The sequence below is a fragment of the Thioclava sp. IC9 genome, assembly GCF_002213225.1.
In the GTDB taxonomy this organism is placed as follows: Bacteria; Pseudomonadota; Alphaproteobacteria; order Rhodobacterales; family Rhodobacteraceae; genus Thioclava; species Thioclava nitratireducens.
On sequence record NZ_NBNX01000001.1, the window covers coordinates 457,129 to 917,478 of the forward strand.

Below are 460,350 nucleotides of genomic sequence, written 5' to 3' on the forward strand. Positions count from 1 at the left end.
ACCACGTGCAGGACGAGCTGGGGATTCTCGGTAAAGTTAACGAAGTGCGCGCGCAAAGCTCCGAGGCGCAGGCTAATGCGCTCTCGGTGCGCATCGAGCTGCAGGCCGATTGCTTCTCAGGGATCTGGGCGCGCCGCGCCGAAGATCAGATCGGCGCGATCGAGCCGGGCGACATCGCGGAGGCCATGAACGCCGCGGCACGGATCGGGGACGATACGCTGCAACGCGAGGCCGGCCGGGTGCCGATGCCCGACAGCTTCACCCATGGCAGCTCCGCTCAACGGCAACGCTGGTTCGAGCGGGGCTATCTGAGCGGTGAGATCAAACAATGCGACACGTTTTCAACGCGTAACCTCTAAGCGTACTTGCCTCGGGCGCGGCTGCGCGCTAGAGGATTCGGACTGGGCCCGAGTGGCGGAATGGTAGACGCAGCGGATTCAAAATCCGCCGCTGCAAGGCGTGTCGGTTCGAGTCCGACCTCGGGCACCAGACCTTCCGCAAAATGACAAATCCGCGCGCCGATGGTGACCCGGCCGGCGCATCTTTGTTCCTATGTCTTGTCGGGACCGCATTTTCCGGGCTCGCAAGACTTTGTCCAAATTTGGCGTCATCGTGAAAAGCGGCGTCTTGGAAAGTGGTTAGCAAAAGATGATTCGAAGTAATCTCGTTTCGTTCTCAGAACAAACGGGCGCGAGATACCGGATTGCGGCGCGGTCGAGGACAATTAAGACTTATCCGTGGGAAAAATATCGCTGCGATTGGGGGCATCCCAGGAAACAAACTCGCCCGGTTATTGTCGCTAAATCGAAAACAGTTTTTCGCCTTTCGCAACGGGTCCGACAAATATCTTTCAACCACCGGTTTAAATGTGGCGAAACTTAGGCATGGTTCCTGTCTAAAAAGATAGGTCGATCTTTTGGTAAACGGAAACGGTGTTTAAAAACAGTCACTTCGCGATTCGGATTATTGATGACCGTTTCCCGGGCATTTCCTCGAAATGAGGCAAGAAAGCGGCAAATTCCCCTTTTCTTTGTGACGGTCGCGAGGGCAGATTGAGGCCAAGCCCTGCTGGGGGGCGATTGGCCATGGGGGTGGCCAAAGAGAAGAGTTGTCGAAAGAGAGCTCGCCCGGCGCTGCCAAGGGGACCGATCCATAACGGCCTCGACCATGAGGGCAAAGGAGACGCAGAGCGATCTGCGGCGACTTTGCCGGCAGCGCCCGCGCGCGCCGACGCTGGCCAATTCTTCTCAAAAAACACGTTCGGACTTCGGATCCGGACACGTCACGGCGCCGCCGCTTTGCGCCCTAGGGAAGATACGCCACGGCGCGGGGCCAGGGAGCCAAGCGGACGGCAAAGGAGAGTTGGGGATGACTTATTTCTACTATCATCACGACGACGATGATTGCGACAAGAATTCCGATCCGAATGCTACCAACGACAGCGCGAGCGTTAAGTACAACACCGCGCAGACGATCGCCGTTCTCGCGAATGACAGCGACCCCGATGGCGACCCGCTCAAGGTGCAGTGGGCGAGCGACCCGGCGCATGGCTCGGTCACGGTGAATGCCGATGGCACGATTACCTACACGCCCGATCCCAACTATTCCGGCACCGACAGCTTTACCTACAAGATCTATGACGGGCAGGGCGGCTACGACACCGCGACCGTTACGATCAACGTGAGCGCGCCCGACGGTATCGTCGAAGGTACCTCCGGCGGCGACCTGATCGACGATCATTACACCGGTGATCCCGAAGGCGACATGGTCGACAATAACGACGCGATCCTTCCGGGCGCCGCGCCGAATGACGACTACATCATCGCGGGCGACGGCAATGACACGGTCTATGCCGGTCAGGGCGACGACTCCGTCGAGGGCGGCCAGGGCGACGATCTGATCTATGGCGAGGGCGGCAACGACACGATCTCGGGCGATGCCGGGAACGACACGATCTATGGCGACAACGATCCGGCCGGTGGCCCCGCGGCCGATCCGGTCTCGGAAACCGTGGACTGGAGCCATTTCCAGACCGATTGGGGCGAGGTGAAGGACCAGACTGTCGATCTGGGCGAGACCAAGGTCCATTTCGACTTCCAGTCGCAGGATTACGGGGCGAAGGCGACGCTGACGACCTCTGCGCAATATACCGAAGCTGGCGAGAACTTCGACAGCTGCTCGGCGCTGCAGCTCTACGGTGCGGGCGGCGATTGCGAAGGCGGTGTGTCGCCGACCTCGACGACCGTCCTGACTTTCTCTTCGGACAATAGCGATTACACCGGTGAAGTTCAGGGGCTGAGCTTCCGGATCAACGATCTCGATCGTTCGGACAGCTATGATGACCATGTCGATGTCGTGACGCTCTCGGCCGTCGATGCCGATGGCAATCCGGTCGCGATCACGATCGATCCCGAGGGCAACCAGACGGTCACCGACAATGGCGACGGCACCTACACCATCACCGGTGGCGATCAGGACGACGGCAGCCTGCATCAGGACGACAAGATCGGTTCGGTCAAGGTCACCATGAATGATCCGACCGCAAAGCTGAGCATCGCCTATTCGAATGGCGGGGCGACGGATCAGGCGATCTCGATCACCGACATGACCTATGACACCTGTCCGGTGGAAAATGATCCGGGCGAGCCCGGCGACGACAGCCTGATGGGCGGTCTGGGCGATGACGTGCTCTACGGTCAGCAAGGCAACGACACGCTGGAAGGCGGTCACGGATCGGACAGTCTCGACGGCGGTCAGGGCAACGATACGCTCGATGGCGGCGCGGATGCGGACACCGTCTCCGGTGGCGACGATCGCGATCTGTTCATCGTGGGGTCCTCGACCGATGGCATCGGAGACACGCTCGACGGCGGCGAAGGCGGCGACGATTACGACACGCTCGACCTGCAGGGCGCGGGGCCGCTGCGTGTTCATTCCACGGTCACCGATTACGATCCGGTCTCGGGTGTCAGCACCTATGCCGGGACGGTCGACTTCCTCGACGGCTCGGGCAATGTCACCGGTACGCTCGAATTCTCCAACATGGAAGAGGTCATCCCCTGCTTCACGCCGAGTACTCTGATCGCGACGCCGCGTGGCGAGGTTCCGGTGGAGACGCTGCGCGAAGGCGACAAGGTCCTGACCCGCGATAACGGCATTCAGGAGGTCCGCTGGGCCGGCCGCGCCGACATGACGCATGAGCAGCTCGCGCGCGCACCGCATCTCAAGCCGGTGCTGATCCGCAAGGGCTCGCTCGGCAACGACCTGCCAGAGCGCGACATGATGGTCTCGCCGAACCACCGAATGCTCGTCGCCAATGACAAGACTGCGCTCTATTTCGAAGAGCACGAGGTTCTCGTCGCGGCCAAGCATCTCGTCGGCAATCAGGGCGTGGACACGGTGGAGACGCTGGGCACGAGCTACCTGCACTTCATGTTCGACCGCCACGAGGTCCTGCTCGCCAATGGTGCCTGGACCGAGAGTTTCCAGCCCGGCGACCAGACGCTGGGCGGGATGGGCAATTCGCAGCGTCAGGAAATCTTCGAGATCTTCCCGGAACTGCAGACCGCGAAGGGCCGCGAGGCCTATCAGGCGGCGCGCAAGACGCTCAAGAAGCATGAAGCCAACGTCCTGCGCATGAGCTGACGCGCAGGCCTCGTCAGAGGCCCCGCCAGCCCAATAACTGCGACCGCGTCCGGGATGTTTCCGGGGCGCGGTGCTGCCGTGTTGTTTCCGCAACTCGAACAATTCGTTTCCGCTAATCCGCACGTAGAGACGCCATAACGCGTTTTCGCCTCAGGGTTTTGTCGCTATCGTGTGATGGAAGGGGGCCTCGACTGCTGGGAGGCAGGAGGATCGGATGACGCGGAGCATGCGCGCAACGGATTTCGCGGAGATTTTGGCGCAATCGCCGGCTCAGGGGCTGCGATGTACCGCGATGGCGCGCACCGAGTCGCTGCGCCTGGCATTCGACAGCCATGACGAGACGGACGGCCATATCAGTGGCTTTGACGCATCGGGAGATACGGTTTTTTCCGGCTCCATCGCTGCGTTTCGCGCGGCCATTCCCTGCGTGACGCCCGAGACGCGGGTCGCAACCGAGGCTGGCGGTGTTCCTGCGGGCGATTTGCGCCCCGGTGCGCGGCTGGTGACGCGCGAGTCCGGTGTTCAGACGCTGCGCTGGATCGGTTCACGAGTGTTCACGGCTGCCGATCTCGCGCTCAATCCTCTGCTGTGCCCGGTGCGTATCCGCGCGGGCGCGCTTGGCGAGGGGCATCCGGTGCAAGATATGCGCGTATCACCCAATCACCGTCTGATGTCGCCGCTACGGGGGAATCTCGTTTCCGCGCAAGAGCTTGTCGGGCTGGACGGGGTCGAGGCCGAGCGGGCGGCGGGCGGCGTGCGCTATCTGCAACTGCTACTCGACGCGCCGGAAATGTTGCTCTGCGACGGACTATGGGTCGAGAGTTTCCGACCGGAGGTGGCGATGCTGGCGGGCTTCGATGCGGCGCAGCGGGCGGAGCTTCTGGCGCTGCGCCCCGATCTGTCCCGGCGCGACGCCGAGGCCGCCTTGCCCGAGACGCACCCCACCGAGTAATTTTCATCAACCGCAAAAAAGAGCCGGGCACTGAGGCCCGGCCAATAGACGATTCCGGTCAGGGGAATTGCCCGGATCGTTCGCGTCACAGGAAGCGGCGCACTTCTTGCCGGGCAATCTCCCGGCTGATTCCGATATCTTTGAGCAGATGGTCATCGAGTTTCTCCAGCGCCATCCGCGAACGGCGCGCTTCGAGGACGCGCGCAACGCGCGCGATCAGGCTCAGACGGCCATGACGAGCGGGAACGGGACGGGTCCGCGACAGGGTAAACATTGCGATGCCTTTCTGTATTGATACAATGTGGCGTTTGTTGCTATAAGAGGGATACAATACCTCAAAATAAGCAACCAGAGAAATATTGTGACTGATACAAGCTGGTCTCCCCAACTCGCCCATATCGCCGGACCGAAATATCTCGCGCTGGTGCGCGCGCTGCGCGAAGGGATCCGTCGCGGAGACCTGAAACCGGGCGCAAAACTACCTACTGTCAGGGACTTGGCGTGGTCGCTGGGGGTGACGCCCGGCACGGTCGCGCGGGGCTACCAAATCGCCACGCAGGAGGGGCTGCTGGAGGCCAAGGTGGGACGCGGCACCTTTGTATCGACACAAACGCAGCGACTCGGCCCGCGCGAGCCGCTTTACCGCCATACCGGGGAGGAGATCGACGCAACCCCTGACGATCTGGTCAACCTTCGATCGCCACAATTGCCCGATGTCGGCCAGACAAAAGCGTTACAATGGGCGATGGAGGAAGCTGCGCGCTCGATCGGCAAGACCTACCTGCAATATCCCGGTCTGCGCCGCGACGCCTATTGCCGCGAGGCGGTGCTCGACTGGTTTCCGAAAGATTGCTCGCTCGCCTCTATCCTGAACGCGGATGACCTTGTGCTGACGCATGGCGGGCAGAACGGGATCAACCTCGTGATGCAGACCTGCCTGCGTGGCGATCGGCCCGGCGTTTATATCGAGGAGCTGGCCTATCCCGGCTTCCGTCACGCCGCACGGCTCAACCGCGCAGAGGTCCATCCCGTCGCCATCGACGAGCAGGGGATGATGCCCGATGCGCTCGACGCGGCCTGCCGCAAACATGGCGGTCAGATCGTTTGCATCACGCCCGACGCACAGAACCCCACGGCGGGGCGGATGGATGTCGCGCGCCGCGAGGCGCTGGTCGAGGTCGCGCGCCGCCATGACCTGCAGATCATCGAGGACGATTGCTACACCGCGCCGGTCACCGGCCTGCCGAGCTTCCGGGTGATCGCGCCCGAGCGCAGCTGGCATATCACATCTCTGTCGAAGACGATCTCGGCGGGCATGCGCTTCGGCATCGTCGCAGCCCCCGAAGGCATGGGCGAAGTGGGGCGGCTAGCCGCCCAGCACAGCTTCTTCGGCCTCGCACGGCCGATCACCGACATGGTCGCCCGGCTCTTCGAGAGCGGCGAGGCGATGCGTCTTCGCTATGCCGCGCAGGAGGAAATGGGTCGGCGGTTGCAGATGACGGTGCAATCGCTGGCGGGACAGGATTTCAACTGGCTGCCGGGGCTGAGCTTCCTTTGGCTGAAGCTGCCGATGGGCTGGCGTGGCTCCACCTTCGCGCGCATGGCGGAGATGGAAGGCGTGCTGCTGCGCTCGGCCGATGAATATGTCGTGCAGGACGGGCAGGCGCCCAACGCGGTGCGCATCGCGATGGCGGGCTCGGTCCCCGAAGAGCGCTTCCGTACCGCGCTGCGCACGCTGACGGGGCTGCTGGAGCGGATGCCCGACGATCTGCCGGTCTGAGGGCTGAGGCCTGACGCCGCGCCGCCGAAGCGCGCTGCACAAAATTACGGCATCTGCCTTGCCCTTGCGCGAGTAGGGGCGCTTGCCCTCTTTTCACGCCCGCGCCCTTGTGCTTTCGTGACAGCCAACGACGCCCGAGACGGGTGCAAATCGGGAGAGATGGATGGCGGGTAAAGGGGAGAGCTGGCTGCGCAGCGAGTCCGCGCAGGGCTATGCGCTGATTTCGCCCCCCTTCCTCTATGCCGTTCTTTTGCTGGCCGCGCCGCTGGTCACGATCCTTGCCTATTCCTTCTTCAAGGATGGCTATCTGACGGTGGTGCATGAATTCACCGTACAGAATTACATCGCCACATGGACCGATCCGATCTTTCGCGTGATTCTGGTCCGCTCGCTGCTGGTGGCGGGGCTGGTGACGCTGGTCACGGTCGCGCTGGCCTTCCCGATTGCCTATTATCTGAGCTTCGGTCTGGCGCCGAACCGCAAGGCGCGCTGGATCTTTCTGATTACCATCCCGTTCTGGACGTCGTATCTGATCCGCGTGTTCCTCTGGAAGGTGATCCTTGGCTATAATGGCGTGATCAATTCCGCGTTGGAGGGGATCGGGATCATCGGGCCGAACGGGCTGATCGCCGATCCGCTGCAGATGCTCAATTCGGTGGGGGCGATCGCGCTGACGCTGGCCCATGCCTATGCGCCCTTCGCGATCCTGCCGATTTTCGTGAGCCTCGAGAAGATCGACCGCTCGTTGCTGGAGGCGGGGCAGGATCTGGGCGAAAGTCGCTGGCGCACCTTCCTGCGCGTGACACTGCCCTTGGCGATGTCCGGTGTCGTCGCCGCGACGCTGATCGTGTTCATCCCGACGGTCGGCGATTACGTCACGCCCGAGCTGATCGGGGGCGGCAAGATGCCGATGGTCGCGAACCTCATTCAGGCGCAGATGCTACCCCTGGACAACCGCCCGCTGGGCTCGGCCATTGCGGTCAGTTCGCTGCTCGTGGTCGCGGCCCTGTCGCTGGTCTTCCTGTGGCTCAACCGCCGCTTCCTGAAGGTCGGAAAGTGAGCCGCGCATGAAAATACCGTCCCTCAAGATTTACGCGATCGCCTACCTGATCTTCCTCTACGCGCCGATCTTCCTGCTGCCGCTGTTCGCTTTCAACGACGGCACGATCATCGCCTTTCCGCTGAAGGGTTTCACGACCGACTGGTTCGCGAAAATGGCCGAGAACGACACTCTGCGCCACGCGCTGTCGAATTCGCTGATCATCGCGCTGACCTCTTCCGCCGGGGCCACGATCCTCGCGGTTTTCGCCGCCCGCGCCTCGACGCGCTACCGCTTCAAGGGCAAGGGCGGGATCATGGGGCTGATCCTGCTGCCGATGGTGCTGCCCGATATCCTGATGGGGATGTCGCTGCTCTTGGTGATGCTCGAAGTGCTGAAGGTGAACCTGTCGATCGCGACGGTGATCCTCGGCCATGTGATCATCTCGCTGCCCTATGCGATCGCGGTGCTGCAGACGGCCTTTGCCACGCTCGATCAGTCGCTGGAAGAGGCGGCGGTCGATCTGGGCGAAACCCGCATGTCGACCTTTCGGCTGATCGTTCTGCCGCTGGTGATGCCCGGTATCATCTCGGCCTTCCTGATCTCCTTCACGATCTCGCTCGACGAGTTCATCGTGGCCTTCTTCCTCGCGGGCAATCAGCCCACGCTGCCCACCTATATTTTTTCCCAGCTGCGTTTCCCGTCGGCGATCCCGGTCATCATGGCGCTTGGCACCTGCCTCGTCGCGGCCTCGATCCTGCTTCTGAGCGTGGCCGAATTCTTCCGCCGGCGCGGGGTCAAACGGACCGGCGCCAAGGATACCGGAGGTTTCCTGTGACCGATAAACCGATGATCGCCTTTCAGGACGTTCATAAATATTACGGCGATTATCACGCGCTGCGCGGCATCACCGCGGAGATCCGCGCAGGCGAGTTCTTCTCGCTGCTCGGTCCGTCGGGCTGCGGCAAGACCACGCTGCTGCGCACCATCGCGGGATTCGAGGAGATCTCGGAAGGCGCGGTGCTGATCGACGGCAAGACGATGGTGGGCGTTCCGCCGAACAAGCGGCCCACCAATATGGTGTTCCAGTCCTACGCGATCTTCCCGCATCTGAGCGTGGCCGAGAATGTCGGCTTCGGCCTGCGCCGCGATCCGCGTTCGAAATCGGAGAAGGCCAAGCTGGTCGAGGAATCGCTCGAGATGGTGGGGCTCAAGGGCTACGGCTCCCGCGCGGCCCATGCGCTCTCGGGCGGGCAACGGCAGCGTGTGGCGCTGGCCCGCGCGCTGATCCTTAAGCCTAAGGTTTTGCTGCTCGACGAGCCGCTCTCCGCGCTCGACCGCAAGATCCGCGAGCAGATGCAGGTCGAATTGATCAAGCTGCAGCGCGATGTCGGCATCACTTTCGTTCTCGTGACCCACGATCAGGAAGAGGCGCTGGTCATGTCGGACCGGATCGCGGTGATGTTCGAGGGCGAGATCGCCCAGCTCGCCGACCCGGAAGTGCTCTATGGTCGCCCCAATTCGCGTCGCGTGGCCGATTTCATCGGGGTGATGAATTTCTTGCCTGCGACGGTCACGGATGGGCCCGGCGAAGCGGTCACCGCAGAGGTCGCAGGTCTCGGACGGCTCGAGGTCGCGCCGAGCCAGATCTCGATCGCACCTGCGGGCGATGGCGCCGCGGTGGGCTTCCGCCCGGAAACCTTGACGCTTCTTTACGAAGGTCAACAGGCCTCCGACCGCGAAGCGCCCGGCACGATCGACGAGGTCGTCTATTACGGCGACATGACCTATTACGACGTGCGCCTCGACGGCACCGAAAAACCGGTCCGTATCTCGATGCGCAACGTGTTCGGCCGCCCCGTGCTGGAAGTCGGCACCCGCACCCGCGTCGCATGGTCGCCCGGAGCGCTCGTTCTGTTCCGGTGACCGGGGCAGGGGGCGCTGACCCGACCGATAGTTGTCAGATGGATCCCTTCAGTTTCATTGTCTCTGGTAGTGAGCGGGTGACACTTTTCCACTGCATCCCTGCGCGCGCTCTAAATCGTGGAACGGCTCGAAGTCTTCGATCCCTTTGCGGCGGGCGTCTTCGCGCCTTCCGTGGCCCCCGCTTCTCGGGTCAAGGAAGATGGAAGATCAAGAAATCCGACGTCTCCAAGGCGCGTTCCGCCGTCTGATCGAGATAGGCAATTACGCCGGCATGATGGTCCAGGAAGGGACGCCCCTTGCGATCCTTGGAGACTTTGGTCACTCCGAACCAGCGCGCGCCCTGTTTCTTCATCTTCTCAAGCTGGGCGATCGGTGTCGCATCGTCCTCGGCGAAGATCGACCAGTCCTTGTCGCCACCGCCGGGCGGCAGGGTCCAGCCATTCCGGCGGCTGTAATAGATGGCAATCGGGTCACCGACCTGGGGGCTGATCGCGACGACGAGATCATCTGGCCCGGCCAGGCGGTCGAGGGCCTGCCCCATCAGGCGGGCTTCTTCCGCTTGCGGGTCTTTCAGGCGCGGCACGGTCTGAAACTGCGACAGGGCCGCCAGTATCACCCCGATGACGCCCAGGCGAACGACGCCGGTGAGAGAGGCGAAGGCGCTACCGCCCAATTCGACAAGCAGAATGAGCCCGCGCCCGGCGAAAATTGCCAAAGGGACATGGAAGACGTGCAGGTTCCATGGATTGTTGCTGATCTCCTTGGCGGCGCAGAGATAGACGATGATCGCGGCTAGCAACCACACATAGGGAATCCCGGTCAGGCCCGGATCCCGTCGCTCTGCTTTGGAGAAGTCCGGTGGCACCCAGAGGCCGAGTGCGATCAGCCCCATGAACCAATAGCCGTAGAACCCCCAGACCGAGATGACCCAGAGTTTATGCGCGTAGAAGGCCTCGGAGACGAAAGTCCAGAACTTGTGGTCCCAGATGTAGCCGCTGCCGGCGACATGGTAGGGCGGGGTGGAGCGGCCGAGGTAGATCGCCCAGGCGTAATAACCAGCGATGGCCCCGAGGCCGATGGCAAGGGGGAGCAGCGTCCTCAGGACGGTCGTGCGATCCCCACGTCGGAGCGAGACCAGCATCAGCCACAGCACGACGAGACCGACGCCGAGCCCCGGCAGTTTCGACAGCGCGCCCAGCGTGAAGATCGCGGCGGCCAGGATCGGATAGCCCTCGCGCTGCGTGATCCAGTAGCGCACGTAGAGCCATACGCCCAAGGTGATCAACGCCAGCATCGCCGGATCGGGCAGGGCCGAGGTTTCGATGATGATCGTGCCCGGCATCACCGCATAGGCAAGGGCCGCCGCATGCGCGTGGCGCTCGTCCCAGATCAACGCGACGAGCCGATGTAGGGAGAATACTGTCAGCATTCCGAACGCGGTCGCGACCATCCGCCCGAACCAGTCATGCCACCCGAAAAGCGCGTTCAGGATCGCGACGATATAGGCGTAGAGCCCGAATTCACGCCCCTGGTAACTCGGGCCGGGCCCGGACCAGTTCACTTCCGGAAGGAATATATTCCAGCCGTGTTGCCAGTAATTTTCCGCGATCATCGCCGTACTGGCCTCGCGCCAGCTGAAGACGTCGACGAGCGGCTGCGTCAAGTAGGGAAGCCGGAGACACAAGGTAACCGCGAGCAGCGCGAAGAGGACAACCCGGTCTACTGTCGCCGACGGCAGAACGTTGGTCATCGGCTCGGAGGCGGAGGACATGCGTTCCATCTCGGCCGCGGTCACTGGGCTGCCCCCGCCGCGACGGAATCGTCTTCGAAATTCAGGAATTGCCGCACGGTGTAGGGTTTGCGTCCGCGCTGGTTGAAATAGACCCGCGCGAGAACTTCTCCGATCAGGCCGATGCTCAGAAGCTGGAAGCCCGCCAGAGCCGACAGGACCGACAGCAAGAGAAACGGGTTGCCCGTCATGTCGACGCCGCCCCAGATCTTCATGATGACGGTGACCATGGTCGCGACGAAAGACAGCGCGAAGCTGAAGATGCCGAGCCCGCCGAAGACCATCATTGGGTGCCCGGCATTGCCCAGAAAGAAGCGCACCGTCAGCAGGTCGAGGATCACCACGAAGGTGCGGCCGATCCCGTATTTCGTCTCGCCATGGAGCCGCGGCCGGTGATGGGTTTCCATCTCGACACAGCGCGCACCGCGTTCAAACAGCAGGAGCGGGATGAACCGGTGCATGTCGCCGTAGAGCTCGATCTCCGCGACGAGCTCTCGCCGCATCACCTTTAGGGTGCAGCCCAGATCGTGGATCGGAAAACCCGTGCTCCACGAGATCAGCCGGTTTGCGATCATTGAGGGCAACTTGCGGTTCAGCATCGCATCCTGCCGATGCCGCCGCCAGCCATGAACGAGATCATATCCCTCCTCCAGCTTGGCCAGCATCGGCGCGATATCCGCAGGGTCGTTCTGAAGGTCGCCATCGATAGTGACGATCGCGTCCTGCGAGGCAAAATCCAGCCCGGCCTTCATCGCGGCGGTTTGGCCATAGTTGCGGCGGAACCGGATCACCCGCAGGTGCTCGTCCTGCCGGGCCCTCTCCGCGAGCGCCTCGCCGCTACCGTCGATCGAGCCATCATCCACGAAAACAATTTCGTAATGTTTGCCGATTGGCTCGAGTGCTGCGGTCAGTTCTTTGCAGAGGAGATCGATATTCTCGATTTCGTTGTAAATCGGCACGACGACGGAAATGCCTGAGATCGGTTCTTGTCCCGCTTCGTCCGATCTTTCGGCCGATGCCGCAATTTCCGTCATTTTTCTCTCCCCCAAATCTTCCCCACCACACAGCAAGAAAAATTCAACGCAGCCCCATATTCAAGAATTTTCCTACGAATATGGCTCTGTTTCGGGCGAATATATATACAATCGCTCCAATCGGTGTGCCTGCGCCCTAATTTTGGAAACAGACACGACTGCGCCGCTACTGATGTGCGCGGCGCCCGAAGGCGGCTCGGAATGAAACCTCACGCGATGCACCAGACCCACCTTCAGCCGAGTTCCTCGTCAAATTAGGCGTCCGGGCGATGACCTGGGCGGGAACAGGGCGCTGCCCTGTCGCGGGAGGGCGGCATGGCTCAAAGGCGGAAGGGCGCGGCCTCGCAAGAGGTCCCTCGCCAGTGGCTCTGGTCACTCCTCCGGCGGTGCGTAGCCATCTGTCAGGGTCTCGAGAAAGGCGATGATATCTGCTTGCTCGGCCTTGGTCAGCGCGTCGCCTTCTCCGGGCTTGCGTCCGAAAGGCGCATCGGTGCGGTCGATATTTCCCTGATAGCGAGTGGGCAGGTCGTCGAACCGCGCCACTTTTCCGTTGCGCGTGGGGTAAATCGCGCGGGGATCGCTGTCGCGCTTGGCGTAAAAGCGCAGGACCTGTTGCAGGCTGGTGTAGACACCGTTGTGGAAAAACACGTGCCGGGTCGCGACGTTGCGCAGGCTCGGGGTCTTGAACATCCCGCAATTGCCGGGCTGCGTCGAAATCGTGTCGTGGCGCAGCGGGCCGCACAGACCGAGATCGATATAATGCGGATCGGCATTGGCCGGGATCGCCGGGTTGCGGGGCACGCCGAGCGCCTCGTATTCGTAATCGGTGAATTGCGGCGGGCGACCATCGGCGGACCGGGTGTCGAGATGACAGGCCGCGCAATTGCCCTTCTTCGGATCGTCGAAGAGCGCACGGCCCCGCGCCTCTGCCGGCGAAAGCTGCGCCTCGCCCGCGAGAAAGGCGTCGTATTTGCTGGTATAGGGATGAAATTCCACCGCCTCGGTCTGGTAGCGCGACAAAGCGAAAGCGGCCTCGTCGATCAGCATCTTGTCGTCGTCACGCACCGCCTCGCCGAAGAGCCGCGCTAAGCGGTCGCCATAGCGCGCTCGCAGGGTCGCGGCGAGGGTTGCGCGGTCGGGCTCTGCCATCTCGAAATGAGTGAAGAGGACGGCCAGCGCCTGCTCTTGCAGCGTATCCGCGCGCCCGTCCCAGAACAGACCGCCCCGCGGCACCGGGCTCGCGGCGGCGGGCGTGCCGGCGGTTTTTTGCGGCGCGGGCTGCGTAGATGCGCTTGCTCCTGCGGCTCCTTTCGCGCCCGTCCCTTGCTGTGCGACCGCCTGCGGCGCGGCTTCGCCCGCCTCCGAGGTCGGGTCGAGCATCCCGAAGGTGAAGGGTGGCGTCTGGCGCTTGTATGTGAGCGATGGCACCGCGCGCAGTCCCGGCTGGTCGAGATACGCCCCGCCAAGCTGCACCGGGCGGGCATTGGAGGGCGCGAAGTGATTGCCCGGGTCGTGGCAGCTCGCGCAGCTCATTTGGCCACTGGCTGACAGCGTGGGGTCAGAAAACAGCGCCTTGCCGATCGTGGCCACGGCGCTCAGATCGGAATCTCCGAGCGCGCTCGTTTTCGAACCGGCGTCGGACGCGGCCCCGACAGGGGTGGCCGAAAGGAAAGCCGCGAGCGTGATGCTCGCGGCCCCCTGTGCCGAACGGATCGTTCTGGGAGTGATCAATCTCAGGTTCGGCAGTCTCATCGCCTCAGCCTTTCGGGTTGCCGGTGGCCGGGTCGAGGATCAGCTTGCCATTGGCCGCTTTCGAGAAGTCGAACATGCCGTTCAGCTCGCCCGCCTGGGCGTCGAAGGAGCCCTGACCGATGCGCTGACCGTTCAGCCAGTTATCCTCGATAAACTTGGTGACCGAGGACTGATCGACCAGTGTGTGATCCACCGCGTTCTTCTTCGCATAGGGCGAGATCACCAGCATCGGGATGCGGGTGCCGTAGCCGCAACGGCCCTGCGCGGGCTTTCCGTCGAGCCCGGGCAGCGTCTTGTCGCTGGCGCAGTTGCTGCCATTGAGCACGTCATAGCCCGCGACCGGGATGTTCGAGCCGTTCACCACTGCCATCGCGTGGTCATACCAGCCATCGGAATCGTCGTAGGTCACGACGATCGCAGTGTCCTTCCAGTCGTTCGATTTCTGCAGCGCGTTGACCGCGTTGACGATGAACTCCTGCCCATCGAGCGGGTCGGAATAGCCCGCATGGCCGTCCTGATAGGCGGGCGCTTTCAGGAAGCTCACCGCCGGCAGGTTGCCGTTCTTCAAGGCCGCGTAGAAATCCTTACTGTCATATTGGTGGTTCGCGCCGCCATCGTCCGACGTGCCGATCACATCGACCGAGGCGGGACGGGTGTGATCGACGTTCCGGGTCGATTTGTAATACTGGAAGGGCTCGTGGTGGGGGATGTAGTCCTTCGAGGTCTCGCCGGTCACCTGCGAGAGCGACGAGCGGTCGCAGCCGGTGGTGCCGTTGCCGTTCACCGCGGTCAGGTCGAAGCCGCCCTCGAACCAGCCCCAGGTAACGTGTTTGGCGTTCAGCAGATCGCCGATATTCTTGCCGCCCATAAGCGTCGTCGGGTATTTCGGGTTCGAGCAGACATCGCCGGTCGGGTCGAGATCCGAGATCATGGTCCAGCCGCCATTGCCGTCGGGCACGACGCGCCCCTTGTCATAGGTGCCGTCGGCTTCGAGCTTGTAGCCCTTGGGCAGCACCGCGCCATTGGTCTGGCCCGAGACGAGGTTGATCGCGCCCGGCGTCGAGGGGCCGAAGGTGCTCGAGAAGGCATTGTCGTTCATCGCGTAGGCCTGCGCGTAGTTCCACAGTGCGGTGACGGTATTGCCGTCGTAATAGCCCATCACCTGGCCCTTGGTGCCGAATGCGCCGGTGCCGCCCTTCGTGCCCTTGCCGGTATTGGCCGGGAAGGCATCCATCTTGCCGCCGTGGAAAGCGGCCTGCTCGGCGGTGTAGCCGTGGTTCTGGTCGGCGGACGCGGCCTGCGTCCGGTCGAGCCGGAACGGGGCGGCGGCATTCGCGCCATTGACGGCATTGCTCTTGTTGGGGTTGTTCTTCAGCAGACCGGCGCTTGCGAGCGTATTGGCCTTGGGCGTGTCTTTCGCGGCGGTGAATTGCGGCTCGCCCTTGGGGTTGGCGGCCTTCGGATAGGTCGCGAAATAATGGTCGAAGGAGACGTTCTCCTGGAAAATCACCACGAGATGCTTGATCGGGGTGGCGGTCTGGGTGTCGGCGGCGGTGCCAGCCTGGGCGGTCGCGGCGGCGCAAGCCAGCGCGAGCGCGCTGACGGCACCGGTCGGGCGGAGCGTGTCGATCATGTGAAGTCCCTCGTTGAGATGGCAGCTTTCCCGTGCGTTACGGGGCGTGGCCTCTGGCTAGGGGCGTCATTTGACACTTCGGTGACGGTTCCGCTCACGCGCCATCACCGCTCGGTGAGACCGCCGCGGATACACGCGGATGGGATGTTGCGTGAGCGACCGGTGATCGCTGCGCGGGCGCACCGCCTCGGTTTTGCGAGGGGGCTGAGCAGGGGGGCGGCCTCCGCTCGCCACGGCCGTTTTCTGGCGCTACGGAGCGTGCGGCGGGGCGTCCGTCCGCTTGAAGTTCGTTTATCCTGCCCCACCCCCAAGGATATTCTCGGCAAGAGGAACGGGCTTAGGTTTACGAGGCTGACATGCGGCTTGCGTGTTTGCCATTTGACCACCCCCGGCAACGCGGCCTAGATAGGGGCCAAGTAAGGCGCGGAGGCATTTGCCATGAAGGTCATCATCTGCGGTGCGGGTCAGGTCGGTTGGCAGATCGCGCGCCATCTGGCGGGCGAGCGCAACGACGTCACGGTCGTGGATTCCAATCCCGAACTGGTGCGGCGCGCGGCCGATACGCTCGACGTCCAGGGCGTGGTGGGCTTCGCCTCGCATCCGGACATTCTCGAGCAGGCCGGGGCGCGCGATTGCGACCTGATGATCGCCGCAACCCATTCCGACGAGGTCAACATGGTGACCTGCCAGGTCGCGATGTCGGTCTTCGGGATCACGCGCAAGATCGCCCGCATCCGGGCGCAAAGCTATCTGCAGCCGGAATATTCCGATCTCTACCGCCGCGATCATCTGCCGATCGACGTCATCATCTCGCCCGAGCGCGAGGTGGCCGAGGCTGCGCTGCGCCGTCTGGCGGCGCCCTCGACCTTCGACACCGAAAGCTTCCTCGACGAGCAGTTGCAGTTGCTGGGGATCGAGCTGGACGCTGATTGCCCTGTGCTCGACACGCCGCTGCGGCAGCTGACCGATCTGTTCTCGACGCTGCGCGCTGTCGTGGTGGGCATTCGCCGCGAGGGGCGGCTGTTTGCGCCCGAGCCGGGCGATCAGCTTTTCGCGGGCGACCAGATCTATGTCTTCGCCCATGTTGAGGACGTGAACCGCACGCTCGATATCTTCGGCAAATCCACGCAGAAGCAGGAACGCATCGTCATCATCGGCGGCGGCAACGTCGGTCTCAGCGTGGCCAAGTCCCTCGAAGCGCGGACCGAGCGCGTGCGTGCCAAGATCATCGAGCGCTCGCGCGCGCAGGCCGAGAAGGCCGCCGATGCGCTGGACCGTACGATCGTTCTCAACGGAGACGGGATGAGCTCGGAACTGCTGGAGGAGGCGAATATCGCCACCGCCGACGCGGTTCTGGCGATCACGGATGACGACAAGACGAACATTCTCGTTTCGGTGCGCGCGAAACAGGCGGGCTGCCGGATGGCGATCTGCCTGATCAACGATCCGACGCTGGCGCCCTTGCTGAGCGCGCTCGATATCGATGCCTATATCAACCCCCGGGCAACCACCGTGTCGTCGATCCTGCGCCATATCCGCCATGGCCGGGTGCGCGCGATCTACTCGATCGGGGATGCCGAGGGCGAGGCGATCGAGGCGCAGGTCATGGGAACCTCGCCGATGTCGGGCAAGGCGGTGCGCGATGTCGATTTCCCCGAAGGGGTTCTGATCGGCGCGATCCGCAAGGGCGACAAGATCGTCAAGCCGACCGGCAATACCCGGATCGAGGAGGGCGATATCGTGGTTCTCTTCGCTCTGACCTCCGACGTGCCCGAAGTGGAGCGCCTGTTGCAGGTCTCCATCGACTTCTTCTAAGGGCCGGTCCGCATGGAACGCATGATCAAGGCCTTGCCGCTGCCGATACTCCTGATGGGAGTTTCGGCGCTAGCGATGTATGTGCCGGCGATCCACGCGCTCCTGACGCATCATCACCATACCGCGCGATCGTTCTTCTATTCGGCGACGCTGTTTCTCTTCGCGACCGCCCTGATCGGCTTGGCCAACGGGTCGAACCCGCGGCCTGCGCGGGCGGGGCGGGCGAGCCTTCTGATCATGCTGGCCGCTTTCACCGTGCTGCCCGTGATGCTGGCAGTGCCGTTCTATATCGCGGTGCGCGACACATCGTTTTTCAATAGCTGGTGGGAGATGGTCTCCGCCTTCACCACCACGGGCGGCACGCTTTACGAGCCCGACCGGTTGGTCGGCTCGGTGCATCTTTGGCGTGGGCTGGTGGCGTGGATGGGCGGCTTCTTCATCCTCGTGATGGCAATCGCGGTGCTGGCGCCGATGCGGCTTGGCGGCTTCGAAGTGTTCTTCTCGGGTGGCCCCTCTGGCGCCCCGGCCGCCGCGGCCCCGGCCGCAGATGGTGGCGCGGAGATGTCCGAGCGCATCGCCCATTACGCGGTCTCGCTGGCTCCTATCTATACCGGGCTGACGGTGCTGCTGTGGGTCTGCCTGCTGATGGCGGGGGACCGGTCGCTGACGGCGCTGATCCATGCGATGTCCACTCTCTCGACCTCCGGCATCTCGCCAGTGGGCGGGATGGCCAATGCGCGCTCTGGGGTGGCGGGCGAGATGGTGATCTTCGTGTTCTTCCTGCCCGCGCTGTCGCGCAGGCTCTGGCCGGGGGGCGGCGAGCTGCGCGCCTCGCCGAAGCTCATCGACGACCCAGAGCTGCGTCTGGCTGCGGGGCTGGTGATCCTCGTGCCGCTGTTCCTGTTCCTGCGTCACTGGATCGCGGCGCTGGAAGTGCGCACGCCGGGCGATTTCGGTGCGATCTTCCGCTCGATCTGGGGGTCGCTGTTCACCTCGCTGTCCTTCCTGACCACGACCGGCTTCGAATCGAACGGCTGGCACGACGCGCGCGACTGGTCGGGGCTGGGCACACCGGGCCTGATCCTCGCGGGGCTTGCGATCATCGGGGGCGGCGTCGCAACGACCGCGGGCGGGGTGCGCCTGCTGCGGGTTTACGCGCTGCTGCGTCACGGCGAGCGGGAACTCGACAAGCTGATCTATCCGAACTCCATCGCGGGCGGCGGCATGATGGCAAGGCGGCTGCGCCGCGAAGGCGCCTATATCAGCTGGATCGTGTTCATGCTGTTCGCGATTTCCATCGCCGGCGTGATGATGGCGGCGTCGCTGTTCGGTCTGTCGTTCGAGCCCGCGACGATCCTGACCATCGCGGCGCTGTCGAATACCGGACCGCTGGCGGGGATCGCGGCCGATGTGCCACTGAGCTGGGCCCATCTGAGCGAGCCAATCAAGGCCGTTTTCGCCTTCGCCATGGTGCTTGGCCGGCTCGAGACATTGGCGATCATTGCCCTGTTCAACCCGGAATTCTGGCGCGCCTGAATCCCGGATTCGATACGCAATTTCTGGCTCAGGGCCTAACAAACTGTTTTTTGGGCTGGAATCTCCCGCTATGCGCTGCATACTTGAAGAAAGGGCAAATCAGGCCCGTCCGATCACGCGCGATGCGAAACGCGATACGAAAAACAAGGGCAAGAATAATATGGCTGGCGACAAACAGAACCTGCAAGACGCATTTCTCAATCATGTGCGCAAGACAAAGGTTCCTGTCACGATCTTCCTGATCAACGGGGTGAAGCTGCAGGGCGTCATCACCTGGTTTGACAACTTCTGTGTGCTTCTGCGGCGCGACGGGCAATCTCAGCTTGTTTACAAGCACGCGATCTCGACGATCATGCCGGGACAACCTATCTCGCTTTACGAAGGCGACGACTAAGCGGCGCCGCGCGCGGCTTTAGCGATACATATCTTGAGCGAAACGACCTCTACCGAGACGCCCGATACGCGGGCCTACGTGATCCATCCCGACATTCCGTCGCGAGAGGGCCAGCGACACTTGCCCGAATTTGCGCTGGCCGAAGCGGTTTCGCTCGCCGCCGCCCTGCCGCATCTGCAGGTGGTGGGCGAGGAGATCGTGAAGCTGCGCAAGCCCGAGCCGGGCAAGCTGTTCGGCCAGGGCAAGCTGGCCGAGATCAAGGCGCGGCTGGAGGAGAACGAGGTCGATCTCGTCTTCATCGACGGGCCGGTGACCCCGGTGCAGCAGCGCAACCTCGAGAAGGAATGGGGGGTGAAGCTCCTCGACCGGACCGGGCTGATCCTCGAAATCTTTGCCGACCGTGCGCGCACCCGTGAAGGTGTGTTGCAGGTGGAGCTGGCCGCGCTGAGCTATCAGCGTACGCGGCTGGTGCGCGCCTGGACCCACCTCGAGCGTCAGCGCGGCGGGCTCGGCTTCGTCGGCGGCCCGGGGGAAACCCAGATCGAGGCCGACCGCCGCGCCATCGACGAGCAGATCGTGCGTCTGCGCCGCCAGCTTGCGAAGGTCGTGAAGACCCGCGAGCTGCACCGCGCCGCACGCCGAAAGGTGCCGTTCCCGATCGTGGCGCTGGTGGGCTATACCAACGCGGGGAAATCCACTCTGTTCAACCGCGTGACCGGGGCCGAAGTGCTGGCCAAGGACATGCTGTTCGCCACGCTCGACCCGACGATGCGCGGGCTGGAGCTGCCGACGGGCCGCAAGGTGATCCTGTCCGACACGGTGGGCTTCATCTCGGACCTGCCGACGCAGCTTGTCGCCGCCTTCCGCGCGACGCTGGAAGAGGTGCTCGAAGCCGATCTGATCCTGCATGTCCGCGACATCTCGCATCCCGAGACCGAGGAGCAGGCGGAGGATGTGAACGACATTCTCACCAAACTCGGCGTCGCCAAGGAAGTGCCGCTGATCGAGGTCTGGAACAAGATGGACGCCGTACCGCCCGAGCCGCGCCGCGCTCTGCTGGTACAGGAGGCACGCGAGCCCGATCTGCAGGCGATCTCGGCGCTGACCGGAGAGGGGCTCGACGCGCTTCTGAAGGCGATTGACGAGAAGCTTTCGGATGAACGCTATCAGGAAGAGATCACGCTGGGCTTTGCGGATGGCCGCAAACGCGCCTGGCTGCACGAGCAGAACGTGATCCGCGCCGAGACGCAGACCGAAGAGGGGTGGACCTTCGAGGTCGAATGGACTGGCAGTCAGCGCAACCGGTTCCGCGCGCTGTAAGCCCGGCCGGAGACGGGGCAGGGGCGCTGCCCCTCTTCGCTGACGCGAATTCACCCGGGATATTTACACCAAGCCGAAGCGGGCGCGCGCGCCTTGGTTTTCCCGGGGACGCCCATGACCGGTAGGGGTTGCCAAGGCGGCGCGATGGGTCTATATCGCGCGCACTTCACAGGCGGAGGCGGGCCGATGGGGGAGACATCCCCAAAAGTCCACCGGTTGGGGCATATGCCCTGAGACCCTCCGCTCAGGCGCAAACCGGAAAAGGAATTGGACATGGCGCTTCCTGAATTCTCCCTGCGTCAGCTCTTGGAAGCTGGCGTTCACTTCGGCCACCAGACCCAGCGTTGGAACCCCCGTATGGGTCAGTACATCTATGGCGAGCGTAACGGCATCCACATCGTCGACCTGACGCAGACCGTTCCGCTGCTCGACCAGGCTCTGCAGGTCATCCGCGACACCGTTGCGAAAAACGGCCGCGTTCTCTTCGTCGGCACCAAGCGTCAGGCTGCGCGCCCGATCGCCGAAGCCGCCGAGAAATGTGCACAGTATTACATGAACCACCGCTGGCTCGGCGGCACGCTGACCAACTGGAAGACCGTCTCCCAGTCGATCAAGCGTCTCAACGAGATCGACGAGAAGCTTGAGCAGGGCGCTGAAGGCCTGACCAAGAAAGAGCGTCTCGGCATGGAGCGTGACCAGGCCAAGCTGCAGGCGTCTCTCGGCGGTATCCGCGAAATGGGCGGTCTGCCGGACCTCCTGTTCGTGATCGACGTGAACAAGGAAGACCTCGCCATCGCGGAAGCCAAGAAGCTCGGCATCCCGGTCGTGGCGGTGGTCGACACCAACTGCTCGCCGAACGGCGTGGATTACGTGATCCCGGGCAACGACGACGCGGCCCGTGCGATCGCGCTCTACTGCGACCTCGCTTCGCGCGCAGCTCTCGACGGCATGTCGGCCCAGATGGGCGCGGCGGGCGTCGATGTCGGTGCCCTCACCGAGACCCCGGTTGAAGAGGCGCTGGCCGAGGCCGAGGCCAAGTAAGGCCGCGACCGTCACCCAGATGACATGAGGGCGGGGTATCCCGCCCTCGCAGAGTTCTTGAAGGAGATCCGACCATGGCGATTACCGCCGCTCAGGTGAAGGAACTGCGCGAAGCTACCGGCGCAGGCATGATGGACGCGAAAAAAGCGCTGACCGAGACCGATGGCGACATGGACGCCGCCGTTGACTGGCTGCGCACCAAGGGCCTTGCGAAGGCTGCGAAGAAATCGGGCCGCGTGGCTGCCGAAGGTCTCGTCGCGCTCGCCGTCAACAACGGCAAGGGCGTCGCGATCGAGATGAACTCGGAAACCGACTTCGTCGCGAAGAACGCCGATTTCCAGAAGCTCGTCTCCGACATCGCGGAAGTCGCGCTGGAAACCGGTGAAGATGTCGAAGTCGTCAAGGCTGCGCATCTCAACGGCAAGAAGGTCGAAGACGTGATCACCGACGCCATCGCGCGTATCGGTGAGAACATGAACCTGCGCCGCATGCACATCCTCGAAGGCGACACGCTGGTGCATTACGTGCACAACGCTGCCGCCGACGGCATGGGCAAGATCGGTGTGCTCGTTGCGCTGAAGGGCGAAGACAACGGCATCGGCAAGCAGATCGCGATGCACATCGCCGCGACCAACCCGGCCGCGCTGTCCGAATCCGATCTCGACCCGGCTGTCGTCGAGAAGGAAAAGCAGGTTCAGATCGACATCGCCCGTGAATCGGGCAAGCCCGAGCAGGTGATCGAGAAGATGATCGAAGGCCGCATGAAGAAATTCACCGCGGAAGTCACGCTGCTGAACCAGCAATTCGTCGTCAATCCCGACCTCACCGTCGGTCAGGCCGCGAAAGAAGCTGGCGTCGAGATCACCGGCTTCGTCCGGATGGAAGTCGGCGAAGGCATCGAGAAGAAAGAAGAAGATTTCGCCGCTGAAGTGGCGAAGACCGCAGCTGGCAACTAAGCCCGCGCCTCTTCTTTGAAACAGGAAACGCCGCCCTGATCGGGGCGGCGTTTTTCATTGTGGGGCAGGGGTCTGGGATGCGAACCTAACGCGCCGCCGCGTGTGAGGCGTTCAGGAAAATCTGCTTTTGCACCGAGGCTTTCATGACCGCCTGCGCGGTGGTGTCCACGTCCAGCGCCTCGCGCGCCAGTCGCAGGTGTTTCTCCACCGTCGAAGGGGTCAGCCCCATGATGATCGCGATATCGGCGGTCGTCTTGCCCTCCGCCACCCATTCGAGGACTTCGCGCTGCCGATCCGTCAGTGGGCGTCGCCCGGTGGAATAGGGCATGGTCGAGATGCGCAGATGAACGAGGCTGTTCATCACCATCAATTCGCGTTCGTTCTCGCGCCAGATGCGGTCGACGTCGTCCTGGCTCAGCCCCGGCCGCCCCACGAGTCCGATCGCGCCGCGCGCGTAGGAGAGCGGGTCGGAGAAACCGATCGAATAACCCGCGCGGATGCCGAAACGGTGGTTGATGTCGATCACGTCGATCTCTGCCGGGGTCAGCTCTCCCCGCATTGCGCGGTCCGCGACAATGCGCCACGAGCAGGGCCCGTCATTCTTCGCGGCCCATTGCACCATCGGCGCGTGGCGATATTTTCCCTCTCCGATGAAGAGGTCGAGATATTCCTTCTGGTGGTTCGAGAGGATCAACAAATCGTCTTCGTGGCCGAAGTTGTTTCCCTTTCGGAAACTCGTGAACCCATAGATCAAACGGTCGAAGCCGAACCGCTCCATTTCGCGGCAATGGCGGGACCAAATTTCCTGCACAGATTTTGCGCGTAAGACCGCCTCACAGAAGGATAACATCGCGTTTCACCCCACAATCGGTTAGTTCGCGTAGCTCATTAACACTACTCCGGAGGCGCATGTTTCCCCGCGCCGGAGACCCTGTTCAAATGTCTTATGTTTCGCGCGCCATGGCAACCCACGTGGGGCACGAAGACGCTTAGCGGTGGGTCTCGACACGGCTCTCGTGTGCGCAACCTTGGGTGGTCTCGGGGGCGAGCGTCGCCAGCGCGTCGTAATGGGTAAGGTAGATCTGCCCGGTTAGTTGGGTGATCAGGTCCGAGCGCGTCAGGCGGTCCATCACCGGGCCTTTAACCTCGGACAGGTGCAATCGCACGCCCGCGTCGTTGAGCTGGTCGTTCACCTCTTCCAGCGCCTCGAGCGCGGACATGTCGATATGGTTGATCGCGGGGCAATTCAGCACGACATGCTTGATGGACTCGTCGCTCGCGATCCGGTCGTAGATCATCTCCTCGACGAAGCGGGCATTCGGGAACCACAGGCTCTCGTCGATGCGCAGGCTGAGGATGCCCGGCGCGCAGTTCACCCGGTGGCGCCGGATATTGCGGAAATGCTCGGTGCCGGGAACCTGGCCCAACTCGGCCACATGCGGGCGCGAGCTTTGCCACAACCGCAGCGCGATCGAGAGGATGACGCCGAATGCGATGCCGTCCTCGACGCCCCAGATCAGGGTGACGAGCACCGTCAGAGCCATGCCGACGCCTTCGCGGGGGGCGTATTTGAACGTGCGCTTGAGCGCCTTGATATCGACCAGCGTAAGCACCGAGACGAAGATCGTGGCCGCGAGCGTCGCTTGCGGCAGGTAATAGAGGGCCGGGGTCAGGGTGAAGGTCGCGAGCGCCACCCCGATCGCGGTGAAGGCGCCAGCGGCGGGCGTCGTGGCGCCGGCCTCGAAGCTGACGACAGAGCGCGCGAACCCCCCGGTAATCGGAAAGGATCCAGAGATTGCGGAGCCGATGGAGGCGCCGCCGAGGGCTATGAATTCTTGGTCCGGATCGATGCGCTGGCGTTTCTTAGCGGCCAATGTCTGGGCGACCGAGATCGTCTCGACATAGCCGATGATCGCGATCAGGAGCGCCGGGACGAAGAGTTCTTTCCAGAGCGCGATATCGGCGGGCGGCAGGCTCGGGGTCGGGAAGCCGAGCGGCACGGTTCCGACGACGCGGACCCCGCGACCCTCGAGCCCGAACAGCCAGGTGATCAGGATGGTCGCGGCGACTGCGTAAACCGGCGCGGCGCGGGTGAGGATGGCCGCAAGCCGCTCGGACAGCCCTGCCTTTAGCAGGCGCGGCTTAAGCCCACGTCGCGCCCAGAACAGGAAGACCAGCGACAGGATCGAGATGACGACCGTGTAGGGATTGGTCTGGCCGAGATGCGCCCAGAGGCCGCCGAGAATATCGAGAATCCCGCCGCTCTCCGCCGGAATGCCGAAGAAATGCTTCATCTGGCCCGCGGCGATCAGGATACCGACAGCCGATGTGAAGCCCGACAGCACCGGGTGGCTGAGGAAGGCCGTTATGAAGCCCATGCGCAGGAAGCCCATCACCACCAGCATCACGCCCGAGAGAAACGCCAGCGCCACTGCGGCGGCGATATATTCCGGCGTACCCTGCGCCGCGACCCTGCCAACCGCGGCGGCCGTCATCAGCGAGATCACCGCGACCGGGCCGACGGCCAGCGGGCGCGAGGTGCCGAAAACTGCGTAGATCAGCAGCGGCAGTACCGAAGCGTAGAGCCCGTATTCCGGCGGCATCCCGGCCAGCAGCGAATAGGCCAGCGACTGCGGGATCAGCATGATCGTGACGATCACCGCCGCGATCAGATCGGCCTCGAAGGTCGGGCGATCGTAGTCGCGCCCCCAGCTTAGGATCGGCAGGTAGCGTTTGAGCATTGGCACGTCGCGAAAGGGCTGGATCAGGCCTGATCGCGGCGGCTGGCGTAATACTGCATCACCGGCACCAGCGTGGAATGGTCATAGCCCGCTTCGGCGGCGGTCGCGACGATCTTGTCGATTTCCATCTCGCCCGCCTGGCTGACGCCCCACAGATGCGACGAGCGCGTGCCCGAGCGGCAATAGCCCAAGGCGGGTTTCTCTGCCGCGTCCATGATCGTCGCGAAATTGTCGACCAGTTCGAGGCTCAGTTCGCCGGGATAGTAGGGCAGGTAGTAAGGCGTGAGGCCATGCGTCGTGCAAAGCGCGGCGATCGCGTCCGAGCGCTGATCTGCGTCCTCGATCTCCTCGTCGGGACGATTGATGATCAGCGTGCGAAAGCCCATCTCGGCAAGCTTCGGCACGTCTTCGGGTTCGATCTGCGGGGCGACGGAGAACTCGTCGGAAAGTTTGCGCAATTCCATGATCTGTCCTGTTATCCTGCCTTCTAGGTGGAGATGGGCGGGGTTTCCCGCCCTCTCGGTTTATCGTCTCAGAGCCCGTTGACCGGCACTTTGAGGTAGGTCTTGCCGTCCTCGTCCTTCGGAGGCATCTGGCCCGCGCGCATGTTTACCTGAAGCGACGGGATGATGAGCTTCGGCATCGCCAGAGTCGCATCGCGCTCGGTGCGCATCTTGACGAATTCGGCCTCGGACTTGCCGCCGCCGATATGGATGTTGCGGGCCTTTTCCTCGGCCACGCTCGTCTCCCACGCAAATTCGTCGCGGCCCGGTGCCTTGTAGTCGTGGCCCACGAAAATGCGGGTCTCGTCGGGCAGCGACAAGATTTTCTGGATCGAGGCGTAGAGCGTCTCGGCCGAGCCGCCGGGGAAGTCGCAGCGCGCGGTGCCGAAATCGGGCATGAAGAGCGTATCGCCCACGAAGGCCGCATCGCCGATGACGTAGGTAAGGCAAGCGGGCGTATGGCCCGGCGTGTGCAGAACGCGACCCTCCAGCGCGCCGACGCTGAAAGTGTCGCCTTCCTTGAAGAGCCTGTCGAACTGCGAACCGTCGCGCTGGAATTCGGTGCCTTCGTTGAAGATCTTGCCGAAGGTGTCCTGCACGACCTGAATGCGGTCGCCGATGCCGATCTTGCCGCCGACGCGCTCCTGAATGTAGGGCGCGGCGGAAAGGTGGTCGGCATGGACGTGGCTCTCGAGGATCCACTCCACCTCAAGCCCGTTCTCCTTCACATAGGCGATCACCTCGTCGGCGGATTTGGTATCCGTCCGGCCCGAGGAATAGTCGAAATCGAGCACGCTATCGACAACGGCGCAGGCTTTGCTGCCGGGATCTTTCACCACATAGGAGACGGTGAAAGTCGCGGTGTCGAAAAAAGCTTTGACGTCCGGTTTGATCATGGCGGCCTCCGTTAACCTGCCCAGCATATGTAGCCGAGTCCGATCTTATGAAATTGGGGCACTCTGTCCCAGCCCTTCCGTGATCTCGGGCGGTAAGGGGTGCGAGAGATCGGGGAGCACCCACTCCGCGCGCGAGAAATCGCCGCCATCGGTATAGGCCGAGGGCGTCACGACCACGCGCAGCCCGGCCGCTTGCGCTGAGCGCAGGCCCACCTCGCTATCCTCGAAGGCGATGCAGGCCTCGGGCGGCAGATGCAGCCGGTTCAGCGCGAGTTCGAACACGTCGGGCGCGGGTTTCTTGGCGGCGACCTCGTCGCCTGCCGCGATCGCATCGAACAGGTGATCGGGGTCGGCACCCAGCTGCGCGCGGATCAGCGCATCGACATTGGGACGGTTCGTCGTCGTGGCGATGGCGAGCTTCATCCCGGCGGCACGCGCATTTGCGATCAGCCGCGCCACGCCCGGGCGCAGCGGGACCTGCCCGCCGGTGATGATCTCGACATAGCGGCGGGTCTTGATCTCGTGCAGCATGGCGATCTCGTCGTCGGTCGGGCCGAAGCCCATGACCTCGCGGTGGCGCGCCATGCGCTCCTTGCCGCCGGCGGTTTTCAGCAGTTCGCGATAGGTCTCCTGCGACCAGTTCCAGTCCACGCGCCGTGCAGCAAAGGTCTCGTTGAAGGCACGGCGATGGGCTTCTTCGGTTTCGGCCAGCGTTCCGTCGACGTCGAAGATCAGCGCGCTTACCATTTCCAGCCCTCCACCAGACCGGGCAGCATCGCCCAATCGGAGAAGGCGACGTCATGGGGCACGTCGGTCAAGGGCGTCTTGCGATAGCCCTCGGAATAGATCGCAAACGGGGCCTGCGCATTCGCCGCCGTTTCCGCATCGACCTCGCTGTCGCCGACATAGATCATCTGTCCGCCGCCCAGGGCCCGATGGCAATGAAGCAGCATTTCCGGCTCGGGCTTGCGGGTGGGCATGGAGTCCCCGCCCAGCGTGAGCTCGAAATAGTCCCATAAACCGACATGGCGCAGCGCGGCTTCAGCTGGGCGGACCGGTTTGTTCGTGCAGACCGCCATCCGGCAGCCCATCTCCGTGAGCCGGTCGAGCGCGGCGATCACGTTGGGGTAGGGCACGTTGCCCTCCACATCGGTCTCGTAGCGCGCGACGAGGGCATGCTCCACCCGATTGAAGAGCGGCCCGTCCGGGTCTTCGCCCGAGGTGATCAGCAACTGGCGCACGAGGTTGGGCACGCCCTTGCCGACGAAGCTGCGGACCGTCGGCAGCGAGAGCGGCTCGAAGCCCATATCGGTCAGAACGGCGTTCGAAACGGCATGGATCGCGGGCACGGAATCGATCAGCGTTCCGTCGAGATCGAAGATGACGGAAGGCGCGTCGCTCATGCCGATTTCCATTTGATGGAGCAGCCCATCGACGGAATCTGGTCGCGCGGGCCTTCGCCGGTCTCGGCGACCAACATCATGCCTTCGTAGAGTTCTCGCTTGGCGTCGACCGCGGCGGCCTGCTTGGTCGAGGCATCGAGACGGCCGCGATATTGCAGCCCGTCCTCGGCGTTGAAACCGAAGAAGTCCGGGGTGCAGGCGGCCCCGTATGCCTTCGCGACCGCCTGAGTTTCGTCATAGAGATAGGGGAAGGGGAAGCCCTTCTCCTCGGCCAGCTTGGCCATGTTCTCGAAGCTGTCCTGCGGATATTCGTCGACATCGTTGGCCGAGATCGCAACGACGCCGATCCCCGCCTTCTGCAACTCCGCCGCATCGCGCAGGATGCGGTCGAGGATTGACTGGACATAGGGGCAATGGTTGCAAATGAACATCACGAGCGTGCCCTTGGGACCACGGATGTCGTCAAAGCTGTATTGCTTGCCGTCGGTGCCGGGCAGGGTGAAGCCCGGAGCCTTCCAGCCGAAATCGCAGACGGGGGGAGTGACAGCCATGCGGCCTCCTATTCGAATTCCATTTCCTCGTAGACGACGCCCGCGTTTTTCGTCGCCAGTTCCTCGAACGTGTCGAGGTTTTTGTAGGGGCTCTGATCCACGTAGTAGGCCTCGGCCAGATCGCCACCATTGTCGAGATGTTCGGCGATCTTTCCGCGCAGATATTTCAGGTAGCCCGTCGTTCCGCGCGTGACCTTCTCGAGGTTCGTCGGATGGCCATGGCCGGGGATGATGAAGGCAGGCTCCAGCGGCGCGAATTTGGTCTCGAAGGTCTCGATCCAGCAGCTCGTGCAGGTGCCCGAGAAGATCGGCGGCATCCGTTCCGAAAAAGCGATATCGCCCGCGATCATGAATTTCTGTTCCGGCAGCCAGACCTGCGTGTCGCCGGGGCTGTGCGCGGGGCCCAGATGCATCACTTCGATGGTCATGTCGCCCATCTCGATGACGCGCTTGTCCTCGAAAGTCTCGGTGGGCAGCTTCGGATCGGTACCTTCGGCGGTTTCCTTACCGTAGCTCTTGAGCGCCTCGAAGGCGCCGCCGGCGTCATGTTCGAACTCGGCCGCCGCATCGACATGGGCGAGCACCGGCACGCCCTGTTCGATCCAGTAATTGTTGCCGAGCATCGAATGGCCCTGACCGTTCTCGTTGATCACCAGCTTCACCGGCTGATCGGTGACCGCCTTGATCTCGTCATGCAGCGCCTTGGCGAGTTGATAGGACGCGCCGGAATTCACCACGACCACGCCATCGCCGGTGACGATGAAGCTGAGATTGTTGTTATGACCCGAATTCTCATAGGTCGGCGGCGCAGTGGCCCCGATCGCGGTCCAGACGCCGGGGATCACCTCATAGGGCTTAGAGTAGAGAACCGAACCGGGATACATGTCCGGCACGTCTTCAGAGGCGAGTACGGGGCTCACATGAAGAAGTCCCGCCAAGACGCTGGTCAAAAGGAGTTTTTTCACCCTCAGACCTCCGGCACGTAGCGATAGGCGTCGCCGTCGCGCTCGACCCGGCCCAGGCCGCCTTCGGGCAGGTGATAGCCGATGATCGGCAGCTTGTCGGTCGCCAGCTGATCGAGCAACGCGACACGCGTCTCAGCGCCCAGATCGGGGTTTTGGTCGGAGCCTGCCGCCATGCCCGGCGCGGCGAAGGCGAGGTAGTGGTTCACGATCGCATCGCCGATGATGAAGGCCTGCGTCTCGCCGTTCTTGACGTGGAAGGACATGTGACCGGGCGTGTGGCCGGGCGTCATCTGCGCCATGATGCCGGGGAGGATTTCCTCGCCATCTCCAAAGGTTGCAATCTGGTCTTCAAGGATCTGGAGGCGACGCAGCGCGCCTGCCGCGAAGGTCTTGCGGCCCTGATCGATCGTGTCGAGTGTCTCCGGGTTGAGCCAATATTCGAATTCGTCCTTGCCCATCATGTGCTCGGCGTTGGCGAAGAACGGCTCGTCGAAATCGTCGAGCACGCCCCAGAGGTGATCCGGGTGGCCATGGGTGAAGACGACATGGGTCACGTCCTCGGGCGCGACTTCGAGCGCGTCCATCGCTTCCATCAGCTTGCCCGCAGACGGCATGAAGTCATTGCCCGACCCCACGTCGAACAGCACGGTGTTGGTGCCGTCGCGATAGAGCGTGACATTGCAGGGCGGTTCGACCGAGTCTCCGGTGATGCCGTAGCTCTCGAGGATCGGCTTGGCCTCCGGATTGTCGGTCACAAAGCCGATCGGCAGCACGAGATTGCCATCGGACAGCGTGTCGAGCCGGGCCGAACCCATCTCGAGGGTCTGGGCGGCGAAGCTGAGCCGGGGAAGGGCTGTCATGGCGCCCATGGCCAGCCCTCCGCGCAGAATGGTGCGTCGCGTGAATGTCATGCCAGTCCTCCCTAGCTGGTATTCAATTCCACGAATATGAACGAGAGGCAGCGGCAGGGCAAGCGGTCAGATCACGAGATCGCGACCGATCTCCTTGCAGCTTGGCAGTTTCTCACTGCGCGGCTTTGAGAGCACCCTCCGCCGCTTCGCGGATCGCGCGCATATTCTGGCCATACACCTCCGGCCTATCGACCGAGCCGCCCTTGAAGACGGCGGAGCCCGCGACGAAGCAATCCGCACCAGCCTCGACCAGCGGGCCGACCGTGGTCGGATCGACGCCGCCATCCACCTGAATGTGAATCTCCCGATCGCCAATCATTTCGCGCACTTGGCGGACCTTGTTTATGCTGGAGGGGATGAATTTCTGGCCGCCGAAACCGGGATTAACGCTCATCACGAGAACCATATCGACGAGGTCTAGCAGTTCCGAGATCACGTTGGCGGGCGTGCCGGGGTTCAGCGAGATGCCGCATTTCACGCCCTGCGCCTTGATCGCCTGCAGCGTGCGATGCGGGTGCGGACCGGCCTCCCAATGCGCCACGATCATGTCGGCGCCTGCTTCGGCATAGGCCTCGATGTAAGGGTCGACCGGCGCGATCATCAGGTGGACGTCCATGAAGGTCTTCACATGCGGGCGGAACGCTTTCACGGCGGGCGGGCCGAAGGTGAGGTTCGGCACGAAATGCCCGTCCATCACGTCGACATGGACCCAATCGGCCCCCTGATCTTCGATGGCGCGGATCTCGGCGCCGAAATTGGCGAAATCGGCCGACAGGATCGAGGGCGCGATCTTGATGGAACGGTCAAAGCTCATGGGGGCCTCCTTGGCGGCTCATTTCGTCAGTTGCGCGAACAGGGTCGGCAGTTTCTCGGGCAGGCGCTCGACCTGATCGATCACGGTGTAATTGTTGGTCCCGAAGATGCGCGACACATAGGCATCGGCTTCGGGGTCCAGCGTCAGACAATAGCTGTTAATGCCGATCTGCTGGAGTTCCGCAACCGCCTTCTTGGCATCCATGCGCAGATATTGCGGGTCGCGCTCGTCGATATCGGCCGGTTCGCCATCGGTGACGATCAGCAACAGTTTATGGGCTTCCGGGCGCAGGGACAAATGATGGGCGGCATGGCGCATCGCGGCCCCCATCCGGGTCGAGAGCCCGCCCTTCATGCCCGCAAGGCGGCCTTTGACCTCGGAATCGAGCTTCTGCTCGAAATCCTTGAAGCGCTGATATTGCACGTCGTGCCGGCCATCCGAGGAAAAGCCGTGGATCGCGAACGGGTCGCCGATCCCTTCGATCGCCGAGGCCACCAGCGCCGAGGCTTCGCGCGTCAGTTTCAGCACGGTCTTGTCCGAGCCGCGCACGGTCTCGTTGGTGCTCTCCGACAGGTCGAGCAGGATGCAGACCGCCAGATCGCGCCGGTTGATGACGTTGCGCATGGTGATCCGCATGTCGGGCTGCATGCCGATGCGCTGCATCACCATCGCATCGACGGCGGCGTTGATATCCAGCTCGTCGCCATCCTCCAGCCGCCGCTGGCGCGAGATGCCCTGCGGGCGCAGCCGGTCCACGATCTGCTTGATCCGTTGACGGATGCCGCGATGCGCGGTCAGGATCGTGTCGATCTCGTCCGGGTCGCCCATCGGCGGGCGGTGTTCGTAGACAGTCGACCACGACGGGCGCATCAACTGCACCTTGTAATCCCATTCGCCGTAATGAAACGGGTCGGAGATCGGGGTCTTGCCCTCCATCTCGTTATAGCTGACGCCCTCATCCTCGTAGGGGAACAGCTCTGACGACAGCACCCAGACCTCCTGCGCATCGTCGCCCGCGGTCTCGACATCGACCTCGTTGACGAATTCCATCAGGCCGACGCGCTTGCGCACCTGACCCTGCGCGGGCTGATAGGCGTTCTGGTTCGACCAGTCGTAATCCGAGAGCGACCAGATGAAGCGGTTGTCGTCGCGATACGGAATTTTCAGAGATTCGAGAATGCGAAGGGATGGCACCGCGCGGCGTTGCGCGAGCAGGTTGTAAAGCTCAACGCCGAGCGACCAGGAGAACATCGTCTCGCGCGCATTGTCCGCGATCTCGCCGTGGAAGGTCTCGACGAGATTGTCGATTTCTAGATCGCCGGTGCGGGTGCCGGGCGTGTTGAGCGCGCGGGCGACCTTTTCCAGCATATACATCGTCTCGTGTTCGTACTGTCCTTGCGGCGTGTCCGGCATCAGCCGGTCGAACATCGCGCGCAGCCCCGGAAAGGCCTGCGTCGCGCAATATTCGACGCGGGCGTCCTCGATCATGCCGATCAGGAATATCTGCGCCGGATTGAGCGCTTCCTGCCCAAGCCCGTGATCGGAATAGACGATATGGGCCGCCATATGGGCGCACATCGCGCGGTAGAGATCGAGGCCGGAGGCGCCGTTGATCCCGTCCACCGCATCGGGCAGATGCAGCGCGCCCTCCTCGATGAAGGGGCGGAAGCCTTCGAAGTCGGCGGCAGAGGGACGCAGGAAGAAGTCGCGGGCCCAGAAGGCGCGGAGGTAGAAGTTCAGCCTGCGCTGGCTGTCGATGAAGAGCGTGCCGCGGCGTTCCTGTTTCAGGACTGCGCGGCTGTCTTCAGAAACAAGCCCGAAGTAATCCGCCTGTTTCGGCAGGTCGCGCCGATAGGCCTCGGCGCCGAAATCCACCCAGCGGCGCAGACCCGAGAGGGTGAGTTTCGCCAGCAGTTCTTCGAGCACGCCGAACATCGGACGCAGTCCCCGTGGCGCACGGGCCGCCAGCCGGTGCAGCAGCGCCAGATAGCCGCGCAGCAGTTCCGGATCGCCGAAGCGGTTGGCGGCGCCGGGCAGCGTGTCGAGCATCAGCACCAGGATTTCGCCCGACACCATCGAGGCCAGCTTCAGCACCGCGCCCACCACGTCCCGAATGACGTCCTCACCGCATTCCTTGGCGACCTGCGGCATCTCGTCGAGATAGGAGATCAGCAGGCGGGGGCCCTTGCCGAGCGAGGTCATGGCCTTCGCACCGTCCATGTAATCCTTCAGCCCGGCGGGCGACATCATCCGCGCCGCCTCGTGGAAGAGCCCGTCGAGGGTCTCCTCCAGCTCCGGCGCGGATTTGATCAGATCGGCGGCGTAATCGTCGAGATCGACCTTCATCGGACGCGCTCCTTACGCCACCTTCGAGCTGTCGGTGATCTCGGGGAAGAAGGTCTGGACGGCCGCCTGCAACGTGTCGCGCATATCGGCGTCGTCGGTCAGCGGCTCCACCAGCGCCATTTGGCAGGCGGCGGGCGCGGGGATGTCCTTCGCGATCAACTGGCCTGCATAAACGAGAAGGCGCGTCGACATGCCCTCATCGAGGCCGTGGCCCTTGAGATTGCGCGAGCGTTGGGCGACCTGCACGAGCTTTTCGGCGGTTTTGAGGTCGATCCCGGCCTCGTGGCTGACGATCTCGGCCTCGGTCGCGGCCTGGGGGTAGTCGAAGCTCATCGCGCCGAAACGCTGCTTGGTCGATTGCTTGAGGTCCTTCATCATCGACTGGTAGCCGGGGTTATACGAGATCACGACCTGAAAATCGGGATGCGCGTCGACCAGCTCGCCCTTCTTCTCCAGAGGCAGCTGGCGGCGGTGATCGGTCAGCGGGTGGATGACGACGGTGGTGTCCTGACGGGCCTCCACGACCTCGTCGAGATAGCAGATCGCGCCGATCCGCGCGGCAACGGTCAGCGGGCCGTCCTGCCATTTCGTGCCGTTGATATCGAGGAGGAACCGCCCGATCAGGTCGGACGCGGTCATGTCCTCGTTACAGGCCACGGTGATCAACGGGCGCTGCAACTTCCACGCCATATATTCGACGAAACGCGACTTGCCGCAGCCCGTGGGGCCCTTGAGCATCACCGGCATCCGCACGTCATAGGCGGCGGCATATTGCTCGATCTCGTTGCCGACACGCCGGTAATAGGGCTCGGTCTTCACGCGGAACTGGTCTGGGTCGATATCGCTCATGGCTGGCTCTCCGTCGCGCAGGAAAATCCGGGGGGTATGGGGCAGGGCGGGCCGCCACGGTCGGCAGCCCGCCCCGGTATCAGATCAGGCAGAGGCCGACATGTCGGCGCGGTGCACCACCATCGAGGTGCCCTGCGTCTGCTTGAAGTTGTCGTAGCCCACGAGGCGAACATGGTTGCCCGGGTTGGCCTTCTTGCACATCTCGATCTCGCGAAAGATCGCATCGACATCGGTTTCCCCGAACATCGGCAGCTTCCACATGTACCAGAAGTTCGAGCGCATATTCTCGGGCTCGGTATGCTCGATGGCCGGGTTCCAGCCTTTCGAGACGATGTACTCCACCTGCTTGCGCAGCTCATCATCGCTGAGCTGGGGCAGATAGGAGAAGGTGCCCATCTTGCGGCTGTTCGGGTCCGAGATGCGGGAGCCGTAATCTTGCATTTCACTCATGGTGTCAGTCCTTTCTCAGGCGTTGGTGGGAGGGGCGCGCCTTAGCGGTGCGCCACGTCCAGCTTGTCCACGGTGTCGAACTCGAACTTGATCTCTTTCCACGTCTCCATGGCGATCTTGAGTTCGGGCGAGTGCTTGGCGGCCGAGGTCATGATGTCTTTCGACTCCTTCTCGAGATCGCGGCCCTCGTTGCGTGCCTTGACGCAGGCCTCGACCGCGACGCGGTTCGCGGCCGCACCGGCGGCGTTGCCCCAGGGGTGGCCCAGCGTGCCGCCGCCGAACTGAAGGCAGCTGTCATCGCCGAAGATGTTGACCAGCGCGGGCATGTGCCAGACGTGGATGCCGCCCGAAGCCACCGGGAGCACGCCCGGCATCTGACCCCAGTCCTGATCGAAGAAGATGCCGCGCGAACGGTCTTCCTTGACGTATTTGTCGCGCATCAGGTCGATCCAGCCGAGAGTCGCCTCGCGGTCGCCTTCGAGCTTGCCGACGACGGTGCCCGAGTGCAGGTGGTCGCCGCCCAGAAGGCGCAGCATCTTCGCGAGAACGCGGAAGTTGATGCCGTGCTTGGGGTGGCGGTCGATCACGCCATGCATCGCGCGGTGCACGTGCAGCAGCATGCCGTTATCGCGGCACCAGCGGCTCAGCGAGGCCTGCGCGGCCCAGCCCATCGTCAGGTAGTCCGACATGATGATCGGCGACCCGATCTCCTTGGCGAACTCGGCGCGCTTGTACATCTCTTCGATGTTCGGCGCGGTGACGTTGAGGTAGTGGCCCTTGCGCTCGCCGGTCTCACGCTCTGCCTTCTCGATCGCTTCCTGACAGAACTCGAAACGGTCACGCCAGCGCATGAAGGGCTGCGAGTTGATGTTCTCGTCATCCTTGGTGAAGTCGAGTCCCCCCCGCAGCGCCTCGTAGACCGCGCGGCCGTAGTTCTTGGCCGAGAGACCCAGCTTCGGCTTGATCGTGCAGCCCAGGAAGGGACGGCCGTATTTGTCGAGCTTGTCGCGCTCGACCTGAATGCCGTGGGGCGGGCCGTCGCAGGTGGTCACGAACCACAGCGGGAAGCGCACGTCTTCCAGACGCAGGGCCCGCACGGCCTTGAAGCCGAAGACGTTGCCCACGAGCGAGGTGAAGACGTTGACGACCGAGCCCTCTTCGAACAGACCCATCGGGTAGGCGATGAAGGCGTAGTAGCTCTCGTCATCTCCCGGCACGTCCTCGATCGCGTAGGCACGACCCTTATAGTAGTCGAGATCGGTCAGCAGGTCGGTCCAGACCGTGGTCCAGGTGCCGGTCGAGCTTTCTGCGGCGACGGCGGCTGCGGCTTCCTCGCGCGGGACGCCGGGCTGCGGCGTGATCTTGAAGACGGCGAGCACGTCGCTGTCCTTGGGGGTGTAGTTCGGCTCCCAATAGGTTTCACGGTATTCCTTGACGCCGGCGCTGTATTTACCGGGATTTGCATGCTGGTTCATCGGGGTCTCCTTGTCTCCCTAAATCCGATAACTGCGGCCCCGGGCGCTCGACTGCCGGGATCGCGGGTGTGTCAGGCGGCCTTGGCCGCGGAAATCACCGGGTCGAGCGATCCCTCGGCATAGCGCTTGGCCATGTCGTCGAGGTCGATCACCTTGATCTTGCTGGCATTCCCGGCGGTGCCGAAGCGCTGGAAGCGGTCGAGGCAGAGCTTCTCCATCTCTTCCATCGCGGGGATCATGAATTTGCGCGGGTCGAATTCGGTCGGCTTGCTTTGCGCGACCTTGCGGAACTGAGCCGTCAGGGCCATTCGGTTGTCGGTGTCGATATTCACCTTGCGCACGCCCGACTTGATGCCGCGCTCGATCTCTTCGACCGGCACGCCGTAGGTCTGGGGCATCTCGCCGCCGGACTCGTTGATCAGGTCCTGCAGATATTGCGGCACGCTGGACGAGCCGTGCATGACCAGATGGACGTTCGGAATCTTCGCATGGATCTTCTCGATCTGGCTGATCGCGAGGATGTCGCCCGTGGGCTTGCGCGAGAACTTGTAGGCGCCGTGGCTGGTGCCGCAGGCGATCGCCAGCGCATCGACCTTGGTCAGCTTGACGAAATCCAGCGCCTCGTCGGGATCCGTCAGCAGCTGATCGTGGCTGAGTTTGCCAACCGCGCCCGAGCCGTCTTCCTCCGCCGCTTCGCCAGTCTCGAGATTGCCGAGCACGCCCAGTTCGCCCTCGACCGAAGCGCCGACCCAATGGGCCATGTCGGCCACGCGCTTGGTGATGCTGACATTGTAGTCCCAATCGGCGGGGGTCTTCATGTCCTCTTTCAGCGAGCCGTCCATCATCACCGAGGTGAAGCCGTGGCGGATCGCGGTGAGGCAGGTGGCCTCGTTATTGCCGTGGTCCTGATGCATGCACAGCGGGATATCGGGATACATCTCCGACAGCGCCTGGATCATGTGGCGCAGCATGATGTCACCGGCATAGCTGCGCGCACCGCGCGAGGCCTGCATGATGACGGGGGCGTCGCATTTCGCCGCCGCCTTCATGATGGCGATACCCTGTTCCATGTTGTTGATGTTGAACGCCGGCACGCCGTAGCCGTATTCCGCGGCGTGATCGAGCAATTGTCTGAGCGTAATCAGAGCCATATCAGGTGTTCCTTACGTTGTGGGCCAAACGGTTCGAGCCGCGGTCAGAGGAGCTTTCCCATCGCGACGGCGGTGTCGGCCATGCGGTTGGAAAAGCCCCATTCGTTGTCGTACCAGCTGAGGATGCGGACCATCCGGCCGTCCATCACCTTGGTCTGATCCATGTGGAAGACCGAAGAGTGAGGATCGTGGTTGAAGTCGCTGGAAACATTGGGTTTTTCGGTATAGCCTAGGATGCCTTTCATCGGACCATCGGCGGCGGTGCGGATAGCCGCGTTAACCTCTTCCACAGTGGTATCTTTCGCAGCCTCGAATACCAGATCGACGACCGAGACATTCGGCGTCGGCACGCGGATCGCGACGCCGTCGAGCTTGCCGTTGAGCTCCGGCAGCACGAGACCCACGGCCTTGGCCGCGCCGGTCGAGGTCGGGATCATCGACAGCGCGGCGGCGCGGGCGCGATACATGTCGGGATGCATCGTATCGAGCGTCGGCTGGTCGCCGGTATAGCTGTGGATCGTCGTCATGAAGCCTTTCGAGATGCCGATCGCGTCGTTGAGCGCCTTGGCGACCGGCGAAAGGCAGTTCGTCGTGCAGGACGCGTTCGACACGACCAGATCGTCCTTGGTCAGCGCACCGTGGTTCACGCCGTAAACGATGGTCTTGTCAGCACCGGCCGCCGGGGCCGAGACGAGCACGCGCTTCGAGCCGTTCTCCAGGTGGAAGGCAGCTTTCTCCCGCGCGGTGAAGATGCCCGTGCATTCCATCGCGATGTCCACGTCGCCCCAGGGCAGCTCCTTCGGGTCGCGGATCGCGGTGACCTTGATCTTGCCGCGGCCTGCGTCGATCCAGTCCTCGCCGGTGGTGACCTCCTGCGGGAAGCGGCCGTGGACGCTGTCGAATTGCAGCAGATGGGCGTTGGTTTCGACCGGGCCCAGATCGTTGATCGCGATCACCTCGATATCGGTGCGACCCGACTCGATGATCCCGCGCAGCACGTTGCGGCCGATACGTCCAAACCCGTTGATGGCAACTTTAACCGTCATTCTCGTTAGTCCCTCAGATCAGTTCTTTTGCATCCGAAACAATCGCTTCGGACGTGATGTTGAAGTGTTCGTAGAGCGCCGGGGCAGGGGCCGAGGCCCCGAAACCGGTCATGCCCACGAAGCGGTCCTCGGGGCGCAGGAAGAGATCCCAGCCCTGACGGATCGCGGCTTCGCAGCCGACGCGCGGGGCATCGCCGAGAACCTCGGCGCGATAGGCCGCGTCCTGTTTCTCGAAAAGCTCGAAACACGGCGCAGAGACGACCGCGGCCTTGATCCCTTGCTCGGCCAGTTGTTCGGCAGCGGCCATTGCGATTTCAACTTCGGAGCCGGTGGCGATCAGCGTCACGTCGCGGGCCTCGGGTGCGCGCAGCAGATAGGCGCCGCGGGCGGTGAGGTTTGCGTCCGTATGTTCGATGCGAACCGTCGGCAGACCCTGACGCGAGGCCACGATCATCGTCGGCGTGGCCGTCGAGGTCATGGCGATTTCCCAGGCCTCGGCGGTCTCCACCGCATCGGCCGGTCGGAGGACGAGCAGGTTAGGAATGGCCCGGAGCGAGGCCAGATGCTCTACCGGCTGATGGGTGGGACCGTCCTCGCCGAGGCCGATCGAGTCATGGGTCATGACATAGCAGGTCGGCACGCCCATCAGTGCCGACAAACGAATTGCGGGGCGGCAGAAATCGGCGAAGGCCAGGAAGGTGCCCCCATAGGGCCGCAGCCCGCCATGGAGCACGATACCGTTCATCGCAGCGGCCATGCCATGCTCGCGAATGCCGTAATGGATGTAATCGCCGGTGAAATCGGTAGGCGTGATCGATTTCATGCCCGAGGATTTCGTGAGGTTCGAGCCGGTCAGATCGGCTGAGCCGCCCACGGTGAAGGGCAGGGTGGCGTTGACCACTTCCAGCGCCATCTGGCTCGCCTTGCGGGTCGCTACCTTGGGCCTGTCCTGCGACAGCTTGCGCTTGTAGACGGCGATCGCGGCGGGCAGGGCGCTGGTGTCTGCCTCCTCTGCGGCGAGGAAGTCGGCGCGAGCGGTCGCGGCGTTCAGCCTCGTCTCCCATTCCGCCCGCGCCCGCGCGCCGCGCGAGGCGATCCGGCCCCATTCCTCGTAGATCGCGGCCGGAATTTCGAACGCCGGATGGTCCCAATGCAGTTGCTTGCGCGCGGCAGCGATCTCGGCGTCACCCAGCGGCGCGCCGTGGACATCGTGGCCACCTTGCTTGTTGGGCGCACCGAAGCCGATGATGGTGCGGCAGGCGATCATCGACGGGCGCGGATCCTGACGCGCGGCCTCGATCGCAGCGGCGATCTCGGTCGGGCTGTGGCCGTCGCAGTCGACGACATGCCAGCCGGCGGCGGCAAAACGCGCCTTCTGATCCATCGAGGTGGAAAGATCGGTGTCGCCGTCGATGGTGATCGAATTGTCGTCCCACAGCACGATCAACTTGCCGAGCGCCAGATGACCCGCGAGGTCGATCGCCTCGTGGCTGATCCCTTCCATCAGGCAGCCGTCGCCCGCGATGACATAGGTAAAATGATCAACCAGATCGGCGCCATAGCGCGCGTTCTTCATCTTCTCGGCTATCGCCATACCCACGGCGGTCGCGACACCCTGACCAAGCGGCCCGGTGGTCACTTCGATCCCGTCGGCATGGCCGTATTCCGGGTGACCAGCGGTGCGCGAACCCAGCTGGCGGAACGCCTTGATTTGGTCCATGCCCATATCTTCATAGCCCAGCAGATGGTTGATCGCGTAGAGCAGCATCGAACCGTGCCCGGCCGACAGCACGAAGCGGTCACGATCGGGCCATTTCGGCGCGGTGGGATCGATATTGATGAAGCGGTTGAATAGAACCGTCGCCACATCGGCCATGCCCATCGGCATGCCGGGATGGCCAGAATTGGCCTTTTGCACCGCATCCATCGCGAGCGCGCGGATCGCATTCGCCATCCGGGTTTCTTGCGTAATTTGAATATCTTTCATCGCCTTGTTCATCTTTCTCAAGCCCGCTTCGCTTCGCGCACGAGGCGCTCGATGAGGGGGGTGAGGATCAGCTGCATGGCCAGATCCTGACGGTTGCCGGGAATGACGATCGAGTTGGCGCGGCTCATCCACGAGCCGTTGATCATCGAGGTGAGATAAGGGAAATCGATCCCGCGCGGGTTCTTGAAGCGGATCACCACGAGGCTCTCATCCGCGGTCGGAATCCAGCGCGCGATGAACGGGTTCGAAGTGTCTACGACCGGCACGCGCTGGAAATTGATATCCGTCTCGGTGAATTGCGGCGTGATGCAATGCACATAGGCGTGCATGCGGCGCAGGATCACGTCGGTGACGGCTTCGGTCGAATAGCCGCGGGAGGCCCGGTCGCGATGGATCTTCTGGATCCATTCGAGGTTGATCACCGGAACCACGCCGATCTTCAGATCTGCCAGCGCCGAGAGGTTCACCTCGTCATTGACCACGCAGCCGTGCAGACCTTCGTAGAAAAGCAGATCGGACTCGTCGGCGAAATCGCTCCAGTCGGTGAAATGACCGGGAGGCGTGCCCCATTTCTCGGCCTCGGCATCGTCATGGACGTAATGCCGGGTCTTGCCCTTGCCGGTCTCGCCATATTCGCGAAAGACGCGCTCCAACTCCTTGAGTTCATTGGCTTCGTAGGAGAAGTGGGAGAAGCCCTGATCGCCCGCGTCATAGCGCTTTTGCAGCTCTTCCTTCATGTCGGCGCGGTTGTAGCGGTGGAAGGCGTCTCCCTCGATTGAGACTGCGGAAATCCCTTCGCGGCGGAAGATCTGGTCGAAGGTCGATTTCACCGTCGAGGTACCTGCACCGGAGGAACCGACGACGGAAATGATGGGGTGTTTCTTGGACATGTATCAGCTCCGGAAGAGGCCGCGGGTATTGAAGAGCGCGTGGGCTTCATCCTGCGGCAAGTCGTGATAGGCGGCGACGCGGGCGACCTTGCTGGCCGAGCCGAATACGAAGGGCGTGCGGGCATGCAGCCGGTCGGGCGTCGCGGACATGATGGGATCGGCGCCGTCGGTGGCCTCGCCGCCGAGCTGCTCGATCAGCATCGCGATTGGCGCGCATTCATAGACGTGCCGCAGGCGTCCGCGCTGGTAGCCTTCGCGGTCGTCACCGGGATAGAGGAACACGCCGCCGCGCGAGATGATGCGGTGGGTCTCGGCCACCAGCGACGCGATCCAGCGCATGTTGAAGTTGCGCCCGCGCGGGCCTTCGGCGCCGGCGACGAGATCGTCGATGAAGGCGCGGATCGGCTGCGGCCAGTGGCGGTAGTTCGAAGCGTTGATCGCGTATTCCGAGGTCTCGGAGGGCAGGGGCTTCGGATCGGCCACGCGGCGCCAGATGTCGCTTCCGGGCTCGAGAACCCATTGCTGCACACCCTTCCCGAAGGTCACGACCAGGGCGGTCTGCGGTCCGAAGATAATGTAGCCGCCCGCGATCTGCTCGTTCGCCGGACGCAGGAAGCTGGCCTCCGTGTCGTCGGCTGCCTCGAAGATCGAGAAGATCGTGCCGATCGAGACATTCACGTCGATATTGGAAGACCCGTCGAGCGGATCGATGGCGAGCGCGAGCGTGCCGGTCCCGAAATCGACCACCTCGTCCTGCTCTTCCGAGGCATAATGGCGCACCGCACCACCGCGCAGCGCGGCCATGAAGGCCTCGTCCGCGATCACGTCGAGCGCTTTCTGCCCGTCGCCACCGGCATTGGTGCCAGCCGCTTCCGCCAGATTTCCGTCCAGCCCGTTGCGCGCAATCATGCGGGCAAGCTGGGCACCGACGCTGGTCAAGCGGGTCATGGTGTCGGCAAGATCGGCAGAAATACCGAGGCCGTCGAAACTCACGGACATCTTCTCCTCCTCCAAAGACGATGTTCTTGTGAGCCAGACCATTGCCCGGATCGGTTTTTTATGAAATTTAAATAAAGGGAATGTGCGTTAAGGAAATTTGAAACCCAATGCGGATGAATGCTGTGACGTTGAAGCAATTGCGCGCGCTCGATGCGGTGGCTCGCGGCGGTTCTCTGACGGCTGCCGGAGAGAGCCTGAACCTCACAACCCCAGCAATTCATACGCAAATCAGGGGACTGGAGGACGCGATCGGGATGAAGCTGATCCAGCGTGCCGCTGATGGCGCCGGATCCGAGCTGACCGAAGCAGGCAAAGCGCTGCGCGAGAGCGCGCTGCGGATCGAGGACAACTTGTCGCAGGCCGAAGCGACGCTGAGCGCCATCGCACGGGGGCAGGTGGGTCGGATCACGCTCGGCGTCGTCTCCACCGGCAAGTATTTCGCGCCGCGGCTGGTGAAGATGCTGCAAGACGCCCATCCCGAGATCGAGGTCGCACTGCGCGTGGGCAACCGTTCGGCCATTATCGAGGGGATCGAGCGCGGCAGTTTCGACATCGCCGTGATGGGCCGACCGCCGCGCCATCCGCCCGTTGTGGCCGAACCGATCGGCCAGCATCCGCATGCGCTGGTCGCGCCGCCGGGCCATCCGCTGATCGCCAAGGCCGACGATCTGGAGCAGCTTTTCGGCGAGACCTTCATCTCGCGCGAGGAAGGATCGGGGACGCGGATCCTGATGTCGCGCTGGCTCGACCGGGTCGGCGACGGGCGGCTCTATGACACGCTGGAAATGGACAGCAACGAGACGATCAAGCAGGCGGTGATGGCGGGTCTCGGCATCGCGTTTCTCAGCCTCCACACGGTGACGGACGAACTGGAGACCGGACGCCTGGCGCTGATCCCGGCGCCTGGTTTGCCGCTGATGCGTCATTGGTTCCTCGTGCGCCGCGAGAGCGAACGCCCGCGCGAACTGGCGCTGCGCGTCTGGGATGAGATCGTCGAGATGAACGGCGCCTTCCTGCCGCATCCGATCCCGGATTGACGCCGGGGCTGCGCGCAGTACCTTTGCGCGGCAACAGGGAGGATATCATGGCCTATGCGATGGCAATCGCGCGCCCCGGCGGGCGCGACCAATTCCACAAGATCGAAATAGAGGTTCCCAAGCCCGGACCCGGTGAAATCACCTTAAGACATACCGCTATCGGTCTGAATTTCATTGATGTTTACTTCCGTACCGGCCTCTATCCGTGGCCCGTCGAGAGCGATCTGATCACCGGCGGTGAAGCGGCGGGCGTCATCGAGGCGGTCGGCAACGGCGTCGATCTGCAGGTCGGACAGCGCGTGGCCTATACGCAGCCCAACGGCGCTTATGCGAGCCACCGGGTGATCGCGGCGAAAAACGTGGTGCCGATCCCGGACGATATTTCCGACGAAGTCGCGGCAGCGGTGATGCTTAAAGGTCTGACCGTGCATTACCTGATTCATCACTCGTATCCGGTAAAGTCCGGTGACACCGTGCTTTTCCACGCGGCTGCAGGTGGCGTCGGCTCGATCGCGGGTCAATGGCTCAAGGCCAAGGGCGTACGCGCGATCGGTACGGCTGGCGGGCCTGAGAAATGCGCGCGTGCGCGCGAGCACGGCTATGACGCGGTGATCGATTACCGGACTGAGGATTTCGGCGCAGAGGTCAAACGGCTCACCGACGGCGCAGGCGTCGCGGCGGTCTATGACTCGGTGGGCGCCGACACGGTGATGACGTCGCTCGATGTGCTCAAGCGCTTCGGCACGCTGGTGTGCTTCGGACAAAGCTCGGGACCGGCGGATCAGTTCAAGATCGGCGACCTTGCGCGCAACTCGCTGTTCCTGACGCGTCCGACCTTGTTCCAACACACGGATCAACCGGGCTGGCTACGAAACTCCGCCGCAGAACTCTTTGAGATGATTGGAAAAGGCGACATCAAGATCGACGTGCCGCAGACGTTTTCTCTGGAGGATGTTGCTGCAGCCCATGAGGCGCTGGAGGGCCGGAAAACGGTCGGGAGCACGGTTTTGACCCCATAATGGGCGTCAAATCGCATTCATAATTTACATAATACAGATTATAGGTATTACGGTGATAAAAAAGCGGGGGGTGATTTCAGCCCCCCGACTTTGTTTCGGTTCAGGATTTCTTGCCTGTAGCGCTCAGGTAATGACGTCGGGTTTCTCGCGCCCCGTGCGCTCTCGGATCCCCACCAGCGCCTCTGTCGCCCGGATGATCGGTGCCAGCGCCTCTTGCGGATCATGGTCCAAACCGTCCGGTCCCGGCGCATAGCGCTCGAGATACACGCGCAGCGTCGCGCCCTCGGTGCCCGTGCCCGACAGACGCAGCACGACGCGCGAGCCGCCTTCGAACAGAATACGGAAACCCTGACCTTTCGCGACCGAGCCATCGACCGGATCGGTATAGGAAAACTCGTCTGAGCTTTCGACCGTAAGCCCTTCGACCTGCGTCCCTTTCAGCTCTCCAAGGCGGCCACGGAGATCGTCCAGCATCGCCTCTGCCTGCTCGGTCGGCAGCGCCTCGTAATCGTGGCGCGAATAGTAGTTGCGGCCATAGCGCGCGAAATGATCGGCCATGATCTCGGCCACCGACATCTTCCGCGCGGCAAGGATGTTGAGCCACATCAGCACCGCCCATAGCCCGTCCTTCTCGCGCACATGGTCGGAGCCCGTGCCGAAGCTCTCCTCGCCACAGAGCGACACGCGCCCCGCATCCATCAGATTGCCGAAGAACTTCCAGCCCGTCGGCGTCTCGTAGCAATCGAGGCCAAGCGCCTCGGCCACCCGATCCGCCGCCGCAGAGGTCGGCATCGAGCGCGCGACGCCCTTCAGCCCGTCCTTGTAGCCCGGCACGAGATGCGCATTTGCGGCCAGCACAGCAAGACTGTCCGACGGCGAGACATAGGTGCCCGCGCCAAGGATCATGTTCCTGTCGCCATCGCCATCCGACGCCGCGCCGAAATCCGGGGCGTTTTCGCCCATCATCTCGTCCATCAGTTCATGCGCCCAGGTCGGGTTCGGATCGGGATGCATACCGCCGAAATCCGGCAACGGCGTGCCATGGGTCACGGTCCCCGCCGGCGCACCGAGACGGTTCTCGAAGATCTCGACCGCGTAAGGTCCGGTGATGGCGCACATCGAGTCCATCCGCATCCGGAACCCCGCCTTAAAGACATCGCGCAAAGCGTTGAAATCGAATATCGTTTCCATCAGGTCGGCATAGGCGGTCACGGGGTCGACGACTTCGACGGTCATCTCTCCCAGTTTCGTCTCACCGACGCTGTCCAGATCCGGGTCTGCCGCGTCGAGCAGATGATATTCGGTGATCTCCTGCGTGCGTTTGTGGATCGCCGAGGTGATCGATTCCGGCGCTGGACCGCCATTGGAGCTATTGTATTTGACGCCAAAATCCTCGTCCGGGCCGCCCGGATTGTGGCTGGCCGAGAGGATGATGCCGCCGTTCGCCTGACGCTGCCGGATCAGGTTCGAGGCGGCGGGCGTCGAGAGCCACGCACCCTGCCCCACGATCATCCGCGCGGCCCCATTTGCAGCCGCCATTTTCAGGATCGTACTCGCAGCTTCACGCCCGAAATAGCGGCCGTCACCGCCAAGAACCAAAGTCTTGCCCCGCACGCCGCCGATCGCGTCGAAGGTCGATTGCACGAAGTTCTCGAGATAGTTCGGCTGCATGAAAACGCGGGTTTTCTTGCGCAGCCCCGAGGTTCCGGGTTTCTGGCCGTCGATGGGCTGGGTCGCGTGGCGGGTCATGATTTCTCCTGCACTGTTGCGCGGGTAAAGACTTGAACGGATTGTGCGGCAAGGCAAGCCTCAGGGGCGCCCAATTGTTCCGCCTCCCGTTCAGGAAACGCGGAATCGATCAAGCAGGTCCAGCGACCGGGAGGTAACTGCACCCGTTGTTTGGGCCCTGCGTTGAGGATCACATAGACCGCTTCGCTCCCGGCCTCGCCTGCTGGCCCCTCGGCGGCGCCACGGATCTCGACACCGATGCAGCGCAGTTCGGGATCGTTCCAATCATGCGGCTCGGGTTCGTGCCCCGAGGCGAGCCGCCAGATCAGATCGCGCATCCCGTCCTGCTTGCGGATCAGCGAATGCAGATAGCGGTTCTGCCGCAAGACGCGGTGATTTTTTCGTATCTCTATCAAGCGTTTGACGAATGTTGTTAAAGTCTCGTCAGGTCCACTCCAATCGATCCAACCGACCTCGTTATCCTGCGCATAGGCATTGTTGTTGCCGCCCTGAGAATTGCCGATCTCGTCGCCCGCCAGCAGCATCGGAACGCCTTGGCTCATCAGCAGCGTCGCGAGCAACGCGCGTTTGCGCAAAGCCTGCGCCTCAGGGTCCTCGAGCGCCTCAGAGAAGTTCGCATCATGGCCATCGCGGTTTTCCTCGCCATTCGCGAGGTTCTGCTTTTCGCCATAGGAGACGAGGTCTTGCAACGTAAATCCGTCATGCGCGGTGATGAAATTCACCGATGCCGTCGCGGGCCGCCCCATCTGGTCGAAGATCTCCGCCGAGCCCGCGACGCGTCGCGCCAGATCGCCCGCCATCCCACGATCACCGCGCCAGAAGCGCCGCGCGTCGTCACGGAAACGGTCGTTCCATTCGGTGAACGGATGCGGGAAGCCACCGAGGTAATAGCCGCCCGGCCCGATATCCCACGGCTCCGCGATCAGCTTCACATTCCGCAGGACCGGATCCTGCTCGATCGCGGTGAGAAATTGCGAATGCGCCTCGACCGCCCCCGACGATCCGCGCGCGAGCGTCGAGGCCAGATCGAAGCGGAAGCCATCGACGCCCATCTCCACGACCCAATGGCGCAGGCAATCCATCACCAGACGCAGGCAAAGCGGGTTCGACAGGTCCAGCGTATTGCCCGTTCCGGTCTCGTCGATATAGGCGCCGTCCGGTGTCAGGCGGTAATAGCTCGCATTGTCGAGGCCGCGAAGGCTGAGCATCGGCCCGACCGCGTTGCCCTCACCCGTATGGTTGTAGACGACATCAAGGATCACCTCGATCCCGGCCCCATGGAAGCGCCGCACCATGTCGCGGAATTCGTCGCGCGGATCTGGCCCGGAATAGCGCGGCTCGGGCGCGAAATTGGCGATCGGCTGGTAGCCCCAGTAGTTGCTCAACCCCTTCTCGACCAGGAAGCGGTCGTCGAGATAGGCGCAGCTCGGCAGCAGCTCGATCGCGGTGATCCCAAGATCGGCGAGATGCGACAGGATCGGATCAGAGGCGAGCCCTGCCCATGTGCCGCGCAGCGCCACGGGCACGTCCGGATGGGTCATCGTCAGCCCCTTGGGATGGGCCTCGTAGATCACTGTTTCCGACCAGCTGTGGCGCGGGTGATCCCATTTGGGCCGCTCGATATCGGTCACGACCGACTTCGGCACAACGCTCGCACTGTTTCGCCGGTCTGGCCTGGATTTTCCATATTGCATAGGTGCTTGCCAGCTGATCTTCGAGTCGATCTGCCGCGCGTAGGGGTCGATCAGCAGCTTCGCCGGATTGAACCGATGTCCAGCTTCGGGGGCCCAGGGCCCATGCACCCGGTAGCCATAGCGTGCGCCCGGATTGAGCCCCTCGACGAGGCCATGCCAGATCGGCCCCGAACGTCCCGGCAAGTCTATGCGTTCTTCCTTCTCTCCGTTGAACAGGCATAGCTCCACCCTCTCGGCATGGGCCGAGGCAAGCGCGAAATTCACGCCACCTTCGCAGGGCGTCGCGCCCAGCGGGTCCGGTTTCCCTGGGGTAATCTTCATCGAGCGACAAGGTCGTCATACAGCGCGGCATAGCGCGCGGCTGACCGCTCCCAGCCCCAGTCGGTTTTCATCGCGCGGCGCTGCATCGCGGACCAGACTTTTCGATCGCCGTAAAGCGCGATCAACTTCATCAGCGCCTGCCGCAGCGCCAGATCGTCGACGGGATGGAACACGATGCCGGTCGATGCGCCCGCGGCTTCGGTCGCGGGCGTTGCGCCCACCACCGTATCGGCCAGACCGCCGACAGCAGAGACCACCGGGATACAGCCATAACGCAGCCCGTAAAGCTGCGTCAGCCCGCAGGGCTCGAACCGCGAGGGCACCAGCACCGCGTCGCCGCCCGCATACATCCGGTGGCTCAGCGCCTCGTCATAGCCGATCTTCACGCCAACCCGACCGGGATGGCGCGCAGCAAGCTCGCGCATCGCATCCTCGGCCCAGCCATCGCCCGATCCAAGCACGGCAAGGCCACCGCCCGCTTCGAGATAGGGCTCGAGCGCCGGGGCGATCAGATCCATCCCCTTCTGCGCTGTCAGGCGCGAAATCAGAATCGCAAGCGGCCCCGGCGCATCCAGTTCAAACTCGGCTTCCAAGGCCTTGCGATTATTAGATTTCCCACCGAGCTTCGTAGCCGAGAAAGACGTCGCCTCCGGATCGGCCTCAGGATTCCAGACCTCCAGATCGATGCCGTTGAGGATACCGTGCAGATCGCCCGCGCGGGCCTGAATGACACCTTCCAAACCCATGCCGAACTCGCCGCGCATCAACTCGTCGGCATAACGCGGGCTGACCGTGGTGATTGCGCGCGCCGCAACCAACCCAGCCTTGAGCGTCGAGATGTCGCCCCAGAACTCCACGCCTTCGCGGGTGAAATCCCACGCCTGCAGCCCGAGGGCTGCCAGCTTGTCGCGGCCGAACCGGCCCTGAAACGCGATGTTGTGGATTGTCATCACGGTCGGGATGCCAGTGCCGCGCAGATACCACGGCACGAGCCCGGCTTGCCAATCGTGGCAATGCACCAGATCGGGCTGCCATTTGCCCGCGCCCACGCGCGCGATCTCGGCGGCGACGAAACTGAGGGCTGCGAAGCGTTCGGCATTGTCGGGATAGTCGCGCCCGTCTTCGGAATACGGGCCCCCGTCACGGTCAAACAAATGGTTGGCCTGCAGCGCCAGAACCTCCATGCCGCCTGCCTTGCCCAGCACCAGCCGCGCCGGACCGCCATAGAGGCTCGCGCTTTCCCATACTGGTTTCGGCGATTTCAGCTTTTTCAGGATTCCGCGATAGGCCGGGATCATCACCCGCATCTCCCAGCCCTGCCCTTTGAGAGCGGCGGGCAACGCACCTGCCACATCGGCCAGACCGCCCGTCTTGATCAGTGGAACCGCTTCTGACGCAACCGAGAGCACGCGTTTCATGTCTTCGCTCTTTCCAAATATCCCGGGGTGCGGGGCAGCCCCCCGCTATCCACCCCAGTTAGTCCAATGCCGCCGCGCGTTTGTCGAGCATCGCCTGCGTAATCAGCACGACCCCGCCTTCCGACCGGCGGAACCACTTCTCGTCTTCTTCCGGATCCTCGCCCACGACAAGGCCTGCGGGGATTTGCACGCCGCGGTCGATCACGCATTGGCTGAGCCGCGCATGTCGCCCGATATCGACGTAAGGCAGCACCACCGCCTCCTCGAGGCTTGCGAAACTATGCGCACGCACGCCCGTATGAAGCAGCGAATTGCGCACCTCCGCACCCGAGACGATGCAATCGCCAGAAACCAGCGAGGAGATCGCAGAGCCCCGTCGTCCGTCCTCATCGTGGATAAATTTCGCGGGCGGCACGATCTCGGCATAGGTCCAGATCGGCCATTCGGTGTCATAGAGGTCTAGCTTCGGCGTAAAATCCGTGAGGTCGATATTGGCCTGCCAGAACGCGTCGACCGTACCGACGTCGCGCCAGTAAGGCTCGGTCTCCAGTCCCGTCGTCACGCAGCTATCCGAGAACTTATGCGCCATAGCCTTGCCGTGCTTGACGATCTGCGGGATCAGGTCATGACCGAAATCGTGGCTTGAATTCGGATCCTCCATGTCGCGGATCAACAATTCGCGCAGGAATTCCCAGTCGAAGACATAGATCCCCATCGAGGCCAGCGCGTGATCGGGATCGCCGGGCATGCCGGGCGGGTCGGCGGGCTTTTCGAGGAAATCGGTGACCTGGCCGGTCTTGTCGATGGCCATCACGCCGAAGGCCGTCGCTTCCATGCGCGGCACCGTCAGGCAGCCGATCGTGACATCGGCCTTGGTCTCGACATGCTGGCGCAGCATCACCTCGTAATCCATCTTGTAGATATGGTCGCCGGCAAGGATGATGACGTATTTCACGCCGTAATCTTCAACGATATCAATGTTCTGAGCGACCGCATCGGCGGTGCCCGCATACCAGCGGCTATCGGCTACGCGCTGGCTTGCGGGCAGGATGTCGAGATATTCGTTCCGCTCGGCGCGGAAGAAATCCCAGCCGCGCTGGATGTGGCGGATCAGCGAATGCGCCTTGTATTGCGTGGCGATGGCCATCTTGCGGATGCCGGAATTGAGCGCGTTCGACAGAGCGAAATCGATGATCCGGGTCTTGCCGCCGAAATAGACCGCGGGTTTCGCGCGCCTGTCGGTGAGCTCCTTGAGGCGACTCCCGCGGCCGCCCGCCAGCACGAAGGCCATGGCCTGTGCGCTCAGGCGCGTGTTGGGCTGTGGTTTCATAATCCTCCCCCTCCTCTAGGCACCGCTTATGCGGGCGTGAACATCACGACTGACAGCGGCGGCAAATATACCTCCGCGCTATGGGCGCAGCGGCCATGGGCGTGGTCTTCAGCGGCGATCGCGCCGAGATTGCCGCGGTTGCCACCGCCATAGAATTCGGAATCCGTGTTCAAAATCTCGCACCATTCGCCGCTCTGGGGCAGACCGATGCGGTAGCTGCGTTCGACCGGGGTCAGGTTCGCGACGACCACCACCGGATCGGAGCCGGGCGCGCGGCGTTCGAAGATGAAGACCGAGGCCTCGGAATCGTTGGCCGCGATCCACTCGAAACCCTGCGGCTCGCAATCGCCCCAATGCAGCGCGGGCGTGTCGCGGTAGAGCCGGTTGAGGTCGCGCACCAGCGCGCGCAGCCCCTCGTGGCGCGGATCGTTCAGAAGATACCAGTCCAGTTCGCGCTCGTGGCTCCATTCCGACCACTGGCCAAATTCCTGCCCCATGAAGAGAAGCTTCTTGCCCGGATGCGCCCATTGGAAGGCGTAGAAGGCCCGAAGGTTGGCGTATTTCTCGGGCTCGCTTCCCGGCATCTTGCCCAGCATCGAGCCTTTGCCGTGCACGACCTCGTCATGGCTGATCGGCAGAATGAAATTCTCGCTGTAAACGTACGAGCTCGCGAAGGTCAGCTCGTTATGGTGAAATTTGCGATAAAGCGGATCGCGCGCGAAATAGCGCAGGCTGTCATTCATCCAGCCCATGTTCCACTTGTAGCCGAAACCGAGCCCGCCCTCATGCACGGGCCGCGTGACCCCGGGATAGGCGGTACTTTCCTCGGCCACCGTCATGATGCCTTCCGCGCCGCCGTAAGAGGCCGCGTTCATGTTCTGCAGGAATTCGATCGCCTCGAGATTCTCGCGCCCGCCATATTTGTTGGGCACCCATTCGCCCGCCGCCCGGGAGTAATCGCGGTAGAGCATCGAGGCCACCGCATCGACGCGCAGCCCGTCGAGGTGATATTCCTCCAGCCAGAACAATGCGTTGGCAAGCAGGTAGTTGGACACTTCCCGCCGCCCGTAATTGTAGATCAGCGTATTCCAGTCCTGATGGAAGCCCTCTTTCGGGTCGGCATGCTCGTAAAGCGCCGTGCCGTCGAAATGTCTCAACCCGTGATCGTCGGTCGGGAAATGGCCCGGCACCCAGTCGAGGATGACGCCGAGCCCTTTCCGGTGTGCGGCATCGACGAACTCCGCGAATTCTTCGGGGCGGCCGTGGCGGATCGTCGGGGCGTAAAGCCCGATCGGCTGATAGCCCCAGGAGCCGTCGAACGGGTGTTCGGTAATGGGAAGCAACTCGATATGGGTGAAACCCATGTCGCAAACGTAATCGACCAGCTTCTCGGCCAACTCGTGGTACGAGAGCGGCCTGCCCCCATCGTCCCAGATCCGCATCCACGAACCCAGATGTACCTCGTAGACCGAGATCGGCGCGTGACGTTCCTGCGCCTCGGCCCGGGTCTGGCACCATGCGCTGTCACCGAAGCGGTGCAGCCCCAGCTTGCGCACGACCGAGGCCTGCGCAGGCGGATGCTCCGCGCCGAAGCCGACCGGGTCCGCCTTCAGCGGCAGCACCGTGCCCTCGGCGTCGAGCAATTCGTACTTGTAGAGCGCGCCTTCATGGATGCCGGGGACGAAGATCTCCCACACACCGGACGCACCGATCCGGCGCAGCTGGTGGCGCCGCCCGTCCCAGAAATTGAACTCACCCACGACCGAGACCCGGCGCGCATTGGGCGCCCAGACCGCGAAATGGACGCCTTCGACGCCTTGATGGGTGATCGCATGGGCGCCGAGCTTCTCCCAGAGACGCTTATGCGTCCCCTCCCCGATCAGATACTCGTCGATCGGTCCAAGCACCGGCGCGAAGCTGTAAGGGTCGTCGAAATCCCAAGTCGTCTGGTCGCGTCGCGCGCGCAGACAATAGGTTTTCTCGCTCCAATTTCCGGCGAAGACCCCGGGCACCACAGGCTCCAGCGCGACGTCCTTTTTCCCGAGCGCCCAGACCTCGTCCGCCCCGGGCACGAGTGCCACGATTTTCCCGTCATGAAGACCCAGCACGGAAAACGGGTCGGGATGATGCGCTTCGATCAGCGCTTCGGCCTCGTCGCGGGAAAGTGTCATATCGCTCCTTGGTTCACAGGGCAGATCGCGTGGTCCAAATCTCGTCCATGTAGCCCTTGATTGCCCGGTCGGAAGAGAAGAACCCCATCCGCGCGGTGTTCAAAACAGCCATCTTCGCCCAGCCTGCGCGATCGGCGAAGGCCGTGTCCACCTCTTTCTGGGCGGTCCGGTAGGCCTCGAAATCGGAGGCAACGAGGAAATAATCGCTGTGCCACATGTTATGAACAAGATCGTGATAGCGTTCTGGTTCCTCCGGAGAGAAACGTCCCTCGGCGATCATCTGCAAAACGTCCTGCAAAGGCTGGCTTTCAAGGATCGCGTTGCGCGCATGTTCGGGGTCGCGGCGGCGCTCCATCACCTCGTCGGCGGTCATGCCGAAGAGGAAGAAGTTTTCCGCGCCGACCTGTTCACGGATTTCCACATTCGCTCCATCGAGCGTGCCGATGGTCAGCGCACCGTTCAATGCGAACTTCATGTTGCCGGTGCCGGAGGCTTCCTTGCCCGCAGTCGAGATCTGTTCTGACAGATCGGCGGCCGGGATCAGTCTTTCGGCCATGGAAACGTTGTAGTTCGGCGGATAGACGATCTTGAGGCGCCCATCGACGTAAGGGTCATTGTTCACCACCCGCGCCACGTCATTGATCAGCCGTATGATCTGTTTCGCGGTGTGATAGCCCGGCGCGGCCTTACCGCCGAAGAATTTCACGCGCGGCTGGAAATCGGCCTGCGGGTTCTCGCGGATCGCATGCCAGTCCGCGATGGTCTGCAGGATGTTCAGCAGCTGGCGTTTGTATTCGTGGATGCGCTTGACCTGAATGTCGAAGATCGCGTCGGGGTCAATGGTGATCCCTTGGCTTTCGTGCACCCACTCCGCGAGATGCACCTTGTTATGGCGTTTCGCGCCCATGAAGGCCTCGCGGAAGCCCGCGTCATCGGCGTAAGGCTCGAGCGTGCGCAGCTTGTCGAGATCGGCCTCCCAGCCCTCGCCGATCGTGTCGATGATGAGGTGGGACAACGCCGGGTTCGCCATCCGCAGCCAGCGGCGCGGCGTGATCCCGTTGGTCTGGTTGATGATCCGCCCAGGATGCAACGCGTCGAGCTCGGGAAAGAGGTTGCGCTTGATCAGCTCGGTATGCAGCGCCGAGACGCCGTTCACCTTGTGCGAGGTGATGAAGGCCAGCTCGCCCATCCGCACTTCCTGATGCTTCACGATCCCCACGAAATGCGCGCGTTTCGGATAGGTGCGGCGGTGCCAACTGTCGATCTTCTCGATGATCTGCATGTGGCGCGGCAACACCGTGCCCATCAGATAGGTCGCCCAGCGTTCGAGCGCTTCAGGCAGCAGCGTGTGGTTGGTATAGCCCAGACATTGCATCGTGATCTCGAGCGCGGTCTCGAACTCCATGTCATGCAGATCGACGAGGATGCGGATCAGTTCCGGCCCGGCGATCGCCGGATGCGTGTCGTTCATCTGGATCGCGACATAGTCCGGCAGCTCTTCGAGCGTATAGCCCGAAGCCAGATGCCGGCGCATGATGTCCTGCAGCGCGGCGGAGGTCAGGAAATACTCCTGTTTGAGCCGCAGCTCCTTACCCGCATAGGTCGTGTCATCCGGGTAAAGCACGCGGCTCAACGTCCGCGCCAGAGCTTCGGGCTCGGCCGCGGCGGCGTAATCGCCGTGATTGAACCGCGCGAGGTCGAAGAGCTCCGTGGGCTTGGCCGACCACAGCCGCAGCGTGTTCGCCCATTTGCCCTCCCAGCCGATGATCGGCATGTCATAGGCCTCGGCCAGCACCGTCTCGCCGGGGATCCAATGCGGCTTGCCGTCCAGCGTCTCGACATGGCCCTTGAAGCCGATCTCGTAGGCCGCCTCTGGACGCTCGAATTCCCACGGATGACGCTGCTTGAGCCAATCCTCCGGCGTCTCGACCTGACGCCCGCCCTCGAAGCGCTGCTTGAAGAGGCCGTGCTCGTAGCGGATGCCGTAGCCGTAGCCCGGGCAGCCCAGCGTCGCCATGCTCTCCATGTAGCACGCCGCCAGCCGCCCCAGCCCGCCATTGCCAAGCGCGGCGTCCGGTTCGTTCTCGACCACCGTCTCCCAGTCCTGCCCCAACCCTTCGATCGCCTCGCGGCAAATCGCACGCAGCCCGAGATTGATCGCGGCATCTTCCAGCATCCGTCCGATCAGGAATTCCATCGAGAGATAGTAGACCCGCTTGCGCTTTTCCTCCCAGGTGCGGCGGGTGGCCGCGAACCACGGCGCGACGACCCGGTCGCGTATCGCGAGGCTGAGTGCCATGCGCCAGTCATAGACCGAGGCGTGATCGGGATCCTTGCCCATCGAAAATGTGATGTGGTGCAAAATTTCTTCGCGAACCGTCTCGGCACTGGGCAATTGGGTGTCTTTCAAGGGGGAGGTCTCCGGATCTCTTCAGATAGCAATTGATTGATGAGCCGCCCCCTGTTCAAGGTCAAGCGACGGCGTAGAAACCATCTGAGCAGCTGTTGCCGTTTGCGCTAACAAGTCTACCCTTGCCGCGTTAACGGGCAACAGGAAACTGAAAGAGGAGCGATTCATGGCGAAGGATTGGTGGCGCGGAGCGGTTATCTACCAGATTTATCCGCGTAGCTTTCAAGACGACTCGGGCGACGGGATCGGCGATCTCAAGGGGATCACGCGCAGGCTTGATCATGTCGCCTCGCTGGGCGTCGATGCGATCTGGCTGTCGCCGATCTTCACCTCGCCAATGGCCGATATGGGTTATGACGTGTCCGATTATCGCGGTATCGATCCGCAATTCGGCACGCTGGAGGATTTCGACGCGCTGGTCGCGCGGGCGCATGAACTGGGCCTGAAGGTCGTGATCGATCAGGTGATCTCGCACAGCTCCGATCAGCACCCGTGGTTCAAGGACTCCAAGAAAGGCGGTATGAAGAAGGACTGGTATGTCTGGGCCGATCCCAAGCCCGACGGCAGCCCGCCCAACAACTGGCAGGCGGTGTTCGGCGGCTCGTCCTGGGAATACGCCCCCGAGCGCGGCCAGTATTACCTGCACAATTTCCTCATCGAACAGCCCGACCTGAACCTGCACAATCCCGAGGTGCAGGCGGAATTGCTCGACATTTTCCGTTTCTGGCTCGATCGCGGCGTCGATGGCTTCAGGCTCGATACGGTGAACTACTACTTCCACGACCCCAAGCTGCGCGACAACCCGGCGATGGAACCCGACCCGGAGCGTTGGCCGCCGGTCTCGACCTACGACATGCAGGATCACGAGTTCGACAAGAACCGCCCCGAGAACATCACCTTCCTCAAGAAGATGCGCGTGGTGATGGACGAATACGAAGACCGGACTCTGATCGGCGAAGTCGGCGAAGCGCCGCATCGCGCGCTCGGGCTCATGGAGGAATACACGCGCGGCGTCGATCGCCTCCACATGGCCTACAGCTTCGACATGCTGGGGCCGAAATTCTCGCCCGCGCATTTCCGCGGCAAGATCGAAGGCTTCTTCGAGAATGCCCCCGATGGCTGGCCGAGCTGGTCCTTCTCGAACCACGACGTGCAGCGCCATGTGACCCGCTGGGCGAAATACGGCACCGAGGACGGCATCGCACGGCTGGCCATCGCGATGCTCGCGTCGTTCCAGGGCACGATCGGCATCTATCAGGGCGAGGAACTCGGCCAGACCGAGACCGAGATGGAATATCACGAGCTTACCGACCCGCCCGGCCTACGCTTCTGGCCCGAGAACAAGGGCCGTGACGGCTGCCGCACGCCGATGGTCTGGGACGAAAGCACGAATGCGGGCTTCTCCAAGGCCAAGCCGTGGCTGCCGGTGAAACCGCCGCAAGCCGCCCGGGCGGTCTCGGTGCAGGAGGCCGACGCGCACTCGGTGCTGGCCTATTACCGTCGCGTGCTGTCCTTCCGGAAGGAAAACCCGGTGCTGCGCAAGGGCGCGTCGACCTTCCTCGACCTGCCGGACCCGATCCTCGGCTTCATCCGCGACGATGGCGAGACGAAATTCGCCTGCTACTTCAACCTCGGCCCGGATCCGGTGACGCTCAAAGCGGACGGGGAGCTTGTCGGCCCCTGCCTCGCCGCGACGCTGGAGGACGGCACCCTGTCGCTCGGCCCGAACGGCGCCGCCTGGCTGAAGATCTAACCAAACCGGAAAAACGCGGCGCGCGGGCCCCGAATTGCAGCCTGCCGCCACGTCTCGGACCCGCGACGGCGTCGGGAGCGTTTGCTCTCGACGCCGTTCGCATTCCGGTGTTCTGCCTCTGGTCAGCCGCGCCGTCTCGGTCGATAAGATGCCATCGGAAGCGATTTCTTACGGAATTTTAAGAAGGACATAAATTCCTTCTGCGATCGTTCCGCCAGAGATTGGAAAAACTTGGAAATACAAGATGGTTCACGTTGATCCGGCGCAAGCCGCCCCTGCCTCGTCGCGCGTCAAGATACTCTGGCCGATCGCGCTGGGGCTGCTGCTGTTCCTGATGGGGCTCTGGGCGCTGCATCATCTGCTCGCCAGCATCGACGTGCGCCAGGTAATCGCGCAGATCAGGGCGACGCCGTGGCCCACGCTCGGCGCGGCCGTGGGGGCGACCTCGCTGGGCTACGTGGCGCTTGTCGGCTATGATTTCTGGGCGCTGCATTACCTCGGCAAAAAACTGCCCCTGCGCACCGTCGCGCTTGGCGGGTTCCTTGGCTACGCCTTCGGCAACACGGTCGGGATCAGCGTGATCTCGGGCGGCGCCGTGCGCTACCGCATTTACTCCGCCGCCGGGCTGAACGCGTTCGAGGTCGCGGCGCTGTCCTCCTATATCGCGATCGCGATGGGGCTCGGGCTGACGATGGTGGGCGTTCTGGCGCTTTCCGTGCATCCTGCTGCGCTCGCCGGCGTCATCTCGGCGCCCGAGTCAGTGATCCGCGTCGGCGCGCTGGCCGCGACGGCCTTGATCCTGGGCGGCGCCTTCTACCTTTCCTATACGGGGCGCGCCCTGCGCATCCGCGACCGCGAGATCGCGATGCCGGCCCCGCGTATCCTTGTCGGGCAACTCGGCGTGGCGCTCTTCGACTCGACGATGGCGGCGGGCGCGCTTTGGGTGCTGATGCCCGCAGGCACGCCACCTTTCGCGAGCTTCGTCGCGATTTACGCTGCGGCCAGCATGGTCGGCATTCTCAGTCACGTGCCCGGCGGGGTCGGCGTGTTCGAGACGGTGGTGATCGCCGCCCTGCCCGCGGGCGTGCCGCTCGGCGATGCCGCGGCGGGCCTGCTGGCCTTCCGGATGATCTATTTCCTGCTGCCCTTCGTGATCGCCTTCGTGGTGGTCTCGCTGAACGAGGCGCGTCTCGCAGGCGGCTGGGCCACGCGCGTCTTCGGCGAGATATCCGAGCCGATGCGCCCGGTGATCAACGGCATCGAGGGTATCGCGCCACGGATCGCAGGGGTCGCGGTGCTTGGCCTCGGTTTCTGGATGGTTATCGTCGCGCTGATGCCCGTACTGGGCCAGCAAGGCGGCGAGCCGGGGCTGATCACGGCGGTTCTGGCCGAGGGCGGCACCCAGCTTTGCGCCTTGGCGGGCGTGCTGTTGATCGTGCTCTCGCATGGTCTGGTTCGCCGGGTGCGGCTCGCCTATTGGCTGGCGCTCGCCGGGCTCGTGCTCGGTGTGATCTCGGTGCTGGCGGCCGATCTCGACATCGACAACGCCATCGTCCTGTCACTTGCCGCGCTGGTGCTTCTGCCGTTTCGCCGCGCGTTCCACCGGCAGGTCGCGCTCACCGAAGGGGGCTACGGCCCGCTCTGGCTGGCTGTGATCGTGGGGATGGTGGCCTCGGCGGCGGTTTTCTTCTTCCTCGCCTATGCCGCGCATCCTTATTCGAACGCGCTCTGGCTCGATTTCACCGCACGTTCGCCGACACCGCGGGCGCTTCGCGCAGGTCTTCTGATCAGCGCACTGCTGTTGGGCTTCCTGCTTTGGCTGATGCTGCGCCCGATACGCCACTTCGCCTTCTCCGTGGATCCCGAACAGGATGCCTCGGTCGCCGCGATCCTCGCCGCGCAGGACGTGCCGCAGGGCTGGTTCGCGCTGACGGGCGACAAATGCGTGATGTTCTCTCCCGACCGCTCCGCTTTCCTGATGTATGCGCAGCGCGGCGGGATGCGGGTCGTCCTTGGTGATCCCGTCGGCCCGCCGGAGGTTGCGCGGCAACTGGCATGGGAGTTTCACGAACGCGCCGTGAGCGAGGGGCTCACCCCCGTCTTCTACGAGGTCTCGACGCGCAATCTGCCGCTCTGGATCGAGATGGGCTACGCGCTGCACAAGATCGGCGAAGAGGCAGTGATCGACCTGCAGAAGTTCTCGCTTTCGGGGTCGAAATTCAAAACGATGCGGGCCGAGCAGAACCGCGCCCTGCGCGAAGGGTACACGCTCGAACTCGCCGCCCCGCCGCATGCGCCCGAGCTGCTGTCGACGCTGCAGGAAATCTCCAATGCGTGGCTCGCCGGTCAGAAAGGCCGCGAGAAAGGCTTCTCGATCGGACGCTTCGATCCGCGCTACCTCAACCACTGCGAGATCGCCCTGATCCGCTGCGAGGGAGAGATCCTCGGCTTCGCGAACCTTCTGGGCGGCAACGGAGCGCAACATTTCGCGATCGACCTGATGCGATATCGCCCGGAAGCCGCCGACGGCGTCATGCAATTCCTGTTCCTCGGCCTGATCGAGGCACTGCGCGATCGCGGCGCGACCGAGCTGAGCCTCGGCCTCGCACCGCTGGCGGGGCTGCCCGATCGCGCCTCCGCGCGGCTCACGAGCCGGGTGGGAAACCTGATTTATCGTCACGGCGGAAGCTTCTACAATTTCGAGGGGCTGCGCCGGTTCAAACAGAAATTCCGCCCCGAATGGCGGCCGCATTACGTGGCGCTGCCGCCCGGCACCTCGCCCTATCTCGCGCTGACCGAGATCGCGCTCTTGATCTCCGGCGGTGCGCGCAACCTGCTGACAAAGGACTGACATGCTAGACGCCATCCACCAAGTGCTCCCGAATCTCGCCGCTCTGGGGATCTTCGGCTACTGGGTGATCGGGGCCGCGGCGGGGCTCGAGGCCTTCCTGCCAACCGGGTTGTTCCTGCCGGGAACGCTTCTCGTCGACGCCGGCGGGGTGATGGTTCAGCGGGGGATGCTCGACCTGCTCGACCTGCTGTGGTTCGTCGCGATCGGCTCGGTGCTCGGCGGCGAGGCGACCTTCTGGCTCGGTCGTCATGCACGGCGCGGCATGCTCGGGCGTTGGAATGTCGAAGGCATGGCCGCCTATCGACGCGCGGAGAAGCTATTTGCCCGCCATGGCGGCTTGGCGATCGTCATGGGGCGTTTCCTCGGTCCCGTCGCGGGCTTCGTTCCCTTCGCTGCCGCCGTCGCCGGGATGGAGAAGCGACGCTTCCGGATCTGGAACCTGCTGAGCGGCTTTCCCTACGCTGTCTTCCATGTCGGCTTCGGTTATGCGCTTGGCGCGGGATTCGCCCAGCTCAGCCCGATGATGACGCGCAACACCTTGTTCGTGCTTGGCATTGTCGTGATCGCCGCGGTGCTTTTCTGGATTCTGCGCCGACTCGACCGGGCGGTGCCCTATCTCCTTGCGATGGCGGGCGGTCTGATGGACGACATCGCGCGCCACCCCCGCGTCGACAGCTGGGGCGGGCGCCATCCGAAAACGGCGGCCTGGATCGCGCGCAGGCTCGACCGGACTAAATTCTCCGGACTGCCGCTCAGCCTTCTCGCACTGGCCTTCCTCTACCTCGCCTCCGTGCTGGTCGGGCTGTCGCTCGATTTCCTGCAAAGCGATCCGATCGTGCAGATCGACGCACGGCTGGCGGCTCTGATGCGGCTGTTCTGGACGCCGGGTCTCATACAGGTCTTCACCTGGATCACCGCGCTCGGCGATACGCAGCTCGTGGCCGCGCTGCTCGTGCTGGCCCTCGTCTGGCTCGCGTGGCTGCGCCGCTTCGATCTCGCCACGGGGCTCGTGGTCTCGCTCGGACTCGATTTGGTTTCGGTGATAATCCTGAAGGCCGGCTTCGGGCGGCCGCGTTCGATCCTCGGCTATTTCCACGAAACCTCGGGCAGTTTTCCCTCCGGCCACGCGACGCTCTCTGTCGCCTTTTACGGGATGCTGGTCTTCCTCCTCTGGCGGCTATCCCGGATCGGAGCACTCAGCGCGAGCTTCCTGGCGTTCCTGTTCGCCGGGCTGATCGGGCTGAGCCGTCTCTACCTTGTCGAGCATTACCTGAGCGACGTGATGGGCGGCTGGCTTCTCGGCGCGCTATGCCTGCTCGTGGGCATCGCCGTGGCCGAGTGGCTTTATCCGCGTTGGGCCGGGGCGCCGCGCACGCGACCGCGCTGGCAGATCGGCGTGATCGGAGTCGTGACGCTCGCGCTTATGGGCTTCACGATGGTTCGGGTGCGCGACTACTCCAAGGCGCTGAACCCGCCGCCCGTCGCGCAGCCGCTGATCGTGATCGCCCAAGGGGCCGAGCCGCAGGCGTTGAGCGACGCGCCGCTGATGGCGCAGACGCTCGATGCGGAGCAACAGTTCCCGCTTTCGCTCGGGATGTGGGCGGCGAACACCGATCAGATTACCGCCGCGCTGACATCCATCGGCTGGCAGCGCGCCGATCCTGTGACGCTGAAGACGCTGGCGGGCGCGGCCTTCGGAGCGGTGCGCGACACGATACGCCCCGGAGCAGCCCTCGCACCGCTTTTCTGGAACAACAAGCCGAGCGAGCTTGGCTTCACCCGCGTTCCGGAGGGCGACGCGACCGACAAGCTGCCGCGGCTGCGAATGTGGCAGACGCGCTATACCGATGCGTCCGGCGCGCGGCTCTGGATGGGGGCGATCACTCGCGATGACGGGCTGGTGCCGAGCGACGGGTCGGCGGCGGGGCCGCTGGCCTCTGACGTTGTGAAGGCGCTGAGCCAGAGCGGCGGGGCCAAGACGGTCGGCCATATCTCCGGCACTGACGCGTCGGCGATCCCGGTTCTGGCGCTGCGATAAGCGCGCATGTCAGCCTGCGCGCAGATCCTCGAGATAAATGCGAACCGCTTCCTGCACATGACGGAATCGGTCGCCGCCCAGATGCTTGCCGCCGAACCAGCGAGTGACGACGATGATGTGGTCATAGAGCTCTTCGCGCTCGAGCATCCGCAGGATCACCATGCCGGCGCCTGCCTCACCGTCGTCGTTCTTAACCGGAGCGTCTGCCGTCAGAAGCGCCCAGGTGTTATGCGTCGCCTTGGCATATTTCTTTTTCCGGCAGAGTTCCTTGACGAAGGCCTTGGCCTCCTCCTCGGAGGTGCAGGGCCCGCCCGAAACCGCGTATTTCGAGCCGCGGTCGCTGATGATGTTCTCGAGGATGCGCATGGCGCAGGTTTATGGGCCAAGCGCCGAAGCGGCAAGGGCGGGCAGCGGACCCGATGGCCCGCCGCCCTGCCCGCTCAGCCCAGCTTGCGCAGGCGGGCGATCAGCGAGGACGTGTCCCAGCGGTTGCCGCCCATCGCCTGCACGTCCTTGTAGAACTGGTCGACCAGCGCGGTGACGGGCAGCGAGGCCCCGATCTCGTCGCCGGTCTTCAGGCAGATTCCCAGATCCTTGCGCATCCAGTCCACCGCGAAGCCGAAGTCGAATTCGTCCTTCGCCATGGTCTCGTAGCGGTTCGCCATCTGCCACGAGCCGGCCGCGCCCTGAGAGATCACTTCGACCACGGCGGCGATGTCGAGATCGGCCTTCTCGGCGAAGTGGAGGCTTTCCGCGAGGCCCTGCACCAGACCCGCGATCGCGATCTGGTTGCACATCTTGGTCACCTGCCCGGCGCCGCTTTCGCCCAGACGGCGGCAAATCTTGGCATAGGCGTCGATCACCGGCTCGGCCTTGTCATAGGCCGCCGCATCGCCACCGCACATCACCGACAGCTGACCGTTCTCGGCCCCCGCCTGCCCGCCCGAGATCGGCGCGTCGATGAAGGCCACGCCGTGGCCAGCCGCCTCGCCCGCCAATTCGCGGGTCACGGCAGCCGAAACCGTGGTGTGGTCGACGAAGACCGCGCCGGTTTTCATCCCCTTGAACGCGCCGTCCTTACCAAGGCAGACCTCGCGCAGATCGTCGTCGTTGCCGACACAGGACATCACGAAATCGGCGCCCTTGGCCGCTTCGCGGGGCGTGGGCGCGGCGGAACCGCCATGTTCGGACACCCATTTCTCGGCCTTGGAGACCGTGCGGTTATAGACCGTGACCTCGTGGCCCGCCGATGCGAGATGCCCCGCCATCGGATAACCCATCACCCCAAGCCCCAGAAATGCAACTTTCGCCATCGACCTCTCCCTTGCGTGAATACGAAACCGCGCCCCGTGAAGCGCGAGCGCGTTGATTGTAGCGTCGGGCTCAACTAGTAACGCGCCATCCCGGCGCGTCAACTCATGCGCCGGTCGGAGGGATTCCGGGTGAGGCGCGCAGAGGGCTCGATGTACAAGGCATTTCGATGGGGCGTTCGGCTGATCATGGCCGCTATCGTGGGCGTGGTGCTCATCGGGGGGCTGATCTATTTCTTCGCCTCGCGCTCGCTGCCCGATTACGACGCGACCTACAAGGTCACTGGCCTCACCGCCCCGGTCGAGATCGTGCGCTCCACCGAGGACGTGCCGCATATCTTCGGCAAGAATGACCCGGACGTGTTCTTCGCCCTCGGTCTGGCGCATGCGCAGGACCGGCTCTGGCAGATGACGCTGATGCGCCGCACGGTGCAGGGGCGGCTGTCGGAGGTGTTCGGACAGGAGACGCTGAAGACCGACGAGCTGATGCGGCGGCTGGGCCTCTATCAGGCGGCGGTCGACTCGGTGGCATCGCAGGACGATTACACCAAGGCCGCGCTTCAGGCCTATGCGCGCGGCGTCAACCAGTGGATCCAGATCGTCAACGAGGGCGCGATGGGGCGCGGCGCACCGGAATTCTTCCTTTTTGACAGCAAGATCTCCTACTGGACGCCCGCGGATTCGCTCGCGATCATGAAGCTGATGGCGGTGCAGCTGTCGAACCAGCTGCAGGACGAGGTGCTGCGCGCCCGCGTCTCGCTCGCCGGAAAGGATCTCGTGCGCGACATCATGCCCGACGATCCACAACAGGCAACCGCCGCGCTGCCCGATTACGCTAGCCTGTTCCCGACAATGCAAAAAGGCATCCAGACGGCAGAGAACGGCGCGCCCGGCGCGTTCTCGCCCTTCCCCGAGCGCGGCTCTGCCGGGGCGTCCAACGCATGGGCCGCGGGGCCTGACCGCTCGGCCGCGGGCGGCGCGCTTCTGGCCAACGATCCGCATCTTGGGCTCACCGCGCCCTCGATCTGGTATCTCGCGCGGCTGCAACTGCAATCGGGCGGCGTGATCGGCGGCACGATCCCGGGAATGCCGCTCGTGCTGTCGGGCCGCAACAAGGATCTGGGCTGGGGGCTGACCACGGCCTATGTCGACGATCAGGACCTGCATATCGAGGAAATCGACCCCGACGATCCGACGAAATACCGCACGCCCGATGGCTGGAAGCATTTCAAGACCAAGCGGGTGATCGTCGAGGTGAAGGACGCGAAACCCGTGACCCTGACCCTGCGCTGGACCGATAACGGCCCGGTTCTGCCCGGCAGCCATTTCGATCTGGCGACGGTGACGCCGCCCCATTCGGTGATGTCGCTCAGCTGGACGGCCTTCGATCCGAAAGACACCACGATGACCGGCGCGATGGACCTGATGCGGGCGAAATCGATCCCGCAGGCGCTCGACGCCGCAAAAGAGATCGTAGCACCTGCACAGAATATCACGCTGGCCGACAAGGATGGTGTGGCGCTGGTCACCGCCGGGAAAATCCCGCTGCGCGACCGGGCGAATGACACGCAGGGCCGGATGCCCAACGCGGGCTGGAAACCCGAAAACCGCTGGAAAGGCGCCCTGCCTTTCAAGGACAATCCGCAATTCGTGGAGCCCAAAAGTGGCATCGTCGTGAACACCAACAACAAGACGGTGGACCGGCCCTTCCCCTATAACGTCTCGTTCCACTGGGGCGACACGCAGCGCATCCAGCGCCTGTCGAAACTGATGGGCGAGCGCGAGGTGCATTCGCGCGACAGCTTCATCTCGGCGCAGCTCGATACCGTCTCGCCCGCCGCGCGCGGCCTGCTGCCGCTGGTCGGTGCGAACCTGTGGTATACCGGCGATCCCGCGCCTGACGGCACGCCCGAGCGGATGCGTCAGCGCGCGCTGGAGATGCTGGCGAGTTGGGATGGCGAGATGTCCGAGCATCTGCCCGAGCCGCTGATCTACGCCGCCTGGATGCGCGAATTGCAAAACCGGCTGATCCGCGACGAGCTGGGCCCGCTGGCGAAGAAATTCGACCATCTGGAGCCGCTGTTCATCGAGCGCGTCTTCCGCGACACCCAAGGCGCGAGCCATTGGTGCGACATCATCCAATCCGCGCCCAAGGAGACCTGCAGCGATATCGCGCGGCAATCGCTCGACGCGGCGCTCTTGGACCTGTCGAAGAAATACGGGCCGAATATCGAAAGCTGGCGCTGGGGCGACGCGCATGTCGCCGAGCAGGACAATCCGGTGCTGGGCAAGGTGCCGGGGTTGAAATGGTTCGTGAATATCCGGCAATCGACGTCGGGTGGCGATTTCACCCTGATGCGCGGGCGGACCAAGGGCGGCGACGGGCCCGATCGCTTCGCCAATGTCCATGCGGCGGGCTATCGCGAAGTACTCGATTTCGCCGATCCGGACAGCTCGGTCTTCATCATCTCGACCGGGCAATCGGGCCATCCGCTGAGCCGCCATTACGACGACCTGTCAGAGCTGTGGCGTTCGGGCGAATATATCCCGATGTCGCTCGATCCGGCACTGGCGCGGGCAGCGGCGACGGGGATCACCCATCTGGTGCCGAAGGGCGCGGCGCAAGCGGCCAACTGATCCATAATGAAACGGGGACGGACCTTGGCCCGCCCCGGATCAAATCTCAGTCCTCGCGCCCTCAGTCCTCGCGCATCGTGCGCTGCACCTGATCCGCGACCGGCTTGAGCAGGTAGGAGATCGCGGTGCGCTCCCCCGTCTGGAAGAACACCTCCACCGGCATCCCCGGACGCAAGCCCCGCCCGTCAGGCAGCACCGGCGCCTCGGTCAGTGCGACGGTGCAGAGATAGTAGTTACCGCCGCTCTCGTCCTTCGTGGCCGAGGCCGCGACGACGCGCACCTCGCCTGCCACTTCCGGCGTCGTCCGCTGGTTGAACGCGGTGAAGCGCAGCCGCACCGGCTGCCCCGGCATGACCTGGTCGATATCGGTGGTGCGCAGCCGCGCCTCCACGATCAGCTCGCCATCGGGGACGATCGCCATCACCCGCTCCCCGGGCGCGATCACGCCGTTCACCGTATGCACGCCCAACTCGTTCACCACCCCTGCGATCGGCGCGCGGATCTCGGTGCGCGAGAGCCGGTCGCGCGCGGCCACGGCGCGCTCATGCAGTTCGGCCATCTGCGCGTCGATGTCGCGCAGCTCCTTCTGCGCGGCGGTGCGCGCCTGATGATCCAGTTCCAAGATGCGCAGGTTCGACTCGCTGATCTGGCCCCGCACCCGCGCGATATTTGCCTCTATCTCTCCGGAGACCCCGTCGAGCCGCGCCATGTCGCGCTCGATCTCGGTGATCGCGCCTTTCTCGGTCAGCCCCTTCTTCAGGAGCGTCTCGAGCCGGGCATGATCTTCGCCGCGCAGACGCCGTTCGATCTCGTTCGAGTGGCGCTGCGCTTCGAGCGCGCGGATCTCCTCGTCGAACTGGTCGACCTGAGACAAAAGCTGGTCGCGGCGCAAGTCCTGCATCGCCCGGTCATGGGCCAGAAGCTGGCGCTCGCCATCCGCGATCGCGGCGGTTTCCTCGGCGGTATCGAACCCCTCCGGGAACACGATCTCGACGGCGCTGTCGCGCACTGCAAGGAGCCGCGCGCGGCGGCCGGTAAGCTCGCGGATCTGGGTCTCGACGATCCCCAGTTCCGAGCGCAGCTGCGTGTCGTCGAGGCTCAGCACGACATCCCCCGCCTGCACGAGATCGCCGTTCTCCACGCGGATCTCGCGGATCACGCCGCCGTCCGGGTGCTGCACGACCTTCAGCTGCGATTTCACCGCAACCTGCCCCTGCGCAATCACCGCGCCGGAGAGTTTCGCCTGCGCCGCCCATCCGCCGAAGACGAGGATCAGCGCGCCCAGAAAGGCCGTCGCGAACAGGATCCGCGCACGGATCGAGAACAGGGCCGGATCATGGTCAGTCTTAGTCATTTTCGGTTCCCCCCACCAAAAACTCGCGAGCGCCCGTCAGACGGTCGCGTCGCAGTCAAACAGAAAATTGGTTTCTTCCAGCGTGTGATGGCCGTCGAGTTCGATCTCGAAGTCGTAATCCTCGACGCTGCCATCCTCGTGCTGCGCGCTGAGCTTGGCTTTCACGATGGTGAATTCGTGCCCCTCGTCGCCGTCTTCGATCTCGTAAGCCACGAAAACGCCTCCACGCGCCTCGGCGACCTCGCCATTGGCACCGGCGTAGAACAGCCGCATTTCACCATAGCCTTCGCCCATCGGGTCGATATGCGAGAAGTCTATCCGGTCGCCGGGCTCGAAATCGGTGATGCGGTCATGGCCCGCGCCCGCGTTCCGGATCGCAGAGACCGAGGTGAAGACGAACACGTCCTCGCCTTCGCCGCCGCTGAACAGGTTGCAGGCATCACTTGCGATCAGCTGGTCATCTCCGGCGCCGGAAGCGACGTTCTCGATACTGACGAGCGTCGCTTCGCCGGTCTCGCTCGTCATTGTCCCTGAAGACAGATCGACGGTGACCGACTCCGCGATGCGGTGCAGATCGAGCGTGTCCGAGCCCGCGCCGCCATCGTAGCTGTCGCCCGTAGCCTCCGCGATTTGCGAAACCACGATGCGGTCCTCGCCCGCGCCGCCGGTCACGAGGTCCTCGCCCGCGCCACCGTCGAGCAGATCGGAGCCCTCGCCGCCGACCAACGTGTCGTTGCCCGCCCCGCCATCTAGGCTATCCGCGCCGGAGCCACCGTCGAGATAGTCATTGCCGTCCTCGCCATGCAGCAGGTCCGCCCCGACCTCGCCGAAGACAATGTCGTCACCCGCGCCCGCGAAGACCGTGTCGTTGCCGGCGCCGCCATAGATCACGTCCGCGCCCGCGCCGCCGATCAGCACGTCGCAGCCCTCTCCGCCGTCGAGCATGTCGTCGCCCTCGCGGCCATAGAGGATGTCGTCGCCCCCCTCGCCCCGCATCGCGTCGCGGTCGGGCGTGCCGAGCAGCAGATCGTCTTCGGCGGTGCCGATCACGTCGTGATACTCGGGTGGCAGGATCAGCGCGGTCGCGGTCTGGCCGATCGACAGCGCGCCGTCGCTGAGATCGTAGGTGATCACCAGCTCGCCCTCGAAGCCCTGATCGGGCTTGATCAGCCATTCGCCCGCGCCATGGGCGATCACTTCGCCGCCTTGCGCTTGCATCGACAGGATCGAGAGCGGGTCGCCATCGGGATCGCTCGCCCCGGTCAGCAGGACCGCCGCCACGATGAAGAAGCTCTCATCCCGCCGTCCGGGCGACAGCCGAACCGGCCCCTTCGTCTCCGGCTCACGGTTGCGGGGGGCTTCGGTCGCCGCGTCCGGAGGACGGGCTTCATCGGGAGCGCCCCGGCTTTCACGCGCCTTGCGTGCAGCGGCACGGGTCGAGGTGAAGACCGGCACTTTCGGAAGATCGAGTTCCTTGACCTCGATCGCGTCCGGGAAGAACAGCGTATCGCCCTGCGCCTCCACCGTCGCCTTGTGCTTAGCGTGCCATCGCTGCGGCGAAAGCGTGAAGGGCGCGGGATTGGCGCCCGGGAACAGGATCACGTTGTCGGGCAACGGATCGGGCGGCGTGTTTTCCTCCGTAAGCACGTCACTCGGCCCCATTTCGGGGATGTGATGCGCGTTCGGCGTCTGCGGGCCGGCGGGGGCGTCGGGATCTGCCGGGGGGTGGGCCGGTCCATCCTGAACGCCTTCCGCCTGCGCCGCATCCGTGCCGAAGAGCTTGCGCGCGAGCGCAGCCCAGGCAATGGCGACCAGCCCCACCGCTGCGCGGCCGGGCCAGACCGAGCGCCGTTCCGGCGCACGGTATTTCTGCATCGGCGCGATGGCCGCTTCGTCGTCCGGGATACCGAGCTTGAGCTTGTCCTGTTCCATGGCTCAGCCCACCGCCTGCTCGATACTGTCTCCCAGCTCCGCCGCCGGTGCCGTGGGTTTTCCCTTGGGCAGCGGTTTGAGCCCGACGGAGCGGTTCACGATCTCGTCTTTGGGGCCGAAGGCCACCAGCTTGCCGCCCTGGACGAAGCCCACGAGATTCACGGATTCGAGCGCCTTCGGGCGATGCGCGATCACCACCACGATGCCGCCACGCGCGCGGACCGAGGCGATGGCCGCGCTGAGTGCCGCTTCGCCATCGGCGTCGAGGTTCGAGTTCGGCTCGTCCAGTACCACAAGGAACGGCGCGCCGTAGAGCGCACGCGCCAGACCGACCCGCTGACGCTGCCCCGCCGAGAGCGAGGTGCCGAAGGGGCCCAGCTGCGTCTGGTAGCCATCGGGCAGATGGATGATCGTCTGATGCGCACCCGCGGCCTTCGCCGCGGCCACCACATCGGCATCCGTCGCGTCCGGCGCAAAGCGCGCGATATTCTCGGCGACCGTGCCTTCCATCAGCGAAACCTCCTGCGGCAGGTAGCCGATATGATCGCCCAGCAGATCCACGCGCCACTGGTCGAGCGCGGCCCCGTCGAAACGGACATGCCCGCGCAGCAGCGGCCAGATCCCGACGATGCCCTTGGCGAGCGTCGTCTTGCCCGAGCCCGACGGCCCGACCAGGCCGAGCGCATCGCCGGCTTTGAGATCGAAACTGACATCGCCCAGCAGCACCGCGCCGGAGCCCGGCGCGACGACCGTCATCCCCTCGACCGTGAAGCTCTCGGTCGGCGCGGGTAGAGCGATCAGGCTGTCGTCATCCTCGAGCGTCGCCAGCGTGTCGCGCAGACGCGCATGGCTGCGGCGCGCGGCAGTGAAGCCCTTCCAGTTGCCGATCGCCATTTCCACCGGCGCGAGTGCGCGCGAGGCTGCGACCGAACAGGCGATGATCGCACCGGGCGACAGCTCGCCCACGATGGTCAGATACGCGCCGAGGCCCAGCAGCGCCGATTGCAGCATCATCCGCGTGACCTTCGACAACCCGCTCAGTGTGCCGGTGATGTCGCTGGTGCGCGCATGCAGGCGCAGGTGTTCCGCATTGGCGGTGCCGAACCGCTCCACCGCGCGGCGGCCGAAGCCCATCGCGTGCAGCACGTCGGCATTGCGCGTGTTGGTATCGGCGATCATCGCGCGGGCGATGGAGGCCTTCTGCAGCTCCCGGCCCGAACGGCGCGACAGCATCTCGGTGATGACGGTCAGCGTGATCAGCACGCAGGCACCGCCGATGGTCAGCAGCCCCAATAGCGGATGCAGCATGTAGACGAAGCCCAGAAACAGCGGCATCCACGGCAGGTCGAGAAGCGCGATGGCCCCTGCCCCCGAGACGAAGCTGCGGATCGTGTCGACGTCGCGGCCGCGCTCCAACGCCTCGGACGTGGAATAGCCGAAGCGGGGCATTTCGATTGCCACCCGATGCGCGAGCGGCGCGAGGCGGTTGTCGATCCGCGCACCGACCCGCACGAGTATCTGGTTGCGCAGCACATCGAACAGCCCCTGAAACAGATAGAGCGCGATGGCCAGAACAGAGAGTGCAAGCAGCGTCGGAACCGAGCCGCTGGTCAGCGCCCGGTCATAGATCTGCAGCATGTAGAACGAGCCCGTCAGCGCGAGCAGGCTGATCACGAAGGACAGTCCGAGGAGAAAGACGATCAGACCGCGATAACGGCCCAGACGCTCGGAAACGAGTTCTTCGCTGGCTTGAAAACGACGACGTGCGTTGCTCATGTGATCCTCCCACCAAGATCTTGAGACTTATGTACAAAGCGCCCGACGGACCCCTCCGCCGGGCGCCAACCCTTAGTTCACTCCGTTGAAATCAGAGGCGTCGAGCATGTGATGACCCGTGATGTCGATCTCGAAATCGGCATCCAGATCGTCGTCGACATTGCCGGCGATGATGGTGTGCTCGCCATCGTCGCGCATCTCGAAGGAGACCCGCAGTTCGCCCGCGGCGCTGAAATCGCCAGCCGCGAACAAGACGAAGGATTGCGAACCGGCCGCGCCGTGATCTGCGTCGATCCCGCTCAGGTCGATCTTGTCGCCCGGTGCGAAGCCGTTGATCCGGTCGCCGTCGGCATCGGCTGCGGAGTTGAACACGAAGGTGTCGTGGCCGCCGCCGCCATCCATCACGTTGACCGCACCGTTGGCGATGATCGTGTCGTCGCCGCTGCCGGTGATGACGTTCTCGAAGCTGTAGATCTGGTCGGCGGTCTCGCCGATCATCACCTGGCCGTGGCCGTTGGTGCCGTGGCCCAGATCGACCTCGACCGAGGCCTGGATCGCGGCGTAGTCGAGCGTATCCGAGCCCTCTCCGCCCCAGTAGCTGTCGGCCCCGTCATCCTCGGTCGCGATGACCGTGTCGTCGCCATCATCGGCGAAGACCATGTCATGCCCCTTGCCGGCTTCGATCACGTCGTCACCGTCGCCGCCGAAGAGGCGATCCGCCCCGCCATCGCCGAAGATCATGTCGTCGCCGCCGTTGCCAAGCGCATTGTCCGCGCCGCCGCCTGCGAAGATGACGTCATTGCCCTCCATTCCGATGAAGGTCTCGGCGGTGTCGTCGCCGACCAGCACCACCCCGTCGGACATCGCGTCGTCGGAACTGTCGTCGGCGCCGCCATCGCTGCCGCTGTTCGAGCCGTCCTGATCGGAACTCTCCGAGCGCGTGCCATAGCGGGCACCGTGAACTTCGTCCTGCGGACGTTCGCCGCCGACCACCATGTCATCTCCGCCGCCGCCGTTGAAGACGATGCGGTGATCCGAGGTGAGTCCCGAGATGTCGACCGTGTCGTCGCCCGCGTCGCCATTGATGGTGATCGTGGAATAGGCGAGGCTCGTGCCCGAGAAATCGCCCACGATCTGGACCGTGTCGCCGCGCCGCGGATTCGCGCCGTCGGGCACGCCATTGCCGTTGTCCGCGGTCACGTCGAGCGTGTTGATCGTGATTTCCTCGATATTGGCAAGTTCCGCGATCACGACACCGTCGCGTGTGATGATAATCTCGGCGTTCGCGAGATTCTGAACCGCTATCCCCGCGTCAAGCGCAGCAGCGAGCGTGTAGATCGCGAAGGTCTCGCGGGTGTTGTTGCCCGACACGACGAAGCGATCTCCCGCCGCCCCATTGGCGCCTCCATCCACGAAATCGCGACCGTCCGGGCGCTCTGGCCGATTGGGACGCTGGTTCGTTACCGTCCAGACGAAGGAGTCGTCGCCCGCCCCGCCGGTGATCGTGTCATTACCCTCGCGACCGTAGACCAAGGTGTCGTTGGTCGAGCCGCTCAGATCGATCGTATTGTCTCCGGCATCGCCGGTGACGATGTTGAGGGTCTCGGTGACCTGCGTCCCGGTGAGGTCGGTGGCACGGATCGTCGCGCTCAGCGTCTCGTTGTCGCCAAGCCCGCCCGCGACGCGAAGCTCATCGTTATTGGCGCCGCGAAGTCGCATCTCCGGCGAGCCTCCGACCAGTTCGTAGGTCGCCTGCCCGTCGAAAGGTACATCCGCGCTTAGCGTCGCGATAGTTCCGCCGCCACGGTTCCCGGTGGCGTTCATCATGATGTCGGACATCGGGTCCGCCGCGAGCGAGAGCATCTCGCCATTCGCGAACTTGGCGAATTCGACGCCGACGAGGATATCCACGCCATCGGTCGCGACCGGGTTCCCCTGGTTGTCGGTGCCGCTGCGAAGATCGGTGATCCGAACCGCCTGCTGGTCGTTCATCGCGATCAGCTCGATGCGGTAGTCGTCGCGGTTGCCGGTATAGAGCGCGGTGTCGGTGCCCTCCGCCCCGGTGTCGCCGAGGATGTGGCCCAGCGAGCCGTCCGAGAACACCACACGGGTGTCGCCGGTGCCGTACCAGTTCTCGATCCGCTTGACCTCGAACACCGACTGGTCGTGACGGTTGTCGCCGATCCAGTAGAGGTTCGAGTCCACGACCACGCTGTCGCCGAAGATGAAATCGGCCTGACCCGTGGTCTCGTCGCCCCCATCGCCCAGACCGGTCAGCTTGTCATCGCCGCCGCCGCCCACGAGATAGTTGTTCATCCCGTTGGAGCCGATGCCGTTCTCGTCCGCGCCGGTCAACTCGTCATTGTATTGCGAGCCCACGAGCCCTTCGAGGAAGGCGTACTGGTCCATCAGGACCGACCCGGTGCCTGCGTTGTTCGAGGTCTGCAGGTTCGCGATCACGTTGATATAGGCGTCCTCGTAGGAGCCGATATCCATGTCGCCCTCGGTGCCGTCGCCGTTGAACTCGATCACCGGGTTGAGCTGCGCGGGGCTGTCGCCGTTGAGGCGGTCGCCATCGTTCGCGGTCGGGCCGAGGCCGCCTTCGAGCAGGTCGTTGCCCGAGCCGCCGTTGATGTTGTCGTCGCCGACGCCGCCGACCATCCAGTCCGCGCCGTTGCCGCCGAACATCTCGTCGACGCTGTCGCCGCCATCCATGTAGTCGTTGCCGTCACCGCCCATCATCAGGTCGGTGTCGCCCTCGCCATAGAGCCGGTCATCGCCGTCGTCGCCGAAGACCTCGTCGATGCCGTCGCCGCCATGGACCTCGTCATCGCCCTCGTTGCCATGCGCCGTATCGAGCACGCCGGGACCGGCGAAGATCGTGTCGTTACCGAGTCCGCCGAGAATGAAGTCGTCGTTCTCGTAATCGGTGATGTAGTCGTCGCCGTCGCCGCCATAGATGTGATCGTTACCCTGCGCGCCTTCGATGCGGTCATTGCCTTCGTCGCCGTAGAGCACGTCATCGCCCAGAGCGCCGACGATGAAGTCGTCGCCGGAGAGGCCGATCACCGTGATATGGCCGTCATTGGCCGGACCGCCGGGGATGCTCTCGGTGAGTTGGACATTGTCGATCAGGATCTGGTCCATCGAGCCCGCGAGATCGAATTTCTCGATCACGATGCGCAGGTCCAGCCCCGCCGAGGAAGCCGGGATCGGGTCGCTCACCAGCGTCACCGTCACCTTGCCACCGTTCTCGGTCGGCGGGTCGAAGATGACCGAGCCCAGCAGATTTCCGTTGCTGTCGAAGAGCTTCGCCTCGCCGCCGGTCGCTTCACGGTCGAGCCGGTCAATCACGTCGAAGGTCAGTGTATAGGTCGCGTTCTCGACGAGCGGTGTCTGCACCGTCTTCGACAGGATTGCGGCATCGCCGAGATAGGCGACCTGATCGCCGGTCAGCATCGCGCCGTCCACCGGCGGATTGGGATCGGCCGAGAGCACTTCGGTCTCGGGCGCCCAGGTGCCGCCATTGGTCAGCTGCCAACCCTGCGGCGCGCCGTTCAGGTAGGTGCCGTTCGTGTTGGTCGTGCCGACACCGTTGCCCATGACCTGCTCTTCGAAGCTGCCATTGCCGACGTCGATCTGGCGCACCTCGTCGGGCAGCCGCTCCAGCGTGGCGTTGAAGTAATCGTTGTATTGGTAGGCGTCGGTGCCATCCGCCACCAGACCATCGCGGGCATTGTCGTTGAAGGTGCCCGCCGAGGTCTCGCCGTCGAGCACATAGGTGGCCGAGGGCGTCGCGAAGGCGTCCGGGATATGCTCCAGCCCGGTGGTGCGCATGATCAGGTGGGCGAATTGCTCGCCGATGATCTGGTCGCCCAGATGGTGACCGACCGGCATCCGGTAGAGGTAATAGAACCGGTCGCCATCCTGCAGGCGCTGCGTGAAGTCCAGCATGATGAAGCTGAACGTCGTGCCGAGCGGGCCATCGAACATCGGCTGTTCGGCCAAGCCGCCGACCCAGAGGTCGATATCCCAGAAGCCCTGATCGCCCGAACCGCCCGAGAGCGTCCAGCCCTCGCCCGGAGTGTAAGTGGGCTCGCCCGAGCCGCGCATGAACATCAGCGCCGCGTCATGCAGCTGATCGGACGGATCCGCCGCCGCATCGATGATCGCCTGCGCCTTCTCGCGGATCTGCCACAGCTCGCCCGTGCCCGCCTGATAGGCGTCGCGCGCCTCTTGCAGCTTGAACGTGCCCGCTTCGTCCCGGCCATAGGCCGCGATGAAGTTCACCAGCGATTCCGGGGTGCGCAGATGCGCGCCGAAATCTTCCCAGCTGTGATAGGGCGCGATGCCCGCGCCATTGGCGTTGTTCGAGGTATTCTGCATCAGCCCGTCGAATACCTGCTGGCGCAGTTCGTTCAGCGTCGGCAGCCCGACATCGCGACCGCGCGCGATATTCAGCGCGGCCAGGTCGAGCGGCACGCCGACCAGCGATTGCTGCAGGGCCGCGGTGACGAATTCGTCCATCTCGTTGCCTTGCTGGGACAGCAGACCCGCAGCGATCCCGGATGCGCCGTAGGCGTCGAACTGATCGGGATTGAGGAAGACGTCGAAGAGACCCCTTTCGACATAGGTCGGCACGTAGCCCGGCTCGCCCGGATGGACGCCGGCGTCGTCAGTCACCGCGATCTGCACGGTCTCGCGCAGTTGCGAGTGGCCTAGACGGAACACCGCCTGCGCGAATTCAAGGCTGATATTGAGGTTGATATCGGCCGAGTAGGACACGAATTCCGGCAGCGCCGGGTAGAGCGTCGTCATGTATTGATCGACCGCGACGTGGTTGTACTCGCTCTCGGTGATCAGACGTGCGGCCTGGTAGACGCGTTCGCCATCCCAGGTGAGGCTGTCGACGATGTCCTGCACCGCCCCTTCGTCGTTCAGGTTCGTCGTTGCCCAGCTGTCGAAGGTGGCCTGATCGACATCCACCGCGAGCCAGCCCTCGTTGGCCGCGTCGGTCCCGTTCAGGCCACTGAGGTCACCGGTCTCGATCGCATCGCGGACCGCCGACATCATGATGTTATGGGCCTGGATGTTGTGCTCTTCGTGGAAGACGTGGTGGACCGAGGTGAGCGTGATGTTCTCGTTCACGCGGCCGTCGCCCGAGACCTTGTGACGGGCCAGAAGCGCGTCGTCATAGGTGAAAGCGCCCGAATTCGGATCCGAGGCCGGGTTCAGCTCGTTGCCCTGGAAGTCGAGGCCCGGCGTCGCGCCATGCGCGATATCGATCAGGATCGGCTGGTTCGTCGTGCGCACTTCGCCGATATCAGCCGCCGCGCAATGGCCGTCCATTGCATCCTGCAGCGTCCAACGCACGAAGGGATCGTAGCCCGCGGCTTCCAGTTGCGCGTAGGACTCGTAGGTCATGCCGTTGATATCGATCCCGATCGTGGAAGCGATCTCGTCGATATCGGCGATGCTCTGATCCGAACGGAAGTGGAAATCCTGCTGCGGCGTGAAGTTCAGCCGACCGATCGCATCGGCGTTGATCCACGGGCAGTCGAGCACATCCGTGTCGATCAGCTCGACGCCAATCCGCATCGCGTTGACCTTCATGTCGGCCCAGGTCGCAAGCTCGTCCTTACCCGTGACCTCCGTACCATCGGGCGCGATTGCCGAGCCGTCCGAAACGTCGAGCGCCACGAGATTTCCATTCGCATCCTGGCGATGGACGATCCCGTCCTCGGATCCGGTGATCAGCCTGCCAGTGACGACGCCATTCGCATCGTAGTGCCGCAGCAGCGCGTTGACCGACTCGTGCGAGCCGTAGGTCTGGCTCTGATCGATCATCAGGCCGGTATTGTTGTTGTAGAGCGGCGTGACACCCGGCAGCAGGTTGCCCTGATCGTCGAAATCCGTATCGGGGTTCGACAGTTTCCCGCGGCTCAGCATCATCATGTTCGAGACGCCGGGAATGTAAGACGGGTTCGTCGCGATCATCTCGGGAACGTTCGGCGTGGTCGCCGCATCCACGTAATCCGGGTTCGGCGCATACATCGGATCAACGTAGAGCGGATCGTTCGGGCTCAGCGGGATCATCACCACGCCGCCGGTCTTCTGGATGAAATCCAGCCCGTGATCGAAGAACTGACCGAAGGCCACGAACCATTCGTTATAGCTCACCCCGCCCAGCACGCCGGGATTCGGGATAAATGCGGTGGTGATATCGCCCACCACGGAGTTCGACACATCCACTGCCGAGCCGCCAAGCGCGTTCATCGCCGCGACCGCAGCCGGGTTGTAGTTCGGATCGGTCATGTCGACATTCGAGCTGCTGATCAGCTGCGAGATCAGGCGCGGCGTCGAATCCACCACGACAGAGCTGTTGAGGATATCCAGCGTCGATCCATCGCTTGTGAACTGGTATTCCGGCTGCGCGTCCGACATCGCGGTCATCATCGACGTCGCATCGACGGTCGGCAGGTAGCCCGTTGCACCCGGTGCCACGCCGTTCGAGTCGGCCACGAACATCGAGGGCGACATCGACATCGGGTTGTCGACCAGCACCTGCTTCGAGGTCGGGACATAATCGAGATCGCCGGGCAGACGGCCCTCGCTATCGGGCAGCACCAGCGTCACCCACATCTTCTGCACGGTCGCATAAGAGGTGCCGTATTCCGGCTCGGTCGGGTGGTTTGTCATGAACATACGCAGGAACTCGGTATCGGCCTGCCCCCAATCGGGATGCACGTTGCCACCGCCGGTCCAGACGACGTTGCCGTTCTCATCGACGGTATAGCCGCCCGCGAGGTTGTTGTTGTGGCCCGACACTTCGCGCACCCCGTTCGGGTCGAGCGCGCTCGTCAGTCGCGAATAATCGTTCAGGATATTTGCCTGTTGCAGCAGATAATCGAGATCGGCTCCGGCCAGTTTGATCGTCATGGTAGCCCCCTAAGACCAATTCGGCCCGCGCATCGCGGTCCGTGTCACACCCATTGCCGAAGCTCGGTTCATAGGAGGCTGTGCGAGATGGCAAACACCCCTGCGCCGCATCTCTCGCCGACACCCCCACAAGCTCGGCGCTTTTCCTGTTTCCATGAGGCCATCGAATCGGGACGACGAAAATTGTCTTAGGTCCAACGCGATTTTCCCCTATGGTCGGGAACGCTCCTCGCCAAAGGACGCAAGGGAACATGGGACGAAGGTCTAAGAGCGATGCGACCAAGGTCGGGGATGTGGGGGCCCCGGACCGGGTGCAGCCGGTGCGCAACCCGCTGCGCTGGTTTCTGGGATTTTCGTTATCCCTGCAGTTTCTGGTGGGTCTGGGCCTGGTGCTGAGCCTTTTGCTGGCCTCGCTCGCCTATTGGATCAACAACCGCGCGACGACCCGGCTTCTCGACGCCTCTGCCGACACTGCCGCCTTCTACATGCAGAACCTTCTGCAGCCGCATGTTCAGGCGCTGGGCCGATCGGATGCGTTGCGCGCCCAAGATCTCGCCGCGCTGCACGCGCTCGCGGAGGGGTTTCGCAAACAGGGCAACTTCCTCGCCATCAAGATCTGGAGCCGCGAGGGCAAGCTGATCTTCGCGCCCGATGCAGGGCTTGGCCATGTGCTGCCCGACGACGAGATCTTCGAGGCTCTCAAGGGGAATGTCTTCGGAAGGTTTCCCGATCTCGAGGACGCGGCCCATGATGCCGAGCGCGCGCTGGGCGTGCATCTCTATGAAATCTATGCGCCGCTGCGCGACCTGGAGACCGGCACCATTCTTGCCGTCGGAGAATTTTATCAGAACGCCGATGTGGTCCGGGGCGCGCTGCTGACCTCCGCCAAGACGACATGGCTCTTTGTCGGGCCAGTGGCGATCATCGTCTTCACCATGCTGTTCCTGATCGTGCAGCGCGGCAGCCTGACGATCGAGCGCCAGACCGTCGAGCTCCGCCGCCAGTTCGCCGAGCGCGAGCGGCTGCTGCTCGGCAATTCGCAACTGCACCGCTCGATCGCCGAAGCCGCGCGGAATGCCGCCGATATCGACGAGCGCGCGAAACGTCGGATCGGCGCGGACCTGCATGACGGCGCCTGCCAGCTTCTCTCCTACCTGGTGCTGGAGATCGACCGGCTGGAGCATCTGATTCGTTCGCCCGGGGCGACCGATGAAGCGAAAGCGGCCGGGATTGTCTCGGAAATCAAAAAAGTTGCGCGCAAGACGATGGAGGAAATCCGTGCCATCTCGGGCGGATTGGTCGCGCCGCAATTCGACGCTGCGCCGACGCTGGCCGCGCTGGTCGAAACGCTCGCCACCGATCACCGCCGACGCACCGGTTTGGAGGTCACGCTTTCGCTCGCACCTGACGCTCCGGAACTGTCCGAGACGACGCGGCGCACCTTGGGCCGGATCGTGCAGGAAGCGCTGGCCAATGCCGCGCGACACGCTCCAGGCTCGACGCAGAAAATCGAAACCTATCAAGAGGATGGCGATTTCGTTCTGCGCATAAGCGACAGCGGCGCGGCCCCCGGCCACACCCCCCCGCAGGAGCGCGAATACCGCGAGGGCGGGCTTGGTCTACCGGGGATGCAATTCCGGGCGCAATCGCTGGGAGGCACGCTCGAGTTCCGCTTGCTTGAGCCGCAGGGATCGGAGGTGATCTGCCGTATCCCGCTCGAACCGGAACGCCGCTGAAAGTGACGCAAGGGTAAACCCTTGGAGCTACGCCCATACACCGATGGGGCTAGATGATAAGCGTCTTTCTTTATTGTGTTTCTTCAAGACCTCTTCATTCTGGACGTCCGGGGGGAAGACGAATTTCGCGACAGTCCGGATGGCTTGGCCTTCACGCGTTGGGGAACGCGGTCGCGGGATCGTTCAAGGGGTATTTCGATGTCCGATTTTGTGCCGACGACGGCTTGTATTGTAGACGACCATCCAATTTTCCGGCAGGGGCTGTGCGCCGTGCTGCAGGACGCGCTCGATATCGACGTGCTCGATCAAGGCAGTTCCGCCATCGACGCGATCGAGCTTGCCCGGGCGCGACGGCCCGACGTGATGATCCTCGATCTCAGCATGCCCGGCGGCGGGTTGAACGCGCTTCGCAAGATCATCGATCACGACCCGTCCATGCAATGCATCCTGCTGACCGCCTGCGACGAGCCCGCCACCGCGATCGAAGCGATGAGCGCGGGGGCGAAGGGCTACATTCTCAAAGGGGTCGGCGTCTCGGAACTCCAGGCGGCAATCGACGCGATCCTGCACGGCGGCACATTCGTTTCGCCGAGCTTCGCGGCGGCGCTGCTGCAGGCGGCGCTTTCGGGGCAGGAAAAATCCGAGAGCGAGAGCCTGACCCACCGCGAGATGCAGGTGCTGCGCGAGTTGGAGCGCGGCAAGACAAACCGCGAAATCGCCAAGCGCCTCGCGATCAGCGAGAAGACGGTAAAGTTCTACATGACCAATATCATGCAGAAATACGGGGTGAAGAACCGGCTGGAGGCCGTGATCGCGCATCGTCAGGCGCATGAGCGTACGGTCTCGTCACGCCCCTATTGAAGAGGCGGAGCGAAACCGCTCCGCCAGTCTTTCAGGTTACAGCGCGGTCCAGCCGCCATCGACCGAGATCGTGGTCCCGGTGATCTGCGCCGCCGCGTCCGAGCACAGGAACACGGCGGTGCCGCCGATCTGCTCGACCGTCGCGAATTCCTTCGACGGCTGGCGCGCGAGGATGACCTTCTCGATCACCTCTTCCTCGGTCATGTTGTATTCCTTCGCCGTGTCGGGGATCTGCGCCTCGACGAGCGGGGTCTTCACATAGCCCGGGCAGATCGCGTTGACGGTGATGTCTTCCTTCGCGGTCTCGAGCGCGGTGACCTTGGTCAGGCCCACGACGCCGTGCTTGGCCGAGACATAGGCCGATTTATAGGGCGACGCGGTCAGACCGTGCGCGGAGGCGATATTGACGACCCTGCCCCAACCCGCCTTGCGCATCATCGGCAGCGCGACGGCGGTGGTGTGGAAGGCCGAGGTCAGCATGATCGCGATGATCGCGTCCCACTTCTCGACCGGGAATTCCTCGATCGGCGAGACGTGCTGGATGCCAGCATTGTTCACGAGAATATCGCATTTGCCCGCCTGCTCGATCAGGGCGCGCGCTTCGGCACCTTTCGAGAGATCGGCCTTGATGTAGCGCGCGGTGACACCGAATTCCGATGCGATATCGGCGGCGAGCTTATGATCCTCGTCGCGGTCGGTGAAGGAGTTGATGACAATATCGGCGCCCGCGCGCGCGAGTTCGCGCGCGACCCCGAGACCGATCCCGGAATTCGATCCGGTAATGACGGCGGTTTTTCCCTGAAGCGACATGTTCTCTCCTTCGGTGACGTAAGTGACGGATTCGCCGGGATCATGCCGTGCCGCGCGTGCGAACGCCATGCTGCAAGCGCAATACCGCGTGAGATCGCGGTGAGGGCCTTGTTTTCTTGGGTAATGAGGTAAAAAAAGACGCCCGCGCTAGGGCGGGCGTCAAGTCATGAGGCAGGTTTCATACAGGCAAGAAACCTATCGAGCAGTGCATCCCTTATAAGCAATCCTGCGCCGCTCTCCAAGGGAAAAGTTTGCGCAGTTTCAAACCTCTCGCTAGCTTGGCGCCAATAAATGCAGGCAAGGCAGGGATTGTTAACATGACGAGATCGGTGTTTTTCCATTTACTCGGCGGGGCTCTTTTCGGGCTCGCCCCTGTATTTACAGGGATCGCTGCCGCGGAGCCACAACCTGCGATTGCAATGTACGGCGAGCCTGCACTTCCCGCCGGCTTTACCCATCTGCCCTACGCCAATCCCGATGCCCCAAAGGGCGGCGAGATCAGATTTGGCGTGGCCGGCATGTTCGATTCGCTCAACCCGTGGATCCTGAACGGGAGACCGGCGGAAGGAATCAGCCGCTATGTCGCCGAATCGCTGATGGGCCGCTCGATGGACGAGCCTTTCACGCTCTACGGACTTCTCGCCGAATCGGTCGAGACCGACCCGGACCGCACTTGGGTGGAATTCACCCTGCGCCCCGAGGCCAAGTTCTCGGACGGCAACCCGGTGACGGTCGAGGATGTCATCTGGTCCTACAAGACGCTCGGGACCGAAGGCCATCCGCGCTATCAGAACGCCTGGTCGAAGGTCGAAAAGATCGAGAAGACCGGCGATCGCAAGGTCCGCATCACCTTCAAACCCGAGGTGAAGGACCGCGAAATGGCGCTGATCATGGGGATGCGCCCGGTTCTCGAGAAGTCGCAATGGGAGGGGCACGACTTCGCCTCCACCACGAATATGGCTCCGATCGGCTCCGGCCCCTACGTCGTGGGCCGCGTCGATCCGGGCAAATATATCGAGCTGAAACGCAACCCCGATTACTGGGGGAAGGATCTGGGCTTCAACAAGGGCCGGAACAATTTCGACACGATCCGCTATGATTATTTCGGCGATGGCGGCGTCGTGTTCGAAGCCTTCAAGGGCGGCGAGACCGACAGCTACACCGAATGGAACGCGGCCGACTGGGGCCGGAACTACGACTTCCCGGCGGTGCAATCGGGCGACGTGATCAAATCCGAGATTCCGAACGGGCGTCCCTCGGGGATCAAGGGGCTGGTGATGAACACCCGCAACCCGGTTTTCGCGGATTGGCGGGTGCGTCAGGCGATGATCGACGCGTTCAACTTCGAATTCATCAACAAGACCATCAATGGCGGCGCGGAGCCGCGGATCTCGTCCTACTTCTCGAATTCCGAGCTGGGGATGGAGCACGGCGCCGCCGCGGGCAAGGTGAAGGCCCTGCTGGAGCCCTTCGCCGATCAGCTCCCGCCCGGCACGATCGACGGCTACAGCCTGCCTACGTCCGACGGCGGCGTGCGCAACCGCAAGAACATGCGCGCCGCCGCGAAGCTGCTGGAAGAGGCCGGCTGGCAGGTCGACAGCGATGGCGTGCTCAAGAAGGACGGCAAGCCCTTCACCTTCGAGATCGTGCTGCAACAGGGCGCGGCCGAGACGCAAAGCATCGTCGACATCTACACCGAGGCGCTCAAGAAGCTGGGTATCTTCCCGAAAGTGACCGTGATCGACGATGCGCAATACACACAGCGCACCAATTCCTATGATTTCGACATGGCGTGGTACTGGCGCGCTCTGTCACTGTCGCCCGGCAACGAGCAGAACCTCTACTGGGGCTCGAAAGGCGTGAAAGAGCCCGGCTCGCGCAACTGGATGGGCATGAATTCCCCAGCCGCCGAGGCGATGGTGAAGGCCATGCTCGATGCGAAAAGCCACGAGGATTTCGTCGCCGCGACCCGTGCTCTCGACCGGGTGTTGACTGCGGGCCGCTATGTCATTCCGATCTGGTACGCACCGGTTGACCGGATCGCCCATATCAAGCAGCTTCACTACCCTGAGAAGACCCCGCTATACGGGGCATGGCCGGGCTTCGAGCCCGATGTCTGGTGGTACGAAGAGGCAGGACAATGAAGAAACTCATCCTTCTGGCAGCGATCGCTGCGGCAATGGCGGGCTGCAACACGGTGGCCGGTGTGGGCGACGACATCTCGGGCGGTGCCCGTTCGGTGCAGGGCTGGTTCAGGTAACTCCCGGAATTCAACGCGATATGGAACCGCGCGAGCTATCTCGGCCTTGTGCCTTGCAAAGCCCCGCGCGCGTCCCTTTCTCAGTATGAGGGTCACCCGCGACACGCGCCGTGAAGAAAAGGATCAAAAGCGATGAAATGGCACCATATCGAGGAAAACTGGGCGGCATTTTACGAGGCTATCGTGGATCGGTGGCCGGATGCCGACGAGGCCGAGCTTGACGAGATCGACGGCGATCAGAAAGCCTTCATCCGCTATATCGCCGAGCTGACCGAACAGGAGCCCGCCGACGCGCGCGACGAAATTCGCGACTGGATGCGAGGCGAATTGCCCTCCGACGTGATCATGGACCCGACTCATGACGGTCACTCGATCGCGGCCTCCTCGAAATACGTCCCCGAAGGCGAGGACGAATATGACGACGACGCGCGCTTCGGCGACGACGAGGAAGAGGACGAGTAAGCTTAGCCCGCGCATAGGCGCGCAAACTTCACGTCACATGGGCGCTTTGCTCCCGCGCACGGTCGCACATGGCTAAAGTTGCAGGGGGCTCTGCCCCGCGGCGTCGTGGCCCTTCGTTTGCGCTCCGGGCGTTCGGCGGGGCGTCCTTCCACTGGAAGGCAGCTCGTTCCACCCCAAGATAATTTCGCCAAGGCGAAGTCAGAGTGAAGGTCGCGCGTTCGGGCTTGCTCGGGCGCGCGCCGCGTCCTAGCTAGGCGGCATGGATTCCGTTTACCGCACAGACCCGATCCCCGCCCCGCCGAGCGCCTTCAACATGGCCGCGCATGTTCTGGCGGCAGGCGCGGCGACCCCGGACAAGCTGGCGATGCAGATCGTGAAGCCTTCGGGCGCGCAGCGCTGGTCCTATGGGCGGCTGACCGCGGCGGTGCGCGGTGCGGGAACGCTGTTGTTGGACGCCGGGCTGACGCCCGGGGATCGCGTGATGCTGCGGCTGGGCAACGGGCCGGAATTTCCCATCGCTTTCCTTGGCGCCATCGCAGCCGGGCTGGTGCCGGTGCCGACATCGGCGCAGCTGACCGAGGCGGAGATTACCAAACTGGCGGCCGATCTCGATCCGGCGGCTGTCGTGGCGGGCGATGGGATCGCCCTACCCGATCATCCGGCGCACGTGATCCCCGCCGATATTCTGCGCAAGGCCGAGGACGCCGCCCCCTGCGACTACGCAATGGGCGATCCGAACCGCCTCGCCTATATGATCTTCACCTCCGGCACGGGCGGCTCGGCGCGCGCCGTGATGCATGCGCATCGCGCGATCTGGGCGCGGCAGATGATGTATCGCGGCTGGTATGGCATGGGGCCCGACGACCGTCTGATGCATGCAGGCGCCTTCAACTGGACCTATACGCTCGGCACCGGGCTGATGGACCCGTGGACGCTGGGCGCCACCGCGCTGATCCCGGCGGACGGCGTGGAGCCGCGCAGCCTGCCCCTGCTGCTCAAGCGCTTCGACGCGACGATCTTCGCCGCCGCTCCCGGAGTCTACCGGCAAATCCTGAAACATCATGAGGCGCTATCGCTGCCGAAGCTACGCCATGGGCTGAGCGCGGGCGAGGCGCTGCCGGAGCCCACGCGCGCGGCCTGGATCGCGGCGACGGGCACCAGGGTCTATGAGGCGCTCGGCATGTCCGAATGCTCGACCTTCATCTCGGGCAGTCCGGACCATCCCGCGCCGCCCGGCACCTGCGGCTATCCGCAGGCGGGCCGTCATGTCGCCGTGCTGGGTGAAGACGGGCAACCGGTGCCGCGCGGCGAGCCGGGTCAGCTGGCAATCCATGAAAGCGATCCGGGGCTCTATCTGGGCTATTGGAACGCGCCCGAAGAGACTGCGGCGCGCCGGATCGGCCCGTGGTTCGTCACCGGCGACACGGTCTCGATGGGCGAAGATGGTGCGATCACCTATCTCGGACGCGGCTATGATATGATGAATGCGGGCGGCTTCCGGGTCTCGCCGATCGAGGTCGAAGAGGTCATGCATGACTGCCCCGGCGCAGGCGACGTGGCCGCGGTCGAAATCGCGGTGAAAGTCGATGCAAGCGTCATCGCACTGGCCTATACCGGCGACGCCGGAGAAGAGACGCTGCGCGCCCATGCCGAGGCGCGGCTTGCACGCTACAAGCAGCCGCGCCTTTACGCCCATATCGCCGCCCTGCCCCGCAACCGCAACGGCAAGGTGCTGCGCTCGGAAATCCGCACCATGCTGCAACAGGAGGTCACCTCATGATCACGCTCGATATTTTCGCCGATCCCGTTTGCCCGTGGTGCTTCATCGGCAAGGCGCGGCTCGACCGGGCGCTCGCCCAACGCCCCGACCATCCGTTCCAGCGTGCGTGGCAGCCCTTCGAGCTGAACCCGACCATGCCGCCCGAGGGGATGGCGCGCGCCGATTACCTGCAGGCGAAGTTCGGTCAGGACGGGGCGGCGAAGATGCATGTGCAGCTGCTCGAGATCGCGGAGGCCGAGGGCTACGATTTCCACCCCGAGCGCGTCACCCATCAGCCGAACACCCGCAACGCGCATCGCCTGCTCTATTGGGCGGGGCTGGAAGAGCGGCAGGAAGAGGCGATGGAGGGGCTGCTGGCCGCACATTGGAGCGACGGGCGCAATATCGGCGACTCGACCGTGCTGTGTGAAGTGGCCGAGGCGGCGCGGATGGACCCGCGACTGGTGGAGCGGCTTCTGGCTTCGGATGCCGATATCGACACGATCGTCGCCAAGGAACAACATGCGCGCGAGCGTGGGATCAACGCGGTGCCCTCGGTCGTTGTCGCGAATGCTCATCTGGTGAGTGGCGCGCAACCGACCGAGCTGTGGCTGCAGGTCATCGACGAGCTGTCCGGCACACCGTCCGACGCGACCCAGCACTGACCGAGTTGTCCGGCGTCGCAGCCGCCGTCACTATCGCGTGAGCGCACAGGGGGCTGCGCGCCCGGCCCTCTGGCCAAATCGGCGCAGCTCCCTATGCTCGCGTTTCGAATAGATCCGACTCTCGGAAAGTCCCCCAGAATGTCCCACATCTCTGACGCGCCCCGGGCGCGCACGCCCCTTTCGCTGCCCGAACTGACGGTCATGCTCGCCTCCTTGATCGCGACGGTCGCCTTCTCGATCGACGCGATGCTGCCGGCACTGCCGCAGATCGCGGCAGAGTTGAGCCCCGACGCGGTCAACCGTGCGCAGCTGGTGCTGACCGCCTTCGTGCTGGGCATGGGCGTGGGCACGCTGTTCGCCGGGCCGATCTCGGATGCGCTGGGGCGGCGCAAGACCATCGCGGGGGGGATTGCGATCTACATGGTCGGAGCCTTCGTCGCCGCCCATGCGCAAAGCCTCGAAGCGCTGCTGGCGGCGCGGGTGCTGCAAGGGATCGGCGCATCGGGTCCGCGGATCACTGTTATGGCGCTGGTGCGCGACCTCTTCGCCGGGCGCGAGATGGCGAAGATCACCTCATTCATCATGATGATCTTCATCCTCGTGCCGGCCGTCGCCCCCTCGATCGGCCAACTGGTGATCGCTCTCGCGGGCTGGCGCGGCGTATTCTGGGCCTTCATGGTCTTCGGCTGCGTCGGCGTGAGCTGGCTGATGATCCGCCAACCCGAAACGCTCGCCCCCGAGGATCGCCGACCGCTGAGCGTATCCAAGCTGCGCGCCGCGGCGCTGGAGGTGATCACCCATTCGGATGTGCGTCTCTATATCGTGACGATGACGCTGGGCTTCGGGCAGATGTTCGGCCTGCTGTCCACCGCGCAGCAGCTTTACGCGGCGCATGGCGTCACCGACACCTTCCCGATGTGGTTCGCGATCGGCGCGCTGCTCGCGGGCTCGGCCACGATCTTCAACGCGCGCTACGTGATGCGGCTGGGGATGCGCAAGATCGTCAAGGGGACCTATATCTCCCAGGTGGCGATCTCGGCGGTGATGCTGGTGCTGGTGCTGCTCGGGTTCACTGACGGCGCGGCGGGCTTCCCGTTCATCTTCATCTACTCCGTCTCGGTCTTCGCGATGGCGGGCCTGACCTTCGGAAATCTCAACGCGCTGGCGCTGGAACATATGGGCCATATCGCGGGCATGGCGGCGTCCATCGTGTCGGCGATTTCGACCGTCGGCGCGGTGATCATCGCAGCCCCGGTGGGCCTGTCCTTCAACGGCACTGCGCTGCCGATGGTGATCGCGACGCTGACCTGCTCGAGCCTCGCCTGGTGGCTGATCCGCAAGACGCAGGAAACCGGCTGACGGGGCTTTACGCGCAGGTGCAAAAGCTACATATGCGCGCATCGCCCTTGTCACGGAGCCTCACCGATGTCGTCGCCCTATGCCCGCCCCGGGTTCTATGATGAGGCGCTCGCCAAGGGACGCCACCGCGACATCGTGGGCGGCCGCTGGGACGAGACGGGCCGCGCGCAGATGGCCGCGCTTCTGGATCACGGGCTGCGGCCCGATCATGTCCTTCTCGATATCGGTGCGGGGGCGTTGCGGCTGGGCTGCAAGGCGGTGCCCTATCTGGAGCCCGGCCATTACTGGGCCACGGATGCCTCGCGCGCACTGATGCTTGCGGGCTATGCGGCGGAGTTGGAGGCGCGCGACCGGCTCGATCCTATGCAGTTGGTCGAAGACGCGGATTTCGGTTTTGATGGCGTGACCGACACGATCACCCATGCCATCGCTTTCGGTGTCTTTCCGCATCTGGAAGGCGACGCGATTGCACATTGCTTCAACGGCTTGCGGCGCTTTACTCAACTGGAGTGCCTGCTACTGACGGTATTCCTAGCCCCCGAAGGCGCCACAATCCACCGACAAAACGACGGCGTCGTCACCCACGCGACCCGCGCGCCCTATCACCTTTCAGAAGCCGCGCTCTACGCGATGGCGGAGGCGGCTGGCTGGCGCCTTATCCGCGACGACCGGATGCTGCCGCGCGGACAGGTGATGTTCCGCGCGGAGCCGCTCAGGCCTTCGTCTTCTTCGCCTCGATAACCTTCTCGGCCAGATCGCGGGCGATCGCGAAGGCGCCTTTGATCTTGTCCTTGTCGTTCTTCCAGTCTCGGCGAATGACCAGCTTGTTGTCCTTCACCTTGGCCAGATCGCGCTGTGCGGTCAGGAATTCCACGAGCCCCTGCGGGTTGGGGAACTTGTCGTTGTGGAACTGGACGGTCGCGCCCTTCGGCCCGGCATCGAGCTTGGCGATCATCGCGCGTTTGCACATCGCCTTGATCCGGACGACCAGCAGCAAAGTGTTGACCTCTTTCGGCAGTTCGCCAAAGCGGTCGATCAGCTCGGCGGCGAACCCTTCCAGCTCGACCTTGGTGGTCAGGCTCGACAGGCGACGATAGAGGCCGAGGCGCACGTCGAGATCGGGGATGTAGCTGTCGGGGATCATCACCGGCACGCCGAGATTGATCTGCGGCGACCAGTCGCCATCCGCCGTCTCGGTCAATTCGCCCGATTTCAGCTTCGAGATCGTCTCTTCCAGCATCGACTGATAGAGCTCGTAACCCACCTCGCGGATATGGCCCGACTGTTCCTCGCCCAGCAGGTTGCCCGCGCCGCGCAGGTCCAAGTCCTGGCTCGCAAGGTTGAACCCGGCCCCGAGACTGTCGAGCGAGCCCAGCAGACGCAGCCGTTTCTGCGCTTGTGGCGTCAGCGGCATGCGCGGCTTCGTCGTCAGGTAGCAATAGGCGCGTGTCTTCGCGCGGCCTACCCGGCCCCGTATCTGGTAAAGCTGGCTGAGGCCGAACATGTCGGCGCGATGAATTACCATCGTGTTCGCGGTCGGGATGTCGAGGCCACTTTCCACGATCGTCGTGGCCAGAAGGACGTCGTATTTGCCGTCGTAGAAGGCGTTCATCCGGTCGTCCAACTCGCCCGCGGCCATCTGCCCATGCGCCACGAGATATTTCACCTCCGGCACGTGGGTTTGCAGAAATTCCTCGATTTCGGGAAGATCGGAAATTCGCGGCACGACATAGAAGCTCTGCCCGCCCCGGTAATGCTCGCGCAGAAGCGCTTCGCGCACGGTGACCGTGTCGAATTCGGAGACATAGGTGCGGATCGCAAGGCGGTCGACGGGCGGCGTGCCGATGATCGACAGGTCGCGCACCCCGGTCAATGAGAGTTGCAGCGTGCGCGGGATCGGCGTCGCGGTCAGCGTGAGCACGTGGATTTCCGAGCGCATCTCTTTCAGGCGCTCTTTGTGCTGCACGCCGAAATGCTGCTCCTCGTCGATGACCAGCAGGCCGAGATTGGCGAATTTCACCGATTTCGCCAGAACCGCATGGGTGCCGATCACGATATCGACCGTGCCGTCGCGCAGCCCCTCGCGGGTCTTCGTAGCCTCCTTGGCGGAGACGAAGCGGCTGAGCGGTTTCACATTCAGCGCGGTGCCCCGGAAGCGTTCGGCGAAGGTCTTGTAATGCTGGCGCGCAAGCAGCGTCGTCGGCGCGATCACCGCGACCTGCATGCCCGATTGCGCGGCGACGAAGGCCGCGCGCATCGCGACCTCGGTCTTGCCGAAGCCCACATCGCCCACGACGAGACGATCCATCGGCGTGCCCGATTTCAGATCGTCCACCACATCCTCGATCGCGCTCATCTGATCGTCGGTCTCGGTATAGGGGAAGCGCGCGGCGAAGCTTTCCCACTCGTGATGCGGCGCTTCCAGAATGGGCGCGTGGCGCAGGTGACGCTCTGCCGCGATCCGCATCAGCTTGTCGGCGATCTGGCGGATGCGTTCCTTCAGCTTGGCCTTTTTAGCCTGCCATGCGCCCCCGCCGAGCTTGTCGAGCAAGCCCTCCTCATGGCCGTAGCGGCTGAGCAGTTCGATATTCTCGACTGGCAGATAAAGGCGATCCCCGCCCGCATATTCCAAGAGCACGCATTCATGCGGCGCGCCAAGGGCCGTGACCGTCTCCAGCCCCTTGTAACGGCCCACCCCGTGATCGACATGCACGACCAAATCGCCGGGCGACAGCGTCGTGTGTTCGGTCAGGAAATTCTCGGCCTTGCGCTTGCGCCGCGGCTTCGAGACGAGCCGTTCGCCCAGCACGTCCTGCTCCGAGATCACGGTCATCTCGCCGCCGTCACGCGGGGCTTCGAACCCTTCGTCGAGCGGCCAGACCGTGAGGTTCACCCCCGGCCCGATCTCGCGCGCCGATCCGATCAGCTTCGCGCCGATCACGCCCTCGTCTTCCATTAGGCCCTTGAGGCGCTCACGTGCCCCCTCGGACCACGAGGCGATCACCACGGGACCATCGGCCAGACGCGCTTGAACATGGTCTTTCAAAGCGCTGAACAGGCTGACATTTTCCACCTTGCGCTCGGGCGCGAAATTGCGCCCCACGCGCCCGCCCGCATTCAGGATCCCGGGTCCGGGCGGTGCCGGGATCACCTGCAGGCGCAGCACGCGAAGCGGTTTCAACACCGCTTCCCAACTCTCTGGGTTCAAATACAAAAGCTGCGGCGGCGCGGGTTTGTAGACGGAGTCCAGCCGGTCGCGCCGGGTCATCGCCTCGCGCCGCGTGTCGTACTGATCCGCGATGCCGTCCCAACGGCTTTCCTGCTGCGCCGCGATCTGGTCGTCGAGCATCACCGACGCATCGGGCAGATAGTCGAAAATGGTCTCGAGCTTTTCATGGAAGAAGCCCAGCCAATGCTCCATCCCCGCCTGTTTGCGCCCTGCCGAAACCGCCTCGTAAAGCGGGTCTTCCGCACCGCCCGAGCCGAATTCGATCCGGTAATTCTGCCGGAAACGGGTGATCGCCGCCTCGTCGAGGATGACCTCGGAGACCGGCGCAAGCTCGACGCCTTTCAGCTTCTCGGTCGTACGCTGGGTCACCGGATCGAATCCGCGCGCATCGTCCAGCACATCGCCGAACAGATCGAGCCGCACCGGGCCGCCCTCGCCGGGCGGGAAGATGTCGATGATGCCGCCGCGGATCGCGTAATCGCCGGGCTCGGAGACGGTCGAGGCCTGCGAGAAGCCCATCCGGACGAGGAATTCGCGCAACGCCTGCTCGTCGATCCGCTTGCCGACCTGCGCGGTGAAGCTCGCGCCCGCCAGCACCTCGCGCGCGGGCACGCGCTGCATGGCAGCTGAGAGCGTCGTCAGCAGAACGAACGGCCCGGGCATCCCCGAAGCCAGCGCGGCCAACGTCGCCATCCGCGTGGCGGAGATATCGGCATTGGGCGAGACGCGGTCGTAGGGCAGACAGTCCCACGCCGGGAAGTCCAGCACCGTCGCCTCGGGCGCAAAGAACGCAAGTGCCCCGCGCATGGCCGCCAGACGGCGATCGTCGCGCGCGACATGGATGACCGACTTGCCCTTGGCAAGTTCCTTGGCCAGCAAGGCGGCGTCGAACCCTTCCGGGGCGCCCGAGAGAAGAAAATGCTCCATAGCCAAGCGAGGTATCCGGCCTGTCTCCGGTGTCAAGTTGCTTCGCGCGTCAAACCAGCATCGAGGCGAGAAGGTTCTGATACATTCCCCAGAGCGCGCTCACGATGATCGCGACCACGCCGATCGCCTGCACGTTCACCCGGTGGCGCGAGAGTGCCTTGATCGCAATCGCCGGGTCATGCGCAAGCGTGGGCTCTGAATCGAGCTTATGCGCCAGTCGCAGGCTCAAGCCGAACACGGCCATCATCGGCACCAGCAGCAGAGCGAAAGCCTGCGCCGTCTCCGAGCCGTAGATGAATCCGGTGATGATGAGAAAGCTCAACATGAAGGGGATGGTGATCGACATCGAGAACCCGGCATCGCGCCGGATGCGGTTCAGCCGCCGTGCGCTCAGCGCCGTCATCGCGGCCAGATCCTGACCCGCGTCGCCGCCCTTGCGGCGCGCGCGGATCACCATGTCCCACGGCACGCCCAACACCCAATGCGAGGCCGAAGACCAGACTGCGGCCAAGGCGATCCAATACCACAGGTTGGAAAAGCTGCGCAGGTCGATCAGCCGCGCGATCGTGTCGAAAACTTCCAAGCCCCTCGCCCTCGTTCTTCCGGGTCGTCGTGTCGCGCCCCCTCCTGACGATGCATAGACCAGCCCAGCCCCGAGCGGAAGCCCGCGCGGATCTGCCGCGCTTGCCTGTTACATCGATCCGTGGCACCCATTTTGCCCGAGCCAGAGGAGCCAGCCGATGAACCCGATCCTTCCGCCCTTCCCCCACACCCGTTTGCGTCGGATGCGCCGCACTGCAGCGCTTCGCGATCTCGCGCAGGAGCACCGGTTGAGCGTGAAGGACATGATCTGGCCGATCTTCATCACCGACGTGCCGGGCGCGGATGTCGAGGTGCCCTCGATGCCGGGCGTCGTGCGCCGCACGCTGGAGGGCGCGGTGCGCGCCGCCGAAGAGGCCGCAAAGCTTGGCATCCCGGCGATCTGCCTCTTTCCCTATACCGATCCGGCAGTGAAGACCGAGACCTGCGAAGAGGCCTGGAACCCCGAGAACATCACCAACCGGGTGATCCGCGCGATCAAGGCCGAGGTGCCCGAGATCGCGATCATGACCGATATCGCGCTCGACCCCTACAATGCGAACGGCCATGACGGGCTGGTGCGCGACGGGGTTATCCTAAACGATGAAACCGTTGAGTGTCTTGTGAAAATGGGGATCGCGCAGGCCGAAGCCGGGGCCGATATCCTCGGGCCTTCGGACATGATGGACGGGCGGATCACGGCGCTGCGCTCGGCGCTCGAAGGCGCGGGTCATTCGGACGTGACGATCCTCAGCTATGCCGCGAAATATGCCTCCGGCTTCTATGGACCATTCCGCGACGCGGTCGGCGCCACCGGTGCGCTCAAGGGCGACAAGAAAACCTATCAGATGAACCCCGGTAATTCCGACGAGGCGATCCGGCTGGTCGCGCGCGATCTGTCGGAGGGCGCAGACATGGTCATGGTGAAGCCGGGGATGCCCTATCTCGACATCTGCCACCGCGTGAAAGAGCAGTTCGGCGTACCGACCTATGCCTATCAGGTCTCGGGCGAATACGCGATGATCATGGCGGCGGTTAAGAACGGCTGGCTCGACCACGAGAAGGTCATGCTCGAAAGCCTGATGAGCTTCCGCCGCGCGGGCTGCGATGGCGTGCTTACCTACTTCGCGCCGGAGGCCGCCAAACTGCTCGGTAACGGCTGAGCAGGGTCTTGCCACTTCGGCGTGAATTGGCTCAAGAAGAAGTGACAAAGCGGGTTCCCTCGTCTATTAATTGTGCCAAGCGGTCGTAATAAGACCATTCAGCCCGGCGCGAGATCGGGCATATCGAGCGGAGCGACAGACATGACGAAACTTTCCAGACGGACCCTTCTGGCGATGGGCGGTGCGGGGCTCGGCCTTGCGGCCTGCGGCAACGGCGTGGGCAGCGCAGGCAGTGCCAAGCTGGACGCGCGGGTCGACGCCACCCGGAACTACCTTCTGACGAAATATCCCGGCACCCGCGATCTCGAGAACAAATCGGTGGGCGTGCTCTGGATGCCGCTGATGACCGAGGCGGGCTTCGGCGTAGGTGGGGCTTTCGGGCGCGGCGCGCTGCGGATCAACAACGTGACGGTCGATTACTACGCGGCGGCAGCGGCGAGTTTCGGTCTGCAGATCGGCGCACAGCAATATGCCCATGCCCTGTTCTTTATGACGCCCGAGGCGCTGTCCAGCTTCCGCCGCGGCGATGGTTGGCAACTGGGCGCGGATGCGCGCTACGCGGTGCCGGATCAGGGCGGCGCGATTTCGGCCTCCACGCTGACCTCGACCGCGCCGATCATCGCGTTGGTCTTCGGCCAGGCAGGTCTGATGGCGGGCGCGACGCTCGCGGGCACCAAGTATACCCGGATCATTCCGTAAAATCTGCCGCTTAGGCTGCTTACTTAAAGCCAAACATAAAGAAAGCCCCGCAGATCGCTGATCTTGCGGGGCTTTTCATGATTTCGGGCGCATAACGGATCAACCGCCGAGGATCACCCGCACATAGTTGCGAGTCTCGCGATACGGCGGAATGCCGTTATGTTTCGCGACCGCCTCCGGCCCAGCGTTATAGGCCGCGAGCGCCAGCCGCCAGCTTCCGAAGCGATCATACATCATCTTGAGGTAGCGCGCGCCGCCCTCGAGGTTCTGCGCCGGATCGCGCGGGTTCACGCCCAGTTTCGCGGCGGTCGCGGGCATCAGCTGTGCCAGCCCCATCGCTCCCTTGTGCGAGCGCGCCTGCGGGTTCCAGCCGCTCTCCTGCTGCACGAGCCGCAGAAACAGGTCGGTCGGGATGCCGTGGCGCGAGGCCACCGATTTCGCGGTGTTGATATACTGGCCGCGATACTTGCCGTTGTAGCGTGGAACGCTCTCGGCACTAGCCGTCTGGGTCAGCTTGCCGCCGGGTCGCAGCCGCGAGGAATGTTCGTATTGCTGGGCTGCGCGCGTGTCGAGGATTTTGGTCTGGTTTCGGAACAGCATCGCACGCGATTTCGAAGAGTTACCCTGGAGCCTCAGCCCCTCTGCCTGGGCGCTCATCGGGCCCGTCATCACCGTTGCCGCGGCGATCGCCGCAAGCCCGAGAATTCCGATCGTCCTACGCATCGGCCCCTTACCATTCACTGTCCATATTTTCGGGGCCAAACTATAAAGAAATCGGCAAAAAGTTAAAGGAAAACGCCGAATGCCTCGGCAATCTCCCGCCGACTCTCTTCCCTAACGTCAGATTGCGCGTGCCTGTTGCGCTTTCGCATCAGCCTTGATGGGGCCGTGAAACAGCTCCTCCACGAAGATCGAGACAAGCTGGGAGCGGCCCGAGACCCCTGCTTTGCGGTAGACTGAATTGAGGTGGGATTTCACCGTCGCCTCGCTCGATCCGCGAAAGGAGGCGGTCTCCGAGACCGAGAACCCTTTGATGGTGAAGGCCGCCACATCGGCCTCTGCGGGCGTGAGCCCCCATTGGTCAAACTGCGCGCCCATCATCTCGGCCATCGCGCCCTGTGCGGCCCCGATGGTGCGATCCGCGCGCGCCTGACGGCGCAGGAGCGCCCAGAGCACCGTCGCCTCGACGACGATCCCCGCGATCAGGCCGAGATTGGCGAACAGCTCCATGTTGAGATCCACCGTGAACCGTCCGGCTTCGCGGATGTCGTTGAACACGTCTGCCACGAAGAGAGCGGCACAGGCCGACTGGAATAAGATGAGGGCGACCAATGCGCCCTCTTTCGTCCAGACCGAGACTCGCGCTCGCGATATCGCCATGGGCGTTTACCCTCTGTTGCTGCGGAACACCTTCTTACCGGTGATCATCGCGCGCGCAAGGTTCACGCGCAACCGACGGCTCTCAAAGACGACGGCGGCGATATGGGCGGCGATCGAAACCTCGGCCCAGTTGACGGCCAGTTCATGCACTTCCTTGGGCCATTTCACGCCCCAATAGGCGTCAGTCGTCATCAGGTAGCCCGAGCCCGCGATGACCAGAAGCGTGATCAAAAGATTGTAGATCATCAGCGCGCCGAGTGGCGAATGGCCCAGATGCGCGTGCCGCCGCCCCGTCGCCATATCGCGCAGCTGCGTCAGCGCGCCGGTGGGCGATGGCGGGAAATCCTTGAACTTCGCATGACGCGTCCCGAACACCCCCCAGAGGATGCGCGCGATCACGAGCCCCGCGACCGTGTAGCCGATCCAGTGATGCAGATCGTTCTTCGGCGAGGTGAAGAAGGCGTTAGCGGTAAAGAGGCCCGCGATCGACCAGTGGAACACCCGGACGAACGGGTCCCAGACGCTATGCGCGCCAACGGGCGGCGGTTCTGCGTGAGACGTTTCATGCGACGGAAGATCGGTAAAGCTCGCGTCTTCGATGGCCATGATCGGGCCCTCCTGCTGCTTTCGGGAAAGACTGGCGTGAAGAGGACGGGCCGATCGTGCCGGCCCGCCCCCGAGGATCGGATCAGTTGCTGTCCGAACGCTTCACCTGCTTGAGGTTCGAGTCGAAGAAGAGTTTGGCGCGCTTGCCGTCCTTCATCGCGTAAACCTCGATATAGCCGCCATCCGTTTCCATGCTGCGAACCTGGTATCCCTGATCTTTCAGTTCGGCTGCGAGCTTCTGCTCTTGTGCCGGGGCCACGTCGCCTTCGCCACTTTCGGCGAGTGCGGGGAGAGTGGAAGCAGCGGCAATCGTAGCGCTCGCGGCGATCAGCATCAGGTATTTCATGGGGTATCTCCTCATGGGATATGGGTTTGCTCGACCGGATCGGGCGGGGTCGTCCCCGGGTGCCGTCCGGCTCGTGCAGACCTGGGGCAAACCCGGACCGCCAGCTATCGACGCAAGGTTGGAAATGCGGTGCCGAAATCGCTCTCAAACCAAAGATGCACGCGGGATTTCGCCGCTTTCCGTCACGGTTGAGCGAAGCTTCGCCCCTAGGCTCCAGCGGGGCTCTGCTCTATACCCTTTGGGACCAATTCTAGAATCGCAGGCGGAGGCAATATGGCAGGCAGCGTCAACAAGGTCATTCTGATCGGCAATCTGGGGCGCGACCCAGAGGTGCGGACCTTCTCGAACGGCGGCAAGGTGTGCAACCTGCGCATCGCCACCTCCGAGACGTGGCGCGACCGCAATACCGGCGAGCGCAAGGAGCGCACCGAATGGCATTCGGTCGCGATCTTCTCGGAGCCGCTGGCGAAAGTGGCCGAGCAATATCTGCGCAAAGGCTCGAAGGTCTATATCGAAGGCCAGCTCGAGACCCGCAAATGGCAGGACCAGAACGGTCAGGACCGCTACTCGACCGAGGTCGTGCTGCGCCCCTATCGCTCGGAACTGACCATGCTCGACGGGCCTGGCGGCTCGGGCGGCGGTCAGGGCGGCGGTGGCGGTGGCTACGGCGGCCCGTCCTCGGGTGGCGGCGGCTACGATGACGGCGGCGGCTATGGCGGCCCGTCCTCGGGCGGCGGCGGCGGCGGCGGTGGCCGCTCGGATTTCGACGACGAGATCCCGTTCTAAGCCAGAAACAAGAAAGGCCCCCGGTTCGGGGGCCTTTGCTTTTGAAGCTGTCCGATGTCAGAGAAGCGCGCCTGCGCCCTGCCCTTTACTTCTCGGCCGTCTCGCCGTTCAGAAGCGGGCGCAGATCCGAGGCTATCACGCGCTCGGTCAGCGGGCCGGCGAAGCGATAGAGCACCTTGCCCGCGCCATCGATCACGAAGGTCTCGGGCACGCCGTAGACGCCCCAGTTCAGCGCCATCTTCCCGTTCGGATCGGCACCGAGCTCAGCGAAGGGATTGCCCATCTCGCTGAGGAAACCCTGCGCCTTGGCGGGCTTGTCCTTGTAGTTGACCCCATAGATCGGAATGCCTTCGTCCGAGAGCGCTTCGAGATTGGGATGCTCCACCCGGCAGGGCGCGCACCACGAGGCCCAGAAGTTCACCAGCTTGATCTTGCCGTCCTTCAGATCGGCATCGGTGAAGGGTTTGAAATCGCCCAGCGGTTCGAGTTGCACCGGCGGTGCGGGCTTGCCCGCAAAGGCGGTGGGGATTTGCGTCGGATTCTCGCGCTGCATCCCCACATAAGCCGCACCAACAAATCCGACGACCACGATCAATGGCAATAGCATCAGCGGCTTAACCATGTGCGCCCCCTTTCCGGCGGGCCTCGGCCTCGGCCAGTTGACGTTTCACCTTCGCGCCCCGCATCAGCGAGACGACGACGATCAGCACCAGAAGCACGACCGTCGAGGCCCAGGCGATATTGACGGTGTAGGTGTAGGATTTGGTGGACGGGTCCACGAGGACGACGCCGCCCTCGGTGACGGTGCCGCCTTGTTCGGTCGTATCACTCATGCCATGCGCTCACGTTGCTGGATGGCGCCCAGACGGCGCGCGCGGACCTCGGTGCGGGTGCGGATCAGCACCAGCGCGAGGAAGAAGAAGATGAACCCGGCCATGCAGAGAAGCAGCGGGAACCAGTAGACATCCGCGATGTGCTGCTCGGAATCCATCGAGAGCGTCGCCCCCTGATGCAGCCCCTGGTTCCAGAAATTCGCCGCATAGCGCGAGAGCACCGCGAAGACCCCGCCGACCAGGCTGAGCACGCCGGTCAGATCGGCGGCCGTATCGGGGTTCTCGACCGCGGCCCAGAGCGCGATATAGCCGAGGTAGAACAGGAACAGGATCAGGAACGAGGTCAGTCGCGGATCCCATTCCCACCAGGTACCCCACATCGGCTGGCCCCAGACCGCGCCGGTGATCAGCGCAATCAGCGTCATCACCGCGCCTATCGGCGCCGCGGCCTTGGCGGCCAGCGCCGAGACATGGTGGCGCCGGATCAGCCAGATCAGCGAGGTCACGACCATCATCACCCAGATGTTGATCGCCATCATCGCGGCGGGAACATGGACATAGATCACCTTCACCGAGCCGCCGAAATTCTCGGCGGCCGGGACGAAGAAATAGCCCCAGACCAGCCCGACGATCAGCGTGATCGCGGCAATTCCCACCGTCCAGGGCAGGACCTTGTCCGTTGTCTTCATGAATTTGACGGGGTTGGCGTATTCCCAGATCGACATCTTGTTGTTCTGCTCACCTTCTGGCCAGGTTGGCTCTTCCTATCATGGGATGCGCGCGGGAAGCCCTAGCGCAGATTGACGCGGATCGCGGCGGCCGAGGCGAAGGGCACGAGCGCGATCGTCGCCGCCGTGATCCCGGCGAGCATCAGAAGCGGTGTCTCGGTGTTCATCCCCTCGGCGCCACGGCGCACGAGCTCCGCACCGAAGATGAGGGTCGGCACGTAGAATGGCAAGACCAGCAGCGACAACAAAAGCCCTCCGCGCTTCAACCCGACGGTCAGCGCGGCCCCGAACGTGCCCAGAACCGAAAGCGCGGGCGTGCCCAGAAGAAGCGAAACCACCATCCAGACATGCGCCCCTTGCGGCAGATGCAGCAAGATCCCGAAGATCGGCGCCGCGACGACCAGCGGAAGCCCGGTCGTGATCCAATGCGCGAGCGCCTTGATAGAGACCACCCCTTCCAGCGGCACAGGCGCGGTGACCAGCAGATCGAGCGAGCCATCCTCGTAATCGAGCGCGAAGATCCGGTCGAGCGAGAGCAGGCAAGCCAGAAGCGCTCCGACCCACAGGATCCCCGGCGCGATCCGCGCGAGGATTTTCCCCTCGGGGCCGACGCCGAAAGGCACCAGCGTCACCACGATCAGGAAAAACGCGAGCCCGAGCCCGAAGCCGCCACCTGCGCGTACCGCGAGGCGCAGGTCTCGCATTAGAAGCGCGATCATGTCCGGCCTCCTGCGCGAGCCAAGGGGGCGCTGCCCCCTTCGCGGCTGCGCCGCTCATCCCCCGGGATATTTCGGCCAAGCCGAAACAACGCGCAGCTGCCTTCGCCTTGGTTCAAATATCCCCGCCGGAGGCTCCCGACCGCGCCGATAGCGCGCCGCGCGATCATAGGAAAGCCTCGTCGAAGGCGCCCTGCATCCCGCCCTCTTCCGGGATCTTGGCCTTGAAGGGCGTCAGGTCGAGGACCTTCGCCTCGTCCAGCCCAAGATCGATATGGGTCGCGATCAGCGCCGCTCCGCCGCCCGCGAGATGGCCGCGCACGGCCTCGGCGAACAGCGCGACGGAGGCCGTGTCGAGCGAGACGGTCGGCTCGTCCAGCACCCAGATCGGGCGCCCGGTCACCAGAAGACGCGCAAGCCCGAGGCGGCGTTTCTGCCCCGCCGACAAGCTATGCGCAGGCCGTGTCTCGAGGCTTTTGAGGTTCATCCGCGCCAGTGCAGGTTCGATATCGCGGGTCGCATAGACCGACGCCCAGAAGCCGAGGTTCTCGCGCACGGTCAGCGTCGATTTCAGCCCGTCGGAATGGGCGGCATAAGCCATGCTTTCCGGCGGCACCGAGACTGTCCCCGCCAGAGCCGGTTGCAGCCCCGCCAAGGTGCGCAGGAGCGTCGTCTTGCCGACCCCGTTGGGACCGCGCAGCACTAGCGCATGACCGGCGTCGAGCGTGAAGCTCAGGTCTTCCAGCACCGGAAGCCCCCCGCGCGACACTGCGAGCCCGTCGACCGACAGCATGCTCATTCAGGCGTCTCGGAGGCGTCGGGTTTTTCCGGCATCGCGATCAGCGCGCAGCCGACGCGGCGGCCTTCGGACAGCAGCACGTTATAGGTACGCGCCGCCGACGGCGTGGCCATGCCCTCGCACATCAGTCCCTCGGCCTCCAGTTCGGCCACGAGGTCCTTCGGCAGATGGGCGATCTCTTCGCCGGTGCCGATGAACAGCACGTCGAGCTTTCCTGCGAGCGCGAGCAGCGGCGCGCGGTCGTCCAGACCGCCCCAGCTGCCCATCTCCTCTCCCGAGACCCAGATCGAGCCTCGCGTGACCTCTCCGGCGACGCGGAAAAATCCCGGCCCGTAACCGTCGATCGGCAGCGAGGCCCCGAAATTGGCTTCAGTCAGTAGCGACATCCGTTTTGTCGAAGAACTTCTCCGAGGGGTCCTTCTTCTCCTTGTTGCGGTCCAGCCCGATGAACAGGACGATGTTCTTTGCGACATAGACCGAGGAATAGGTACCCACGATCACGCCCCATGTCATCGCGAAGACGAAGTTGCGGATCACGTCGCCGCCCAGAACGAGCAGCGAAATCAGCGCCAGCAGCGTGGTGCCCGAGGTCATCACGGTGCGCGACAGCGTCTCGTTGACCGAGAGGTTCATCACTTCGCGCAGCGGCATCTTCTTGTATTTCACAAGGTTCTCGCGAAGACGGTCGAAGACGACGACGGTATCGTTGATCGAGTAGCCGAGGATCGTCAGCAGCGCCGCGATGATCGACAGGTCGAACTTGATCTGGAACAGCGCGAATATGCCCACGGTAACGGTCACGTCGTGGATCAGCGCCGCGACGGCGCCGACCGAGAACTGCCACTCGAACCGCAGCCAGATATAGACGAGGATCGCGGCGACCGCGGCCAGAACCGACCAGATCGCGGTCCAGATCAGCTCGCCCGAGACTTTTGGGCCGATCGACTCGGTCGCGACGATCTTGATGTCCTTGTTCACCGTCTTCAGCGAGTCCAGCACCTTGGCCTGGGTCTCGGGGCTGATCGCCTCCTGGCCGTCCTGCGCCTGGATGCGGATCGTGACGACCTTCTGATCTGCGCGGAAGTTGGGGTCATAGACCTGCGTGATCAGCACGTCGCCCAGACCGAGCGGCGCGATGGCCGAGCGATAGGCGCCGATGTCGACCGGTTCGGTCTGGTCGGCCTCGGTACGGATCGTGGTGCCGCCCCGGAAGTCGATGCCGAGGTTCAGACCCATGGTCAGCACGAGCACGATCGAGGCCAGCACCATGACGACGGAGAAGCCGAAGGTCGCGACCTGATGCTTGAAGAAGTCGAAGTTGGTCTTTTCGGGGACCAGTTTCAGACGGAATGCCATGTCTCGATCTCCCTTACAGAACCAGTTCGCGGGGACGACGGCGCGCGAACCAGAGGCTCACGAACAGCCGCGTCACCCAGATCGCGGTGAAGACCGAGGTGATAATCCCGATCAGGAAGGTGACGGCGAAACCCCGCACCGGGCCCGCGCCCAGCACGAAGAGGATCACCGCGGTGAGGAAGGTGGTCACGTTGGCGTCGATGATCGCCGACATCGCGCGCTCGTAACCCAGTTCGATCGCTCTGGCGGCTTTCGCCTTTTGCTGATTGCGCAGCTCCTCGCGGATACGTTCGAACACGAGTACGTTGGCATCGACCGCGGTCCCCATTGTCAGCACGATCCCAGCGATACCGGGCAGCGTCAACGTGCCGCCGATTGCCGACATGATCGCGAAGATCAGCGCGATGTTGATCCCCAGCGCCAGCGAAGCGAAGACGCCGAACGTGCCATAGGAGGCGATCATGAAGACCACCACGAGCACCGCGCCCACGGCCGCCGCCATCTTGCCCGCGGCGATCGAATCCGCGCCGAGTTCCGGGCCGATGGTCCGCTCTTCGAGGAAATTCATCGAAGCAGGCAGCGCGCCGGCGCGCAGCAACAGCGCGAGATCGGTCGCCTCTTTCACCGTGAAGCGGCCGGTGATGATGCCCGAGCCGCCCGCGATATGCGATTGGATCGTCGGGGCCGAGATCACCTTTTTGTCGAGCACGATGGCGAAGGGCTTGCCGATATTGTTCTGCGTGTAATCGCCGAAGGTGCGCGCCGCGCTCGCGTTGAAGCGGAAGGCCACCGCCGGATAGCCGTTCTGATCGGTATCGGGGCGCGCATCCGTCAGGTCCTCGCCGGTCACGACCGGAACACTGTCGAGGATGTAATAGAGGCCCTTCTGGTCGGCCGAGGGCAGGATTTCCTGATCCGAGCCCACGGCTTCATTCGGGTTCGAGCTGGTGCCGATCACCGAGTTGAAGGTCAGTTTCGCCGTGGTGCCGATCAGCTGCTTGATCTCCTGCGCGGAGCTCGCGCCCGGCACCTGGATCAGGATGCGGTCGGAGCCTTCGCGCACGATCGTGGGTTCACGGGTGCCAGCGGCGTCGATCCGGCGGCGCACGATCTCGAGCGATTGCTGCATCGTGCGGTCGTCGGTCGCGGCTTTCTCGGCATCCGAGAGCTGGACGATAAGCTGGTTGCCCTGGGTGGTGATCGCGAGCGTCTTCTGGCCCACGCCGGTCAGCGAGGAGACCGGGTTGTTCAGCGTCTCGGCGATCTTCTGGGCTTCGGCGATCTGGTCGGCATTGCCGATCTGGATGCGCAGAACGCCGGGATCGGCGTTGAGCCGACGGATCGAGCCGAGCGTCCCGCGTTCGGCGGCGAGCGCCTTGCGGAACTCGGGCCAGAGCGCATCGACGCGGGCCTTGTAGACCTCGTCGACATTGACCTCGGCCAGAAGCTGCGCGCCGCCGCGCAGATCGAGACCGAGGTTCACGATGTCGGAGGGCAGCCAGTCGGGCCAGCCCGCGCGCGCGGCCTGCTGATCGGGCGTCAGGGCCTGGCCCTTCGCAGCGGCGGCAACGGCATCGTTATGCCCCTCCACCCGGTTGTAAAAGATGTTCGGCGCGGCAAAGACGAGCCCGATCACAACGACGATCAGGATCAGCACGCGCTTCCACAGCGAAATATGCAACATGGGGGACGGGCCTTATATGGCTTATTCGGAGGTCTTGGCGGGTTCGGTGCGCGAGAGAACCTGCACGATGGTCGATTTCACAACGCGGACCTTCACGCCCTGCGCGATCTCGACTTCGACTTCGCCGTCTTCTTTGAGATGGGTGACTTTGCCGAGGATACCGCCCTGGGTCACGACCTGATCACCGCGGCGCAGCGCCTCGAGCATCGCCTTGTGCTCCTTGGCTTTTTTCTGCTGCGGACGGATCAGCAGGAAATACATGATCACGAAGATCAGGATCAGGGGAAGGAACTGGCCGAACGCGGCGGCGGGGTTGCTGGCGCCACCGGCGGCCTGCGCGAAAGCGGGGGTCACGAACATGATCTATGGTCCTTTGTCATGGGCCTTGGGGGCATGACGCCCCGGTTGTCGGCGCGCACCCTATCCGTGGCCCTGAGGCTTGGCAAGGCGAAGCGGCCCCGGCACGCGCGTCCTCACGTCGCGTTGACGGGGCGAAAGGAGGCGCGCGGCGCGGGGTCGTCGCCCGGTCGCGACAAAGAGCAACGGAAACGGTGTGCGGCCCGCGTCGCGAAAGGGAGACACTCGACGCGGAAAGAGGGGCTCTGCCCCGTTCCTGCGGAGCGTCCCCGGAATACCTGCACCTAGGGGAAAGGGCACCCGGTGGCCGTCAGGCCAGCGGCAGGGCGCGCTCGGCCAGACGTGCGAGCAGCGATGCGCCCACCGGCGCCGCCTCGTCGTTGAAATCGAAGCGCGGATGGTGGAGCCCCGCCCCCTCGCCGGTGCCCATGAACAGATAGGCGCCGGGCCGCGCGGCCAGCATATAGGCGAAATCCTCGGCGCCCATTTCACGCGGAGCATCGGTGACCACGCGCTCGGGGCCCGCGATTTCACTTGCGACCTCCGCGGCGAAGCCGGTCTCGTCAGGGTCGTTCACGGTGGGCGGATAGCCACGTTCGTATTCGATCTCGACGCTGACGCCGTGCGCCGTCGCGATACCTTCGCAGATCTCGTGGATCCGTTTCTCGGCCAGATCGCGGATTTCCGGCTCGAAGCAGCGAATCGTCGCAGTGAGAAAGCCGCTTTCGGGGATGATGTTGAGCGCGGTGCCCGCGTGGATCTGCGTTACCGAGATAACGAGCGCATCGCCCGCGCCCACGTTGCGCGCGACCACCGTCTGCAGCGAGGAGACCATCGCCGAGAGCGCCGGGATCGGATCGATGCAACCCTGCGGTGTCGCCGCATGGCCGCCGCGCCCCGTCACCGTCACGCGGACCTCGTCGACCGACGCAAGATAGGGACCGGGCGTGGTGTAGAAATGCCCGAAAGGCAGCCCCGGCGCATTGTGGATCGCGTAGACGCGCGAGATGTCGAAGCGCTCCATCACGCCGTCCTCGACCATCACCTCGGCGCCGCCGCCGTCTTCCTCGGCGGGCTGGAAGATCAGCGCGACGGTCCCGGCGAATTTTCGGGTCTCGGCGAGATAGGCCGCCGCGCCCAGAAGCATCGCCGTATGCCCGTCATGCCCGCAGGCATGCATCTTGCCTGGGGTTTCCGAGGCATAGTCCGCATGGGTTTCCTCGGTGATCGGCAGAGCGTCCATATCGGCCCGCAGGCCCACGGTCGGGCCCGCGCCCTGCCCCTTTATCAGCGCCACGATACCGGTCTCGGCGATGCCCTCATGGATCTCGTCCACCCCGATCTCACGCAGCCGGGCCGCGACATAGGCCGAGGTTTCGTGCAGCGCGAAGCGCAGCTCGGGATGGCGATGCAGCCAGTGCCGCCATTCGGTCATTTGCGGGCCGAGATCGGCGATACGGTTGAGAACGGGCATAGTGGACTTCCCCTTGCGGGCTGGTTAGGCCAGAGGCATTCGCATGGCAGGAGGCAAGCTGCAATGGCCAAACCCGACGATGCCCTGATCTTTGACGATACGGGAGACGCCGCGCATCAGTTCACCCGGCTGACCGCGATCATGGAATGTCTGCGCGATCCCGAGACCGGCTGCCCGTGGGATCTGGAGCAGGATTTTGCCTCCATCGCGCCCTACACGATCGAGGAAGCCCATGAGGTCGCCGATGCGATCGCGCGCGAGGCTTGGGCGGAATTGCCCGGAGAGCTGGGCGATCTCGCGCTGCAGGTGGTCTATCACGCGCAGATGGCGTCCGAAGACGGGCGTTTCGACATCTCCGAAGTGCTGCGCGCGATCAACGCCAAGATGGTGGCGCGCCATCCGCATGTCTTCGGGTCGGAGAGCCGCGAGAAATCCGCCGAACAACAGACCGCCGATTGGGAAGCGATCAAGGCGGCCGAGCGCAAGGCTGCAGGCAAATCCGAGCGTGTCGGTGTTCTGGACGGGGTCGCCTTGGGCCTGCCCGCGCTGACGCGTGCGATCAAGCTGCAGAACCGCGCGGCCCGTGTTGGGTTCGACTGGCCTTCGACCGATGAGGTTCTGGACAAGATCGTCGAGGAGGCGCGTGAGTTGGAAGAGGCGCGCGACGAATTGGGGCCGGAGGAACTGGCCGAGGAATATGGCGATCTGCTGTTCGTGATGGTCAATCTGGGGCGGCATCTGGGGCTGGACCCGGAGGCGTCCCTGCGCGCGGCCAATCTGAAATTCACCAATCGGTTCAATCATATCGAGCGCGAACTTGAAGCGCGCGGGAAAGCGCCCAAGGACAGCGATCTGGCCGAGATGGATGCGCTCTGGAACGAGGCTAAGGCGCGCAAGATCAAGTGACGGAGGGGGGCGCTGCCCCCGCGCATTCGCGCCCCCAGGGATATTTTCAGCAAGCCCGAAGAGACTTAGAGGAACGCTTTGCGCAGCATGTTCAGCGCGACGAGCATAAGAAAACCAGCGAAGACACGCTTGAGCTTCCTGGGATCGAGCTTATGCGCCAGCGCTGCGCCCAGGGGGGCGGTGAGCGTGGTCATCGCGATGACGATCAGGAAGGCGGGGATGTTGACCGCGCCGATCGAGTAAGGCGGCGCGTCGGGGACCGGGGTCAGCAGGAAGCCGATCGCCGAGGGCAGCGCGATGGTCACGCCGAAGCCTGCCGAGGTTGCGACCGCGCGGTGGATCGGAATGCCATGCAGCGTCTGCATCGGCGTACCGATCGATCCGCCCCCGATGCCCAGAAGCACCGACAGGAAGCCCATCAGCGGGCCGAACCACGCGCGGAAGATGCCACCCGGCAGCCCGTCCGAAATCCGCCAGCTCGATTTCCCGAACATCATGTAGCAGGCGATCAGCAGCACCATGACCGCGAAGATGATCTGCATGGTCGAAGAGCGCAGTTGATGCACCACCAGCACCCCGATGATCGCACCGATGGCGATTGGGACGACCCATTGCTTGAGGATGTCCCAGTCGACCGCGCCCTTGCGGTTATGGGCCATGACCGAGCGGATCGAGGTCACGATGATCGTGGCCAGAGAGGTTGCGACGCAGACTTGCATAAGATCGCTCGACCCGTAGCCCAACCCGCTGAAAAGATAGAAGAACGCGGGCACGAGGACGATCCCGCCGCCGACGCCCAGAAGCCCCGCCAGAACGCCTGCGAACGCCCCCACTGCCATCAGGATCAGGACGAGCGGCGCGAGCGTGGCGAAATCGGGCATGTCGGGAAATCTCCTTGGGTTCCGCTCAGTTAACCCGTTCACGTACCGCTGACAACGCACTCTCGAAAAGTTCAACCCCGGCACCGTCGCGGGTCGCGCCTTCCGACAGAATCTGCCGGAAGCGCCGCGCGCCGGGCTTGCCGTGGAACAGGCCCAGCACGTGGCGGGTGATCTGGTGCAGCCTGCCGCCGCGTTCGAGATGGCGCGCGATATAGGGGATCATCGCCTGCGCCACATCGAACGGATCGCGCGCCTCGCCCTGCCCCCAGATGCGCTGATCGGCGGCGCCGAGCACCTCCATCGGCTGGTGATAGGCCGCGCGGCCCACCATCACCCCGTCGAGCCCTTGCGCCAGTTCCGCCTCGGCCGCGGCGAGATCTTTGATACCGCCATTGATCGACAGGTGAAGCTGCGGATAGGCCGCCTTCATCGCGTGGACGAGCGGGTAATCGAGCGGCGGGATATCACGGTTGTCCTTGGGCGAAAGGCCTTGCAGCAACGCTTTGCGCGCATGGATCGTGATCCGGGTCACGCCTGCGGCGGCGACTTTCTCGATGAATTCCGGCAGCACTTCCTGCGGGTCTTGGTCATCCACCCCGATGCGGCATTTCACCGTGACTTCAACCGGTTGCGCGGCGATCATCGCGGCGCAGCACTCCGCCACCAGATCGGGCGTCTTCATCAAGACGGCGCCGAAGGCCCCGGATTGCACGCGATCCGACGGGCAGCCGCAGTTGAGGTTGATCTCGTCGTATCCGAAATCCGCACCGACCTGCGCCGCCTCGGCCAGTTCCTTGGCATCCGAGCCACCCAGCTGCAGCGCCACCGGATGCTCGGCATCGTCGAACCCCAGCAGCCGCTCGCGGTCGCCGTGAATCACCGCGGGTGCGGTCACCATCTCGGTGTATAGCAGCGCATTGCGGCTGATCTGACGGTGGAAGTAGCGGCAATGGCGGTCGGTCCAGTCCATCATCGGGGCGACCGAGAGCTTCGCTGCGCGGATCAGGGCGTCATCTGTCGTCATCGCATCTCTCATCGGGTCTGTCTCAGGGCCGTCTCGATAGCGTCTGTGCCGCCCCCAAGGCGCTGAAATTCCGGAAACTGGGGGAAATGGCGCACCCAGAAGGATTCGAACCTTCGGCCTCTGCCTTCGGAGGGCAGCGCTCTATCCAGCTGAGCTATGGGTGCCTGAAGCGGCGTATAAAGAAGGAGCGCGCGGCTCGCAACTGGGAAATCGGCTTACCGCGCGGCGAGCGCGTCGTCGAGCACGCCCGCCAGCACATCGCGCGGCACATCCGACGTCACGAAAGCCTCCCCGATGCCGCGCGCGAGAATGAAGCGAAGCTTGCCATCGAGCACTTTCTTGTCCTGCGCCATCAGGTCGATCAGCGCGTCGCGCCCCGGCAAATCGCCTTCGATATCGGCCAGATCGGTTTTCATCCCCATGTCGCGCAGATGCGCACGCACGCGGCTCGGGGCCTCTTGAGAACACAGGCCGAGGCGCTGGCTGAGCTCGAACGCCATCGCGCAGCCGATCGCCACGCCCTCGCCATGCAGGAGGCGGTCGGAATAGCCTGTCGCGGCCTCCAGCGCGTGGCAGAACGTGTGGCCAAGGTTGAGGAGTGCGCGGTCGCCCTCTTCCGTCTCGTCGCGCGCCACGATCTCGGCCTTCATCTCGACCGAGCGTTTCACAGCATGCAGGCGCTTTTCCATGTCGCCTTGCCCCATCGCGGGGGCGTTGGCCTCGAGCCAGTCGAAGAAATCCGCATCGCCCAGAAGGCCGTATTTCACCACCTCGCCATAGCCCGCGAGGAAATCACGCGGCTCGAGCGTGCCGAGCACGTCGAGATCGGCGAGCACCAGCGAGGGCTGATGGAAGGCGCCGATCAGGTTCTTGCCCTGCGGCGCGTTGATCCCGGTCTTGCCGCCCACGGAACTGTCGACCTGCGCAAGAAGCGAAGTCGGGATTTGCACGAAGCGCACGCCCCGGCGCAGCACGGCGGCCGCAAACCCCACCAGATCGCCGATCACGCCGCCGCCCAAAGCGATGACGATATCCTTGCGCTCGACCTTCTGCTCCAGCAGCCATTCGACGGTGCGGGTGAATTGCGGCCAGCTCTTCGTACCCTCGCCCGGCGGCAGGGTCAGCGAGACCATCTCGATATCGCCAAGACCGCGGCGCAGGGTTGCGAGATGCAGATCGGCCACCGTCTGATCGGCGACGACGGCCACGCGCGGACGGCGCAGCAAGGGTGCGATCTCGGTGCCTGCGTTTTCCAAGAGCCCGGTGCCGATGCGCACCTCGTAGGAACGCTCGCCCAGCTCGACCGGCACGATCTCACGCATCTTTCACCTCTTCGATCAATCCATCCACCTCGCGCAGATGGCTCACCACCTTGCGCGCCATCCCCAGCACCGAGAGACCCGGTTCGGCCTCCACCACGATTTGGGCTTTCTCGTAATGCGGAAGGCGCGCCGTGAGCAGGTCGCTCAGCGTCCGTTTCGGGTCGGCTGTGCGCAGCAGGGGCCGCGTGTTCTTGTGGCGCACGCGATTCCACAGGATCTCCAGATCCGCCTTCAGCCAGACCGACACACCGAGCCGGTTGATCAACTCGCGGTTCTTTTCCGACAGGAAAGCCCCGCCTCCGGTGGAGATGACGCCGGGCGGCCCCATCAGCAGCCGCTCCAGCACTTCCGATTCGCGGGCGCGGAAGAACGGCTCGCCATCGCGGGCGAAAATTTCGGCCACGGTCATCTGGGCGGCGCGTTCGATTTCGTGGTCGCTGTCGAGAAACGGCGAATCGAGCATCTTGGACAGCGCGGTACCAACGGCGGTCTTTCCAGACCCCATCATGCCCACGAGCACGACGGAGCGCGTAAGATGGCCCACTTTCCCGGTTTCGCCTTCCACTGCGCCCCCTGCCTCGCCTCGCCTGCGGTATTCCTGCCCTGTCAATCCCGGCGGGGCGGACAAGGCTTGCCATCGGCGGAGCCTTGCACAATCGTGACGCAGGACCCCTTGAATGGCGTGAACTTCCCTGAAATGCCATATATGATCAACGCGAAACCGCAACCAAGAACGGCCCGCCCGCCGAGAGACACGATCTGGGACGGGCCGCGACAGACGGCAGAAAAGAGAGATTATGGGGCGCATCTTCAAGCTTATCGTCATCCTTCTGGTGCTTGGCGCGATCGGCGTGATCGGCTTTGCTTACTTGGGCGACATGAGCCCCGACAGCCAGGAACAGCGTATCGAGGTCACCCTGCCCGACGGCACGGGTGCCGCGTCGGGCGCGGGTAGTTCCGATGCGAGCACCAAGACGGGTACCGATGCCGGGACCGACGGAGATACTGCGAGTGGCAACTGATCGCCGTCCGGCGATCCTCGGCCTGATCTGGCTGAGCGGTTTCGCGCTTGACGGTCTCGTGGCGGGTCCGGCGGCCGCGCAATCGACGACGCCGGTGGATGCCTCCGCGACGACCGGCAGCCCGATGTCCGCAATCGACTGGCTTTCACATTCGCTGGCGACCACGCCGCGCGGCGGCTCGACCTCTTCGCAAGCTCCGGTCACCGGCGCGGGCGGGATCGAGGATATCGCGGTGCTCTCGCTCGATGCGCCCTCCGCCGACAGCCTTGGTCTTCTGACTCCGGATCGCACCGGATTGCCGCGCGATCTCTGGGGCAAGACGCCCGAGCCGGAACTGGCGCAGGCGCTGCGGGCAATGCCGCTCGATCAGCTGCCCGCGCTGCAGGGCTTGCGCCTGACGCTTCTGCTGGCGGAACTGAATCCGCCCCAGATCGAGACGCCGGCGCAACGCAACCAGCTCTTCCTCGCCCGGATCGACCGGCTATTGGACATGGGTGCGCTCGAACAGGCGAATGCCCTTCTGGGACAGGCAGGCACGGCGAGCCCCGAGATTTTCCGCCGCAGCTTCGACGTGGCGCTGCTTCTCGGGCAGGAAAACCGCGCCTGCAAGATCATCGAGCGCACTCCCGGCATTGCACCATCCTACGCGGCGCGGGTGTTCTGTCTGGCGCGCAACGGGCAATGGGACACGGCCGAGCTGACCTATGGCACCGGCAGTGCGCTGGGGCAGATCCCGGCAGAGGACCAGTCGCTGCTGGAGCAATTCCTCGATCCGGCGCTGGCCGAGGAGGCCGGCGATGCGCCGCCGCCCGATCACGTCACGCCCTTGGCCTTCAAGATGATGGAGGCGATCGGTCAGCCGCTGCCTACTGCGACGCTGCCCCTGGCCTTCGCACAGGCGGATCTGACCGAGAATAACGGCTGGAAGTCGCAATTGGAGGCCGCCGAGCGACTGGCCCGCGCGGGTGTGCTCGACCCGAACCAGTTGCTGGGGCTCTATACCGAGCGCAAGGCAGCCGCGTCGGGCGCGCTCTGGGATCGCGTGTCGGCGGTGAGCGCGCTGGATGATGCGTTGGAGAGCGGCAAAGCCGATGCGATCGCGACCGCCCTGCCCGCCGCCTATGATGCGATGGCCCCGGAAGACCTGGTGCCGGTGCTGGGCACCCTGTTCGGCGACCGGCTTGCGGGCATGGACCTGCCGGGCCGCGCCGGGCGTATCGCCTATGAGCTGAGCCTGCTCACCCCGAATTACGAAGAGAACGCCCTGAAATCGGCGCCGCAGTCGCCGCGGGCCAAGCTGCTCAAGGCGCTCGCTGCGGGCGATACCGGAACCGCGCCAGCGACCGGGGCCCGCGATCAGGCGCTGAAATCCGTCTTCGATGCGTCCCCCGCTGCGCCGCCTGCTCGCTACGAGAGCTTGCTGCCCGACCAGCTGGGCCTCGCCCTGATCGAAGCGATCGGCGATGTAAGCGAAGGATCGAAAGGCGATTACCCGCGGCTTCGGGAGGGTCTGAGCCTACTACGGCTCGCCGGGCTGGAAACCGTCGCCCGGCGCGCCGCGATCGAGATGATTGTACTCGGAGACACCCCGTGACCGGCCCCGGTTCAGACGCGCCGCCCGATCCGCAATGGCTGCCGATCTTCCTCGACGCTCAGGCCGCCGAAGCGGGCGCAGCACGCAACACGATCCTGAGTTACGGGCGTGATCTCAATGACTTCGCGGGGTTTCTTAAGGCAAAGGGGCTTAGCTACGCCAGCCTCACCCGCGCCGATATCGAGACCTACCTGATCCGCTGCGAGGCAGAGGGTCTGGCGAAATCGACCCGCGCGCGCAGACTCTCCGCGATCCGGCAGCTTTACCGCTTCGCCTATGAGGAAGGCTGGCGCGCGGACAATCCGGCGATCCGCATCTCCGGCCCCGGGCGCGCGCAGCGCCTGCCCAAGACGCTGAGCCTCGAGGAGGTGGAGGCTCTGCTGGAGGCTGCCCGCGATCAGGGCCGCTCGCAAAAGGACCAGATCCGCAATCGCTGCCTGATGGAACTGCTCTACGCGACCGGGATGCGGGTGTCCGAGCTGGTCTCCCTGCCCGTTTCCTCCGCGCGCGGCGACCCCCGGATGCTACTCGTGCGCGGCAAGGGCGACAAGGAGAGGATGGTGCCGCTCTCGCCCCCCGCTCGCGAGGCGCTCGCCGACTGGCTTAGCGCACGCGACGAGGCCGAGGAACAGGCGCGCATCGAACACCGCGCGCCGCCCTCGCGCTACCTTTTCCCGTCGGGCGGCAAGGAAGGTCACCTCACGCGACAGGGCTTTCACAAGCTCTTGAAGGATATCGCGGTCAAGGCCGGGGTGAGCCCCGCCAAGGTCACGCCCCACGTCTTGCGCCACGCCTTCGCTACCCATCTTCTGCAAGGCGGTGCCGATCTGCGGGCGATTCAGATGCTTCTGGGGCACGCGGACCTGTCGACCACGGAGATCTACACCCATGTGCTGGACGAACGGCTCAAGGAGCTGGTGCTGACCCATCACCCGCTGGCGAAACCGCGCGGCAAAAGTGACGGCACCGCTTGAATGCGTCCTGCCCGCGCCCCATAACCTGACACCATGGAAAACACTCTCGATTTTGCCTTCTGGCTCACCGCCGGTTCGATCATTCTGCTGCTGGCGCTCTCGGCCTTCTTCTCGGGCTCGGAAACCGCACTGACCGCGGCCAGCCGCGCGAAGCTGCGCGCGCAGGCCGACAAAGGCGAAAGTGGCGCGCAGACCGCGCTGGAGGTCACCGAGGATAGCGAGCGTCTGATCGGCGCGATCCTGCTGGGCAACAACGTGGTCAACATCCTCTCGGCCTCGCTGGCGACCGCGCTGCTTACGCGGGTCTTCGGGCAATCGGGCGTGGCGCTTGCGACGCTGGTGATGACGGTGCTGGTGCTGGTCTTCTCGGAAGTCCTGCCCAAGACCTACGCAATCACACTGCCGGAGAAAGTCGCCTCGAAAGTCGCGGGCCCGATCCGCGTCGTGACCCTCGTCCTCGCCCCGATCGTCGCCATCGTGCGGATGATCGTGCGCGGCATCCTCTATGCATTCGGGATGCGGACCGACAAGAACACCCATATGTTCTCGATCCACGAGGAAATCGCGGGCGCGCTGGCGCTGGGGCAATCCGAGGGCACGGTGGACAAGGAAGATCGCGACCGCTTGCTGGGCGCGCTCGACCTTGGCAATCGCACGGTCGAAGAGATCATGCTCCACCGGAGCCAGATCGAGATGATCGACATCGAGGAAGACCCCGATGCGATCCTCACGGCGGTGCTGTCCTCACCTCATACCCGGCTGCCGCTCTATCGCGGCGAGCGCGAGAACGTGGTGGGCGTGATCCACTCGAAAGACCTGCTGCGCGCGGTCGAGAAAGTCGTGCGCGGGGGCGACGGGACGCTCGAGAGCGTGGCGGATCTCGACATCTCCAAAGTGATGATGAAGCCCTATTTCGTCCCCGAGACCACGCCGCTCGACGAACAGATGCAGGAGTTCCTGAAACGTCGCACCCATTTCGCGCTGGTGGTGGACGAATATGGCGATCTGCGCGGTCTGCTGACGCTGGAGGACATCCTCGAGGAAATCGTCGGCGAGATCACCGACGAGTTCGATCCCAAGTCCGAGAAACGCCTGAAACCCACCGAGAACGGCGATTACATCGTCGACGGCGCGATGACGATCCGCGACCTGAACCGCGAGACCGACTGGACGCTGCCCGATGACGAGGCCAACACCGTCGCCGGTCTGGTGATCCACGAGGCGCAGACCATCCCGACCGAGGGTCAGGTCTTCTCCTTCCACGGCTTCCGCTTCGAGGTCGCGGGCCGCAAGGACAACCGGATCACCAGGCTGAAGATCCGGCCACTGATCCCGGGTGGCTATCCGGAGAGCTGAGCGGCGATGTCGAAGAAGCAACACGCGCGATAAACAACCGTTGCGCAAGCTGCCCTCTTGCCAAGCGCGAAAACGCGTCCTAATGCCATCGGCATGACAGACCATCAGCGCCTCCTCATCATCGACTTCGGTTCTCAAGTCACGCAGCTGATTGCGCGGCGGCTTCGCGAGCTGAATGTTTATTGCGAAATCCATCCCTATCAGAACGTCACCGACGCCTTCCTGAAAGAGTTCGCCCCGAAAGCGATCATCTTCTCGGGCGGGCCGGATTCGGTCACGCGAGAGGGCTCTCCGCGGCCGCCGAAATCGGCCTATGAGCTTGGGGTGCCGATCCTCGGCATCTGCTACGGCCAGCAGGTGATGATGCAGGATCTGGGCGGTCTGGTGGAGGCCAAGCACGGCTCCGCCGAATTCGGGCGCGCCTATGTGACGCCGACCGAGACGCGGATCGATCTTCTCACCGGCTGGTTCATGGATGGCGCGGGCCGCGAGCAGGTCTGGATGAGCCATGGCGACCATGTCAGCCGCATCGCGCCGGGCTTCGAGGTCTATGGCACTTCCCCGGGCGCACCTTACGCGATCACCGCCGATCTGAGCCGTCGGTTCTATGCGGTGCAGTTCCACCCGGAGGTGCATCACACGCCCAACGGCAAGACGCTGTATGAGAACTTCGTGCGCGACGCGGGCTTCACGGGCGACTGGACGATGGATGCCTATCGCGACGAGGCGATCAAGCAGATCCGCGAGCAGGTCGGCGACAGCCATGTGATCTGCGGCCTGTCGGGCGGCGTCGACAGCTCGGTCACCGCGATCCTGCTCCACGAGGCGATCGGCGATCAGCTGACCTGCGTCTTCGTGGATCACGGGCTGCTGCGACATAACGAGGCCGAAGAAGTGGTCACGATGTTCCGCGACCATTACAATATCAAGCTGATCCATGCCGACGAGAGCGAGCTGTTCCTCGGCGAGTTGGAAGGCGTCACCGACCCTGAAGTGAAGCGCAAGACGATCGGGCGCCTCTTCATCGACGTGTTTCAGAAATACGCGGGCGAGATCGAGAACGCGGAATTCCTCGCGCAGGGCACGCTCTATCCCGATGTCATTGAATCGGTGAGCTTCTCGGGCGGCCCTTCCGTCACGATCAAGTCGCACCACAACGTCGGCGGTCTGCCCGAGAAGATGGGCCTGAAACTGGTCGAGCCGCTGCGCGAGCTGTTCAAGGACGAGGTCCGCGCGCTCGGTCACGAGCTGGGTCTGCCGGCGTCGTTCATCGGTCGCCACCCCTTCCCCGGCCCCGGCCTCGCGATCCGCTGCCCCGGCGAGATCACCCGCGACAAGCTGGAAATCCTGCGCAAGGCCGACGCGGTCTATATCGACCAGATCCGCAAGCACGGGCTTTATGACGAGATCTGGCAGGCTTTCGTCGCGATCCTGCCGGTGCGCACCGTCGGCGTGATGGGCGACGGGCGGACCTATGATTACGCCTGCGCGCTACGCGCGGTGACGAGCGTTGATGGCATGACCGCGGATTACTACCCGTTCAGCCACGAATTCCTCGGCGAGACCGCGACGCGGATCATCAACGAGGTGAAAGGCATCAACCGGGTGACCTACGACATCACCTCGAAGCCCCCCGGCACGATCGAGTGGGAGTGAATTTCAGGCCCGCGTCCGAAAGGCGCGGGCCTTATCTTTTGGGAAGGCCGTAATGGCTTTGAGACTGACCGGACGCCTGATCTGCGCCGATGCTGCCGAGGCCGGGATCGTTCGTGCCCATCTGCCCGAGCACATCGCGCTCACCCATGCCGAGCCGGGATGCGAGATGTTCGAAGTCAGGCAAGGAGCCGATCCGCTGGTCTTCACGGTCTCGGAACGCTTCACCGACCGGGCCGCGTTCGAGGCGCATCAGGCGCGGGTGCAGGCTTCGGAATGGGGCCGCGCGACCCAGGGGATCGCGCGGGATTATCAGATCGAGGAAGACTGAGCCGTTACAGGAAAGCGTCGGGCACTTCTGCCTTCTTTCGTGCGACATAAGCCGCCAACGCCTCGGCGATGCTCGGATCCATGGCGGGCTGCTGATACTCGCTGAGCATCTTCTCGACCCGCTTCGTCGCGAGCGCCATCGTGTCGGGTGCGCCCTGCTCTTCCCAGGTCTCGAAGGGACGGTAATCGAGCAGCTGCGTGCGCCAGAAAGCGTCCTTGAAATTGGCCTGCGTATGGGCGCAGCCGAGATAGTGACCGCCCGGGCCAACCTCGCGGATCGCGTCCATCGCCTGCCCGTTTTCCGAGGCGTCGACGCCCTGCGCCAGACGATGGAGGACGCCCAGTTGATCGGCATCCATCACGAATTTCTCATAGGACGACACCAACCCGCCTTCGAGCCAGCCGCAGGCATGGAGCATGAAGTTCACGCCCGCATAGAGGCCATTATTGAGCGTGTTGGCGCTCTCGTACGCGGCCTGCGCATCGGGCAGTTTCGAGCCGGTGAAGCCGCCAGCCGAGCGGTAAGGAAGGTTGAGACGGCGTGCGAGTTGGCCCGCACCAAGCGTGATCAGCGAGGCTTCCGGCGTGCCGAACGTGGGTGCGCCCGAGTTCATGTCGATCGAGGTCACGAACGCGCCGAAGATCACCGGCGCGCCGGGACGGATCAGCTGGGAATAGGCCACGCCCGCCAGCACCTCGGCCAGCACCTGCGTCAGCGTGCCCGCGACCGAGACCGGCGCCATCGCGCCACCCACGATGAAGGGCGAGATGATGCAGGCCTGATTGTTGCGCGCGTAGATTTCCAGCGCGCCCATCATCGTGTTGTCGAAGGTCAACGGCGAGTTGATGTTGATGAGCGAGGTCATCACCGGGTTATTGTCGACGAACTCCTCGCCGAAGAGGATCTTCGACATCTCGACGCTGTCCTCGGCGCGCGAAGGTTCGGTAACAGAGCCCATATAGGGCTTGTCCGACAGCGTCATATGGGCGTGGAGCATGTCGAGGTGACGTTTGTTCACCGCCACATCGGTCGGCTCACAGACGGTGCCGCCGGAATGGTGGAGCCATTTCGACATGTATCCGAGCTTCACGAAGTTCCGGAAATCCGCGATCGTCGCGTAGCGGCGACCGCCTTGCGCGTCGCGCACGAAGGGAGGGCCATAGACCGGGGCCAGCACGAGGTTGCGGCCGCCGATCTCGACATTGCGCTCGGGGTTGCGGGCGTGCTGGGTGAATTGCGACGGCGCGGTCGCGCAGAGCTTGCGGGCCAGACCGCGCGGGATGCGCACGCGTTCGCCTTCGATCGAGGCGCCGGCTTCGCGCCAACGCTCGAGGGCTTCGGGGTTCTCGACGAAGTTCACGCCGATCTCTTCGAGCACGGTTTCCGCATTATGCTCGATGATCTCGAGGGCTTCCGCGTTCAGGATTTCCATGTCGGGAATATTGCGCGTGATGAAGCGCGAGAACTCCACCTTCACGGCCGTGCGCTCGGCCCGACGGGCTGCCCCGCCACCACCGCGCGCGCGACGCCCTACACGTTCACCCAAATCCGAATCGGCCATGATTGCCTCCGCCCGTTTATCTCACCTCAAACTAACGGGCAGAGGGATACGCGATGGCCTGTTTGCGTCCGTCAGCGGTAGAGAAGCGACTGACCGTCCGCGAAGAGGTGTACCTTGGACGGATCCGCGCCGAGCTTAATCTCGCTGTGGCGACGGTCGTGATGGATGCCGGGCAGTTTCGCGATGATCGGCTCATGACTGCCCTCCGCCTCGAAGTAAAGCAGCGTCACCTCGCCCAGAGCTTCGACGATATCGACCTTTCCGGTGTAGATTCCCTCGCCCTCGACGGGCTCGAAATCCTCGGGGCGCACGCCGATATTGACCCGGCGCGACAGGTCTTCCGGACGGGTCGCGATGGTGGATCGCGCGATGCCGCCACCATCGAGTTTCACGGTGGTCATCTCACCCGTCTCGGTGATCTCGCCCGACAGCAGGTTCATCGCAGGCGAGCCGATGAATTGTGCGACGAACTCGTTTTGCGGCTTCTCGTATAGCTCCAGCGGCGTGCCGACCTGCGCGATCCCCTTGTTGGCCAGAACCACGATCCGCGTCGCGAGCGTCATCGCCTCGACCTGATCGTGGGTGACGTAGATCATCGTGCGATCGGGCATCGCCTCTTTCAGCTGGGCGATCTCGATCCGGGTCGCGACGCGCAGCGCCGCATCGAGGTTCGAGAGCGGCTCGTCGAAGAGATACACCTTCGGGTCGCGCACGATGGCGCGCCCGATGGCTACGCGCTGCCGCTGACCACCCGAGAGCGCCTTCGGCAAACGGTCGAGATAATCGGTCAGTTGCAGCATCTTCGCGGCCTTCTCGACGGCGGCGTTGATCTCTTCCTTCGACTGTTTCGCGATCTTCAGGGCGAAGGCCATGTTGTCGCGCACCGTCATGTGCGGATAGAGCGCGTAGGACTGGAAGACCATCGCGATGCCGCGGTTCGAGGGCGGCACGTCGTTCATCCGTACCCCGTCGATCTCGAGCGTCCCGCCCGTGATCTTCTCCAGCCCCGCGATCATCCGCAGAAGTGTCGATTTCCCGCAGCCCGAGGGGCCCACGAAGACGATCAGCTCTCCGGCCTTGATGTCGAGGTTGATGTCCTTGAGGACCGACACCTCGCCATAGCTTTTCGCGACGCTTTCCAGTTTGAGTTCGGCCATTGTCTCCCCCTCAAGCCCCGTGTTCGTCGAGGCGCAGAATGCTCGGCTGCCACGGGCCGAGATGCAAAGTGTGATCGGGCATCGGGCGGATCGAGCCCAGCTCGCCCCCGACCGTCACCCAGTTGCCCGGCGGAACGGTGGCGTTCACCGGATGATCGGACAGGTTGAAATAGCACAGGATCGTCTCCTCCTCGTTCCTGCGCGTGAAGACCAGCAGGTCGCCGGAGCAATACATATCCTCCATCGCGCCGGTCCGAAGCACGTCGTGATTGCGACGGAACGCGATCGCGCGGCGGTAATGGTGCAGGAGCGAGGCCGGGTCGTGCTCGGCCACATCGGTCGCGATATTCTGGTGCGTGGTCGGCACCGGAAGCCACGGGCGCGCCTGCGAGAAGCCCGCATAGGCGGCGTCGCGCTCCCAGACCATCGGGGTCCGGCAGCCGTCGCGGCCTTTGAACTCGGGCCAGAACTCCTTGCCGTAGGGGTCTTGCAGATCTTCGAAGGACAGTTCCGCCTCGTGCAGCCCGAGCTCCTCGCCCTGATAGAGACAGAGCGAGCCGCGCAGGCACATCATCAGCGTCGTATAGAGCCGTGCCGAGGCGGGCGTCAGGTTCCAGCGAGAAATATGGCGCTCAACGTCGTGGTTCGAGTAGGCCCAGCAGACCCAGCCGTCCTTGGCGACCGCATCGACCTTGTCGAACACGGATTTGATGAACTCCGCCTTGAGCGGCTCGTGCCCCGACAGAAGCTCGAACGCGTAGGACATCTGCATCTTGTCGGCGCCGGAGGTGTATTCGCCAAGGATCTCCAGCCCGCGCTGGCTGTCGCCCACTTCGCCGACGGCTGCGGCGTTGTAATTGTTCATCAGCGTCCGGAGCTTGCGCAGGAAGCGCAGGTTCTCGGGGTTGTTCTTGTCGTAGATGTGGCGCTGGTGATTATAGGGGTTCACTTTGGGCGCGGTCTGATCGTTACGCTCTTCCGGCGGCAGCGGCGGGTTATCGCGCAGCTCGTCGTCATGCATGTAGAAATTGATCGTGTCGAGGCGGAAGCCATCGACGCCGCGCTCCAGCCAGAACTGCGCCACGTTGAGCAATTCCTGCGTCACTTCCGGATTGTGGAAGTTCAGATCGGGCTGCTCCACGAGGAAGTTGTGCATGTAATACTGCTCGCGCCGGCTGTCCCAATGCCAGCCCGGCCCGCCGAAAATCGACAGCCAGTTATTGGGCGGCGTGCCATCGGGCTTGGGATCGGCCCAGACATACCAGTCGGCCTTGGGGTTATCCCGGCTCGACCGGCTTTCCTGAAACCACGGGTGCTGGTCCGAGGTATGGCTCAGCACCAGATCGATCATCACCTTCAGACCCAGCGCATGGGCCGTCGCGATCACCTGGTCGAAATCGGCAAGGCTGCCGAACATCGGATCGACATCGGTGTAATCGCTGACGTCATAGCCGAAATCCTTCATCGGAGAGGTGAAGAAAGGCGAAATCCAGACCGCGTCCGCCCCGAGGCTCGCGACATGCGGCAGGCGTCTGACGATCCCGAGAAGATCGCCGATGCCGTCGCCATTGCTGTCTTGAAAGCTGCGCGGATAGATCTGGTAGATCACTGCTCCGCGCCACCAGTCTTCTTTCTTTGTAAGGGTTTTCATCAACCACCTTTAACCGAACCCGCCAGCAGACCGCGGACGAGATATTTCTGCATTGCGAAGAACACCAGGAGCGGCACGGCGATCGAGATGAAGGCGGCGGACGCCAGAATACCCCAATCGCCGCCGCGCGACCCCAGAAGGTCGTCGGCGATCTTCACGGTCATCACCTTCGACGCGTCATTGGCCGGAAGGAAGACTTTCGCGACAAGTAGGTCGTTCCAGACCCAGAGGAACTGGAAGATTGCAAAAGAAGCGAGCGCCGGGAATGACAAAGGCAGCACGATTTTCATGAAGATCTGGAAATCTGTCGCCCCGTCGACCTTCGCGCTCTCGATGATGTCACGCGGCAGACCCACCATGTAGTTCCTGAGCAGGTAGATCGCGAGCGGCAAGCCGAAGCCGGTATGGGCCAGCCATATCCCGAGGAAGCTCTGCCCGATGCCGATCTCCTGATGGAGCCGCAGAAGCGGCACCAACGCGAGCTGCAGCGGCACGACCAGAAGGCCCACGACAGCCGCGATCAACAGGCCACGGCCCGGGAACTCCATCCAGGCCAGCGCATAGGCCGCGAAAGCCGCGACGAGGATCGGGATGATCGTCGCCGGGATCGTCACCGTCAGCGTGTTCATGAAGGCCTGCCCCATGCCGTCGGAGAACAGCACGTTGCGATAATTGGCCAGCGTGAAGGCGGGCGGCATCTCGGCCACGAAATAGACCCGCGGGCCCGAGCCCTCGAAGCTCGTCTTCGACGTGGCCTTGTAGGTGCCGTCCTTGGCGACGCTCAGCGTGCCGCCATCGCCGGTATCGACCGTCTCCCCCGCCTTGTAGGCGCCCGGCTTGATGCCCGAGGTACCGAAGGCGGTAATCGTCGTGCCCGGTTTCAGGTCATTCGCGTTCTGCCCGTTATTGAGCAGATCGCCCTCGAGCACGTAGAGCCCGTCGACCTGTTTCTCACCGTCGGCCGGGATGCGGTCGCGGAAGGCTTTCTCGACCGAGAATGCCGCGTCCCACCAGCCCGACTGACTGATTTGGTCCGTCGTGCGGAAGGAGCTGACCAGGAGCCCCACCGTCGGCACGAGCCAAAGCACCACCATGAAGACGACCGAGAGTTGCACCGCCCATGTCAGGCGCGATTTCTGTCCTGCGATAGCGGCCATCAGCGCGTCTCCCTACGGGCTTGAATGATGTTCCAGATCATCACCGGCAGCACGATGATCATGATGACGAAGGCCACAGCCGTCGCGCGCCCGTCGTCGCGGAACATGTATTGCATCATGTAGCTGGGCAGGATCTGGGTGCCGAAATTCCCGCCCGTCGTTGCGTAGACGATGTCGAAGACCTTGAGCACGAGGATCGTGATCGTGGTCCAGACCACGACGATCGTCGGCATGATCTGAGGCACCTTGATCTTGAAGAACAGCTGGAACGGGTTCGCCCCGTCGAGCACCGCGGCTTCGATCGTCTCCTCGGGGATCCCGCGCAGCGCGGCCGACAGGATCACCATCGCGAAGCCCGTCTGGATCCAGATCAGGATCACCATCAGGAAGAAGTTGTTCCAGAACGGCACCTGCAACGGGTCGAGCGGCTGCATGTGGAAGGCCACGCGGATCGCGTTGATCATCCCGATATCGGGGTTCACCGCATAGACGAATTTCCAGATCAGCGAAGCACCCACGAAAGAGATCGCCATCGGCATGAAGATCAGCGATTTCGCGATGTTACCCCACTTGATGCGGTCGGTGAGCTGCGCGGCCAGCAGACCGAGGAAGGTCGCGAGCGCAGGCACGACAAGCACCCAGAGGAAGTTGTTGAACACGGCCTGACGGAAGCTCGCATCCATCGCGAGCCGCTCGTAATTGCCAAGGCCGATGAAGGTCCCGCCATCGCGGTTGAACAGCGAGCGCCAGAACGAGCCCACCACCGGATAGGCGAGATACAGACCGAGCGCGAAGATCGCCGGGAACAGGAACAGCCAGGGGCGGACCATGTTCGCGCGGTTGATGTTGCGCCCCGGATCGGCGCCTTTCGGCGGGAAGATGACTCGGTCGAGGACGATGTTGGCGGCGTAGAAATAGGCCACACAACCGCCCACCCCGAGCGCGATCGTTATCAGCCCCTGCAAGATCGGTGACATCAGGTCCCTCCCCGAACCGGCGTGTAAAGATGCAAACGCCCCCGGAAAAACGCTCCGGGGGCGCAGGCGTTGGTTACTTCTGGATGCTGTCCCAGCGCTTCTGGACCGCGTCGGCGGCCTCTTGCGCGGTCTCGTCACCGGTCGTGTAGGCGACCATCGCCTTCCAGAACGCATCGGTACCGATCTCGCCCGGCATCTGGTCCGACCCGTCGAAGCGGAAGGTCGTGGCGTCCAGCAGGATCGAGTTCATGTGACGCTGCACGTCATTGGCGAAGGCCGCCGGATTGACGTTCTTGTTCGGCGTCAGGAAGCCCGATTGTGCCATCCAGATTTCCGAGGCGATCGGCGTCTCGAGGAACTTGATGAAGGCCTCGGCAGCCTTGGAGTCCTTGGTGATGCCGAACATCGTGCCCGCGCCGAGAACCGGTTTACCCAGATCCTTGTCTGCATAGGCCGGAAAGTAGAAGAAGTTCACGTCCTGACCGACTTTGGTCCCTTCGGGGAAGAAGGTCGGGATGAAGCTCGCCTGCTTGTGCATGTAGCATTTCGGCGGGAAGTCGAAGAGACCCTTCGGGCTGTCGCGGAAGTCGGTGGTGGCCACCGCCTGCTCGCCGCCTTCGGCGAAGCCGGGGGTCTTGGCGAACCAACCGTAATCCTTGATCGCCTCGACGACCTTGGGATCGTTGAACTTCAGCTTGTTGGTGACCCAATCGTCATAGGTCTCGGGCGACTGCGTGCGCAGCATGATATCCTCGACCCAGTCGGTCGCGGGCCAGCCGGTCGCAGCCCCCGAACCCAGACCGATACACCACGGCGTGCCGCCATCGGCCTTGATCTGCTCGGTCAGCGCCTTCAGATCCTCCATGGTCTCAGGCACCTTGTAGCCCGCTTCCTTGAAGTTCTCCGGCACGTACCAGACGAGCGATTTCAGGTCCGCCTTGAACGGGAAGGTGAAGGTCTGCGCCTCGCCATCCTTGTTCTTGTAGGTGGACAGATCCTCCCAGGATTTTCCGGCGGCGTAATTGTTCTTGATCCAGTCGCCCGTCCCGTCGGGCATCGGCGTCAGGTATCCCTGGCGGGCCATGTCCGATGCGAGGCCCGGCTGCGGGAACACCGCGATATTCGGGGGCGTGCCGGCCTTGGCGGCGATCACGATATCCTGCTCGAAGCTCTCCGACCCCGAGTAGTTCACCTTGGCCCCGGTCGCGGCTTCGAAATAAGCCAGAACGCTCTCGAAGAGCGCCTTGTCATTGCCGGTCCACGGGCCAGTGATCGTCAGCGTCTCGCCGCTCAGATCGGTGTCGCTCTTGAATTGGTCATAGCTTTGCCAGTCGAACTTGTCGCCGTCGCTGCCCGGCGCGAATTTGAGATCCTGCGCGTTAGCGAGCCCGGCCGACAGCGCCAGCGCCGCGATCCCAAGCATCAGATGTTTGGTCATGAAATCCTCCCGGTGTGTCGCGCTTTTCGGCTTGGCGACTCGCCCTACCCAAAGCGCTTTGGACGTCTGCGACCGTTTCAGAGCCTCGCAGCGATGTCAACAAAACGCGCTCTCGTCGTGTTCAAATATACTCTATATCGTCGTTGGTTGCGCGCAGCTGCACGCCGCGGCGCAGCGGGAGGAACGCCGCGCGCGCAGCATTGACGGCGTGCGAGGCTAAGCCTAGTCTCGCCTCCAATCCAAAGCGGTTTGGCTTTTAGAACCCGATATGAATCTCAAGACCTTGGCACAGGAACTGGGGCTGTCCCCCACCACGGTGAGCCGCGCGCTCAATGGCTATCCGGAAGTTTCGGAAGCCACGCGCCGCCGCGTGCGCGAAGCTGCCGAGGCCGCGAACTACCACCCCAATACGCAGGCGAAACGGCTTGCGACGGGACGGACGATGGCGATCGGTCACATCATCCCGATCTCGGATCGGCACGAGATCGTGAACCCGGTCTTCGCCGATTTCATCGCTGGCGCGGGTGAAGTCTATGCGCAGCGGGGCTACGACATGGTCATGACGATCGTGCCCGACGATTCCGAGGCCCGCGCCTATGCCGAACTGCGCTCGAAAGGCAATGTCGACGGCGTGCTGATCCACGCCCCGAAAGTCGGGGATCACCGGATCGAGATGCTCGACGCGCTGGGACTGCCTTACGTTCTGCACGGGCGGGTCAGCGGATCGGATTCCACCTTCAGCTGGGTCGACGTGAACAACAAACGTGCCTTCGAGCGGGCCACGAATTTCCTGCTCGATCTGGGTCATCGGCGGATCGCGCTGATCAACGGCATCAAAGAGATGGATTTCGCCTGCAGGCGTCGACGCGGCTACGAGGCGGCGCTCCGGGCGCGCGGCCTTCCGGTCGATCCCGACCTGATCGTCGAGGGCGAGATGACCGAGGCACAGGGCCATGATGCGGCGCGCGAGATGTTGCAATGGACCGACCCGCCGACCGCCTTCCTGACCGCCTCGCTGCTCTCCGCGATGGGGGCGCGACGCGGCATCGAAGAGGCCGGGCTGGTGATGGGACGCGATGTCTCAATCGTGACCCATGACGACGAGTTGGGCTACCTGAGAAACGGCACGGCGGAAGAGCCGATCTTCACCGCGACGCGCTCGTCGGTGCGCGAGGCAGGACGACGCTGCGCGGCGCTGCTGATCGAGCAGATCGAGAGCGGCGACCGCAGCCCGCGCCACGAACTGATGGAGGCGGTTCTGGTTCTCGGCCAGTCCACCGGACCCGTCCCCGCACAATGAGGCGCGCCGCGCCCGAATTGAAACCAATTTTAGAAACAGGATGAAGATGCTTCCGAAACGCTCTGATTTTCCTGCCGATTTCCAGTTCGGCGTTGCCACCTCCTCCTACCAGATCGAGGGCCATTCCTTCGGTGGCGCAGGCCCGACCCATTGGGACACATTCGCCGCCACACCGGGCAATGTCGTGCGCGCCGAGAATGGCGCCGTGGCCTGCGATCACTACCACCGCTGGGAAGAAGACCTCGACCTGATCGCCAATGCGGGATTCGACATCTACCGCTTCTCGACCTCCTGGGCGCGCGTGATGCCCGAAGGGCGCGGCCCGGTGAATCGCGAGGGTCTGGATTTCTACGACCGGCTGGTCGACGGGATGCTGGAGCGCGGGCTGAAACCGGCGCTCACGCTCTATCACTGGGAGCTGCCCGCGCCGCTCGCCGACAAGGGTGGTTGGCGCAACCGCGATATCGCCTCCTGGTTCGCCGACTTCACGCAGGTCATCGCGGATCGTCTGGGCGACCGGATCTGGTCCGCCGCCCCGATCAACGAGCCTTGGTGCGTCAGTTGGCTGAGCCACTTCCTCGGCCATCACGCGCCGGGCCTGCGCGACATTCGCGCGACGGCGCATGCGATGCATCACGTTCTGCTCGCCCATGGCAAGTCGACGCGTGTGATGCGCGCGCACGGGATGAAGAACCTCGGCGCGGTATGCAATCTGGAATACCCGATCCCCGCCGATGACAGCCCCGAGGCCGCCGCCGCTGCAGATCTCTATGATGCCTATTACAACCGCTTCTTCGTTGAGGGCATCTTCAAGGGCCGTTACCCCGAGCAGGTGATGGAAGCCTTCGCGCCGCACATGCCGCATAATTGGGAAGACGATTTCGCTCTGATCGGCGAGAAGCTCGACTGGCTGGGGCTCAATTACTACACCTGCAAGCGCATCGCGCCCACCGAGGGCCCGTGGCCCGCGCATCACGAGGTCGACGGCCCGCTGCCGAAAACCGCGATGGGCTGGGAGATCTATCCCGAGGGGCTCTATCAGTTCCTGACCCGTCTCTCGCACGAATATACCGGTGACCTGCCGCTCTACGTGACCGAGAACGGCATGGCCGCGCCCGACGTGGTCGAGGATGGCAAGGTCGAGGACCCGCATCGCATCGCCTATTACAGCGAGCACCTCGCCGCCGTGCAGCGCGCGATCGCCGAGGGCACCCCCGTGAAGGGCTATATCGGCTGGTCACTGATGGACAATTACGAATGGGCCTTGGGCTACGAGAAACGCTTCGGGCTCGTCCACGTGGACTTCGACAGCTTGCAGCGCACCCCGAAAGCGTCCTATTTGGCATGGAAAGACGCATTGGGGAGCCGCGGATGAGCGATCAAATCACCCTGCTGGCCGATATCGGCGGCACCAATACCCGGGTCGCGATGGCCCGCGACGGCAAGCTGATCCATTCAACGATCCGTCGTTATCCCAATCTGGGCCGCGGTGCGCTGGAGGAGATTCTCGCTGAATATATCCGCGACGAGGATTGCGGTCCCATTGCGGGTGCCTGCGTGGCCGCCGCCGGCCCGGTGCGCGACGACGTAGCCGAGATGACCAATCTCGCCTGGATAATCCGTGCCGACAATATCGCGCGCCTGACCGGGACGGATCAGGTCTTCGTGCTCAACGATCTGCAGGCGCAGGGTCATGCGCTGGGAAGTCTCGCCGAGGATGCCGTGCGTCCGATCCTGCCCGGGCTGCCCGCGAAGGAAGGCTCCGCGCGGCTGGTGGTCGGCATAGGCACCGGCTTCAACGCGGCTCCCGTGCACGAGGGCCCCGGCGGCCGCGTCGTCCCCCCTTCCGAGGCCGGACACACCACCTTGCCGATCGAGACCGAGGCCGATTTCGCGCTCAAGACCTATCTCGATGCGAAACATGATTTCGCCAGCGTCGAGCATGTCGTGTCGGGCCGCGGTCTGGAACGTCTCTACGCCTATCTCAGGGGAGAGGAAGACGCGACCACGTCCGGGCAGGAAATCCTCGAAGCGATCACCCGTGGCGAGGAAAAAGCCGTCGCGGCGGGGCAATTGTTCGTTCAGATGCTGGGCCGTGTCGTGGGCGATCTGGCGCTGACCCACCTGCCCTTCGGCGGCATCTACCTGATCGGAGGCGCGGCGCGCGGCGTCGTGCCGTGGCTCGAGGAATTCGGCTTCGCCGAAGCGATGCAGGCCAAGGGCCGCTTCTCGGAGTTCCTGCGCGCCTTCCCGGTCTATGTGATCGAAGACGATTACGCAGCGCTGCAGGGCTGCGCCTCCTATCTTTCTTCGCGGATGTCGCGATAGGCGCGTTTCCGTCAAGCCTATTTTAACGGCTTGAGCTTAGACCTCTTGCACGGATGTGTTTGAAAGAGGTTGCCGATGCGTACGCCCTGCCTTCGTGACTTTCCGGTGGCGCCATGACTGCGCTTACCCTGCCCGACCGGATCGATCTTGCGACCGTGCGCTCGCTGCATGAGTCGCTGACATGCGTGGCGACGCAGGACGTCGCGCTAGATGCCTCCAACGTGACCCATCTCGGGGCGCTTGGGCTACAGCTGCTGGTGTCGGCGGCGAAAACCGCACGAGGCGCGGGCCACCGCCTCGAGATCACGTCCAGTTCCGAGGCATTCGACAGCGCTCTCGCCCGGTTCGGCCTCTCGCGCGCCGATCTGCAACATCAGCCGGATGCGGAGGCCGTATGACCCTGAAAGTCCTCGCGGTCGACGACAGCCGCACCATTCGCGACATGCTCAAACTCACCCTCGAACACGCCGGGATGGAGCTTTATCTCGCCGAAGACGGCGTGCACGGGCTGGAGGTTCTCGACGGGCTGGAGCCTGACGCGATCATCTCCGACATCAACATGCCGCGCCTCGACGGGTTCGGCTTCATCGAGGCTGTGCGCGGCCAAGAACGCCACCGCGCCACCCCGATCCTCGTCCTCACCACCGAATCCGCGGCAGAGCTGAAAGCCCGCGCCCGCGCCGCCGGGGCGACCGGCTGGATCGTGAAGCCTTTCGACCCGACCAAGCTGGTCAAGGCGCTCAACATGGTTGCCGGATAAGGAGCGCGACATGTCCGACCCGATGGCAGAAATCAAAGCGTCCTTCTTCATCGAATGCGAAGAGCTGCTCGAAAGCCTGCAAGACGCGCTCTCCGACCTCGACGAAGGGGCCGACGATGGCGAAACGATCAACGTCGTCTTTCGGGCGGTCCATTCGATCAAGGGCGGCGCCGGCGCCTTCGGCCTCGATGCGCTGGTCGCTTTCGCCCATCGCTTCGAAACCGTGCTGGACGAACTGCGCTCAGGCAGGCTCGCCCTCACGCCCGAAGCGGTGAAACTATTCTTTCAGGCGGCCGATTTGCTCACCGACGAGATCCATGCTGCCCGCGAAGGCTCACCTGAACCCGCAACCGCCGAGGCGTGCCTGCAGTCTCTCGAAGCGCTTTTGGGCGAGAGCGGGGCAGAGCGCGTGGCGGAAGCGGAAGACGATGAGGTTTCAGATTTCCAACCGATGGGTCTTGCGCTCGATCTCGACTTCGATTTCGCGCCGGTGGAGGCACCTCCGTCGGGCTTCAACCTGGAGTTCCGCCCGGATACCGCTCTCTACGCCTCTGGCAACGAACCGCTCCAACTCCTGCGAGCCCTTTCCGATATTGCAGATATCTCCGTCGTGACCGACACGACTGCGGTCCCGTTGCTCGACGCGCTCGACGCCGAGGAGAACCATCTCGGCTGGTCGGTACAGATCACCGGCGAAATCGGTGAAGACGAAATTCGCGAGGTCTTCGAATTCGTCGAAGATGTCTGTCAGCTCGATATCTCCCCGACACTAGAAACACCCGCAGTGCCCACCGCGGGGCTCCCCGACATCGATAGCGAACTGCGCGAATACGCCCACGAAGAGGAAGACAACGGCCAAGATCTTGAAACGGAGGCGCAGAGTTCGGAAAACGCCACCCCTCCCCGAGCGGAAGAGGGAGCCGAGGCCGAGCCCGCACCCCCCTCGCGCAAGGCCGATCCGTCCCCCACCGGGCATCAAGCTGAGACTGCGAAGCCAACCGCTGCGCAGCCCGCAGCCGCCGCCACCCCCGCGCCGGCCGCCGAACACGGTGCCACAGTGCGCGTCGACATCGAGCGTATCGATCGTCTGGTGAACCTTGTCGGCGAATTGGTGATCAACCAAGCGATGCTCGCCCAATCCGTCGCCGAAGCCGGGCTTCCGCCCAATTCAGCCGTAAATACTGGGCTCGAAGCTTTCATGATGCTCACTCGCGACATCCAGGACAGCGTAATGATGATCCGCGCCCAGCCGGTCAAACCGCTGTTCCAGCGAATGGCCAGGATCGTTCGCGAGGCCTCCTCGGCAATCGGAAAGGATGTCCGCCTCAAGACCGAAGGGGAGACCACCGAGGTCGACAAGACCGTCATCGAACGCCTCGCCGATCCACTCACCCACATGATCCGCAACGCCGTCGATCATGGTCTCGAAGCCCCGGACACGCGCGTGGCCGCAGGCAAACCACGCGAAGGCATCGTCACCCTCTCGGCCCACCATCGCTCCGGCCGGGTCGTCATAGAAGTCAGCGATGACGGCGGCGGCATCAACCGCAAGAAAGTCTTCGGCAAAGCCGTCGAAAAAGGCCTGATCGCCGCCGATGCCCAACTCTCGGACAGCGAAATCGACAACCTGCTCTTCCTGCCCGGCTTCTCCACCGCCGATCAGGTTTCGGCGCTTTCAGGTCGGGGCGTTGGCATGGACGTCGTCAAAAGCTCGATTCAATCCCTCGGCGGTCGAATCTCGATCACCTCCGCCCCCGGCAAAGGCAGCTGCTTTTCGATTTCCCTGCCGCTGACACTCGCCGTGCTCGACGGCATGGTCGTCAACGTCGCCGGAGAAACCCTCGTCGTGCCTCTCTCGTCGATCCTTGAAACGGCCACGCTAACGAGTGAAGACATCCGCGCGCTCGGGCCATCGACCAATGTGATCCACCTGCGCGGTGCCTTCGTGCCCCTTTTCGATCTCGGCGCGGAACTCGGATACCGAGACCCGAAAAACTCCTATAGCGGAGATGTCGTCCTGCTCACAGCTCAGGAAGACGGCGCCCGATCCGCACTTGTCGTCGATTCAATACTCGAGCAACGGCAGGTGGTGATCAAAGGCCTACAGCAGTCCTACGGTCACATTCCGGGCGTCGCTGCGGCGACAATCCTCGGCGATGGTCAGATCGCGCTCATTCTCGACCCTGCCGATCTCGTGCAAACCGCCTCGGGCAACACCCGCGCCATCGATCTCTCACTCGCAGGATAAGCCATGACCGAAGACAATTCGTCCAAATCTGAAGCCGCCGAAGTCGAGCTCCTCTCCTTCCGTCTGGGCGAAGAGGAATACAGCGTCGACATCATGTCGGTCCGCGAGATCCGCGGTTGGACCCGCGCCACCCCACTGCCCCACGCGCCCACCTTCGTACGCGGCGTGATCAACTTGCGTGGCACGGTTCTGCCCGTTGTAGATCTTTCCGTTCGCCTGGGAATGGAACCGGTCGCAGGCGATGCTCGCAACGTGATAATCGTCGTTCAGGTCGGCGGGCAAACTGCAGGCCTCCTCGTCGACGCGGTCTCCGACATCCTCGCCCTCCCCCGGTCGGAGATGCAACCTCCGCCCGATCTCAACGCCGACATCTCGCAACGCTACATTTCGGCGCTCACGATCGTCGAAGGCCGAATGATCCGGATGCTCGACCTCACGTCCGTACTCCCGCAAGAGGCGATCGAGGCCGCATGAACGCTCCGCAGTCCACATTGGGGCAAGTCGCGCCGACAGAGGCGGAATTTAGAGCGATCGCACAGCTCCTTTCCGACACGACGGGCATTGTGCTCGCGCCCGGCAAAACCTCGATGGTCCAAAGCCGTCTTGCTAAACGGCTCAGGGCCTTGGGGCTCGCAACCTACAAGGATTATATTGCGCTCGTGAGCTCCGAGGGGGGGCGCGACGAATGCCGTCGCATGGTTTCGGCTCTCACGACGAATGTCACCCATTTCTTCCGCGAGAACCACCACTTCGAGACACTGCGCCAAGTAGTGCTCCCCCGCCTCCTGGAAGAAGCCCGCTGCGGTGGCCGCGTTCGTCTGTGGTCAGCGGGATCCTCGAACGGTCAAGAAGCCTACTCGATCGCCATGACAATCGCCGAGCTCGCTCCCGATTTCGCGACCCTGAACCTGCGCATCCTCGCAACCGACATCGATCCTCTCATGATCGAACAGGGCGCGAAGGGGATTTATCCCGCAGCTGCGCTTGAGGCGGTGCCAGAGAAACTGCGCAAAAAATATTTTCGAAAGGAAGGCGAAGATTATCAAGTTGATCCGAATCTTCGCGGTCTTGTGAAGTTCCGTGAACTCAATCTCCACGACCGCTGGCCAATGCGCGGAAAATTCGACGTGATCTTTTGTCGCAACGTCGTCATCTACTTCGCGCCGGCAGCGCAGGCCCTGCTCTGGGAGCGGTTCGAAGAACAGCTGACACCAGGGGGATACCTCTTTGTTGGCCATTCTGAACGGGTAACGGACGGGAAACACTCGAATCTCCGAACCGCAGGCGTCACGACCTATCAACTGACTAATCGAACCAGCAGGATCTGACTTCATGGCATTGAGAGACCAATTGCGTATCCTCGTGGTCGACGACATGTCGACGAGTCGAGGTCTCATTATGCAAGCGCTCGACGCGATGGGTATTCGACAGGTCGGATACGCGACCGACGGTCAAAGCGCACTTCAGAGCCTCGAAGCCAAGCCCGTTCATCTTGTGATCTCTGACTACAACATGCCCGGAATGGACGGCTTGCAGTTCCTTCAGGCAATGCGAAAGAACGCACGCACGAAGGGGCTAGGATTTATCCTGATCACCGGACGAGCCGATCGCGAAATCATCGAGACTGGCCGACGTCTTGGGATGAACAACTTCATCAAGAAACCATTCACCCCGCCCGAACTGAAAGCGTGTATCGAAGCTGTCGTGGGACGTTTGTAATGCGGCAATACGCCCGCCAACTCCCAGTCAGAGACATCACCGCACGCGTCGGGCGAGAATTGGAAACGCTCGCTCGCTTGTCGGTTTCACTCCAGAAAACGCTTTCAGCAAGCGGGATTGACGGCGATCTCTCGCCGCATATCGTTCGTGAGATTCAAAGCATTGATTTCATAAGTCAATCTCTTGAAGACCTCGGGGCTTTCGTCAACAAGCTCTCTGAGCAGATATCGCCCGACCTCGCCTGCGACGCAGACACGGTTTTTGCCTCACTTCGGCTTCAAGACCTTGCAGCAGCTCTCGATCCCAAGCATTTTGCCGAGTTTCAAAAACGCGCCACTGACGGTGACGTCAGTTGGTTTTGAAGTAGCTGAGCTTCCGAATACAATTTGAGACTCGATTAAGCCATGCCCGAACTACGAAGGAAGGCAACGTGTTTTTCATCCGACGTACTAGAACAACTCGATGTCGAGAGATGGCGCTGGTGCAATCTCGCGTTCAAGAACCTTTGCATCCCCGAGCAGCTTCTGGCGCGCTCGCCCGGTGTCAGGCCAAAACACTATCCGACGAGCTTGCGAGCCCCCTAGGCTTTGGCTGACACAGGGGATACCCTCCTTGGCGAGGAACTCGATTGAGAACTTGCTGTTCTTCAATCCGATATCCGATAGTCCATTGACCATGCGCGCGCCACCGAAGAGCTTCGCGCAAAGGTCACCACGTTGCGCACCCTGCTTGATCAGTTCATTTATCAGCAGTTCCATTGCGTTCACACCAAAGCTTGCCGCTTGAAAAGTTGAGCCGGTGGTATCTGGCAAGAGAAAGTGGTTCATTCCGCCGACACGCGCTTTCTCATCGTAAAGACAGCAGGCCACACAGGAACCAAGGATGGTCGTGATAGATTGCGCTCCCGCTCCTGCGACAAGAAACTCACCTTGCGAAATGTGGATTGGCCGACCTGAAGCAACGGCACTCATGTACCACCCACCTTGCCGTCCGGCGCGGAAATCTGAGCAGATCTAGTCAGAATTTCTTGCGAAATCTCTTGCAGCGGAACCGAATAGGACGCGGCTCCGAGTTCAAGAGCAGCACGCGGCATTCCAAAAACGATCGATGTCGCTTCATCTTGGGCGAAACAATGTGCACCAGCTCTGCGAAGTTGCAACATTCCCTCCGCCCCGTCCCTTCCCATACCGGTGAGCAAAACAGCGACCGCCTTCGCCGCTATCTCGACCGCAGATTCGAATAGCACATCCACTGACGGACGATGCCCGTTTCGCTTCTCGCTCTCGATCAATGCGAGTTCAGGAGCTTTCGCGTTTCGAACCGTGAGATGTGTTGCGCCACCAGGCGCGAGATAAACATGACCTTGCTCAAGACACGTCCCCGTCATGCCGAGGCGAACGTTCGGCGCTATCATGCGATCGAGTCGTTCGGCGAAGCTCGCGAGGAAGCTTTCCGGCATATGTTGCGCGATGAGGGTGGGAGGGCAATTCCCGGGAAACCCTTTCAGTATCGTCTCAAGCGCGTCGACACCACCGGTCGAGGAACCGATAAGCACGATTTGACCGTCCCACCGAAAGTTTCGCGCGGGTGTAATCGCGGCGCGATCACGCGCTCTTTGAGGTAGTCGCGCGTTCGCACTTGCGAGAAGAATTTCCGGAAGCACTTCGAAACTTCTTTGGAGATTACCGAACCGGGGCTTTCCAACGCAGTCGATCGCTCCGAGGGCGAGCGCTTCGATTGCCGCACGCGATCCTTTATGTGTTTCTGTCGACACCATGACCACGGGGATCGGCCGTAAACGCATGAGGCGTTCGAGGAAAACGAGACCGCTCATTCGCGGCATCTCGACATCGAGTGTGATCACATCGGGCAAAAGCATTTTTATTTTTTCGCGCGCCTCGAACGCGTCTGCCGCCTCGCCGACCACGACAAGCCGCCGGTCCGTCGCGAGGCGCGCCCGAATAAGCTTACGCATCGTAGCGGAGTCATCGACGATGAGAACCCGTTTGGCGGAAGCAAAATCATCCGGCATCAGTTTTCCCTCGCGCGAACTCAAAATTCTTCCCAGTCTTCGGCTGCAAAGCTGGCGGCGCGCGGCGTCGTGTCGCCGACCGCGCGCGAAAGCTCGACGTTCCCGTCTTTTTCGTTCGATGTTACTTGCGACAACTCGGAGCGCTCGCGCGCAGGCGGCGAGAGTGACTGCGTATTGACTGTAAATTGCGCTGTGATGTCGCGCAGTGAAGTCGCGTTTGTGGTCAAGGCGTGGCTCGCCGCTGTGGTTTCTTCGAACATTGCAGCGTTTTGTTGGGTCACCTGGTCGAGCTGATTGACCGCAGTATTGATCTCCTTGAGTCCTTCCGCCTGTTCACGCGCGCCGCCCGCTATTTCTGAAACGCGCGTTGAAATGTCCATCACCGCGCCGAGAATACCCTCGAGGGCGCGACCGGTTTCATGGACGAGGCCGACGCCGCGCGTAACCTGTTCGCTCGACGCGGTGATCAGGGCATCGATCTCGCGAGCGGCCTCCGAAGAGCGCTGCGCGAGGGCACGCACCTCTGAGGCGACGACGGCGAAGCCGCGCCCCGCTTCACCCGCGCGCGCAGCTTCGACGCCGGCATTAAGTGCGAGAAGGTTGGTCTGGAACGCGATTTCGTCGATCACGCCGATGATTTTGGAAATCTGAAGCGAGCTGGTTTCGATCTCGCCCATAGCTTGAATTGCCTGTTTCACCACTTCGCCCGATGTCTCGGCGCTATTACGGGCCTCGGAGACCACGCGATCCGTTTCGGCCACCCCTTGCGCCGAGGTTGTGACAGACGATGACAATTCATCGAGCGCGGCAGCCGTTTCTTCGAGCGTGGCGGCCTGTTGTTCGGTTCTGCGACTGAGATCGTCAGAGGCCGACGCGATCTCGCGGGCCTCGGTATCGATCGCCGCCGCGTTGTCTATCACGGTTTCGATTGCTGCAGCGAGATTTCGCGCTGCATCATTGAAGTCATTGCGCAGCGCCTCGTATTCCTCGGTGAACTCCATGTCGAGAGTCAGGCTCAGGTCGCCCCGCGAGAGGGCGGCAAGGCCGACCTGCAAGGACTCGACCACCGATTTCTGCGCCTCCAGCATTGCAAGGTTGCGGTTCTGCGCGGCGGTGAGAGCGGTCTCTGCCGCAGTCACGTCATTCGCCATGAGAAAAATCTTCATCAAGCGACCGGCTTTGTCCGAGATCCCATTCAGCGTGCCGTCGAGCAGGTAGGCATCTCCCTCCGGGGCGCGCATCGTGAAGCGGGCGGTCACGGACTGCCCGGCGGCGACCGTGGGCCAAGGATCGCTGCCATCGATAGGGCTCAGCCATTCCTTCAGCGGCTGCCCTGTCAGGTTTTGCGCCTGCGCTCCAAGGAGCGTCTGCATATTTGCGTTCATTCGCGTCACCAGGCCCGCAGGGTCCGCTTCGCAAACGAGTTGGCCACGCTCGATGGCTGAAACGAGCGCATCCTTCATGCGACGCTCGGTGACATCTTGCCATTCGACGACAAAACCGGCCTGATTGCCGTCGGCATCGACAAAATTGGTGACGTCGACTCCGAAACGGCCATCACCGACCTTGATATCGACATGAAGCGGCAATTTGCCGGGATCATCGAGCAGCGCACGCGCGTGATGCCGCTCCGCATGGAAGTCGTCCATCGACCGGCCAACGAGACCGTCGGGATCAAGGTCGGGACTGACGACGCGAAACTCCTTGATCCGGGATGCGACCAGTTCTACCAGCGCACGGTTGACATGCGTGATGCGGAAATCCTGATCGACGATCATCAGCGCGGCGGAGGCATTCGCAAAGGCTGCGCCTTGTCGGGTCGCCTCGCGCGGGATGGCTTCGGCACGATCGAGCTCATCGCGCAGGTTGCTCAGCGCCGAGGCGATCGCGCCGACCTCGTCGCCGCGACGGGTCTGCACGATCTCACCGGTGTAATCCCCTTCGCTAATCTTGCGGATGGACTTCTCAAGTCCTTTAAGGGGATTGGAGACGGATCGCGCCATCCAGGTCGACAGCGCCGCAAGCAGAAGGATGAGCCAGGACGCATTGAAAAGCATCGAGCGGGCGAGCGACGTAGCTGGCGCGAATAGCTCTGCCCTGTCCTGTTCCACGACCGCCCAATAGGGTTCATCGAACAGGGTGAGCGCCAATGTTCGTTCGATTGCCGGGTGTCCCGAAAGCGAAGTCACTTCATCCTGCCCCTGTTTCACGGCATTCAGGGTCCCCTCGGGCAAAGCCTCCCCCGGCTTCGGTGCGGCGTCAGGAAAGCGAAGGTCGCTCATCAGCCGACCTTCCGCATCGATCAGGAACCCCTCCCCGGTCTCGCCCATGCCGCGCGGGTTGGCCATGATCTGCCCAAGCTGTGTCATGGGCTTTTGCAAGACCACCGCTCCGAGGTTGAGGCCGGTGCCGCTGCGCACGGGGCGCGCTGCGAAAAACCGCCCCTCGCCGGCGTTGAAATGCGGCGGAGGCACGGCGACGGTGCTTGCCGACCCCATGCGCCGCGGCGCGTTCAACCAGTCCAAAGCCTTTGTCGCGGCCTCCTTCAGGCCGGCGGGCTCGTCCCTGAGTGGGTGGCCGATCGCGGCGTGATCGCGAACCGCGAAGACGATGCGACCGTCGCGATCGACCAGATAAAGATCGTCCAATCCATGCTCAGCAAAAATCTGTTCGATCACAGGGCTATAGCGGTCCTGCAGCAGGCGGTAGTCCCGCAGAGGGCCGCTCACTTCGCCCGCGGACGCGCCGGCCTCGGCCGTCCCGTTTCTCAAACTATCGATCGCCGCGGAGTCGAGGTTGTCAACGCTTCTTGTGAACTCGTAAAGCGCCCGGGCCGTGTCGGGATTGGCCGAGATCGTGCGGGTGTTGGAAGCAAGCCGCTGCGCCCAGTCTTCCACCAGCGCCGCGCGCGCCTCGAGCGTCCGCCCGAGACGCTGCCTCCCCTCGCTTTCCAGCAACCCGTGCGCGGTGCGATAGGCAGAAATTCCCATGATCGTCAGTGCGACCATTGCGATCGCCACCAGCATCAGCGGCAACTTCAATCCGAGTTTGAGATTGTCGAAAAAGCGCATCAACGTCCTCCGGCGAACTGCGGCAGCGACCCGACAGATCGGGGCAATCGCGGTCACCATCCGGCGAAGAGTTGAAGATTCCTCTAACTTCGGAAAATTTCCCGCGCTCTACGATGCAGACGCGCTCAGACACCAAGCAAGGCGGCGCGCAGAAGACCCGAGCGACGCCGGAATTCCGACAGCACCAATGCGCCCGGCGCGAGCGGGTCATCTGAGCCGTGCGCGCGCGCGAGGACGGCTCTCGCCTGCCATCCCGGTAGAAGCGCGGCCTTGGCGGCGCCGAGCCGCAGCTTGCGCGCGGGCTCGAGGCGCGCCTGCCCCTCGGCCGCGAGCTGGCGCAAGGTCTCAGCGTCGGGCGCAGCAAGTGGCGGACGACCGCGCGCAGCCAGGTCGGGCCAAGCCTGCAGAAGCGCCGCCAGCCCGGCGCCCGCGCCGAAACTGCGCACCGTTATCTCGGCCTCATTCGGCGCGCCGAGCGCCTCGGCAGCGGCCCAGTACAGCGCTCCGGAGGTCTGGTCGAGATAGGCCCAAAGGCTTGAAATATCGTCGAAAGGTTCGGGCCAACAGTCGGCGCGTCGAGCCTCGGCGGCAGCAATCAGATGGCGGGCGGGCGCTGCGACCGACACCAGCGCGGGGCCGATCTCGTGCGGGGGCTCCCGCTCTTCGGACAGCGCCTCGAGGGCATCGACCCACCATTGCAGTCGCATCTCGGCGACCATCGGCTCTGACGAAGCCCAGGGCGCGCGCGCGATCTCGAGATTGGCGGCGTAAAGCGGCCAGAGGCGGTCGCGCAGTTCGGCGGGCGCGGCCATCGTCGCGGCGAAACGATCGGGATCGCCCTGGCGCACGGCCTCGGCTGACGCTTGCAGGGAGGCGGCCAGATCGCTCATGCCGGATGCGCCCCGTCGCGCAGCAGTTTCCAGATCATCGCGTCGAGGAGCGCCTCGAAACTCGCGTCGACTATGTTCGGCGACACGCCCACGGTGGACCAGCGCTGGCCTGCGCCGTCTTCGCTGTCGATGATGACGCGGGTCACGGCCTCGGTGCCGCCTTGGGTGATACGGACCCGGAAATCGACCAGTTTCATGTCGTCGATGAGGTTCTGATAGGGGCCCAGATCCTTCGACAGAGCTTTCGAGAGTGCGTTCACCGGGCCGCGGTCATGGCCCTGCTCGTCCATACTTTCCGAGACCGAGAGCATCTTCTTGCCGCCGACCTTGACCACCACGACGGCTTCCGAAATCGAAACCATCTTGTCGTAGCGGTTCTTCCGACGCTCCACCGTGACCTTGTAGCGCTTCACTTCGAAGAAATTCGGCAGCTGCCCCAGTTCGGCACGCGCGAGCAGCTCGAAACTCGCCTGCGCGCCGTCATAGGCATAGCCCTGATCCTCGCGTTCCTTGATCAGATCGAGGATACGCGCGAGGCGCGGATCGTCCTTTTCGACCTCGATCCCCATCCCCTTGAGCCGCGCGCGCAGGTTCGATTGGCCGGCCTGGTTGGACATCGGGATCAGCCGCGTATTCCCCACCACAGCCGGATCGATATGCTCGTAAGTGTCTGGATTCTTGAGGATCGCCGAAGCGTGCAGACCAGCCTTGTGAGTAAAGGCCGAGGCGCCCACATAGGGCGCCGAGCGCAGCGGCACCCGGTTCAGGATATCGTCGAGCTTGCGCGAGAGCTTGGTGATCCCGCGCAGGCTCTCATGGCTGATGCCAGTGTCGAGCGTCGACGCGTAAGGCTCTTTCAAGAGCAGCGTCGGGATCAGCGTGATCAGGTTCGCGTTGCCGCAGCGCTCGCCCAGACCGTTGAGCGTGCCTTGGATCTGGCGCGCACCGGCCTCGACCGCGGCGAGGCTGCCCGCCACGGCGTTGCCGGTATCGTCATGGCAATGGATGCCGAGACGGTCGCCGGGAATGCCCGCCGCGATCACCGCCTCGACGATCTTGCCGATCTCGCCCGGCAGCGTGCCGCCATTGGTGTCGCAAAGCACGATCCAGCGCGCGCCCGCCTCAAAGGCCGCACGGCAGCACTCCAGCGCATAGCCCGGGTTCGCCTTGTAGCCGTCGAAGAAATGCTCCGCATCGAACAGCGCCTCGCGGCCTTGCGCCACCATATGCGCGACCGAGGCTCGGATATTCTCTAGGTTCTCCTCCAGTGTGATCCCGAGCGCAGTAGTGACGTGGTAGTCATGGGTCTTGCCGACGAGGCAGACGGCGGGCGTATTCGCGTTCATCACGCCCGCCAGCACGTCGTCATTCGCAGCCGAGCGCCCTGCCCGCTTGGTCATCCCGAACGCGGTGAACGTCGCGCGCGTCTCGGGCCGCGCCTCGAAGAAATCGCTGTCGGTCGGGTTCGCCCCGGGCCAGCCGCCTTCGATATAATCGATGCCGATTGCGTCGAGCGCCTTGGCGATCTCGATCTTCTCAGGCACCGAGAACTGGACGCCCGCCGATTGCTGCCCATCGCGGAGCGTCGTGTCGTAGAGATAGAGGCGTTGTTTGGTCATTGGTTGCCTCCGTCGAGGTTACGTTCCGCCCAGCGGCACGTCGGGCCGCGCCCTAAGGGTCCAAGAACCACCGGATCGCTTGCGATCCGGTTCGCCCCCGACCCGCCCCCCAGGGCGGGGGCGAAGATGCCCCCACCCTCGGGCCGGGGGCAAACCTGCGTTGCGTAAGCCATCACAGACCCTCCAGCTTGGCGGGGTCGAAATCGGATCCGGGCAGCAATTCCACCCCGGCCTTCGACATGCGCACCTCGACACCTGCCGCGACGAGCGCCTGTTTCATTGCATCGACCGGCGCGAAGTCCTTGGTTTCCATCGCATTAGCACGCAAAGCAACGAGCTTGTCGGCGAGCCCCGAGAGATCGGCCTCCGGTGCCGCGACCCAATCGCCCATCCCATCGTCAAGCAGGCCGAGCATCGCAGCGGAAGCCTTCAGAACTGCTGGATCATCGATTTGATGCAGCGCCGCGATGGCACCCGCCGTGTTAAGATCGTCGGTGAGCGCAGCGATCACCTCCGGCGCCGCCTCGGGTGAAGGTGTGACCCCATCAACAGCTGTCCGCCACTTGCGCAGGGTCGCAGCCGCCGCCCGCGCCTTCTCCGCCGTCCAGTCCATCGGCTTCGTATAATGCGTCTGCAGGAACACAAACCGGATCACCTCGCCGGGAATGCCCTTCTCGCCGTCATGGCCGTCGAGCAGATCCCGCACGGTGAAGAAATTGCCCAAGCTCTTGGACATCTTCTTGCCCTCGACCTGTAGCATCTCGTTATGCAGCCAGTAATTCGCGAAGGAGCCCTCAGGATGCGCGCAGCAGCTTTGCGCGATCTCGTTCTCATGGTGCGGGAATTGCAGGTCGATGCCGCCGCCATGGATGTCGAACGACGCACCCAGCAGCTCGTAAGACATGGCCGAGCATTCGATATGCCAGCCCGGACGGCCGCGGCCCCACGGGCTCTCCCAGCCCGGCAGCCCCTCGTCGGAGGGCTTCCAGAGCACGAAATCCATCGGGTCTTCCTTGAAGGGCGCAACCTCGACCCGGGCCCCGGCCATCATGTCGTCGACCGTCCGCCCCGACAGCGCGCCGTAATCCTTGTAGCTGCGCACCCGGAACAGCACATGGCCCTCGGCTGCATAGGCGTGACCGTCTTCGATCAGCGTCTCGATCATCGCGATCATCGCGCCAATGTAGTCGGTCGCGCGCGGCTCCCGATCCGGACGCAACGCGCCGAGCGCATCCATGTCGGCATGATACCAGCCGATGGTCTCCTCGGTCCGCGCGCGGATCAGTTCTTCCAGCGACCCTTCGGCCCCGGCCTCCTTGCGCGCCAGCGCCGTCGCGTTGATCTTGTCATCCACATCCGTGAAATTGCGCACATAAGTGACGTGTTCCGGCCCGTAGACGTGGCGCAGCAGCCGGTAGAGCACGTCGAACACCACCACGGGCCGCGCGTTGCCGAGATGGGCGCGGTCGTAAACGGTCGGCCCGCAGAGATACATCCGCACGTTCTTCGCATCGATGGGATGGAAATCCTCGACCTTCCGGGTCAGGGAATTGCGCAAACGGATCTGGGTCATAAGTCCTCGCAAAGGGTCGGCGGCACCTGCCGGCGGGCTTACAAGGTCATGTCGTTTTTGGAAAGAGAAGACCGGCCCGCGTGACGATGTCAGCGGATAATGCAGCAGATGATGATGGTCTTCGTGGTCATGGCGAGAAGATAAGCCGCCGCCCGCCCAAAGGTCCAGAGCAAAGTTGGGCGCGCCCGAAAACGAAAAGGGGCAGCCCCAGCCACCCCTTTTCGGACTTCTGATCAGCGATTTACGCGACGATCTTCACTTGAACTCAACGTCGTCCATCGCCTCGACGATCACCAGATCGCGCTCGGCTGCGCCTTCGGCATGGGCCAGCGCCGCCTGATAGTCGTCGGAACGGTAGCAGGTTTCGGCCGCCTCCAGCGAGGGGAACCAGGCAACCACGTTGCGCGCCCGGTCATTGCCTTCCAGCTGCACGTAGCGCGCACCGCGAGCGAGGAAGCGCCCGCCATGTTTCGCGATCGCAGGCCCCGCGCCTTCGGCATATTTGCCATACGCCTCGGCGTCTTTCACGGTTACATGGGCGATCCAGAATGCGCCTGCCATCAAAGTTCCTCCAACAAAGTTTTCACGGCCGCAACGGCCTCCTCGGCTTTCGATGGATCGGCCCCGCCGGCTTGCGCCATGTCGGGACGGCCACCGCCGCCTTTCCCACCAAGAGCCTGCGCCGCGGCCTTCACCAGGTCGACCGCGCTCACACGCTCGGTCAGGTCCTTCGTCACGCCAGCCGCCACGGCCGCCTTGCCACCCGCATCCGCGACGACGAGGATCACGCCGGAACCGACCTTGTCCTTCAACTCGTCCACGATGCCGGGAAGGTCCTTGCCGGTCACGCCGGACACCACTTGAGGCACGAACTTCAAGCCATTGATTTCACTTACGTCCGGGCCGCCGGAAGAACCACCGCCCATCGCAAGTTCGCGACGCAGCTGCGCGATCTCGTTGGCCTGCGCCTTGCGCTCGTCGAGGATCGCCTGCAGACGCCCGAGCACATCCTGCTCGGAGGTCTTGATCAGCCCTTCGATCTCGGTGAGCAGCTTGTCGCGGCGGCGCAGTTCGGCCATCGCGATATCGCCGGTCAGCGCCTCGATCCGGCGCACGCCAGACGACGACGCGCCTTCGCTCGTCAGCACGAAAGTACCGATATCCCCGGTGCGCTTCACATGGGTGCCGCCGCAGAGCTCGAGCGAATAGACATTGCCGGTCGTACCTTTGCCGGAATTGGCCAGTTCGCCCATCGAGACGACGCGCACCTCGTCGCCGTACTTCTCGCCAAACAGCGCCTGCGCGCCCAGGTCGCGAGCATCATCCGGCGTCATGATCCGCGTATCGACCGGCGTATTTTGGCGAATGAATTCATTCACTTCGCGCTCGATCTTCGCGATTTCCTCCGGGCTGAGCGCCTTGTTGTGCGAGAAGTCGAAGCGCAGACGATCCTCGGCATTGAGCGAGCCGCGTTGGGCCACGTGATCGCCCAGCGTGCGGCGCAGCGCCTCGTGCAGCAGGTGCGTGGCCGAGTGGTTCGCCCGGATCGCGCTGCGGCGGGCGTGGTCGACTTCCAGCTTCGCGCCCTGCCCCTTGGCAATCTCGCCTTCGGTCACACGCGCGAAATGGATGAAGACGCCTGCGACTTTCTTGGTGTCGGTAACCTCGGCTTTACCTGTGTCGGTCACGATCCAGCCACGATCGCCGATCTGGCCGCCGCTTTCAGCGTAGAACGGGGTCTGGTTGACCACGACCTGCACCTCGCCGGTCGCTGTGTCGATCTCTGCACCGTCGGTCACCAACGCGGTGATCTGCCCCTCGGCAGTCTCGGTGTCATAGCCGAGGAATTCGGTCGCGCCGAGCTTCTCGGACAGGTCGAACCAGATCGCGGCATTGGTGGCTTCACCCGTGCCGGACCAGCTGGCGCGCGCCTTGGCCTTCTGCTCTTCCATCGCGGAGTCGAACCCTTCGGTGTCGACCTCGCGATCCCGCTCGCGCAGAGCGTCCTGCGTCAGATCGAGCGGGAACCCGAACGTGTCATAGAGTTTGAACGCGGTCTCGCCCGGCAGTTTCTGCCCCTCGGGGAGGTCCAGAAGCGCCTCGTCGAGCAGCTTGAGCCCACGGTCGAGCGTTGTCTTGAAGCGGGTTTCCTCGCCCAGAAGGGTCTCTTCGATCAGTGCCTGCGCCCGGCCAAGCTCGGGGTAAGCCGCGCCCATCTCCCGGATCAGCGAGGGGACAAGACGGTGCATCACCGGATCCTTCGCGCCCAGCAGGTGCGCGTGACGCATCGCGCGGCGCATGATCCGGCGCAGAACATAGCCACGTCCATCCGCCGAGGGCATCACGCCATCCGCGATCAGGAACGAGGTCGAACGCAGGTGATCCGCGATCACGCGGTGATGCACGTTGCCCGGCCCGTCCGGGGCGCCATCCGTCGCGTTGGCCGAGGCCTCGATCAGGTGGCGCATCAGGTCGGTGTCGTAATTGTCGTGCTTACCCTGCAGCAGCGCGCCGATCCGCTCGAGCCCCATGCCGGTGTCGATCGACTGCATGTCGAGCGCGCGCATCGAGCCGTCCTCGAACTGCTCGTTCTGCATGAAAACAAGGTTCCAGATCTCGATGAAGCGGTCGCCATCTTCCTCGGGCGAGCCGGGCGGGCCGCCCCAGATGTGATCGCCGTGATCGAAGAAAATCTCGGTGCAGGGACCGCACGGCCCGGTCGGGCCCATCTGCCAGAAATTGTCCGAGGTCGGAATGCGGATGATCCGCTCGTCCGGCAGACCCGCGACTTTCTTCCACATCTCCGCCGCCTCGTCATCGGTATGGTAAACCGTGACCAGCAGCTTTTCTTTCGGAATATCGAAATCCTTGGTCAGCAGCTCCCAGGCGAAGGGGATCGCGCCTTCCTTGAAATAGTCGCCGAAGGAAAAATTCCCCAGCATTTCGAAGAAGGTATGGTGGCGCGCAGTGTAGCCGACATTGTCGAGGTCGTTATGCTTGCCCCCGGCGCGCACGCATTTCTGCGCGGTCGTCGCCCGGTTGTAGTCACGCTTCTCCACCCCGGTGAAGCAGTTCTTGAACTGCACCATGCCGGAATTGGTGAACATCAGCGTCGGGTCGTTGCGCGGAACGAGGGGCGAGCTGTCAACGACCCGGTGGCCGTTGCGCTCGAAGTAATTGAGGAAAGTGGAGCGGATTTCGTTAAGGCTGGGCATAGTGTCCTGTCTCGCCTGATCGGGCTTGTTCGCTCCCGTTTAACGCCCGCCCTTCCCCCTGTCCAGCAATCGCAAAAGGCCGGGAGTTTGCGCTCCCGGCCTTTGCAAGAATTCGCGGCGAAGATCAGTCTTCGGTCAGCGCGTCGTCTTCGGACAGATTGTCGAATTCGAGCCCGTGGCTGGCGCGGATTTTATCCTCGATCTCGTAGGCGACATCGGGATGTTCGCGCAGGAAGGTTTTCGCGTTTTCACGGCCTTGCCCGATCCGTTCGTCCCCGTAGGAATACCAGGCGCCGGCCTTGTCGACGACCCCCGCCTTGACGCCCAGATCGACCAGTTCGCCCATCTTCGAGATACCCTCGCCATACATGATGTCGAACTCGACCTGCTTGAACGGCGGGGCGACCTTGTTCTTGACCACTTTCACGCGGGTCTGGTTGCCCACCACCTCGTCGCGATCCTTGATCGAGCCGATGCGGCGGATGTCGAGGCGCACGGAGGCGTAGAATTTCAGCGCGTTGCCGCCCGAGGTCGTTTCCGGCGAGCCGAACATCACGCCGATCTTCATCCGGATCTGGTTAATGAAGATCACCATGCAATTCGAACGCCCGATCGACGCGGTCAGCTTACGCATCGCCTGGCTCATCAGGCGGGCCTGCGCGCCCACGGTGTGGTCGCCCATATCGCCTTCGATCTCGGCCTTCGGCGTGAGCGCCGCGACCGAGTCGACCACCACGAGGCTGACCGCGCCGGAGCGTACCAGCGTATCGACGATTTCCAGCGCCTGTTCGCCCGTGTCGGGCTGCGAGATCAGCAGCTCGTCGAGATCGACTCCGAGCTTGCGTGCATAATGCGGGTCGAGCGCGTGTTCGGCGTCGACGAAAGCGCAGACGCCGCCCTTCTTCTGCTCTTCCGCGATCGCGTGGAGCGTCAGCGTCGTCTTGCCCGAGCTTTCAGGACCGTAAATTTCGACGATCCGGCCTTTCGGAAGACCGCCGATCCCGAGCGCGATATCCAGACCGAGCGAGCCGGTCGACGTCGCTTCGATTTCCCGAGCGGGCGTCTCGCCGCCGAGCTTCATGATCGAGCCTTTGCCGAACTGCCGCTCGATCTGCGCCAGCGCCGAGTCGAGCGCCTTCTGCTTGTCTGCCTTGGGAGATTTATCCATGTCGAAAAGCTTCGCTACTGCCATTTGTCCGCTTCCTTATTTCACAGCGACGGCCGGTCGGCAATGCGACGCCCTCGCGCGGATGTTCACCTCATGTTCTGCTCGCACTATGCGCACGAAACATGAACATTACAATAAAATTCTGATAGCCCTACTGAACCGCATTTACCCTTAAGAAACGGTTTACCGACGCGAACCGAATGATTATCACCGGCGGAGTTAGGAGCTAGACCCGCCAAGATGCTGATTTTCTGGACACAAAAACTCGTCTTTCTGGCCACGCCTAAAGCGGGCTCCTCGGCGGTCGAGACCGCTCTGGAGTCCCTCGCCGATGTCGCGCTGACTCGTCCGGCGGTTCTCAAACACGCCTCCGCCCGCAATTTCCGGGACCATCTTGAGCCGCTTCTTGCCGCGAAAACCGATGCGAGCTTTACCACGGTCGCGCTGATGCGCGAGCCGCTCGACTGGCTGCGTTCGCTCTATCGCTTTCGGCTGCGCGACTTGATCGAGGAGAGCGACATCTCCGCCGGCTATTCCTTCGACCAGTTCGCGCGCGATTATATCGACGATCCGCGCGCCGGGTTCAGCGACGTGCCCAGTCAGTCGGCGTTCCTGTGCGACGTCGATGGCAACACGCTCGTCGACCGGATTTTTCCCTATGAGCGGATCGAGGATTTCGTGCATTTCCTCGAAGATCGGCTCGGTTTCGCGATAACCCTGCCGCGGGTGAACGTGCCGCCTGCAGTCGAGACCGGGCTCGCCCCCGAGACCGAGGAGGCGCTGCGAACCGCGATGCAGGAAGATCTCGCGCTCTACGATCGGGTCACCCGCGCCTTAGCGTGAGAGGAGCTCCTGCACAGTCGCGGTCAATTCGCCAAGCGAGAAAGGTTTCGGCAGGAAGACCGAGTCGGGCACCGGCGAGCTGCCGTTCTGGAACACCTCCTCGGCATAGCCCGACATGAAGACCGTGCGCGTGCCCGGCCGCGCCTCGAGCGCCTGCCTCACCCAGCTTGGCCCGTCGAGACCGGGCATGATCACATCGGTGACGAAGATATCCACCTTCAGCTCCGAGTCTTCCAGCAATTCCAACGCCTCTTCGGCGCTCTCAGCCTCGAGCACGGTGTAGCCGCGCAGCTGGAGCGCGCGCGAGGCGAAGGCGCGAACCGGCGGTTCATCCTCGACGAGAAGTACGGTCGCGTCACCGGCGATGACGTGGCTGTCACGGACGGAGGTTTGTGCGATCTCCACCTTGGGCGCGATGGTCGATGCTGCGGCGCGTGGCGGCACCGGCGCCTTTGTCGCAGGCTCGAGCTCGGGCGCGGGTTCGGCCGATTGCGACACCTCGGCCTCCTCCGCCAAGTCATAGGCGGGCAGCAGGATCGTGAAGCTCGTCCCCGTGCCAATGACGGAATCGCAGAAAATGTAGCCCCCGGTCTGCTTCACGATGCCATAGGCGGTGGAGAGGCCGAGCCCGGTCCCCTCGCCCGTGCGTTTCGTGGTGAAGAAAGGTTCGAAAATCTTGCCTAGCTTGTCGGCGGGGATCCCGGAGCCGGTATCGGTGACCTTGATCGCAACATAATCGCCCTTGGGCACCGTGACGCGGTCGCGCGGGCGGTTCTCGGCCAGATGGAACGCTTCGGTCTCGATCCGGATTTCGCCGCCGCCGGGCATCGCGTCGCGCGCATTCACCACGAGATTCATGATGACCTGTTCGAGCTGCCGCTTATCCGCACGCACCCGTCCGGCATCACATTCGTGCCTGACGCTCAGCGCAACCTTCTCGCCGACCAACCGGTTGAGCAGATGGGTCAGGTCTGACAGCGTGTCGCGCAGATCGAGGGTTTCGGGTTTCAGCGTCTGCTTTCGGGAGAAGGCGAGTAGCTGGCCGACGAGCGCCGCGGCGCGATTGGCGTTCTGACTGATCTGGTCAAGATCGGCGTAATCGCCATCTCCCTTGTCATGGCGCAGCATCAGCAAGTCGCAATGCCCCGAGATCGCCGTGAGCAGGTTGTTGAAATCATGCGCGACCCCGCCCGCGAGCTGGCCGATCGCCTGCATCTTCTGGCTTTGCACGAATTGCGCCTCGAGCGTCTTGAGCTGCGTCGCGTCGGACAGCACCGCCAGCAGCCCCGCGCGTCCGTTTTCCACGATCCGCGACAGGGTGACCTGCAGGAAGACCTCCTTGTCGCCGCGTCGGGCGCGCAGCACTTCGGGGCGGCCATCGGCACGACCGGCGAGGGCATCGTTCACCCAATCCGAGACCGGACGGCCGAGCCCTTCGAGCAAGTCCGACAGACGGGACTGCGGCTCGATCCGGCCCAACAGGCCGCGCGCCGCGCGATTGGCCGCGCGCACCCGGCCATGCGCGGAAAGACGCAGCATCGCGACGGGCAGCGCCTCGAAATTCGCGCCCTCCTCTGCCGCGCGCGGTCCGGGGATCGGGAGCAGATAGACCTCGGATCGTCCTCCTGCGCCTTGAAGCTGCGCTACGACTGCCGTGACCGGGCCATCCTGCCCCTTGATCTCATGCTCCTCGCCCGAGCGCAGCGGAAGATCGGTGAAGATGCGGTCGAGAGACCGCACCCGCTCTCCGACGAGCCGCCTCAGCGCTTCGTTCATGAACAGAATCGTGCCGCCCTTGGAGACGGTGAGCATCGGCAGGCTGATCGTTTCCGCACCGCGCCCGCCAATCGCCCTCTCGGCCATGTCTTCGAGGCGCCACAGAAAATCGCCAGAGCCGATGCGGTGCACCGAGAGACGCAGATGGCCGCGCCGGGTCACCAGATCCTCGCGCGCGGCCCCCTTCGCCTCCGCCTTGCTCTGCAATCGACGCAGCACCGCGCCCGGATCGGCGAAAAGTTCCGCAAGGGTTCGCGCCAGCCCCTGCCCGCCGCGAGAGCCGAACCGGTCCAGCGCGGCGCGGTTTTGATAGCCGATCTCGCCCTCCGGGTCCGTGGTGAAGCTGGGCGCGGCGTCATGGGCGACGAAATTCGCGATCGTTTCCTGCTGCCGCGCCCGTCGCCTTCGCTCCTGCGCCAAGGCGAGCCGCAACCAGCCCGCCGTGATCACGAGCGTGCCGGCGACGGAAAACATGGCCCAGGTCACAACCTCGTCGGGCATCACGAAGGCAACCGCAGCCGCGATCCCTGCAGCAAGCAGCAGATAAACCGCACCTGGCGCCAGCGCGGCCATCGTCTTCGAGAGTGGCTGCAGCATCAATTCGTTCCGCCCCACACTCTCCTCCCTGCCTGACGTCTCGGTCCCATAGCGCGGCAAAAAACTTAAAACCCAATTAACGAGACTAGACTTTCAGCGAACGCGCGAGTCAATCACGCGACCGTGAGAAGGCGAGCGCCAGTTCGGGAAACTCAAAGCTGGAGATGGGCCACGAAAAACCCGTCGCCACCCGAGAGCGGCGTGATCTGGCGCTGCGACAGCACCTCGCAGCCGTGGCGCATGGCGAAATTGGCGATTTGCGCGCCATTCTCGACCGTAAGCAGCGAGCAGGTCATGTAGACGAGGCGGCCGCCGGGGGCGACAAAGCCGCGCGCGGCGTCGAGGATTTCGCTCTGCAAGGCGACCAGTTCCGACAGCCGCGCGGCGCTCAGACGCCATTTCGCATCCGGCGTGCGTCGCCACGTTCCCGAGCCCGAGCATGGCGCGTCGACCAGAACCAGATCGTAGCCCGTCCCCGGATCCCCCGGCGCGCGCAGGGACACCTTCGCCCCGGCCCGTTTCGCGCGCGCGGGCAAATCGCGCATTCGGCCCGCATCGATGTCATGCGCTGCGATCAGCGCCTCCGGACAGGCTGCCGCCAGCGCCAGCGACTTGCCGCCACCGCCCGCGCAATAATCTAGCACACGCTCCCCGGGCCCGAGCGGCACCGACGCGATCGCCGCTTGCGAGGCCGCGTCCTGCAACTCCACCAGACCGTCCTTGTAAGCCGCGGCCTGCTGAATGCGCCGCGCCCCCGCGCCGAGTTCCAGCGCGGTCGCGGCCAGCGGGTGCGGCGTGGCTTCGATCCCGTCCTTCGCGAGCGCCGCGATCGCACGGTCGCGGTCCGTCTTGGCAAGATTGACGCGGAGGAAAACCGGTGCGCGGGCGCGCATCGCCTCGGAGATGGCGTCAAAATCCGCACCAAGATCGGAAGCGAGCTGATCACGCAGCCAATCGAGCCAGTCCAGCTGGGCAATATCGTCGGGCAAGGCATGGGTCAGCGCGGCGCGCTCGACTTCGGACAAGGGGTCAGCCGCAAAGCCCTCCCCGGTGAAGATCGTCGCGGGATCGACGCCTTGCAGGCGCAGCAACCCGGCGACGAGCGCGCGTCCCCCGGCCCCGCCGCCGGCAAGCGCTGCGCTTGCCTTGCAGCGCAGCACGTCGAAGACGTGATCGCGGATCGCCGCGCGATCCTTTGAACCCGCGAAACGGTGACTGCGCGCCCAGTTGGTCAGCGCGCGCTCGGCCACCTCGCCCGACTGGATGCGGTCGAGAATATCGATGGCGGCGGCATAGCGCGCGGCTGGCGTCATGGGCGGGCTCCGAGGCGGGCTGTGATCTGGCCCGGTTCTAGGCGCGCCGGCTGGGCGGCGCAATGCCACGCGACAAAGACCGCTCCCGGGTCACACGCTCGTAGAATCTTGCTGTTAAACCTTAATTTATTGATCGTAACCCACTTTTCGCCACATTTACGCCGCGACAACTCCCTTTTTCTCCCTAAGGAACATGTAAAAGGACGTTTTCAGCCACGGGGTATCCCTCCTTGAAGCGATTAATGAGTTTTCTGTCGGCCGAAGACGGCGCCACGACGATCGAGGCGCTGCTCTGGTTGCCACTTTTCGTCGGAATGCTGGCGGTAACCGTCGACGTTTCCCTCATTTTCAACGCCCAGTCCCGCATCCTCGGCATCGTGCAAGACGTCGATCGCGCCTATTCGGTCGGGCGGTTCGAGAATGACGAAGACACCATGGCGCGGCTGCGCGCGCTCCTTCCCTATGACCAAAACACCTACACGCTCGACACGAGCGTCACCGACGGGATCATCGAGACCCGCGTGACGATTCCGATGTCCGAACTCGTCGCGACGGGCCTCTTCACCAAAGTTCTGAACATGGACCTCACGGTCCGCGACTACCGCTACATGGAGTCCTGAGATGAGCCGCGTAACGATTACCGATTTCACCGCTGAAGAAGATGGCATGATCACTCAGCTCTCGCTGTTCTGGACGATCCTGTTCCTCGCCGTCGGCAGTCTCGCGCTCGACGTCTCCAACGGCTATCGCGAGCGGGTGCAGATGCAGGATGCGACGGATGCTGCCGCGCTCGGTGCGATGTATCTTGCTTCCGACCCCCTGATCACCAAAGACGAGGCGAGGACTCGCGCGGCCGAGCTGGCCCATTCCAACCTCGGCTCCGACGATGCGACTTCGGTCATCACCAAAGACGATGTGACCTTCGGCTATTACGACGCGACCAACAATCGCTTCCTTACGGATTACGCCCCCGACCTCGATCTCAGCCCCGCGGTGCGCGTGATGGCGCATCGCACCACCGACCGCGCGAACGCAGCGCCCACCTTCTTCGGTAAGGTGATCGGTCAGGACGGCTGGCAGATCAATACCGGCGCCGTCGCCGAAGCATACCAGCCCGCCTGCCTCACCGAAGGCTTGGCCGCGAAAGGTGTCATCGACCTGCAATCGGGCAACAGCTTCGCGTCGGGCTTCTGCCTCTACGCGGCGCAATACGTGTCGCTCAACCAGAACAACATGTTCGAGAGCGGCGCGATCGTGTCGATGCCCGACACCAGCAAGCTCGACATCCCCGCATCCGGCTTCAAGCAGAACGACGGCTTGCAAGAGGCGCTGCGCACCTCCTTCTACAAGCTGCGCGTGCTCGACCGCATTCCGAAGATCATCGAATCCATGCGCGACGGCACTGGCTATTTGCCCTCCTATATTACGAACCGGACGCCGACCTTCCTCAACGGGACGAAGCTCGACACCACCGATTTCGCGCCCGGCAATCTCTACATACTCGACTGCAATTCGAGCGTGACGATCTCGGTCCCGAACAAGGTCGACGGGTCCGTGACGACCGACCCGAGCGTGATCTCCGAGGTCGCGGTTATCGCGAACTGCCCGGTGAAATTTGGCAACGGCGTCGCGCTGGAAAATGCGATCTTCGCAAACACCTCGACCGATGATCGCAGCTTCTCGGCGCCGCAGGGGCTGCGGATCGGGCGCGACGACAATTGCGCACCCGATGGCGGCGCGAAGCTGATCACGATGGGCGGTGTCTCTTCGGCGGCAAAAATTTCCTTCTACGGCGGTCAGATCCTCGCGATGAAGGATGTAAGCTTCTCGGCGCAGGCAGACGGGATCGAAGGAGTCGCGATCGTCTCTGGCGGCAAGATCGACGGCACCTCCAACTCGCGCTTCGGTCATTGCGATACCGGCATGGAGAGCAATATCGAGATGAGCTACTTCCGCCTGCGGATGTAAGGGGCCTCCCAGCGGGCGCAAAGCGCGATCGAAACAATCCGCGCAAGATGGGACAGGAGAGGCCACGTTTTGGCCGCTCCATTGCTCTCGACGTCGCCATGCCTGATCGCGCCGCTTCCGCGCAACCGCCTTCCCTCCCGCGCGTGGCGATCGGTTTCAACAAATGCGGCACCCGCTCCCGGGGATGCCATGGCGGCCTGGTCGCGGTTCGGGCGTGGTGATCCCGAGCTTCGAGATTTTCGCCCGGCCCAGCAGTTTTCGCAGCAGTCGCGCCTCCCGCCCCGGTCACGGACCGGGATGGCCCTGCTCAATCGTCGGATTTGTAGCTGTAGCGGTAGTTATAGTGATATTGGTAATGACCGCCATAACGCTCGGCCGCCTCGGCCTTGAAGCCGTTGAGGACCGCGCCCGTGATCGACGTGCCCGCCGCCTCGAAGCTCGCCTGCACGGCACGCACCGCGCCCTGCATCGTCTCAAGATGGCGCGCGATCACGATGCTCGCGCCTACGGAGCGCCCGATCACCACCGGATCGGTGACCGCAAGCGCGGGCGGCGCATCGACGATGATGAGATCGAACTCGCTGTCGAGCTGGCGAAGCATGGTCCCGAACTCGGCCCGCATCAGCAGTTCCGACGGGTTCGGAGGGTAGCGGCCCGAGGTGATTACCTTCAGCCCCTCGACCGGCCCGTCGCGCATCACCTCTTCCAGCGCCTTCTCGTGGCCGAGATAATCCGAAAGGCCATCCACCGTCTTCGGCAGATGCAGGAACCGCGCGAGATAGCCTTTGCGCATATCTGCATCGATCAGACAAACTCGCTGCCCCGCTTGCGCCGCGACTACGGCGAGGTTGATCGAAAGGAAGGTCTTGCCCACCCCCGGCGCGGCCGAGGTCACCTGGATCGAGTTGGTCTGCGCATCCAGTAGCCCGAAATGCAGCGAAGTGCGCAGGGATCGCAGCGCTTCGGTCGTCACGGCGTCTGAATGTTCAAGCGCGAAGATCGGCAGGTCGCCCTTGCGGTGACGTAGATCGGACGCCTCCTTGGCGAAGGGAACGGTTGCGAAGACTGGCAGACCGAGCGCTTCGATCTCTTCGGCGCCCTTGATTCCGTGACGCAGCGCGCGACGGATCAGAACGTAGGCTGCGCCGATGATGAGACCCAGTATCCCCGCCAACGCGACGATCCGCGATTTGCGCGGCGCGACCGGGATGATGCTCGCATAGGCTTTGTCGATCACGCGCACCGAACCGACAGTCGAGGCGCGCACGACCTGCAATTCCTGCGATCGGTTGAGAAGCTGGGTGTAGACCTGCTGCGCCACTTCGAGGTTACGCTGCAGATTGAAGATGTCCTTCTGCGTCTCCGGCAGCCCTTGGGTCGCCTTCTTCGCCTGTTCCAGCTGCGCTTGCAGTTCCTTGCGGTTTTGCAGCAGCGCCTGATAGGCGGGGTGGTTGACCGTGTACTGGTTCTTCAGCTCGGCCTCTTTCAGATCGAGCGCGGACAGTTCCCCCTCGATCTTCGTGACGCGCTCCAACAGGGCCTGGGTCTCGTATTTCACGTCGACCGATTTCTGCTTCTGGCGATAGGCATTGAGCGCCTGCTCCGCCTCGGACACGTTCTTGCGCGCCTCGGGCAATTGCTTCTGGATGAATTCGAGGCTGTTCTCGGCGGAGGCCGAATTGCGCTCGATATTCTGGTCCACGAAAGACGCCGCGATCGCGTTGAGGATCTTTTCCGCGCGCTGGCGGTCGGTGTCCTGATATGCGGTATGCAGGATGTTCGAACCGCGCGGGCTTTCGGAGACCGAAAAGTTTTCGCGCATCGCCTGAATCGTCGCGTTGAGAGAGCGGCGCCCGATGTAGAACTCGCGGCCGACCGGGGCGTCCATCTCGGATAGCGCAAGCGCGAAATCGCCATCGCGCGCGGTAACTTCGTGGCCGACCGTACCGCTGACTTCGGTGCCGTCGAGCAGCGTGACGCGATAGCTGTCCGCGCCGGTCACGGTCAGCGTCATCGGCTCTCCCTGCCATTGAGCGGGCACTTTCAGCTTACCGATCTGAACCGTCTCTGCGTTCCACTGGTATTGGGTGAACAGGCCCGGATCGGGCAAGTGCAGGTTCGCGGGAAGCATGCCGATAAGCGGCAGCCGGCGCGGAATGACGAAGTTCTGCAGGTCGAGCTTGTTCGCCGCATCGCCCAGCACCAGCCGCGACGACATGATCGCGATCTGGGTCTCGGCCTGCGATTTGCCGCCAACATCGCTGCCGAGAAGCGTCTGCATCGACTCCGGAAGCGCCGACAGACCGTTTTGCGACTGCTCGAGCTGCAACAGGCCGTTCGCCTCGTAGACCACCGGTTTGCGCAGCGCGACGAAAGCGCCGAGGATCACAGCCAGGGCAAAGGCCAGCGCGATCCATTTCCAGCCCCCCAAAAGCGCGCCGGCAAGCGCCATCAGGTCGATTTCGTCATCCTCGACCTCGGGCTGCGCGGCATGTCTCTGGGTTATCTCGGAAATTTGCTTCATCTGTCCCGCTCAATTTCTCAAATGCTTATCCAAACCCACGCGCGCCGCCAGTTATGCCGCTCACCGTTTCGGCGCGAGACGCGAGACCCATGCCTCGCTCGCGGCGGAAATCTCGGTAAATGCCTTGCGATGAGCCTCGATCGGCTCGCGGTACGGGTCGGCGATCCCCTTGCTGCCCATCCATTGATCGAACAGCATCACCCGCCCGCCCAGTTGCGGCGCGCGGCGCGTTATCTCGCGCTTGTGGCCAGCCTCCATCACGAGGATCAGCTCGTGCTCGGCCCCGATCTCGGCGGTGAACTGGCGCGCGACATGGCCGTCGAGGCTCAGCCCGTTTTCCGCGGCGACCTCGCTCATGGTCTCGTCCGCGCCCGCGCCGACCACCGCGCCGATTCCGGCAGAGGTGACCTTGCACTCTGGCAGTGCCGCAGCGAGAAGCCGTTCGCCCACAGGCGAGCGACAGATATTTCCGACGCAGACGACGAGGATGGATCCGACTTTCGCCATCGCTCAGTTCGCCAGTGCGGAGGCCGCGCGAGCGGTGCTCAGCGTCGGCAGGATGTTGGAGACCACACGGTTCCATTTCGCGACCGGCGCGGTCGTGACATAGACGACGTCCTGCGGGTGCAGGAAGAATTTCGTGCCTACGACAAAGGCCGCTGCGCTCGACGTATCAAGCTGGAACACCACCACGCCGCTCGGCGTGTCACGGAACACGAAGACGCCGCGCGCATCGGCCTGATTGGTGTTCAATCCGCCGACAGCGGTGACGGCTTCGGTGAGGCTCACGTCGTCCTTGGTCAGGTCGATCGGACCGGGCTTCACCAACTGCCCGAGCAGATAGGCTTCCAGCTTCGTCGCGCGCTGCACCGAGACGACATCGCCATTGCGCAGTACCGGGTTGTTGGAGGCGATCCCCTGATTGAGGAAGGCCTGCAAGTCCACCGCGTAGCTGCGCCCGCCGCGGCGCACAAGAACCCGACGCGCATCGGCGGCATCGTTCAGACCACCCGCCTCGTTGATCGCATCGAGCAGCGTGAGCGATTTGGAGGTCAGCGGGATCCGCGCAGGCTTGCCGACCTCGCCGGTGACCGACACGGTCTGCGAGTTGTAGCCCACCACGCGCACCGAAACCTGCGGCGAGGGGATGAACTCCTTCAGCTTGCGCGAGAGATCGGCACGCACCTGTTCGGGCGTCCGGCCCGCGGCGCGCACGTTGCCGACGTAGGGATAGTAGAAAGTTCCGTCCGAATTGACGCGAAGACCACCCTCGGCGGGCGTCCGGGTCGAGCCTGCGGGCGAGGTCAGTTCGGGATGTTCGTAGACGACGATATCGAGCAGATCGCCCGGCCCGATGCGGTAGTTCCAATAGCCGTTCGAAGGCAGGGTCGTGCGCCCGCCGCTCAGATCGGAGGGCGCGCCGAAGGTGGAGACGTTGGCGAGGCTCAGCCGCACAATCGCGACATCGCCCGCTGCCGGATCCTCGACGGAACTGACGTTACGGGTATTTACAGGGAAATTCGTGGTCGACGTGTCGCAGGAGGCCAAAAAGAGCGACGCGCAGAGCGCCACAAAAATCCTCGTCACTGCCCCCATCGTGCCCTCCTGAGCCTCTTAATCCAAGCTTCTGATCCGTTCCGGCCATGCGGTCGGGACCGGGTTTCGTCTAGCGCCTCTGAATAGACAAGCTGTCGCCGTTTTCAACCGTCCAATCGCGTCGAGGCGCGATTCTGGCTCAAATCACTCAACCTGACAGCGAGCCCCCACCCGCTGGAACCGCGTGAACTCCGCCCCGATCGTTTGAGCATACGCGCGACAGGAGCTCATCCTCATTGGTCGCGAACGCATTGGTCGCGAACAGGTGAGTGAAGTTTTCTGACGTTTTTCGCCTAACGCGAGTCAAAAGCCGTTGACCCTCCGGAAAAAAGTTAAGTATCCCTGTCGAGCAAGAGTATCCGTACGATTATCGATATTTTTTACGATGACGCGTTAGCGGAATATTAACATCTGCCGCCGCGATAATATTTTTTTCATGCAAGAGGGCAGTGTATGATTGGCCTTGAATATGTTGTGACGGCTTTCCTGGCATCGTTCCTGATGGCGGCCCTCATCGTTGCAACAAAGAGTTTTCATGGCAAGCTCACGCTCGACGGCGATCACGGCATCCAGAAAATCCACGCGGCCCCGACCCCGCGGATCGGCGGCTTTGCCCTTCTGGCAGGTGCGTTGGTTGCGGGTCTGACACTGGATGCGCAGACACAGGCGCTTTGGTGGACGATCTGCCTCTGCGCGAGCCCTGCATTCGGCTCCGGGGCGATCGAGGACATCACCAAGAAAGTCTCCGCCAAGTGGCGCCTGCTCGCCACCGTATGTGCGGGGCTGATTTTTTGCCTCGTGTCCGGCTACCACATTGAACGCGCGGATATCCCCGGGCTCGATTACCTGCTGCGCTACCCGGCGTTCGGGATCGCACTCAGCGCCATCGCTATCGGCGGGATCGCCAATTCGCTCAACATCATCGACGGGGTGAACGGGCTCGCCTCCGGTAGCGCGATCATCGTCTTTTCTGCTTTCGCGGTGATCGCCGAGCAGACCAATGACGGGCCGATCTTGGCGATCTGCCTGCTGATGATCGGCTCGATCGCGGGATTCTTCGTGATGAATTTTCCGGCCGGAAAGCTGTTTTACGGTGACGCCGGGGCCTATGCGACAGGGTTCGTACTCGCCGTGATCGGCATCGTCTTGCCCGCCCGCAATCCCGAGATTTCACCGCTGATCGCCGTGCTCGCGCTCGCCTATCCGTGGATCGAGACGGTCGTCTCGATTCGCCGCAGGCTGAAGCGCGACGGAACCCATCCCGGCGCGGCGGATCGGCTGCACCTGCACAGCCTCGTCTATCGCAGCCGTGCGAAGCGAATTGCCGAAGCGCTCGGACATCCGGAGATGCGCAATCCGATCACCTCGGTCGTTCTCTGGTCACTGAGCCTGATCGCGTGCTCCATAACCGTGATCAGCGCGACTTCACCCGCATCCCTCGGCGCGGGGGTCGGCGTGGTTTTTGTCTGCTACATGCTGATCTATCGTCGCGTCGCGCTTGGCAGCAAGCTTCGTCGTGCAATGGCGACCGCGCGCCGCGCACGGATCGATATGTAACGCGAGAGCTCACGCGCATCACCTCGGAATCCGCGCGTCTTCGCCCGGCGTATTCCAAGCGATGGGGCCGAGCGCCGACCGGCGCGTCGAGTCTTACCTATCCTGCGCGGATCGGCGCTCGTCACCACCCTGCCCGGGCCCAGATCGGCCCAAACGATTCCCTAATTGGCCACCTCGCGATACGGCGCTTCATCCTGCACAGGCGCAATGCTCTCCCAGAGCATCATCCACACCAGGGCCGCGAGAGGAAAAATCGCGAGTCCTGTCAACATCGGCTCCTACCCCAACACTCAAACACTCGTCTTATGATTATCATATCATAACTCGAGCGAATCAGTGCGCATTTGTAAGGTCTGGAGCACTGTCGATTTGGATAGTTTTGCAGCGTTCCCCTGTGGTTAGGCGGAATCGAAAAGGCCCCGCTTCAAGCGAGGCCTTTCGAAAGATCACGGATCGCGCGGATCAGTTGGTGCCGTTGGTTCCGTTGGTCCCGTTAGTGCCGCCGCTGCCCATAGCAGCTGCCGCGAGGCCGACGCCAACGATCACCGCAACGACCGGGGTCGCACCGCCGAGGTTGCTATTCGCCGCCGCCGTGCAGGATACCACGGCCTCACCTTTATTATTGTACACAGCGTCGACCACAGCCGTGTCGCAAACATTATTCGCTTTTGCCCAGGCAACGAGCGCGTCGTGGCTAAGATTGGCCGGCGCTTGCAGGTTCTGGGCCGCACCCGGAAGGGCACCAGCAAGAGTGGCTGCCACTACAACGGCACCCGTAAAGAACTTCGTCATCGAAACCTCCGATCAGGTTGGGATAGGTAAGACATTATTATCTTACATTAATCTTTTGGTGAACCATAGGGTTAATTGATACCCGAGGCCCATTCAGTTTAGTCGAGCACGCCGATCGCGATCTGCCCCACAGTGGGGGAAACCCATTGCCGCCCGGCCTGGATCCGTCCCGTTTCATCGGTCCAGTAAATATTGGTTATTGCCATCTTCGGATTGCGACATTCTTCTTCGTGGCGCAACAATTTCAGCCCTGCGAGGGTTTCGTTTCCAGCCGCAGTCATCTTGCAGCCGAGCAAAACATAGTCCGCATGATTGTCCGCCGTAAGGAAGCGGTAGGTCCGGCGATAGGCGTCCATCTTGGCGCTGCGAAGGGCGGCGAGCGTCGGCCCCGAATCCGCCGCCATCAGATCGTCGCCCAAGCCGCGGGTCGCGACCACCACGCCCCGATCGACCGACACGGTGATATCGTCTCCGGACCGCCAGGTCTCGACGGTGCCATTCCGCCCGGCCAGAGACAGGGTCGCATTCGCGTCGCGCGACGGAATCACAACTTCGAGCCCGCGCTTCGGAACTGCTCGCGTCACCACCTTCACGCCCACACCTTCGCCATTCGTTGCGGATCGCACGGGCGCGCCCTGCCCCACGGCCCCTCCGCCCGGAAGCGTCATCGTGTTGCCCAGTTTGTCGAATTGCGCACAGCCCGCGACCGCCAGCAGCGCCGCGCCGAAAACAAGTGATCTCATCGCCAGAACCGCTCCCAATTTCCGTCGAAGGAGGCGGGCTGATCTTCGCGCACCATCCCGTAAAGCCTGTTGGCCACACCCAACCGCGCCCCGCCGTCGCGCACGATCGGCTGGATCACCGTCGAATAGCGCTGCTTCGTCGGCTGCCCGGTCGCCCAGTGCAGCGGGATGGTGATCATGAAGCCCTTGTCGAACGAGCCCTCCCCGAAATCTTCCGAGGACACATCGGTCTTCGTCGCATAGACCCCGACTTTCCAGCCATTGTCGAAAACGCGCGAGAAGCTCAGCGTCGCGCCCCAGTCGCCGGCGAGGTAACGGCCGACATCGAGCTGCGTATAGAACTGGTCGGTGAACTGATAATAAGCGGACAGATGGCCGGTCGTGACCTCGTAGTCGCGCAGATCGAAGCGCTGGTCGTAGCCGCGCTGGCGTACCCGGTTAAGCTCGGCCCCCAAAGCAAGGCGGCTGTGTTCCGGCGCCCAGAGAAGCTCGGTCGAGACACCCGCGAACATCGGCTCCAGATAGCCGGCGGTCACACGCCCGAAGAGATCGCGTCCCGGACGGAAGAAATAGGCCCCCGTCAGTTCCGGAATCGTCGGACCCGACCCCTTGTAATAGAGCCACGCATCCGAGCGCACATGCGGTAGCACCGAATCCGACGGCCGGTTCGCCTGATCGAGATTGCCGATCACCTTCTGGTTCACGCGCCCCGACAGCAACAGACCTGGCGCGATCTCGTATTGTGCCTGCACGCTTACACCCAGATCGGCGCGCAACGGATCGTCCGGGTCGAACAGGCCCGGAAGCAAATAAGGGCCGACACCCCAGGAAAAGCGCGGGTAGGTGCCGGGCGCGACCGGCAGCCGAGGGGGCGCGCCGTCGATCTGTGCATGGGCGCGCATCAGTTCGCCGCCGACGGGGTGGAATTCATAGGCTTCGAGGTCGTCCCGACGTATTGTCGTGGTCGAGACGGGCTGCGAATTTTCCGACAGGGTGATCGCGAAGCGATCAACCATAGCAGGGGCCTGCGCGCTCAGCACCCGCGCGGCGCGCCCGAGCGCTTCGGGCGGCGCGTTGTATCGGTCGTTGCGAATCTGGATCGCAAGGGTGGAGCCGCTGAGCTTTGCGCCTTCCAGCACCAGTCCCTGTTGCGCCAAGGCCGGGCGCAGCTTCGCCGTCAGATAGGCCGGATCGTTCGTCCAGCTTTGCGCCGCCTCGACGCCCGCGCGCGGTACGACCGGCGGCGGTGCATCTTTCAGCCCGCTCGGATGCGCGTTGTGCTTTGGGTTCAGCGCGTAGCTCAATTGCACGCTGAAATCGGTTCCGTAGAGATAGCCCGCCGTGATCGAGGCCTGAGCGTTGATCTTGTATTGCGCGGCGATGTTGACCGGGGATTTGCGATCGAAGGTCGGACCGTCCTCGCGCGTATAGGCGTCGGAGGAATATTCCGCCATCAGCCGCAGCCTGTCCGTCGCCTGCCATTCGACACCCGCAAACAGTGCCGCATCCCCGGTAAACCATTGCTGCGGCTGGAACGTCCCGCCCTGCGCCCCGGTGCGATCTCCGCGCGTCTTGAAGTGATCGCTCAGCACGCCCAGCGGATTGTCGAAGCCGTTATTCGACCCAAGCCGCCCCCAACCGATCCCCGCCGTCGCGCGCAGTTTCGGCGAGATCGACTTGGTCGCCACGACATATTCCCCGGAATAGACCCCGGTGCCGGTCATGTCGTTGATGCCGAACGCCATCGCAGGCCAGAAGCGCCCCTCGTCGAGGAACCGATACTGGATCGAGAAGCTGCGATCGTAGAGCGTACCGCCGCCCATGTAGTTCTTGATCGTCGAATATCGGAAGCCAGCCGACAGGCGCGGCGTGATCTGGAACGCGGCCGAGACGCGCGTCTGTCCGGCGAAGGCGAAGACATTGAAGCCAAGCTCCGCATCCTCGCGACTGCCCGCGACGGGCATGTCGATCAGCCCCGGAATGCCATAGCTGTTATAGCCCCAGGCCCTGTCGGCCGATTGCGCGCAGGCGGGGCCGAAGCCGAGACCCGCGAGCGCACTGCTCGCCATAGCAAAGAAGAGAAAACGGGAGCGGTAGGGGCGCGCCAACATGTCAGGAAAATCCGCCTCGGTCACAATCAATTGGAGACCTAGCAGAGAGTCGCACTCCTCTGAAACGCGAATTGCTGCTTTTCCAAGGAATTGTCACCGATTTGCACTGCCGGGCGGCGACCCGCCGCCGAGCACGTGCTATTCGCCCACTGCGCGCATGTAGACATCTTCGTAGCGGACGATGTCATCTTCCCCGAGATAGGCCCCGGTCTGCACTTCGATCAGAACCATCGGCATCATTCCGGGGTTTTCGAGCCGGTGCGTCTCGCCGATCGGAATGTAGACGGATTCGTTTTCCGTCACGAGGCGCGCTTCCTTGCCCAGCGTCACGAGGGCGGTGCCCTGAACGACGATCCAATGCTCGGCCCGGTGGTGGTGACTTTGCAGACTGAGCGCCGCGCCGGGCTTCACCGTGATCCGCTTCACCTGAAACCGATCGCCGGTGACGAGGCTCTCGAACCCGCCCCAGGGTCGGTGATCGCGCGGGAAGTCTGTCGCCTGCGCAGCCTCGCGGGCCTTGAGCGCGTTAACCGCCGCTTTCACATCCTGCGCGCGCGAGCGATGCGCGACGAGGACCGCGTCGGGCATCGCCACCGCGATCACGTCCTCGAGCCCGATCCCGACCATCTGTAGCCGCGGATCTTCCGAGCGCAGCAGGCTGTCGCGGCAATCGATCGCGGTGGCAGCGCCCGACAGCGCCACCCCGTCGGAACGCGCAGCGGGGGCCGCGCGGCGCACCGCCTCCCAGTCGCCCAGATCCGACCAGCCCGCCTGCACCGGCATCACGGAGACGCAGCCCGCGCGTTCCATGATCGCGTAATCGATCGAGATGTCGGGCGCATCCCCCCAGGTATCCGGGTCGAGTCGCAGAAAACCCAGATCGGCGCGCGCGGCAGCGAATGCCGCCTCGACGCGCGCGAGGAGGCTCGGCGCATGGGTTCGCGCGGCTTCGAGGATCGCGCCCGCGGAAAACAGAAAGAGGCCGGAATTCCATAGGTAATCGCCGCTTTCATAGAGGGCGCGCGCCCGTACGAGATCGGGCTTTTCGATGAACCGGACCAGGGGCACGGGGCCGCCGACGCCTGACTCCTGAGAAGGTTCGAGATATCCATACCCCGTCTCGGCCCGGTCGGGGGTAATGCCAAAGGTCACCAACCGCCCTCCCCGCGCCGCAAGCTCTGCGCCTGCGATCGCCTCCTGAAACGCCTGCGCATCGGCGATGACATGATCCGAGGGCGCGACCAGCATCAGCGCCTCCTCCCCTGCCTCGCGTCGGAGCCAGAGCGCCGCGGCGAGAATGGCGGGGGCGGTGTTGCGCCCCTCGGGCTCCAGCATCACCGCGCCGGGATCAATGCCGACCGCGGCAAGCTGCTCGGTCGCGATGAAGCGGAAGTCGGATTGTGTGAGCACCAGCGGCGGCGCGAAACCCGCGCCCGACAACCGCTCTGCCGTCGCTTGAAACAGTGTTGCCGGCCCTGTCAGTTCGGCGAATTGCTTCGGATAGCTGCGCCGGGACAGCGGCCACAGACGCGTTCCCGACCCGCCCGCTAGAAGAACCGGAGTGATCATGTGCATCCTCCCCATCTCGGCAGGTTTCTCCTGCCATGTCGGAGCTTTGCACGGTCATTCCTAACGTTACGTTAACGACGCTCGGAACCACTTTGGCGCGCATTTTTACGCACGAATTCGCCTTGTCAGATTGACTTGTCAGGCCCTATCCATCAGTCAGCAAAGCACACCCCGGTTGGACAAAAGGCCCAAGCCATGACCGATCAGAGCCCGGCCCGCGCGTGGCATGTGGCGCAGTTCAAGCCCAACAGCGCCGCGATCGCCCGGCGTAATCTGGAGCGGCAGCGGTTCGACATTTTCCTGCCGACGGTCGAGACGACGCGGCGCCAGTCGGGCAAGTTCGTGACCCGCAGCGCACCCCTCTTTCCGGGCTATCTCTTCGTGCGCGAACAGACGAAATCGGCGCGTCTGGGCGCGGTGAACGGCACGCAGGGGATCACGCGGCTCGTGGCGCTCGCGGGGCGTCCGACGCCGGTGCCCGATGCGATGATCAAGGCGCTGCGCGCGCGCTGCGACACGCAAGATCAGCTACAGCCGCTGCCGGATTACGCGCCCGGCGACGAGGTCACGCTGGCGACCGGTCCCTTCGCGGATTTCGTGGCGACGGTCGAAAAGGTCGATGCCGAGAAACGGGTCTGGCTGCTGCTGGATTTCATGGGCCGCGAGACCCGGATCAAGGCGACATCCGACGTCTTGATCTGAGACTCTCAATTACCGCGGCAACCTAGCCTTTGTGCTGTTCATAGGCGGCCAAAGCGCGCGCGCGCCCCTCTTTCAGATCAATCAGCCGTTCGGGGTAATCCTGTTCCGGCGACAGATGCCAACTCTCTGGGATCGCTTCGAAATAATCCGTCGCCGTCTCGGGCGGATTGGCCTGCCCCTCGGCGATGAAATCCTTCCGGTAGCGCCCGTCCCTGTCGAATTTCTCGAGCTGCGTCTCGGGGTTGAACACGCGGAAATAAGGCGTCGCGTCCGGCCCCGGCCCGGCCACCCATTGCCAGCCCATCGCGTTGCTCGCCGGATCCCAGTCGATCAGGCAATCCTCGAACCAGCGCAGCCCGACCCGCCAATCGGTCATTAGATGCTTGCTGAGATAGGAGGCCACGATCATCCGCGCGCGGTTATGCATCGTGCCGGTGACATACATCTCGCGCATCGCCGCATCGACGAAAGGCTCGCCGGTCATGCCCCGCCGCCACGCCTCGGCATCGTTATTGTCGCGCCGCCAGTCGAAACCGTTCCACTCTTCGCGCCAGTTGCGCTCGGCCATGTCGGGCCAGTGAAAGAACAGGTGCCAGGCGAATTCGCGCCAGACGAGCTCTTTCAGGAAGGTCTCTGCACCGGGGTTGCCCTCGGCCATCTCGCGATAACCGGCATGCCAGATCGTACGCGGGGAGATCTCGCCATAAGTCAGGTTTTCGGACAGGCCCGAGGTACCGCCCGAAGCGGGCACATCACGCTGCGTCTTGTAGGCCGAGAGGCGATCGCGCAGGAAATTCGACAGCCGCGACTGCGCGGCGCGCTCGCCGACATTGACATGTTTCGCAACGATGGCCGCACCGCGCCGCATCGCCGCTCCCATCCTCCAGTCGTCCAGCTTTTCGCTTCTTGGCCAATTACTTGGCGTGCGAAGTTCAGACACTGTCTTAACTTCCGGCGCGACATCCGTGCCCTTCACCGCGTTCCAAAAGGGAGTGTAAACCTTATAGGGGCCGCCGGTCTTGGTCTCCACCGTCCACGGTTCGAACAGCAGATGCCCGGTGAAGCTTTTTGCCTCGATCCCGTCGTCGGAGAGCGCGGATTTCACCTCCGTATCGGTGTCGCGACCCGGCTTGTCGTAGCGGCGCGACCAGTAGACCGCGCCCGCGCCCGTCTCCTCGATCAGCGCACGGAGCACCGTAAGCGGCGCGCCCTTGCGCAGGATCAGCTTCGAGTCTTTCTCCGAGAGGCTTTCCGCAAATGCCTCCAGCGCAAGACCGAGCCGCCATTTCGCCGCCGCCCCCAGGGCTTCGACCTGGTCGTCATGGATGAAGACCGGGATCACCGGGGCACCGGTCTTCGCGGCCGCCGCCATCGCCTCATGATCGTGGAATCGGAAGTCGCGCCGCAGCCATAACAGGACGGGGGTGTCACTCATGCTCGTCTCCTTTGCCTCCCTCTCCCTACGCGCCGCGCCCGATCCGGTTCAGTCGCGCCCAAATTTTCCGCATCCGCCCCGCTTGACCATAGCGCCGCACCGTCGAACCCGGCACTTCTGCCTAACGACCGTGCAAATGCCTCTTGCGAGGGCGAAAAAGCCGCTCTAGCGTTTTCACAAAACGAACACAAAACAGGGAAGATACAATGAAGACTTCTGCTCTCCTTATGGCGGGGATCGCCGTGGCCGCGCTGAGCGCGCCCGCGCGGGCCGCCGATCCGGACCTGACTATCTTCGATTGGGCCGGCTTCGAAATCCCGGGCCTGTTCCAGCCCTATATCGACAAATACGGCGACAGCCCGACTTACGCCTTCTACGGCGATGACGACGAAGCCTATCAGAAACTCGCCTCCGGCTTCAAAGCAGATGCCGCCCATCCCTGTTCGCAGATGATCTCGAAATACAAGGACGCCGGGCTGATCGAGCCCTGGGATGTCTCCAAGATCCCGGAGTTCAAGAATATCGACCCCAAATACCTGAACTCGAAGATTTTCGTCGATGACGACAAGAACGTCTGGTACCTGCCGACCGATTGGGGCGCGACCGCGATCGCCTACAATCCCGACAAAGTCGCGGCCGAGGACGTGGCCAGCCTCGATGTCTTCGTGAACCCGAAATATGCGGGCCGCACCTCGCTGCCCGACAGCTCGGACGACGTCTGGGCGCTGGCCTATCTGGCGACCGGTGTGACCGACTGGACCAATGTCACCGACGAACAGTTCAAGGCCGCCGCCGACTGGCTGCGCGAAGCCAACAAGAACGTGCAATCTTACTGGACCGACCCCTCGCAGCAGGCCCAGCTGATGGCCTCGGGCGAGGTTCTGGTCGCGTGGTCGTGGAATGACGGCGTCGCCTATCTGCAGGACGACAATTATCCGGTCGCCTTCCAGCGCGAGGCGAAAGAGGGCTCGTCGACCTGGTTCTGCGGCTTCGTGAACCTCAAGGACGGTCCCGGCTCGGAAGAAAAGCTTTACGATTTCATGAACGCATGGCTGCGCCCGGAGGCGGGCCCGGTTCTCGTCGACGAGATCGGCTATGGTCACACGAACACCGAGGCGATGAAACTGATCCCGCCGGAGCAGCTGGAAACGGCAGGCCTGACCGAGATCAACGCGCCTGTCCTCGCACAGACGCCGAACTCGCCGGAGCTGCGTGAAAAGCAACTGGCCGAGTTCGAGAAGATCAAGGCTGGCTTCTGATCACTGCGCCGAATACGTCACAACCCGAGGGCCGCGTCAGACGCGGCCCTTTCTAATTGCCCCCCTCGTGCTAGCTGCGTGCAACCGACCATTTGAGACCGACCATGATCCTCGACGCAGCCATTCTCATTCTCGCCCTGATCGTCCTTGCCGCGATGTTCCTGCCGCAGCTACGCGACCTGCCGCGCTGGCGCGCCATGGTGACGCCGCTGGCCTCGATCATCGGCTCGGGCTTCCTGGTGCTGGGGCCGATCCTAGAGGTGCGCTACGGCAGTTTCGCGCCGCTTGCGATGGCGGCCTTGTGTGGCTTGGGATGGCTGTTCGGCGCGGCCGTGCGCGCCAATATCCGCGCCGAGGACGTGCCCGACACCCGCGCCGTCAAGCGCATCGAAGAGGTGGCACAGCTCGCACTCGCCTTCGCCTATGTCATCTCGGTCGCCTATTACCTCAACCTGTTCGGGGCATTCGCGGTTTCGCTTACGCCGTGGAACACGGATTTCGCGGCGCGCGCGGTGACGACGACGATGCTCGCCATCGTCGCGATCGCCGGGTTCTCGGGCGGGTTCAAACGGCTCGAGCAGATGGAATATGCCTCGGTCGCACTCAAGCTCGCGATCATCGCCGGACTGATCCTCGGCCTTGCGGTCTATTTCGGCAAGGTCGCCGTCGCGGGCGATCTTGTGGTCGATGCGCCGACGCTGGGCCCGTGGGACTCTTTACGGCTGCTCTTCGGCCTGATCGTGACCGTGCAGGGGTTCGAGACCGCGCGCTATCTGGGCAAGAGCTACGATGCCGACACCCGGGTCGCTGCGATGAAATGGGCGCAGATGCTCGCGACCGCGATCTACATGGTCTATATCGCGCTGCTGGCTTACATCTTCACGCCCAACGCCCATAACCTGACCGAGACCGCGATCATCGACATGATGCGCGTCGTCGCCCCGATCCTGCCGGCCATGCTGGTAGCCGCGGCGCTGGCCGCGCAGTTCTCCGCTGCCGTGGCCGATACCGGTGGCGCGGGCGGTCTGATCGCGGAATTCTCGCGTGGGAAGATCCCGCAAAAGGCGGCCTACCCGGTGTTGATCGGCGCGGGCATCGTGCTGACCTGGACGACCGACCTGTTCCAGATCATCTCCTACGCCTCGCGCGCCTTCGCGGGCTATTACGCGCTGCAAGCAGTGCTGGCCGCACTGCAAACCGAAGGGACGAAGCGCCACGCGTTCTGGGCACTTGCTGCGCTTGGGGTTGCGATCACGCTTCTGGGCATCCCGGCCGAAGGCGACTGAGGCGCCTATCCGGCCAAGCTAGCTCTCGGCCAGCGCCTGCGCATGCAGCCGCGCATCGAGCGCATAGTAATCCCCTATGAAGCCGCTAATATCGTCCGTCAGGAACGCCTCGTAAGGCGGGGTGCGCGCCGCCATCCAGTCCCCCGGCAGCGCATCGGAGAGATCGCGCGTCGGCGTCCCGCGTGTCTTTTGCGCCGCATTGGTCAGCCCGAGCCGGATCTCGTGCAGATCCTCCGGCAGGCGCTCACGCAGGAAGGCCTCGAAACTCTCGATCTTTTCCAGCGCGAAGAGCCTGTCCCAGCGGCGATTTTGCAGGTAGCTCCACTGTGCCGCCCAGTGGCTGTCCTGCACCTCGCGCGCAGTGGCGTTGATGTAGAAACAGAATTGGCGAAAGCTCAGCCCGCGCTCGACCATCTCCCGGTCCGGCGCGTCTCCCCCCGCGAAGAACGCATAGACCGACCGGGTATGATGGAGCACCGAGTCGTGCATTCGGTTGCGCCCGAACTTGTCGCAATAGCAGCTGACGAGCCGATCGACGGGATCGCGCAGAAGCGCGACCGAGACCCAATCCGGCGCGTGATCAACGCGGGCGCGTGCGGCGAAGGCCCAGTGGCGTGCCTGCATGCGGCTCTGTCCGGAATCGAGCCAGTAATGCGACATGCCCGGCTCGGGTCGTCCATCGCCCACCAACCGCAGAGCCCAATCCTTGACCGAGGTATTGCCGACCTTCGCGATCGGGCAGAACACCGCCCGCGCCGGCGCAATGTAGAGCATCGCGCCATCGTACTGGCTACGATCCTGATCGCGCAGAAGCCGGGCCTTGCGTCGATATTCCTCCGACCCGCGCAACTCCCGCTCGACATCGGCCACGCTCGCGCGCCGCTCTTTCAACGCGGCCTGCGCCCGCGCTTTCGCAGGCCGCCCGAGATAGGCCTGAAACAACGTGTCGATCGCGTCAGGCGTGGCGCGCATTTGCGCGGCCAGTTCCGGATCGTCAAAGGCGACGGGCTGCAGGGATAAATCCGTCATGCGGCGAGACTTTCATAGCGGGGCATCAGAGGCGCGAGCTGCGCGGGCCAGCCATATTGCGCTACGTCTTCGGGGCGGCGCTGCGAGCCGATCGCCCCCGTCATGGCATCGCGCAACAAGCGACGAAACTGCACAGGATCGTCCGCGACATGAACGCCGCTCAGTCCCTCCGCGTCTTCAAACCCGCGCATCGCGGGGCGCATCGCGACGACGGGCTTGCAGGACAAAAGCGCCTCCGCGGTCTTGAGATTGGTGCCGCCTCCCTCGGTGATCGGCAGGCAGATGGCGCGGGCGTGATGCAGAAGACCACTCAAGGTTTCTTCCGCCACCACGCCCAGGGGCGCGACGAATTCCGCGTTCATCTGCGCGTAACGTTCATAGCGGACGTCGGTGGTAATAAGGTGGGTCATCGCCCCCGCGACGGCGAGACGGCTACGCGGCGGAAGGAACCCCGGAATTTCGCCAAAAGACGCCCAATAGCCCGTGGCGTTCGGCGGATGCGCCGAGCCCGCAACGAGTGCGTAAGCCCCATCCAACGGTGCGGGTGGACGCGCCTCGGGATCGGGCGCCCAGCAGCCGTTCGGAGCCACGACGATCGCCGGCGCGCCCTGCTGGCACGCGAAGTGCCGTGCATCGGCCTCGCAGACCGCGATGACCAGATCGGCTGCCGCGACGAGCGCCGCTTCGAGCGCTTCCGCCTGCGCGCGCCAATGTGGGTCGATCAGCGCCGCCTCGACATTATGGGCGGAATAGATGAGTCGGGCGCGGCGCAGGATGGGGTCGCGTTCCAGCGCTTCGGCGAAAAGCGGATAGAGCCAGGGATGCTCGAACTGCACCGCGTCGGGTGCGAAGTCGCGCAACTCGCCGATCAGCCCGGGGATCAATGGATGAGCGGCGAGAGTGTCCGATATATGCAGATCCTCTCGGCGCTGCGGATCGTGGAGACGCGGCAGCAGCGCCATCGGCACCGCCGTACGTTGCTCGTCCGGGGAGCCGTCGGGATAGCCGCGCGTCGAATAGATCGGAACATAGCGAAAGATATGCCCCGCCGCCCGCGCCTGACGCGCGATCGCTGCGACTCGGCGCTGACCGCCATGTAGCGGGCGGTGGATCGGATAATGACCGAAAGCGGCGATCTTCATGCGGCGTCCTCCCGGTAGGTCGTGGCGTTTTCGGAAAGCGCGTAGGATGTGGCGGGACGTGAAGATTTCTCCGACGAGTCCACGTCGAAACCTTCGGTCAACGCCACTCGAAAATCGGCCCATCTATGCGGCTTGAACCGCTCCACATGCGCGCAGGCCGCGCGATAGGCCGCCTCGTCCACCATCAGCGCCTCGGTGCGCGCAAGCCAGCGCTCGCCCTCGAACAGACCGATCGCCTCGGAGGCCCCGCCCCCGGCTTCGATCAGCGCCGGCGCATCCGACGTGAGACAAGGTTTGCCATGCAGCAGCGATTCCACGACAGGCAGGCCCCACCCTTCGTAATGGGAGGGGTAGATGGAGAAGCGACAGTTGCCGTAGAGCACCTGCAACTCGGCATCGTCCACATCGTCGAGGATGCGGATCGCGCCATGCGGCAGGCCGGGATCGGCCCGCACCATCGCGAGCAGCGGGTCGATGGACCAGCCGGGCTGCCCCACCCAGACCAAGGGCAAGACATCGCCGCCGTGCCGCGCACACAGCTCCCGCCAGAGGCGATAGGCGAATGCGTGGTTCTTGCGCGGCTCTTGCGTGCCGACCATGAGGACGTAACGCCCGGGCTCCAGGCTTCGGTGCGCGAAGATTCCCGAGAGATCGTCGGCGGGCGTGGTTCGCGGCAGCGCATCGGCACCGAGGGCAACGACACGCACGTGGGTCGGGTCCAACTCGGGGTAGCCGCAACTGGCGGCGTGGGCGAGCAGATCGCACCGCGTCACCTCTGAATTCGTCCAGATCCGATCCACCCCCCAGAGCATCCAATGCAGCGCGGGCGGAAAAGTCTTGCGCGTAGTGGGTTCGGCGACATGCCCCCAGAGGATCGGGATCAGGTCATGAATGTAGTAGCTCAGCCGCCAGCCGTGGGACTGGCGCATCTCATAGGCCGCGCGGTAGCGCGCATCGCCCCAGAATCCGCCGGCCGAGACATAGTCACTCACTTCCTCGGGCGAAATCCGGTTTCGATCGGCGCAGATCTCGTCATGGACCGTATCGATGAGCCCGTAATGCGCCCGGTGATTGAGCGCATCAAGCGCGCGGATGCGCGGCGCGATAGGCGGAGCGATCCGCTCGAGCCGTACGAGCCAGCGGCGCATCTGGGCATATTCGTCACCGCTCAGCCGCAGCAATTCCTCCGCCGCGGCGCTCTCACGCCGCGCACGAAGTGCAGCTTCGCTTGGTCTTTCGCCCTGCCCCGAGTCGCGTCCGACCGCCCGCAATCTGCGCGAGACTCGCCAGACAAACCGCCCGATCCGCGCCCATGACCGCCAGCGGCGCGGCGCGGTGAGGGCGCGCGCAGGCGCCTCCGGCTGAAAACCGTTGCGAAAGATGACCTCTTCGAAGATCGCCTGAGGGATGCGATAGAACCCGCCACGCGCCTCGTCATAGATCACTGGCACCGTCCGCACGCCGAAGTGCGCGGCAAACGCCCGCCAGACCTCATGTTCCACCCGAAGGATGCCCATGGGGCGCCAATGGCGGAACTGATAGCTCGTGCTGAGATCGATCAGGATCGTCTTGTCGCGCATCGCGCCCCTCCATGGCCAGTTCTTGACCCGACTCGAGCTATAGCGTGCTGCAAGTTCACGTCCGGTTAATGCGCATTCATCCCATCCGACGCCTTGAAGCGCCCTGATCTTCCCCCTATATTCCAAAGCGTTCCCGGCAACGGGGACTATGGGCATAAACGCGCATGTAATAAGCGGATCGGACCCGGGGGCGGTACCCGGCGGCTCCACCAATCAACCCTCGTTGGGGGAGAATGGGGCCGAAATAGGATCGACGAACGTGTAAAGATGTTTGCTTTGTCCCGGTGAGCCACCACCGTTATCGGTGCAAATTGTACAGTTGCCAACGACAACCGTGCTCCGGTCGCTCTGGCTGCATAAGCAGCTCGGGTAACCGAAACTTAACTCCTTGCGCTTAGCCGCGTAAGGCGGGGCCCGCAGGAGCCTTGCAACAGAATCCTGCATTTCTTCCCCCCTTTGTTCATTCGATCACCGTAAACCGGTTTGATATTCGTGGCTGCAATGCTGGCCCGAAAGGATCGGCTGGACGAGATCGACGGGTTGTTTGACGCGGATGCCTTGACCAAAGGACTGATCTCTGGGCTCGAGATTCGACCGGAGGTTTTCGGCGAACGGGTGCCGGCGTTGCGGGCGCATTTACACGGAATTCAGATAGACGTGCTGCGCCATGTCGAATGCGGCGAATGGCTCTGAACGCTTCTGAAAGTCGCGGGAAAATCCGCGCAGACCGCGCGTTCGGTGGGGTTTACCGGACAATTGGCCATGCGATTTCGCGGAGAAAAAATCGTGGAAGCTTACAACACTTACGACGTGATCGCGCTGTTCGAGGGCTTGGAACTGATGTCCCCGACACGGTCGCGCTCTGCCTATCCGGGGAGATGCTGGAGTAAGCAGAAACGCTACCCCGTCTCGCCTCTAGGATGCAAAGGCATCGATCGCGGCGAGGCTGGCGCGTCCCCGCAAAGTCGCGCTTCGCGCTCCCTCGCCCGCCTTGCGGCCCGCCAAGAATCCCCTATGCTTGAGGCCGAGAAGAAAGGGACTTGGCCATGACGCAATCCATTGATTACGGAAACCTGATGCATCACGCGATGCGCGGGCTGATCCAGACAGTGCTGAGCGACATCGCGGCGAATGGCCTGCCCGGTGAACACCACTTTTTCATCACCTTCGATACCCGTCATCCCGACGCCGAACTCGCCGATTGGCTGCGCGAACGGTACCCCGAGGAAATGACGATCGTCATCCAGAATTGGTATGACAATTTCGAAGTGGGCGAGGACGGTTTCTCGATCACGCTGAACTTCGGCAATTCGCCCGAGCCGCTCTATGTGCCGCTCGACGCGATCACCACCTTCGTCGATCCCTCGGTAGAGTTCGGCCTGCGTTTCGAGACGCAGGAATATGACGACGAAGACGAGTTCGAAGAGGAAGAGGTGGCCGAGGAAGAAGAGGCGCCCCCCGCCGCGCGTGGCGAGGCCGAGGTCGTGAGCCTCGATCAATTCCGCAAGTAACCCGGTGGCGTCGGAGCCTCCGGACCGCGAAGCGCTTCTGTCGCTTTATCGCGGCTATCTGACTTGCCTGAACGAACAGGACTGGGCGCGTCTCGGTGATTTCGTGCATCCCGAGGTCACTCATAATGCGCGCCCGCTTGGCCTCGCGGGCTACCGGGAGATGCTCGAGGGTGACCATCGCGCGATCCCCGACCTTCATTTCGATGCGGAAACACTTGCGGCCGATCCGCCAGTGATCGCAGCACGGCTGCGCTTCGACTGCACGCCCGTGGGACTGCTCTTCGATCTGCCGGTGAACGGCCGCCGCGTGAGGTTCGACGAGCATGTCTTCTATCGCGTTGCAGATGGCCGCATCCGCGAGGTGCATTCGCTGATCGACCGGGATGCGATCGCCGCACAGATCTGAGAGCCGCCCCAAGTATACCTCCGTATACCGTTGCAAAATTCCTTCGCGGGCCCTATCAGTGCGTGCGAAAGATTGCGCGCAATCATGGAGGCCCAGATGACCGCGACCCGCACCGAAACCGACAGCTTCGGCCCGCTTGAAGTTCCTGCAGACAAATATTGGGGCGCGCAGACGCAGCGCTCGATCATGAACTTCCCGATCGGATGGGAGCGCCAGCCGGTCCCGATCATCCGCGCGCTCGGCGTGATCAAGAAAGCCTGCGCGATGGCCAACAAGGCGCAGGGCAAGCTGGACGCGAAGATCGCCGATGCGATCATCGAGGCGGCCGGCGAAGTGATCGAAGGCAAGTTCGACGACAACTTCCCCCTCGTGGTCTGGCAGACCGGATCGGGTACGCAGTCGAACATGAACGCCAACGAGGTGATCTCGAACCGCGCGATCGAAATTCTGGGCGGCGAGATGGGCTCGAAAGACCCGGTCCACCCGAACGATCACTGCAACATGGGGCAGTCCTCGAACGACACCTTCCCGACCGCGATGCATGTCGGGATCGCGATGCAGGCGCGCGACGTGCTGCTGCCCGGTCTGCGCAAACTGCACGCGGCGCTGGAAGCCAAGTCCGAGGACTTCAAGGACATCATCAAAATTGGCCGCACCCACACGCAGGACGCGACGCCGCTGACCCTCGGCCAGGAATTCTCCGGCTACGCCCATCAGGTGAAGAAGGGAATCGAGCGCGTCGAAGCCTCACTCGGCGACATCTACGAACTGGCCCAAGGCGGCACCGCCGTCGGCACCGGTCTGAACACCCAAGTCGGTTGGGCCGAGACGGTGGCGGCGAATATGGCCGAGATTACCGACCTGCCCTTCGTCACCGCGCCGAACAAGTTCGAAGCGCTCGCCGCGCATGACGCGATGGTCATGTTCTCGGGCGCGCTGAAAACCGTGGCCGCCTCGCTCTTCAAGATCGCCAACGACATCCGCCTGCTGGGCTCTGGCCCGCGCTGCGGCCTGGGGGAGCTGATCCTGCCGGAAAACGAGCCGGGCTCCTCGATCATGCCGGGCAAGGTGAACCCGACGCAGGCCGAAGCGCTGACCATGGTCTGCGCCCATGTCATGGGCAATGACGCGGCCATCGGTTTCGCCGGCTCGCAAGGCCATTTCGAGCTCAACGTCTACAACCCGATGATGAGCTACAACGTGCTGCAATCCATGCAGCTTCTGGGCGACAGCGCCTCGGCCTTCACCGACAACATGGTTGCCGGCATCGAGGCCAACGAGCCGCGCATCGAGAAGCTGCTGCACGAGTCGCTGATGCTGGTCACCGCGCTCGCGCCGACGATCGGCTACGACAACGCGACCAAGGTCGCGAAGACCGCGCATAAGAACGGCACCACGTTGAAGGAGGAGGCGATCAAGCTTGGCTTCGTCGACGAGGAAACCTTCGACAAGGTCGTCCGCCCCGAGCAGATGATCGGCCCGAAAGCCTGATCCAGCTTTCATGAATCACTAAGGGCGGCCCCGGTGGCCGCCCTTTTTTCATTGGGGGGCTCTGCCCCCGCGCTTTCAGCGCTCCCCCGGGATATTTCGGCAAGCCCGATGCAGCTCTGTCCGTTCGGGCTTGTCTAAATATCCCGGGGTGAATGCCGAAGGCAGAGGGGCAGCGCCCCTGCCCGGCCCGCAGTTCTCAGGCAAGATGAAGATGTACGCGGCGGTTCATCTTGCCCTTCTTCTCGATCTTGCCGAGCCGGAGGCCACCGATCTCGCCGGTCGAGGCGACATGGGTGCCGCCGCAGGGCTGCAGGTCGATGCGGTCGGCAGCTTCGCCGATCGCGACCAGCCGCACCCAGCCCTGCCCCTTGGGCGGCGCGACCGAGAGCGTCTTGACCAGCTCTGGCTGCGCCTCGAGTTCGGCATCGGTGATCCAATGCTCGACCACTTTCAGGTCTTGCGCGACCCAATCGTTCAGCTGCCGTTCGATCGCTTCCAGATCTTCAGGCCTCTCCGGCATATCGAAATCGAGCCGCCCCTTGTCGGACCCGATCTGTCCGCCCGTCACCGGCAGCGGGATCGCGACCGACAGCAGATGTAGCGCGGTATGGACGCGCATGTGGCGGTGGCGGCGTTCCCAGTCGAGATGCTGCTGCACCTGAGCACCGACAGGCGGCAGGGGCTGCGGCTCGGCGGGCACGAGGATCACCGCGCCGGGCGCGCCGGATTCGGCCTTCACGGTGGTCGCGATCTCGATCTCTCCGCCGTCCCAGACCAGCTTGCCGCTATCCCCCGGTTGGCCGCCGCCGGTCGGGTAGAAGATCGAATCCGCGCAATAGATGCCGCCTTCGTCGGTCAGTCCGGTCACCCGAACTTCGAGATCGCGGGCATAGGGGTGGATACGGTAGCTTTGCTGCTGCGATTGTTTAACGGTCTCCTGCATCGGCCTCTCCATCGGAACTGTCGTGGCGCTGTTGTTCTAACCCTTCCGGACCTTCGCCGGGTTGGGGCTTGCCATACTCGGCGCGGCTGACGGGGCGCTTGGAGGCGGTGTCGTCACTGTCCTCCGACCCCTTGTCCTCGGCCTTGTCGGATTGCGCCTCGGCGTCGTCCTTACTGGGCCGCAGCACCTCGGGGTTGCGCAACCAGACGTCGCGCTGTGCGAAGGGAATCTCGATCCCGGCCTCGGCGAAGCGTTGATTGATCTCGTGGTTCATCTCGCTCTGGACACGGAGTATGAAGTTCACGTCCGAGAGGATCACGCGCACCTCGAAATCGAGGCTGTCCGCGCCGAAGCCCTTGAAGATCACGACAGGCTCGGGGTTCATCATCACCAGCGACTGGTTCGCGGCCACCTCGTGCAGGATGGTCTCAACCTTGCGGGTGTCGGTGCCATAGGCCACGCCGACCGGCACGATCAGGCGCCCCGTGACATTGCCGCGCGTCCAGTTCGTCACCTGCCCCGAGATCAGGTCCGCATTGGGCACGATGACTTCGGTGCGATCGAAGGTCTCGATCCGGGTGGAGCGCACGGAGATCGCCTTCACGATTCCCATCTGGCCGTTGACCTCGATCCAGTCGCCTTCGGAGATCGGGCGCTCGATCAGCAGGATGATGCCCGAGACGAAGTTCTGCACGATGGTCTGCAGACCGAAACCGACACCGACAGAGAGCGCACCGGCGACGATGGCGAGCGAGCTGAGGTCGATCCCGGCCGAGGAAATCGCGATCACCGCGGCGAGGAAGATGCCGAAATAGCCAAGGCCCGAGACGATGGCGTTCTGCCCGCCCTTGTCGATCTTGGTCTTCGGCAGAAGCGAGGTTTTCAGCGCCCCTTGCAGGAGCCGGGTAACCATCAGGCCGATCACGAAGACGATCGCGAAGGTCAGGAAAATGCCAGGCGAGATCGTGACGCCGCTGACCGAGACACCGTTCTGGAAACGCGTCCACATCTCGGCCAGATCGGCCGGGCGCGCGCCCCAGATCAGAGCTGCGGGCGGCATCGCGAGCAGGCCAAGCAGGAAGCCGATCAGCGCCGGGATCAGAGAGTCGCGCCCGTCGTCCTCGCGCCGGGCGACCAGCACATAGACATCGGTAAAGAACTGGTTGAGCACCAGGAGCAGCGCGATCAGCCCCAGCGTCAGGATGGTCGGGAAGATCAGCGCGTTGGCGGCGTTGATATAGCCGATACCGCCCAGAACCGGCGCGACCACCGCGACCGCGATCAGCGCATTGCCGAGCGCCCCCACGAGCCGGTCGCGGAACGCGCCCTCCTCGGAGCCGGAGGTCTCGTTGCGCAGGTGGCGCCGCAGCAGTTGCCCGAAGCGGAATAGCGCGATCGCGGCGAGAACCTGCAGCGGAAAGACCAAGACGCCGAAACCGGCATCGAGCGTATGCCCCGCCGCATCGATCTCTTCGGCCGTTTTCGCGCTTCCCTCGATCACATCCTGCCCGCGCGCGACGAGCCAATCGCCGAACGGGCCCTGGATCGCCGCGAAAACCGCCAGCGAGATCGTCAGCAACCGGCCTTCGCGGCGACGCTCGCTTTGCAGGGTGAAGGGCGCGACTTGCCGGTCGTTGCGCGGGAAGATGCGGCCCGAGAGCCAGAAGGCGACGAAGGCCGCGCTCAGCACCACGCCGATCGCTATGAGCAGCTCCATCCATCGCGAGCCGAAGAGTTCGGTCTGAACCAGCGCAGCTTCGAGCAGCACGATCCCCGCGATCGGCAGCAGGAGCTGCCCCAGCGAGACGATGAAATCGATCACCCTCTGCGCATTGCGCGCCAGCCGCGCCTCGAGCACATCGGCCAGCTTGTCGATCCATGTCCGGCCGCGCGCCACCAGAAGCAGCGCCACCAACAGCAAGCCCACGATCGCGGGCGCGTTGTTGCGCGCACTGGCATAGGGATCGGTGTCATTGAGCTGCTGGCCCATCTCCGAGGCAAGCTCGGAGGTCAGTTCCGACAGCACTTTCAGCCCCTCGGGCCAGTTTATCGGGTTCAGCGGCGAGGGTGTGAGCCGCAACAGCTTGTCAGTCTGCCGCGCGCGCAGAAGCTGGTCGATATTGGCAACGATGGAATCCGCGCGGCTCGCGGCCTCGGTCGCGCGCAACCCCGGCGATTGCAGCTGCGCCAACTCGTCGTTGAGCTTCTTGCGCCGGTCGGCGATCGCCTTGTCCTCGCTCTGGCCCTCCTTCGGCGGAGGTCCGAGCGCTTCGATCTGCGCCTTGACGGTCGAGATCTGGCTGGCGTTGATATCCTCGGCCGCCTTGAATTTCTCGCGCCAGTTGACGACCTCCTGCCGGATCTTGTCGAATTCCTGGCGCTGCGCCTTGTCGGCCTGCACCATCTGCTCGGCTTCGGTCGCGGTTTTTTCCCACGCCTTGTAATCCGGCGGCTCGGGGCTTTGTGCAAAGAGGATCCCCGGAAGCGCCAGCGCGACGGCCAGCAATAGCAGACGCGCCAGACGCAGGATCATCCCTCGAACACCTCCGGCATCTCACGCGGGGCCCGGTCGAGCCATTCCGGCACAGGCAGACCCTTGCCCTTGAGGAAGTCGGGGTTGAAGAGCTTCGACTGGTAGCGGTTGCCGTAGTCGCACAGCACCGTCACGATCGTGTGGCCGGGGCCAAGCTCGCGCGCCATATGCATCGCGCCCGCGATATTGATGCCCGAGGAGCCGCCCAAGCAGAGGCCTTCTTCCTGCAGCAGGTCGAACACCACCGGCAGCGCTTCGCTATCGGGGATGTTGAAGCTCATATCCGGGGTGAAGCCCTCGAGATTGGCGGTGATCCGCCCCTGCCCGATGCCTTCGGTGATCGACGAGCCCTCGGATTTGAACTCGCCGGTCGTGTAATAGCTGTGCAGCGCCGCGCCATCGGGATCGGCGAGGCCGATCTTCACGCCCTTGGGCTGCAGCGCCATGCCGGTGCCCGCGAGCGTGCCGCCCGAGCCCACCGCGCAGATGAAGCCGTCGACCTTGCCGCCGGTCTGATCCCAGATTTCGGGGCCGGTCGTTTCGATATGAGCCTGCCGGTTCGCGGTATTGTCGAACTGGTTGGCCCAGATCGCGCCATGCGGATCGGTCTTGGCCAGTTCCTTCGCCAGCCGCTCGGAATAGCGCACGTAGTTGTTGGGGTTGCGATAGGGCGCGGCCGGGACCTGCACCAGCTCGGCGCCGGCCAGCCTCAGCATGTCCTTCTTTTCCTGGCTCTGCGTCTCGGGGATCACGATCACCGAGCGAAAGCCCATCGACGCGCCCACGAGCGCGAGGCCGATGCCGGTGTTGCCCGCCGTGCCTTCGACGATCGTGCCACCGGGTGCGAGCTCGCCGCGCTGGATCGCGTCGCGGATGATGTAGAGCGCCGCGCGGTCTTTCACCGATTGGCCGGGATTGAGGAATTCCGCCTTGCCGAGGATCGTGCAGCCGGTCTCTTCCGATGCCTTCCTGAGCTTGATGAGCGGGGTATTTCCCACCGCCGACGCCAGATCGCTGCAGATACGCATCGCGCTTTCCTCCCGTATCGAGTTGCCCGTCACCGGGCCGTTGAAGCCAGACTTAGGACGCGGCGCGCGCCACCTCAACCCCGCGATTACGCGACGCCCGCCATCCGCTGCAGTGCGGCGCGCTGCCCGGCGAGCCAGAGTGCGAGCACGACAAGCGGCGCATTGCCCGCCTCGCCGGTCGCCACCAGCGTCATCAGACGCTCGAACGGCACCAGATGAGCGCGGATATCTTCATGCTCATCGGCCTTGCCGCCAAGCTGCGCAGCCTCGTCAGGAAGATCGGCGATCCCTATATAGGAATAGACGAATTCGCTCTTGGCTCCCGGCGACGGATAGTAGCGCGGGGCCTCGATGAGGCGCGCAATCGTGATGCCCGCCTCTTCCCCCGCCTCGCGCAGCGCCGCTTCCTCGGGGGTCTCGCCGGGATCGACCCGGCCCGCGATCGCCTCGATCATCCACGGGTTCGGCTCACCGCGGGCCAGCGGCCCGGTGCGGATCTGTTCGATCAGCATCACCCGGTCGCGCACCGGATCATAAGGCAAAACGACGCTCGCATCGCCCGAAACGAAGGCCGCCCGGTCGAGCTTGGCGCTCATGCCTCCGGCAAAGAGCCGGTGTTCGAGCTTGTAATCTTCGACGGCGAAAAACTTAGCATAGGCAGTCTGTTGCGCGTCGATCTTGATGTCGCCATCCTGCAGGTCGCGGCGCAGGTCCTGCGCCATCGGGGCAGCGCGCGCCCGCAGGATGGAGGCCGCGCGCACGAGGATCGCATGATAGCGCGCATTGGCGGCGTCGGGCCCGACGGCCTGCGCTTCGGCGATGAACAGGCGCGCGGCTTCGGTCTTCAGCGCTGCCCATTTCGGCGCCCAGTCGCCGAGCGTCCACTCCGCGCCGACCTCCCAGCGATCAGCCTGCGGCAGCCAGAGCTTCGCGTCGCGAGACCCCGCCCCGGTTTCCAGCTCACGAATTTCGGCGTCGTAACCATCCTCGTACCACGCGATGCGCTCCGCCTCGGCCTCGGTCAGATCGGCCACGACCCCGCGCGTCACCGCCCCCGGCGTTTCGATCAGGATCGGAAAGCCCAGACCCTGCCCCTCGCGGCAGGCCTCGTACGGCGCGAAACCTTCCAGCCGTGCCGGAACGAGCTGCGGCACACGTCCGATCACCGCCTCCAGCAGTGGCGGATGACAAAGCGTTCCGTAAAAGAAATGTGGTTGCATGAGCATCCCCGCAGCTTGGCGCATCATGCGCTTCAACCTGCAAGGCAAGCGCGCGATGTCAAGCCAAGGGTGCGGCCCGCGCGGTGTTCAGCGCCCGTAGCGGCGATAGGCGAACTCCGACAGCAGGCCCGCGCCCATCGCGCCCAGACCGAGCGTGATGACCGGCGTCACCCCCAGCGAGGCCACCCCGATCGCGACACCCTGCCCGATGACATCGGTCACGGCGGAGAGCACGTCGTCATAGCGCATCCGCAGTGCCAGCTTCAGCATCTGGATTGTGCCGAGGAAGAAGAAGGTCCACATCAGGACATAGATCCCGCCGCGCAGCCCGTCATTGATTGCATCGACCCAACGCCGTCCCTCCGACACGCCCACCACGCGCCAACCAACCAGAAGCCCGAAGGAGCCCATGATCAGGCCCAGCTCTTTCGCGCCATCGACCCCGGCTGGAATCGCAGGCATGATCTGTTGGGCGGCGAAGAACCCCGTCGCCCCGAGCGCGAGCGCCGCGAAAAGTTTCGCGAGGGTCGGGATTTGCGCCTGCGACTTGCGCACTGCGATACGTTGCATCATTGCCGGGCCTCCATCTCGAAACCGATCCGGTCTGAGGGTGATCCCTACTGGTTAACGCGCGATTACGGCGAAACTATGAAAGACTGACGTAAGGTAATTCGACATCAAGAAGGCCATCACGAAGGACGCATTTGTCCGGTCGCGTCGCTCGCTTTCACACGTCAGGCCCCCGCGCCGCCCAATGCATCCCGCGCCGAATGATCTCGGTCACCTGCTCGACCTTCAGATCGTCGAGCGTGTGCCCGATCGAGCAATAGAAGATCCGCCCCTTGTCCCAGCGCCGCTTCCACACGACCGGAATCACCGTGCCCTCGATCCACCACAGGTGATCGCCCGAGAAGGTCGTCGTCGCGAGCACCTCGTTGCTCGGATCGGTAAGCATATAATACTGCTCGGATTTCAGCCGGAAGCTGCGGATGCCCTTCACGATCGGATCTGCGGGGCGGCAGATCGTGACGTCGTAATCGACGTAATCGTCGGTCGGCACAAGGTTGTCCGGCCAGCCCGGTGGATGGGCGACGAACTGCCCGCCGATCAGGAAGTGGTAGGTCGGGCGGTCGCGGAAGGCATCGCCCATATGGCCGTGCCAGCCCGCCAGCCCACAGCCGCCGGCAACCAGCTTGAGAAGCCCGTCCTCCTCCGCCTTGGTCATGTTTCCGAATTCCGGCTGGTGCGCGGAGCGGGCGGACGACCAGATCGGCACGATCAGGTCGCAATCAGCCATCTTCTCGGGTTCGGCAAGGGGCGCGAGCGTGTCATGCACCACCACCTCGAAGCCCTCGCCCTCCAGCAGGTCGCGGCACCAGTCTGCGAATTCGGTCGGCGCGTGGCCTTCCCAGCCTCCGACGAAGAGAACGGCTTTCATTATTTATCCTTTCGCGTGAAATCGACCATCGAAGCCATGTCGCGCGCCCCTCGGCCCGCAGCTTCGGCGGCGCGCAGCCGCTCCAGCACCACCTCGCCCTGCGGCAGCGCGACGCCAAGCTGCGCGGCCAATGCCTGCGTGACCTCCATATCCTTGCGCGCCAGCGCCACTGTGAAACTGACCGGGTGGGCCGCCTCGTCCAGATAAAGCGGCTTGCGGTAGCTCAGCATCGGCGCGGCGGCGGCCGAAGCCTCGATCGCGGCAAAGGCCGTGCTTGTGTCGATGCCTGCCGCGTCGGTGAGGCTCAGCGCCTCGGCGAGGGTCTGGTTGAGGCTGTGGATCAGCATGTTCACGGCGAGCTTCATCACCGCGCCGTCGCCCACATTGCCCAGACAGATCACCGTCTTGCCCATCGCGTCGAGCGCGGGGCGCAGCGGCGCCGCCTGATCCTCGGTGCAGCCCGCCATGATCATCAGGCTCGCCGCCTCGGCCGCGGCTGTGGAGCCCGAGACCGGCGCGTCGATCACCTGCCAGCCTGCGGGGGCCTCGCCCGCGAGATCAGCGATATGTTCGGGGCTCATCGTGCCCATCTCAAGCACCGTCAGCGGACCGGACGCGGCGAAGAGACCGTCCTCTCCCAGATGCACGGCGGAGGACGCCGCGTCGTCGGAGAGCATCGTCACCACCAGTTCCGTCCGCTCCGCCAGGGCGCGCGGGGTGGCGGCCACCCCTGCCCCGGTCTCGGCGGCGAAGGTCTCGGCGCGTTCCGGAGAGCGGTTCCAGACCGTCACCTCGTGCCCGGTCGCGATCAGGTTGCGCGCCATCGGCGCACCCATCCGCCCGAGCCCCGCAAACCCGATCCGCATCACGCGACCTGTTCTTGCTCGATCCCGGAAATCGCGGCGACGAGGCTGTCCTCGGTCACTTCCTCGACGGTGAAGCGGCGCATCACGCGGCCATGATACATCGCGAGGATGCGGTCCGAGACATGAAGCACTTCGGGCATCTCCGAAGAAATCACGATCACCGCGTAGCCCGAGCGGGCAAGCTCGCGGATCAGGTCGTGGATCTCGGATTTCGAGCCCACGTCGATGCCGCGCGTTGGCTCGTCCACGATCAGGATGCGCGGATGCATCGCGAGCCATTTGCCGATCACGATCTTCTGCTGGTTGCCGCCCGAGAGATTGCCGACCGCCTGCCGCCAGCTGGGAGTCTTGATCTTCAGCGTATCGCGATACTGGTCGAAGATCGCGATCTCGGCCCCGTCCGACACGAACGGCCCCGAGGTCAGATCGCCCACCTGCGGCAGGGTGATGTTGTCGCGGCAGTTCATGCCAAGCACCAGCCCCTGTTCCTTGCGGCTTTCGGGCACCAGCGAGATGCCTTTCGTGATCGCGTCGGCGGGCGAGTGGATCGAGGTCTCCTTGCCGTCGATCTCGATCGTGCCGGCGGTGGGACGGCGCAGGCCGAACAGCGTCTCGGCGATCTCGGTGCGCCCCGCGCCCACAAGACCGTAGAAGCCCAGCACCTCACCCTCGCGCAGCTCGAAGCTGACATCCTGGAACAGCTTGCCGCAGCTCAGCCCCTCCACCTTCAGGGCGACGTCACCGGTCTTCACCTCGGCATGCTGGCGGCGCGACAGGTCGAGCGAGCGCCCGATCATCAGCTGGATTACCTCGTCCTCGGTGGTGTCGCCGGCGACCAGCGTCCCGCGATAGCCGCCATCGCGCAGCACCGAGATCCGGTCGGCCAGCGTGAATATCTCGTCCATTCGGTGCGAAATGTAGACGATGCCAACGCCGCGCGCCTTCAGGTCGTTGATGATCTCGAACAGCACCACCTTCTCGGCATCGGTCAGCGAGGCGGTCGGTTCGTCGAAGATCACGACCTTCGCATCTACCGTCAGCGCGCGGGCGATCTCCACCATCTGCTGGTTGGCGATGGAGAGTGCGCCCACCCGGTCCTTCGGGCCGAAGCCGCAATTGAGGCGTTTGAGGATTTCCTCCGACTTGGCGAAGAGCGTCTTCCAGTCGACCCGGCCAAGGCTCCGGCGCGGGAGTTCACCTAGATAGATGTTCTCGGCGACCGTCATCTCCTCGGCCAGCGACAGCTCCTGGTGGATCAGCACCACGCCGCGCCGTTTTGCCTCGAGGGGCGTACGCATCGTGACCGGTTTGCCCTCGATCTCGATCGTGCCCTCGTCGGGTTGATACATCCCGGCGAGCACCTTCATCAGGGTGGATTTGCCCGCACCGTTTTCGCCCAGCAGCGCGTGGACCTCGCCTGCGCGGACGTCGAATGTCACGTCGTCCAGTGCGCGCACACCGGGAAAGGTCTTGACGATCCCCTTGAGTTGCAGCGCGGGGGTCTTGGTTTCAGCAGCGTCGCTCATACCCGAAGCTCCTCTTTGCCCTTGCGGTTGAGCTGCTTGTCGAGCAGCAGCACGGCGATCAGGATCGTCCCGAGGATCACCAGCACGTAGAAAGCGGGCACCTGCATCAGGTTCATCCCGTTGCGCAGGATGCCGATGGCGAGCACGCCGCCCAGCGTGCCGATGATATTGCCCGCACCGCCGTTCAGCTTGGTGCCGCCAAGCACGACCGAGGTGATGACCCACAGTTCGTAATTCGTGCCGAGGTTCGGCGTCGCCGCGCCCATCTGCGAGGACAGCGTGACCCCTGCGAGCGCCGCGAAGAAGCCGACGATCATGAAGTTGATCAGCATGTGCGGCCCCACGCGGATCCCCGCATTCACCGCTGCTGCCCGGTTGCCCCCCACCGCGTAGGTGTTACGGCCATGCACGGTGCGCGCAAGTAGCAGATGCACCACTACCGTGCAGACGAGGAATAACACCGCCAGCGTCGGCAACGGTCCGAGATTGCTCGACCCGAAATCCGAGAAGGAGAAGTTCATCGCGAAGAAGGACTGTTCCTTGGTGTAGACGAAGACGAGCCCGCGCACGCCAAGCATCGCGCCCAGCGTCACGATGAAGGCATCGACCCCCGTTTTCCAGACGATGAACCCGTTGAGCGCGCCAAGGGCGGTGCCCGCTACCAGCGCCGCGATCACGGCGGGCAGGAGCGCCCAGTTGCCCCAGGCCGAGAACATATCCCAGCCCTGAATGTCGACGCAGAGGCTCGCCGCGAGGGCGACGACCGCACCGACGCTCAGGTCGATATTGCCGTTGATCATCACCAGCGTCATGCCGAGCGCGATCAGGCCGATGGTCGAGGTCTGCACGAGGATGTTCTGGAAGTTCTGCACCGCGAAGAAATATGGGTTCGCGAAGCTGAAGAACACGAAGATCAGAACGATGAAGCCCCATATCGGGTTGGCTGCGAGCCAACGCACGGGCGATTTGATAACGGTATCCGCCATTGTCTCCTCCTCAGGCGATCGGGGAAAGCAGCCGGCCACGCTTGGCCGCGATGTCGAGCCAGACCGCGAGGATGATCACCACCCACGTCACCAGCCACTGCACGTAATATTCGAAGCCCATCAGCAGCAGGCCGTTCTGGATGAAGCCGAGGATCAGCACGCCGATCACCGTCTTCCAGATCGTGCCCGAGCCGCCCAGCAGCGACGTTCCGCCGAGGATCACGCCCGCCAGCACCTGCAGCTCGTAGCCTTGGCCCACGTTGTTCTGCGAGCCCATCACCCGGCTGCCGAGGATGATCGCGGCGATGGCGACGCCGGTGGCCGAGATCAGGTAGGTCAGGAACACCACGCGCGAGCGCCGCACGCCCGAGAACACCGCCGCCGTGGCGTTGCCGCCGGTGGCGTAGATGCGCCGTCCGAAGGGGGTGTAGGCCATCGTCAGGTGCAGCACGATCGCGCAGATCCCGAAGATCACGATGGGCGTCGGGATATCGAAGATCGAGCCGCGCCCGAAAATCTTGAACCAGGTCTGATCCTGATTGACGATATCGACGTTCTTGCCGCCCGAATAAATCAGCGTGAGGCCCTGTATCGCCGAGAGCATACCGAGGGTCACGATCAGCGAATTCAGCCGCGCGACGCCGACGAGCAAACCGTTCACCGCGCCGAGCGCCAGAGTGGCGACCAGCATCACACCAATCGCCGGTGCCGGGCCGATCTTGTCATGCAGATCGACCACCAGGACGGTCGAGAAGGACAGCATCGAGCCCACCGACAGATCGAGATTGCCGCCGATCACCACCACCGTCACGCCTAGCGCCATGACCCCGATGATCGCCGAGGAGCGTATCACCGAGAAGAGGTTCTCCGGCGACAGGAACCGATCCGAAAAGATCGAGAATCCGATCAGGAACAGAGCGAAGGCCACCAGGATGCCCTGCCGCGCCAGCACGCCGGCGATCGTTTTCCACCTGTCTCGGTTCATTCCACTCCCCCTGCTGTCACGCGCCACGCGCGCCGTGTGCGGGCTGCTTGCGGCAGCCGGCTTCTCCACATGCGAATTCGCCATTTTCTCCTCCCGTCGGGCAGCCTCCTCGCTGCCGCTGACGGCGGGTCAGACCAGTGTCATACCGCCGTCGATCATCACGATCTGTCCCGTCATGTAGTCACTGTCGGGCGAGGCGAGGAACGTCGTGGTTCCCGTGATATCGGCAGGTCGTGCGACCCGTCCGCGCAGGATGCCCGAGGCGAACTCCTCCATCGCCTGCCCGGGCGCCTGCGCCGCGCCGATCTCCATCAGGTCGCGATCGACCTCTTCCCACATCTCCGTCGCCACCACGCCCGGCGCGAAACCTGTCACGGTGATATCGTGCTTCGCAAGATCGCGCGCGCCTGATTGCGTCAGCGAAACCACCGCCCATTTCGAGGCGCAATAGGGCGCCACGTTGTCAAAGCCCTGACGGCTCGCGATCGAAGCGGTGTTGATGATCTTGCCACCACCGCCCTGCGCGATCATCTGATGGGCCGCTTCCTGCATCCCGATCAGAGTGCCGAGCCCATTGATATCCATGATGAAATGCCAATTATCTTCGGTCACGTCGAGGAAGTTCATCGGGCGATTGACGCCCGCATTGTTGAACACCACGTCGACCCGGCCGAATTCCGCAGCGACCTTCTGCATCATCGCGCGCACTTCGTCACGCTTGGTCACGTTCACCTGCGCCGACATCACCCGGCCACCCGCAGCTTCCGCGCGCGCCGCATTCTCCGTCGCAAGTTCGGCGACCCGCTCACCGTTGAGATCGGCGAAACAGACATCCGCCCCCTCATCCAGCAAAGCCTCGGCAATCGCGCGTCCAATACCGCGCGCAGCACCCGTCACGAGACAGACCCGTCCAGTTACGCGTCCCATCGAATTCTCCGTTTTTCCTGCAATAAGGTGGGCATGGGTCGCCCCGTGAGCTTGACCCATGCCCTGGGGAGGAGAGATCAGAAGGCAGGCTTCTTGAACTGGTCCATATTCTCCTGGGTGATCTGGGGCGTCTTGAAGTAGTTCATCTTCGGAACGTCCTTGCCCTGGATCACGTCGATCGCGGTCTGAAGCGCGTTCTTCGCATCGTCGATCGGCGACTGGTAAACCGAGCCGTAATACTCGCCCTTCTTCATCGCCTCGTAGCCGACCGCGAAGTTGGTGGCGCCGACGAACTTGATGTCCTTGGCACGACCCGCAGCCTTGGCGGCGTTGAGCGCACCGACGCCCATGTTGTCATCGGCCGCATAGACGCCGTCGATCTTCGGATATTTCACGAGAAAATCTTCCATGACGCGCTGCGACTTCTCGCGGTTCCAGTCGCCAGGCTGGGTGTCCATGATCTTCACGTCGGGGCAGGCTTTGGCCAGCTCGTCCTCGAAGCCCTTCTGGCGTTCGATCGCGGTGGTGTAGCCGGGCTTGCCCGAGATCTGCACGATGTCACCCTTGCCGTTGAGCCCGGTGCACATCATGTCCGCGGCTTCCTTGCCCTGCTCGATATTGTTCGGGCCCGAGAAGGCGGCGATGAAGGGCATGCCCTGCTCGGCGATGTTGGAGTTGGTGATGATGACCGGGATGCCCGCGTCATGCGCCTTCTTGACCGCCGGGACCACGGCCTTGCCGTTGGTCGGCCAGACGATGATCGCCTGCACTTTCTGCTGCACGAGATCCTGGATCTGCGCGATCTGGCGCGCCACGTCGCCGCCCGCATCGAGCACGACCGCATCGACGTCGGGATTGGCCGCCGCCGCCTCCTTGAAGGCCTTCTCATAGGTGGTCTGGTAGCTGTCCACCCCGACGTTGTTCTGCGTAATGCCGATCTTCATCTGTTCGGCCCATGCACCGCCGGCAAGCGCGAGCGTTGCGACTGCGGTGGTTCCGGCGACGAGCGCCTTCATCGATCTTTTCATCATTATCCTCCCATGATGTTTCAGTCCGGCCGTTGGTCAGCCGTGGCACCCACCCCCTCCTGAGTGTCTGCCATGCAGCCCGAATCCTCCGGCGGCACATCCTGATCATTCCGACAGCGGCCCCGGCTTTCGCCCGCCAACTTATCCATTTTGAACATCGTTACATCCATAATGGATATTTTTGCTAAGGTGAACGATCCTCGATCTGGACATCTTTCGGAGGACTTCATGGCGAAGCAACCAAAACCACAGCTCGGACACAGACGCGTGACCAAACTCGATCCGCAAAATATCCAACATGGACATACCGGCGCCCCGGCGCCGTCCGCGTCCGTCGTTCAGGATCGGGACACCGCGCTGTCGATGATCGACCTGCTCGAGTCTCTTGCCGACGAGATCGATTCCACGCTCGCGCTCTCCACCCCAAACCCGTATCTCGCGATGGCCGCCCATCTGGTGCGCTGCCATCTGGAGGGCAAGATCGTCACGCCCTCCTCGCTCGTCGCGGCTTCGGGCGTGCCCTACGCGACGGCGATGCGCAAACTCTCGGACATGATCGATGCCGGGATGATCGAGCAACGCCCGCGCACTCGCTCTGGCAAGACCGTTTCGCTTCATGCCAGCACGCAGCTGCTGACGAACTGGGGACAGCTTTCCGATCGCGTCGCGCGTCTGGCCCGCAAGCACCTCGCCGACTCCGACGGGGGCGAGCGCGACTATTACTTCGGCGGCACCTACCTCGCCGGTCATTCGATTGCTCCGCCCTCGGTGCTGCCCGAACCGATCACCGTGCCGGGCGGCCTGCGCGTTCTGGTTCATGGCGATCCGACCTTCATGGTGATGGAGAACCTCAAGCGCCAGTTTGAACATATCGTGGGTACATCGATCTCGCAGCGGGCCTTCTCGATCGACCGGCTGCACGAAGAGACGCTGCGCAATGCCACCCGCAAGACCAGCCATTACGACATCATCGCCGTCGACCTGCCGTGGATCGGGGAATTCGCGAAGAAAGGGCTGTTGATGCCGCTCGACGAGGTGATGGATATCTCGCGCCTCGATCCGAGCGATTTCCATACTGCGGGCTGGCGTGGCGCGCATTGGGAGGGCCGCCCCTATGGCGTGCCCAGCCAGACCACGCCGGAACTGCTGTTCTACCGCAAGGATCTGTTCGCCGAAGCCGGGCTGAAGCCACCGTCCACGACCGATCTCGTGCTCAAGGCCGCGCGGCATTTCCACGACCCATCGCATGGCCGCTACGGCATCGCGTGGAACGCCGCGCGCGGCACCGCGCTGGGGCACACCTTCATCATGGCGATGGCCGATTTCGGCCAGCCGGTCGTCAATCTCGACCCGATCGCGGGCGGGTTCGACGCCGATCATCTCGATCGCGACGATTTCGTTGCGCAGTTCGACACCCCCGCGACCGAGGCGGCTGCAGAGTACCTGCTGCAACTGATGAGCGTCTCGCCGCCCGACATCCTGTCGATGTCCTGGTACGAGCGCGTGCGCCCCTACGCGGCGGGCAAGGTCGCGATGGCCTATGGCTATACGCTGCTCGCGCCGTATTTCGAACTCGACGCGAATTCGCCCGCGCATGACACGACCGGCTATCTTCCGCATCCGACAGGGCTTGGCGCGAAGCCGGTGGCGCCTGTGGGCGGATACGTGCTCGCGATCCCGGCCAATCTACCCGAGGAGCGGCGCGCCGCCGCGGCAGAGGCGCTGATCGCCTTCACCTCGCCCGCGGCGCAGAAACTGTACGTGCTCAACGGCAGCCGCACGGTGCCGCGCTACTCGGTCGGCGCCGATCCGCAGGTGCAGCATCTCTCGCCGATCTTCGAGGCGGTGGACGCGATGTCCTGGCGCGACGAGCTGCAATTCTGGCCGCGCCCGCCGCTGCCGAACATCTGCGAGCTGATCGAGATCTGCGGGCAGGAAATTCACGACATGCTGCGCGGGGTCACCACCCCGCGCGAGGCACTCGGCAAGGTCCAGATTCGGGCCGACCGGGTGCTGAGGACAGGTTCAAGTTAGGGAGGAAAGACATGGACCCCGATCGACTGAAGGGAAAGAACATCCTGATCACCGGCGCAGGCCAGGGCATGGGTGCGTGCAACGCGGAGTATTTCGCGCAGCAGGGCGCGAATGTCTGCCTGGGTGATATCGATCTCGACGCAGCCCAGGAGACCGCCGACCGTATCAACAAGGGCGGCAACGGCAAGGCGATCGCGGTGCGCATGGACGTCACCAAGCGCAAGGACAATGCCGATGCGGTCGCAGCCACCGTCGACGCCTTCGGCATGATCAATGTCGGCCTTTTCAACGCGGGCCTGAACAAACCCCGGTTCTTCATGGATATCGATGAAGACAACTGGGATCACATCATGACGGTCAACACAAAGGGCATGTGGCTCGGCATGCAGGAGACCGCACGGCAGATGATCGCGCAGGGCAAGCAGGACTATCCCTACAAGCTGATCAACGTGGGCTCCGTCGCCTCGCGCAAGCCGCTGGTCGACGTGACGGTCTACTGCACCTCGAAATACGGCTGCCTCGCGCTGACCCATTGCGGGGCGATCGCGCTGGCAGAGCATGGCATCACCGTGAACGGCTACGCGCCCGGCGTGGTGAAGACGCCGCTCTGGGAGCAGCTCGACAAGGATCTCGTGGATATCGGCTTCAAGGAGCGTGAAGGTCAGGCCTTCGACGATCTGGCCGAAATCCTCGCGCTCAAGAAGGTCTCCTACCCGGATGACGTGAAGGGAACGGCGGCGTTCCTCGTCAGCCCGGAGAGCGACTACATGACCGGCCAGATGATCCATATCGACGGCGGCTGGGTCATCCAGTGATCCGCGCCTGAACCGGGCCAACACCCCGGAACTCTTAGACAATCGCAACCGAACAGGCGCGCCGGAACGGCCGCGCCGGGAGACATATCATGACCACGACCGCCCTCAACCCGCGCATTCTGCAACCCGGGGACATCGACCCGAACTGGCGCTGGGAAAAGCACATCCCCGCCTGGGGTCACACCTCGGTGGATTTCGAGCGCCGCGTCGATCACGACCGTCTGCGCCGCTACCGCCTCAGCCGCGCCAAGGATGCGCTGAAGAAATCGGGCTGCGGCTCGCTGCTGCTGTTCGATGTCAACAACATCCGCTACATCTCCGGCACCAAGATCGGCGAGTGGGAACGCGACAAGATGTGCCGGTTCTGCCTGCTCGCAGGCGATGAAGAACCCTATGTCTGGGACTTCGGCTCCGCCGCCGTGCACCACCGCGAATATTGCGATTGGCTCGACCCCGAGCGGATGCTGGCGGGCGTCGTCGGCATGCGCGGAACGATCCCGCCCTCCTTCGGGCTGATGAAGAAATATGCCGAGGAGATCGCCTCGCTGATCAAGAAGGCGGGCATGGCCGACATGCCGGTGGGCGTGGACTATGCCGAGACGGCGATGTTCTTCGCGCTGAAGGAAGCCGGGCTGAACGTCGTGGACGGCCAGCAGGTCATGCTCTCGGCCCGCGAGATCAAGAATATCGATGAGATTCAGCTGCTCAACCAGGCGGCTTCGATGGTCGATGGCGTCTACCACATGATCCACGAGGAGCTGAAACCGGGCGTGCGCGAGAACGATATCGTCGCGATGTCGAACAAGCTCCTCTACGAGATGGGCTCGGACGACGTGGAAGCGATCAACGCGATCTCGGGCGAGCGCTGCAACCCGCACCCGCATAACTTCACCGACCGCCTGTTCCGGCCCGGTGATCAGGCCTTCTTCGACATCCTGCAAAGCTATCAGGGTTACCGCACCTGCTATTACCGGACCTTCAACATCGGTCGCGCGACGCCCTCGCAGAACGACGCCTACATCCGGTGCCGCGAATGGCTCGACAACGCGATCGCCCTGATCAAGCCGGGCGTCACCACCGATGTCGTCGCGAAGGCTTTCCCGAAATGCGAGGAATTCGGCTTCCCCGACGAGCTGTCGGCCTTCGGCCTGCAATTCGGCCACGGGCTGGGTCTCGCGCTGCACGAACGGCCGATCATCAGCCGCGCGGTGTCGCTCGACAATCCGATGGAGATCCAGACCGGCATGGTCTTCGCACTCGAAACCTATTGCCCGGCCTCTGACGGCTATTCGGCGGCACGGATCGAGGAGGAGGTCGTGGTGACCGACAAGGGCTGCACCGTGATCAGCCTTTTCCCGGCCGAAGAGCTGCCGATCGCGGCCCGCTACTGACCGGCTCCCGGGCCCGCGCCATTCCGCGCGGGCCCGGACCTTACGCATAACGCCTACGCCAAAGGGGGGAGCGCGCCATGGCCAAAGCCACCAAGCGCAAGACGAATACCGAAGACTACCTGCGCATGTATCGCCAGATGGTGCGCATCCGCAGCTTCGAGGACAACGCCAACCAGCTGTATCTCTCGGCCAAGATGCCGGGCCTGACCCACATGTATTCCGGCGAGGAGGCCGTCGCGGTGGGCATCTGCGAGGCGCTGACCGACGACGACAAGATCACCTCGACGCACCGGGGCCACGGCCATTGCGTCGCCAAGGGGGCCGAGTTCAAGCAGATGTTCTGCGAGCTTCTCGGCAAGGCCGAGGGCTATTGCCGCGGCAAGGGTGGCTCGATGCATATCGCCGATCAGAGCCACGGCAACCTCGGCGCCAACGCCATCGTCGGCGGCTCGATGGGGATCGCCACAGGGGCCGCGCTCTCGGCCCGGCGGCTCGGGCGCGACGACGTGACCGTCTGCTTCTTCGGCGACGGCGCGACCGCGCAGGGCCTTTGGTACGAGGTGATGAACATGGCCGCGCTCTGGAAGCTGCCGGTCATCTATGCCTGCGAGAATAACGGCTATTCCGAATACACCAAGACCGACGAGATCGCCGCTGGTTCGCTGACCGCGCGCGCCGAGGCTTTCGGCATCGAGAGCTTCGAGGTCGACGGGCAGGACGTGCTGGCGGTGAACGAGCTGGCGCAGCGACTGGTCGCCCGCGCCCGCAAGGGCGAAGGCCCGTTCTTCATCGAACTCAAGACTTACCGCTATCACGGTCACCATGTCGGCGACATCAACCGCGACTACTACCGCTCCAAGGACGAAGAGACGATCTGGAAGGAGCAGCGCGACCCGATCATCAATTTCGGCAAATGGCTCGTCGGCGAGGGCGTCGCGAGCGATGCGGAACTCGAGGAGATCCGCGAAGCGGTGAAGAAAGACGCCGCCGACGCCGTCGAATATGCGCTGGCCGCCGCCTACCCCGACGCGGGCGAGGTCGACATGCATGTCTACGCCCCCAACGACGCCGCCTGAGGAGGAAATCATGCGCGAGATCACCCTGTCCAAGGCCGTCAACGAGGCCATCGCCGAGGAAATGCGCCGCGATCCCACGATCTTCCTGATCGGCGAGGACGTGGCCGAAGCCGGCACCCCCTTCAAGGTCCTCTCCGGGCTCGTCGAGGAATTCGGCACCGAGCGGATCATCGACACCCCCATCTCCGAGCCCGGTTTCATGGGCCTCGCGGTGGGCGCGGCGATGACCGGATCGCGACCCATCGTCGATCTGATGTTCGGCGACTTCCTGTTTCTGGTGATGGATCAGCTCTGCAACCAGGCGGCCAAGACCCATTACATGTCGGGCGGCAAGCTGAGCGTGCCCTTGGTGCTGCGCACCAATCTGGGCGCGACCCGGCGCTCGGCCGCGCAGCACAGCCAGTCGCTCCATGCGCTCGTGGCCCATATCCCGGGGCTGAAGGTCGCCCTGCCCTCTTCGGCCTACGAGGCCAAGGGGCTGATGAAGACCGCGATCCGCGACAACAGCCCGGTCGTCATTTTCGAAGACAAGCTGATGTATAACGACAAGGCTCCGGTGCCCGAGGAGGAGTATTACATTCCCTTCGGCGAGGCCAACGTGCTGCGCGAGGGCAGCGATATCACTCTGGTCGCCACCTCGTCGATGGTGCAGGTGGCGCAGGCTGCCGCCGAGACGCTGGCCGCGGAGGGCATCTCCGCCGAGGTGATCGATCCGCGCACCATCGTGCCGCTCGACGAGAAAACCATCCTCGACAGCGTGCGCAAGACCAGCCGCGCCATCGTCATCGACGAGGGCCACCAGAGCTACGGCATCACCGGCGAGATCGCCGCGCGCATCTCGGAGAAGGCCTTCTACCATCTCGACGCGCCGGTGCTGCGGATGGGCGCGATGGACGTGCCGGTGCCGTTCTCACCCGCGCTCGAGGATCTGACCGTGCCGACGGCAGAGGGCGTGGCGCAAGCGGCCCGCCGGCTGGTCCGGCAGGAGGTGAGCGATGCCGCATGAGGTCATCATGCCCGCGCTCGGCATGGCCCAGCAATCGGGCCAACTGGTCGCCTGGCTGAAAGCGCCGGGCGATGCCGTGAAGGCGGGCGAACCCCTGATGGAGGTCGAAACCGACAAGGCCACGATGGAGGTCGAGGCGCAGGCCGACGGCTACCTCGGCGGGCTGCGCGCGAAGGCGGGCGATGACGTGCCCGTGGGCTCCGTGGTCGCGGTGATCGCCGAGACGAAGGAAGCCGCGGAGGCCGAAGCTGGCGGGGATGTCGCGCAAGACGCACCTGCCGACGAGCCAGCCTCCGGGTCCAATACCGAGGCCGCGAACGACGACGCGCTCCCCGAGGGCGCGGAGGTCATCATGCCCGCGCTTGGCATGGCGCAGGAGACCGGTCAGATCACGACCTGGCTCAAGGAGCCGGGCGACGCGGTGGGTGCCGACGACATTCTCTTCGAGGTCGAGACCGACAAGAGCGCCGTCGAAGTACCTGCCGGTGTCTCGGGCTACCTTGCCGCGATCCTCGCGGACCCCGGCGAGGAAGTTCCGGTCGGCGCGCCGATTGCGATCATTTCGGCGGAGGCGCCCGCGAACCCGGTCCGCCGCAGCCACGCGCAAAAACCGGTCGCGCCCGAGCCTGCCAAGGCAGAAGCCCCGGCGAACAAAGCCACGCCGGAAAAAGAGACCACACCGAAGCCCGCAGCGGCTAGGCCGTCTGCGAAACCCGCGGCAGTCCCCGCGCCCGGCGGTCGCATCCTCGCCTCGCCGAAGGCGAAACGGCTGGCCCGCGAACAAGGGCTCGACCTCGCGCGGCTGGCCGAGGCAGGCATCGCGCAGCCCTACCATGTCTCGGATCTCGAGACGCTGCGCACCCTGCCCGCACCGCAAGCGGCGGCAGCGACGGCTCCGACCGCTCAAGCGCTGCATCTGAGCGCCGAGGTGTCGGCGAAAGGCTTCGCCGCGTTCTGCGACTGGATTGAAGCGGAGACGGGTCAGGCCCCCGATCCGGGCGCGCTGCTCGCCGGTCTCGCGGCAGGTGCGACGTTCTCGGGCCCGGTCGCGGTTTCGCGTCACGGGCGCAGCCGCTGCTTTGCCGATCCGGGCCGTTACCCGCTGGGGCAAGCCCCCGAGTCGGAAGAGGATGCCACCCCCGCGCTCCTGATCCGCGATCTGCGCGGCAGCGCGTTGCAGCGGATCTCGCTCGGCGCAGAGGCGCAGCCGGTGCTGACGCTCACCGGCTCCGATCCGCTGACCCTCACGCTCGAGGCCGATCCCGGCCAGCTCGCGCCCGAGACGGCGCTCGACCTGATAACCGGATTTGCCGCGCGGCTGGCCGAGCCGCTGCGCCATCTCCTCTGATACAAGGAACCGGACCGACATGGACCAGACCGACCTCTATATCGACGGCGCGTGGCGCCAGGGCGCGAAAGGCGCCCGCTTCGATGTCATCAACCCCGCGACCGAGGAAGTGCTCGCCTCCGTCGCCTCCGCCGAGATCGAAGACGCGGATGCGGCGCTCGACGCCGCGCAGAAGGCCTTCGTGGACTGGGCGGCGCGCTCGCCCCGCGAACGCTCGGAAATCCTGCGCAAGGCGTTCGAGTTGATGACCGAACGGCTTGATCACTTCGCTCATCTCATCACGCTGGAGAACGGCAAGGCCGGGGCCGACGCGATGGGCGAAGCCCGCTACGCCGCCGAGTTCTTCCGCTGGTTCGCCGAGGAAGCCGTGCGCGCCGACGGGATGATTACCCGCGCCCCCGCCTCTGGCGCGCGGATCGTGGTGCAGCACAAACCGGCGGGCATCGCGGTGCTGGTGACGCCGTGGAACTACCCCGCCGCGATGGGCACCCGCAAGATCGCGCCCGCGCTGGCCGCAGGCTGCCCGGTGATCATCAAGCCCGCCTCCGAGACGCCGCTGACGATGCTCGCGCTGATGCCGCTGCTGGAAGAGGCCGGCGTGCCCAAGGGCCTCGTGAACGTGCTGCCGTCGGAGAATTCCGCGGAGATCGTCGATCACATGCTGCACGATCCGCGGGTGCGCGTCGTGAGCTTCACCGGCTCCACCGGGGTCGGCCGCAAGCTTCTGCGCTCGGCCGCCGATCAGGTGCTGAAACCGGCGATGGAGCTGGGCGGTAACGCGCCGCTGATCGTCTTCGAGGATGCCGATATCGACGTCGCTGTCGAAGGTGCGATGTTGGCCAAGATGCGCAATCTCGGCGAAGCCTGCACCGCAGCGAACCGGTTCTATGTCCACGAGGCGGTGGCCGAGGAATTCACCGCGAAGATGACAGCTGCGATGGGCGCGCTGAAGGTGGGCAACGGCGTCGAGAAGGACGTCGATGTCGGCCCGCTGGTCAACGCCAAGACCCGCGACAAGGTGGCGAGCTTCGTGACCGACGCGCTGGAGCGTGGCGCGGAACTGAAACTCGGCGGCAAGGTCCCGAACGGGCCGGGCTATTTCTACCCGCCGACCGTTCTGACGAAGGTGCCGCAGGATGCCGCATGCGTGCATGACGAGATCTTCGGCCCGGTCGCCGCGATCCAGACCTTCACCGACGAAGAAGACGTGATCGCACGCGCCAACGACACCGAATACGGGCTCGTGGGCTATGTCTTCACGCAGGACATGGCGCGCGGGATGCGGGTCTGCGAACGGCTCGATTACGGGATGGTCGGGCTCAATCGCGGCCTCGTCAGCGATCCTGCAGCGCCCTTCGGCGGCTCCAAGCAATCGGGTCTCGGCCGCGAAGGCGGGCATGAAGGGATGCTCGAATTCATGGAAACGCAATACATCTCGGCCAGCTGGTGAGGAGGATGCCATGAGCTATGTCGCAAGCCCTTCGGTGCGCAGCTACGCCGCCGAACGCGGGGTGGATCTCGACCGCCTCGCGCAGGAGACCGGGCGCGAGACGCTCGCGCGCGAAGATGTGGATCGCAAGGCCGACGGGGCGGGCTCCGGTGTCGCACCCGGCCCCGCCCCGGATGCCGCGCGCTACTGGGATGTCGATCATGCGGCCTTCGGGCCGGTGACCGAAGAACCACTCTCACGGATCGCCCGGGTCGCCGCCGACAACCTCTCGGCCGCGAATTCACTTATCCCGCAGGTCACGCATCACGATAGCGCCGACATGCGCGCGGTCGAGGCCTTCCGAAAAGGCCTTCGCGACGAGGCGCGGGACCGTGGCACCCGCCTGACGGCGCTCGCCTTCCATGTGCGGGTTCTGGCGCGCTGTCTGCGCGAATTCCCCCGGTTCAACGCCTCGCTCGACGCAAGCGGCGAGACGCTGGTGCTCAAGGATTACGTCCATGTGGGCATCGCGGTCGACACGCCGAACGGCCTGATGGTCCCGGTGATCCGCGACGCCGACCGCAAGGGGCTTTGGGAAATCGCGGCGGAAATCACCGACCTGTCTCGCAAGGCGCAGGGCCGGAAACTGCGCCCCGAGGAAATGGGCGGCGCCTCGATGACGATCTCCAATCTCGGCGGGATCGGCGGCAGCGCCTTCACCCCGATCGTGAACCCTCCGGAAGTCGCGATCCTCGGCATCACCCGAAGCCAGGTCACACCGGTCTGGGAAGGCGAATGGGTGCCGGTGCCGCTTTGCCCGCTCGATCTGAGCTACGATCACCGGGTCATCAACGGCGCCGATGCCGCGCGCTTCCTGTCGCGCTATGCAACACTGATGGCGGATCCGCGCCGGATGCTGATCTGACGGCGGAACGGGGCGCGAAGCATCGCGCCCTCGCCGTGGTCGACGTGGCGATCTGCCGCCCCCGCCGGAGACAGCCCGCCGATTACGATTGCCGGGTTAAAGCACAGGTGCCTGCAAAGAGATGTGCCATCACGAGAGGGTCGGCCTGCTTCATGCGATGCCCCTGGCTCCGGCAGAGACGACTCCCTTATTCGATATCAAGGCCTGGCCGCCCGATAGGCGGCCGGGCATCATGTTCGAAGAGCACAAGCCAATCTTCGCGGACTCGCCATTTCTTCCCGAGACGCGTGGCTGGTAGCTTCAAGCGACGTCCGTTCACCGGGCATCCCTTTTGAATCCGATCTCGGATCGTGCGGGGATGGCGGCGAAACCGAACTGCGAGTTCGTCGGTCTCACAGTAGCGGGGCAGCGGGCCTTCCTGAGGCTCAGCACCGATCGATTGATGTTTTTCACACGCCATGTGTTCTGCCTCCCAGGTTCTGGGGGGTTACGGCGAGCAATCCCCTGCACTGAGCCGTCGAGGCATGTTTCGAGTGACGATTTTCCATTTGTTGTCTCCGGCATTTGTGGAAACCGGAATGGAGATGATTAGCTTCCGACATACTGCCAGAAGGACGGCTTACAGAAGTTCGCTGCGTTTGGTTCAAATGTCTGGTTAGAGCGCGTTGCGGCGGGCTTGGGGGATGCCGGGCGGGAAACGGAATTTCCTTGCGATATCCACGAACAGCCCCAACGGGCAGGCACTGGACTTTCACTATATCGGCCAAAACAAATTGGACTTCATGGTCAGATGGCATGCAAAGCATGCGTCATCGGGTATTTGAGTAACGAAGCTATTCTTCTGGCAAACCTGCCCGACGCATTGCGTCGTAGAACTCCTGCCGGTTCTCTACGGCTGATGGTGGAAGCGAGTCGCTCAGTTTGCGAACGGTCAGTCCCGGATACGCTGCAAGCAGCTTTCGATAGGCTTCTTCGGCATCCGCCTGCCGTCCAAGCCGAATATTCAGAGACGCTATGAAACGGTAGGCCCATTCGACGCCAGGAGAGAGGGCCATTCCTCGCTTGAAGTGTTTGAGGCACTCCTCAAAGCGGTCTTCATGGAGATATGTGACCCCGCGGCCAAACTCTATGTTGAACAGGAAAGGGTCGAGTGGACTAAGGGCTTCCGCACGATCAAAGCTCAAGCGCGCCTCTTCGGTTTCTCCAAGATAATGACGGTTCCAGCCGCGGCGCATCCAGCCCCAAGCACAATTTGGGTCGATCGCAAGCGCGCGATCTATAAAAGTTCTGCTGAAATCGTGATCCGTTGAAACGAGGTCAACTGCTGCGCCGACAGCCACCATCGAAGGCGCATGTTCACCGACGAATTGGGCAGCCTGCTGCGCCAACCGCAGCGCCTCTGCCTTATCCGTCAAAGGATTGTCTGACCATATGTAGGAGCACTGTTGCGCAAGCGCCCATGCCTTATGCGCCAGAGCAGGTCCATAGTCCGGAGCGATCGAAAGCGCTCTATCGAACAGGTCAATCGCTCGTGCGTTGCTTTTGCGTTGATGGGCCCACATGTGCGGCAGGCCGGTCAAAAACAATTCGTAAGCATTCCGGCTTTCCGGCGGAGTGGTTCTTGCGCGTGCGATCTCGGCATTGCGCAGACTGGGTAAAATCTGCCCCGCGACTTGGCCTGCGACCCTATCCTGCAAGGCGAATAGGTCGTCGAGCCGGTCGTCGAAGCGTTCAGTCCAGATTGTGCGACCGTCGCGCCCCTCTACGAGTTGAACTGAGATCCGCACTCTGTCGTCGGCGCGCCTGACGGTCCCCTCAACAACGTAATCAACCCCGAGTCTTTCGGCGACTTGAGGCACATCCAGATGCTCGCCGATAATCGCGATTGCAGATTGGCGGGCGATGACGTGGAACTCATGCACCCGGCCGAGCGCACCAGTAATTTCTTCGACCACCCCGTCGGCAAACATGTCTGTTGCAGCCACTCCGATCTCTTCGAAGGGGAGCACTGCAAGGCTGGGAAGCCGCCTTGCTCTATGAGGGGCGGCTGTAGCTACAGGAGTGGCTGAGCCAGGGCGCTCGGCTTGCCGCATTTCCCGGAGCCAATCTTCGAAACCTTCCGTGGCAAGATCGAACCCTTCGAGAAATACGCCCGAGCCGGACTTGTCGGCGACCACTGCGGTCGGGTCCAGCCAGACGAGTTGTCGGTTCGCGTCAAGAACCCCTTCGGGCAAAACGCGACGCAACACCGACAACTCCTGTCGGAGCGATGCCCGGGCTTGCCCCTCGGATCGGTCCGACCAGAGAAGGTCTGCCAATCGCGCACGCTCGGCCCGCATTTCCGGTTGTTGTGACAGGAAGGCAAGCAGCGCTTGCCCCCTTCGCGACAGGCCCACGAGTTCGAGGCCTGACCCATAATGGGCAGAGAACACTCCGTGAAGGATAAGTGTCAAATGCAGCTGTCCCGTCGACGTAGCCATAATATCTCGCGGTTCTCGAAGCTTCTTACGGTCGTCGCATTCGATTTTACGCGATTTTTACGCTGGAGGGTGAGTTTTGGTGGGCGGCTTTTGCGGGTGTTTTGCGGAAGACTGGCAATCTGGCTTCAGTTTACCACTTCAGCAGGAGCCCAGAGATGCAAACCCTAAGCGACATTGCCCTCAAAATTCGCCGCCCCAAGGACTGGATGCACGCCCTCCACTGGGTTGTGGAGCAGAATGCCAACTACCGCGCTTCGCACAAGTTGCGCTCCATGACCGACGAACGGCTCGAGGACATGGGGATATCACGTGAGGACGCGGATACCGCCTTCTACAAACGCTTCGCGCTCCGCGACGATTGATCCTGTGCCGGGAGGGCGGTGGCATTTCCTTCAAGGGTGTCATGCGCGAGCAGTCGCCCTCCAGCACATCTTTATTGCGTTGCAGCCGCGCAATGCATGACTGCTGTCATTAGATGAGAGGTTAATTCAAGCGAGCGGACGCCTGCTGTGCTCGGAGCAAGTGTCTGGTTTGGGATGGGCCGACAAGAGCTCGTCATCCGGGGCTGCTGGGCGTAGCTGATCGCTGCATGTGCACTAAAACATCGGGCGATCGGCCAATTTTCCGAGACTTTGTCTCCGACGTGATGACCGTTCCGTATCGCTACCAGTTTATCTGACGCGCTCGACACCTGCGCGCATCGGCGGTGCATTGAAGCATCAACATAACCCCGTTCGACAGCGACGCGTCAGCGATATACCGAGCCTCGAAAAGATAGCATCGGAGCGAACGGATGCAGCTGCAACGAAACTGAATCAGTTCGCATAAGCAAACGCTGTCCAGTTCTGGGTAGTTCATATCCTGTTCACCTTCAGGCCGCGCGCATAGCGCGCGGCCCGCAGGATCGATTAAAGACATGTAATCAGATACTTACCCGATCCGGTAGTTCGGACTCTCCCGGGTGATCGCGACGTCGTGGACGTGGCTATGACTATTTACTTATCAAATATTTACGCGGATTATGCATCTGTTTTGCATCTAACCAGGCCTGTTCAGATGCAGAACCTCCGAGCTTGAGGTCGGTCTTGCAATGCTTCTGTATCTCCGGCCACCACTCGATTTCCAACGTCCGCCGGATCGGATCAAGGTGCTCGAGCTTCGCTCTGAGATAGATGCGCGTCGTTTCGCTACCGTCGCTCTGACGAAGCTGTCGGCGCTCTCGCGTGTCGAGTGCTGCTACATGACCGGCCAGCGCAGACAGTGATCTTGCCGGCACTCGCATTTCGAGAAAGTCGATCAGTGTGTGTCTGATCGAATACCAGTTCACTTTGTCAGCCTGGGATCCGAGGGCACGTTTCGCTATCCGATGGATGATCTGAGTGCCGTTTCGCCCGGTCAGCCCCTGAGCGCGGAAATGGATCAACTTGCGATCACGACCCGCGGTCGACGCAGCTTCGGCGACGGCCCATCTCATCGGACCAGTTACAGGCACGATCGGGCGGTACTTCATCGTCTGCTTCATACCGATAGGAAGCATATCAAGCGCATCGAAATCCCATAGGATTTGCTCGGCAGTCATATCGATGAACCCGCCACTTCTTGCGGCGCACCCGAGATCGAGCAGAAGCATGTGCAGATGATGCGGAAATTCGCATGCATCGATGAGAGCACCGATCTCTTCAAATGAAACGTGCCTGCCCTTCGGATCGCGGTCGATCGGCGCCGTTCGACCTGGGATCCTGATCGGAGCGATCGGAGACGGCCCAGAAACGATCTGTTCTTCGAGAAGGAAATTCAGTGCCGCGCGAGCGATGTTGACGATGTCTTCAATAGTGTTCGGGCTCAGCGGCAGATGCCGACCGCCGCGGCTTGTGTCGCGGTCGTCTCCGATCCAACCGTCCAGCATTCGCTCTGACATCGCGCGGATCGCTGGAGAAAGCTTCGATGCAGGAACCTGCGCAAGCGATGATTTGAAGTAGAGCTTGTAGAGTTCGTCGAGACGCCTTGCCCTTCCAGCTGAAAGCGTCTTCTTCTTCTCTCGACGATAGAAGAACCAGAGCTCTTCAAACGTCGGATCAGACGGTCTCTCAGCGACATCATCTGGAGATGCCATCGCCGCAAGTCGCCGTATCGCCTCTTCTCGCGCCCGCTCGAAATCGCGGCCGAAGCTCTGGGATTCTTGCTTTCCGGTGTTCCGGTTAGTCCAGCGAAGGTGAATTGTGTTCCGATTTTGCGCGATCGAAAATGGGCCGAGACGTTCAATTGTCTTCATTTGCACCTTAATCCGTTGCTTTCAATATTCCAGCACGGGTACAGATGCACGCTGATGCGTCAAGTGATAAGTAAGGCCCTGATAGCTGCTTTATCATAGCCATGCCGCGGCGCTTGACGAAGGTTTTTTTGTTCCTGTTGTTCATCCATGGCGACAGGCTTTACTTCGCGCCCCGAGAGCCAGCTTATCAGTGACGCGCGCATGTAAACGACGGGTTTCCCAGGAATGTGCGGGATCTGCTTCATACGTCGCATCGCGCGGATTTTCGTCAGTCCAATCCGTAGAAAATCTGCGGCTTCTGACTCAGTCATGACTTCGCGAGAAGGCAGCATAAAGTCTGTTTGTTTCGACTGAAACGACATTGATAAATCCTCTTTTTCAAGAGGTGGTTCGATCCGGATTTCGCGACTCTATCGCTCCGGTCGCCTTCTCACATTGAGTTGCTAAAATGCATCACATCCATTTCCTGACGATCAAATACAGGCACTGCCCCATTCGACAAGAAGTGCTCCCCACTTCAGCGAACAATGTCAGACCACACTTCTCGTACCGCCCGTCCAGCCTGGCGGTTTCAATCAACCTGCGCAGAGCGCGGTGCCGTCAGAAAATGAAAACCGCATCTCGAATGAGAGCTACCAACTACTTGGCGCTCTGGAACAGGCGGTCGGGGAAGAGATTGAGCACTACATCCATCACAGCGCACAACCTCGCGCTGGCCGATGCATATCACCTAAGGGACGAAGTAATCCTAAACTGCCTAAAGCAGATCAAAGCCGTTACCTTCGAGAAACGCTGCTTGCTGCATGGCTAAACTGCGGCATAGAATGAAATTCGCACAAGCCAGACCCTCCGTTCTCGATCAGGTCGTCGCGTTCCGAACCGACTGACAAGGGACATTATGAAATGTCGGGGCTACGAGCCCCAGCAAAATGGGACCAGTTCATGCACACGAATGAAAACGACGATTATGTGCTCGCCAACGAGGTCGCAGCCGGCCGCACAGAGAAGGCGAGCCAGGGCGATCTGGTCGATCGGTTTCCGGAACGCGCGCAGGCGCAAGAAGAAAGCGACAAGTTCTCCTTCGAGCAGCGAGCAGCGGAAAAAGTTGCTGCGCGAGCGAAGGATGAGTGCGAACTCCGCACCGGCACCGTTTCGTCGGCCAAAATGGCGCGCATGAACGGCGGAGGCCGTCACCAAGTCAAGCTGATCGGCCCGTCGAAGCGGATGCAAGAACTGGCAAAAAGTTTTTGATTTTCAGTTGCATCGCAATTTTTCTGATCAAATTCGTCAGCCGTTTTTGTATATGCCACGTCCTAAAAATGTATCCAATTAAAGGGTGACGGGAATCCGCCTCACACTTACCAGGGGAAGAACATGCAGGTATCAAATCATATGCGCCGCAGGATCGAGGCGGTCATCGCGCGGACAGATAGCCTCGACGACTACGTGTGCGAAGCACTTTACAAACCCGGAATCTCCAGCGCGCTTGCCTCCGCGGCGAGCGCAAGCTTGATGCGCGACATTCGTGAGAAAATCGTCCTAATTGAGGAGCTTACCGCTGACGAGTCTCACGAGGTTTGTCGAGGAATGGTGGAAGAGCTCATTGAGCCGATTGAGACTCTCATGCGCGAAGCGGGTCTAAAATGATGCCCGTCGAAGGGCTATCGAAGAGTACTCTGACGGCGATGAGTGCGGCCAGGCGCACGCCGCTATCTCCCGTAGGCAAACCTTGGAGTCCAGCTCTCTTGCAGAGATTGTTCTTCTTCGTAAGCCTCGTCATAAGGGTCGTCGGCAAGTTCTTCACTGGAAAGGATGGTGAGGGTGAAGCCGTACGCGCCGAGACCGATGATTTCTTCATCCAACGCAAGCCGTCGCCTGCAAGAGAACCATTCAGCAAGACTGGTTTGTCCACATATCGAGCGCGCAGACCGAATGTTCTGCATATCAGCGTTGAAACGCAGGGTATGCGTTCTCGGCAGCGGAGTACCCTTCTTGAGGAACGTGAGCTTATCGAGTTTCTTGAAGCTTTCCGACAAGAAAGCATATGCGATTTTGTCGCCGGAACTGACGACGACCGCCATCGGATAGTCGCAACATTCGGCAGCTCTGATAGCAGAGGCCGTAAGTGAGCACTTTGCGAGCTGGCTTAGCGCAACGATCCCATCCAGACCGACACGGCTTCCCCCGATGACCTCGCCAACGAGTCTCGACGGCATCAGCAGCCCAGACGCAAAATGATCCGCCTCAAGTTCTATCGAACTCGTCCCTTGTGAAAACCCGGCCCTGGACATGTGGATTGGAGCAGTCTTCAGAATTTCCTCGGGATGCCCCTCAAGAAAATAGTGGCCAAGTTCGTGAGCCACGGTGAACCTGCGAAACCCTTCGCTCTTGATATCGGTCGCATAGAAGATGCCGACGCTCTCATCATGGAAGATGATCCCGCCGCTCACGCCAACCCGGCCGGGATCCTTTGGCTCGACAAAAATGTCTTCGGTCTCCGCAATCGCAAACGGATCAACTGGGAAGGCATCGTAGCCTTTTTCTTTTGCTTTGAGTTCACCTTGGCGCCGCGCCATATGAATTCGGAACTTGCTCAACGACCCGACTTTCTTTGGTTCATGAGATCGATCATCATTTGGATGTGCTCTCGGTCATCATCTGACAAGTTCTCTTCACCACGAAAGGCCGTTGTTGCCCCGGCCATCTCATTTGTCCTGCCGAGCAAGTAGTCTGACGTAACACTCAATGCCTTCGCGAGCGCCCTAATGTTTGCAAACGAAGGCTTGCGCCGCTCCTTCTCGAAATGGCCGATTGCTGATGGCTGTAACCCAGTCTTCGCCGCAAGTTCCGTTTGGTTAATCCCTCGCGCCTCTCTGGCTTGACGTAACCTGTCACCGAACCCACCACTCGAATCCGTAGAATTTGACATGACGCTCCCGCATGTGTTAGTATGACGTTATCGTAGGATTTCTGCCGCTTGCTCGCGGCTTCTTTTTTCGCTTTCCGTCCTACGGAAACGTCACAAACTGTAAGACGGATCAGCGAATCCGTCAAGCCTGAGGGGGCAGAAGAAGATGAATATCAGGACGAACCTCGAAGATTTCGCCCGCAGCCTGGAGATCGACCCTGTAGAAGCTGCGCTGATGGACGTTGCACGTGCCATCCAGATCACCCGCACTATGCACGACGAAGCTGACCGCCATTTTCGCGGGCTCGCTCAGCATGTCGACCGCCCTGGCAGTCCTCTCGAAGATTTGGTCCTTGAGATCTACCCTTCTGGCAGCTTTGCAATCCACGCCGCGACTCGGTCACGCCTGAAGACCGACCAGCACGACGTTGACGCCGTTCTCGAGATTGCGATCGCTCCTGGCACCGACCCGGCATGGGTGCTTGAACAATTGTACAAGGCGATCAGGGGCAAAGAAGGCAGCAGGTACTACGACTACCTAATTGAGAAAAACAGTCGCTGTGTCACGGTTACCTACCCGGACGGCGTCACGGTCGATCTGATGCCGGTCGTTCGCATCGATGGGGCACCAGAACGCGTGGCGACCCTGTTTCACTACAAGCCTGAGAAGGACGAGCGGTACCACAAGGAGATCAATCCGAAGGGGTTTGCCGATCACTTCAATGCTCGCGTCGAGATCAGCGAGGCGTTTCAGAAGCGCTTCGATGCGCGTCGTTACCTCGTCGATGGCGAAACCTACACCGAATTGGCCACGCGGCTTTCAAATGAGACGTCTGGTCTGGCGTTGCAAAAGGCAGATACCCAACCGATGCCGGTGCATGTCCCGCTCGACCAGAAATCGCCTCGCGTGGTTGCCCTGCAGCTGATCAAGAGGTTCCGCGACAAACGCTATCGCAAGCACGACGATCACCGTGGCAAACGCAAACCCCCGGCCGTCATTATCGCAGCGATTGCAATCGATGCCGGCCCTGCAAACGATAGCCTGGTCGATGAGGTGATAGCGATTGCAAAGCGGATGCGCTGGCAAATCCGCAATGCCGAACAGAACCTGCGGTTGTTGGAAGTTCGCAATCCGGCACACTACCCCGACCTCTTTACCGATCGGTGGCCGGCTCAAAGGAGCGATCAGCAACTTTGGGCGGCGGACTTGCTCACTCTCATCGAGCGCCTCGAAAACCTGAAGCGGGTTGGCTTCGATCCTGCGGTTATCCAATCGACGTTCGACGATTTGTTCGGCGAAAAGGCCGGCGAGACCGCTCTGCAGGCCTATCATCGCGCGCAGACTGTCCAACTCGAACATGGGGCGCTCGGCATGACACCGAGCGGACTATTGAAACCTGCGGCACCACTTTCGTCCCTGGCTGCTCCAACTCTGGGTGCTGGGATCGCATCCGCACCAGGCCTCGTGAGGCCTGCACGCGCGAATACGAACATGGGGGGCACTGTACGTGATGATAACTGTTGGTGAGCAGATTGCAGACATGGCCGATGTCTATCCCGAATGGTCATGCGACCGGCTGAGCCAGCGAACTTGTGTGTGGGAGGGGCATCTGCAGCCACACAGAACGACGTACCGGCTGCGGGTAGAATATACGGAACCCCTACTGCTCGAAGGCAGATCAAACCTGTACCTGCAGCCACTGGTTGAGGTTCTTGAACCGACATTGCAAAGACGTTTCGGAAACGAAGAAGGGTCCCTACCGCATGTTTACGTGTCACATCCGCGAACAGAGCGTACGGGGCCTTTCCTTTGCCTCTTCGACGACGAAGCGGATCAGTGGTCGCCAGATGACCTTATCAGCAATACAACCATTCCCTGGGCGTCCAACTGGCTGAGCTGCTACGAAAGCTGGCTCGCTTCGGGAAGATGGTTTGGGACCGGCAAACACATCAGAAGTCAGTCAGGCGGGCGATCCAGGTTGGCGGTACTTATGGAGAGATTTCATGGCACAACCTCAATCCCGTCGCTCACAGGGCACCATCTTTCACCGTCGAGATCAACTCGAATGGCCCGCAGATGATCTTCGCATACTGTCCATTGATGGCGGCGGCATAAAAGGCATTCTGCCTGCGGCGGTCCTGGCGGAATGCGAGCGTCGTTTCTTGAAGGGCGGTTCGGCAGCCAGCTACTTCGACATGATCGCAGGCACTTCAACCGGAGGAATAATCGCGCTCGGCATGGCAGCAGGGATGCGCGCCGAGGAGGTTCTGGAAATCTATATGCGTCACGGGTCGGAAATATTTCCCAGGCCTTGGACTCCCCCAACTCGATTTGGTCGCGCGATGCGATCCACTTACCAGTTTGCCCGTGATCTCGCCGTTTATCGATACAACCGCGACCCCTTGGAACGAGCGCTTCGAGATCGCTTTGGCAACAGGACACTGGGCTCGGTCAATGTGCGTTTGAACATTCCCGCCTTCGATGGGTTCAACGAGGTCAACGTCCTCAAGACCCCGCACCACCCTGACTTCCGCCTCGACTGGCAGGAAGAACTGGTCACGGTAGCATTGGCGACGTCAGCCGCGCCGACATTCTTCTCGACCTACCGGAGCGGCACCCGGCTCTTTGCCGATGGCGGTGTTTGGGCGAACAACCCCGTCATGGTGGCGCTGGTAGATGCCATGAGCTGTTTCAACATCGACAGACACAAAATCGAAATCCTGAGCCTTGGCTGTGGCGATCAAGATCTTCGTATGACTGACGGTCAGATTAGGTGCGGCGGCATGTTCCACTGGAGAACAATCATCGAGAGCGCGATGCACCTGCAAAGCCAGAACGCCCTCGGACAGGCCGGACTTTTGATCGGGCGAGACCGCATGCTTCGCCTGACATCCGCTCCAACTCTCGAACCAATCGGCTTAGATGATTTTGTGCGGGCGAGTAGTGAGCTGCCAGCGCAAGCGAAGAGGTTAGTTGAAGAAAACGCTGAACACCTTGAAGCGTTTTTCGATGCTAAGCGGCTTCAAGCGACTTTCTATCATGGCGAGCGGAAATAGTAGTACTCGCGGCGTAGATTTTGGCATCATTTTACTGCCTATAGCTGCGTTAGGCGAGGGGGAGCTGGTGCCACCCCCTCGCCGTCTAACAATTGCTACTTTTGGCCTGGAAGCCAGGTGTAGGGCAGCGCATAATGTTTCGCGTTGCCCATAAGTTTTCGTGAAACGCCCATAAGGCTTCGTTTCCGCGGTTTGGGCCTAAAAGGCGAACGCGAGAGATTCTCGGCTTCTGGTCTCTCTTTTTTGAAGGGTTTCAGGCCCAGTTTCGGTTCCCGAGCAACAGATATGCTTAGCCCAAGGACGACCGCCCGCTTTGCACGCACTCTGTCCGAGGCTCGATCGGCAGTTACTGATCGCGGCGCGACAAAAAGGGCGGATTCCGGAAGTTCGCTGCAACCGCGATGCGACGCGGCAGCTTCATTGAGAGCTGACATTCAGATTGCGTTGCACCGCGAATTTTTCTGCGCGGTCGCAAGGCTGACCGGAGCCTGGATTGACCAATGCGGCGATTTGAACCGACGTCTGAAAGCCGGTGGAAGCGGTCATGCGAAAACGATCTTTGCATCTAACTCGTGATGGATAGTGTCGATTTAAGCGAGTATTCAGTATTTCGACGGACGTCGAAGGGCAGTTTGTGTAGATGCTTCGATCGCGCAAATCGGCATTGTGTTGCGTGGGCGGCGGAAAGTCTTTTGATTAAGCGGTTCTGGGGCTTGGGTGGCCAAAGCACCGGCCTCGTTGCTGCATGGCTCGGCGATCGTACTGATGGTGAGCGATTATGCGGTAACATGCCAGCAAGCGCGAAGGTGCTGATGCTCCTCGAATTGTCACTCCCTTTGCATCATGCCTTGCGCGAGGTCTCCGGCGGGGGCTGCCGGTAGCTTGATGGAGGCCTCGAAACCGGAAGACCTGCCCGGACGCGGAGATGCCAAGCTGAGCGGACTACCGATCCGGTTCGCGATGGCGGCGACGATGGCGAGGCCCAGCCCACTGCCGTCGGTGCTTGCACTTGCACGCTCAAAACGGGCGGTGAGGCGGTCAAGGGTGTCACGGGAGAGAACAGGACCATCATTCGCGACGACAAGCCGCCCCTCCGCCGTCAGCGTCATGTCAACCGGAGCATTTTCCTCGCCATGGCGAAGGGCATTTTCCAGGAGATTCCGGCAGAGGATGGCGAAGGCGTCGGGGTCAATGTCCGACATGACGGCCGTTTCCGGCAGTGTCAGCACGATGCGGCCCGGCGTGCCCGCGCGTCCGATATCGTCCACCACAATCCGCACGACGGAGCGAAGATCCGCGCTTTGGTCCATCCGAAGGCGCCCGCCTTCGGCCCGCGCAAGTTGCATGAGCCGTTCGGAAAGCCGCGTCAGCCGCTTTAGGGACGCCTCGATATCGGCCGCCCGGGCGTCAATGGCCGGGTCGCGCGTCTCCGAGCGGAGCCGCTGCGCCTGCGCAATGGCACCCGCGAGCGGCGTTCGAAGCTCGTGCGCGGCATTCGCAGCAAAGCTGCGCTCGGCCTCGAACGCATCGCGCAACCTGCCCAGCAGGCTGTTCAGCGTGTCGGCCAGTGGCCCGATCTCCCTTGGCAGATCGTCAGCGGGAACCTCTGAAAGGTCGCGCGCGCCGCGCGACTCCAGCCGCACCCGGAACCGGCGCAACGGGTCGAGGCTGAAACGGACAGCAAGGATGATCGCAGTCAAGGCGACCGGCAGGACGATCAGCAGCGGCAGACTAAGGCCCATCTGGATTTCACGCGCGGTCGACGCACGATGTGCCAGCGGTTCGGCCACAGTGATGCGGATCGTCCCTTGAAGCGCTGCGTCACCGTAGAGGCGATGGGTGGCGGTCTGCCGAAACCCCGGCCCGTCATAGGGCGGAAACACAGCGGGGTCCGCCGCATGGGATTGCAGCAGGACGCGCCCTTCGGCATCGCGGACGAGATACGTAAAGAACTCGTCGTGTTCCCGGATCGGGGCGAGCCGTTGCGTTACCCCCTCATCTTCCCGTCCGACAATGTCGGTCACGGCCAGCGGCAGGATCCGCTCAGCGGTCTCGCGCAGGGCACTGTCGAAGACTTCGTCCATCTCGCCCCGGACAATCACGCCGGTGACGCTCGCAGCGAGCAGCCAAAGTACCGTCAGCACAAGGCCGACCGACAGGGCCAGCCGCGCCATGAGGCTCGCGGGCCACCTCATGGTTTGCCCAGGCGGTAGCCCATGCCGCGCTCGGTCTCAATGACCTCGCTCCCGAGCTTTTTGCGCAGGCGGCTGACATGGACCTCGATCGTGTTGCTCTCCACCTCGGCGTCAAAGGCGTAGAGCCTCTCCTCCAGTTGCGCCTTTGACAGCAGCTGACCGGGCCGGGCGAGGAAGGCGTCGAACAGCGCCCATTCGCGGGCCGTCAGCGCAACGGGCTTGCCGTCGCGGTGAACACTGCGTGCAGCAAGGTCGATGTCCAATGACCCATGGGTGAGGATGGGATTCGGGTTGCCGCTGTAACGCCGGGCGACAGAGCCGATCCGGGCAGACAGCTCGGCAAGGTCGAAGGGCTTCACGAGGTAATCGTCGGCGCCCACGTTCAGCCCTTCGATCCGATCCGAGACCTGGTCGAGCGCGGTCAGGATGATGACCGGGGTCACATCTCCCCGCGCGCGCAGGCCTTTGAGGAACCCGATGCCCCGGCCATCCGGAAGCATCAGATCCAGGAGCATCAGGTCATAGGACGTGACCCTCACCGCATCGCCGGCCGTATCGAGGCGCGTGACCCAGTCCACCGATTGGCCATCGGCGGCAATCTGGTCGCGCACTGCGGCTCCCAGAACCGTGTCGTCCTCGATCAGCAGGATGCGCATATTTGTTCTTTCCTTTTGTCCCTAACCTTCTTTTGGCGGCTACGGCTGACGCAAAGCTTACGCGCGCGGATGAACTTCTTCAGCCTGCTGTCAGCTTCGTGGCGCATACCTTGCAACGAGACGCGCCCCATGAGGAGTTTGGCCTATGAAGAAGACATTGACAATTCTCGGCTTTCTCGCGGTGTTCCCGGCCGGCTCCGCACTGGCGGACGATGATTGCTTTGTGCCGATGGCCGATTGGCAACCGCGCGATGCCGTCACTCGACTGGCCGAAGAGAACGGCTGGACCGTGCGGCGCATCAAGATCGACGACGGCTGCTATGAAATTGACGGCCGCGACGCCGAGGGCCGCCGGATCGAGGTGACGGTGCACCCGTCGAATCTGCAAATCATTGAATTCGAGTACGAGGATGACGACGATGACTGAAACCTATGCGACCGAAGGCGAGGCCGGAAGACATGATGCCGATGGTCCGGTCCGCGTCTGGGACCCGCTGGTGCGGATTTTCCACTGGGGGCTCGTGGTGGCCTTCGTGGTGGCATACCTGAGCGCCGAAGAGCTCTCGACGGTCCATGAGGTGGCGGGATACGTCGTTGCCGGGCTGGTGGCCTTCCGTCTGATCTGGGGATTTGTCGGAAGCCGCTATGCCCGCTTTTCCCAGTTTCTTAAAGGGCCGTCGGCGACAGTCCGGTATCTCAGCGACATGGTAGGTGGTCGTGAGCGCCGCTATCTGGGCCACAATCCCGCAGGTGCTGTGATGGTCGTAGCACTGCTGATCGCCCTGTCGGGAACCGCTTTCACGGGGTGGCTGATGGAGGATGAGACCCGCATGGCGATGCTGCCCGATGTTCCGCAGATCGTGGCGACAGCCTGGGCCGACGAGGATGGCGACGAACGCTCAGAATATGGTGAAGGCGGTGAAAGCGCAGTGGGGGAGGTGCACGAAACCCTTGCCAACCTGATGCTTCTGCTGATCGCGGTACATATAGGCGGCGTGGTTCTGACCTCGTTCCGGCATCGCGAAAACCTTGCGCGGTCCATGGTCACCGGTACCAAACGTGCGCCCGAGCCGGGCGACATCGCCTGACCGGAGGAGTCCCCCAAGGTCGATCGTCCCATCGGCCGAACCTGGCCCCGCCCTGATCGGCGGGGTCTTTTTCTTTCCTGACAGCAAGCTGAAGCGGAAACTGCCGCGCTGTCAGGAAACCCTCAGGTCGGCTCTCCAGATTGTCCTCAGCAGACGAAAGGAGACCCTGCCATGAAAAAGACCCTGACATTTCTCGCCGCCACAACCGCGTTGACGACAGCGATCGGCGTCCCTGCCTGGAGCGCGATGCAGGCGCCCGACGGCGGCCTTCGGCCGTTCACTGCGTTCTTCGAAGAGCGCGCGCAAGCGATGCCGCTCATTCTTGCAAGCGACGACGACGATGACGATGACCGCTACCGTAACGGCTCGCGGAGCCGCTATGGCGACGATGATGACGACGACTGCGACGACGATGACGATGACGATGATGACGATGACGATGATGACTGTCGCGGTGGCGCCCGCAATCCCGCGCCCGCGGGCACCGTCGCACCGCCGAAGAACGGCCTTTTCGGGAACGGTGCCCCGCCGCAGGTTCAGGTGAACTGAACCACTCCGCAGCCCCTCTCCGAATAAGGATACATCCGATGAAATCGCTTCTCGCAACGCTCGCTCTCACCACCGCGCTAACGCTCCCCAGCCTCGCCATGGCGCGGCCGGTGACACTGACCGCAACGCTCAATAATTACGGCGGCGACGGCGCCTATCTTGCGCTCTACGTCACAGATACCTCTGGAGCCTATGTCGGCAGTCTCTGGATGGCTGGCGGCAAGTCCAAATACTACGAGCATCTGACCGACTGGTACCGCGCCACGGGTGGCGACACCGCGCAAGTGAACGGCATCACCGGCGCCAGCATTGGCGCGGGCCGCACGCTGGAGATCACTCTCGACCTCGCCGATGCGCTGTTCGATGCGGGGTACACGCTTCACATCGACGCAGCCGTCGAGGATATGCGCGACAGTCCGAACGAGGTGGCGGTGCCACTCACGACCGACGGTGCGGGGACTTCTGTGCCCGGGCGCCGCTACGTCGCCAGCTTCGCCTACGACATGTGAGGAGTGAGGGCCATGATCCGTGCACTCCATCGCTGGCCGGGTCTGCTGGCCCTCGTGCTCGTCACCATCCTCAGCTTGAGTGGCGCGGCGCTGTCTGTCTTTCCTGCGGCCGAGCGGCTTGCCGCGCCACAGGCAGAGACCGAACTGACGGTCGCCACTCTCGCGGATCGCATCCAGTTGGTCTATCCGGGCGTCGAGCAGATCCGCCGGTCGCCATCGGGACAGATCACCGCCTACTGGTTCGATCAAGGCACGCCGGGCGCCGCCGTGATCGACCCCGCCACGGGTGAGGGCGTGGCCTCGGCTGATCCCAATCAAGTTGAACGCTGGATTACCAACCTGCATCGCTCGTTGTTTCTGGGCGACGGCGGGCGCATCGCCATGGCTGCAGGGGCGGCCGCGATGCTGGTCCTCTCCCTTTCCGGAGCGGCACTGGTCGCGCGCCGGACGGGCGGATGGCGGCACTGGTTTGCGCCTCTGCGCGGACCGCTCGCTGGTCGTCTTCACGTCGAAATCGCCCGGATCGCCGTGGTTGGCCTTCTGCTTTCCTCGACTACGGCTTTGTGGATGACGGCGTCGACCTTCGACCTGCTTCCCGATGGCGGAGCCCCGCCGGCCTTTCCGGCCGAGGTGAGCAATGAGACGGGCGTTGCGCTCGACCGCCTTGCCGGTCTGAGCGAAATACCAGTCGCAGACCTGCGCGAGCTGAGCTTTCCCTATCCCGGGGACACCACGGATGTCTTCACGCTCAAGACCGACCGGGGCACCGGATATCTCGATCAGGGCGACGGTGCCCTCCTGGCCTGGGCCGACCTGACCGGATGGGAGCGCGTCTCCGAGACGATCTACATGCTGCACACCGGACAGGGTGCGGCGGTGCTCGGTCTCGTGCTCGGGCTCATGGCGCTCGGCGTGCCCGCGATGGGCGCTACCGGCGTCCTGATCTGGCTCGCCGGGCGGCGCGCGCGGCCGCGCATCCGGGGCAACCAGCCCGCAGGCCGCGCCGGGACGATCCTGCTCGTCGGCAGCGAGGGGGGAAGCACCTGGGGCTTTGCCGCGACGCTTCATGCCGCGCTGACGCAAGCCGGGCAGAGCGTCCATGTCGGCCCGATGTCGGGCTTTGCGCCAGAGCGCTACACGAGGGCCGAGCGGATCATCCTGCTCGCCGCGACTTACGGCGACGGGGCGGCGCCCGCCTCAGCGAAGGGCTTTCTCGATCGGCTGAACGCGTTCGATCGGGTGCCAGACATGCCCATTGCGGTGCTTGGCTTCGGCGACCGCAGCTTTCCAGCCTTTTGCGCCTTCGCCAAGGACGTCGCAGCAGCGGCGCAGGCGAAGGGCTGGCCCGAGCTTCTTCCGCTCGAAACCGTCGACCGCCAATCGCCGCAGGATTTCGCCCGCTGGGGCCGCGCACTGGGCGACGCTCTCAGGATCGACCTCGAGCTGTCGCACCAGCCCGTCTTGCCGAAAACTGAAACGTTGACCCTCGTCTCGCGCCGCGACTACGGCGCCGAGGTGCAGGCCCCGACCGCGATCCTCCGCTTCGCGCTTCCGCGCGTCACGCTCTGGCAGCGGCTGGTCGGGGCGGGCTTCGCGCGGTTCGAGGCCGGTGACCTGATCGGCGTCCTGCCGGAAGGAAGCGCCGTCCCGCGGCTCTATTCGCTCGCCTCCGCGCGCTGCGACGGCTTCATCGAGATCGTCGTGAAAAAGCACCCCGGCGGTCTCTGCTCGGGTCAGCTCACGGCCCTGGAGCCGGGCGATACGGTCACCGCCTTCCTCCGCCGCAACCCTGGCTTCCGTCCGGGGCCGAGCCGGGCACCGCTGATCCTGATCGGCGCGGGGACCGGCATCGGGCCGCTCGCGGGTTTTGTGCGCGGCAACACGCGCCGCAGGCCCATCCACCTCTTCTTCGGGATGCGGCATCCCAAAAGCGATTTCTTCTACGGCGAGGAACTGCCCGCCTGGCAGGATGAGGAACGCCTGGTGCGTCTGGTCATGGCGGTCTCGCGGGTGGAGCATCCGCACTACGTGCAGGACGCGTTGCGGGACGACGCGGCCCAGGTCACCAGACTGATCCGTGACGGGGCGCGCGTGATGGTCTGCGGCGGTCGTGAAATGGCGGCGGGCGTGGCCGATACGCTGGCCGAGATCCTCGCGCCGGCCGGGCTCACGCCGGCAGTCCTGAAGGCGGAGGGGCGGTATGTCGAAGATGTCTACTGAGCTGGTGAAGGTCGCGCTGAACGGACCGACCATGGGCACACGCTGGTCCACGCTGTTCTTCGCGGAACCGGACTTCGACCCGGCCACGGTCCGCGTGGCGCTTCAGGCGGCTGTCGATGAGGTGGACGCACAGATGTCCACCTGGAAACCCGATAGCCACCTGATGCGGCTCAATGCGGCGCCGGTCGGCGAATGGATCGCTGTTCCCGCGCGATTGCGCGAGGTGATACGCCTCGGCCTGGAGATCGGGCGCGCCTCCGGCGGGGCCTTCGATATCGGCATGGGCGACGCGGTTAAAGCTTGGGGCTTCGGGCCAGGAGACGTCACGCCGGATGGCATCCGCGCAGCGATGAAAAACCCTCGTTGCCCGGCGCATGAAGTCCTGGAGTTCGACGGCGACCACGTTCGCAAGACCGCGCCCGTCGCGCTCGACCTCAACGGTATCGCCAAGGGTTATGGCGTCGACCGCCTGGCCGAGACCCTGCGCGATCATGGGATTTCCGCCGGACTCATAGGGATTGACGGCGAGATGCGGGCGATGGGTGTGCGGCCAGACGGCGAGGCCTGGACCATCGCGGTCGAGGCGCCGGACTCCGAGCGCCGAAGGCCGCATTCAATCCTCGCGCTGCAGGACGCGGCCGTCGCGACCTCGGGCGACTACCGCCACTGGGTCGAGGTGCAGGGTCGCCGTCTCTCGCACACAATGGATCCGAGACGCGGCGCGCCGCTGATCGCGTCGCCTGCCTCCGTCACCGTCGTTGCCCGCAGCTGTGCCGAGGCCGATGCCTGGGCAACGGTGCTTATGGTGCTCGGTCTCGACAAAGGAGCGAAACTCGCAAGAAAACAAGGGCTTGACGCCCTGTTCCTCCTGCGCGATGATGCAGGGAGCGCGAGGGGCGTAGGAGTCGGACGACTTTTTTCCGAAGAGCCAGCGGCGATGACCCCAGCAGAGGGGAGATAAGCCGAATGGACCAGACCCGCACCGATCGCTTCAAGACCGCAATTCTGCTTCTGGCCGTGATTGGTCTGATCGCGGGTCTTGCATTCTATTTCGCTGGCAGGCGCGACATCGCGAACATCGTCTGGTTCGCCGGGGTTGTTCCAGCCCTTGCCGCGCTCACAGTCGAGATCCTGCGCAGCATTGGACGCGGCGAGGTGGGCCTCGATATCGTCGCAGCGCTGTCGATGACTGCCGCGCTCGTCTTCGGTGAGACTCTCGCCGCGGCGGTCGTCGCGGTGATGTATTCCGGTGGCACCTTCCTCGAAAGCTTCGCAGAAGGCCGCGCCCGGCACGAGATGCACGACCTGTTGTCCCGAGTTCCGCGGACAGCGACACGGCATCGCAATGGCGGCCTCGAAGATATACCGCTTGAGGAAATCGCTCCCGGCGATCGGCTGCTGATCCGTCAGGGCGACGTGGTGCCGGTGGACGGCACGGTGGCCTCTGACGCGGCCTTTGTCGATACTTCGGCGCTGACCGGCGAGTCGCTACCGGTGCGGCTTGCACGCGGGGCCGAGGCCATGAGCGGCTCTACCAATGCAGGCGAGGCTTTCGACGTCACGGCGACCCGCGAGGCCAAGGACAGCACCTATGCCGGAATCGTCAGACTGGTCGAGGAGGCGCAGGCGTCCAAGGCACCGATGTCACGGCTGGCCGACCGATGGTCTCTGGGATTCCTGGCCGTCACCGTGACCATAGCCTTCGCTGCCTGGTGGTTCACCGGCGACCCCATCCGGGCCGTCGCCGTTCTGGTCGTGGCGACGCCCTGTCCGCTGATCCTCGCCGTTCCTGTGGCGCTGGTCGCGGGCCTGTCGCGAGCCGCGCATTTCGGCGTGCTGATCAAGGGCGCGGGGCCACTCGAAACGATGGCGCGGATCCGCACGCTCATCCTCGACAAAACCGGAACGCTGACGGATGGCCGCCCGAAGATCGTGTCGATAAATAGTGCGGATGGCATGGACGAGGACGACATCCTGCTCTTTGCGGCATCCCTCGATCAGGCCTCCAAGCACCCAGTGGCACAGGCCGTCGTCGCCGCCGCGAAGGCGCAGGGCTTAACGCTGCCCGTGCCGTCCGAGGTTGCCGAGTTTCCGGGGGAAGGGGTCGTGGGCCATGTCGAGGGCCGCAGCGTGATCGTCGGCGGCGACGGTTTCGTGGCGTCCCGGGTTGGGCGGATGACGGGCGATCACCCCGCCACCGCCAAGAGCGCCGGATCGGTCCTTGTCGCCGTAGCGGTCGATGGACACATGGTCGGGCATCTGGTGATGTCCGACCCATTGCGCGAGGGCGCGGGCGTCATGCTGGAAGGTCTGCGCCGCGAGGGTATCGGGCGTATACTGTTGGCCACAGGCGACCGCGCAGATGTGGCCGAGCGCGTGACCGAGGGGCTGGGTCTCGACGGTCTGCGCGCCGGGCTGACGCCGGATCAGAAAGTTCTCCTTGTTCTCACAGAGCGCAAGCACGGACCCGTCATGATGGTGGGCGACGGCGTGAACGACGCGCCGGCACTCGCGGCAGCCGATGTCGGTGTGGCCATGGGTGCTCGGGGCGCCGCTGCCTCCGCCGAGGCCGCTGACGTGGTGCTGCTTGTCGACCGGATCGACCGGCTTGGGCCCGGCATCGAGATCGCCCGCGCGTCCCGGCGGATCGCCGTCGAAAGTGTTGTCGCCGGGATCGGCCTTTCGGTTCTTGGCATGATTGCCGCCGCCTTCGGCTACCTCACCCCTGTGCAGGGAGCGCTTCTACAGGAGGTGATAGACGTCGCCGTGATCCTCAACGCCCTGCGGGCGCTGCGCATTGTGCCGCATGAGCCTGCTATGGCCAAACCACAGCCCGCAACGTCAGGGCAGGCCGACATTGTTCAAGGAGCCACGCCATGAGCCGTCTCTCGCATTCCGAAATCCACATGGTGCACCGCATCGGCTGGCTGCGGGCGGCCGTACTTGGGGCCAATGACGGTCTCGTCTCGACCGCGAGCCTTATCGTCGGCGTCGCCGCAGCGGGGTCCGAAAAGCCCGAGGTCCTGATCGCGGGGTTGGCCGGGCTCGTGGCCGGTGCGATGTCGATGGCTGCAGGCGAGTACGTGTCAGTCAGTTCCCAGACCGACGCCGAGCAAGCCGACCTTGCGCGCGAAACGCGCGAACTTGAGGAAACACCGGAGGCTGAGCTTGAGGAACTAACCCTGATCTATGTCGATCGAGGTCTTGATCGGGATCTGGCCGAGAAGGTCGCGGTTCAACTGACCGAGCGAGACGCGCTTGGGTCGCATGCGCGCGACGAGCTGGGCATTTCCGAGACCGTGACGGCCCGCCCGGTCCAGGCGGCATTGGTTTCGGCGCTGACTTTTGCCGTCGGCGCGGTGCTTCCACTGATCGTGGTGCTGCTCGTGCCGGAAACGTTGATCGCGCTCTTGGTGGCAGCATCGACGATCATTGGCCTCGCGGTTCTCGGTGGACTGGGCGCCTCGGCGGGCGGCGCTGGCGTCGCGCGAGGGGCCGCCAGGGTCACGCTCTGGGGCGCCCTCGCGATGGCCGCGACAGCGGCAGTCGGCACAATCTTTGGTGTGACTGTCGGGTAGGAAATGATGGCAGCAGAGGGTGTAGACGTTGGATGTCAGCCCCCCGGGTTCGGCCACTCCGTTCGGCAATCGCGTCGGTCTTGAATTAAACCCAAGGAGCGATTTTGATTCGCTATCAAGGTGTTACGGCGTCCAGTGTGCGTTTTTGTGTACAAGCGCCTCCTAAAGTCTGCTAACGGGTGGGAAGCAGACCTTCACGGCCGTTGGCCGAACGGCAGGCTTTGCTGCAAGCTGTGAGGTCGATGGCACCGAGATCATGCATCTGCAGTGAAAGTCCGGTCTGGTGAAGCTGCAGCGCAGCGATTGACGACAGCGGCCATGGCTGGTTTGGGCCGTTCGCTCCAGGGAGCGAACATCACTCAGCCGCATCTTCACAAAGCTAATGCTCCCGAAAACGCTCAAGCCATGGTATGATTGGCGAATGAAGAGTTTCCGAGACGCCATCCTTGAGGCGTGCCCAGAGATAGCTGAGCGCGAAGCCGAATTTCGAGATAAGATCCATCTTGCGATGAAGCTTCGAGCTCTGCGCGACGCCGCGAACCTGACACAGGACCAGATTACAACCCTGTCCGAGTTGTCGCTCGAAGATGTTCAGGCGTGCGAAGCGCTGACCGGCGAAATGCCCGCGCAGGACCATGTCGCGGCTTATCGATCCGCCATTCACACACATAGGTCAGCGTCAAAACGCTCGGTGAAGCCACCAAGATCGTAGATGGGAACAAAGAACTGCCCGGAAAGCTGAAGTGACCTGAGCTTTTGGTCGAAGCAAATCAGGCCGGGACTTAACTGCCCACAGTCCAAGTTACCCGGTCATCTTTTCCCGCCAGAAGAACTACCTTTCGCGAAGAGATCGAGCATAGATGATCTCACCGTCTTCGGAGAGACCCACTCCTAAGCCACGTTCACGTCGGCGCGCGAAAAACGTTTCCTCTTCCGGGCCGGGCTTCGACATGGCCTCAGAAAACTGGTCGAGGGCAAACCGCCCTTCCTTGGATGACGTATCCTCCGAACCGGCAGTGCGTTCTTTGTCTTTCTTGCTCATGTCAGTCGTCCTCCAATGACAGCGGCTTGTCGAGATCGACATCGACTTCTGAGACCAAAGCTTCAATTCGATCATACAAAGCTTGGTCGAATACCCGAAACGCCGGCGGATATGCTTCTATGTCAGCCTCAAGGAAATCGAGCGCCGAGAGTAAATCTGCATCCGCCGCAAAAGCACCGCCCCCATTGCCAGTTTGCAGACCTTCGCTTCAATGCGCCAATCAATCTGGTCTCTTGCGCACGGCTTCAGCTGCCGTGATCTGTCGACCAAAACCGGACTCTGATCAGATTGATCCGATTGTTGCCGTCGCGAATGCCCTTTCTCATGGCAACTCCGTAGCCAGTTATCGCTTACCTCGAAGAAACAGTATTCGCCTCTGGGTCGCGGGCAAACTTCCTGGCACGCGCTTACGACAACGCGGAGTATCGCCGTCGCCCTACATATTGCCAAGCGTCCCTTGAGCGTCACTTGCCAATGCCCGCATCCAAGACCGAGCCAAGCGTGCGCTATCGCGCCCCGCCCGGTGCGGCGCGCGATGGCGCTCCAGAAACTCATAGAGATCATCAAGCACACGCCCGGAAAACGAGCTGAACGACGCCGCATGAAAGTCGTCGATGAAGATCTCTCCCTCGCGCCCAATGAGCGCAAGCAAACGATCCAGCCATAGTGTCTCATAAGGCGGCGCATCGGACAGAACCACGCCCCCCCGGAGCTCTTCAAATGCCTTTTCCGCGACGTCGATCGCGTCGGGGCCATCAAGAAGCTCATTGAAAGGGATGTTGTGGACCTTCGCACTCTTCTCCGACCATTCGGAAATCGGCCAACTTGTATGCGGTCGGATCGCGCTGTCCCAGGTAGCAACACTGACGCCCTCTTCTTCGAACAGGAGACGTGAGACCCCGATCTCGATAGGCCAGGATGCGGCACTCACGGAACATGCCTCGAAGTCGAGGAAACGGATGCGCGTGAAATGATCGATAGTTGTCATAGAGCAAACAGGCCGAGACCCTCGACCACCTCCTTTTTCGTCGCTTCTGTAACCACTTGCGCGCGTTCCGTGCCCGCCCGGATCACGTCGAGCACAAAATCCGGTTCTTGGGCAAACTCCGCGGGCCGTTCCCGAATCGGAGCGACAAGCGCTTGAAGGATGTCGTCGAGGCGCCTCTTGATCTGACCATCCCCAAGCCCGCCATGCCGATACCGCGCCTTGAGCTCCTCAAGGGTCTGGGTATCCACATCGAAGGCGTCGAGATAGGTGAAGACGACATTTCCCTCGACGCGACCGGGGGTCTTCGACACGCAGATGTGCCGGATCGGTAAACATCGCGCGCACCGCGGCCGAGATCTGATCGGGTGTCGCCGAGAGCGGGATCGCATTGCCACCAGACTTCGACATCTTGGCCCTCCCATCAACGCCAGGGAGACGCCCGGAGCGCGGGATGATCGCCCTCGCCTCGGGCAAGACATTGCGCCCCGCGACGGCGTTGATCCGACGCGCGATCTCATTGGTCTGCTCGATAAGCGGCGCCTGATCTTCTCCGACCGGAACGACGGTGGCCTTGAACGCCGTGATGTCCGCCGCTTGCGCTGCGGGATAGCGGATCAACACGATTTGCGCCCAACGCCGAATTTCTCCCTACATGATTTCATTCAGCGTTGTCGCACAGGGCTGCGAGGCGCATTAACGCGCACTCTTTTCGTTGCCTTGCGACTGTCTTCGAGAGAATATCCGAGCTGGTCAATTGACGGATCGAACGGCATGTCTTCGAACGCTTCGAACATGAGACCAAGCCCTGTCGCGATTCCGCGCAGTGTTTCTGCCTCCTGCTTCGTCGCTTCATCAAAAAAGCCACACTTTGTAGCGAACCTCCTGATCGCCTTCCAGAGATCATTCATGTCGCGTTCGCGCTTGTCGATACGAGCTTTCGCACGGCGGAACTCGGCGCGCTCTGCTTCGAATTCTTCGCGCTCGTTGTCGAGATCGTCACGCTCCTTCTTGACTGCCTGACGCTCTCCAGCAAGCTTCTCTGCATGCTCTTTCTCAGCGCGCATGAAGAACTCGCGCGTGCGCTCTTTCTTCTTAGACAGAGCGGCATTAAAGTTCTCTTTCTCAGAGCGAATTTTGTCTCGTGTCGCCCGCTCTTGCTCGCTTGCCGCACGTGCCTTCCCGACGGCCGACTCGACGTATTTCTCAGCGTTCTGGAGGATGTCATGAACAGTTCCATGCTGCTCTTCAAACGTCTTGAGAAGTACAGCCCGGGCGCGCCGCGTTGTCGCTTCATGACGCTTGCCTGGCTCGAGCAAACCTGCATGCTCGAGCAGCTCGAGCGCAAGCAACTGCGCCGGGTCGAGGCGGATCCGATTGATGCCACCTTTCTCATCTGCAGCGGCTGCGATACGACGCTTCAACTCACGCATAGCCAGTCCGATTTTCGAGCCAGAAATGCCGTCATCGCGTCCGTCTTCTGATACTTCTTTGAAGACCTCGTCGAGCTCTTTCGCATACTCGCGACGCTTCGCTGCACGACGCTCGCCGCGAACGATGTTCAGCTCAGCGAACCGCTCTTGCTCGAACCATTCTCCTACAGCGTCTTGCGCGAGTTCGTAACCCTTTGCCTTTCCGTCGCCGCCGATGAACGTGTGATGCGATGTGCGCAAAAGTGTCCGTCCATCAGCGAAGCGGACGGAGGGTTTCTCGTCCACATAGTCAAGAAGCAAGAAGTGAAAATGCACGCTCTGTTCGTCGAGGTCGACGCGCATGTATTGCATCATGTCGCCGAAATTTTTCTCGAGAAACTCGCGGCCAGCCGCAATGAATTTGTCTGCTTTCCGCATATCCCATATCATGACTTCTCCGGCGTCATCGATGAACTCGAGGCGGCGCTCTGACGGACAATCTTCATCAGCTCTGAAAGCGTCGCGATGCACGGTGAGGATTCCTTCGCGAAGCGGCCCGCGACTTTTTTTCTGAGCTGACCACGGCTCCTGCTCGCCGGCCAATTTCGCTGTGCGATAGTCTTTCGGGCGCGACTTTTTGAGACCCGCGAGATTCGACGCGAGGTTCTTCTTTCTTGCCGCTCGATAGAACGACATGACTTCTTCTGCGATTGTTTTCGGATTGCCGCGGAGCTTGCGATTGAGATGTGATCTGGCTTTGTCGACATGCTCTTCTTCCCCAGCTTGGCGCTCTGCATGTGCGATCATTTTGGATACGTCGCTGGGATGCATGCTCGCGAAGCGAAGAACAGCCGGGTACTTCCCGTCCGCCCGCAGTTTCTCTGCGTGCGTGAGTGTCTTGAGACGCTCTTTGTAGTCGAAATCCGACATGCTGAAATTCCTTCTTTTGGTAAGAGGGAAGTCGGGTTCGCTCGTGAGTCTCGCTACACTTTTTCTGACTGTTTCTGACAGTCACATACTTACTATGTCTCTGTCAGAGCTCTACGCGCCCGCGCTCCGCTCTTCTGACAGTCTCATGCAAGCAAGGGGAGTTATGTGCTGCACACCTTCCCCCTTGACCCCCAACACCAAAAAATCTGGCCAAAACACTGAGCGAAGCAAGGCTCTGGGACCCGTTTCCAGGTCAGACGCTTACAAGGAATACTTCAAATGACCTAACGCGGGTCTTTCATCCAGTCACGACCGACGTCCCACACGGTGCTCCCCGGTGACCTCGGTGCAGCATCCGCGTCAGTGTAAATGGGGGCATTTTTGGATGCCGATTACCCCGCAACAGGGTCAAATTTGCATGCATGTTCACAGATCAGAGGCAAGACGCCAAAGATCGCGATCAACAAACCTACGCCTGTCCCGATCAGATACCGTTCGATCGTTGCGACCCGGAGCCACCAGTCGATGAGCTTTGCGAGAAAGTTGTCGAAGTGGCGTTTTAGCATTCTCGAGCGGGTCTTGCGTCTAAGAGACGCTTTCCACACGTGTGACGCTAACCATGTGAGGAGGATGGCCGCGAACGAAGAGATGGGCGCTGCACTCGAAGCGCCAAAACCATCTCAGCCGACTGATGAAAAGTACGGCAAAGTCCACCCCTCCAGAGCCGTCCACGAGGTCCTGCATGGCGTGCACGTCTTGAAGACTGGGGTTCACACTGAAGCTCGGGTGGCTGTGCCATTCGCCCAGATAGTTAAAACGACCGTATTCGGCACCCGTTCTTTCAAAGAAAGCCGAAAGGGCCTCATCGTGATGATCGGCGTCGCGCAAAAACTGCGCGCGCGTTCCGCGGGATGTGTCTACGCTGAAGTCGACGATCTGAAACATTTGGTCGCCGATCTCTTCGCCCATCAAGATGCCGCCGATCTCACGTGACCCTGACCTGAACAGATGGCGACGCATGCGCCGCAGAACATCAGTCGGCAACTGCAACTGCATCCGCGTCCTCCTTTGGAGGCAAATGGGCCTTGAGGATCTCAACCAAGGCGTCCGCGTCAAGCGGTTCAACTGTTTCACCCCATTCCCCAGCAGGGATCAAATCGATTGGCCGCGTATCAAAGGGTTGGTCAAAAAGCCATTCCGATGAAAGGCCGATCACGTAAGCAGAGAAAGGAAAGATGCTGCCGTCCGGGCGGGCCAGTAGATCGATCACGAAGCGGCTGACATGCGTGGCAATTACACCGACATCTGCATCGTCTGCAAGCATTGGTGTCCCATCAACGCTCTGACCGGCATAGCGCTGCGGATCGTCCGGCTTGATCCATTCGACGCCTTGATCCTCACACCAAGTGTCGATTTGCACCCGTGCCATGAGAGGGATTGGATCAATATTGGGCCGCGCTCTGGCTATAAGGCCACCAATTCCTCCGGCAAACACTTGGGCCCAGACCATTGGCTTACTCTTGCGCGTTGCCATTGACGCGATCATGTTGAAAGCGGTCGGATCCCCTGTGGCGTCGATCAGCACATCGCACTCGCCAAGCGCCTCAAGCGCGCCAGCCATAGAGGCAGCGCTTTCTTGGCCGCCAAGCGCCATGCGCAACGCACTGACACTCACACCAGGATTTAGATTTTCCAGCCGTTCGCGCAGGCTGAACGCTTTGTGCGCACCCGTGACGCTCAAGTCCAACTCGTTGCGCACTGCATTTCCGGGAAAAAAAATTTCGTCATCAATTAAGAGAAACTTGCCCACGCCCGTCCTGCAAAGACTGGCTGCAACCTTAGATCCAACGGAGCCACACCCGACGATCCCGATAGCTTTGTCAGCCAACACTTTGAATTCATCCGGCACACGCTTTTGCCCGGCCGGAACGATGACTGTAGTGTAAGGGAAGACCTTCCGCTCGTCTTGCTCACCAAAGATCGAAAAAAGCTCCCATTTTTCTCCGTAGCCCAATAGAAGATGTGTGAATGCATCGGTTTCGAACACCCGGCCGCGCAGTTCACGAAGGCCTACGCGGTCAAGAAAAGCACCCAGTGCTTCGGCGGTAACAAAGCCAAAGCTCCCTGCCCCCGGCACGCGAACAACCGTTCCCGTTTCTTTCCCAAATCCATCGGGCAAGACCAGATCGCTCACCCAAGACGGATCATCCTTTGGCCCTATGCGTGTTAGTGAAGCAAGATAGGTGGTTGCCGCCTTCCGCTCTGACAGAGCGAACTCTCTGTCCTCAAGCTCCGGCAGCCCGTTGACTGCTGCAAGATCATTCTCGCTCAATAAGAAACGATAAGACTCTGATCGAAGGTCTCGTCCGAGCGATGCAGTGTGCGCGGATCGCGCATGTACGATTTCACCAGTCTCGGGCTGCTCTTCGGCGATTAGACGCTGGCAGCTCGCCACCATATCCGCGCCTGTGATCGCGGGACTCCAGTTATCTGGTCGGTGTTCGAGGCAGAGTTCCCCGCTGGCCCCATATTGATGGTTTGAAATCCGCGAGCCGTCTTCGGTGAAGATCATTGGCGGCGCATCCGGAAAAACACTTGGATAACGCATTCGAAACACAAAACGTTTTTCGCCATGCGTGATGGTGAAGGCGACGCACATCTCAAGTTCGCTGTTGGCCTGCCATTTTTCGACAGAGAGCCAATCCACGCTGCCCTCAAGTTCCGCAAGGGCTGCCTTTTCCATCCCCAGTCTTGAATTCTGCAGGAGCCACCAAGTCATGCGAAACCGTCAGGTTTTTTTGGCGTACGAGGTGCGTCTCCAAAGGAAACACTGGGGACTGAGGTCGCCGAGGCTACCCCTGCAGCTTTCACGAGACTGGACGAGCTTGGCCGCGATGCATGCAATACTCCATCGTCAACCCGATCGGTAAGATCCCGCCCCATACGGTTCGCCAGAACAGTTGCTATGCGCCGGTGTTCGACCAGACGGCCGGCGGCGGAAAAATCCTCTCGCGCTTGCTTCAGCCATTCAAAAAACGCATCGGCACGCTCCGGATTGTCCTCCCATTTATCAGCGAAGTTCTCGAGCGCGTCAGTCGGGTTCTTGATGATGTACTTTGTACCGTCATGCTCGATTGCGTCCTCCATTCGGCTCAGAATCGACAGCAGTGCATAGCCAATCGTTTCCTCGCCCTGATAAGCGTGCGCAGCAAGCGAGGAAATTATGATCGAAATCGGTTTGTCCGTGGGGTCATCCGCGAACATTGAGTCACGGTGCCGTTTCAAAATCATGATGGCGGACTGCAGCGGTGTGCGCACCCGATATGTCGGGATGTCTTCGACACTCGCGGTCACACCCTCCGCGCGCATTTCGTTCAAGAGCTGCTGACGTCTTCGAACGAAGACATCGCCCATGCGCGATTTGAACCACTCAGCGTATCCCCGCGGATTGGAGCGTGGCCAATCGTCCGTGATGGCGTCGTACGCCAGTTCCTCATTGTCCGTGATGGCGATGGCCGTGTCGGCAAACTGTGCATCGAGTTCGCGCGCCTCAAGCAGCAGACGCTGATCTTCGGCGTTTGGAATACAGGGCACGATGTCCATATGGAACTGGGCGCCATCGGCGTATTCAAGGCGCCAACACCGTCGGCCTTCGTGCACCGGTTTCTTGATGCCCTTGCTTTCACGGTAGAGCTTGATCTCTTGACCCAGCATGTTCTTCAGATCGTGCTGCGACAGATCCGACTTGCTCAGACGTGTGAGCGAGCAGGCACAGTCCACGTCATACTCTTCATCGTCAGACATCGGCCTGATGACCGTGCCGAGCCGGAAGGAACCCTGTACAAAGATGTCCGGATCATGATCCCGCACAATGGACGCATCTCGCTGCAGCCATTCGCCGAGTGATTTATAGCTCTTTTCAGCCTGATCGTAGCGCGACGACGGAATCTCGAGCCCCGCTGCCAAAGCCTCAAGATACGCTTCGGCCTGCTTTGTGATCGTGACAGCCATGCTCAACTTTCCCCCTTCGTTCTCCCGCAATATGAATGGCTGGTAGGCAGATTACAACGCTCGGGACGTCCGTTGCTGCTAATCCGACGATGTTCCATCGCATTCGCAGAGAACGACCACTTGCCGGTCGGCATGCCAATTCTCTCGCGCCTGCGGCGAACTTCCGGCAACCGTCTTTCCTGCTTTGGCGCAGTGAACGGCCCAGTGTCGTTCTTGGGCCTCAGCCAGGAGGCCGCATCGCCGCATCACCGAAGCCGCCATTCCAGCAGACCATAGAATTATCGAAGATCAGAGGTAGGTAAAGTACTGCAACATGAGCGGATCAGTCGAGGAACCTACCGAACACGCGAAGAAGCCGGGCAGGATGTGTTCGACTACATCGAGATTTTCTACAACCCTAAGCACAAGTACGCCCGACACGGAATACTGTCGCCCGTCGACTTCAAGCGGCGGCAGCAAATGAGACACGAAGGCGCCTAAGTAGCGCGGGGCTATTTAGAGCCGCCGCGAACCCCGTCGCCCTCTACGATGTGGACACCGCGCCGGTCCGGATCCTGGAAGCAGATCGCTATCTATACATCCAGACATTCACCCGGCTCTACGTACTCGAGGGCGACCGCCTTGTGGGGTTGCAGGACTGCACGACCAAATGCGACCTGATGGTCGACGAGGACTTGGCATTGTTGGTCGAGAACAAGGGCGTGCGGCTTCTCACGGAGGCGGGTCGACCACTGGGCGTCGCCCTGACCAAGGCGCCGATCCGTCGAGCCGGAATCGAGGACGGCGTCCTCGTCGTCGAAACGCGAACTCATCGCGGACTATTCAGTGGCCTTAGGATGTAGCACGCTCCCTCCCTGGCCCAGAGAGAGTAGCCGCAAACTCCGACCTCAAACGGCCCAGTTTTTCAGAGAACAGAGCAGTCCCTTTTTGGTAGGTTGCAGAGGTGTTTTCTCACATACTCCGCAGGATCGCAGCCCAATGCATGGACCCAGATACAAAATTCGATAATGTCGAGACGACGTTCACAGATTTCGACTTTTGCAACGTAAGAGCGGTTTCGTTCCAGTAGATTTGCCAAGTCTGTCTGCGACAATCCTCGCTCAGCGCGTAACTCAACTAAAGCTTTCACGACCGCCCGATACTCTTTTGTGTGCAGTGTGCCCGCCATGTTGTTCCTCTGGCTATAGACACACCCGCGTACCCCATGCTAACGCCTGCTCCCAAAATGGGAGCAAATCATGCATGATGGAGATTTCGTTTATCTTGATGTTCGCTGGGCTGAGCCTGGCTGGTACGAAGCTATGAGGTTTCGTTTGGCAGGCTGGCTACCAGAACAGCTCGTAGCCACAGGCGTCGAAAAAGGCGTCCTTGAGGCGCATCAACAAACTAACGGACAGCTCGTTGCTTTGACCACTCAAGGTATTTCTCTGACTGAGCCCGGGCCACATAGCCTCACCCAAGAGAACTGCCAGCAGCTGGCTGAAGTACTACGGATGGAAAGCGACAATGACGAATGGTTCCAGGATCTTAGCGAAAAATCTACTTCATTCCCTGATGGTTTCGGCACTAACTTCAGAAGGCTTCTGATCGAAACTCTCCATCGCAAGAAAACATAGGCAAATGGCATACGATACGCGTCGTACGGCAGCCGTAGCGTACGCGCCCGATTGATGCCGCCTCGCTGATGGAGGCGGAGCGAGATGAGGCACGTGAATAACGACGTTGTTGCCGACGTGTCGTATCGGGAAGCGCCATGTTGGGAGAAGTTCCGGATGTCGAACGGCGCCGTCGGTGGAGCGACGAGGAGAAACTCAAAGTCTTCCTGGAGGTGGGTATTGGCGGCGCTTTGGTTACGCGAGTTATCCAGCGACACGAGCTCACGCGGCGGTCAGTCTTAGCTCATTGAGAGATACATCGCGCGCAGGACACTTGGGGCATGAGCAAGCAGAGCAAATTCTTGTCGAAGGTACTGCGACACGATCCCGCACTGATCGGGGTCGAGCTCGATCGCGAAGGCTGGGTTCGCGTTGATGTTCTCCTGCGCTCGATGATGCGGCACGGGCGCAGGATGACGCACGACGAACTGACGTCGATCGCGGGCTCAGATGACAAGAAGCGCTTCACTCTGAGAAACGGCCGGATTCGAGCTGCGTACGGTCACTCTGTAGAAGTTGAACTCGGTCTGCCGCCTGTTGCACCGCCGGCACTGTTATTTCACGGAACCGCATCGCAGCATCTCGATCAGATTTTCGATCACGGAATTTTGCCTGGGCGCCGCCGCTTCGTCCATCTCACCGAAGATATGGAAACTGCAGCTCGCGTCGGCAGGCGACACGGAAAACCGGTCGTACTTCATGTCGACGCCGCCGGCCTGCATGCATACGGGCATGACTTCTTTCAGTCTGACAACGGAGTATGGCTCGTCGATGAAGTGCAGACGGGGTATTTCTCTCTGTAACTGTCACCTTGGCCCGCGCTTTCATGCACGCGGGCCCAGGCGCCAGCTCTCGAGAGAAGCTCTGGACGGGCTTTTGTCGTGAGTTGGTGGCTACATCTATCGCCCCTGCACTGCATCTGTTTTGCATCTACACTGAGCGATACTTGCCGAAAATCAGCGATAATTCACGACACTTGCATGATATTGAACGCAGCCATTAATCCTTCAAGGCATTGTTTTTACTTCATTATCCGATCCGGTAGTTCGGGCTCTCGCGGGTGATAGCGACGTCGTGGACGTGGCTTTCCTTGAGACCCGCGCCGGTGATGCGGACGAAATTGCAGTTCGTGCGCATCTCGGCGACCGTCGCGGAGCCGGTATAGCCCATCGCTGCGCGCAGACCGCCCACGAGCTGGTGGACGACGGCGCCTGCCGGGCCTTTGTAGGGCACCTGCCCCTCGATGCCTTCCGGCACGAGCTTGTCGTTCGCCGCATCCTTCTGGAAGTAGCGATCCGCCGAGCCGCGTGCCATCGCACCTAAGCTGCCCATGCCGCGATAGGATTTGAACGAGCGGCCCTGATAGAGGATCACTTCGCCGGGGCTCTCGTCGGTGCCCGCGATCATCGAGCCGACCATGGCGCAGCTTGCGCCCGCCGCGATGGCTTTCGCGAAATCGCCCGAGAACTTGATGCCGCCATCGGCGATGATCGGCACGTCTCCGGCCGCACTCACGCAATCCATGATTGCTGTCAACTGCGGCACGCCCACGCCCGCGACCATCCGCGTCGTGCAGATCGAACCCGGACCGATGCCGCATTTCACTGCATCCGCGCCCACGTCGATCAGCGCCTTGGTGGCATCTGCCGTCGCCACGTTGCCCGCGATCACCTGAATATCGTTCGACACCTGCTTGATGCGCTTCACCGCGTCGATCACGCCCTGACTATGGCCGTGGGCGGTGTCGACAACGATCAGGTCACAGCCCGCATCGATCAGCGCCTCGGACCGCTCGAAGCCCGCATCGCCGACCGAGGTCGCGGCGGCCACGCGCAGGCGGCCCAGCTCGTCCTTGCAGGCGGTGGGGTTGAGGACAGCCTGCTCGGTGTCGCGCAGCGTCAGCAGGCCGGTCAGCTTGCCCTCGTCATCGGTCACCAGCAGCTTCTCGATCCGGCGCTCGCGCATCATCGCGATCGCTTCGGACCGATCCGCCGGCTCCTGCAGGATCGCGAGGTTGTCGGTGGTCATCATCACCGAGACCGGAGTTTCGTCCTTCTGGGCGAAGCGCATGTCGCGGTTGGTCACGATGCCGACGACGCGGCGGTTTTCATCGACGACCGGGAAGCCGGAGAAACCGTAGCGCTCGGTCAGTGCTTTCGCATCGGCCAGCGTCTGATCCGGGCGCAGCGTGATCGGGTTGTAGACGATGCCGCTCTCGAAACGCTTGACGCGGCGGACCTCGTCGGCTTGCTGCGCGACGGTGAGGTTCTTGTGGATCACGCCCACGCCGCCCGCCTGCGCCATCGCGATCGCCATGCGCGCCTCGGTGACGGTGTCCATCGCGGAGGACAGAAGCGGGATGTTGAGACGGATTTTCTTCGTCACCTGGGTCGAAACATCTGCGGTTGCCGGAAGCACCGAAGAGGCTGCGGGAAGAAGAAGAACGTCGTCGAAGGTGAGCGCCTCGCGAATCTGCATGGGGGGTCTCCAGTGTCCAGATGCGTTTGGCAGTTTGCTGTTTCACGCAATGGACGCGAAGGCAACCCCTCGCGGACGCGGTACGCAGCGGGTGTGCGGAAAGGTTGGCCTGCGTGTGCCGCGCCAAAGGTCTCTGGGCGCGGGGGCGACCAGCCCCCGGGCCGCGCCCGAGCCTCCCCCGGTTGGACGCATTGGTCATGTCGTCGCGGGCGCACTCGACACCCGGGCCTTCAAGACAAAGCGGCCGGCCACGTGCGGAGCAAAGCGCCCAGCCGAGGCTCGGGGGCCGCCCTTTCGCCTCACGCAATCGCAGCGTTGGTCTTCATCGCAAGCTGCCCCTTCGCCCAAAGCTGCAACACCTTCAGCGCGATCGGTACTACGACCAGCGTCGCCGCCGTCAGCATCAGCGCGCCGGGCAGCGCCCAGACGCCGCCAAGCGCGAGCCAGCACCCCGCCGTGGCTGCGACCGGGAAAGTGAACGCTCCCCAGAGCGGCGAGAAGCCCCCAGCGAGCAGCCAGCGCACCGACACGACCAGTGCCAGCAAATAGCCCGCAGACAGGATCGCCATCGCCTGCGCGATGCCCATCGCGCCGAACCCGCTCGCGACAGTCCCGAGCAGCGCCGCAGGCGCGAGGTGAATGGCGAGTAGCGGGCGCAGCGGCGCGGGAACGCGCTCATGTGCGAATTGTCGCAGCGAGATCATCCAGATCACGACGGCCGACAGCATCGCGACCCAGAACATCACCAGAGCCGCGCTATCGAGCCCGAGGATCACGGCCGCCACCGCGCCGACGATCCAGCCCGAGAAGGTCAGCTGCCACGTGGGATTGACGCGGCGCTGCTCGGCCGGGCCGGTCGCGAGCGTGTAGATCACCGCCGCGATCAGCCCCAGATGCACGACGACGCCCAGCCAGAAGACGATCGCTGCCAGCCCGCCATAGGGCGCAAGCGACGCCGCGATCAGATAGATCGTCAGCGTTCCCGCCGCGAGCCCCGCACGCCCGGGCAGCACGCGCAGATCCTCGAACACCACGCCCGGACGCCGCACGATCTTCGCGCCATAGGCAACCAGCGTGAACAGCGCGAGCAAGGTCACCGCGCCCAGAAACAGCTCCGCCAGATCGGGCGGCAGCGCGAATTGCCCCACACCGCGCCGCCACGCGATCCCGAGGCCCATCAGCCCCAGCACGGGCGGGAACATCGCGGGAGGCGTACGGCGAAACAGGCCCTTGGGCGTCATCTTGGGCGGGGCGAAGGACATGCGCTCTCCTCGGGCAATCGGCAAATCATTTCGGTCGCGCAGAAGCTTGCAATATTTCGCGCGTGGCGAAAAGCTGTCGGGGGTGCGACAGGGTGTCTGGAGGAAAGATGGCGGGACATGGGTATGAGGCGGGGCGGCTGAACCTGCCTTTCGTGGGGATTTCGACTTTCGGCAAGCGCGCATACGTGGCCGATTGGGATGCGATCGAGGCGGATGTGGCAGTAATGGGCGCGCCCTTCGATTTCGGCACGCAGTTCCGCCCCGGCGCGCGGTTCGGGCCGCGGGCGGTGCGCGAGGCCTCGACGCTGTTCTCCTTCGGACACGCGGGCGCCTACGACCACGAGGATGACGCGACCTATCTCGGGCCGGAGGTCACGATCGTCGATATCGGCGATGCCGACATCGTTCATACCGACACGGTGAAGAGCCATGCGAATATCGAGGCCGGCGTGCGTGCGATGCTGAAGGCGGGCGCGCTGCCGGTGGTGATCGGCGGCGATCACTCGATCAATATTCCCTGCATCCGCGCCTTTGAGTCCGATTGCGCCGAGAAGGGACCGATCCATATCCTGCAAATCGACGCCCATCTCGATTTCGTGGACGAGCGTCACGGCGTCACCGAAGGCCACGGCAATCCGATGCGCCGCGCCGCCGAGAAGGACTATGTCTCGGGCATCACCGCGCTTGGCATTCGCAACGTCTCTTCCACCGCGAAAGACGGGTATGACGCCGCCCGCGCAATGGGCGACGACTTCCTGAGCGTGCGGCAGGTGCGCAAGCTGGGGTCCGAGGGCGTGCTGGCCCGCATCCCGGAAGGCGCACGGATTTATGTCACGATCGATATCGACGGGTTCGACCCCTCGATCGCGCCCGGCACCGGGACGCCGAGCCATGGCGGGTTTCTCTATTACGAGGTGCTGGAGATCCTGGAGGGCGTGGCAAAGCGGCACGAAGTTGTCGGCATCGATCTGGTCGAGGTCGCCCCCGATTACGACCCCAGCGGCTCGACCCCGATCCTCGCAGCGCAGGTGCTGCTGAATTTCCTCGGCTTCATCTTCCACGCGCGACAGTCCAGCGGCGCGTCTGCGGCGGGCTGAGGAGCCTCCGGCGGGGATATTTGGATCAAGAGGAAGGGGTTAGCGCGGCAACACCCACATAGTCGCCCCGAGACTGTGCGGCTTGGCGCCGGTGCCCAGTTTGAAGTGCATCCGCCCTGCCCCGTCCTCGCTATCCACCGCACCGAGATCGAGCTGTCGGATTCCGCGCGCCTTCAGCCGCAGCGCGGCCTGCCAGAGCATCAGGTTATGCGCGCCGGACACGCGCCCTTCCGGCCCGGTCCATCCGATGTGATAGCTGGCACCTTCGCCATGAAGCAGGAAGATGCCGCCCGCGATCCGCTCTCCTTTCGATGTCGCGACGCGCAAGGCGAGAAGGTCGGCGGGGCTGCGATCCGCCCACGCGAGGGTGAAGCTCGGCGGCAAGGCGCGGTAACCGCGCGCGTGTTGCTGGGCCGCGTCGGAGGCGAGAAGCCACTCGATCTCGGGCTCGGGCTCCACGCACAGCCCGGCACGCTCTGCTGCCGCCAACCTGTTGCGCCATTTTCCCGCCAAGCCTGCGCGCAGCATGTGGGCATTGGGGAGCAAGGACCAATGCGCATGGTGGCGCGGGGTGATCAGCGGGATCAGCCCGAACCCGGCCAGCGGGTTTTCCGGCGTCATCAGCACCAGCCCGGCACGGCGCGCGATCCGACGCAGCACTGCGCGCCGGATCCAGATATCGAGCTCCGGCGCAAAGACCGGCCCGCGCGACAGAAGCCACAAACCGCCGCGCCCGATCATCTGGGCCAGCGCGACCCGCCTGCCCTGACATGTCGCCTCCAGCCGCAGGCACCGCCGCCCGTGCGCGGCCGCGATCGTTCCATAGAGCGCCGCCTGCTGAACAGCCGGAGGGTGTTCCGGCGCAAGCGCGCGCAACGCACGGTTCCAGCTGTCGTCGGAGCCGGGAAACTGCATGACACGAAGAGGTTTCATCGCTGCCATTAAGGCCGGCTTCACCTAAGTCTGGGTTAATGGAGACGCGAAAAGTTTCAACCTCGAGGCGAACATGCCCCTCATCCTCTCCAACGCCCTCCGCAACCTGCGCCGATCACCCAGACCCGCGCGCAAACCGTTGCGCCCTCGCCAGACCGAGGAACCGCGAAATCTGCCAGCGTCGCGCGCGACGCTCTGGAGCGCGCTTTTCATCGCAATCTTCGGCGCGGCGCTCTGGCTCGGCCTTCTCGCGATTCTCAGCTTTTCCAGTGACTTCTGAACGCTTCAGTTCAGAACTTGACGTTCAGGTCACCCTGGAGTGACCGCGAAGACACGCTTTTCCCTGCACAGCTGCAACAGAACGTGACGTCACCGTGATCCCCAGATTGATTTACACCTTCCGGGTGGTAGCGTCGCCAAAAGGAATTCCTTCGAGACGTTAGGATCTCCTTCGGGACACGTTAGGGAAGAGGACAATTATGAAACGTGTGATGACTTCTATGGTCGCCCTCGCGATTGGCGCAGGCGCGGCCCATGCGGGCGGGGTGGAGCGCTCGACGCAATCGGTCGGCATCCTGTTCGAACAGGGGAACTACGGCGAAGTGAGCTTCGGTGCGTTCAACCCGGATGTGTCGGGTACGGTCGGCGGCGGAGCCTTGAAATCCGGCGACATGGCGCCGGGCTATGGCACGTTGAGCCTCGGTTACAAGCAGGCGCTCAACGACCAGTGGGATCTTGCGGTCATCTTCGATCAGCCCGTCGGCGCAAAGGTCAACTATCCCTCGGGGACCGGTTATCCGATCGCGGGCTCGACTGCGACAATTAAATCAGCAGCAATCACCGCGCTGGCGCGCTACAAGATGCCTAACAACATCTCCGTCTATGGCGGTCTGCGCAGCGAGAGCGTTTCGGGCAAGGCTTCACTCTATCTGGGCGGCGAAAACTACTACAATCTGGACACTTCACAAGAGACCGACTTCGGTTACGTCATCGGGGCCGCTTGGGAGAAGCCCGAGATCGCCGCGCGCGTGGCCCTGACCTACAACTCGAAGATTGATCACGACTTCAGCGCGACAGAGACCAGCGCGATGGGGACGAACAACACGACCTTCGAAACGACGGTACCGGAATCGGTGAATCTGGAATTCCAGACCGGGATCATGAAGGACACGCTGTTGATGGGGTCGGTCCGCTGGGTTCACTGGACGCAGTTTGACATTACCCCTCCCAATTATCAGACGATCACCGGCGGAGCCTCGCTCGTGGATTATTCTGACAACACGATCACCTACAACCTCGGCGTTGGCCGTCGCTTCAACGACCAGTGGTCGGGTGCGATCATGTTCGGCTACGAGAAGCACACCGGCAAACCGACCGGCAACCTCGGCCCGACCGATGGCTTCAAGTCGGTCTCGCTGGCGGCAAGCTATCAGGCGACCCAGAACATCAAGGTGACCGGCGGTGTGCGCTATGTCGATATTGGCGATGCGACCACATCGACGATCGGCGGTGACTTCTCCGGCAATGACGGCTGGGGTGCGGGGCTGCGCGTCGGGATCAACTTCTGATCGCAAGCATCTGATTTTTTTACAAAAGCCCCGCCTCGAGCGGGGCTTTTTCTTGGAACATCGACATTGCCGCAAGTTCCGGGTGGTGCGCGTCGCTGCCGCCCGCTAGATCGAAGCGATGAAACACGCACCCGCCCCTTTATCCCTCACCCCACTCGCCTGGGCGCTGCTCGCGGCGCTCGCGCTGATCTGGGGCTCGTCCTTCCTGTCGAACCGCGCGGCGCTGGAAGGTGCGGGCGTCTTTACCGTGGTCTTCCTGCGCGTGGCCTCGGGCGCGGTGCTGATCTGGGCCTATGTCGCGCTGCGCCGCCTGCCGGTGCCGCGGCACCCGATCTATCTCGGGCATTTCCTGATCATGGGGCTGTTGAACAACGCCATTCCCTTCTCTCTCATCGTCTGGGGGCAGAAGCATATCGATAGCGGGTTGGCCTCAATCCTGAACGCCTCGACCGCGATCTTCGGGGCGCTGGTCGCGGCGGTGGTCTTCACCGACGAGCGGCTGAGCGCACGCAAAGCCACCGGCATCGCAGTCGGTTTCGCGGGCGTCGTGGTGGCGATCGGGCCGGATGCGCTGAAGGGGTTCGATCTGACCTCGGCGGGCCAGCTCGCCGTGCTGGGAGCGGCGCTGAGCTATGGTTTCGCGGGCGCCTATGCGCGCTTTGCAATCAGAGGCTTACGGCCCGAAGTTGCAGCGGCCGGGATGCTCACCGGCGGTGCGATCTGGACGCTGCCGATTCTGCTTTTAACCGAAGGCGTGCCGAGCTTCGACTACGCGCCTGCCGTCTGGATCGCGATGCTCTGGCTGGGTGTCGGCTGTTCGGCGCTGGCCTACCTGCTCTATTACCGCATCCTTGCGATGGCGGGGGCAGCCAATCTCGCCCTCGTCACGCTCTTGATCCCGCCGGTCGCGATCCTCGCAGGCTGGGCGGTCTATGGCGAGCGTCTGGGCTGGGCGGAGGCCTTGGGCTTCGCGATCCTCGCGCTTGGCCTGATGATCCTCAACCGCCGCCCCAAAACCCCGTGACGCGCGCGCATTGCCGGGCTACACCGGGGCGAAAGACCTATGGGGACACGATGATCTATTCCAATCGCGCCGAATGGCTGGCCGCCAAATCGAGGAAGGTTGCCCTGTTCGGCATGTCCGGCCTCGGCAAGACCTGGGCTGCGAACCTGCTGCGCGACGAGGGCTGGTTCCACTACTCCGTCGATTACCGGATCGGCACGCGCTACATGGGCGAATATATCGCCGACAACTTCAAGCGCGAGGCGATGAAGAACCCGTTCCTGGCGGAGCTTCTGCTGTCGGACTCGGTCTATATCGCATCGAACATCACGTTTGAGAACCTCGCGCCGCTGTCGACCTATCTCGGCAAGCCGGGCGATCCGACCAAGGGCGGGCTGCCCTTCGAGGAATACCTCGAACGCCAGCGCCAGCACCGCAAGGCCGAGATGGACGCGCTTCTCGACACCGCGCATTTCATCGACCGCGCGAAGCAGATTTACGGGATCGAGAATTTCCTGTGCGATTCCGGCGGCTCGATCTGCGAGGTGGTGGACCCCGACGACCCCGAGGATCCGATCCTGACCTCGCTGTCGCAGAACCTGCTGATGGTCTGGATCGAGGGCTCCGAAGCCCATACCGAGGAGCTGATCAAGCGCTTCTCGCGCGCGCCGAAGCCGATGTATTATCAGCCCGCGTTTCTGGCCGCGAAATGGGACGAGTATCGCGATCTGAAAGGTGTGGCCGAAACGGAGGTCGACCCCGACGACTTCGTGCGCTGGACCTATGCGCAAGCGCTGGCCCATCGTCAGCCGCGCTATGCGGCGATGGCGAGAAACTGGGGCGTGACGATCCGTGCCGAAGACCTCTACCTTGTCCGCGACGCAAAAGGCTTTACATCGCTGATCGCCGACGCGCTGCCCGCGTGAGCCTGGACACTTCACGCATCACTTTAACTTCACCCTGCAAGAGACTGAGAAACAATGCCGATCAAGCTGCCTGAAAACCTCCCCGCCTTCGACATCCTGTCGCGGGAAGGCGTGATGGTGATGTCGCCCGAGCGCGCATCGCGGCAGGAAATCCGACCCATCCGGATCGGCCTTCTCAATCTCATGCCGAAGAAGATCCAGACCGAGAACCAGTTCGCACGCCTGATCGGAGCGACGCCGCTGCAGATCGACTTCCAGCTGATCCGCATGAGCGAGCATCAGACGAAGAACACCGCCGCCGAGCATATGGAAGAGTTCTACCGTCCCTTCGAAGAGGTCGAGGCCACCGGCGAGAAGTTCGACGGGCTGATCATCACCGGTGCTCCGATCGAACATTTGCCTTTCGAGGAGGTGACTTACTGGGAAGAGCTCAAGCGGATTTTCGACTGGACGCAGACCCATGTCTTTTCGACCTTCGGCGTCTGCTGGGGCGGCATGGCGATGGCCCACTACTTCCACGGCGTGAACAAGCACATGCTCGATCACAAGGCCTTCGGCTGCTTCCGGCATCGCAATTGCGCGCCCGCCTCGCCTTACCTGCGCGGCTTCTCGGACGATCTGCTGATCCCGGTGAGCCGCTGGACCGAGATGCGGCGTGACGAGTTGGAAGCGGCGGGCATGATCACGCTGATCCATTCCGATGAAACCGGGCCCTGTCTGGTCGAAGATCGCGCTCATCGGGCGCTCTACATCTTCAACCATCTGGAATATGACAGCGGCACGCTGAAAGAAGAATACGATCGTGACGTCGCGGCGGGGAAACCGATCAACGTCCCCGCGAATTACTATCCTGAGAACGACCCGAGCCGGGTGCCGACGAACCGGTGGAAGAGCCACGCCCACCTGCTTTACGGCAACTGGATTAACGAGATTTATCAGGAAACTCCGTATGATCTGGCCGAGATTGGTAACTAGCCTCGTCCTCGTGCTGCTCATTCTGGGCGGCGCGACCTGGGGACTCGAGAGCTGGCGCGGCCGGATGGCGGAGCAGCGCTATCCGCCCAACGGCATATTCGTGGACGTTGGGGACCAGCGTGTGCATATGGTCATCAAGGGCGATCACGGCCCGGCGGTCGTGTTGATCCACGGCGCCTCGGGCTCGGCCCGCGATCTGACCTTCGATCTCGCACCGGAACTAGCGAAACGCTATCGCGTCTTCGTGCCCGACCGTCCTGGGTTCGGCTATTCCGATCCGCTGCCGGAGGGGCACGACACGATCGAGGACCAGGCCAAGCTGCTGCAGCAGGCGACGAAGATGGCGGGCGCGGAGGAACCGATCGTGCTCGGCCATTCCTATGGCGGGGCTGTCGCAATTGCCTGGGCGGTATATCTGCCCGGCACGCTCTCGGGTCTGGTGCCGGTCTCCGCTCCTTCGCATAGCTGGGACACCGGGCTGCCGCTTCTCTATCAGATCACGTCGCCGCCACTGGGTCAGGCGATCGCCGTCCCGTTGATTTCAGCCTGGACGCCACCCGCGATCATTCGCTCCGAGGTGGAAGGAGTCTTCGCGCCGCAGGAGATGCCGATCGGCTACATGCGCTGGTTCGGCCCCGGCATGACGCTGCGGGTCGAAACGATGCGGGTGAATGCCCGCCAGCGTGCCGAGCTGAAGCCCGAAATTCAGCAGATGATCCCCCATTATCCCGATCTCGACCTCCCGATCGTCTCTTTGCATGGCACGGCCGACACCATCGTGGGCGAGAAAATCCACGCGGTGCCCTTCACGAAGGAGGTGCCGGGGGCGGAACTGATCTCGCTCGACGGGATCGGACACATGGTCCCGCATGTCGCGTTGCTCCAGACCGTCGCCGCGGTGGACCGTGTCGCGACGCGCGCTGGCTATGATATCCCGATGAAGGCGGCGGCGGAGTAACCGACACTCAAGCACTGCAGTCGCTTGAAAAGCGGTCACTCCTGCGGTTTTGCGCGCACGTCACACGACCGGTATCGCCTGCCCGCCGCTGTGCGGCACCGCTTGCACCGTCCCGGCCCGCGCAGCATACTGCCGTGAAACGACAAAAGGCAGATCATGGCCAAGGACAAGAGTGACCCGCCGTTCGATATCCCCTTCGTGGGCGACATCACCCGCTACCTCGAGGAGGAAGCGCCGGACGTCGTGCGCGAGGCGATCGAGAAGGCGGGCAAGGATGACATGCTCTCGCCCTCCTACCCTCACGACGAGGAGATGAAGCGCAAGAAATACGACCGTCACATGGATGCGCTTCAGGTCGAGCTGGTCAAGATGTTCTGGGACGCCAAGGAAACCGGCAAGCGGATCGCGGTGATCTTCGAAGGGCGCGACGCGGCGGGCAAAGGCGGCACGATCGGGCGGATGCGGCAGAACCTGAACCCGCGCTCGGCCTATGTCGTGGCGCTGCCGAAGCCCACCGAGACCGAAGCCACGCAATGGTATTTCCAGCGCTATGTCGACTGGCTTCCGGCCGCGGGCCAGATCGCGATGTTCGACCGCTCATGGTACAACCGGGGCGTGGTGGAACATGTCTTCGGCTTCTGCACGCCCGAGCAGCGCGAGCATTTCTTCTGCCAGTTGCCCGATTTCGAGAAGATGCTGGTCGATGACGGGATCATCCTCGTGAAGCTCTGGCTCAACGTGGATCGCGCCGAACAGTTGCGCCGTTTTCTCAAGCGCGAGAAGGATCCGCTCAAACAGTGGAAGCTGAGCTGGATCGACGTCGAAGGGCTCAAGCGCTGGGACGCTTATTCCGACGCGATCCAGGAGACGCTGGCGCGCTCCGACAATGCGCATGCGCCCTGGACGGTGATCCGCTCGGACGACAAGAAACGCGCCCGGATCGCCGCGATCCAGACGGTGTTGAACGCGGTCGACTATGCGCATAAGGACCGCGACGCGATCGGCGAGATCGACGGTGAAATCTGCGGTGGCATCGACGTTCTGAATGTCTAAGCAAGGCTATCATCACGGCAACCTGCGTCAGGCGCTCGTAGCCTCCGCGCTGGAACTGATCGAGGAGAAGGGCCCGACCGGCTTCACGCTCTCGGAAGCGGCGAAACGCGCAGGCGTGACCCCGGCTGCGGTCTATCGCCATTTCGAGGGGCGCGAGGACCTGATCGCGGAATGTGCGCGGCAGGGCTATCTGATCTTCGGCGACCTGCTGGATCACGCGTGGAACGGCGGCAAGCCTTCGGCGCTGGCGGCGTTCTCCGCGGTGGGTCGCGCCTATCTCGCCTTCGCGCGGAAATATCCCGGTCACTACATGGCGATGTTCGAAAGCGGCATATCGCCCAACCGCTCACCCGATCTTGCGGCGGTGGCGCGCAAATCCAGCGACGCGATGGAACGTGCGACGCGCGCCCTGATGGCGCATATGCCGCCGGAAAAGCGCCCGCCCGTCGCGATGGTCGCGGCGCATGTCTGGGCGATGAGCCACGGCGTCGTGGAGCTTTATTCCCGCGAGGGAAATCGCGCGCCCTATGCCCCCGAGGACCTTCTGGAAAGCGGCATCGGCGTCTATCTGCGCGGGCTGGGCCTGATCGCTCCGGATTGAGCGGCCTTGCCCGATCCCGCCGCGTCGCAGCATCATCCGGACAAAGAAAAACGGGCGGAGGTTTCCCCCCGCCCGTCGATATCAGACGATCCGCCTGAGATCAGAACTTGTAGGACGCGGTGAGGTTCAGCGTCGTGGTGTTCAGATCGTTGGTGGTGCCGTCGAAGTTGTTGCCCTTGCGGTAGTCGAGCTCGGTACCGACGGTCCACTTCGGGTTGATGGCATATTTCATGCCGACGCCAACCAGCGGAACGGTGTCGGAGATGCTGTCGCCCGAGGCGTTGTCAGCGTCGACGTAGGACGCGCCGAGCGTGCCGTAGAACAGCATGTTGTTGTAGGGCGCACCGGCGATCATCTTGAGGTCGGTCATCGAGTTGACCTTCGCGGCGGAGTTGCTGTCGTCGATGTTCGCGGCGTTATAGGCAAGCTCGCCACCGAGGACATAGCCGCCGAAGTCGCGCAGATAACCCGCGTGCAGACCGCCCACGACGCCGTCGCCATCGATCGACTGGTCAGCCTTGCCGTAGCCGAGTTGAGCACCGGCATAGAAGCCGTCCCAGCTGAACTGCGCGGGCGCGACCGCGACCGGGGCCGGGGTGACTTCTGGAGCCGGTGCCGGGGTGGTGTAGCCGCCCGCCATCGCGGCGGAGCCAGCGAGTGCCAGAATGCTCGACGTAACGATGATACGTTTCATGTTTCTCTCTCTCCTGTCTTGGGGGTTCATCCCCCGTTGAGACGTTTTGGATCAGATCCGTTGCCCGGACCTATGCTCATTCAATGCAACGTCAATCGGCTTGGTTCCGGCCATAGGCGGCAGGTTGCCGAAGCTGTCACAAGACGTGATCGGGGCGCCGGATGCTGCAGCCGCAAAATGCATTGGCAACACTGGACAAAGCGGCGGTTCCACTGGTTAATGAACACGCGTTCATTTCGAGGGAGTATCACATGGAGTTGAGCAAAATTCGCGCCATCATCACCGGCGGCGCTTCGGGGCTGGGGGCTGCGACCGCGCGGCACTTCGTTGAGTCGGGCGCGCAGGTGACGCTCTTCGACCGCGACCAGGCGGGCGGCGAGGCTTATGCGGCAGAGATCGGCGCGACCTTCGCCGAGGTCGACGTGACCTCCGAGGACAGCGTCGCCGCCGGGATCGCAGCCGCAGTAGACGCGATGGGCGGCATCGATGTGGCGGTCAATTGCGCCGGTATCGCCACCGGCGAGCGCGTGGTCGGCCGCGACGGGCCGCACCGGCTCGAGAGCTTCGCGCGCACGATCGACATCAACCTCGTGGGCAGCTTCAACGTCGCCCGCCTCGCCGCCGCCGAGATGGCCCGCAACCCCGGCCCCGAGCGTGGCGTGATCATCAACACTGCCTCCATCGCGGCTTTCGACGGCCAGAAGGGCCAGGCAGCCTATGCGGCGTCAAAAGGCGGAATCGTCGCGATGACCCTGCCCCTCGCCCGCGATCTGGCCAGCCAGGGCGTCCGTTGCTGCGCCATCGCGCCGGGCATTTTCGCCACGCCGATGATGAAGGGCCTGCCCCAGGAGGTGCAGGACAGCCTCGCGGCCGAAGTCACCTTCCCGAAGCGGCTCGGTGATCCCTCGGAATACGCCAAACTTGCCGGTTTCATCGTCCAGAGCGGCTATCTGAACGGCGAAGTGATCCGCCTCGACGGGGCGCTCCGGATGCGTTGACCTTACGTTTATGACGGCTTTGCGAAGGATCTGAAAAAATCCTCGAAAAACGGGTTGCAAGGGCGCGCGAGGGCGGCTAAATCCCGCCCTACGAAACGACCCCTGATGCGGAGAGGTGGCAGAGTGGTCGAATGCGGCGGTCTCGAAAACCGTTGTCGGTGAGAGCCGACCCAGGGTTCGAATCCCTGTCTCTCCGCCACTTTCCCCGACGAATGAATGTGGGGAAAATATCCAAGAAAATCAGCGTTTAGCTAGCGTAGCTCGGCGCGTGGCCCACCTCTTTCGGTGAATTTGCCATGCGAGCGGAGCGCTTGCCCTTTTCCCGGCTTCCGAATTTTGGCAAACAGCCGCCCCCTGCGGAAAGTCAGAGGTTCCCGGACCGAAGCCAGTCGCCGCGCGGGGAGCATTGTTCCCGGCGGCAGACGCGGCGCGTCGTGCTCGGACGAACGAAACCGATCCCTCCAAAACCGATTCTCACCGGCGTGTGACAAAACATTGCTCTCAGATGACGGTTTTGTGCACAAATTTTGTGCAGCCACCCCGAAAAATCCACCTCTGAGCTGTGAACCCGCAGGGGTTTCGCAATTTGCGCTTGCCGCCTGAGTCTCACGCTGCAAATTTGGTTCCACATCGGAACAACCCGAACGGCAATTGCGCCTCGCTTTGACACCGCTTTCCTGCGGCAAGTCAGCGGGGCGTTTTGCGTTTTGGATCAGGGGTGCTGCGGGAGCGGATATGAAGAAACGGATCGAACTTGGCCTGCTATATTCCCGCTCGGGGAGCTATTCTCTGATTTCAGAGGCTTGCCGGACCGGGGCGCTGAGCGCGATTGCAGAGATCAACGCGATGCCCGATTTCCCGCTCACCTTTGCTCCGGTCGAGCGCGACCCAGAGGGCAACATCGACGCCTACGGTCCGCTCTGCGAGGAAATTCTGCGAGACAGCGATGCCCGCCACGTGATTGGTTGCGTCACGTCGTGGAGCCGCAAGGAAGTGATCCCGACGCTGGAGAAAGCGGGCGGTACGCTCTGGTACGCGGTGCCCTACGAAGGGTTCGAAGCCTCCGATCATGTCGTCTACACCCATGCCTGCCCGAACCAGCACCTGCTGCCAATGCTGGGCTGGGCCTTCGCCCGGCTGGGACGGCGGGGCTTTCTGACCGGCTCGAATTACATCTGGGGCTGGGAGATGAACCGGCTCGCCCGAGACGTGATCTCGACCGCTAGCGGCGAGGTTCTGGGCGAACGTTACCTGCCGCTCGGCTCGCTTGATGTCGACCGGATGATTGCTGAAATTCGCGCGACCCGGCCCGATTTCATTCTCAACAACCTGATCGGCCCGTCGCAATACGCCTTCCTCGAAGCCTATCACAGGCTCGGTCAGGAGGACGCCCATTTCCGGCCCGAGACCTGCCCGATCCTCTCGTGCAATCTGACCGAATGCGAATTGCCCGCGATCCATCCGGGCGCGGCCGAGGGGCTCGTGGCCGCCGGGCCGTATTTCCGCGGCGCGACCGGCTGGCCGCAGGCGCAGCGCAATTTCGGCTCCTCGCATGAAGCGGCCGCGTGGTCATCGGTCTATCGTCTCGCGCTTCTGCTCTCGGGGCACGAAGACGCCCCGGACCAGAGCCTCGCACAACTCTTGCACGATGCGCCGCAGGGTACCGAGGGCATCGACGCCTCGACCCACCATACCGCCCTGCCCGTCCTGATCGCGCAGGTCGAGAACGGCGGTTTCACCGTTCGCGAGCGGTTCGAAGCCGTCGCGGGCGACCCCTATCTCGCACGGGGTCGCAACGCGGTCTCGCCCGGCGCGCCCCGACTGAAGGTGGTGTCATGAAGCGCAAGATCCACATCCCCGATCTCGGTGGCGCCCGCGCCTATATCCTGCATCGCCCGCACGCGACCGTGCAGGCGCTCGAACGACAGTTGCGCGCGATCGGACTGACGGTCGTGCATTGCTGGCCCGAACTTCCGGCGGAAGCGCTGTCGGGCGATTTCGTCTTCTTCGACGCGGATCAGGGCTATGACGAGCAATTCCCGTGGAAGCCGGGGCAAAGCCCGATGCCGATGATCGCGCTGATCGGGACCGAAGCGCCGGGCCGGATCGAATGGTCGCTGGAAGCCGGTGCCCATGCGCAGCTCCTCAAACCGGTGGGCGATGGCGGGGTCTATTCAGCGCTGCTGATCGCGCGGCTCGGTTTCGAGGCGCGGGCGCAGCTTTCGGCGGAGATCGCGGATTTGCGTCGCCGCCTCGACGAGCGCCAGACGGTGGTGCGGGCGGTCACTCTGCTGGCCGCGCGGGGAAAGAGTGAGGCGGAGGCCTATGACCAGCTCCGCCAGATGGCGATGGCCTGGCGCGTGAGTTTTGAGGATGCCGCGCGCCGCATCGTCGCCAACCATGACGAACAAAGGAAGACCGATGACCGACGCGACCTTGGCTGAGGGACCGGCCCGACCGCAAAGCGCCTTGCGCCGCCTGATGCGCCGCAAGCTCGCCCTTCTGGGCTTTGCGATCATCGCGATCGTAACGCTTGGCGCGATTTTCGCGCCGTGGATCGCGCCATTCGAGCCGCAGGACCAGATGTTCGACGGGCTGACGCTGGAAGGCGCCCCCATGCCGCCGGGCGAAAAGTTCTGGCTCGGCACCGACCTTCTCGGCCGCGACCTGTTCTCGCGCATCCTTTACGGCGCGCGGACCTCGCTGATCATCGGCGTCGTCGCGAACGGCCTTGCGCTGATTATCGGCACGCTGATCGGCGTAACGGCAGGCTATTTCCGCGGCTGGATCGGTGCGGTGCTGATGCGCTTCACCGACCTGATGATGGCCTTCCCGGCGCTGCTGCTGGCGATCTGCCTCGCCGCTATCTTCACGCCGTCGCTGTGGATCGTCGCGATGGTGATCGCGCTGGTAAACTGGGTGCAGACGGCGCGCGTGGTCTTCACCGAGACCTCCGCGCTGGCCGAGCGTGAATTCGTCGCCGCCGAGCGGACCCTCGGCGCGGGCACAGTGCGCATCCTGTTCCGTCACATCCTGCCGCATCTGGTGCCGATGATCATCGTCTGGGGCACGCTGGGGATTTCAACCACGGTGCTGCTGGAGGCGACGCTGAGCTATCTCGGCGTGGGGGTTCAGCCGCCGACGCCAAGCTGGGGCAACATCATCTTCGAGAACCAGACCTATTTCCAGGCGGCCCCTTGGCTCGTCTTCATCCCGGGCGCCGCGATCCTGCTGCTGGCGCTGTCCTTCAACCTCGTGGGCGACGCATTGCGCGACGTGCTCGACCCGACGCAGAGAGGGCGTGACTGATGCTGGCCTATCTGATCCGACGCCTGATCCAGGCTGCCCTGATCCTTCTCGGCGTCTCCTTCATCACATTCTTCCTGCTCTTCGTGCTGCCGGCCGACCCGGTGCGTCAGATCGCGGGCCGCTCGGCCACGCCCGAAACGGTTGCCAATATCCGCCACCAGCTGGGCCTCGATCAGCCCTTCATCGTGCAATACTGGCGCTACCTGACCGGGTTGTTCCAAGGCGATATGGGCCGCAGCTACCTGCAGAAGACCGAGGTCGCGACGCTGGTCGCCGCGCGTCTGCCCGCGACGCTCCTGCTGATGCTGGGCGCGATCGTCGCCGAACTGATCATGGGGCTCACGCTGGGCATCGTCGCCGCGATCCGCCGAGGCGGCGCGCTCGACCAATCGCTGATGATCACTTCGTTCGTCGCGGTCTCGGCGCCGCAATTCGTGGTCGGCCTGCTTCTGCTCTATGTCTTCGCGGTCAAGCTGAGCTGGTTCCCGATCGGTGGCTACGGCAGCTTCTCGAACCTCGTGCTGCCGGCGCTGACCCTCGGGATCATGGGCTCGGGCTGGTACAGCCGGATGATGCGCTCCTCGATGATCGACGTGCTGCGCTCGGACTATATCCGTACCGCGCGCGCCAAGGGTCTGCGGCGCTTCCGGGTGCTGGCGCTGCACGCGATGCCGAACGCCATCCTGCCGATCATCGCGATGATCGGGATCGATATCGGCATCTTCATGTCCGGCATCGTCGTCGTGGAAAGCGTCTTTGGCTGGCCCGGCATCGGGCAGCTCGCCTGGCAGGCGATCCAGCGCGTCGATATCCCGATCATCATGGGCGTCACGCTCGTATCCGCCTGCGCGATCGTGCTGGGCAACCTGCTGGCCGACCTGATCACACCTTTCATCGATCCGCGCATCAAGCTGCGCTGATCGCAACCAGAGCCCCGGAGGAACCGGGCCCCTCGACTAACGTCCAACGGAGAAAGAGAGACAAAATGAGCTTGATGAGAAAGATGCTCGTGACGAGCACCCTCGCGGTGTCGCTGGGCTTCGGCAGCTTTGCCGCGGCGGCGGACTACACCCCCGACCCGAACGCCAAGGAAGGCGGCGATATCGTCATCACCTACAAGGATGACGTGGCCACGCTGGACCCGGCGATCGGTTATGACTGGCAGAACTGGTCGATGATCAAATCGATCTTCGACGGGCTGATGGATTACGTTCCCGGCACCACCGAGCTGCGCCCCGGCCTCGCCGAGAGCTACGAGATCTCGGATGACGGCACGGTCTTCACCTTCCACCTGCGCAAGGGCGTAAAGTTCCACAACGGTCGCGAAATGACCGCCGAAGACGTGAAATACTCGCTCGACCGCGTGACCACGCCCGCGACCCAGTCGCCCGGCGCAGGCTTCTTCGGCTCGATCAAGGGCTATGACGCGATGGCGGACGGCTCGGCCACGAGCCTCGAAGGCGTGACCGTCGTCGATCCCTACACCGTCAAGATCGAGCTGTCGCGCGCCGACGCGACCTTCCTGCACGTGATGGCGCTGAACTTCGCCTCGGTCGTGCCGAAGGAAGCGGTCGACGAATACGGCACCGATTTCGGCAAGCATCCCGTGGGCACCGGCGCGTTCAAGCTCGCCGACTGGACGATCGGCCAGCAGCTCGTGTTCCAGAAGAACGCCGATTACTGGCGCGAGGGCATCCCCTATCTCGACACCATCACCTTCGAGGTCGGCCAAGAGCCGATCGTGGCCCTGCTGCGCCTGCAGAAGGGTGAGGTGGACGTGCCCGGCGATGGCATCCCGCCGGCGAAGTTCAACGAGGTGATGAACAATCCCGACGAGGCCAAACGCGTCGTCATGGGCGGCCAGCTGCATACCGGCTACATCACGCTGAACACCCAGATGGCGCCCTTCGACAAGGTCGAGGTGCGTCGGGCGATGAACATGGCGATCAACAAGGATCGCATCGTGCAGATGATCAACGGTCGCGCCACGCCCGCGAACCAGCCGCTGCCGCCGTCGATGCCGGGCTATACCAAGGATTACGAAGGCTACCCCTTCGATCAGGAAAAGGCCAAGCAGATGCTCGCGGATGCGGGCTATCCCGACGGCTTCGAGACCGAGCTCTACGTGATGAACACCGATCCGAACCCGCGTATCGCCCAGGCGATCCAGCAGGACCTGTCGCAGATCGGCGTGAAGGTCGACATCAAGGCGCTGGCGCAGGCCAACGTGATCGAAGCGGGCGGCACGCCGAAAACCGCGCCGATGATCTGGTCGGGCGGCATGGCGTGGATCGCCGACTTCCCCGATCCGTCCAACTTCTACGGGCCGATCCTGGGCTGCGCGGGTGCGGTCGAGGGCGGCTGGAACTGGTCGTGGTACTGCAACAAGGAACTTGACGCGATGGCGACCGAGGCGGACTCGATCACCGACCCGGCCAAGCAGGACGAACGCCTGCAGAAATGGTCCGACGTTTACATGAAGGTCATGGAAGACGCGCCGTGGGTGCCGGTGTTCAACGAGAACCGCTACACCATGAAGTCGAGCCGTATGGGCGGCGAAGATGCGCTCTATGTCGACCCGGTCTCGATCCCCGTGAACTACGACTACGTGTACGTGACGGAGTAAGCGCGCATGTGCAAAGCCTGTGACTATACGATCCACGGCGCACAGCACCATTTCGGCTGGGACAACTCGCTTGTCCCGGCCGAGACGGTGGCCCCGGGATCGACCATCGAATTCCATTGCCACGACAGCTCGGCCGGACAGCTCGGACCGTCCTCGACCGTGGAAGACGTCAAGACGCTCGATTTCGGCAAGATCAACCCGGTCTCCGGCCCGATCTATGTCGAAGGCGCGAAGCCCGGTGACGTGCTAAAGGTCACCATCGACAGCTTCACCCCGCGCGAGCAGGAAGGCTCCGCCTGGGGTTGGACCGCCAACATTCCGGGCTTCGGCCTGCTGGCGGATCAGTTCGAGGATCCGGCGCTGACGATCTGGAAATACGACGCTGGCTCGCCCGACAAGGCGCTTTGGGGCAGCGAAGGCAAGGTGGGTCTCAAACCGTTTTGCGGCACGATCGGCGTCGCCCCGGCAGAAGCCGGCCCGCATTCCATCGTCCCGCCGCGCCGCGTGGGCGGGAATCTCGACATTCGCGATCTGGCGGCGGGCACCACGCTCTACCTGCCGGTCGAGGTCGAGGGCGCGCTGTTCTCCGTGGGCGACACCCATGCCGCCCAAGGCGATGGCGAGGTCTGCGGCACCGCGATCGAAAGCCCGATGAACTGCGTGCTCAGCTTCGACCTGATCAAGAACGAGACGCTGAAATTCCCGCGCTTCACCACGCCGGGGCCGGTCACGCGCCACCTCGACACGGCGGGATACGAGGTCACGACGGGCATCGGCCCGGACCTGATGTCGGGCGCGCGCGATGCGGTCTCGGGCATGATCGACCTTCTGTGCGCACAGCGCGGCATGTCGGCGGTGGACGCCTATATGCTGGTTTCGACCTGTGGCGATCTGCGCATATCCGAGATCGTCGATATGCCCAACTGGGTCGTCAGCTTCTACTTCCCGAGAAACGTGTTCGAATGATCGAAATGCAACAAACGAAAGCCGGGGCCGTCATGGCCCCGGAGCCCGCCCAGCCGGTGCTCGCCGTCGAAGGTCTCACGATCTCGGTGCGCTCGGAGGGGCGCGAGCGCGCGTTGGTCAGCGATCTGAGCTTCACGCTCGCACGCGGCGAGACCATCGCCATCGCGGGCGAAAGCGGGTCGGGCAAGTCGCTGACCTCTCTGGCCATCATGGGTCTGTTGCCGCCCCCTGCCCTTCGGGTCAGTTCCGGCGCCATCCGCTTCCATGACGAAGACCTGACGCGCCTGCCCGAGGGCCGGATGCGCGCCATTCGCGGCAACCGCATCGCGATGATCTTCCAGGAGCCGATGACCTCGCTCAACCCGGTGCTGACGATCGGCTTGCAACTCTCCGAAGCGATCCGCGCGCATGAGCCGGTCTCGAAGCCAGAGGCTCGGACCCGTGCGCTTGAGGCACTGCGGCGTGTGCGCATCTCCGAACCCGAGCGTCGCATGACGCAATATCCGCACGAGCTGTCCGGCGGCATGCGGCAGCGCGTGATGATCGCGATGGCGCTGGCGCTGCGCCCCGACGTGCTGATCGCCGATGAGCCCACGACCGCGCTCGACGTGACAGTGCAGCGCGAGGTGCTCGATCTGCTGCGCGATCTGCAGGACGAGATGGGAACGGCGATCATCCTGATCACCCACGACATGGGCGTCGTCGCCGAGATGGCCGAGCGGGTCATCGTCATGAAGCAGGGTCAGGCGGTCGAGACCGGCCCTGTCTCGCAGATTTTCACCGCCCCGCGCGAGGCCTATACGCAGGACCTGCTGGCCGCGGTACCGCGCATGGGCGATGGCAGCGGCGCTGCGGGCGCGTCGCCGGATGCCAAACCCGTGGCGCGGCTGCGCGACGTGAAGGTGCATTTCGACATACGCGGCGGTATCCTGTCGCAGGTCACGCACCGAGTGCACGCGGTCGAAGGTGTAAGCTTCGATATAATGGAGGGCGAGACCTTCTCGCTCGTGGGTGAAAGCGGCTGCGGCAAATCCACCATCGCGAAGGCGCTGACCGGCCTCGTGCCGCATCAGGGCCGCATCGAGGTCGCAGGCCACACGATGGGCAGTTTGAGCGGCGCGAAGATGAAGGAGATGCGCCGCGACGTGCAGATCGTTTTTCAGGACCCGATGGCCGCGCTAGATCCGCGGATGCGGGTGGGCGATCTGGTAGCCGAGCCGCTGGTGATCCATGGCATCGGTACGCCCGAGGAGCAACGCGAGAAGGTCGCGGCGCTGTTCGAACGCGTCGGCCTCACCCGCGATCAGCTCGACCGCTATCCGCACGAGTTCTCGGGCGGCCAGCGCCAGCGAATCTGCATCGCCCGCGCGCTGGCGCTGCAGCCCAAGCTGATCGTGGCGGATGAAAGCGTCTCGGCGCTGGATGTGTCGGTGCAGGCACGGGTGCTGGACCTGCTCGAGGCGCTGAAGCGCGAGTTCGGCATCGCGTACCTGTTCATCAGCCATGACATGGCCGTGGTCGAGAACATATCGGACCGGATCGCGGTGATGTATATGGGGCAAATCGTGGAGATGGGCACGCGGGCGCAGATTTTCGGCGCACCGCAGCACCCCTACACGAAGCGCCTGATGGCCGCCGTGCCGATCCCCGACCCCGACAAGGTGCGCGAACCCATTCCGCGCCTCTCCGGCGAGGTTCCCAGCCCGGTCTACAAGCTGGGCACCGGCCCGCAGCGGCTCACGCTGCGCGACGTTGGCGACGGACACCTGGTGGCGGATGGTGATCTCCCCGCGATGCCCTCCGACACCGCGGCCGAATAAGCGCGAACAGCCAACAGATAAACGAAGACACCGCGGCGCTGTTCGGCGCCGCGGTGTTCTATTTGGCAGATCGGTGGCCTTCGTTCCCGAAGCGGCTTTACGTCTCGACGCCGATCCGTTCGTGGCGAAGCGTCGCCTCCGTAGCTTTCGCATGGCTGGCGATCTCTTCCATCGGTGCGAACCAGACGTCGCCCGTCGCCACGGCGCGTTCCAGCAGCCGTTCCATCTCGCGCCAGCGCGCCAACCGGCCCGTCAGGAACGGGTGGAGCACCGGCATCCAGAACCCGCCCGCCTCGTGCATCGCGTCGAACTCCTCGGCGAAGGCGCGGATGCCATCGGAGGGCGCACGGATCGGCATCAGGTAGTCGATCTCGCCGAAATGCGCGAAGGGCGGCCAGTCATCGGTGCCCCAATGCGGCGGCATCTCGATCAGGCTGCCTTTCGGGGTTTCGACGCGGTAGGGCAACTCGTCGGCCATCATCGAGCTGTCATAGAGAAACCCGTGCTCGATCAACCGGTTCAGCATCGCGGGCGTGAAGGAATAGACCGGCGCGCGATAGCCGCGCGGCTTGTGGCCCGTCATCGAGACATGAACCTCCAGCGCGCGCTCGAACAGCTCCGCCTCGCGTTCGTCGGAATGTTCCATCGGGTCTTCGTGCATCCACGAATGGTGCCCGATTTCGTGCCCTGCCTTCAGGATCGCCTCGACCGTCGCGGGATAATTCTGCATCACCCAGGCGGGCATGAAGAAGGTCTGCGTGAGGCCCAGACGGCGATAGGTCTCGAGGATGCGCGGCACCGCGACCGTCGGCCCGTAGCGACCCATCGAAATCGGCTGCAGGCGCAGCTCGGCATCGTCAGGACGGGCGGTGCGGATCAACGAATCCGCGTCGATATCGAAGGTCACGCAGGCGGCGCAGCGCTTGCCCTCGGGCCAGGTGATCGGGTTGAGAAACATGTCACTCTCCGCTCAGGAAGGATCGGCGGACACCGGGAGCGTCACCGAGAACAGCGCCACGATATCGTTGCGCAGCCAGGTCTCGATATCGTCCCGGCGCGCGGCGTCGGTGGAAATGAACTGGATGAAACGGGCGTTCTGCAGCTGGAACAGCGCGCGGCCCAGATGGAGCGGGTTGAGATCGGCACTGAGCCGGCCGTCCCGCTGCATCGCCTCGATCCGGCGCACCAGCACCGAGGCAAGCTGTTCGTCGAGCTTGAAATAGGCCTTGGACAGCTGCGTGCCCGCCTCGATCGTGACCGCAGCGATGACCTGACGCCAGATTTCCTTCTCCAGCGTCTGCATCGCGTGTTCCATGATCTCATGCGCGAAGGCGAGCGTCAGCTCGACGAGATCGGCCTCTTTCCCGGGCAACCTGGCGTCGAGCCGTTCCAAGAGCTGCTTGTCGCTCTCGATGACCAGCGCGAGCAGCACCCCCGCCTTGGTTCCGTAGTAGTTATGGACAGTCACCCCCGAGACGCCCGCGGCGACCGCGATCGCCTCGATCGTCGTCTTGTCATAGCCCTTTTCGCGAAAAAGCTCTTTGGCCGATGTCACGATGCGGTTGCGACGGTCTTGTTTTTGTTGGGCGCGCAGGTTGCTCACAAGGTCCTCCTAGGGTTGCGAACAGTTGTCTGCGATGGCTCGTTTTTGGTCAAGACAAAATTTTTATTGCATAAAAGTTTTTATCTCATAAAGTTTTCTTCACAAGATCAAGAATCCATACCAACAGTGAGGTCCGCTTATGCGCTCCGTTCTCAAAATCGCCGCCGCCTCCGCGGTCGCCCTCTCCGCGGGCAGCCTCTCCGCTGCCGCCGCTGAAACCGTCAATGTCGGGGTCTGCGTCTCCTGGCCGGGCTATGCCATGCTCGAAGTCGCCAAGGAGCAGAACCTGATCCCCGATTACGATCTCAACATCACGATCTTCGAAGATCCGCTGGGCGGGCATGCCGCCCTCGCCGCGGGTCAGATCGACGTCTATGGTTGCACCGCCGATTACACGCCGCTGGTCGTGGATCGCGGCACCGACGTGGTGAACGTGGCTCAGCTCAACCCCTCCTACGGGGTCGATCACGTCATCCTCGCACCGGACACCGAGCCCGCCGACCTGCCGGGCAAGAAGGTCGCGGCCCCGCAGGCCTATATCGGCCAGCTGCTGATGGGGATCTGGCTCGATTCCGAGGGCATCACTCCCGATCAGGTGGAATGGGTGAACCTCAACGCCGATGAAGCCGTCGGTCCGATGATGTCGGGCGACCTGTCCGCCGCCTACATGTACGAGCCGTGGATTTCCAAGGTGCTCGAGGCGAAACCGGGCGCGCGCTCCATTGTCGACACCTCCGATCCGGAAATGCTCAAGACCGGGATCTTCATGGACGCGCTCTACATGAACAAGAAGTTCATCGCCGATAACCGCGAGGCGGCGCTGGCGGTACTGAAGGCGCGCTGGGATGGTCTGGCCTACTGGAACCAGCATACCGAAGAGGCCAACAAGATGATCGCCTCCTTCCTGCAATGGCCCGCCGAGGATGTCGGCTACGTTATCGGCACCAACGGCAAGTCCTTCGAGGGCGGCATCTACATGATGGATTTCGACGAGTCTGCCCGGCTCTGCGGCGTGCTCGACGGCGAAGGCCCGCTTGGCATGGCCAACGGCTCGATGGTCGACTCGATCGCGATGACCAATGACTGGTGGATCAAACTCGGCCTGATGGAAAACAAGGTCGATGCGTCGAAGGGCGTCGACTGCTCGCTGATGGGCGATCTGGTCAAGTCCGGCTACCGCCAGAGCCTGACCGCACACTAACACACGCGGGAAGCGCCACGTCCCGGCGCTTCCCTTCCCCCAAGCCGGAGCATCTGCCTTGAGCGCCCGACCCACTCCCTTTCTCCAGCTGCGCAAGCCCGTGAACCGCCGTCAGAAGCTGCTTTCCGCGCTCGCCGTCTGGGTGCTGTTCTTCGGCATCTGGATCGTCGCCTCGGCCAGCGGTCTGGTGAACCCGCTTCTCGTCCCAGCCCCGCATCAGGTCTTCGCGACCACCTTCGATCTGTTCTTCAGTCGCGGGTTCAGCAGCGATGTCCTGATCTCCATCAGCCGCGTGCTGATCGCCTTCGCGCTGGCCAGCGCCGTGGCTGTGCCGCTGGGCGTGATGATGGGCTCCTTCCCCGCGATCGAGGCGTTCTTCGCCCCCTTCGTTTCCGCCTGGCGCTATCTGCCCGCGCCGTCCTTCATCCCGATCCTGCTAATGTGGTTCGGCACCGGCGAGGCCCCTAAACTGGCGCTGCTGTTCCTCGGGGTGATCTTCTTCCTGATCACGCTGATCATGGATCACACCAAGAACGTCCGCGAGGAACTCGTCGAGACTGCCCTCACGCTAGGCGCACCGCGCCGCAAGGTCGTGGCCCGCGTGATCTTCCCCGCCGTTCTGCCCGATATCGTGACCGCGATGCGCCAGATGCTGGCGATGACCTGGACCTATCTGGTGATCGCCGAGATCGTCGCCTCCACCACCGGCATCGGCGCGATGATGATGCGCGCGCGACGTTTCCTGAAGACCGATGAAATCCTGTCGGGGATCATCGTGATCGGGGTGCTGGGCCTGCTGTTCGACCTCGCCTTCTCCGCCCTGCATCGCTGGGCCTTCCCTTATCTGAGAAAGAGCTGAGCATGGCTGCCGAAACCGCATTGGAAATCCGCGAAATCACGAAGGAATTCGAGCTGTCGGGCGGGCGCAAGCTGGTCGCCGTCGAGGGCGCGGGCTTCACCGTCGAACGCAACTCCATCTGCGTCCTTCTCGGCCCGTCGGGCTGCGGGAAATCGACGATCCTGCGCATGATCGCGGGGCTCGAGACCCCGAGCGGCGGCGAGATCGTCATCGGCGGTCGTCGCGTAGAGGGACCGGGCCGCGACCGGGGCATGGTCTTTCAGGCCTATACCTCCTTCGACTGGCTGACGGTGCGCAAGAATGTCGAGTTCGGGATGCAGATCAACGGCGTCCCGGCCGCCGAGCGCCGCGAACGCGCGGAGCGATTCATCAATCTCGTAGGCCTCGGGAAATTCGCCGAAGCCTACCCGTCGCAACTCTCGGGCGGGATGCGTCAGCGCGTCGCCATCGCGCGCACGCTCGCCAATGACCCCGAGGTCTTGCTGATGGACGAGCCGTTCGGCGCACTCGATGCCGAGACCCGTTGGCTGATGCAGGAGCTGATGATCGACGTCGCTGAGAAGACCAACACGACGATGGTGATCGTCACCCACGATCTGGAGGAGGCGATTTTCCTCGCCGACAAGATCGTCTTTCTCTCGAGCCATCCGGGCCGGGTGAAAGAGGTGATCGTGCCCGAATTCAAGCAGGGCGCGCGGATCGCCGACAAGGAAAAAGCCGTGAAACTGGAAGGCTACTCCGACCTGGAGGGGCATCTGATGCGGCTGATGAGAGAGGAAGGACGCGGCAAGGAATGAGTGTGACATTCGACTTCACCGGAAAGACCGTTCTGGTCACAGGCGCATCGAGCGGGATCGGCTATGGCATCGCCGAAGGGTTTGCCCGCGCAGGCGCCGACCTAATCATCCTGTCAGAGACCGACGCGATCTATGAGGCCGCCGAGAGCCTGCCCGGCAAGGTCCGCGCGATCCGCTGCGACATCGCCGAGGCGGAGATGGTGACCGAGGCGCTGGCCGATATCGAACGCGTCGATGTGCTGGTGAACAATGCGGGGCTCGAGCGCCCCACACCGCTCACCGGCGACAATCCCACGGGCAACGCGATGTTCGAGCGGATCGTGGCGATCAACGTGACCGGCACGCAGAACGTGACCGACGCGCTGATCTCGCGCATTCCCGAGGGCGGGCGCATCGTGATCACCGCCTCGATCTGGGCGCGCACCGCCGTACCGGGCTTCTCGGCCTACGTCGCCAGCAAACACGCCCTTCTGGGGCTGACCCGGACATGGGCGCAGGAGCTGGGCCCCCGCGGCATCCGCGTCAACGCGATCTGCCCCGGCTGGGTGAAAACCGGGCCGGCGGCCAATTCGCTGCGGGAACTGGCGGAGTCCAGCGGGCGCAGCGAGGCCGAGGTCGAGGCCGAGATCATGGCCGCGCAAGCCATCGACGGGCTGATGGTGCCCGCCGACATGGCCGATCCGTATATGTTCCTCGCGTCCGAGGCTGGCGCGAATATCACCGGTCAGGCGCTCAACGTCGACCGCGGCGAGGTCATGTCATGAGCCTCGACGGTAAAGTTGCACTGGTCACCGGCGGCTCGCGCGGGATCGGGCGCGCCATCTCGCTGGCGCTGGCGGCACAAGGCGCGAAAGTCGCGTTCTGCCATCCCGACGATGCGCAGGCGCGCGAAACGCTCGCCGAACTTCAAAAGCTGACCGAGGCGGAATCCCTGCCCGCCGACGTCTCCGACGAGGCGCAGGTCGAGGGGATGTTCGACGCCGTCAAGTCGCAGTTCGGGCGGATCGACATCCTCGTGAACAACGCGGGAATCCTGCGCGAAAGCCCGATTGCCGAGACGAAGATCGACGAATTCGACCGCGTGATCGCGGTGAACCTGCGCGGCACATTCCTCGCCGCCCGTGCCTTCGTGCGCAGGGTCGAGGAAGGCCGGATCATCAATATCGCGAGCGATCTGGGTTTTCTCGGGCGCGAGGAAATGTCCGCCTATACCGCCTCTAAGGGCGGGATCATCGCGCTCACCCGGACACTCGCGCGCGAACTGGCACCGAAAATCCTTGTCAACGCCATCGCGCCGGGCTCGATCGAGACCGACATGACGAGCCCCGCCTCGATGAGCCCCGAACAGCTGGCAATCGACATGGCGACGCCCCTCGCCCGGTTCGGCCAGCCCGAGGATATCGCCGCGATGGCCTGCTATCTCGCGGGCCCGCAGAGCAATTTCATCACCGGTCAATGCTTCGGCGTGAACGGTGGCAGCGTCATGACCTGACAGGAGCGACCCCATGTCCAGCGATCCCTTTTTCCACCCCGTTTCCGGCTTCGATCTGCCCCGCTTCGCGGGCGTGCCGACCTTCATGCGCCTGCCGCATGTGCCGCTCGACGATCCGCGCCTGTGCGACGTGCAGATCGGTCTGATCGGCAGCCCGTGGGACTCCGGCACCACCAACCGTCCCGGCCCGCGCCACGGCCCGCGCCAGTTGCGCGATCTCTCGACGATGATCCGGGCGCAGAACGGCGCGACCGGCGTGCGCCCCTTCGAGATGGTCAACTGCGCCGATCTCGGCGATGTCGCCCCGAACCCCGCCGACATTCAGGACGCGATGGATCGGATCACCCGGTTTTTCGAGACGGTCCGCGAGCATGGAATCCGCCCGCTCACCGCAGGCGGCGACCACCTCAATTCGCTGCCGATCCTGCGCGCGTTGGGCAAGCCCGAGCCGCTCGGCATGGTACATTTCGACAGCCATACCGACCTCTTCCACAGCTATTTCGGCGGCACCATGTACACGCATGGCACGCCCTTCCGCCGTGCCATCGAAGAAGGGCTGCTCGACCCGAAACGCGTGGTGCAGATCGGTATTCGCGGCTCCACCTATGATAGCGAAGATCGCGATTTTGCCGACAGCGTAGGCGTGCGCGTGATCCCGATCGAGGAGTTCCACGCCCGCGGCGTCGAGGATGTGATGACCGAGGCGCGTGAGATCGTCGGTTCCAAGCCCACCTATCTCTCCTACGATATCGACTTCATCGACCCGGCTTTCGCCCCCGGAACGGGCACGCCAGAAGTGGGGGGCCCGAATTCCTATCAGGCGTTGCAGGTGATCCGTCTGCTCGACGGGGTGGATATCTTAGGCGCCGATCTCGTCGAGGTCTCCCCGCCCTTCGACCCTTCCGGCGCTACCGCCTTCCTCGGCGTCTCGGTGATGTTCGAGATCCTGTGCCAGATGGCCGTGACCATGACGCGCGGGTAACCGCGACCGCCCCCATCCTGCCCTGTCCTGTCCCGGCATTTCGCAGGCCGCCCTTCACATTCCGGAGGACGGTCTGCGATGATCGCGGGACCGGCTCACCCCACCCAGCGCATCGCGTTCGCGCGGGTGCGATAAACCGGAGTCATATTGTTGGCGAGGCTCGCAGCGAGGTCGAGATCGGCGCTCAGCAAACTGGCGACCTCCTGCAGCGCGAGGCCGAGATAGCGCGCGATCTCCTGTGGAGAGAGGCCGAGATCGCGCAACGCCGAGACCTCCAATGTGCGGTCCGGTCCCGTTTTCCGGAGCCGCACTCCGGTCGGGCCGGCCGTGTCGTCCGGTCTGGCGCGCGCGCCCGGCAGCGGCCACGGAACGGTTTCCGGCGCGAGGCCATCGTCCCGCGACCTTCGCGGCTGCGGCAGAAGGTCAGAACTGTTCTCGGGGGTGATCCAACGAAACATCCGCACACTCCTTCGAGCTTGGCTATGACGCCTCCCAGCTAAAACCAATCCGGCCAGCCGCGCCATTGACCGCCGTCAATGCGAAACCCGCAAACCCTCTCGGACGGTCTGTCTGGGCGGGGTTTCGCCCATTTCTCGCAGAGGTTTGCGACAGGCGCGAGACAGGGTCACAGTTGCGCGAAAAAAATTTGGTCAAAGCGCCGGAGAGTTTGGCCGGCCCTGCCTCTGGGCGCGTCAAACGTGACGAAAGGCCATCGTCCGACGCGCGATGTCGATGTTTTCACATCGGAAATCACACGACAACGATGACCCTTCGATCGATGGAGCTCTCCGTGTCGGGGCGGACCGGCCACCGGGCCGCAGCGCGCAGCGTATCCGTATGGCGATCTCCGTATCGACTCCTCGCATCGATTTCGGAAGTCTGCGCGCGATCCGCGCGGCCTGCATTGACCAGCGACAATCGCGCGGCAGGTGCCTTCATTCCTGCAAGGTGGCGACATGCTCCGCGATCGCCAGCACCCGGCCCCGGATCACCGCCTCGGTTCCGAAACGCCCGACCAACGGCTCCAGCTCGTTGCGGAACAGCGCGCCGAAGACCGGCATCGGCCCGCCATGCCCGCGCACTTCCGTCCGCCCGTCGAGGATCTGGATAACCTTGAGCAGCGGGAACGTCCCGTCGTTGGCCGCAGACAACCCGGTCAGCGCGGGAATGTCCTGAATGAAGGCCTCTGCGAGCGGGCCGTCACCCTGCCCCTTCATGCCGTGACAGGCGGCACAATTGTCCGCATAAAGCTGCGCGCCCATCTCGTCGGACGTCATGGCGTCCTGAGCCGCGAGCGGTCCCGCCGCGCCGATCAAGACGAGAGCGAGCAGGAAAGGTCGAACCTGAGTCATTTGATATCCTCCCATATCGGTGGCCCAGCTTTCCCGCGGCGCGGTGCCGCGGCATTGTCCGCCGTCAATTCGGAGGCGCTGGCGGGGCGCGCCTGGTCCTACGCGCAGATAGCCGAGCCCCGCACCGGCGCCTTCGCTACGCCGCGATTGACGCCCGATAATGGCGCCTGCTCCGCGCTGGGGCATCATTTGGCATTCGCGGAAGGCTCGGGGTGACCTCGCTCGGTCGCCCCGGTCGAAGAGCATTTCGCGAATCCCGTCGGCCACCATGCGCCCCTCCCCGAGGCGTGGCCGGCGGGACCGAATTCATCGGCGTGGCGGTCTCTCTCCGCCGCCTTCTATCCCCTATGCTCCGCGCAACAATATTGCGCACAACGCCACTCAAATTGCACAAATTAACATTTCTCTACAATTCACCGCCTGACAGATGCCCTCCGACACGGCAAGATTCCTCTCGTCACGCAGGTGACCGTTGCCCGCGAACTGCCACCGACCGGGCGACCCAAGGGGAGGGAAACATGTCAAGTATTCAGCCGATACGGCCGCAATTCGATGCGAAATGCGACGACTGCACGGCGCGCCAGACAGGGCTCTGCAGCGCTTTCGATCGTGACGCGCTACTCGATTTCGCCCGGCGCAGCTACCGCGAAACCTATCGCCAAGGGGCCGAGATCGCGGCACAGGGCGAAGCGGCGGACCGGATCGGGATCGTCGCATCCGGGCTCGTGAAACTCGTCGTTCTGACCGAGGGCGGCGACGAACACGTTCTGCAGATTCTGCGCACGGGCCACCTGATCGGCGACCCCGAACGCGAGGTGAACGGGTTCTCGAGCGAGGCCGCCACCGAGACCACCATCTGCTGGATGCCGCGCCAGACCTGGCACGGTTTTCTGCAGTCACATCCGCAAATCTTCCGGGGCTTCCTGTCGGCGCTGAACCGCCAATTCGAAGAATTGCAGATGAGCGTGGTGAAGATGCGCGGGCGCAGCACGGTGCAGCGGCTCGCGCTCTGGCTCGTGGAGCAGTTGCCCGGCGCGATCGAGGGCAGCACGCCGCAAATCCGCATCGTGCTGACCCGGCGCGATCTGGCCTCGCTGCTGGACATGACAGTGGAGACCCTGTGCCGCGCGCTGCACCAGATCGAGGAGCGCGGCGCAATCCGCCTGCTTGCGCCCGATCACCTCGCCGTCACCGATCTCGGGCGGTTGCGGCGACTTGCCAAGTTCCAGAACGAGCGGATCGGCGCGGCCCTTTCAGAACCCGCTCCCGCGCCGCGCCTGTCGGACTTCGACCGAGGGGCGATGGGCGGGAAAGCCGCGGCCATGCGTAGCGGCGCGGGACAAGCGCCCAAAGGCTCGCTGGCTGCCGCGTTTCCCGGGACGCGGCGCTAGGCAACCGCCCCGGGCCAAGGCAGGTTTCGCCACGCGCGCATTGATCTCCATCAATGCACGCGCCTGCCCCTGCGGCAAAGCTCGGGGAGCCGACATCAACTCCGGAGGAGGCTCCGATGCCCAGCTCGACCGACGCGACCGCGTACACCAATGCGGGCTACGCCGAACTGCTGAAACGCCTGCTTCCACCCGACGGACCGGACCCTGCGCTGCTTGGCCCCTTCGTCGCGATGCAGATGCAGGCGGCGGATCGGACATTGCAGTTCAACCAGGAATGGCTGCGCTTCACCACCGATCGGATCACCTGTGACCGCGCCCTGCTCGCCAATCTCGCCAATCCCGGCGATCCGGCGGCCATCGCCGCCGCGTGGTCGGAATTCGTCTCGGGCGCGATCGACGACTATTCCGCGCTCTATCGCCGCCTCTGGGGACAGGTCGCCGAGGAAATGACGGCGGCTGTGTTCGACACGCAAAAACAGGCGCAGGAACTTTTCGTGACCTCACTGCGGGTCGCGGGCTCCGGAGAGAAGCGTCACGCGACGCCCGTATGAGAGCCCGCGGCAGCGGTTGGCGCGGCACGGGACGCGTGGTGCCAAGCGCGCAAGGAGTGGCGTCGATGGCAAATTCCGAAGAGTGCAGGCCCGACCCGAGACCGGGCCACAGCGCTGCGGCGCTCGCCGAGGATCTGGAGGGTGTGATCGATCTGATACCTGTTCCGGTCGCGGTGTTCGACACCGAGTTGCGGTTCGTCGCGGCTTCGGCGGCGTTTCTGGCGGCCTACGGGGGCGATATCGCACATGCCGTCGGGTCGGACCATGACGCGTTGCTGCCTTGGCTGCCCGCCGCCTGCCGCGACGCGCGCGGCAAAGCGCTGGCGGGCGAAACCGTGCAGTGCGACGAGAGCCGCACGATGCGTCCCGATGGCCGCGAGGCGTGGACCCGCTGGACCGTCGCACCGCTGCGCCGCGCAGGACAAGTCGCGGGGATCATCCTGATCATCGAGGACATCAGCGCCGAAAAGGAATTTCAACAGCTGACGGACCTGCGCGCGGAAGAGATCATCGAGGCGATGAAAGCCGCGGGAATTGCGTTCTTCGAGATGGATTTCGACCGCGACACGCTCGTCGCGACGGAGCCCGCCCGGCAACTCCTCGAGACGCAGGAGGTGCCCGACAGCTTCGACACGTGGATCGCCCTCGCCGCGCCTGAGGATCGTGTGCGCCTGAAAGAGGCGCATCGCGCGGCGATCGACCCCACGGGCAGCCGGAAATTCTCCATCGAGTTCAAGCTCGCCCGCAGCGCCGAGCCCAAGGTGATCGAATTGCGCGGGAACATCCGCTTCGACGAGAGCGCCGACCCGCCCCGCCCGGTCGGCGCTATCGGCGCAATCCTCGACCGGACCGAGCGCGCACGGATTGCGGCGGCGATGGTGCGCGGGCAGCGGATGGAAACCGTAGGCCGGATGGCGGGGCTGATCGCGCATGATTTCAACAATCTTCTGACCGTCATCCTGTCCAATCTGGAGCTGGCGGCGCGCACCGAGATGGCCGATCTCGCGCGCGGGCATCTCGAACGCGCCATCGACGCGACGCGGATCGGCGCGGGGTTCAACCAGCGGCTGCTGGCGCTCGCGGGGGCGCGGACGCCCAAACCGGTGCGCTTCGGCCTCGATGCGCAGCTCGCAGAGACGTGGACGCTTCTCGAGCGGGTGCTCGGAGAACAGTTGCATCTGCGTCTCTTGCCGGGCGCGGATCGAGGCCAGATCTACATGGATCGCGGGGAACTGGACGGGGCACTGCTCAATCTCGTCATCAATGCCCGCGATGCGATTTCGGCGGCTGGCACCATCACGATCCGGACCGGCAGCGCGCAGCTCGACGTGCAGCAGGCAGGCGAAATCGAAGGCGCGCGCCCGGGCAGGTTCCTGACGGTTAGCGTGAGCGATACCGGCCACGGCATGACGCCGGATGTGCGGCGGCAGGCGCTCGATCCGTTCTTCACCACCAAGGATGCGCGGGTCGGGAACGGGCTCGGGCTGACGAGCGTCGCGAGTTCGGTGGCGCGGGCGGGCGGTTTTCTCGACATCGACAGCGCCCCCGGTGAGGGCACGACGATCACGCTCTATCTTCCCGAGGTCGACGGGGATCCCATGCTCGCCGCAGCCGAAGATCGCGACGCGCTGCGGATGGGTGACGGTCAGCTCGTGCTCGTGGTCGAGGACGATCCGCTGGTGCGCGAGACGGTTCTCGACCGGCTGGAAGCCTTGGGATACGCGGTGATCGAAGCCGGGAATGCGCATCAGGCGCTGGAGCAGATCGACGCGGGCGAGCCGGTGGAGCTGCTGTTTTCCGACATCGTCCTGCCCGGCAGTTGCTCGGGCTTCGACCTGGTCGATCGGGTGCGCGCCCGAGACCCCCGATTGCCGGTGCTTCTGACTTCGGGGCATGCATCGGAGAAATTCGCCGGGCGTCCGAAGGTCGAGCAAGAGATCGAATTGCTCACGAAACCCTATTCGCTCTCGACGTTGAGCGCAGCCGTCGCGCGCGCGCTCAACCCCGACGCGCCTCCTGGTTGATCTGCCCGGTGAAGACATAGCCCACGCCGCGCACCGAGCGGATCATCCGGGGCGACGCGTCTCCCGGTTCGATCTTGCGCCGCAGCCGGGCGATATGGGTGTCGATGGTGCGGTCGTAGGGCGACCAGTCGCGCCCGTGCAGAGCCCGGTTGATATCGTCGCGCGAGAGCACCTGCGCCGGACGGCTGAGGAACAGCTCGAGCAGTTTCGTCTCGGTTCCGGTCAGGTCCTCGCGGCGCCCGTCGCGATGCTCGATCACACCCCGACGCAGGTCGATGCTGCTGTGATCGATATGGAGCCGGTCGACCGGCACGGCCCGCGTCCGGTATCCCTCGAGCACGCGGCGGATGCGGATCACCACTTCGCGCGCGGCAAAGGGTTTGACGATATAGTCGTCCGCCCCCGCCTCCAGCCCGCGTACCCGGTCTAGTGGCTGACCATATCCCGTGATGAAGACGACCGGAATGTTTCTGCGCCCGCGCAGCACCCGGGCCAAGGCAAACCCGTCATCGGCGCCGAGCCCCAGATCGAGCGTCACGAGGTCGATGCCGCCCGTTTCGATCTCGCGCAACATGCCGGCCGCGTCTTGCGCCTCGCGCACCGCCCAGCCTTCCGCCTCGAGACACTCCCGCAGCGCCGCACGCACGGCGGCATCATCTTCGACGATAAGAATTGTCTGCCGTTCCACAGGCGCCTCCTCCGAAGGTACGCCATGATCCCTTCGCCCTGCCGGTTCTGTCTTTGACCGTGATCAAGCAACGAAACGGGGCGCGGGCAATTAACCTTGAGCGCCGCGTGATCATCGGCCCCTCGCCAAAGCCGTTGAGCCGGTCGGAGCCCTGGCGCGAGACATGTCGGAAAATCACCGGTTGGACGGGACGCGAGTATACGGACGTTGTGCGCGGTGGAACTCGACCCCAGAATGCGCAGCGCGCGCTTCCGATGTGGAAACGCGCGCTACTCCCCCCAACAGACCTGCAAGCAGTGTCGTTTTATCGACCCCAACCGCCCGCGCGGCCTGCACCCGTTCCCATGCCGCCAACTCTCAATTGCGTCGCTCCATCAGCAGGGCGACCAGCAGCCCGGTCCCCACCATCCCCAGCAGCACCCCGGCCCACGGCACGGGATGGCTGCGCACGCTGCGGCGCAGGTCGTGCTGCGCCTCGGTGAGCGCCTCGCGCATCTCGAAGACCGCGTCGCGGGCATCTTCCACGAACTCGTGGCCGCGCCGCGTCGCTTCGGCGCCAAGATCGCTGGCCCGCAACCGGCCATGACGACGCAGCGCCTGCGCCAGTTCCGTCACATCCTCGCGCAGATCTTCGAGATCGGAGCGGATCGCCTCGACTGCCAGACGCTCGTGTTCCTTGATATCGGCGCGGTCGGGCGTGTCTTCGCTGGAAGACTTGGCCATGACACTTCTCCTCTGATCGGGTTCGACTCCGTGCGGCAGGGTCAGGATGCGAAGCCGCGAGGCGGCGCGCATTGATCGCTGTCACTGCAAAATGCAAATGCGCGGGTCACGTCACCTTCAGCGCCTCCTGCAGTTTTTCGCGGAACTGGTTCGGCGAAAGGCTCGCAAGGTTAGAGCGGATTTCGCGGCTCACGCGCGCCGCGAGGGAATCGGGCATCGCCTCGCGCATCGCACCGAGCATGCGTGGCGGCGCGACGAGGACGAGCGTGTCGAACTCCCCCTCCCCAAGGCTGCGTTCGAGGCGGTCGCTCAGATCGCGGGCGAAGGCGAGTTCCTGAACATGGCTCGGATCACCATGCGGCGCCATCGCGGCCCGCCGCCCGGGCGATCCGATCGCGAAACTGCGCCCGGCCCGGTCGCGGTCTCGGTCGCGCGGGCGTGCATGTGGCGATTCAAGCTCGAAGACCAGCGCATGGCCCTCGGCATCGGCTAGCACATGCGCGCTGGCAGAGTTCATCACCACGATCCATTCGATTTTCTTCGGCTGGGGCATCGGCTCACCTATTTCGAAAACAGCACCGGCAGATGGGAAGTCTCCAACAGGCGCGTCGTCACCGCGCCGATCACGAAATCATAGAGGCGCGAATGACCGAACGCGCCGACGGCGATCAGCTCGGCGCCGCGTTCGCGCGCGGTATGCAGCAACTCGTCGCCCGCCTCCGACGTCGTTTTCATCCGGTCGAGAAGCGTCACGTCATATCCGCGCCGGTCGAGCGCCGTCGCCAGATCGTCGCGAAGATCGTCGACCGCCTGCCGCTCTCCCCCGGAGGGCGACACCGAGAGCAGATCGATCCGCGCACCGCTGGCCGCAAGATAGAGCATGTCATGCGCCGCACGCATCGCCTCGCGGCTGCAGGAAACACCGAGAAGAACGTGCCGCGCGGGCCGCTCCAGCTTTGCGGTCTCGCTCACCACCAGCACCGGACGTCCGGTCTGGCGGATCAGTTGCTCCTGCAGACGGATGTCGCTCGCGCGGCCGGCATGGGGCGGCACCCGCGCCGAGACGACCAGATCGGCGGCGCGGCAGCTATCTACGAGGAAGTCGACCAGCGCGTCGCGCGTGTCGACCGGGCTGCGGAACTCTCCCTGCACATCCTCCGCCGTCAGCGCGTGCTCGAAGGTCTCGCGGATCGCGGCGGCCTCCTTGCGCTGCCAGTCGAGGAATTCGGGGTAGATAATCGGATCGCTTGCCAGATCGCCCCCCAACAGCGGCAGCGGCTCGACGCCATGCACCCCGATCAGATGGGCGTTGAAACCGCGACACAACCCGGCCGTCATCGGGGCGAGCCATCGGGCGTCGTCGGTCTCGAGAAAGGCGGCGGCAACGGTGCGCGGAATCATCTTCGGGCTCCTGAGTGGCTGGCATCGCGCCGAGACTGCGCCGCTGCGGGCGATGCGGCATTGATCGCGCGCAACGTCGGAGCGGTTCGGAACCATCGGTCCGCCGCGCCCCCTATGCGCGCCGTCAATGCGCAAGCCGCACCGGTCGTGACAGCTTCGATGGCGTTCTACCAAGACACTTCGCATGGGAGATCCAGCATGACACCACAAGCCACCGAGATCGGCGTCAAGCACGAGAGCGCCCCGCCGACCAGCAAGCCCCCGAGCGCCGAAACACCGGCGAAACCTCCAGCCTCCAGCGCCGCCCCGCCCGCGCGGGGGCGCGATGTCTTCGCGATGCTGCGTTCCGAGATCGACCGCCTGTTCGACGACTTTGCGCGTCCCGGAGCCGGATGGCCGCGCGCCCTGACCCTGCCGTCGGGCTTCGGCGACCTTTCGCTCTCCGCGCCCGCGATGGATTTCGTCGCGAATGACGGGAGCTATGAGCTGCGCGTCGACATGCCCGGGCTCAAGCCCGAGGAGATTGAGCTCAAGCTCGACGACGGACGCCTGAAGATCCGCGGAGAAAGCTCCAGCAAGCGCGAGACGCATGAGGGCGATTACGTCGTGCAGGAGCGGAGCTCCGGCAGGCTCGAACGCACGATCACCTTGCCGCGCGGGGTCGATCCAGACCGCATCGACGCGGTTCTGAGCGACGGGGTTCTGACCGTGACCCTGCCGAAAACCACCGAAGCGCGCGAAAAAGACCGCCGCATCGCGGTCAAGGCGCAATAATTGCGCATGACCAGAGGCTTGCCCCGTGCGCCGCAACCGTTAGGCGCGCGGGGCCGCCCCAAATCTGGAAGGACAATCCTGCTGATCGCGGAATATCTCGCGAGTATCCAAAGCTGAGGCGGTGTCTTCAGTACTTCGACCGGGAGGTTCGACCGATGAAAGTGACCGGCCTGAGCGCCATCGACCACGCCCCGCAAATCGTGGCGGAATGGCTCAACGATCTGGAATATCGTCTGGACAACAAGGATCGCAGCCACGCCTATCTGCTGCTGCGTACCACCTTGCATGCGATCCGCGATTTCCTGACCACCGCGGAAGCGGCCGATCTCGGGGCGCAGCTTCCAGTGTTGCTGCGCGGCATCTACTATGACGGTTTCGTGCCCTCCCGCCAGCCCGCGCATCCGCGCATTCGCGATGCCTTCGTGGCGAGGGTCACGGAGGCGTTCGCAGACCGCCCGCTCGACGATCCCGAAGCGGAGGTGGCGGCGGTGTTCGATCTGTTGCACGAGCGGATTTCCGAGGGCGAATACCGGCAGGTGACGCAGGCGATGCGTCATTCGTTGCGCAGCCTCCTGGCCTGATCGCGCCGCTGGGCCGCTATGCCGGATCCTTGCCCAAGGGGCGCGCCCGCGCCTTCGCGAGAATTTGCGTGACCTCGGCGTCCGGCACCTGATCGAAATAGGTGTAATAGGCCCCGACCGCCCCGAAGAATTCCACCTCGAGCGGGCAGACCACGCGGTCGGCCTCGGTGCGGATCGCCTCCAACGCGTCGGTGGCGCCGACCGGGGTCGCACAGACCAGCTCGGCTGGACCGGCGGCGCGCACTGCCCGCAACGCCGCGCGCATCGTGGCCCCCGTGGCCACCCCATCATCCACAAGGATCGCGACCCGCCCGGCCAGCGGCAGCCCCGGGGCCCCGTAAAGCTTGATCCGGTCCGCGATCACCTCGCGTTCGCGGGCTGCGAGACGCTCCAGCGTCGCCGCGTCGCAGCCGGTGGCGCGGATCACGTCCGCGTTGCGCACGATCACCTCGCCGCGAAGACCCGCGATCGCTGCAAGCGCCACTTCGGGATTGCTGGGCGCGCCGAGCTTGCGCACGAAGACGAGGTCCAGCGGCAGATCGAGACGCTCCGCGATCTCCCACGCGATCGGCACCCCACCGCGCGGCAGGGCAAGCACCACCGCGTCGCGCCCGCGATAGGCGTCTAGCTTTCGGGCGAGGATGATCCCCGCCTCCCTCCGGTCGGTGTAACCTTCGAAATCGGACATCCGGATGAGCCTCTGCAGGGGCGTATTCGACCGTAAGCCTGCCGTGCCCTCCGGCCCGTGGCATTGATTTCGAACAACGAGGGCGGATTTGTTTTCGCTCTGCTGGGTCTTGCGCAGCCCGCGCCCGGCGCAAAGAATTTCGGGACGATCTCGCGCAGGGCCCTAAGTCGATTTGAAGCGCAGACCGCCCCGCCCTCACCGCGGGCCCGACAGGAGGAGACCATCGTCATGAGTTTGAAAGACAACCGCATTCTCGTCGTCGGCGGTTCGTCCGGCATCGGCTTCGGCGTGGCGCAGGCGGCGCTCGCGCGCGGCGCGCAGGTGACCATCGCCTCCCGCTCGGCTCAGAAGATCGAGGATGCCTGCAAACGGCTGGGCGGCAACGTCGCGGGCGTCACGCTCGATACCGGCGACGCCGCCGCGCTGGAGGCGTTTTTCGCGGAGCGCGAAGCGTGGGAACATGTCTACTGCTCGGCAGCCAGCACCAAGGTCGCGGCGGTGAAGGAGTTGCCGCTGGAGGACGCGCAGGCCTCGTTCGAGTCGAAGTTCTGGGGCGCTTATCGGCTCGCTCGTGCGGCGAAGATCGGCCACGGCGGCTCGCTCACCTTCACCTCGGGCTTTCTGTCGCAGCGGCCCAAGGCGGGCGCGGCGATCCAGGGCGCGATCAATGCCGGCCTCGAGGGGCTGACCCGTGGCCTCGCGCTGGAATTCGCGCCGGTGCGGGTTAACTGCATCTCTCCCGGGCTGGTGAAAACCGAGATGTACGAGACCCTTGAAGGCGACAGCCGCCGCGCGATGTTCGACAATGCCGCGGACCGCCTTCCTGCGGGTCGCGTGGGCCTGCCCGAGCATATCGCGATTCAGGCGCTCGCCCTGATGGACAACCCTTACATGACCGGCACCACCGTCTTCGTCGAAGGTGGTGGGCTGCTGGTCTGAGCAAGCGAAAGGACCTCCCATGAAACGCACAGCTCTCGGAACGACCGGCTTCGAGATCGCCCCCATCGTCTTCGGTGGCAATGTCTTCGGCTGGACGCTCGACGAGGTCGCAAGCTTCCGCATTCTCGACGCTTTCATCGACCACGGCTTCGACGCGATCGACACCGCCGATGTCTATTCGAAATGGGCCGAGGGCAATGCGGGCGGCGAGTCCGAGACGGTTCTTGGCCGCTGGTTCGACGCACGCCCCGGAATGCGCGACAAGGTGAAGCTGTTCACCAAGGTCGGCTCGGATATGGGCGGCCCGGACGAGAAAGGCCTCGGCGCGGAGTGGATTTCCAAAGCCATCGACCGGTCGCTGGCGCGGCTGCGCACCGATCACGTCGATCTCTATTTCTCGCATTGGCCCGATGACAGCGTGAGCCATGCCGAGACGCTGGGCGCCTATGACAAGCTTCTCAAAGCGGGCAAGATCGGCGCGATCGGAGCGTCGAATTACGATGCCGCCATGCTGAAAGCGGCGCTGGAGACTGCCGATAGCGAGGGGCTGCCGCGCTATCAGGTGATCCAGCCGGAATATAACCTTTATGACCGCGAGGCTTTCGACGGGCCGTTGCGCGATCTCTGTGTGAGCGAGACTATCGGGGTGGTCACCTATTTCTCGCTCGCCGCCGGGTTCCTGTCGGGCAAGTATCGCTCGAAAGCCGATCTGGAAGGCCGCAAGCGCGGCGGGATGGTCGAGAAATACCTCACCGATCGTGGCATGGCGCTTCTCGACGTGCTCGAAGACGTGGCGAGCCAGAAAGGCGCGAAACCCGCCGAGGTGGCCATCGCCTGGCTGATCAACCGGGAGGGCGTCAGCGCCCCGATCGCCAGCGCTACCAGCATCGAGCAGGTGGAAAGCTTCGCGAAGGCCGCGGAGATGACGCTCAGCGACGAAGAGATGCGCCGCCTCACAGACGCGGGCGCCTGATCGCCTTCTTTCGGGTGGCCCGCCGGGCCGCCCGCTTCTCCCCTCCTGCCCGGACGCCGTTCACATGTATGAAACCATTTTGCTGATCGTCGCGGCGCTGGTCGTCGGCATGTCGAAGGGAGGGCTGTCGTCCGCTGCGGCCATCGCGGTGCCAATGCTCGCGCTGTTCATGAACCCGGTGAAGGCGGCAGCCACGCTACTGCCGGTCTATATCGTGACCGACTGGGTGGGCGTCTGGCTCTACCGTCACCATTTTTCCAGGCGGAACCTGTTCATTCTCGTGCCCGCGATGCTTGCCGGCGTCGCCATCGCGACCGTGATCACGCCCTACACGCCGGAATGGGCGTTGCTCATCTTCACCGGGCTGATCGGGATATGGCATGTCGGGCGCGCCTGGCTGAAACGGCATGATGACAGCCAGGCCGAGGCCAAGGTGATCCCGGGGCTGTTCTGGGGCACGCTGACCGGGATCGCGAGCTTCATCACCCATTCCGGCTCGCCGCCTGCGCAGGCCTACCTGCTGCCGCAGAAGCTGCCCAAGCTGGAATTCGCGGGCACAATCGCCATCGCCTTCGCCATCGGAAATATCGTGAAACTGCCCGCCTATTGGGTGATCGGTCAGCTCGACGGGCTGAACTGGCCCCTTGTCGCGGGGCTGGCCGTGGCGGGGATCGCAGGAACCGTTGCGGGGCGTTGGCTGACCGCGCGGCTGTCGCAGCAACTCTACATGCGGGTTATCCAGATCATGCTGGCAGTGCTGTCGGTCCTGCTGCTGATCCGCGGCGCGACGCAGGTGATGTGATCAGCGCGGCGGGTAATGGCTGCGCAGCGCCATCGCGTCCTGCCCGATCAGCCGCGTGACCGAATTCCCGTCCTCAGAGAAAATCGAGCTTTGGGTGTAATACGGATCTTCCAGATCGGTCGAGAAACCGAGCGATTGCACGATCTCTTCCAGCACGACCGAGCGGATATCGCGCATCTGGATGTCCCGGCTGAAGGCGATATCGGCATCCATGATCCGGCCCGTGTTGGTCTGCCAGTAGAAGGTCACCTTCGCGACCGTGCCCGGTCCCAGTCGCCGACCATTGAGCCGCATCGATGGTGTACCGCGCACCGTGCCGCCCACGGGCGTGTCGGTCAGGTAGAGCTTGATATCGGCGGGACGCGCCCCGGCATAGCTAAGGTGCAACGCAGCGCCGGTCTTGTTGACCTGCGCGATCGCGGCACGGGCGGCCTGTTCGATGGCATGGGCGCGCTTGGCTGGAAAATGCTGTGAGCGGAAGGCGAGGCCAACCGTCAGATCGCGGCATTTGCTGGCCGACCAGCGGCGGTAGGGCAAGGTGCAGGCGCCCCCAGGCCGCGCGGCGCAGGCCATGGCGCGATAGAAGTCGCGGTCGCTCATCTTGCCGGAATTGGCGATGTTCCGGTCGCCGCCGGTGTCGGTCGCCCAGGCGGGGGCCGCAAGGTTGAGTGCAAGTGCGAGGCAGGTCGCGCCCGGGATCAGCGCGAACGCAATTCTAAGTCTTTTCTCAAACGCTTGCAGACCGATCTTAAAGTCCCCTCTTAACTCAGAACCGAACAGGCGCGGCGGGTTGCGAGCGCGTAACCCTCGATCCCGAAGCCTGCCAGAACCCCCTCCGCCCGTTGCGAGATGTAGGAATGATGGCGGAAGCTTTCCCGCTTGTGAACATTGGAAATATGCACTTCGAAGACCGGGCCTTCGAAAGTGTTGAGCGCGTCGAGGATCGCGACGGAAGTGTGGGTATAGGCCCCCGCATTGATCACGATGGCGCAGGCCTCGTCGCGCGCATGGTGGATCTGCTCGACGATTTCGCCCTCGAAATTCGACTGGAACAGCGCGACATCGAAGCCGCGGGGCTGCGCCTCCTCGCGGCAAATCCGCTCCACGTCCTCGAGCGTGTCCGAGCCGTAGATCTCGGGCTGGCGCTTGCCCAGAAGGTTCAGGTTCGGGCCGTTGAGGATATGGATTGTCTTCGACATTCTGCGCTCCGAGTGGCGCGTGAGGCAGGCGCGCCCTGCCCCTCGCGCGGATCAATTTCCCCAAGCTATAGTGCCTTGCGCGGCCCTCCGTCCAGCAAAAGGGCGTGATCGGTTGCGGCGGCGAGCGGTCGCTGACACCACGACATCCGCAAGCGCATCCTAGATCCCCGCCTCGGCCTTGCTGAACAGTTGCGGCGGCGGATGTCGCGCGACCAATGCGATGGCCACTCCGCCCCCGTCCAGCGTGCGAAAACAAATCGCACGTAGCGGCCGCCAAGGACTTGGCAGCGGGGCCGTTTTCGCCCACTCTGTCGGCGAGGGCTGAAGGCGATGGCGTCGCCAGCGCGTTGCGCGCCCGCCCGATCACCCGTCCTGTACGCCGGGATCTTGCTTTGTCGCAGCGCGCGACGGGGGAAGATCGTCCCTCGGCGCGTTGCGGCCTCTGATAAGGAAGAGTGCCGATGGACCGTCCTGCTTTTTACCGATTTCACCAAGGCGAGCGCATCCTGCCCTTCGCTGCCAGCGAATACGAGGCGCGGCTCGCGGGTCTCCGCGCGGCGATGAGCCAAGCGGGCATTGATGCCTGCCTGTTCACTTCGATGCATAACATCGCCTATTACTCGGGCTTTCTATACTGCGCCTTTGGGCGGCCCTACGCGCTGGTCGTGACGCCAAGCGACAGCGTGACGATCTCGGCGGGGATCGATGCCGCGCAACCGTGGCGGCGCGGCCATGGCGACAATATCACCTATACCGACTGGGCGCGGAACAATTACTGGCGCGCGATCGCCTCCGTCACCGGCAAACGCCGCGTGCTGGGCATCGAGTCCGATCACCTGACGCTTGCGCAGGCGGCGCTTCTGCAGGATTTCCTCGAGCCGACCGAGACCCGCGACATCGCCCCCGCCACGATGCGGCAACGGATGCACAAATCGCCCGCCGAGATCGCCCTGATCCGGCAAGGGGCCGCGGTCGCGGACGTGGGTGGCTATGCTATCCGCGAGACAGTCCGCGAAGGCGTGCGCGAGATCGACGTGGCGATGGCGGGCCGCGACGCGATGGAGTTGGAAATCGCCAGGCGATTTCCCGACGCCGAGTATCGCGATACCTGGGTATGGTTCCAGTCGGGCATCAATACCGACGGCGCGCATAACCCGGTGACGGGGCGCGTTTTGCAGCGCGGCGATATCCTGTCGCTCAACACCTTCCCCATGATTTCAGGCTATTACACGGCGCTAGAGCGCACGCTGTTCGTGGGCGAGGTTGACGACGCCTCGCGCGCGATCTGGGAGGCGAATGTCGCCGCCCATGAATACGGGATGAGCCTTCTGAAACCCGGGGCGAGTTGCGCCGAGGTGACCGAGACTATCAATGCCTTCTTCGCCGAGCGTGACTTGCTGCAATATCGCACCTTCGGCTATGGCCACAGCTTCGGCGTGCTGTCGCATTACTACGGGCGCGAAGCGGGGCTGGAGTTGCGCGAGGATATCGACACGGTGCTGGAGCCCGGAATGGTGATCTCGATGGAGCCGATGCTGACGATCCCCGAGGGCCAGCCGGGCGCGGGCGGCTATCGTGAGCACGACATCCTCGTGATCACCGAGAACGGCAACGAGGACATCACAGGCTACCCCTACGGGCCGGAGTTCAACGTGGTGGGATGATGTGACCGGCACGTGGGCGGCCCGGCTGCCCGCGCGCTACAAAAGCCCGAAGCGCAATGCGATCGCCACGGCTTCGGCGATCGTCCGGGCGCCGAGTTTGCGGCGCAGGTTGGCGCTGTGCATATCGATTGTCGGCATGGCCAGATCGAGGTCATGGGCCAGCTGATCGCGCCTGCGGCCGCGGATCATCCCGTGCAGGACATCGCGCTCGCGCGGGGTCAGGTGAATCCTGTCGCGCGGTGCATCCACCAGATCGCGAAGGGCTGTCTCTTCCTCGCTCGTGACGATGACGAGGACCCGGCGCCCGCCATCTGTGCGCGGCAGAAGGTTCAGTCGCAGCCTCGGAATGATCCGCCCGTCCGCCCCACGCATCTGCGGCAGATCGAGCGAGCCCGCCGCGCTTTTACCAGCATCGGTCGCCCGTCCGATCGCTCGGCGCAAGGCAGGTTGCGCCGCCCCGCGCGCCCGCAGCACACGCTGGAAATTCAGCACGAGAAGCGGGTGGATTTCTATCAGCGTCTCCGCCATCCCGTTCATCCGCACAAGGCGGCCCTCGTGGTCGAGCTCTAAAATCGGCGCGTCATCGAGCAGGCTGTTATCAGACGCGGTGACCTGCTGGATACTGGCGCGATGAAGCTCCCGACGGATCTTGTGCAGCCGCCCCAGATCCTGGACATGCGCGCCGAGAGTCTTCATCTCGGGGTCGGTGAAATCCCCACCGCGCTTGCCCTTGTGGAACGCCGTGGCGACCAAACCGTCGCGGGTGCTCTGCATCATCGCGAGACACCAGTAGCGATCGACACCGTTCTTCACGATGAAATCGTTATACATTTCGCTGCGTTCGAACTCCTGCGCGCTCACGTGGTCCGACAAACGAAACAGCCCTGTTCCACACTTCTCCGGCGTGCCATGGGCCAACCATGGGTCGTGCCCCTCGAAGGAATTGTAGTCGAGATTGGCCTCCGCCTGGGTTCCGGCGGTAATTTCGCGATAGTCGCCGGGATGGAGCCAGATGAAGACCGCGGAGGGAATGTCGATCTCCCGCGCCATCATGCTGGGCAGCAACGTGAACAACTCGTCGTCAAGCGCGGCGTCGTAGATCTCGTGATGCGATATGAGATGTGACATCGGATCAGGTCAGTCGTCGCGGGCGGACCATTGGTGACATGATGTGCGTTTCTTGAAAAACGACGCGCAGAAACGAACCCGGCATTGGCCCCCCAAACTTTTCAAACAACCGCCAATCGGACCGTCGAGCCTGCACCCGACTGCGACGAAGCTGAAATGCTCACCGATTATGTTTTTTGACATAAAGCACCGACTCTTCCTCAAAAATCAAGCTTGAGGGAAAAAGCGCAATCGACCGAGTTCGTCGTGTAGAGCGCGACATTCGACCGGGTGCGCCGCGCCGTGCAAGAAATTCTGGGCGTTTGACCGAGGACTTTCACCCGCTTCAACTCCAGGCTCAGACCGAGGCTTGCGGCCCGGTCGCGGCGATGCACGCCGACGATCGGAAAGGCGGCATCATAGCGGCGCTCGCCATAGCTGAGCGACAGCCCGCCCCGTACGCCCGCGATCAAGGGGCGCTCGAAACCCACGCGCAATTCGGCGCCGGAATAGCGGTGATAGTCCGTCCGGGGCACGGCGCGCTCCAGCCTCAGGCCATAGCTCAGGGCACCGCGCCGCCCCACCCGCGTCCGGCGTGCGAGATCGACGTAATATCTCGGCCCGCTCAGGTAGGACTTCTCGCCATAGCTGGCATATTCGCCGCCCAGCCGGAAAACCGTGCGCCCGCCCGCCACGGACCGCCACGCCTTCGCGAACCGGACTCCGCGCGTGAGATTGTCCGACGTGATGTCTTGCGACCCGCCGCCATAGCGCCTGTCGCGGACGAACGCCTCGACCGACCAGGGCCCGCGACGGCCGAGATGCTCATATTGCACCGCAAGGCCGGGCTCGGAATAACGCAATGTCGCAGTGTGGTACCACGCCCCCGCATAAGAGGCGCGAAACCGGATGCGATGACCCGGGCGCGGCTGAATGAACCAGTCGAGATTGGCGCCATAGCCGAGCCCCACGCCGGAGGTCTCGTTGCCGCCATCTTTGATCAGGAAGGTCCCGAAATCTGTCACGAGGTAACGCTCCGAGGCGACATGATCGACATTGCTGCTCGGCAGGATCGAGGCGGTGGCGGAGAAGCGCAGCGGATGCGCGCGATCGAGCGCCTGCCACGCCGCGAGAAGCGCGCCTTCGTGCTTTGGATCCTTGGCGAGCGCATAACGCAGGAACGCCTCGGTACGGCGCACGGAGCCAAGTTTCTTGAAGCTTTGCTGCAACCCGGCCTGCGCCGGAGAAAATTCTGGATGGCGCGACGCGATTTCGCCGAAAATCAGCAGCGCCCGCCCCGGTTTGCCCTGCGCGAGCTGCGCATTCGCCACGCCGAGCCAATCCGAAACCGTCTGTTCGGCGAAGCTACGCGTCGGCAAGAGCGTGGAGGTGACAAGCGCGAAGGCGAGCCAGATCAGGAGGAAGGAAGAACGGTATCGCATCGCGCTTGTCGTTTGCCTCTCGGCGAGACGGAAAGAGACCGGGCGCAGAACGCCCGGCCTGTGCAGGGAAAGCCCCGCCTCAATTCTCGGTGGCGTAATAGGCGCCGCCGAGATTGGTGTTAGGATCACTGCCTGCCTCGGTCATCGTGCCGGAGACGTCACCCACGGCGGTCAACACGTTCCCGTTGTTGGCGTCCGTATAGAAGCCGCCGTTCATTTTCAGATCGAAATCTGCGCCGGGCGAGGTGCCATCCGACATCGTGCCCGTCGCGGTCGCGGCCATGGTCGAGCCGGTAACCGTGCCCGCAACGTCGAGCGAGCCCGTCACATCGGCTTCTTTCGTCAGGACGTCGCCGCTGTAGATGCCGAAGTTCGTTCCCTTGCCGGTCAGCGTTCCCGCGCCAAAATCGACATCCATTGCCAATTTTCCGATTACCGTCGTCGAGGCGTCGTCTGGATTGACTTTGTCGATGCCCATGTAGCCCGACATCGAGGCCTGCCCTTCGGGCGCAGTCGCGGTCATGGTCGGGCCGCCGATCCGATCCTGATAATCACTATAGGTTGCATCGACGTTTTGGGCCTCTGCCGAGGTCAAGGCCCCGGAAGACCCGTTGCTGCTGTTGCAGGCAGCCAGCGCAAGACAGGCGGCTGACGCCGCGAGAGCGAGTTTGAATGTCATGAGAATACCCCGATTTTTTGGTGTTTTGTCACGGCCCAAGCACACGAACCGATCACGCGCATTTCATGTCACGGCACCGAAAGCTCGCAACCTATGAGAACTTATAGGGTTCTGCGAAATTGGCGCCCGAGCGCCCTCCGCAGTGCCGAAATCACGAAAACGTGCAAACCTGCGTAAACCTTGGTTTCTCGGAGATGAAGGAATGGGACGGCGCGGCGTTTCGAGACATTCGACCATGTCCGGCATCGCCCGGAACAAACTGCGCACAGCGCACGGGACGGATCGGAGCGCATTGCAAAGAACGCAACGGGCCATCGGCGAAAGGCGCGCTTCGAATGCACCGACGATGCTGGCCAGGAAAAACGTCATCGGCTCCGTCCCGACCGCTGAAGCAAGTCCCGCCAACTGGATCAGCAGAACTGCAGCGCCTTCTGCAGCGAAGCGTTCACCACAAACATCGTCCCGCCCGTCCATGACGCGCGAGTCGACGCTGGCCCCCGCGAAGCGAGAGATCGGGCTCCCGCCGCGCAGCGTAAACTGCGGCGCAAAGCCTCGCTAGGCGCTTGAAAACATGGGCTTGAAAGGGGGTAATGGCGGAGCGGAAGGGATTCGAACCCTCGAGACGGTTTCCCGCCTACACACTTTCCAGGCGTGCGCCTTCGACCACTCGGCCACCGCTCCGCCGGCGGGTTTATCCGCAAATCCGGGAGGGATGCAAGAGCCGATCCGGAATAATGCGAAGGACATTAAAAAGCCCTGAAAACACGCGGGTTCGGCGCTTGCGCGCCTGCCCGGTGGCTCCTAGCATAAGAAAATCAGGTTACGCCCCCGTCAGGGGCAGGCACAGGAAGATGATGAAGATGAAGGACACTCCCGATGAGGGCCGCCCCGCCCTGATCGATGGGCGCGCATTCGAGCCGCGCGCGCTCACCAACGTGCTTCTAGGCATCATCGCCTTCGCGCTGGCGCTGTTCCTGATGGTGCAGGCGAAATTCATCCTGATCTCTCTGGCCATCGCGATCATCCTATTCTCGCTGACCTCCGAGGCGATCAATGCGGTCGGGCGGCTCCGGATCGGGCCGGTCTCGATCCCGCCGCGTCTGGCGTCGCTGGTGGCACTGGCGCTGATCGCGGGCGGGCTGCTCACGCTGAGCGCGGTGCTGATCTCGCAGGTGAACACCGTCGTGACGATGGTGCTGAACTATGCGGGTCCCGCGCAGCAGGCGATCGCGCAACTCTTCGGCTGGATGGGCCCCGAGGTTGAGCAATCGGTGCTGGAATCGATGCAGAGCATTCAGGTCGCAGGGTATCTGACCACCCTGGCGGGTCAGGCCTCGAACCTGCTTTCGGCCACGATCCTGATCATTCTGTTCGTGGGCTTCCTGTTCGCCGAGCGTATCTGGTTCGACGCGAAGCTGAACTCGCTGATGGGGGATCGCGCCAGCGCAGAGCGGATCGCGCGAATGGTCGGCACGATCATGCGCCGGGTGAACCACTATCTGCTGGTCAAAGCCATCGTCAGCGCCGTCACGGCGATTGCGGTCTACGGCGTCTTCACCGTGGGCGGCTTCGACTTGGCGCTCCCGGTTGCGATCATCACCTTCGCACTGAACTTCATCCCCTCGATCGGCTCGATCATCGCGACGGTTATCGCGACGCTCGCGGTCTATGTGCTGACCCAGAACCCCTACACGGCGGGCACGGTGCTCGTCGCGGTCGGCATCCTGCAATTCGTGATCGGCAACGTGATCGACCCGATGCTGATGGGCCATGCGCTGCGGCTGTCGAGCTTCGGGATCATCATCTCGCTTGCCTTCTGGGGCGCGGTCTGGGGGCTTCCGGGGATGTTCCTCGCCGTGCCGATCATGGTGGCGCTGATGATCATCTGTTCGCAAAGCCCGCGTCTGCGTCCGCTCGCGGTGCTGCTGTCGCGCGAAGGTCTGCCGGACATGGAACATTGAAGGCCGCTGACAGCCAACGGGGATTGGATTGAAGGGCGCAAGGCTTAGATAGGGAGGTAAGGAGACGCCATGACCATTCCCTTCGACAACAGCTATGCCCGCCTGCCCGACACGTTCTTCGAGCGTCAGCCGCCCCAACCGGTGAAAGCGCCGGAACTGGTGCTGCTGAACCGCGACCTTGCCGACCGTCTGGGCCTGGATGCCGATTGGCTGGAGGGCCCCCAAGGGCTCGAGATGCTGGCCGGCAACACGATGCCCGAGGGCGCGGAGCCGATCGCGCAGGCCTATGCGGGTCACCAGTTCGGTGGCTTCGTGCCGCGTCTGGGCGATGGGCGTGCGGTGCTGCTGGGTGAAGTGGTCGCGCCCGATGGCGTGCGCTTCGATCTGCAACTGAAAGGCGCCGGGCGCACCGCGTTTTCGCGTGGCCGCTCTGACGGGCGGGCGTGGCTCGGTCCGGTGTTGCGCGAATATGTCCTGAGCGAAGCGATGGCGAAGCTTGGCGTGCCGACGACTCGCGCGCTCGCCGCCGTGCGCACGGGCGAAACCGTTGTGCGCGATGCCTCGGGGCGTCCCGGGGCGATCCTGACCCGCGTCGCGCGCAGCCATATCCGCGTCGGCACCTTCCAGTATTTCGCGGCGCGCAATGATCGCGATGGATTAAGAACGCTCCTCACCACGTTGATAGATAGACATTATCCGGAATGTGAAACACCGCTCGAAGTCCTGCGTGCGGTAGCGGCGAAGCAGGGCGAGCTCGTCGCGAAATGGATGGCGCTCGGCTTCATTCATGGCGTGATGAACACCGACAACATGGCGCTGTCGGGCGAGACGATCGACTATGGCCCCTGCGCCTTCATGGACCATTACCATCCGGGGCGGGTCTTCTCCTCCATCGACCAACAGGGCCGCTACGCCTATGCGCGCCAGCCGCAAGTGGCGGTCTGGAACCTTGCGCAATTCGCGACCTGCCTGATGCCGCTGATCGGCGACGACGATGCGGCGATCGAACGGGCGAGTGCCGCCGTCGACAGCTTCATCGGCGTCTATCAGGGCGAATGGCTGCGGCTGATGGGCCGCAAGATCGGCCTCGCTGGGGCGACCGAGGAAGACCTGCCGCTCATCGAGGACCTGTTGAACCGCATGGCGACCGAGAAAGCCGATTTCACGCGTGTCTTCAGTGCGTTGCGGCGCGATCCTAAGACGGCGGGTCAAGAGTTCACAGAGCCGATGGCATTCGATCTCTGGCGCGAGGGATGGGAGAAGCGGATCGCGAGCGAAGACGATCCGCGCGCCGTCATGGAGATGGCGAACCCGCTGCGCATTCCGCGCAACCACCGGGTCGAGGAGATGATCGCGGCCGCGGTCGATGGTGATGACGGTCCGCTCCACAGGCTTATGGAGGCGCTGGCGGACCCCTATGCGGAAGATCCGCGTTACGCCTCGTATGAAGACGCCCCGAAGCCCGACGAACGGGTCTTCCGGACCTTCTGCGGGACATGAAGATCACCCTGTAAGGCACTCAGAAAAATGACACTTCGGATCGCTTCCTACAATCTGCACAAATGCGTGGGGACCGATCGCAAGCATGACCCGGCGCGGATAGTGAACGTTATCAATGCGCTGCACGCCGATGTGATCGCCTTGCAGGAAGTCGACAAGCGCATGGGCGAGCGGCCAGCGGCACTGCCGCAAAAGCTGATCGAGGAAGAGACCGATTTCATCCGCCACGACATGCCCCGCACCACAGCCGCCTCGCTGGGCTGGCATGGGCAGGTCGTGCTGGTCCGGCGTGGCTCCCGGGTGCTGGGGATCGAGCCGGTTACCCTGCCCGGCCTCGAGCCGCGCGGCGCCATCGCGGTGAACATCGCCCCCGACAGCGGCGCGCCCTTCCTGCTCATTGCAGCGCATCTTGGGCTGCGGCGGAGCGACCGGCGCGCACAATGGACCCGGATCGCCGAGATCATGGCCGGGGTGAAGCCGCATCCGGCACTCGCCATCGGCGATTTCAACGAATGGCGCGAACGCCACGGCTTTGAAGCGCTGACCGGCTTTCACATCCATGCGCCGGGCGCGACCTACCCCTCGCGCGCCCCGATCGGCCGGCTCGACCGGATCGTGACCTCGCCGGGAATCCGCGTGGTGCGCAAGGGTGTGCTGGATACGCCACTGGCGCGCGTGGCCTCGGATCACCTGCCGATCTGGGCCGATATCGGCGGTATCGTCACCCGTGCGCATCCCCGCGCCTGACACCCTGCTTGAAGGCCGATCACAGGCGCGCTAGGTGGGCCTTGACCATCCGGTCAGGAGCGCCCCATGACACCCGAACCCACCGAGAACGACAATCTGCGCGGCTCGATGCTGATGATCCTCGCGATGGCGGGGTTCGCGCTCGAGGATATGTTCATCAAGATGCTCGCGGGCGACTGGCCGGTGGGGCAAATTCTCGCCGCCGTGGGGCTTGGCGGCGCGACGATCTTCGCGGTGCTCGCCAAGCTGAAGGGCGAGCGCATCTTCACCCGCTCGCTGCTTTCCTCTGCGCTCTGGCTGCGCAACGCCGGCGAGATCGTCGGCACCGGATTCTTCGTCTCCGCCGTGGCTTTCACGCCGCTCGCCCAAGCCACCGCGATCCATCAGGCGACTCCGCTTGCGACCACGCTCGGCGCCGCGATCTTTCTGAAGGAACGGGTCGGCTGGCGCAGGCTTTCGGCGATCCTGATCGGGTTTCTCGGCGTGATGATCGTGATCCGGCCCGGCACGGACGAATTCTCGATGCTCTCACTTCTCGCGGTCGGCGCGGTCATCGGCCTGTCGATGCGCGATGTCACCACGCGGCGCGTGCCGCGCGACGTGACCTCGCTGCAGGTGGCGACACTCGGCTTCTTCTGCGTGTTGCCGCTGGGGCTCCTGCTGCTGGCCGTGCTGCCAGAGCCGGTCGTCACACCCGCACCGATGGATTGGCTTTACCTGCTCGGCGCGCTCGCGATCGGGCCGGTGGGCTATTACGCCCTGATCGCCTCGGTGCGGCTGGGCGAAATCGCGGTGATCATGCCGTTTCGCTATTCGCGTCTCGCCTTCGCCGTCGTGATTTCGACCGTCGTCTTCGCCGAGCCCCCGGATCGCTGGACGCTGATCGGCGGGGCGGTGATTGTGGGCTCGGGCCTCTATGCGCTGTGGCGGCAGGCGAAACTGCGCAGGGAAGGTCGCCGTTAGCGGTAACATTTCTTCCAGAAATTGCCCTTACGGCCTTTTCGCAGGCGCAGCACGGGTGTATGCACCTAGCCAAGCATCAACCGGAGCCCGAGGAGAGCGCCCCCATGAGCACCATCATCGACATCCACGCCCGCGAGATTCTCGACAGCCGTGGCAACCCCACCGTCGAAGTCGACGTCATCCTCGAAGACGGCACGATGGGCCGTGCGGCCGTGCCGTCGGGCGCCTCCACCGGCGCGCATGAGGCGGTCGAGCGCCGCGACGGCGACAAGGCCCGCTACATGGGCAAAGGCGTTCTGGAAGCGGTAATGGCCGTGAACGGCGAGATCGCGGAGAACCTCGTCGGCGAGGACGTCACCGAGCAGGTCGAGATCGACCGCGCGATGATCGAACTCGACGGCACCGAGAACAAGGGCCGCCTCGGCGCCAACGCGATCCTCGGCGTCTCGCTCGCCTGCGCGAAAGCGGCCGCCGATTTCTCGACCCTGCCGCTTTACCGTTATGTCGGCGGCACCTCGGCCCGCGTCCTGCCGGTGCCGATGATGAACATCATCAATGGCGGCGAGCATGCCGACAACCCGATCGACATCCAGGAATTCATGATCATGCCGGTCTCGGCGGGCAATATCCGCGACGCGGTGCGCATGGGCTCGGAAGTATTCCACACTCTGAAGAAAGAGCTCTCGGCCAGCGGCATGTCCACGGGTCTGGGCGATGAGGGCGGGTTTGCTCCGGAACTCAGCTCGACCACGGCCGCGCTCGACATCATTCTCAAGTCGATCGAGAAAGCGGGCTACAAGCCGGGCGAGGACATCTACCTCGCGATGGATTGCGCCTCGACCGAATATTACAAGAACGGCAAATACGAGATGAAGGGCGAAGGCCTGTCGCTGACCTCGGAAGAGAATGTCGACTATCTCGAGAAGCTGCTGGGGGCCTATCCGATCATCTCGATCGAAGACGGCATGGCCGAGGACGATTGGGAAGGCTGGAAGCTCCTGACCGAGCGTCTGGGCGACAAGGTGCAGCTGGTGGGCGACGATCTCTTCGTGACCAATCCGACGCGTCTGGCCGATGGCATCAAGCAGGGCGTCGCGAATTCGATGCTGGTGAAGGTCAACCAGATCGGCACCCTTACCGAGACCCTGCAGGCCGTCGATATGGCGCACCGCGCAGGCTACACCAACGTGATGAGCCACCGTTCGGGCGAGACCGAGGACGCGACCATCGCCGATCTCGCGGTCGCCACCAACTGCGGTCAGATCAAGACCGGCTCGCTGGCGCGTTCGGACCGGCTCGCGAAATACAACCAGCTGATCCGCATCGAGGAATCGCTGGGCGAGACCGCGGAATATGCGGGTCGTTCGATCCTGCGCTAAGCGCGTCTTGACGTGAGACACCCAGGCCCCCGGCGGAGCAGGCGCTTCGCCGGGGGTTTTCGTTTCGCCTTCGGCGAGGAAATTTGGGCCAAGCCGAAGGGGCGATTGCGTTGCGCCCTGATCCGCGTCACTGTCGGGCCATGATCGAGGCTCTGATTTTCGATGTGTTCGGCACCTGTGTCGATTGGAGGAACTCCGTCGCGCATGAGGTGGAAACTGCCTTTCCCGGGATCGATTCCCTGGCTTTCGCCGATGCGTGGCGTGGCGAATACGATCCTGCGATGCGGCGCATTCGCGACGGCGGGCGCGGCTATGTGGCGCTCGACGATCTGCATCGCGAGAACCTGCACCGGGTAGCCAAGCGCTTCGCGGTCTCGGCACCCGATAGCCTGTCGCATGTCTGGGAGCGGCTGAACCCGTGGCCCGACGTGGTCAGCGGCCTTCACGCGCTGAGGCGCCATGCGATCATCGCGCCATGTTCCAACGGGTCCATCGCGCTGATGACACGGCTTGCGCGCCACGCGGGGCTGCCGTGGGATTGCATCCTCGGCGCGGATATCGCCCGCGACTACAAGCCGAAGCCGGAGGTCTATCTGGCCTCCTGCGCCGCGCTGCGTCTGCCGCCCGAAGAGGTGATGATGGTGGCCGCGCATAATGATGATCTCTCGGCAGCCCGGGCGCTGGGGCTAAAGACCGCTTTCGTTCCGCGCCCGACCGAATACGGGCCTGCTCAGGACAAGGACCTTGTGCCGAGCGAGGAATGGGACGCGATCGCGCCCGATTTCGAGACGCTCGCCAAGGAGCTCTTCGCATGAACGAGGCCGACGCGATCATCGAGGCCCTTGGCCTCGTGCCGCATCCCGAAGGCGGGCATTACCGCCAAACCTGGGAAGCGGAAGCCGCAGACGGCGCGCGTCCTTCGGGCACCTGCATCTATTTCCTGCTCAAGGCGGGCGAGCGCAGCCACTGGCACCGGGTGGACGCGACCGAAATCTGGCATTTCCACGCAGGCGCGCCGGTGCAGCTCGATATCGCGCCGCAGGAGGCGGGCCCGGTGCTGGAATTGCTGTTGGGCCCCGACGTGATCGGCGGCGATCAACCGCAGGGGATCGTGCCCGCGGGCCAGTGGCAATCCGCGCGCTCGACCGGGGCGTGGAGCCTTGTCAGCTGCACCGTCTCGCCGGGCTTTCGCTTCGAGGGGTTCGAACTGGCCCCACCCGGTTTCGACATCCCCCGTTGATCACCAGAGACCGATGCTCGCCCAACGCGAGAGTTGATCGAGCCAGCTGACAGGCGGCCACCAGAGCAGCGTCAGCACGATCACCGCGGCCACGAGCCCCACCGCCAGCGCCAATTCGCGCCTGTGACACAGCGTTTGCGCCGCCGCGGACCACAGCAGGTTGCGGATCACCGGCCAGTGTAGCTTGATGTGCCAGACCCCGGCGAAGACGAAGAGCACCCCCATCGCGAGGTGCAAAAGCTCCCAGTCGGCGCGGTCGAGCGCGAGGAGCGACCAGTCGATATCCCGCGCAACCCGGCCCGAGGGCGCAATGCTGACGACGAGGCCGGAGATGACCATGACGACGAAGCTGAGCCCCGCAAGGAAGACCGCGGCGGCCCGGTTCGAGAACGGGGCCTGCTTGCGCGCCTGCGGCGTCGGACAGGGATCGGTTGGAGTTTCAGACATCGGACTACCCTCTTCAATGAGGCCGATCCTAGCGCCGTCCGCCGCGGCGCGGCATGATCAGCGTCAAGTGATGCGAATTTAGCCGGGGCGCGAGACCTTGCCGCCGCCGATCAGCGCCGACACCCCGGTCGTCGAGGGCCCAGAGGTTGCCATGCCACGCGCCACCCGCACCGCGAGATAGGCGAAGGCCTGCGCCTCCAGCATGTCGCCATCGAGCCCGATATCCTCGATCGGCTGCACTGGCACGTTCATGCGCCGCTGCAAAGCCACCATCAGCGCGGTGTTGAGCCGCCCGCCGCCGCATACATAGATCGCCGAGGGCGCGGTCGGGTAATGCTCCCCCGCCCGCGCGACGGAGGCTGCCGCACAGGCGGTAAGCGTGGCTGCCGCATCCGCGTCTTCCAGCGCGGCCACACGGGACAGGACGTCATGAAAATCGTTCCGGTCGAGCGACTTCGGCGGCATCTTCAGGAAATAGGGATGCGTCAGGAAGGCCTCGACCACTGCCTCGTCAACGCGGCCCGTCAGCGCCAGCTCTCCGCCCGCATCGAACTCCGCCTTGCGCCTGAGCCGCATCAGATCGTTGATCGGTGCGTTGGCGGGGCCGGTGTCAAAGGCCAGAACCGCGCCCGGCACCTCTGCCGAGGGTTGGCGCGGATCGACCCAGGTCACATTGCCGACGCCGCCGAGGTTCAGAAACACCGCCGGCGCATCGAGCTTGGCGTATTTCACGCAGGCAAAGTGGAAGAAGGGCGCGAGCGGCGCGCCCTGCCCGCCCATCTCGACATCGGTGGAGCGGAAATCCCAGACCACCGGGCGCGACAGCACCTCGGCCAGGACCGAGCCGTCGCCGGCCTGATGGGTGCGGCGCGGGCCCTGCACCCCATAGGGATCGTGGGCGAGCGTCTGGCCGTGAAACCCCACGAGCTGCGCCTCTCCGAAGCCACTGAGCAGTTCGGCATGGGCGGTTTCGACCACCTCGCAGGCCTCCTCCACCCCGGCCTCGCCGGGCCAGCGCCCGAGGGCTGCATGGAGCGTCGCGCGCTCGGCCTCGGTATAGGGGCGGTAGTCGCTGCGGCCGAAATCGAGAATGCGGGTTCCGTCGGTCAACACGAGCGCCGCGTCCACCCCGTCCAAAGACGTGCCCGACATGGCGCCAACCGCCCAGACCGGCCCGGATTTCAACATGGCTTCCCTCTCGTCGCCTGCCCCGATATACGCACGCTCAGACGAAAGGAACAAGCACGATGACCTACCATCCGAAATCAGACTTCATGCGCGTGATGATCGAGCGGGGCTTTCTGGCCGACTGCACGGATTATCAGGGGCTGGACGAGGCTTTGGCGAAGGGCACCGTGCCGGGTTATATCGGCTTCGACGCGACGGCGAAGTCGCTGCATGTCGGCTCGCTGATCCAGATCATGATGCTGCGCTGGCTGCAGAAGACCGGCCACCAGCCGATCACCCTGATGGGCGGCGGCACGACGAAGGTGGGCGACCCCTCCTTCCGCGCCGATGAGCGCCCGCTGCTGACGCCCGACCAGATCGACGACAATATCGCGGGCATCAAGCAGGTGTTTGCGAAATACCTCGATTACGAGGCCGAGACGCCGGCTCTGATGCTCAACAATGCGGAATGGCTCGATGGGCTGAACTACCTCGATTTCCTGCGCGATATCGGGCGGCATTTCTCGGTCAACCGGATGCTGTCGTTCGAGAGCGTGAAATCGCGGCTGGATCGCGAGCAGAGCCTCAGCTTCCTCGAATTCAACTACATGATCCTGCAGGCCTATGACTTCCTCGAGCTGAACCGCCGCTACGGTTGCCTGCTGCAGATGGGCGGCTCGGATCAATGGGGGAATATCGTCAACGGGATCGACCTGACGCGCCGCGTGCTCGATCAGGAGATCTTCGGACTGACCTCGCCGCTTCTGACAACCTCGGACGGCAGGAAGATGGGCAAATCGGCCTCGGGCGCAATCTGGCTGAACTCGGACATGCTGAGCCCTTACGAGTTCTGGCAGTTCTGGCGCAACACAACCGACGCCGATGTTGGCCGCTTCCTGAAGCTTTATACCGAGCTTCCGGTCGAGGAATGTGAGCGTCTGGGCGCGTTGGAAGGCTCCGAGATCAACGCGGCGAAGGTGCGGCTGGCCAACGAGGTCACCGCGCTCTGCCACGGCTGGGAGGCCGCGCATGCTGCCGAGGCAACCGCGCGCGAAGTCTTCGAGAAGGGCGGCGTGGGCGACGACCTGCCAACGCTTACGCTGACGGTCGAGGAACTGGGCGACGGGATCAGCCTCGCGCAGCTCGTGGTGCGCTCGGGCCTCGCGAAATCGGGTAAGGACGGCAAGCGGCTGATCGCGGAAGGCGCGCTAAAGGTCGATGACGAGCCCTGCGCCGATCCGGGCCGCATGTTCACCGCCGCCGATCTGGAGACCCCGGTGAAGCTGAGCGCGGGCAAGAAGCGTCACGCGCTGGTCGAAGTCGAGTAACTCTATCGGGCGCGCCTCATGCGGGCGCGCCCAAGCCCCTTTTCCGATACGATCGGCTGTGGCACTCTTTGCCCATGAGCAAAGTCACCAATCTCAACCAGTTTCGCAAACAGCAGGCGCGCGTGAAGAAGCGCGAACAAGGCTCTGTGAATGCTGAGAAATTCGGTCGCAGCAAGGCCGAGAAAACGCTACAGGAAAGCCGCGCCACGAAAGAGCGGCGCGATCTCGACGGCCATCAGCGCGAGCACGACGAATGAGCCGACCGAAGAAACGCTCCCTGACGCTGGGCGGGCACCGCACCTCGGTCACGCTGGAGGATGAATTCTGGCGTGCCTTCCGCGATATCGCCCATGAGAAATCATTGGGCCTCAACGAGTTGGCAGCCGAAATTGATGTGGATCGCGGCACCGAGACGGGCCTTGCCACGGCAATCCGCCTCTACGTGCTGGCCTATTACCGGGCGCGTGCGATCTCGTAAGGCAAGCCGCGACGCACGGCGCTTTCCGCAGCCCATGCAAGCTCCTTGCGCGAGCGATAGTCGGAAACCGAGAGCGGCGCGTGGAACACCACTTCGACCGCGCCCTGCCGCGCCTGTGCCAGCACCTTGATCAGATGCGGCCCGAACTCCATATCGCCCCACCAGCCATAGAACCGCACGTCCTCGCCCGCGGGGGGCGTGTAGACCACGGTGACCGGCTGAATCTGCATCACGCGCTCCAGCCCATGGCTGTAGAAGGCCTGAAACAGCGTCGGCTTGAAGGGCAGCACCCGGCGCGCATCGGTCGAGGTGCCCTCGGGGAAGAACAGCAGGTGATGGCCCGCCCGGATGCGATCCTCGAACAGCCCCTGCTGCGTCTTTGCCTCACGCGGATCGCGCTTGATGAAAACCGTGGCCGTGGCCCGCGCGAGCCAGCCGACGAAAGGCCATTTGGCGACCTCGGCCTTGGAGACGAAATAGACCCGCTGGCAGGCGTTGAGCGCAAAGATATCGAGCCACGATCCGTGATTTGCGACCACCGCCCCGATCTTGGTCATCGGACGCCCCGTGACGCGATAGGAGATCCCGAGGATCGGGAAGCTCATCCGGCAGACCGCTTGCGTGATCCACGGCGTCCAGGGCCGCGCCAGCCCGTGAACCGGGCGCTCCACCAGACGCACCAGCAGCAGCACTACAAGCCCGATCAGCAGCATCAGCCCCCAGATCAGACCGCGCAGCCCCGCCCGCATCCAATCGAGCGCGCCGATCTGCTTTGGATCGGGCTCGTCCTCGATCCAGCTCACGCGCGGCCCTCGAAACGACGGGTGTAGAAGCTGCGATGCTTGTCGCTCATCGCCTTGGTATCCATGAGCAGGAGAACGTCGGTCGTGTTGAACGGATAGTCGATGAAAGCCCCCTCGCCCACGAAGCCGCCGAGCCGCAGATAGGCCTTTATCAGATTGGGCATTTCGGCCAGCGCCGCACGCCGATCCAGCGCCGCCTCAGGCACGAGGTCCATTGGCTGGAACGCCTCTGGCCGCGCGCGCGGACGCATGTGCGCGGGCGCTAGGTGATGGTGATGCAACCACGACAGCGGCGCTTTCAGCTTCTCGGCATCGGTGCCGTGGAAGGACGCAACGCCGAAGAGAATCTCGATGTCATGGGCAAGGACGTAATCGGCCAGCGCGTTCCACAAAAGCAGCATTGCCGCCCCGCCCCGATAGTCCGGATCGACGCAGGAGCGCCCAAGCTCCAGCAACTTGCGCCCGGTGCCGACCAGCGGCGAGAGGTCGTATTCGCTATCGCAATAGAATTGCCCTGCCCGCTCCAGCCGATCCGAAGGTAGCAGCCGGTAGGCGCCCACCACATGCTCGCCTTCAGCGCGCGCGGGATCGACCAGCAGAAGATGATCGTAGATCGCGTCGAGCCGATCGCTTTCCAGACGATTTTGGTGATCGACCGTCTCGCCGCCGCCGCCGAGTTCTTCGACGAAAACGCGGTAGCGAAGCCGCTGCGACGCCACGAGATCGGCGGCATCGCGAGCCAGCCTGATTTCGAATGCGGCGCTGTCGGTCACGGGCGTCCTCCTGCCGATATTCGCTGGCCCGGTTTAGAAAGCCGCGCCCGGATTGGCAATATCGCGCGGCGCGGAGCGTGTCATGGACGCATCACGACGGGGGGCGATGCGCCACATCCTCCGGTTGACGGAATTTCTCGCGTGACCTCACGTGCCTGTTAACGTTTCATCAACTTTGTTCAGAGAAAACCAATTCCAACGCGACCCGCCGACCGTCCAGGACAAGCTTGCCTTCATGTTCAAAATTGACCGTCACCTTTTCGCCGATACGCGATTGCACCTGGCCAGTGCCCCAGTCGGGCTGGGCGGGATTCCTGACCAGCATGCCGGGTTCTAGAATTTCATAGATCACATTTCACCTTCTGGAGAGTTTGATGCCATTCGAGACCGCGAATGCGGGTGCGGAGGACGCTGATTTGATCGAACTTGTCGCGTCGCGCCTGTGCCATGACCTTATCAGCCCGATCGGGGCCATCGGCAATGGGGTAGAATTGCTCGCCATGACAAGCGAAGCGCCCGGCCCGGAGGTGGAGCTTATTTCGCAAAGCGTGGCGGCGGCGAATGCGCGCGTCAAGTTCTTCCGGCTGGCCTTTGGACGCGCCGGACCCGATCAGCAGTTGAGCGAAGCGGAAATCACCGGGTTGCTGGGCGAAGTCTCCGCTCAGAGCCGCGTGGACTACGATTGGCGGGCGCCGGGAGAGACGCCGCGCGCCGAGGTGAAACTGGCACTTCTCGCGATGCTTTGCCTCGAAACCGCGCTGCCCTTCGGCGGCGATATCCGCGCGATGCCCTGCGGCGACGGCTGGATGATCACGGCGCGCGCCGAGAAAGCGCGACCCGATCGTGCGGCCTTCGCGGCGCTCGACGGGGAGCCGCTGGACCTGACGCCCGCGCGGGTGCAATTCGCGCTCCTGCCGCGCGAGGCGGCGCGGCAGGGTCGCAGACTCGATTGGTCGGTCGATTCCGAAGGCGGCACGATCGCCTTCTGACAGCGACCGCGTCCGGCTGAAATCGGAGGGTACGGTGCGCTCAGGGACGCACCGTGCCGTGCCCGGTCACCAGGTACTTGAACGAGGTGAGCTGCTCGGCGCCCACCGGCCCGCGCGCATGCATCTTGCCGGTCGCGATACCGATCTCTGCGCCCATGCCGAACTCGCCGCCATCGGCGAATTGGGTGGAGGCGTTGCGCATAAGGATCGCGCTGTCGAGCCGCTCGAAGAAGCGGTCGGCGGCGGCGTCATTCTCGGTCAGGATCGATTCCGTGTGCTGGCTGCCATAGCGGCGGATATGTTCGATCGCGCCATCCACGCCATCGACGATCTTCGCCGCGCAGATCATATCGAGGAATTCGCGCCCGAAATCTTCCGCACTTGCCTCGGTGACGCCCTCGATTTGCAGCAAATCGCCCGTGCCGCGCACCTCGACGCCTGCTTTGAGCAGGTCTTCGATCAGCACGCCGCCATGTTTCTTCCAGAAGGCGCGGTCGATCAGAAGGCACTCCATCGCGCCGCAAATCCCGGTGCGCCGGGTCTTGGCGTTCACCACGACGGCCCGCGCCTGTTCCAGATCGGCTGCCCCGTCGGCATAGATATGGCAGATGCCCTCGAGATGGGCGAAGACCGGAACACGCGCCTCGGCCTGCACCAGACCGACGAGCCCCTTGCCCCCGCGCGGCACGATCACGTCGATGAATTCGGTCGCGCGCAGCATCTCGGCCACGGCGGCGCGGTCGCGGGTCGGCACGAGCTGGACCGCCGCCTCGGGCAGCCCCACCGCACGCAGCCCCTCGAGCAGGCAGGCATGGATCGCACGGCTGGAATGGAAGCTCTCCGAGCCGCCGCGCAGGATCACCGCATTGCCCGATTTCAGGCATAGCGCGCCGGCGTCCGCCGTCACGTTGGGCCGCGATTCATAAATCACGCCGATCACGCCCAGAGGCGTGCGCACGCGCTTGATATGCAGCCCCGAGGGCATGTCCCATTCCGCGATCGTGTCGCCCACCGGATCGCGTTGCGCTGCCACCGCCCGCAGACCCTTGGCGATCGCCTCGATCCGCGCATCGTCCAGCATCAGCCGATCCATCATCGCGGGGCTCAGCCCCTTCTCGGCCCCGTAGGCCATGTCCTCGCCATTTGCGGTGATGATGTCATCTTTACGCGCGAGCACCGCATCGGCCGCCACTTCCAGCGCCTTCTGCTTTACCTCGGCGCTGGCGAAGGCCAGTTCCGCCGCGGCCGCCCGCGCGGCAGCGCCCATCGTCTCGATCAGCCCTTTGGCGTCCATGTCGTCTTTCATTACGCACCCCTACCGGATTTCCCGGTCTGTCCGGTTTTCACCCATTGCGCCAGCTTCACCGCCAGCACGAACCAAGGGAGCCCGTGCATCACCAGATCGAACCAATCGACCGTACGCACCAGCGTGCCCGCCGCCAACATCTTCAGCTTTTCCCAAATATGTGGCTCTGGGGTGAATGGCGCGAGACCCAGCAGACCCGCGAACAGGACTGCTTGCAGCAGGGTGATGTGGTCGAAAAACTGCTTGATCCAGCGCATGCGCTCCTCCCGAAACTTCGCCCGGATATAAGCGACAGATGCGCGTTTCACAAACGCAACTTTACCGTAGAAGGGGGGAAAGTGGCGCGGTTGACGGGGCTCGAACCCGCGACTCCCGGCGTGACAGGCCGGTACTCTAACCAACTGAGCTACAACCGCGCATCTGCGCTCGGGGCGATCCGGATGATGGCGCGGTTGACGGGGCTCGAACCCGCGACCCCCGGCGTGACAGGCCGGTACTCTAACCAACTGAGCTACAACCGCTCGCATCATCTGCCCGGATCGCCGTCCGAGCGTGGGGAGGGTATTACGCGGGCGACCTGCCCCCGTCAAGCGGCCTGAGAGCAAAAATCCGACGAATTTTCACCTGCCGTTCGGGCAAGCAAATCGCGGCTCCTCAGTGCGCGTCCGCGGCCCTTATTTATCGCGCCCGCACGCGCGCCGATGAGATGCGCTTTCTGCTTCCCCTTGGCAGAAATATCCCGGGGGAGACCGAAGGTCGGGGGCGGAGCCCCCTCTTCTTTTAGTTTTGTCGCCGTCCGGCGACGGGGGCAGCGCCCCCTTTCTCGGCGAATGCAATCAACGTTCCGGCGCGGGAATGAACTCCGCATCATCCGCGGGCGGCAGTTGGAATCGGCCATGCGCCCAGTCGCCCGCGCGCCATGCCTCTTTGGCCGCGTCGATCTTGTCGCGCGAGGAGGCCACGAAATTCCACCAGATATAGCGCGGACCGCCCATGGTCGCCCCGCCCAGAACGATCAGCCGGGCGCCCTGCCCGCCCGCCTTGAGCGACACCCGGTCGCCGGGGCGGAAAACGAGCATCCGACCTTCCTCGTAGGTTTCGCCCGCGGCGGTGACGGAGCCTTGCAGCACATAAACCCCGCGATCCTCGTGATTGTCAGGCAGCGGGATCTGCGCGCCCGGATCGAGCTTCGCATCGGCGTAGAACATCTCGGAGGGCAGATCGATCGGGGCATGCGCGCCCCAGGCATCGCCCAGCACCAGCCGCACGGTCTTGCCCTCGGCCTGCAATTCGGGAAGCGCTTCGGCGCCGACATGCTTGAACGCCGCCTGCCCCTCTTCCTGATCCTCGGGCAGCGCAACCCATGTCTGGATACCCGCGAGATGCTGGCCGGTGTCGCGGACCTTGCCGTCAGTGCGCTCGGAATGGGTGATGCCGTAGCCCGCACTCATCCAGTTCACCGCGCCCGGCGTGATCCATTGATCGGTGCCCAGCGAATCGCGGTGATGCAGGCGGCCTTGCAGCAGGTAGGTCACAGTCGCGAGCCCGATATGCGGGTGCGGGCGAATGTCGATGCCCCGCTGGCCGGAGAGGAACTCCACCGGGCCGATCTGGTCGAAGAAGATGAACGGGCCGATCATCTGGCGTGCAGCCGAGGGCAAGGCGCGGCGCACCTCGAATCCACCAAGGTCGCGCGCTCGGGGCGCGATAACGGTTTCAATGGCGTCGACGGCATCGCCGATCGGAATTTCGGGGTCGAGGGCGGGGTTCCAGCTCATCGGAGCGCTCCTTTCCTGTGGTTGAGGGAAAGGTAGCATCGCGGCGCGCATATCATAGAGCCATGCGCGAACAGAGTCTGAGCGCGGTCGCGCAACGCCACGCAAGCAGTTGATATCAATATTATTCATGGGGAATGGTGGGCGGTGAGGGACTCGAACCCCCGACATTCTCGGTGTAAACGAGACGCTCTACCAACTGAGCTAACCGCCCCCGACCCCTCCTCTAGCTCCGCCTTGCGCGGGGATCAAGGGCTCAGATGCCTTCGCGCATCCGCGCCTTGCGGGTCGAGGAAAGCTTCATCCCCGGCGCGGTCAGCCGCGCTTCCGGCCCGACCCAGGCATAGGCAAGCAGACAAGGATCGAGATCGGCCGTGGTGATGCGGTGTTCGTGATCGGGTCGGTTCAGGATCAGCGACCCCGGCGCATGCACCGCAGTGTCATTTTCCGACCACGGGCCCGCGACCGAGATATAGCTTTCCTCGATCTCCTTGTGACTGTGCTGCGGATAGGTCGTGCGCGGCGCGAACAGGACGAATCCCAGCACCAGCCGATCCGAGGCCACCGGACCGCGCGGACCCAGCACCTCGCAATAGGCATATTTGCGTGCCAGCGCCTTCGGCACTTTCTCGTAGCCATATTCCCATGTCAGCTGGCTCGCGACACGCGACAGCGCCCGCGCCATGCCCGCCACCGCACCGCGCTCGCCCAGATCGAGTGCCCGCGACAGATGCGCGGTCACCGGTTTCGGCTGCGGCTGGCGCGGCGTCACCGGGGGATTGGTGTCGATGATCTGCGAGAGCGTGTCGCGCACCCGTTTGCGGTGGCTGCGGATGAGGCGACTGCCGCCCGCCGAGCCATGACGGTAGAGCGTGTCGAATTCCCGCAGCAGATAGAGCCAGTCCGGACAATCGGAGACGCGCAGCCCCTCGTCGGGGGACGTTTCGTTCATCGGCATCGTGTCGGTCATCGCATCCTCCGCGTCTCGCGCCTCGGGCGCTTCTCTGGCGTGCTGTCTGGCCCATAATCTGACGCCGCGGGGCGCAGAAAACTAACCGGAAAACGACGAAGGCGCGTCTGTTCAAGACGCGCCTTCGTAGGAAAATGGTGGGCGATGAGGGATTTGAACCCCCGACATCATCGATGTGAACGATGCGCTCTACCGCTGAGCTAATCGCCCTCCGTGGCGGGCTTTTAGCGCCCCGCTTCTGGCTCCGCAAGAGGGTTTTCGACGAAATCTCAGCCCCGGTTTTCGACCTCGCTTTCCAAGGCGTCGTCCTCGGCCTGCGCGGCGCCATCCGCCTCTGCCGCGACGGCCTCGAGCATGCCCGAAGGGCGGCGCAGCTTGACCACGAGGATCTCGTCGCCGTTCTTCTCGAACTGGCGGTTGATCTTCAGCTTGCCGAGCGGCGGGATGCTGAGTTCCTCGCCTTCCGAGAGCGCCTCGCCCAGAACTTTCAGCACGGCCTCCGACATTGCTTTCGCCTCGCCGCGCTTCACGCCAGCCTCGACCATCACCCGATCCACGAAGCTTCGCTTGCGCACGAGCGCCTTCGCCTCGGCCCCCGGATCAGGAGCTGCCGGCGTGAGCGTCGCGGCGGAGGCCGGAGGTGTCGCGGCGGGTGGCTTGCGGGTCGATTTCGGCTTCTGGCTCTTGGCCATGGCGGCTCCTTTTTTGACCGGAATAAAAGGAGGTTACGTGCAAATGCCTTCAGATGCAAAAACGCCCGCCGCGATATGCGACGGGCGTTTTCGTTTTCAATCCAAAGCCGATCAGTGCGCGGTTGCGCCCTGTGCGTCCGATTTGGCCGCGGCTGCGGCGGCGGCTGCCGCCTCTTCGGCCTCTTCGTCCCAATCGACCGGCTCGGGCTGACGCACCAGCGCGCGGGCGAGGACTTCGCGAACGTGAGTGACCGGCACGATCTCCAGCCCCTCCTTCACGTTGTCGGGGATATCCGCGAGGTCTTTTTCATTCTCCTCGGGGATGAACACCGTCTTGATCCCACCGCGCAGTGCCGCGAGCAGTTTCTCTTTCAAGCCACCGATCGGCATCGCGTTGCCGCGCAAGCTGACCTCGCCAGTCATGGCGATATCCTTGCGCACTGGGATTCCGGTCAACACCGAGACGATGGAGGTCACCATCGCCAGACCCGCAGAGGGCCCGTCTTTCGGCGTCGCGCCATCCGGCACGTGGACGTGGATGTCCCACTTCTCGAAGCGCGGCGGCTTGATGCCGAATTGCGGCGCGACCGAGCGGACGTAACTGGATGCCGCGTCGATCGATTCCTTCATCACGTCGCCCAGCTTACCGGTGGTCTTCATCCGACCTTTACCCGGCAGGCGCAGAGCTTCGATCTGCAGCAGGTCGCCGCCCACGGAGGTCCAGGCGAGGCCGGTCACGACGCCCACCTGATCTTCCTTCTCGGCCAGACCGTAGCGGTGCTTTTTGACGCCCAGATATTCGCCCACCTTCGCCTCATCGACGGTGATGTGCTTGATCTGACCCTTCGACTTGATGATCTCGGTCACCGCTTTCCGGGCGAGCTTCGCGATATCGCGTTCGAGGTTCCGCACGCCCGCCTCGCGGGTGTAGTAGCGGATCACGTCGGTCAGCGCGCCATCGGTCAGTTCGAACTCGTTCTTCTTGAGCCCGTGCCCCTTGATCTGCTTCGGGATCAGGTGCTGCTTGGCGATCTCGGCCTTCTCGTCCTCGGTGTAGCCCGCGAGCGGAATGATCTCCATCCGGTCCAGAAGCGGGCCCGGCATGTTGTAGGAGTTCGCCGTCGTCAGGAACATCACGTTCGAGAGGTCGTATTCCACTTCGAGATAGTGGTCCACGAAGGTCGCATTCTGCTCGGGGTCGAGCACTTCAAGCATGGCCGAAGCCGGATCGCCACGGAAGTCCTGACCCATCTTGTCGATCTCGTCGAGCAGGATCAGCGGGTTCGTGGTTTTCGCCTTCTTCAGCGCCTGAATGATCTTGCCGGGCATCGAGCCGATATAGGTCCGACGGTGGCCGCGGATCTCGGATTCGTCGCGCACGCCGCCGAGCGAGATGCGGATGAATTCGCGCCCCGTTGCCTTGGCGACAGACCGGCCGAGCGAGGTCTTACCCACGCCGGGGGGACCCACGAGGCACATGATCGGGCCTTTCAGCTTGGCCGAGCGCGCCTGCACCGCAAGATACTCAACGATGCGTTCCTTGACCTTCTCGAGCCCGTAGTGATCGGCATCAAGCACGGCCTCCGCCTTGCTGAGGTCTTTCTTTACGCGGGATTTGGTGCCCCACGGGATCGAAAGCATCCAGTCGAGATAGTTGCGCACGACGGTGGCTTCCGCCGACATCGGCGACATCGACTTGAGCTTCTTGAGCTCGGCCTCGGCCTTTTCCTTGGCCTCTTTGGAAAGCTTCGTGTTCTCGATGCGCTCTTCCAGCTCGAGGATCTCGTTCTGGCCGTCTTCGCCATCGCCGAGTTCCTTCTGAATGGCCTTCATCTGCTCATTCAGGTAGTACTCGCGCTGGGTCTTCTCCATCTGCGTTTTCACACGGGACTTGATCTTTTTCTCCACCTGGAGAACCGAGACCTCACCCTGCATGAGCCCGTAGACCCGCTCCAGCCGCTCGGAGACGTCGAGCGTTTCCAGAAGCTCCTGCTTCTGGGCCACTTCCAGCCCCAGATGGCCCGAGACGAGATCGGCCAGCTTGTCCGCTTCGGTCGCGTCGGCCACGGCCGAGAGCGCCTCTTCGGGGATGTTCTTCTTGATCTTCGCGTAGCGCTCGAATTCCTCGGCGACCGAACGCAGCAGCGCGCGGATCGTCTCCACATCGCCCTCGGTTTCGATCAGCGGCTCGGCATTCGCTTCAAAGTAGTCGTCATTCTCGACGAACTCGCTGATGCGCACGCGGCTCTTGCCCTCGACCAGAACCTTCACGGTGCCATCGGGCAGTTTCAGCAGTTGCAGCACGTTGGCGAGCACGCCAACGCGGAAAATCCCGTCTGTGTCGGGGTCGTCTTGCGACGGGTCGATCTGGCTCGCGAGCAAGATCTGACGGTCATCCGCCATCACCTCTTCGAGTGCGCGCACGGATTTCTCGCGCCCGACGAAGAGCGGCACGATCATGTGGGGGAAAACCACGATATCGCGCAACGGCAGGACCGGATGGGTGACAGAGCTAAATTCGGTCATCGGCGTTCCTCTCTTGGCAGGAGGGTCCGGCCCCGTTTTCGGCGACCACGTCCCTCCCCTGTTCGACCCAATATCTAGGAGCCGCGAAGCGTCCATTCAACTAGGCCATGTCACTCATCCGTCACAATGCGTGGCCCCGGGACAGGCCGCAAGAGGCGATCTCGCTGCCGTGAGCGGTTCGTGCGCGCGCGTGATCGAACGTGTAGCCGCTCACCGCGGCAGGATCATCTCGGCCATCAAGCCGCCAAGCCGTTCGGATCGCCCGAGTTTCAGCGATCCGCCATGGCGCCGCAGGATGTCAGCGGTGATCGAGAGGCCAAGGCCCACCCCCTGCCCGCGATCCTGATTGCGCGCCGGATCGAGCCGCGTAAAGGGCAGGATCGCCTCTTCGCGGCGTTCGGGCGGGATGCCAGGGCCGTCGTCATGCACCGCGATTCGCCATCCCGTGCGCGCGATCGAGACGGTAATCTCGGCGCGGGTGCCGTAGCGGACCGCATTGCCGATCAGGTTTGCCAGCGCGCGTTTGAGCGCATCGGGACGGAAAGTCGCCTCCTCCTCCGTGTCGCAATCGACGAGCGTCACGTCGCGGCCCATCCGCCGCATGTCTTCCACCACGCCTTCGACGAAGCCGCAGATCGGCAGCGTCTCCGGCTCGCCATGCGAGGCGCCGTCGCGCGAAAAATCGAGGAAGGCATCGACAAGGCGACCCATCTCCTCGACGTCGCGCTCCATCGCGCGGACCTCGTCCGTCTCCTCCATCATCGACAGCCCGAGCCGCAGACGCGTGAGCGGTGTGCGCAGATCGTGGCTGACACCCGAGAGCATCAGCGTGCGCTGCTCGATCTGCCGCTCGATCCGGTTGCGCATGTCGAGAAAGGCGCGGCCCGCGGCGCGCACCTCCGTCGCCCCCGAGACGCGGTAATTCAGGTTGCGCCCCTTGCCGAATTCCTCCGCCGCATGGCTCAGTCTGCGGATCGGGCGCAGCTGATTGCGCAGGAAGATATAGGCGATCAGCGTCATCAGAATGGAAACAAAGACCATCAGAACGAGCAATTGGTGCGGATTCGACGCCGATACCCGGCTGCGCGCGAAGGTCACCGCCAGCGGCCCGTTCGGCGTCTCCTGCACCACCCGCACGGAGTTGGTGGTGTTGTCGAGAACGATCGAGCGAATCTGCGACAGATTCGTGCGCAGGGTCGAGATCACCACGATCCCGGTGAGATCGAAGAAGTTGCGCGTATCGCCCCGCTGCGACGCGAGATCCGTCGGCGCCGGGAATTGCGAGGTGAAGTTCAGTGTCTTGTCGAGCACGTCGAGCCGTTCGCGCGCAACCTCTGCCGTCGGCGCATTGGTCGCGACCTGATCGAGCAGCGCGATCTCGCGCACCATCCCTTCGGTCATCTGCTGCGTGACACGTTCGAAATGGCGCTGGATGAAGACGACGGATACCACCAGCTGGATCGTCACCACCGGCAGAATCAGGATCAACGCGGCCCGCCCATAAAGCCCGCGCGGCATCATCTGTTTCAGCCAGCGAAAATTCATGCCAGAACCCTAGCGATGGCCGCGACGGAGGGAAAGATGGAAGAATTGCAGCCCGGCTTGCGTCGGATCGTGGCTCCGAACCCATCCCCCATGACTTATACCGGCACCTGCACCTATGTCATTGGCACAGGCGAGGTCGCGGTGGTCGATCCCGGCCCCGCCGATCCCGCCCATCTGCAGGCGCTGCTCGACGCGCTCGCCTCCGGAGAGCGCGTCAGCCATATCCTCGTGACCCATGCGCATCTCGACCATTCCCCCGGCGCGCGGCTGCTGGCCGAAACGACAGGCGCGCCGATCCTCGCCTTCGGCCCGCCCGAGGCCGGGCGCGCGCCTGTGATGGCGGAACTCGCAGCGCGTGGACATGCGGGCGGCGGTGAAGGAGTCGATCACGCGTTCGACCCCGACATCCTTGTCGAGGATGGCGAGACGCTGAGCCATGGCGACTGGTCGCTCACCGCGCTGCATACGCCCGGTCATTTCTGCAACCATCTGAGCTTCGCGACGGGCGATGCGCTTCTGACCGGCGATGTGGTTATGGGCTGGTCCTCGACGCTGATCTCACCGCCCGACGGCGATTTGGGCGACTATTATCGCTCCCTCGCGCGCATCGAGGAACTCCGCCCGCGCATTCTCTATCCCGGCCATGGCGAGCCGGTGACCGATCCGCAAACGCTGATCGCGAGTCAGCGCGCACATCGCGACGCCCGCACCGCGCAGATCCGAAGCGCCTTGGCAGAGCGCCCCGCCACCCCGCAGACGCTCACCCGCGCGATATACACTGACGTGCCCGCAGCCCTCCTGCCAGCCGCCGAACGGAATGTCTTCGCCCATCTCGTTGAAATGTCGGTACAAAACGAAGTCATCGCCGCGCCCGACCTGCGTCCGGAGGCGCTATTTTCGCTGACGTGACGAAAGCCTGAATTTTTTCGCCAGAACCCTCTGGACATCCCAATTCGAGATTCATATACACCCTCACATGTTCCGGCGTAGCTCAGCGGTAGAGCAGTTGACTGTTAATCAATTGGTCGTAGGTTCGATCCCTACCGCCGGAGCCATATTCCCCTCCAGGGTGTTGATTTAGCTACAAAAAGCCTTTCATGGCTTCGTAGGTGTGGCATACAGGTGTTCCATCACCCGAGTTTTGCGTGGGTCCGTCCGAAACAAGGGCGGCGCAAGACCATGCACGGCCAACCTCATCTCTCCCGTCGCGGCGCCGCCTATCAATGGCGCCGTCGGATCCGGGTGTTTTCCACAAAATTCGTCGACCTGAAGCTCTCCTTGGGGACGACGGATCGCCGTGTTGCGACTATCTTAGCACGAAAGATTAGTGCGGAGAGCGACACATTAATGGACGGCATCATCAGGACCGAGATTTCCCCTCAGGAGGCGCGCGCCTGGCTGGCGGATGTAATCAAGCGCGAGCGGGCGAAGATCGAAAAGCTGCAATTGCTGCGCCGGTTCGACTCCCTCGATCCGCTCGATGATTTGCGCCAAGACGAGGCCGCGCGAGACGCATGGGCATATCTGGCACGGTCGGGATTGAATGCTGAGGCACCCGAAGGTGCTTCTGATCTGTTGAGGTCGACGATCGACCTGTATCGCCGCGACCTTGCCAGCGATAGCCGCAGGCGCATCATCGCAAGGGAGTTTCAGGATCTGACCGGGCGTCCGGCAAGTTCTGCCTTTGAGGTGGTGACCCTCATGAGCCTACTGATTTCTGGCAAGCGGGCCGCGTGGGCCGGCAACGATACAGCTCTTGAGCCGATCGAGGCCCTGGCCGATGACTTGGCCGCCCAGACACCGTCCGACCTGCTGGGGCCCGAACCGAATTGCGCGGCGCCTAATTTCCCTCCAGAAAATGCGGCGCGAACGCCCTCTGTGGTGTCGCAGCCTGCCCAAGACCCTGCTCTTGATCCCTCGCTCGACGGTGTGATCGAGCGCTTGATCACGATGAAACGCGAGGAAGGTATCGAAGAGAAGACGCTGCGCCAATATCGTAGTTTTGGCGATTTGTTTACGCTTCTCACCGGGATCACGGATATCCGGCGGGTCCGCCAGGCTGATGCGACCGCCTTCCGTGCCGCGCTCTTGAAAATTCCGAAAAGCTGGGGGAAGAGCCCGAAGGATCGCACCGCGACCCGCGACGAGGTTATGGCGCGTGCTGCCGCCCTGCCCGCCGATCAGGTGGGCCTCTCGACCGGCACGATCAATCGGCACCTCGATCATCTCGGTCAGGTCGCGACCTGGGCCGCCGATGAGGGCTTCTTGATCGACCCACGCCTCGATCCGAGCAAGCTGCGCCGTAAGGAAACTGTGCGCGAGAGCGAGAAGAAGGATGCGTTCACCCCACTCCAACTCGAGGCGCTGTTCCAAAACCCGGTCTGGACGGGCTCTGAGACAGAATACTTCCAGACACGTCCGGGCAAGACGATCTATCGCAACGGCATCTATTGGTGCCCTCTGATCGGCGCGGTTACGGGGGCACGGCGCGAAGAGATCGCAGGCTTGTCGCCCGAGGACATTATCGAGGTCGACGGCATTCCTTGCATTTCTATCCGTGAGACTGAGCAGCGCCGTGTCAAAACGCTCTCCTCTTGTCGCACCGTGCCGATCCATATGCGCCTGATCGAGCTCGGGTTTCTCGACCATGTGACGAAGATGAAGCGTGCCGGGCACCCTGATCTGTTTCCGGACCTTCGGGAACCGAAGAGTGGCAAGCACGGCAAGAAACTCGGGCGTCGGATGAGACAAATCATCGATGATACGCTGGGTGCCGATGGCGCGGCGCTATCTTTCCACAGCTTCCGCCACTACGTTCAGAACGCGCTCGAACACGCGGCAATCGACGATAAGATCATTCGCGACATCGTGGGCCATGAAGGGCGCGATATTCACGAGAAGACTTACCACAAGCCGACCCCACCCAACCTGATGCGCCCGGCAATCGATGCTCTGCCACTTTGGGTTTGACGGGGATGTGCCAGACGTTTTTTGGGCGGAAAGCCGCCCTTCGCTGCGTTTTTTTCCAAGGCCTGCTAAACACGCGAACGTCTATTGTGACGATCCCCGCGGTAGTCATAAATAAATGCCTCACCCAAAGAGGGACTAATAGCAAGATGGCTACTTTTTTTGCGCCTTCACGATGCTGATCGCCCCGTTTCGTTCGATGTAGGCGACTTCGACCTCATCTGGGCCACGAAGCCCTTTGAGGCGCAACTGTTCGGTGAGGTCTCGCTCTCCGAGACGGCTTTTTTCGGCGGCCTCCCAATCTACAACACCATTACTGATCAGCCGGACTGGTCGCCCCTTTATAATGTAGGAGAGGAATTCAGAGCGTGGCGCGAGTGCGGCAAGAACCGAGTGAAGCGCTATCAAAAGGGCGGTGGCCACCAGCGTGGGAAGCAGCGGCGCGTGATCTGATCCCCGGAAACTGGACCGTTTGAAGCTGGAGTTTTCCGCTACGCTTCCTTGGCTGGAAGAGGAGTGGAGTCGCATGAAGGCGAGCAAATTTTCGGACGCGCAGAAAGCGTGTCTTCCACCAAAAGCATTCGCATGGCGCGACAGTAGCGCCTTTGGATCGGCCCCGGAAGCGAGCATCGACGCTACGGCGGTCAAGTCAGCATCCTGTCAGTTTCGCGTCAGCATCGGCACAGGCTTGATGGCGCATAAGCGGGGATGCCCGACGGGCTTTGATATTAGGGAGGATCATATGAACTTTAAGCGTCTTTCGACCGCGCTTGTCTGCGCTCTCGGCCTCGCAGCCCCAGCTTTCGCCCAGAGCGTTATCGACCACCCCGAATGCGTGGCTCCGGCCAACCCGGGCGGAGGCTTCGACCTGACCTGCCGCGTGGCTCAGACCGGCCTTGCTCCGCATGTCTCGAGCCCGGTGCAGGTCAACTTCATGCCCGGCGGCATCGGCGCCGTTGCATTCAACCAGTTCAACACGAACCGGGCCGATGACGGCAGCGCCATCGTCGCCTTCTCCACTGGCTCGCTGCTCAACATCATCACCGGTAAATACGGCGCCTTCGACGAGAATTCCGTGCGCTGGGTCGCGACCGCCGGCGCAGATTTCGGCGCAGTGGTGGTTCGCGCCGACAGCGATTACAAAAACCTGAAGGACGTGATGGACGACCTGAGCAGCGACCCGCAGAGCGTGGTTGTGGGCGCCGGCGGTTCGGTCGGCTCGCAGGATTGGATGAAGGGCGCGTTGCTGATGCGCGAGGCCGGCGGCACGCCGATGCAGATGCGCTACGTGGCCTTCGATGGCGGCGGCGACGCGATCGCGGCACTGCTTGGCGGCTCGATCGAGGTATACACCGGGGACGTCGGCGAAATGGTGCCCTATCTCGAAAGCGGTGACATGCGCATTCTCGCCGTCCTTTCGCCTGAGCGCCTCGACGCCCCCTTCGACCAGATTCCGACCGCGAAGGAGCAGGGCTACAACGTCGAATGGACGATCCTGCGTGGCTTCTATATGGGCGGCAAAACCTCGGATGAGGACTACAAGAAGTGGGTCGATGCCTTCAACGCGGCTTACGGCACAGAAGAATTCGCGAAGATTCAGCACGACAAGGGCCTCTTGCCGCTCAATATGTCCGGCGAAGAGTTGAGCGCGTCGATCGAAGAGCGCATGAAAACGCTGCGCGAGATCGCGACTGAAGCTGGCCTCGTCCAGTAAACATTTGCGGAAAGCGCGCAGGGCCGGGTTCCAAAATGGACTCGGCCCTGATCACACACCCGCCACATCCCTGAAAATAGGAGGCCTGGAATGGCCAACCGCATCTTTGCGGCGGTGCTTCTGGTTGTGACCCTCGGCTACGCGGTCATCGCCTTCACCGCGATCAAGGCACCTTTCCAATACGACCCGCTCGGCCCGGAAAGCTGGCCGCGCATCCTGTCGGTCGTCGCGATCCTGTGCCTGCTCATTATCTTGTGGAAGCCTGACGAAGAGGCGTTCGACGTGACGCGGCACGTATGGTTTCGCCTGACCGCTGCCGTGGCGCTGCTCTTCGGCTATGCGGAGCTCTACGAGCCTCTCGGTTTCATCCTGTCGACGATCCTCTTCGGCACGATTGTCTCGGCCATGCTCGGCGCAACGAAACTGCGTGCGCTCGGGTTCGGCGTGGTAGCAGGCATCGCGGGCTACCTGCTCTGCGTCACCCTGATGGACCTCAACCTCCCCGAAGGCGAGCTGATCGCGCCGCTCTTCGAAATCAGCCAACAAGGAGAGAGCTGATGGATACGGTTCTATCCGGTCTTGCGACCGGCTTTTCGGTCGCGCTCGACCCGTTCAACCTCATGCTCGTGATGGTTGGCTGCTTTGTCGGCACATTGATCGGCGCGTTACCCGGTCTCGGGCCGATCAACGGTGTGGCGATCTTGCTGCCCATCGCCTACGGGCTTGGCTTCGCGCCTGAGTCCGCGCTGATCTTGCTTGCCGGCATCTACTACGGTGCCGAGTATGGCGGGCGCATCTCGTCCATCCTGCTCAACGTGCCGGGCGACGCGGGCGCAGTCATGACCACCCTCGACGGCAACCCCATGGCGCGCGCGGGTCAAGCTGGCCGAGCGCTGTCTCTCTCGGCTGTTGCCTCCTTCGCAGGCGGCACTTTCGCGGTAATCCTCATGTCGCTCTTTGCCCCAGCGCTTGCGGGCTTCGCGGTGACCTTCGGCCCAGCGGACTACGTGGCATTGATGGTCTTCGCATTCGCTTCGCTGGCTTCGTTGGTCGGCAAGAGCACGGTCAAGACGCTACTGGGCGCGACCATCGGCCTGATGCTCGCGACCATCGGCATCGACGCCAACACCGGCGTGCCGCGCTACACGTTCGGCCTGCCGGACATCCTTGCCGGTATCGACTTCCTGATCGTTGTCGTCGGCCTCTTCGGCATGGCAGAGCTGCTGACGCTGGTTGAGCACCAGGCCCGCGGCACCCTCAAGTCGCTGCCGGTGGACAAGAGCTTCGTCCGGATGGCCGATCTCGCGGCGACGAAGTGGACCATCGCCCGCGCCTCGGTGATCGGTTTCTTCATCGGCATCCTCCCCGGCACCGGCGCGTCGGTCGCCTCCGCTGTAGCCTATGGCACGGAGAAGCGGATCAGCGACAAGGATGGGACCTTCGGCACCGGCGACGTGCGTGGCCTCGCGGCCCCCGAGGCGGCGAATAACGCAGCCGCCGGCGGCTCGATGGTGCCGATGCTGACGCTGGGCATTCCTGGCTCGGGCACCACGGCAATCCTGCTGGGAGCGCTCTTGATGTTCAACATCCAGCCGGGCCCGATGATGTTCGCGCAGCGCCCGGAAGTGGCGTGGGGCCTCGTTGCTTCGATGTATGTCGGCAATGTCGCGCTGCTGGTGATTAACCTGCCGCTGGTCGGGCTCTTCGCCAGGATGCTGACGATCCCGCAGCATTACCTTACGCCGCTGATCGCAATCCTCGCGTTCATCGGTATCTACACGATCGTCGGAAATCCGCATGACCTGTTCATGATCACCGGGCTGGGGATATTCGGCTGGTTTCTGCGCAAGCTCGACTTTTCGTTGGCGCCAATCATCCTCGGTTTCGTGCTTGGCGGGCTTTTCGAAGACAATCTGCGGCGCGCCCTGTCGATCTCCGGCGGCGACTGGAGCATCCTGTTGTCGAACTGGAAGAGCCTGCTGCTCTACGGTTTGGCGCTCCTGGTCGTGATCCTGCCGCTCTGGCTGGGGCGCCGCGCCCGCGCTGCGGCAGCGCGCGAAGCCGCAATGCACTAGTGCCCGGAATGCTGTTGCGCAACGACTTGCAAGTGGCGGGGCTCACGGGTCTCGCCGCGCTCGGGGGGGCGGCGCTTGCCGCCCTTCTGGGCATTCCGGCCGGCGCGCTTGTCGGCGCCATGCTGACGGTGGCGATGCTGGCGGCGCTCGGTCAGAACGTCGCTGTGCCGGCCATCGCGCGCGACCTTGCCTTCCTCGTGATCGGCATATCGCTCGGTGCAGGTGTTGACGCCTCGGTGGTGCCGCATCTGCCGGGCTGGTCGGTGAGCCTGCTCGGCCTTGCGATGGCGCTCGTGACGACCATGGCGGCGAGCAGCATGCTATTGCGGAAGGTCTTCGGGATCGACTGGCAGACTGCCGTATTGGCGAGTTCGCCTGGCACAATGTCCAATGCGGTGGCCATCGCCGTGGAAGGGAAAGGTGACGCCTCGGCTGTAATGATGCTGCAATTGATGCGACTGATCATCCTCGTCACGTTAGTGCCCCCGATTGCATCGTTCCTCGGGGCATCGGACGCGTCGTCTTCCGTGACGCGTTCCGCGATGTCGTTGCTGGCGCTGGTGGGCCTCTTGATCCTCGGCCTGCCGCTCGGGCGCTACGCGGGCCGGAAGGGCGTCTCTGCCGCCTGCCTGTTGACTGGCATCCTGCTAAGCGGCCTCTCACATGGCGCTGGTCTCGTGCATGGCGCGGCTCCGTCGTGGATGATCTTCCTTGGGTTCACTGTCACAGGTGCGGTTCTCGGAACACGGATCAGCAAGGTAGATCTGCGTTTGGCAATGAAGCTCGTCGGAGCCGGCGCGGTCGTTGTCGGCATGGCGCTTGGCATGGCGGTCGCCTTTGCGCTGATCATCCGGGCGCTCACCGGCTTTCCCTTGGGCCAAATCCTAATTGCCTATGCGCCGGGCGGGGTCGAGGCGATGGCCGCAATCGGCCTTGCGCTGGGATATGACCCGGCCTTTGTAGCCGCGCATCACTTCGCCCGGATCCTCATCCTGCTGGTGCTGGTTCCGGTCTTCCTGTCCCGCAGTCGGAGGCGAGACAATTTGGGGCGCGACAACGACGAGAGCGGTGGGCAGGCCTAAGTTGAACTCCTCCAGTTTTCAATCTTCGAGGCGGCTTCGCCACGCAAGCGTCAAAACCGCGGACCATGGCGGGCTTTTGTCGCGTCTGCAGCGATTGGCGACAAACTGCTCCGCCCAAGGAGGCAATCGTGTTACGCTGCCGCAAGTCAAAATGTCCGATCTTTGACCCGCACCGAACACACCACGGAGTTTTGCGTGGTTTGACATCACTGGGAGTTTGATGGGGCGTATTTCTCTAACGATCCCCCTCAGCGACAAGAGGTGCGAGAATGGGAGCCTTCATTATCGGCCAGATGCAAATTCACAGTCGAGACTGGATGGACGAGTATTTCTCGAAGATACCCGACGTCGTAGAGCAGCATAATGGACAGTTTCTGGCGAGAGGCGGCAACCCCGAGAACATGGAAGGTGAGAACGCGCTTCCTGATGCTGCGTTCATCATCGAGTTTCCAGACCGCAGTTGTGCCAAAGGTTTTTGGAACTCTCAGGAATTCCAAGAGCTTGCCACCTTGCGTCGCTCAGGTTCAACGCTCAATGCGATCTTGGTCGATAAATTGGCATAGGATGTCTTGGCAATGACTGCTGTCCTGTCTCCCTTTTTCGGCGATGAAAAGATACAGGCGCTTCAAAAAGCCAGGGATGAGCAGGTGGCCGAGCTCATGGACATGCCTGGCGCGGTGGTCCACGCCCGCACCTTTTCGAGTGATGATCCGGCGCAACTGGGTTGGGACCGGTTACGAAATAGCATGGCCGACGAGGGCATGATCACGCTTCGCGGTGTCGATGCGCAGACGGTTGAGACTGCGCGCGAAGAGCTGAGCAGCTTCGATCCCAAGCTGCATCTCTGGGACCTGTTCATGGCGGACGCAAATACCATCCGCGACGTCTGCGCAAAAATAACAGATAGCGGACTTCCGGAGGACCTGTCGCGTGTGCCCGACGAAGCGTTGACTCCGCAGAAAGCTCGCGATGTCCAGTCATTCTTGGCAGATCAGGGCATTTCTCCCTTCTCGACGGACGCTCTGCTTGGGAAGCTTTTCCCCGCGCGGCTTATCGCTTTGCAGAGTAGCGACGGGCTCAATATCGGGATGCGTGATACGGCGATCGAATGTTGAAGCCAAAGCGCTCCAAGCCGCACCGAGTTCGGAGCGCTTGCTGCCAATCGGTGGATCGAACGCGTCCAGGTCGTAATGTTCGAGTCCATCGTCATGGGCGAGCACCGAAAGGTCCCGCGGGACCTGAAGCCCGGCTTCCTTCACTGCGGCGTGGGCCGCTCATTGGCTATGCGAGGTTCGACAAGGCAACGCTTAGCGTCGACGCCGCAACGCTAAGCGGCCTGCTTATGCCCCCCTAGCAAATACGCGGCAACTGCTCGCCTACCAGCATATCGACGATGCGCTGACCGCCGAACGCCGTCGTCATCCGCACCTGTTTGTGCCCCTCGACCGCGCGGCCCACGATCACCGCGCCGGATCCCTCGGGTCTCGCGCGCATCGCGGCCAGCGCCGCCTCTGCCTCGGCCTCAGGCACGAAAACCACCAGCCGCCCCTCATTGGCCAGATACAAAGGATCGAGCCCGAGGATTTCGCACATCCCCACCACCTCGGTGCGCAGCGGCAGCGCGTCCTCGACGATCTCGATGCCGCAGCCCGCGGTTTCCGCAATCTCATTGAGCGCCGAGGCCAACCCACCCCGCGTCAAGTCGCGCGCGGCCTTCGCGCCCGGCGCTGCGGCCAGCACATCCGCCATAAGATGCCCCAAGGCAGCGCAATCGCTCTCGATCGCGCTCGACAACGCCAGATCGCCGCGCGCGGCGAGGATCGTCGCGCCGTGATCGCCCAGCACCCCGTTGACGATCGCCACATCGCCGGGCGCGACCAGCCCTGCGGCCATCTCGACCCCACTGGGGATCACGCCGACGCCTGCCGTGGTGACGAACACCACGTCACAGGCCCCGCGCCCGACCACTTTGGTATCGCCGGTGACGATCTTCACGCCGGCAGCCTCGGCTTCGCGTGCCATCGTCGCCACGATCCGGCGCAACAGCGCGATCTCGGTGCCTTCCTCGATGATGAAGGCCGCCGAGAGCCAGAGCGGCTTCGCGCCGCCCACCGCCAGATCGTTCACCGTCCCGCAAACCGCGATCTTGCCGATATCGCCGCCCGGAAACTCGATGGGCGTGACGACATAGCTATCGGTCGTAAAGGCCAGCCGCGCGCCGGGCTCGGCCAGCGCCTCGGCCTGCAGCCGCGCCTGATCCTCCATGCCGGGCGGCGCGAAGACCGAGGTGAACACCTCCTCGATCAGATCCCGCATCGCCTTGCCGCCGCCGCCATGGGCCAGCGTCACCCGCTCGTCGCGCAGAGCCATTCTACCTACCTTCGCCTTGGTTCAAATATCCCCGGGGGAGCGGCAAAGCCGCAGGGGCGGAGCCCCCTCCTCCCTCAATCACTGTCGCCCTCCGGCGACGGGGGCGGAGCCCCGCCCTACTCCGCCGGCTCGACGGCGCGCGCGCCGCCATATTGCCAATAGGCCGCACAGGCCCCTTCTGAGCTCACCATCAGCGCACCGAGCGGCATTTCCGGCGTGCAGCCGCGCCCGAATTGCGGACAGTCCACCGGCTTCGTCCGCCCCGTCATCACCTGCCCGCAGGCGCAACCCTCGGCCTCTTCGACCTCGCGCCGCCCGGTGGCATAGCCAATGCCGAACTTCTCCTCGGCGTCATAGGCCTCGTATTGCGCACGGATGCGCAGCCCCGACTTGTCGATCTCGCCCAAGCCGCGCCATTCAAACGACGGTCGCGTCTCGTAGACATCGTCAATCGCGGCAAGGCTGACCGGATTGCCATGCTCGGGCACGACGCGGGCATATTGGTTCTCGACCTCGGCGCGGCCTTCGGCAATCTGACGCAGCACCATCAATACCGATTGCAGCAGATCGAGCGGTTCGAACCCGGCCACTGCAAGCGGCTTACCGTAATCCTGCGCGATGAAATCGTAGGGATGGATCCCGATCACCATCGAGACATGACCGGGCCCGATGAAGCCATCGAGGCACATATGCGGATCGTCCAAGAGCGCCTTGATCGGCTCGGGCACTTTGATGTGGTTGCAGAACACGCTGAAATTGCCTAAGCCTTCGCGCGCGGCCTGCTGGATCGCGAGCGCCGTGGAGGGGGTCGTGGTCTCGAACCCCAACCCGAAGAACACCACTTCGCGCTCCGGGTTACGGCGCGCCAGCTCCAGCGCGTCGAGCGGCGAATAGACCATGCGGATATCCGCGCCATCGGCCTTCGCCTGCAGAAGCGATTTCTTCGTGCCCGGCACGCGCATCGCATCGCCGAAAGTGGTGAAGATCACGCCCGGACGCTCGGCGATCTCGATGCATTCATCGACCCGCGCGCGCGGCAGGACGCAGACCGGGCAGCCGGGGCCGTGGATGAACTCGATGCCCTCATGGACCAGCTTGTCGAGCCCGTAGCGGAAGATCGAATGGGTATGCCCGCCGCAGACCTCCATGATGTGGACGGGCTTGTCCTTCGTCGCGCCGATCCGGTCGGCCACCTTGGCGATCTCGGCCAGCAGCACCTTGGCGGCTTTCGGATCGCGGAATTCGGATGCGAATTTCATCTGCCTCACTCCCCTGCCAGCGCGGCATCGCCCGCGGCCATCTGTTCCAGCGCCTCCTGCGCTTCGCCAAGATCGCGCAGCGCTTCCAGCGTCTTTTCGGCCTCGTCCTCGTCGATCAGGCTCATTGCGAAACCGACATGGATCAGCGCCCATTGCCCCACGAGCCCCTCCAGCGCGCCCTCGGCCACGCAGGCCACATTCACTTCGCGGCGCACGCCCGACACTTCGGCCATCGCCATCTGGCGCGTCTCATCGGTGATCGCCACGATCTGGCCCGGAATACCCAAACACATCAGTCACTCTCCTCCTCGGTGGCCACCGACGGGTCGGCGATGCCGTAACGATCCAGTTTCGCCCGCAGGCCCACGCGCGACAGGCCCAGCTCGGCCGCCGCACGGCTCTTGTTCCAGCGGTTGCGGGTAAGCGTCTCGCGCAGGATGCGCATCTCCATCAGCTCGATCCGGTCCTTGAGCGTGCCCTCGGCGGTCATCACGTCCTCGGCGGCGCGATCGGCGCCCTCATCCGATGGATCGGCCTGCAGGATGTGGCGCGAGATCAGCTCTGCGCCCAGCACGTTGTCCTGCGCGAAGATCAGCATCCGCGTGACCTCGTTGGTCAGTTCGCGCAGATTGCCCGGCCAGTCGTAATTCTCCAGAAATTCCAGCGCCGCCGCCTCGAACCCCATCACCGGCTTGCCGTGGCTCGTCGCGACCTCCGAAAGGATCGCCTGCGCCAGCATCGCCACGTCGCCCCGCCGCGCGCGCAGCGGCGGGATCGCGATCTCGCCAAGGCTCAACGCATAGTAAAGATCGGTGCGGAACCGCCCCTCGGCGACGCCTGCGCGCAGGTCGCCCGACGCGCCCGCGATCAGTCGCAGATTGGTCGAGACCGCCTCCTGCCCGCCCACCGGGGTCACGACCCCGTCGCGCAGCATCCGGTGTAGCGCAAGCTGCAATGCCGGGCACGCGCCCTCGATCCCGGCCAGATAGAGCGTGCCGCGATCGGCCTTCTGCGCCAGCCCGATCTTGGCCACGCCGCCGGGCAACACGCCGCGCTTGGCGCCGAACAGTTCGACCATCGCGAGATCTTCCGGCATCCCGGATATATTCAATTCGTAGAACGGTTTCTCCGAGCGCAGGGAGCCGTAATGCATCGCGCGGGCCATCTGCGTCTTGCCCGTGCCCGGCTCGCCCGTCATCAGCACCGGCACGTCGAAGCTGGCATATTGTCGCGCGAGAGTGACCGCCGCATTCATCGCGGAATTGGGCGCGCGCAGGATCGTCTCGAATCCCATACCCTCGCGCAAAGACCGACGCCGCTTCTCGACCCGCGTCTCGGTGGTCGAGTTAAGGAACCGCATCTCCAGCGTCAGCCGCTCGTTCTCGCGCGACAGCTGGAACATCCGCGCGGCATTGCGGGCCACCGCCAGCAACTGCTCGGGATGCCAGGGCTTGGCGATAAACTGGTGAATGCCCGCATCGTTGATCGCGGCCACCATCGACGCGCTGTCGGTGTAGCCGGTGATCACGATCCGCACCGTTTCCGGCCAGCGCTCGCGCACCTCGGTGAGGAAATCGACCCCCGAGCGGCCGGGCATCCGCTGATCGCAGAAGATCACCTGCACCCATTCCTCTTCGAGCACCGCCATCGCCTCTTCAGCCCCCGGCGCGGTGAGGATCTCGAACTCGTCCTCGAGCGCCATTTTCATCGCCTGAAGCGAATGGGGCTCGTCATCGACGAGGAGGATGGCCGGGGTCGAGCCGGTCATGACGCGGCCTTCCGGTCGAGCCCGTGCTTGAGCCAATCGAGCCAGGCCTGCATCCCCTCGCCCGTGCGGGCCGAGACGCGCAGCACCTCGATCTCCGGGTTCACGCGCTTGATGTTGGCCTCGTAGAGATCGAGATCGACATCGCAATAGGGGGCCAGATCGGTCTTGTTGAGGATCGCGAGACCGGCGGCAGCGAACATGTCCGGGTATTTCAGCGGCTTGTCCTCGCCCTCGGTGACCGAAAGGATCGCGACCTTCGCATCCTCGCCCAAATCGAAGGCGGCAGGGCAGACGAGGTTGCCGACATTCTCGATGAACAGCAGCGACCCTTCGGGCAGCGCGAGCCGGTCCAGCGCAGTTTCCACCATGCGCCCGTCGAGGTGGCAGCCCTTGCCGGTGTTCACCTGAATGGCCTTCGCCCCGGTCGCGCGGATGCGGTCGGCGTCATTGGTGGTCTGCTGGTCGCCCTCGATCACCGCGAGTGGCGCATCGCTCAGCATCTCGATCGTGCGGCACAGGAGCGTGGTCTTACCCGAGCCGGGAGAGGAGACGAGGTTGGTCGCGAAGATACCCTTCTGCGCCAGTCGCGCCCGGTTCTTCCCGGCGAAATCGTTGTTTTTCGACAGGATATCAGTCTCGATCTCGATCAGACGTTCTTGGCTCATGCCCGGCACTTCGGTGCCTGCCGCCCCAAGGCCGATATGGATATCGCCGTGGTCGTGGTGGTGATGGTGGGGGGCGTGATCGTGAGAATGATGGCCCTGCCCGGGTGCCGGAACTCCTTGCGCGAGTACCGCCAGAGGCGCCGCTTTCGGCACGGCCTGACCGCTCTTTTCCAGATGGGCGCGGAACTGATCTTCCACGCTATGTCCGCTGCATCCGCACACCGTGCACATCAGAGCACCTCCATATCCTTGATCCGCATCTCCTCGCCGCCCTGCGCCAGCAATTTGCCGCCGCCGCAGTTCGGGCAAGGGTCCAGTCGATGTTCGATTTCCACAGTCTCCGCGCAATCATAGCAGAGCGCTTTGCCGGGAATGTCGATAATCTGCAATTCCGCGCCTTCCGCGGGCGAGCCGCGCATCACCACGTCGAAGGCGAATTCCAGCGCGTGTTTCTCGACGCCCGCAAAGCGCCCGATTTCGAGCCGCAGCGTGGTCACGCGCGAAAAGCTGTTGGCCTTGGCCGCATCCTCGATCACGCCGCGGATGCCTTCGGCGATCGACATCTCATGCATCGGCGACCTCCCGCATCAGAACTGGCACGCAGGGATCGAGTATGTCCACTACCAAGCTCGCCAAAGACGCTTTCTCTGCGGGGAGGCTCTCGAGGCTACGCTGCAACATCCCGCCGGGCACCGTCAGATGGTCGGTCGGCGTGATCCGGGTCAGTGCGCTCACACGACCGCCATTCAATCTGACCTGCAAGGTATAGGCGCCACGCGCCGCCGCGACCGAGGCCACGCCCGGCGCGACCCGGCGCGCGGGCGGCGCATCGAAGCACAGCCGATCCAGATCGATCACGCGCCCCAGCGCCCGCCAGAGCGGCCCGCGCCCGTAGCGCGCTTCGGCCTGATGCATCAGATCCGCGTCGCGCACCCGTCCGGCGGCGGAATTTTCCTGCGGCACCAGCGACAAAGGCTGCGACAGGTCGGGCAGATCGGCCACCGCTTCGCCCGGCGCGAAACGCTCCGCGATCGCGGCCAGAAGCGGGCTGATCCCCGCACCGGAACTCAGCCAATCCGCGAGCCGCGCGGGCCGCGCATTGCCCCAGATCCAGCGCTGCAACGCCGCGCCGCCCTTCGACCAATCCGCAGGCAGCGGCATCGGGTCGTGACCGATCAGCGCGGGCCAGCGCAGGCACAGCTTGGAGAGATGGTCGCGCAAAATCTCGCGCCGCGGGTCGCATCCGGCGGCCTCCAGCCCCGTCGCCAGCCGCACCGCGAGGCCCTGCGCCATGCCGCACAGGTTGAACAGGCGCGGCATCAGTTCCGCGACCTCTTCGGGGGTCTTGCCCAGCATCATCGCCTCGACCGGACTCGGCGCGGGCAGCGCAAGCACCGCCTTCAGCCGAGCGCCGTCGCGCGCAATGGTTATGCCGAGCGTCTGGGTCATTCCGCGTCATCCGCCGCGTCGCGCGGCGCTTCCTCGGCCAGACCGGCCGAGATCAGCTTGCGTCGGGTCGGTTGCGCCATCTCCTCGACGCGCGCATCTTCCGCCGCCTGCGCAGCCTCTGCCTCCTCGACCGCGGCAAGCTCGGCCTCGCGACCGGCGCGGATTTCGGATTTGCGATCCGTCTCGGCGCGGTTCTCGTCCTTGAACAGCTCCATCATGATCGCGCGAGCGACATCGGTCGCTTGCATCTGCGTCTGGAAATCGCCCATCGGCGAGAAAAGCGAGCACGCCTTGTAGCCGCCGCCCATCTCGCGGACGTTATGGATGAACTCGTACGTGCCGGACGGGAAATCGATGTTTTCCTTGGCGCCGGGGACCAGCGCCGACCAGTCCTCGCCCTCGCGCGGCAACATGATCAGGTTCATGAACCACGGGCTGACAAGCACACCGAGCCCGCGCCCCTCATGGGAGAGGAAGCCCACCGGCTCGACCGAGAGCGCCTTGTTCACCAAGGGCACGTCGCGCATCTTCGAATGCCAGACCTCGCGGAAATCGGCCGTGAGCTTGGCCACCTGTTCCTCGATCCGGCGCGCCTCCAGCATCGCGGGCGCGCCCGGATCGGTCTGCACCATGAACTGCTCTTTCGGTGCGTCGCAATTGGGGCAATGCCAGTCCTCGGGCAGCATTGAGAACGGCGTGCCGGGCAGGACCTGGCGGAAATCGTCGCCCTCCGCCGGATCGTAAGGCGTCCAGCAGATCTTGCATTCCATGATCGCCTGATCGGAAATCCGGTCATTGGCGCCCATGTAGCTTCCCTCGAACCCCGCGACGCTCATCGGATCGCCTCCAGCACTTCGACGATCCGCTCGGCGGAGTCGACGAGATCCTCTTTCGCGGCGATCGCCACCTCGGGCATCGTGGTCACTTCGAACGTGTCGAGGATCAGCGTGTCCATCGAGTTAAAGAACTGCACCCGCCAGACATGGGGCAGCCCGGTCGCGGTGACGCGGCAATTGCCGTAGCCACGCGACAGTATCGTCACCGCGCCTTCGCCCGTCGCCGCATCCAGCCAGACGAGGTCTTCCTCGGTATGGGGCAGCAGGGTCAGGTTCACCACATGCGGCTCGCCACCCATGAAACTGCCCGATTTATCCTCCAGTTCGGCCATCAGCGCCGGCGCATTCACAACGCCCGGACCGCGCGGATGGGTCTTGCCTTCGGCCTTGCGGAACGGCTCGAAGGCGCGGCTCAGCGCCGCCGAGGGGACCGGACCGACCTCGATCTTGTCGACGCCCGACCCTGCGATCATCCAGACGCCCGCGAAGACCGACTCCTGCACGGCGAGCGCCGGGATACCGCGGATCTTCATCGCGACCTCGCCCTGCCCCATCGTCTCTGCGATGAGCGCGCGGTTCTCCGCGTCGAGATGGCTCAGATCGAAGCTCGCCATGCCGCCTTGCGCCGCCGCCCCGCAGGCCTTCGCCACATCGGCCAGCGTCTTGAGCGCTGGCGTCACGCTGGAAGGGTCGTCGATGTCAGGCATATGCGCCGAATAGGTGCGCATACCCGAAGGGAGCTGCATGTATTCGAGTTGCGCATCCTCGTCTTCGGGTTGCGAGCCGGGACCGAAGCCCATGGGCGGAAGGTGGAAATTGGAAACCATCGTCTCAGCCTTTCGCGGTCAGGATATGAGAGGTGCGGGCGACGTAATCGTCCCAGTCGCGGATCTTCTCGATCGCGCCGAGATACTCGCCCTCGCGGTAGAACAGGAAACCGGGGGCTTTCAGCGCGCGGGTCTGCTGGCGCAGCTCGGTCTCGATCGCATCGCCCACCACCGCGCAGTCGAACGCGTGCTGGAAGGCCATGCGGATTTCCGGCAGCACCACGGCGGCGTCGGGGGTCTCGAGGTTGCGCTTGGCGTCGCCCGGAATGAACAGGCAATGCGCCCCGGGACGCGCGGTGAACTCGGCCACATCGGACATGTTCGCCAGAAGCGGATAGCCCATCTCGTCGATCAGGCGGGTTACCAGCGGGTGCATCGCGCCCGAGGGCTGGGCAGTATCGGGCATTGCGAAATCGTGCATGTGTCTCTCCTCAGGCAGTCGTTTTGCCGGCATCGCGCGCGGCTTGCAGATGGGGCGGCAGTTGCGGCTCGCGGGCGTCGAGATCGGCGAAAGCATCGCCCAGATCGCCGCCCTGCATCAGGGCCCGCAGCCCGCCAAGCGCGGCCGCGATCTTGGTCGCCTCGTCCTCGGTGATCACCTCGCGAGAAGCCCCGAGAAAGGCCAGAAGCCAGTCGCCGGGCTTGGCGTCGGGCGTCAGCGACAAATCGATGATGCCGGGCTGCCCCTCTTCGAGAACCTCGCCGCGGATGCCATCGACCGCCACCAGTTGAACCGGGATTCCGACGCACATCAGGCACGGACCTTCTCGGCGCCGGGGAAGAAGCGGTGATCGCCCATCCGGCAGGCCTCGCCCTCGGTCGGGCGGCCCCCTTCGTACGCGCCACGACGGATCGAGGCATCGGCAAGGTCATCGGCCTGCGTCACGCCTGCCGCGACCGAAATACCCCAGCGCGCCAGTTCGGCTTCGCATTCGCGGATCGCGGGCTCGATCTGGGCGGCGACCGCAGGGCGCAGACCGCCACCGTAATCCTCCAGCTCGACCGGCTGGCAGCCGATCAGCGTCAGCTTCGCCGGGCAACGGTTCATCAGCTGTGCGGTGGCGATCACGTCCTGAAAGCCGGTCTGGTGCAGGCTCATTTTCTTAGCGCCCATGAAGGCGGGCACGTCGTCGTCGCGCAGCACCCGCATCTCACCCGGCTCCAGCCCGAAATCGATCGCATCGAAGACGATCAGCGCATCGGCCTCTTCAAGAAACGGCAGCAGATACAGGCCCTGCGTGCCGCCATCCAGGAGCTTGACGTTGTCCGGCACGGCGCGGGTCTCGGCCATCACCTCGACGCAGCGCACGCCGAAGCCCTCATCCGCCCAAAGAACGTTCCCGATACCCAGAACGAGCACCCGGTCCGGCGCAAAATCCGACATGATTTCCTCCCTCTCCCCGAGGCGGCAAGCGCGTTGCCATCCTCGCCTCGAATCGACAATAGGCTTTGCAGAGGGGCGGGTTTCACGGAAATCGCGCGGAACTGCGACAATCTGTCTAGCCATTGTTTTTACGAAATTTTCTTTGGAACTACGCCACTATCAAAGCCACCAATGTGGAAACTATATTTCCACCTAAGCGAATTTTTCGCAATGCAATCTTCCACCGGCAGCGCAACGCTGGAAACAGCTCGAATCCGCGCCAGAATGCAGAACGGGCGCGGATTGCCCCGCGCCCGTTCGCCCTACCACCGCACGAACCGTTACTCGATACGATCGTCCTTAAACGTCCGGTGGCCGGAGATCATCGTGGAGACCATCGACTGACGGCTCATGATGTCCTCGCGGATCGCCGCGTAGATGTGCACGATCATGAAGATCACGATGGCCCACATTCCCAAATGGTGCAGCGTGTGCAGCCTCTGTGAGTTCTGCACGAGGCCAAGCACCCAGCCCATCAGCGTATCGGGCAAAGAACCCTGCCCCGCGCCTTCCGCGTAGAGCGCCCAGCCGGTGATCAGCATGAAGGTGATCCCGAGCGTCATGAAGAAGAACATCGCAAGCTGTGCCAACGGGTTGTGGCCGACGTATTTCTTCGGCGTCTTTTCGAGGAACGCATACCAGCGCAGCTCGTGCCCCAGCTCTTTCCACCAGCGCTTGCGCCAGACCGGCACGTAGAATAGCTGGCGGGCGTGGTGATTGCCCACGAAGGCCCAGTAGATGCGCCCAAAGAAGATCACCGTCAGGACCTGCGCCGCCGCGAAATGGCCGAAGCGGATATAGCCCATGACGAATTGCTCGGTCGCTTCGCCGATCTGCAGCGACGGCAGGGGCGCGCCGATCAGGAAACCGGTCACGATCAGCACCGTGATCATCAGCGCGTTGAGCCAGTGCCAGAGGCGCACGGGCGCCTCGTAGACATAGACGGAAGTCCGGCGGCGGATCGAGTCGAGATCTTCCTCGGTCGCGTCGCCGGTCAGGCGGGAGGCCTCGAAGGCCCCTGTCGCCTTGGGGTTTGGCGTGTGGATCGTGTCCTCCATCGCCCTTACTCCTTGCGGACGCGCTTGACGGCGCGGGCGATCTCGACGGCCACATAGGCCAGGGCGATCGCGCCGGCCGCCATCGCGACATGGGCGATGGTGTGCCCTTCCGCGCCGGGGGCCACAGCGTGGCCCGGATGGGCCAGCGCAGGACCTGCGATCATGCTGAAAGCAAATGCGAGTTTCTTCATGATTTCCTCCTCCCTCAGCGCACCTTGACGGTGGTGAGCTCTTCGCCGTCGGGCGACATCACATGGGTCGAACAGGCAAGGCACGGATCGAAGCTGTGCAGGGTGCGCAGGATTTCGACCGGCTCTTCGGGACGCTCCACCTTGGTGTTCATCAGCGACGCCTCGAAGGCACCGATATTGCCCTGCGTGTCACGGGGCGAACCGTTCCAGGTGGTGGGCACGACGCATTGGTAGTTCTCGATGCGCCCGTCCTTGATCTTGACCCAATGCCCCAGCGCGCCGCGCGGAGCCTCGGTCATGCCGACGCCCTTGGCCTCTTTCGGCCAGCTCGACGGATCCCACTTCTCGACATTGGCGGTGCTTTCGTCGCCATTCTTGATGTTGGTCATCATCTTGTCGAAGAAGTGCCGCTGCAGACGCGAGCAATACTCGGATTCCAGCGCCCGCGCCGCGGTCCGGCCCAGCGTCGAGAAGACCGCGTTGAACGGCAGGTCCATCTTGCGCAGCAGACCGTCTACCTGGTTCTTGATGTCTTCGTGACCCTTGGCGTAGCCCACGACGTAACGCGCGAGCGGACCGACCTCCATCGCGTGCCCCTTCCAGCGCGGGGCTTTGATCCAGCTGTATTTCGCAGCCTCGTCAAGCTCAATGATATTGGTCCGCGTGCCTTTGGCGTTCGGCCCGAGCTCGTATTGCGGCTCGGTCACGCCATCCCACGGGTGCAGGCCCTTGCCGGGCTCGCCATAGGTGTACCAGGAGTGATCGACGAATTCCTGCACCTGCTCGGGGTCGCGCGGATCGACGTCATGCACCTCGTTGAGGTTGCCGTTGATGATCGCGCCACGCGGCAGGTGAAGCTGCTCGGGCGAAAAGTCGTTCGGGTTCTCGGGAATGTCGCCATAGGCAAGGCAGGCCTGCGACGACAGACCGCCGCCATAGAGCCAGTTCTTGTAGAAGCCGCCGATCGCGATCACGTCGGGGATATAGACGTTTTCGTTGAACTCCTGACACTTGTCGATGATCGAGGAGACGAGGTTCAGCCGCTCCATGTTGATCGCACCGACCGAGCCGACGCCGTCGATATTGATCGGGCACGGCACGCCGCCCACCAGCCAGTTCGGGTGCGGGTTCTTGCCACCGAAGATGGTGTGAACCTTCACGATCTCCTTCTGAAGATCGAGCGCCTCCAGATAGTGCGTCGTTGCCATCAGGTCCGCTTCCGGCGGAAGCAGATAAGCCGGGTTGTCCCAATAGCCGTTTTTGAACAGCCCGAGCTGTCCGCTTTCGACGAATTTCTTGAGACGGTTCTGCACGTCCCGGAAATAGCCTGGGGAGGAGAGCGGATGGCTCGGGCTGACCTTCTGCTGCAGCTCCGAAGTCGCCTTCGGGTCTGCGCGCAGGGCGTTGACCGGATTGACCCAATCGAGCGCGTGCAGGTGATAGAAATGCACGATGTGGTCATGGATCTGCAGCGCGAGCTGCATCATGTTCCGGATCGAATTCGCATTGTCGGGGATCTGGATCCCCAGCGCATCTTCCACCGCGCGGACCGAGGTCAGCGCATGGGTGCCGGTGCAGACGCCGCAGATCCGCTCGGTGAAGGCCCAGGCGTCGCGCGGATCGCGGCCCTTCAGGATCACTTCCAGCCCGCGCCACATCGTGCCGGTCGAGACCGCGTTGGTGATCATGTTGTTTTCGTCCACATTCACTTCGCAGCGCATGTGACCCTCGATCCGGGTCACCGGGTCGACAACGACCCGCTTGCCCGAATTGTCCATCGTGTAGCCGTTCGGCGTGTTGAGAACCGACATGGATTACGCCTCCTCGTTCTTCTTCTGGGCGCGTTTGAGCGCGGAGACGGCAGCGTGAACTGCCACCGCACCGCCGACGACGGCCGCCGTGGTGCCGCCGACCACATCGGCATTCGCTTCGATCCCGAATTGCTTGATGTTGGTGAGCCGGTCGTAGAAGGAGCCCTGATCCCAGAACCCGTCCTCGGAACAGCCGATACAGCCGTGACCCGACTGGATCGGGAAGCTGACACCCTCGTTCCAGCGCACGGTCGAGCACGCGTTGTAGGTGGTCGGCCCTTTGCAGCCCATCTTGTAGAGGCAATAGCCCTTGCGCGCGTTCTCGTCGTCCCACGTCTCGACGAACTGACCGGCGTCGAAATGCGGACGGCGGTAGCACTTGTCGTGGATACGCTGCGAATAGAACATCTGCGGGCGGCCCTGACGGTCCAGCTCGGGCATCCGGTCGAAGGTCAGCATGTAGGTGATCACGCCGGTCATCACCTCGGCGATGGGCGGGCAGCCCGGCACCTTGATGATCGGCTTGTCGGTGATGACCTTGTGCACCGGGGTGGCGCGCGTCGGGTTCGGGGCGGCAGCCTGCACGCAGCCATAGGAGGCGCAGGCACCCCAGGAGATAATGGCTTTCGCGTGCTCGGCAGCGTGGCGGAGTTGGTCCACGAAGGGCTTGCCGCCCACGATGCAGTACATCCCGTCTTCGTTGAGCGGCGGATTGCCCTCCACGGCGAGGATGTAATTCCCTTTATACTTGTCGATCGTGTCCTGCAGCGCGGCTTCCGCCTGCGCGCCCGCCGCCGCCATCAGCGTGTCGTCATAGTCGAGCGAGATCATCGAGAGCACGACATCCTTGGCCAGCGGGTGGGCCGAGCGGATGAAGCTTTCCGAACAACAGGTACATTCGAGCCCGTGCACCCAGATCACCGGGGTGCGCGGCTTGGTTTCCATCGCATGGGCGATCTTGGGCACATAGGCCGGGCCGAGACCCAGCGCCGCCGCCGTCAGCGAGCAATATTTCATGAAGCTGCGGCGGGTAATCCCCTGCCGACGCATCACGTCGTAAAAGGTTTCGATCGCAGGCAAAGTGTCCCTCCCTCTGTGATCCCGATGACCGGATTCTCCCTCCTCCCGAGGGGAATACGCATATGTGATCTCAGGATTGGCAGGTCGGGTCCGCGAACAGAACGAAATAATGACAGGATGTCGCAGGCGCGAATTCCTGTTTGTTTCCGATATGTTGCCAGTCAAAACCCCGGTGCGGCGCGGGGCTGCACTGGTACGTCAGTGACCAGCTTTCCGGGATTCCGGTCAGTCTCTTTCCGACTGCGCCGCAGCAATCACCGCCTGCCCCAGCGCCAGCGAGCCGTCATTCGCCGGCAGCGTGCGATGGCTCAGCACCGGCAGGTCGCCCAGCGCGGCGCAGGTGAGCCGATGCAACAGCGCGTTCTGATACACGCCACCGGTGAGCGCCGCGGCTTTCGCGTCTCCGCTTTCGATCAGCGACCGCACCCGGCGGGCAAAGCCCTGCGCCAGCGCCGCATGGAACCGAAGCGCGATGGCCTCGGGCGCAACCCCGGCCTCCAGATCGGCGGCGAGCGCCTGAAAAAACGGTCCGGTCTCGAGCGCGTCGCCCGCATCCGAGAACGCATAGGCCCCGGCCTCCGCTGACTCACCGTTGGCCAACGCGTGCGCCGCCAACGCTTCGAGCCGCATCGCGGCCTCGCCCTCAAAGCTCTGCCGCATCGGGCAAATCCCGAGGCAGGCCGCCACCGCATCGAAGAGCCGCCCCGCCGACGAGGACAGCGGTGCGTTGATCCCCTTCGCCGCCGCCTGACGCGCCAGATCGCGCGGCGCCTCCGGGAACAGCATGTCGGCCAGCCCCTCCAGCCCCGCCGCATCGAGCCGCACCAGCGCATTGCGCCACGGCTCTGCCTGCGCCCGGTCGCCACCGATCAGCGGCGCGGGCTCCAGCCAGCCGCGCCGCGCGAACCCAAGGTAATCGCCCAGCAACAGTTCGCCGCCCCAGACCGTGCCATCGGGCCCCAAGCCGAGCCCGTCGAGCACGATCCCCGCGACCTTGCCGCCCTCCAGAGGCCAGCCATTCTCGGCCATGCAGGCCGCGAGATGCGCATGGTGATGCTGCACCTCGACCAGCTGCAACCCGTCGCGCGCGGCCCGTTCGGCCCCGTGGCGCGAAGCCCGAAAATCGGGGTGCAGATCGACCGCCACGACTTCGGGGCGATGATCGAACAGCGCCGCATAATCCGCATCGGCCTGCTCGAACGCCTCCCATGTCAGCGCCTCGTCCAGCTCGCCCAGATGATGGCCCAGCAGCGCCTGCCCGTTCTTGATCAGGCAGATCGCCGCCTTCATCTGCCCGCCATAGCCCACAACCTGCGGCGCGCCCTCGAACCCTTCGGGTAGGGGCACGGTGCCCGGCACCTGCCCCCTCGCGCGGCGCAGCACCATCGGCGGATCGGCCCGCACGACGCTGTCATCGAGCCGCCGCGCAATGTCGCGGTCATGCATCAGGAAAGCATCGACGAAGCCAGCCAGCTTCTCGCGCGCCTCACCGTTGCCGATCACCTGCGGCTCGCCCGAGAGATTGCCCGAGGTCATCACCAAGGGGCGCCCCTCTTCCCCCCGCGCCCATTCGCGCAACAGCAGATGATGCAGCGGCGTATAGGGCAGCATCCAGCCGAGGCTGTCCTGCCCGGGCGCCACTGCCTCCGGCAAAGCCTCCCCCGCCTTTTGCAGCAACACGATCGGCGCCGCAGGATCGCGCAGCAATTCTTCCTCGGCTTCCGAAACCCGGGCATAGCGGCGGATCGTCTCGATCTCGCCCATCAGCGCGAAGGGCTTTGCAGGCCTGCGCTTGCGCTCGCGCAACAGCGCCACGGCCTCGGCATTGGTCGCATCGCAGGCGAGATGAAACCCGCCCAAGCCTTTCACTGCGACGATGCCCCCGCCCTGCAAAACCGCTCCGACCTCTTCGGCAGGACGCTCCTCCCCGCCCATCTCCAGCCACACCCGCGGCCCGCAATCGGGACAGGCGATCGGCTGCGCGTGGAAACGTCGATCCGCCGGGTTCTCATATTCCGCGCGGCAGGCGGAGCACATCTCGAAGGGCGCCATCGTCGTCTGCGCCCGGTCATAGGGCAGCGCGTGCAGGATCGTGAAACGCGGCCCACAATGGGTGCAGTTGGTGAAGGCGTAGTGCCGCCTGCGCCCGTCGCCCCGGATTTCCGCGAGACAATCCGGGCAGGTCGCCGCATCCGGCGTCACCCGCGTCTCGGCCCCCGCCCCCTGCGAGGCAACGATATCAAAACTCTCAGGCGCGGTGTCGAACACAAACTCCGACACCTCCACCGCATCGACCCGCGCAAGCGGCGGCGCCTCCGCCGAGATCGCCTCGGCCAAACCGTCCAGCGCCCCCGCCACCCGGATCAGCACGCCCTCGGGATCGTTGAGCACATGGCCCGAAAGCCCGCGCTCCTGCGCAAGCCGCCAGATGAAGGGGCGGAACCCCACCCCCTGCACCTGCCCGCGCACCCTGATCTCGAAACCCTGCATCTTCCTCTTGGCTCAAATATCCCGGGGGTTTGGGGGCAGAGCCCCCATTTTCATCAACGTTTCTCGCCCTCCGGCGACGGCAGGGGCGGAGCCCTCAACTTACTCAATGCACCGTGCAGACCATGCAGGGATCGAAACTGCGCACGATATGCTGCACCGAGACCGGGGTGGTCTCGCCCGCCGCGACCGGCGCACCGACCAGTGCGGCCTCCAGCGGGCCCGGCACACCCTCCGCGTCGCGCGGGCTGAAATTCCACGTCGTGGGCGCGATGATCTGATAGGAAGCGATGCGCCCGTCCTCGATCCGCAACCAATGGCCCAGCGCGCCGCGCGCGGCCTCCACCAGCCCCGCGCCCTGCCCTGCCTCGGGCAGATCGCCCTGCAGCATGAACGCAGCAGCCGGATCGATCCCTTTCGCAAGCCCCTCCATGAAGGCTTGCGTCCGCGCCAGCTCCAACAGCCGCCCCGCGACCCGCGCCAGAACGCCGCCACCCGCCAGCGCACGTGCCAGCGGGTGCCCGTCCACGACCTGCCGCGCGAGCGCGCCGGTCTCCACCGTCTGACCGTTCAGCCGCGGCGCCTTGCACCAGCTGTAGGCGGCGTCGCGCATCGCCTCATCGGGCCGTGTCTCGCCCTGCCAGGGATGAGCCTGCGCCCCCAGCATCCACGCATGGCTGAGGTCTTCGGTGATCGCGCCGAAATCGACCGTGACCAAGGCCCCGTCCCACAGCCCGCGCCCAAAGCCATAGCCCTCGGCCAGCGGATAGGCTCCGAAGCTCATATACCGGCCCGAGCCGCGCCCGAGCCGGTCCAGATCCAGATCGGCCGCGATGCGCAGGAACAGCCCCGCATCGCCGGTCTCCCACGCCATCAGCTGATCGACGGTCTCATTCGCACAGAAGGCCTCGAGCGACCCGCCGAAAACCACCTCCTCCAGATAGCGCCGGAAAGCGCGCAACGTCGTCTCGATGCGCACCTTGTCGCGCGGTCCCGGCGCGCGCGTCACGCCGCCGGGCTGGATTGCGAGCGTATGGGGCCATTTGCCCGCCATTAGCCCGAGGATATGCATCAGCTCGGCGCGTGCCGCGACCGCCGCGCGCTGCGCGCCGCCCTCGGCGGGGGTGAAGCGCGACACCGCCCGGTCAAACCACGGTTTACCTGCGTAAACGGGGCGGATGAAATCGGGCATGAAGAACAGGTTGAAGTGGAACAGGTGGTCCGAGACATTCTCGACCGCATGGATCAGCGCCGCCATACCCGCGCCCTGTGGCGTGGGCTCCAGCCCCATGGCCGCGCCCAGCGCGCGCGCCGCCGCCGCGGACTGGCTGATCGAGCAGATGCCGCAGATCCGCGGCGTGATCGTCAGCGCATCGCGCGGGTCCTTGCCTTCCAGCATCCGCTCGAACCCGCGATAGAGCGGCGAGTTCACGCGGGCCTCGGCCACCGCCCCATCGGCGAGATCGAGATGCACTTCCAGATCGCCCTCGACCCGGTTGAAAGGGCCCACGACGAGGCGCGGCGTCTCTGTCATCTGCGTCCTTTCGGCTTGCGGATCGTCGGCGTCACCTCGACCCGGTCGGCAACCGCGTTCTTCGCGATCCGCTCGGGCGTCGCCGCCTTCGACAGCGAGGCGAGCGCCATAAACCATGCCTTTGGCATATCGGTCGGAAGGCCCACCGGGATGCCCGCGATCTTCGGCGTCTCGGTGAAGGCATGGCGTGGTTCCTCGAATTCGGGCGCGGTGCAGTTGATGCAGGGATAGCCCCCCGAGGTGCACGACCCGTCGCCGTTCCAAGGCCGGATATTGCAGTCCCCCACGGCCTGCGTGCCGATGCAGCCCAAGTTCTCCATCATGCAGCCGATATCGGACAGCTCGACCGCCGAGGCCTTGTATTCGTAGAACTCGTTTTTCGAGCAGCCGTGATGGACGAGATGCTTGGCGTAGAACAAAGGCCGCCCGAAAGCGTCGAGATCTTCCGCCCCCAGCGCGCCTTCATTGAGCAGCAAAAGCGTCTCGGTCACCCAGTCGGGATGGGTCGGGCAGCCCGCCACGTTGATCACCGGAAGGCCAGAGCCCGAGCGAAACTCCACCGGCAGCGCGCCTCCCGGCAGCGCCCCGTCATATTGCACGCCGACCGCATCGGAGGGGTTGCCGCCCGCCGAGGTCACGCCGCCATAGGTCGCGCAGGTGCCCACCGCGACAACATGCCGGGCTTTCGGCGCGAGGCTCACCACCCAGTCGAGCATCGAGCGCCCGGTGCCGGACACCATCTGGAACTTGCCCGTCCCGCGCGGCCCACGCGCGATCGAGCCCTCGACGGCCAGCACGTCCAGCGCGATCTCGCCGCTCTCGATCGCCTCGAAAATCGCGCGCACCTCCGCGCCGGTCTCGAGGCTCACGGTCGGGTGCCAGAGGAACTCGATCCCCGCGCCGCCCAGCGTGTCGAAGACATTCGGGGATTCCGCGCAAAGGAGCGACATGGTGCAGCCGCCGCAGCCTGCCGCTTGCAGCCAGAGAACCTTCATTCCGCCCCCTCACCCAGTTCCAGATCGAAGGAGAAACAGGCCCCGCCCAGCGCCGACCCTTTCGGGCAGAGCCGCAGACGCCCGCCATGTTCCTCGATGATCTTATGGCTAATCGCGAGGCCCAGCCCCGTGCCCGCGCCCACCGCCTTGGTGGTGAAGAACGGATCAAAGATCGCCTGCGTCAGCTCCTCGGTCACGCCGGGACCATTGTCGCCAACCGACAGCGTCCCGCGCCCCTCCATCACGCGCGCGTCGACCTCGATCCGGCCGGTGCCCTCTTCGAGCCCCGAAAGCGCGTCGATTGCATTTTGCACGAGGTTCATCACGACCTGCTGGATATGCCCCTGCCGACCGCGCACCTGCAGCGTCTCTGCGCCGGTGAAGGCGATCTCGACCCCGGCCTTGGAGCCGCGTTGCACCCAGTTCGCCGCCACCCGCGCGGTCTCGACCAGATCGAAGACGACCATCTCGCCCGAGCCCTCGGCACTCAGCCGCCGCAGATCCTCGACGATGTCGCGCACCCGTTCTGCCCCGTCGCGCGCGCCCTCGATGGCCGAACGCAGGTTGCGGATTTCACGGTCGAGCTTCAGCTCCTCGCGCAGGGCGATCAGTGCCTCGCGATCCGCTCCGGCCTGCACTTTCTCGAAATAGGCCTCGAACTTGCCCGCATAGCGCTCCAACGCATGGGTATTTGCGTAGACGAAAGAAATCGGGTTGTTCAGCTCATGCGCGACCCCAGCAAGAAGACGGCCCAGCGAGGCCAATTTCTCGTTGCGCACCAGTTGCGCCTGCGTCGATTTTAGCTCTTCATGGCTGCGCTCCAGCTCGGAGTATGCCTGGCGCAATTCGCCCAAGGGCCGCCCGGTCAGCACATAGCCCGCGACCCGGGAACGTTCATCCATACGAGGGCTGATCGACAACTCCAGCGGCGCAGGGCCTTCCGGCCCGCCGAGCGCGGCCTCGATGGTGACGGGGTTGCGGGTATTGGCGGCTTCGGCCAGCCCCCGATCGAGCACCTCGGCGCTGCGCGCGTCAAACATGCTCGCAAGTTTGCGACCGTGCCACGCGCCGGGCGGCTCGCCCGTCAGGCTGGCGACCGAGGCCGAAGTTTCCAGCACCTCGCCCGAACGCGAAATCACGATCAACGCATCCGAGACCGAGGCGAGGATCGACCCGAGGAAAGAGCGCAGATCCTCCAGCTCGTGGTTCTGCTGCTCCAGCCGTTCCTGATAGTCGACAAGATCGGCATAGGTTCGGTCCACCGCCGAAAGTACGTCGAACCAAACATCCTCACCATCGCCGCCCTGCGCCGCGGCGGGCGCGTGGCGCAGCAACCCGGCAAGCGTCGGGTCGAGCGGCGGCTGGTTTTCAGGGGCGGATTCGCGTGACATGAAACTCCCGGCGAGCGGCGTCGAGCCTATTCCCTTTCCCTATCGCTAGAACATTCGCGCGCGCAGGTCCATCTTGTCGCGTGCGGCGGCTGTCACCGCATCGCAAGAGATCACCGCCAGAATTCACTCTTGGCGCGGAAGCCTAGTTCGGGCGGGCAGGCGTTTGAGGCCAACAAATTCACGACCAGCGACAAGGCTTTTCTTGAAACCAACATCACATTCCACCTCGAAGTAGCGAAGATCCCGGGAAAGTTTTCGTCGACAGCCCCCATACTAACGTCCAAAACTGGCTTTAGGAGCATCGCCTTGTGGCGATCCATCGCGTCGGCGCCCGCGACGCCCGCGGCCGCTCCGCGCCCAGATTGACTCGTGCTGCGAAGCGATCGAATGGCGGCTTTCTAAATCTGTATGATGCTTGCTCGACGTCAGCACCGGCGTATCTCTCAATTTTGGAGATATTCTTCTACGGAAAGCACCGGATTTCTAGACGTTAATCCCTCAGAATCTAGATCTTCAATGAAGAACCGAGAAGGAGCAGGCTGCGGGATCTTTGGGACCATGACTTCGGGATCGCGGAGCTGGTGCTGATCGACACGCCACGCGGTTCGCCGCAGAGAGGATTCCAACTCGTCGCGGCCTATCTGAAGCGCGGCCATTAGGGCGGCTGGCGGATCTCGCGCCGGGCGCTCTTCACGGGAGCCGGCACTGTCAACTTCAGCCGGTCGATACCATTCGCGAAAGCCACTGGGCGAATTCGTAGTTCGGGCGTTCGAGATGCGAGAGGGGCCCGGGCTTGGCAAAGCGGCTTTGCATACCTTTCCAGACTTTTTCGGTGCAGCCCTTGTCTTCCGCGTTCACCTCGTCGAGCAGTTTCTTGAGAGCGGCGAGATGGGCCTCCGCGTCCGGATCTGCGAGGAAATCGGGCGAGAGGCCGCCGCCATAAAGAATCTTCACGTGATCGGGCCCGTCAGGACGCAGAGAAAGATACCAGAAATAGCCCGGGGTGAGCGTGATCATCAGCGACGGGTAAATCGCCAGCAGCCACGTGCGGCGGCGGTCGTCACCTTCCAGGACGGTGTTGGACGGATGCGCCAGTGCCAGCGGCACGGAATCGGCTTTGAGGATGTGGTGAAAGTTGAAATTCTCGAAACCTTCAGGGCAGACCATGTCCTTGAGCCTGCTCGCGCCACCGATCGTACCCGCGTGGCAGACCGGCAGGTGGTAGCTCTCCATGAAGTTCTCGGCGAGAATCTTCCAGTTGGTGTTCCAGCGATGCTCCTCGCGGAACGTCTCGCGATAGCTCGCCATGTCAAGGTAGCCGACAAGATCGTCCACCTCGGAATAGATCTCCGAGGGCTCCGCCAGATCAGGATCGAGGGTCAGCATGATCCAGCCCTTCCAATCGACGCAGCGGACCGAGGGCAAGCCCGAACTTTCCTTGCAGAAAGAGCCGTTCATCTCCATTGCCGGCGCGCCGCGGAGCAATCCGTCGAGCGAATAAGTCCAGGCGTGGTAAGGACAGGTGATGACTCGCACGGTGCCACGCCCATCCAGCAGCGTCGACATTCGGTGGCGGCAGACGTTCGACATCGCTCGCAGTGCGCCCTTGGCGTCGCGTAGCACGATGATCGGCTCGCCGGCAACCTCGGTCGTCAAGTAGGCGCCCGGTCCGTCGAGCGAGTCAGCGCGACCGACGCAGACCCAGCTCTTCGCGAAGATCCGCTCCTCTTCGACGGCGAGAAACTCCTTTGAGGTGTAGACGGAGCTCGGCATAGCAAAGGCGTGCTCGAACGGGACCGCCACATTGGCGGCGAGTTCGGCAACAGGATCGATCCGAGGGATGGTGACGGGAGTGTTCTCGTTCATCGAAGGCTCCATATCTGGCCCGGAGATGTTCATTCCGGGCCTCTCCTGAATGCCGCCGCCCCTGCTTCGTTGAAAGAAATTTTTCTATTAGTCTGGCTTAGGCTAGGGCTAAACGAAGCGACCGGAGGTCAAACTGCGCGACGAGCGGATTCCACGCGCGCCGCACCGCCTCCACGTCCCGCAAGAGGCCTGCAGAACCACCTTCAATAGGACAGATAAGCGCGCAAAATTCGTATGCAGCTCTCGAGTTCGGAGATCGCAATCGATTCGTCGGGTTGGTGACCGTCGCCCATGTCGCCTGGCCCCCAGACGATCGTGGCAAGGCCGAGTTTTGCGAAAAATCCCGCTTCCGTGCCGAATGCGACGGTGCCGGCGTCCGGCTGCGCAAGGCTAGACGCAAAAGCGCGGATTGCCGGGTGCTCTGCGTTGCTGCAAAGACCCGGGTAGCTCCCTGTCTGCGTGATCGTCACATTGCGGGGCACATCGAGACCCGCCATGATCGCCTCGGGCGTCTCGGCCGTGAGGTGGCGGATCTCAAACAGAAGCTCAGCGCGGTCCGGAACGATGTTCAACGCGGTGCCGCCACGCAAGACCCCGGCATGGATTGTCGAGAAGGGAGGGTCATAGCGCCCGTCCAGCGCGCCCTCCTTCACGAGTGTGGACTGCCGCTCCCGGATCGCCTGCACGAGGTCGGCAGCCGGGTGCAGCGCGTTCCGAAACTGCGGCGCCATCGCCGAGTGCCCAGCTTCGCCAGTCGCGACAGCCCGGTAGCTTGCCTTGCCCTTGTGTCCGGTCACGATCTTCAGCGAAGTCGGCTCTCCAACAAGACAGAGGTCTGGCCGTCCCAGCGTAGGGATTACCGTATCGATCATCTCGGCTATGCCGCGGCAACCGATCTCCTCATCCCAGCTGAGCGCGAGGCTCAGAGGCATGCTCTGGGCGCCGACCTTCAGTGATTGCGCGACGGCCAGAACGCAGGCAAGAAAGCCTTTCATGTCGGTCGTGCCGCGCCCAAAATATCGGCCATCGCGCTCGAAGAGGCCAAAGGCATCTCGCGACCACGCCTGCCCTGCGACCGGTACGACATCGGAGTGTGCAGAGCAGAGCAGGCCGCCGTCTCCTTCCCCGCGCTTTGCAAGTAGACCCGCCTTCAGGCCATCGGCGGACACGAGCCGCCATGTCGCGAAACCGTGCAACTGCAGAAAGTCTTCGACCCAATCGACTAATGCGCCGTTGGGCCCATCCGTGACCGTTGGAAAACCGACGAGCGCTGCGAGGATGTCTTTGGTGGAGAGTTCCATGACCTACCTCTTTGCCGCCGCGAAACTGAATTCGCTCGCATCGCCCAGATTTTCACGGACATGCTCAATGAAAGCGGCGACCGTTCGTGAGGTTTCCGCTCCTCGGCTCTTCAGAATGCCCATCTTGAGCAACCGAGGTGCGCCCGAGATCGGCACGAAACGCAGCGTGCCGCCGTCGGGAGCTTGGTCCGTGATCGGCCGGATATTGGCGATGGAATAACCGAAGTTATTCGCCACCAGTGAGCGCATAACCGCGATATCACGCGTCCGCTCCACCACGCGCGGGCGCTGTCCCGTGGCACCGAAGAGCGACAGGAAATAGTCGGTGCTCACCGGTAGATCGAGCAGGATCATTGGCAGGTCGACAAGTTCCGAAGGCGCCACTTCGCGCAGCCCAGCCAGAGGATGATCCTGCGCGAAATGTGCAACGGGCGGCAGGTCGATCAATGGCTGGAAATCGAGATCGGGGGGAATGTCGAGATCGTAGGTTATCGCCACATCCAACCTGGCATCCCGCAGCTGCTCAAAAATCTCAGATTGATCGCGTTCGAACTGGTGGAAGACAACCTCGGGATAGGTGTCGATGAAACTGCGGCGCAGTTTCGGTAGCACGATCTGCGCGAAGGTGATCAGACAGCCTACATGCAGGTCGCCTCGCACCGTGCCGGCCAAGTCGCTCGCCAGATCGCCGAGCGCCTCCGCCCGTGCGACGGCCTCCCGCGCCCCCTCTAGGAACCGACGCCCCACTTGCGATACGGTCAGGCCATGGGCATGACGCCGATTGAAGAGCGTCAAGCCGACCTCTGCCTCGAGCTGGCCAATGGCAGCGGAAATCGTGGGCGAAGAGACGTTCAGCTTCTGGGCCGCGAGCGTAATGGAGCCACAATCGCAGACAGCGATAAAGTATTCGAGCTGGCGGAGCGTGATCCGCAACGGCATCAGTCGTCGCCCGGAACGCCATAGGACGGTGCTGCGCCTGGGTTCAACGCGCGGGTCACGTAATCGTCGGCCTGCGGACGGTAGCGCGCCCAAAGATCGGACAACGCGGTGATCGGACAGCCCTCGTCGAGCCAGTCGACCCGCAGATCGGCATAGGGCCAGCTTTGCCGGTCCACGATCAACAGCCCCGCGGAATGCACTGGACCGGCTTCGCCGCCGGCTTCGAGACCCGCCTTCATCGCCGCGATCAGGCGATCCCCGAATGGACCTTCCGTCGCTTCAAAGGCCGCCACCATCTTCGCCGGGATACCATTCTCCGCCAGCATGTTGCCGCCTGCGGCGCAGTCGCGGCCCTCGGCGGAGGCCCATATCCCGAGGGCCTTCGGACCCGAATGAACCGATGTCGCGCCGCGCGCGTCAATTGCGAGAAGCTGGCGATAATCGGGATGATCGTCGCCGTCGCGTGCCGCGGCCACGGCATCCGCTGCGCCCTCACCCGCTGCCATCCGGTCCAGCATGATTTGCCCCAGCTCGGGATTGGTCACGTTTTGCGACGAGACCGCGCCGACGTCGGCACGCGCCCGCGCGCAGCGGGCTGCGACCGCCGGTGAAGACGAGGATATTGCAACGCCGAGCTGGCCGCTTTGCGCACATCTGGCTACTATAGAAAAGGTCATGCGTGCTCCGTTTCGCTGCAGAAATCGGGTCAATCGGGGATTACGGCTGTTGCGTCAATCTCCACCAGCCATTCGGGTCGCGCAAGAGCGACCACGACGAGACCAGTGCAAACAGGATGCACACCGCGGATGTATTTGCCCATTGTCCGGTAGACGGCCTCGCGGTGGCGCACGTCGGTAAGGTAGACGACAAGTTTGGTCAGATGCGCCATCTCGCCTCCTGCCTCTTCGATGAGCTGGTGGATGTTCTGCATGACCTTGTGGGTCTGCTCGACCGGGTCGTGGCTATCGATATTCTTCGCGGTGTCGAGGTCTTGCGGACACTGCCCTCGTAGGAAGATCATCTGCCCACGCGCCACGACGGCCTGCGCGAGATCATTGTCGAGGTTCTGTTCGGGGTAAGTGTCCTTCGTGTTGAAGGCGCGAATTCGGGTATGAGCCATGATGTTTCCCTGTTCGGATCAAGCGGGGCGGGAAGCGGCGCGGGCCGCTGCGGGATCGGGACGATAGGCACGGTAGCTGGCCTGGATCTCGATGTGATCTGCGAGGTATTTCGCATCATGCCAGACGCCCCAAATGAAGCTGGATCCGCGCCCCGAAAGCCATGGCAGGCCGAGAAAATACACCCCCGGTGCGCGCGACACGCCACGCTGATGCGCGGGCCGGCCAGCCTCGTCAAAGGCATCGACCGCCATCCAGCCGTAATCGTTAGCGAAACCGGTCGCCCAAATGATAGTGGAAATGCCAGCCGCGCGAATGTCGAGCGTCTGCAGCGGGTCGGTCACGCAGTCCGGCATCGCGGCAAGCGCCCGGGCCGATGGCTCGGGAGGCAGATCGAGTCCGTTGCGCGTCACATAGGCGTCTGCCTCGTCGAGAAGCGCGAGATAGTTCTCGTCTCCACGGCGGATGTTGCGTTCGAGGTCCGCGGCGAAGGAAAGCACGCCATTGGCACAAGTCTCGGTGCGTCCGAGAAGGGTAATACCTTTTTGGGCAAGCCTGCGGAAATCGACCGTTTGCCCCCCGTTTGCTCCGCTGACTGCGATGGTGACATGCTCGGCGCCCGGCGCGCTCGCCTGCCGGTCCCACTTCCCGAGCACGCCCAGCCACCAGACGAAGTCGCGGCCACGATAGCTGCGGGGCGGCCGGTCATGCGGTCCCACCGAAAGGAAGACGCGTCGCCCTGCCCGCACCAGCTCATCCGCGATCTGCGCTCCGGAAGATCCTGCGCCAACAACGAGCACCGCCCCCTTCGGCAGCGCATCCGGATTTCGGTAATCGCTGGAATGTATCTGGGTAAGCCACTCGGACTCGGGCACAATCGGGGGGATCACTGGTTTCTGGAAGGCACCGGTCGCAACGACGACGGTTTGCGCCTCGATCACTCCTTCCGACGTGTCCGCGCGATACCCTGGACGCCCCTCCAGCGGCGTGAGCTCCGTCACCTCGACCCCGCTCCGTATCTGACCCGCAAAGCGTTCGGCATAAGCCTCGAAATACGCGGCCACATCCTCTTTCCCGACGAAGGCGTCCGGAGAGTGGCCCTCGAATTCCATGTTCGGGAAGCGATCATGCCAGGCCGGTCCGTTCGCGACGAGCGAGTCCCAACGGCGCGTGCGCCAGGATTCGGCGATGCGCGCCCGCTCGAGGACAATATGTGCGATCCGCCGTCGCGTCAGATGCTCACTCATGGCGATCCCGGCCTGACCCGCACCAATGACGAGCGTATTGGTGTCTTCAATCTTCATCAGCGCAGTCCCCAACGGTTTGTTTCGTTGCCCGAAAGTGGCACGAGGGCCCTCGTCCCTTCTCGGTATAACCGGGGCAGGTTAACTAAAATAACGATTTTCTATAGCATGGATTAGGATCGACCTAAGTCATTCCACTATTCTCCCTGGAGCATTGGTGATCAGTGAGAGCATCGGACAAACAGAGCAGCCAATGATGGTCTTCATCGTCGAAGTTGTCTGTGGTCAGGTGACCTTGGTCATCACTCGAACTTTCAATCTCGCGCACAGTCCTAGATCCATGTAAAACTAACGTTCCATTTCCAACGCAAATTTCAGAAACATAGTTTGACACTCCCTGCCCTCCCTCTACGCACCCGCCGCCGCGCACTCGGCCACACTCAGGCAGCTGTCGCCTCATCAGCGGGCATCAGCATCCCGGCGCTACGCAATCTAGAGACCGGCCGCGGTGCGATCGGCTCGCTCGCGCGGGTGTTGCCGGTTCTCGAACTGCGCTGGTCTTGGGTGGACGGTGCAGCTGTCGGCCCGGCGCTGGCGGAGCGGCGGCGCGCCGCCGGTCTGAGCCAGAGCGCGCTGGCTATCCGGGTCGGGTGCTCGCGGCCGACCATCCATGTTCTAGAACGCGATCTGACGGGGCGGATCGAGACGTTGCTACGGGTCTTAGGCGTGCTGGGCCTTCGAACAGCGGTCAGAGAGCTACCGCGTGCCAGCAAGCCCGGGCTCGTGCCAATGCGGAACGCACCGGAGCGGGATCGCGTGATGACGCCCCCTGCCCTCGCCGCCGCGATCATCGCGCATTTCGCGGACCGAATCTCAGGTCATGCGCTCGATCCCGCGCGGGGATTGGGTGCGTTTCATGATCAACTGCCGATGCATCTCGACCGGTTTTGGTGCGAACTGGAAGACGGGCGGGATTTCCTGGAATGGGACACGCAGGTCGACTGGATCATCACCAACCCGCCCTGGTCGAAGATCCGAGCGTTTACGCAACACGCGATGACGGTGGCCGATCATATCGTCTGGCTGGTGCCGATCGTGAACATCACGACCAAGGCCCGGCTGCGGGATCTTCGGGACCATGGCTTCGGGATCGCGGAGCTGGTGCTGACCGAAACGCCACGCGATTGGCCGCAGAGCGGGTTCCAGCTGGTCGCGGCCTATCTGAAACGCGGCCACGAGGGCGACTGGCGGATCTCGCGGCTGGAAGCGGAGGCTCAGGACTGAGCGAGCAACGCGCCGCTGTCATCGGCGCTGCAACGGCAAAGATTGCGTGAGGTCGGAGATCGGGCCAGACTGCGGCTCAACAAGACTTGCCAGAAGACTGCGCGTTGTTGCTCGCGCACCGCTCCCCCTACCGAGAGGTCGTCCCTTGACCGAGTTCACCGCAGATCAGATGACAGCTGTCGGGCTTGAGGCCTATGGTCGCATCGCCGCGCAATGGGAACTGTCCGCGAAGGAGGCCGCCGCGCTTGTCGGGTTCTCCGAGGCTGACAGTGCCGGGGCACGCGATCCTCATGAGGTCATCAGCCTCACCGAAGATCAGACGCTGCGGCTCTCGGCGGTTCTCGGGATCTACAAGGCGCTCGGCACCTATTTCGAGGATCCGATCGCATGTGCCTGGATGACCCAGGCCAATACGGGGCCGCTCTTTGCGGGCGCGCGGCCGGTCGATGTCGCGATTGAAGGCGGACTGCCGGCCTTGCTCGAGATCCGGTGCGAGTGCGAGGGCGTCGCGATGGGGCTCTGACCGCCACCCCTCTCAAGCCACCCCGCCCAGCATAGGTTCAGCACACCGATCCCATCCTAGCACATCGCCTCGTCTGCGGCGCGCCCCCGGGCGGCCGTTTGCATCTCGTCGCGCGCTGGTGCGACGCTTTGGCAAGGATGGCGTGCCATCCGCGCAGTTGGGTCGAGATCCTGCGTCAGCGGATTTCGACCCGACGGAGCGCCTCCCCGGCGTGAGGGGCAGACGATGGTAGCTTTAGCTACCTACAGTCTGTCGCTGTATCTAGCCCACACCGGGGCCGTTTTCGAAATAGAATTTCGCAAACGTTATCAGTATCCTAGGTTATCCCCACCTTCGCTTCAAGAGGACCGGATTCCGTTTCGGATTTTCGCTGGGCCTGTATAAATGAGCAGCCATGATCGCAATTGAAGAGGTGCGCCGTGGCCTACCAGTTCGTCCATATTCAGACTTACAGCCTCAAGCCGACCTTGGTTCAGAGAACGAAGGATCACTACAACGACCTCAATCAGGTCTTCGGCGAGGCGCTGCGAGACCAGCGATATTCCAGGCACATCGCGACGCCCCGCCCGCCTCAGATCCTTACTGGCTTCGGCTTGATCGCCCCGGCTGAGCTGCGTCGTCTCCATGATGCGCATCGGACCGAGATCCGGGAAACCGTGCGCAAGAAAGGCGGTGGCAGCTACGAGCGGGGGCTGAAGACGGACGCACCGACGCTCTACACGGAAATCCATTCCCACCCGATCACCTCAGCTGAGTATCTTGGCGGCTCGGAAGAGATCATCGCCGAGATCGAGACATGGGCCAATCGCCTGCTGAGGGATTTCCGGGCAAGAATGCCTGAAGGCCTCTCCGCCTCGGCGGTGATGCATCTCGACGAGAAATATGTCCATATCCACGTCCTCGCCGTCAATTTGACAGATCCGAAACTCAGCGCGAACAAGCTGCATGTGGGCAAGGTCGCAGCCGCAGCATTGCGCACCGCCCATGGTCCTGCTGAGGCACTCACCTCCCTGCCCCGTCCGGAGCCTGTTTCGCGACCGTTGAAACCCAAGCGCCCGAAGCCGTCGAAGAACCGTGTGACGCAGGCCCGGCGCATGAGCCTCTATGAGGAGCAGATCGCTGCGTGGCAGGAGCGCTGCGCCGAGATCGAGCGGCAAAACTCCGAGGCTCTCGCGACTTGGACCTTCGAGAATGACCGTCACATGCACAAGGCGCGCAAAAACAGAACTGAGAAGAACTCTGAAAAGGCGGCCTATGAGGCCGCGATGGCGTCCTTTCAGGACGACTATTACGAGGCCGTCGGCAAACCCTGTGGCCTGCTGCGCCACGGCCCCCGGAACGCGCGGCTCTCTACGGTGCAATATGCGGAGCGCAAGGCGCATGCACGCCATATTGCGAAGGTTGAAGCCGCACAGCGGGAATTGGATCTTTCGAACAAGACAAAAGCGGAAAGGTTGGAGAAAGAGGAAAAGGCGTTGGGCAAACAGGTCGATACTTTGAAGGAGAGGTTGCAGCGGATCGAAACGGAGAACGAAAAGCTCGTGCGGCGAAAACAGAAGGTCGACGCGCAAGAAGACGAGATTGCCGAGCGGGAGAACGCCGCAGAGCTTCGCGAGCAGGTCGCGACGCGGAAGCTTCAGGAGTCGGAGGCCGGTCTCAAGACGATGCGCGACATGCTGGACATGGTCGAGGATGGGCGGTTTCTGGAGATGAATGAACCGGATCAGTTCCTCCATCGGGCCCCGAAGTTTCTGCAACAGATCGCAGCGACAGAGCCTGACGAACGCAGCACTGTCCAGAAGATGGTCATCCGCTTCGCAGGGCTGTTGCAACGCGTCGTCACGGCGATGGGCGGCGGCCCGGAAAAGGTGCCACCCGAGATCAACAGGGGGCCGGAGCTGTGAACCCTACCCGGCTCGCCTACCACGGAGCGTTTGGGTGAAATCTGCACCCGCCTCGCACCTTTGGTCACGACCTGCCGCGCTCACCAGACCACCGCTTGAAGCGTGCTGGCGGCCGGTCTCAGCCGAAAGTGACCGAAACCTCAGTCGACACGCAGCTAGGCGGGCGCGTTGAGGTCGAGAGGACAGAACGATCCTGAACAAGCGGTAGAAGAGAAGACGCCAATGCCTGTAATCGAAGCTGCGCTCGATACAGCTTCTGCTGCACGCGCCACCGCCCTTTCGCATTACTTCGGCAAGTAGCCGTTCTCTTTGAGATAGTCCGTCAAAAGCTTCTCAATCAACGATGTGAGCGACCGTTGATCATCCATTGCAGCGCGATCCGCCGCATCCTTCAAGGTCGGAGTGATCCGGAGATTAACTTGCTTGGTCTTCGGCTCTCGCGACATTTTTGTATATACATCCTCTTTACATCCCAGAATTCGGTGTATATACAAATGCTATACGCCGAAACTGGCCCTCGCCAATGGTTGCAACATCGACGAGGACCGCCAATCCCTGATCTTTCGTGGAGACCAGACAATGACTACTCAAGCCAATACCACTCTCAACGGTAACGTCAAAGCGCCTGAGCGCCACCCGCCTCTGAAGACCGAGCTGTTCGACGAGAACGCTTCGTTCATCGTCTCGCGCGCCTGAGCGCCCTTCCCGTCCATCAATGCCCATAATGACCGACCTGCGCCATCTCTTGGACGCAGCGCGTGTCTCTATGCGCTTACTTCAGAGGCAACCATGACTCACAACGTTTCTACCCCCACCCCGCAGTCGCCCTTTGTCATTCCTCCCGGGAACCACCCCCCTCTTTATATTCCGCGTCGTTCGCGGTCCGCGCCAGCGGAGGAGTGGCACGAGGTATCCGGCGAAATCCATGACGCGTGGATCGAGATCGCGATGGATAAGGGCTTTCGCATCGATCGCCGAGTGCGCGATCGCTATCACGTCGTCCTCGAATGTGAGGAATGCGGAGCGCATGTTGCACAGAAGCTCTTCACCCTGCGCACCGCAAGTGTCGCCTGCACAGCGTGTGAGGATGCTCGGCGACGCGAAGCAGCGAGGTTGGCCGGTCTTAATTTCCTCGGCTACGACATCGCCGACGCCAGTTACGGTTTCTATGAGGCAAGCTGTGGCCACACCTTGCGCCGACAGTTCGAGCTCGTCGGACGGGCTGCTCGAGGCGAAGTGGAAGCGCGCTGCGAGATTTGCCACCTCGCGCGCGAAGAAGACGAAGCGATCGAGAGAGGTTGGGAGCGGCTCGGCGCGGATCTTGCGAATGACCCGAATTACCGCATGTATCGGCACGAATGCGGCCATGAACAACGGGTTGCACGCGCCAACATGCAGAGTGGACATGTCGATTGTGGTGCCTGCGGCGCATCATGGTCTGCGCGATCTTCCGTCATTTATCTCCTCGATATCCGACACGGCGAGGATCATGTGTTGAAGTTGGGCTACAGCAATGACCCCGAGCGCCGCCACCGCTATCAGCTCGGCATTCCCAAAGATGCTTCGGTGACGATCCTGCGACAGGTCGAAATGAAATCCGGAAGCGTTGCCTGCTCCGCAGAGAAGACAATGCACGGCACCCTTACGCGTCACCTCACCGAAGCGGTCGTGCCGCAAACGGAGTTCGGGCATCTCCTGAATACGACTGGCGAAGTATATCGTCCCTGGGCCCGCCCCGAGATTGAGAGTCTTCTCGATGCAGTCGTGCTCGCGCAGGCCAGCGGCGGGGTTAAGGTCTAAGAACCTCTCGCTAGCTTTCTTCCCTTTCCCACCCCGGCCCTTGCCGGGGTGCATCTCCTCTCTGCCTGGAGCTGCCTTATGAAAAGAACCAAAATCACCCCCGCGCCGCCTTGGGCACCCTTCGCCGAACACGTCATCGCCCGGCTTCGGTTGCGCCATGCGCTGATCTTAGACAGCGCATGCGAAAATCCTGGAGAATGGGAGTCCAGTTTCGCGGAGGACACCAATGGGCCCGCGCCCGTTGAGGATTGGGAGACCGTGGGGAACTCTACTGGAGAAAACTCATCATGTCGCCCACCTACCTCCGACCGCGTGGCGCCGAACAGGGGCGCCACCGGCGAAGGTGACAAAAAAATGGGACCCAGCGACGAACCTGACGAAGACCCGGCCGACATCGCGATCCCGACGAACGAACTCTTGATCGCCCTGCAACTTGCGGCCGCATTCGGGAACGAGACCGAGTTCCGCGAGCAACTCGCTCAAGGAGCGATCACCGTTCTCCACGGGCTCCACACGGATGACATCAAATTCCTGACGTCCGTCATTGAAGACGCGATGTTGCCACCGGGTTGGGCACTCGAAAGAGTCGTTCGCGGCTCGCCGCACCAAACGCTTCTCTTCGCGGAAAGCGGTGTTGGGGCCGCACTCCTCCCGGAGCGGCTCGCGCTTCGTGCCCCGCTCTTCATTGCCCATATCGCCTCCCGCGATTTGCCCAATGCCTACCTGCGTCCGCCCTGCAAACAGGTCACGTTCCTACCGCCTGACGCGGATGTTTTGATGTTTCTGCTGCGTGCGAGCCGCGGGGACATGGAAGCGATCGACGAAGAGGCAATTCGCGCCACTCTGCCCTCGCCCGAAGCGATGGCCAAATTCAGTCGCGAGCAGTGGTTGATTGCACTACGTGCACCGACAGCCCACGCGGTCGCTGAGCGGTTCGCAGGCTTCACCGAGAACCGCGCAGGAAAGTCTTTCTCGGGAAGGGTCCTACCTGATCTTGAGGCCATGGCAAAACGCACTCCGGTTCACGCGGAAGCGTGGCGGATGGTGCGAGATCTCGCTGCCTGGAAGGCAGGAGAGGTCGACTGGTCGGAACTTACACGCTCGCTTCTCCTTCATGGCGCACCCGGGACCGGCAAGACTTGGATTGCCCAAGCGATGGGCAAAAGCGCCGGCGTCGCCTTGGTGCAGACCAGTTTCGCGGAATGGCAAGCCGAAGGACACCTCGGTCACATGCTGGCCGCTATGCGGAAAAGTTTTGCCGAGGCGCGCGCGGCGGCGCCTTGCGTCATGTTCATCGACGAGATCGACGCCGTGGGCAGTCGTGAGGATCGTGATCCGCGCAATAGAAACTATCGCGACCAGGTCATCAACGCATTCCTTGAAGAAGTCGATGCGCTCTCCCGCGAACCAGGCGTCCTGCTTGTCGGTGCCTGCAACTACCCTACCCGCATTGATCCAGCGATCTTGCGACCGGGACGCTTCGACGTGTCGCTCGAAGTGCCGCTACCTGATCGTCACTTCCTGGAAGCCATGCTGCGTGACGCGCTGGCTGGAACGTTAACCGACGCGGATTTCGCAGAAATCGCGCGCGTCGCCGTTGGACACACGCCTGCCTCGCTCGACGCTGCGATCCGGGCGGCGAAATCCGAAGCTAGGCACAGTGGCCGAATGCTCGATGCACCGATGCTGCGGACGTTTCTGGGGCATGGGGAAGGGACATCAGGAGACCTGAAGCGTATCGCCATGCACGAGGCTGGGCACGCTGTTGTCGCCGAACTTCTTCGTCCCGGCTCAGTTCGCAGGGTCCAAGTTTCGCCACTTCATGGCTTTATCGAGCGTGCGCCCGCCCCCGTTTCGATGCTGCTTGCTGACATCGAAGACCAAGTCGTAGCACTCCTTGCCGGCCGAGCCGCAGAGCACGTCCTTCTCGGCACAGTGTCGAACGGATCCGGAGGTGGGGATCGATCTGACCTCGCGCATGCAACCGAACTCTGCATGGCTATCGAGCATAGATACGGAATGGGAAGCGACGGCTTACTGTGGAGCCCTGAAGACGTTCTCACCGTTGGGAGCCCGCGCGCGCTTCGTTCGCACGTCCGAAAGCGGCTGGACACCGCATGGCAACGCGCATGCGATTTGGTTCGTGAGAATGTCCTAGCGGTGGAGAGGGTAGGAAATGCGCTTATCGGCGAACGCGAGCTTTGCGGCGAAACCCTTCACGAGCTCACTACTGAAACAAGCGAGCCAGACAGACCAGAGCGCAAACAGGCTCGGCCTGGTGTTGAATAGTCAGCGATCACCCAGAATGGGAAAGGTTGCCTAACAAGGCCGAGGCCGGGTGGGACCCGTCCTATTTTTTGACCGGTTCGGCCCGAAAGAGACATTGATCCCAAGGCGGACCGCTACGGCGCAGCGTCACCGAACCGGTCATCTGCCCTTTGCGCAGCAAACCGGTTCCGGCGGAGGTCAGCTGAGCGGACGCCGCTGCCGTTCGCCTCTGCCGCCTTGATGCTCGCTACGTGCGCATTTCCGCGTTTGGGCGCGTTCGCGAACAATTCCGTCACACCATCCGACGTCGTGGAACTCCGCTGCACGACTGCCTCAAAGTTGACATCGTGCAACAAGAACTGCACCCTCGAAAGTTGAAATGGGCCGACGAGGAGCCATGCATGTCGGATGTTTCAGTTCGGATGGCAGAAGATCCTGGTGATTTCGAAGTTGCCCAGAGGTTGTGCCGGGAATGGCTGGATTGGCATTGGCGCCACTACCCGAGCGATTGGCCGCGCGGGGCCGACAACCCGATGGACCCCATGAAATTCGAGGCGATTGTGCAGAGATTGCCAACGCTCCATGAGCGGCCCGGTGGCGGCCTCATCATCGGGTCGGTGGATGGGCAAGCCGTTGGGTGCGTGATGTATCGTGAAGCGGCAAAGGAAGCAGGCCTCGCAGAGTTCAATCGCATGTTCGTGAGCGAGAGCGGCCGGGGCCACGGACTTGGGCAGAAGATGCTGGAGCACATGTTTGAGCAGCTAATAGCAGACGGCTACCGCAAGGTATTTTTTTCCTCTGCAAATTGGCTGACTCACGCGAGAGCGATGTATGAAGCGGCCGGCTTCTCGGATATTCCGCATCCCACGGGTTTTCCGGACAAATGGCGAAACCATGTCTACTTCATGGAGCGCACCCTCATTTAGCAGCTGCAGACCGGTCCTTCTACGCTGACCAGTCATCTGTGCGTTTCATCCGGATGTCCGCAAGGTTCCAAACCACCTGCTCATACCATCCGCAGCATTTGTCACTCTGGGCTTCTGCCTAGCGCCGCATTTTTTCCGCCGTTGTTCCGGCAGAGAAGGACCAACGGGGCAGAGAAGCCCGCCGCGCGGCGAAGATAGCAGGCGGACCTTTTTCTCCGAAGGTTCAGACCGCTTGAAATCGAGGCTACTGGTCGAACCGGGATGGCCGACGGCAGAGCGCAGGGGCGGGGTTTATCCTTGATGAGCTGGGTAAGCACGACGAAGACGCGTCCTCGGGCGCCGCGCGGGCTCAGTCGATCTGGATCGGCACCCGGAGTGTCACGCGATAGCCCGGGGCCGCATCGCCGGTGCTCATGGAGGCGCCGAGCTGGCCGACGAGGCCGTCGATGATGCGGGTGCCCAAGCCCTGTTCGGTCTCCTCGGTCTTGCCCGTGCCATTGTCGGCGACGTTGAGGATCAGATCGCCGTCTTCCAAGGTCGTCACCACCTCGATCACCCCGTCCGAACGCCCCGCGAGCCCGTGCTTGATCGCGTTAGTTGCCAATTCATTCACGATCAGGGCGAGCGGGATGGCCTTGTCGGCGGGCAGGTCGACCGCGACCAGATTGCTTCGGACTTCCACGCCGGCGCTCGCGGCATCGCCTTCCGCGATGTGGTCGCATAGCTGCTGCAGGTAGTTCCCTAAGGCGACAGTCGATACCGCGTTCGAACGGTAGAGCATCTCATGCACGGAAGTGACCGCATAGACCCTGCGCGCCGCCCCTTCGAGCCGGGCGCGAACCTCGCCTTCTCCGGCCCTGCGGGCGTCCGTATTGAGGATGCTCGCCACCAGCTGGAGGCTATTCTTGATACGGTGGTTCACCTCGCCCAGCAGAGCTTCCATCTGCCCGATCAACCGATCTCGGTGCTCCAGTGTCTCGGTCAGCTTTTCCTCCCGCTCCTTCGAGACGGAGACGTCGAGGCTGACAACCAGGAAGCGTGGCAGCGCGTCGCGATGATCCCGCACGAGTTCGCCATGCGCTGACAGCCAGCGCGTCGTGCCGTCCTCGAGGACCAGGCGGTGCGTGAACGCCACGGAGGTATGGTCGGGGGCGTCGATTTCCCGCTCGAGGGTCGCGCGCACATCGGCGCGGTCATCGGGGTGGACAAGTGCGAAGAATTCGGGCGCTGGTAGGGTGCCTTCGCGTTCCGGAAGCCCGAGCAAGGTTGAGAATGCCCGCGACATGTAGATCGTCTCGGTCTTGGGGTCGTATTCCCAGAACGCGAGATCGTTGACCCGCTGGGCCGACCGAAGTCGGATCGCCTGATCGCGGCGGAGGGTCACCTCTTCGGTGACGTCCCGGACATGATGGATGAGCGCCACGACCTCGCCGTCACGCAGGACAGGCGTGTTCAACGGCTTCCAATAATGCTCCTCGAAGTCGCCCCGGCCATCTCGAAGCTGAATGTCATATTTCTGAACCGCCATCGCGTGCGGGCGGCCGGTCGAGCGCGCGGTTTCCAGCGACGCGCGCAGGTTGCGCACCCCGTCGGCGGTCGGATCCTCGGGATTGTCGGGAAACGCGTCGAACAGGGGGACGCCGACGAGGTCCTCCCGCCGGTTGCGGGTCAGGTTCAGGTATTCCTGATTGACGTCGATGATGTTGAATTGCGGGTCGAGGATCAGATACCCGTGCGGGGCGGCCTCGAACACGGCATCGCGCAGAAACTCGGTTCTCAGCTCTTCCGAAGTCTCAGTCATATCGTCCCCCAATGCATGCCTTGCGAATATTGGACGCTGTTCTCCGGACCTCTTTAGAGGCGCCGCTTTAATAACTTTCAGGCGAGGGGCATGCTTTCGCATGCGCTCCGCCGAAGCTCGCAAATCTGTCCGCCTGCATCTGAAGCAGCCCCTCCCGTTGCGCGAGCTATGATCGCAGCATACAGCCTACCACGTGTGCGGCAACCGCAGAGCGATACTCAGCGACAAGGTCGGGCACCGGCATCTCTCCGGTGAGCGCCTCGCAGGCTTGAACACCTCCAAGCGGCAACTCTGCAAGACTTGCGATCTCTTCCTGGCTTAGGTTGGCTGCGTCGCGCAGAACACCGAGTTCCATCGCGAGATCGATCTTGACCGGAAACTCAGCCTCGCGCTCCGCGATCTCCGGGCGCACCTCTAGCATTTTTTCGCGAAAGTTCTCCATCTATCTCTCAGAGCATGGTTCGGGTATTTGTGGGAGCTTCGAGTTGTCAGGCTTGGGGGCGATCGGCCCTGAGCCGACATTCAAGCCAGAGGTCCCGCGCCGCAGCGCGATTTCACCGAAGCGGTCGTTCGTGCATCGCGCAGCATCTCCGCCGCCCTAATGACCGCTGAGCGGACGAAACGAACGTTCTCGAAATCCCGTGGCTATAGCCAGCTGTAGCGATGTGGATCTCGTGATTTGAGCGCCTCTTTCATACGCTTGCGTTCTCCTCGCGTTGCAGCTGCAAGGACCGACCGGATCTCTCGATCGATCGATTCCTGATCGGCGCCCAAGGCTTCCGCTTTCGCAAACCAGTCGGCGCCGGCTATGAGGTCCCCCATTTTCATGTGGACTGCACCAAGCAGCGTGCAGGGGCGAAAGTCGGTTGGTGCCAGGTCGTGAGCCTCGTCACCGGACAGCTTTGCTTCATTGTAACGCTGGAGGTCACGCTGCGCGCCGCCTCGGGTCGTAAGGGCCGCCGAGCGCATTTTCTTGTCAGTGACCTGACTGAGCGCCTGCTCGGCAATGGCGAGCCCTGTTTCGGCACAACCGGCTTTCCTCCAATGCGCACATGCATTGATGGCCTGCCAAACATCGTTGGTGTGATGCCATGCTTCGGTAAATGCTTCTGCTTTGTTGCAGTGGTGGGCTTTACGCAGTTCTTCGGTCCAGTAGTCTGAGCCCGTAGAACCCAGCCAGAGAAGGTCATCAGTTTCGATCGGATTTCCATCTGCGACCGATCGGAGAATACGCATGACCCTCCCGTAATGCGCGCGGTCAATATAGCCTTGGCCGAACAGGTCAAAAAAACGGCGACGCTCGAGCTGTTTTTCCCTCTTCGCGAATAATACCTTATTCGTTTGCTCGGTCGCTTCATCTCTTCGGCGCCGGTCAGCCGCTTCTTTCTGTTCAGCGGCGATCTTTGCTTTGAGACGCCGTTCCTTTTCCATCCGTGAATTTTCACGAAAAGCGCCCCTGTCCAGTTTGCCGATGGCTAACTGAAGGAGCGCTTCGTATCCGCGCTCTCGCAAGAAATGCTGTTGAATGACCGTCAGCGGAGAGCAAGCATCAACCCGTTGAAGAACGGCGTGAAGGCGACTTCCAGGAATAGCGGCGCCAGGCACGTCATCGAGGAAATACATTGAGGCAAGATCAGTATTAGATGAGTTCAAGGTGCGCTCCCTCCGTGAGCCGTTGCAATCAGACTGCGTCAGGCTGTCTACCGATCGCAAGTCAATACTGCCGCCGTTTCCCGGCGCTAATATTTCCACTATGGACTTGCGGTGTTGAGGCCATCAGGGGCGACGATCTTTGAAAGACGAACCGTCGCTTCGGTCTCCAAGCCGACTTGAGGCAGTGCGACACGACCCCGCACGCCTCACCGCCTCGGACTGGTTATCTCCATGACTGCTGTCAGCCCGGTGCGGACTAATATTTCTGAAGGGAGGTCAGAGAGCCGTCGCTCGCTGCGCGGCAATCGAACGGCAGCAAACTGCAATCAAGCCAGCTGCACGACGGGTTCCACCAGTAAAAAAAGGCGACCGACACCGGTCTTCACCTCATGCAGCATTGAAGCATAAGGTTGCAGCCGAGTGATCTTGCCCTCATAGTCTGAGCAAATAATCTATTAAGGTTTTTCTGGATGGCTGATGATAGCGAATTTTTACCCCGCGTTGTGATCGAAAGCAGGGGGGGCACTGGCAGCTTAAGAGTCAATTTCAAATTGGTAGGGGCAGATCGCGACGATCTGACCAAAGGCGCGAAATCGATTCTCGAGGTATTTGAAGATTGGACAGCTTACTGTATTGCCTCGATTCAACACATGCCGGGCATGTCCTCGGTCGGCTATTATTTTGCGGACCGGAAAATTAAGGATGAAGTTATAGAATTTCTAAAAGAAAGTGCAATTGCGAGGGAAGAAGAGGTTGTCCAAGGCGAAGATGGCGAAGAGGATTTTGAAAGACATAGCTTCGTCATTCATGACGATGACATAACTGCTGTTGCGCAGAAGCTATCAACTACTTCACAGATGTTAAAAGCAGCTCGCTCAATTCAGCGTGCGAACCTCAGCGCATTAATTGCTGAGTTTGACTTCTTAATGTTGAGGCTGCTAACAAGTGTGTGCCAAGATTTTCCAGAATATCTAATTTCAGATGAAGAGACAATTTCAGTAGGACTCTTAAGAAGCGGTAAAAGTTTCGAAGATTGGCAGGCCGAACAAATTGAAAGGAAGATTTCAAGGAAGCTGCGTGAAAGTCACCAAGATTTAATCGACTGGATCCTAACGGATGTCGCAAAACTAAAGGATTCCTCCAAAGTTCATTCCTCCCATTTCTATCGAGATTTTCTTGAGGTTTGCCAGAGGAGGCATCTCTTCATTCACAATGGCGGAATCGTGAACGAAGACTATTTAGAAAAGTGTAAGGGCGCGGGGTTCAAAATTGAACAATTGCCGAAAATTGGCACCGCTCTATCGATTGATCCGGAATATTTGCGATCGTCAGCCGCACGGGTCTACCTTGTTGGTGCATTCATTATACACCTCGTTTTTCAATCCATATATTCAGAAAAACGACAATTCTCCTTTCGAGCACTTCTTTCAGCATCACATGAGTTCCTGTTGTCGGACCTAACGAAAATGGCAGAAAGAATCATCGACTTTGCAGAGTTCAACTCTACAAAATTCGACCACGACTTGCGCCTGAAATTTGGGATCAATCGAGCTCTTGCAAGACTGTATGAACCCAATACTGACAAAGATACTCAGAATAAAAATGCGCGACAGGTCTTGGATAAATATGATTGGAGTGTTGTAGATCCCATATTAAAATTGGCCCTCGCTTGCGTCCGAAGAGATTTCAGTGATCTCACCAAATTGGCTGAAGAGGCCCACAAAGCAGGTCTCGAGTTTCAGGATGCAAATTCCTTTTGCGTATTCAGGGAGGCCCGAGAAATCGAAGGTTTCATGGATTGTTTTCCGAGATCAGCCCTTCTTATTACGAATAAAGGTAGCGCCCCCAACTCTTGAGGCGAACATTTTTTCAGTCTTGGGTCAAATCAGCTTTGAGCCGCTCCTGCCAGTTTGCAAATTTCGCTCCCTGGGCATTAATGACGTTGGTGGCTGGCCCAGGGCGGCGGGGCGTTGAACCTGAGCCCTGAATGACCGCTTTTATGTGTTTGACAGTGTGCCTTCGCAGGCGCAGCGAGCTTCCGCTCTCCGCCCTGACCACCGCGCGGGTAGCGTTCGGCCCTCTCCGGACCTTCGTCTTCCGATCTGGCGCTGTGCCGCAGCGTCTGCGAAGCTGCCTTTCGTTCGCCACGCAGCATGAGAGCCCAGACGAATGACGGCAGTGCGGACAAACTGAGCTTTCGCTGCGGCTGCTCCGAATTTTGCTCTAACTTCACCCCAATCTAATCAATACCATAAATCATTGCCGCATACTCGCGAACTTCATCCGGTGTTTGGCCTTCTATTTCCCGCAAGTATTCGAGGAATTCGTCTGGGTCTCTCATAGAGAAAACACGGGCCTTGTAGTCCAACTCAGCCCGCAAAGGTTCCTCCTTCAATAATGCAGCGCAACGCTTGTCGATGAAGAGCGCATCCACGTATGGCGCGTAAGTCGAGATTGTCCGCACATCGTTTATGAGCCCACGATCAACTATTTTCTTCTCGCCCATGACGACCCGCTTAGCGACAGCAGCAAATAAGTATGATGAAATCTTTTGATGCGGTATTTCCCGCTGCCGCTCCCAATGCCAAAATCTCATAATTTCAATCGCCTGATTATCTTCATCCACCCCCCGATCTTCAAGGAGGTGGCAAAGCTCTCGATACTCACGGTATATCGGCCTGCCAGAACTCTCGAACAGTGCCAGAGGGTCACTCGGATCAGGATTTGAGACTTCCTCAAGCCAATTGGCAAAGGCCTGCCCCTTAGTCGGCCCAATTGCTGCAAACTCACTTTCGAGAACCCCACCGAACGATGCCTTGTTCTTAACCCACGTGTCCGCGAGCTGTTTCAATGCATCATGCACGTCGCTTCTCACGGTTCGAATGTGATCCGCGAATTGACTGTAGTCAGCCCTCACGCCAACGTGCATATCGGGCAGCCACTCATTTCTTCGACTGTCCGCAATCTCGTCTATATCAAGAGAAACCTCAGGCTCATTGCCATCAAAGTATGCCTTTGCAAACTGAATATCTTGCAAAAGCTTCACATCGCGAGAATCCATTACGGAAACGTCGCCACCGAAAAACTCATACAAGCCGCGCAAGTCTATAGGACTGTGGAAAACCGTCGTCTCATCGTGGTGGATGTCGGAGTGAGGCAAGAAGACCTGCTGTAGAAGAACACACCGTCTCAGCAGGGCGTATACTTCTTTTGCAAAAGCTTCATGTCCCTTCGGGAGATTCCCTCCATTCTTGACGTTATAGATCATGCTGAACATGAATTGGTCCAGATAGATCGCCTTTTTGTCTAATTCCGGCAGAGGTATTTGCACCATCCTTCGGCAATTGGTGCAGCGTTTGGTCAACAATTGCCCTCCGGCAGAGAGTATGCCCATTGCCTCGTGACCGCACTTGGCGCATCGTGTGAACGGGCCACGTTCCCATGAAAATTCTTCCAATAAGAAACCTCCGCTTGCAATTGGTGGTGCTTGACCGCGCTCCCGAAAGGGAACCTTTGTGCACTTCGCAGCATCGGTCAATCGGGTCTCCATGCGATGCGGCGTGGCTGCGTCTCGTCGGAGACGACAGTCCTGTGATGTCTTCTCTCGCAGGATTGGCCAAGATTCCCTCGCATTCGCAGCGAAGGTCCGGAATCCGCCCCTAGTGTAACTTCCAACCTCAAGGTGAACTAAGAACACTTGGTGAACTTGGCTAGGCGACCCCTTCTGTCAAGCCGAGCGACTTATCGGCTTGATCACGTGAGCGGACTACCGAAAATGCCTTGCCGCGCCGAATTCGAACACCTATCCTCGGGGACATCCAAATGTGGCAACAACCACGGATCTACGCAGAAAAGTCTTAACGACTTCAACACCTTAAGACTGAAGACAAGATAGCTCCGTTCCCTACCGCCGGAGCCAAATCTCTCGCAAGAGACTGATTTCAAAGAGAAAAGCCCAGAGTTCGCTCTGGGTTTTCTTTTTTCCGGCGTCCCAAAGGCTCAAACGCGGCACGGACCGACGAAGGCCGCGGCACATGGCTCTGACGAAGAACTGCCCGCGATGCTCGGCCGCGAACGCGTATCTCACTTTGCATCCCTGGCGAAATAAGCGGGGACCATTTTTAGGATGTCGCGCTCCTCCGAGACCCGTGCCAGTTCCTTCTTCAGCCGACAGATCTCGGCATCCGTCTCCGCGTCGCTAGCCGACGCCTTCGCGAACTTCTTCATCCAGGAGCAGAGGGAGCATTGGCTCACGCCCAAGCGCTCGGCCACCTCTCTGACCGGGTAGACCCTCTCCGTGATCTGCGCGACGGCATCTTGCTTGAAATCGTCGCACGATCCTGATCATCGGGAAGCAGGCGTATTCCTGAAGACGATCAGAGCCGAAATTTAGCTTTGTGCCGGAAACTTGATACAGACGCGCAGCCCGTCAGAGCCGTCCACGGTCAGCGTCGCATCATGCTGGAACGTCAGGGTCCGGATCAGGCGCCAGCCGAGAGAATTCGACCGTTCCGGACGCTCGGCATCCGACGGCAAGCCGATGCCGTTGTCAGAGACGACCAGGGCGATCCCGCTTTGCAGGTCGCCGGAGACGTCGACGCGAATGGTTCCGCTCTCCCTGCCGGTAAAGGCATATTTGAACGCATTGGTGATGAGCTCTCCGATGATGAGCCCAATGTCGATGGCGAGCTTGCTGTCGAGCATCAGCTCTGCGCAGGTCACCTCGATATTGGCGTCGAGGCTTTCGCCGCTGAACGCACGCTCCGAAGTTCTCGCGACTTCGGCAGCCATCTGCGCGAAATCCACCTTTCCGGTCTCCTTCCCGCGCTGCATCAATTCGTGGGCCTTGGAGAGCGCCCCGACACGGACTTCGAGTTCGGTCAGAACCTGCTGGGTCTCCGGTTGTTGGGCCCGCGACTTGCTCATACGAATGAGCGCGGCGATGAGCGCGAGGTTATTGCCGGTCCGGTGGTGTAACTCCTGCATCAGCAGGTCGCGTTCGGTGATCCCCTCCGAGAGTTCGCGGTTCTGTTCGCTGAGGGCCGCTGTCGGGTCCTTCATGCTGAGATCGTTTAGCGCTTCTGTCGCCTGATCGATGAGCCGGGCATCCGCCGACAGATTTGCCGACGAGCGGAAAACCGCCTCGATCCGAGTTCCTTCGTGACCGGTCTCGACATCGAAACGCGTTGCGATGCGCTGCACACCGCGAAGCCCCAGCCCCATCCCCGTCGAGGAGGAAGGCGCCCCATCCGGCTGAAGTTTCTCCTTCGGGATGCCGCGCCCCTGGTCGGTCACGAGAAGCCCGAGTGCCGGTTTGCCTTCCACCTCGGTGAGCGAGAAGGTCGCGCGTCCCTTCTGCCCATGTTCGATTGCATTGCGACCGAGTTCGACGACGGCGGTGACGGCCCGTGTGCGCTCGAACGCGCCGAATTGCAGGACGTTGGTGAGCGTCATGGCGACATCGCGCAGCCGGGCCACGTCGGCGCTCTTCTCAAGGGTCACGGTGGTGAGCTTTGCCATGGTCACTGGGCGCCTCCCCGGTTTATGCGCATGACGACGATGCTCGCATCATCGCGCCCGCGGAACGCGCGATCCAGAAGAAATCCGGCGATCAACAGCGGGCTTTTCTTCAGCAATCCGGGCGGAAAATGCGCCTCCCGCAAGGTTTTCAAACCGTCGCTATGCAGGATCACCATGTCCCCCGCCTCCAGTTGCACGGCTTCCTCGTAGCCATGAGTCGCCGCGCCACCGATGCGACCGTCGCGCACCGCCAGCCGCCTGATACCCTTCGCGCCGATCAGCAAGGTCGAGATATTGCCAAGCGCCGCGTAACGTAGCTCCATCTGCGGCTGTGCGACATGCATCAGAGCTACCACCGCCCCGCGTCGACCGACCAGCCGCTCGGTAATCTGGCGCATCAGCTTACCTGGCTCCGACGAAAGCCCGCCTGCGGCGCCTGCAGCTGCGATCACCTCGCTGGCGGCTTCGGCGGCGGCGGGGCCATGCCCAAGGCCGTCGCAGAGCAACACATCGGTCGCCCGCGGGGTCTGCCGGATCTGAAAGTCGTCGCCGCAGGTGTCTTCGTTCGGGTGGCAAACACGCAGCCCCACCGCTTCGACGCCGCAATCAGCACCGCTGCTTTTCCCGCCGAAGGTGCATACGATCGTCGTTCCGGTGTCCGGCGAACTGAAAATGTCGAACGTATCCGAGAGGCGCACGATCGCCCCGAGCCCGAGACCGGCGGAGTCAGTCGAGCTTTCGCCATCTTGGAACATCCGGTCGATATCCGAGATCCCCGGCCCTCGATCCGTGAAGATCATGTTGATGACGTCGGCACCGGGCTGGCGCACAAGTTCGATCAGGGCTCGCCCGCGCTCTGCGTAGCGCAGCATGTTGGTCGCGGCCTCCGTAGCCACGATCGCGAGTTCGCCGACGCGTGTCTCGGGAAGACCGATCGCGACCCCATGGCGCCGCGCGAGCCGCCGAACGACTGCCACGGCACTGCGATCATCAATTTCCACCCACTGGTTCATAGCTTCACGCTCATGGAAACGGTTGTGCCCTTGCCGGGGGCAGAGCGGACCTCGAACCCGTGTGAAAGGCGCTTGGCGCCGCCGAGCCCTCTGCCGAGGCCTCCCGCGGTCGTGTAACCGTCGGACATGGCCAGCGATACGTTTTCGATTCCCGGCCCCTCGTCGCGGCATTCGACGCGCAGATACTCGGAACGGTCGTCGAGATAAATTGAAATCTTGCCGCCGCCTCCGTGCACGATTGCGTTGCGAGTGATTTCGCTCACAGCCGTCGCAAAACGGGTGATCCGCACCGCCGACAGCCCGCGCTCCTTGAGAATTCGAGCGACGGCCTGACGCGCAGCGACCACATCGCGGCTGGTCGCAAGCGTTATCTCCGCGACGGCTGGTCTGCTGGATGTTTCGTTTGGATCAGGCACGCCGCAACTGAGTGAGTGCATGGGTCAGGCTGAGCGCCGTGCGGGTCTCGGGCAGATACATCCCCAGTTCGACCAAGGTCACCGCAACCGCTGGACGCATCCCGACAACGTAGGTTTCCGCGGCCAGCAGCTTGGAAATGCCAGCGAGCTGAGCAATGACGCGCCCGACGAAGGTATCGACGATCTCCAGCGAACTGATGTCGAGGATCACGCCCTTGACGTTCTCCTTGGCGATCCGGTTGGAGAGCGTGTCCTGCAGTTCCACGATTTCCGTATCGGTGACGTCGTCCTGAATGGAGACCAGAAGCGCGTTCTCGACCAGGTTTATGGACGTCACACCCGACACGTCAGGAGACCTCGCTGGTTTTGATGACGTAGCCGACCTTCTGCAATGCATCGGCCAGGGCCGTGCGGATGCTGGACCGGGTGGACACGGTGCCCACGTCGATGCCGAGCTGCACCATGGTCTGCGCGATCATCGGGCTGATGCCGCTGATGATGCATTCCGCGCCCATCAGGCGCACGGCGGCCGCGGCCCGCAAAAGGTGCTGCGCCACCTGCGTGTCGACCGTGCCGACACCGGTAATGTCCATGATCACCACCTCGGCCTGCCGCTCGAGAATGGTCTGCAACAGGTTCTCCATGACCTCCTGCGCCCGGGCGGAATCCAGAGTGCCGATCAGCGGCAGCGTGAGAACGCGATCCCAGAGTTCGACCACCGGGGTCGACAGCTCGAGCATTTCCTGACGCTGACGCTCTATGATCTGGTCGCGCTCGCCGATGAAGATCTCGTTGGTATAGATCGCGAAAGCATCCACGAGACGGGTCACCATCAGCACGTCGCTGATAAGCTTCCCGCTTTCGACATCCGTCATCGCCTCGAGCCGCTTGAACAGCGGAGCTTTGAGGGCCAGCACGAATGTCGCCATCTCGGTCGGCGTGACGCCACGGCCGACGCGCTCCTTGCTGACGTCTGCGAGGACGGCACGCAGGTCTTCCCATTCGTCGTCGTCCAGGCTGAACTCTTCGTTTACGACGCCGGCACGGATACCCTTGGTGAAGGCTTTCAGAAGTTCCTGGTTCTGCGCACGACTCTCGGAGTCGGAGAACAGGTCAGAGCGTTTCACGCCCTCTTTCACCTGAGTGCCAAGCCACTCCTCGACGACACCTGAGAAATCAGTTTCGAGTATGGTCAGGATATTTGCCGTCGCTGTCTGCGGCATGTGCAGGAACTCCCGTTCTTATGAATAAAACAGGTAAGCCAATTAGCTGCGGCAAAGTCAACGCATGGTCTTCAATCTTGCTCCGAGGACAAGCCCCTGATCGTCGACGTCCAGGGGCACTGCGATCTTGCAAACCGGTCAATGGAACCGACGTCCCTGTCACTCGAAATCGCAAAAGCGAATGCGCCGAACACCGTTCGTGACGAACCGCATCAATCAGCTGAGCCCTGAGAGCCTCTTCACGCGATGCACCATCTCGTCGAAATCAAACGGTTTCAAAAGGACTTCGGCGTCGACCTGAGCCGGCCCTGTCGCGGCCTCTTCGTCATATCCGGTCATGAATATGATTTTCAGGTCTTCGCGGGACTCTTTCGCCCGGGATGCGAGTTCACGACCCGTCATCCCGCCGGGCAAGCCGATATCCGTCAGCAGAACCGACACCCCCGGCTGTTCGTGCAGCAACGCGAGGCCGTCAGCCGCGTTCCCGGCTTCGTAGACAGTGAACCCTGCCTCTTCCAAGGCCTCCACCACGACGAAGCGCACGATGACTTCGTCATCGACCACGAGGATCGAGTGATCGGCGCTCGCGGCCGGAGCCTCTGCCACCGGACGCTGCGCAGTGGGGAACTCGATCGCCGCCGTAGAGCGCGGCAGAAAGATGTTCACTGTCGTTCCCACACCGCAATCGGCTTCGATCGTAGCGCATCCGCCGCTTTGCCGCGCAAACCCATAGACCATCGAGAGGCCCAAGCCGGTGCCTTTACCGCTGGGCTTGGTGGTAAAATAAGGATCGAATGCTTTCGATATCTCTTCTGCGGACATCCCCGTTCCGGTGTCACGCACGGAAAGGCGCAGATAGTTACCGGGCTGAAGTTCCGAATGTCCATCTTGTATGACTTCGTTGGCCGTGCTGATCGTGATCGTGCCACCGTCGGGCATGGCATCGCGCGAATTGATGCAAAGATTTAGCAGCGCACTCTCGAGCTGGTTCGGATCGACCATCGCGGGCCAAGGCGCTGCGCTGTGCTCCGTTCTGATCAAGATGTGCGGCCCGATCGTGTGCCGCAACAGGTCCTCCATACCGTGCACCAGCTGGGGAACGTCGGTGGGCTTGGGCATGAGCGACTGCTGACGCGAGAAGGAAAGCAAGCGCTGGGTGACGCCTGCGGCACGTTCGGTCGACGATCGCGCGGCTTCCAGATACCGCAGGATTTCCTCGGGACGCCCGTCTTCAAGGCGCTTCGCGACGAATTCGAGGGATCCCGAAATCGCGGTGAGGAGATTGTTGAAGTCGTGAGCGAGACCGCCGGTCAATTGCCCCACGGCCTCCATTTTCTGGGCCTGCCGGAGTTTCTCCTCCTGCTGCATCAGTTTCGCGGTCTGCTCTTCGACCCGCTGCTCCAGAGTCTCATTCAGCTGAGACAGCGCCGCGGCCGCCTTGTCGCGCTCCTCGAGAATGGCGCGCCGATCATCGAGATCCATCAGAACGCCTGCGAAAATGCGCGGTGTTTGCGATTCCATCCGGCCGTTGGCTTCGACCCAGTGATAGCGCCCGTCGGCCCGCCGAACACGGAACTGATGCGCGTAAGGCGTCGTCTGCTGCGTCGCGCGGTCGATCGCCGCCATCAGACCCGGCTTGTCGTCCTCGTGCACGTTTACGACAATCTGCTCGATGGTCAGGCCTTCGACAGCCCGCGCGGGGTCGAGCCCCATGCTGCGGGAAAAGTCGTCATCGAGGTCGAAGGTTTCGCTGTCGAGATACCAGACCCAAGTGCCCAGGATCGCCCCGGCCGAGAGCGCTCGCGCGACGTGACGCGCGTTCTTTTCCGCGCGCCGCTGGCTTTCGCGTAGCTCGCGCTCCTTCTGTTTGCGATCGGTGATATCGCGAAAGAGAACCGCGACCTGAGCTTTGCTTGCGGGCTCCACCCGCCTCGCAGAGACCTCGATGTGCCGCCCGACCTCAACGAATTCGCGCTCGAACCTCAGAGGCTCCCCGGTTCTGAGCACTTCGCCGTAGATTTTCACCCACTCGTCCCCATCTTGCGGAGCGACATCGAAAACGGTCTTGCCGACAATGCCGTCAATCCCGGTATGCCTCTCGTAACCGGAATTGGCTTCGATATGGACGTAGTCGCTGAGTGGACCTCTGGGACCGTCGATGAACTGGATGACGCAGAACCCGTCATCGATCAACTCCATCAAGGCCTTGTAGCCAGCGTCAGGAGCAGTTTGGTCCTCGGCACCGCGTGCTCCCGGCATCAAAGCGTCTTGCGAATTCACTTAATCGGTCCAATGCAGATTGGGTTTTCTGAACGAGCGCAATAGTTAGAGCTTTTTGTGAATCTTACAAACAGCATTTGACCCAAATGGGCCAGAAACAAAAGCACGCAAAAACGCCCCGCCAACACTCATCCAGCAGCTAATCTCGCGCGACAAATGTGGGAAGGGCCATTTGGCACGCGTTAACCGACAACGCCCATGATCCCGAGAAGGTGCGGCGCATCAACGCAAATGACAGGTTGCACCGTGCTGGCCGAGGCTAGGGCAATCATCCCCAAGTCAGGCCGGTTGCCCGGTGTCGACGGCAAGGCCAAAATGTCGAAATCCGGTGATAATGCCATTGCGCTGTGCGCATCGCCGGGGAAGATCCGAAGCGCGGTTCGGGCGATGTTCACCGATCCGAGCGACCTGCGTGTCGAAGATGCGCCCCGCTGCCTCGCGCTCAAGCTCTTGCAAGGCGTTGCCCCCGTGATCACCGCAGCTTCGTGGCAATCTCTTCTGGCTTGTGTCGCTTCGTAGCCATTCTGATCCTCCGTTTTTCTAAACATAACGGCGGACAGCTTCATTGGGGGAGGATCAACGGACGCATTCGCGCTGTTCCAAACCGCCTCGCCCATGCGATGCTGACGCCAAGATGCGGATCGCGAGCCTCAACACCCAAAACATGCGCCTGCTACCGAACCGGGAGCTAGGGCGGCTGCATGGGGCTTGGGACAGCGACGACCCCGAGGACCCTCGCCTCGATCCGATCGACCGGAGGTTGACGGCCGATCTGCTCGCCGGGATCGACGCCGATCTGGTCGCGCTGCAAGAGGTGTTCGACCTCGCGACCCTGGAGCACTTCCACGCGCGCTACCTGCTGCCCGCCGGCACGCGGCCTTACCCCGAGCGGGTCTGCCTGCCGGGCAATGACGGGCGCGGGCTCGATTTGGCGGTGCTGTCGCGCCGCAAGCTTGGAGCGGTGCGCAGTCATGCCGCGCTGACGCCGGGCGATCTGGGGCTGGAGCTGCCCGAGGGCGTCGATCCCGAGATGCCGATCTTCCGGCGCGATTGCCTGATGGTCGAAGTGGGCGCGCTGACGCTGTTCATCACGCATTTCAAATCGCCCTACCCCGACGAGGCGACCGCCTGGCGCACCCGGCACCTCGAGGCGCTGGCGACGCGGGCGCTGATCGAGAAGCACTTCGACGATCCGGCCGAAGCGCTCTGGCTGATCCTTGGCGATCTCAACGAACCCGACGACTCCGAGCTACCTCTGCCCCGCGCGACGGCACCGCTTGAACATGGGTTCAGCGTGGATCTGATGGCGCGGATACCCCGGCCCGAACGCTGGACCTATTACGACCCCCATTCGGCGCGCTACCATTGCCCCGATGTGCTGTTCGCCTCGCCCGCGCTCGCCGCGCGCTACCCCGATGCGGCGCCGCGTATCTTGCGCAAGGGCTTGGGCACCGAGGCCGCCCGCTATCAGGGCTTGCGCCTGCCCGGCATCGGCCGCCACCGCCCCCATGCAAGCGATCACGCGGCCGTCGCGATCGACCTGCCGGGGCTGTGAGCGCGGCTAGAGCTCGAAGCTCTGATGCAGGTCGGGCATCACCACTTTCGCCGGGTCGAGCCCTTCCGCGAAGGCTTCCATCGACTTTTTCTCGCCATGCACGAGGAAGATTTTTTCCGGGTGGCGGGTGCGGGCCAGCCAGCGTTTCAGATCGGTCTGGTCGGCATGGGCGGAAAAGCCGTTGATCGTGTGGATCTGCGCACGGACCGGGATCTCCTCGCCGAAAAGCTTCACATGTTTCGCCCCGTCCACGATGATCCGCGCGAGCGTCCCTTCGGCGGCGTAACCCACGAAGATCACAGCACTTTCTTGCCACGCGAGATTGTGGCGCAGGTGGTGGCGCACGCGCCCGCCCGTGCACATCCCCGAACCCGCCATGATCACCGCGCCCGAGCGTATCTCGTTGAGTGCGATCGAATCCTGCGTCTCGCGGGTGAAATGCAGCTCGGGCAGCTGGAACGGGTCGCGCCCCTTGTGGATGATATTGGCCAGTTCCGGGCGCAGCGCCTCGTCATGGCGCGCGAAGATCCGGGTCGCGGAGATCGCCATCGGGGAGTCGAGGAACACCCGCAGCGATTTCTCGATCTCGCCCGAGGCCATCCCCTCGCGCAGGAACCACAGCAGCTCCTGCGCGCGCTCCAGCGCGAAGGTCGGGATGATGACATTGCCGCCCCGCCCCGTGGTCGCGCGGATCGCGGCGAGGAATTCCGCGATCGAGGCCTCGAGCCCGCGATGGTCGCGCTCGCCATAGGTGGTTTCCATCACCACGATATCTGCATCCTCCGGCGGGTCGGCATCGTTGAGAAGCGGACGATTGTCGGGGCCCAGATCGCCCGAGAACAGAAGCTTTCGGGTGCGGCCATGCTCGGTCAGGTCAAGCCGGATCGAGGCCGAACCGAGGATATGGCCCGCGTCGAAAAAGGTCGCCTCGATCCCGTCGAACAGCGAGAGCGTCTTGCGATAGGTGGCGTTGCGTCCGAACCGATCGACCGCGTCGAGCGCATCCATCGTGTCGTAAAGCGCCTCACGCGACCCGCCGCGCCGCCCATGGCGGTGATGACGGCGCGCCTCTTCCTCTTGCAGATGCGCCGCGTCGAGCATCACCAGTCGCGCCAGATCGCGCGTGGCCGAGGTCGCGATGATCTCGCCCTTGAAGCCGCGCTTGACCAGAAGCGGGAGCCGCCCGCAGTGATCGAGATGGGCATGGGTCAGCAATACCATGTCGATCTCTGAGGGCTCGAAGCCGAATTTCGCGGCATTGTCTTCGACCAGTTCCGAGCGGCCCTGGAACATGCCGCAATCGATCAGGATCTTGCGCCCCGCGCATTCGACGAGATGGCAGGACCCCGTCACCTCATGCGCGGCACCGTGAAATGAAATCTTCATCCTCTCCTCCCATTGGTTCGTCGATATTGCGACCGAACTGCGCATACCAACGCCCGATATCCTCCCAGATCTCCTCGGCGCTTTCGGCATACCAGAACAGGTCGCGGTCCTCGGGGTCGATCACCCCCTCCTCCACAAGGAAATCCGGATCGAAGACCCGGCTCCAATACTCGCGCCCGACAAGGATCACTGGCAGCGGGCGGATCTTGCGGGTCTGGATCAGCGTGAGCGTCTCGAACAGTTCGTCGAGCGTGCCATAGCCGCCCGGAAACACCACGAGCGCCCGTGCGCGCATCAGGAAATGCAGCTTGCGCAGGGCGAAATAGCGGAAGCGGAAGCACAGGCCGGGCGTGATGTAGGGGTTGGGGAATTGCTCGTGCGGGAGCGTGATATTGAGCCCCACCGTGCGCGCGCCCGCATCATAGGCGCCGCGATTGGCGGCCTCCATCATCCCCGGCCCGCCGCCGGTGACTATCACCAGCCGGTTGCCATGCGGGCCCTCGCGCGCGCCGACGATCCGGCCGAAGGCGCGGGCGACGTCGTAATAGCGACTTTTCGCGGCGACGCGTCTGGCAATCTCGACGCGTCGCGTCAGATCGTCATTGCCCGGATCGGCCGCGCTGCGGGCCTCCATCTCGGCCAGCTTCTCATGCGCGGCTTGCGGTTCGGGAATCCGGGTGCCGCCGAAGACCACGATCGAATGGGCGATGCCCTGTTCGCGCAGCAGCGTCTCGGCCTTCTGGTAATCGAGTTGCAGGCGCGCGCCGCGCATGTCGTCGCGGTTGAGGAAATCGACATCCTCATCGGCCTGCAAGTAATTCGGATGCGCCATGATCTCGCGGGTCAGATCGGGGGCGCGGACATCCTCGTGGCTGGGCTTGGGCTCGCACCACGGCAGATCGACCTCGCGCGCCACGTCATCGGCGGGCTGGGGCTTGGTGCGTTCCCCTTCGATTGTCTCCGACATCGGCTCCTCCTCGATTACCGAACCGGCGGGCTTGCGGTGGCAAGCTCCACGATCTCCTCGGTGATTTCGTCCTGCCGCAGGCTGCGCGAGGTTTGGATCAGCTCGGTCAGCGTGTCGGAGGTATTGTCCTGAGCGGCGATCATTGCGCGCATCCGGGCCTTGTCAACGGCGGAGTAAAATCCGGCCACGGTAGCGGCGGGGTGCTCCTGCTGCGGGCGACGGTGAAATCGCTAGGCCGACCCTTCTATCAACCCGGGAGATTTATTGGCTTAATCACCTGTGCGGACTACCGAAAAATTCCCTGCCGCGCCGAATTCGAATATCTAGCCCTGGAACACCCAGATGTGGCAAAAACCACGAGGCCACGCAGAAAAACCATAACGCATTCAATGCCTTAATAATTAATGCAAGACGGATCAACTCCTTACGGCCGGCAACCAAAGCTCTCGCAAGAGATTGATTTCAAAGATCAAAGCCCAGAGTTCGCTCTGGGCTTTCTGTTTTCCGGCTTCCCGTCGCGGCGCGGCGATTTCAGCGTCCTGCTAAAAGTCTGCCGCATCGAGGAAATCGCCGACCAGCCTGTTGAACCGGTCCGGTTTCTCCATGTGAACGTTATGCGCGCAGCCGGGCATCACGGCGAGATCCGCCCCCGGGATGCCGCGCCAGAGCGCTTCGGGCTGCGTCCAGTCATAGGAGCGGTCGCGGCTGCCCCAAAGGACGAGGGTCGGGCTTGCGATCGCGCCAAGAGCGGGCGTGCCATCCCAAGCTTCCCAGGCCGTGAGGCTTGCGAGTGCGGCCTGCTGGCGCGCCTTCTGCCCGAGCGACAGGCAGAGCGGAAATCCCTCCGCCGCCTCTCCCTGCCGGAACCATGTCGCCGCGATCCGCCGCGCGGTCGCGGGCACCCCGTCGCGCAGAAGCCGTTCACGGGATTGCGCGATCGTCTCGAACCGACCCGGCATCACGCCGCGCGGCCCGGTGCCGTAGAGTATCAGCTTGCGGATGCGCGCGGGGGCCAGCCGGATCATCTCCTGCACGACCATGCCGCCCATCGAATGGCCGAGAAGATCGAAGCGCTCGACCTCGAGCCGGTCGAGAAGTCCGAGCACCATGCGCGCGTGACCTTCGATGCTCTCGGGCGCCTCCAGCGCTGCGCTTGCCCCGAACCCCGCGAGATCGGGACATATGACATCGCGGAACGGGCTGAAATGCGCAAGCTGCGCGTCCCACATTGCGCTGCCGCCGAGATAGCCGTGCACGAGGACGAGGGGCGGCCCGTTGCCTGCCCGGGTGAAGGACAATTCCGGCATCCCTGCCTCCCTTCTCCGTCCGCGCTCCGCGTCAGCCCTGGACCTGCGCCGGACGCAGGTCGAAATGCTCCTCGGGGAAGAACTTGGAGAGCCGGATATCGGCGGACCGCGCATGCCCCTCCATCCCTTCGAGCCGCGAGATTCGTGCCGTCGCCTCCGCGAGCGGTCGGGCCGCCTCGCGGGTGGCGCGCTGCCAGGTGATCGTCTTCATGAACTTGTGCACCGAGAGCCCGCCAGTGTAGCGCGCGGCCCCAGAGGTCGGCAGCACATGATTGGGGCCCGATGTCTTGTCACCGAAGGCTACGGTCGTCTCTTCGCCGAGAAACAGCGAGCCGTAGGATTTCAGCCGGGCCAGCCACCAGTCGAGATCCCGACACTGCACGTGCAGATGCTCGGGCGCGAGTTGATCGGCGAACCGCGCCATCTCCTCGGCGCCGTCGCACAGGATGACTTCCGCGAAATCCGCCCAGGACGCTTTCGCGCTGTGGCGATTGAGTTCCGGCAGGGTCTCTATCAGCTCCGGCACGAGGCGCATGACCTGATCGGCCAGAGCGCGATCGGAGGTGACGAGCCAGACGGGCGAGTTGTAGCCATGCTCCGCCTGCCCCACCAGATCATAGGCGACCATCTCGGGATCCGCCGTGGCATCGGCGATCACCATGCTGTCGGTCGGGCCAGCGAACATGTCGATGCCGATCTGGCCGAAGAGGATCCGCTTGGCCTCAGCGACATATTGGTTGCCGGGTCCGACGAGGATATCCGCCTTTGGCAGGCCGAACAGACCATTGGCCATCGCGGCCACCCCCTGCACGCCGCCCATCGAAAGGATCACGTCGGCGCCGCACAGGTCCATCGCGTAGAGGATCGCGGGCGGGATGCCGAGACCGGGCCGCGGCGGCGAACAGGCGGTGATGTGGGGCACGCCCGCGACCTTGGCAGTGGTGATCGTCATGATCGCGCTGGCAACGTGGCTGTAGCGCCCGCCGGGCACGTAGCAGCCAGTGGCCGAGACCGGGATCTGCTTCTGCCCGGCGGTCAGGCCCGGAAGTATCTCGATCGTGCAATCGGTGACCGTCGCGCGCTGCGCCTCGGCGAAGCGGCGCACGTTGTTATGGGCAAACTGGATATCGGCCTTGAGCTGCTCGGGCACGGCGGCGCTGGCGGCGGCGCGCTGCTCCGGGGTGACGACGATCTCGCCGGTCCATTTGTCGAGTTCTCTTGCATAGTGACGCGCCGCGTCCTCGCCGCCGGCCGCGATCTTCGCCAGCATCTTCGAGACGATGTCATGCACGCCTTCCTGATCCGCCTCGGCTGTCCGGACGGCTTTCTTCAAGTAGATCATGGTGGTTCTTCCCGTTACATTCTGCCCTTCCAGGGCACGAGGCGACGCTCGACGAAGCGCATCAAGAGATCGAAAGCGAAGGCGATCGCGGCGATCACGAAGATCCCCATGATCACGACCGGTGTCTGCAGGAACTGGCTGGCGGAGAGCACCATGTAGCCAAGCCCCTTGGTCGAGGCGACCATCTCCGCGGCGACCAGCGTGGTCCAGCCGAAGCCGACCCCGATCCGCATCGCCGTCAGGATCTCCGGCATCGCGGAGGGCATGATGACATGGCGCATCACCTGCCAGCGTGTCGCACCGAAGGAATAGGCGGCGTGGATCTGCTCGATCGCGGCGGATTTCACGCCAGAGCGCGCCCCCAGCACGACCGGCGCGAAGACCGACAGGAAGATCAGCAGGACCTTGGAGGTCTCGCCGATGCCGAACCAGATGATCATCAGCGGCAGGTAGGCGAGCGGCGGAATCGGCCGGTAGAACTCGATCGGCGGGTCGAAAATGCCGCGCATGATCGGGCTCATCCCCATCGCGAGCCCCAACGGAATCCCGATCACGCAAGCCAGCAGGAAGGCGCCGAAGACTCGCACGGTCGAAATCACTACGTGATCGAGAAACGAGGTGCCAGTATAGCCGTCGCTCCAGACCGAGAGAAACTTCGACACGATCGCCATCGGCGAGGGCACGAAGAGCGGCTTCACCCAGCCCATGAAGGTCACGAGCCACCAGACGAAGAAGAAAAACAGGATCGAGCCAATCGAGAGCCACAGCGTATTGCCCTGCCCCGGGACGCCGTAGGTCTGGCCGGGCTTGGTCGCGCGCGAGCGGGAAATCCGCGCCCACAGTCCGGGCGGTTTCGTCGGGGTTTGAGTTGTTTGCTCCGTCATGCCGCGGCCTCTTCGTCGGCGAAGATGATCTTCAGGACTTCTTCGCGAAGTTCGATGAATTTCGGGGAGGCCTTCACCTGTCGGGCGGGCATCCCATCGAGAAACTGCCGCGAGAACGGCAGGTCGAATACGTGGGTGATCCGCCCCGGGCGCGGCGACATGACCACCAGCTTGGTGCCCATGAACAGGGCTTCCTCCACGCTATGCGTGATGAAGAAGACCGATTTATGGGTGTCGTTCCAGATGTTCAGGATCAGTTCCTGCGCCTTTTCGCGGGTCAGCGCGTCGAGCGCGCCCAGCGGCTCGTCCATCAGCAGAACGCGCGGATCGCAGGTAAGCGCGCGGGCGATGCCGACGCGCTGCTGCATCCCGCCGGAAAGCGAGTACACCGGCGCGCCCTGAAACCCGTCGAGCCCGAGCATGCTCAGGAACCTGTTGGCGACCTTCTTGCGCTCGGCCTCGGCGACGCCCTGGATCTGCAGGCCGAAAGCCACGTTGTCCAAAACGTTCAGCCAAGGCAGGAGCGCGTGTTTCTGAAACACCACCGCGCGGTCCGCGCCCGGGCCGGAGACCTGCTCGCCATCGAGCATCAGCGCCCCCGAGGACGGCGACAGAAACCCGGCGATCAGGTTGAGAAGCGTGGATTTCCCACACCCCGATGCGCCGAGCGCCACGACGAATTCATCGTCCTCGATTGTCAGGTTGATCTGGCTCAAGGCCTCGACGGGCGGGCGACCATCCGCCGCTGGATAGACGACCGATACGTCCTCGACATTTAATCCCACGTCGCTGCTCCCTCTCGGTTTCTTGGTCCTGCCCAGATCGTATACCCGGGCAGGAAAGACTGTTTCACTTCAGGGCGTCTTCGGCGATCTTCGTATTCACGAAGGCCGAGTAATCGTCGGCGACACTGTCGATGCGGCCCGCGGATTTCAGGAATTCCGCGGTCGATTTCATGATGTTCGCGGCATTGCCAAGCCAGGTGTCGCTGACTTGTTCGGACAGCGGCACGAAGGTGTAGCCCTTGAGAATGCCGGGGATCTGGTCGGCGCCCGCGCCGGTCACGCTGGCGATCTCCTTGACCTTCTCGTTATCGGGCGTCCAGGCCGAGGGATCGTCCAGATAGGCCTTGTTCGCCGCGTTCATCGCCTTGGCGAAGGCCACCATTTCCTTCTCGTGGGACTCGGCGAACTTGGTGTTCACGGTCCATGCGTTGAAGGTCGGATAGCCCCATTTCGCGGTTTGGGCGGCGCTCACGATACGGCTGCCGGTCTCGAGGATATTTGTCTGCACCGGCGGCCAGATGAAAGCGGCGTCGATCGTGCCCTGATCCCATGCGGCTGCGATCTGGTCCGGCGGCATAGAGATGATGGTCAGATCGGATTCCTTCATCCCGGCATGGGAAATCGCGCCCATCAGCGAGTAATGCGCGGTGGAGCCCACCGGCACCGCGACGCGCTTGCCCTTCAGATCTTCCAGCGATTTGATGCCCGAGCCGTTATGCGCGATCAGGCTCTCGGAATCGCCGATCGCGTAGGACACCATGAACATTTGCAGGTCGACGCCCTGGCTCGCGGCGATCGCCAGCGGCGAGGAGCCAAGTTCCGCGACCTCGACATCACCCGAGGCCATGGCTGCGATCACGTCGGTGCCCGAGTTGAACACCCGCCATTCGATCGTCCAGCCGGTGGCCTTCTCGAAAGCCTTTTCGGCGCGCGCGGCGTTCATCGGGGTCGGATCGCTGAACGTCCCGATCGTCATCGTCTCGGCCCAGAGCGCGGACGTCGAGAGCGTCAGCGCGGCCGCCGCCGTCATCATCATCTTGTTGAATTTGTTCATGTCAGAACCTCCGTTGGTAACATTGCGAGATGTATCTCTCGCTTTGATGGTTATCGCGTTCCACTATCGCTGTGCCCCTCCGCCGGTGCGGTCGCAAAGGCGACGATAGCACTGACCAGCTCGTCGAGCGTGTCAAATACGTCCGCCCGGGGACAGACTGCCTCCGGAATAAGCGAAAATTCGGTGCAGGCGATCATCTGCACAGTTGCGCCGCGCTCGAACAACGCGCTCGAGGCGGCCGCCAGTTTTTCGCGCGCGCCCGGTTGCGGGCCGTCCGCCTTGATCTGGCGGATCGCAGCCAGAAGATCGTCTTCCGCCTCGCTGTAGCGCAGGTCCAGCCCGTGTCGCGCTGCGGCTGAATCGAAGAGTTTCACCTTGCGCAGCGCGGGTGAGCCAAGAACGCCGACCCTACCACCCTGCCCGGCCAAGCGTGCGGCCCGGGCAACCGACAGCTCCACCATGTCGAGCACCGGCACGTCGACCGCCGCGCGGATCGCGGGCAGGTAGTGATGCGCGGTGTTGCAGGGGATCGCGAGAGCCTGCGCCCCGCCTGCCACCAGCCGGCGCGCCATGTCGGCGAGACCCGGGCCCGGATCTTCGCCCGTACCTTCGATCAGGTGGCGGATACGCGAGGGGACCTGCGGGTTCTGATCCACGATCAGCGGCACATGATCGGCATCGTCGCGCGCCGTCACGCTGGCCAGAACCTTCTGCATAACCAGGATCGTCGCCTCCGGTCCCATGCCGCCCAGAATGCCGACCCGCCGCATCATGCGCTCACCCTGGCGCAGGCGCTCTCGACTGCATCGACGATGTGACCTGCGAGATGCGCGCAATCCTCGAGGCTGAACGTCAGCGGCAGGCGCATATCGAAGAGGCTGGCGAGAACCGCATCGGTCTGGGGCAGCTCCTGCGCAGCGACGTAGCGCCAGCTGCGATGATCGGACGTGAAGCCCCGGGGCTGATCGGCCCCGAACCATTTCACCTCGACCCCCGCCTCCGCAAGCCGCGCGATCAGGACCTCGGCCTCGGAAGGCGCAAGGCCGGGCACCCGAAACTGGATCGAGGAGCCGACGTAGAATTCCGTCTTCGGTCGACGCGGCAGGCAGATCGCGGGCGAGCGCGTCAGCCCATCGGCCACCAGATCGTAGCGCGCGTTCCACGCGGCAATACTCTGTTCCAGCTGGCGAAGCTGCGGGCGCAGGATCGCCGCGCGCAGATTGTCCATCCGGGCGGACATGTTGGGCGTCTCCAGCCGGATCTTGTCGTAGATCTCGGGCGCGGGCCCGGCCCCATGGCTCTCGTAGTTCATGTAGGAGCCCGACAGGACCGTCGCGCGCGCCATGAATTCGGCGTCATTCGAGGTCAGCAAGCCTCCCTCGCCGGAATTCATGTGCTTGTAGGTCTGGGTGCTGAAACACCCCGCCAGCCCGAAAGAGCCGGACAACCGACCGTTCCACCGCGCCCCCATCGTGTGGGCGCAATCCTCGATCACGGTCAGCCCATGCGCCGTCGCGATCTCCATCAAACGGTCCATGTCGCACAGGTGACCGCGCATATGCGACAGCAGAAGGTGCCGCGCGCCGCTTTGCGCAGCCTTCGTCGCCAGCGCTTCGAGGTCGAGCACCAGATCCTCGGTGATCTCGACCAGAACCGGGACGCCCCCCACCGCCGCGATCGCGCCCGGCACCGGGGCGAGCGTGAAGGCGTTGGTCAGCACGCGATCGCCCGGCATCACCCCCGCGGCGCGCAGGGCGATCTGCATCGCCTGTCCGCCCGAAGCCACCGCGAGGCAATAGCGCGCGCCCTGCCATTGCGCGTATTCGCGCTCCAGCTCCACCACCTCGCTCGCCTCGCCGGGTGTATGGTTGTAGCGATGCAGCCGCCCCGAGCGCATCACCGCCACGGCCGCCTCGATCCCCTCCTCGGGGATCGGGGGCTGCTGGGTGAAGCTCTTGGAGAAGCGCGGCCGGATCATGATCTCAGGCCACCACGAGGGCTTTGTTGGCCTCGGCAAAGACGGTCTCGTAGCCGAACAGCGCCGCGGCGCCGCCGGTATGCAGGAAGACCACGCGCTCGCCTTTCTTGAAATGCCCCTTGCGGCAATAGTCGATCAGCCCGGCCGCGCCCTTGCCGGAATAGACCGGATCGAGAAGGATCCCTTCGAGCTGCGCGAACATGCGGATCGCCTCCAGCGTATCCTCTCGCGGGATGCCGTAACCCTCGCCGACATAGCTGCAATCGGCCACAACGTCCTCGCGGGCCACCACACCGGGGCAGCCCAGCTTCTCGGCGGTCTTCTGCGCCAACGCGAAGACATTGGCCTCCTGCTTGTCCTTCGGCGCGCGCACCCCGAACCCCGTCAGCGGGATCCCGGCATTGATCGCCTTGAGTCCGGTGATCAGCCCGGCCTGCGTGCCCGCCGAGCCGGTCGCCGTCGCGATATGGTCGATCACCAGCCCGCGGTCATTCGCCTGCCCGACCAGTTCGAAGGCGCAGTTCACATAGCCGAGCGCGCCGGTCGCGTTGGAGCCACCGCCGGGAATGACGTAGACCGTCCGGCCCTCGCCGCGCAGCTTCTCGGCGACCGCCTCCATCTCGGCCTGCATGTCCTTGCCGCCCGCCCGTTTCGACGTCGTCGCCCCATGCAGATGGTCGAGAAGCACGTTGCCGTTCTCGTTGTAATTGGCGTCGTTCGAGCCGGTGCGATCCTCAAGCAGGATATGGCAGGCCATCCCGAGCTTCGCCGCAGCCGCCGCCGTCTGGCGTGCGTGGTTCGACTGGGTCGCGCCCTGGGTCATCACGGTATCGGCGCCCATCGCCTGCGCCTCGGCCATCAGAAATTCCAGCTTGCGCGTCTTGTTGCCTCCGGTCGACAGGCCCGTGCAGTCGTCCCGCTTGATCCAGATTTCCGGCCCGCCCAGCTCTTTCGAGAGGCGATCAAGCTTTTCGAGAGGGGTCGGCAGATGCGCCAGATGAACGCGGGGAAAGCGAGCGAGATGCATATGGAGTTCCTTGGGTAACTTGTCTGTATCGAGCGTTGCGCAGATCAATCCCCTATGCAAATTCGAAATTCTTGATATGTTTTGCACTTCTTGCAAGTTAGGGGCGATATGCGACTCGAATGGCTCGAAGACATCCTCGCGATCGAGGATACGGGATCTTTCAGCGGCGCAGCCGAGCGCAGGATGCTCACGCAATCCGCATTCTCGCGCCGAATTAAGCAGATCGAGGATTTCGTCGGCGTCGAATTGTTCGACCGCTCGCATAAGCCGATCCGTCTCAAGCCGACGACGCGGGCACAGCGAGAGCAAATCATGCAGCTGTCGAACGGGCTGCGTCAGCTCGTCGCCGATCTGCGGCGCGGCGACAGCGTGGCAAGCAACCGCGTGGTGATCGCCTGCCAGCACTCGCTGACCACCGGGCATATACCATCGATCCTGCGCAAGATGCCGACAGAGCGCGAAGGGATATATGTCCGCCTGCGCTCGGCCAATCTCGACGCCTGCACGGGGCTACTGCTCTCGCGGCAGGCCAATGTCGCGATCGTCTACCGCACGCCGGACGAAAGAGACGACGCCCGTGCCGATTTTCTCGAGGAGATCACGATCGGCACCGACCGGCTGATCCCGGTCTTCAACTCCAGCCTGCCGAAAGCCGCGCCCGAGGGCGCCGGTCCCGTCGAGACGCCTTACATCGCCTACCCCTCGGACGTCTTCTTCGGCCAAGTGATGGAGCGCAGTATCCTGCCCTATCTCAGCCCGGCGATCCGCTATGCGCCCAAGGTCGAGACGGCACTGACGCTGGCGGCGGTCGAGATGGCGGTGATCGGCATGGGGGTCGCGTGGGTCCCGGAATCGCTCGCGCTGGAGCCGATCACGGCGGGACATCTGGTCGATCTCTCCACGGAACTTCCGGTCTGTGAATTGCAAATCAAGGCGATGCGCCTGCAAGGCAATTACAACCTCGCGGAAGAGACTTTCTGGTCGTCGCTCAGGTCTTGAAACCTGGTCGTCGCTCAGGCGCCAAATTGCCCGGAACTTGCCGCCGAGATCCATGGAGTGCGGTCGCAACCTCGATCGTGGCAGACGAGGATCGAGAAGCACGGAGTCGGTCTGTGACGCGGTTAGATAGAAATATTCATCATATTGATAGGAATCAAAGTTCGCTCTCTTCTCCTGTGATTTTCTCTGATCGACGCGGGTTCCATGCGTCATCAAAGTGGAGGAAGATGAAATGCGTAATCCATTGTTCACGGGCAAATCTCGCGTCTCGCTCGTCGCTCTTGCAGCGGCGCTGGGAGTCGCGATCGCATGGCAGGCACCGGTCACCGGTCCGCTAAGCTTCGCGGCCAATGCACAGGAGTCCGGCGGCCAAGGGACCGGCAAGGGAAATCAAGGCGGTCAGGGTCAGGGCAGCAAAGGCGCTCAGACCGGGCAATCGCAAGGTCAGGGACAAGGCGGCCCGGGAGAAGATTCCGACGGCAAGGGGCCGCAGGCAGGCGCCCCCTCCTCTTCGGGCGGCGGCAAGCCGACCTGGTCGCAGGAAGGAATCCCGGAGGTCGAACTCGGTCGTCTGAACGTCGCGCGCTCGCCCGAGCACGTAATCGATCAGGCCTATGAAGAAGCGCTCGCGTCGATCTCGCCCGAGATGGTCTCCTTCTACAACCTGTCGCTGGACAAGGCGATCGAGGAGCTCTCGCTGAACTGGGACAACGTGAGCTTCATCGACTCGCCGTTGCAGAACCTCGGCCTTCTTCAGGCAACGCTCGACGGCTCGACGCCGCTCTCGAGTTCCGGCGTCTCGAATGATGCCGACACGCTCGCGGCGATCTTCCTCGGCGCGGCGTCGGACAAGAATGTCCCGATCTCGACCGATACGGTGATTGCGGTGACGCAGATCCTCGGGGTTCCGGTGACGGGTACCGCGGCGGCATCCCTCGCTGCAGATGCCGAGGCCGTTCGCATCGCGATCCTCGCCGGGCACGGCTGATCGCATCTGAAACGCAAAAGCCCGGACCCGCCCGTCGGCGCGGGGTCCGGGTCGACAGACCCATTTCCAACATAACAAGGAGGCAGTCATGACACGCAAGACTGCAAAACGCGCAACGACCGTAGCCGGCATCGCGCTCATCGCGGGGCTGGGCTTTACCGTGCAGCCCGGCCCGACCTTCGGAACATTCCATCTGTCCGTGCCGAGCGCTCTTGCGCAGGACAGCGGCTCGCATACCGATGGCGATCACACGGATGGCGGCCAGCAGAAGGGCAAGACCGGCGAGGCTGGCCATGGCTCGAGCAGCGGCGGCCACGAGGACGACGGCACGCATGAGGAAAGCGGCGGCCATGGCGGCGCCAGCGGCTCTTCCGGGCAGGGTCAGGGCGGCCCCGGCCCCGATTCCGAGGGCAAGGGTCCGCAAGCCGGCACCCCGTCGGGCACGCGCGGCACCAAGCCTGTCTGGTCCAGCGAAGGAATTCCGGAGGTCGAGCTCGGGCGGCTGAACGTGGCGCGTTCACCCGATCACGTGCTTCAGCGCGCCTATGAGGAAGCCCTGGCGACGATTTCGCCGACCATGGTTTCGTTCTACAACCTGCCGCTCAATCAGGCGATCGACCAGCTTTCGCTGAACTGGGACAACGTCTCTTTCATCGACTCGCCACTGCAAAACCTCGCCCTTCTCAAGGACACGCTGGATGGCAGCTCGGCGCTCTCGAGTCTCGGGGTGACGAACAACACCGCGACGCTGGAGGCGATTTTCCTGGGCACGGCCTCGGACAAGACCGTGCCGATCACGGCCGCCACGGTGACGGCGGTGACGACCATTCTCGGCCAGCCGGTGACGGGCGCGGCAGCGACCAGCCTCGCCGCGCAAGCCGAAGCAGTGCGGATCGCGGTTCTCGCCGGGCATGACGGCTGAGACTCTATGGAACCGAGGCAACACTCTGCCCTCGCGTAAAGCGTGGGCAGAGAATTTCACTTCTGCTTGCACGGTTCGGAGATCATTATCCCGCGACATGGGGATATCCGACCCGGCGAATGACTAAAGACGGACAGAGAGGCATCGAGATGGAATTTTCAACGAAGCTGGCTGCGGCCTGCGCCCTTGTCTTCAGCCTTGCGGCCCCGGCGGCTGCTACGGCACAAGACTCGGCCAACTTCTTCAAGGTGGGCACGGCAAGCGTCACTTACGGACCTTACGTACGCTTCGGGCTCGGGGTCGCAAACACCCGACCCTCCGACGAGCACTGGCTCCCGCCCGGATATCCGAAAGATCCGCGGATCGATTTCAACCTGAGCAACGATACGAGTGGCTTCGGAGAGATCGCCTTCGGCTATGACTGGATGAACGGCTTCCGCGGCGATGTCAGCGTCCTCACGACTGGCTCGGCCACGACGACCGGTCCGCACACGACCAGCGGCAACCATGCCGATATCACCTCGGCTTCGGTTTCGACCAGCGCGGTGATGGGTAATCTCTACTATTCCCCGTTCGAGCAGATGGGCGTCAATTCCCGCCTGCATCCCTTCGTCGTGGCGGGGCTTGGTTACGCCAACAACAAGGTCAGCGACTGGACGCGGACGAACACAACGAACCCAGAGGTGTCCTCCGTAGACCGGACCTTCTCGGGCGACACCCACGGCGATTTCGCCTATTCGCTCGGAATCGGCATGGCCTACCAACTGACGGCTCCCGGCAAGCATCCGGCGATCCTCGAGATGTCCTATCGCTATTACAGCTTCGGGACCGCGAAGGGCGGTAGCACGCCGCTGACCAGTGGTGAATCGCCGGTCGCTCCATTGACCTTCGAGAACGACGCGCATGTGCTTTCGATCAGCCTGCGCATCCCGCTGCAGCGGCTCTGAGGCTTCTTGCGGGGGGTGCCGGACTGCTTGCTGCCCTATCCAGCCCCCCGCAGGACTTCCGATAAAGCAGCTCCGCCAGATACGGCTGCGCCCCTCCCTCTCACATCCGCGACGCGAGAAACCCCGCAGCAAGATCCGGGGTGGCGATCTGGGGATACTCGGCTTCGGCAATCTCGACGCCGAAGCGTTTATCGAGCGCAATCACCAAATTCAGAATATCCATCGAGTCGAGTTCAAGATCGTCCTGAAGATGATCGGACCCCGCGATTTCGGCGGGATCGAGATCGGGAGCGACGCGCACGAGCTCCTCGATATAGGCTCTGCGGATTTCATCTTCGGTCATAGCTCCTCCGGCGTTTGCAGCTTCGCGTCAATCGCGGTCAGGAATTTCGAGCCCAGCCGCCCGTCGCTCACGCGGTGATCCGCGGCGAGGGTCAGCGTCACGGCCTGCGCAGCAACCACCTTGCCGTCTCGCACCAATGCTTGCGGGCCGGGCGCGCCGGCAGTGACGATGGCGACCTGCGGCGGCACGATGATCCCGGCCATCGCCTCGACCCCGCTCTCGCCGAGCGCCGAGAAGGTCAGCGTCGCCATGCTCATCTCCGAGCTTTTGAGCCGCCCGGCGCGAGCGCGCGTCGTGAGGTCGCGCATCGCCTCCATCAAATCCTGCAGGCTTTTCTTGTCGGCATCGAGGATTGCTGGGGCCACGAGCCCGCCGCCCCGAAGCGCGATTGCGAGACCTAGATGAACCGCCGGGGATGGCGTGAACCCGTCCTCCCCGAAATGCCCGTTCACCGCCTTTTCTTCGCGTGCAGCCAGCGCCACTGCCTTCATCAGGAGCGCGCCCATCAGGATGCGTTCTTCGGGCGGGCGGTCCGCATTGGCGGCGCTCAGCCAGTCGCTCGCAGCGCTGAGATCGACCGTGTGGGTGACGTAGTAATGCGGGATCTCGCGTTTGGACCGGGCCATCGCAGCGGCGATCGCCTTGCGCATCTCGGCGATATATGCGCCGCGATCTTCTGCCGGGCTCGGCGTCGCGGCGGGTTTCGTCGTCTCGACATCGGCGAGCACGATCGCGCCTCCCGGCCCGCTTCCGGTCAGGCTCTCCAGCGCGACCCCCAATTCCGCGGCGCGTGCCTTCGCGGCAGGAGAGGCGGCGATCCCTGATGGGGTGGCGGGAGGCGGCGCACTTGGCGGCTCCATCCTTGCCTCCGGTTCGACCGGTTCGGCAGGCGACTGCGGCGCAACTGGCGGCGCGGCCTCAGAGGTCTCCGCCGACGCCTCCCCGGGCGCTTTGATGACGGCAAGCGGCGCGCCAACCGGCAGGTCTTGCCCAAGCTCTGCCACCAGCTTTTCGACCACACCGTCCTCGAAGACCTCGATCTCGATCGCACCCTTCTGGGTCTCGACCACCGCGACGATATCGCCGTGCTTGACCGTGTCGCCGGGCTTCACCAGCCATTCGACCAGCTTGCCCGCCTCCATATCCGCGCCGAGCGAGGGCATCTTGAGAACGGCCATCGCCTCACCCTTTCCCGAGCGTCGTCTTCACGGCGGCGACGATAGCGGGCACCTGCGGAATGGCGGCGTCCTCGAGATGTTTGGGATAGGGTATCGGCACCTCGGCGGAGCAAACCCGCCCCACCGGCGCATCTAGGTGCCAGAAGGCCTGCTCGCCGATCCGGGCCGCGATCTCGGCGGAGAGCGAACCGGACCGCCAGCCCTCGTCCACCATCACCGCGCGGCGCGTGCGCGCGAGCGAGGCCATGATCGTCTCATCATCGAGCGGGCGCAGGCAGCGCAGGTCGATCACCTCCGCCTCGATCCCCTCGCCCGCCAGCGCCTCGGCGGCCTCGAGCGTCTTCCACAGCGATCCGCCATAGGTGATCAGGCTGATATCCTTGCCCTCGCGCCGGATCGCGGCCTTGTCGATGTCGACCGGCCCCGCATTCGCGGCGATCTGCCCGGTCATGTTGTAGAGCATGACATTCTCGAAGATCAGCACCGGATCGGGATCCTCGATCGCAGTCCAGAGCATCCCGCGCGCGTCCTCCAGCGTGGCGGGCGCGAGAACCCGCAGCCCCGGAATATGCGCGTACCACCCTTCGAGCGAATGGGAATGCTGCGCCGCCAGTTGCTTGCCCGCGCCGGTCGCAAGACGGATCACCACGGGTGCGCCGAACTGTCCGCCCGACATGTGCCGGATCGTGGCGGCAGTGTTCATGATCTGGTCGAGCGCGAGCAACGAGAAATTCACCGTCATCACCTCGACGATGGGCCGCATCCCGGCGGCCGCCGCACCGATCCCGGCCCCGGTAAATCCGGACTCCGACAGCGGCGTGTCGCGGATGCGGTCCTCGCCGAATTCGGCCATCAACCCTTTCGAGACCGCATAGCAACCGCCGTAAGCGCCCACATCCTCGCCCATCAGAAAGACCCGCTCGTCGCGGATCATCGCGTCGCGGATGGCCTGCTTGACCGCCTCGCGATAGGTCATCTCGACGGTCTCGGCGCTGGGTTCGGGCGGCGCGGGCGGCGCGGGGCGTTCCTCGGCCATGACATGGCGGGTGAGCGTCTCGAGCGGCTCCCACTCGCTCCCCTCGGCATAGGCGACGGCGGCGGCGATCTCGTCCTCCACCCCCGCCTCGATCTGCGCGACCTCTTCGGGATGCATCAGCCCGCTCTCGTAGAGCCAGGACTGGAACCGCACGATCGGTCCCTTCTCGCGCCACGCGGCCACCTCGTCCTTGTCGCGATAGAGCTGGGCGTCGAACATCGAATGCGCGCGGAACCGATAGGTCAGACATTCGAGGAAATAGGGTTTGCCAGTCTCGCGGATCGCGGCGAGCGCGCGGCGGGTGGCGGCCTCGACCGCGACCACATCCATCCCGTCCACCTGCTCGGTCGCGAACCCATAAGCCGCCGCCTTGCGCCGGATGTCGGTCACGGCCTCGGTTCGCGCCAAGGCCGAACCCATCGCGTAGCCGTTATTCTCGCACACGAACAACACCGGCAGCGACCAGAGCTGCGCGAGGTTCATCGACTCGTGGAACTCGCCCTCGGCCACAGCCCCTTCGCCGAAGAAGCAGGCGGTGACATTGGGCGCACCCATCATCCGGTCGCGCAGCGCAAGCCCCACGGCCAGCGGCAGCCCGCCCCCCACGATCGCGTTGCCTCCGTAGAAATTTTGTTCGGCGTCGAAGATATGCATCGAGCCGCCCCGCCCGCCCGAGGCACCAGTGGCCTTGCCATACATCTCTGCCATCACGCGCTCCATCGGCACGCCACGAACCAGCGCATGACCGTGCTCGCGATAGGTCGCCACCACGCGATCATCGGGGCCGAGACGTGGGATCACGCCCGAGGCCACCGCCTCCTCGCCATCGTAGAGGTGGAGGAAGCCGCGGATCTTTTCCTGCGTGTAGAGCTCGGCGCATTTATCCTCGAAATGGCGCACACGGATCATCGCCGTGAGCAATTCGCGGATGTGGTCATGGGTCAGGTGCGGTTTGTCGGCAGTCATGTCTCGTCACTCTCCAGCGTCGAAATATCGCCTTCCGGCAGGCCCAGCTCGCGCGCTTTCAACAGACGGCGCATGATCTTGCCCGAACGGGTCTTCGGCAGGGTCTTGCGGAACACCACCTCGCGCGGGGCGACCGCCGCGCCGAGCTTCTTGCGCGCAAGGCCCCGGATGTCGCGTTCGAGATCTTCGGACGGCTCGAAGCCCGGATTGAGCGCGACATAGGCCTTCACGACCTCGCCTGCGGTCTCGTCGGGCAGGCCGATCACGGCAGCCTCGGCCACTGCCGGATGCTCGATCAACGCGCTTTCGACCTCGAAGGGGCCGATCAGGTGACCGGAGGATTTGATGAGATCATCGGCGCGACCGACGAACCAGAAATAGCCCTCGCTATCGCGCATCGCGAGATCGCCAGAGAGATACCAGCCACCCACGAAACACTTCTGGTAGCGCGCCTCTTCATGCAGATAGGCGCGCATCATCGAGGGCCAGCCGGGGCGCAACGCCAGTTCGCCGATCTCGCCGGGTTTGCACTCGCGCAGCCCATCATCGACACGCTCCACGATCCCCGCCTCGATCCCCGGCAGCGGTTTTCCCATCGAGCCGGGATGCACATCCATCGCGCGGGTATTGGCGATCATGATGCCGCCGGTCTCGGTCTGCCACCAGTTGTCGTGGAAGGGCTTACCGAAGACCTCGTTGCCCCAGACCACGGCCTCGGGATTGAGCGGCTCGCCCACCGAGGCCATGAACCGCAGTGTCGAGAAATCGTAAGGCGCGGCCGCCTCTTTCCCTGCGCGCATCATCATGCGGATCGCGGTGGGCGCGGTGTACCAGACCTCGATCTGCTCGCGCTCGAGGATGCCGTACCAGCGGTCGAGATCGAAATCGGCCTCATCAACGATCATCCGCACCCGGTTCACCAGCGGCGAGATGATCCCGAACGATGTCCCCGTCACCCAGCCCGGATCGGCGGTACACCAGTAGCGTGTGCCCGGCGTCAGTTCGAGCGCGTAGCGGCCCGCCGCCGCATGCATTACCACCGCATTATGCACATGCACCGCGCCTTTCGGGCGGCCCGTGGTGCCGGAGGTGAAATGGATCAACGCGGGATCTTCGGGTGCCGTATGAACCGTCTCGAACGCCTCCGAGGCCGCCGCCATCGCAGGGCCGAGCGCCACGCAACCCTCCGGCGCTTCGTCGCCGATGATCAGCACCAGTTTGAGCGAGGGAATTTCGTCCCGCCACGCGGCGATCTTGCGGCGATAGATCGAGGCGGTGGTGATCAGCGCATTGGCCTCGCCGATCTCGAGCCGGGTGCGCAGGGGCTCGGGTCCGAAGGCGGAAAAGAGCGGCGAGAAGATCATCCCTGCCTTCAGCGTGCCCAGCGCCGCGACGTAGAGATCGGGCACCCGGCCGGCGAGACCGAAGAGCCGGTCGCCCGGTTCCAGCCCGTGCGCAGTCAAAACATTGGCGAAGCGCGCGGTCCGGGCAGCGAGATCACGATAGCTCAGACTTTGCCGCTCGCCGTCCTTGCCGAGCCAGAGGATCGCCTCGTCATCCCCATGACCCGCAGCGACATGCCGATCCACCGCCTCATGCGCGATGTTTAATGCGCCATCGGGAAACCCGTCGAGCATCGCCCGCGCGGTGTCCCATGTGAACGCCTTGCGGTCCTCCTCGGAGAGCGTGGCGGCGGCGCGTTCGGCGGCCGACTTCTGGATGATCGCCCAAGTCATCACGCCTCCTCCCAAGGTGATGCCAGTCGACAGACCGCTCCCTGTCACGAACGGCCATGATCTTCCCTAGGCGAAGACAGGAGGCAGTTTCATTGATGTGGCTCAACGCGTGAGCGGAAATTATCTGCGGGTTGCGCGCGATACGACCAGATGCCCCAGCAGCGGCGGAAGCAGGCTCATCGCCCCGGCGAGCGTCAGCCCCGCGATTCCGGGCGACGGAAGCTGCAGCACATCGGAGAGCCCGGGTAGCCACAGCGCCCCCGCGATCAGCACGAGACACAGCACGAGCGCGCCCCAGACATAAGGGTTGCGCGTCACATCGTTGCGCAGGGCGTGAGTGTCCCCCTCCCGCATGTTGAACACGTTCCAAAGCTGGCCCAGCGCGAGGGTGACGAAGGCCACCGTGACGGCGGCCCCGGGAGCAAGCTGTAAACCGTAGAGCGCCCCTCCGAAGGCCAGCATCGTCGCGAGGGTTACAATGACCCCTAGAATGACGATGCGTTCCCATTCGCGCCGCGCGAGGATCGGCTCCGCGCGGTCGCGGGGCGGACGGCTCATTTCGTGTCCGTCGCCATGCCCCATCCCAAGCGCAAGCGCCGGGAAGACATCGGTGACGAGATTGAGAAACAGGATCTGCAGGGGCAGGAGCGGCGCGGGGAGCCCCACCCCCACGGCGATCCCCACCACGAGGATCTCCGAGAGATTGCACGACATCAGGTAGACGATGAACTTTCGGAGATTGCCGAATATCACCCTGCCCTGTCGCACCGCCTCGACGATGGTTGCGAAATCATCGTCCTTGAGCACCATATGCGCCGCCTCGCGGGCGACTTGGGTGCCGCGTTGCCCCATCGCAATGCCGATATCGGCCTTCTTCAGCGCCGGTGCGTCATTCACCCCGTCGCCCGTCATCGCGACGGTCTCCCCCTCGCGCTGGTAGAAACTGACAAGCTCCAGTTTCGTCGCCGGGGCCACGCGGGCGAAGACGCTGGCCTTGCGCAGGCGGTCGAGCGTGTCATCGCTGGCGCTCTCAAGATCGAGATCTGTCAGCTCTCTCCCCTCGATCGCCATTACACCGTCCTCACTGATCCCGGCATCTCTGGCGATGCGTGCGGCGGTCTCGGCGTGATCCCCTGTCAGCATGATCACCCGTATCCCTGCGCTCTGGCAGGCCGCGATCGCGGGCGGGACATCCTTGCGCAGGGGATCGGCGAGACAGGCGATACCGACCAGCGTCAGCCCTTCATAGGGGGCCTCCTCCGTCCCCTCCGCCTGCTTCATAGCGAGTCCTATCCCGCGCAACCCCTCGCCCGCCGCTTCAGCGTTGCGGGCGATCCAGCTTGCCTTGTCCTCATCGCTCAGCGGACGCGCACCCTCCGGCCCCAGAACCTCGGAGCACGCAGCGATCACCGCTTCGGGCGCGCCCTTTGTCGCGTAGAGCATACCCCCCTGCGGAAGTTCATGGACCGTCGCCATCATCAGGCTGTCGGTCTCGAACGCATGCTGGAGCAGGCGTGAATCCGCTCCGTCTTCGGACACCCCTAGCTTTCGCGCTGCACTCAGTAGCGCAAGCTCGGTCGGATCCCCGATCCGGCCATCCTCGCCGTCCCCCAGCTCGGCATTGTTGCACAGCATGCCGATCTGCAGCGCCGCGCGCAGACGGTCGTCCGCGATTCCGCTATCCGGGCCGTCCAGATTCACGCTCCCCCCGTCGAGCAAGACCTGAACCACGCTCATCCGGTTCTCGGTCAGCGTCCCCGTCTTGTCCGTCAGGATCAGCGTGGTCGCTCCGAGCGTCTCGACCGAGGACAACCGGCTGATCAGGGCGTTGCGCTGCACCATCCGCCACATCCCACGCGCGAGCGACAGCGTGGCAACGACGGGAATACCTTCGGGGATCGCGGCCACGGCAAGCGCGACCCCGGTCTGGATCATACCGGTGAGCGGGTGGCCCTGCGCCAGCCCCGTGACGATGATCGCGACGGCGAGGACGATCGTCAGCCAGACAAGTCGCTGCCCGAGCCGCGTCAATTGGTGTTCGAGCGGTGTGGGCTCCGTGCTGGCCTCCATCGCGAGCTGGCTGATCTTGCCGATCTCGGTCTCCATGCCGGTGCGCACCACCACGCCGATCCCCGCACCCCGCGTCACGGCCGCGCCCTTGAACGCCATATTGGAACGATCCCCCAACACGACGTCGGAGGGCAACGCTTCGGTGATCTTGCGCACCGGAAGAGACTCGCCCGTCAGCACGGATTCATCGCAATAAAGCCCCGACGCTTCGACCAGCCGCAGATCGGCGGTCACAACGTCGCCCGCCTCGAGCATCACGAGATCGCCCGGCACCAGATCGTGGGCGTCGACTTCGCGCAGCATCCCGTCCCGGCGCACCCGGGTACGGACCTCGGCGACACTGAACAGCGCCTCCATGGAACGGGTCGCGCGCAGCTCGGTGAAGAACCCGATCGCGCCGTTCAGGAGCAGCACGACGAGTATCGCCAACGCCTCGACGATATCGTTGATGACCAGCGAGAACACCGTCGCCAGAACGAGAAGCGCGACGATCACCCCCTGGAACTGATGCAGCAAGATGCTGAGCGCACTGCGCGGTTTCTGACGGCGCAGGGCGTTCGGGCCGTGGCGCGCGAGGCGCGCGGCGGCCTCCTCGGCGGACAGCCCGTCCGGAAACGGCACAGACAGACGCGCCAGCACCGCCTCGGCGGTTTCGACAAATGCTGGTGCGGCGTCGGTTTCCTGCATTCCCGGGGGCCTTCGGTGATCCCACGTCGATGGTAAGCCTTTCCGCGGCCTACGCAATCGTCTCGCCTTGCGTAGGAATGCCGCAGAACGCTCCCCCGGCCGCACCCAGATCACGGATCGTTGATCCCGGTCAATGACGGTTCACCGATGTCGCCCCAGCCTAGATCGCAGGTCTGGCTGCGAAATTTCACCGCAAGCGCGACCGGGAGGAGGAGGAAAACATGCATATTTGTAAAGCCATGATGGCGGCGGTGAGTGTCGCTGGCGCGCTCTCGGCCAGCGCCGCGCGGGCGGATGGCACGGTCGAGGTTCTGCACTGGTGGACCTCCGGGGGCGAGGCCAAGGCCGTCGGAGAACTGAAGAAAGCCTTCGAGGCCGAGGGCGGGGAATGGATCGACTCGCCGATCGCGGGCGGTGGCGGCGATGCCGCGATGACGGCGCTGAGGGCGCGCGTCGTGGCCGGAAACCCGCCGACCGCCGTGCAGCTCAAAGGGCCCGGCATTCAGGAATGGGCCCAGCAAGGCGCGCTCAACGACGTCCAGTCCGTGGCGGATGAGGGCAATTGGGACGATGTGTTGCCGCCGGCGCTGGCCGAAATCATGAAATACGAAGGCAAATACGTCGCAGCCCCGGTCAACATCCACCGCGTCGACTGGATCTGGGCCAACCCCGAGGCGCTGAAGAAAGCGGGCGTCGAAGGCATGCCCACGACCTGGGACGAGTTCAACGCAGCCGCCGACAAGCTGCAGGCGGCGGGTATCGTGCCGCTCGCCCATGGCGGTCAGCCTTGGCAGGACGCGACGCTGTTCGAAGACGTGGTGTTGGGAATCGGTGGGGCCGATTTCTACCGCAAGGCGCTGGTGGAGCTCGATCCGGAGGCCCTGACCTCGGACATGATGGTCAAATCCTTCGATCAGCTGCGCAAGCTGCGCGGCTATGTCGATCCGAACTTCTCGGGCCGCGACTGGAACCTCGCGACCGCGATGGTGATGCGCGGCGAGGCCGGTTTCCAGATCATGGGCGACTGGGCCAAGGGCGAATTCCTCGCGGCGGGCAAGGTTCCGGAAAAGGATTTCCTGTGCTGGCCCACGCCGGGCAAGGGCTTCGTGCTGAATTCGGACAGCTTCACCTTCTTCAAGGTGGAGGGAGAAGACCGCATCGAGGGCCAGAAAGTGCTGGCGCGGTTGATCATGTCGCCCGAGTTCCAGAAGGTCTTCAATCTCGCGAAAGGGTCGATCCCGGCGCGCACGGACGTGCCGCTCGATGATTTCGACGCCTGTGCCAAACGTTCGCACGAAGACCTGCTGGCCGCGATCGAGAACGACACGCTGGTGCCGTCGATGGCGCATGAGATGGCGGTGCCCCGCTCGGTGCGCGGCGAGTTCCTCGATCTTGTGACGGCGTTCTTCAACTCCGACATGAGTTCCGAGGACGCGGTCAAGCAACTCGCTGCCGCGGTCAAGCGCGCGCAGGAAAACTAGGGCCTGCAATGTCCGGGAGGACGGGCCCCATGGCAAGGTTCGGGCGGGCGCTGGAAAGGCGCCTGCCCGCGATTGTCGTCTCTCCGCTTTTCGCGGCGAGCCTGTTCTTCGTCTACGGCTTCATCGGCTGGACGGCCTATATCTCGCTGACCCGCTCGGGGGTGATGCCCGACTACCAATTCGACGGGGTGAGCCAATATGTCCGTCTCTGGCAGACGCCGCGCTGGTACGTGGCGATCCGCAACCTGTTTGTCTTTTCGGGCCTGTTCATCTCGATCTCGATGGCGATCGGCATCCTTCTGGCGATCCTGCTCGACCAGAAGGTGCGCATCGAGGGGGTGATCCGCACGATCTACCTCTACCCAATGGCGCTGAGTTTCATCGTCACCGGAACGGTCTGGAAATGGATGCTGAACCCCGGCCTCGGCCTGGAGCGGTTGATGCATCAGGCCGGGTTCGAGAGCTTCAGATTCGACTGGCTGGTGAACTCGCATTACGCGATCTACACGGTGGTGATCGCGGCCGTCTGGCAAAGCTCCGGCTATGCGATGGCGCTGTTTCTGGCCGGGCTCCGCTCGGTCGATGACGAGGTGCTGAAAGCGGCGGCGATCGACGGCGCGGGCCCGTGGCGCACTTATACCGGGATCGTGCTGCCGATGCTGCGACCGGTGTTCCTCTCCACCGTCATCATCCTCGCCCATCTCGCGATCAAGAGCTTCGATCTGGTGATCGCGCTGACTGGCGGGGGGCCGGGCTATGCCACCGACATGCCCGCCACCTTCATGTATTCCTTCGCCTTTCAGCGCAGCGAGCTGGGCGTAGCGGCGGCGAGTGCCACGATGATGCTTATGACGGTCATCGCGATCATCGTGCCCTATCTCTACTCGGAACTGAGGAAGACAGCCGGATGAGCGCACGCAGCACAGGCGGGATCGTCCGGCGCAAGGGGCTGCATCACAACCTGATGCGCGCGCTGCTATTCGCGGTGCTCGGGCTGTTCTGCATCTACTACCTGATCCCGCTTCTGGTGATGATATCGACCTCGCTGAAATCGCTGGCCGAGATCAGGGAGGGCTCACTCATCAGCCCGCCGCAGGCGCTCGACTTCAGCGCCTGGGAGAAGGCGTGGAACAGCGCCTGCGTGGGCGTGCGTTGCAACGGGCTTGCGCCCTATGTCTGGAACTCGGTGATGATGACCGTCCCGGCGGTGGCGATCTCGACGATACTGGGCGCGCTCAACGGCTATGCGCTGACCAAGTGGCGCTTTCGCGGCGCCGATACGATCTTCGCGCTGATGCTGTTCGGCGCCTTCATTCCGTTTCAGGTGATCCTTCTGCCGATGGCGCGGGTGCTGGGCCAGCTCGGGCTTGCGGGCACGGTCCCGGGGCTGATCCTCGTGCACACGGTCTATGGCCTCGCCTTCACGACGCTGTTCTTCCGCAACTTCTTCATCGGGGTCTCGGACGGCATCATTCAGGCGGCGAAGGTCGACGGGGCGGGTTTCTTCGGAATTTTCTTCCGGCTCGTGCTGCCGATGTCGCTGCCCGCGATCGTCGTCACCGTGATCTGGCAGTTCACCCAGATCTGGAACGACTTCCTGTTCGGCGTCGCCTTCACGATCGGCGACAGCAACCCGGTGACGGTGGCGCTCAACAACGTGGTGAACACATCGACCGGGGTGAAGGAATACAATGTCGACATGGCCGCGGCGATCATCGCGGCCCTGCCGACGCTGGCGGTCTATGTCTTGGCCGGGGCGTGGTTCGTGCGCGGGCTCTCGGCCGGAGCGGTGAAAGGGTAGCGATGGCAGCGGGAATTTCCCTTCAGGGCGTGCGCAAACGCTTCGGGACCAACGAGGTGATCAAGGGCATCGACCTCGAGATCGAGGCGGGCGAGTTCATTGTCCTCGTCGGGCCCTCGGGCTGCGGCAAGTCGACGCTGCTCAACCTGATCGCCGGGCTCGAGACGCTGAGCGACGGCCATATCGACATCGCGGGGCGACGGGTCGACGACACCCCGCCGCGCGACCGCGACATCGCGATGGTGTTCCAGTCCTATGCGCTCTACCCGACCAAGACGGTGCGTGAGAACATCACCTTCGGGATGCAGACCCGCCACGTCCCGCGCGCCGATCAGACCAAAGCCGTCGAGGAGTTCAGCACGCTTCTGCAGATCCATCCCTATCTCGACCGCAAGCCCGGCCAGCTTTCGGGCGGCCAGCGCCAGCGAGTCGCAATGGGCCGCGCGCTCGTGCGCAAGCCCGAAGTGTTTCTGTTCGACGAGCCCCTGTCGAACCTCGACGCCAAACTGCGGATCGAGATGCGCACCGAGATCAAGAAGCTGCACCAGCGGCTCGGCAAGACCGTCGTCTATGTCACCCACGACCAGATCGAGGCGATGACGCTGGCGACACGGATCGCGGTGATGGATAACGGCCATATCCGTCAGGTGGCCGAGCCCGGCGCGATCTACGACGATCCGGTGGACCTGTTCGTCGCAGGCTTCATGGGCTCGCCGCCGATGAACATGCTGCCCGGTGTCCTGCGCCGCGGGGAGCCGGAAGGCGTATCTGTCGAAGTGGCGGAGGGCGCGGCAGAAGCGCTTCGGTTCCCCTTGTCGCAAAAGCTCGCGGAGCGGATCACCGCCCCCGACGGGCAAAAGGTCGTCCTCGGGCTTCGGCCGGAGGTGATCTTCATGGCCGGGACCGAACTGCCCGGCGCCGACCGTTTCGTCTTCGAACGTCCGGTGGATCTGGTCGAGCCGACCGGACCGGACACGATGATCGTCTTCGCCCTGGGCGAGACCGAGGTGATCGCCCGGGTCCGGCCCGAGGACGCCCTGCCCCCGGGCGCGCCCTTCAGCTTTGAGGTCGATATGGGCAAGGCCAAGGTCTTCGACGCCGGGACCGGGCTGCGCCTCTAACGCGTGCAGCCCGCGGGCGTCCGGTCACCCTTTGCCTTCGGCCTCCGCGACATGCCCTTTCACCTTCAGGAAGCTGTCCGGCGTCACCGAGATCGAGTCGATCCCGAACTCCACCAGTGTGCGGGCGAATTCCGGGTAGTTCGAGGGCGCCTGACCGCAGAGACCGACCTTCGCGCCCACGTCATGCGCTTTCTCTATGACCGTCCGGATCATCCACTGAACGGCGGCATGGCGTTCGTCGAAGAGCGTCGCGAGCCTGTCGCTGTCGCGATCGATCCCTAGGGTCAGCTGCGTCAGATCGTTGGACCCGATGGAGAACCCGTCGAACCGCTCGGCGAAGGCTTCGGCGAGGATGACGTTCGAGGGCACTTCGCACATCACGTAGATTTGCAGCCCGTTCGAGCCGCGCACCAGCCCTTCCTCGGCCATCACCGCCAGCACGCGGTCGGCTTCCTCGGGCGTCCGGCAGAACGGCACCATCACCAGCACATTGTCGAATCCGGCCTCTTCGCGCAGCCGACGGATCGCCCGACATTCCAGCCGGAACCCGTCGACATAGGCCGGATCGTAATAGCGCGAGGCCCCGCGCCAGCCGATCATCGGGTTGGATTCTACCGGCTCGAACTGCCGCCCGCCAAGCAGGTCGGCATATTCGTTCGTCTTGAAATCGCTCAGCCGCAGGATCATCGGGTTCGGATAGGCCACGGCGGCGATCCGAGACAGGCCGAGCGCCAGTTGATCGACGAAATATTCGGACTTGTCCTCGTATCCCCTAGTGAGGGTTTCGATTTCCTCCCGCACTTCCGCCTCCTGAATGTCGGAGAAATGCAGCAGCGCCATCGGGTGGACCCGGATCGTGTTCGAGATCACGAATTCCATCCGCGCCAGACCGACACCGTCGATCGGCAACCGCCACCAGCGCGCGGCAATGGCCGGATTGGCGAGGTTTAGCATCACCTTGGTCTTGGTTTCCGGCACCGCATCGAGGTTCAGATCTTCGACCGAGAATTCGGCAAAGCCGTCATAGACCAGACCCTCGTCCCCTTCGGCGCAGCAGACGGTCACCTCCTGCTCGTCATGCAGCACATGGGTTGCATCTCCACACCCGACGACGGCGGGAACACCCAACTCGCGGCTGACGATGGCGGCATGGCTGGTTCTGCCTCCGTGATCGGTGATGATCGCCGAGGCCCGTTTCATCACCGGTACCCAGTCGGGGTCCGTCGTCGATGTGACAAGGATCGAGCCGTCCACGAAATCGTCGATATCCTTGACGTCTTCGATCAGGCAGACCCGCCCGGTCGCGATCTGCTCGCCCACCGACAGACCGTTGACGACGACCGGACCGTGCGCGCCGATCGTGTAACGCCGCAGTGACCCTGCAGAGACATGCGACTGAACCGTCTCGGGGCGCGCCTGCACGATGTAAAGCTTGCCCGTGACGCCGTCCTTGGCCCATTCCATGTCCATCGGCTGCCCGTAATGCGCTTCGATGGTCGCCGCTTGCTGCGCGAGGTCGAGCACCTCGTCATCCGACAGGACGAACTTCCCGCGCTCGGCTTTCGAGGTCGGCACGTTGCGCACCGGGTTCGGAGCGTCCGGCCCGGCATAGATCATCTTGATCTCTTTCGCGCCGAGCTTCCTCTCGATGATCGGTTTGATCCCCGTCTTACCGAGGAACGGCTTGTAGACCTGAAACTCGTCGGGCGTGACCGCGCCCTGCACGACGTTTTCGCCCAAGCCCCAGGCCGCGCTGATCAGCACGACCTTGTCGAAGCCGGTTTCCGTGTCGATCGAGAACATCACGCCCGACCCGCCGATATCCGAGCGCACCATCTGCTGAACACCGACGGAGAGCGCGACATCGAGGTGATTGAACCCTCTGAGCTTGCGATAGGTGATCGCGCGGTCGGTAAAGAGCGAGGCATAGCACTTGCGGCAGGCGGTCAGAAGCTCATCCTCGCCCGAGACGTTGAGATAGGTCTCCTGCTGACCGGCGAAGCTGGCATCGGGAAGGTCTTCGGCCGTGGCGCTCGAGCGCACGGCGACGGAGACCTCGGGCACCCCTGCCCGCTTGGACAGATCGCGATACGCCTCCCGGATTGCGGCTTCGGTCGAGGCAGGCCAATCGCCTGCCACGATCGTGTCGCGAATGCTCTGACCGGCGACGTGAAGGCTGATCTTGTCGGCATCGTAATCCGCAAGATAGCCCGCGATGGCCTCGGTCAGTTTGTTCTCTTCAAGAAACATCCGATAGGCGTCGGCGGTGGTGGCGAACCCCGGCGGGACCTGAATACCCTTGGCGCCAAGTTCCTGCACCATCTCGCCGAGCGAAGAGTTCTTGCCGCCCACAAGCGCGACATCTTCGCGGCGTAAGCTATCGAAAGGAATGACTTCTTTCTTCGTCGTCATGGGCTCGCCTCTCCTGTTTGCACTTGCGGGCACTCTATCCGAGGCGCGCATCGGGGCCTTGATCTCTGTCAACGCGGAGCCTTTCGGACGGGGCTCTGCCTGCGCACCCTCCAGCCGCCCAATCCGTTCTGGACAGCGCCGGATTTTCCTGCGATCAAATCCGGGATGGTGTCCGGCCCCAAAGGGTCGGCTGAAAAGGGAACACGGTGCGGGCGATGCCCAACTCCGTGACTGCCCCCGCAACTGTAAGCGGCGAGCGCCACCGAAAACGCCACTGACCTGCAAAGGTTGGGAAGGTCCGGTGAAGCCACGACCCGCGAGTCAGGAGACCTGCCATCTCGGATGCGCCGCCGCGCATCTCGGTCACCTTAAACCCGGGCGGGGTGCCCTGGGACGGAGAGACGAGAGATGGACCAGATCGGACCTCGCATATCGCCGTGCCGCGACCAATCCCGCCCTTTTGCGCGGAGGGCGCGATGCTTTTGGAACGAACGCTTTCACTCTTACAACTCGATATAGGACCGATCTCGCCGCTGCGGGCGCGTGAGCTGGGCACGCTTGGCTACATGGAATGGCTTGGCACGCTGCCGGGCGACATGCCCTATGCGAAGGCGGCGATTGTCGCCCATATGCAGGCCTATCCGCATTCCCTGATCTCGCCCGCGGTGGAGGTGTTCTGCGAACTCCTGCTGGAGTCGCTGACCCCGCAGCCCTTCGCCCTGCCGATCGAGATGCCCCCGCCGGTGCGGCGCGGCGGGGCACGCGCCCGGCGCGGCCTCTAACCCGTTCTTCGTCTTGCGGTCGCATTCAGCGGCCCGGCCGAGGACCATTGCAGCAGGGAACGGCACTCCGTCTCCTGTGAGGCTCGGCTTCATCAAACGATGGTCATGGATGAACTGAGAGGATCTCTCCATGAATGACAACAAACTGACCCGCCTGCTCGACGCGCGCCCGGTAATCTGCGCCGAGGGCTTTCTGTTCGAACTGGAACGGCGCGGCTATCTGACCGCCGGGGAATTCGTGCCCGAGGTGGCGCTCGAATACCCGCAGGCGCTGCGCAATCTGCATGTCGATTTCCAGCGCGCCGGCAGCGATATCGTCGAGGCCTTCACCTATAACGGCCACCGCGAGAAGATGCGCGTGATCGGCAAGGAAGACCTGCTGGAGCCGCTCAACCGCGCAGCGCTGAAGATCGCCCGCGAGGTCGCCGATGCCAAGACCGGCAACCTGATGGCGGGCAATATCTCGAACACGAATATCTGGGACCCGGCCGATCCGGCGCGGCAGGCCGAGGTGCGCGCGATGTTCGACGAGATGGTCGGCTGGGCGGTCGAGGAAGGCGCGGATATCCTCATCGGCGAGACCTTCTACTACGCGGGCGAGGCGCTATGCGCGCTCGAGGCCGCGAAGGCGTCGGGGCTGCCGGTGGTGCTGACGCTGGCGCCGATGGCGGCCAATGAGATGATGGACGGGGTCGGCATCGTCGAGACCTGCCAGCAACTCGAACAGGCGGGCGCCGATGTCGTCGGGCTGAACTGCTTCCGCGGGCCGCAGACGATGATGCCGTGGCTGCGCAAGGTGCGCGCGGCGGTGAGCTGCCATGTCGGCGCCCTGCCCGTGCCCTACCGGACCACGAAGGAGGAGCCCACCTTCTTCAACCTCTCCGATCACAACGGCTGCACCTGCCCCTCGCCGCATGGCCGGACCTTTCCGACCGCGCTCGATCCGCTGGCCTGCAACCGCTACGAGATCGGCGCCTTTGCGCGTGAGGCGCAGGCGATCGGGGTGAATTACCTCGGCGTGTGCTGCGGGGCGAGCCCGATGCATATCCGCGAGATGGCCGAGGCCGTGGGCCGCGAGACCGAGGCCAGCCGCTTCTCGGAGCGCATGGAGAACCACTTCATGTATGGCCAGAACGACCGCCTCCCGGCGCATATCCGGGCGCTCGGCGACGGGGCCTGAGGCAAGACACGCTCCTGTCGCGCGAGAGTTTCGCGCGGCAGGGTAATCTATATATTGACACCGATACACCATGCATCTCAATATGATGTTGCTTTGGTTCCTGCGAGTCACTCCGCAGGCGAAGAGGGAAGCCGGTGAGATTCCGGCGCTGCCCCCGCAACTGTAAGCGGCGAGCCTGATGTCCGAATGTCACTGGTGCAATGCGCCGGGAAGACGGACCGGGAGGCGTTCGAGCCGCGAGCCAGGAGACCTGCCAGAGCAGATAGACGACGACCGCGGCGGAGGGCCCGGGCGCGTGGCTATGTGCTGCGGCACCCTGCCCACGAGCCTTGTCCCGCGCTGCCGACAGCCAACAAAGGGACAGGACACATGACCATCACCGTCTATTCGAAACCGGCCTGCGTGCAATGCACCGCCACGACCCGTGCGCTCGATGCCAAGGGGATCGACTACAACGTGATCGACCTCACCAAGGATGCCGCCGCGATGGAGATGGTGCAGGACTTGGGTTACCGGCAGGCCCCGGTGGTGATCGCCAACGAGGAGCACTGGGCAGGCTTTCGCCCCGACATGATCAACCGTCTGGTCTGAGGCCTAGCCGCGATGGGACAGGCAAGGCTGATCTATTACTCCTCGGCCTCCGGGAACACGCAGCGCTTCGTGGAGCGGCTGGGTCTGCCCGCGCTGCGTCTGCCCCTCTCGGCGGAGGCGGCGATGCCGTACCCGCCCTGCCCCTACGTCCTGATCTGCCCAAGCTACGCCGACGGCAAGGGGCGCGGCGCGGTCGCGAAACCGGTCATCGCCTTTCTCAACGATCCCGCCCGCCGCGCGGGCCTGCGCGGCGTCATCGCCAGCGGCAATCGCAATTTCGGCGCGCTCTTCGCCTGCGCGGGCGATCTGCTGGCGCGCAAATGCAACATCCCCGTGCTCTACCGGTTCGAACTGGCGGGGACCGACACTGACATCGACCGCGTGCGCGCGGGTCTCGACAATTTCTGGAGGCTGGAATGCTCGACAGCGACGTGAAACCGAGCGGGGCCACGGCCTCGGAATTCGCGGGGCTTGATCACCACGCGCTCAACGCAATGCTCAACCTCTATGACGCGGAGGGCAATATCCGCTTCGAGGCCGACCGGATGGCGGCGCGGCAATATTTCCTGCGCCATGTGAACCAGAACACGGTGTTCTTCCATTCGCTGGACGAGAAGCTCGGCTATCTGGTGGAGGAAAGCTATTACGACGCCGCCGTGCTCGATCAGTATTCGCGCAACTTCCAGCGCGCGATCTGGGAGGCGGCTTTCGCGGCAAAATTCCGTTTTCCGACCTTCCTCGGCGCGTTCAAATATTACACCTCCTACACGTTGAAGACCCGCGACGGGCAGCGGTATCTGGAACGCTACGAGGACCGCGTCGTGATGGTGGCACTGACGCTCGCGCGCGGCGACGAGGCGCTGGCGATGCGCCTCATGGAGGAGATGCTGGCAGGACGCTTCCAGCCCGCGACGCCGACCTTCCTCAACGCGGGCAAGAAGGCGCGGGGCGAGTTCGTCTCCTGCTTCCTGCTGCGGCTGGAAGACAACATGGAAAGCATCGGGCGCGGCATCAACTCGGCGCTGCAACTGTCGAAACGCGGCGGCGGCGTGGCCCTGATGCTGACCAATATCCGCGAATATGGCGCGCCGATCAAAGGGATCGAGAACCAATCCTCGGGCGTGATCCCGGTGATGAAGCTGCTCGAAGACAGCTTCAGCTATGCCAACCAGCTGGGCGCGCGTCAGGGCGCGGGCGCGGTTTATCTGCACGCCCATCACCCCGACATCCTGCGCTTCCTCGACACCAAGCGCGAGAATGCGGACGAGAAAATCCGGATCAAGACGCTGAGCCTCGGCGTGGTGATCCCCGACATCACCTTCGAGCTCGCGAAGAAGAACGAGGAGATGTATCTCTTCTCGCCCCATGACGTGGAGCGGGTCTATGGCTGCGCCTTCTCGGAGATTTCCGTCACCGAGAAATATCACGAGATGGTCGATGACGCGCGGATCCGCAAACGCAAGATCAACGCCCGCGCCTTCTTCCAGACGCTGGCCGAGATCCAGTTCGAAAGCGGCTATCCCTACATCATGTTCGAAGACACGGTGAACCGCGCCAACCCGATCGCGGGACGGATCACCATGTCGAACCTGTGTTCGGAGATTCTGCAGGTGGCCGAGCCTTCCGAGTTCGACGAGGATCTGGGCTATGCGCGGATGGGCACGGATATCTCGTGCAATCTGGGTTCGCTCAACATCGCCAAGGTGATGGATAGCGGCGATCTGGGCGCGAGCGTTGGGTCCGCGATCCGCGCGCTCTCGGCGGTGTCGGAGATGAGTGCGATCAACGCCGTCCCCTCAATCCGCAAGGGCAACGAGGAAAGTCACGCGATCGGTCTGGGTCAGATGAACCTGCACGGCTTCCTCGCCCGCGAGCGCATCCATTATGGCAGCCCCGAGGGGATCGAATTCACCTCCGTCTATTTCGCCGCCGTGGCCTATCACGCGCTGGCGGAATCGAACCGGCTGGCTGCCGAGCATGGCCGGAGTTTCAGGGAGTTCGAGGCCTCTGCCTATGCCGATGGCAGCTTCTTCGAGAAATACGTCACCCGCGACTGGCTGCCTGAGAGCGACACCGTCACGGCCCTGTTCGACCGCTTCGGGATCACCCTGCCCACCCGCGCCGACTGGGCCGCCCTGCGCGACCGGGTCATGGAGTCCGGCCTGTGGAATCGCAACCTGCAAGCCGTGCCGCCCACCGGCTCGATCAGCTATATCAACAACGCGACCGCCTCGATCCACCCGATCACCGCGAAGATCGAGATCCGTAAGGAAGGCAAGATCGGCCGGGTCTATTACCCCGCGCCCTACATGACGAACGACAATCTCGAGTTCTACCGCGACGCCTATCAGATCGGCCCCGAGGCGATCATCGACACCTATGCGGCAGCGACCGAGCATGTCGATCAAGGTCTCTCGCTGACGCTGTTCTTCCCGGCCGAGGCCACGACCCGCGACATCAACCGCGCCCAGATCTATGCATGGCGGCGCGGCATCAAGACCATCTATTACATCCGCCTGCGCCAAGCGGCCCTCGAGGGGACCGAGGTGCAGGGCTGCGTATCCTGTTCCCTGTGAGGCCCGCCATGAAAGATCTGCACACACCCCGCCCCGTCCCCCGTGCCGTCAACTGGAACCGCCTTCAGGACGACAAGGATCTCGAAGTCTGGAACCGGCTCACGTCGAATTTCTGGCTGCCCGAGAAGGTGCCGCTGTCGAACGACATTCAAAGCTGGTCGCAACTGACCGAGAATGAGCAGACGCTCACGATCCGGGTCTTCACCGGGCTGACGCTGCTGGACACGATCCAGAACACCGTGGGCGCGCCTGCGCTGATGGCGGATGCGGCGACGCCCCATGAGGAAGCGGTGCTGTCCAACATCGCCTTCATGGAGGCCGTGCATGCGCGCAGCTATTCCTCGGTCTTCTCGACACTGTGCAACACCGCCGAGGTCGACGAGGCGTTCCGCTGGTCGCAGGAAAACCCGCATCTGCAGGCCAAGTCGCGGCTGATCCTCGACGAATACGACGCGACGGCGAGCCCGTTGAAGCGCAAGGTGGCGAGCGTCTTTCTGGAAAGCTTCCTGTTCTATTCGGGCTTCTACCTGCCGATGCACTGGTCGAGCCGCGCGCGCCTGACCAACACGGCCGACCTGATCCGCCTGATCATCCGCGACGAAGCGATCCACGGTTACTACATCGGCTACAAGTTCCAGCGCGCGTTGGAGCGGGCGACCGAGACCGAGCGCACCGAGATCAAGGATTTTGCCTTCTCGCTGATGTTCGACCTCTATGACATCGAGGGCCGCTATACCGAGCAGCTCTATGACGGTCTGGGCCTGACGGAGGATGTCAAGCACTTCCTGCATTACAACGCCAACAAGGCGCTGCAGAACCTCGGCTACGAGGCGCTCTTCCCCGAAGAGGCGACGCGCGTGAACCCCGCGATCCTCGCCGCGCTCTCGCCCGGATCGGACGAAAACCACGACTTCTTCTCGGGCTCGGGATCGAGCTACGTGATCGGCAAGGCGGTCGCGACCGAGGACGAGGACTGGGCGTTCTGAACCCGCCGCCGCCCGCGCCTCAAACGGGGCGCGGGGCAGTATCCGGGGCTGCGGTCTCGCCGGTCGATTTCAGCGTGGCGATGAACCGCTTGGTGCGCTCGCGCTCGGGCGCGTCGAAGACCTGCCGCGCCGGGCCGGTCTCGACCACCCCGCCGCTTTCCAGCACGACCACCCGCTCGGCGATCTGCGAGGCAAGGCGCAGGTCGTGGGTCGCCATCACCATCGTCGTACCCTCGCGGGCCAGCTGTGCCAGAACGTCGACGACTTCCGCCGCCAGTTCCGGATCGAGCGCCGAGGTCGGCTCGTCACAGAGCAGAACTTTCGGCGACGGGGCGAGCGCGCGGGCAATCGCGATGCGCTGCTGCTGCCCGCCCGAAAGCGTCGCGGGCCAGGCATCGGCCTTATGCGCCATTCCGACCTTCTCCAAGAGCGACATCGCGCGCTCGCGGGCTTTCGCGGCAGGCCAGTTCTGCACGGTCACGAGGCTCTCCATCACGTTCTCGATCGCAGTGCGATGCGGGAAGAGCTGGAAGTTCTGGAACACCATCCCGGTCTGTTGCCGAATGCTCTGGATCTGGGCGCGCGACAGCTTGCCGCCTTCGCTCAGAGTGACGGACGCGTCGCCGATGGCGAGCGTGCCGCTCGTGGGCACCTCCAGCAGGTTGATGGTACGCAAAAGCGTGCTCTTGCCGCCGCCGGAGGGGCCGATCAGCGCGGTCACGGAGCCCTCAGGCAGAGACAGCGAGATCCCCGACAGAACCTCGTTCTCGCCGAACCGCTTGGTGATATTCGACAGCTCGATCATGTGCGTTCCTCCAGAAAGCCGCCATATTGGCCAAGGCGCCGTTCGAGCCGCCCCTGCAGCGCCGACAGGACCGAGCAGAGCGCGAGATAGATCAGCGCCGCCTCGACATAGAGGACGAGCGGTTCATAGGTGGTCGCGACGATCCGCTGCGCCGCCTGAAACAGTTCCGGCACGGTGATCGCTGCGGCGAGCGACGTATCCTTCACCAGCGAGATGAAGCTGTTCGACAAGGGCGGCACCGCGACGCGCGAGGCCTGGGGCACGATGGTGCGGGTCATCGTCTGCCGCCAGTTCATGCCGATGGAATAGGACGCTTCCCACTGCCCCTTGGACACCGAGGACAGCGCCGCGCGCAGGATTTCCGACGTGTAGGCGCCGACATTCAGCGTGAAGCCGATCAGCCCCGCCACGAAGGCGTCGAGCGTGATCCCGAGGCTCGGCAGCCCGTAGAAGATCAGGAAAAGCTGCACCAGAAGCGGCGTGCCCCGGATCACCCAGACATAGAACCGCACGATCCACACCAGCGGACGCGGCCCGAACAGCCGGATCACCGCGCAGAGCAGCCCGAGCGCAAGGCCCAGCGTGAAGGTGATGAGCGTCAGCGGGATCGTGAAGGTCACCGTCGCCTGCAAAAGCGGCACGAGCGATGACCACATCAGGGGCAACCAGTCAGCCATAGCGGATCCTTTCTGCAAGCCTCACGCGCCTCCGGGCCGAACCCCGAAGGCGCGCGCGGCTCGACATGCGGCTTACTTCGAGACGTCTTCCCCGAAATACTCTTCGGAGATTTTCTGGTAGGTCCCGTCGGCCTTCATCTCGTCGAGCGCCTTGTTGATCGCAGCCAGCAGGTCGGGCTGGTCCTTCGCGATGATCACGCCGGAATAGTTCGCATCGGGCATGGTCGCGGCCAGCTTCACGGGGGCGTCCGGCTTGTTCTTCTTGAAGTCGAGGAAGGACAGGCTGTCATTCACCGTCGCATCGGCGCGGTTCTGGATGACAAGCGCGATCGACTGATCGAACCCGTTCGTCCCGATCAGTTCGGCACCGTGATCCGAGGCGATCTTGCCGAAATTGCTCGAGAGCGTCTGGGCGGCGGTCTTGCCTTTCAGATCGTCGAAGCCGGTGATGTCGGTCTCGTCCTTGCGCACGATCAGCGCCGCTTTCGACGCGATATAGGGCTGCGAGAAATCGTATTTCTTCTTGCGCGCGTCGGTGATGCCCACCTCGTTGATCACCGCGTCGTAGCGGTCGGCATCGAGCCCTGCGATCAGGCCGTCCCAGCGGCCTTCGAGGAACTTCACCTTCACGCCCAGCTTTTCGCCGATAGCGCGCGCGATGGCGACGTCGAAGCCGGTCAGCTTTCCGGATTCGTCATGGTAGGTGAAGGGCGGATAGGTGCCTTCAGTGCCGACGCGGAAGACGCCGTCTTTCTGGATGTCAGCGAGGCTCGCGGCCTGGGCCGCGGGCGTCACGATCCCGGCGAGGGCTGCGATGGCGATGAGGGTGCGAACGGGTTTCATGCGAGATACCTCCGATAGGTCGAAGACGCCGCCGTGGGGCGCGTCGGAATGACAGGCGCCTTACCTAGTAACGCCGCATACCGGAGTCGATGCGCCAGACAAGCATCTGATAAAATTAGTCTTTTATCCCATCTCGCCGAGCGGAAGCGGAACGAATTCCATCAATGTCCTACGCGAAAGAAAGCCTGTTCCACGGCGCGCGGTCTCGGCGAAACGCTATCGTCCTTCACCGGGCCGTGCGCTACGCTTCCGCCCCGGCGGTGGGACGCCCCAAACGGCGTGTGAGGGCAGTCTCCAGCAGGCTCAGGGCGTCATAGACGAGCACTGCGAACAACCCCACGATCACTCCGCCCTGAAGGACGAAGGCCGTGTTGCTGGTCAAAAGCCCGGCGATGATTACCTCGCCCAAAGTCCGCGCGGCCACGGTGGAGCCGACCGTCGCCGTGCCGATGGCGATCACCACAGACAGCCGAATGCCCGTCAGGATCACCGGCAGGGCCAGCGGCAATTCCACCCGGATCAGGCGCTGCCAGCGGGTCAGGCCGATGCCGCGGGCGGCCTCCATCGTCGCGGGCGGCAGAGTCGAGAGCCCGGCAATGGCCGTCTCGAAGATCGGCAGCAAGCCGTAGAGGAACAGCGCCACCAGCGTCGGCCCGGCCCCGAAGCCGAGCGCGGGCACCGCCAGCGCCAGCACCGCAACCGGCGGGAAGGTCTGGCCGATATTGGTGATCGTGCGCGACAGCGGCAGGAAAGCCGCGCCCGCAGGTCGCGTCACGAGGATGGCAAGGCCCACCGCGACCAGCGTCGCCAGCCCGGAGGCCAGCGCAACCAGCCCCAGATGGCTGAGCGAGAGCGACAGGATCGAGGCGCGCTCGTAGATCACCGGCCCGCCCGCCGGGGCGAAGGGCGCAAAGACCGGCGCGAACCAATGCGGGCGCAGCACCAGCGCGAGCAGCAGCGCCACGCAGGCGGCCCGGATCGCGCCGCTGCGGCTCATGCCAGCTCCGCCGCGCGGGCGCGGATCGTCGCCAGAGTGACCCTGCCAAGCGGACGGTCGCCATCCGCCACCGGCAGCGCCTCGCAGCCGCGCCAAAGACACAGCGACAGCGCATCGCGCAGGCTGGTGTCGGGCGCGATCGGCGCGCCCTCGGCCGTGCCCTCTTCCATCACGTCCGAGACCGGGATCAACGACAAAAGCCGGAGCGGACGATCGACCCCGCCCACCATCTGCGCGACGAAATCGGTGGCGGGCTCGGCGATGATCTCGGCGGGCGTGCCATGTTGCAGAAGCTTGCCGCCATCCATGACAGCCACCCGGTCGCCCAGATGGATCGCCTCTTCCATGTCATGCGTCACCAGCACGATGGTCGACCCCAGCTGCCGCTGGATGCGCCGCAGATCGGCTTGCGCCCGGGCGCGAATGATCGGGTCGAGCGCGCCGAAAGGCTCGTCCATCAGCAGCAGATCGGGCCGTGAGGCCAAGGCGCGGGCGACGCCCACACGTTGCTGCTGACCGCCCGACAGCTCCGCCGGATAACGGTCGCGAAACTGCGCGGGCTCCATCGAGAACAGGTCCAGCAACTCGTCGACCCGGGCGCTGGTCTTGTCCTTGGACCAGCCGAGCAGTTTGGGCACCGCGCCGATATTGCCCGCGATCGTATAATGCGGGAACAGCCCGTCGCCCTGAATGACATAGCCGATCCGGCGGCGCAGCTCGTGTTTGGGCAGCGCGGCGGTGAACTCGCCATTGATCCGCACCTCGCCGGAACTCGGCTCGATCAGCCGGTTGATCATCCGCAGAAGCGTCGTCTTGCCCGAACCCGAGGTGCCCACGATCACAGTGATCGTTCCGGTCTCGACCGTCATCGAAACGTGGTCCACCGCCGTCGTGTCGTCATAGAGCTTCGTGATCTCGTCGATTTCGATCATTCTTCACGCTCCGTTCGGGGGGTCGTCAGTTCGACGAGGATGTCCATTGCGATGGCCGAAAGCAGCGCCAGGGCGACAGTGGGCAGCGCGCCCAGCAAGATCAGGTCGCCCGCCGTCTGGTTGAGGCCCTGAAAGACGAATGTGCCATAGCCGCCGCCGCCGATCAGCCCCGCGATCACCGCCAGCCCGATATTCTGAACCAGCACGATGCGCAGCCCGGCCAGCACTACCGGCAAGCCCAGCGGCAGTTCCACCCGCGCCAGACGCTGGCGCCATGTCATGCCCATCCCACGCGCGGCCTCGAGCGCGGAGGCAGGTGCGCTGCGCAGACCCGCCAGCACGTTGGCGACGACCGGCAGCAGCGAATAGAGGGTCAGCGCAAGGAAGGCAGGCGCGAAGCCGATCCCCGCAATACCGATCGCGCGGGCGCCGGGGATGATCCCGCTCAGCCAGCTCAGCACCGGGATCATGATCCCGAACATCGCGAGCGAGGGGATCGTCTGCAGGAAGCTCAGCACCGGAAGCAATGCACCGCGCAGCGCCGCATTGCGGTGGCACATCACGCCCAGCGGCAAGCCGATCACCGCCGCGGCCAGCAGCGAACCGAAGGCAAGGCCCAGATGGCGCAGGCTCGCGGTGTAGAAGGCATCCTTGCGGCTCGCGAATTCTTGCGCGATAGACAGATCGCTCAGCGCCCCCGACCACAGCAGCGCCGCGACGAGCGCGATCACCAGCCCTAAAATTCCCGCCCGCGCTGCAGGCCCCGGCGACAGCGCGGAAAGCGCGTCGGCCATCATCAGCGCGAAGACCACCAGCAGGAACCAGAACCCGGCAGCCGGCGAGACACGCGCATACTCGCCCGCCTCGGTCAGCAGAAACGACGCGCCCGCGATCAGCAGCCAGACCAGTCCCGCGAGGCCAAGCGCCGCGCCCGCGATGCGCAAGTAAGGCCGCGCGGCGGGCAGGCCAAAGGCGAGCCCCAGCAGCATCAGCGCCATCGCGGGCACCGTGACCTGCGGCGCGGCGACGGTCCACAGGGCGCGCCCCTCGCCCGCCACGATCCGGTTCGCGGCGAGCGTCAGGAAAGGTGTGAAGATCGCAGCCAGCCCCAAGAGCGCGAAGAGCACCCCGGGCGGCGAGAGGCCAGCGGTCACGCCCCGCACACGCATCGCTGCGGCGCTCAGTTCAACACCCCGATCTGCGTCAGGTAATCCTTCGCGACCGCCTCGGCAGGCTCACCGCCGACCTGGATACGGCCGTTGAGTTTCTGAAGCGTCTGCATGTCGAGCTTGTCGAAGATCGGGTTCAGCACTTCGGGGATCTTCGGATATTCCTTCAGCACCGCGTCGCGCACGATCGGGGTGGGCTCGTAGACCGGCTGCACGCCCTTGTCGTCTTCCATCACGACGAGCCCCGCCGCGCCCACGCCGCCATCGGTGCCATAGGCCATCGCCGCGTTCACGCCCGAAGTGCCGCGCGCCGCCGCCTGAATGGTCGCCGCCGTATCGCCACCCGAGAGAACGACGGTCTGATCGGGGCTCAATTTGAATCCGTAAGCCTTCTCCATCGCGGGCAGCACGGCGGGGGACGAAACGAATTCGGTCGAGGCCGCGAGCTTCACGTCACCGCCATTCGACACCCAGTTGCCGAAATCGGACATCGTGGTGAGGTCGTTCTTTTTGGCCAGATCGCCCGTCACCGCAATCGCCCAGGTGTTGTTGGCCGGCGCGGAATCGAGCCAGGTGATATCGTTCTGCTTGTCCAGTTCGGCCGCGCGCTCATGGGCCTTTGCCGCATCCTTCCAGATATCGCTATCGGCCTCGTTGAAGAAATAGGCCGCGTTGCCGGTATATTCGGGATAGATGTCGATCTGGCCCGCGAGGATCGCCTTGCGAACGACCTGCGTGCCGCCCAATTGCAGCCGCCGCTCCACCGGCATCCCGGCATTTTCCAGCGATAGCGCGATGATATTGCCCAAGAGACCGCCCTCGGTGTCGATCTTGGAGGAGACGGTGATATCGGCCTGCGCGGTGGAGGCGAGTGCGCCCCCGAAGACCGCGGCGGCCAGGATAAGAGGATATTTCATGGCGTGTCTGGCTCCCTGAACAGGTGGCTGTGGTCGTCTCGAGATGTGATCTAGGTTGAGTGTAGGGCCCGGCCCGCGCCCGCCAAGCCTTGCTCCGATCGTCTTTGGTATTGAGAGGCTCGCGCCGAGCGCGTCCCCCTCCCTCCGGGGGGTGCGTCACATTTACGCTAGGTCGATGCGCGAAGTTCTGGGTAGATAGTGAAATGACATGAGTGATGAGGGACATCATGGCGGGAATTGGCACGGGTCTGGCAAGGCTCGCGATGGTGGCGGTGCCGACCGCGCTCGGTGTGGCGGCGATCGTCTTTGCGGGCGATCTGAAATCGCTGCCCAGTCCGAGCGAGGCGAACCGCCCGGCGGCGCTGGTGCGGGTGATCACGCTCGCGCCCACCGAGATGATCCCGCGCGTCAGCGGCTACGGCATGGTCGCCCCGGTGCGCGAGTGGCGCGCCATCGCCCGGATCGAGGGCGAGATCCGCGACATCGCAGAGCCGCTCGCGCCCGGTGACATCGTGGCGAAAGGCACGCCGCTTTTCACCATCGACGACAGCGATCTGAAACTGCAGCGCGCCAGTCTCGAGGCGCAGGTCGCCGCCTCGAAGGTCAAGGACGACACGGTGCGCACGAGCCTGGAACTGGCGCAATCCGACCTCGCGCTGGCACAGGATGAGTTCGATCGGCAGAAATCTCTCCACGATCTGGGCCGGATCACTCAGACCCAACTCGACGGGGTGCGCCGCCAACTGCTGACCGCGCAGACCAAGGTCGCCGATCTCGAAAGCCAGCTGAAGCTGAACGAGGCAGAGCGCGAAGTGCTGGATACGCAGGCGGCGACGATCGACCGTGCGATCGGGCTGTCGACGATCACGGCGCCTTTCGACCTGCGGGTCAATTCGCTCGACGCGGATCTCGGGCAATACGTCAATCGCGGTCAGGTCCTGCTGAGCGGCGAAGGCATCGAGGCCGTCGACATCTCGGCGCAATTCCCGATCGGGCGGATGGGGCCCCTGCTCCGGCTCGCGGGCGACGGCACGAAGGTCACGGATCTGAAGGCGCGGGTCACCCTGCCCGAACCCGAGCATCCCATTGTCTGGAAGGCCCGGGTCGAGCGGATGGGCGACGCGATCGACGAGACCACGCAAAGCGCGCCCGTCGTGGTGCGGGTCGACGATCCGTTGGGTCAGGCGCAGGCGGGCGAGCGCCCGCCCCTCCGGCGCAACATGGTCGTCGCGGTGGAACTCGCCGCGCCCAAGCAGAGCCTGCTCGTCGTGCCCGCCGAAGCGGTGGCGGGTGGGAGTGCAATGGTCGTCTCCGAGGATGGGACGCTGGCGAAGCGCGCAGTTAAGACCAGCTTCGTCTCGGGCGATCTGGCGGTGATCGCACAGGGCCTCAAGGCGGGCGATCAACTGGTGATCACCGACCCGTCGATCGCGGTACCGGGCATGGCGGTGAAAGCGACCGAGGACGAGGCTCGCAAGGCGGAGATCGCCGCCGAAGCGCTCGGCCAGACACCTTCGAGCCCGCAACCGGGCAGCGGTGGCGGTGGCGGCGGTGGTGGCGGCGGCAAAGGAGCCGCGCCCGAGGGCGACGCCGCCAAGCCCGCCGGGGCCGCGCAATGATCGCGCTTTTTGCCGGCCATCGCACGGCGGCCAATATCGCGATGATCGCGATTGCGGGCCTCGGGCTGATGGCGCTGCCGAGCCTGCAGCGCGACACTTTCCCGGCGACCCCGCCCTCGGATGTCTCGGTCCGTATTACCTACCCGGGCGCCGCGCCTTCGGAGGTCGAGACCGGCATCTGCACCGTGACCGATCCGATCCTCACGCGGGTCGAGAACCTTGCGAAGCTGACTTGCCTCGCGCGCGACAACAGCGCCCAGATCACCGCAGAGATGATCGAGGGCGCGGATATGACGCGCTTCTACAACGACATCAAGGACGCGGTGGACGGGATCAATTCGTTCCCCGACAAGGCTGACGATCCGGTGGTGCAGATCGTCGAGCGCACCGCCTCGGTCTCGTCGGTGGCGGTGACCGGGCCGGACGATCCGGCGGTGCTCTACGCCTATGCCCAAAGCTTCGCCGATCAATTGCGCGCCGATCCCGCGATCTCGCTGGTCTCGGTGAACGGCTTCTCCGACCGCGAAATCGCGATCGAGTTCGACCGTTCCGCGCTGGAGCGCTTCGGGCTCGACATGGGCGCCGTGGGTGCGACGCTGGCGCGCTACAGCCTCGACATGCCCGCGGGCTCGCTCGAGGGGCGTTCGGGCGAGGTGGCGATCCGATTCCTCGGCGAGAGGCGCACGCCTGCCGAGCTGGCGCAGATCCCGATTGCGGGGAGTGCCGCGGGCGGCGAGGTGCGGCTGGGCGACGTCGCCACGATCCGCGAAGGCTTCGTCGATCCCTCGCAGGCCACCTATTTCGACGGCAAGCGCGCCGCCATCGTCTCGGTCCAGAAGACCGCCTCGCAGGATGCGCTGCGGGTGCGGGCCGCGCTTGATCGCGAGATGGCGCAGGCGCAGGCCGAGGCACCGGGCAATATCCAGCTCGCGATCTCGGCGGATTCCACGCGCAACATCGTCGAGCGCCTGCGCATCATCGGGGTCAACGGGTTGCAGGGTCTGATCCTCGTGCTGGTCGCGATGTGGCTGTTCTTCGGGCTGCGCATGTCCTTCTGGGTCGCGATGGGCCTGCCGATCAGCTTCCTCGGCGCGATCTTCGCGATGCAATTCCTCGGCTACACGATCAACATGATGACGATGGTGGCGCTCTTGGTCGCGACGGGCCTGTTGATGGACGATGCGATCGTGATCTCCGAAAACATCGTACGCCGTCGGCAACAGGGCGAACCTGCGCAAGTCGCAGCCGTCAAAGGCACGATGCAGGTCTTTCCCGGCGTTCTGGCCTCCTTCCTGACCACGGCAATGGTGATCGGGCCGCTCAGCTTCCTGACCGGCAATATCGGCGCGCTGCTGAAATACATCCCCATCGTGTTGCTCATCACGCTGACGGTCAGCCTGATCGAAGCCTTCCTGATCCTGCCCGCCCATATGCGCCACTCGCTGCGCCACGACATGCGTCCCGGCCCCGTGCAGCGCGCGGTGAACGGCGCGTTTGATCGGCTGCGCGACAGGGTCATCGTGCCGCTTGCCGGGGTGGCGCTACGCTGGCGCTACCTGACCATAGGGCTCGCGATCTTCCTCGTGTCGCTTTCGATCGCGCCCTTCACCGGGGGCTTCCTGAAATACCAGAGCTTCCCGACGCTGGAGAGCGACACGGTCGAGGCGCGGCTTCTGCTGCCTGCGGGCGCACCGCTGTCGCTGACCGAGGCGCGGGTGAGCAAGGTCGTCAAGGCGCTCAAGGAGATGGATGCCGAACTGAGCCCCGCTCAACCGGACGGCCAGCCGCTCGTCAGAAGCTACACGATCACCTATGGCAGCAATGCCGACAGCCCGACCACGGGGCCGAACATGGCGACGGTGAGCGCTTCGCTGCTGCCCGCAGGGACGCGCACCACCGATGTCGGCACTGTGCTCGATCGCTGGAAGCAGTTCGTCGGCAAGATGCCCGACATGGCCGCTTTCCGGATCACCGACAAGGAGCGCGGCGCGGGCGGCAAACCGATCGATCTGCTCGTCACCGGCCCGGATCTTGGCGAACTGGCGACCACCGCGCGCGAGTTGCGCCGCTTCTTCCGTGGCTTCGACGGGGTACGCGACGTGACCTTCGATCTGCAGCCGGGCAAGCCCGAGCTGGTGGTGCGGATGAAGCCGGGCGTCGCAAACCTGCTGGGCGTGACGCCTGCCGCGCTGGCCGGTGAGTTGCGCGCGGCCTTCCGTGGCGACAGCGCGGTCAGCTTCGCCGATGCGCGCGGTCAGGTCGATATCGTGGCCCGGCTCGCGCCCTTCGAACGGCGCGCTATCGGCGACGTTCTGGCGCTGCGAGTGCCGGGTAAGAACGGCGCGCTGGTGCCGCTCTCGGCGGTGGCGACGGTCAGCGAGACGCGCGGTTACACCACGATTACCCATGTGAACGGGCAGCGCGCGGTCTCGGTGCAGGGCACGATCGACCCGACGCGGGCCAATTCGCGCGAGTTGATGGCGGCAATGCGGGCCGATTACCTGCCCGAACTGGCGCAGAAGCGTCCCGACGTGAAGGTGCAGGTTCTGGGCGAGGAACAGGACACCGCGACCACCGGCGCGTCGCTTGCGCGCTTCATGACGGCGGGGGCGATCGGGGTCTACCTGCTGCTGGCCTTCTACATGGGCAGCTTCATCCGACCCGTCGCGGTGATCGCGACGATCCCGCTCAGCCTGATCGGCGTCATGTGGGGGCATGTGCTGCTTGGCCTGCCTCTCTCGCTGCCGAGCCTCGTGGGGCTGGCGACGCTGGCGGGCGTGGTGGTGAACGACGCGATCCTGCTCGACGCCTTCATCGGCGAGAGACGCGCGACCGGAACCCCGATGCTCGAGGCTGGAAAGGAGGCCGTGCGCGATCGCTTTCGCGCGATCTTCCTGACCTCGCTGACGACGGTGGTCGGGCTCGGCCCGCTTTTGCTGGAGAGCTCGACGCAGGCGCAATTCCTGCGCCCGATCGTGGCGAGCCTCGCCTTCGGCCTGAGCGCGGCGACGGTGCTGTCGCTCTTCGTGACCCCGGCGATCCTCGCCGTGCTCGAGGATTTCGGCGTCCGCACCGCCGATCCCGAGCCCGAGGCGCCGGAGCCTCCTGTCGAGCACCCGGTCGACGCCCTGCCCGTCTGAGACGGGGCGCGAACAGACGCGCCCCGACCCGATCAGTCTTTCTTCGGCTTCGGATAAACCGGCAGATGCGGGATCAGAACGTGATCCGGCTGATCGATCGCGAAGAGGAAGGCGCGCGCGATGTCGTCGGGGCGCAGCGCGTCGGGTTTCGCCTCGTCGAAGAACGGCGTATCGACCATGCCCGGATGCAGGCAGGTGACGCGGCCACCGGCTTCACCTAGCTCCTCGCCGAGATTGTCGGCATAGCCGCGGATGAACCACTTGGTCGCCGAATAGACCGAGCCGAACATCGCGCCCTGCGACGCCTTCGAGCCGGTCAGCACCATATGCCCCTTGGAGGCGCGCAGATGCGGCAGGGTGAATTTCGCGGTGTAGGTCACGGCGAGACAGTTCACCTCGATCATCTTCTGGAAGCTCTCGACCGATCCGGCCTCGGTGCCGCGCGCCGAGGCGCCGACGCCCGCATTGGCCAGAACCACGTCGAGCCGACCGTAATGCTCCACCGCGCGGGCGACCATGCGCTCCTGCGCATCGGGGTCGGTGACATCGGTGGGCAGCGCGAGGGCGTTTTCTTCGCCCAGATCCTTGACCAGCGCTTCGAGCTTGTCCTCGGAGCGTGCGGCCAACGCCACCTTGTGACCCGTCTCGACCGCATGGCGCGCGCAACTCTCGCCGATCCCGGTGGAGGCGCCGGTGATGAGAATGATTTTCGACATGTCAGCCTCTCTGAATTTGGTGGGAACGAAGAAGGCGCCACCCGGACCGGGCAGCGCCTCTCGATATCAGCCCAGCAGGGCCAGTACTTCTTTCGCCGCCGCCTCGGACGACGCCGGGTTCTGGCCCGTCACCAGACGCCCGTCGGCGACCGCATGGGGCTGCCAGTCGTCGACGCTCTCGAACTTCGCGCCGAGTTCGCGCAGGCGGGTCTCCAGCAGGAAGGGCACGACATCGGCAAGACCAACGCCACGCTCTTCGCTGTCGGTGAAGGCGGAGACCTTGCGGCCTTTCACGATGGAGTCGCCATTCTTGTCCTTCACCTTGTCGAAGGCCGCCGGGCCGTGACAGACCGAGGCGACGATCTTGCCGCCATCCCAGGCGGTGCTGATCGCCTTCGCGGCGATATCACTCTCGGCGAGGTCGTACATCGCGCCGTGGCCGCCGGGAATGTAGAGCGCGTCGTAGGCGGTGATGTCCTCGTCTTCGATGCGCGAGGGGTTTTCCAGAACCGCCTTCGCCTCTGCATCGTCGCGGAAGCGCGTCACCGAGGCCGGCGCGTCGTCGCCCGTCACGTCGGAATTCGGGTCGATCGGGATCGAACGGCCGCCGATCGTGGCGACTTTCACCTCGTGACCGGCATCGAGGAAGGCGTAATAGGGCGTCGCCAGTTCCTCGTACCAGACACCGGTGGGCTTGCCGGTATCGCCAAGGGCATCGGCTGCGGTCGAAAGAATAAGAATGCGTGCCATGGGTTTGGCCTCCTTGGTTGTGCGTTTCAGGGTATTTCCGGTCCTGTTCGTCTCGGGCCGTCAACGCGTCCCAGCAGAGATAGGTTGCGTTTACTGATCGAGAAATTGATGCACGCCACGTCAGAAATCGATATTCTGGAGATATGACGCCCGACATATCGCTTTTGCGCGTGTTCCATGCGGTCATGGAAGAACGCAATGTCACCGCCGCGGCCCAACGGCTCGGCCAATCCCAGAGCACGGTGAGCGCTGCGCTGTCACGTCTGCGTGCGGCGCTGGGTGACGAGCTGTTCCTGCGCGCCCGCTACGGCGTGGAACCGACCGAGAAGGCTCTCGAGATCGCGCCCGACATCGCCGCCGGACTGGAACGGCTGGAACAGGCCTTCCGTGCCGCCGAGCCCTTCGATCCGGCGCGCACCACGCGCCGCTTCCGGCTCTTGCTCGGGCCGTACGCCGAGATCGTGCTGGTGCCGGAGCTCGCTGCCGCCTTTGCGGAGCGGGCCCCGTCGGCCCGGCTGGAGATCGCGCCGATCGGGCCCGATCTGGACCCGCGACAACTCGCCGGTCGGGCCTTCGATCTGGCGGTCGGGAGGTTCGACTCGCCGCCTGAGGATCTCGTGGTCTCGGAGCTGTTCGACGACGGGTTCCGCTGTATCGTCGCGCCGCAAGCCTTGCCGGAAAGCGTGATGCTGGATCGTGACCTCTACGAGAGCCTGCCGCATGTGGTCGTCTCGCCGCCCGGCAATTGGCGCACTGGCGTTCACAAGCGCACGGAAGCGACTGGTCTGCGCCGTAAAACGGCTGTCGTGGTCACGCATTTCCTGACCGCTGCACCCTCCGTCGCGCGGCTGGGCGGCATCGCCACGGTGCCTGCCCGTGTGGCCGCAATGACCGCCGGCCCCTACGGCTTGCGCAACGTGCCCGTGCCGGTCGACCTCGGCACCTTTCCCAGCCAGATCGCATGGCACCCACATCTGCGCCGGGATCAGGGCCATGTCTGGTTGCGCGAGCTGATCCGAGAGGTCGTCGCCGAATTCACGTCGCCGGACTGACGCCAGCTCGAATACGTCCGCTCAAGTGACCCGCCCACGCGCCTTGAACGTGGGGGTATCCCAGGCCCGCTCGGCCATTACCTCGCCGAGGATTTCGGCGGCGCGCGTCACGTCGCCCTCATCGAGGTAAAGGGGCGTGAAGCCGAAACGCATCGCGTCGGGGGCGCGGAAATCCCCGATCACTCCGCGCGCGATGAGGGCCTGAACCACGGCGTAACTGTCAGCGAAACCGAACGAGACCTGGCTGCCGCGCGCCTCCGGGTCGCGCGGGCTGAGCAGCGTCAGCTCGGGGCAGCGCGCCTCGACCTCGCGGATGAACAGCTCCGACAACGCGACGGAGCGCGCCCGCACCTCATCCATCGTCAGCCCGTCCCAGACCTTGAGCGCCTCTTCGAGCGCGGTCATCTGCAGGACCGGCGGCGTGCCGACGCGCATCCGCTCGACCGCGCGGCCGGGGCGATAGTCGAGATCGAAGGCGAAGGGCGCCTCATGGCCAAGCCAGCCGCTGAGTGCAGGGCGCACCGTCTCGGAAATATCGGGGCGGACATAGATGAAGGCCGGGGCGCCGGGGCCGCCATTGAGATATTTGTAGGTGCAGCCGACGGCGAATTCGGCCCCGTTCGCCGTCATGTCCACCGGCACCGCGCCGGCGCTATGTGCGAGATCCCAGATCATCACCGCCCCGACCGCGTGGGCCTTGCGCGTGATCGCGTCGAAGTCGTGCATCCGGCCCGTGCGGTAATCGACCTGCGTCAGCATCACCACCGCGACCTCTTCGGTGATCGCGTCCGCCACATTTTCCGGGGCGGGCGTGCGCAGCTCATGCCCGCGACCCAGCGAGCGGATCAGCCCATCCGCCATGTAGAGATCGGTCGGGAAATTTCCCTTGTCGGACAGGATGACCTTGCGGTCGGGCCGCATCTCGAGGGCCGAGGCCAGCGCCTGATAGACCTTGATCGAGAGCGTATCGCCCAGCACGACCGACCCTTCCGGCGCCCCGATCAGCCGACCGATGAGGTTGCCGACGCGGGCGGGCTGATCCATCCATTGCGCTTCGTTCCACCCCCGGATGAGCATCTGTCCCCATTCGTCGCGCGCGCAGCTCTCCAGCCGCTCCGCCACGCCGCGCGGCAGCGGCCCGAGCGAGTTCCCGTCGAGATAAATCACCCCCTCGGGCAGATCGAATAGGTGCTTTCTCGGCAGGTTCGGCATGATGGTCTTCCTCTTGTTGTCGCGGCCTGGAGCGCGGCTCTAAACCCGGCAATCTGCTGATGCATCACGAAAGTTTCGGGTCGGGCGCACGCTACCCGGCGAACCCCGCCCTCGCAATATCCCGCGCGATATGCTCTGTCTCCGTACAGGATGCGAAACGAGCGGGAGAGAACATGGAAGACCTGAGCGGGATCGACTGGGAAGACGCTTTCGAGAATGGCGGCTATATCGAGAATGGCAGCAGCTACCCGGATCTGTGGGCCAAGCGCGCCGCCGAATTCCGGTCGCGCCATGCCGATCGGATGAGCGAGGTGGCCTATGGGGATGCGCCCCGCGAAAGGATCGACATCTTCCGCCCCGACGGCGCGTCCAAGGGGCTCGTGGTCTTCGTGCATGGCGGCTACTGGCTGAAATTCAGCAAGGACATGTGGTCCCATCTGGCGGAAGGCGCGCTGTCTCACGGCTGGACCGTCGCCCTGCCCGGCTACACGCTCGCCCCGGAAAACAGCATCCCCGGCATCGCGCAGCAGATCGCGCGGGCCATCGATCACGCGGCGGGGCTGGTGGAGGGGCCGATCCATCTCGTCGGCCATTCCGCGGGCGGGCATCTCGTGACGCGGTCGGTGTCTCAGGGGAGCGCGCTGTCCGACGAAACCGCGGCGCGCATCCGGCGGGTGATCTCGGTAAGCGGTGTGCACGACCTGCGTCCGCTGCAGATGCATTCGATGAACGCGCGGCTGGGGATCACGCCCGAGATTGCCGCGAGCGAAAGCCCAGCGCTGTTGAAGCTGCGCCCCGGCGTGAAGGTTACCGTCTGGGTCGGCGCGGCGGAGCGTCCGGAATTCCTGCGTCAGTCTTCCTTGCTGGCCGAGCATTGGTCGTCTTCCGATCTGGTCGCCGCCTACGGGCGGCACCATTTCGACGTGATCGAGGAGCTGTCGGACCCGTCCAGCGCGCTGATCACGGCGCTTCTGAGCACGGATTAAGAAAGCGTCATCCGCCGCCCAAACCGCCTCACCGTTCCACACATCAGTTTCACGTTCGCGCGCTCGGGCTTCGCTGCACTTGCATTCCAACCGGCCTTGGGGTCTCAAAAGAGTGCATCTGTGCACCAAAGCGTCTTGCGAGTGTCGAACATGAGCGATGCCAAGAACACCTACGAACACAGCGTTCCCTTCTTCTGGCCGATGGCGGCGGCGATGGAGTGGCAGAAGATCGGGCTCGACGCGGTCGAAAAAGGGCTGACCTATTTCGACGAGGCGGCCAAGATCGCGCACCCGCCCGACCCGGAATGGGCCACGAAGAACGACGTGCTGCTCGATCTCGACACGATGCGGCTGCGCGATTTCGGCGGCACGGGCGGCGGCATTCCGGTGATCGTCGATGCGCCCTATGCCGGGCATTCCTCGACCATCGCGGATTACGCCAAGGGCCAGAGCCTGATCGAGACGCTTTTGGATGCAGGGCTGGGGCGTGTTCTCTGCACCGACTGGAAAAGCGCGACGCCCGAGATGCGCGATTTCGACATCGACAAGTATCTGGCCGAAATCAATGTCGCGGTCGATGATCTCGGCGGTCGGGTGATGCTGGTAGGCCTGTGTCAGGGCGGCTGGATGTCGGCGATGTATGCCGCGCGCTTCCCCGAGAAGGTCGCGGGTCTCGTGCTGGCGGGCTCACCGATCGACACCGATGCCGGGCACGGGCCGATCCGCAAGCTCGCCCATGAGATGCCGCTTTCGGCCTATCAGGAGATGGTCGAGGCGGGTGAAGGCCGGATGCCGGGGCGGTTCATGCTCACCGGCTGGAAGAACATGCATGCCGATCAGCAGTATTTCGGCAAGTTCGTCGATCTCTACCAGCATATCGACGACCGGAACTTCATGAAGCGCACCGAGCGGTTCGAGAGCTGGTACGAGAACCCCATCGACCTGCCGGGGCGCTATTACCTGCAGGCGATCGACCTGCTGTTCAAACAGAACCTGTTCGCCAAGGGGGAGTTCGTGGGCCTCGGGCGCAAGCTCGATCTCGGCGCGATCACCTGCCCGGCCTTCCTGCTGGCGGGCAAGGCGGACGACATCACCACGCGCGAACAGGTGTTTGCCGCCGAGACGCTGCTCGGCACGCCGCGCAAGGATATCGTGAGCCGCCTCGTCGAAGGCGGGCATATCGGCCTCTTCATGGGCAGCCATACCCTTTCGAATGTCTGGCCGGAAATCGGCCAGTGGCTCGGAAAGCTCGGGGCCAAAGCTGGAGACACGCACAATGGACCAGACCGTCGCTGAACCGATGACGCAGCATGTGCCGAAAACAGACCGCAAGACAGGTCTGAGCGCGGCAGAGGCGGCAGAGAGGCTCGAGCGATACGGTCCGAACGCGCTCAAAAGCGACGAGAAAACCCTGCTACAGCGGATCGCGGGGTATTTCTGGGGGCCGATCCCGTGGCTGATCGAACTTGCAGCGCTTCTGTCGCTCGTGCTGCGCGACTGGTCCGATTTCGGCGTGATCTTCGTGATGCTGCTGCTCAACGCGGCCGTGGGTTTCAAGGAAGAGAGCAAGGCGAGTTCGGCCATCGCGGCGCTCAAGGCGCAGCTGGCGCCGAGTGCGCGGGTCAAACGCGACGGGACATGGCAGGAGATCGCGGCGCGTGATCTGGTGCCCGGCGACATCGTGCGCCTGTCGATCGGCCAGATCGTCCCAGCCGACCTGACACTGTTCGAGGGCAAATATCTCTCCATCGACGAGGCGGCTCTGACGGGCGAGTCCCTTCCCGTCGACAAGGCGGTCGGTGACAGCGCCTATTCCGGCTCGGTCGTGAAGCTGGGCGAGATGACCGGCGAGGTCACCGCGACCGGGATGGAGACCTATTTCGGGCACACCGCCTCGCTGGTGCAGACCACGAATGGCAAATCGCATTTCCAAAAAGCCGTGATGCAGATCGGGAATTTCCTGATCGCAGCGGCGCTGGTTCTGGTGGCGATGATCGTGATCGTCTCGTTTCAGCGGAACAACCCGCCGCTCGAGGTGATCCAGTTCGCGCTGATCCTGACGGTCGCGGCGATCCCGGTCGCGCTGCCCACGGTTTTGTCGGTGACGATGGCGGTGGGGGCGGAACGGCTTGCGCGGATGAAGGCGATCGTCTCGCGGCTGGTCTCGATCGAGGAACTGGCGGGCGTCGATGTGCTGTGCTCGGACAAGACCGGGACGCTGACGCTCAACGAATTGACGGTCGAAGATCCGCGCCCGGCAGAGGGCATCGCGGTCGAGGACCTGCTGCGCGCATCGGCGCTTGCCTGCGACCGCGACGCGCCCGATGCGATCGACACCGCGGTGCTGGCGGCGGCGGAAGGCATCGCGCTCGACGCTATCGAGACCCTCAGCTTCACGCCCTTCGATCCGGTCAGCAAACGCAGCGAGGCGGAGCTGCGCCACGAGGCCGATCGCTGGCAAGTCGCGAAAGGCGCGCCGCAGGTGATCGTGGAGCTTGCAGCCCTGACAGATGACGCACGCAAGGCGGTGGAGGACGAAGTCGAAACCCTTGCGCAGCAGGGCTACCGCGCGCTCGGGGCCGCACAGAAACGCGCCGGGCAGGACTGGGAATTCCTCGGTCTGCTGCCGATCATCGATCCGCCGCGCCCGGATGCGGCCAGCACCATCGCGGACGCGCGCGACATGGGGATCGATGTCAAAATCATCACCGGCGACCACGAAGCCATCGCGCGCCAGATCGCGGGCAAACTCGAGCTCGGGCAGAAGATCTATCCCGCAGGCGAGTTGCTCGACGGCGACCCGGCCACGGTGGAGGCCAATGTCCGCGCCGCCGACGGCTTCGCGCGGGTCCTGCCCGAACACAAGTTCCGGATCGTCGAGGTGCTTCAGGCCGGGCATTCCATCGTCGCGATGACCGGGGACGGGGTGAACGACGCCCCTGCCCTGCGCAAGGCCGATGCCGGGATCGCGGTGAGCGGGGCCACCGATGCCGCGCGCGCCGCCGCCGATCTGGTGCTGACCGACAAGGGCCTGTCGATCATCACCACGGCAATCGAGGAAGCCCGCCGCATCTTCGAGCGGATGACGAGCTATGCCACCTTCCGCGTCGCCGAGACGATCCGGGTGCTGCTATTCATGACGCTCTCGATTCTCGTCTTCGATTTCTACCCTGTCACTGCGATCATGATCGTGCTGCTGGCGGTGCTGAATGATTTCCCGATCATGATGATCGCCTACGACAATGTCTCGGTCTCGCCACGCCCGGTGCGCTGGGACATGCGGCGCGTGCTGACGGTGGCGGCGACGCTTGGCGTGACCGGGGTGATCGAGACCTTCGTGCTGTTCTGGTTCGTCGATGCCTATCTCGGCCTGCCGCGCGACCAGATCCAGACGATCATCTTCCTCAAGCTTCTCGTCTCGGGGCACATGACGCTGTTCGTCACGCGCCATCAAAGCTGGTTCTGGCGGCGCCCCTTCCCGGCGCTGCGCCTGTTCGCGACGACGGAGGCTACGCAATTGCTGGGCACGCTGATCGCGGTCTATGGGCTGTTCGTGACGCCGATCGGCTGGGGGCCCGCGCTGCTGGTCTGGCTCTATTGCCTCGTCTGGCTGCCCCTCGAGGGGGCGATGGCCTTGCTCATACGCGCGCTTTATGATCGCAGGGCACAAGCGCGCGGGCAGTAAGCCCATCACGGCGCTTGCAGGAGGCACATGACGGACGACACGCAAGAGGCAATGGAAACCCCGACAGGTAAACGCGGGCGCGGATTGCCGATGGGCATCTGGGCGCTGGGGTTCGTGTCGCTTTTCATGGATGTCTCCTCCGAGATGATCCATGCGCTGCTGCCGGTCTACCTGATGACCGGACTTGGCGCGACGGCGCTGGCGGTGGGTGTGATCGAAGGGATCGCGGAAGCCACCGCCGCGATCACCAAGGTCTTTTCGGGGGCGCTGTCGGACCGGATCGGGCGGCGCAAGGAGCTGGCCGCGCTCGGCTACGGGCTGGCGGCTGTGACAAAACCGATCTTTCCGCTCGCGCCGACCTTCGACTGGCTTGTGGCCGCGCGCTTCATCGACCGGGTGGGCAAAGGCATCCGGGGCGCCCCGCGCGACGCGCTGATCGCCGACCTTGCGCCGGGCAAGATGCGCGGTGCCGCCTTCGGGCTTCGGCAATCGCTCGACACGGTGGGCGCCTTCCTCGGGCCGCTCGCCGCGATCGGGCTGATGTGGCTGTTCTCGGACGATTTCCGCTCGGTGTTCTGGGTCGCGGTGATCCCGGCGTTCCTGTCGCTCGGGCTGATCCTGTTCGTGGTGAAAGAGCCCGCCCATCCCCGCGCGCAGCGGCAGGTGCGCAACCCCCTCGCCCGGTCAGAGCTCAAGCTCTTGGGTAACGTGTTCTGGTGGGTCGTGGTCGTCGCGACGCTGTTCACGCTCGCCCGGTTCAGCGAGGCCTTCCTGATCCTGCGCGCCAATGACGACGGCATCCCGGTGATGCTGGTGCCGCTGGTTCTGGTGGGGATGAACGCGGTCTATGCGCTGATCGCCTATCCGGTCGGGGCGCTTTCCGACCGGGTCGGTCGTGTCGGGCTGCTGCTGGTCGGGCTGGGGTTGTTGATCGCAGCGGACCTGACGCTCGCGCTGGTCGGCGGGATCGGCGGTCTTGCGATCGGTGTGCTCCTGTGGGGAATGCATATGGGCTTCACCCAGGGGCTGTTGGCCGCGCTGGTGGCCGAAGCCGTCCCGGCAGAGTTGCGCGGCACCGCCTTTGGCATGTTCAACCTCGTCACCGGCGTGGCGCTGCTGATCGCCAGCGTGATCGCAGGGGCGCTGTGGGAGTTCGGCGGCGCGCAATGGACCTTCCTTGCGGGCGCGGGCTTCGCGACGACGGCGGTGCTGGGCCTGCTGCCGCTGCGCAGCCGGCTCAACGGGACGCACAAGCCCAAGAGCGTAGGCTGACGCAGAAATTGCGCCGCGCGGAAGACGCGCGGCGCTTTCGTCAAATCAGGCAGTTTCCTCGACCGCGAGCCCCAGCTCCTCGATCATTGCATCGCGCATGACGAATTTCTGCGGCTTGCCGGATACCGTCAGCGGCAGGCTCTCCTTGAACCGGATCACCGCCGGAATCTTGAAATGCGCGATCTCGTCGCGACAGAACTCGCGGATAGCCTCCTCGGTCAACTCGGCGCCATTGCGCGGCACGATCCATACGGCGACGATCTCGCCCAGCCGGTGATCCGGGATGCCGAAGACCTGCGCCTGACTGATATCGGGATGGGTGTAGAGGAACTCCTCGACCTCCCGCGGATAGACGTTTTCGCCGCCCCGCAGGATCATGTCCTTCACCCGTCCGGTGATGTTGCAATAGCCCCCGCTGTCGATTCGGGCGAGATCGCCCGTATGCATCCAGCCATCCGCATCGAGCGCGTCATTCGTACGCTCGGGCTCGCCCCAATAGCCGCACATCACCGAGTAGCCACGCGTCAGCAGCTCGCCCTGCTCGCCCACATTGGCGAGCGAGCCATCCTCGCGCACGATCTTCACCTCGAGATGCGGCTGCACCTGCCCCACCGAGGACACACGTTTTTCCAAGGGTGTATCGGTGGCCGACTGGAACGAGACCGGGGCGGTCTCGGTCATCCCGTAGGCGATCGTCACTTCCGACATGTGCATCTTCGATTGCACCTGCTTCATCACCTCGATCGGACAGGGTGCGCCCGCCATGATGCCGGTGCGAAGCGACGAAAGGTCATGGTTCGCGAAATCGGGATGCTCCAGCATCGCGACGAACATGGTCGGCACGCCGTAAAGTGCGGTGCAGCGTTCGGCCGCGACGCATGCCAGCGTGACGGGCGCGTCGAAGCCTTCGCTCGGCACGACGATAGCCGCGCCCTTGGTGACGCAGCCCAGCGTGCCCATCACCATCCCGAAGCAATGGTAGAACGGCACCGGGATGCAGACGCGGTCCTGTTCGGTCGCCAGCATCGCGCGGGTCACGAAATGCGCGTTGTTGACGATATTGCGATGCGTCAGGGTCGCGCCTTTCGGCGATCCGGTGGTGCCGGAGGTGAACTGGATGTTGATCGGCTCGTTCGGGTCGAGATGTTCGGTGACAGCGTCGAGCGCGCCTTGGTCCTGCGCCGCGCCCATCGCCTCGACATCCGAGAAGCGATGACAGCCGGGATGCTGGGTCTCTCCCAGAGTGATGATGTCGCGCAGATCGGGCAGTTTCATGGTTTCCAGCTGACCGGGCTCACTCTTCGCAAGCTCCGGCAGCAGGCGCTGGATCATCGACAGGTAATCCGAGCTCTTGAAAGTCTCGGCCAGCACCAGCGCCCGGCAGCCGGTCTTGCGCAGCGCAAATTCCAGCTCGTGCAGGCGATAGGCCGGGTTGATGTTCACGAGGATCACCCCGATCCGCGCCGTCGCGAACTGCGTCAGCAGCCATTCCGAACGGTTGGGCGACCAGATACCGAGCCGATCGCCATGCCGAAGCCCGAGCGCGAGCAGCCCCGAGGCGAGCCGGTCGACCCGCTGCGCGAACTCCGCCCAGGTCCAGCGAATGCGTTCCGAGGTGAAGATGGCGCCGTCGCGATCGGGCCAACGCTCGGCAGTGCGCTTGAGCACGGCCGGGATCGTATCCTCGATCAGCGGGGTATCGGTCGGCCCGGCTACATGGGCCAGACCACGTTTCGGCACCACGCCGAGATCTGAGTGCGGGTTGCTCTCGCTTTGCATGACTTCCTCCTCTGGCTCCCCATCGCCGGCACATTCGGCCGATGATCCTCCTTGGGGCGCTCACATTAAATGAACGATGGTTCATTTAATGCAACCCTAAACCGCAGAAACAAGAAAATCATGCTGCGCTCGCGAAACCGTGTTCGAGGCGATCGCGCCTTCGGAGCCCTGCAAAACCTGACGACTCGCGGCATTTCTGCTATAGTTGGAAGTGGTCAAATCTTCTGAGGGAGGAGCGATGATGCGACCGGAACTCATGACACGCCGCCGCGCATTGCGTCTCGCGTTCGAGCGTTACATCGAAGCGGACAAGGCGTGGCGCGACGCGCTCGTGGGCTTGAACGACTGGTTTCCGCGCAGCGCGAACCGTCGTCCGGGGTTGATCGGAAATCCGGGTTCGCCGATCCGACGGCTTTACGATGCGCGCAGCCGGGCGCTGCTGCGCCTAGAAGTCACGCAGGTCAAACTGGCTACTGCGAAACGGCGACTGGCAGAGCGCCGCGCGCGCGAGCTGCCGCCCGTGTTTCTGATCGGGCCGCCCTGCTGAGCAGAGGGGGCGACGCACTCGCAGATTTCACCCGACAGGACGGCGGCGGCACGTGTCCTCCGTCCGGGGGTGCTTGTCATTTCCAAAACTCTGACGCAGCTTCGCAACGGGCAGAACCGTTCGAGCGACGGCGCGGCGCGGGTCGCGACTCGCCGATAGGCCCCCGATACGACCTTTCTGGAGAGCTTCATGCGCACGTTCGTCACGATCACCCACGAGGATTGCCTCGCTCACGACACCGGGCCCACCCATCGCGAGCGGCCGTGGCGCCTCGAGACGGTGCGCGGCCTGATCGACGAGATGGAGCTGCCGGTCATCGAGGCGCGCGAGGCGAGCGACGAGGATCTCCTGCTGGGCCACGACGCGGCTTATCTTGAAGCGCTCGAAGAGGTCTTCGCACGTGAGGAACATGCAGATCTCGATTCGGACACGCATGTTTCGCCGGGCTCGCGCCGTGCGAGCCGCCTGGGCGCGGGCGGGGCCTTGCAGGCCGTCGATCTCGTTCTCACGGGCGAGGCCGAGCGCGTGTTCGTCGCGACTCGCCCGCCCGGGCACCACGCAACGCGGACGCGGGCGATGGGGTTCTGCATCTACGGCAATACCGGGCTTGCGGCACTGCATGCGCTCGAACGTCACGGCCTGTCGCGCGTCGCGGTGCTCGATTTCGACGTGCATCACGGCAACGGCACGCAGGACATCCTTTGGGACGAGCCGCGCAGCCTGTTCATCTCGTCGCATCAGGAGCCCAAATCGCTCTGGCCCGGCACCGGGGCGCGGTCGGAGACGGGCGCGCATGACAACGTGCTCAACCTGCCGCTCGCCAGTGGCAGCGGCGCGTCCGAGATGAAGGTCGCCTGGGAGGACGGGCTTGCCCGGTTGGAGGCCTTCAATCCGGATTTGATCATCGTATCCGCCGGGTTCGACGCGCATCGCGAGGACGACATCTCGGGCCTGCTCTGGACCGCCGGGGATTACTGGTGGCTGACGAGCGCGATCCGTGGCGTCGCGCGCCGTTGCTGCGACGGACGCTTGGTTTCCTGCCTGGAAGGCGGCTACAACCCGACCGCGCTCGCGGAAGGCGCAGCCGCGCATCTCGAGGCGCTTGCGCAGTGATCGCCGGGGCGCGCTCATATCAGGGGCGCGACAGGCGATGCCCGGTCCGCTCAGTTTCCGCGAAAACCTGAAGCAGGCACGAAATGGCACGTAACCGCTATTACACCGGCCCGGTCAGCGACCATTTCGACGGCGAGCGTTTTCACCCGCATGGCCAGCCATCCACGGATCGCTCCTTTCGCGACATCCTCAAATGGCGGCGCGAAGGGCAGCGCGCCCGGTGGCCCAAGCACGTCCCCATTGAGCCGAGCGTGCCGCCCGAGCGCAGCGACGCGGCGCGGCTCACCATGGTCGGTCATGCCTCGGTTCTCATTCAGGTCGCGGGGCTTAACCTGCTGACCGATCCGGTCTGGTCGGACCGCGCGAGCCCGCTGCGCTTTGCCGGGCCTAGGCGCGTCACCGCGCCCGGGATCGCCTTCGACCACCTTCCGCCCATCGACGCGGTCCTGATCAGCCATAACCATTACGACCATCTCGACACCGTCACTTTGCGCAAACTGCACAAACGCCACCGTCCACGGATGGTGATGCCGCTAGGGACCGATGCGACGGTGCGAAAGGCGGTACGAGGGGCGCGGATCGAGATCGGCGATTGGCACGACCGCATCGCGCTGACCCCAGAGATCTCGGTCACGCTGACGCCCGCGAACCACTGGTCGGCACGGGGCCTCGGCGACCGGCGCATGGCTCTCTGGAGCGGCTTCTGGATCGACACGCCGCAGAGCCGGATCTGGTTCGCGGGCGATACCGGCTATGGCGACGGGGCGATTTTTCGCGACATCCGCGCCCGGCACGGTGCGCCAGACATCGCGGTGATCCCGATCGGAGCCTATGAGCCGCGCTGGTTCATGCAGCCCCAGCATGTCGCGCCCGAAGAGGCCGTGCGCATCTTCACCGATATCGGCCCTGCCCAAGCGCTCGGCTGTCACTGGGGCACGTTCCAGCTGACCGACGAGCCGCGCGAGGAGCCGCCCACCCTGCTCGGTCAAAGCCTCGCGGCCTCCGGGATCGCGGCAGACCGGTTCCGAGCCTTCGCGCCCGGCGAGGTCTATCTGGCACCCTCGACAGGGTAACAGCGTCGCACCTTCTTGTGGTGACGCAATCGAGCGGTCAAATTGAGGGCAGCGGGAATTCGGCTGTGCCGTCCCCTTCCCCGGGACGATCACGCGGCGGAAAGAGAGGGTTGAGATGAGCTGGTCCTATTCACTCGGCAAGATCGGCGGCACTGTGCTCAGGGTCCATGTCACCTTCGTTCTGCTGATCATCTGGATCACCGCCACCGCCTGGGCAGCGGAGGGGCCGCAGGCGGCGCTGGTCAACATGCTCTTCATCCTGTCGGTCTTCGCCTGCGTCGTGCTCCATGAATTCGGCCATGCGACGATGGCGGCGCGGTTCGGCGTGCGAACGCCCGACATCACGCTTCTGCCGATCGGCGGCCTCGCGCGGCTGGAGCGGATTCCGGAAAATCCCAAGCAGGAAATTCTGATCGCCGTGGCGGGGCCCGCGGTCAATGTCGTGATCTTCCTGATCCTGACGATCTTCCTCGGCGGTCGCGGCTGGCTCAGCGATCTGCAATCGCTCGACAATCCCGCGCAAAGTTTCTGGGGCCGGCTTGCGCTGGTCAACGCGCTTCTCGTCGCGTTCAACCTGATCCCGGCCTTCCCGATGGATGGCGGGCGGGTCTTCCGAGCGGCTCTCGCGCTGTTCATGGACCGGGTGAAAGCGACGCAGGTCGCGGCCCGAACCGGACAGGTCATCGCCGTGCTCTTCGCCTATTGGGGTCTGACGAGCGGCAACCCAATCCTCGTGTTGATCGCGGTATTCATCTTCTTCGCGGCGGGATCGGAAAGCTCCGACGCGGCGATGCGCGGTCTGGCCCATCGGGCGGCGGCGCGCGACGCCGTCATCACCTCCTTCGTGTCGCTGACACCGGATGATACGATCGACACCGCCGCGCAGGCGATCCTGCACAGCTCGCAATCGGAGTTTCCCGTGCTCTCGCCCGAAGGACAGATCCTCGGCTTCGTCACCCGCGAGAGCGTGCTGGCCCGGCCCGATCCCGAGTTCCGCCAGACACCGGTCTCCGAGATCATGTTCCGCGATGTGCCGGTCGTTTCGCTGAAGACCGGGATGGACGACGTGCTCGACGCCTTCGCGCGGCAGCGCATCCCGGCGGTGGCGGTGGTGGGGGCGAACGGCAATTTCGTGGGCTTCATCAACCGCGAGAATATCGGCGAATGGTTCATCCTCGCCCGCGCCCCTAGCGTGCGGCGCGGAGGGTAAGCCCGAAAGCGGCGCCCTGCTCTAGAGATAGACCGACAAGCCTCGCCAGCCCGCAAGCACAGCCGAAATCGCCATGACCACGATGGCGATCGTCCGGTACTGGGCGTTGTCGAGCCGCGCGAAGGCCGTAGTGCCCGCCCATGTGCCGAGCGCCAGCGCGGGCACCGAAACCAGCGTCAGCCAGAGCGCATCGCCATTCACGGCCCCCGCAAGGATCAGCCCGGGCGTTGCCAACAGCGAAGCCACGAAGAAGAATAGCAGCAACGAGGCCCGCGTCTGCATCGCCGTGGTGCCTGCCCCAAGGTAATAGGCCACTGCGGGCGGCCCCGGCATCGCCGCGAGCCCGGAAAACGCGCCCGAAGCGACGCCCGCCAGCAGCGCGAGCCCGCCATGGGGATGCGGGCGCGCAGGCTTGTAGCGCAACAGCAGCGTCAGCCCCGCGAGTACGACGAGCGCGATCATCACCCGCGCGGCATCGGCGCTGACCGCGCTGAGCGCGAAAATCCCGACCGGCGTACCCACAATCGCTCCCAGCGACAGCCGCGCAAGCGAGGGTTTGTGCACATGCCCGTGAAGCGTGAAAAGATCGCGGCACCCGACCACGACCTGCAGCAGCACCGCCAGCGTCACCGCCTCGATCGGCGGCACCATCAGCGAGACGATCGGCACCGCGGCCAGCGCGAAACCGAACCCCGCGATGCCGCGCAGGAAGGCCGAGAAGAACACGGCGGTGATGACCAGCAGGGTCGTTGCGCTCAGCATCCGGTCACGTCTCGGCCTGCGCGATCCGCGCTGCACAGCCCGCCGCGCAGAAGGCGACCAGCCCCTCGACCGAGGCTTGCGCATCGGACTGCGAGGCCAGCGCCGCGATCCGCCATTCCGAGGTCAGGAAGGCCAGAAGGGCTGCGACCGAATAGACGAACCCTTCTGCCACCACCGCCCGGCCCACCTTGGGATGCAGCGCGCAGATTTCATCCATGAAACGCTGTGCGGTCGGGTCGAAAAGATCGGTAGAAATATCGGCCCAGGCCGGATCGGCCGAGACCATCGCCACCAGCCGCGCATAGGCCAGCCATTGCGGATCGCTGCCTGCCGCCTTCGCAAGATAGGGCCGGAAGAAGCAGCCGAGGATCGCCGTCAGATCGAGCGCCCCCTGCCCCTTCGCCTGCGCCAGAGCCTCCAGACGCAGACGCGCCAGCTCTTCGGCGCGCCGCTCCACCACTTCGCGAAACAGCGCCTCTTTCGAGCCCCCGTGATGGTTCACCAGCCCCAGGGGCACCTCGGCCAGCGCGGCGATGTCGCGCACCTTCGCGCCCTCGAATCCGTCCCGCGCGAACACCGTTTCCGCCGCATCGAGAATCCGTGAACGGCTCGCGAGAGAGCGCTTCGACGGCGCTCTAAGCCTTTGTTTCTCGGTCGTCTTTTTCGTCATCAGATCGGGGCTTGCTTATTTTGAACAATGGTTCAATTTAAGAACGTCCGGGAGGAGACGCAAGATGACAGATACGAGGGGCAGGTTCGCCCTGATCGGCGCGGGCCCGATGGGTCTGGCCGCGGCCAAGGTGCTGGGCGAACAAGGGGTAGACTATCAGGGGTTCGAGCTGCACAGCGATGTGGGCGGGCTCTGGGATATCGAGGGCGCGCATTCGACGATGTATGAAAGCGCGCATCTGATTTCCTCGAAGCGGATGACGGAATTCACCCATTTCCCGATGCGCGAGGAGGTGGCGGAATATCCCAGCCACCGCGAGATGGCGCAGTATTTCCGCGATTTCGCCGATCATTTCGACATTCGGCGCCATTACCGCTTCAACGCCAAGGTGACGAAGGTTGAACCGCTGGGAGGCGATGGCGAAGGCTGGCGGGTCGGTTGGCGCGATAGCGAGGGCGAGCATTCCGAGATTTATGCGGGCGTGCTGATCGCCAATGGCACGCTCTCCGAACCGAACATGCCGGAGTTCCCCGGCCAGTTCGACGGCGAGCTGATCCACTCCTCGGCCTATCGCGACCCGTCGCAATTCACCGGCAAGCGCGTGCTCGTCGTGGGCGCGGGCAATTCGGGCTGCGACATCGCGGTGGACGCGATCCATCACGGCAAAAGCTGCGATCTTTCGATGCGACGCGGCTATTACTTCGTGCCGAAATACGTCTTCGGCAAACCCGCCGACACGCTGGGCGGGGCGATCAAGCTGCCGATGTGGCTCAAGCGCAAGATCGACGGCGCGCTGCTGAAATGGTTCGTCGGCGATCCGCAGAAATACGGGTTTCCCAAGCCCGATTACAAACTCTACGAGAGCCATCCGATCGTGAACTCGCTGGTGCTGTTCCACGCAGGTCACGGCGATCTGAAAGTGCGCGCGGATATCGAAAGGTTCGACGGCAAAACGGTGCACTTCAAGGATGGCGCGCAGGCCGAGTATGACATGATCCTCGCGGCCACCGGCTACAAGCTGCACTACCCCTTCATCGCGCCGGAGCTGCTGAACTGGCAAGGCGACGCGCCGCATCTGTACCTTAACGCGATGCACCCCAAGCGCGACGATCTCTTCGTGCTGGGAATGCTCGAGGCGAGCGGTCTTGGCTGGCAGGGCCGTCACGAACAAGCCGAGATGGTGGCGCGCTACATTCGCGGGCTGCGCGAGGGATCGGAGGCCGCGAAGCGCCTGCAGGCGAAGAAGGCCGAGGGGTTCGAGCGTGCGACCGGCGGCATGGCCTATCTCAAGCTCGCGCGGATGGCCTATTACGTGGACAAGGCGACCTATCGCAAGGCGGTCACCGGCTGGATCAAGGCGCTCGGCGGGGAGGCCCCGGCATGACTGGGCTCGACGCGGTCCGGCTGAACTTCAGCCCCGGCGCCCTGCATCTGCTCAACGCGATCCTCGGCATCGTCATGTTCTCAGTCGCGATCGACCTCTCCCCCCGCGATTTCCGCCCGCTGGTGCGCAGGCCCTGGGCGCTGATCGTGGGGTTCACGTCGCAGTTTCTGGTGCTGCCCGCGCTGACCTTCGGGCTGGTGCTGGCGCTGCAGCCCAGCCCGTCGATTGCGCTCGGGCTGATCCTCGTCGCGGCTTGTCCCGGCGGGAATGTCTCGAACTTCTTCACCCATCGGGCGGGCGGGAACACGGCGCTGTCGGTCTCGCTGACCGCCTTCGCCACGGTGGCGGCGATCGTGCTGACGCCGCTCAATATCGCGTTCTGGGGCAGCCTTTACGCCCCGACGCGCGCGCTGCTGCACGAGACCCATATGGACCCGGTGAGCGTGGCGATCACCGTGGGTATCATGCTGCTTTTGCCGCTGATCGCCGGGATCGCGCTGAACCATTACCGCTACGATCTGACGACCCGCATTCGCGATCCGCTGAAATGGGTGTCGATGGCGATTTTCGGGGCTTTCGTGGCGCTCTCGCTCAGCGCCAACTGGTCCTATTTCGTCCAATTCGTCGGGCTGATCGCGGGGATGGTGGTGCTGCACAACGCACTGGCCTTCGCGGGAGGCTACGGCACCGCGACGCTGGCGCGGCTTTCGCCCTTCGACCGGCGCGCGATCACCATCGAGACGGGGATCCAGAATTCAGGTCTCGGCCTCGTGCTGATATTCGCCTTCTTCGGAGGTTTGGGCGGCATGGCAATCGTCGCGGCTTTCTGGGGCATCTGGCACATCATCGCGGGCTTCGCGATCTCGACATTCATGAGACGAAAGGAGGCCGCGCGATGCCCCGGATCCTGATTAGCGGTGCGGGCGGCATGATCGGCCGCGTGCTGACCGCTGAACTCGCCGAAAGTGGCCATGAGGTCATCGCGACCGATCTGGCATGCCCCGACAACTTGCCTGAAGCCGTGCGCTTCGTGGCGATGGACGTCACCACCGACGCCCCCTGCAAGGTCATCGCGCGCGAACGGCCAGAGGTGATCGTGCATCTCGCCTCCATCGTGACGCCCGGTCCCGGCATGGGGCGCGAGCTCGCCTACCGCGTCGATGTGGAGGGCACGCGCAAGGTGCTCGCGGCTGCGCTTTCGGTCGGGGTTCGGCGACTTGTCGTGACCTCCTCGGGCGCGGCCTATGGCTATCACGCCGACAACCCCGTGCCGCTGCGCGAAAGCGATCCGGTGCGCGGCAACCCCGAGTTCGCCTATGCCGATCACAAGCGGCAGGTCGAGGAGATGCTGGCCGAAGCGCGCGCCACCCACCCTGCCCTCGAGCAGGTCGTGCTGCGGGTCGGAACGGTTCTTGGCAAGGGCACCGACAACCAGATCACCGTGCTGTTTCGCAAGCCGCGCCTGCTCGCGATCCGGGGTTGTGAGAGCCCTTTCGTCTTCATCTGGACCCGCGATCTGGCGCGCATCCTTATACGTGCCGCGACCGATGGCCCGCCTGGCATCTTCAACGTCGCGGGAGACGGCGCACTGGGCGTCACCGACCTCGCAAGACGTCTGGGCAAACCGGTGCGCCGCCTGCCCGCGCTCGGCATCAAGGCTGCGCTCGCCCTCGCCCATCCGCTGGGCCTGAGCCGCTACGGGCCCGAACAGGTGCGCTTTCTGCAATACCGCCCCGTCCTTGCGAACGACGCATTGAAGGAAGTCTTCGGCTACACGCCAGAGCTGACCAGCGCCGAAGTCTTTGACCTCTGGGCGCGCGAGGCCGGGCTATGAGCGCGCGCGTCGCGGTAATCTCGGGCGGCGCCGGGGGGCTTGGGCAGGCGCTCTCGGCGGGGCTGCGCGCCGAGGGCTGGCAGGTCGTGCTGCTCGACCGGGATATCTCGGGCCTTACCGCCGCGCCGAATGAAGAGGCCATCGCCTGCGATCTGACCGATCCGGCGCAACTGGAGACAGCCTGCGATGACATCCGCGCACGTCACCCCCGGATCGAGCTCGCGATCTACAACGCGGGCGTCACCCAGATCGGGCCGTTCTCCGAGCTGAGCGAGGCCGCACATCGCAAGGTCTTCGAAATCAACTATTTCGCGGCAACCGCGATGGCGCGGCATTTCCTCGAACCGCTGCGGGAAAGCCACGGCACGCATCTGGCGATTTCTTCGGTGGCGGGATTCTCGCCGCTCTATCACCGCACCGCCTATGCCGCGTCGAAACATGCGTTGGAAGGGTTCTTCAAATCGTTACGTTCGGAGGAGGCCCCTCACGGCGTGCGCGTGCAGATCGCAGCCCCCTCCTTCGTGGCGACAAATCTAGACCGGGCCGAGCGGCAATCAGACGGCATCGCACGTCCCGGAGCGGCTGCGGACGGGGTGGATTACATGACGCCCGAGGCTGCCGCGCAGGTGATCCTCGCCGGGCTGAAGCGCAACCGCCCGATGATCCCGGTAGGCCGCGTCGCGCGGCTCGCGTGGTGGATCAACCGCGCCTCGCCCGGGCTGTTCCAGCGGCTCATGGAGCGTAACATCGCGCGCGATCCTTCCTGACTTCCGCAGCCGCGACCTTTCGCAGCAGGACATGAGAAATTGCGCCCAACTTGATCGAGCGCATTGAAGCGACCCGTGCCCCCGGCGCTAATCTGCCCGTGATGAGGCACCGGGTCGCGTTTTGCGGCCCCCTCACCGAACGAGCTTCGAGGGGAACGCGACATGAGTGTGACACAGCATGAAACCCCGCATGGCGGGATGCCCGGCTGGGCGTGGAGCGTGGTCGTCGCGGCAGGCCTCGTTGCGTGGTGGGGGATCTACCAACAGCTCCCGGCCCTCTCCGAATGGATCGTCTCGTTGCTGCCGGTCACTCGCGACACGCATACTGGCGAGGCGCTGGCCTTCTTCTTCTACGACGTGCCGAAAGTCATGATGCTGCTCACCCTGATCGTCTTCGCGATGGGGGTCGTGCGCAGCTTCTTCAGCCCGGAAAAAACCCGCGCGCTTCTCTCGGGCAAGCGCGAGGGCGTCGGCAACGTGATGGCGGCGGGCTTGGGCGTCTTGACGCCGTTCTGCTCCTGCTCGGCGGTGCCGCTCTTCATCGGCTTCGTCTCCGCAGGCATCCCGCTGGGCGTCACCTTTTCGTTCCTGATCGCAGCCCCGATGGTCAACGAAGTGGCGCTGATCCTGCTCATCGGCCTCGTCGGCTGGCCCGTGGCGCTGGTCTATCTCGGCTTCGGCCTCGCCATCGCGATCGTTGCGGGCTGGGTGATCGGCAGGCTCCATGTCGAGGGCTGGCTGCAGGACTGGGTGCGCGACATCCATTCCGGCGCGACCACCCCGGGCGCGGTCGAGAGCGACGAACTAAGTATGACCGACCGCTATCGCCTTGGCCTCGAGGCGGTGCGCGAGATCTTCTCCAGGGTCTGGATCTGGATCATCATCGGTATCGCGATGGGCGCGCTGATCCACGGCTATGTGCCGCAAGACCTGATGGTGCGTATCATGGGTTCGGGCACGTGGTGGTCGGTGCCCGCGGCGGTGCTGATGGGCGTACCGATGTACACCAACGCCGCTGGCGTCATCCCGATCGTCGAGGCGCTTCTGGGCAAGGGCGCGGCGCTCGGTACGGTTCTGGCCTTCATGATGTCGGTGATCGCGCTGTCGATGCCCGAGATGATCATCCTGCGTCAGGTCCTGAAACTGCGCCTGATCGCGGTCTTCATCGGGGTCGTCGCCAGCGGGATCCTTGCCGTCGGCTTCCTGTTCAACGCATTGTTCTAAGGAGAAAAGATATGAAGGACGTCAAGGTTTACGGCCCCGGCTGCAAGCGCTGCGAAAAGACCGAGGAGATGGTCAAGGAAGCGGCCGCCAAGCTCGGCATCGAGGTGTCGGTCGAGAAGGTTACCGACCCCCGCGCGATCGCCATGGCAGGCGTGATGTCGACCCCCGGCGTCTCGGTCGACGGGAAGCTGGTGCATACGGGCGGCCTGCCGGATAGCGGCAAGCTCGAGCGGTGGCTATCGGCCTGAGCGAACCCTACCCCACCGAAAGTTAGCCAAAAAGAAGACCCCGCGCCGGGTGGCTGGCTCGTTCCGGGATTTGGGACACAGAGCCGGGAAACGATCTGTTTCCCGGCTCTGAACATTCTTATCGCGCCTTTCTGCGCCGAACCCTCCAGACGAAGACGCGCAGGGCTCAGAACATCGACCCGATGTCGGATGCCCCCGTCGGGTAGGCAGCCGGCATGGCCTTAACCTGCGCAGCCGTCAGTCCCAGCTTGATCGCCAGTGAGAAGACGTTGATCAGTTCGGCGTAGTCGGGCCCGAACATGTGCGCGCCGAGGATCTTGCCGTCCTTAGCGGTGATTACCTTTGCGCCGGCATGGCTTTCACCCAAACGCTTCTGCGAGAACCAGCCAGAAGTGTCGGTGAGGCGCACCTCGACGTCCCCCCTCGCGCGCGCTTCTTCCTCGAGCATGCCGACCCGCGCCAGTTCGGGGATGGTGAAGACCACACTCGGCACACCGGTGTAATCGGGCTCTGTCCGCTTGTCCTTGAGCATGTTCGATGCCGCGATCTTGCCCTCGAAGACCGCTACCGGGGTCAGCGGCTTGCCGGGCGAGGCGGCGGCGTCGCCGGCCGCGAAGATGCGCGAGTTCGACGGCGATTGCAGCCATGGCGTGACTTTCACGCCGCCTTGCTCGGTCGCGATGCCTGCGGCGCCGAGCTCGAGATGGTCGACCGAGGGCACCCGCCCGGCACCATGCACGACAAGATCGGCCTCCATGGTGTCGGTGCCATCCGCCTTCCGGTAGACCACTCGGTGCGCCCCGTCCGCATTCTCGACACGCTCGATCGCGGCCTCGTCGATGATCTCGATCCCCGCGGAGCGGCTGCGATCAAGCAGCATGTCGACCAAGTCGGGATCGAACATCTTCAGCTGCCGCGCGCCACGGTCGAGGATCGTCACCTGAGCTCCGGCGCGTGCCGCGATATGCGCGAACTCGAAAGAGATGTAACCGCCGCCGACGAAGACGATCCGACGGGGCAATTCGGCGAGGTTCAGGAAGTCGGTGCTGTCGATCAGCTTCTCGGCGCCGGGGAACTCCAGAGGCCGTGGCTTGGCCCCCGTGGCGATCAGTGCGTGGCGGAAGGCGATCTCGCCCTGATCCTCGATCTCGATCCTGTCCTCGGCGGTGAAGCGGGTCCGACCGTGGAACGTCCGCACCCCAGCCTCCTTCAGCCCACTCTCCATGCTCTGGGGCACCGGATCGGTGAAGCTCTCCTTGTGCTTCATCAGGGCCGGCCAATCTATCCGGGTCTCGCCCGCGATGCCTTTGCCGGACAGTCGCTGCGCGGCCTCCATTGCCTCGGCTCCGGCGCGCAGCATCTTCTTAGGGTCGCATCCCCTGAGCGCGCAGGTGCCGCCGTAGGGGAGTTCGTCGACGACGGCGACGGACCAGCCGGCGTTGCTGCATTTCTTTGCGGCGGTGATCCCGGCCATGCCGGCACCGATGACGATCAGGTCGAGCTTGTCGGTCATCTTTGCTCCTTGTGCTTTCGTAGTGGCTGCGTGGGGTCAGACCGGCGCACGGGGCCCTGCGATAATGATGCCGGCGCCCAGAAGGCAGATGCTGACGCCGATCAGATCCCACCGATCCGGCCGGACGCCTTCGACCGCCCAGAGCCAGAACAGCGAGGCCGCGATATAGATGCCGCCATAGGCTGCGTAGGCTCGTCCGGCGGCGGCGCTGTCAGCCAGCGTCAGCAGGTAGGCAAACAGCGCGAGCGAAGCCATGCCCGGACCGACCCACCAGATCGGCTTGTCCAGCCGGAGCCAGACCCAGAAGGCGAAGCAACCGGCGATTTCGGCAAGTGCGGCGCCGATATAGGCGGCAAGGGTCGGCATGGGATTTTGGGTCTCCTGTCGTGGTCGAGGGTCGCTACCCCGCGCAGCAGCTGAGTGCACCGACGTCTTTCTCGAAAGTCTGGGCGGCAAGCTTCAGCCCCTCGACCGTCGTGAGATAGGGCATGATGGTGTCACCAAGCTCCTCGTAGGTGAACCCGGCCCTGAGGGCCATCGCGGCGGTCTGGATGCTGTCGGCGCCCTCAGGGGCGAGGATCTGCGCGCCCAGCAGCCGCTTGCTGCCCGCCTCCGCCACCAGCTTGATCAGCCCACGCGTATCGCGGGCCGCCAGTGCGCGCGGCACAGCGTCGAGCGGCAGAACCGAGGTGACGACCTCGTGCCCGGCGGCGCAGGCCTGCGCCTCGCTCAGGCCCACGCCCGCCACCTGCGGGTCGGAAAAGACCACCCAGGGCATCGTGCCATTGTCATAGGTGCGCGCCTCGTCCGCCACGGCGTTCCGGGCGGCGATCTTGGCGCCGTAGGCCGCCATGTAGACGAATTGATCGCGCCCGGTGACATCGCCCGCGGCCCAGACGTTCGGGTTGGCGGTGCGCATCTGCGGGTCGACGACGATCCCGCCCGGCGCATCGGTTTCGATCCCGGCGGCACCCAGGTTCAGCCCGTCGCTGTTCGGCATTCGCCCGGTGGCGAGCAGCAGGCGCTCGGCGCTGAAGGTCTCACCCTCGTTCCCGGTCAAACGCACGCCACCGCCGTGGCGCGCCACACTGTCGTAGCCGGAGACGCGCGCGAGGCGGATGCCCTCCCTGGCAAGGTAGATCTCCAGCGCCTCGGAGATCTCCGGCTCAGCCTCCGGAAGCACGCCTCTGCGGCTTACCAGCGTTACTGCGACGCCGGCCCGGACGAAAAGCTGCGCCAGTTCCACGCCGATGTAGCCCGCGCCGAGGACCAGCAGAGAGGAAGGTAGCGCGGTCATCTCCAGCGCCGAAGTGCTGTCGAGGGCGTCGACCTCCTCGATGCCTGGAATGGCCGGCACATGCGGCCGGGAGCCAGTCGCTAAGATGATCTTCGTCGCCGGAAAGGCGGCGCTGTTCACGGTCAGTCGGCCGTCGTCGTCGAAACGGGCGCGGCCCTCAATGTATTCTACATTCTCGTGCCGGGGCAGCACGTCGGCGTATTTCGCCGCGCGCAGCTCATCCACCAGCGCCTGCTTCTGTGCCACCGTCGCGGCCCACTCGGTCACGCGGGCCTCCCCCTCGATGCCGTTGAACCGGTTGGCCGCGCGCGCGTGGTGCAGGCCTTCGACCGCGCGAATCAGAGCTTTGGATGGCACGCAGCCCACGTTGACGCATGTGCCACCAAGGGTTCCGTCACCGATCAGGGCGACCCGGGCCCCGGCCTCGGCAGCGGTGATTGCGGCCGAGAATCCGGCGGAGCCCGCGCCGATCACGGCAAGGTCATAGGCGCCGCCCTTGGAAGTGCAGCAATCTCTCATGTCAGTCTCTCTTCATCTGGTGCGTTGGCGCTGCCAGAGCGCGTAGAGGGTGATGCCGATGAACACCGCGAGCGCGGGCAGAAGCACGATGTCGAGCCAGCCCATCAGGGCCGAAAGTCCGACCGCGCCCAGCAGGATCACCAGGATCGGGGTGAAGCAGCACAGCGCGACGAGGACGGTGCCGATCAGCCCGTATTTCAGGAGGCGGTCATTTTTCTTGGAGGAGGTTTCGAGTTCGGTCACGACCCGCTCCCGTCGACCAAAGTCGCACCGTATCCGACGCCGGAGACGGTCGCGATCAGAGCGTCGGGGTCGGTGACGGAATCGTCGTAGTGCAGAACATAGATACCATCCTCGGCGTCGCCTTCGACGAACTCGGCGATCTCGACCGTGTCCACCCGCTTGAGCGCGGTCGCGACTATGTAGCTGCACGAGGGGCAGGTCAGCCCCGTGACGTGAAGCCGAGTCTGCGCTTCCTCAGCCAGGGCCACCGCGGGCACCACAAGCAGGATCGCAGCAAGCAGGATGCGTTTCATGAGAACTCCGTGTCAGAATGTCAGGACGAGGGGAGCGGCGTAGGGAAAGGCCAGAGCCAGGAGCACGACCGCCAGCGCTCCCCAGAGCAGCCCGCGCATCAGACGGCGATCCACGGGACGGGCGCAGGCACCGTCTCCGCAATCCTCGGTAGACGCCGGGCGGTAGGCCTTCCAGAAGCCATAGCTGAGCGCCGCTGCCGCGAAGGAAAAGGTCACCCACTTGTAGGCGTAGAGCGCGGTGAGCTGCCCGATGAAGACCCCGGTAACGCCAAGGCTCACCAGAACAAGAGGCAGGATGCAGCAGGAGGTCATTGCCAGCGCGCCGAGCACCCCGGCGCCGGTCGCGGCCCATCCCGTCCTGTCGGGTCTTTCATCAGCCTTTCGCTCGGTCTCGATCGCTTCCGACGTCATCGCCTCATCCCGTTGTCTTTCATCGAGCTACAACGTAGGGTCTGTAGCAACTACAGGATCAAGGAGAAATCCAGTGCCAGACGATCACGCCAACGCGAGCGAGCTGAAGCGCTCCGATCTCGCCCGCCTGACCGGCTGCAATCTCGAGACGATCCGCTACTACGAGAGCGTCGGCCTGATGCCCGATCCGCCGCGCACCTCTTCGGGCCATCGCCGCTATGGCACGGCCCATGTGGAGCGGCTCAGCTTCGTGATGCGGGCCCGGGATCTCGGCTTCACCATGGAGGAAATCCGCGATCTGCTGGGCCTGGTCGATTGTGGAAGCCAAACCTGCGCCGAGGTCGAGCAGATGGGGCGCCACCATCTTGATGTGGTTCGCGCCAAGATTCGCGATCTTCAGGCGATCGAGGCTGTCCTCGACGAGACCATTGCGTGCTGCACCGGCTCCGATACGCCTGAGTGTCCGCTGATCGACATCCTTCAGCAAGGACATACGGCGTCGTAAACGAGCTGGAGTCCCCACCGCATCGGGCAATCCGCAGCTATCGGGTCTCGAATTTCTTCCAAAGCGGCGTGCCGTGATACAGCCAGGGCCGGTAAAGGACGCGCCTCGGATCAGGCGCCTTCCGCGTTCGACCGTTCGCCTTTACCGAGTCTGCGCCCAGCCGCATTGCAGGCGTAAGCATCACCGGCGATGTTGTAGCGCGCTTGGGCACCTCGATCGTCTCATCGCTCCCGGGAACGCGAATTGCGGACATTCCCTCTTCGACCGGTGCCTCGCTGCCGGCGCTCGCGCCGGGGCCCTTGTATTGCCGCGGCTCGAACCAGTTGTAGTGGACCCTGTAGATGTTGAGGAATGCCATCAGAACAGCAGGATTGAAGACAGCCCCGTTGATGTAGGCCGGTCCGTTTCGCGACCCTTTGCCTCCAGCTCGTTTCGTTGGACTCGTTCGATGACGCAAGGAGGCCATAAAGGTGGAAACGGGCTGCACAGTGGCTCTCAGCGCTCGTCGCGCCAGCGCGGCCCTCAGGTCGGGATCGCTGATCTCTTGATCGAATGCGAGCTTCTTGAGCGGGTCGCGATATTTCTTCCGAAGAAGGGGGAATCCGACGATCTTCCGCGTTTCGCCGAAATACTCGGCCGGTGATCGTATCCAAATCTGCGGGAACTGGCGCGACTGGAAGTTCGCGATCGAATACGGGATTTTCACCCCGTTTCGCGCTTCTGTGAACGCCGTAGACATCCGTTCGGCACAGAACTGTTCCAAGAGATACCGGTCCGAGATTTCCTCGCCGAGAACCGCGCGGACCTTCTCTTTGTAACCCTCGAGGGCCTCTCTGAACCGCGCCATACGCTCCTTGCTTTTCGGCGCAGAGACCTCCTTGTCGAAAGAGATGACGAACCATTCGAACATGTCGTCATCGATCATGCCCCTGAAGACGTGCGGCACGACACGGACCATTGTCGCTTCCTGCTCACCGACAAGGGTGATCTTGCCCTTTGGCAGCATGTCCCGCAGGCACGCGAGGTGCGCGGCCTTCGTATAGGTCGGCTTCACCACACTTCCATTGAAGCTGCCTCGGAAGTCCCGGTCTGTGTCGTGAAACCCGAAATATCCCTGCCGGATCTGGTCCAACTGGAAGCGTTTGTCTTCGGCTTCGTTGAGTTTGTCCTGAACTTCCGGAGGAAGTGCGATGCCGGCATCCACTCTCTTTTCGTAGGCATTGTTCACGCGCTCGGAAAACACCCGCCAACGGCCCTCGGCGCTGGCAAAGAGCATGGCCTCGTCCAGCCGCCCACTGGGCCGCTGGAAGTGCATCTTGGGAACCGTGAAGCTGATGCCCGACTTCTGGGTGTAGGTCTGTCGAAGGTTGGTTGGCTGACCTGCGTCGTCGAGGTAGTGCTCCTCAATGAACTCGACGGGATCGACATTCGGATCGAAGTTCGCGTCGATCCGGAAAACATATCCGCTTCGAATATCCGCGGAGACAGAAAACTGGAGCGGTGTGAGCCGTCGATCGAGACGGCTCTCCCAGTTGACAGAGATCGTCACGTCATCGTGGGCGATCCTCGTGTGGCTGAAACGTTCCGACGCATCCTCTTTCTGCTTCCACTCCCTCAGCTTCGCTTGCTCGAAAGCCAGCAGGGTCTTCTCCAACCAGAAGATTCGACTGTAGAGGCGGCTGACGCCGATCTGTTTTCCGGTGTCGGGGTCGGACAGCACACGGCGCATGGTTGTGATGCTGTCCCCGTTGACGATGCACCTCAGGATGCGGACGTTGTCGCGCAGTTGCTTCTGCGCTTGGTGATCCAGCGATACCGAGATCCGCGCGCCACGTTTACCTTTGCAGGGGCGGTGGATGATCCGGAACCCTGAGGGCTTCGCTCTTCGGCGATTGCCACCAGCCGCCAGTTTCCCGTGGGTGCCGTTGAAGATGAACTCGTCGGGGTTCGCGAGATACCGCGCGCCGCATGCGCCGCATACCGGACCCATGAGGCTGCCGCCTGCGAAGAGCAGTCGATAATACTCTTCCAGGAAGTGCTCGTTCGACAGGATCGTGAAGCTGATGTCGCAGACGCCGTTTCCGCGCTGATGACCGCACTCCATGGATGGGCCGTCGTCCCAACCGACCGGATCGCCGTCGTATTCGAAGACCTCCGAAATACGGGGATGATGATCGTCGCTCGACATGGTGTAGGAGCCGAGCCCGGTCGTCAGGGCCGGAATGCTCGCCGCGGCCGCCTGCTGGCGCTGTGCAGCGTTTTTTCCTTTGAACACCGGGATCGTGAAGTCCGGTGCAACACCGAAGTTGCCGCAGTCTGGGTCGCCGCATGTATTGAGGTTGAAATCTGCCAACACGGCAGGATAGACTTCCGGTAGGTTCAGCTGTTGAAGCTTCTTGACCATTCGGCCTCCGATCTTTCGGTATTGATCTGTCAAGAAGGCCTCCAGGACCGAACGAGATGTTGGCCATTTTTCCTGCCAACTAAATCCCAAAACGATTTTTCTGCTTACTGTTGCGTCGGGACAATTCTCCCGCTGCTCGTGTAAACGGCGTGTAAAAATATGTTCATAAAATCAAACGGCTACCGAGACATTTCTCGGCAGCCGTTGCAGTTGTGTCCCAGAACCCGGAATGAGCCACCGGGTGGCGCGGGGTCTCTCATTTCAAAGCGCGAAGGCTCAGTTCAGTTCGCTCGCGCGCTCGGCATCGACCGTCTTCGAAGCCTCGTCGACCGCGGATTGCAGGTCGTCGAACACTTCGCCACCGTTCTGGACGTTGTCCTTGAACCAGCCATAGACCGGCTGCGCCGCATCCTGGAACTGCTTCTTCTGCTCGGGCGTCGGCACGTAGATCTCGCCGCCGTCCTTCTTGAACTCCTCATAGGCGGCAATCGACTTGCGCTTGGGCGAAGCGAAGGTCGCCTGCTGGAGCGCCGCGAACCCGTCCACGATCACGCGCTGCATGTCGGGCGACATGTCCTTGAACTTCTGGTTGTTCATCCACCACAGCGCCGCCATGTAGGCATGCCCGTCGAGCGTGACGTATTTCAGCCCGGCCTCGGGGAATTTCATGTTCATGATGTCGGTGATGCCGTTCTTGGTGCCGTCCACGACGCCGGTCTGCAGCGCGGTGAACAGTTCCGGCCACGGGATCGGGGTCGGCGAGGCACCCATCGCTTTCACCAGCTCCTGCGGCAGGTCCGCGACGATGGTGCGGATCTTCATGCCTTTCAGGTCCTCGGGCGTTTTCACCGTGTGCTTGGTGTTGGCGAAGTTGCGCCAGCCGCCGGTGTTTCCGATCGTCATCAGGCGGATCATGTTGTCGCTGTCCGCCAGCGCCATCTTGCGCAGCTGCGAGGTGAAGTCGGTATGGGTCAGCACCTCTTCGGCAACCCGGTCGTTCGGCATCAGATACGGCAGGTCGAGCACCTGCACATAGGGGAAGATCCCCGCAGCCCCGCCCGAGGTCGAGATGTAGATGTCGAGCGAGCCATCCGCGATGCCCTGCAGACACTCTGCCCCGTTCGAGCACAGCTGCGTGCCGATGAAGAGGTCGACCTTGATCTTCCCGTTCGAGGCGTTCTCGACATAGTTCTTGAACACGACGAGACCGTCGTAATCCTCGTCATTCGTGTTCGAGTTGGCAACCGCGCGCAGCGTGATCGTATCGTCCTGAGCCTGCGCGGCCATGCCGAGCCCCGAGGCCAGAACGGCCCCCAGCGCAAGCGATTTCACGAAAGTTCTGAGCATCATTTCCTCCCTATATGCTTCAGTATCGTTTTAGTTGGCGAACCCCGTCAGACGGGGAATGGTCATCGAAATCGCGGGGAAGTAGGTGATCAGGAAGATCACGGCCACTTCGACCGCGAGGAACGGCAGGATCGCGCGGGCGATGGTCTCCACCCGTTCCTTCGACACCGCGGCGGCCACGAACAGCACCAGCCCCATCGGCGGCGTGGCGAGCCCCACGGTCAGGTTCACGCTCATGATGATCGCGAAATGAATCGGATCGACCCCGAGCCCGGTGAAAATCGGCGCGAGGATCGGCCCCAGCACGATGATCGCGGGGCCCGCGTCGAGGAACATCCCGACGATGAACAGCAGGATGTTGATCAGGAACAGCAGGATCAGCGGGTTCTGCGACAGGCCGAGGATGAACTCCGCCAGCGCTTCGGGGGCGTGCGACAGGCTGACGACCGTCTTGAAGGCCATCGCCGCGCCCACGAGCAGCAGCACCACCGAGGACGTCAGCCCCGCCCGCATCAGGATATGCGGCAGGTCGCTCCAGCGCAGCGTGCGCAGGATGAAGAGGCCGACGATCAGCGCGTAGGCCACGGCGATCGCGGCGGCCTCGGTCGGGGTGAAAACGCCGCCCAAGATACCGCCCAGAATGATGACCGGCGTCATCAGCGGGAAGAAGGCGCGCAAACTCGCCTGTCCCCGCTCGGGCCATGTGTGTTTCTTCGAGGCGGGCGGAAACCCGTGCTTGTTGGCCATGAACTTGACCATCACCATCAGCCCGACACCGACCAGAACGCCAGGCACGATCCCCGCAAGGAAAAGCGCCGCGACCGACTGGCCCATCACATAGGCATAGATGATCATGATGCCCGAAGGCGGGATGATCGGCCCGATCACCGAACTGGCCGCGGTGATCGCTGCGGCGAATTTACGGGTGTAGCCCTGCTGCTCCATCGCCGGGATCAGCATCGAGCCAAGCGCGGACGTATCGGCCACCGCCGAGCCCGAAAGCCCCGCGAACAGCATCGAAGACAGGATATTCACATGCGCGAGGCCGCCGCGCAGATGGCCCATCATCGCCTCGGAGAACTCCACCAGACGGCGCGTGATGCCGCCCGAGTTCATCATCTCGCCGGCGAGCATGAAGAACGGGATGGCGAGCAGCGGGAAGCTGTCCATCCCGTTGTAAAGGTTGCGGTAAAGCAGCGCGAAGTCGCGCTCCTGCCCGTTCAGGAGCAGCATCGCGCCCGGGGCCGCGAGCAGCGCGAAGAAGATCGGGAAGCCGATCAGGATCAGGACGAGGAAAAGCGGAAGGAACCAGACCAGCATCACTCTGCCCCTCCAGCGATCGCGAGCACGGGCGGCAGCGGGTCGTCCCCGGTGCGCAGGGCCAGTAGGTTGCGCAGGATCAGCTCGATATTGACCAGCACGAGAAGCGCGAAGCCCACCACGAGCGAGGCCATCATCCAGCTGCGCGGCACACGGATCCAGGCGTCGAAGGCAAGGCTTTCGGGCACCCAGAGAGAGGCGGTCGCGAATTTGCCGCCAAAGCCGGTGATCCCGTCCCAGCCGAGTTTCAGCGCCGCGACCGAGACCATCAGCGAGAACACCAGAAGCACCAGCGTCAGGCCGCGCGCGACCAGCTTCGGCAGCATCGCCGCGAGCATGTCGATCGCCACGAACCCGCCCGAGCGGAAGGCCGAGGGCGCCATCAGCCCCCCCATCCAGAGCATGCAGAACCGCGCCGCCTCGTCAGGCCAGGGCAGCGCGTTGTTGAGCACGTAGCGAAACCAGATCTGGATCAGGATCGCGATGACCATCGCCGCCACGGCGACGACGCCCGCCCAGCGTCCGATCGCGAGCAGGATGTCGTTCAGCCGGACCAGAGGCCTGGCCAGGATTGTCAGCAGGGTCATGCGCGCGTTTCCTCCCTCGCGATCCCTTGAAGGCCCGGCGCCGCGCTCCTCCTGCGCGGCCCGGGCCGTATATGTGCCGTCTCAGTTCATCTCGATGCGCCGCACCTGGCCGCGGTAGAAGGCCAGCGCATCGCCATCGTCACGCATCACCGCGCGCTCGACCTGACCCAGCACCAGCAGGTGGTCGCCGCCCTCGTGACAGGCCACGCGGTGACATTCGAACCGCGCGAGGCAACCGTCGATCAGCGGCACGCCGTGATCGTTCAGGTGATAGGCGTGATCGAGCAGCGCGTGGGCGTTCTTCGTAGTCGCAAAGCAGAGATCGTCCTGATCGGCGGCGAGCACGTGGATCGCGTAATGCTCGGCCTTCTCGAAATGCACGAAACGTCGCGAATTGCGGTCCGGGGCCCAGATCACCAGCGGCGGATCGAGCGAAACCGAAGAGAAACTGTTCGCCGTGATCGCGACCGGACCATTCTCGCTGGCGGCGGTCACGATGGTGATGCCTGTCGCGAAACGCCCGAAGGCGTCGCGCAGCAGGCGGGTGTTCTCGGGGCCCGGCACGAATGTGCGCGGGGTAAACTGGCGCGTGGCGTTCATCATGGGACCTCCTGACCGAGTCCGGCCTCGTAGAGGCGGAACCACGTCTCCCTGTCGATCTGAACCTTCAAAGCATCGGAGAGCTTCGCGATGCGCTCGAGATTGTTGGTGCCCATCACCGGGATGATCCGCGCCGGATGTGCAAGCAGGAAAGCGGTCGCGACAGCTGCGCGATCGACGCCCTGCGCCTGCGCGATCTCGTCGAGCACCGCCTGCACCGGGCCCTCGCCTGTCATCAGCGCGCCGCCACCCAGCGGCGACCATGCCATCGGGGGTTGGGACTGACGCTGGTGGAAGGCCAGGTCGCCATTGGTGAAGGGCGCGAGGCAGCCGAGGCTGATCTCGATCTGGTTGGTCACGAGCGGCGTCTTCATCGCCGATTGCAGCAGTTCCCAGTCCCAGGGGCGGAAGTTCGACACGCCCACCGCACGCACCTTGCCCGAGGCTACGAGATCATCGAGCACAGCGCCTGTCTCGTGATGATCCATCATCGGATCGGGGCGGTGGATCAGCAGCAGATCGATCCGGTCGGTGGCAAGCTCCCTCAGCGAGGTCTCGACCGAGGCTTCGATATGCGCGCGCGAGGTATCGTAATGCTTCACCTTGCGGTGGGAATGACGCCCCGCCGAGACGATGATGTCGCATTTCGTGACGATTTCCATCTGATCGCGCAGCGACGGGTCCTCGCGCATCGCTGCGCCGAAGATGCCCTCCGCCGTGTAGCCGCCATAGATGTCGGCATGGTCGAAGGTGGTGATCCCCTGCTCCAGACAGGCGTCGATCTTGGCGCGCACATGGGCGGGCGATGTATCGGCATCGTCGCCGAGGCGCCACATGCCATAGACGATCCGGCTGAGCGCCACGTCGGAGGTGAGGTCGATCTTTTCCATTAACGGCGTTCCCCTTCTGCGAGCGGTGTTGCGGGCGGTCCCATCGGAACGCGGCCATAGACTTCGGGCAGCGAGACCGTGTCGAGATGCGGCATCACGAGACGGCCGAACTGGCGGGCCTCGTCGATATGCGGATAGCCCGAGAAGATGAAGGCGCGAATGCCCATCTTGCGATATTCCTCGAGCTTCGTGAGCACCTGATCGGCCGAACCCACCAGCGCCGCGCCGCAGCCAGAGCGCGCGCGCCCGACCCCGGTCCAGAGGTTCGGCTCGACATAGCCGCTCTCATCCGCGATCTCGCGGTTGCGCGCCTGTTTCGACACGCCGAGCGAGCTTGCATCATGCGCCCGCTCGCGGATCTTGCGGCCTTCCTCGTCATCGAGCTTGGACACCAGCTCCTGCGCGTATTCCTTCGCCTCGGCCTCGGTGTCGCGCACGATCACATGGACCCGCAGCCCGTAATCGAGCACACGGCCATGACGCTCGGCGGCCTCGTTGACGACCTTCATCCGGCCTTCCAGCTCTTCCTTGGTCTCAGGCCACATCAGGTAGACGTCGCAATGCTCTGCGCACAGCTCGACCGCCGCCGGGGAATAGCCCCCGAAATAAAGGAGCGGGCCGCCCTGCTGATAAGGCTTCGCCGGGTCGGTGGTGAGGCCTTTGAAATTGTAGATCTGACCTTCGTAATTGATCTCGTCGCGGGTCCAGGCCTGTTTGAGGATCTCCACAACCTCGCGCGAGCGCTGGTAGCGGAATTCGCTCTCTTCCTTCTCGCCCGGGAAATCGGACGAGATGATGTTCACCGTCAGACGCCCCTCGAGCATGTGGTCGAGCGTGGCGATGGTCCGCGCCAGCATGATCGGTTGCATCTCCCCGCAGCGCACGGCGGCGAGGAAATTCATCCGGTTCGTGATCTGGCTGGCACCCGCGACGAAGCTCAGCGTGTCTTGGCCCACCTGATAGCTCGACGGGCACAGGATGTTGCGGAACCCCTGCCGCTCGGCTTCGCGCACGATGTCGGAGCAATGCGCCCAGCTGGAGCGCAGATCGCCTTCGGGCTGGCCCAGATAGCGATAATCATCCGAGCATAGCGCCGAGAACCAGGACACCTCCGCGGCATCGAGATCGGCCGATCTTACCGGCACAACAGTCATGCGTTCCTCCCTCGCGATTCCCGTTCGATTTCCCTTCACTTAGCAGCCGCCTTGATATAGATCAATACTGTATCAATTTTTGGGGCGACCAAGTGACACAGGCAAATCAAGGGTCAGAGCGCACCGGACTGCCGATCTATCAGCAGATTTCCGAGATGCTGATTCGAGATATCGCGGCGGGACGACTCACCGACGGGGAGCGTCTGCCCCCGGAACGGACGATGTCCGCGCAGCTGAAGATCGCGGTGGGGACGTTGCGGCGCGCGCTGGAGGATCTCGAGGAGAAAGGCCTGCTGGAGCGTGTGCAAGGCTCGGGCAATTACATCCGCACCCGCAACCTGCGCGACCATTTCTACTCCATGCTGCGGATCGAACTGCTCTCGGGCGGCGGCTTCCCGAATGCCCGCATCCTCTCGGTCGACGTGATGGACAAGCCCGCCGACCTGCCTGCCTTCGGCACAGCCTTGCGTGCGAGCCGGGTGCGCCGCCTGCGTTTCCTCGATGAGACGCCAGTCGCGGCGGAGGAAATCTGGCTCGACGCCTCGAAGGGCGAGGTGAAAGCCGAGGATCTCGAGGACTCGCTTTACGCCTACTATCAACGCGCGCTCGGTTTCTGGATCGCGAGCGCCGAAGACCGGGTCAGCTTCGCCCCGATGCCGGACTGGGGGCCGTCGGAGCTCGACTGCCGCCCCGGTGAGACCGCTGGCTATATCGAGCGCTTCAGCTGGGCCGACGGGTCTGCCCCGGTCGAATTTTCGCGCACATGGTTCGACACCAGCCGCGCGCATTACGTTCAACGCATGAGATGAGGAGGCTCGGATGAGCGCCACCAAGACGGAACCCGTTCGCTACGGCATGATCGGCTGCGGCATGATGGGACAGGAACACCTGCGCAATATCGCACTGCTCGACGGGGCGGAGGTCGCGGCGATCTTCGAGCCCGACGCGGAGATGGCGCAGGCCGCGCAGACGCTCGCGCCGAGGGCGCAGATGGTGGCCTCGGTGGCGGAGCTTCTGGCGGTGGAGGCGCTCGACTGCCTCGTCATCACCAGCCCGAATTTCCGCCATCTCGAACAGCTCGAAGAAATCGCATCGACACGCCCGCTGCCGGTGCTCGTGGAAAAGCCGCTCTTCACCGACCCGACCCATGCCGAGCGGCTGCAAGCCTTCCGCGACAACTACCCCGCCCCGGTCTGGGTCGCGATGGAATATCGCTACATGCCGCCGATCGCCGCCTTCCTTGAGGAGGCCGAGGCAGCGACGGGCGGGATCACTATGCTCACGGTCCGCGAACACCGCTTCCCCTTCCTGTTCAAGGTCGGCAACTGGAACCGCTTCAATCGCTATACCGGCGGCACCTTCGTCGAGAAATGCTGCCACTTCTTCGACCTGATGCGCCTCGCGCTGAAGTCCGAGCCGGTGCGCGTCATGGCCTCGGCTCCTGCGCCGGTGAACCACGTCTCCGAGGACGGCACACCCGACATCCTCGATGCGGGCTTCGCGATCGTGGAATTCGAGAACGGCGCGCGGGCGATGCTGGAACTGTGCATGTATGCCGAGGGCGCGCGCTATCAGGAGGAGGTCACCGCCGTCGGGCCCAACGGCAAGATCGAGGCGCTGGTGCCCGGCCCGACCCGCTTCTGGCCCGAGCATCTGGGTCTGCCGCCGGTACCGAAGCTGGTGATCTCGCCGCGCGATCCGAAGGGCCCGGTGGAGCGCGAGTTGCCCGTGCCCGAGGAATTGCTCGCCGCTGGCGATCACAACGGCTCCACCTATCACCAGCATGTCGGCTTCCTCGCTCTCGTGCGCGGGGAGCGCGCAGCACCCGAGGTCACACTGGAAGATGGTTGGGCCGCGGTCGCGATCGGTCAGGCCGTGCAACGCTCGATCGAGACCGGCGAGGCCGTGCACTTCCCTGCGCAGCCTTGGCGCCGCGTGGCCTGAAGACAGAACGGTCAGCCGGGCCTGTACGCAGGGCGTGGGCGTGGCGCTGCTGACGGCGCGCCCGCGACCCCGCTGCAGGCAATCCTGCTGACCGATCATCTGACGGTCGCCGCCACTGGCCGGGCCGGCTGCTGATCTGGTCGATAACCGGGCTCGCCGATTTCGGGGCCGTCTGCCCGATCGTGATCTGGCGCTCGCATCTTAAACTTTTCGGGTAAGCTGTCGCTGGCGCGGACGCGAGGCCCGGTTTGGGCCACTGTCGCACCGGACTATGTCATAGGGCATCCGCGGCGCGCGCGGGGACCGAAACCGAGCAAGGAGGACAGGCCATGAGCAAGGCACAGGCGGTGATCATCGGGGTGGGCGACGGGCTTTCCGCCGCCGTGGCGCGGGAGCTTGCGCCCGATTATGACCTGACTCTCGCAGCCCGCAGCACCGTGCGGATGCAGGCGCTGGCCGAGGAAATCGGTGCGCGCACGGTGCAGCTGGACGCGACCGACGAGGCCGCAATCGCGGCGCTGTTCGACGCTCTGCCAGAGCGGCCGCGCGTCGTGGTCTACAACCCCTCGGGACGGGTGCGCGGCCCGGTTGCGGAGCTCGACGCCGAAGAGGTCCGTGCCGCCGTCGAGATCACTGCGATCGGGGCGTTTCTCACCGGCAAACACGCCGCGCGCCGGATGCTGACGGCGGAGCCCGCCGACGGCACTCGCGGCACGATCCTGTTCACCGGAGCATCCGCCGGGGTGAAAGGATTCGCACGCTCCGCCCCCTTCGCGATGGGCAAATTCGCGCAACGCGGGCTGGCGGAGAGCATGGCGCGAGAGTTGCACCCCAAGGGTATCCATATCGCCTGGGTGAATATCGACGGAATGATCCTCAACCCCGGTCGCAACGAGGCGCCGGACGAGCCCGGCTCGATGCTGCGCCCCGAGGCGATCGCGAAGACCTACCGCCAACTGATCGAGCAGGATCGCAGCGCCTGGACAAACGAGATCACGCTGCGCCCCTGGGTCGAGACGTTCTGAGGCGGCAGGCGCTCAGCGCCCCTTGCCCGCCTCCAGTGCCGCCGAACGCATCGCCGAGAGCGACTGGCGCGGGGTCAACGCCTCGGGCGAGATCACGAGGTCCAGCACCGCGCCGGTCTCGGACGCCCGCGCACGTTCAAAGGCGGCGGCGAAATCCTCCGTCCGCTCGACCCGCTCGCCGTGGAAGCTATAGGCCTTCGCCAACGCCGCGAAATCCGGGTTCACCGCCATCGTCGTGCCCGACACACGGGTCGGATAATTGCGCTCCTGATGGGCGCGGATCGTGCCATAAATCCCGTTATTGAGGATCAGAATGATCGGCTGTGCGCCCGCCTGCGCGGCGGTGGCCAGTTCCTGCGACGTCATCTGAAAATCGCCGTCGCCCGCGAAGCAGACCACGGTCCGCTCGGGCTGCGCCACCTTGGCGGCAATCGCGGCGGGCACCCCATAGCCCATCGCCCCCGATTGCGGCGCAAGCAGCGTGGCCTTCGGCCCGAAGCGGAAGAACCGCCCCGGCCAGACCGCGAAATTGCCCGCCCCGTTGGTCAGGATCATGTCCTCGGGCAGTTCCTCGCGCAGATAGGCGCAGACCTTGCCCATATCGACCGGCGAGGGCAGCTCCGGCAGATCGAAACCCGCCTCATAGGCCGCGCGGCCCTCGGCCCGCCAGTCGGCCCAGTCACCCTTGACCGGCTCCAGCCCGCCGAGCGCTGCCGCAAAGGCGTTCGGCCCGGCATGGATGCCAAGTTCGGGACGGTAGATCTTGCCGATCTCCAGATCGGAGCCGTGGACATGGATCAGCCGCTGCGCGGGCTGCGGCACATCCAAGAGCGTGTAGCCGTCGGTCGTATTCTCGCCAAAGCGTGCATTGATCGCGAGGAGCACGTCGGCCTCGCGCATCAGACGCTTCACATGCGGCGCCATCCCGACGCCCGCATCGCCACAGAAAACGGGTGAATTATTGTCGAACTGGTCTTGATAGCGAAAGACCGAAAGCACAGGGATATCAGAAGCTTCCGCGAAGAACTTAACAGGCGACGTGCCATCCCCGCGCCAGTTGCACCCACCGTAGAGGATCAAGGGACGCTCGGCCCCGGCGAGCATCTCGCGCAGTTCGCCCATCGCCGTCGGATCGGGCTGCGGCTCGGTGATCCGCACGGGCGCACCAAGCGGCGCGGCCTCGGTCATCGCGGTCAGCATGTCCTCGGGCAGCGCAACCACGACCGGGCCGGGCCGCCCGCTCACAGCCATCGTCCAGGCCCGCGACAGAATTTCGGGGATACGTTCGACCCGGTCGATCTCGACCGCCCATTTCGCCATCGTCCCGAAAACCGCCTTGTAATCGAGCTCCTGAAACGCCTCGCGGCCCTTCATATCGGTGCCGACCTGCCCCACGAAGAGGATCATCGGTGCGGAATCCTGCATCGCGGTATGCACCCCGATCGAGGCATTGGTCGCCCCGGGGCCGCGCGTCACCATGCAGATGCCCGGCTCCCCGGTCAGCTTACCATATGCGGCGGCCATGAAGCTCGCCCCGCCTTCCTGACGGCACAGCACGAAATCGAGCGTGCCTTGCGTGTCGTGCAGCGCATCGAGCACCGCGAGATAGCTTTCGCCCGGCACCCCGAACGCCTTGCGCGCACCGAGCCCTACGAGGCTCTCGACCAGAAGTTGACCACCGTTTCTCATGCGCGCGCCTCTCTCCCTCTTGTGCCGCTCCGCGCTTCGGCGCGGATCTGCGAGAGGCGTAGCACGCGCCAAATCCGAGCGCACCCCCGGCACGTCGCAAGCGCGGCAGATCACCCGGCGAGGTAGGTCCGGAACCACGCGATCATGCGCTCCTCTGCCAGCTTAGCGGCGGCCTCGTCGTAGCGCGGCGTCGTGTCGTTGTGGAACCCGTGGTTCACGCCCGGATAGATATAAGCCTCGTAGCGCTTGTCGTTTTCCTCGAGCGCCTTTTGATACTCGGGCCACATCGCATTGATGCGCTGATCGAGCGCGGCGAGTTGGATCAGTAGCGGCGCCTCGATCATTGCGACCTGTGCGCTGTCGGGCGCGGCCCCGTAGAACGGCACGCCCGCGCCCATTTCCGGGTAGGCGACAGCGAGCTTGTTCACCACGCCCCCGCCATAGCAGAATCCGGTCGCGCCGACCTTGCCGTTGGTGCCGTCGAGCGTCTGGAGATACTCGAATCCCGCGAAGAAATCATTGAGCAGCGCCCCCTGATCGAGACTGCGCTGCATCTCGCGCCCCTCGTCGTCATTGCCCGGATAGCCGCCGAGAGAGGACAACCCATCGGGCCCCATCGCCACGAACCCCGCCTTGGCGAGCCTGCGAACGACGTCGCGGATATAGGGATTGAGGCCGCGGTTCTCGTGCACGACGAGGATCGCGGCGGGCGGATTGTCCGGGTCGATCTGCGTCGGGCGCACCAGATAGGCGGTGATCTCGCCGGTGCCGTTCGGGCTGGGATAGGTTATGTCCTCGCCCTGAATATCGGGATCGTCCTCGGCCACCTGCTGGGCGAGCGCGTAATTCGGCGCGAGCGCCCCGAGAATCGCGACGGCGGTCAGGCCACCCACCGCCCATTTCCCTGCGCGGTCGAGAAATTCCCGTTTCGAGATTTTGCCATGGACATAATAGTCATAAAGATCGAGAAGTTCCTGGTCGAAATCGGCCGCCGTCAAGCGACGCGCATTGGCTGGGTCGGTCATGGATGAATCCTCCTCCTGAGAGGAAGAAGCATATCACGGACGCGTGAATTGCCCTCATCTTATCGACGGATGGTTCAGACAAGGCGCCCGCCCAACGCCGCCGCTGCCGCCACCGCCAGCCGCATGGGCATAGCGCATAGATCACAGATCAAATTTCCCTATCGGCCTTGGGTTGCATCTTGCAATTACGTTACGTTTATAAGTTGTCTGGCGTCATCGCCCCGCCCCGCTGAAACGCGCATTCTCGAGGAGCCTCGAATTGAAAACGCTACGCCCCGTCATCGGCCTTGTCCTCGTCGCGGGCGCTCTTTGGGTCATCGTCGGAGAGCAGATGTCGGGCGTCAGTGCCGACGCCGTCGTCAATGCGCCCGTCGTCACCGTACGCAGTAGCACTGCGGGCAAGCTTTCGATGCCGAAGCGCCCGCTCGGCGCGGATGTCGCCAAGGGCGAACGACTTGCCACTGTAGATGACAGCCTGCCCGACAGGACGCGGCTCGACGACCTGCGGATGGAGGTCGCGAACGCGCAGGCGACCGTCGATCGTATCGAGAGCGATCTCGACGCAAAACGGGCGCAACGCAAATCCTATGGCGAGCGCACCAAGATTTATCGCGAACATCGCATTGCCGAGATCGAGGCCAAGCTGAAATTCGCCCGCGCGCGGCTCGACCGGCTCCAGCCGAAGGCGCAAGGCTCGGAGACGAGCGCGACCAAGGTTGCGCAGACCGCCCCGCCCGCCACCACGGACACCGCTCCTCTGATGCAGGCGCGCGAAGACGTGGCGCTGCTCGAAATTTCGCTCGACGCGGCCAAGTCGGGCGTCTTTCTTGGCGACGGCTATAACGACGCGCCGAGCTCCGAACAGCGCGGTGCCGATCTGGACGGGGCGATCGCCTCGCTCGAAGCGAACCTCACGGAGGCCCGGACCCGCCTCAAGACGCTGGAAGACCGACGCGCGCAAGAACAGACGCGGGTGGCCACGATGTCCTCTAGCCATGTGACCTCGCCTGCGAACGGGATCTACTGGGAGACACTGCAGGCGGATGGCGTGACGGTGCAGCGGGGCGATCCGATCATGGAGCTCGTCGATTGCGACGTCCCGCTGGTGACCGCCTCGGTGAGCGAAGGGGTCTATAACAGCCTCAAGGTGGGCGATTCCGCGACGTTCAAACTGGCTTCGCGCGACAGAATTTACGAGGCGACGGTCGCCCGGCTCGCAGGGAGTGGCGCGGCGGATGTCTACCAGCATCTCGCGATCGCGCCGAACAAGGAACATCTCGAGCGTTACGACGTGACCCTTCTCGTCCCGGAACTGAAATCGGATCCCGATCTCGACTGTCCCGTGGGGCGGACCGGGCGGGTATTCTTCGAGCGCCGCCCCCTCGACTTCCTGCGCTGAGGGCGGGACGGCATGTTCTTCTATCCGCAACTGGGAGAGCTTGGCTCGGCGGCGATGCAGCTCATCCTCGTGGTGGGCATCACGGCCATCCTGCCGAGCTTCGTCAACACGCGGCGCAACTGGCACCGCGCGGTCTTGCTGGGGATCAGCGCCGTTCTGGCGCTGCGCTATATCTGGTGGCGCGGAACCGAGACCCTCGCCCCGCCCGGCCTGACGCTGGACGCGCTGGCGAGCTGGTCGCTCTATGCACTCGAAGGTCTCACCATGATCGGCTCGCTCAGCGCCTTTCTGGTCCTGTCGCGGATCAAGCTGCGCAGCGAGGACGCGGATCGATACGTCAATCTCCCGACCGAGCGAGAGCCGCTCGTCGCGATCCTGATCGCCACCTATAACGAGGATCGCGACGTTCTCGAACGCACCATCGTGGGCGCGAAGTTCCTGCGTCACCGCAACAAGACGATCATCGTCTGCGACGACAGCCGCCGCGATTGGCTGCGCGATTTCTGCGAGGCCAAGGGCGTGCGCTACATGCGCCGGGCCGACAACGAAGGACAGAAGGCGGGCAATATCAACCACGCGCTGGACCGGCTGGCCGAAGAAGAGGTGCAGCCCGACTTCGTCGCAATCCTCGATGCGGATTTCGTGCCCCATCGCGGCTTCATCTCACGCACGCTGGCGCTGTTTCACGACCCCGAAGTGGGGCTCGTGCAGACGCCGCAACACTTCTTCAACTCCGACCCGATCCAGCACAATTTCCGCCTCGACAGCTCCTATCCCGACGAGCAGCGTTTCTTCTTCGATCAGATGCAGCCGTCGCGCGACGGCTGGGGGATCGCCTTTTGTTGCGGCACCTCCTCGGTCTGCCGCTGGAGCGCGCTGCGCGAGATCGGCGGCTTCAACACCGAGAGCGTGACCGAGGATTTCATGCTGACGCTGGCGTTGCAGAACGCGGGCTGGCGCACCGTCTATCTGGCCGAGCCGCTGACCGAGGGGCTCGCCCCGGAAGGGCTCAAGGAATACATCACTCAGCGCGCCCGCTGGTGCCTCGGCCTGATGCAGATCGCGCGCTCCTCGCTCGGACCGTTCTCGAAGAGCAACCTGCGCCTGCGCGACCGCTGGAGCGTGATCGACTCGATCCTCTACTGGACCACGACCTTCCCCTTCCGGATCGCGGCGATCTGCTATCCGCTGCTCTACTGGTATTTCAACATCACGGTGGTGAATGCGGGCCTCGCGGACGTACTGAGCTATTTCGGTGTCTACTACCTGTGGAGCCTGATGACGCTCAACATGCTCAGCCGCGGTATGGTCGTGCCGATCCTGAACGATGTCAGCCAATTGATCGGCGCGATCCCGATCGCTCGCGCCGCCTTCACAGGTCTGCTGCGCCCCCATGGCCACCCGTTCTCGGTGACAGCGAAAGGCGGGGATCGGTCGAAAGTCGTCGTGCAGTGGCGAATCATGATGCCGTTCCTGATCCTGCTTTTCCTGACGCTGGGCGGCCTTCTGATCGGGATCATCTGGGATCGCTTCGCCTATTTCGACGCGGGGGACGGTAAATGGGTGATCCTGTTCTGGACCATCTACAATCTGTTCCTGCTCGCCGCGACCTGTCGCGCCTGTGTGGAGCTGCCCCGGCGGGAAATCCATGTCGCGGACAAGCCCGAGCGGATTTCCTTCGACTCCGACGGCGTGGAATACTGGGTCTGGATGACCTCCTTCACGATGGACACGGTGCGCCTTCGCGGCCTGACCTTACCGGAACAGACCCGCGGCAAACTGACGATCGACCAGATCACCGGCCCGATCGAGTGCTACGTCATCGCGAAGACGCGGGACGGCGCGCGGTTGCAGCTGCTCCCGACCGAGGAGCAGCGCGAACAGCTCTTCGTGCGCTTCTACGCGGAAGGCGACGAGCCCGGCGTCAGCCATGTCCGCCCGGGCGCCCTCCTGCACGACATCTACCGCCGTTTCCTGCCGAAATACTCGTCGGACGAGTGACCCCGCGAGGGCAGGCATCAATAGGTGTTGATGGAAAGACCCACGAAGGCTTCCTTGGCGAAGGCCCGCCAGCCAGCCCGGATCGAGACCGGCCCGTCGCCGATTTTCTGGGTCACCGCAATCGTCCGCTCGGAATAAGTGTCGCTTCCCCCCGCCGAAAGCTCGAGCCCCAGACCGGAGCGGTTCCCGGCCTGAAACAGCGCGAACCAATCCTGATCGATCGTGTTGTACTGGGCCAGCAGGAAGACATGCCCGAAACGAGTCGGCGAATAGTGCTCCAGTCCCGCCCGCACCCCGAGTCGCCAGTTATCGTCCGACAGCGTCCGCCCGATGCTGGGCCCGACCTTCAGCGTTCCGATTCCCCCAAGCGCGAAGTCACGCGTCACCACGGCCCCGGTCGACCAGCCGCCCTCGTAATCGGAGAAATTCGCGCCGAAACTCACCTTGCCGCGCGATATCGCAAACACCGCATCGGAGGTGTTCGTCCCGAGATCGGCCTGCAAGAACGTCCCGTCTGCACGGGCGGGCGAGACCGGCCCCAGCGACAGTGTCAGCGACGTCGCGAGCGCGACGCTCAGCCAGTGAATCTTGTGCATTCTGCGAATCCTGTATAGCTCTGCCTGAGACCTTGGCGGCCTCCTCTGATTCCCCTTAACCTTAGGGAAACTCTTGTTTTTCAGCGCCGTCCAATACGGGAACAAGGCGTATCCTTCGATGGCGAGTGTTCGGCGTCGATTTGCGCTTTGCAAGCGGCCTGACCCCGGTCCCTCAAAAAGGTTCACAACAACAACCCGACACCACTTTCTCGCCGTAATTAACCATTAACTATGACTTATAGGCGTTCCCTCCTGTACATAACTTAGGATTGAAACGAGGATGACCATGCGTCGAAATCACAATCTCGGGGGCATTTTCCTGCGTACCGCTATGGCGATGGTACTTGTCGTGGCCGCGACTGCAGTCTTCGTCGCAAAGATCGTCTCGGACCGGGCCCACGAGTACCAGGTGGCTATCGAGCACAAATTGGTCCTCCGAGGCTCGGACGCGATCGCGCTCAGCTTCAACACGGCTTTGACGCGGGAATGGGACAGTATGCACGCCGTGGCGCGGGCCCTCGGTTCTGCAACGCAAGACGACATCGACAGGTTCATGGACGCCGTCTCGCGGACCGGCGGTCAGGTCGCCTGGGCAGGCTTCGCCGCGCCCGATGGCACGATCATCTCCGGCTCGAACGGCTATGACGTCGGCAAGAATGTCAGCTCCAAGCGGTGGTTCCGCGACGGCATACGCGTGCCGTCGATCGATTCCATCACCGAGGTGATCACCAATGCGCAGACCGGCGAGCCGGAGCGTTACCTGAACCTCTCGACCCCGGTGAAAGGCGCGAACGGACAGAAGGCCGGTGTGCTGGTCTACCGCGTGCGGATCGCGTGGGTGCGCAGTTTCCTGTTCGAAGCCAGCAAGGAGCTTGGCATCGACGTGGTCGTGCAGGACATCAACGGCGATACCGTGATCGACACCCGTCACCACGGCACCCCCCTCCCCGACAATCTGACCTCGGGCGCGAGCCTGCGCAGCAAGTCCTCCGGCGTCTTCCACATCGTGGACGACAAGAACGGGGAAACCTATGCTTTCGCACCGAATTTCGTCGAGGACGAGCTGCCCAACTTCGGCTGGCGGGTCTTCGCGGTCCTGCGCCGCGACAACGTTTCGACCGATCTTCCGATGCTGACGCAGGTGACGCTGGCGACGGTCGCGGCGGCGGCGCTGTGCATGCTGATCGTGACGCTGGTCTTCCTTAAGCTGCTGCTGCGCCCGGTCGAGCGGCTCGCACGGGATGCCAAGAGCATCGCGGACGGCAATTACGTCTTCCCCGAAGAGGCGACAAGCTCGCGTGAGGCCGCCTCGTTGTCGAGCGCTCTCGCGATCATCCAGAGCAAGCTATCGCCCAAGAACGGCGTCCCACGGGAACCCACACCCAATCCCTGACGAGGGAGCGAATTCGAAGGGGCGCTCGGGCGCCCCTTTTTCATCTGGAATAAGCCTTACAGCGGCAGCCCCGTCAGCCGCGCCACCAATTCGGCAGTGTTGCGCGCGCCGAGCTTGGCCTGCAGCCGCGCGCGATGCGCCTCTGCCGTGCGCGGCGACAGCTCCAGCACCCGCGCGATTTCCTTGTTGGTCTGCCCCTCGGCCAGAAGGGCTGCCACCTGCCGCTCTCGCGCCGTCAGATCGGCGACGGGGCGCGATTCCGAGAGATCTGCAAAGCTCCAGACCGCGCGCGCGAAAGGATCGTCCGGCGTCAGGGATTGCCCGCGCACCCGGCACCAGAACAGTGCCCCGTTCCGGCGCTGCATGATCCGCTCATCGGCATAGCGCCCGGTCTCACGCATCCGCCGCAACCCGATCTCGCCGATGCGCAGAAACTCCTCCTGCGACGGGTAGAGCACCGCGAGCGAGCGCTGCGGCAACTCGTCTTCGGCATAGCCGAAGGTTTCGCAAAACCGCGCGTTGCACCGCTCGATCACCCGATTGCGGGTGACCGCCAGCCCGACCGGCGCATGATCGAAGGCCAGCACCGCCATGTCATCGCTGTCCAGCAGGTCCTGCTCCATCCTCTTCTCCCGATAGCGTAGTTCTACGAATAGAGGTCGTGCCGCCCCTGCGCTAGTCTCCGCCGCAACGGAGAACCATTGGGAGGAGAGCCGCATGGACGCGAAGATCGTCGGCTGGGGCCATACGAAATTCGGCAAGCTGGAGGGGCGCACGCTCGAGGATCTGGTTCTCGAAGCGGGCGGCGACGCGTTGGAGCACGCCGGGATCGACCCGGCAGAGATCGACGGCATCTGGCTGGGGCATTTCAACTCCGGGCTGGTGCCGGACGGGTTCGCAAGCTCGCTGGCGCTGGGGATCGACGACAAGCTGCGCTTCACGCCTGCGACCCGCGTCGAGAACGCCTGCGCGTCGGGCTCGGCTGCGATCTATGCCGCGCGCGATGCGATCCGTTCGGGCCGGGTGAAGGCCGCGCTGGTCATCGGGGCCGAGAAGATGACCGCGAAGGACACCGCTGGCGTGACCGAGGCACTGGCCGGGGCATCTTACCAGATGGAGGAGGCGGGCGTTTCGTTCCCGCAGATTTTCGCGCGTTTCGCGCAGGCCTATTATCAGTCGCATGGCGACCGCTCGGCCGCGCTGGCCCGGATCGCGGCGAAGAACCACCACAATGCGCTCGCCAACCCGCTGGCGCAGATGCGCAAGGATGTGGGGTTCGAGTTCTGCAACACGGTGAGCGACAAGAACCCGATGATCGCCCCGCCGCTGCGGATGACCGATTGCTCGCTGATCTCCGACGGGGCGGCGGCGCTGGTCATGGTCGCGGACGACCGCGCGGGCGATTTCGCCAATTCCATAGGTTTCCGCGCCGCCGAGCAGGTCAATGACTATCTGCCGATGTCGCGCCGCGATCTGCTGGCCTTCGAGGGCCCGGCGGAGGCTTTCCGCCGTGCCTATGCTTCGGCGGGCGTGGGGGTCGGTGATCTCTCCTTCGCCGAGGTCCATGACTGTTTCACCATCGCGGAATTGCTCGTCTACGAGGCGATGGGGCTGGTGCCGCAAGGCGCCGGCGCGCGCGCCATCGACGACGGGCTCGTGCTGCGCGACGGGAAGCTTCCGGTGAACCTCTCGGGCGGGCTGAAGGCCAAGGGGCATCCCGTGGGCGCGACCGGCGTGTCGATGCATGTGCTGGCCGCGATGCAGCTCACCGGGCAGGCGGGCGAGATGCAACTGCCCGGCGCGGAACTGGGCTGCGTCTTCAACATGGGCGGCTCGGGCGTCGCGAATTACTGCTCGATCCTCGAAGCGGAGCGCGCGGCATGAACCCGGCGGAGTGGCTGATCCGCAGCGCGATCCGCACCCCCGACGCCCCCGCGCTGCTGCAGGGCGAGGAGCTGCGCGCCACCTATGCGGAATTCGCCGATCGCGCTGCCCGGATCGGGGCTGCGCTGGTCGCGAAAGGGATCGCTCCGGGCGACCGCGTCGCGCTGTTCGCGAAGAACTGCCCGGAATATCTCGAGGCGATGTATGGCGCGTGGTTCGCAGGCGCAGTGGCGGTGCCGATCAACGGCAAGCTGCACCCGCGCGAGGCCGCATGGATCATCGAGGCTTCAGAGGCGAAGCTTGCCTTCACCGGGGGTCCGGAAAGCGATCTGGGCGTCGAGACGGTGGACCTGAGAGGCCCGGCCTATGCCGATCTCCTGCACCATGTCCCGATGCTCGCCCCGGTCGAGATCGCCGCCGACCAGACGGTTTGGCTGTTCTACACCTCCGGCACGACCGGGCGGCCCAAGGGCGTGTGCATCACCTCGGCCAATGTGCAGGCGATGTGTCTGGGGTATTTCTCGGACGTCGACAGCGTCGAGCCGCAGGACGCGATCCTCTACGCCGCGCCGATGTCGCATGGCGCGGGGCTTTACAACTTCGTCCATGTGATGCGCGGCGCGCGCCATGTGGTGCCGCGCTCGGGCGGGTTCGAGGCCGACGAAATTCTCGACCTCGCGCCGAAGCTGCAACATGTCTCGATGTTCGCCGCCCCCACCATGATCCGTCGTCTGGTGGACCGCGCCCGCGCCGCGGGGCAAACCGGCGAGGGCATCAAGACCATCGTCTATGGCGGCGGGCCGATGTATGTCGCCGATATCATCGAGGCAGTCGAGGTGATGGGGCCGCGCTTCGTGCAGATCTACGGCCAGGGCGAGAGCCCGATGACGATCACCGCCCTGTCGCGCGAGCTGGTGGCGGATCGCACCCACCCGCGCTGGCGCGAACGACTGGCCTCGGTCGGGCTCGCGCATAGCCCGGTCTCGGTGCGGATCGCTGATCCCGATGGCCGCCCCCTGCCCGCTGGCGAGACCGGCGAGATCCTCGTGCGCGGCGCGGCGGTGATGTCGGGCTACTGGCAAAACCCGGAGGCGAGTGCGAAGGCGCTCCGCGACGGCTGGCTCTGGACCGGCGATCTGGGCACGATGGATGCGGACGGCTTCGTCACGCTGCAGGATCGCTCCAAGGATGTCATCATTTCGGGCGGCACCAACATCTATCCCCGCGAGGTCGAGGAGGTTCTGCTGCTGCACCCTTCCGTCCACGAGGTCGCGGTGGTCGGAAAACCCGACCCGGAGTGGGGCGAGAGCGTCGTGGCCTTCGTCACGCCCGCGCCGGGAGCCGAGATCGACCCGGCCGCCCTCGATCAACACTGCTGCGATCAGATCGCGCGGTTCAAGCGCCCCAAGGCGTATCGCGTGGTGACGCAGCTTCCCAAGAACAATTACGGCAAGGTTCTGAAAACCGAGCTGCGCAAACTGGTGACGGAGGAGGATTGATGTCGCAACTGGAGGGAAAGACCGCACTGGTGACAGGCTCGGTGCAGGGGATCGGGCTCGCCATCGCCAAGTCGCTGGCCGAGGCGGGCGCGCGTATCGCGCTGCACGGGCTGGCCGATGAGGCGCAGATCGCCAAGGCGACGGCGGTGCTGGAAAAGGCGGGTTCGCCCGAGGTGAAGTTCTTCGACGCCGACATGGCCGATCCCACGCAAATCGACGCGATGATGGACGCGGTCGCGGAGTGGGGCGGCGCGGATATCCTCGTGAACAACGCAGGCATCCAGCGCACCACCAGCCTTGCCGACGCCACGCCCGAGATCTGGAACGCGGTGCTCGCGGTGAACCTCTCGGGTGCATTCCATACGATGCGCCGCGCGATGCCGGACATGGCCGAGCGCGGCTACGGGCGGGTGATCAATATCGCCTCGGTGCATGGGCTTGTGGCCTCGGCCAACAAGGCGCCCTATGTCGCCTCGAAATTCGGCCTCGTCGGCATGAGCCGCGTCGCGGCGCTGGAATATGCGCAGGCGGGCACGCGTGAAGCGGGCGGCGTGACGGTGAACTGCATCTGCCCGGGCTGGACCCAGACCGACATTCTCGGGCCGCAGATCGCTGAACGCGCAGCAGCCCATGGCGGCGACCGGGCCGCGGGGATCGCGGATCTTCTGGCGGAGAAGCAGCCGACGCGACGTCTCTCGGACCCGTCCGAGATCGGGGCGCTCGCGCTTTGGCTCTGTGCGCCGATCGCCCACAACGTGACCGGCACGTCCATTCCGGTCGATGGTGGTTGGACCACGCAGTAACGGATCGGAGGCAAAAAGGGGCGGCGGATTGACCACCGCCGCCCCTGCCTTCAATCCGGCGCAGGCACCGCGGGGGAGGTGCGGTGCCTGCGCTTGGGGGTGCGATCAGTCTTCGATCGCACCCTCGTCATCGCGGCGCTCATGCATCCGCGCTTTCACGAAGCGGCTCAGGAATAGCGGCAGGATGAAGCCGACAATCGCCACCGTCCACAGGCCGATTGCCAGCGGGCTGCCGACCAGCGTTCCGTAATCGCCATTCGAGATCGTGACCGCCCGGCGCAGGTTGTTCTCCATTGTGTTGCCCAGGAGGGTGCCGAGAATGATCGGCACCAGCGGCACGTCGAGCTTGCGCAGTACCCAACCCATCACGCCGAAGCCGATCATCACCAGCAGATCGAAGCTGGAGCCGGAAATCCCGTAGATCCCCACGAAGGACACCATCGCGACGATCGGCATCAGGATGCGCGGCGGGATCATCAGGACGCGGGTGAAGATGCCCACCATCGGGATGTTCATCGCAAGCAGCATGAAGTTGGCGATGAAGAGCGCCGCGATCAGGCCCCAGACGACATCGGGGTTGTTCTGGAACAGCAAGGGGCC

408 protein-coding genes, 9 tRNA genes, 1 other RNA gene, 3 pseudogenes and 2 riboswitches (2 of these 423 cut by a window edge) are annotated in these 460,350 nt (G+C 63.6%); of the genes and pseudogenes, 186 read left to right on the forward strand and 235 right to left on the reverse strand.

Translation table 11 applies throughout. The annotated features are described in order from the left end of the window. The 4 genes from B6V76_RS02080 to B6V76_RS02095 all read left to right on the forward strand — a co-directional run. Positions 1-359: the 3' end of a neutral zinc metallopeptidase gene (locus tag B6V76_RS02080; protein ID WP_088726531.1), read on the forward strand. Its footprint begins 505 nt before the window's first position; 359 of the gene's 864 nt are visible here — the last part of the coding sequence; the start codon falls outside the window, past its left edge; the stop codon is at positions 357-359. A 46-nt stretch (positions 360-405) separates the two neighbouring features. Next, a tRNA-Leu gene (locus B6V76_RS02085) sits at positions 406-489 on the forward strand. Between the two features lie 879 nt (positions 490-1,368). Continuing rightward, the gene (locus tag B6V76_RS02090; protein ID WP_166504520.1) at positions 1,369-3,645 is read left to right on the forward strand and encodes a Hint domain-containing protein; all 2,277 of its coding nucleotides are present in this window, start codon (positions 1,369-1,371) and stop codon (positions 3,643-3,645) included. A 214-nt stretch (positions 3,646-3,859) separates the two neighbouring features. Further along, the gene (locus tag B6V76_RS02095) at positions 3,860-4,597 is read left to right on the forward strand and encodes a Hint domain-containing protein (RefSeq protein WP_088726532.1); all 738 of its coding nucleotides are present in this window, start codon (positions 3,860-3,862) and stop codon (positions 4,595-4,597) included. Positions 4,598-4,682: 85 nt separating this feature from the next. Here B6V76_RS02095 and B6V76_RS19605 read toward each other — a convergent pair whose 3' ends face one another. Continuing rightward, a complete protein-coding gene (locus tag B6V76_RS19605; protein ID WP_109171954.1) occupies positions 4,683-4,871 on the reverse strand; it encodes a DUF1127 domain-containing protein in 189 nt (62 codons plus the stop codon). Positions 4,872-4,958: 87 nt separating this feature from the next. On the opposite strand from B6V76_RS19605, the gene B6V76_RS02105 reads away from it, so the two are divergent. The 4 genes from B6V76_RS02105 (at position 4,959) to B6V76_RS02120 (ending at position 9,342) form a co-directional block, all read left to right on the forward strand. Then, on the forward strand, positions 4,959-6,377 hold the full coding sequence (locus B6V76_RS02105; RefSeq protein WP_088718589.1) for a PLP-dependent aminotransferase family protein: 1,419 nt from the start codon (positions 4,959-4,961) through the stop codon (positions 6,375-6,377). A gap of 163 nt (positions 6,378-6,540) precedes the next feature. Next, a complete protein-coding gene (locus B6V76_RS02110; protein ID WP_088726533.1) occupies positions 6,541-7,437 on the forward strand; it encodes an ABC transporter permease in 897 nt (298 codons plus the stop codon). Between the two features lie 7 nt (positions 7,438-7,444). Beyond that, positions 7,445-8,254, forward strand: coding sequence for an ABC transporter permease (locus B6V76_RS02115; protein WP_075774834.1), 810 nt, complete (start codon positions 7,445-7,447; stop codon positions 8,252-8,254). A gap of 11 nt (positions 8,255-8,265) precedes the next feature. Beyond that, a complete protein-coding gene (locus B6V76_RS02120; RefSeq protein ID WP_088726889.1) occupies positions 8,266-9,342 on the forward strand; it encodes an ABC transporter ATP-binding protein in 1,077 nt (358 codons plus the stop codon). Positions 9,343-9,532: 190 nt separating this feature from the next. Here the strand turns inward: B6V76_RS02120 and B6V76_RS02125 are convergent, their stop codons facing one another. The 4 genes from B6V76_RS02125 to B6V76_RS02140 form a co-directional block, all read right to left on the reverse strand. Next, on the reverse strand, positions 9,533-11,137 hold the full coding sequence (locus B6V76_RS02125; protein WP_240497786.1) for a glycosyltransferase family 39 protein: 1,605 nt from the start codon (positions 11,135-11,137) through the stop codon (positions 9,533-9,535). Beyond that, positions 11,134-12,165: a glycosyltransferase family 2 protein gene (locus tag B6V76_RS02130; protein WP_088726534.1), complete on the reverse strand. Its 1,032-nt coding sequence runs from the start codon at positions 12,163-12,165 to the stop codon at positions 11,134-11,136. The genes B6V76_RS02125 and B6V76_RS02130 overlap by 4 nt, the downstream gene beginning before the upstream one ends. Positions 12,166-12,537: 372 nt before the next feature. After that, a complete protein-coding gene (locus B6V76_RS02135; protein ID WP_088726535.1) occupies positions 12,538-13,917 on the reverse strand; it encodes a cytochrome c peroxidase in 1,380 nt (459 codons plus the stop codon). Between the two features lie 4 nt (positions 13,918-13,921). Further along, positions 13,922-15,550: an alkaline phosphatase family protein gene (locus B6V76_RS02140; RefSeq protein ID WP_075774831.1), complete on the reverse strand. Its 1,629-nt coding sequence runs from the start codon at positions 15,548-15,550 to the stop codon at positions 13,922-13,924. A gap of 438 nt (positions 15,551-15,988) precedes the next feature. Here B6V76_RS02140 and trkA point away from each other — a divergent pair, with 438 nt between their 5' ends. The 6 genes from trkA to tsf all read left to right on the forward strand — a co-directional run bounded on the left by trkA (position 15,989) and on the right by tsf (position 22,612). After that, entirely contained in the window at positions 15,989-17,365 is a 1,377-nt protein-coding gene (gene trkA / locus B6V76_RS02145; protein WP_075774830.1) for a Trk system potassium transporter TrkA, read from the forward strand. Positions 17,366-17,377: 12 nt separating this feature from the next. Beyond that, complete coding sequence (locus B6V76_RS02150; RefSeq protein WP_075774829.1) at positions 17,378-18,901, forward strand: potassium transporter TrkG; 1,524 nt, start codon at positions 17,378-17,380, stop codon at positions 18,899-18,901. A gap of 160 nt (positions 18,902-19,061) precedes the next feature. Next, positions 19,062-19,295: an RNA chaperone Hfq gene (gene hfq, locus B6V76_RS02155; RefSeq protein ID WP_038060695.1), complete on the forward strand. Its 234-nt coding sequence runs from the start codon at positions 19,062-19,064 to the stop codon at positions 19,293-19,295. Between the two features lie 33 nt (positions 19,296-19,328). Further along, positions 19,329-20,615, forward strand: a complete 1,287-nt coding sequence (hflX, locus tag B6V76_RS02160; RefSeq protein ID WP_240497787.1) for a GTPase HflX — start codon at positions 19,329-19,331, stop codon at positions 20,613-20,615. 273 nt (positions 20,616-20,888) lie between these two features. Further along, positions 20,889-21,656 carry a 30S ribosomal protein S2 gene (gene rpsB, locus B6V76_RS02165; protein ID WP_075774827.1) on the forward strand — a complete coding sequence of 256 codons (768 nt, stop codon included), beginning with the start codon at positions 20,889-20,891 and terminating at the stop codon, positions 21,654-21,656. A gap of 74 nt (positions 21,657-21,730) precedes the next feature. After that, a complete protein-coding gene (tsf, locus tag B6V76_RS02170; RefSeq protein ID WP_075774826.1) occupies positions 21,731-22,612 on the forward strand; it encodes a translation elongation factor Ts in 882 nt (293 codons plus the stop codon). 85 nt (positions 22,613-22,697) lie between these two features. Here the strand turns inward: tsf and B6V76_RS02175 are convergent, their stop codons facing one another. From B6V76_RS02175 to B6V76_RS02265, 19 genes are all read right to left on the reverse strand, one after another. Beyond that, complete coding sequence (locus tag B6V76_RS02175; RefSeq protein ID WP_240497788.1) at positions 22,698-23,423, reverse strand: LuxR family transcriptional regulator; 726 nt, start codon at positions 23,421-23,423, stop codon at positions 22,698-22,700. Positions 23,424-23,601: 178 nt separating this feature from the next. After that, positions 23,602-25,353: a sulfate permease gene (gene sulP / locus B6V76_RS02180; RefSeq protein ID WP_088726536.1), complete on the reverse strand. Its 1,752-nt coding sequence runs from the start codon at positions 25,351-25,353 to the stop codon at positions 23,602-23,604. 23 nt (positions 25,354-25,376) lie between these two features. Further along, entirely contained in the window at positions 25,377-25,817 is a 441-nt protein-coding gene (locus B6V76_RS02185) for a TIGR01244 family sulfur transferase (RefSeq protein WP_088722787.1), read from the reverse strand. Positions 25,818-25,885: 68 nt separating this feature from the next. Next, positions 25,886-26,749: an MBL fold metallo-hydrolase gene (locus B6V76_RS02190; RefSeq protein WP_166504549.1), complete on the reverse strand. Its 864-nt coding sequence runs from the start codon at positions 26,747-26,749 to the stop codon at positions 25,886-25,888. A 48-nt stretch (positions 26,750-26,797) separates the two neighbouring features. Further along, positions 26,798-27,499, reverse strand: a complete 702-nt coding sequence (locus B6V76_RS02195) for an HAD family hydrolase (RefSeq protein WP_088726537.1) — start codon at positions 27,497-27,499, stop codon at positions 26,798-26,800. Next, positions 27,493-28,155: a phosphoglycolate phosphatase gene (locus B6V76_RS02200; RefSeq protein WP_088726538.1), complete on the reverse strand. Its 663-nt coding sequence runs from the start codon at positions 28,153-28,155 to the stop codon at positions 27,493-27,495. Before B6V76_RS02200 ends, B6V76_RS02195 begins: the two co-directional genes overlap by 7 nt. Next, positions 28,152-28,706, reverse strand: a complete 555-nt coding sequence (locus B6V76_RS02205) for a thioredoxin family protein (protein ID WP_075774820.1) — start codon at positions 28,704-28,706, stop codon at positions 28,152-28,154. The genes B6V76_RS02200 and B6V76_RS02205 overlap by 4 nt, the downstream gene beginning before the upstream one ends. An 8-nt stretch (positions 28,707-28,714) precedes the next feature. Continuing rightward, entirely contained in the window at positions 28,715-29,590 is an 876-nt protein-coding gene (locus tag B6V76_RS02210; protein ID WP_077701221.1) for an MBL fold metallo-hydrolase, read from the reverse strand. A gap of 83 nt (positions 29,591-29,673) precedes the next feature. Further along, on the reverse strand, positions 29,674-30,582 hold the full coding sequence (locus B6V76_RS02215) for an MBL fold metallo-hydrolase (RefSeq protein ID WP_088718599.1): 909 nt from the start codon (positions 30,580-30,582) through the stop codon (positions 29,674-29,676). A 112-nt stretch (positions 30,583-30,694) separates the two neighbouring features. Then, positions 30,695-31,396, reverse strand: coding sequence for a ribulose-phosphate 3-epimerase (rpe, locus tag B6V76_RS02220; protein ID WP_088722783.1), 702 nt, complete (start codon positions 31,394-31,396; stop codon positions 30,695-30,697). Positions 31,397-31,414: 18 nt separating this feature from the next. Further along, complete coding sequence (locus B6V76_RS02225; RefSeq protein ID WP_088726539.1) at positions 31,415-33,742, reverse strand: VWA domain-containing protein; 2,328 nt, start codon at positions 33,740-33,742, stop codon at positions 31,415-31,417. Positions 33,743-33,754: 12 nt separating this feature from the next. Then, on the reverse strand, positions 33,755-34,591 hold the full coding sequence (locus B6V76_RS02230; RefSeq protein WP_088726540.1) for a CbbQ/NirQ/NorQ/GpvN family protein: 837 nt from the start codon (positions 34,589-34,591) through the stop codon (positions 33,755-33,757). 84 nt (positions 34,592-34,675) lie between these two features. Continuing rightward, on the reverse strand, positions 34,676-35,041 hold the full coding sequence (locus B6V76_RS02235; protein WP_075774814.1) for a ribulose bisphosphate carboxylase small subunit: 366 nt from the start codon (positions 35,039-35,041) through the stop codon (positions 34,676-34,678). Between the two features lie 41 nt (positions 35,042-35,082). Continuing rightward, positions 35,083-36,516 (reverse strand): form I ribulose bisphosphate carboxylase large subunit, encoded by a 1,434-nt coding sequence (locus B6V76_RS02240; RefSeq protein WP_088726541.1) that lies wholly within the window; start codon positions 36,514-36,516, stop codon positions 35,083-35,085. Between the two features lie 71 nt (positions 36,517-36,587). Beyond that, a complete protein-coding gene (fba, locus tag B6V76_RS02245; protein ID WP_088718603.1) occupies positions 36,588-37,667 on the reverse strand; it encodes a class II fructose-bisphosphate aldolase in 1,080 nt (359 codons plus the stop codon). 44 nt (positions 37,668-37,711) lie between these two features. After that, positions 37,712-38,713: a type I glyceraldehyde-3-phosphate dehydrogenase gene (gene gap, locus B6V76_RS02250; protein WP_088726542.1), complete on the reverse strand. Its 1,002-nt coding sequence runs from the start codon at positions 38,711-38,713 to the stop codon at positions 37,712-37,714. 13 nt (positions 38,714-38,726) lie between these two features. After that, the gene (gene tkt, locus B6V76_RS02255) at positions 38,727-40,700 is read right to left on the reverse strand and encodes a transketolase (protein ID WP_088726892.1); all 1,974 of its coding nucleotides are present in this window, start codon (positions 40,698-40,700) and stop codon (positions 38,727-38,729) included. A gap of 17 nt (positions 40,701-40,717) precedes the next feature. Then, the gene (locus B6V76_RS02260; RefSeq protein WP_088722779.1) at positions 40,718-41,590 is read right to left on the reverse strand and encodes a phosphoribulokinase; all 873 of its coding nucleotides are present in this window, start codon (positions 41,588-41,590) and stop codon (positions 40,718-40,720) included. A gap of 3 nt (positions 41,591-41,593) precedes the next feature. Then, positions 41,594-42,589, reverse strand: coding sequence for a class 1 fructose-bisphosphatase (locus tag B6V76_RS02265; RefSeq protein ID WP_075774808.1), 996 nt, complete (start codon positions 42,587-42,589; stop codon positions 41,594-41,596). Positions 42,590-42,696: 107 nt separating this feature from the next. Between B6V76_RS02265 and B6V76_RS02270 the strand changes: the two genes are divergently transcribed. Then, complete coding sequence (locus tag B6V76_RS02270) at positions 42,697-43,626, forward strand: LysR substrate-binding domain-containing protein (protein WP_088724310.1); 930 nt, start codon at positions 42,697-42,699, stop codon at positions 43,624-43,626. Between the two features lie 47 nt (positions 43,627-43,673). Continuing rightward, positions 43,674-44,645 carry a quinone oxidoreductase gene (locus B6V76_RS02275; protein WP_088726543.1) on the forward strand — a complete coding sequence of 324 codons (972 nt, stop codon included), beginning with the start codon at positions 43,674-43,676 and terminating at the stop codon, positions 44,643-44,645. Positions 44,646-44,768: 123 nt separating this feature from the next. Here B6V76_RS02275 and B6V76_RS02280 read toward each other — a convergent pair whose 3' ends face one another. The 6 genes from B6V76_RS02280 to B6V76_RS02305 are packed head-to-tail and all read right to left on the reverse strand — an operon-like array spanning position 44,769 to position 55,738. Next, on the reverse strand, positions 44,769-46,394 hold the full coding sequence (locus B6V76_RS02280) for an alpha-D-glucose phosphate-specific phosphoglucomutase (protein WP_088726544.1): 1,626 nt from the start codon (positions 46,392-46,394) through the stop codon (positions 44,769-44,771). Beyond that, complete coding sequence (gene glgX, locus B6V76_RS02285; protein WP_088726545.1) at positions 46,391-48,409, reverse strand: glycogen debranching protein GlgX; 2,019 nt, start codon at positions 48,407-48,409, stop codon at positions 46,391-46,393. The genes B6V76_RS02280 and glgX overlap by 4 nt, the downstream gene beginning before the upstream one ends. Beyond that, entirely contained in the window at positions 48,406-49,827 is a 1,422-nt protein-coding gene (gene glgA, locus B6V76_RS02290) for a glycogen synthase GlgA (RefSeq protein ID WP_088726546.1), read from the reverse strand. Before glgA ends, glgX begins: the two co-directional genes overlap by 4 nt. Positions 49,828-49,885: 58 nt before the next feature. Further along, positions 49,886-51,157: a glucose-1-phosphate adenylyltransferase gene (gene glgC, locus B6V76_RS02295; protein ID WP_075774802.1), complete on the reverse strand. Its 1,272-nt coding sequence runs from the start codon at positions 51,155-51,157 to the stop codon at positions 49,886-49,888. 26 nt (positions 51,158-51,183) lie between these two features. Next, the gene (gene glgB, locus B6V76_RS02300) at positions 51,184-53,328 is read right to left on the reverse strand and encodes a 1,4-alpha-glucan branching protein GlgB (protein WP_088722773.1); all 2,145 of its coding nucleotides are present in this window, start codon (positions 53,326-53,328) and stop codon (positions 51,184-51,186) included. A 13-nt stretch (positions 53,329-53,341) separates the two neighbouring features. Beyond that, a complete protein-coding gene (locus B6V76_RS02305) occupies positions 53,342-55,738 on the reverse strand; it encodes a glycogen/starch/alpha-glucan phosphorylase (RefSeq protein WP_075774800.1) in 2,397 nt (798 codons plus the stop codon). Between the two features lie 166 nt (positions 55,739-55,904). Between B6V76_RS02305 and B6V76_RS02310 the strand changes: the two genes are divergently transcribed. The 3 genes from B6V76_RS02310 to B6V76_RS02320 all read left to right on the forward strand — a co-directional run bounded on the left by B6V76_RS02310 (position 55,905) and on the right by B6V76_RS02320 (position 62,380). Then, positions 55,905-57,491 carry an alpha-amylase family glycosyl hydrolase gene (locus B6V76_RS02310; RefSeq protein WP_088726547.1) on the forward strand — a complete coding sequence of 529 codons (1,587 nt, stop codon included), beginning with the start codon at positions 55,905-55,907 and terminating at the stop codon, positions 57,489-57,491. Positions 57,492-57,735: 244 nt separating this feature from the next. Then, positions 57,736-60,342, forward strand: a complete 2,607-nt coding sequence (gene mprF, locus B6V76_RS02315) for a bifunctional lysylphosphatidylglycerol flippase/synthetase MprF (RefSeq protein ID WP_088726548.1) — start codon at positions 57,736-57,738, stop codon at positions 60,340-60,342. Position 60,343: 1 nt separating this feature from the next. After that, positions 60,344-62,380, forward strand: coding sequence for a bifunctional DedA family/phosphatase PAP2 family protein (locus B6V76_RS02320; RefSeq protein ID WP_088726549.1), 2,037 nt, complete (start codon positions 60,344-60,346; stop codon positions 62,378-62,380). A gap of 9 nt (positions 62,381-62,389) precedes the next feature. On the opposite strand, the gene B6V76_RS02325 is transcribed toward B6V76_RS02320, so the two are convergent. Together B6V76_RS02325 and B6V76_RS02330 are read right to left on the reverse strand one after the other, a co-directional pair. Further along, the gene (locus tag B6V76_RS02325; protein ID WP_088718618.1) at positions 62,390-62,746 is read right to left on the reverse strand and encodes a YigZ family protein; all 357 of its coding nucleotides are present in this window, start codon (positions 62,744-62,746) and stop codon (positions 62,390-62,392) included. A gap of 74 nt (positions 62,747-62,820) precedes the next feature. Next, a complete protein-coding gene (locus B6V76_RS02330; RefSeq protein ID WP_341865708.1) occupies positions 62,821-63,795 on the reverse strand; it encodes an NAD(P)-dependent oxidoreductase in 975 nt (324 codons plus the stop codon). 48 nt (positions 63,796-63,843) lie between these two features. On the opposite strand from B6V76_RS02330, the gene B6V76_RS02335 reads away from it, so the two are divergent. Next, a complete protein-coding gene (locus tag B6V76_RS02335; protein WP_088726550.1) occupies positions 63,844-66,327 on the forward strand; it encodes a penicillin acylase family protein in 2,484 nt (827 codons plus the stop codon). A gap of 61 nt (positions 66,328-66,388) precedes the next feature. Here B6V76_RS02335 and B6V76_RS02340 read toward each other — a convergent pair whose 3' ends face one another. The 4 genes from B6V76_RS02340 to B6V76_RS02355 all read right to left on the reverse strand — a co-directional run bounded on the left by B6V76_RS02340 (position 66,389) and on the right by B6V76_RS02355 (position 78,328). Then, entirely contained in the window at positions 66,389-67,681 is a 1,293-nt protein-coding gene (locus B6V76_RS02340) for an HlyD family type I secretion periplasmic adaptor subunit (protein ID WP_088726551.1), read from the reverse strand. 36 nt (positions 67,682-67,717) lie between these two features. Continuing rightward, positions 67,718-69,613 (reverse strand): cadherin-like domain-containing protein, encoded by a 1,896-nt coding sequence (locus tag B6V76_RS02345; RefSeq protein WP_088726552.1) that lies wholly within the window; start codon positions 69,611-69,613, stop codon positions 67,718-67,720. 3 nt (positions 69,614-69,616) lie between these two features. Next, positions 69,617-71,389 (reverse strand): type I secretion system permease/ATPase, encoded by a 1,773-nt coding sequence (locus tag B6V76_RS02350; protein ID WP_088726553.1) that lies wholly within the window; start codon positions 71,387-71,389, stop codon positions 69,617-69,619. A 72-nt stretch (positions 71,390-71,461) separates the two neighbouring features. Then, positions 71,462-78,328, reverse strand: a complete 6,867-nt coding sequence (locus B6V76_RS02355; protein WP_088726554.1) for a peroxidase family protein — start codon at positions 78,326-78,328, stop codon at positions 71,462-71,464. A gap of 251 nt (positions 78,329-78,579) precedes the next feature. On the opposite strand from B6V76_RS02355, the gene B6V76_RS02360 reads away from it, so the two are divergent. Further along, the gene (locus B6V76_RS02360) at positions 78,580-80,064 is read left to right on the forward strand and encodes an ATP-binding protein (RefSeq protein WP_166504521.1); all 1,485 of its coding nucleotides are present in this window, start codon (positions 78,580-78,582) and stop codon (positions 80,062-80,064) included. Positions 80,065-80,262: 198 nt separating this feature from the next. After that, a complete protein-coding gene (locus B6V76_RS02365) occupies positions 80,263-80,925 on the forward strand; it encodes a response regulator transcription factor (protein ID WP_088726556.1) in 663 nt (220 codons plus the stop codon). A 36-nt stretch (positions 80,926-80,961) separates the two neighbouring features. Here the strand turns inward: B6V76_RS02365 and B6V76_RS02370 are convergent, their stop codons facing one another. Further along, positions 80,962-81,735, reverse strand: coding sequence for a 3-hydroxybutyrate dehydrogenase (locus B6V76_RS02370; RefSeq protein ID WP_075774787.1), 774 nt, complete (start codon positions 81,733-81,735; stop codon positions 80,962-80,964). Positions 81,736-82,052: 317 nt separating this feature from the next. Here B6V76_RS02370 and B6V76_RS02375 point away from each other — a divergent pair, with 317 nt between their 5' ends. From B6V76_RS02375 to B6V76_RS02400, 6 genes are all read left to right on the forward strand, one after another. Next, on the forward strand, positions 82,053-83,879 hold the full coding sequence (locus B6V76_RS02375) for an extracellular solute-binding protein (RefSeq protein WP_088722764.1): 1,827 nt from the start codon (positions 82,053-82,055) through the stop codon (positions 83,877-83,879). Between the two features lie 248 nt (positions 83,880-84,127). Next, entirely contained in the window at positions 84,128-84,457 is a 330-nt protein-coding gene (locus B6V76_RS02380; protein ID WP_075774785.1) for a hypothetical protein, read from the forward strand. Positions 84,458-84,716: 259 nt separating this feature from the next. After that, positions 84,717-86,237: a class I adenylate-forming enzyme family protein gene (locus B6V76_RS02385; protein WP_088726557.1), complete on the forward strand. Its 1,521-nt coding sequence runs from the start codon at positions 84,717-84,719 to the stop codon at positions 86,235-86,237. Next, positions 86,234-86,881 (forward strand): DsbA family oxidoreductase, encoded by a 648-nt coding sequence (locus B6V76_RS02390; RefSeq protein ID WP_075774783.1) that lies wholly within the window; start codon positions 86,234-86,236, stop codon positions 86,879-86,881. Before B6V76_RS02385 ends, B6V76_RS02390 begins: the two co-directional genes overlap by 4 nt. Positions 86,882-87,019: 138 nt before the next feature. Then, a complete protein-coding gene (locus tag B6V76_RS02395; RefSeq protein ID WP_240497789.1) occupies positions 87,020-88,240 on the forward strand; it encodes a multidrug effflux MFS transporter in 1,221 nt (406 codons plus the stop codon). Positions 88,241-88,306: 66 nt separating this feature from the next. Continuing rightward, positions 88,307-88,981, forward strand: a complete 675-nt coding sequence (locus tag B6V76_RS02400) for a class I SAM-dependent methyltransferase (protein WP_088726558.1) — start codon at positions 88,307-88,309, stop codon at positions 88,979-88,981. Here the strand turns inward: B6V76_RS02400 and mfd are convergent. Together mfd and B6V76_RS02410 are read right to left on the reverse strand one after the other, a co-directional pair. Next, the gene (gene mfd, locus B6V76_RS02405; RefSeq protein WP_088726559.1) at positions 88,953-92,396 is read right to left on the reverse strand and encodes a transcription-repair coupling factor; all 3,444 of its coding nucleotides are present in this window, start codon (positions 92,394-92,396) and stop codon (positions 88,953-88,955) included. The genes B6V76_RS02400 and mfd overlap by 29 nt on opposite strands. Positions 92,397-92,445: 49 nt before the next feature. Next, positions 92,446-92,979, reverse strand: coding sequence for a component of SufBCD complex (locus B6V76_RS02410; protein WP_088726560.1), 534 nt, complete (start codon positions 92,977-92,979; stop codon positions 92,446-92,448). A 157-nt stretch (positions 92,980-93,136) separates the two neighbouring features. Here B6V76_RS02410 and hemB point away from each other — a divergent pair, with 157 nt between their 5' ends. Both hemB and B6V76_RS02420 read left to right on the forward strand, forming a co-directional pair. Then, on the forward strand, positions 93,137-94,138 hold the full coding sequence (hemB, locus tag B6V76_RS02415) for a porphobilinogen synthase (RefSeq protein WP_075774779.1): 1,002 nt from the start codon (positions 93,137-93,139) through the stop codon (positions 94,136-94,138). Between the two features lie 141 nt (positions 94,139-94,279). Beyond that, the gene (locus B6V76_RS02420; RefSeq protein WP_075774778.1) at positions 94,280-94,837 is read left to right on the forward strand and encodes a YSC84-related protein; all 558 of its coding nucleotides are present in this window, start codon (positions 94,280-94,282) and stop codon (positions 94,835-94,837) included. Positions 94,838-94,936: 99 nt separating this feature from the next. Here B6V76_RS02420 and B6V76_RS02425 read toward each other — a convergent pair whose 3' ends face one another. From B6V76_RS02425 to B6V76_RS02440, 4 genes are all read right to left on the reverse strand, one after another. Then, positions 94,937-95,560 (reverse strand): lytic transglycosylase domain-containing protein, encoded by a 624-nt coding sequence (locus tag B6V76_RS02425; protein WP_088726561.1) that lies wholly within the window; start codon positions 95,558-95,560, stop codon positions 94,937-94,939. 117 nt (positions 95,561-95,677) lie between these two features. Then, positions 95,678-96,217, reverse strand: coding sequence for a helix-turn-helix transcriptional regulator (locus B6V76_RS02430; protein ID WP_088726562.1), 540 nt, complete (start codon positions 96,215-96,217; stop codon positions 95,678-95,680). Positions 96,218-96,223: 6 nt separating this feature from the next. Continuing rightward, positions 96,224-96,823: a cytochrome b/b6 domain-containing protein gene (locus B6V76_RS02435; RefSeq protein ID WP_077701218.1), complete on the reverse strand. Its 600-nt coding sequence runs from the start codon at positions 96,821-96,823 to the stop codon at positions 96,224-96,226. 82 nt (positions 96,824-96,905) lie between these two features. Beyond that, on the reverse strand, positions 96,906-97,169 hold the full coding sequence (locus tag B6V76_RS02440) for a PepSY domain-containing protein (protein ID WP_166504522.1): 264 nt from the start codon (positions 97,167-97,169) through the stop codon (positions 96,906-96,908). A 273-nt stretch (positions 97,170-97,442) separates the two neighbouring features. Between B6V76_RS02440 and ssb the strand changes: the two genes are divergently transcribed. After that, the gene (gene ssb / locus B6V76_RS02445; RefSeq protein ID WP_088726563.1) at positions 97,443-97,955 is read left to right on the forward strand and encodes a single-stranded DNA-binding protein; all 513 of its coding nucleotides are present in this window, start codon (positions 97,443-97,445) and stop codon (positions 97,953-97,955) included. Positions 97,956-98,040: 85 nt separating this feature from the next. Here ssb and B6V76_RS02450 read toward each other — a convergent pair whose 3' ends face one another. From B6V76_RS02450 to B6V76_RS02495, 10 genes are all read right to left on the reverse strand, one after another. Further along, a complete protein-coding gene (locus B6V76_RS02450; RefSeq protein WP_088726564.1) occupies positions 98,041-98,577 on the reverse strand; it encodes a DsbE family thiol:disulfide interchange protein in 537 nt (178 codons plus the stop codon). Next, positions 98,570-98,788 (reverse strand): heme exporter protein CcmD, encoded by a 219-nt coding sequence (ccmD, locus tag B6V76_RS02455; RefSeq protein ID WP_088718631.1) that lies wholly within the window; start codon positions 98,786-98,788, stop codon positions 98,570-98,572. The genes B6V76_RS02450 and ccmD overlap by 8 nt, the downstream gene beginning before the upstream one ends. Then, positions 98,785-99,513 (reverse strand): heme ABC transporter permease, encoded by a 729-nt coding sequence (locus B6V76_RS02460; RefSeq protein ID WP_075774772.1) that lies wholly within the window; start codon positions 99,511-99,513, stop codon positions 98,785-98,787. Before B6V76_RS02460 ends, ccmD begins: the two co-directional genes overlap by 4 nt. A gap of 65 nt (positions 99,514-99,578) precedes the next feature. Beyond that, positions 99,579-100,235 carry a heme exporter protein CcmB gene (gene ccmB / locus B6V76_RS02465; protein ID WP_075774771.1) on the reverse strand — a complete coding sequence of 219 codons (657 nt, stop codon included), beginning with the start codon at positions 100,233-100,235 and terminating at the stop codon, positions 99,579-99,581. A 163-nt stretch (positions 100,236-100,398) separates the two neighbouring features. Next, the gene (gene ccmA / locus B6V76_RS02470; protein ID WP_088726565.1) at positions 100,399-101,031 is read right to left on the reverse strand and encodes a heme ABC exporter ATP-binding protein CcmA; all 633 of its coding nucleotides are present in this window, start codon (positions 101,029-101,031) and stop codon (positions 100,399-100,401) included. Next, positions 101,028-101,417, reverse strand: a complete 390-nt coding sequence (locus B6V76_RS02475) for an Mth938-like domain-containing protein (protein WP_088726566.1) — start codon at positions 101,415-101,417, stop codon at positions 101,028-101,030. Before B6V76_RS02475 ends, ccmA begins: the two co-directional genes overlap by 4 nt. Continuing rightward, positions 101,401-102,387, reverse strand: a complete 987-nt coding sequence (gene secF / locus B6V76_RS02480; RefSeq protein ID WP_075774769.1) for a protein translocase subunit SecF — start codon at positions 102,385-102,387, stop codon at positions 101,401-101,403. Before secF ends, B6V76_RS02475 begins: the two co-directional genes overlap by 17 nt. Positions 102,388-102,400: 13 nt before the next feature. Then, entirely contained in the window at positions 102,401-104,071 is a 1,671-nt protein-coding gene (secD, locus tag B6V76_RS02485; RefSeq protein ID WP_075774768.1) for a protein translocase subunit SecD, read from the reverse strand. A gap of 21 nt (positions 104,072-104,092) precedes the next feature. Next, on the reverse strand, positions 104,093-104,431 hold the full coding sequence (yajC, locus tag B6V76_RS02490) for a preprotein translocase subunit YajC (protein WP_088718635.1): 339 nt from the start codon (positions 104,429-104,431) through the stop codon (positions 104,093-104,095). A gap of 307 nt (positions 104,432-104,738) precedes the next feature. Next, positions 104,739-105,902, reverse strand: a complete 1,164-nt coding sequence (locus B6V76_RS02495) for a M20 aminoacylase family protein (RefSeq protein WP_088718636.1) — start codon at positions 105,900-105,902, stop codon at positions 104,739-104,741. A gap of 63 nt (positions 105,903-105,965) precedes the next feature. On the opposite strand from B6V76_RS02495, the gene mazG reads away from it, so the two are divergent. Next, positions 105,966-106,808: a nucleoside triphosphate pyrophosphohydrolase gene (gene mazG, locus B6V76_RS02500; protein ID WP_088726567.1), complete on the forward strand. Its 843-nt coding sequence runs from the start codon at positions 105,966-105,968 to the stop codon at positions 106,806-106,808. Positions 106,809-106,873: 65 nt separating this feature from the next. On the opposite strand, the gene B6V76_RS02505 is transcribed toward mazG, so the two are convergent. From B6V76_RS02505 to B6V76_RS20100, 5 genes are all read right to left on the reverse strand, one after another. Further along, on the reverse strand, positions 106,874-107,689 hold the full coding sequence (locus B6V76_RS02505) for a sulfite exporter TauE/SafE family protein (protein WP_088722756.1): 816 nt from the start codon (positions 107,687-107,689) through the stop codon (positions 106,874-106,876). Between the two features lie 25 nt (positions 107,690-107,714). Continuing rightward, complete coding sequence (gene dusA / locus B6V76_RS02510; protein ID WP_088726568.1) at positions 107,715-108,713, reverse strand: tRNA dihydrouridine(20/20a) synthase DusA; 999 nt, start codon at positions 108,711-108,713, stop codon at positions 107,715-107,717. Between the two features lie 87 nt (positions 108,714-108,800). After that, positions 108,801-108,877 (reverse strand) — tRNA-Arg (locus tag B6V76_RS02515). Between the two features lie 51 nt (positions 108,878-108,928). Further along, positions 108,929-110,035, reverse strand: coding sequence for a 3-dehydroquinate synthase (gene aroB, locus B6V76_RS02520; protein WP_088726569.1), 1,107 nt, complete (start codon positions 110,033-110,035; stop codon positions 108,929-108,931). Next, complete coding sequence (locus B6V76_RS20100) at positions 110,028-110,543, reverse strand: shikimate kinase (RefSeq protein WP_233243200.1); 516 nt, start codon at positions 110,541-110,543, stop codon at positions 110,028-110,030. Before B6V76_RS20100 ends, aroB begins: the two co-directional genes overlap by 8 nt. A 289-nt stretch (positions 110,544-110,832) precedes the next feature. On the opposite strand from B6V76_RS20100, the gene B6V76_RS19610 reads away from it, so the two are divergent. The 6 genes from B6V76_RS19610 (at position 110,833) to B6V76_RS02555 (ending at position 116,965) form a co-directional block, all read left to right on the forward strand. Beyond that, positions 110,833-111,057: a hypothetical protein gene (locus B6V76_RS19610; protein ID WP_141104867.1), complete on the forward strand. Its 225-nt coding sequence runs from the start codon at positions 110,833-110,835 to the stop codon at positions 111,055-111,057. Beyond that, positions 111,047-112,651: a hypothetical protein gene (locus B6V76_RS02535; RefSeq protein ID WP_088726570.1), complete on the forward strand. Its 1,605-nt coding sequence runs from the start codon at positions 111,047-111,049 to the stop codon at positions 112,649-112,651. The genes B6V76_RS19610 and B6V76_RS02535 overlap by 11 nt, the downstream gene beginning before the upstream one ends. Then, positions 112,648-113,625 carry a site-specific tyrosine recombinase XerD gene (locus B6V76_RS02540; protein WP_088726571.1) on the forward strand — a complete coding sequence of 326 codons (978 nt, stop codon included), beginning with the start codon at positions 112,648-112,650 and terminating at the stop codon, positions 113,623-113,625. Before B6V76_RS02535 ends, B6V76_RS02540 begins: the two co-directional genes overlap by 4 nt. Before the next feature lie 33 nt (positions 113,626-113,658). Continuing rightward, complete coding sequence (locus tag B6V76_RS02545; RefSeq protein WP_075776471.1) at positions 113,659-114,981, forward strand: HlyC/CorC family transporter; 1,323 nt, start codon at positions 113,659-113,661, stop codon at positions 114,979-114,981. A 93-nt stretch (positions 114,982-115,074) separates the two neighbouring features. After that, complete coding sequence (gene guaA, locus B6V76_RS02550) at positions 115,075-116,637, forward strand: glutamine-hydrolyzing GMP synthase (RefSeq protein WP_075776472.1); 1,563 nt, start codon at positions 115,075-115,077, stop codon at positions 116,635-116,637. A 52-nt stretch (positions 116,638-116,689) separates the two neighbouring features. Then, on the forward strand, positions 116,690-116,965 hold the full coding sequence (locus B6V76_RS02555; protein ID WP_088726572.1) for an antibiotic biosynthesis monooxygenase: 276 nt from the start codon (positions 116,690-116,692) through the stop codon (positions 116,963-116,965). Between the two features lie 4 nt (positions 116,966-116,969). On the opposite strand, the gene B6V76_RS02560 is transcribed toward B6V76_RS02555, so the two are convergent. The 6 genes from B6V76_RS02560 to B6V76_RS02585 form a co-directional block, all read right to left on the reverse strand. Then, the gene (locus B6V76_RS02560) at positions 116,970-118,526 is read right to left on the reverse strand and encodes a trimethylamine methyltransferase family protein (protein WP_088726573.1); all 1,557 of its coding nucleotides are present in this window, start codon (positions 118,524-118,526) and stop codon (positions 116,970-116,972) included. Positions 118,527-118,597: 71 nt separating this feature from the next. Further along, positions 118,598-119,683, reverse strand: a complete 1,086-nt coding sequence (locus B6V76_RS02565; RefSeq protein ID WP_088726574.1) for an ABC transporter ATP-binding protein — start codon at positions 119,681-119,683, stop codon at positions 118,598-118,600. Positions 119,684-119,693: 10 nt separating this feature from the next. Next, positions 119,694-121,334, reverse strand: a complete 1,641-nt coding sequence (locus B6V76_RS02570) for an alpha-glucosidase (protein ID WP_075776476.1) — start codon at positions 121,332-121,334, stop codon at positions 119,694-119,696. Further along, positions 121,334-122,491: a carbohydrate ABC transporter permease gene (locus B6V76_RS02575; protein ID WP_075776477.1), complete on the reverse strand. Its 1,158-nt coding sequence runs from the start codon at positions 122,489-122,491 to the stop codon at positions 121,334-121,336. Before B6V76_RS02575 ends, B6V76_RS02570 begins: the two co-directional genes overlap by 1 nt. Further along, positions 122,491-123,468, reverse strand: coding sequence for a sugar ABC transporter permease (locus tag B6V76_RS02580; RefSeq protein WP_075776478.1), 978 nt, complete (start codon positions 123,466-123,468; stop codon positions 122,491-122,493). The genes B6V76_RS02575 and B6V76_RS02580 overlap by 1 nt, the downstream gene beginning before the upstream one ends. 73 nt (positions 123,469-123,541) lie before the next feature. Next, entirely contained in the window at positions 123,542-124,906 is a 1,365-nt protein-coding gene (locus B6V76_RS02585; RefSeq protein ID WP_088718646.1) for an ABC transporter substrate-binding protein, read from the reverse strand. Positions 124,907-125,174: 268 nt separating this feature from the next. Here B6V76_RS02585 and B6V76_RS02590 point away from each other — a divergent pair, with 268 nt between their 5' ends. The 10 genes from B6V76_RS02590 (at position 125,175) to B6V76_RS02635 (ending at position 133,623) form a co-directional block, all read left to right on the forward strand. Continuing rightward, the gene (locus B6V76_RS02590; RefSeq protein WP_088726575.1) at positions 125,175-126,206 is read left to right on the forward strand and encodes a substrate-binding domain-containing protein; all 1,032 of its coding nucleotides are present in this window, start codon (positions 125,175-125,177) and stop codon (positions 126,204-126,206) included. 46 nt (positions 126,207-126,252) lie between these two features. Continuing rightward, complete coding sequence (locus B6V76_RS02595; RefSeq protein WP_088726895.1) at positions 126,253-127,581, forward strand: GH1 family beta-glucosidase; 1,329 nt, start codon at positions 126,253-126,255, stop codon at positions 127,579-127,581. Beyond that, positions 127,578-128,534, forward strand: coding sequence for an ROK family protein (locus tag B6V76_RS02600; protein WP_075776482.1), 957 nt, complete (start codon positions 127,578-127,580; stop codon positions 128,532-128,534). The genes B6V76_RS02595 and B6V76_RS02600 overlap by 4 nt, the downstream gene beginning before the upstream one ends. A gap of 113 nt (positions 128,535-128,647) precedes the next feature. After that, on the forward strand, positions 128,648-128,932 hold the full coding sequence (locus tag B6V76_RS02605; RefSeq protein WP_075776483.1) for an STAS domain-containing protein: 285 nt from the start codon (positions 128,648-128,650) through the stop codon (positions 128,930-128,932). Further along, entirely contained in the window at positions 128,929-129,294 is a 366-nt protein-coding gene (locus B6V76_RS02610; RefSeq protein WP_075776484.1) for a response regulator, read from the forward strand. The genes B6V76_RS02605 and B6V76_RS02610 overlap by 4 nt, the downstream gene beginning before the upstream one ends. A gap of 10 nt (positions 129,295-129,304) precedes the next feature. Continuing rightward, on the forward strand, positions 129,305-131,542 hold the full coding sequence (locus B6V76_RS02615; RefSeq protein ID WP_088726576.1) for a chemotaxis protein CheA: 2,238 nt from the start codon (positions 129,305-129,307) through the stop codon (positions 131,540-131,542). A gap of 3 nt (positions 131,543-131,545) precedes the next feature. Beyond that, entirely contained in the window at positions 131,546-132,016 is a 471-nt protein-coding gene (locus tag B6V76_RS02620; protein ID WP_088726577.1) for a chemotaxis protein CheW, read from the forward strand. Further along, positions 132,013-132,870, forward strand: coding sequence for a protein-glutamate O-methyltransferase (locus B6V76_RS02625; RefSeq protein ID WP_088726578.1), 858 nt, complete (start codon positions 132,013-132,015; stop codon positions 132,868-132,870). The genes B6V76_RS02620 and B6V76_RS02625 overlap by 4 nt, the downstream gene beginning before the upstream one ends. Positions 132,871-132,874: 4 nt before the next feature. Next, positions 132,875-133,261 (forward strand): response regulator, encoded by a 387-nt coding sequence (locus B6V76_RS02630; protein ID WP_075776487.1) that lies wholly within the window; start codon positions 132,875-132,877, stop codon positions 133,259-133,261. Further along, a complete protein-coding gene (locus tag B6V76_RS02635; protein ID WP_088726579.1) occupies positions 133,261-133,623 on the forward strand; it encodes a hypothetical protein in 363 nt (120 codons plus the stop codon). The genes B6V76_RS02630 and B6V76_RS02635 overlap by 1 nt, the downstream gene beginning before the upstream one ends. 87 nt (positions 133,624-133,710) lie before the next feature. Here the strand turns inward: B6V76_RS02635 and B6V76_RS02640 are convergent, their stop codons facing one another. The 9 genes from B6V76_RS02640 to recA all read right to left on the reverse strand — a co-directional run bounded on the left by B6V76_RS02640 (position 133,711) and on the right by recA (position 146,853). After that, positions 133,711-134,232, reverse strand: coding sequence for a chemotaxis protein CheD (locus B6V76_RS02640; RefSeq protein ID WP_088726580.1), 522 nt, complete (start codon positions 134,230-134,232; stop codon positions 133,711-133,713). Beyond that, a complete protein-coding gene (locus tag B6V76_RS02645; protein ID WP_088726581.1) occupies positions 134,229-135,293 on the reverse strand; it encodes a chemotaxis response regulator protein-glutamate methylesterase in 1,065 nt (354 codons plus the stop codon). The genes B6V76_RS02640 and B6V76_RS02645 overlap by 4 nt, the downstream gene beginning before the upstream one ends. Before the next feature lie 20 nt (positions 135,294-135,313). After that, positions 135,314-138,364, reverse strand: coding sequence for a methyl-accepting chemotaxis protein (locus B6V76_RS02650; protein WP_166504523.1), 3,051 nt, complete (start codon positions 138,362-138,364; stop codon positions 135,314-135,316). A 125-nt stretch (positions 138,365-138,489) separates the two neighbouring features. Next, entirely contained in the window at positions 138,490-139,254 is a 765-nt protein-coding gene (locus B6V76_RS02655) for a squalene/phytoene synthase family protein (protein WP_088726583.1), read from the reverse strand. After that, complete coding sequence (cimA, locus tag B6V76_RS02660) at positions 139,251-140,873, reverse strand: citramalate synthase (RefSeq protein ID WP_088726584.1); 1,623 nt, start codon at positions 140,871-140,873, stop codon at positions 139,251-139,253. The genes B6V76_RS02655 and cimA overlap by 4 nt, the downstream gene beginning before the upstream one ends. 172 nt (positions 140,874-141,045) lie before the next feature. Next, the gene (gene cysS / locus B6V76_RS02665; protein ID WP_088726585.1) at positions 141,046-142,446 is read right to left on the reverse strand and encodes a cysteine--tRNA ligase; all 1,401 of its coding nucleotides are present in this window, start codon (positions 142,444-142,446) and stop codon (positions 141,046-141,048) included. 255 nt (positions 142,447-142,701) lie between these two features. Then, a complete protein-coding gene (locus B6V76_RS02670; protein WP_075776494.1) occupies positions 142,702-143,007 on the reverse strand; it encodes a DUF1330 domain-containing protein in 306 nt (101 codons plus the stop codon). Beyond that, positions 143,007-145,661 (reverse strand): alanine--tRNA ligase, encoded by a 2,655-nt coding sequence (alaS, locus tag B6V76_RS02675; protein WP_088726586.1) that lies wholly within the window; start codon positions 145,659-145,661, stop codon positions 143,007-143,009. The genes B6V76_RS02670 and alaS overlap by 1 nt, the downstream gene beginning before the upstream one ends. Before the next feature lie 124 nt (positions 145,662-145,785). Then, positions 145,786-146,853 (reverse strand): recombinase RecA, encoded by a 1,068-nt coding sequence (gene recA / locus B6V76_RS02680; protein WP_075776496.1) that lies wholly within the window; start codon positions 146,851-146,853, stop codon positions 145,786-145,788. A 216-nt stretch (positions 146,854-147,069) separates the two neighbouring features. Between recA and B6V76_RS02685 the strand changes: the two genes are divergently transcribed. Then, positions 147,070-147,672 (forward strand): hypothetical protein, encoded by a 603-nt coding sequence (locus tag B6V76_RS02685; RefSeq protein WP_088726587.1) that lies wholly within the window; start codon positions 147,070-147,072, stop codon positions 147,670-147,672. On the opposite strand, the gene B6V76_RS02690 is transcribed toward B6V76_RS02685, so the two are convergent. Both B6V76_RS02690 and B6V76_RS02695 read right to left on the reverse strand, forming a co-directional pair. Further along, positions 147,664-150,045: an ATP-binding protein gene (locus B6V76_RS02690; RefSeq protein WP_088726896.1), complete on the reverse strand. Its 2,382-nt coding sequence runs from the start codon at positions 150,043-150,045 to the stop codon at positions 147,664-147,666. The two genes, B6V76_RS02685 and B6V76_RS02690, sit on opposite strands and share 9 nt — an antisense overlap. 152 nt (positions 150,046-150,197) lie before the next feature. Further along, positions 150,198-151,358 carry an RsmB/NOP family class I SAM-dependent RNA methyltransferase gene (locus B6V76_RS02695; protein WP_088726588.1) on the reverse strand — a complete coding sequence of 387 codons (1,161 nt, stop codon included), beginning with the start codon at positions 151,356-151,358 and terminating at the stop codon, positions 150,198-150,200. Between the two features lie 242 nt (positions 151,359-151,600). On the opposite strand from B6V76_RS02695, the gene B6V76_RS02700 reads away from it, so the two are divergent. Together B6V76_RS02700 and B6V76_RS02705 are read left to right on the forward strand one after the other, a co-directional pair. Then, positions 151,601-151,978 (forward strand): TadE family protein, encoded by a 378-nt coding sequence (locus tag B6V76_RS02700; protein ID WP_088722735.1) that lies wholly within the window; start codon positions 151,601-151,603, stop codon positions 151,976-151,978. Between the two features lies 1 nt (position 151,979). Continuing rightward, positions 151,980-153,326 (forward strand): pilus assembly protein TadG-related protein, encoded by a 1,347-nt coding sequence (locus B6V76_RS02705; protein WP_088718661.1) that lies wholly within the window; start codon positions 151,980-151,982, stop codon positions 153,324-153,326. 307 nt (positions 153,327-153,633) lie between these two features. Here the strand turns inward: B6V76_RS02705 and B6V76_RS02710 are convergent, their stop codons facing one another. The 3 genes from B6V76_RS02710 to B6V76_RS02720 are packed head-to-tail and all read right to left on the reverse strand — an operon-like array spanning position 153,634 to position 157,446. Continuing rightward, a complete protein-coding gene (locus B6V76_RS02710) occupies positions 153,634-155,850 on the reverse strand; it encodes a polysaccharide biosynthesis tyrosine autokinase (RefSeq protein WP_088726589.1) in 2,217 nt (738 codons plus the stop codon). A gap of 60 nt (positions 155,851-155,910) precedes the next feature. Next, positions 155,911-156,357 carry a low molecular weight protein-tyrosine-phosphatase gene (locus B6V76_RS02715; RefSeq protein ID WP_075776501.1) on the reverse strand — a complete coding sequence of 149 codons (447 nt, stop codon included), beginning with the start codon at positions 156,355-156,357 and terminating at the stop codon, positions 155,911-155,913. 3 nt (positions 156,358-156,360) lie between these two features. Next, positions 156,361-157,446 (reverse strand): polysaccharide biosynthesis/export family protein, encoded by a 1,086-nt coding sequence (locus B6V76_RS02720; RefSeq protein ID WP_075776502.1) that lies wholly within the window; start codon positions 157,444-157,446, stop codon positions 156,361-156,363. Between the two features lie 453 nt (positions 157,447-157,899). Between B6V76_RS02720 and B6V76_RS02725 the strand changes: the two genes are divergently transcribed. After that, complete coding sequence (locus B6V76_RS02725; RefSeq protein WP_088726590.1) at positions 157,900-159,003, forward strand: glycosyltransferase; 1,104 nt, start codon at positions 157,900-157,902, stop codon at positions 159,001-159,003. Positions 159,004-159,465: 462 nt separating this feature from the next. On the opposite strand, the gene B6V76_RS02730 is transcribed toward B6V76_RS02725, so the two are convergent. From B6V76_RS02730 to B6V76_RS02745, 4 genes are all read right to left on the reverse strand, one after another. Beyond that, positions 159,466-159,795, reverse strand: a complete 330-nt coding sequence (locus B6V76_RS02730; protein WP_075776504.1) for a hypothetical protein — start codon at positions 159,793-159,795, stop codon at positions 159,466-159,468. A gap of 98 nt (positions 159,796-159,893) precedes the next feature. Next, entirely contained in the window at positions 159,894-160,538 is a 645-nt protein-coding gene (locus B6V76_RS02735; RefSeq protein WP_088726591.1) for a YjbF family lipoprotein, read from the reverse strand. Then, positions 160,535-162,649 carry a YjbH domain-containing protein gene (locus B6V76_RS02740; RefSeq protein ID WP_141104868.1) on the reverse strand — a complete coding sequence of 705 codons (2,115 nt, stop codon included), beginning with the start codon at positions 162,647-162,649 and terminating at the stop codon, positions 160,535-160,537. Before B6V76_RS02740 ends, B6V76_RS02735 begins: the two co-directional genes overlap by 4 nt. A 138-nt stretch (positions 162,650-162,787) precedes the next feature. Further along, positions 162,788-164,218, reverse strand: a complete 1,431-nt coding sequence (locus B6V76_RS02745) for a mannose-1-phosphate guanylyltransferase/mannose-6-phosphate isomerase (protein WP_088726897.1) — start codon at positions 164,216-164,218, stop codon at positions 162,788-162,790. A 195-nt stretch (positions 164,219-164,413) separates the two neighbouring features. On the opposite strand from B6V76_RS02745, the gene B6V76_RS02750 reads away from it, so the two are divergent. After that, positions 164,414-164,920: a transcription termination/antitermination NusG family protein gene (locus tag B6V76_RS02750; protein ID WP_088726593.1), complete on the forward strand. Its 507-nt coding sequence runs from the start codon at positions 164,414-164,416 to the stop codon at positions 164,918-164,920. 22 nt (positions 164,921-164,942) lie between these two features. Here the strand turns inward: B6V76_RS02750 and B6V76_RS02755 are convergent, their stop codons facing one another. After that, positions 164,943-166,355, reverse strand: coding sequence for a deoxyribodipyrimidine photo-lyase (locus B6V76_RS02755; RefSeq protein ID WP_088726594.1), 1,413 nt, complete (start codon positions 166,353-166,355; stop codon positions 164,943-164,945). 206 nt (positions 166,356-166,561) lie between these two features. Between B6V76_RS02755 and B6V76_RS02760 the strand changes: the two genes are divergently transcribed. Continuing rightward, complete coding sequence (locus B6V76_RS02760; RefSeq protein ID WP_088726595.1) at positions 166,562-167,614, forward strand: ABC transporter substrate-binding protein; 1,053 nt, start codon at positions 166,562-166,564, stop codon at positions 167,612-167,614. 104 nt (positions 167,615-167,718) lie between these two features. Further along, positions 167,719-168,900, forward strand: a complete 1,182-nt coding sequence (locus B6V76_RS02765) for a hypothetical protein (protein WP_199224693.1) — start codon at positions 167,719-167,721, stop codon at positions 168,898-168,900. An 18-nt stretch (positions 168,901-168,918) separates the two neighbouring features. Here the strand turns inward: B6V76_RS02765 and B6V76_RS02770 are convergent, their stop codons facing one another. Genes B6V76_RS02770 through B6V76_RS02780 form a run of 3 tightly spaced genes read right to left on the reverse strand, consistent with a single transcriptional unit; the run spans position 168,919 to position 172,651 of the window. Next, the gene (locus tag B6V76_RS02770; protein ID WP_088726596.1) at positions 168,919-169,929 is read right to left on the reverse strand and encodes a sulfotransferase family 2 domain-containing protein; all 1,011 of its coding nucleotides are present in this window, start codon (positions 169,927-169,929) and stop codon (positions 168,919-168,921) included. Next, positions 169,926-171,071, reverse strand: a complete 1,146-nt coding sequence (locus B6V76_RS02775) for a glycosyltransferase (RefSeq protein ID WP_166504524.1) — start codon at positions 171,069-171,071, stop codon at positions 169,926-169,928. The genes B6V76_RS02770 and B6V76_RS02775 overlap by 4 nt, the downstream gene beginning before the upstream one ends. Then, positions 171,068-172,651, reverse strand: a complete 1,584-nt coding sequence (locus tag B6V76_RS02780; protein ID WP_088726598.1) for a glycosyltransferase — start codon at positions 172,649-172,651, stop codon at positions 171,068-171,070. The genes B6V76_RS02775 and B6V76_RS02780 overlap by 4 nt, the downstream gene beginning before the upstream one ends. 89 nt (positions 172,652-172,740) lie before the next feature. Between B6V76_RS02780 and ssrA the strand changes: the two genes are divergently transcribed. The 5 genes from ssrA (at position 172,741) to fumC (ending at position 176,059) form a co-directional block, all read left to right on the forward strand. Then, positions 172,741-173,096: a transfer-messenger RNA gene (gene ssrA / locus B6V76_RS02785) on the forward strand. Positions 173,097-173,143: 47 nt separating this feature from the next. After that, a complete protein-coding gene (locus B6V76_RS02790; RefSeq protein WP_141104869.1) occupies positions 173,144-173,344 on the forward strand; it encodes a hypothetical protein in 201 nt (66 codons plus the stop codon). Between the two features lie 353 nt (positions 173,345-173,697). Then, on the forward strand, positions 173,698-174,162 hold the full coding sequence (locus tag B6V76_RS02795; RefSeq protein WP_088726600.1) for a ClpXP protease specificity-enhancing factor SspB: 465 nt from the start codon (positions 173,698-173,700) through the stop codon (positions 174,160-174,162). A gap of 4 nt (positions 174,163-174,166) precedes the next feature. Next, positions 174,167-174,568, forward strand: coding sequence for an ester cyclase (locus tag B6V76_RS02800; protein ID WP_088726601.1), 402 nt, complete (start codon positions 174,167-174,169; stop codon positions 174,566-174,568). A gap of 96 nt (positions 174,569-174,664) precedes the next feature. Beyond that, positions 174,665-176,059: a class II fumarate hydratase gene (fumC, locus tag B6V76_RS02805; protein WP_075776620.1), complete on the forward strand. Its 1,395-nt coding sequence runs from the start codon at positions 174,665-174,667 to the stop codon at positions 176,057-176,059. Positions 176,060-176,255: 196 nt separating this feature from the next. Here the strand turns inward: fumC and B6V76_RS02810 are convergent, their stop codons facing one another. The 12 genes from B6V76_RS02810 to B6V76_RS02865 form a co-directional block, all read right to left on the reverse strand. After that, positions 176,256-177,002 carry an alanyl-tRNA editing protein gene (locus B6V76_RS02810; protein ID WP_088726602.1) on the reverse strand — a complete coding sequence of 249 codons (747 nt, stop codon included), beginning with the start codon at positions 177,000-177,002 and terminating at the stop codon, positions 176,256-176,258. Beyond that, a complete protein-coding gene (locus B6V76_RS02815) occupies positions 176,986-179,535 on the reverse strand; it encodes a DUF3772 domain-containing protein (RefSeq protein ID WP_088726603.1) in 2,550 nt (849 codons plus the stop codon). Before B6V76_RS02815 ends, B6V76_RS02810 begins: the two co-directional genes overlap by 17 nt. Beyond that, entirely contained in the window at positions 179,532-180,563 is a 1,032-nt protein-coding gene (locus tag B6V76_RS02820) for a cysteine synthase A (protein ID WP_088718678.1), read from the reverse strand. The genes B6V76_RS02815 and B6V76_RS02820 overlap by 4 nt, the downstream gene beginning before the upstream one ends. Positions 180,564-180,649: 86 nt before the next feature. Further along, a complete protein-coding gene (locus tag B6V76_RS02825; RefSeq protein WP_166504525.1) occupies positions 180,650-181,783 on the reverse strand; it encodes an NUDIX domain-containing protein in 1,134 nt (377 codons plus the stop codon). Positions 181,784-181,870: 87 nt separating this feature from the next. Then, positions 181,871-182,356, reverse strand: a complete 486-nt coding sequence (locus B6V76_RS02830) for a TrgA family protein (protein WP_088726605.1) — start codon at positions 182,354-182,356, stop codon at positions 181,871-181,873. A 154-nt stretch (positions 182,357-182,510) separates the two neighbouring features. After that, positions 182,511-183,221 (reverse strand): ThuA domain-containing protein, encoded by a 711-nt coding sequence (locus B6V76_RS02835; protein WP_088718681.1) that lies wholly within the window; start codon positions 183,219-183,221, stop codon positions 182,511-182,513. Beyond that, a complete protein-coding gene (locus tag B6V76_RS02840) occupies positions 183,221-184,087 on the reverse strand; it encodes an NAD(P)-dependent oxidoreductase (protein ID WP_088726606.1) in 867 nt (288 codons plus the stop codon). Before B6V76_RS02840 ends, B6V76_RS02835 begins: the two co-directional genes overlap by 1 nt. After that, positions 184,087-185,613 carry a sugar ABC transporter ATP-binding protein gene (locus tag B6V76_RS02845; RefSeq protein WP_088726607.1) on the reverse strand — a complete coding sequence of 509 codons (1,527 nt, stop codon included), beginning with the start codon at positions 185,611-185,613 and terminating at the stop codon, positions 184,087-184,089. Before B6V76_RS02845 ends, B6V76_RS02840 begins: the two co-directional genes overlap by 1 nt. Beyond that, positions 185,610-186,599 carry an ABC transporter permease gene (locus B6V76_RS02850; protein ID WP_088718684.1) on the reverse strand — a complete coding sequence of 330 codons (990 nt, stop codon included), beginning with the start codon at positions 186,597-186,599 and terminating at the stop codon, positions 185,610-185,612. The genes B6V76_RS02845 and B6V76_RS02850 overlap by 4 nt, the downstream gene beginning before the upstream one ends. A 10-nt stretch (positions 186,600-186,609) precedes the next feature. Then, entirely contained in the window at positions 186,610-187,584 is a 975-nt protein-coding gene (locus tag B6V76_RS02855; protein WP_075776524.1) for an ABC transporter permease, read from the reverse strand. A gap of 129 nt (positions 187,585-187,713) precedes the next feature. Then, on the reverse strand, positions 187,714-188,511 hold the full coding sequence (locus tag B6V76_RS02860) for an SDR family oxidoreductase (protein ID WP_075776525.1): 798 nt from the start codon (positions 188,509-188,511) through the stop codon (positions 187,714-187,716). 77 nt (positions 188,512-188,588) lie between these two features. Continuing rightward, positions 188,589-189,539: a sugar ABC transporter substrate-binding protein gene (locus B6V76_RS02865; RefSeq protein ID WP_075776621.1), complete on the reverse strand. Its 951-nt coding sequence runs from the start codon at positions 189,537-189,539 to the stop codon at positions 188,589-188,591. 228 nt (positions 189,540-189,767) lie between these two features. Between B6V76_RS02865 and B6V76_RS02870 the strand changes: the two genes are divergently transcribed. The 8 genes from B6V76_RS02870 (at position 189,768) to B6V76_RS02905 (ending at position 199,563) form a co-directional block, all read left to right on the forward strand. Further along, a complete protein-coding gene (locus B6V76_RS02870) occupies positions 189,768-191,573 on the forward strand; it encodes an extracellular solute-binding protein (RefSeq protein WP_088726608.1) in 1,806 nt (601 codons plus the stop codon). A gap of 11 nt (positions 191,574-191,584) precedes the next feature. Next, positions 191,585-192,388: an SDR family oxidoreductase gene (locus B6V76_RS02875; protein WP_075776527.1), complete on the forward strand. Its 804-nt coding sequence runs from the start codon at positions 191,585-191,587 to the stop codon at positions 192,386-192,388. An 89-nt stretch (positions 192,389-192,477) separates the two neighbouring features. After that, complete coding sequence (locus B6V76_RS02880) at positions 192,478-193,779, forward strand: Xaa-Pro peptidase family protein (protein WP_075776528.1); 1,302 nt, start codon at positions 192,478-192,480, stop codon at positions 193,777-193,779. Positions 193,780-193,856: 77 nt separating this feature from the next. Continuing rightward, complete coding sequence (locus B6V76_RS02885) at positions 193,857-194,855, forward strand: thiamine pyrophosphate-dependent dehydrogenase E1 component subunit alpha (RefSeq protein ID WP_088722714.1); 999 nt, start codon at positions 193,857-193,859, stop codon at positions 194,853-194,855. Positions 194,856-194,865: 10 nt separating this feature from the next. Beyond that, entirely contained in the window at positions 194,866-195,861 is a 996-nt protein-coding gene (locus B6V76_RS02890; protein WP_075776530.1) for an alpha-ketoacid dehydrogenase subunit beta, read from the forward strand. Beyond that, positions 195,851-197,209, forward strand: coding sequence for a biotin/lipoyl-containing protein (locus B6V76_RS02895; RefSeq protein WP_088726609.1), 1,359 nt, complete (start codon positions 195,851-195,853; stop codon positions 197,207-197,209). The genes B6V76_RS02890 and B6V76_RS02895 overlap by 11 nt, the downstream gene beginning before the upstream one ends. A gap of 19 nt (positions 197,210-197,228) precedes the next feature. After that, complete coding sequence (locus B6V76_RS02900; protein WP_088718688.1) at positions 197,229-198,659, forward strand: NAD-dependent succinate-semialdehyde dehydrogenase; 1,431 nt, start codon at positions 197,229-197,231, stop codon at positions 198,657-198,659. A gap of 10 nt (positions 198,660-198,669) precedes the next feature. Continuing rightward, positions 198,670-199,563, forward strand: coding sequence for a 2-oxo acid dehydrogenase subunit E2 (locus tag B6V76_RS02905; protein ID WP_240497790.1), 894 nt, complete (start codon positions 198,670-198,672; stop codon positions 199,561-199,563). An 833-nt stretch (positions 199,564-200,396) separates the two neighbouring features. Here B6V76_RS02905 and B6V76_RS02915 read toward each other — a convergent pair. Further along, entirely contained in the window at positions 200,397-201,812 is a 1,416-nt protein-coding gene (locus B6V76_RS02915) for a hypothetical protein (protein WP_141104870.1), read from the reverse strand. Positions 201,813-202,198: 386 nt separating this feature from the next. On the opposite strand from B6V76_RS02915, the gene B6V76_RS02920 reads away from it, so the two are divergent. Beyond that, complete coding sequence (locus B6V76_RS02920) at positions 202,199-202,405, forward strand: DUF1127 domain-containing protein (RefSeq protein ID WP_088726612.1); 207 nt, start codon at positions 202,199-202,201, stop codon at positions 202,403-202,405. A gap of 629 nt (positions 202,406-203,034) precedes the next feature. On the opposite strand, the gene B6V76_RS02925 is transcribed toward B6V76_RS02920, so the two are convergent. Both B6V76_RS02925 and B6V76_RS02930 read right to left on the reverse strand, forming a co-directional pair. Further along, a complete protein-coding gene (locus tag B6V76_RS02925) occupies positions 203,035-204,315 on the reverse strand; it encodes a hypothetical protein (protein WP_088726613.1) in 1,281 nt (426 codons plus the stop codon). Positions 204,316-204,374: 59 nt separating this feature from the next. Then, entirely contained in the window at positions 204,375-204,677 is a 303-nt protein-coding gene (locus tag B6V76_RS02930; RefSeq protein WP_088726614.1) for a helix-turn-helix domain-containing protein, read from the reverse strand. Between the two features lie 580 nt (positions 204,678-205,257). Here B6V76_RS02930 and B6V76_RS02940 point away from each other — a divergent pair. Continuing rightward, positions 205,258-205,566 (forward strand): hypothetical protein, encoded by a 309-nt coding sequence (locus tag B6V76_RS02940; RefSeq protein WP_088726616.1) that lies wholly within the window; start codon positions 205,258-205,260, stop codon positions 205,564-205,566. 123 nt (positions 205,567-205,689) lie between these two features. After that, a complete protein-coding gene (locus B6V76_RS02945; RefSeq protein WP_141104871.1) occupies positions 205,690-205,962 on the forward strand; it encodes a hypothetical protein in 273 nt (90 codons plus the stop codon). A 62-nt stretch (positions 205,963-206,024) separates the two neighbouring features. On the opposite strand, the gene B6V76_RS02950 is transcribed toward B6V76_RS02945, so the two are convergent. Then, positions 206,025-206,912, reverse strand: coding sequence for an ImmA/IrrE family metallo-endopeptidase (locus tag B6V76_RS02950; RefSeq protein ID WP_088726618.1), 888 nt, complete (start codon positions 206,910-206,912; stop codon positions 206,025-206,027). Continuing rightward, the gene (locus B6V76_RS02955) at positions 206,909-207,244 is read right to left on the reverse strand and encodes a helix-turn-helix transcriptional regulator (RefSeq protein WP_088726619.1); all 336 of its coding nucleotides are present in this window, start codon (positions 207,242-207,244) and stop codon (positions 206,909-206,911) included. The genes B6V76_RS02950 and B6V76_RS02955 overlap by 4 nt, the downstream gene beginning before the upstream one ends. A 145-nt stretch (positions 207,245-207,389) precedes the next feature. Between B6V76_RS02955 and B6V76_RS02960 the strand changes: the two genes are divergently transcribed. Then, positions 207,390-208,751 carry a nucleotidyltransferase gene (locus B6V76_RS02960; protein ID WP_088726620.1) on the forward strand — a complete coding sequence of 454 codons (1,362 nt, stop codon included), beginning with the start codon at positions 207,390-207,392 and terminating at the stop codon, positions 208,749-208,751. A gap of 476 nt (positions 208,752-209,227) precedes the next feature. Further along, positions 209,228-210,280, forward strand: a complete 1,053-nt coding sequence (locus tag B6V76_RS02965) for a CBASS cGAMP-activated phospholipase (protein ID WP_088726621.1) — start codon at positions 209,228-209,230, stop codon at positions 210,278-210,280. A 417-nt stretch (positions 210,281-210,697) separates the two neighbouring features. Here the strand turns inward: B6V76_RS02965 and B6V76_RS20245 are convergent, their stop codons facing one another. From B6V76_RS20245 to B6V76_RS02975, 3 genes are all read right to left on the reverse strand, one after another. Then, a complete protein-coding gene (locus tag B6V76_RS20245; protein WP_274840669.1) occupies positions 210,698-210,826 on the reverse strand; it encodes a hypothetical protein in 129 nt (42 codons plus the stop codon). Positions 210,827-211,107: 281 nt separating this feature from the next. After that, positions 211,108-212,475, reverse strand: coding sequence for an ATP-binding protein (locus B6V76_RS02970; RefSeq protein ID WP_078572350.1), 1,368 nt, complete (start codon positions 212,473-212,475; stop codon positions 211,108-211,110). Then, a complete protein-coding gene (locus B6V76_RS02975; RefSeq protein WP_078572351.1) occupies positions 212,472-213,131 on the reverse strand; it encodes a response regulator transcription factor in 660 nt (219 codons plus the stop codon). The genes B6V76_RS02970 and B6V76_RS02975 overlap by 4 nt, the downstream gene beginning before the upstream one ends. Before the next feature lie 145 nt (positions 213,132-213,276). Here B6V76_RS02975 and B6V76_RS02980 point away from each other — a divergent pair, with 145 nt between their 5' ends. The 8 genes from B6V76_RS02980 (at position 213,277) to B6V76_RS03015 (ending at position 221,075) form a co-directional block, all read left to right on the forward strand. After that, positions 213,277-213,558 carry a PepSY domain-containing protein gene (locus B6V76_RS02980; protein ID WP_078572352.1) on the forward strand — a complete coding sequence of 94 codons (282 nt, stop codon included), beginning with the start codon at positions 213,277-213,279 and terminating at the stop codon, positions 213,556-213,558. After that, positions 213,551-214,219: a cytochrome b/b6 domain-containing protein gene (locus B6V76_RS02985; RefSeq protein WP_078572353.1), complete on the forward strand. Its 669-nt coding sequence runs from the start codon at positions 213,551-213,553 to the stop codon at positions 214,217-214,219. The genes B6V76_RS02980 and B6V76_RS02985 overlap by 8 nt, the downstream gene beginning before the upstream one ends. Before the next feature lie 171 nt (positions 214,220-214,390). Continuing rightward, on the forward strand, positions 214,391-214,768 hold the full coding sequence (locus B6V76_RS19820; RefSeq protein ID WP_088726622.1) for a hypothetical protein: 378 nt from the start codon (positions 214,391-214,393) through the stop codon (positions 214,766-214,768). Positions 214,769-214,806: 38 nt separating this feature from the next. After that, positions 214,807-215,277, forward strand: coding sequence for a DUF2271 domain-containing protein (locus tag B6V76_RS02995; protein ID WP_078572355.1), 471 nt, complete (start codon positions 214,807-214,809; stop codon positions 215,275-215,277). Between the two features lie 12 nt (positions 215,278-215,289). Then, complete coding sequence (locus B6V76_RS03000; RefSeq protein WP_078572356.1) at positions 215,290-217,497, forward strand: PepSY domain-containing protein; 2,208 nt, start codon at positions 215,290-215,292, stop codon at positions 217,495-217,497. Then, on the forward strand, positions 217,478-218,458 hold the full coding sequence (locus tag B6V76_RS03005) for an FAD:protein FMN transferase (protein ID WP_038147442.1): 981 nt from the start codon (positions 217,478-217,480) through the stop codon (positions 218,456-218,458). Before B6V76_RS03000 ends, B6V76_RS03005 begins: the two co-directional genes overlap by 20 nt. 5 nt (positions 218,459-218,463) lie before the next feature. Beyond that, a complete protein-coding gene (locus B6V76_RS03010) occupies positions 218,464-220,377 on the forward strand; it encodes a heavy metal translocating P-type ATPase (RefSeq protein ID WP_088726623.1) in 1,914 nt (637 codons plus the stop codon). Further along, positions 220,374-221,075: a VIT1/CCC1 transporter family protein gene (locus B6V76_RS03015; RefSeq protein ID WP_078572358.1), complete on the forward strand. Its 702-nt coding sequence runs from the start codon at positions 220,374-220,376 to the stop codon at positions 221,073-221,075. Before B6V76_RS03010 ends, B6V76_RS03015 begins: the two co-directional genes overlap by 4 nt. Positions 221,076-221,907: 832 nt before the next feature. On the opposite strand, the gene B6V76_RS03025 is transcribed toward B6V76_RS03015, so the two are convergent. The 8 genes and pseudogenes from B6V76_RS03025 to B6V76_RS03055 all read right to left on the reverse strand — a co-directional run bounded on the left by B6V76_RS03025 (position 221,908) and on the right by B6V76_RS03055 (position 229,455). Further along, the gene (locus B6V76_RS03025) at positions 221,908-222,117 is read right to left on the reverse strand and encodes a hypothetical protein (protein WP_088726625.1); all 210 of its coding nucleotides are present in this window, start codon (positions 222,115-222,117) and stop codon (positions 221,908-221,910) included. A gap of 1 nt (position 222,118) precedes the next feature. Further along, positions 222,119-222,316: a type II toxin-antitoxin system PrlF family antitoxin gene (locus B6V76_RS20285; RefSeq protein ID WP_346426006.1), complete on the reverse strand. Its 198-nt coding sequence runs from the start codon at positions 222,314-222,316 to the stop codon at positions 222,119-222,121. Between the two features lie 237 nt (positions 222,317-222,553). Further along, a complete protein-coding gene (locus B6V76_RS03030; protein ID WP_088726626.1) occupies positions 222,554-223,105 on the reverse strand; it encodes a hypothetical protein in 552 nt (183 codons plus the stop codon). Further along, positions 223,102-223,720: pseudogene (locus B6V76_RS20290) on the reverse strand (tryptophan--tRNA ligase); the annotation flags it as partial. The pseudogene B6V76_RS20290 and the gene B6V76_RS03030, both read right to left, overlap by 4 nt. A gap of 47 nt (positions 223,721-223,767) precedes the next feature. After that, the gene (locus tag B6V76_RS03040) at positions 223,768-225,444 is read right to left on the reverse strand and encodes a hypothetical protein (protein ID WP_088726627.1); all 1,677 of its coding nucleotides are present in this window, start codon (positions 225,442-225,444) and stop codon (positions 223,768-223,770) included. 585 nt (positions 225,445-226,029) lie between these two features. Then, positions 226,030-226,500, reverse strand: a complete 471-nt coding sequence (locus B6V76_RS03045) for a Mov34/MPN/PAD-1 family protein (protein WP_088726628.1) — start codon at positions 226,498-226,500, stop codon at positions 226,030-226,032. Next, positions 226,478-228,187, reverse strand: coding sequence for a ThiF family adenylyltransferase (locus B6V76_RS03050; RefSeq protein ID WP_240497792.1), 1,710 nt, complete (start codon positions 228,185-228,187; stop codon positions 226,478-226,480). Before B6V76_RS03050 ends, B6V76_RS03045 begins: the two co-directional genes overlap by 23 nt. A 32-nt stretch (positions 228,188-228,219) precedes the next feature. Then, positions 228,220-229,455, reverse strand: a complete 1,236-nt coding sequence (locus B6V76_RS03055) for a nucleotidyltransferase (RefSeq protein ID WP_088726630.1) — start codon at positions 229,453-229,455, stop codon at positions 228,220-228,222. A gap of 303 nt (positions 229,456-229,758) precedes the next feature. Here B6V76_RS03055 and B6V76_RS03060 point away from each other — a divergent pair. The 3 genes and pseudogenes from B6V76_RS03060 to B6V76_RS03080 all read left to right on the forward strand — a co-directional run. Then, positions 229,759-229,935: pseudogene (locus B6V76_RS03060) on the forward strand (IS3 family transposase); the annotation flags it as partial. A 758-nt stretch (positions 229,936-230,693) separates the two neighbouring features. Then, positions 230,694-231,071 carry a hypothetical protein gene (locus B6V76_RS03075; protein WP_088726633.1) on the forward strand — a complete coding sequence of 126 codons (378 nt, stop codon included), beginning with the start codon at positions 230,694-230,696 and terminating at the stop codon, positions 231,069-231,071. 320 nt (positions 231,072-231,391) lie between these two features. Then, positions 231,392-231,913, forward strand: a complete 522-nt coding sequence (locus B6V76_RS03080; protein WP_088726634.1) for an RNA 2'-phosphotransferase — start codon at positions 231,392-231,394, stop codon at positions 231,911-231,913. 226 nt (positions 231,914-232,139) lie between these two features. Here B6V76_RS03080 and guaB read toward each other — a convergent pair whose 3' ends face one another. Then, positions 232,140-233,588 carry an IMP dehydrogenase gene (gene guaB, locus B6V76_RS03085; RefSeq protein ID WP_075776536.1) on the reverse strand — a complete coding sequence of 483 codons (1,449 nt, stop codon included), beginning with the start codon at positions 233,586-233,588 and terminating at the stop codon, positions 232,140-232,142. A 299-nt stretch (positions 233,589-233,887) separates the two neighbouring features. Then, positions 233,888-234,850, reverse strand: coding sequence for a tellurium resistance protein (locus tag B6V76_RS03090; RefSeq protein WP_088726635.1), 963 nt, complete (start codon positions 234,848-234,850; stop codon positions 233,888-233,890). 107 nt (positions 234,851-234,957) lie between these two features. Between B6V76_RS03090 and speB the strand changes: the two genes are divergently transcribed. Beyond that, positions 234,958-235,947 (forward strand): agmatinase, encoded by a 990-nt coding sequence (gene speB / locus B6V76_RS03095; RefSeq protein WP_088726636.1) that lies wholly within the window; start codon positions 234,958-234,960, stop codon positions 235,945-235,947. A 39-nt stretch (positions 235,948-235,986) separates the two neighbouring features. Here speB and B6V76_RS03100 read toward each other — a convergent pair whose 3' ends face one another. Beyond that, positions 235,987-236,880 (reverse strand): GNAT family N-acetyltransferase, encoded by an 894-nt coding sequence (locus B6V76_RS03100; RefSeq protein WP_166504527.1) that lies wholly within the window; start codon positions 236,878-236,880, stop codon positions 235,987-235,989. Between the two features lie 479 nt (positions 236,881-237,359). Between B6V76_RS03100 and B6V76_RS03110 the strand changes: the two genes are divergently transcribed. From B6V76_RS03110 to B6V76_RS03140, 7 genes are all read left to right on the forward strand, one after another. Beyond that, positions 237,360-238,448 carry an outer membrane protein transport protein gene (locus B6V76_RS03110; protein WP_088726639.1) on the forward strand — a complete coding sequence of 363 codons (1,089 nt, stop codon included), beginning with the start codon at positions 237,360-237,362 and terminating at the stop codon, positions 238,446-238,448. Positions 238,449-238,566: 118 nt separating this feature from the next. Next, entirely contained in the window at positions 238,567-239,472 is a 906-nt protein-coding gene (locus B6V76_RS03115) for a DMT family transporter (RefSeq protein WP_088726640.1), read from the forward strand. A gap of 50 nt (positions 239,473-239,522) precedes the next feature. Continuing rightward, positions 239,523-240,377 (forward strand): ATPase, encoded by an 855-nt coding sequence (locus B6V76_RS03120; protein WP_075776543.1) that lies wholly within the window; start codon positions 239,523-239,525, stop codon positions 240,375-240,377. A 54-nt stretch (positions 240,378-240,431) separates the two neighbouring features. Continuing rightward, positions 240,432-241,352: a homoserine O-succinyltransferase gene (metA, locus tag B6V76_RS03125; protein WP_075776544.1), complete on the forward strand. Its 921-nt coding sequence runs from the start codon at positions 240,432-240,434 to the stop codon at positions 241,350-241,352. Then, positions 241,327-242,310, forward strand: a complete 984-nt coding sequence (locus B6V76_RS03130) for an alpha/beta hydrolase (RefSeq protein ID WP_088726641.1) — start codon at positions 241,327-241,329, stop codon at positions 242,308-242,310. The genes metA and B6V76_RS03130 overlap by 26 nt, the downstream gene beginning before the upstream one ends. 156 nt (positions 242,311-242,466) lie before the next feature. Continuing rightward, on the forward strand, positions 242,467-243,363 hold the full coding sequence (ppk2, locus tag B6V76_RS03135; RefSeq protein ID WP_088726642.1) for a polyphosphate kinase 2: 897 nt from the start codon (positions 242,467-242,469) through the stop codon (positions 243,361-243,363). Continuing rightward, on the forward strand, positions 243,356-243,964 hold the full coding sequence (locus B6V76_RS03140; protein WP_075776547.1) for a TetR/AcrR family transcriptional regulator: 609 nt from the start codon (positions 243,356-243,358) through the stop codon (positions 243,962-243,964). The genes ppk2 and B6V76_RS03140 overlap by 8 nt, the downstream gene beginning before the upstream one ends. A 100-nt stretch (positions 243,965-244,064) precedes the next feature. Here the strand turns inward: B6V76_RS03140 and B6V76_RS03145 are convergent, their stop codons facing one another. Continuing rightward, positions 244,065-244,658 (reverse strand): outer membrane beta-barrel protein, encoded by a 594-nt coding sequence (locus tag B6V76_RS03145; protein ID WP_166504528.1) that lies wholly within the window; start codon positions 244,656-244,658, stop codon positions 244,065-244,067. Positions 244,659-244,909: 251 nt separating this feature from the next. Here B6V76_RS03145 and B6V76_RS03150 point away from each other — a divergent pair, with 251 nt between their 5' ends. The 9 genes from B6V76_RS03150 to B6V76_RS03190 all read left to right on the forward strand — a co-directional run bounded on the left by B6V76_RS03150 (position 244,910) and on the right by B6V76_RS03190 (position 254,377). Next, the gene (locus B6V76_RS03150; protein WP_075776549.1) at positions 244,910-245,656 is read left to right on the forward strand and encodes an SDR family NAD(P)-dependent oxidoreductase; all 747 of its coding nucleotides are present in this window, start codon (positions 244,910-244,912) and stop codon (positions 245,654-245,656) included. Positions 245,657-245,765: 109 nt separating this feature from the next. Beyond that, a tRNA-Ser gene (locus B6V76_RS03155) sits at positions 245,766-245,855 on the forward strand. A 536-nt stretch (positions 245,856-246,391) separates the two neighbouring features. Continuing rightward, positions 246,392-247,495 (forward strand): transporter substrate-binding protein, encoded by a 1,104-nt coding sequence (locus B6V76_RS03160; RefSeq protein ID WP_088726644.1) that lies wholly within the window; start codon positions 246,392-246,394, stop codon positions 247,493-247,495. Continuing rightward, on the forward strand, positions 247,492-248,100 hold the full coding sequence (locus B6V76_RS03165; RefSeq protein ID WP_088726645.1) for an ANTAR domain-containing protein: 609 nt from the start codon (positions 247,492-247,494) through the stop codon (positions 248,098-248,100). The genes B6V76_RS03160 and B6V76_RS03165 overlap by 4 nt, the downstream gene beginning before the upstream one ends. Then, a complete protein-coding gene (locus B6V76_RS03170; RefSeq protein WP_075776567.1) occupies positions 248,078-248,965 on the forward strand; it encodes an ABC transporter permease in 888 nt (295 codons plus the stop codon). Before B6V76_RS03165 ends, B6V76_RS03170 begins: the two co-directional genes overlap by 23 nt. Then, complete coding sequence (locus B6V76_RS03175) at positions 248,965-249,885, forward strand: ABC transporter permease (RefSeq protein WP_075776568.1); 921 nt, start codon at positions 248,965-248,967, stop codon at positions 249,883-249,885. Before B6V76_RS03170 ends, B6V76_RS03175 begins: the two co-directional genes overlap by 1 nt. Positions 249,886-249,959: 74 nt before the next feature. Next, positions 249,960-251,591: an ABC transporter substrate-binding protein gene (locus B6V76_RS03180; protein WP_075776625.1), complete on the forward strand. Its 1,632-nt coding sequence runs from the start codon at positions 249,960-249,962 to the stop codon at positions 251,589-251,591. Between the two features lie 6 nt (positions 251,592-251,597). Further along, positions 251,598-252,557, forward strand: coding sequence for an acetamidase/formamidase family protein (locus B6V76_RS03185; protein ID WP_088724246.1), 960 nt, complete (start codon positions 251,598-251,600; stop codon positions 252,555-252,557). Positions 252,558-252,562: 5 nt separating this feature from the next. Then, positions 252,563-254,377 (forward strand): ABC transporter ATP-binding protein, encoded by a 1,815-nt coding sequence (locus B6V76_RS03190; protein WP_075776626.1) that lies wholly within the window; start codon positions 252,563-252,565, stop codon positions 254,375-254,377. Between the two features lie 97 nt (positions 254,378-254,474). On the opposite strand, the gene B6V76_RS03195 is transcribed toward B6V76_RS03190, so the two are convergent. Both B6V76_RS03195 and B6V76_RS03200 read right to left on the reverse strand, forming a co-directional pair. Next, a complete protein-coding gene (locus tag B6V76_RS03195; protein ID WP_088726646.1) occupies positions 254,475-255,335 on the reverse strand; it encodes a polysaccharide deacetylase in 861 nt (286 codons plus the stop codon). Positions 255,336-255,347: 12 nt separating this feature from the next. Continuing rightward, positions 255,348-255,980, reverse strand: coding sequence for a TetR/AcrR family transcriptional regulator (locus B6V76_RS03200; protein WP_075776571.1), 633 nt, complete (start codon positions 255,978-255,980; stop codon positions 255,348-255,350). Between the two features lie 139 nt (positions 255,981-256,119). Here B6V76_RS03200 and B6V76_RS03205 point away from each other — a divergent pair, with 139 nt between their 5' ends. The 6 genes from B6V76_RS03205 to B6V76_RS03230 are packed head-to-tail and all read left to right on the forward strand — an operon-like array spanning position 256,120 to position 261,311. Continuing rightward, on the forward strand, positions 256,120-257,181 hold the full coding sequence (locus B6V76_RS03205; RefSeq protein WP_077701207.1) for an ABC transporter substrate-binding protein: 1,062 nt from the start codon (positions 256,120-256,122) through the stop codon (positions 257,179-257,181). Positions 257,182-257,239: 58 nt separating this feature from the next. After that, entirely contained in the window at positions 257,240-258,040 is an 801-nt protein-coding gene (locus tag B6V76_RS03210; protein ID WP_077701206.1) for an ABC transporter permease, read from the forward strand. Positions 258,041-258,042: 2 nt separating this feature from the next. Beyond that, positions 258,043-258,837 carry an ABC transporter ATP-binding protein gene (locus tag B6V76_RS03215; RefSeq protein WP_075776572.1) on the forward strand — a complete coding sequence of 265 codons (795 nt, stop codon included), beginning with the start codon at positions 258,043-258,045 and terminating at the stop codon, positions 258,835-258,837. Continuing rightward, on the forward strand, positions 258,834-259,601 hold the full coding sequence (locus tag B6V76_RS03220; RefSeq protein ID WP_199224695.1) for an SDR family oxidoreductase: 768 nt from the start codon (positions 258,834-258,836) through the stop codon (positions 259,599-259,601). Before B6V76_RS03215 ends, B6V76_RS03220 begins: the two co-directional genes overlap by 4 nt. Continuing rightward, positions 259,598-260,329, forward strand: a complete 732-nt coding sequence (locus tag B6V76_RS03225; protein WP_088726647.1) for a 3-oxoacyl-ACP reductase family protein — start codon at positions 259,598-259,600, stop codon at positions 260,327-260,329. The genes B6V76_RS03220 and B6V76_RS03225 overlap by 4 nt, the downstream gene beginning before the upstream one ends. A 13-nt stretch (positions 260,330-260,342) precedes the next feature. Beyond that, positions 260,343-261,311 carry an agmatinase gene (locus B6V76_RS03230; protein WP_088726648.1) on the forward strand — a complete coding sequence of 323 codons (969 nt, stop codon included), beginning with the start codon at positions 260,343-260,345 and terminating at the stop codon, positions 261,309-261,311. Positions 261,312-261,406: 95 nt separating this feature from the next. On the opposite strand, the gene B6V76_RS03235 is transcribed toward B6V76_RS03230, so the two are convergent. Together B6V76_RS03235 and B6V76_RS03240 are read right to left on the reverse strand one after the other, a co-directional pair. Continuing rightward, entirely contained in the window at positions 261,407-261,769 is a 363-nt protein-coding gene (locus tag B6V76_RS03235; RefSeq protein WP_088726649.1) for a hypothetical protein, read from the reverse strand. Positions 261,770-262,246: 477 nt separating this feature from the next. Beyond that, positions 262,247-262,663: a cytochrome c gene (locus B6V76_RS03240; RefSeq protein ID WP_075776577.1), complete on the reverse strand. Its 417-nt coding sequence runs from the start codon at positions 262,661-262,663 to the stop codon at positions 262,247-262,249. 518 nt (positions 262,664-263,181) lie between these two features. Here B6V76_RS03240 and B6V76_RS03245 point away from each other — a divergent pair. From B6V76_RS03245 to B6V76_RS03255, 3 genes are all read left to right on the forward strand, one after another. Next, positions 263,182-264,054 (forward strand): Crp/Fnr family transcriptional regulator, encoded by an 873-nt coding sequence (locus B6V76_RS03245; RefSeq protein ID WP_166504529.1) that lies wholly within the window; start codon positions 263,182-263,184, stop codon positions 264,052-264,054. A gap of 116 nt (positions 264,055-264,170) precedes the next feature. Next, positions 264,171-264,605, forward strand: a complete 435-nt coding sequence (locus B6V76_RS03250; protein ID WP_075776579.1) for a hypothetical protein — start codon at positions 264,171-264,173, stop codon at positions 264,603-264,605. 65 nt (positions 264,606-264,670) lie between these two features. After that, complete coding sequence (locus B6V76_RS03255) at positions 264,671-266,629, forward strand: PAS domain-containing sensor histidine kinase (protein WP_166504530.1); 1,959 nt, start codon at positions 264,671-264,673, stop codon at positions 266,627-266,629. Here B6V76_RS03255 and B6V76_RS03260 read toward each other — a convergent pair. From B6V76_RS03260 to B6V76_RS19830, 4 genes are all read right to left on the reverse strand, one after another. Continuing rightward, positions 266,604-267,317, reverse strand: a complete 714-nt coding sequence (locus B6V76_RS03260; RefSeq protein WP_088718716.1) for a response regulator transcription factor — start codon at positions 267,315-267,317, stop codon at positions 266,604-266,606. The two genes, B6V76_RS03255 and B6V76_RS03260, sit on opposite strands and share 26 nt — an antisense overlap. Before the next feature lie 357 nt (positions 267,318-267,674). Further along, positions 267,675-268,040 carry a hypothetical protein gene (locus B6V76_RS03265; protein WP_088726652.1) on the reverse strand — a complete coding sequence of 122 codons (366 nt, stop codon included), beginning with the start codon at positions 268,038-268,040 and terminating at the stop codon, positions 267,675-267,677. 106 nt (positions 268,041-268,146) lie between these two features. Further along, entirely contained in the window at positions 268,147-268,593 is a 447-nt protein-coding gene (locus B6V76_RS03270) for a host attachment protein (RefSeq protein ID WP_075776583.1), read from the reverse strand. Positions 268,594-268,601: 8 nt separating this feature from the next. After that, positions 268,602-269,441 (reverse strand): universal stress protein, encoded by an 840-nt coding sequence (locus B6V76_RS19830; protein ID WP_075776584.1) that lies wholly within the window; start codon positions 269,439-269,441, stop codon positions 268,602-268,604. 198 nt (positions 269,442-269,639) lie between these two features. Here B6V76_RS19830 and B6V76_RS19835 point away from each other — a divergent pair, with 198 nt between their 5' ends. Together B6V76_RS19835 and B6V76_RS03280 are read left to right on the forward strand one after the other, a co-directional pair. Then, positions 269,640-270,215 (forward strand): Hsp20/alpha crystallin family protein, encoded by a 576-nt coding sequence (locus tag B6V76_RS19835; RefSeq protein WP_166504531.1) that lies wholly within the window; start codon positions 269,640-269,642, stop codon positions 270,213-270,215. Between the two features lie 155 nt (positions 270,216-270,370). Continuing rightward, on the forward strand, positions 270,371-270,796 hold the full coding sequence (locus B6V76_RS03280; protein WP_088726654.1) for a DUF2267 domain-containing protein: 426 nt from the start codon (positions 270,371-270,373) through the stop codon (positions 270,794-270,796). A gap of 16 nt (positions 270,797-270,812) precedes the next feature. Here B6V76_RS03280 and B6V76_RS03285 read toward each other — a convergent pair whose 3' ends face one another. Then, positions 270,813-271,484 (reverse strand): phosphoribosyltransferase family protein, encoded by a 672-nt coding sequence (locus tag B6V76_RS03285; RefSeq protein WP_088718719.1) that lies wholly within the window; start codon positions 271,482-271,484, stop codon positions 270,813-270,815. A 228-nt stretch (positions 271,485-271,712) separates the two neighbouring features. Between B6V76_RS03285 and B6V76_RS03290 the strand changes: the two genes are divergently transcribed. From B6V76_RS03290 to B6V76_RS03300, 3 genes are all read left to right on the forward strand, one after another. After that, positions 271,713-272,423 carry an SDR family oxidoreductase gene (locus B6V76_RS03290; RefSeq protein ID WP_088718720.1) on the forward strand — a complete coding sequence of 237 codons (711 nt, stop codon included), beginning with the start codon at positions 271,713-271,715 and terminating at the stop codon, positions 272,421-272,423. Between the two features lie 19 nt (positions 272,424-272,442). Then, on the forward strand, positions 272,443-273,396 hold the full coding sequence (locus B6V76_RS03295) for an aldo/keto reductase (RefSeq protein ID WP_088726655.1): 954 nt from the start codon (positions 272,443-272,445) through the stop codon (positions 273,394-273,396). A 64-nt stretch (positions 273,397-273,460) separates the two neighbouring features. Continuing rightward, the gene (locus B6V76_RS03300; protein WP_088726656.1) at positions 273,461-274,198 is read left to right on the forward strand and encodes a sulfite exporter TauE/SafE family protein; all 738 of its coding nucleotides are present in this window, start codon (positions 273,461-273,463) and stop codon (positions 274,196-274,198) included. On the opposite strand, the gene B6V76_RS03305 is transcribed toward B6V76_RS03300, so the two are convergent. Beyond that, on the reverse strand, positions 274,199-274,798 hold the full coding sequence (locus B6V76_RS03305; RefSeq protein ID WP_088726657.1) for a DUF2927 domain-containing protein: 600 nt from the start codon (positions 274,796-274,798) through the stop codon (positions 274,199-274,201). It lies immediately after the preceding gene. A gap of 161 nt (positions 274,799-274,959) precedes the next feature. Beyond that, positions 274,960-275,397 carry a type II 3-dehydroquinate dehydratase gene (aroQ, locus tag B6V76_RS03310; RefSeq protein ID WP_088718722.1) on the reverse strand — a complete coding sequence of 146 codons (438 nt, stop codon included), beginning with the start codon at positions 275,395-275,397 and terminating at the stop codon, positions 274,960-274,962. Between the two features lie 461 nt (positions 275,398-275,858). Between aroQ and B6V76_RS03315 the strand changes: the two genes are divergently transcribed. Further along, positions 275,859-277,061 (forward strand): aminopeptidase P family protein, encoded by a 1,203-nt coding sequence (locus B6V76_RS03315; RefSeq protein ID WP_088726658.1) that lies wholly within the window; start codon positions 275,859-275,861, stop codon positions 277,059-277,061. Positions 277,062-277,097: 36 nt separating this feature from the next. Here B6V76_RS03315 and B6V76_RS03320 read toward each other — a convergent pair whose 3' ends face one another. The 4 genes from B6V76_RS03320 to B6V76_RS03335 all read right to left on the reverse strand — a co-directional run bounded on the left by B6V76_RS03320 (position 277,098) and on the right by B6V76_RS03335 (position 280,970). Beyond that, positions 277,098-278,189 (reverse strand): LuxR C-terminal-related transcriptional regulator, encoded by a 1,092-nt coding sequence (locus B6V76_RS03320; protein WP_088726659.1) that lies wholly within the window; start codon positions 278,187-278,189, stop codon positions 277,098-277,100. Positions 278,190-278,389: 200 nt separating this feature from the next. Further along, positions 278,390-279,610: a surface lipoprotein assembly modifier gene (locus B6V76_RS03325; protein WP_088726660.1), complete on the reverse strand. Its 1,221-nt coding sequence runs from the start codon at positions 279,608-279,610 to the stop codon at positions 278,390-278,392. Positions 279,611-279,689: 79 nt separating this feature from the next. After that, positions 279,690-280,289, reverse strand: coding sequence for a hypothetical protein (locus tag B6V76_RS03330; protein ID WP_088726661.1), 600 nt, complete (start codon positions 280,287-280,289; stop codon positions 279,690-279,692). Positions 280,290-280,880: 591 nt separating this feature from the next. Then, positions 280,881-280,970: transfer RNA gene (locus tag B6V76_RS03335), tRNA-Ser, on the reverse strand. Between the two features lie 179 nt (positions 280,971-281,149). Here B6V76_RS03335 and B6V76_RS03340 point away from each other — a divergent pair. From B6V76_RS03340 to B6V76_RS03370, 7 genes are all read left to right on the forward strand, one after another. Then, the gene (locus B6V76_RS03340; RefSeq protein ID WP_077701375.1) at positions 281,150-282,250 is read left to right on the forward strand and encodes an AI-2E family transporter; all 1,101 of its coding nucleotides are present in this window, start codon (positions 281,150-281,152) and stop codon (positions 282,248-282,250) included. 69 nt (positions 282,251-282,319) lie between these two features. Then, on the forward strand, positions 282,320-283,750 hold the full coding sequence (locus B6V76_RS03345; RefSeq protein ID WP_088726662.1) for a protein adenylyltransferase SelO: 1,431 nt from the start codon (positions 282,320-282,322) through the stop codon (positions 283,748-283,750). Between the two features lie 27 nt (positions 283,751-283,777). After that, on the forward strand, positions 283,778-284,497 hold the full coding sequence (locus B6V76_RS03350; protein ID WP_088718728.1) for an endonuclease/exonuclease/phosphatase family protein: 720 nt from the start codon (positions 283,778-283,780) through the stop codon (positions 284,495-284,497). 66 nt (positions 284,498-284,563) lie between these two features. Further along, positions 284,564-285,460 carry a DMT family transporter gene (locus B6V76_RS03355; protein WP_075776598.1) on the forward strand — a complete coding sequence of 299 codons (897 nt, stop codon included), beginning with the start codon at positions 284,564-284,566 and terminating at the stop codon, positions 285,458-285,460. Between the two features lie 104 nt (positions 285,461-285,564). Next, entirely contained in the window at positions 285,565-286,839 is a 1,275-nt protein-coding gene (eno, locus tag B6V76_RS03360; RefSeq protein WP_075776599.1) for a phosphopyruvate hydratase, read from the forward strand. Positions 286,840-286,979: 140 nt separating this feature from the next. Further along, positions 286,980-287,654, forward strand: a complete 675-nt coding sequence (locus B6V76_RS03365; protein WP_088726663.1) for a haloacid dehalogenase type II — start codon at positions 286,980-286,982, stop codon at positions 287,652-287,654. Continuing rightward, positions 287,651-288,079, forward strand: a complete 429-nt coding sequence (locus B6V76_RS03370) for a cupin domain-containing protein (protein ID WP_088722680.1) — start codon at positions 287,651-287,653, stop codon at positions 288,077-288,079. Before B6V76_RS03365 ends, B6V76_RS03370 begins: the two co-directional genes overlap by 4 nt. Here B6V76_RS03370 and B6V76_RS03375 read toward each other — a convergent pair whose 3' ends face one another. Both B6V76_RS03375 and B6V76_RS03380 read right to left on the reverse strand, forming a co-directional pair. Beyond that, on the reverse strand, positions 288,080-288,526 hold the full coding sequence (locus B6V76_RS03375; RefSeq protein ID WP_075776602.1) for a DUF4405 domain-containing protein: 447 nt from the start codon (positions 288,524-288,526) through the stop codon (positions 288,080-288,082). A gap of 78 nt (positions 288,527-288,604) precedes the next feature. Then, complete coding sequence (locus B6V76_RS03380; RefSeq protein WP_088726664.1) at positions 288,605-289,714, reverse strand: anhydro-N-acetylmuramic acid kinase; 1,110 nt, start codon at positions 289,712-289,714, stop codon at positions 288,605-288,607. Between the two features lie 59 nt (positions 289,715-289,773). Here B6V76_RS03380 and tyrS point away from each other — a divergent pair, with 59 nt between their 5' ends. The 3 genes from tyrS (at position 289,774) to B6V76_RS03395 (ending at position 291,499) form a co-directional block, all read left to right on the forward strand. Next, positions 289,774-291,021 (forward strand): tyrosine--tRNA ligase, encoded by a 1,248-nt coding sequence (gene tyrS, locus B6V76_RS03385; RefSeq protein ID WP_088726665.1) that lies wholly within the window; start codon positions 289,774-289,776, stop codon positions 291,019-291,021. Between the two features lie 74 nt (positions 291,022-291,095). Beyond that, positions 291,096-291,278, forward strand: a complete 183-nt coding sequence (locus tag B6V76_RS03390; RefSeq protein WP_078523133.1) for a DUF4169 family protein — start codon at positions 291,096-291,098, stop codon at positions 291,276-291,278. Continuing rightward, entirely contained in the window at positions 291,275-291,499 is a 225-nt protein-coding gene (locus B6V76_RS03395; protein ID WP_075776606.1) for a ribbon-helix-helix domain-containing protein, read from the forward strand. The genes B6V76_RS03390 and B6V76_RS03395 overlap by 4 nt, the downstream gene beginning before the upstream one ends. Here B6V76_RS03395 and B6V76_RS03400 read toward each other — a convergent pair. From B6V76_RS03400 to B6V76_RS03410, 3 genes are all read right to left on the reverse strand, one after another. Further along, complete coding sequence (locus B6V76_RS03400) at positions 291,475-292,248, reverse strand: lysophospholipid acyltransferase family protein (RefSeq protein ID WP_088726900.1); 774 nt, start codon at positions 292,246-292,248, stop codon at positions 291,475-291,477. The two genes, B6V76_RS03395 and B6V76_RS03400, sit on opposite strands and share 25 nt — an antisense overlap. Positions 292,249-292,298: 50 nt before the next feature. Continuing rightward, positions 292,299-293,075 (reverse strand): GNAT family N-acyltransferase, encoded by a 777-nt coding sequence (locus B6V76_RS03405; protein ID WP_240497793.1) that lies wholly within the window; start codon positions 293,073-293,075, stop codon positions 292,299-292,301. 169 nt (positions 293,076-293,244) lie between these two features. Beyond that, a complete protein-coding gene (locus B6V76_RS03410; protein WP_233243185.1) occupies positions 293,245-293,424 on the reverse strand; it encodes a DUF3553 domain-containing protein in 180 nt (59 codons plus the stop codon). A 25-nt stretch (positions 293,425-293,449) separates the two neighbouring features. On the opposite strand from B6V76_RS03410, the gene B6V76_RS03415 reads away from it, so the two are divergent. After that, entirely contained in the window at positions 293,450-294,064 is a 615-nt protein-coding gene (locus B6V76_RS03415) for a histidine phosphotransferase family protein (protein ID WP_088726666.1), read from the forward strand. A gap of 40 nt (positions 294,065-294,104) precedes the next feature. Here the strand turns inward: B6V76_RS03415 and B6V76_RS03420 are convergent, their stop codons facing one another. From B6V76_RS03420 to B6V76_RS03470, 11 genes are all read right to left on the reverse strand, one after another. Then, positions 294,105-295,370, reverse strand: a complete 1,266-nt coding sequence (locus tag B6V76_RS03420) for a glutamate-5-semialdehyde dehydrogenase (protein WP_166504532.1) — start codon at positions 295,368-295,370, stop codon at positions 294,105-294,107. Next, positions 295,370-295,627 carry a hypothetical protein gene (locus B6V76_RS03425; protein WP_075776611.1) on the reverse strand — a complete coding sequence of 86 codons (258 nt, stop codon included), beginning with the start codon at positions 295,625-295,627 and terminating at the stop codon, positions 295,370-295,372. The genes B6V76_RS03420 and B6V76_RS03425 overlap by 1 nt, the downstream gene beginning before the upstream one ends. 82 nt (positions 295,628-295,709) lie before the next feature. Then, positions 295,710-295,786, reverse strand: a tRNA-Asp gene (locus tag B6V76_RS03430). Between the two features lie 28 nt (positions 295,787-295,814). After that, a tRNA-Asp gene (locus B6V76_RS03435) sits at positions 295,815-295,891 on the reverse strand. 315 nt (positions 295,892-296,206) lie between these two features. After that, complete coding sequence (locus B6V76_RS03440; protein WP_088726667.1) at positions 296,207-297,148, reverse strand: pirin family protein; 942 nt, start codon at positions 297,146-297,148, stop codon at positions 296,207-296,209. A gap of 135 nt (positions 297,149-297,283) precedes the next feature. Further along, positions 297,284-297,359: transfer RNA gene (locus B6V76_RS03445), tRNA-Val, on the reverse strand. 42 nt (positions 297,360-297,401) lie between these two features. Continuing rightward, positions 297,402-298,115, reverse strand: a complete 714-nt coding sequence (locus tag B6V76_RS03450; RefSeq protein ID WP_166504533.1) for a dimethylsulfonioproprionate lyase family protein — start codon at positions 298,113-298,115, stop codon at positions 297,402-297,404. Between the two features lie 135 nt (positions 298,116-298,250). Then, positions 298,251-298,325: transfer RNA gene (locus B6V76_RS03455), tRNA-Val, on the reverse strand. 59 nt (positions 298,326-298,384) lie between these two features. Further along, a complete protein-coding gene (locus B6V76_RS03460) occupies positions 298,385-298,807 on the reverse strand; it encodes an HU family DNA-binding protein (RefSeq protein WP_088718738.1) in 423 nt (140 codons plus the stop codon). 111 nt (positions 298,808-298,918) lie between these two features. After that, positions 298,919-301,333 (reverse strand): endopeptidase La, encoded by a 2,415-nt coding sequence (gene lon, locus B6V76_RS03465; protein WP_075774719.1) that lies wholly within the window; start codon positions 301,331-301,333, stop codon positions 298,919-298,921. A gap of 210 nt (positions 301,334-301,543) precedes the next feature. Then, positions 301,544-302,878 (reverse strand): ATP-binding protein, encoded by a 1,335-nt coding sequence (locus B6V76_RS03470; RefSeq protein WP_088718739.1) that lies wholly within the window; start codon positions 302,876-302,878, stop codon positions 301,544-301,546. A 36-nt stretch (positions 302,879-302,914) separates the two neighbouring features. Here B6V76_RS03470 and B6V76_RS03475 point away from each other — a divergent pair, with 36 nt between their 5' ends. From B6V76_RS03475 to B6V76_RS03485, 3 genes are all read left to right on the forward strand, one after another. Next, the gene (locus tag B6V76_RS03475; RefSeq protein ID WP_240497794.1) at positions 302,915-303,787 is read left to right on the forward strand and encodes an MBL fold metallo-hydrolase; all 873 of its coding nucleotides are present in this window, start codon (positions 302,915-302,917) and stop codon (positions 303,785-303,787) included. A gap of 71 nt (positions 303,788-303,858) precedes the next feature. Then, positions 303,859-303,933 (forward strand) — tRNA-Asn (locus B6V76_RS03480). Positions 303,934-304,225: 292 nt separating this feature from the next. After that, entirely contained in the window at positions 304,226-305,848 is a 1,623-nt protein-coding gene (locus tag B6V76_RS03485; protein ID WP_240497795.1) for a site-specific integrase, read from the forward strand. Positions 305,849-305,998: 150 nt separating this feature from the next. Here B6V76_RS03485 and B6V76_RS03490 read toward each other — a convergent pair whose 3' ends face one another. Further along, positions 305,999-306,493, reverse strand: coding sequence for a YetF domain-containing protein (locus B6V76_RS03490; protein ID WP_088726670.1), 495 nt, complete (start codon positions 306,491-306,493; stop codon positions 305,999-306,001). 94 nt (positions 306,494-306,587) lie between these two features. On the opposite strand from B6V76_RS03490, the gene B6V76_RS03495 reads away from it, so the two are divergent. The 6 genes from B6V76_RS03495 to B6V76_RS03520 all read left to right on the forward strand — a co-directional run bounded on the left by B6V76_RS03495 (position 306,588) and on the right by B6V76_RS03520 (position 311,831). After that, on the forward strand, positions 306,588-307,559 hold the full coding sequence (locus B6V76_RS03495; RefSeq protein ID WP_088726671.1) for a tripartite tricarboxylate transporter substrate-binding protein: 972 nt from the start codon (positions 306,588-306,590) through the stop codon (positions 307,557-307,559). A gap of 90 nt (positions 307,560-307,649) precedes the next feature. Further along, positions 307,650-308,117: a tripartite tricarboxylate transporter TctB family protein gene (locus tag B6V76_RS03500; protein WP_038145371.1), complete on the forward strand. Its 468-nt coding sequence runs from the start codon at positions 307,650-307,652 to the stop codon at positions 308,115-308,117. Further along, positions 308,117-309,634 carry a tripartite tricarboxylate transporter permease gene (locus B6V76_RS03505; RefSeq protein ID WP_038145372.1) on the forward strand — a complete coding sequence of 506 codons (1,518 nt, stop codon included), beginning with the start codon at positions 308,117-308,119 and terminating at the stop codon, positions 309,632-309,634. Before B6V76_RS03500 ends, B6V76_RS03505 begins: the two co-directional genes overlap by 1 nt. A gap of 8 nt (positions 309,635-309,642) precedes the next feature. Beyond that, on the forward strand, positions 309,643-310,716 hold the full coding sequence (locus B6V76_RS03510; protein ID WP_088726672.1) for an AbrB family transcriptional regulator: 1,074 nt from the start codon (positions 309,643-309,645) through the stop codon (positions 310,714-310,716). Between the two features lie 269 nt (positions 310,717-310,985). Continuing rightward, a complete protein-coding gene (locus tag B6V76_RS03515) occupies positions 310,986-311,279 on the forward strand; it encodes a DUF1330 domain-containing protein (protein WP_038145373.1) in 294 nt (97 codons plus the stop codon). Positions 311,280-311,291: 12 nt separating this feature from the next. Continuing rightward, positions 311,292-311,831, forward strand: a complete 540-nt coding sequence (locus tag B6V76_RS03520; protein WP_202900103.1) for a hypothetical protein — start codon at positions 311,292-311,294, stop codon at positions 311,829-311,831. Positions 311,832-312,066: 235 nt separating this feature from the next. Here the strand turns inward: B6V76_RS03520 and hypE are convergent, their stop codons facing one another. The 26 genes from hypE to B6V76_RS03655 form a co-directional block, all read right to left on the reverse strand. Further along, the gene (gene hypE / locus B6V76_RS03525) at positions 312,067-313,086 is read right to left on the reverse strand and encodes a hydrogenase expression/formation protein HypE (protein ID WP_038145374.1); all 1,020 of its coding nucleotides are present in this window, start codon (positions 313,084-313,086) and stop codon (positions 312,067-312,069) included. A gap of 116 nt (positions 313,087-313,202) precedes the next feature. Further along, positions 313,203-314,345 (reverse strand): hydrogenase formation protein HypD, encoded by a 1,143-nt coding sequence (gene hypD / locus B6V76_RS03530; protein ID WP_038145376.1) that lies wholly within the window; start codon positions 314,343-314,345, stop codon positions 313,203-313,205. 5 nt (positions 314,346-314,350) lie between these two features. Continuing rightward, positions 314,351-314,638 carry a HypC/HybG/HupF family hydrogenase formation chaperone gene (gene hypC, locus B6V76_RS03535; RefSeq protein WP_038145377.1) on the reverse strand — a complete coding sequence of 96 codons (288 nt, stop codon included), beginning with the start codon at positions 314,636-314,638 and terminating at the stop codon, positions 314,351-314,353. Then, the gene (locus B6V76_RS03540) at positions 314,638-316,113 is read right to left on the reverse strand and encodes a sigma-54 dependent transcriptional regulator (RefSeq protein ID WP_088726673.1); all 1,476 of its coding nucleotides are present in this window, start codon (positions 316,111-316,113) and stop codon (positions 314,638-314,640) included. The genes hypC and B6V76_RS03540 overlap by 1 nt, the downstream gene beginning before the upstream one ends. Beyond that, the gene (gene hypB, locus B6V76_RS03545; RefSeq protein WP_088726674.1) at positions 316,110-317,009 is read right to left on the reverse strand and encodes a hydrogenase nickel incorporation protein HypB; all 900 of its coding nucleotides are present in this window, start codon (positions 317,007-317,009) and stop codon (positions 316,110-316,112) included. Before hypB ends, B6V76_RS03540 begins: the two co-directional genes overlap by 4 nt. Further along, a complete protein-coding gene (gene hypA / locus B6V76_RS03550) occupies positions 317,009-317,350 on the reverse strand; it encodes a hydrogenase maturation nickel metallochaperone HypA (RefSeq protein ID WP_078520435.1) in 342 nt (113 codons plus the stop codon). Before hypA ends, hypB begins: the two co-directional genes overlap by 1 nt. Beyond that, positions 317,343-318,227, reverse strand: coding sequence for a hypothetical protein (locus tag B6V76_RS03555; protein ID WP_088726675.1), 885 nt, complete (start codon positions 318,225-318,227; stop codon positions 317,343-317,345). Before B6V76_RS03555 ends, hypA begins: the two co-directional genes overlap by 8 nt. After that, a complete protein-coding gene (gene hybE / locus B6V76_RS03560) occupies positions 318,224-319,063 on the reverse strand; it encodes a [NiFe]-hydrogenase assembly chaperone HybE (protein WP_088726676.1) in 840 nt (279 codons plus the stop codon). The genes B6V76_RS03555 and hybE overlap by 4 nt, the downstream gene beginning before the upstream one ends. Next, the gene (locus B6V76_RS03565; protein WP_038145385.1) at positions 319,060-319,890 is read right to left on the reverse strand and encodes a hydrogenase expression/formation protein; all 831 of its coding nucleotides are present in this window, start codon (positions 319,888-319,890) and stop codon (positions 319,060-319,062) included. Before B6V76_RS03565 ends, hybE begins: the two co-directional genes overlap by 4 nt. 4 nt (positions 319,891-319,894) lie before the next feature. After that, positions 319,895-320,311, reverse strand: a complete 417-nt coding sequence (locus B6V76_RS03570; protein WP_078569979.1) for a hydrogenase accessory protein — start codon at positions 320,309-320,311, stop codon at positions 319,895-319,897. A 10-nt stretch (positions 320,312-320,321) separates the two neighbouring features. After that, entirely contained in the window at positions 320,322-320,642 is a 321-nt protein-coding gene (locus B6V76_RS03575) for a HypC/HybG/HupF family hydrogenase formation chaperone (RefSeq protein ID WP_038145386.1), read from the reverse strand. Further along, positions 320,642-321,274, reverse strand: a complete 633-nt coding sequence (locus B6V76_RS03580; RefSeq protein ID WP_038145388.1) for a HyaD/HybD family hydrogenase maturation endopeptidase — start codon at positions 321,272-321,274, stop codon at positions 320,642-320,644. Before B6V76_RS03580 ends, B6V76_RS03575 begins: the two co-directional genes overlap by 1 nt. Positions 321,275-321,594: 320 nt before the next feature. Next, a complete protein-coding gene (cybH, locus tag B6V76_RS03585) occupies positions 321,595-322,371 on the reverse strand; it encodes a Ni/Fe-hydrogenase, b-type cytochrome subunit (RefSeq protein ID WP_038145390.1) in 777 nt (258 codons plus the stop codon). 5 nt (positions 322,372-322,376) lie between these two features. Continuing rightward, positions 322,377-322,562, reverse strand: a complete 186-nt coding sequence (locus B6V76_RS03590) for a hypothetical protein (RefSeq protein WP_038145392.1) — start codon at positions 322,560-322,562, stop codon at positions 322,377-322,379. Positions 322,563-322,576: 14 nt separating this feature from the next. Continuing rightward, positions 322,577-324,373, reverse strand: a complete 1,797-nt coding sequence (locus tag B6V76_RS03595; protein ID WP_038145393.1) for a nickel-dependent hydrogenase large subunit — start codon at positions 324,371-324,373, stop codon at positions 322,577-322,579. 3 nt (positions 324,374-324,376) lie between these two features. Beyond that, complete coding sequence (locus B6V76_RS03600; RefSeq protein ID WP_078542014.1) at positions 324,377-325,453, reverse strand: hydrogenase small subunit; 1,077 nt, start codon at positions 325,451-325,453, stop codon at positions 324,377-324,379. A 225-nt stretch (positions 325,454-325,678) separates the two neighbouring features. Continuing rightward, positions 325,679-327,943: a carbamoyltransferase HypF gene (gene hypF, locus B6V76_RS03605; RefSeq protein ID WP_088726677.1), complete on the reverse strand. Its 2,265-nt coding sequence runs from the start codon at positions 327,941-327,943 to the stop codon at positions 325,679-325,681. A gap of 103 nt (positions 327,944-328,046) precedes the next feature. Continuing rightward, on the reverse strand, positions 328,047-329,474 hold the full coding sequence (locus B6V76_RS03610; protein ID WP_088726678.1) for a nickel-dependent hydrogenase large subunit: 1,428 nt from the start codon (positions 329,472-329,474) through the stop codon (positions 328,047-328,049). Further along, positions 329,471-330,469: a HupU protein gene (locus B6V76_RS03615; RefSeq protein ID WP_088726679.1), complete on the reverse strand. Its 999-nt coding sequence runs from the start codon at positions 330,467-330,469 to the stop codon at positions 329,471-329,473. Before B6V76_RS03615 ends, B6V76_RS03610 begins: the two co-directional genes overlap by 4 nt. Beyond that, positions 330,466-331,860 (reverse strand): ATP-binding protein, encoded by a 1,395-nt coding sequence (locus B6V76_RS03620; RefSeq protein WP_081874913.1) that lies wholly within the window; start codon positions 331,858-331,860, stop codon positions 330,466-330,468. Before B6V76_RS03620 ends, B6V76_RS03615 begins: the two co-directional genes overlap by 4 nt. 714 nt (positions 331,861-332,574) lie before the next feature. Continuing rightward, positions 332,575-333,702 (reverse strand): SRPBCC family protein, encoded by a 1,128-nt coding sequence (locus tag B6V76_RS03630; RefSeq protein ID WP_088726904.1) that lies wholly within the window; start codon positions 333,700-333,702, stop codon positions 332,575-332,577. Between the two features lie 227 nt (positions 333,703-333,929). Then, complete coding sequence (gene argE / locus B6V76_RS03635) at positions 333,930-335,027, reverse strand: acetylornithine deacetylase (RefSeq protein WP_088726681.1); 1,098 nt, start codon at positions 335,025-335,027, stop codon at positions 333,930-333,932. A gap of 3 nt (positions 335,028-335,030) precedes the next feature. After that, positions 335,031-335,966, reverse strand: a complete 936-nt coding sequence (locus B6V76_RS03640; protein WP_088726682.1) for a LysR family transcriptional regulator — start codon at positions 335,964-335,966, stop codon at positions 335,031-335,033. Continuing rightward, the gene (locus B6V76_RS03645) at positions 335,966-336,643 is read right to left on the reverse strand and encodes a DUF1028 domain-containing protein (RefSeq protein ID WP_088726683.1); all 678 of its coding nucleotides are present in this window, start codon (positions 336,641-336,643) and stop codon (positions 335,966-335,968) included. The genes B6V76_RS03640 and B6V76_RS03645 overlap by 1 nt, the downstream gene beginning before the upstream one ends. A gap of 29 nt (positions 336,644-336,672) precedes the next feature. Further along, positions 336,673-337,086 (reverse strand): RidA family protein, encoded by a 414-nt coding sequence (locus B6V76_RS03650; RefSeq protein WP_088726684.1) that lies wholly within the window; start codon positions 337,084-337,086, stop codon positions 336,673-336,675. A gap of 18 nt (positions 337,087-337,104) precedes the next feature. After that, positions 337,105-338,388: an NAD(P)/FAD-dependent oxidoreductase gene (locus tag B6V76_RS03655; RefSeq protein WP_088726905.1), complete on the reverse strand. Its 1,284-nt coding sequence runs from the start codon at positions 338,386-338,388 to the stop codon at positions 337,105-337,107. A 327-nt stretch (positions 338,389-338,715) separates the two neighbouring features. On the opposite strand from B6V76_RS03655, the gene B6V76_RS03660 reads away from it, so the two are divergent. From B6V76_RS03660 to B6V76_RS03685, 6 genes are all read left to right on the forward strand, one after another. Continuing rightward, a complete protein-coding gene (locus tag B6V76_RS03660; protein WP_088726685.1) occupies positions 338,716-339,612 on the forward strand; it encodes a helix-turn-helix transcriptional regulator in 897 nt (298 codons plus the stop codon). Positions 339,613-339,757: 145 nt separating this feature from the next. Further along, positions 339,758-340,135, forward strand: a complete 378-nt coding sequence (locus tag B6V76_RS03665; protein ID WP_038145408.1) for a hypothetical protein — start codon at positions 339,758-339,760, stop codon at positions 340,133-340,135. Between the two features lie 419 nt (positions 340,136-340,554). Next, a complete protein-coding gene (locus B6V76_RS03670; protein ID WP_088726686.1) occupies positions 340,555-342,039 on the forward strand; it encodes a Mob protein in 1,485 nt (494 codons plus the stop codon). Between the two features lie 789 nt (positions 342,040-342,828). Then, positions 342,829-343,839 (forward strand): hypothetical protein, encoded by a 1,011-nt coding sequence (locus B6V76_RS03675; protein WP_141104873.1) that lies wholly within the window; start codon positions 342,829-342,831, stop codon positions 343,837-343,839. A 78-nt stretch (positions 343,840-343,917) separates the two neighbouring features. Continuing rightward, on the forward strand, positions 343,918-346,128 hold the full coding sequence (locus tag B6V76_RS03680) for an AAA family ATPase (RefSeq protein WP_088726687.1): 2,211 nt from the start codon (positions 343,918-343,920) through the stop codon (positions 346,126-346,128). A gap of 380 nt (positions 346,129-346,508) precedes the next feature. Beyond that, complete coding sequence (locus tag B6V76_RS03685; protein WP_088726688.1) at positions 346,509-347,033, forward strand: GNAT family N-acetyltransferase; 525 nt, start codon at positions 346,509-346,511, stop codon at positions 347,031-347,033. A 349-nt stretch (positions 347,034-347,382) separates the two neighbouring features. On the opposite strand, the gene B6V76_RS03690 is transcribed toward B6V76_RS03685, so the two are convergent. From B6V76_RS03690 to B6V76_RS03700, 3 genes are all read right to left on the reverse strand, one after another. After that, complete coding sequence (locus B6V76_RS03690; protein WP_166504534.1) at positions 347,383-348,786, reverse strand: histidine kinase dimerization/phosphoacceptor domain -containing protein; 1,404 nt, start codon at positions 348,784-348,786, stop codon at positions 347,383-347,385. 214 nt (positions 348,787-349,000) lie between these two features. Continuing rightward, positions 349,001-349,276, reverse strand: coding sequence for a hypothetical protein (locus B6V76_RS03695; RefSeq protein WP_088726690.1), 276 nt, complete (start codon positions 349,274-349,276; stop codon positions 349,001-349,003). 203 nt (positions 349,277-349,479) lie between these two features. Further along, a complete protein-coding gene (locus tag B6V76_RS03700) occupies positions 349,480-350,487 on the reverse strand; it encodes a hypothetical protein (RefSeq protein ID WP_166504535.1) in 1,008 nt (335 codons plus the stop codon). 470 nt (positions 350,488-350,957) lie between these two features. Here B6V76_RS03700 and B6V76_RS19630 point away from each other — a divergent pair, with 470 nt between their 5' ends. Continuing rightward, positions 350,958-352,343: a hypothetical protein gene (locus B6V76_RS19630; RefSeq protein ID WP_141104874.1), complete on the forward strand. Its 1,386-nt coding sequence runs from the start codon at positions 350,958-350,960 to the stop codon at positions 352,341-352,343. A 383-nt stretch (positions 352,344-352,726) separates the two neighbouring features. Here the strand turns inward: B6V76_RS19630 and B6V76_RS03705 are convergent, their stop codons facing one another. The 8 genes and pseudogenes from B6V76_RS03705 to B6V76_RS03740 form a co-directional block, all read right to left on the reverse strand. Further along, complete coding sequence (locus B6V76_RS03705) at positions 352,727-354,025, reverse strand: hypothetical protein (RefSeq protein WP_141104875.1); 1,299 nt, start codon at positions 354,023-354,025, stop codon at positions 352,727-352,729. Positions 354,026-354,505: 480 nt separating this feature from the next. Further along, positions 354,506-354,789: pseudogene (locus B6V76_RS03710) on the reverse strand (transposase); the annotation flags it as partial. An 87-nt stretch (positions 354,790-354,876) separates the two neighbouring features. Beyond that, complete coding sequence (locus tag B6V76_RS03715; protein ID WP_088726693.1) at positions 354,877-356,007, reverse strand: ATP-binding protein; 1,131 nt, start codon at positions 356,005-356,007, stop codon at positions 354,877-354,879. 2 nt (positions 356,008-356,009) lie between these two features. Next, positions 356,010-357,020: an ATP-binding SpoIIE family protein phosphatase gene (locus tag B6V76_RS03720; RefSeq protein WP_088726694.1), complete on the reverse strand. Its 1,011-nt coding sequence runs from the start codon at positions 357,018-357,020 to the stop codon at positions 356,010-356,012. Beyond that, complete coding sequence (locus tag B6V76_RS03725) at positions 357,017-357,436, reverse strand: ATP-binding protein (protein ID WP_233243229.1); 420 nt, start codon at positions 357,434-357,436, stop codon at positions 357,017-357,019. The genes B6V76_RS03720 and B6V76_RS03725 overlap by 4 nt, the downstream gene beginning before the upstream one ends. Further along, a complete protein-coding gene (locus B6V76_RS03730) occupies positions 357,429-357,773 on the reverse strand; it encodes an STAS domain-containing protein (RefSeq protein WP_232621759.1) in 345 nt (114 codons plus the stop codon). The genes B6V76_RS03725 and B6V76_RS03730 overlap by 8 nt, the downstream gene beginning before the upstream one ends. A 10-nt stretch (positions 357,774-357,783) precedes the next feature. Beyond that, positions 357,784-358,659: an STAS domain-containing protein gene (locus B6V76_RS03735; RefSeq protein ID WP_075774712.1), complete on the reverse strand. Its 876-nt coding sequence runs from the start codon at positions 358,657-358,659 to the stop codon at positions 357,784-357,786. Between the two features lie 216 nt (positions 358,660-358,875). Next, entirely contained in the window at positions 358,876-360,918 is a 2,043-nt protein-coding gene (locus B6V76_RS03740) for an ATP-binding protein (protein ID WP_088726695.1), read from the reverse strand. 252 nt (positions 360,919-361,170) lie between these two features. Here B6V76_RS03740 and B6V76_RS20115 point away from each other — a divergent pair, with 252 nt between their 5' ends. Together B6V76_RS20115 and B6V76_RS03750 are read left to right on the forward strand one after the other, a co-directional pair. Further along, complete coding sequence (locus B6V76_RS20115; protein ID WP_240497796.1) at positions 361,171-361,458, forward strand: hypothetical protein; 288 nt, start codon at positions 361,171-361,173, stop codon at positions 361,456-361,458. A gap of 115 nt (positions 361,459-361,573) precedes the next feature. Next, positions 361,574-362,494 (forward strand): endonuclease/exonuclease/phosphatase family protein, encoded by a 921-nt coding sequence (locus B6V76_RS03750; RefSeq protein ID WP_088726696.1) that lies wholly within the window; start codon positions 361,574-361,576, stop codon positions 362,492-362,494. Positions 362,495-362,500: 6 nt separating this feature from the next. On the opposite strand, the gene B6V76_RS03755 is transcribed toward B6V76_RS03750, so the two are convergent. The 11 genes from B6V76_RS03755 to B6V76_RS03805 form a co-directional block, all read right to left on the reverse strand. Then, entirely contained in the window at positions 362,501-363,880 is a 1,380-nt protein-coding gene (locus tag B6V76_RS03755; RefSeq protein ID WP_088726697.1) for an MBL fold metallo-hydrolase, read from the reverse strand. Continuing rightward, positions 363,849-364,847, reverse strand: a complete 999-nt coding sequence (locus tag B6V76_RS03760) for an LOG family protein (RefSeq protein WP_088718747.1) — start codon at positions 364,845-364,847, stop codon at positions 363,849-363,851. Before B6V76_RS03760 ends, B6V76_RS03755 begins: the two co-directional genes overlap by 32 nt. A gap of 14 nt (positions 364,848-364,861) precedes the next feature. Continuing rightward, entirely contained in the window at positions 364,862-364,990 is a 129-nt protein-coding gene (locus tag B6V76_RS03765; RefSeq protein ID WP_206184172.1) for a F0F1 ATP synthase subunit gamma, read from the reverse strand. A gap of 399 nt (positions 364,991-365,389) precedes the next feature. Further along, a complete protein-coding gene (locus B6V76_RS03770; RefSeq protein WP_088721648.1) occupies positions 365,390-366,154 on the reverse strand; it encodes an alpha/beta fold hydrolase in 765 nt (254 codons plus the stop codon). 31 nt (positions 366,155-366,185) lie between these two features. Continuing rightward, complete coding sequence (gene hisD, locus B6V76_RS03775) at positions 366,186-367,496, reverse strand: histidinol dehydrogenase (RefSeq protein ID WP_088726698.1); 1,311 nt, start codon at positions 367,494-367,496, stop codon at positions 366,186-366,188. Between the two features lie 14 nt (positions 367,497-367,510). Further along, positions 367,511-368,380, reverse strand: coding sequence for an ABC transporter permease subunit (locus B6V76_RS03780; RefSeq protein ID WP_088721650.1), 870 nt, complete (start codon positions 368,378-368,380; stop codon positions 367,511-367,513). After that, entirely contained in the window at positions 368,377-369,165 is a 789-nt protein-coding gene (locus B6V76_RS03785; protein ID WP_088726699.1) for an ATP-binding cassette domain-containing protein, read from the reverse strand. Before B6V76_RS03785 ends, B6V76_RS03780 begins: the two co-directional genes overlap by 4 nt. A 64-nt stretch (positions 369,166-369,229) precedes the next feature. Beyond that, positions 369,230-370,219, reverse strand: coding sequence for a taurine ABC transporter substrate-binding protein (gene tauA / locus B6V76_RS03790; protein ID WP_088718750.1), 990 nt, complete (start codon positions 370,217-370,219; stop codon positions 369,230-369,232). 50 nt (positions 370,220-370,269) lie between these two features. Further along, positions 370,270-370,992 carry an amino acid racemase gene (locus B6V76_RS03795; RefSeq protein ID WP_088726700.1) on the reverse strand — a complete coding sequence of 241 codons (723 nt, stop codon included), beginning with the start codon at positions 370,990-370,992 and terminating at the stop codon, positions 370,270-370,272. Then, on the reverse strand, positions 370,989-372,197 hold the full coding sequence (locus tag B6V76_RS03800) for an aminotransferase class I/II-fold pyridoxal phosphate-dependent enzyme (protein ID WP_088726701.1): 1,209 nt from the start codon (positions 372,195-372,197) through the stop codon (positions 370,989-370,991). Before B6V76_RS03800 ends, B6V76_RS03795 begins: the two co-directional genes overlap by 4 nt. A 4-nt stretch (positions 372,198-372,201) precedes the next feature. Continuing rightward, a complete protein-coding gene (locus tag B6V76_RS03805; RefSeq protein ID WP_075774700.1) occupies positions 372,202-373,224 on the reverse strand; it encodes a D-cysteine desulfhydrase in 1,023 nt (340 codons plus the stop codon). Between the two features lie 108 nt (positions 373,225-373,332). Between B6V76_RS03805 and B6V76_RS03810 the strand changes: the two genes are divergently transcribed. The 4 genes from B6V76_RS03810 to B6V76_RS03825 all read left to right on the forward strand — a co-directional run bounded on the left by B6V76_RS03810 (position 373,333) and on the right by B6V76_RS03825 (position 377,080). Beyond that, positions 373,333-374,223 carry a LysR family transcriptional regulator gene (locus tag B6V76_RS03810; protein WP_088718754.1) on the forward strand — a complete coding sequence of 297 codons (891 nt, stop codon included), beginning with the start codon at positions 373,333-373,335 and terminating at the stop codon, positions 374,221-374,223. Positions 374,224-374,455: 232 nt separating this feature from the next. After that, entirely contained in the window at positions 374,456-375,211 is a 756-nt protein-coding gene (locus tag B6V76_RS03815; protein WP_088726702.1) for a hypothetical protein, read from the forward strand. Between the two features lie 88 nt (positions 375,212-375,299). After that, entirely contained in the window at positions 375,300-376,133 is an 834-nt protein-coding gene (locus B6V76_RS03820) for a hypothetical protein (protein WP_088721654.1), read from the forward strand. Positions 376,134-376,282: 149 nt separating this feature from the next. Further along, positions 376,283-377,080: an outer membrane beta-barrel protein gene (locus B6V76_RS03825; protein WP_166504537.1), complete on the forward strand. Its 798-nt coding sequence runs from the start codon at positions 376,283-376,285 to the stop codon at positions 377,078-377,080. Positions 377,081-377,180: 100 nt separating this feature from the next. Here the strand turns inward: B6V76_RS03825 and B6V76_RS03830 are convergent, their stop codons facing one another. From B6V76_RS03830 to B6V76_RS03850, 5 genes are all read right to left on the reverse strand, one after another. Continuing rightward, positions 377,181-377,423 carry a phosphopantetheine-binding protein gene (locus B6V76_RS03830; protein ID WP_075774695.1) on the reverse strand — a complete coding sequence of 81 codons (243 nt, stop codon included), beginning with the start codon at positions 377,421-377,423 and terminating at the stop codon, positions 377,181-377,183. Continuing rightward, a complete protein-coding gene (locus tag B6V76_RS03835; protein WP_088726704.1) occupies positions 377,420-378,601 on the reverse strand; it encodes a dihydrolipoamide acetyltransferase family protein in 1,182 nt (393 codons plus the stop codon). Before B6V76_RS03835 ends, B6V76_RS03830 begins: the two co-directional genes overlap by 4 nt. Positions 378,602-378,605: 4 nt before the next feature. Further along, entirely contained in the window at positions 378,606-380,603 is a 1,998-nt protein-coding gene (pdhA, locus tag B6V76_RS03840; protein WP_088726705.1) for a pyruvate dehydrogenase (acetyl-transferring) E1 component subunit alpha, read from the reverse strand. After that, a complete protein-coding gene (acsA, locus tag B6V76_RS03845; RefSeq protein ID WP_088726706.1) occupies positions 380,600-382,339 on the reverse strand; it encodes an acetate--CoA ligase in 1,740 nt (579 codons plus the stop codon). The genes pdhA and acsA overlap by 4 nt, the downstream gene beginning before the upstream one ends. A 120-nt stretch (positions 382,340-382,459) precedes the next feature. Further along, positions 382,460-385,096 (reverse strand): cation-transporting P-type ATPase, encoded by a 2,637-nt coding sequence (locus B6V76_RS03850; protein WP_088726707.1) that lies wholly within the window; start codon positions 385,094-385,096, stop codon positions 382,460-382,462. Between the two features lie 221 nt (positions 385,097-385,317). Here B6V76_RS03850 and B6V76_RS03855 point away from each other — a divergent pair, with 221 nt between their 5' ends. The 4 genes from B6V76_RS03855 to B6V76_RS03870 are packed head-to-tail and all read left to right on the forward strand — an operon-like array spanning position 385,318 to position 389,499. Then, complete coding sequence (locus B6V76_RS03855) at positions 385,318-386,577, forward strand: ABC transporter substrate-binding protein (RefSeq protein WP_088718762.1); 1,260 nt, start codon at positions 385,318-385,320, stop codon at positions 386,575-386,577. A gap of 29 nt (positions 386,578-386,606) precedes the next feature. Next, complete coding sequence (locus tag B6V76_RS03860) at positions 386,607-387,488, forward strand: sugar ABC transporter permease (RefSeq protein WP_088718763.1); 882 nt, start codon at positions 386,607-386,609, stop codon at positions 387,486-387,488. Further along, the gene (locus B6V76_RS03865) at positions 387,485-388,378 is read left to right on the forward strand and encodes a carbohydrate ABC transporter permease (protein WP_088726708.1); all 894 of its coding nucleotides are present in this window, start codon (positions 387,485-387,487) and stop codon (positions 388,376-388,378) included. The genes B6V76_RS03860 and B6V76_RS03865 overlap by 4 nt, the downstream gene beginning before the upstream one ends. A gap of 2 nt (positions 388,379-388,380) precedes the next feature. Further along, positions 388,381-389,499: an ATP-binding cassette domain-containing protein gene (locus tag B6V76_RS03870; RefSeq protein ID WP_088726709.1), complete on the forward strand. Its 1,119-nt coding sequence runs from the start codon at positions 388,381-388,383 to the stop codon at positions 389,497-389,499. A 24-nt stretch (positions 389,500-389,523) separates the two neighbouring features. Here B6V76_RS03870 and ppsA read toward each other — a convergent pair whose 3' ends face one another. After that, complete coding sequence (gene ppsA / locus B6V76_RS03875; RefSeq protein WP_088726710.1) at positions 389,524-391,911, reverse strand: phosphoenolpyruvate synthase; 2,388 nt, start codon at positions 391,909-391,911, stop codon at positions 389,524-389,526. A 149-nt stretch (positions 391,912-392,060) separates the two neighbouring features. Next, a riboswitch (cobalamin riboswitch) is annotated at positions 392,061-392,264 on the forward strand. Positions 392,265-392,387: 123 nt separating this feature from the next. Between ppsA and B6V76_RS03880 the strand changes: the two genes are divergently transcribed. From B6V76_RS03880 to nrdF, 6 genes are all read left to right on the forward strand, one after another. Further along, on the forward strand, positions 392,388-392,693 hold the full coding sequence (locus B6V76_RS03880) for a hypothetical protein (RefSeq protein WP_075774686.1): 306 nt from the start codon (positions 392,388-392,390) through the stop codon (positions 392,691-392,693). 130 nt (positions 392,694-392,823) lie between these two features. Beyond that, the gene (locus tag B6V76_RS03885) at positions 392,824-393,873 is read left to right on the forward strand and encodes a homocysteine S-methyltransferase family protein (RefSeq protein ID WP_088726711.1); all 1,050 of its coding nucleotides are present in this window, start codon (positions 392,824-392,826) and stop codon (positions 393,871-393,873) included. Positions 393,874-393,950: 77 nt separating this feature from the next. After that, positions 393,951-394,146: riboswitch (cobalamin riboswitch) on the forward strand. 96 nt (positions 394,147-394,242) lie between these two features. After that, positions 394,243-394,464 (forward strand): glutaredoxin-like protein NrdH, encoded by a 222-nt coding sequence (nrdH, locus tag B6V76_RS03890; protein WP_088726712.1) that lies wholly within the window; start codon positions 394,243-394,245, stop codon positions 394,462-394,464. Between the two features lie 12 nt (positions 394,465-394,476). Continuing rightward, complete coding sequence (gene nrdI, locus B6V76_RS03895) at positions 394,477-394,899, forward strand: class Ib ribonucleoside-diphosphate reductase assembly flavoprotein NrdI (RefSeq protein WP_088726713.1); 423 nt, start codon at positions 394,477-394,479, stop codon at positions 394,897-394,899. After that, positions 394,869-397,040, forward strand: a complete 2,172-nt coding sequence (nrdE, locus tag B6V76_RS03900) for a class 1b ribonucleoside-diphosphate reductase subunit alpha (protein ID WP_346426007.1) — start codon at positions 394,869-394,871, stop codon at positions 397,038-397,040. Before nrdI ends, nrdE begins: the two co-directional genes overlap by 31 nt. An 8-nt stretch (positions 397,041-397,048) precedes the next feature. Next, positions 397,049-398,026 carry a class 1b ribonucleoside-diphosphate reductase subunit beta gene (gene nrdF, locus B6V76_RS03905; RefSeq protein WP_088726715.1) on the forward strand — a complete coding sequence of 326 codons (978 nt, stop codon included), beginning with the start codon at positions 397,049-397,051 and terminating at the stop codon, positions 398,024-398,026. 19 nt (positions 398,027-398,045) lie between these two features. Here nrdF and B6V76_RS03910 read toward each other — a convergent pair whose 3' ends face one another. From B6V76_RS03910 to B6V76_RS03940, 7 genes are all read right to left on the reverse strand, one after another. Next, positions 398,046-398,831, reverse strand: a complete 786-nt coding sequence (locus B6V76_RS03910; RefSeq protein ID WP_088726716.1) for an amino acid ABC transporter ATP-binding protein — start codon at positions 398,829-398,831, stop codon at positions 398,046-398,048. Next, positions 398,828-399,508, reverse strand: a complete 681-nt coding sequence (locus tag B6V76_RS03915; RefSeq protein ID WP_075774679.1) for an amino acid ABC transporter permease — start codon at positions 399,506-399,508, stop codon at positions 398,828-398,830. The genes B6V76_RS03910 and B6V76_RS03915 overlap by 4 nt, the downstream gene beginning before the upstream one ends. Before the next feature lie 72 nt (positions 399,509-399,580). Further along, positions 399,581-400,351 (reverse strand): amino acid ABC transporter substrate-binding protein, encoded by a 771-nt coding sequence (locus B6V76_RS03920; RefSeq protein ID WP_088721672.1) that lies wholly within the window; start codon positions 400,349-400,351, stop codon positions 399,581-399,583. Positions 400,352-400,592: 241 nt separating this feature from the next. Continuing rightward, positions 400,593-401,348, reverse strand: a complete 756-nt coding sequence (locus tag B6V76_RS03925) for an ABC transporter permease (RefSeq protein WP_088726717.1) — start codon at positions 401,346-401,348, stop codon at positions 400,593-400,595. Then, positions 401,345-402,280, reverse strand: coding sequence for an ABC transporter ATP-binding protein (locus B6V76_RS03930; protein ID WP_088726718.1), 936 nt, complete (start codon positions 402,278-402,280; stop codon positions 401,345-401,347). Before B6V76_RS03930 ends, B6V76_RS03925 begins: the two co-directional genes overlap by 4 nt. Further along, positions 402,277-403,449 (reverse strand): ABC transporter permease, encoded by a 1,173-nt coding sequence (locus B6V76_RS03935; protein ID WP_088726719.1) that lies wholly within the window; start codon positions 403,447-403,449, stop codon positions 402,277-402,279. The genes B6V76_RS03930 and B6V76_RS03935 overlap by 4 nt, the downstream gene beginning before the upstream one ends. A gap of 11 nt (positions 403,450-403,460) precedes the next feature. Further along, positions 403,461-404,366 (reverse strand): ABC transporter substrate-binding protein, encoded by a 906-nt coding sequence (locus B6V76_RS03940; RefSeq protein WP_075774674.1) that lies wholly within the window; start codon positions 404,364-404,366, stop codon positions 403,461-403,463. 227 nt (positions 404,367-404,593) lie between these two features. On the opposite strand from B6V76_RS03940, the gene B6V76_RS03945 reads away from it, so the two are divergent. Together B6V76_RS03945 and B6V76_RS03950 are read left to right on the forward strand one after the other, a co-directional pair. Next, complete coding sequence (locus B6V76_RS03945; RefSeq protein WP_166504538.1) at positions 404,594-405,985, forward strand: efflux RND transporter periplasmic adaptor subunit; 1,392 nt, start codon at positions 404,594-404,596, stop codon at positions 405,983-405,985. Continuing rightward, positions 405,982-409,125, forward strand: a complete 3,144-nt coding sequence (locus B6V76_RS03950; protein WP_088726721.1) for an efflux RND transporter permease subunit — start codon at positions 405,982-405,984, stop codon at positions 409,123-409,125. The genes B6V76_RS03945 and B6V76_RS03950 overlap by 4 nt, the downstream gene beginning before the upstream one ends. 32 nt (positions 409,126-409,157) lie before the next feature. Here B6V76_RS03950 and B6V76_RS03955 read toward each other — a convergent pair whose 3' ends face one another. Further along, a complete protein-coding gene (locus B6V76_RS03955; protein ID WP_088726722.1) occupies positions 409,158-409,841 on the reverse strand; it encodes an SDR family oxidoreductase in 684 nt (227 codons plus the stop codon). Between the two features lie 66 nt (positions 409,842-409,907). Then, positions 409,908-410,591: a type 1 glutamine amidotransferase domain-containing protein gene (locus tag B6V76_RS03960; RefSeq protein ID WP_088724993.1), complete on the reverse strand. Its 684-nt coding sequence runs from the start codon at positions 410,589-410,591 to the stop codon at positions 409,908-409,910. A 143-nt stretch (positions 410,592-410,734) separates the two neighbouring features. On the opposite strand from B6V76_RS03960, the gene B6V76_RS03965 reads away from it, so the two are divergent. Further along, positions 410,735-411,643 carry a LysR family transcriptional regulator gene (locus B6V76_RS03965; RefSeq protein WP_088726723.1) on the forward strand — a complete coding sequence of 303 codons (909 nt, stop codon included), beginning with the start codon at positions 410,735-410,737 and terminating at the stop codon, positions 411,641-411,643. A 21-nt stretch (positions 411,644-411,664) separates the two neighbouring features. Here the strand turns inward: B6V76_RS03965 and kynU are convergent, their stop codons facing one another. After that, complete coding sequence (gene kynU, locus B6V76_RS03970; RefSeq protein WP_088726724.1) at positions 411,665-412,855, reverse strand: kynureninase; 1,191 nt, start codon at positions 412,853-412,855, stop codon at positions 411,665-411,667. Between the two features lie 173 nt (positions 412,856-413,028). Between kynU and B6V76_RS03975 the strand changes: the two genes are divergently transcribed. From B6V76_RS03975 to B6V76_RS03990, 4 genes are all read left to right on the forward strand, one after another. Further along, on the forward strand, positions 413,029-413,841 hold the full coding sequence (locus B6V76_RS03975; protein ID WP_088726725.1) for an alpha/beta hydrolase: 813 nt from the start codon (positions 413,029-413,031) through the stop codon (positions 413,839-413,841). Positions 413,842-413,991: 150 nt separating this feature from the next. Beyond that, positions 413,992-415,137 carry an alpha/beta fold hydrolase gene (locus tag B6V76_RS03980; protein WP_206184173.1) on the forward strand — a complete coding sequence of 382 codons (1,146 nt, stop codon included), beginning with the start codon at positions 413,992-413,994 and terminating at the stop codon, positions 415,135-415,137. Continuing rightward, a complete protein-coding gene (locus B6V76_RS03985) occupies positions 415,118-417,526 on the forward strand; it encodes a plasma-membrane proton-efflux P-type ATPase (RefSeq protein WP_088726726.1) in 2,409 nt (802 codons plus the stop codon). The genes B6V76_RS03980 and B6V76_RS03985 overlap by 20 nt, the downstream gene beginning before the upstream one ends. 27 nt (positions 417,527-417,553) lie before the next feature. Continuing rightward, on the forward strand, positions 417,554-418,798 hold the full coding sequence (locus B6V76_RS03990; RefSeq protein ID WP_088724998.1) for an MFS transporter: 1,245 nt from the start codon (positions 417,554-417,556) through the stop codon (positions 418,796-418,798). 45 nt (positions 418,799-418,843) lie between these two features. Here B6V76_RS03990 and B6V76_RS03995 read toward each other — a convergent pair whose 3' ends face one another. Continuing rightward, positions 418,844-420,577, reverse strand: coding sequence for an AMP-binding protein (locus B6V76_RS03995; RefSeq protein WP_088726727.1), 1,734 nt, complete (start codon positions 420,575-420,577; stop codon positions 418,844-418,846). Positions 420,578-420,818: 241 nt separating this feature from the next. On the opposite strand from B6V76_RS03995, the gene B6V76_RS04000 reads away from it, so the two are divergent. The 4 genes from B6V76_RS04000 (at position 420,819) to B6V76_RS04015 (ending at position 424,520) form a co-directional block, all read left to right on the forward strand. Beyond that, the gene (locus B6V76_RS04000; RefSeq protein WP_088719384.1) at positions 420,819-421,124 is read left to right on the forward strand and encodes a hypothetical protein; all 306 of its coding nucleotides are present in this window, start codon (positions 420,819-420,821) and stop codon (positions 421,122-421,124) included. A 189-nt stretch (positions 421,125-421,313) separates the two neighbouring features. Further along, a complete protein-coding gene (locus B6V76_RS04005) occupies positions 421,314-422,237 on the forward strand; it encodes a histone deacetylase family protein (RefSeq protein WP_075774663.1) in 924 nt (307 codons plus the stop codon). Positions 422,238-422,320: 83 nt separating this feature from the next. Next, a complete protein-coding gene (locus B6V76_RS04010; protein ID WP_075774662.1) occupies positions 422,321-423,310 on the forward strand; it encodes an MBL fold metallo-hydrolase in 990 nt (329 codons plus the stop codon). Between the two features lie 115 nt (positions 423,311-423,425). Then, the gene (locus tag B6V76_RS04015) at positions 423,426-424,520 is read left to right on the forward strand and encodes a site-2 protease family protein (protein WP_088726728.1); all 1,095 of its coding nucleotides are present in this window, start codon (positions 423,426-423,428) and stop codon (positions 424,518-424,520) included. Between the two features lie 21 nt (positions 424,521-424,541). Here the strand turns inward: B6V76_RS04015 and B6V76_RS04020 are convergent, their stop codons facing one another. Both B6V76_RS04020 and B6V76_RS04025 read right to left on the reverse strand, forming a co-directional pair. Beyond that, the gene (locus B6V76_RS04020) at positions 424,542-425,282 is read right to left on the reverse strand and encodes a sulfite exporter TauE/SafE family protein (RefSeq protein WP_206184174.1); all 741 of its coding nucleotides are present in this window, start codon (positions 425,280-425,282) and stop codon (positions 424,542-424,544) included. Positions 425,283-425,286: 4 nt separating this feature from the next. Next, positions 425,287-425,952: a TetR/AcrR family transcriptional regulator gene (locus B6V76_RS04025; protein ID WP_206184175.1), complete on the reverse strand. Its 666-nt coding sequence runs from the start codon at positions 425,950-425,952 to the stop codon at positions 425,287-425,289. A gap of 64 nt (positions 425,953-426,016) precedes the next feature. Here B6V76_RS04025 and B6V76_RS04030 point away from each other — a divergent pair, with 64 nt between their 5' ends. The 6 genes from B6V76_RS04030 (at position 426,017) to B6V76_RS04055 (ending at position 431,409) form a co-directional block, all read left to right on the forward strand. Next, entirely contained in the window at positions 426,017-427,336 is a 1,320-nt protein-coding gene (locus tag B6V76_RS04030) for an NAD(P)-binding domain-containing protein (protein WP_088726729.1), read from the forward strand. Then, positions 427,333-428,247: a bile acid:sodium symporter family protein gene (locus B6V76_RS04035; protein ID WP_088726730.1), complete on the forward strand. Its 915-nt coding sequence runs from the start codon at positions 427,333-427,335 to the stop codon at positions 428,245-428,247. Before B6V76_RS04030 ends, B6V76_RS04035 begins: the two co-directional genes overlap by 4 nt. Beyond that, on the forward strand, positions 428,232-429,170 hold the full coding sequence (locus B6V76_RS04040; RefSeq protein ID WP_088726731.1) for an SDR family oxidoreductase: 939 nt from the start codon (positions 428,232-428,234) through the stop codon (positions 429,168-429,170). Before B6V76_RS04035 ends, B6V76_RS04040 begins: the two co-directional genes overlap by 16 nt. Further along, positions 429,167-429,937 (forward strand): SDR family NAD(P)-dependent oxidoreductase, encoded by a 771-nt coding sequence (locus tag B6V76_RS04045; RefSeq protein ID WP_088718792.1) that lies wholly within the window; start codon positions 429,167-429,169, stop codon positions 429,935-429,937. Before B6V76_RS04040 ends, B6V76_RS04045 begins: the two co-directional genes overlap by 4 nt. A gap of 198 nt (positions 429,938-430,135) precedes the next feature. Then, on the forward strand, positions 430,136-431,161 hold the full coding sequence (locus tag B6V76_RS04050; protein WP_088718793.1) for a permease: 1,026 nt from the start codon (positions 430,136-430,138) through the stop codon (positions 431,159-431,161). An 11-nt stretch (positions 431,162-431,172) separates the two neighbouring features. Further along, positions 431,173-431,409, forward strand: a complete 237-nt coding sequence (locus B6V76_RS04055; protein ID WP_088718794.1) for a thioredoxin family protein — start codon at positions 431,173-431,175, stop codon at positions 431,407-431,409. 166 nt (positions 431,410-431,575) lie between these two features. Here B6V76_RS04055 and B6V76_RS04060 read toward each other — a convergent pair whose 3' ends face one another. The 6 genes from B6V76_RS04060 to B6V76_RS04085 are packed head-to-tail and all read right to left on the reverse strand — an operon-like array spanning position 431,576 to position 435,685. Beyond that, the gene (locus tag B6V76_RS04060; RefSeq protein WP_078602577.1) at positions 431,576-432,922 is read right to left on the reverse strand and encodes an NAD(P)/FAD-dependent oxidoreductase; all 1,347 of its coding nucleotides are present in this window, start codon (positions 432,920-432,922) and stop codon (positions 431,576-431,578) included. Positions 432,923-432,958: 36 nt separating this feature from the next. Next, on the reverse strand, positions 432,959-433,288 hold the full coding sequence (locus B6V76_RS04065) for a YnfA family protein (RefSeq protein ID WP_078520061.1): 330 nt from the start codon (positions 433,286-433,288) through the stop codon (positions 432,959-432,961). Between the two features lie 34 nt (positions 433,289-433,322). After that, positions 433,323-434,738 (reverse strand): mercury(II) reductase, encoded by a 1,416-nt coding sequence (merA, locus tag B6V76_RS04070; RefSeq protein ID WP_078520060.1) that lies wholly within the window; start codon positions 434,736-434,738, stop codon positions 433,323-433,325. A gap of 12 nt (positions 434,739-434,750) precedes the next feature. Continuing rightward, the gene (merF, locus tag B6V76_RS04075; RefSeq protein WP_078520059.1) at positions 434,751-434,981 is read right to left on the reverse strand and encodes a mercury resistance system transport protein MerF; all 231 of its coding nucleotides are present in this window, start codon (positions 434,979-434,981) and stop codon (positions 434,751-434,753) included. After that, complete coding sequence (locus B6V76_RS04080; protein ID WP_078520058.1) at positions 434,978-435,274, reverse strand: cation transporter; 297 nt, start codon at positions 435,272-435,274, stop codon at positions 434,978-434,980. Before B6V76_RS04080 ends, merF begins: the two co-directional genes overlap by 4 nt. A gap of 12 nt (positions 435,275-435,286) precedes the next feature. Further along, a complete protein-coding gene (locus B6V76_RS04085) occupies positions 435,287-435,685 on the reverse strand; it encodes a mercuric transporter MerT family protein (protein ID WP_088726732.1) in 399 nt (132 codons plus the stop codon). A gap of 73 nt (positions 435,686-435,758) precedes the next feature. On the opposite strand from B6V76_RS04085, the gene B6V76_RS04090 reads away from it, so the two are divergent. Further along, entirely contained in the window at positions 435,759-436,190 is a 432-nt protein-coding gene (locus B6V76_RS04090; RefSeq protein WP_088726176.1) for a helix-turn-helix domain-containing protein, read from the forward strand. Positions 436,191-436,227: 37 nt separating this feature from the next. On the opposite strand, the gene B6V76_RS04095 is transcribed toward B6V76_RS04090, so the two are convergent. The 7 genes from B6V76_RS04095 to B6V76_RS04125 all read right to left on the reverse strand — a co-directional run bounded on the left by B6V76_RS04095 (position 436,228) and on the right by B6V76_RS04125 (position 444,492). Further along, positions 436,228-438,594 (reverse strand): hypothetical protein, encoded by a 2,367-nt coding sequence (locus B6V76_RS04095; protein WP_088726733.1) that lies wholly within the window; start codon positions 438,592-438,594, stop codon positions 436,228-436,230. 276 nt (positions 438,595-438,870) lie between these two features. Next, positions 438,871-439,941 (reverse strand): TRAP transporter substrate-binding protein DctP, encoded by a 1,071-nt coding sequence (dctP, locus tag B6V76_RS04100; protein ID WP_075774754.1) that lies wholly within the window; start codon positions 439,939-439,941, stop codon positions 438,871-438,873. A gap of 30 nt (positions 439,942-439,971) precedes the next feature. Next, positions 439,972-441,261 (reverse strand): TRAP transporter large permease, encoded by a 1,290-nt coding sequence (locus B6V76_RS04105; protein ID WP_075774653.1) that lies wholly within the window; start codon positions 441,259-441,261, stop codon positions 439,972-439,974. After that, the gene (locus B6V76_RS04110; RefSeq protein WP_088725008.1) at positions 441,261-441,848 is read right to left on the reverse strand and encodes a TRAP transporter small permease subunit; all 588 of its coding nucleotides are present in this window, start codon (positions 441,846-441,848) and stop codon (positions 441,261-441,263) included. Before B6V76_RS04110 ends, B6V76_RS04105 begins: the two co-directional genes overlap by 1 nt. 81 nt (positions 441,849-441,929) lie before the next feature. Continuing rightward, a complete protein-coding gene (locus B6V76_RS04115; protein WP_075774753.1) occupies positions 441,930-442,448 on the reverse strand; it encodes a flavin reductase family protein in 519 nt (172 codons plus the stop codon). Then, the gene (locus B6V76_RS04120; RefSeq protein ID WP_088726734.1) at positions 442,448-443,338 is read right to left on the reverse strand and encodes an aldo/keto reductase; all 891 of its coding nucleotides are present in this window, start codon (positions 443,336-443,338) and stop codon (positions 442,448-442,450) included. Before B6V76_RS04120 ends, B6V76_RS04115 begins: the two co-directional genes overlap by 1 nt. After that, positions 443,338-444,492, reverse strand: a complete 1,155-nt coding sequence (locus B6V76_RS04125) for an LLM class flavin-dependent oxidoreductase (protein ID WP_088726735.1) — start codon at positions 444,490-444,492, stop codon at positions 443,338-443,340. Before B6V76_RS04125 ends, B6V76_RS04120 begins: the two co-directional genes overlap by 1 nt. A 92-nt stretch (positions 444,493-444,584) precedes the next feature. Between B6V76_RS04125 and B6V76_RS04130 the strand changes: the two genes are divergently transcribed. The 3 genes from B6V76_RS04130 to B6V76_RS04140 all read left to right on the forward strand — a co-directional run bounded on the left by B6V76_RS04130 (position 444,585) and on the right by B6V76_RS04140 (position 447,461). Then, complete coding sequence (locus B6V76_RS04130; protein WP_088721693.1) at positions 444,585-445,301, forward strand: GntR family transcriptional regulator; 717 nt, start codon at positions 444,585-444,587, stop codon at positions 445,299-445,301. A 10-nt stretch (positions 445,302-445,311) separates the two neighbouring features. Continuing rightward, a complete protein-coding gene (locus B6V76_RS04135) occupies positions 445,312-446,436 on the forward strand; it encodes a Gfo/Idh/MocA family oxidoreductase (protein ID WP_088726736.1) in 1,125 nt (374 codons plus the stop codon). A 329-nt stretch (positions 446,437-446,765) separates the two neighbouring features. After that, complete coding sequence (locus B6V76_RS04140) at positions 446,766-447,461, forward strand: SDR family NAD(P)-dependent oxidoreductase (protein ID WP_088726737.1); 696 nt, start codon at positions 446,766-446,768, stop codon at positions 447,459-447,461. A 12-nt stretch (positions 447,462-447,473) separates the two neighbouring features. On the opposite strand, the gene B6V76_RS04145 is transcribed toward B6V76_RS04140, so the two are convergent. Continuing rightward, complete coding sequence (locus B6V76_RS04145) at positions 447,474-449,150, reverse strand: thiamine pyrophosphate-binding protein (RefSeq protein ID WP_088726738.1); 1,677 nt, start codon at positions 449,148-449,150, stop codon at positions 447,474-447,476. Between the two features lie 110 nt (positions 449,151-449,260). After that, positions 449,261-450,175: a YghX family hydrolase gene (gene yghX / locus B6V76_RS04150; protein ID WP_075774646.1), complete on the reverse strand. Its 915-nt coding sequence runs from the start codon at positions 450,173-450,175 to the stop codon at positions 449,261-449,263. A 259-nt stretch (positions 450,176-450,434) separates the two neighbouring features. Between yghX and B6V76_RS04155 the strand changes: the two genes are divergently transcribed. Further along, positions 450,435-451,574, forward strand: a complete 1,140-nt coding sequence (locus B6V76_RS04155; RefSeq protein ID WP_088726739.1) for an HlyD family efflux transporter periplasmic adaptor subunit — start codon at positions 450,435-450,437, stop codon at positions 451,572-451,574. Positions 451,575-451,586: 12 nt separating this feature from the next. Next, positions 451,587-453,575, forward strand: coding sequence for a cellulose synthase catalytic subunit (locus tag B6V76_RS04160; protein WP_075774644.1), 1,989 nt, complete (start codon positions 451,587-451,589; stop codon positions 453,573-453,575). 17 nt (positions 453,576-453,592) lie between these two features. On the opposite strand, the gene B6V76_RS04165 is transcribed toward B6V76_RS04160, so the two are convergent. Continuing rightward, the gene (locus tag B6V76_RS04165) at positions 453,593-454,171 is read right to left on the reverse strand and encodes a hypothetical protein (protein WP_088726740.1); all 579 of its coding nucleotides are present in this window, start codon (positions 454,169-454,171) and stop codon (positions 453,593-453,595) included. 280 nt (positions 454,172-454,451) lie between these two features. Between B6V76_RS04165 and B6V76_RS04170 the strand changes: the two genes are divergently transcribed. Then, positions 454,452-455,564 (forward strand): cache domain-containing protein, encoded by a 1,113-nt coding sequence (locus B6V76_RS04170; RefSeq protein WP_077701195.1) that lies wholly within the window; start codon positions 454,452-454,454, stop codon positions 455,562-455,564. 56 nt (positions 455,565-455,620) lie between these two features. Here B6V76_RS04170 and B6V76_RS04175 read toward each other — a convergent pair whose 3' ends face one another. After that, positions 455,621-456,157, reverse strand: a complete 537-nt coding sequence (locus B6V76_RS04175; RefSeq protein ID WP_088719385.1) for a PAS and helix-turn-helix domain-containing protein — start codon at positions 456,155-456,157, stop codon at positions 455,621-455,623. A 124-nt stretch (positions 456,158-456,281) separates the two neighbouring features. Between B6V76_RS04175 and B6V76_RS04180 the strand changes: the two genes are divergently transcribed. Genes B6V76_RS04180 through B6V76_RS04190 form a run of 3 tightly spaced genes read left to right on the forward strand, consistent with a single transcriptional unit; the run spans position 456,282 to position 459,750 of the window. Continuing rightward, complete coding sequence (locus B6V76_RS04180; protein ID WP_088726741.1) at positions 456,282-457,448, forward strand: acetyl-CoA acetyltransferase; 1,167 nt, start codon at positions 456,282-456,284, stop codon at positions 457,446-457,448. Further along, positions 457,445-458,947, forward strand: a complete 1,503-nt coding sequence (locus B6V76_RS04185) for an AMP-binding protein (protein WP_088726742.1) — start codon at positions 457,445-457,447, stop codon at positions 458,945-458,947. Before B6V76_RS04180 ends, B6V76_RS04185 begins: the two co-directional genes overlap by 4 nt. Continuing rightward, a complete protein-coding gene (locus B6V76_RS04190; RefSeq protein ID WP_088726743.1) occupies positions 458,947-459,750 on the forward strand; it encodes a 3-hydroxybutyrate dehydrogenase in 804 nt (267 codons plus the stop codon). Before B6V76_RS04185 ends, B6V76_RS04190 begins: the two co-directional genes overlap by 1 nt. Positions 459,751-459,855: 105 nt before the next feature. Here the strand turns inward: B6V76_RS04190 and B6V76_RS04195 are convergent, their stop codons facing one another. Further along, on the reverse strand, positions 459,856-460,350 hold the end of the coding sequence (locus B6V76_RS04195) for a tripartite tricarboxylate transporter permease (protein WP_088726908.1). 1,044 nt of this gene lie beyond the right edge of the window; only the last 495 of its 1,539 coding nucleotides appear in the window; its start codon lies off the right edge, out of view; the stop codon is at positions 459,856-459,858.

Coding starts and splice junctions, on each gene's coding strand:
- B6V76_RS03830 (WP_075774695.1), bottom strand. CDS start 377,423: ATGACCGAAGATGAAATCCGCAGAGCCTATATCGAGGAGCTCGTGCGC.
- B6V76_RS04115 (WP_075774753.1), bottom strand. CDS start 442,448: ATGAACGCCACGCGCCAGTTTACCCCGCGCACATTCGTGCCGGGCCCC.
- B6V76_RS03695 (WP_088726690.1), bottom strand. CDS start 349,276: ATGGAGAACTTTCGCGAAAAAATGCTAGAGGTGCGCCCGGAGATCGCG.
- B6V76_RS03715 (WP_088726693.1), bottom strand. CDS start 356,007: ATGGCAAAGCTCACCACCGTGACCCTTGAGAAGAGCGCCGACGTGGCC.
- fba (WP_088718603.1), bottom strand. CDS start 37,667: ATGGCTCTGATTACGCTCAGACAATTGCTCGATCACGCCGCGGAATAC.
- B6V76_RS19605 (WP_109171954.1), bottom strand. CDS start 4,871: ATGTTTACCCTGTCGCGGACCCGTCCCGTTCCCGCTCGTCATGGCCGT.
- hypD (WP_038145376.1), bottom strand. CDS start 314,345: ATGAAATTCGCATCCGAATTCCGCGATCCGAAAGCCGCCAAGGTGCTG.
- B6V76_RS02140 (WP_075774831.1), bottom strand. CDS start 15,550: ATGATCGACACGCTCCGCCCGACCGGTGCCGTCAGCGCGCTCGCGCTG.
- B6V76_RS04020 (WP_206184174.1), bottom strand. CDS start 425,282: ATGCTGAGCGCAACGACCCTGCTGGTCATCACCGCCGTGTTCTTCTCG.
- lon (WP_075774719.1), bottom strand. CDS start 301,333: ATGACCGAATTTAGCTCTGTCACCCATCCGGTCCTGCCGTTGCGCGAT.
- B6V76_RS03175 (WP_075776568.1), top strand. CDS start 248,965: ATGCTGGCCTATCTGATCCGACGCCTGATCCAGGCTGCCCTGATCCTT.
- B6V76_RS04135 (WP_088726736.1), top strand. CDS start 445,312: ATGAGCGCCACCAAGACGGAACCCGTTCGCTACGGCATGATCGGCTGC.
- mazG (WP_088726567.1), top strand. CDS start 105,966: ATGGCCAAACCCGACGATGCCCTGATCTTTGACGATACGGGAGACGCC.
- B6V76_RS03935 (WP_088726719.1), bottom strand. CDS start 403,449: ATGCGTGTGCGGGGCGTGACCGCTGGCCTCTCGCCGCCCGGGGTGCTC.
- tsf (WP_075774826.1), top strand. CDS start 21,731: ATGGCGATTACCGCCGCTCAGGTGAAGGAACTGCGCGAAGCTACCGGC.
- glgA (WP_088726546.1), bottom strand. CDS start 49,827: ATGAAACGCGTGCTCTCGGTTGCGTCAGAAGCGGTTCCACTGATCAAG.
- B6V76_RS03255 (WP_166504530.1), top strand. CDS start 264,671: ATGGCAAATTCCGAAGAGTGCAGGCCCGACCCGAGACCGGGCCACAGC.
- B6V76_RS19835 (WP_166504531.1), top strand. CDS start 269,640: ATGACACCACAAGCCACCGAGATCGGCGTCAAGCACGAGAGCGCCCCG.
- speB (WP_088726636.1), top strand. CDS start 234,958: ATGGCGGGACATGGGTATGAGGCGGGGCGGCTGAACCTGCCTTTCGTG.
- B6V76_RS03425 (WP_075776611.1), bottom strand. CDS start 295,627: ATGCGCTGGATCAAGCAGTTTTTCGACCACATCACCCTGCTGCAAGCA.
- B6V76_RS02685 (WP_088726587.1), top strand. CDS start 147,070: ATGCTGATTTTCTGGACACAAAAACTCGTCTTTCTGGCCACGCCTAAA.
- B6V76_RS03520 (WP_202900103.1), top strand. CDS start 311,292: ATGACTGCTGTCCTGTCTCCCTTTTTCGGCGATGAAAAGATACAGGCG.
- B6V76_RS03190 (WP_075776626.1), top strand. CDS start 252,563: ATGCAACAAACGAAAGCCGGGGCCGTCATGGCCCCGGAGCCCGCCCAG.
- B6V76_RS02830 (WP_088726605.1), bottom strand. CDS start 182,356: ATGATGCAACGTATCGCAGTGCGCAAGTCGCAGGCGCAAATCCCGACC.
- B6V76_RS03330 (WP_088726661.1), bottom strand. CDS start 280,289: ATGACATTCAAACTCGCTCTCGCGGCGTCAGCCGCCTGTCTTGCGCTG.
- aroQ (WP_088718722.1), bottom strand. CDS start 275,397: ATGTCGAAGACAATCCATATCCTCAACGGCCCGAACCTGAACCTTCTG.
- tkt (WP_088726892.1), bottom strand. CDS start 40,700: ATGAAAGATATTCAAATTACGCAAGAAACCCGGATGGCGAATGCGATC.
- B6V76_RS02240 (WP_088726541.1), bottom strand. CDS start 36,516: ATGAACCAGCATGCAAATCCCGGTAAATACAGCGCCGGCGTCAAGGAA.
- nrdI (WP_088726713.1), top strand. CDS start 394,477: ATGGGACAGGCAAGGCTGATCTATTACTCCTCGGCCTCCGGGAACACG.
- B6V76_RS02355 (WP_088726554.1), bottom strand. CDS start 78,328: ATGACGATCAAACTGGCCGGAGCCGATCTCGATTATCTGCTGCAACAG.
- B6V76_RS03280 (WP_088726654.1), top strand. CDS start 270,371: ATGAAAGTGACCGGCCTGAGCGCCATCGACCACGCCCCGCAAATCGTG.
- B6V76_RS02225 (WP_088726539.1), bottom strand. CDS start 33,742: ATGAAGGTCGATCTCGACGATTACGCCGCCGATCTGATCAAATCCGCG.
- B6V76_RS03495 (WP_088726671.1), top strand. CDS start 306,588: ATGAACTTTAAGCGTCTTTCGACCGCGCTTGTCTGCGCTCTCGGCCTC.
- B6V76_RS02560 (WP_088726573.1), bottom strand. CDS start 118,526: ATGGCCGATTCGGATTTGGGTGAACGTGTAGGGCGTCGCGCGCGCGGT.
- B6V76_RS02690 (WP_088726896.1), bottom strand. CDS start 150,045: ATGCTGCAGCCACTCTCGAAGACGATGGCCGCGCTGGCGCCAGGTGCG.
- B6V76_RS03380 (WP_088726664.1), bottom strand. CDS start 289,714: ATGTTGAAATCCGGGCCGGTCTGGGCGGTTGGCGCCATGTCGGGCACG.
- B6V76_RS02495 (WP_088718636.1), bottom strand. CDS start 105,902: ATGCCCGTTCTCAACCGTATCGCCGATCTCGGCCCGCAAATGACCGAA.
- B6V76_RS02875 (WP_075776527.1), top strand. CDS start 191,585: ATGGACCCCGATCGACTGAAGGGAAAGAACATCCTGATCACCGGCGCA.
- B6V76_RS02430 (WP_088726562.1), bottom strand. CDS start 96,217: ATGGCGATATCGCGAGCGCGAGTCTCGGTCTGGACGAAAGAGGGCGCA.
- B6V76_RS03130 (WP_088726641.1), top strand. CDS start 241,327: ATGATCTGGCCGAGATTGGTAACTAGCCTCGTCCTCGTGCTGCTCATT.
- B6V76_RS02710 (WP_088726589.1), bottom strand. CDS start 155,850: ATGAAGCAAATTTCCGAGATAACCCAGAGACATGCCGCGCAGCCCGAG.
- B6V76_RS02900 (WP_088718688.1), top strand. CDS start 197,229: ATGGACCAGACCGACCTCTATATCGACGGCGCGTGGCGCCAGGGCGCG.
- B6V76_RS03680 (WP_088726687.1), top strand. CDS start 343,918: ATGAAAAGAACCAAAATCACCCCCGCGCCGCCTTGGGCACCCTTCGCC.
- B6V76_RS02815 (WP_088726603.1), bottom strand. CDS start 179,535: ATGATCCTGCGTCTGGCGCGTCTGCTATTGCTGGCCGTCGCGCTGGCG.
- B6V76_RS02120 (WP_088726889.1), top strand. CDS start 8,266: ATGATCGCCTTTCAGGACGTTCATAAATATTACGGCGATTATCACGCG.
- cimA (WP_088726584.1), bottom strand. CDS start 140,873: ATGACCAAACAACGCCTCTATCTCTACGACACGACGCTCCGCGATGGG.
- B6V76_RS02320 (WP_088726549.1), top strand. CDS start 60,344: ATGCTAGACGCCATCCACCAAGTGCTCCCGAATCTCGCCGCTCTGGGG.
- B6V76_RS03940 (WP_075774674.1), bottom strand. CDS start 404,366: ATGAAATATCCTCTTATCCTGGCCGCCGCGGTCTTCGGGGGCGCACTC.
- B6V76_RS04145 (WP_088726738.1), bottom strand. CDS start 449,150: ATGAGAAACGGTGGTCAACTTCTGGTCGAGAGCCTCGTAGGGCTCGGT.
- B6V76_RS20245 (WP_274840669.1), bottom strand. CDS start 210,826: ATGACCGCTTCCACCGGCTTTCAGACGTCGGTTCAAATCGCCGCATTG.
- B6V76_RS03440 (WP_088726667.1), bottom strand. CDS start 297,148: ATGAGCTGGAACCCCGCCCTCGACCCCGAAATTCCGATCGGCGATGCC.
- B6V76_RS03965 (WP_088726723.1), top strand. CDS start 410,735: ATGACGCCCGACATATCGCTTTTGCGCGTGTTCCATGCGGTCATGGAA.
- B6V76_RS02420 (WP_075774778.1), top strand. CDS start 94,280: ATGACGAAACTTTCCAGACGGACCCTTCTGGCGATGGGCGGTGCGGGG.
- B6V76_RS04040 (WP_088726731.1), top strand. CDS start 428,232: ATGCCCCGGATCCTGATTAGCGGTGCGGGCGGCATGATCGGCCGCGTG.
- B6V76_RS03055 (WP_088726630.1), bottom strand. CDS start 229,455: ATGGCTGTCACGATCACAAAGCAGGCCGAAGCGTATCTTGAGGCTTTG.
- gap (WP_088726542.1), bottom strand. CDS start 38,713: ATGACGGTTAAAGTTGCCATCAACGGGTTTGGACGTATCGGCCGCAAC.
- B6V76_RS03570 (WP_078569979.1), bottom strand. CDS start 320,311: ATGCACGATTTCGCAATGCCCGATACTGCCCAGCCCTCGGGCGCGATG.
- B6V76_RS03910 (WP_088726716.1), bottom strand. CDS start 398,831: ATGATCGAGCTGTCGAATATCACCAAGCGGTTCGGCGAGAACGAGGTT.
- mprF (WP_088726548.1), top strand. CDS start 57,736: ATGGTTCACGTTGATCCGGCGCAAGCCGCCCCTGCCTCGTCGCGCGTC.
- B6V76_RS02860 (WP_075776525.1), bottom strand. CDS start 188,511: ATGGGACGCGTAACTGGACGGGTCTGTCTCGTGACGGGTGCTGCGCGC.
- B6V76_RS03300 (WP_088726656.1), top strand. CDS start 273,461: ATGTATGAAACCATTTTGCTGATCGTCGCGGCGCTGGTCGTCGGCATG.
- B6V76_RS02400 (WP_088726558.1), top strand. CDS start 88,307: ATGTCGTCGCCCTATGCCCGCCCCGGGTTCTATGATGAGGCGCTCGCC.
- B6V76_RS02810 (WP_088726602.1), bottom strand. CDS start 177,002: ATGCAGGAGACCGTTAAACAATCGCAGCAGCAAAGCTACCGTATCCAC.
- hypA (WP_078520435.1), bottom strand. CDS start 317,350: ATGCATGAGATGTCGATCGCCGAAGGCATCCGCGGCGTGATCGAGGAT.
- B6V76_RS02620 (WP_088726577.1), top strand. CDS start 131,546: ATGACCGAAGACAATTCGTCCAAATCTGAAGCCGCCGAAGTCGAGCTC.
- B6V76_RS02115 (WP_075774834.1), top strand. CDS start 7,445: ATGAAAATACCGTCCCTCAAGATTTACGCGATCGCCTACCTGATCTTC.
- B6V76_RS03165 (WP_088726645.1), top strand. CDS start 247,492: ATGAAGCGCAAGATCCACATCCCCGATCTCGGTGGCGCCCGCGCCTAT.
- B6V76_RS04185 (WP_088726742.1), top strand. CDS start 457,445: ATGAACCCGGCGGAGTGGCTGATCCGCAGCGCGATCCGCACCCCCGAC.
- secF (WP_075774769.1), bottom strand. CDS start 102,387: ATGGCATTCCGTCTGAAACTGGTCCCCGAAAAGACCAACTTCGACTTC.
- B6V76_RS02695 (WP_088726588.1), bottom strand. CDS start 151,358: ATGACGCCAGCCGCGCGCTATGCCGCCGCCATCGATATTCTCGACCGC.
- B6V76_RS03485 (WP_240497795.1), top strand. CDS start 304,226: ATGGACGGCATCATCAGGACCGAGATTTCCCCTCAGGAGGCGCGCGCC.
- B6V76_RS02635 (WP_088726579.1), top strand. CDS start 133,261: ATGCGGCAATACGCCCGCCAACTCCCAGTCAGAGACATCACCGCACGC.
- B6V76_RS02850 (WP_088718684.1), bottom strand. CDS start 186,599: ATGGCGGATACCGTTATCAAATCGCCCGTGCGTTGGCTCGCAGCCAAC.
- B6V76_RS03195 (WP_088726646.1), bottom strand. CDS start 255,335: ATGTTTCTCAACCCGATCACCTGGCCCGAGGGCAAGCGCTGCGCCGCC.
- B6V76_RS03270 (WP_075776583.1), bottom strand. CDS start 268,593: ATGCCCCAGCCGAAGAAAATCGAATGGATCGTGGTGATGAACTCTGCC.
- B6V76_RS03515 (WP_038145373.1), top strand. CDS start 310,986: ATGGGAGCCTTCATTATCGGCCAGATGCAAATTCACAGTCGAGACTGG.
- B6V76_RS03995 (WP_088726727.1), bottom strand. CDS start 420,577: ATGCAAAGCGAGAGCAACCCGCACTCAGATCTCGGCGTGGTGCCGAAA.
- B6V76_RS03990 (WP_088724998.1), top strand. CDS start 417,554: ATGACGGACGACACGCAAGAGGCAATGGAAACCCCGACAGGTAAACGC.
- B6V76_RS03110 (WP_088726639.1), top strand. CDS start 237,360: ATGAAACGTGTGATGACTTCTATGGTCGCCCTCGCGATTGGCGCAGGC.
- B6V76_RS03470 (WP_088718739.1), bottom strand. CDS start 302,878: ATGAATTTTCGCTGGCTGAAACAGATGATGCCGCGCGGGCTTTATGGG.
- ppk2 (WP_088726642.1), top strand. CDS start 242,467: ATGGCCAAGGACAAGAGTGACCCGCCGTTCGATATCCCCTTCGTGGGC.
- B6V76_RS03000 (WP_078572356.1), top strand. CDS start 215,290: ATGATCCGTGCACTCCATCGCTGGCCGGGTCTGCTGGCCCTCGTGCTC.
- B6V76_RS03645 (WP_088726683.1), bottom strand. CDS start 336,643: ATGACCTTTTCTATAGTAGCCAGATGTGCGCAAAGCGGCCAGCTCGGC.
- tauA (WP_088718750.1), bottom strand. CDS start 370,219: ATGAACAAATTCAACAAGATGATGATGACGGCGGCGGCCGCGCTGACG.
- B6V76_RS02575 (WP_075776477.1), bottom strand. CDS start 122,491: ATGGCCGCTATCGCAGGACAGAAATCGCGCCTGACATGGGCGGTGCAA.
- B6V76_RS03945 (WP_166504538.1), top strand. CDS start 404,594: ATGGCGGGAATTGGCACGGGTCTGGCAAGGCTCGCGATGGTGGCGGTG.
- B6V76_RS03505 (WP_038145372.1), top strand. CDS start 308,117: ATGGATACGGTTCTATCCGGTCTTGCGACCGGCTTTTCGGTCGCGCTC.
- glgC (WP_075774802.1), bottom strand. CDS start 51,157: ATGAAACCACAGCCCAACACGCGCCTGAGCGCACAGGCCATGGCCTTC.
- B6V76_RS02930 (WP_088726614.1), bottom strand. CDS start 204,677: ATGTCGTTTCAGTCGAAACAAACAGACTTTATGCTGCCTTCTCGCGAA.
- B6V76_RS03345 (WP_088726662.1), top strand. CDS start 282,320: ATGACCATTCCCTTCGACAACAGCTATGCCCGCCTGCCCGACACGTTC.
- B6V76_RS02130 (WP_088726534.1), bottom strand. CDS start 12,165: ATGACGGAAATTGCGGCATCGGCCGAAAGATCGGACGAAGCGGGACAA.
- B6V76_RS03450 (WP_166504533.1), bottom strand. CDS start 298,115: ATGACCGACACGATGCCGATGAACGAAACGTCCCCCGACGAGGGGCTG.
- B6V76_RS03950 (WP_088726721.1), top strand. CDS start 405,982: ATGATCGCGCTTTTTGCCGGCCATCGCACGGCGGCCAATATCGCGATG.
- ccmA (WP_088726565.1), bottom strand. CDS start 101,031: ATGAGCATGCTGTCGGTCGACGGGCTCGCAGTGTCGCGCGGGGGGCTT.
- B6V76_RS03040 (WP_088726627.1), bottom strand. CDS start 225,444: ATGTCGGATTTCGACTACAAAGAGCGTCTCAAGACACTCACGCACGCA.
- B6V76_RS03760 (WP_088718747.1), bottom strand. CDS start 364,847: ATGTCGGAGACAATCGAAGGGGAACGCACCAAGCCCCAGCCCGCCGAT.
- B6V76_RS02745 (WP_088726897.1), bottom strand. CDS start 164,218: ATGATCACTCCGGTTCTTCTAGCGGGCGGGTCGGGAACGCGTCTGTGG.
- B6V76_RS02655 (WP_088726583.1), bottom strand. CDS start 139,254: ATGAGCGATCTGGCCGCCTCCCTGCAAGCGTCAGCCGAGGCCGTGCGC.
- guaA (WP_075776472.1), top strand. CDS start 115,075: ATGACAGACCATCAGCGCCTCCTCATCATCGACTTCGGTTCTCAAGTC.
- hypC (WP_038145377.1), bottom strand. CDS start 314,638: ATGTGTTTGGGTATTCCGGGCCAGATCGTGGCGATCACCGATGAGACG.
- B6V76_RS04005 (WP_075774663.1), top strand. CDS start 421,314: ATGCGCACGTTCGTCACGATCACCCACGAGGATTGCCTCGCTCACGAC.
- merA (WP_078520060.1), bottom strand. CDS start 434,738: ATGAGAGATTGCTGCACTTCCAAGGGCGGCGCCTATGACCTTGCCGTG.
- B6V76_RS03885 (WP_088726711.1), top strand. CDS start 392,824: ATGAATGACAACAAACTGACCCGCCTGCTCGACGCGCGCCCGGTAATC.
- yajC (WP_088718635.1), bottom strand. CDS start 104,431: ATGTTCGTGACCCCCGCTTTCGCGCAGGCCGCCGGTGGCGCCAGCAAC.
- B6V76_RS02600 (WP_075776482.1), top strand. CDS start 127,578: ATGAGCGATCAAATCACCCTGCTGGCCGATATCGGCGGCACCAATACC.
- B6V76_RS03510 (WP_088726672.1), top strand. CDS start 309,643: ATGCTGTTGCGCAACGACTTGCAAGTGGCGGGGCTCACGGGTCTCGCC.
- B6V76_RS03400 (WP_088726900.1), bottom strand. CDS start 292,248: ATGCGGGCGGGGCTGCGCGGTCTGATCTGGGGGCTGATGCTGCTGATC.
- cysS (WP_088726585.1), bottom strand. CDS start 142,446: ATGACCCAGATCCGTTTGCGCAATTCCCTGACCCGGAAGGTCGAGGAT.
- B6V76_RS03580 (WP_038145388.1), bottom strand. CDS start 321,274: ATGTCGGATTTTGCGCCGGACCGGGTGCTCGTTCTGGGTATCGGGAAC.
- B6V76_RS03030 (WP_088726626.1), bottom strand. CDS start 223,105: ATGACAACTATCGATCATTTCACGCGCATCCGTTTCCTCGACTTCGAG.
- B6V76_RS19610 (WP_141104867.1), top strand. CDS start 110,833: ATGGGGCGCATCTTCAAGCTTATCGTCATCCTTCTGGTGCTTGGCGCG.
- B6V76_RS02880 (WP_075776528.1), top strand. CDS start 192,478: ATGACCACGACCGCCCTCAACCCGCGCATTCTGCAACCCGGGGACATC.
- B6V76_RS02625 (WP_088726578.1), top strand. CDS start 132,013: ATGAACGCTCCGCAGTCCACATTGGGGCAAGTCGCGCCGACAGAGGCG.
- B6V76_RS03960 (WP_088724993.1), bottom strand. CDS start 410,591: ATGGCACGCATTCTTATTCTTTCGACCGCAGCCGATGCCCTTGGCGAT.
- B6V76_RS02610 (WP_075776484.1), top strand. CDS start 128,929: ATGACCCTGAAAGTCCTCGCGGTCGACGACAGCCGCACCATTCGCGAC.
- B6V76_RS02795 (WP_088726600.1), top strand. CDS start 173,698: ATGACGCAATCCATTGATTACGGAAACCTGATGCATCACGCGATGCGC.
- B6V76_RS02640 (WP_088726580.1), bottom strand. CDS start 134,232: ATGAGTGCCGTTGCTTCAGGTCGGCCAATCCACATTTCGCAAGGTGAG.
- B6V76_RS03235 (WP_088726649.1), bottom strand. CDS start 261,769: ATGTTTCGTTGGATCACCCCCGAGAACAGTTCTGACCTTCTGCCGCAG.
- B6V76_RS02615 (WP_088726576.1), top strand. CDS start 129,305: ATGTCCGACCCGATGGCAGAAATCAAAGCGTCCTTCTTCATCGAATGC.
- B6V76_RS03870 (WP_088726709.1), top strand. CDS start 388,381: ATGGCAGCGGGAATTTCCCTTCAGGGCGTGCGCAAACGCTTCGGGACC.
- B6V76_RS20100 (WP_233243200.1), bottom strand. CDS start 110,543: ATGATGGGGTCTGGAAAGACCGCCGTTGGTACCGCGCTGTCCAAGATG.
- B6V76_RS02280 (WP_088726544.1), bottom strand. CDS start 46,394: ATGACCCGCCACGCGACCCAGCCCATCGACGGCCAGAAACCCGGAACC.
- ssb (WP_088726563.1), top strand. CDS start 97,443: ATGGCAGGCAGCGTCAACAAGGTCATTCTGATCGGCAATCTGGGGCGC.
- hisD (WP_088726698.1), bottom strand. CDS start 367,496: ATGATCTACTTGAAGAAAGCCGTCCGGACAGCCGAGGCGGATCAGGAA.
- B6V76_RS03080 (WP_088726634.1), top strand. CDS start 231,392: ATGAGCAAGCAGAGCAAATTCTTGTCGAAGGTACTGCGACACGATCCC.
- B6V76_RS02775 (WP_166504524.1), bottom strand. CDS start 171,071: ATGAAGATCGCCGCTTTCGGTCATTATCCGATCCACCGCCCGCTACAT.
- B6V76_RS03215 (WP_075776572.1), top strand. CDS start 258,043: ATGGCTGCCGAAACCGCATTGGAAATCCGCGAAATCACGAAGGAATTC.
- B6V76_RS03955 (WP_088726722.1), bottom strand. CDS start 409,841: ATGTCGAAAATCATTCTCATCACCGGCGCCTCCACCGGGATCGGCGAG.
- B6V76_RS03860 (WP_088718763.1), top strand. CDS start 386,607: ATGGCAAGGTTCGGGCGGGCGCTGGAAAGGCGCCTGCCCGCGATTGTC.
- glgB (WP_088722773.1), bottom strand. CDS start 53,328: ATGACACTTTCCCGCGACGAGGCCGAAGCGCTGATCGAAGCGCATCAT.
- B6V76_RS03185 (WP_088724246.1), top strand. CDS start 251,598: ATGTGCAAAGCCTGTGACTATACGATCCACGGCGCACAGCACCATTTC.
- hypB (WP_088726674.1), bottom strand. CDS start 317,009: ATGTGCACGGTGTGCGGATGCAGCGGACATAGCGTGGAAGATCAGTTC.
- B6V76_RS02585 (WP_088718646.1), bottom strand. CDS start 124,906: ATGACCAAACATCTGATGCTTGGGATCGCGGCGCTGGCGCTGTCGGCC.
- B6V76_RS02555 (WP_088726572.1), top strand. CDS start 116,690: ATGGCTTTGAGACTGACCGGACGCCTGATCTGCGCCGATGCTGCCGAG.
- B6V76_RS02570 (WP_075776476.1), bottom strand. CDS start 121,334: ATGAAAACCCTTACAAAGAAAGAAGACTGGTGGCGCGGAGCAGTGATC.
- B6V76_RS03770 (WP_088721648.1), bottom strand. CDS start 366,154: ATGCCGGAATTGTCCTTCACCCGGGCAGGCAACGGGCCGCCCCTCGTC.
- B6V76_RS03765 (WP_206184172.1), bottom strand. CDS start 364,990: ATGATCGCCGCTCAGGACAATACCTCCGACACGCTGACCGAGCTGATC.
- B6V76_RS03825 (WP_166504537.1), top strand. CDS start 376,283: ATGGAATTTTCAACGAAGCTGGCTGCGGCCTGCGCCCTTGTCTTCAGC.
- B6V76_RS03350 (WP_088718728.1), top strand. CDS start 283,778: ATGACACTTCGGATCGCTTCCTACAATCTGCACAAATGCGTGGGGACC.
- B6V76_RS03865 (WP_088726708.1), top strand. CDS start 387,485: ATGAGCGCACGCAGCACAGGCGGGATCGTCCGGCGCAAGGGGCTGCAT.
- B6V76_RS02755 (WP_088726594.1), bottom strand. CDS start 166,355: ATGAGTGACACCCCCGTCCTGTTATGGCTGCGGCGCGACTTCCGATTC.
- B6V76_RS02840 (WP_088726606.1), bottom strand. CDS start 184,087: ATGCGGATCGGGTTTGCGGGGCTCGGGCGGATGGGTGCGCCGATGGCG.
- B6V76_RS03305 (WP_088726657.1), bottom strand. CDS start 274,798: ATGAGCGACCGCGACTTCTATCGCGCCATGGCCTGCGCCGCGCGGCCT.
- B6V76_RS04165 (WP_088726740.1), bottom strand. CDS start 454,171: ATGCACAAGATTCACTGGCTGAGCGTCGCGCTCGCGACGTCGCTGACA.
- B6V76_RS02350 (WP_088726553.1), bottom strand. CDS start 71,389: ATGAGCAACGCACGTCGTCGTTTTCAAGCCAGCGAAGAACTCGTTTCC.
- B6V76_RS19630 (WP_141104874.1), top strand. CDS start 350,958: ATGGCTGATGATAGCGAATTTTTACCCCGCGTTGTGATCGAAAGCAGG.
- B6V76_RS02260 (WP_088722779.1), bottom strand. CDS start 41,590: ATGTCCAAGAAACACCCCATCATTTCCGTCGTCGGTTCCTCCGGTGCA.
- B6V76_RS02435 (WP_077701218.1), bottom strand. CDS start 96,823: ATGGCCATCGAAGACGCGAGCTTTACCGATCTTCCGTCGCATGAAACG.
- B6V76_RS02335 (WP_088726550.1), top strand. CDS start 63,844: ATGTACAAGGCATTTCGATGGGGCGTTCGGCTGATCATGGCCGCTATC.
- B6V76_RS02385 (WP_088726557.1), top strand. CDS start 84,717: ATGGATTCCGTTTACCGCACAGACCCGATCCCCGCCCCGCCGAGCGCC.
- B6V76_RS03595 (WP_038145393.1), bottom strand. CDS start 324,373: ATGTCGGTTCTCAACACGCCGAACGGCTACACGATGGACAATTCGGGC.
- B6V76_RS03250 (WP_075776579.1), top strand. CDS start 264,171: ATGCCCAGCTCGACCGACGCGACCGCGTACACCAATGCGGGCTACGCC.
- B6V76_RS03880 (WP_075774686.1), top strand. CDS start 392,388: ATGCTTTTGGAACGAACGCTTTCACTCTTACAACTCGATATAGGACCG.
- B6V76_RS02475 (WP_088726566.1), bottom strand. CDS start 101,417: ATGTCGCTACTGACTGAAGCCAATTTCGGGGCCTCGCTGCCGATCGAC.
- B6V76_RS02200 (WP_088726538.1), bottom strand. CDS start 28,155: ATGAGCGACGCGCCTTCCGTCATCTTCGATCTCGACGGAACGCTGATC.
- rpsB (WP_075774827.1), top strand. CDS start 20,889: ATGGCGCTTCCTGAATTCTCCCTGCGTCAGCTCTTGGAAGCTGGCGTT.
- B6V76_RS03850 (WP_088726707.1), bottom strand. CDS start 385,096: ATGCAGGAAACCGACGCCGCACCAGCATTTGTCGAAACCGCCGAGGCG.
- B6V76_RS04045 (WP_088718792.1), top strand. CDS start 429,167: ATGAGCGCGCGCGTCGCGGTAATCTCGGGCGGCGCCGGGGGGCTTGGG.
- B6V76_RS02980 (WP_078572352.1), top strand. CDS start 213,277: ATGAAGAAGACATTGACAATTCTCGGCTTTCTCGCGGTGTTCCCGGCC.
- B6V76_RS03365 (WP_088726663.1), top strand. CDS start 286,980: ATGATCGAGGCTCTGATTTTCGATGTGTTCGGCACCTGTGTCGATTGG.
- B6V76_RS02735 (WP_088726591.1), bottom strand. CDS start 160,538: ATGAGATCACTTGTTTTCGGCGCGGCGCTGCTGGCGGTCGCGGGCTGT.
- B6V76_RS02970 (WP_078572350.1), bottom strand. CDS start 212,475: ATGAGGTGGCCCGCGAGCCTCATGGCGCGGCTGGCCCTGTCGGTCGGC.
- B6V76_RS04010 (WP_075774662.1), top strand. CDS start 422,321: ATGGCACGTAACCGCTATTACACCGGCCCGGTCAGCGACCATTTCGAC.
- B6V76_RS03925 (WP_088726717.1), bottom strand. CDS start 401,348: ATGAGCCGCAGCGGCGCGATCCGGGCCGCCTGCGTGGCGCTGCTGCTC.
- B6V76_RS04000 (WP_088719384.1), top strand. CDS start 420,819: ATGCGACCGGAACTCATGACACGCCGCCGCGCATTGCGTCTCGCGTTC.
- B6V76_RS02740 (WP_141104868.1), bottom strand. CDS start 162,649: ATGTTGGCGCGCCCCTACCGCTCCCGTTTTCTCTTCTTTGCTATGGCG.
- B6V76_RS03285 (WP_088718719.1), bottom strand. CDS start 271,484: ATGTCCGATTTCGAAGGTTACACCGACCGGAGGGAGGCGGGGATCATC.
- B6V76_RS02925 (WP_088726613.1), bottom strand. CDS start 204,315: ATGAAGACAATTGAACGTCTCGGCCCATTTTCGATCGCGCAAAATCGG.
- B6V76_RS03915 (WP_075774679.1), bottom strand. CDS start 399,508: ATGGCTGACTGGTTGCCCCTGATGTGGTCATCGCTCGTGCCGCTTTTG.
- B6V76_RS03575 (WP_038145386.1), bottom strand. CDS start 320,642: ATGTGCGTCGGAATCCCGGTTCAACTGGTGGCGGTCGATGGCATCCGC.
- hypE (WP_038145374.1), bottom strand. CDS start 313,086: ATGGCTCTGCGCGACGAGCGGGTGACGCTGGCCCATGGCGGCGGCGGC.
- ccmB (WP_075774771.1), bottom strand. CDS start 100,235: ATGATCGCGCTTCTAATGCGAGACCTGCGCCTCGCGGTACGCGCAGGT.
- B6V76_RS03610 (WP_088726678.1), bottom strand. CDS start 329,474: ATGACAGAGACGCCGCGCCTCGTCGTGGGCCCTTTCAACCGGGTCGAG.
- B6V76_RS03320 (WP_088726659.1), bottom strand. CDS start 278,189: ATGTCACATCTCATATCGCATCACGAGATCTACGACGCCGCGCTTGAC.
- hemB (WP_075774779.1), top strand. CDS start 93,137: ATGAACCCGATCCTTCCGCCCTTCCCCCACACCCGTTTGCGTCGGATG.
- B6V76_RS02275 (WP_088726543.1), top strand. CDS start 43,674: ATGGCCTATGCGATGGCAATCGCGCGCCCCGGCGGGCGCGACCAATTC.
- B6V76_RS04190 (WP_088726743.1), top strand. CDS start 458,947: ATGTCGCAACTGGAGGGAAAGACCGCACTGGTGACAGGCTCGGTGCAG.
- alaS (WP_088726586.1), bottom strand. CDS start 145,661: ATGCCCAGCCTTAACGAAATCCGCTCCACTTTCCTCAATTACTTCGAG.
- B6V76_RS02960 (WP_088726620.1), top strand. CDS start 207,390: ATGAATATCAGGACGAACCTCGAAGATTTCGCCCGCAGCCTGGAGATC.
- ccmD (WP_088718631.1), bottom strand. CDS start 98,788: ATGAGTGATACGACCGAACAAGGCGGCACCGTCACCGAGGGCGGCGTC.
- B6V76_RS03145 (WP_166504528.1), bottom strand. CDS start 244,658: ATGAAACGTATCATCGTTACGTCGAGCATTCTGGCACTCGCTGGCTCC.
- argE (WP_088726681.1), bottom strand. CDS start 335,027: ATGGAACTCTCCACCAAAGACATCCTCGCAGCGCTCGTCGGTTTTCCA.
- B6V76_RS02720 (WP_075776502.1), bottom strand. CDS start 157,446: ATGGGGGCAGTGACGAGGATTTTTGTGGCGCTCTGCGCGTCGCTCTTT.
- pdhA (WP_088726705.1), bottom strand. CDS start 380,603: ATGACTGCCGACAAACCGCACCTGACCCATGACCACATCCGCGAATTG.
- B6V76_RS02825 (WP_166504525.1), bottom strand. CDS start 181,783: ATGCAACCACATTTCTTTTACGGAACGCTTTGTCATCCGCCACTGCTG.
- B6V76_RS04035 (WP_088726730.1), top strand. CDS start 427,333: ATGACTGGGCTCGACGCGGTCCGGCTGAACTTCAGCCCCGGCGCCCTG.
- B6V76_RS04120 (WP_088726734.1), bottom strand. CDS start 443,338: ATGGAAAAGATCGACCTCACCTCCGACGTGGCGCTCAGCCGGATCGTC.
- B6V76_RS02440 (WP_166504522.1), bottom strand. CDS start 97,169: ATGAAATACCTGATGCTGATCGCCGCGAGCGCTACGATTGCCGCTGCT.
- B6V76_RS03920 (WP_088721672.1), bottom strand. CDS start 400,351: ATGAAACCCGTTCGCACCCTCATCGCCATCGCAGCCCTCGCCGGGATC.
- B6V76_RS03420 (WP_166504532.1), bottom strand. CDS start 295,370: ATGAAAGACGACATGGACGCCAAAGGGCTGATCGAGACGATGGGCGCT.
- B6V76_RS02940 (WP_088726616.1), top strand. CDS start 205,258: ATGCACACGAATGAAAACGACGATTATGTGCTCGCCAACGAGGTCGCA.
- B6V76_RS03005 (WP_038147442.1), top strand. CDS start 217,478: ATGTCGAAGATGTCTACTGAGCTGGTGAAGGTCGCGCTGAACGGACCG.
- B6V76_RS02985 (WP_078572353.1), top strand. CDS start 213,551: ATGACTGAAACCTATGCGACCGAAGGCGAGGCCGGAAGACATGATGCC.
- B6V76_RS03140 (WP_075776547.1), top strand. CDS start 243,356: ATGTCTAAGCAAGGCTATCATCACGGCAACCTGCGTCAGGCGCTCGTA.
- B6V76_RS02425 (WP_088726561.1), bottom strand. CDS start 95,560: ATGCGTAGGACGATCGGAATTCTCGGGCTTGCGGCGATCGCCGCGGCA.
- aroB (WP_088726569.1), bottom strand. CDS start 110,035: ATGCGTGAGATCGTGCCGGTCGAGCTGGGCGAGCGTTCCTACGAGGTG.
- B6V76_RS04015 (WP_088726728.1), top strand. CDS start 423,426: ATGAGCTGGTCCTATTCACTCGGCAAGATCGGCGGCACTGTGCTCAGG.
- B6V76_RS02965 (WP_088726621.1), top strand. CDS start 209,228: ATGGCACAACCTCAATCCCGTCGCTCACAGGGCACCATCTTTCACCGT.
- B6V76_RS02835 (WP_088718681.1), bottom strand. CDS start 183,221: ATGAAAGCCGTTCTCTTCGTCGGAGGCTGGGAAGGCCACGCGCCGACC.
- metA (WP_075776544.1), top strand. CDS start 240,432: ATGCCGATCAAGCTGCCTGAAAACCTCCCCGCCTTCGACATCCTGTCG.
- eno (WP_075776599.1), top strand. CDS start 285,565: ATGAGCACCATCATCGACATCCACGCCCGCGAGATTCTCGACAGCCGT.
- B6V76_RS02920 (WP_088726612.1), top strand. CDS start 202,199: ATGCAAACCCTAAGCGACATTGCCCTCAAAATTCGCCGCCCCAAGGAC.
- B6V76_RS02820 (WP_088718678.1), bottom strand. CDS start 180,563: ATGCGTATCTGCAGCGATCTGGCGTCGGCGGTGGGAAATACCCCGCTC.
- B6V76_RS03225 (WP_088726647.1), top strand. CDS start 259,598: ATGAGCCTCGACGGTAAAGTTGCACTGGTCACCGGCGGCTCGCGCGGG.
- B6V76_RS03540 (WP_088726673.1), bottom strand. CDS start 316,113: ATGACCGGCTCGACCCCGGCCATCCTCCTCGTCGATGACGAGCCCCAT.
- B6V76_RS02865 (WP_075776621.1), bottom strand. CDS start 189,539: ATGAAAAGATCGATGAAGGCGCTCGTCGCCGGAACCACCGCAGTCGCA.
- secD (WP_075774768.1), bottom strand. CDS start 104,071: ATGTTGCATATTTCGCTGTGGAAGCGCGTGCTGATCCTGATCGTCGTT.
- B6V76_RS03205 (WP_077701207.1), top strand. CDS start 256,120: ATGCGCTCCGTTCTCAAAATCGCCGCCGCCTCCGCGGTCGCCCTCTCC.
- B6V76_RS02650 (WP_166504523.1), bottom strand. CDS start 138,364: ATGCGCTTTTTCGACAATCTCAAACTCGGATTGAAGTTGCCGCTGATG.
- B6V76_RS03180 (WP_075776625.1), top strand. CDS start 249,960: ATGAGAAAGATGCTCGTGACGAGCACCCTCGCGGTGTCGCTGGGCTTC.
- B6V76_RS03295 (WP_088726655.1), top strand. CDS start 272,443: ATGAAACGCACAGCTCTCGGAACGACCGGCTTCGAGATCGCCCCCATC.
- B6V76_RS03750 (WP_088726696.1), top strand. CDS start 361,574: ATGCGGATCGCGAGCCTCAACACCCAAAACATGCGCCTGCTACCGAAC.
- B6V76_RS02750 (WP_088726593.1), top strand. CDS start 164,414: ATGACCGATCAGAGCCCGGCCCGCGCGTGGCATGTGGCGCAGTTCAAG.
- tyrS (WP_088726665.1), top strand. CDS start 289,774: ATGACCTACCATCCGAAATCAGACTTCATGCGCGTGATGATCGAGCGG.
- B6V76_RS04065 (WP_078520061.1), bottom strand. CDS start 433,288: ATGCCGACCCTTGCCGCCTATATCGGCGCCGCACTTGCCGAAATCGCC.
- B6V76_RS03395 (WP_075776606.1), top strand. CDS start 291,275: ATGAGCCGACCGAAGAAACGCTCCCTGACGCTGGGCGGGCACCGCACC.
- B6V76_RS19830 (WP_075776584.1), bottom strand. CDS start 269,441: ATGATTCCGCGCACCGTTGCCGCCGCCTTTCTCGAGACCGACGACGCC.
- B6V76_RS03985 (WP_088726726.1), top strand. CDS start 415,118: ATGGACCAGACCGTCGCTGAACCGATGACGCAGCATGTGCCGAAAACA.
- B6V76_RS03015 (WP_078572358.1), top strand. CDS start 220,374: ATGAGCCGTCTCTCGCATTCCGAAATCCACATGGTGCACCGCATCGGC.
- B6V76_RS03325 (WP_088726660.1), bottom strand. CDS start 279,610: ATGCGATACCGTTCTTCCTTCCTCCTGATCTGGCTCGCCTTCGCGCTT.
- B6V76_RS03675 (WP_141104873.1), top strand. CDS start 342,829: ATGACTCACAACGTTTCTACCCCCACCCCGCAGTCGCCCTTTGTCATT.
- B6V76_RS02885 (WP_088722714.1), top strand. CDS start 193,857: ATGGCCAAAGCCACCAAGCGCAAGACGAATACCGAAGACTACCTGCGC.
- B6V76_RS03720 (WP_088726694.1), bottom strand. CDS start 357,020: ATGAACCAGTGGGTGGAAATTGATGATCGCAGTGCCGTGGCAGTCGTT.
- B6V76_RS03590 (WP_038145392.1), bottom strand. CDS start 322,562: ATGAAGAAACTCGCATTTGCTTTCAGCATGATCGCAGGTCCTGCGCTG.
- B6V76_RS03220 (WP_199224695.1), top strand. CDS start 258,834: ATGAGTGTGACATTCGACTTCACCGGAAAGACCGTTCTGGTCACAGGC.
- B6V76_RS19820 (WP_088726622.1), top strand. CDS start 214,391: ATGAAAAAGACCCTGACATTTCTCGCCGCCACAACCGCGTTGACGACA.
- fumC (WP_075776620.1), top strand. CDS start 174,665: ATGACCGCGACCCGCACCGAAACCGACAGCTTCGGCCCGCTTGAAGTT.
- B6V76_RS03640 (WP_088726682.1), bottom strand. CDS start 335,966: ATGCCGTTGCGGATCACGCTCCGCCAGCTCGAATACTTTATCGCTGTC.
- B6V76_RS02375 (WP_088722764.1), top strand. CDS start 82,053: ATGACGAGATCGGTGTTTTTCCATTTACTCGGCGGGGCTCTTTTCGGG.
- B6V76_RS03980 (WP_206184173.1), top strand. CDS start 413,992: ATGAGCGATGCCAAGAACACCTACGAACACAGCGTTCCCTTCTTCTGG.
- B6V76_RS02955 (WP_088726619.1), bottom strand. CDS start 207,244: ATGTCAAATTCTACGGATTCGAGTGGTGGGTTCGGTGACAGGTTACGT.
- B6V76_RS03800 (WP_088726701.1), bottom strand. CDS start 372,197: ATGATCCGGCCGCGCTTCTCCAAGAGCTTCACCCAGCAGCCCCCGATC.
- rpe (WP_088722783.1), bottom strand. CDS start 31,396: ATGAGCTTTGACCGTTCCATCAAGATCGCGCCCTCGATCCTGTCGGCC.
- yghX (WP_075774646.1), bottom strand. CDS start 450,175: ATGACCGACCCAGCCAATGCGCGTCGCTTGACGGCGGCCGATTTCGAC.
- B6V76_RS02095 (WP_088726532.1), top strand. CDS start 3,860: ATGACGCGGAGCATGCGCGCAACGGATTTCGCGGAGATTTTGGCGCAA.
- B6V76_RS03045 (WP_088726628.1), bottom strand. CDS start 226,500: ATGCAGTTGCAGTTGCCGACTGATGTTCTGCGGCGCATGCGTCGCCAT.
- B6V76_RS03120 (WP_075776543.1), top strand. CDS start 239,523: ATGATCTATTCCAATCGCGCCGAATGGCTGGCCGCCAAATCGAGGAAG.
- B6V76_RS02545 (WP_075776471.1), top strand. CDS start 113,659: ATGGAAAACACTCTCGATTTTGCCTTCTGGCTCACCGCCGGTTCGATC.
- B6V76_RS02325 (WP_088718618.1), bottom strand. CDS start 62,746: ATGCGCATCCTCGAGAACATCATCAGCGACCGCGGCTCGAAATACGCG.
- B6V76_RS04060 (WP_078602577.1), bottom strand. CDS start 432,922: ATGACCGACAAGCTCGACCTGATCGTCATCGGTGCCGGCATGGCCGGG.
- B6V76_RS03555 (WP_088726675.1), bottom strand. CDS start 318,227: ATGACCCAGACGCTCGGCATAACCATTGCGCGCGACGGCGCTCGGCTG.
- B6V76_RS02380 (WP_075774785.1), top strand. CDS start 84,128: ATGAAATGGCACCATATCGAGGAAAACTGGGCGGCATTTTACGAGGCT.
- B6V76_RS03740 (WP_088726695.1), bottom strand. CDS start 360,918: ATGCCGGGAGCACGCGGTGCCGAGGACCAAACTGCTCCTGACGCTGGC.
- guaB (WP_075776536.1), bottom strand. CDS start 233,588: ATGCAGATTCGCGAGGCGCTCACCTTCGACGACGTTCTTCTTCTTCCC.
- B6V76_RS03355 (WP_075776598.1), top strand. CDS start 284,564: ATGACACCCGAACCCACCGAGAACGACAATCTGCGCGGCTCGATGCTG.
- B6V76_RS03755 (WP_088726697.1), bottom strand. CDS start 363,880: ATGAAGATTTCATTTCACGGTGCCGCGCATGAGGTGACGGGGTCCTGC.
- B6V76_RS02215 (WP_088718599.1), bottom strand. CDS start 30,582: ATGACATTCACGCGACGCACCATTCTGCGCGGAGGGCTGGCCATGGGC.
- B6V76_RS02730 (WP_075776504.1), bottom strand. CDS start 159,795: ATGACGAAGTTCTTTACGGGTGCCGTTGTAGTGGCAGCCACTCTTGCT.
- B6V76_RS02870 (WP_088726608.1), top strand. CDS start 189,768: ATGGCGAAGCAACCAAAACCACAGCTCGGACACAGACGCGTGACCAAA.
- B6V76_RS03230 (WP_088726648.1), top strand. CDS start 260,343: ATGTCCAGCGATCCCTTTTTCCACCCCGTTTCCGGCTTCGATCTGCCC.
- B6V76_RS02110 (WP_088726533.1), top strand. CDS start 6,541: ATGGCGGGTAAAGGGGAGAGCTGGCTGCGCAGCGAGTCCGCGCAGGGC.
- recA (WP_075776496.1), bottom strand. CDS start 146,853: ATGGCAGTAGCGAAGCTTTTCGACATGGATAAATCTCCCAAGGCAGAC.
- glgX (WP_088726545.1), bottom strand. CDS start 48,409: ATGAAGATTACCCCAGGGAAACCGGACCCGCTGGGCGCGACGCCCTGC.
- B6V76_RS02905 (WP_240497790.1), top strand. CDS start 198,670: ATGAGCTATGTCGCAAGCCCTTCGGTGCGCAGCTACGCCGCCGAACGC.
- B6V76_RS03370 (WP_088722680.1), top strand. CDS start 287,651: ATGAACGAGGCCGACGCGATCATCGAGGCCCTTGGCCTCGTGCCGCAT.
- B6V76_RS03685 (WP_088726688.1), top strand. CDS start 346,509: ATGTCGGATGTTTCAGTTCGGATGGCAGAAGATCCTGGTGATTTCGAA.
- B6V76_RS03390 (WP_078523133.1), top strand. CDS start 291,096: ATGAGCAAAGTCACCAATCTCAACCAGTTTCGCAAACAGCAGGCGCGC.
- B6V76_RS02780 (WP_088726598.1), bottom strand. CDS start 172,651: ATGCGCGACAAGACGATCCTGATCGATCTCAGCACGAGCTATCAGTTC.
- cybH (WP_038145390.1), bottom strand. CDS start 322,371: ATGGAGGACACGATCCACACGCCAAACCCCAAGGCGACAGGGGCCTTC.
- B6V76_RS04055 (WP_088718794.1), top strand. CDS start 431,173: ATGAAGGACGTCAAGGTTTACGGCCCCGGCTGCAAGCGCTGCGAAAAG.
- B6V76_RS02360 (WP_166504521.1), top strand. CDS start 78,580: ATGGGACGAAGGTCTAAGAGCGATGCGACCAAGGTCGGGGATGTGGGG.
- B6V76_RS03815 (WP_088726702.1), top strand. CDS start 374,456: ATGCGTAATCCATTGTTCACGGGCAAATCTCGCGTCTCGCTCGTCGCT.
- B6V76_RS04170 (WP_077701195.1), top strand. CDS start 454,452: ATGACCATGCGTCGAAATCACAATCTCGGGGGCATTTTCCTGCGTACC.
- B6V76_RS03115 (WP_088726640.1), top strand. CDS start 238,567: ATGAAACACGCACCCGCCCCTTTATCCCTCACCCCACTCGCCTGGGCG.
- nrdF (WP_088726715.1), top strand. CDS start 397,049: ATGAAAGATCTGCACACACCCCGCCCCGTCCCCCGTGCCGTCAACTGG.
- trkA (WP_075774830.1), top strand. CDS start 15,989: ATGAAGGTCATCATCTGCGGTGCGGGTCAGGTCGGTTGGCAGATCGCG.
- B6V76_RS03160 (WP_088726644.1), top strand. CDS start 246,392: ATGAAGAAACGGATCGAACTTGGCCTGCTATATTCCCGCTCGGGGAGC.
- B6V76_RS03780 (WP_088721650.1), bottom strand. CDS start 368,380: ATGACGGAGCAAACAACTCAAACCCCGACGAAACCGCCCGGACTGTGG.
- B6V76_RS02845 (WP_088726607.1), bottom strand. CDS start 185,613: ATGAGCGACGCTGCTGAAACCAAGACCCCCGCGCTGCAACTCAAGGGG.
- B6V76_RS03655 (WP_088726905.1), bottom strand. CDS start 338,388: ATGAAGATTGAAGACACCAATACGCTCGTCATTGGTGCGGGTCAGGCC.
- B6V76_RS02890 (WP_075776530.1), top strand. CDS start 194,866: ATGCGCGAGATCACCCTGTCCAAGGCCGTCAACGAGGCCATCGCCGAG.
- B6V76_RS03615 (WP_088726679.1), bottom strand. CDS start 330,469: ATGAAGGTTCTCTGGCTGCAAGCGGCAGGCTGCGGCGGCTGCACCATG.
- B6V76_RS04180 (WP_088726741.1), top strand. CDS start 456,282: ATGGACGCGAAGATCGTCGGCTGGGGCCATACGAAATTCGGCAAGCTG.
- mfd (WP_088726559.1), bottom strand. CDS start 92,396: ATGGAGCATTTTCTTCTCTCGGGCGCCCCGGAAGGGTTCGACGCCGCC.
- B6V76_RS02595 (WP_088726895.1), top strand. CDS start 126,253: ATGCTTCCGAAACGCTCTGATTTTCCTGCCGATTTCCAGTTCGGCGTT.
- B6V76_RS04085 (WP_088726732.1), bottom strand. CDS start 435,685: ATGACGTCGGAAGCGATCGAGACCGAGCGAAAGGCTGATGAAAGACCC.
- B6V76_RS03415 (WP_088726666.1), top strand. CDS start 293,450: ATGCCATTCGAGACCGCGAATGCGGGTGCGGAGGACGCTGATTTGATC.
- B6V76_RS02995 (WP_078572355.1), top strand. CDS start 214,807: ATGAAATCGCTTCTCGCAACGCTCGCTCTCACCACCGCGCTAACGCTC.
- hfq (WP_038060695.1), top strand. CDS start 19,062: ATGGCTGGCGACAAACAGAACCTGCAAGACGCATTTCTCAATCATGTG.
- B6V76_RS02855 (WP_075776524.1), bottom strand. CDS start 187,584: ATGAACCGAGACAGGTGGAAAACGATCGCCGGCGTGCTGGCGCGGCAG.
- B6V76_RS02390 (WP_075774783.1), top strand. CDS start 86,234: ATGATCACGCTCGATATTTTCGCCGATCCCGTTTGCCCGTGGTGCTTC.
- B6V76_RS02605 (WP_075776483.1), top strand. CDS start 128,648: ATGACTGCGCTTACCCTGCCCGACCGGATCGATCTTGCGACCGTGCGC.
- B6V76_RS03245 (WP_166504529.1), top strand. CDS start 263,182: ATGTCAAGTATTCAGCCGATACGGCCGCAATTCGATGCGAAATGCGAC.
- kynU (WP_088726724.1), bottom strand. CDS start 412,855: ATGCCGAACCTGCCGAGAAAGCACCTATTCGATCTGCCCGAGGGGGTG.
- B6V76_RS02760 (WP_088726595.1), top strand. CDS start 166,562: ATGAAGACTTCTGCTCTCCTTATGGCGGGGATCGCCGTGGCCGCGCTG.
- B6V76_RS02340 (WP_088726551.1), bottom strand. CDS start 67,681: ATGACTAAGACTGACCATGATCCGGCCCTGTTCTCGATCCGTGCGCGG.
- B6V76_RS02715 (WP_075776501.1), bottom strand. CDS start 156,357: ATGGCGAAAGTCGGATCCATCCTCGTCGTCTGCGTCGGAAATATCTGT.
- hybE (WP_088726676.1), bottom strand. CDS start 319,063: ATGAGCGTCGCGGGGTTCGAGGGAAGCTACATGGGCGCCAATGACCGG.
- B6V76_RS03170 (WP_075776567.1), top strand. CDS start 248,078: ATGACCGACGCGACCTTGGCTGAGGGACCGGCCCGACCGCAAAGCGCC.
- B6V76_RS03340 (WP_077701375.1), top strand. CDS start 281,150: ATGAAGGACACTCCCGATGAGGGCCGCCCCGCCCTGATCGATGGGCGC.
- B6V76_RS03805 (WP_075774700.1), bottom strand. CDS start 373,224: ATGCATCTCGCTCGCTTTCCCCGCGTTCATCTGGCGCATCTGCCGACC.
- B6V76_RS03010 (WP_088726623.1), top strand. CDS start 218,464: ATGGACCAGACCCGCACCGATCGCTTCAAGACCGCAATTCTGCTTCTG.
- B6V76_RS20115 (WP_240497796.1), top strand. CDS start 361,171: ATGACAGGTTGCACCGTGCTGGCCGAGGCTAGGGCAATCATCCCCAAG.
- B6V76_RS02395 (WP_240497789.1), top strand. CDS start 87,020: ATGTCCCACATCTCTGACGCGCCCCGGGCGCGCACGCCCCTTTCGCTG.
- B6V76_RS03475 (WP_240497794.1), top strand. CDS start 302,915: ATGGAAGAATTGCAGCCCGGCTTGCGTCGGATCGTGGCTCCGAACCCA.
- B6V76_RS03100 (WP_166504527.1), bottom strand. CDS start 236,880: ATGAAACCTCTTCGTGTCATGCAGTTTCCCGGCTCCGACGACAGCTGG.
- B6V76_RS02450 (WP_088726564.1), bottom strand. CDS start 98,577: ATGGTTAAGCCGCTGATGCTATTGCCATTGATCGTGGTCGTCGGATTT.
- B6V76_RS02630 (WP_075776487.1), top strand. CDS start 132,875: ATGGCATTGAGAGACCAATTGCGTATCCTCGTGGTCGACGACATGTCG.
- B6V76_RS03240 (WP_075776577.1), bottom strand. CDS start 262,663: ATGACTCAGGTTCGACCTTTCCTGCTCGCTCTCGTCTTGATCGGCGCG.
- B6V76_RS03265 (WP_088726652.1), bottom strand. CDS start 268,040: ATGGCCAAGTCTTCCAGCGAAGACACGCCCGACCGCGCCGATATCAAG.
- B6V76_RS02195 (WP_088726537.1), bottom strand. CDS start 27,499: ATGGTAAGCGCGCTGATCTTCGACGTCGACGGAACGCTGGCCGAAACC.
- B6V76_RS02565 (WP_088726574.1), bottom strand. CDS start 119,683: ATGGCCGAACTCAAACTGGAAAGCGTCGCGAAAAGCTATGGCGAGGTG.
- B6V76_RS02210 (WP_077701221.1), bottom strand. CDS start 29,590: ATGTATCCCGGTTCGGTTCTCTACTCTAAGCCCTATGAGGTGATCCCC.
- B6V76_RS02265 (WP_075774808.1), bottom strand. CDS start 42,589: ATGTCCGTGAGTTTCGACGGCCTCGGTATTTCTGCCGATCTTGCCGAC.
- B6V76_RS03835 (WP_088726704.1), bottom strand. CDS start 378,601: ATGGCCGTTCTCAAGATGCCCTCGCTCGGCGCGGATATGGAGGCGGGC.
- B6V76_RS02670 (WP_075776494.1), bottom strand. CDS start 143,007: ATGGCAGGCGCATTCTGGATCGCCCATGTAACCGTGAAAGACGCCGAG.
- sulP (WP_088726536.1), bottom strand. CDS start 25,353: ATGCTCAAACGCTACCTGCCGATCCTAAGCTGGGGGCGCGACTACGAT.
- B6V76_RS02310 (WP_088726547.1), top strand. CDS start 55,905: ATGGCGAAGGATTGGTGGCGCGGAGCGGTTATCTACCAGATTTATCCG.
- B6V76_RS04110 (WP_088725008.1), bottom strand. CDS start 441,848: ATGACCCTGCTGACAATCCTGGCCAGGCCTCTGGTCCGGCTGAACGAC.
- dusA (WP_088726568.1), bottom strand. CDS start 108,713: ATGACGACAGATGACGCCCTGATCCGCGCAGCGAAGCTCTCGGTCGCC.
- B6V76_RS02705 (WP_088718661.1), top strand. CDS start 151,980: ATGAGCCGCGTAACGATTACCGATTTCACCGCTGAAGAAGATGGCATG.
- hypF (WP_088726677.1), bottom strand. CDS start 327,943: ATGCAGGGTTTCGAGATCAGGGTGCGCGGGCAGGTGCAGGGGGTGGGG.
- B6V76_RS03810 (WP_088718754.1), top strand. CDS start 373,333: ATGCGACTCGAATGGCTCGAAGACATCCTCGCGATCGAGGATACGGGA.
- B6V76_RS03315 (WP_088726658.1), top strand. CDS start 275,859: ATGGACCGTCCTGCTTTTTACCGATTTCACCAAGGCGAGCGCATCCTG.
- B6V76_RS02945 (WP_141104871.1), top strand. CDS start 205,690: ATGCAGGTATCAAATCATATGCGCCGCAGGATCGAGGCGGTCATCGCG.
- B6V76_RS02365 (WP_088726556.1), top strand. CDS start 80,263: ATGTCCGATTTTGTGCCGACGACGGCTTGTATTGTAGACGACCATCCA.
- acsA (WP_088726706.1), bottom strand. CDS start 382,339: ATGACTTGGGCGATCATCCAGAAGTCGGCCGCCGAACGCGCCGCCGCC.
- B6V76_RS02765 (WP_199224693.1), top strand. CDS start 167,719: ATGATCCTCGACGCAGCCATTCTCATTCTCGCCCTGATCGTCCTTGCC.
- B6V76_RS04030 (WP_088726729.1), top strand. CDS start 426,017: ATGACAGATACGAGGGGCAGGTTCGCCCTGATCGGCGCGGGCCCGATG.
- B6V76_RS02770 (WP_088726596.1), bottom strand. CDS start 169,929: ATGACGGATTTATCCCTGCAGCCCGTCGCCTTTGACGATCCGGAACTG.
- B6V76_RS02590 (WP_088726575.1), top strand. CDS start 125,175: ATGAATCTCAAGACCTTGGCACAGGAACTGGGGCTGTCCCCCACCACG.
- B6V76_RS03855 (WP_088718762.1), top strand. CDS start 385,318: ATGCATATTTGTAAAGCCATGATGGCGGCGGTGAGTGTCGCTGGCGCG.
- B6V76_RS04175 (WP_088719385.1), bottom strand. CDS start 456,157: ATGGCGGTGCTGGCCTTCGATCATGCGCCGGTCGGGCTGGCGGTCACC.
- B6V76_RS02700 (WP_088722735.1), top strand. CDS start 151,601: ATGAGTTTTCTGTCGGCCGAAGACGGCGCCACGACGATCGAGGCGCTG.
- B6V76_RS03375 (WP_075776602.1), bottom strand. CDS start 288,526: ATGTCTGAAACTCCAACCGATCCCTGTCCGACGCCGCAGGCGCGCAAG.
- B6V76_RS03735 (WP_075774712.1), bottom strand. CDS start 358,659: ATGCCGCAGACAGCGACGGCAAATATCCTGACCATACTCGAAACTGAT.
- B6V76_RS02645 (WP_088726581.1), bottom strand. CDS start 135,293: ATGCCGGATGATTTTGCTTCCGCCAAACGGGTTCTCATCGTCGATGAC.
- B6V76_RS04105 (WP_075774653.1), bottom strand. CDS start 441,261: ATGCTGGTCTGGTTCCTTCCGCTTTTCCTCGTCCTGATCCTGATCGGC.
- B6V76_RS02150 (WP_075774829.1), top strand. CDS start 17,378: ATGGAACGCATGATCAAGGCCTTGCCGCTGCCGATACTCCTGATGGGA.
- B6V76_RS02725 (WP_088726590.1), top strand. CDS start 157,900: ATGATTGGCCTTGAATATGTTGTGACGGCTTTCCTGGCATCGTTCCTG.
- B6V76_RS03290 (WP_088718720.1), top strand. CDS start 271,713: ATGAGTTTGAAAGACAACCGCATTCTCGTCGTCGGCGGTTCGTCCGGC.
- B6V76_RS02185 (WP_088722787.1), bottom strand. CDS start 25,817: ATGGAATTGCGCAAACTTTCCGACGAGTTCTCCGTCGCCCCGCAGATC.
- B6V76_RS03930 (WP_088726718.1), bottom strand. CDS start 402,280: ATGATCGAAATCGACGAGATCACGAAGCTCTATGACGACACGACGGCG.
- B6V76_RS03075 (WP_088726633.1), top strand. CDS start 230,694: ATGCATGATGGAGATTTCGTTTATCTTGATGTTCGCTGGGCTGAGCCT.
- B6V76_RS03150 (WP_075776549.1), top strand. CDS start 244,910: ATGGAGTTGAGCAAAATTCGCGCCATCATCACCGGCGGCGCTTCGGGG.
- B6V76_RS02460 (WP_075774772.1), bottom strand. CDS start 99,513: ATGTCGATCTGGGAATACGCCAACCCCGTCAAATTCATGAAGACAACG.
- B6V76_RS02580 (WP_075776478.1), bottom strand. CDS start 123,468: ATGTCACCGATCTTGCAGGGGCTGATAACGATCGCGCTCGGGGTGGGC.
- B6V76_RS03500 (WP_038145371.1), top strand. CDS start 307,650: ATGGCCAACCGCATCTTTGCGGCGGTGCTTCTGGTTGTGACCCTCGGC.
- B6V76_RS03820 (WP_088721654.1), top strand. CDS start 375,300: ATGACACGCAAGACTGCAAAACGCGCAACGACCGTAGCCGGCATCGCG.
- ppsA (WP_088726710.1), bottom strand. CDS start 391,911: ATGACGACGAAGAAAGAAGTCATTCCTTTCGATAGCTTACGCCGCGAA.
- B6V76_RS02975 (WP_078572351.1), bottom strand. CDS start 213,131: ATGCGCATCCTGCTGATCGAGGACGACACGGTTCTGGGAGCCGCAGTG.
- B6V76_RS03025 (WP_088726625.1), bottom strand. CDS start 222,117: ATGAGCAAGAAAGACAAAGAACGCACTGCCGGTTCGGAGGATACGTCA.
- B6V76_RS02270 (WP_088724310.1), top strand. CDS start 42,697: ATGCGGATGAATGCTGTGACGTTGAAGCAATTGCGCGCGCTCGATGCG.
- B6V76_RS03565 (WP_038145385.1), bottom strand. CDS start 319,890: ATGGTTTCCAATTTCCACCTTCCGCCCATGGGCTTCGGTCCCGGCTCG.
- B6V76_RS04160 (WP_075774644.1), top strand. CDS start 451,587: ATGTTCTTCTATCCGCAACTGGGAGAGCTTGGCTCGGCGGCGATGCAG.
- B6V76_RS03795 (WP_088726700.1), bottom strand. CDS start 370,992: ATGATGCGGCGGGTCGGCATTCTGGGCGGCATGGGACCGGAGGCGACG.
- B6V76_RS03050 (WP_240497792.1), bottom strand. CDS start 228,187: ATGGAAAAGGCAGCCCTTGCGGAACTTGAGGGCAGCGTGGATTGGCTC.
- B6V76_RS02205 (WP_075774820.1), bottom strand. CDS start 28,706: ATGGCTGTCACTCCCCCCGTCTGCGATTTCGGCTGGAAGGCTCCGGGC.
- B6V76_RS02370 (WP_075774787.1), bottom strand. CDS start 81,735: ATGTCGCTTCAGGGAAAAACCGCCGTCATTACCGGATCGAATTCCGGG.
- B6V76_RS04125 (WP_088726735.1), bottom strand. CDS start 444,492: ATGACTGTTGTGCCGGTAAGATCGGCCGATCTCGATGCCGCGGAGGTG.
- B6V76_RS02895 (WP_088726609.1), top strand. CDS start 195,851: ATGCCGCATGAGGTCATCATGCCCGCGCTCGGCATGGCCCAGCAATCG.
- B6V76_RS04050 (WP_088718793.1), top strand. CDS start 430,136: ATGCCCGGCTGGGCGTGGAGCGTGGTCGTCGCGGCAGGCCTCGTTGCG.
- B6V76_RS03620 (WP_081874913.1), bottom strand. CDS start 331,860: ATGTCACGCGAATCCGCCCCTGAAAACCAGCCGCCGCTCGACCCGACG.
- B6V76_RS02090 (WP_166504520.1), top strand. CDS start 1,369: ATGACTTATTTCTACTATCATCACGACGACGATGATTGCGACAAGAAT.
- B6V76_RS02230 (WP_088726540.1), bottom strand. CDS start 34,591: ATGAGCGATATCGACCCAGACCAGTTCCGCGTGAAGACCGAGCCCTAT.
- B6V76_RS02345 (WP_088726552.1), bottom strand. CDS start 69,613: ATGGAACAGGACAAGCTCAAGCTCGGTATCCCGGACGACGAAGCGGCC.
- nrdH (WP_088726712.1), top strand. CDS start 394,243: ATGACCATCACCGTCTATTCGAAACCGGCCTGCGTGCAATGCACCGCC.
- B6V76_RS04095 (WP_088726733.1), bottom strand. CDS start 438,594: ATGGTCAAGAAGCTTCAACAGCTGAACCTACCGGAAGTCTATCCTGCC.
- B6V76_RS04025 (WP_206184175.1), bottom strand. CDS start 425,952: ATGACGAAAAAGACGACCGAGAAACAAAGGCTTAGAGCGCCGTCGAAG.
- B6V76_RS03090 (WP_088726635.1), bottom strand. CDS start 234,850: ATGTCCTTCGCCCCGCCCAAGATGACGCCCAAGGGCCTGTTTCGCCGT.
- dctP (WP_075774754.1), bottom strand. CDS start 439,941: ATGCTCAGAACTTTCGTGAAATCGCTTGCGCTGGGGGCCGTTCTGGCC.
- B6V76_RS04140 (WP_088726737.1), top strand. CDS start 446,766: ATGAGCAAGGCACAGGCGGTGATCATCGGGGTGGGCGACGGGCTTTCC.
- B6V76_RS04080 (WP_078520058.1), bottom strand. CDS start 435,274: ATGAAACGCATCCTGCTTGCTGCGATCCTGCTTGTGGTGCCCGCGGTG.
- B6V76_RS02235 (WP_075774814.1), bottom strand. CDS start 35,041: ATGAGTGAAATGCAAGATTACGGCTCCCGCATCTCGGACCCGAACAGC.
- B6V76_RS02505 (WP_088722756.1), bottom strand. CDS start 107,689: ATGCCCGATTTCGCCACGCTCGCGCCGCTCGTCCTGATCCTGATGGCA.
- B6V76_RS03975 (WP_088726725.1), top strand. CDS start 413,029: ATGGAAGACCTGAGCGGGATCGACTGGGAAGACGCTTTCGAGAATGGC.
- B6V76_RS03650 (WP_088726684.1), bottom strand. CDS start 337,086: ATGGCTCATACCCGAATTCGCGCCTTCAACACGAAGGACACTTACCCC.
- B6V76_RS03460 (WP_088718738.1), bottom strand. CDS start 298,807: ATGGCCAAGAGCCAGAAGCCGAAATCGACCCGCAAGCCACCCGCCGCG.
- B6V76_RS02135 (WP_088726535.1), bottom strand. CDS start 13,917: ATGAGACTGCCGAACCTGAGATTGATCACTCCCAGAACGATCCGTTCG.